General features: G+C 31.0%; 338 protein-coding genes, 4 tRNA genes, 2 pseudogenes and 1 riboswitch. Of the genes and pseudogenes, 204 read left to right on the top strand and 140 right to left on the bottom strand.

The window, feature by feature from the left end; all coding sequences use genetic code 11:
- The first annotated feature begins 437 nt into the window (after nucleotides 1-437).
- The 12 genes from ABD771_RS00560 (at nucleotide 438) to ABD771_RS00615 (ending at nucleotide 11,609) form a co-directional block, all read left to right on the top strand.
- Complete coding sequence (locus tag ABD771_RS00560; RefSeq protein WP_345089108.1) at nucleotides 438-623, top strand: hypothetical protein; 186 nt, start codon at nucleotides 438-440, stop codon at nucleotides 621-623.
- A gap of 66 nt (nucleotides 624-689) precedes the next feature.
- Nucleotides 690-1,280, top strand: coding sequence for a hypothetical protein (locus ABD771_RS00565; protein WP_345089111.1), 591 nt, complete (start codon nucleotides 690-692; stop codon nucleotides 1,278-1,280).
- A complete protein-coding gene (locus ABD771_RS00570; protein WP_345089114.1) occupies nucleotides 1,277-1,540 on the top strand; it encodes a hypothetical protein in 264 nt (87 codons plus the stop codon). The genes ABD771_RS00565 and ABD771_RS00570 overlap by 4 nt, the downstream gene beginning before the upstream one ends.
- 56 nt (nucleotides 1,541-1,596) lie before the next feature.
- Complete coding sequence (locus ABD771_RS00575) at nucleotides 1,597-2,118, top strand: hypothetical protein (protein ID WP_345089117.1); 522 nt, start codon at nucleotides 1,597-1,599, stop codon at nucleotides 2,116-2,118.
- Between the two features lie 562 nt (nucleotides 2,119-2,680).
- A complete protein-coding gene (locus ABD771_RS00580; protein WP_345090044.1) occupies nucleotides 2,681-3,112 on the top strand; it encodes a MarR family winged helix-turn-helix transcriptional regulator in 432 nt (143 codons plus the stop codon).
- Between the two features lie 151 nt (nucleotides 3,113-3,263).
- The gene (locus ABD771_RS00585) at nucleotides 3,264-5,654 is read left to right on the top strand and encodes a 3-hydroxyacyl-CoA dehydrogenase/enoyl-CoA hydratase family protein (RefSeq protein WP_345089120.1); all 2,391 of its coding nucleotides are present in this window, start codon (nucleotides 3,264-3,266) and stop codon (nucleotides 5,652-5,654) included.
- A gap of 92 nt (nucleotides 5,655-5,746) precedes the next feature.
- Nucleotides 5,747-6,928, top strand: a complete 1,182-nt coding sequence (locus ABD771_RS00590; RefSeq protein WP_345089123.1) for an acetyl-CoA C-acyltransferase — start codon at nucleotides 5,747-5,749, stop codon at nucleotides 6,926-6,928.
- A gap of 32 nt (nucleotides 6,929-6,960) precedes the next feature.
- Nucleotides 6,961-7,314 carry a four helix bundle protein gene (locus ABD771_RS00595; RefSeq protein WP_345089126.1) on the top strand — a complete coding sequence of 118 codons (354 nt, stop codon included), beginning with the start codon at nucleotides 6,961-6,963 and terminating at the stop codon, nucleotides 7,312-7,314.
- Nucleotides 7,315-7,359: 45 nt separating this feature from the next.
- Nucleotides 7,360-9,150, top strand: a complete 1,791-nt coding sequence (locus tag ABD771_RS00600) for an acyl-CoA dehydrogenase family protein (RefSeq protein ID WP_345089129.1) — start codon at nucleotides 7,360-7,362, stop codon at nucleotides 9,148-9,150.
- A 100-nt stretch (nucleotides 9,151-9,250) separates the two neighbouring features.
- Nucleotides 9,251-9,739, top strand: coding sequence for a hypothetical protein (locus ABD771_RS00605; protein ID WP_345089132.1), 489 nt, complete (start codon nucleotides 9,251-9,253; stop codon nucleotides 9,737-9,739).
- A 44-nt stretch (nucleotides 9,740-9,783) separates the two neighbouring features.
- Nucleotides 9,784-10,353: a YdeI/OmpD-associated family protein gene (locus ABD771_RS00610; protein ID WP_345089135.1), complete on the top strand. Its 570-nt coding sequence runs from the start codon at nucleotides 9,784-9,786 to the stop codon at nucleotides 10,351-10,353.
- A gap of 65 nt (nucleotides 10,354-10,418) precedes the next feature.
- Nucleotides 10,419-11,609 (top strand): LETM1-related biofilm-associated protein, encoded by a 1,191-nt coding sequence (locus tag ABD771_RS00615; protein ID WP_345089138.1) that lies wholly within the window; start codon nucleotides 10,419-10,421, stop codon nucleotides 11,607-11,609.
- Here ABD771_RS00615 and ABD771_RS00620 read toward each other — a convergent pair.
- Entirely contained in the window at nucleotides 11,606-12,529 is a 924-nt protein-coding gene (locus ABD771_RS00620; RefSeq protein ID WP_345089141.1) for a LysR family transcriptional regulator, read from the bottom strand. The two genes, ABD771_RS00615 and ABD771_RS00620, sit on opposite strands and share 4 nt — an antisense overlap.
- A 91-nt stretch (nucleotides 12,530-12,620) precedes the next feature.
- Here ABD771_RS00620 and ABD771_RS00625 point away from each other — a divergent pair, with 91 nt between their 5' ends.
- The 5 genes from ABD771_RS00625 to ABD771_RS00645 are packed head-to-tail and all read left to right on the top strand — an operon-like array spanning nucleotide 12,621 to nucleotide 15,930.
- The gene (locus ABD771_RS00625; RefSeq protein WP_345089144.1) at nucleotides 12,621-12,872 is read left to right on the top strand and encodes a hypothetical protein; all 252 of its coding nucleotides are present in this window, start codon (nucleotides 12,621-12,623) and stop codon (nucleotides 12,870-12,872) included.
- 2 nt (nucleotides 12,873-12,874) lie between these two features.
- On the top strand, nucleotides 12,875-13,153 hold the full coding sequence (locus ABD771_RS00630; RefSeq protein WP_345089147.1) for a hypothetical protein: 279 nt from the start codon (nucleotides 12,875-12,877) through the stop codon (nucleotides 13,151-13,153).
- A gap of 1 nt (nucleotide 13,154) precedes the next feature.
- On the top strand, nucleotides 13,155-13,991 hold the full coding sequence (locus tag ABD771_RS00635; RefSeq protein WP_345089149.1) for a DUF6671 family protein: 837 nt from the start codon (nucleotides 13,155-13,157) through the stop codon (nucleotides 13,989-13,991).
- 8 nt (nucleotides 13,992-13,999) lie between these two features.
- Entirely contained in the window at nucleotides 14,000-14,959 is a 960-nt protein-coding gene (locus tag ABD771_RS00640) for an L-threonylcarbamoyladenylate synthase (protein ID WP_345089152.1), read from the top strand.
- A 5-nt stretch (nucleotides 14,960-14,964) separates the two neighbouring features.
- A complete protein-coding gene (locus ABD771_RS00645; RefSeq protein WP_345089155.1) occupies nucleotides 14,965-15,930 on the top strand; it encodes a sodium-dependent bicarbonate transport family permease in 966 nt (321 codons plus the stop codon).
- Between the two features lie 73 nt (nucleotides 15,931-16,003).
- Here ABD771_RS00645 and can read toward each other — a convergent pair whose 3' ends face one another.
- The 3 genes from can to ABD771_RS00660 form a co-directional block, all read right to left on the bottom strand.
- Complete coding sequence (gene can / locus ABD771_RS00650; RefSeq protein ID WP_345089158.1) at nucleotides 16,004-16,648, bottom strand: carbonate dehydratase; 645 nt, start codon at nucleotides 16,646-16,648, stop codon at nucleotides 16,004-16,006.
- Nucleotides 16,649-16,656: 8 nt separating this feature from the next.
- Nucleotides 16,657-18,312 (bottom strand): SulP family inorganic anion transporter, encoded by a 1,656-nt coding sequence (locus ABD771_RS00655; RefSeq protein WP_345089161.1) that lies wholly within the window; start codon nucleotides 18,310-18,312, stop codon nucleotides 16,657-16,659.
- A 66-nt stretch (nucleotides 18,313-18,378) separates the two neighbouring features.
- Nucleotides 18,379-18,666 (bottom strand): hypothetical protein, encoded by a 288-nt coding sequence (locus ABD771_RS00660; protein ID WP_345089164.1) that lies wholly within the window; start codon nucleotides 18,664-18,666, stop codon nucleotides 18,379-18,381.
- Between the two features lie 164 nt (nucleotides 18,667-18,830).
- Between ABD771_RS00660 and ABD771_RS00665 the strand changes: the two genes are divergently transcribed.
- Nucleotides 18,831-19,772: a LysR substrate-binding domain-containing protein gene (locus ABD771_RS00665; protein WP_345089167.1), complete on the top strand. Its 942-nt coding sequence runs from the start codon at nucleotides 18,831-18,833 to the stop codon at nucleotides 19,770-19,772.
- Between the two features lie 28 nt (nucleotides 19,773-19,800).
- On the opposite strand, the gene ABD771_RS00670 is transcribed toward ABD771_RS00665, so the two are convergent.
- From ABD771_RS00670 to ABD771_RS00690, 5 genes are all read right to left on the bottom strand, one after another.
- Nucleotides 19,801-19,998 (bottom strand): hypothetical protein, encoded by a 198-nt coding sequence (locus ABD771_RS00670; RefSeq protein ID WP_345089171.1) that lies wholly within the window; start codon nucleotides 19,996-19,998, stop codon nucleotides 19,801-19,803.
- A 263-nt stretch (nucleotides 19,999-20,261) separates the two neighbouring features.
- Nucleotides 20,262-20,459 carry a hypothetical protein gene (locus tag ABD771_RS00675; protein ID WP_345089175.1) on the bottom strand — a complete coding sequence of 66 codons (198 nt, stop codon included), beginning with the start codon at nucleotides 20,457-20,459 and terminating at the stop codon, nucleotides 20,262-20,264.
- A gap of 115 nt (nucleotides 20,460-20,574) precedes the next feature.
- Entirely contained in the window at nucleotides 20,575-21,237 is a 663-nt protein-coding gene (gene mnmC2, locus ABD771_RS00680; RefSeq protein WP_345089178.1) for a tRNA (5-methylaminomethyl-2-thiouridine)(34)-methyltransferase MnmC2, read from the bottom strand.
- Between the two features lie 2 nt (nucleotides 21,238-21,239).
- A complete protein-coding gene (locus ABD771_RS00685) occupies nucleotides 21,240-21,695 on the bottom strand; it encodes a hypothetical protein (protein ID WP_345089181.1) in 456 nt (151 codons plus the stop codon).
- 6 nt (nucleotides 21,696-21,701) lie between these two features.
- Nucleotides 21,702-22,214, bottom strand: coding sequence for a DUF4920 domain-containing protein (locus tag ABD771_RS00690; protein ID WP_345089183.1), 513 nt, complete (start codon nucleotides 22,212-22,214; stop codon nucleotides 21,702-21,704).
- A 263-nt stretch (nucleotides 22,215-22,477) separates the two neighbouring features.
- Between ABD771_RS00690 and ABD771_RS00695 the strand changes: the two genes are divergently transcribed.
- Nucleotides 22,478-23,545 carry a branched-chain amino acid aminotransferase gene (locus ABD771_RS00695; RefSeq protein ID WP_345089186.1) on the top strand — a complete coding sequence of 356 codons (1,068 nt, stop codon included), beginning with the start codon at nucleotides 22,478-22,480 and terminating at the stop codon, nucleotides 23,543-23,545.
- A 76-nt stretch (nucleotides 23,546-23,621) separates the two neighbouring features.
- Here ABD771_RS00695 and ABD771_RS00700 read toward each other — a convergent pair whose 3' ends face one another.
- Nucleotides 23,622-25,109, bottom strand: a complete 1,488-nt coding sequence (locus tag ABD771_RS00700; RefSeq protein ID WP_345089189.1) for an aminotransferase class V-fold PLP-dependent enzyme — start codon at nucleotides 25,107-25,109, stop codon at nucleotides 23,622-23,624.
- A 67-nt stretch (nucleotides 25,110-25,176) separates the two neighbouring features.
- Nucleotides 25,177-26,784, bottom strand: a complete 1,608-nt coding sequence (locus ABD771_RS00705) for a S41 family peptidase (RefSeq protein WP_345089191.1) — start codon at nucleotides 26,782-26,784, stop codon at nucleotides 25,177-25,179.
- A 139-nt stretch (nucleotides 26,785-26,923) separates the two neighbouring features.
- Here ABD771_RS00705 and ABD771_RS00710 point away from each other — a divergent pair.
- Nucleotides 26,924-28,395, top strand: a pseudogene (locus tag ABD771_RS00710) (protein adenylyltransferase SelO).
- Between the two features lies 1 nt (nucleotide 28,396).
- On the opposite strand, the gene ABD771_RS00715 reads toward ABD771_RS00710, so the two are convergent.
- Together ABD771_RS00715 and glmM are read right to left on the bottom strand one after the other, a co-directional pair.
- Nucleotides 28,397-29,029 (bottom strand): hypothetical protein, encoded by a 633-nt coding sequence (locus ABD771_RS00715; RefSeq protein ID WP_345089193.1) that lies wholly within the window; start codon nucleotides 29,027-29,029, stop codon nucleotides 28,397-28,399.
- Between the two features lie 15 nt (nucleotides 29,030-29,044).
- Nucleotides 29,045-30,433, bottom strand: a complete 1,389-nt coding sequence (glmM, locus tag ABD771_RS00720) for a phosphoglucosamine mutase (protein WP_345089196.1) — start codon at nucleotides 30,431-30,433, stop codon at nucleotides 29,045-29,047.
- 92 nt (nucleotides 30,434-30,525) lie between these two features.
- Between glmM and ABD771_RS00725 the strand changes: the two genes are divergently transcribed.
- Both ABD771_RS00725 and ABD771_RS00730 read left to right on the top strand, forming a co-directional pair.
- Nucleotides 30,526-31,113: an acyl carrier protein phosphodiesterase gene (locus ABD771_RS00725; protein ID WP_345089198.1), complete on the top strand. Its 588-nt coding sequence runs from the start codon at nucleotides 30,526-30,528 to the stop codon at nucleotides 31,111-31,113.
- On the top strand, nucleotides 31,110-31,778 hold the full coding sequence (locus ABD771_RS00730; protein WP_345089201.1) for a DNA alkylation repair protein: 669 nt from the start codon (nucleotides 31,110-31,112) through the stop codon (nucleotides 31,776-31,778). Before ABD771_RS00725 ends, ABD771_RS00730 begins: the two co-directional genes overlap by 4 nt.
- On the opposite strand, the gene ABD771_RS00735 is transcribed toward ABD771_RS00730, so the two are convergent.
- Both ABD771_RS00735 and ABD771_RS00740 read right to left on the bottom strand, forming a co-directional pair.
- A complete protein-coding gene (locus ABD771_RS00735) occupies nucleotides 31,779-32,381 on the bottom strand; it encodes a hypothetical protein (protein WP_345089205.1) in 603 nt (200 codons plus the stop codon). It abuts the gene before it with no gap.
- A complete protein-coding gene (locus ABD771_RS00740) occupies nucleotides 32,344-33,267 on the bottom strand; it encodes a hypothetical protein (protein WP_345089208.1) in 924 nt (307 codons plus the stop codon). Before ABD771_RS00740 ends, ABD771_RS00735 begins: the two co-directional genes overlap by 38 nt.
- A 175-nt stretch (nucleotides 33,268-33,442) precedes the next feature.
- Between ABD771_RS00740 and ABD771_RS00745 the strand changes: the two genes are divergently transcribed.
- From ABD771_RS00745 to ABD771_RS00760, 4 genes are all read left to right on the top strand, one after another.
- On the top strand, nucleotides 33,443-34,450 hold the full coding sequence (locus tag ABD771_RS00745; protein WP_345089210.1) for an SIMPL domain-containing protein: 1,008 nt from the start codon (nucleotides 33,443-33,445) through the stop codon (nucleotides 34,448-34,450).
- Between the two features lie 8 nt (nucleotides 34,451-34,458).
- Nucleotides 34,459-34,935 (top strand): hypothetical protein, encoded by a 477-nt coding sequence (locus tag ABD771_RS00750; protein WP_345089214.1) that lies wholly within the window; start codon nucleotides 34,459-34,461, stop codon nucleotides 34,933-34,935.
- Nucleotides 34,936-35,027: 92 nt separating this feature from the next.
- Nucleotides 35,028-36,848, top strand: coding sequence for a chloride channel protein (locus ABD771_RS00755; RefSeq protein WP_345089217.1), 1,821 nt, complete (start codon nucleotides 35,028-35,030; stop codon nucleotides 36,846-36,848).
- A gap of 147 nt (nucleotides 36,849-36,995) precedes the next feature.
- Nucleotides 36,996-37,958 (top strand): Fic family protein, encoded by a 963-nt coding sequence (locus ABD771_RS00760; RefSeq protein ID WP_345089220.1) that lies wholly within the window; start codon nucleotides 36,996-36,998, stop codon nucleotides 37,956-37,958.
- Nucleotides 37,959-38,039: 81 nt separating this feature from the next.
- On the opposite strand, the gene ABD771_RS00765 is transcribed toward ABD771_RS00760, so the two are convergent.
- On the bottom strand, nucleotides 38,040-38,561 hold the full coding sequence (locus ABD771_RS00765) for a hypothetical protein (RefSeq protein ID WP_345089223.1): 522 nt from the start codon (nucleotides 38,559-38,561) through the stop codon (nucleotides 38,040-38,042).
- Nucleotides 38,562-38,697: 136 nt separating this feature from the next.
- Between ABD771_RS00765 and ABD771_RS00770 the strand changes: the two genes are divergently transcribed.
- From ABD771_RS00770 to ABD771_RS00805, 8 genes are all read left to right on the top strand, one after another.
- Nucleotides 38,698-39,906 carry an OmpA family protein gene (locus tag ABD771_RS00770; protein ID WP_345089226.1) on the top strand — a complete coding sequence of 403 codons (1,209 nt, stop codon included), beginning with the start codon at nucleotides 38,698-38,700 and terminating at the stop codon, nucleotides 39,904-39,906.
- Nucleotides 39,907-39,983: 77 nt separating this feature from the next.
- Nucleotides 39,984-42,812 (top strand): excinuclease ABC subunit UvrA, encoded by a 2,829-nt coding sequence (gene uvrA / locus ABD771_RS00775; RefSeq protein ID WP_345089231.1) that lies wholly within the window; start codon nucleotides 39,984-39,986, stop codon nucleotides 42,810-42,812.
- A gap of 11 nt (nucleotides 42,813-42,823) precedes the next feature.
- The gene (locus tag ABD771_RS00780; RefSeq protein WP_345089235.1) at nucleotides 42,824-43,210 is read left to right on the top strand and encodes a nuclear transport factor 2 family protein; all 387 of its coding nucleotides are present in this window, start codon (nucleotides 42,824-42,826) and stop codon (nucleotides 43,208-43,210) included.
- 61 nt (nucleotides 43,211-43,271) lie between these two features.
- Complete coding sequence (locus ABD771_RS00785) at nucleotides 43,272-43,997, top strand: LOG family protein (RefSeq protein WP_345089238.1); 726 nt, start codon at nucleotides 43,272-43,274, stop codon at nucleotides 43,995-43,997.
- 79 nt (nucleotides 43,998-44,076) lie between these two features.
- Nucleotides 44,077-45,510 (top strand): MBOAT family O-acyltransferase, encoded by a 1,434-nt coding sequence (locus ABD771_RS00790; RefSeq protein WP_345089241.1) that lies wholly within the window; start codon nucleotides 44,077-44,079, stop codon nucleotides 45,508-45,510.
- On the top strand, nucleotides 45,510-46,400 hold the full coding sequence (locus tag ABD771_RS00795; protein ID WP_345089243.1) for a hypothetical protein: 891 nt from the start codon (nucleotides 45,510-45,512) through the stop codon (nucleotides 46,398-46,400). The genes ABD771_RS00790 and ABD771_RS00795 overlap by 1 nt, the downstream gene beginning before the upstream one ends.
- Nucleotides 46,397-49,195, top strand: a complete 2,799-nt coding sequence (locus ABD771_RS00800) for a gluzincin family metallopeptidase (RefSeq protein WP_345089246.1) — start codon at nucleotides 46,397-46,399, stop codon at nucleotides 49,193-49,195. Before ABD771_RS00795 ends, ABD771_RS00800 begins: the two co-directional genes overlap by 4 nt.
- Before the next feature lie 186 nt (nucleotides 49,196-49,381).
- Entirely contained in the window at nucleotides 49,382-51,787 is a 2,406-nt protein-coding gene (locus tag ABD771_RS00805; RefSeq protein ID WP_345089250.1) for an alpha-ketoacid dehydrogenase subunit alpha/beta, read from the top strand.
- A 71-nt stretch (nucleotides 51,788-51,858) separates the two neighbouring features.
- Here the strand turns inward: ABD771_RS00805 and glyA are convergent, their stop codons facing one another.
- The gene (glyA, locus tag ABD771_RS00810; protein WP_344814866.1) at nucleotides 51,859-53,133 is read right to left on the bottom strand and encodes a serine hydroxymethyltransferase; all 1,275 of its coding nucleotides are present in this window, start codon (nucleotides 53,131-53,133) and stop codon (nucleotides 51,859-51,861) included.
- Between the two features lie 114 nt (nucleotides 53,134-53,247).
- On the opposite strand from glyA, the gene fahA reads away from it, so the two are divergent.
- Complete coding sequence (gene fahA, locus ABD771_RS00815) at nucleotides 53,248-54,531, top strand: fumarylacetoacetase (RefSeq protein WP_345089253.1); 1,284 nt, start codon at nucleotides 53,248-53,250, stop codon at nucleotides 54,529-54,531.
- A 62-nt stretch (nucleotides 54,532-54,593) separates the two neighbouring features.
- Entirely contained in the window at nucleotides 54,594-55,778 is a 1,185-nt protein-coding gene (locus ABD771_RS00820) for a hypothetical protein (RefSeq protein WP_345089257.1), read from the top strand.
- A 61-nt stretch (nucleotides 55,779-55,839) separates the two neighbouring features.
- Here ABD771_RS00820 and ytxJ read toward each other — a convergent pair whose 3' ends face one another.
- Both ytxJ and ABD771_RS00830 read right to left on the bottom strand, forming a co-directional pair.
- Nucleotides 55,840-56,229, bottom strand: coding sequence for a bacillithiol system redox-active protein YtxJ (ytxJ, locus tag ABD771_RS00825; RefSeq protein WP_345089260.1), 390 nt, complete (start codon nucleotides 56,227-56,229; stop codon nucleotides 55,840-55,842).
- A 6-nt stretch (nucleotides 56,230-56,235) separates the two neighbouring features.
- Nucleotides 56,236-57,123 (bottom strand): archaemetzincin, encoded by an 888-nt coding sequence (locus tag ABD771_RS00830; RefSeq protein WP_345089263.1) that lies wholly within the window; start codon nucleotides 57,121-57,123, stop codon nucleotides 56,236-56,238.
- A gap of 180 nt (nucleotides 57,124-57,303) precedes the next feature.
- Between ABD771_RS00830 and clpB the strand changes: the two genes are divergently transcribed.
- Nucleotides 57,304-59,907 carry an ATP-dependent chaperone ClpB gene (gene clpB, locus ABD771_RS00835; RefSeq protein ID WP_345089265.1) on the top strand — a complete coding sequence of 868 codons (2,604 nt, stop codon included), beginning with the start codon at nucleotides 57,304-57,306 and terminating at the stop codon, nucleotides 59,905-59,907.
- A gap of 278 nt (nucleotides 59,908-60,185) precedes the next feature.
- Entirely contained in the window at nucleotides 60,186-60,635 is a 450-nt protein-coding gene (locus ABD771_RS00840) for a GNAT family N-acetyltransferase (RefSeq protein WP_345089267.1), read from the top strand.
- Between the two features lie 2 nt (nucleotides 60,636-60,637).
- Here ABD771_RS00840 and ABD771_RS00845 read toward each other — a convergent pair whose 3' ends face one another.
- The 3 genes from ABD771_RS00845 to ABD771_RS00855 form a co-directional block, all read right to left on the bottom strand.
- The gene (locus ABD771_RS00845) at nucleotides 60,638-61,423 is read right to left on the bottom strand and encodes a hypothetical protein (RefSeq protein WP_345089269.1); all 786 of its coding nucleotides are present in this window, start codon (nucleotides 61,421-61,423) and stop codon (nucleotides 60,638-60,640) included.
- 97 nt (nucleotides 61,424-61,520) lie between these two features.
- Nucleotides 61,521-62,204, bottom strand: coding sequence for a hypothetical protein (locus ABD771_RS00850; protein ID WP_345089272.1), 684 nt, complete (start codon nucleotides 62,202-62,204; stop codon nucleotides 61,521-61,523).
- 90 nt (nucleotides 62,205-62,294) lie between these two features.
- A complete protein-coding gene (locus tag ABD771_RS00855) occupies nucleotides 62,295-64,763 on the bottom strand; it encodes a hypothetical protein (protein ID WP_345089275.1) in 2,469 nt (822 codons plus the stop codon).
- A 152-nt stretch (nucleotides 64,764-64,915) separates the two neighbouring features.
- Here ABD771_RS00855 and ABD771_RS00860 point away from each other — a divergent pair, with 152 nt between their 5' ends.
- Nucleotides 64,916-65,707: a TonB family protein gene (locus ABD771_RS00860; RefSeq protein WP_345089278.1), complete on the top strand. Its 792-nt coding sequence runs from the start codon at nucleotides 64,916-64,918 to the stop codon at nucleotides 65,705-65,707.
- Nucleotides 65,708-65,848: 141 nt separating this feature from the next.
- Here the strand turns inward: ABD771_RS00860 and ABD771_RS00865 are convergent, their stop codons facing one another.
- Nucleotides 65,849-66,130 (bottom strand): hypothetical protein, encoded by a 282-nt coding sequence (locus tag ABD771_RS00865; protein WP_345089281.1) that lies wholly within the window; start codon nucleotides 66,128-66,130, stop codon nucleotides 65,849-65,851.
- A gap of 171 nt (nucleotides 66,131-66,301) precedes the next feature.
- On the opposite strand from ABD771_RS00865, the gene ABD771_RS00870 reads away from it, so the two are divergent.
- Genes ABD771_RS00870 through ABD771_RS00895 form a run of 6 tightly spaced genes read left to right on the top strand, consistent with a single transcriptional unit; the run spans nucleotide 66,302 to nucleotide 71,996 of the window.
- Nucleotides 66,302-67,522: a hypothetical protein gene (locus ABD771_RS00870; RefSeq protein ID WP_345089284.1), complete on the top strand. Its 1,221-nt coding sequence runs from the start codon at nucleotides 66,302-66,304 to the stop codon at nucleotides 67,520-67,522.
- Complete coding sequence (locus ABD771_RS00875) at nucleotides 67,497-68,948, top strand: WG repeat-containing protein (RefSeq protein WP_345089288.1); 1,452 nt, start codon at nucleotides 67,497-67,499, stop codon at nucleotides 68,946-68,948. The genes ABD771_RS00870 and ABD771_RS00875 overlap by 26 nt, the downstream gene beginning before the upstream one ends.
- Before the next feature lie 3 nt (nucleotides 68,949-68,951).
- Nucleotides 68,952-69,308, top strand: coding sequence for a bleomycin resistance protein (locus tag ABD771_RS00880; protein ID WP_345089293.1), 357 nt, complete (start codon nucleotides 68,952-68,954; stop codon nucleotides 69,306-69,308).
- 9 nt (nucleotides 69,309-69,317) lie between these two features.
- Nucleotides 69,318-69,713 carry a DUF1801 domain-containing protein gene (locus tag ABD771_RS00885; RefSeq protein WP_345089297.1) on the top strand — a complete coding sequence of 132 codons (396 nt, stop codon included), beginning with the start codon at nucleotides 69,318-69,320 and terminating at the stop codon, nucleotides 69,711-69,713.
- 7 nt (nucleotides 69,714-69,720) lie between these two features.
- Nucleotides 69,721-71,421, top strand: a complete 1,701-nt coding sequence (locus ABD771_RS00890) for a WG repeat-containing protein (protein ID WP_345089300.1) — start codon at nucleotides 69,721-69,723, stop codon at nucleotides 71,419-71,421.
- A gap of 38 nt (nucleotides 71,422-71,459) precedes the next feature.
- Complete coding sequence (locus ABD771_RS00895; protein WP_345089303.1) at nucleotides 71,460-71,996, top strand: DUF4199 domain-containing protein; 537 nt, start codon at nucleotides 71,460-71,462, stop codon at nucleotides 71,994-71,996.
- A 160-nt stretch (nucleotides 71,997-72,156) separates the two neighbouring features.
- Here the strand turns inward: ABD771_RS00895 and ABD771_RS00900 are convergent, their stop codons facing one another.
- Nucleotides 72,157-74,409 (bottom strand): M1 family metallopeptidase, encoded by a 2,253-nt coding sequence (locus ABD771_RS00900; protein ID WP_345089306.1) that lies wholly within the window; start codon nucleotides 74,407-74,409, stop codon nucleotides 72,157-72,159.
- A 181-nt stretch (nucleotides 74,410-74,590) separates the two neighbouring features.
- On the opposite strand from ABD771_RS00900, the gene ABD771_RS00905 reads away from it, so the two are divergent.
- The 3 genes from ABD771_RS00905 to ABD771_RS00915 are packed head-to-tail and all read left to right on the top strand — an operon-like array spanning nucleotide 74,591 to nucleotide 77,887.
- The gene (locus ABD771_RS00905; RefSeq protein ID WP_345089309.1) at nucleotides 74,591-75,151 is read left to right on the top strand and encodes a GNAT family N-acetyltransferase; all 561 of its coding nucleotides are present in this window, start codon (nucleotides 74,591-74,593) and stop codon (nucleotides 75,149-75,151) included.
- A 16-nt stretch (nucleotides 75,152-75,167) separates the two neighbouring features.
- Entirely contained in the window at nucleotides 75,168-76,331 is a 1,164-nt protein-coding gene (locus ABD771_RS00910; protein WP_345089312.1) for an ABC transporter ATP-binding protein, read from the top strand.
- 11 nt (nucleotides 76,332-76,342) lie between these two features.
- Nucleotides 76,343-77,887 carry a hypothetical protein gene (locus ABD771_RS00915; RefSeq protein WP_345089315.1) on the top strand — a complete coding sequence of 515 codons (1,545 nt, stop codon included), beginning with the start codon at nucleotides 76,343-76,345 and terminating at the stop codon, nucleotides 77,885-77,887.
- 27 nt (nucleotides 77,888-77,914) lie between these two features.
- On the opposite strand, the gene ABD771_RS00920 is transcribed toward ABD771_RS00915, so the two are convergent.
- Complete coding sequence (locus ABD771_RS00920; protein WP_345089317.1) at nucleotides 77,915-78,148, bottom strand: VF530 family protein; 234 nt, start codon at nucleotides 78,146-78,148, stop codon at nucleotides 77,915-77,917.
- Between the two features lie 101 nt (nucleotides 78,149-78,249).
- Entirely contained in the window at nucleotides 78,250-78,873 is a 624-nt protein-coding gene (locus ABD771_RS00925) for a hypothetical protein (RefSeq protein WP_345089320.1), read from the bottom strand.
- A gap of 145 nt (nucleotides 78,874-79,018) precedes the next feature.
- Between ABD771_RS00925 and smpB the strand changes: the two genes are divergently transcribed.
- Together smpB and ABD771_RS00935 are read left to right on the top strand one after the other, a co-directional pair.
- Nucleotides 79,019-79,474 carry an SsrA-binding protein SmpB gene (gene smpB / locus ABD771_RS00930; RefSeq protein ID WP_345089325.1) on the top strand — a complete coding sequence of 152 codons (456 nt, stop codon included), beginning with the start codon at nucleotides 79,019-79,021 and terminating at the stop codon, nucleotides 79,472-79,474.
- An 84-nt stretch (nucleotides 79,475-79,558) separates the two neighbouring features.
- On the top strand, nucleotides 79,559-80,608 hold the full coding sequence (locus tag ABD771_RS00935) for a Fic family protein (protein ID WP_345089328.1): 1,050 nt from the start codon (nucleotides 79,559-79,561) through the stop codon (nucleotides 80,606-80,608).
- A 21-nt stretch (nucleotides 80,609-80,629) separates the two neighbouring features.
- Here the strand turns inward: ABD771_RS00935 and ABD771_RS00940 are convergent, their stop codons facing one another.
- The 3 genes from ABD771_RS00940 to ABD771_RS00950 are packed head-to-tail and all read right to left on the bottom strand — an operon-like array spanning nucleotide 80,630 to nucleotide 86,355.
- Nucleotides 80,630-81,904, bottom strand: coding sequence for a T9SS type A sorting domain-containing protein (locus tag ABD771_RS00940; RefSeq protein WP_345089331.1), 1,275 nt, complete (start codon nucleotides 81,902-81,904; stop codon nucleotides 80,630-80,632).
- 6 nt (nucleotides 81,905-81,910) lie between these two features.
- A complete protein-coding gene (locus ABD771_RS00945) occupies nucleotides 81,911-85,657 on the bottom strand; it encodes a transglutaminase domain-containing protein (protein WP_345089334.1) in 3,747 nt (1,248 codons plus the stop codon).
- Nucleotides 85,658-85,713: 56 nt separating this feature from the next.
- Nucleotides 85,714-86,355 (bottom strand): protein-L-isoaspartate(D-aspartate) O-methyltransferase, encoded by a 642-nt coding sequence (locus ABD771_RS00950; protein ID WP_345089337.1) that lies wholly within the window; start codon nucleotides 86,353-86,355, stop codon nucleotides 85,714-85,716.
- A gap of 97 nt (nucleotides 86,356-86,452) precedes the next feature.
- Here ABD771_RS00950 and ABD771_RS00955 point away from each other — a divergent pair, with 97 nt between their 5' ends.
- The 8 genes from ABD771_RS00955 (at nucleotide 86,453) to ABD771_RS00990 (ending at nucleotide 94,388) form a co-directional block, all read left to right on the top strand.
- A complete protein-coding gene (locus ABD771_RS00955; RefSeq protein WP_345089340.1) occupies nucleotides 86,453-87,421 on the top strand; it encodes a Gfo/Idh/MocA family protein in 969 nt (322 codons plus the stop codon).
- A 411-nt stretch (nucleotides 87,422-87,832) separates the two neighbouring features.
- Complete coding sequence (locus tag ABD771_RS00960; protein WP_345089342.1) at nucleotides 87,833-88,723, top strand: 3-hydroxyacyl-CoA dehydrogenase family protein; 891 nt, start codon at nucleotides 87,833-87,835, stop codon at nucleotides 88,721-88,723.
- Nucleotides 88,724-88,798: 75 nt separating this feature from the next.
- Nucleotides 88,799-90,016: a DUF1015 domain-containing protein gene (locus ABD771_RS00965; RefSeq protein ID WP_345089345.1), complete on the top strand. Its 1,218-nt coding sequence runs from the start codon at nucleotides 88,799-88,801 to the stop codon at nucleotides 90,014-90,016.
- 59 nt (nucleotides 90,017-90,075) lie between these two features.
- Entirely contained in the window at nucleotides 90,076-90,624 is a 549-nt protein-coding gene (locus ABD771_RS00970; RefSeq protein ID WP_345089348.1) for a hypothetical protein, read from the top strand.
- Nucleotides 90,615-91,280, top strand: coding sequence for a YggS family pyridoxal phosphate-dependent enzyme (locus ABD771_RS00975; RefSeq protein ID WP_345089351.1), 666 nt, complete (start codon nucleotides 90,615-90,617; stop codon nucleotides 91,278-91,280). Before ABD771_RS00970 ends, ABD771_RS00975 begins: the two co-directional genes overlap by 10 nt.
- A 48-nt stretch (nucleotides 91,281-91,328) precedes the next feature.
- Nucleotides 91,329-92,690: an exonuclease domain-containing protein gene (locus tag ABD771_RS00980; RefSeq protein ID WP_345089354.1), complete on the top strand. Its 1,362-nt coding sequence runs from the start codon at nucleotides 91,329-91,331 to the stop codon at nucleotides 92,688-92,690.
- Between the two features lie 38 nt (nucleotides 92,691-92,728).
- Nucleotides 92,729-93,652, top strand: coding sequence for a tRNA (adenosine(37)-N6)-dimethylallyltransferase MiaA (gene miaA / locus ABD771_RS00985; RefSeq protein ID WP_345089357.1), 924 nt, complete (start codon nucleotides 92,729-92,731; stop codon nucleotides 93,650-93,652).
- A 7-nt stretch (nucleotides 93,653-93,659) separates the two neighbouring features.
- Nucleotides 93,660-94,388 (top strand): acyl-[acyl-carrier-protein] thioesterase, encoded by a 729-nt coding sequence (locus ABD771_RS00990; RefSeq protein ID WP_345089360.1) that lies wholly within the window; start codon nucleotides 93,660-93,662, stop codon nucleotides 94,386-94,388.
- A 29-nt stretch (nucleotides 94,389-94,417) separates the two neighbouring features.
- Here the strand turns inward: ABD771_RS00990 and ABD771_RS00995 are convergent, their stop codons facing one another.
- From ABD771_RS00995 to ABD771_RS01055, 13 genes and pseudogenes are all read right to left on the bottom strand, one after another.
- Nucleotides 94,418-95,122 carry a response regulator transcription factor gene (locus ABD771_RS00995; protein ID WP_298306159.1) on the bottom strand — a complete coding sequence of 235 codons (705 nt, stop codon included), beginning with the start codon at nucleotides 95,120-95,122 and terminating at the stop codon, nucleotides 94,418-94,420.
- Nucleotides 95,123-95,128: 6 nt separating this feature from the next.
- Nucleotides 95,129-96,712, bottom strand: coding sequence for a sensor histidine kinase (locus tag ABD771_RS01000; RefSeq protein WP_345089363.1), 1,584 nt, complete (start codon nucleotides 96,710-96,712; stop codon nucleotides 95,129-95,131).
- Nucleotides 96,713-96,783: 71 nt separating this feature from the next.
- Complete coding sequence (gene coaE / locus ABD771_RS01005; RefSeq protein ID WP_345090046.1) at nucleotides 96,784-97,458, bottom strand: dephospho-CoA kinase; 675 nt, start codon at nucleotides 97,456-97,458, stop codon at nucleotides 96,784-96,786.
- 48 nt (nucleotides 97,459-97,506) lie between these two features.
- Nucleotides 97,507-98,502, bottom strand: a pseudogene (locus tag ABD771_RS01010) (glycosyltransferase family 2 protein); the annotation flags it as partial.
- 88 nt (nucleotides 98,503-98,590) lie between these two features.
- Nucleotides 98,591-102,580: a GEVED domain-containing protein gene (locus ABD771_RS01015; RefSeq protein WP_345089366.1), complete on the bottom strand. Its 3,990-nt coding sequence runs from the start codon at nucleotides 102,578-102,580 to the stop codon at nucleotides 98,591-98,593.
- 93 nt (nucleotides 102,581-102,673) lie between these two features.
- Nucleotides 102,674-103,864, bottom strand: a complete 1,191-nt coding sequence (gene fabV / locus ABD771_RS01020) for an enoyl-ACP reductase FabV (RefSeq protein ID WP_345089369.1) — start codon at nucleotides 103,862-103,864, stop codon at nucleotides 102,674-102,676.
- A 62-nt stretch (nucleotides 103,865-103,926) separates the two neighbouring features.
- The gene (gene recN, locus ABD771_RS01025) at nucleotides 103,927-105,579 is read right to left on the bottom strand and encodes a DNA repair protein RecN (protein WP_345089372.1); all 1,653 of its coding nucleotides are present in this window, start codon (nucleotides 105,577-105,579) and stop codon (nucleotides 103,927-103,929) included.
- 21 nt (nucleotides 105,580-105,600) lie between these two features.
- A complete protein-coding gene (porD, locus tag ABD771_RS01030; protein WP_345089375.1) occupies nucleotides 105,601-106,488 on the bottom strand; it encodes a type IX secretion system protein PorD in 888 nt (295 codons plus the stop codon).
- Nucleotides 106,481-107,692: a bifunctional phosphopantothenoylcysteine decarboxylase/phosphopantothenate--cysteine ligase CoaBC gene (coaBC, locus tag ABD771_RS01035; protein WP_345089377.1), complete on the bottom strand. Its 1,212-nt coding sequence runs from the start codon at nucleotides 107,690-107,692 to the stop codon at nucleotides 106,481-106,483. Before coaBC ends, porD begins: the two co-directional genes overlap by 8 nt.
- A 9-nt stretch (nucleotides 107,693-107,701) precedes the next feature.
- A complete protein-coding gene (locus ABD771_RS01040; protein ID WP_298306181.1) occupies nucleotides 107,702-108,019 on the bottom strand; it encodes a DNA-directed RNA polymerase subunit omega in 318 nt (105 codons plus the stop codon).
- An 8-nt stretch (nucleotides 108,020-108,027) separates the two neighbouring features.
- Nucleotides 108,028-108,822 (bottom strand): outer membrane protein assembly factor BamD, encoded by a 795-nt coding sequence (locus tag ABD771_RS01045; protein WP_345089379.1) that lies wholly within the window; start codon nucleotides 108,820-108,822, stop codon nucleotides 108,028-108,030.
- A 120-nt stretch (nucleotides 108,823-108,942) separates the two neighbouring features.
- On the bottom strand, nucleotides 108,943-109,818 hold the full coding sequence (dapA, locus tag ABD771_RS01050; protein ID WP_345089381.1) for a 4-hydroxy-tetrahydrodipicolinate synthase: 876 nt from the start codon (nucleotides 109,816-109,818) through the stop codon (nucleotides 108,943-108,945).
- 1 nt (nucleotide 109,819) lies between these two features.
- Entirely contained in the window at nucleotides 109,820-110,338 is a 519-nt protein-coding gene (locus ABD771_RS01055) for a DUF6913 domain-containing protein (RefSeq protein ID WP_345089383.1), read from the bottom strand.
- Between the two features lie 78 nt (nucleotides 110,339-110,416).
- On the opposite strand from ABD771_RS01055, the gene ABD771_RS01060 reads away from it, so the two are divergent.
- Nucleotides 110,417-111,166, top strand: a complete 750-nt coding sequence (locus ABD771_RS01060) for a 5'-nucleotidase C-terminal domain-containing protein (RefSeq protein ID WP_345089385.1) — start codon at nucleotides 110,417-110,419, stop codon at nucleotides 111,164-111,166.
- A 26-nt stretch (nucleotides 111,167-111,192) separates the two neighbouring features.
- On the top strand, nucleotides 111,193-112,107 hold the full coding sequence (locus ABD771_RS01065) for a bifunctional metallophosphatase/5'-nucleotidase (RefSeq protein WP_345089387.1): 915 nt from the start codon (nucleotides 111,193-111,195) through the stop codon (nucleotides 112,105-112,107).
- Here ABD771_RS01065 and ABD771_RS01070 read toward each other — a convergent pair.
- From ABD771_RS01070 to rpsF, 7 genes are all read right to left on the bottom strand, one after another.
- Complete coding sequence (locus ABD771_RS01070; protein WP_345089390.1) at nucleotides 112,083-112,781, bottom strand: hypothetical protein; 699 nt, start codon at nucleotides 112,779-112,781, stop codon at nucleotides 112,083-112,085. The genes ABD771_RS01065 and ABD771_RS01070 overlap by 25 nt on opposite strands.
- Before the next feature lie 48 nt (nucleotides 112,782-112,829).
- Nucleotides 112,830-113,534 carry a hypothetical protein gene (locus ABD771_RS01075; RefSeq protein ID WP_345089393.1) on the bottom strand — a complete coding sequence of 235 codons (705 nt, stop codon included), beginning with the start codon at nucleotides 113,532-113,534 and terminating at the stop codon, nucleotides 112,830-112,832.
- Nucleotides 113,535-114,200: 666 nt separating this feature from the next.
- Nucleotides 114,201-116,198 (bottom strand): NAD-dependent DNA ligase LigA, encoded by a 1,998-nt coding sequence (gene ligA, locus ABD771_RS01080; protein ID WP_345089396.1) that lies wholly within the window; start codon nucleotides 116,196-116,198, stop codon nucleotides 114,201-114,203.
- Between the two features lie 57 nt (nucleotides 116,199-116,255).
- Nucleotides 116,256-116,729 carry a DUF6495 family protein gene (locus tag ABD771_RS01085; RefSeq protein ID WP_345089399.1) on the bottom strand — a complete coding sequence of 158 codons (474 nt, stop codon included), beginning with the start codon at nucleotides 116,727-116,729 and terminating at the stop codon, nucleotides 116,256-116,258.
- Between the two features lie 161 nt (nucleotides 116,730-116,890).
- Nucleotides 116,891-117,331, bottom strand: coding sequence for a 50S ribosomal protein L9 (gene rplI / locus ABD771_RS01090; protein ID WP_345089403.1), 441 nt, complete (start codon nucleotides 117,329-117,331; stop codon nucleotides 116,891-116,893).
- 68 nt (nucleotides 117,332-117,399) lie between these two features.
- Nucleotides 117,400-117,696, bottom strand: a complete 297-nt coding sequence (gene rpsR, locus ABD771_RS01095) for a 30S ribosomal protein S18 (RefSeq protein ID WP_007138295.1) — start codon at nucleotides 117,694-117,696, stop codon at nucleotides 117,400-117,402.
- Between the two features lie 2 nt (nucleotides 117,697-117,698).
- Nucleotides 117,699-118,040 carry a 30S ribosomal protein S6 gene (gene rpsF, locus ABD771_RS01100; protein ID WP_344814920.1) on the bottom strand — a complete coding sequence of 114 codons (342 nt, stop codon included), beginning with the start codon at nucleotides 118,038-118,040 and terminating at the stop codon, nucleotides 117,699-117,701.
- A 191-nt stretch (nucleotides 118,041-118,231) separates the two neighbouring features.
- On the opposite strand from rpsF, the gene ABD771_RS01105 reads away from it, so the two are divergent.
- Nucleotides 118,232-118,927, top strand: a complete 696-nt coding sequence (locus ABD771_RS01105) for a LytR/AlgR family response regulator transcription factor (protein ID WP_345089406.1) — start codon at nucleotides 118,232-118,234, stop codon at nucleotides 118,925-118,927.
- Here ABD771_RS01105 and priA read toward each other — a convergent pair.
- The 4 genes from priA to nadC form a co-directional block, all read right to left on the bottom strand.
- Entirely contained in the window at nucleotides 118,924-121,371 is a 2,448-nt protein-coding gene (gene priA / locus ABD771_RS01110; RefSeq protein ID WP_345089410.1) for a replication restart helicase PriA, read from the bottom strand. The genes ABD771_RS01105 and priA overlap by 4 nt on opposite strands.
- A 49-nt stretch (nucleotides 121,372-121,420) precedes the next feature.
- Nucleotides 121,421-121,855: a DUF2147 domain-containing protein gene (locus ABD771_RS01115; RefSeq protein WP_345089412.1), complete on the bottom strand. Its 435-nt coding sequence runs from the start codon at nucleotides 121,853-121,855 to the stop codon at nucleotides 121,421-121,423.
- Between the two features lie 72 nt (nucleotides 121,856-121,927).
- A complete protein-coding gene (locus ABD771_RS01120; RefSeq protein WP_345089414.1) occupies nucleotides 121,928-122,872 on the bottom strand; it encodes a YihY/virulence factor BrkB family protein in 945 nt (314 codons plus the stop codon).
- A 4-nt stretch (nucleotides 122,873-122,876) separates the two neighbouring features.
- A complete protein-coding gene (nadC, locus tag ABD771_RS01125) occupies nucleotides 122,877-123,734 on the bottom strand; it encodes a carboxylating nicotinate-nucleotide diphosphorylase (protein ID WP_345089417.1) in 858 nt (285 codons plus the stop codon).
- A 140-nt stretch (nucleotides 123,735-123,874) separates the two neighbouring features.
- Here nadC and ABD771_RS01130 point away from each other — a divergent pair, with 140 nt between their 5' ends.
- On the top strand, nucleotides 123,875-125,524 hold the full coding sequence (locus ABD771_RS01130) for an XAC2610-related protein (protein WP_345089420.1): 1,650 nt from the start codon (nucleotides 123,875-123,877) through the stop codon (nucleotides 125,522-125,524).
- Between the two features lie 382 nt (nucleotides 125,525-125,906).
- On the opposite strand, the gene ABD771_RS01135 is transcribed toward ABD771_RS01130, so the two are convergent.
- The 3 genes from ABD771_RS01135 to ABD771_RS01145 form a co-directional block, all read right to left on the bottom strand.
- A complete protein-coding gene (locus tag ABD771_RS01135) occupies nucleotides 125,907-126,395 on the bottom strand; it encodes a DUF3592 domain-containing protein (RefSeq protein ID WP_345089423.1) in 489 nt (162 codons plus the stop codon).
- Between the two features lie 34 nt (nucleotides 126,396-126,429).
- A complete protein-coding gene (locus ABD771_RS01140) occupies nucleotides 126,430-127,836 on the bottom strand; it encodes an FAD-binding oxidoreductase (protein WP_345089426.1) in 1,407 nt (468 codons plus the stop codon).
- A 127-nt stretch (nucleotides 127,837-127,963) separates the two neighbouring features.
- Nucleotides 127,964-129,241, bottom strand: a complete 1,278-nt coding sequence (locus ABD771_RS01145; RefSeq protein WP_345089429.1) for an MFS transporter — start codon at nucleotides 129,239-129,241, stop codon at nucleotides 127,964-127,966.
- Between the two features lie 12 nt (nucleotides 129,242-129,253).
- Here ABD771_RS01145 and meaB point away from each other — a divergent pair, with 12 nt between their 5' ends.
- Complete coding sequence (meaB, locus tag ABD771_RS01150) at nucleotides 129,254-130,369, top strand: methylmalonyl Co-A mutase-associated GTPase MeaB (protein WP_345089432.1); 1,116 nt, start codon at nucleotides 129,254-129,256, stop codon at nucleotides 130,367-130,369.
- Here the strand turns inward: meaB and ABD771_RS01155 are convergent, their stop codons facing one another.
- The 3 genes from ABD771_RS01155 to ABD771_RS01165 are packed head-to-tail and all read right to left on the bottom strand — an operon-like array spanning nucleotide 130,370 to nucleotide 132,577.
- Complete coding sequence (locus tag ABD771_RS01155) at nucleotides 130,370-130,597, bottom strand: hypothetical protein (protein ID WP_298115261.1); 228 nt, start codon at nucleotides 130,595-130,597, stop codon at nucleotides 130,370-130,372.
- 11 nt (nucleotides 130,598-130,608) lie between these two features.
- Entirely contained in the window at nucleotides 130,609-131,187 is a 579-nt protein-coding gene (locus ABD771_RS01160; protein WP_345089435.1) for a hypothetical protein, read from the bottom strand.
- Nucleotides 131,171-132,577, bottom strand: coding sequence for an MATE family efflux transporter (locus tag ABD771_RS01165; RefSeq protein WP_345089437.1), 1,407 nt, complete (start codon nucleotides 132,575-132,577; stop codon nucleotides 131,171-131,173). Before ABD771_RS01165 ends, ABD771_RS01160 begins: the two co-directional genes overlap by 17 nt.
- 176 nt (nucleotides 132,578-132,753) lie before the next feature.
- On the opposite strand from ABD771_RS01165, the gene ABD771_RS01170 reads away from it, so the two are divergent.
- A complete protein-coding gene (locus ABD771_RS01170; protein WP_345089440.1) occupies nucleotides 132,754-133,128 on the top strand; it encodes a hypothetical protein in 375 nt (124 codons plus the stop codon).
- Between the two features lie 191 nt (nucleotides 133,129-133,319).
- Here the strand turns inward: ABD771_RS01170 and ABD771_RS01175 are convergent, their stop codons facing one another.
- Nucleotides 133,320-134,192, bottom strand: a complete 873-nt coding sequence (locus ABD771_RS01175; protein WP_345089443.1) for a PPK2 family polyphosphate kinase — start codon at nucleotides 134,190-134,192, stop codon at nucleotides 133,320-133,322.
- 59 nt (nucleotides 134,193-134,251) lie between these two features.
- Between ABD771_RS01175 and ABD771_RS01180 the strand changes: the two genes are divergently transcribed.
- From ABD771_RS01180 to ABD771_RS01200, 5 genes are all read left to right on the top strand, one after another.
- The gene (locus ABD771_RS01180) at nucleotides 134,252-135,085 is read left to right on the top strand and encodes a DUF6929 family protein (protein ID WP_345089446.1); all 834 of its coding nucleotides are present in this window, start codon (nucleotides 134,252-134,254) and stop codon (nucleotides 135,083-135,085) included.
- Between the two features lie 136 nt (nucleotides 135,086-135,221).
- Complete coding sequence (locus tag ABD771_RS01185) at nucleotides 135,222-135,722, top strand: RNA polymerase sigma factor (RefSeq protein WP_344814936.1); 501 nt, start codon at nucleotides 135,222-135,224, stop codon at nucleotides 135,720-135,722.
- Between the two features lie 3 nt (nucleotides 135,723-135,725).
- Entirely contained in the window at nucleotides 135,726-136,640 is a 915-nt protein-coding gene (locus ABD771_RS01190) for a hypothetical protein (protein ID WP_345089451.1), read from the top strand.
- A gap of 30 nt (nucleotides 136,641-136,670) precedes the next feature.
- Nucleotides 136,671-137,066 (top strand): carboxypeptidase-like regulatory domain-containing protein, encoded by a 396-nt coding sequence (locus ABD771_RS01195; RefSeq protein ID WP_345089454.1) that lies wholly within the window; start codon nucleotides 136,671-136,673, stop codon nucleotides 137,064-137,066.
- A 45-nt stretch (nucleotides 137,067-137,111) separates the two neighbouring features.
- On the top strand, nucleotides 137,112-139,424 hold the full coding sequence (locus ABD771_RS01200) for a YfbK domain-containing protein (RefSeq protein ID WP_345089457.1): 2,313 nt from the start codon (nucleotides 137,112-137,114) through the stop codon (nucleotides 139,422-139,424).
- Nucleotides 139,425-139,503: 79 nt separating this feature from the next.
- Here ABD771_RS01200 and ABD771_RS01205 read toward each other — a convergent pair whose 3' ends face one another.
- Nucleotides 139,504-141,138 carry an ABC-F family ATP-binding cassette domain-containing protein gene (locus tag ABD771_RS01205; RefSeq protein ID WP_345089460.1) on the bottom strand — a complete coding sequence of 545 codons (1,635 nt, stop codon included), beginning with the start codon at nucleotides 141,136-141,138 and terminating at the stop codon, nucleotides 139,504-139,506.
- Nucleotides 141,139-141,373: 235 nt separating this feature from the next.
- On the opposite strand from ABD771_RS01205, the gene ABD771_RS01210 reads away from it, so the two are divergent.
- Nucleotides 141,374-142,597, top strand: a complete 1,224-nt coding sequence (locus ABD771_RS01210) for an MFS transporter (protein WP_345089463.1) — start codon at nucleotides 141,374-141,376, stop codon at nucleotides 142,595-142,597.
- 2 nt (nucleotides 142,598-142,599) lie between these two features.
- On the opposite strand, the gene ABD771_RS01215 is transcribed toward ABD771_RS01210, so the two are convergent.
- The 15 genes from ABD771_RS01215 to ABD771_RS01285 all read right to left on the bottom strand — a co-directional run bounded on the left by ABD771_RS01215 (nucleotide 142,600) and on the right by ABD771_RS01285 (nucleotide 155,876).
- Nucleotides 142,600-143,121 carry a hypothetical protein gene (locus tag ABD771_RS01215; RefSeq protein ID WP_345089466.1) on the bottom strand — a complete coding sequence of 174 codons (522 nt, stop codon included), beginning with the start codon at nucleotides 143,119-143,121 and terminating at the stop codon, nucleotides 142,600-142,602.
- Nucleotides 143,122-143,123: 2 nt separating this feature from the next.
- Nucleotides 143,124-143,933 carry an alpha/beta hydrolase gene (locus ABD771_RS01220; RefSeq protein ID WP_345089469.1) on the bottom strand — a complete coding sequence of 270 codons (810 nt, stop codon included), beginning with the start codon at nucleotides 143,931-143,933 and terminating at the stop codon, nucleotides 143,124-143,126.
- Between the two features lie 48 nt (nucleotides 143,934-143,981).
- A complete protein-coding gene (locus ABD771_RS01225) occupies nucleotides 143,982-144,197 on the bottom strand; it encodes a DUF2007 domain-containing protein (RefSeq protein WP_345089472.1) in 216 nt (71 codons plus the stop codon).
- A 112-nt stretch (nucleotides 144,198-144,309) separates the two neighbouring features.
- Complete coding sequence (locus ABD771_RS01230; RefSeq protein WP_345089475.1) at nucleotides 144,310-144,930, bottom strand: DEAD/DEAH box helicase; 621 nt, start codon at nucleotides 144,928-144,930, stop codon at nucleotides 144,310-144,312.
- 81 nt (nucleotides 144,931-145,011) lie between these two features.
- A complete protein-coding gene (locus ABD771_RS01235) occupies nucleotides 145,012-146,175 on the bottom strand; it encodes a sigma-54-dependent transcriptional regulator (protein ID WP_345089478.1) in 1,164 nt (387 codons plus the stop codon).
- Nucleotides 146,176-146,361: 186 nt separating this feature from the next.
- Nucleotides 146,362-146,763, bottom strand: a complete 402-nt coding sequence (locus ABD771_RS01240) for a hypothetical protein (RefSeq protein ID WP_345089481.1) — start codon at nucleotides 146,761-146,763, stop codon at nucleotides 146,362-146,364.
- Between the two features lie 5 nt (nucleotides 146,764-146,768).
- On the bottom strand, nucleotides 146,769-148,076 hold the full coding sequence (locus tag ABD771_RS01245) for an ABC transporter permease (RefSeq protein WP_345089484.1): 1,308 nt from the start codon (nucleotides 148,074-148,076) through the stop codon (nucleotides 146,769-146,771).
- A complete protein-coding gene (locus ABD771_RS01250; RefSeq protein ID WP_344814944.1) occupies nucleotides 148,076-148,996 on the bottom strand; it encodes an ABC transporter ATP-binding protein in 921 nt (306 codons plus the stop codon). Before ABD771_RS01250 ends, ABD771_RS01245 begins: the two co-directional genes overlap by 1 nt.
- Before the next feature lie 262 nt (nucleotides 148,997-149,258).
- Nucleotides 149,259-150,383: a molecular chaperone DnaJ gene (gene dnaJ / locus ABD771_RS01255; RefSeq protein ID WP_345089487.1), complete on the bottom strand. Its 1,125-nt coding sequence runs from the start codon at nucleotides 150,381-150,383 to the stop codon at nucleotides 149,259-149,261.
- A 66-nt stretch (nucleotides 150,384-150,449) separates the two neighbouring features.
- Complete coding sequence (locus tag ABD771_RS01260) at nucleotides 150,450-150,968, bottom strand: nucleotide exchange factor GrpE (RefSeq protein WP_425556437.1); 519 nt, start codon at nucleotides 150,966-150,968, stop codon at nucleotides 150,450-150,452.
- Between the two features lie 520 nt (nucleotides 150,969-151,488).
- Nucleotides 151,489-152,394: a TIGR01777 family oxidoreductase gene (locus tag ABD771_RS01265; protein ID WP_345089493.1), complete on the bottom strand. Its 906-nt coding sequence runs from the start codon at nucleotides 152,392-152,394 to the stop codon at nucleotides 151,489-151,491.
- Between the two features lie 140 nt (nucleotides 152,395-152,534).
- Nucleotides 152,535-153,269, bottom strand: coding sequence for a head GIN domain-containing protein (locus ABD771_RS01270; protein WP_345089496.1), 735 nt, complete (start codon nucleotides 153,267-153,269; stop codon nucleotides 152,535-152,537).
- 2 nt (nucleotides 153,270-153,271) lie between these two features.
- Entirely contained in the window at nucleotides 153,272-155,017 is a 1,746-nt protein-coding gene (locus ABD771_RS01275; RefSeq protein WP_345089499.1) for a PspC domain-containing protein, read from the bottom strand.
- A gap of 5 nt (nucleotides 155,018-155,022) precedes the next feature.
- A complete protein-coding gene (locus ABD771_RS01280; RefSeq protein WP_035126226.1) occupies nucleotides 155,023-155,352 on the bottom strand; it encodes a PadR family transcriptional regulator in 330 nt (109 codons plus the stop codon).
- A 68-nt stretch (nucleotides 155,353-155,420) separates the two neighbouring features.
- Complete coding sequence (locus ABD771_RS01285; RefSeq protein ID WP_345089503.1) at nucleotides 155,421-155,876, bottom strand: DUF4870 domain-containing protein; 456 nt, start codon at nucleotides 155,874-155,876, stop codon at nucleotides 155,421-155,423.
- A gap of 199 nt (nucleotides 155,877-156,075) precedes the next feature.
- Here ABD771_RS01285 and ABD771_RS01290 point away from each other — a divergent pair, with 199 nt between their 5' ends.
- From ABD771_RS01290 to trxB, 4 genes are all read left to right on the top strand, one after another.
- On the top strand, nucleotides 156,076-156,528 hold the full coding sequence (locus tag ABD771_RS01290) for a DUF4442 domain-containing protein (RefSeq protein ID WP_345089506.1): 453 nt from the start codon (nucleotides 156,076-156,078) through the stop codon (nucleotides 156,526-156,528).
- 66 nt (nucleotides 156,529-156,594) lie between these two features.
- The gene (locus ABD771_RS01295; protein WP_345089509.1) at nucleotides 156,595-157,428 is read left to right on the top strand and encodes a GIN domain-containing protein; all 834 of its coding nucleotides are present in this window, start codon (nucleotides 156,595-156,597) and stop codon (nucleotides 157,426-157,428) included.
- A gap of 81 nt (nucleotides 157,429-157,509) precedes the next feature.
- Nucleotides 157,510-157,584, top strand: a tRNA-Pro gene (locus tag ABD771_RS01300).
- A gap of 140 nt (nucleotides 157,585-157,724) precedes the next feature.
- Nucleotides 157,725-158,672, top strand: a complete 948-nt coding sequence (trxB, locus tag ABD771_RS01305; protein WP_345089512.1) for a thioredoxin-disulfide reductase — start codon at nucleotides 157,725-157,727, stop codon at nucleotides 158,670-158,672.
- Between the two features lie 282 nt (nucleotides 158,673-158,954).
- Here trxB and rho read toward each other — a convergent pair whose 3' ends face one another.
- A complete protein-coding gene (gene rho, locus ABD771_RS01310; protein WP_345089515.1) occupies nucleotides 158,955-160,703 on the bottom strand; it encodes a transcription termination factor Rho in 1,749 nt (582 codons plus the stop codon).
- A gap of 184 nt (nucleotides 160,704-160,887) precedes the next feature.
- Here rho and ABD771_RS01315 point away from each other — a divergent pair, with 184 nt between their 5' ends.
- Nucleotides 160,888-161,301, top strand: coding sequence for a DUF4293 domain-containing protein (locus tag ABD771_RS01315; protein WP_345089518.1), 414 nt, complete (start codon nucleotides 160,888-160,890; stop codon nucleotides 161,299-161,301).
- Between the two features lie 103 nt (nucleotides 161,302-161,404).
- On the opposite strand, the gene ABD771_RS01320 is transcribed toward ABD771_RS01315, so the two are convergent.
- Nucleotides 161,405-161,899 (bottom strand): metallophosphoesterase family protein, encoded by a 495-nt coding sequence (locus ABD771_RS01320; RefSeq protein WP_345089521.1) that lies wholly within the window; start codon nucleotides 161,897-161,899, stop codon nucleotides 161,405-161,407.
- Between the two features lie 139 nt (nucleotides 161,900-162,038).
- Here ABD771_RS01320 and truA point away from each other — a divergent pair, with 139 nt between their 5' ends.
- The 11 genes from truA to ABD771_RS01375 all read left to right on the top strand — a co-directional run bounded on the left by truA (nucleotide 162,039) and on the right by ABD771_RS01375 (nucleotide 172,026).
- The gene (gene truA / locus ABD771_RS01325; RefSeq protein WP_345089524.1) at nucleotides 162,039-162,785 is read left to right on the top strand and encodes a tRNA pseudouridine(38-40) synthase TruA; all 747 of its coding nucleotides are present in this window, start codon (nucleotides 162,039-162,041) and stop codon (nucleotides 162,783-162,785) included.
- Between the two features lie 51 nt (nucleotides 162,786-162,836).
- Nucleotides 162,837-164,591, top strand: coding sequence for an ABC transporter ATP-binding protein (locus ABD771_RS01330; protein WP_345089527.1), 1,755 nt, complete (start codon nucleotides 162,837-162,839; stop codon nucleotides 164,589-164,591).
- Between the two features lie 46 nt (nucleotides 164,592-164,637).
- On the top strand, nucleotides 164,638-165,276 hold the full coding sequence (locus tag ABD771_RS01335) for a DUF2238 domain-containing protein (protein WP_345089530.1): 639 nt from the start codon (nucleotides 164,638-164,640) through the stop codon (nucleotides 165,274-165,276).
- Nucleotides 165,277-165,280: 4 nt separating this feature from the next.
- Nucleotides 165,281-165,790, top strand: a complete 510-nt coding sequence (locus ABD771_RS01340) for a hypothetical protein (RefSeq protein ID WP_345089533.1) — start codon at nucleotides 165,281-165,283, stop codon at nucleotides 165,788-165,790.
- 163 nt (nucleotides 165,791-165,953) lie between these two features.
- Nucleotides 165,954-167,342 (top strand): dihydrolipoyl dehydrogenase, encoded by a 1,389-nt coding sequence (gene lpdA / locus ABD771_RS01345; RefSeq protein WP_345089536.1) that lies wholly within the window; start codon nucleotides 165,954-165,956, stop codon nucleotides 167,340-167,342.
- Nucleotides 167,343-167,567: 225 nt separating this feature from the next.
- Entirely contained in the window at nucleotides 167,568-168,131 is a 564-nt protein-coding gene (locus ABD771_RS01350; protein WP_345089539.1) for a helix-turn-helix domain-containing protein, read from the top strand.
- A 138-nt stretch (nucleotides 168,132-168,269) separates the two neighbouring features.
- Complete coding sequence (locus ABD771_RS01355; RefSeq protein ID WP_345089542.1) at nucleotides 168,270-169,052, top strand: MlaE family ABC transporter permease; 783 nt, start codon at nucleotides 168,270-168,272, stop codon at nucleotides 169,050-169,052.
- Nucleotides 169,049-169,798 carry an ABC transporter ATP-binding protein gene (locus ABD771_RS01360; RefSeq protein WP_345089545.1) on the top strand — a complete coding sequence of 250 codons (750 nt, stop codon included), beginning with the start codon at nucleotides 169,049-169,051 and terminating at the stop codon, nucleotides 169,796-169,798. The genes ABD771_RS01355 and ABD771_RS01360 overlap by 4 nt, the downstream gene beginning before the upstream one ends.
- Before the next feature lie 8 nt (nucleotides 169,799-169,806).
- Nucleotides 169,807-170,763, top strand: a complete 957-nt coding sequence (locus ABD771_RS01365; protein WP_345089548.1) for an MlaD family protein — start codon at nucleotides 169,807-169,809, stop codon at nucleotides 170,761-170,763.
- Between the two features lie 113 nt (nucleotides 170,764-170,876).
- Nucleotides 170,877-171,590 (top strand): SIMPL domain-containing protein, encoded by a 714-nt coding sequence (locus ABD771_RS01370; RefSeq protein WP_345089550.1) that lies wholly within the window; start codon nucleotides 170,877-170,879, stop codon nucleotides 171,588-171,590.
- A gap of 82 nt (nucleotides 171,591-171,672) precedes the next feature.
- On the top strand, nucleotides 171,673-172,026 hold the full coding sequence (locus ABD771_RS01375) for an iron chaperone (RefSeq protein WP_345089553.1): 354 nt from the start codon (nucleotides 171,673-171,675) through the stop codon (nucleotides 172,024-172,026).
- Between the two features lies 1 nt (nucleotide 172,027).
- Here ABD771_RS01375 and ABD771_RS01380 read toward each other — a convergent pair whose 3' ends face one another.
- The 3 genes from ABD771_RS01380 to ABD771_RS01390 form a co-directional block, all read right to left on the bottom strand.
- A complete protein-coding gene (locus tag ABD771_RS01380) occupies nucleotides 172,028-173,149 on the bottom strand; it encodes a cysteine desulfurase family protein (RefSeq protein ID WP_345089556.1) in 1,122 nt (373 codons plus the stop codon).
- Nucleotides 173,150-173,230: 81 nt separating this feature from the next.
- Nucleotides 173,231-173,794: a Smr/MutS family protein gene (locus ABD771_RS01385; RefSeq protein ID WP_345089559.1), complete on the bottom strand. Its 564-nt coding sequence runs from the start codon at nucleotides 173,792-173,794 to the stop codon at nucleotides 173,231-173,233.
- A complete protein-coding gene (locus ABD771_RS01390) occupies nucleotides 173,784-173,957 on the bottom strand; it encodes a hypothetical protein (RefSeq protein ID WP_345089562.1) in 174 nt (57 codons plus the stop codon). The genes ABD771_RS01385 and ABD771_RS01390 overlap by 11 nt, the downstream gene beginning before the upstream one ends.
- Before the next feature lie 96 nt (nucleotides 173,958-174,053).
- Here ABD771_RS01390 and ABD771_RS01395 point away from each other — a divergent pair, with 96 nt between their 5' ends.
- Both ABD771_RS01395 and ABD771_RS01400 read left to right on the top strand, forming a co-directional pair.
- On the top strand, nucleotides 174,054-174,335 hold the full coding sequence (locus ABD771_RS01395) for a DUF2752 domain-containing protein (protein ID WP_345089565.1): 282 nt from the start codon (nucleotides 174,054-174,056) through the stop codon (nucleotides 174,333-174,335).
- 26 nt (nucleotides 174,336-174,361) lie between these two features.
- A complete protein-coding gene (locus ABD771_RS01400) occupies nucleotides 174,362-174,694 on the top strand; it encodes a CCC motif membrane protein (RefSeq protein ID WP_298306765.1) in 333 nt (110 codons plus the stop codon).
- Nucleotides 174,695-174,755: 61 nt separating this feature from the next.
- Here the strand turns inward: ABD771_RS01400 and rocD are convergent, their stop codons facing one another.
- The 4 genes from rocD to ABD771_RS01420 all read right to left on the bottom strand — a co-directional run bounded on the left by rocD (nucleotide 174,756) and on the right by ABD771_RS01420 (nucleotide 178,138).
- Nucleotides 174,756-176,036 (bottom strand): ornithine--oxo-acid transaminase, encoded by a 1,281-nt coding sequence (rocD, locus tag ABD771_RS01405; protein WP_345089568.1) that lies wholly within the window; start codon nucleotides 176,034-176,036, stop codon nucleotides 174,756-174,758.
- Nucleotides 176,037-176,182: 146 nt separating this feature from the next.
- Nucleotides 176,183-176,884, bottom strand: a complete 702-nt coding sequence (locus tag ABD771_RS01410) for a DUF1003 domain-containing protein (RefSeq protein ID WP_345089571.1) — start codon at nucleotides 176,882-176,884, stop codon at nucleotides 176,183-176,185.
- 148 nt (nucleotides 176,885-177,032) lie between these two features.
- Nucleotides 177,033-177,443, bottom strand: coding sequence for an OsmC family peroxiredoxin (locus ABD771_RS01415; protein WP_345089574.1), 411 nt, complete (start codon nucleotides 177,441-177,443; stop codon nucleotides 177,033-177,035).
- Nucleotides 177,444-177,601: 158 nt separating this feature from the next.
- Nucleotides 177,602-178,138 carry a DUF1697 domain-containing protein gene (locus ABD771_RS01420; RefSeq protein ID WP_345089577.1) on the bottom strand — a complete coding sequence of 179 codons (537 nt, stop codon included), beginning with the start codon at nucleotides 178,136-178,138 and terminating at the stop codon, nucleotides 177,602-177,604.
- 77 nt (nucleotides 178,139-178,215) lie between these two features.
- Between ABD771_RS01420 and rlmD the strand changes: the two genes are divergently transcribed.
- The 3 genes from rlmD to ABD771_RS01435 are packed head-to-tail and all read left to right on the top strand — an operon-like array spanning nucleotide 178,216 to nucleotide 180,870.
- A complete protein-coding gene (rlmD, locus tag ABD771_RS01425; RefSeq protein WP_345089580.1) occupies nucleotides 178,216-179,631 on the top strand; it encodes a 23S rRNA (uracil(1939)-C(5))-methyltransferase RlmD in 1,416 nt (471 codons plus the stop codon).
- Nucleotides 179,632-179,663: 32 nt separating this feature from the next.
- The gene (locus ABD771_RS01430; protein ID WP_345089583.1) at nucleotides 179,664-180,167 is read left to right on the top strand and encodes a DUF6452 family protein; all 504 of its coding nucleotides are present in this window, start codon (nucleotides 179,664-179,666) and stop codon (nucleotides 180,165-180,167) included.
- The gene (locus ABD771_RS01435; protein ID WP_345089586.1) at nucleotides 180,139-180,870 is read left to right on the top strand and encodes a DUF6048 family protein; all 732 of its coding nucleotides are present in this window, start codon (nucleotides 180,139-180,141) and stop codon (nucleotides 180,868-180,870) included. The genes ABD771_RS01430 and ABD771_RS01435 overlap by 29 nt, the downstream gene beginning before the upstream one ends.
- On the opposite strand, the gene ABD771_RS01440 is transcribed toward ABD771_RS01435, so the two are convergent.
- The gene (locus ABD771_RS01440; protein ID WP_345089589.1) at nucleotides 180,871-181,104 is read right to left on the bottom strand and encodes a hypothetical protein; all 234 of its coding nucleotides are present in this window, start codon (nucleotides 181,102-181,104) and stop codon (nucleotides 180,871-180,873) included. It abuts the gene before it with no gap.
- 42 nt (nucleotides 181,105-181,146) lie between these two features.
- Nucleotides 181,147-182,313 carry a THUMP domain-containing class I SAM-dependent RNA methyltransferase gene (locus tag ABD771_RS01445; protein ID WP_345089592.1) on the bottom strand — a complete coding sequence of 389 codons (1,167 nt, stop codon included), beginning with the start codon at nucleotides 182,311-182,313 and terminating at the stop codon, nucleotides 181,147-181,149.
- Nucleotides 182,314-182,457: 144 nt separating this feature from the next.
- Here ABD771_RS01445 and ABD771_RS01450 point away from each other — a divergent pair, with 144 nt between their 5' ends.
- Genes ABD771_RS01450 through ABD771_RS01495 form a run of 10 tightly spaced genes read left to right on the top strand, consistent with a single transcriptional unit; the run spans nucleotide 182,458 to nucleotide 188,348 of the window.
- Nucleotides 182,458-183,201, top strand: coding sequence for a class I SAM-dependent methyltransferase (locus ABD771_RS01450; RefSeq protein ID WP_345089596.1), 744 nt, complete (start codon nucleotides 182,458-182,460; stop codon nucleotides 183,199-183,201).
- Nucleotides 183,201-183,869, top strand: a complete 669-nt coding sequence (locus ABD771_RS01455) for a ZIP family metal transporter (RefSeq protein WP_345089599.1) — start codon at nucleotides 183,201-183,203, stop codon at nucleotides 183,867-183,869. The genes ABD771_RS01450 and ABD771_RS01455 overlap by 1 nt, the downstream gene beginning before the upstream one ends.
- A gap of 50 nt (nucleotides 183,870-183,919) precedes the next feature.
- The gene (locus tag ABD771_RS01460) at nucleotides 183,920-184,300 is read left to right on the top strand and encodes a PH domain-containing protein (RefSeq protein ID WP_345089602.1); all 381 of its coding nucleotides are present in this window, start codon (nucleotides 183,920-183,922) and stop codon (nucleotides 184,298-184,300) included.
- Between the two features lie 4 nt (nucleotides 184,301-184,304).
- Nucleotides 184,305-185,117, top strand: coding sequence for an N-acetylmuramic acid 6-phosphate etherase (gene murQ / locus ABD771_RS01465; RefSeq protein ID WP_345089605.1), 813 nt, complete (start codon nucleotides 184,305-184,307; stop codon nucleotides 185,115-185,117).
- Nucleotide 185,118: 1 nt separating this feature from the next.
- Nucleotides 185,119-185,802 carry a hypothetical protein gene (locus ABD771_RS01470; protein WP_345089608.1) on the top strand — a complete coding sequence of 228 codons (684 nt, stop codon included), beginning with the start codon at nucleotides 185,119-185,121 and terminating at the stop codon, nucleotides 185,800-185,802.
- A 17-nt stretch (nucleotides 185,803-185,819) separates the two neighbouring features.
- Complete coding sequence (locus tag ABD771_RS01475) at nucleotides 185,820-186,281, top strand: hypothetical protein (protein ID WP_345089610.1); 462 nt, start codon at nucleotides 185,820-185,822, stop codon at nucleotides 186,279-186,281.
- Between the two features lies 1 nt (nucleotide 186,282).
- Nucleotides 186,283-186,510, top strand: a complete 228-nt coding sequence (locus tag ABD771_RS01480) for a DUF6095 family protein (protein WP_345089613.1) — start codon at nucleotides 186,283-186,285, stop codon at nucleotides 186,508-186,510.
- Nucleotides 186,497-187,069, top strand: a complete 573-nt coding sequence (locus ABD771_RS01485; protein WP_345089615.1) for a DUF1572 family protein — start codon at nucleotides 186,497-186,499, stop codon at nucleotides 187,067-187,069. Before ABD771_RS01480 ends, ABD771_RS01485 begins: the two co-directional genes overlap by 14 nt.
- A gap of 2 nt (nucleotides 187,070-187,071) precedes the next feature.
- A complete protein-coding gene (locus tag ABD771_RS01490) occupies nucleotides 187,072-187,446 on the top strand; it encodes a DNA topoisomerase IV (RefSeq protein WP_345089618.1) in 375 nt (124 codons plus the stop codon).
- A gap of 44 nt (nucleotides 187,447-187,490) precedes the next feature.
- Nucleotides 187,491-188,348: a TerC family protein gene (locus ABD771_RS01495; protein ID WP_345089621.1), complete on the top strand. Its 858-nt coding sequence runs from the start codon at nucleotides 187,491-187,493 to the stop codon at nucleotides 188,346-188,348.
- 79 nt (nucleotides 188,349-188,427) lie between these two features.
- On the opposite strand, the gene ABD771_RS01500 is transcribed toward ABD771_RS01495, so the two are convergent.
- The 4 genes from ABD771_RS01500 to ABD771_RS01515 form a co-directional block, all read right to left on the bottom strand.
- Nucleotides 188,428-190,101: a formate--tetrahydrofolate ligase gene (locus ABD771_RS01500; protein WP_345089624.1), complete on the bottom strand. Its 1,674-nt coding sequence runs from the start codon at nucleotides 190,099-190,101 to the stop codon at nucleotides 188,428-188,430.
- An 82-nt stretch (nucleotides 190,102-190,183) separates the two neighbouring features.
- Nucleotides 190,184-190,672 carry a YcxB family protein gene (locus ABD771_RS01505; RefSeq protein WP_345089627.1) on the bottom strand — a complete coding sequence of 163 codons (489 nt, stop codon included), beginning with the start codon at nucleotides 190,670-190,672 and terminating at the stop codon, nucleotides 190,184-190,186.
- A gap of 28 nt (nucleotides 190,673-190,700) precedes the next feature.
- Nucleotides 190,701-193,412: a DNA gyrase/topoisomerase IV subunit A gene (locus ABD771_RS01510; protein ID WP_345089630.1), complete on the bottom strand. Its 2,712-nt coding sequence runs from the start codon at nucleotides 193,410-193,412 to the stop codon at nucleotides 190,701-190,703.
- A gap of 29 nt (nucleotides 193,413-193,441) precedes the next feature.
- Nucleotides 193,442-195,301, bottom strand: a complete 1,860-nt coding sequence (locus ABD771_RS01515) for a DNA topoisomerase IV subunit B (protein ID WP_345089633.1) — start codon at nucleotides 195,299-195,301, stop codon at nucleotides 193,442-193,444.
- Nucleotides 195,302-195,542: 241 nt separating this feature from the next.
- Here ABD771_RS01515 and lepB (ABD771_RS01520) point away from each other — a divergent pair, with 241 nt between their 5' ends.
- The gene (lepB, locus tag ABD771_RS01520; RefSeq protein WP_345089636.1) at nucleotides 195,543-196,445 is read left to right on the top strand and encodes a signal peptidase I; all 903 of its coding nucleotides are present in this window, start codon (nucleotides 195,543-195,545) and stop codon (nucleotides 196,443-196,445) included.
- A gap of 142 nt (nucleotides 196,446-196,587) precedes the next feature.
- On the opposite strand, the gene ychF is transcribed toward lepB (ABD771_RS01520), so the two are convergent.
- Nucleotides 196,588-197,682, bottom strand: coding sequence for a redox-regulated ATPase YchF (gene ychF, locus ABD771_RS01525; RefSeq protein WP_345089639.1), 1,095 nt, complete (start codon nucleotides 197,680-197,682; stop codon nucleotides 196,588-196,590).
- 193 nt (nucleotides 197,683-197,875) lie between these two features.
- On the opposite strand from ychF, the gene ABD771_RS01530 reads away from it, so the two are divergent.
- The gene (locus tag ABD771_RS01530; RefSeq protein ID WP_345089642.1) at nucleotides 197,876-198,415 is read left to right on the top strand and encodes a hypothetical protein; all 540 of its coding nucleotides are present in this window, start codon (nucleotides 197,876-197,878) and stop codon (nucleotides 198,413-198,415) included.
- Nucleotides 198,416-198,462: 47 nt separating this feature from the next.
- On the opposite strand, the gene ABD771_RS01535 is transcribed toward ABD771_RS01530, so the two are convergent.
- Both ABD771_RS01535 and ABD771_RS01540 read right to left on the bottom strand, forming a co-directional pair.
- Nucleotides 198,463-199,620, bottom strand: coding sequence for a hypothetical protein (locus ABD771_RS01535; protein ID WP_345089645.1), 1,158 nt, complete (start codon nucleotides 199,618-199,620; stop codon nucleotides 198,463-198,465).
- Between the two features lie 162 nt (nucleotides 199,621-199,782).
- Nucleotides 199,783-200,133, bottom strand: coding sequence for a 4Fe-4S dicluster domain-containing protein (locus tag ABD771_RS01540; protein WP_345089648.1), 351 nt, complete (start codon nucleotides 200,131-200,133; stop codon nucleotides 199,783-199,785).
- A gap of 128 nt (nucleotides 200,134-200,261) precedes the next feature.
- Between ABD771_RS01540 and ABD771_RS01545 the strand changes: the two genes are divergently transcribed.
- The 8 genes from ABD771_RS01545 to ABD771_RS01580 all read left to right on the top strand — a co-directional run bounded on the left by ABD771_RS01545 (nucleotide 200,262) and on the right by ABD771_RS01580 (nucleotide 206,227).
- On the top strand, nucleotides 200,262-201,320 hold the full coding sequence (locus tag ABD771_RS01545; RefSeq protein WP_345089651.1) for an acyl-CoA reductase: 1,059 nt from the start codon (nucleotides 200,262-200,264) through the stop codon (nucleotides 201,318-201,320).
- A 134-nt stretch (nucleotides 201,321-201,454) separates the two neighbouring features.
- Nucleotides 201,455-202,525, top strand: a complete 1,071-nt coding sequence (serC, locus tag ABD771_RS01550) for a 3-phosphoserine/phosphohydroxythreonine transaminase (RefSeq protein WP_345089654.1) — start codon at nucleotides 201,455-201,457, stop codon at nucleotides 202,523-202,525.
- A 75-nt stretch (nucleotides 202,526-202,600) separates the two neighbouring features.
- Entirely contained in the window at nucleotides 202,601-203,554 is a 954-nt protein-coding gene (locus ABD771_RS01555) for a D-2-hydroxyacid dehydrogenase (RefSeq protein ID WP_345089657.1), read from the top strand.
- A gap of 130 nt (nucleotides 203,555-203,684) precedes the next feature.
- On the top strand, nucleotides 203,685-204,245 hold the full coding sequence (locus tag ABD771_RS01560; RefSeq protein WP_345089660.1) for a hypothetical protein: 561 nt from the start codon (nucleotides 203,685-203,687) through the stop codon (nucleotides 204,243-204,245).
- 184 nt (nucleotides 204,246-204,429) lie between these two features.
- Nucleotides 204,430-204,846 carry a hypothetical protein gene (locus ABD771_RS01565; RefSeq protein ID WP_345089663.1) on the top strand — a complete coding sequence of 139 codons (417 nt, stop codon included), beginning with the start codon at nucleotides 204,430-204,432 and terminating at the stop codon, nucleotides 204,844-204,846.
- Nucleotides 204,847-204,852: 6 nt separating this feature from the next.
- Nucleotides 204,853-205,212, top strand: coding sequence for a hypothetical protein (locus ABD771_RS01570; RefSeq protein ID WP_345089666.1), 360 nt, complete (start codon nucleotides 204,853-204,855; stop codon nucleotides 205,210-205,212).
- Nucleotides 205,213-205,450: 238 nt separating this feature from the next.
- Nucleotides 205,451-205,882 (top strand): DUF6146 family protein, encoded by a 432-nt coding sequence (locus ABD771_RS01575; protein WP_345089669.1) that lies wholly within the window; start codon nucleotides 205,451-205,453, stop codon nucleotides 205,880-205,882.
- Between the two features lie 30 nt (nucleotides 205,883-205,912).
- Nucleotides 205,913-206,227: a DUF6787 family protein gene (locus ABD771_RS01580; RefSeq protein WP_345089672.1), complete on the top strand. Its 315-nt coding sequence runs from the start codon at nucleotides 205,913-205,915 to the stop codon at nucleotides 206,225-206,227.
- Between the two features lie 10 nt (nucleotides 206,228-206,237).
- Here the strand turns inward: ABD771_RS01580 and ABD771_RS01585 are convergent, their stop codons facing one another.
- Nucleotides 206,238-206,558, bottom strand: a complete 321-nt coding sequence (locus ABD771_RS01585) for a hypothetical protein (protein ID WP_345089675.1) — start codon at nucleotides 206,556-206,558, stop codon at nucleotides 206,238-206,240.
- Nucleotides 206,559-206,608: 50 nt separating this feature from the next.
- Nucleotides 206,609-207,280 (bottom strand): GTP cyclohydrolase I FolE, encoded by a 672-nt coding sequence (gene folE, locus ABD771_RS01590; RefSeq protein ID WP_345089678.1) that lies wholly within the window; start codon nucleotides 207,278-207,280, stop codon nucleotides 206,609-206,611.
- A 158-nt stretch (nucleotides 207,281-207,438) separates the two neighbouring features.
- Here folE and ABD771_RS01595 point away from each other — a divergent pair, with 158 nt between their 5' ends.
- The 3 genes from ABD771_RS01595 to ABD771_RS01605 are packed head-to-tail and all read left to right on the top strand — an operon-like array spanning nucleotide 207,439 to nucleotide 210,564.
- Complete coding sequence (locus ABD771_RS01595; protein ID WP_345089681.1) at nucleotides 207,439-208,101, top strand: ABC transporter ATP-binding protein; 663 nt, start codon at nucleotides 207,439-207,441, stop codon at nucleotides 208,099-208,101.
- A 5-nt stretch (nucleotides 208,102-208,106) separates the two neighbouring features.
- A complete protein-coding gene (locus tag ABD771_RS01600) occupies nucleotides 208,107-209,807 on the top strand; it encodes an LIC_10190 family membrane protein (protein ID WP_345089684.1) in 1,701 nt (566 codons plus the stop codon).
- Nucleotides 209,800-210,564 carry a TIGR02757 family protein gene (locus ABD771_RS01605; RefSeq protein ID WP_345090049.1) on the top strand — a complete coding sequence of 255 codons (765 nt, stop codon included), beginning with the start codon at nucleotides 209,800-209,802 and terminating at the stop codon, nucleotides 210,562-210,564. Before ABD771_RS01600 ends, ABD771_RS01605 begins: the two co-directional genes overlap by 8 nt.
- A 1-nt stretch (nucleotide 210,565) precedes the next feature.
- Here the strand turns inward: ABD771_RS01605 and ABD771_RS01610 are convergent, their stop codons facing one another.
- Nucleotides 210,566-211,300, bottom strand: a complete 735-nt coding sequence (locus ABD771_RS01610; protein WP_345089687.1) for a hypothetical protein — start codon at nucleotides 211,298-211,300, stop codon at nucleotides 210,566-210,568.
- A 230-nt stretch (nucleotides 211,301-211,530) separates the two neighbouring features.
- Here ABD771_RS01610 and udk point away from each other — a divergent pair, with 230 nt between their 5' ends.
- The 5 genes from udk to ABD771_RS01635 all read left to right on the top strand — a co-directional run bounded on the left by udk (nucleotide 211,531) and on the right by ABD771_RS01635 (nucleotide 217,356).
- A complete protein-coding gene (gene udk / locus ABD771_RS01615; protein WP_345089690.1) occupies nucleotides 211,531-212,139 on the top strand; it encodes a uridine kinase in 609 nt (202 codons plus the stop codon).
- Nucleotides 212,140-212,156: 17 nt separating this feature from the next.
- Nucleotides 212,157-212,510 (top strand): FtsB family cell division protein, encoded by a 354-nt coding sequence (locus ABD771_RS01620; RefSeq protein ID WP_345089693.1) that lies wholly within the window; start codon nucleotides 212,157-212,159, stop codon nucleotides 212,508-212,510.
- A gap of 249 nt (nucleotides 212,511-212,759) precedes the next feature.
- Nucleotides 212,760-214,136, top strand: coding sequence for a methylmalonyl-CoA mutase subunit beta (locus ABD771_RS01625; protein WP_345089696.1), 1,377 nt, complete (start codon nucleotides 212,760-212,762; stop codon nucleotides 214,134-214,136).
- Between the two features lie 2 nt (nucleotides 214,137-214,138).
- Complete coding sequence (gene scpA / locus ABD771_RS01630) at nucleotides 214,139-216,262, top strand: methylmalonyl-CoA mutase (protein ID WP_345089699.1); 2,124 nt, start codon at nucleotides 214,139-214,141, stop codon at nucleotides 216,260-216,262.
- A 38-nt stretch (nucleotides 216,263-216,300) separates the two neighbouring features.
- Nucleotides 216,301-217,356 (top strand): hypothetical protein, encoded by a 1,056-nt coding sequence (locus ABD771_RS01635; RefSeq protein ID WP_345089702.1) that lies wholly within the window; start codon nucleotides 216,301-216,303, stop codon nucleotides 217,354-217,356.
- 55 nt (nucleotides 217,357-217,411) lie between these two features.
- Here the strand turns inward: ABD771_RS01635 and ABD771_RS01640 are convergent, their stop codons facing one another.
- Nucleotides 217,412-220,678: a VIT domain-containing protein gene (locus tag ABD771_RS01640; protein WP_345089705.1), complete on the bottom strand. Its 3,267-nt coding sequence runs from the start codon at nucleotides 220,676-220,678 to the stop codon at nucleotides 217,412-217,414.
- Nucleotides 220,679-220,797: 119 nt separating this feature from the next.
- Here ABD771_RS01640 and ABD771_RS01645 point away from each other — a divergent pair, with 119 nt between their 5' ends.
- The 8 genes from ABD771_RS01645 to ABD771_RS01680 all read left to right on the top strand — a co-directional run bounded on the left by ABD771_RS01645 (nucleotide 220,798) and on the right by ABD771_RS01680 (nucleotide 228,377).
- On the top strand, nucleotides 220,798-221,925 hold the full coding sequence (locus ABD771_RS01645) for a methionine aminotransferase (protein ID WP_345089707.1): 1,128 nt from the start codon (nucleotides 220,798-220,800) through the stop codon (nucleotides 221,923-221,925).
- 58 nt (nucleotides 221,926-221,983) lie between these two features.
- Complete coding sequence (locus tag ABD771_RS01650) at nucleotides 221,984-222,865, top strand: SDR family oxidoreductase (RefSeq protein ID WP_345089709.1); 882 nt, start codon at nucleotides 221,984-221,986, stop codon at nucleotides 222,863-222,865.
- Between the two features lie 200 nt (nucleotides 222,866-223,065).
- Nucleotides 223,066-223,833, top strand: coding sequence for a ParA family protein (locus tag ABD771_RS01655; RefSeq protein WP_345089711.1), 768 nt, complete (start codon nucleotides 223,066-223,068; stop codon nucleotides 223,831-223,833).
- A gap of 3 nt (nucleotides 223,834-223,836) precedes the next feature.
- The gene (locus ABD771_RS01660) at nucleotides 223,837-224,736 is read left to right on the top strand and encodes a ParB/RepB/Spo0J family partition protein (RefSeq protein WP_345089713.1); all 900 of its coding nucleotides are present in this window, start codon (nucleotides 223,837-223,839) and stop codon (nucleotides 224,734-224,736) included.
- Nucleotides 224,737-224,786: 50 nt separating this feature from the next.
- The gene (locus tag ABD771_RS01665; protein WP_345089715.1) at nucleotides 224,787-225,296 is read left to right on the top strand and encodes a DUF5683 domain-containing protein; all 510 of its coding nucleotides are present in this window, start codon (nucleotides 224,787-224,789) and stop codon (nucleotides 225,294-225,296) included.
- A gap of 49 nt (nucleotides 225,297-225,345) precedes the next feature.
- Complete coding sequence (gene dapB, locus ABD771_RS01670; protein WP_345089718.1) at nucleotides 225,346-226,047, top strand: 4-hydroxy-tetrahydrodipicolinate reductase; 702 nt, start codon at nucleotides 225,346-225,348, stop codon at nucleotides 226,045-226,047.
- A 79-nt stretch (nucleotides 226,048-226,126) separates the two neighbouring features.
- Entirely contained in the window at nucleotides 226,127-227,710 is a 1,584-nt protein-coding gene (gene lepB / locus ABD771_RS01675) for a signal peptidase I (RefSeq protein ID WP_345089721.1), read from the top strand.
- 52 nt (nucleotides 227,711-227,762) lie between these two features.
- Complete coding sequence (locus ABD771_RS01680) at nucleotides 227,763-228,377, top strand: WbqC family protein (RefSeq protein WP_345089724.1); 615 nt, start codon at nucleotides 227,763-227,765, stop codon at nucleotides 228,375-228,377.
- On the opposite strand, the gene ABD771_RS01685 is transcribed toward ABD771_RS01680, so the two are convergent.
- The 6 genes from ABD771_RS01685 to ABD771_RS01710 all read right to left on the bottom strand — a co-directional run bounded on the left by ABD771_RS01685 (nucleotide 228,378) and on the right by ABD771_RS01710 (nucleotide 234,572).
- Nucleotides 228,378-229,424 (bottom strand): endonuclease/exonuclease/phosphatase family protein, encoded by a 1,047-nt coding sequence (locus ABD771_RS01685; RefSeq protein WP_298308334.1) that lies wholly within the window; start codon nucleotides 229,422-229,424, stop codon nucleotides 228,378-228,380.
- Nucleotides 229,425-229,488: 64 nt separating this feature from the next.
- Nucleotides 229,489-230,355, bottom strand: a complete 867-nt coding sequence (locus ABD771_RS01690) for a rhomboid family intramembrane serine protease (RefSeq protein WP_345089729.1) — start codon at nucleotides 230,353-230,355, stop codon at nucleotides 229,489-229,491.
- Nucleotides 230,356-231,174 carry a rhomboid family intramembrane serine protease gene (locus tag ABD771_RS01695; RefSeq protein ID WP_345089732.1) on the bottom strand — a complete coding sequence of 273 codons (819 nt, stop codon included), beginning with the start codon at nucleotides 231,172-231,174 and terminating at the stop codon, nucleotides 230,356-230,358.
- Nucleotides 231,171-233,027, bottom strand: coding sequence for a DNA mismatch repair endonuclease MutL (mutL, locus tag ABD771_RS01700; protein ID WP_345089735.1), 1,857 nt, complete (start codon nucleotides 233,025-233,027; stop codon nucleotides 231,171-231,173). Before mutL ends, ABD771_RS01695 begins: the two co-directional genes overlap by 4 nt.
- Before the next feature lie 164 nt (nucleotides 233,028-233,191).
- Complete coding sequence (ribH, locus tag ABD771_RS01705; RefSeq protein ID WP_345089738.1) at nucleotides 233,192-233,689, bottom strand: 6,7-dimethyl-8-ribityllumazine synthase; 498 nt, start codon at nucleotides 233,687-233,689, stop codon at nucleotides 233,192-233,194.
- Nucleotides 233,690-233,777: 88 nt separating this feature from the next.
- Nucleotides 233,778-234,572, bottom strand: coding sequence for a tetratricopeptide repeat protein (locus ABD771_RS01710; RefSeq protein ID WP_345089741.1), 795 nt, complete (start codon nucleotides 234,570-234,572; stop codon nucleotides 233,778-233,780).
- 144 nt (nucleotides 234,573-234,716) lie between these two features.
- Here ABD771_RS01710 and recF point away from each other — a divergent pair, with 144 nt between their 5' ends.
- The 12 genes from recF to ABD771_RS01770 all read left to right on the top strand — a co-directional run bounded on the left by recF (nucleotide 234,717) and on the right by ABD771_RS01770 (nucleotide 247,127).
- The gene (recF, locus tag ABD771_RS01715; RefSeq protein WP_345089743.1) at nucleotides 234,717-235,796 is read left to right on the top strand and encodes a DNA replication/repair protein RecF; all 1,080 of its coding nucleotides are present in this window, start codon (nucleotides 234,717-234,719) and stop codon (nucleotides 235,794-235,796) included.
- A gap of 56 nt (nucleotides 235,797-235,852) precedes the next feature.
- Entirely contained in the window at nucleotides 235,853-236,545 is a 693-nt protein-coding gene (locus tag ABD771_RS01720; protein ID WP_345089745.1) for a rhodanese-like domain-containing protein, read from the top strand.
- A gap of 84 nt (nucleotides 236,546-236,629) precedes the next feature.
- Entirely contained in the window at nucleotides 236,630-237,304 is a 675-nt protein-coding gene (locus ABD771_RS01725; protein ID WP_345089748.1) for a DUF2461 domain-containing protein, read from the top strand.
- An 88-nt stretch (nucleotides 237,305-237,392) separates the two neighbouring features.
- Complete coding sequence (murB, locus tag ABD771_RS01730) at nucleotides 237,393-238,406, top strand: UDP-N-acetylmuramate dehydrogenase (RefSeq protein WP_345089751.1); 1,014 nt, start codon at nucleotides 237,393-237,395, stop codon at nucleotides 238,404-238,406.
- A 2-nt stretch (nucleotides 238,407-238,408) separates the two neighbouring features.
- Nucleotides 238,409-239,140 (top strand): phytanoyl-CoA dioxygenase family protein, encoded by a 732-nt coding sequence (locus tag ABD771_RS01735; protein WP_345089754.1) that lies wholly within the window; start codon nucleotides 238,409-238,411, stop codon nucleotides 239,138-239,140.
- Nucleotides 239,141-239,197: 57 nt separating this feature from the next.
- Nucleotides 239,198-240,304, top strand: a complete 1,107-nt coding sequence (locus ABD771_RS01740) for a glycosyltransferase (RefSeq protein ID WP_345089758.1) — start codon at nucleotides 239,198-239,200, stop codon at nucleotides 240,302-240,304.
- Nucleotides 240,295-240,846 (top strand): RNA polymerase sigma factor, encoded by a 552-nt coding sequence (locus ABD771_RS01745; RefSeq protein ID WP_345089761.1) that lies wholly within the window; start codon nucleotides 240,295-240,297, stop codon nucleotides 240,844-240,846. Before ABD771_RS01740 ends, ABD771_RS01745 begins: the two co-directional genes overlap by 10 nt.
- Before the next feature lie 340 nt (nucleotides 240,847-241,186).
- Nucleotides 241,187-242,002, top strand: a complete 816-nt coding sequence (locus ABD771_RS01750; protein WP_345089764.1) for an energy transducer TonB — start codon at nucleotides 241,187-241,189, stop codon at nucleotides 242,000-242,002.
- Nucleotides 242,003-242,177: 175 nt separating this feature from the next.
- Nucleotides 242,178-243,047: a lipoyl synthase gene (gene lipA, locus ABD771_RS01755; protein WP_298308373.1), complete on the top strand. Its 870-nt coding sequence runs from the start codon at nucleotides 242,178-242,180 to the stop codon at nucleotides 243,045-243,047.
- A 3-nt stretch (nucleotides 243,048-243,050) separates the two neighbouring features.
- A complete protein-coding gene (locus ABD771_RS01760; protein WP_345089769.1) occupies nucleotides 243,051-243,932 on the top strand; it encodes a cation diffusion facilitator family transporter in 882 nt (293 codons plus the stop codon).
- Nucleotides 243,928-244,917: a type I glyceraldehyde-3-phosphate dehydrogenase gene (gene gap, locus ABD771_RS01765; protein ID WP_345090052.1), complete on the top strand. Its 990-nt coding sequence runs from the start codon at nucleotides 243,928-243,930 to the stop codon at nucleotides 244,915-244,917. Before ABD771_RS01760 ends, gap begins: the two co-directional genes overlap by 5 nt.
- A gap of 41 nt (nucleotides 244,918-244,958) precedes the next feature.
- Complete coding sequence (locus tag ABD771_RS01770) at nucleotides 244,959-247,127, top strand: ATP-binding protein (protein ID WP_345089772.1); 2,169 nt, start codon at nucleotides 244,959-244,961, stop codon at nucleotides 247,125-247,127.
- A 31-nt stretch (nucleotides 247,128-247,158) separates the two neighbouring features.
- Here the strand turns inward: ABD771_RS01770 and ABD771_RS01775 are convergent, their stop codons facing one another.
- Both ABD771_RS01775 and lpxK read right to left on the bottom strand, forming a co-directional pair.
- The gene (locus ABD771_RS01775; RefSeq protein ID WP_345089775.1) at nucleotides 247,159-247,971 is read right to left on the bottom strand and encodes a purine-nucleoside phosphorylase; all 813 of its coding nucleotides are present in this window, start codon (nucleotides 247,969-247,971) and stop codon (nucleotides 247,159-247,161) included.
- Entirely contained in the window at nucleotides 247,943-248,959 is a 1,017-nt protein-coding gene (gene lpxK, locus ABD771_RS01780; protein WP_345089778.1) for a tetraacyldisaccharide 4'-kinase, read from the bottom strand. Before lpxK ends, ABD771_RS01775 begins: the two co-directional genes overlap by 29 nt.
- 49 nt (nucleotides 248,960-249,008) lie before the next feature.
- Between lpxK and ABD771_RS01785 the strand changes: the two genes are divergently transcribed.
- The 5 genes from ABD771_RS01785 (at nucleotide 249,009) to rluF (ending at nucleotide 253,245) form a co-directional block, all read left to right on the top strand.
- A complete protein-coding gene (locus ABD771_RS01785) occupies nucleotides 249,009-249,572 on the top strand; it encodes a hypothetical protein (protein ID WP_345089782.1) in 564 nt (187 codons plus the stop codon).
- A gap of 47 nt (nucleotides 249,573-249,619) precedes the next feature.
- Nucleotides 249,620-250,714: a Nif3-like dinuclear metal center hexameric protein gene (locus tag ABD771_RS01790; RefSeq protein ID WP_345089785.1), complete on the top strand. Its 1,095-nt coding sequence runs from the start codon at nucleotides 249,620-249,622 to the stop codon at nucleotides 250,712-250,714.
- 3 nt (nucleotides 250,715-250,717) lie between these two features.
- Complete coding sequence (locus tag ABD771_RS01795; protein WP_345089788.1) at nucleotides 250,718-251,497, top strand: zinc ribbon domain-containing protein; 780 nt, start codon at nucleotides 250,718-250,720, stop codon at nucleotides 251,495-251,497.
- A gap of 34 nt (nucleotides 251,498-251,531) precedes the next feature.
- Nucleotides 251,532-252,371, top strand: a complete 840-nt coding sequence (locus ABD771_RS01800) for an alpha/beta fold hydrolase (RefSeq protein ID WP_345089792.1) — start codon at nucleotides 251,532-251,534, stop codon at nucleotides 252,369-252,371.
- An 82-nt stretch (nucleotides 252,372-252,453) separates the two neighbouring features.
- A complete protein-coding gene (gene rluF / locus ABD771_RS01805) occupies nucleotides 252,454-253,245 on the top strand; it encodes a 23S rRNA pseudouridine(2604) synthase RluF (RefSeq protein ID WP_344815076.1) in 792 nt (263 codons plus the stop codon).
- A gap of 31 nt (nucleotides 253,246-253,276) precedes the next feature.
- On the opposite strand, the gene ABD771_RS01810 is transcribed toward rluF, so the two are convergent.
- The 9 genes from ABD771_RS01810 to ABD771_RS01850 form a co-directional block, all read right to left on the bottom strand.
- Nucleotides 253,277-253,768, bottom strand: a complete 492-nt coding sequence (locus ABD771_RS01810) for a GNAT family N-acetyltransferase (protein WP_345089795.1) — start codon at nucleotides 253,766-253,768, stop codon at nucleotides 253,277-253,279.
- 1 nt (nucleotide 253,769) lies between these two features.
- Complete coding sequence (locus ABD771_RS01815) at nucleotides 253,770-254,654, bottom strand: bifunctional 5,10-methylenetetrahydrofolate dehydrogenase/5,10-methenyltetrahydrofolate cyclohydrolase (RefSeq protein ID WP_345090055.1); 885 nt, start codon at nucleotides 254,652-254,654, stop codon at nucleotides 253,770-253,772.
- Between the two features lie 62 nt (nucleotides 254,655-254,716).
- A complete protein-coding gene (gene ffh / locus ABD771_RS01820) occupies nucleotides 254,717-256,054 on the bottom strand; it encodes a signal recognition particle protein (RefSeq protein ID WP_345089798.1) in 1,338 nt (445 codons plus the stop codon).
- 133 nt (nucleotides 256,055-256,187) lie between these two features.
- Nucleotides 256,188-256,652 (bottom strand): hypothetical protein, encoded by a 465-nt coding sequence (locus ABD771_RS01825; RefSeq protein WP_345089801.1) that lies wholly within the window; start codon nucleotides 256,650-256,652, stop codon nucleotides 256,188-256,190.
- 63 nt (nucleotides 256,653-256,715) lie between these two features.
- A complete protein-coding gene (gene argS, locus ABD771_RS01830) occupies nucleotides 256,716-258,491 on the bottom strand; it encodes an arginine--tRNA ligase (RefSeq protein WP_345089804.1) in 1,776 nt (591 codons plus the stop codon).
- Nucleotides 258,492-258,877: 386 nt separating this feature from the next.
- Complete coding sequence (locus ABD771_RS01835; RefSeq protein WP_345089806.1) at nucleotides 258,878-259,222, bottom strand: hypothetical protein; 345 nt, start codon at nucleotides 259,220-259,222, stop codon at nucleotides 258,878-258,880.
- Between the two features lie 3 nt (nucleotides 259,223-259,225).
- A complete protein-coding gene (locus ABD771_RS01840) occupies nucleotides 259,226-260,233 on the bottom strand; it encodes a 3-oxoacyl-ACP synthase III family protein (RefSeq protein ID WP_345089808.1) in 1,008 nt (335 codons plus the stop codon).
- A gap of 160 nt (nucleotides 260,234-260,393) precedes the next feature.
- Nucleotides 260,394-260,726: a YegP family protein gene (locus tag ABD771_RS01845; RefSeq protein ID WP_345089811.1), complete on the bottom strand. Its 333-nt coding sequence runs from the start codon at nucleotides 260,724-260,726 to the stop codon at nucleotides 260,394-260,396.
- An 85-nt stretch (nucleotides 260,727-260,811) separates the two neighbouring features.
- Nucleotides 260,812-262,071, bottom strand: a complete 1,260-nt coding sequence (locus tag ABD771_RS01850; protein ID WP_345089815.1) for a photosystem II stability/assembly factor-like protein — start codon at nucleotides 262,069-262,071, stop codon at nucleotides 260,812-260,814.
- 151 nt (nucleotides 262,072-262,222) lie between these two features.
- On the opposite strand from ABD771_RS01850, the gene ABD771_RS01855 reads away from it, so the two are divergent.
- On the top strand, nucleotides 262,223-264,631 hold the full coding sequence (locus ABD771_RS01855) for a prolyl oligopeptidase family serine peptidase (RefSeq protein ID WP_345089818.1): 2,409 nt from the start codon (nucleotides 262,223-262,225) through the stop codon (nucleotides 264,629-264,631).
- 55 nt (nucleotides 264,632-264,686) lie between these two features.
- On the opposite strand, the gene ABD771_RS01860 is transcribed toward ABD771_RS01855, so the two are convergent.
- Nucleotides 264,687-265,607, bottom strand: a complete 921-nt coding sequence (locus tag ABD771_RS01860) for an ABC transporter ATP-binding protein (RefSeq protein WP_345089822.1) — start codon at nucleotides 265,605-265,607, stop codon at nucleotides 264,687-264,689.
- 500 nt (nucleotides 265,608-266,107) lie between these two features.
- Between ABD771_RS01860 and ABD771_RS01865 the strand changes: the two genes are divergently transcribed.
- Together ABD771_RS01865 and ABD771_RS01870 are read left to right on the top strand one after the other, a co-directional pair.
- On the top strand, nucleotides 266,108-270,220 hold the full coding sequence (locus tag ABD771_RS01865; RefSeq protein WP_345089825.1) for a MopE-related protein: 4,113 nt from the start codon (nucleotides 266,108-266,110) through the stop codon (nucleotides 270,218-270,220).
- Nucleotides 270,221-270,308: 88 nt separating this feature from the next.
- Nucleotides 270,309-272,570, top strand: coding sequence for a beta strand repeat-containing protein (locus ABD771_RS01870; protein WP_345089828.1), 2,262 nt, complete (start codon nucleotides 270,309-270,311; stop codon nucleotides 272,568-272,570).
- A 69-nt stretch (nucleotides 272,571-272,639) separates the two neighbouring features.
- Here ABD771_RS01870 and ABD771_RS01875 read toward each other — a convergent pair whose 3' ends face one another.
- From ABD771_RS01875 to ABD771_RS01890, 4 genes are all read right to left on the bottom strand, one after another.
- Nucleotides 272,640-273,953 carry an ABC1 kinase family protein gene (locus ABD771_RS01875; protein WP_345089831.1) on the bottom strand — a complete coding sequence of 438 codons (1,314 nt, stop codon included), beginning with the start codon at nucleotides 273,951-273,953 and terminating at the stop codon, nucleotides 272,640-272,642.
- A gap of 3 nt (nucleotides 273,954-273,956) precedes the next feature.
- A complete protein-coding gene (locus tag ABD771_RS01880; RefSeq protein ID WP_345089834.1) occupies nucleotides 273,957-274,628 on the bottom strand; it encodes a TetR family transcriptional regulator C-terminal domain-containing protein in 672 nt (223 codons plus the stop codon).
- Between the two features lie 154 nt (nucleotides 274,629-274,782).
- Nucleotides 274,783-275,478 carry a YiaD family glycine zipper/OmpA-like lipoprotein gene (locus ABD771_RS01885; RefSeq protein WP_345089839.1) on the bottom strand — a complete coding sequence of 232 codons (696 nt, stop codon included), beginning with the start codon at nucleotides 275,476-275,478 and terminating at the stop codon, nucleotides 274,783-274,785.
- A 20-nt stretch (nucleotides 275,479-275,498) separates the two neighbouring features.
- Nucleotides 275,499-275,972 (bottom strand): hypothetical protein, encoded by a 474-nt coding sequence (locus ABD771_RS01890; protein WP_345089842.1) that lies wholly within the window; start codon nucleotides 275,970-275,972, stop codon nucleotides 275,499-275,501.
- 170 nt (nucleotides 275,973-276,142) lie between these two features.
- On the opposite strand from ABD771_RS01890, the gene htpG reads away from it, so the two are divergent.
- The 10 genes from htpG (at nucleotide 276,143) to ABD771_RS01935 (ending at nucleotide 284,211) form a co-directional block, all read left to right on the top strand.
- Nucleotides 276,143-278,029 carry a molecular chaperone HtpG gene (gene htpG / locus ABD771_RS01895; protein ID WP_345089845.1) on the top strand — a complete coding sequence of 629 codons (1,887 nt, stop codon included), beginning with the start codon at nucleotides 276,143-276,145 and terminating at the stop codon, nucleotides 278,027-278,029.
- A gap of 92 nt (nucleotides 278,030-278,121) precedes the next feature.
- The gene (locus ABD771_RS01900; protein WP_345089848.1) at nucleotides 278,122-278,889 is read left to right on the top strand and encodes a hypothetical protein; all 768 of its coding nucleotides are present in this window, start codon (nucleotides 278,122-278,124) and stop codon (nucleotides 278,887-278,889) included.
- A gap of 41 nt (nucleotides 278,890-278,930) precedes the next feature.
- Nucleotides 278,931-279,371 (top strand): hypothetical protein, encoded by a 441-nt coding sequence (locus ABD771_RS01905; RefSeq protein WP_345089851.1) that lies wholly within the window; start codon nucleotides 278,931-278,933, stop codon nucleotides 279,369-279,371.
- A gap of 4 nt (nucleotides 279,372-279,375) precedes the next feature.
- On the top strand, nucleotides 279,376-279,783 hold the full coding sequence (locus tag ABD771_RS01910; RefSeq protein WP_345089855.1) for a DUF2721 domain-containing protein: 408 nt from the start codon (nucleotides 279,376-279,378) through the stop codon (nucleotides 279,781-279,783).
- A 111-nt stretch (nucleotides 279,784-279,894) separates the two neighbouring features.
- On the top strand, nucleotides 279,895-280,431 hold the full coding sequence (locus tag ABD771_RS01915; RefSeq protein ID WP_345089858.1) for a hypothetical protein: 537 nt from the start codon (nucleotides 279,895-279,897) through the stop codon (nucleotides 280,429-280,431).
- Between the two features lie 26 nt (nucleotides 280,432-280,457).
- Complete coding sequence (locus tag ABD771_RS01920) at nucleotides 280,458-282,146, top strand: tetratricopeptide repeat-containing sensor histidine kinase (protein ID WP_345089861.1); 1,689 nt, start codon at nucleotides 280,458-280,460, stop codon at nucleotides 282,144-282,146.
- Nucleotides 282,137-282,262 carry a hypothetical protein gene (locus ABD771_RS14310; RefSeq protein ID WP_425556438.1) on the top strand — a complete coding sequence of 42 codons (126 nt, stop codon included), beginning with the start codon at nucleotides 282,137-282,139 and terminating at the stop codon, nucleotides 282,260-282,262. The genes ABD771_RS01920 and ABD771_RS14310 overlap by 10 nt, the downstream gene beginning before the upstream one ends.
- A complete protein-coding gene (locus ABD771_RS01925) occupies nucleotides 282,259-282,870 on the top strand; it encodes a response regulator transcription factor (protein WP_345089864.1) in 612 nt (203 codons plus the stop codon). Before ABD771_RS14310 ends, ABD771_RS01925 begins: the two co-directional genes overlap by 4 nt.
- A 120-nt stretch (nucleotides 282,871-282,990) precedes the next feature.
- Nucleotides 282,991-283,290: a hypothetical protein gene (locus ABD771_RS01930; RefSeq protein WP_345089867.1), complete on the top strand. Its 300-nt coding sequence runs from the start codon at nucleotides 282,991-282,993 to the stop codon at nucleotides 283,288-283,290.
- 57 nt (nucleotides 283,291-283,347) lie between these two features.
- The gene (locus ABD771_RS01935; RefSeq protein WP_345089870.1) at nucleotides 283,348-284,211 is read left to right on the top strand and encodes a hypothetical protein; all 864 of its coding nucleotides are present in this window, start codon (nucleotides 283,348-283,350) and stop codon (nucleotides 284,209-284,211) included.
- A 60-nt stretch (nucleotides 284,212-284,271) separates the two neighbouring features.
- Here ABD771_RS01935 and ABD771_RS01940 read toward each other — a convergent pair whose 3' ends face one another.
- Entirely contained in the window at nucleotides 284,272-284,865 is a 594-nt protein-coding gene (locus ABD771_RS01940) for a murein L,D-transpeptidase catalytic domain-containing protein (RefSeq protein WP_345089873.1), read from the bottom strand.
- Nucleotides 284,866-284,963: 98 nt separating this feature from the next.
- On the opposite strand from ABD771_RS01940, the gene ABD771_RS01945 reads away from it, so the two are divergent.
- From ABD771_RS01945 to ABD771_RS02005, 13 genes are all read left to right on the top strand, one after another.
- A complete protein-coding gene (locus tag ABD771_RS01945) occupies nucleotides 284,964-286,361 on the top strand; it encodes a DUF1800 domain-containing protein (RefSeq protein ID WP_345089877.1) in 1,398 nt (465 codons plus the stop codon).
- A 10-nt stretch (nucleotides 286,362-286,371) separates the two neighbouring features.
- Nucleotides 286,372-287,538 carry a DUF1501 domain-containing protein gene (locus ABD771_RS01950; protein ID WP_345089880.1) on the top strand — a complete coding sequence of 389 codons (1,167 nt, stop codon included), beginning with the start codon at nucleotides 286,372-286,374 and terminating at the stop codon, nucleotides 287,536-287,538.
- A gap of 70 nt (nucleotides 287,539-287,608) precedes the next feature.
- Nucleotides 287,609-288,511 carry an EamA family transporter gene (locus ABD771_RS01955; protein ID WP_345089884.1) on the top strand — a complete coding sequence of 301 codons (903 nt, stop codon included), beginning with the start codon at nucleotides 287,609-287,611 and terminating at the stop codon, nucleotides 288,509-288,511.
- Nucleotides 288,512-288,591: 80 nt separating this feature from the next.
- Entirely contained in the window at nucleotides 288,592-288,963 is a 372-nt protein-coding gene (locus tag ABD771_RS01960; protein WP_345089887.1) for a DoxX family protein, read from the top strand.
- 28 nt (nucleotides 288,964-288,991) lie between these two features.
- Nucleotides 288,992-289,711 carry an aquaporin Z gene (aqpZ, locus tag ABD771_RS01965; RefSeq protein ID WP_345089890.1) on the top strand — a complete coding sequence of 240 codons (720 nt, stop codon included), beginning with the start codon at nucleotides 288,992-288,994 and terminating at the stop codon, nucleotides 289,709-289,711.
- A gap of 68 nt (nucleotides 289,712-289,779) precedes the next feature.
- Complete coding sequence (locus ABD771_RS01970) at nucleotides 289,780-290,382, top strand: alpha-ketoglutarate-dependent dioxygenase AlkB family protein (RefSeq protein ID WP_345089893.1); 603 nt, start codon at nucleotides 289,780-289,782, stop codon at nucleotides 290,380-290,382.
- Nucleotides 290,383-290,416: 34 nt separating this feature from the next.
- Nucleotides 290,417-291,244 (top strand): sterol desaturase family protein, encoded by an 828-nt coding sequence (locus ABD771_RS01975; RefSeq protein ID WP_345089896.1) that lies wholly within the window; start codon nucleotides 290,417-290,419, stop codon nucleotides 291,242-291,244.
- Nucleotides 291,245-291,347: 103 nt separating this feature from the next.
- On the top strand, nucleotides 291,348-291,623 hold the full coding sequence (locus tag ABD771_RS01980; protein ID WP_298306501.1) for a TIGR03643 family protein: 276 nt from the start codon (nucleotides 291,348-291,350) through the stop codon (nucleotides 291,621-291,623).
- 170 nt (nucleotides 291,624-291,793) lie between these two features.
- The gene (locus tag ABD771_RS01985; protein ID WP_345089901.1) at nucleotides 291,794-292,072 is read left to right on the top strand and encodes a DUF2089 family protein; all 279 of its coding nucleotides are present in this window, start codon (nucleotides 291,794-291,796) and stop codon (nucleotides 292,070-292,072) included.
- 2 nt (nucleotides 292,073-292,074) lie between these two features.
- The gene (locus ABD771_RS01990) at nucleotides 292,075-292,659 is read left to right on the top strand and encodes a YIP1 family protein (RefSeq protein WP_345089904.1); all 585 of its coding nucleotides are present in this window, start codon (nucleotides 292,075-292,077) and stop codon (nucleotides 292,657-292,659) included.
- A gap of 5 nt (nucleotides 292,660-292,664) precedes the next feature.
- The gene (locus tag ABD771_RS01995; protein ID WP_345089905.1) at nucleotides 292,665-294,065 is read left to right on the top strand and encodes an alpha/beta hydrolase family protein; all 1,401 of its coding nucleotides are present in this window, start codon (nucleotides 292,665-292,667) and stop codon (nucleotides 294,063-294,065) included.
- 58 nt (nucleotides 294,066-294,123) lie between these two features.
- Entirely contained in the window at nucleotides 294,124-295,983 is a 1,860-nt protein-coding gene (locus ABD771_RS02000; protein ID WP_345089908.1) for a M61 family metallopeptidase, read from the top strand.
- An 85-nt stretch (nucleotides 295,984-296,068) separates the two neighbouring features.
- Nucleotides 296,069-296,788 carry a DUF4369 domain-containing protein gene (locus ABD771_RS02005; protein WP_345089911.1) on the top strand — a complete coding sequence of 240 codons (720 nt, stop codon included), beginning with the start codon at nucleotides 296,069-296,071 and terminating at the stop codon, nucleotides 296,786-296,788.
- A 40-nt stretch (nucleotides 296,789-296,828) separates the two neighbouring features.
- Here the strand turns inward: ABD771_RS02005 and bamM are convergent, their stop codons facing one another.
- Entirely contained in the window at nucleotides 296,829-297,911 is a 1,083-nt protein-coding gene (gene bamM, locus ABD771_RS02010; protein WP_345089914.1) for a BamM family beta-barrel-assembly machinery protein, read from the bottom strand.
- 79 nt (nucleotides 297,912-297,990) lie between these two features.
- Here bamM and ABD771_RS02015 point away from each other — a divergent pair, with 79 nt between their 5' ends.
- From ABD771_RS02015 to ABD771_RS02025, 3 genes are read left to right on the top strand one after another with little or no spacing between them, the layout of a single operon-like run.
- The gene (locus ABD771_RS02015; protein WP_345089917.1) at nucleotides 297,991-298,377 is read left to right on the top strand and encodes an RNA-binding S4 domain-containing protein; all 387 of its coding nucleotides are present in this window, start codon (nucleotides 297,991-297,993) and stop codon (nucleotides 298,375-298,377) included.
- Nucleotides 298,364-298,945, top strand: a complete 582-nt coding sequence (locus ABD771_RS02020) for a class I SAM-dependent methyltransferase (protein ID WP_345089921.1) — start codon at nucleotides 298,364-298,366, stop codon at nucleotides 298,943-298,945. The genes ABD771_RS02015 and ABD771_RS02020 overlap by 14 nt, the downstream gene beginning before the upstream one ends.
- A gap of 4 nt (nucleotides 298,946-298,949) precedes the next feature.
- Nucleotides 298,950-299,447 carry a phosphoribosyltransferase family protein gene (locus ABD771_RS02025; RefSeq protein ID WP_345089924.1) on the top strand — a complete coding sequence of 166 codons (498 nt, stop codon included), beginning with the start codon at nucleotides 298,950-298,952 and terminating at the stop codon, nucleotides 299,445-299,447.
- On the opposite strand, the gene ABD771_RS02030 is transcribed toward ABD771_RS02025, so the two are convergent.
- Complete coding sequence (locus ABD771_RS02030; protein ID WP_345089927.1) at nucleotides 299,439-299,957, bottom strand: shikimate kinase; 519 nt, start codon at nucleotides 299,955-299,957, stop codon at nucleotides 299,439-299,441. The genes ABD771_RS02025 and ABD771_RS02030 overlap by 9 nt on opposite strands.
- Before the next feature lie 125 nt (nucleotides 299,958-300,082).
- Between ABD771_RS02030 and ABD771_RS02035 the strand changes: the two genes are divergently transcribed.
- The 8 genes from ABD771_RS02035 to ABD771_RS02070 all read left to right on the top strand — a co-directional run bounded on the left by ABD771_RS02035 (nucleotide 300,083) and on the right by ABD771_RS02070 (nucleotide 305,117).
- A tRNA-Lys gene (locus ABD771_RS02035) sits at nucleotides 300,083-300,155 on the top strand.
- A 29-nt stretch (nucleotides 300,156-300,184) separates the two neighbouring features.
- A tRNA-Lys gene (locus ABD771_RS02040) sits at nucleotides 300,185-300,257 on the top strand.
- 41 nt (nucleotides 300,258-300,298) lie between these two features.
- Nucleotides 300,299-300,380 (top strand) — tRNA-Leu (locus tag ABD771_RS02045).
- Nucleotides 300,381-300,635: 255 nt separating this feature from the next.
- Nucleotides 300,636-301,130, top strand: coding sequence for a hypothetical protein (locus ABD771_RS02050; protein WP_345089930.1), 495 nt, complete (start codon nucleotides 300,636-300,638; stop codon nucleotides 301,128-301,130).
- Nucleotides 301,131-301,404: 274 nt separating this feature from the next.
- Nucleotides 301,405-302,301, top strand: a complete 897-nt coding sequence (locus ABD771_RS02055) for a MerR family transcriptional regulator (protein ID WP_345089933.1) — start codon at nucleotides 301,405-301,407, stop codon at nucleotides 302,299-302,301.
- A 54-nt stretch (nucleotides 302,302-302,355) separates the two neighbouring features.
- Nucleotides 302,356-303,816, top strand: coding sequence for a phytoene desaturase family protein (locus tag ABD771_RS02060; RefSeq protein WP_345089936.1), 1,461 nt, complete (start codon nucleotides 302,356-302,358; stop codon nucleotides 303,814-303,816).
- Nucleotides 303,817-303,827: 11 nt separating this feature from the next.
- The gene (locus ABD771_RS02065; protein ID WP_345089939.1) at nucleotides 303,828-304,667 is read left to right on the top strand and encodes a phytoene/squalene synthase family protein; all 840 of its coding nucleotides are present in this window, start codon (nucleotides 303,828-303,830) and stop codon (nucleotides 304,665-304,667) included.
- Nucleotides 304,668-304,670: 3 nt separating this feature from the next.
- Nucleotides 304,671-305,117, top strand: coding sequence for a sterol desaturase family protein (locus ABD771_RS02070; protein WP_345089942.1), 447 nt, complete (start codon nucleotides 304,671-304,673; stop codon nucleotides 305,115-305,117).
- Nucleotides 305,118-305,187: 70 nt separating this feature from the next.
- Here the strand turns inward: ABD771_RS02070 and ABD771_RS02075 are convergent, their stop codons facing one another.
- The 6 genes from ABD771_RS02075 to ABD771_RS02100 form a co-directional block, all read right to left on the bottom strand.
- The gene (locus ABD771_RS02075) at nucleotides 305,188-305,724 is read right to left on the bottom strand and encodes a DUF4252 domain-containing protein (RefSeq protein ID WP_345089946.1); all 537 of its coding nucleotides are present in this window, start codon (nucleotides 305,722-305,724) and stop codon (nucleotides 305,188-305,190) included.
- A 4-nt stretch (nucleotides 305,725-305,728) separates the two neighbouring features.
- Entirely contained in the window at nucleotides 305,729-306,244 is a 516-nt protein-coding gene (locus ABD771_RS02080) for a DUF4252 domain-containing protein (RefSeq protein ID WP_345089949.1), read from the bottom strand.
- A 24-nt stretch (nucleotides 306,245-306,268) separates the two neighbouring features.
- Nucleotides 306,269-306,721: a hypothetical protein gene (locus ABD771_RS02085; RefSeq protein WP_345089952.1), complete on the bottom strand. Its 453-nt coding sequence runs from the start codon at nucleotides 306,719-306,721 to the stop codon at nucleotides 306,269-306,271.
- Nucleotides 306,708-307,217 carry an RNA polymerase sigma factor gene (locus ABD771_RS02090; protein WP_298306558.1) on the bottom strand — a complete coding sequence of 170 codons (510 nt, stop codon included), beginning with the start codon at nucleotides 307,215-307,217 and terminating at the stop codon, nucleotides 306,708-306,710. The genes ABD771_RS02085 and ABD771_RS02090 overlap by 14 nt, the downstream gene beginning before the upstream one ends.
- 135 nt (nucleotides 307,218-307,352) lie before the next feature.
- A complete protein-coding gene (locus tag ABD771_RS02095) occupies nucleotides 307,353-309,305 on the bottom strand; it encodes a TonB-dependent receptor plug domain-containing protein (RefSeq protein WP_345089955.1) in 1,953 nt (650 codons plus the stop codon).
- 81 nt (nucleotides 309,306-309,386) lie between these two features.
- Nucleotides 309,387-309,695, bottom strand: a riboswitch (cobalamin riboswitch).
- A gap of 16 nt (nucleotides 309,696-309,711) precedes the next feature.
- Nucleotides 309,712-309,837 carry a hypothetical protein gene (locus tag ABD771_RS02100; RefSeq protein ID WP_345089957.1) on the bottom strand — a complete coding sequence of 42 codons (126 nt, stop codon included), beginning with the start codon at nucleotides 309,835-309,837 and terminating at the stop codon, nucleotides 309,712-309,714.
- Between the two features lie 111 nt (nucleotides 309,838-309,948).
- Here ABD771_RS02100 and ABD771_RS02105 point away from each other — a divergent pair, with 111 nt between their 5' ends.
- Genes ABD771_RS02105 through ABD771_RS02115 form a run of 3 tightly spaced genes read left to right on the top strand, consistent with a single transcriptional unit; the run spans nucleotide 309,949 to nucleotide 312,916 of the window.
- Entirely contained in the window at nucleotides 309,949-311,085 is a 1,137-nt protein-coding gene (locus tag ABD771_RS02105) for an ABC transporter substrate-binding protein (protein ID WP_345089960.1), read from the top strand.
- A gap of 1 nt (nucleotide 311,086) precedes the next feature.
- A complete protein-coding gene (locus ABD771_RS02110) occupies nucleotides 311,087-312,115 on the top strand; it encodes an iron chelate uptake ABC transporter family permease subunit (RefSeq protein WP_345089963.1) in 1,029 nt (342 codons plus the stop codon).
- 15 nt (nucleotides 312,116-312,130) lie between these two features.
- Nucleotides 312,131-312,916, top strand: coding sequence for an ABC transporter ATP-binding protein (locus tag ABD771_RS02115; RefSeq protein WP_345089965.1), 786 nt, complete (start codon nucleotides 312,131-312,133; stop codon nucleotides 312,914-312,916).
- Here the strand turns inward: ABD771_RS02115 and ABD771_RS02120 are convergent, their stop codons facing one another.
- Both ABD771_RS02120 and ABD771_RS02125 read right to left on the bottom strand, forming a co-directional pair.
- Nucleotides 312,917-313,369: a tRNA (cytidine(34)-2'-O)-methyltransferase gene (locus ABD771_RS02120; RefSeq protein ID WP_298306582.1), complete on the bottom strand. Its 453-nt coding sequence runs from the start codon at nucleotides 313,367-313,369 to the stop codon at nucleotides 312,917-312,919.
- A gap of 36 nt (nucleotides 313,370-313,405) precedes the next feature.
- Nucleotides 313,406-313,978, bottom strand: coding sequence for a pseudouridine synthase (locus ABD771_RS02125; RefSeq protein ID WP_345089969.1), 573 nt, complete (start codon nucleotides 313,976-313,978; stop codon nucleotides 313,406-313,408).
- An 89-nt stretch (nucleotides 313,979-314,067) separates the two neighbouring features.
- Between ABD771_RS02125 and ABD771_RS02130 the strand changes: the two genes are divergently transcribed.
- From ABD771_RS02130 to ABD771_RS02160, 7 genes are all read left to right on the top strand, one after another.
- Nucleotides 314,068-315,450, top strand: coding sequence for a DNA recombination protein RmuC (locus ABD771_RS02130; RefSeq protein ID WP_345089972.1), 1,383 nt, complete (start codon nucleotides 314,068-314,070; stop codon nucleotides 315,448-315,450).
- Between the two features lie 12 nt (nucleotides 315,451-315,462).
- Nucleotides 315,463-315,831 carry a 6-phosphogluconate dehydrogenase gene (locus ABD771_RS02135; RefSeq protein WP_344815137.1) on the top strand — a complete coding sequence of 123 codons (369 nt, stop codon included), beginning with the start codon at nucleotides 315,463-315,465 and terminating at the stop codon, nucleotides 315,829-315,831.
- 1 nt (nucleotide 315,832) lies between these two features.
- Complete coding sequence (locus tag ABD771_RS02140) at nucleotides 315,833-316,381, top strand: acyl-CoA thioesterase (RefSeq protein ID WP_345090058.1); 549 nt, start codon at nucleotides 315,833-315,835, stop codon at nucleotides 316,379-316,381.
- A 109-nt stretch (nucleotides 316,382-316,490) separates the two neighbouring features.
- Nucleotides 316,491-317,591, top strand: a complete 1,101-nt coding sequence (locus ABD771_RS02145; RefSeq protein WP_345089975.1) for a hypothetical protein — start codon at nucleotides 316,491-316,493, stop codon at nucleotides 317,589-317,591.
- Between the two features lie 32 nt (nucleotides 317,592-317,623).
- Nucleotides 317,624-319,672 carry an FG-GAP-like repeat-containing protein gene (locus ABD771_RS02150; protein ID WP_345089978.1) on the top strand — a complete coding sequence of 683 codons (2,049 nt, stop codon included), beginning with the start codon at nucleotides 317,624-317,626 and terminating at the stop codon, nucleotides 319,670-319,672.
- A 92-nt stretch (nucleotides 319,673-319,764) separates the two neighbouring features.
- Nucleotides 319,765-321,684: a transglutaminase-like domain-containing protein gene (locus ABD771_RS02155; protein WP_345089981.1), complete on the top strand. Its 1,920-nt coding sequence runs from the start codon at nucleotides 319,765-319,767 to the stop codon at nucleotides 321,682-321,684.
- Nucleotides 321,685-321,692: 8 nt separating this feature from the next.
- Nucleotides 321,693-323,846: a hypothetical protein gene (locus tag ABD771_RS02160; RefSeq protein ID WP_345089983.1), complete on the top strand. Its 2,154-nt coding sequence runs from the start codon at nucleotides 321,693-321,695 to the stop codon at nucleotides 323,844-323,846.
- Between the two features lie 40 nt (nucleotides 323,847-323,886).
- Here ABD771_RS02160 and ABD771_RS02165 read toward each other — a convergent pair whose 3' ends face one another.
- Nucleotides 323,887-324,843: an ion channel gene (locus tag ABD771_RS02165; protein ID WP_345089986.1), complete on the bottom strand. Its 957-nt coding sequence runs from the start codon at nucleotides 324,841-324,843 to the stop codon at nucleotides 323,887-323,889.
- Nucleotides 324,844-325,066: 223 nt separating this feature from the next.
- Here ABD771_RS02165 and ABD771_RS02170 point away from each other — a divergent pair, with 223 nt between their 5' ends.
- Nucleotides 325,067-325,828: an NYN domain-containing protein gene (locus tag ABD771_RS02170; protein ID WP_345089989.1), complete on the top strand. Its 762-nt coding sequence runs from the start codon at nucleotides 325,067-325,069 to the stop codon at nucleotides 325,826-325,828.
- 30 nt (nucleotides 325,829-325,858) lie between these two features.
- On the opposite strand, the gene ABD771_RS02175 is transcribed toward ABD771_RS02170, so the two are convergent.
- On the bottom strand, nucleotides 325,859-326,251 hold the full coding sequence (locus ABD771_RS02175) for a hypothetical protein (RefSeq protein ID WP_345089992.1): 393 nt from the start codon (nucleotides 326,249-326,251) through the stop codon (nucleotides 325,859-325,861).
- Between the two features lie 275 nt (nucleotides 326,252-326,526).
- Between ABD771_RS02175 and ABD771_RS02180 the strand changes: the two genes are divergently transcribed.
- From ABD771_RS02180 to ABD771_RS02190, 3 genes are all read left to right on the top strand, one after another.
- Nucleotides 326,527-327,009 (top strand): hypothetical protein, encoded by a 483-nt coding sequence (locus ABD771_RS02180; protein WP_345089994.1) that lies wholly within the window; start codon nucleotides 326,527-326,529, stop codon nucleotides 327,007-327,009.
- Nucleotides 327,006-327,479: a hypothetical protein gene (locus ABD771_RS02185; protein WP_345089997.1), complete on the top strand. Its 474-nt coding sequence runs from the start codon at nucleotides 327,006-327,008 to the stop codon at nucleotides 327,477-327,479. Before ABD771_RS02180 ends, ABD771_RS02185 begins: the two co-directional genes overlap by 4 nt.
- 283 nt (nucleotides 327,480-327,762) lie before the next feature.
- Nucleotides 327,763-328,638, top strand: a complete 876-nt coding sequence (locus ABD771_RS02190; protein WP_345090000.1) for a T9SS type A sorting domain-containing protein — start codon at nucleotides 327,763-327,765, stop codon at nucleotides 328,636-328,638.
- Nucleotides 328,639-328,658: 20 nt separating this feature from the next.
- On the opposite strand, the gene carB is transcribed toward ABD771_RS02190, so the two are convergent.
- Together carB and rpmH are read right to left on the bottom strand one after the other, a co-directional pair.
- Nucleotides 328,659-331,511 carry a carbamoyl-phosphate synthase large subunit gene (carB, locus tag ABD771_RS02195; protein ID WP_345090004.1) on the bottom strand — a complete coding sequence of 951 codons (2,853 nt, stop codon included), beginning with the start codon at nucleotides 331,509-331,511 and terminating at the stop codon, nucleotides 328,659-328,661.
- A gap of 165 nt (nucleotides 331,512-331,676) precedes the next feature.
- On the bottom strand, nucleotides 331,677-331,838 hold the full coding sequence (gene rpmH / locus ABD771_RS02200) for a 50S ribosomal protein L34 (RefSeq protein ID WP_007136275.1): 162 nt from the start codon (nucleotides 331,836-331,838) through the stop codon (nucleotides 331,677-331,679).
- Between the two features lie 153 nt (nucleotides 331,839-331,991).
- On the opposite strand from rpmH, the gene ABD771_RS02205 reads away from it, so the two are divergent.
- On the top strand, nucleotides 331,992-332,507 hold the full coding sequence (locus ABD771_RS02205) for a DUF2892 domain-containing protein (RefSeq protein ID WP_345090006.1): 516 nt from the start codon (nucleotides 331,992-331,994) through the stop codon (nucleotides 332,505-332,507).
- Nucleotides 332,508-332,631: 124 nt separating this feature from the next.
- Here the strand turns inward: ABD771_RS02205 and ABD771_RS02210 are convergent, their stop codons facing one another.
- Together ABD771_RS02210 and ABD771_RS02215 are read right to left on the bottom strand one after the other, a co-directional pair.
- Nucleotides 332,632-333,525 carry a lytic transglycosylase domain-containing protein gene (locus tag ABD771_RS02210; protein WP_345090009.1) on the bottom strand — a complete coding sequence of 298 codons (894 nt, stop codon included), beginning with the start codon at nucleotides 333,523-333,525 and terminating at the stop codon, nucleotides 332,632-332,634.
- Between the two features lie 55 nt (nucleotides 333,526-333,580).
- Complete coding sequence (locus tag ABD771_RS02215) at nucleotides 333,581-334,237, bottom strand: alpha/beta hydrolase (protein WP_345090012.1); 657 nt, start codon at nucleotides 334,235-334,237, stop codon at nucleotides 333,581-333,583.
- A 106-nt stretch (nucleotides 334,238-334,343) separates the two neighbouring features.
- Between ABD771_RS02215 and ABD771_RS02220 the strand changes: the two genes are divergently transcribed.
- Together ABD771_RS02220 and ABD771_RS02225 are read left to right on the top strand one after the other, a co-directional pair.
- The gene (locus tag ABD771_RS02220) at nucleotides 334,344-334,628 is read left to right on the top strand and encodes a GNAT family N-acetyltransferase (protein WP_298304181.1); all 285 of its coding nucleotides are present in this window, start codon (nucleotides 334,344-334,346) and stop codon (nucleotides 334,626-334,628) included.
- A gap of 78 nt (nucleotides 334,629-334,706) precedes the next feature.
- Entirely contained in the window at nucleotides 334,707-335,048 is a 342-nt protein-coding gene (locus ABD771_RS02225; RefSeq protein WP_345090014.1) for a hypothetical protein, read from the top strand.
- A gap of 15 nt (nucleotides 335,049-335,063) precedes the next feature.
- On the opposite strand, the gene mtaB is transcribed toward ABD771_RS02225, so the two are convergent.
- Nucleotides 335,064-336,392, bottom strand: a complete 1,329-nt coding sequence (gene mtaB, locus ABD771_RS02230; protein ID WP_345090017.1) for a tRNA (N(6)-L-threonylcarbamoyladenosine(37)-C(2))-methylthiotransferase MtaB — start codon at nucleotides 336,390-336,392, stop codon at nucleotides 335,064-335,066.
- A 315-nt stretch (nucleotides 336,393-336,707) separates the two neighbouring features.
- Between mtaB and ABD771_RS02235 the strand changes: the two genes are divergently transcribed.
- The gene (locus tag ABD771_RS02235; protein ID WP_345090020.1) at nucleotides 336,708-338,666 is read left to right on the top strand and encodes an autotransporter outer membrane beta-barrel domain-containing protein; all 1,959 of its coding nucleotides are present in this window, start codon (nucleotides 336,708-336,710) and stop codon (nucleotides 338,664-338,666) included.
- 4 nt (nucleotides 338,667-338,670) lie between these two features.
- Here the strand turns inward: ABD771_RS02235 and ABD771_RS02240 are convergent, their stop codons facing one another.
- Nucleotides 338,671-339,846 carry a GlmU family protein gene (locus tag ABD771_RS02240; protein WP_345090023.1) on the bottom strand — a complete coding sequence of 392 codons (1,176 nt, stop codon included), beginning with the start codon at nucleotides 339,844-339,846 and terminating at the stop codon, nucleotides 338,671-338,673.
- Between the two features lie 107 nt (nucleotides 339,847-339,953).
- Complete coding sequence (locus ABD771_RS02245) at nucleotides 339,954-340,205, bottom strand: type B 50S ribosomal protein L31 (protein ID WP_345090026.1); 252 nt, start codon at nucleotides 340,203-340,205, stop codon at nucleotides 339,954-339,956.
- A gap of 223 nt (nucleotides 340,206-340,428) precedes the next feature.
- On the opposite strand from ABD771_RS02245, the gene ABD771_RS02250 reads away from it, so the two are divergent.
- The 5 genes from ABD771_RS02250 to ABD771_RS02270 are packed head-to-tail and all read left to right on the top strand — an operon-like array spanning nucleotide 340,429 to nucleotide 346,212.
- Nucleotides 340,429-340,962: a DUF4199 domain-containing protein gene (locus ABD771_RS02250; RefSeq protein WP_345090029.1), complete on the top strand. Its 534-nt coding sequence runs from the start codon at nucleotides 340,429-340,431 to the stop codon at nucleotides 340,960-340,962.
- Entirely contained in the window at nucleotides 340,962-341,921 is a 960-nt protein-coding gene (locus tag ABD771_RS02255) for a glycosyltransferase family 2 protein (protein WP_345090032.1), read from the top strand. The genes ABD771_RS02250 and ABD771_RS02255 overlap by 1 nt, the downstream gene beginning before the upstream one ends.
- 35 nt (nucleotides 341,922-341,956) lie before the next feature.
- The gene (locus ABD771_RS02260) at nucleotides 341,957-343,684 is read left to right on the top strand and encodes a phospho-sugar mutase (RefSeq protein WP_345090035.1); all 1,728 of its coding nucleotides are present in this window, start codon (nucleotides 341,957-341,959) and stop codon (nucleotides 343,682-343,684) included.
- Complete coding sequence (locus ABD771_RS02265; protein WP_345090038.1) at nucleotides 343,685-345,511, top strand: ABC transporter ATP-binding protein; 1,827 nt, start codon at nucleotides 343,685-343,687, stop codon at nucleotides 345,509-345,511.
- Entirely contained in the window at nucleotides 345,511-346,212 is a 702-nt protein-coding gene (locus ABD771_RS02270) for a hypothetical protein (RefSeq protein WP_345090041.1), read from the top strand. The genes ABD771_RS02265 and ABD771_RS02270 overlap by 1 nt, the downstream gene beginning before the upstream one ends.
- Nucleotides 346,213-346,355 lie beyond the last annotated feature (143 nt).

Here is a 346,355-nt window from a genome sequence, read left to right on the forward strand (position 1 = left end):
AAGCTTCTATAAAACGAACTGGATTGTCAGCCGTTATCTTGTCTTCTAAGCTACTCATTTGTAGCTGATGGCGAGAAATTCCTTGAATATGTTGCATCATTAAAATTACAAAAATTCTATTTTTAGTACAAGTTTTTAACTATATTTGTTAATGAGATTGTGAAGTTTTTTCACAGTCTGACGTTAACAGTCATTGTAAGTGATCGACTTGAAAAATACAAAATCCATAAGAAATAAATCATCTCAATTTCTTCATCTTGAAAAAAAAACAAAATCTTTTGTGACTTTTATATCACTTTCACTACTAATAGAATAAACGAAACAAAAACTGTGGATGAGCTATGATTTTTTAGACACTATTAAACAAAACGAAAGAGATAAAGAATTCAAATCTGTTAAACAATTACTTGAAGATAAAAACTAAAATTAAAATCATTATGACAGAAAACAAAAAACGAAATGTCGGAAACGGAATTGGCGTTGGCGCAGCACTTGGACTTTTATTTGGACTAATTTATGGTAATAAATCAGGTAATGTTTCCCAAGGTCTTGCTTTTGGAATTGCTTTTGGTTGTGCTCTTGGAGCAATTTTTGATTTTGCAATTAGAAGTAAAAAGAGCTAAGTGAAACAACAACGAACCGCTAATAGCAGTTTTGAGTAACGCTAAAATAAACAATAAAATACCATTATGAAATTCAAGCTAAAACATATTATTTTCCCTTTATTTGTACTAGTATTATGCTCTTTTATGGAATTTCAAGACGAAAATAAAAGTAATGATGAAACTGGATTCTCAAAAATGTGTTTAAAAATTAGTAACGAATATAAAACACAAATTGAACACGGAAATGTTTTTAATAACAAAACCAAAAAGTTCTTTAGCTTACCTGAATTTAGTAAAATACTAAAAACTGTTTCAAAATATGATTTGAATAAAAATGTAAAGTTTGAAGTTAAGGAAAGTAATATTGGAAAAATTCAAAAAATAATTTGGAGTAATACAAAAAATAATGTTGACCTTAGAAGTATAGAAAAATTAACATTCAAAACTAGTATTGAACAAGAATTTAGTGGCGGAAAAATAAAAAATGAATTTGAAATTATTGACTACCTAATAACAAGAAATCAAAAGCCTAAGAAGATATATTTGAGAATTATAGAAAATGAATTTGAAGAAATCACAATTGACAATGTAAAATATACTGGCGTTTTTGAAAGTAGAATATTGGGAATTGACGAAGCAAAGGAAGAATTTGATAAACTGTTAAATAAAAAATGAAAGCTAGAATTCTTATACTATTGATAATTGTTCTTACTATTTTGACTGCATTGTTTAGTTGGTCATTTTATACTCGCATCAGAATGGATTACAATTCAGAAGGAACGTATTTTGATAAAGATTCTTTAGTTGTCTATAAGGAACAGGCATTAATAGTTTATGGATTAATTACATCTATATTGCTTACATTGACAGTGTTGATAACCTTAAAATTGAAATCAATTATTAATAAAAATAAAATAGCTAATAACAAGATTTAATAACTTAGAAGAGCTTCCGAAGAAGCGTATTGGGAAGTATAAAAAAAAATAAAAGTATGAGAATTGTAATAGTAACACTGATTTTAATGACTCTTATTTCTTGTAAAAAAGAAAACGATAAGCAACAGAACATAGAGGAAACACAAATAGAAAAAAATAATATTGATACTATTGAAATATCAAAAAAACATAAAATCAACAAAATTACATGTGATTTAGATGGAGATAAACGAAATGAAGTTGTTGAAATTGTTAGAAGCACAAAAAGTGGAAAAAGCGGATTACGAATAGTATTTGGAAACGGAAAAAGAACAGATTATTTCGGAATGGGAAATGATATTTTAAAGCAAGGTTTCGACGAAATTGATTGGGCAGGAATATTTGAAAAAGCACCAAAAAATGAAATTTATTGGAATAATGTAAATGACGAAGGAGAAATAGTTTCTGAAGAAGAAATAAAGGAATCTGATAAAATTAAACTTCTAAATGACGGAATATATATACACGCTGAAGAAAGTTGTGGTGGAGGAATAATTTATCTAAAAAACGGAAAATACGAATGGATTCAACAAGAATAAATTGTCAGCCACTAATACGTGTTTTGCCAATTTCCGAGTTTGCGCTTGCCATTTTGTCTTCATAAAAAATAACCCAACTCTACAAAGTCTCCTGACCTAGTTGCAGGAATAAAATTTTAAAAAAATTCATCATCATTTTAAAATCATAACCACTTTACTCCTATCATCCTCCAAAGGAACATAACCACCATCCTCTTGCCTATAAAAAGCAATTACCAAAATGGTAAATAAAACACCACCCAAAAATTCCATCGTTGGCAATAGGTTTTAAATCAACAGGTATTTCTCCTGCATCAATATCGAATGGATCGTCTAATCCAACTATAAGTAAATACAAATAACAAAACAAAAAAGTAATATACTTTTTTGAAATACAGATTTATTAATTTTAATAATTTCTCTATCCTGTTTTAACTTCATATACAACACTTCTTACTTCATATTTCGTACCTCAAACTTAAAAAAATACTATGCGTGCATAAAATTTAACATAAATAGTATGCGCGCATAATAAATTTTTTATATATTTGAATCCGAAACTAAAACGATATAGTAAAATATGATGAAAGAAAAAACTATAGATTATGTGCTACGCGCGACATGGCAAGCAGTTTCACGAATGTATAACGAGGAAGCATCAAAATTTGACGGTTCCATGGCGATAGGATTTGCCTTACTAAGTATAGACAAAGAAGAAGGAACACCTTCAACTTACATAAGCAACCGAATGGGAATGGAAGCTACATCGCTAACCAGAACCCTAAAAACATTAGAAGAAAAAGGATTAATCATAAGAAAAAAAAATCCAGATGATGGAAGAGGCGTTTTAATCTACCTAACCTCTTTAGGAAAACAAATGCGCGAACAATCAAAAACTACAGTGTTAAAATTCAACGAAGTAGTAAAACAAAACATCACAGAAGAAAAACTAAACCATTTCATGGAAGTAGCCGATGTGATAAATGATTTGATAACAGAGAAGAAGATTTTTTAGAAAATAGAGAAAAGAAACAAGAAGAAAGAAAACCATTTGCATAAAATAGTCTTGGCTCTTGCTTCAAAAAACAACAAAATAATAATAACATGAAGAAAGTTAGTCTTGCCTCTTGCAGCGCAGCGGTCTTTCTTCTTACATCTAATAAAACATGAAACGAACAATTAAAAAAGTGGCAGTTGTAGGTTCTGGAATCATGGGTTCTGGAATTGCTTGTCATTTTGCTAACATCGGTTTGGAAGTACTCCTTTTAGACATTGTGCCCAACGCACTAACTGAAATCGAGGAAAAGAAAGGACTAACTTTAGAAAGTAAAGTCGTTCGTAACCGTGTGGTAAATGACCATTTAGCAAATGCTTTAAAAAGCAACCCATCGCCTATTTACAGTCAGAAATTTGCTAGTCGAATTACAACAGGAAACACGACTGATGATATGTCCAAAATTGCAACTTGCGATTGGATTATCGAAGTTGTAGTAGAACGTTTAGACATCAAGAAATTGGTATTCGAACAAATCGACAAATTCCGTAAACCAGGAACTTTGGTAACTTCAAATACATCAGGTATTCCAATTAACTTTATGAGTGAAGGAAGAAGCGATGATTTTCAAGCACATTTCTGTGGAACGCATTTCTTCAATCCAGCGCGTTATTTGAAATTATTCGAAATCATTCCAGGTCCAAAAACATCACAAGAAGTATTAGATTTCCTTTTTGAATACGGATCTAAATTCTTAGGAAAAACTTCAGTAATTGCTAAAGATACTCCTGCTTTTATCGGAAACAGAATCGGAATCTTCGGAATCCAAAGTCTATTCCACCAAGTAAAAGAAATGGGATTAACCATTGAAGAAGTTGATAAATTAACAGGTCCAGTAATTGGTCGTCCAAAATCGGCAACCTTCAGAACCGTTGATGTGGTAGGTTTAGATACTTTAGTTCACGTTGCTAACGGAATTTATGATAATTGTCCGAATGACGAAGCACACGAATTGTTCAAACTACCCGATTTCATCAACAAAATGATGGAAAACAAATGGCTAGGAAGTAAAACAGGACAAGGATTTTACAAAAAAGAAGGCAAAGAAATCTTATCGTTGGATTTAGATACATTAGAATATAGAGCAGCTAAAAAAGCATCGTTCGCAACATTAGAATTAACTAAAACAATCGATAAACCAATTGATAGATTCAAAGTTTTAGTAAAAGGAAAAGACAAAGCTGGTGATTTCTACAGAAAAAATTTCTCAGCAATGTTTGCTTATTGTTCTAACAGAGTTCCAGAAATCACAGACGAATTTTACAAAATCGACGACGCCATGAAAGCCGGTTTCGGTTGGGAAAATGGTCCATTCGAAATTTGGGATGCCATTGGTGTAGAAAAAGCCATCGCAATGATGGAGGCCGAAGGTTACAAACCAGCTGCATGGGTAACTGATATGTTGATTTCAGGAAACAAATCTTTTTACTCTGTTAAAAATGGTAAAACGTGTTACTACAACATTCCATCAAAATCACAAGAAGAAAAACCAGGTCAAGATGCTTTTATCATTTTAGATAATATAAGAGAAAGTCATAAAGTTTGGGGTAATTCAGATGCTTCAGTAATCGATTTAGGTGACGGAATTTTGAACTTAGAATTCCATTCTAAAATGAATACCATTGGTGGTGGTGTTTTAACTGCAATCAATAAAGCAATTGATTTAGCCGAAAAAGATTATAAAGGATTAGTAATTGGAAATCAAGGAACTAATTTCTCAGTTGGTGCTAACATCGGAATGATTTTCATGATGGCAGTAGAACAAGAATACGACGAGTTAAACATGGCAATCAAAATGTTCCAAGACACGATGATGCGCGTACGCTACTCCTCTATTCCGGTTATCGTTGCACCTCACGGAATGACACTTGGTGGCGGATGCGAAATGAGTATGCACGCTGACAAAGTTGTTGCCGCTGCAGAAACGTATATTGGTTTGGTAGAATTTGGAGTTGGTGTAATTCCAGGTGGTGGTGGCTCTAAAGAAATGGCAGTTCGCGCAGCTGATTTGTTCCGCAAAAATGATGTGGAGTTGAATGTTCTTCAAGAAAACTTCCTAACTATCGGAATGGCAAAAGTAGCAACATCTGCCTACGAAGCTTTCGATTTAGGAATTTTACAAAAAGGAAAAGATATTGTGGTAGTAAACAAAGACCGCCAAATTGCTGTAGCAAAACAAGTAGCGTTGCAAATGGCTGACCAAGGTTACACACAACCTGTTAGAAGAACCGACATTAAAGTGTTAGGTAAACAAGCTCTTGGAATGTTCTTAGTAGGAACCAACCAAATGGTAGCTGGAAAATATATCTCAGAACACGACTTAAAAATTGCCAATAAACTAGCTTATGTAATGGCTGGAGGTGATTTATCAGAACCAACACTAGTAAGTGAGCAATACTTATTAGATATTGAACGTGAAGCGTTTTTATCACTTTGTACTGAAAGAAAAACGTTGGAGCGCATTCAGTTTATGTTAACTAAAGGGAAACCATTGAGAAATTAGAAAATAGAAACAAGAAGAAAGAAGAAAGACATAAATAATCTTTCAGCGAAGCGGTCTAATTTCTTGCTTCTTTCCTCTCAAAAATAAAAAAAATGAAAACAGCATATATAGTATCCGGATTTCGTACAGCAGTTGGAAAAGCGCCAAAAGGAGTTTTCCGTTTCAAACGTCCTGACGAATTAGCAGCAGAAACCATCGAACACATGATGTCTCAATTTCCAGATTTCGACAAAACGCGTATTGACGACGTTATGGTTGGAAACGCCATGCCAGAAGCCGAACAAGGTCTGAATGTAGGAAGATTAATTTCCTTAATGGGATTAAAAGTTACAGACGTTCCTGGGGTAACAGTAAATAGATATTGTGCTTCAGGATTAGAAACTATCGGAATGGCGACAGCAAAAATCCAAAGTGGAATGGCGGATTGCATCATTGCCGGTGGAGCTGAAAGTATGAGTTTTATCCCAATGGGTGGATACAAACCAACTCCTGATTACTCTGTAGCAAAAGAAGGTCATGAAGATTACTATTGGGGAATGGGTTTAACGGCTGAAGCTGTTGCAAAACAATTCAATGTGTCTCGTGAAGATCAAGATGAATTTGCATTCAATTCACATAACAAAGCATTGAAAGCGCAAGCCGAAGGTAAATTTGACAAACAAATTGTTCCAATTACTGTGGAGCAAACCTTTATCAATGAAAATGGTAAAAAAGAAACCAAATCGTATGTTGTAAATAAAGATGAAGGTCCAAGAGCCGACACAAATATTGCTGCTTTAGGAAAACTAAAACCTGTATTTGCAGCCGATGGTTCTGTAACTGCAGGAAACTCTTCACAAATGAGTGATGGTGCAGCATTTGTACTTATCATGAGCGAAGAAATGGTAAAAGAATTAGGCGTTACTCCTATCGCAAGATTAGTAAATTTTGCATCAGCAGGAGTTGAACCAAGAATAATGGGAATTGGCCCAGTAAAAGCCATTCCAAAAGCATTGAAACAAGCAGGATTATCTTTAAATGATATTGATTTAATTGAATTAAACGAAGCTTTTGCATCACAATCATTAGCTGTTGTTAGAGAATTAGGTTTAAATCCAGACATCGTAAACGTAAACGGTGGCGCAATTGCACTTGGACATCCACTAGGTTGTACAGGAGCAAAATTATCAGTTCAATTATTTGACGAAATGCGATTAAGAAAATCTAAATACGGAATCGTGAGTATGTGTGTTGGAACTGGACAAGGTTCTGCAGGTATTTTTGAATTATTGTAGAGAATAGAGGCAAGAAACAAGAAGCAAGACTTATGAAACATAACTTTAAGAATTTAAAGATTTGGATTTCAGCAATGAATATTACCAATGATATTTATAAACAAACTTCTGAATTTCCAAAATCTGAAACTTATGGTTTAGTAAGTCAAATGAATAGAGCTGCTGTTTCAATGCCTTCAAATATTGCAGAAGGATCCAATAGAGGAAATATACACTTTAAACATTATTTAAATATAAGTTTAGGGTCATCATTTGAATTACAAACACAATTATTAATAGCAAATCAAAATAAATATATAACCGACGAAAAAACGATAGAAATAGAAAATAAGATTATCGAATTCCAAAAAATGACTACAGGTTTTATCAGTAAATTGGACGTATAATCTTCTCTCTTGCATCTTTCTTCTTTTCTCTAAAAAAAATAAAAAATGAGCGAAATAACCAGAGGAGGACAATTCCTAGTTAAAGAAACAAAATGTGAAGACGTTTTCACACCCGAAGATTTTTCAGAAGAACAAATCATGATGCGTGATTCTGTAAAAGAATTCGTTGATAAAGAAATATGGCCAAACAAAGACCGATTTGAGCATAAAGACTATGCTTTTACTGAAGAAACCATGCGTAAAGCAGGTGAAATGGGCTTTTTGAGCGTTGCCGTTCCAGAAAATTATGGTGGGATGGGAATGGGATTTGTTGATACTTGCCTAGTTTGCGATTATATTTCGGGTGCAACAGGTTCGTTTTCAACAGCTTTTGGTGCGCATACTGGAATTGGAACTATGCCAATCACATTATACGGAACAGAAGAACAAAAACAAAAATACGTACCAAAATTAGCATCTGGTGAATGGTTTGGAGCTTATTGCTTAACAGAACCTGGAGCAGGTTCCGATGCTAATTCAGGAAAAACTAAAGCCGTTTTATCAGAAGATGGAACGCATTATAAAATCACAGGACAAAAAATGTGGATTTCTAATGCAGGTTTCTGTTCTGTATTCATTGTTTTCGCTCGAATTGAAGATGATAAAAACATTACAGGTTTCATCGTAGAAAATGATCCAAGTAACGGAATTTCAATGGGTGAAGAAGAGCATAAATTAGGAATTCGTGCCTCTTCTACTCGTCAGGTTTTCTTTGCTGATACTAAAGTTCCAATTGAAAATATGTTGGCTGCTCGTGGTGAAGGTTTTAAAATCGCTATGAATGCCTTGAATGTTGGACGTATCAAATTGGCAGCCGCTTGTTTGGACGCGCAACGTCGTGTGACTTCTAATGCAATTAACTATGCTAACGAAAGAGTTCAGTTTAATACTCCTATTTCATCTTTTGGTGCTATTCGTTACAAATTAGCAGAAATGGCAACTTCCGCTTATGCTGGAGAAAGTGCTACGTATCGTGCCGCAAAAGACATTGAAAACCGCATCAAACTTCGTGAAGCTGAAGGCGCAAGTCATCAAGAAGCCGAATTAAAAGGAGTTGAAGAATTTGCTATCGAATGTTCTATTCTAAAAGTAGCCGTTTCGGAAGATGTTCAAAACTGTGCTGATGAAGGAATTCAAATTTATGGCGGAATGGGATTCTCTGAAGATACACCAATGGAAAGTGCTTGGCGCGATGCTCGTATTGCACGTATCTATGAAGGAACGAACGAAATCAACAGAATGCTATCCGTTGGAATGCTAATCAAAAAAGCGATGAAAGGTCACGTTGATTTGCTTGGACCAGCCATGAAAGTGCAAGAAGAATTAATGGGAATTCCATCCTTTGACACGCCAGATTATTCAGAATTATTTTCGGAAGAAAAAGAAATGGTGGGCAAATTGAAAAAAGCCTTCCTAATGGTTGCTGGTGCTGCCGTTCAAAAATACGGAATGGATTTAGACGCACACCAACAACTATTGATGGCTGCAGCCGATATGTTAATTGAAATTTACATGGCAGAAAGCACCATTCTTAGAACAGAAAAATTAGCCAAAAAAGAAGGCGAAGCCAAAGTACAAGAGCAAATTGCTATGGCAAAATTATACTTATACAAAGCAGTAGATATCGTTGCTGCCAGAGGAAAAGAAAGCATCATTTCTTTCGCAGAAGGCGATGAACAACGCATGATGTTAATGGGATTACGCCGTTTTACAAAATATACTAACATGCCAAATATTGTTGGTTTAAGAGAAACTATTACAGCTAAGTTAGTGGCTGAAAATAGTTATTGTTTTTAATTATAGTTAAGTTAATTGTTAAAAAGCCACTTGATTTTTCTTGTGGCTTTTTTTTGTGCAACATTCCATACTAAAAACTTAATTTTTAAGTTATAATTCTATGAAAAAAATTAGTTGTTTACTTCTTTTAGTTTTAATTATTTCTTGCAAATCAAAACATCCAAATCTTTCTAAAAATGAGACGAGTGAAATTATTGAAGTTAAATCACGTTTTGAAAAAATCAATCTTAAAGAGGTAAATAGCCAAAAACTTACGAGAGCATATAATCTTGGAAAACGTCTTTTAGAAACATGCAATACATCAAGATTTAAAGTTTTCTCTAAAGAGGAAGCTACTGATAAAGTGATACAAAACGCTACAATAGAAAAAATTTCAAAAACGTGTCAAAAAATATTAATGAGAAATGGGAAATTTATTGATTTAAATCTAATAGAAGTAACTCAAGACAACGAAACAGAGGATTTATTTTTTAGATATAAAATCGAATATGAAAAGAAATATTTCGAACGTGAATTGTATGTAACCATAAACTCTGAAGGCAAAGTTTCTGAAATGAAAACTAAAGAGTTACCTAAAAAGCCAATGTAAAATTGATTTTTTTGTTACTTTTGAAAAATAGCAAGAAATCAATTTTGGATAAAAAAGACTTACATTATTTTAAAAATACTCAAGAATGGCGTGATTGGTTACATGAAAATCATCATTCTTCTAATGGAATTTGCCTATTGTTCTACAAAGTAGGCAGTTTAAATGAAAGCATGCGTTGGGAAGAAGCTGTTCAAGTTGCCATTTGCTATGGTTGGATTGATTCAACGGTAAAAAAAATTGATGACGAAAAACGTAAGCAAATGTTTACTCCTAGAAAAGAAAAAAGCGTTTGGAGCAAACTCAATAAAACTTATATTGAAAAACTCCTTGCTGAGAACTTGATACACGAAAGTGGTTTGAGAAAAATTGAAATAGCCAAACAAAATGGCTCATGGGAATCACTCGATGCTGTTGAAAATTTAGAACTACCAAAAGACTTAGAATTCGCATTTCAAAATAATAAAACTGCATTTGATAATTATCAAAACTTTAGTCCTTCTTACCGAAAAAGTTATTTGTATTGGTTAAATCAAGCCAAACGTGAAGAAACACGAAACATTAGAATTAAAGAAATCATTAGCCTTTGTGAACAAAACATAAAATCAAGGCAATAAAATCTTAACATTTATACTCTTAAACTTTCTTAAAAATACCTAGCTTTGTAACTCTAAATAAAGCTATGATAAACCCATCTGCACACGGTTGGATTGATAAGTATTTTGTGGAACAAAAATCATTGTTCGACACTACTATTGATGGATTATCGTTTTACAAAAACATTAGAGCTACTGGATTTATTTATGGGCACATCATTGCAATAAATTCAAATCCTAAAATAGATATTTCACAATGGAAATCGGACGAAATATCTAAAATCGCTTTACTTACAACACTTCTTAATGTTTATCGCTATACAAATCAAGATAATAATTCTGAAGAATTTATAAAAAAAACTGTTGCTTTTTATAAAGAAATGACACCCAAAGGTTTTGTTTTATTTGATAAAATCATGAGTTCAAATCAAAGTTCGAAACTAGAAAGTTATATCAATGAACGAGTTCAGACGAACAAAGATATCATCAGTAAAAACTTTTCACATATCGTAACTAATGCACTATTGTTTGTTGATGTTTTAGCGTTTCATCAATATTTACAAAAAGATGCAATTCCTGAAAAGTATTTAAAACGGATGGAAGAAACTATCATGAGTATTGTTTCTTTAGCTTTAAAAGTTAAAACCATCAAATCGCAACACGATGATTTATTGATAAAATTATTTGAAGCATCAGTTCGTTACACCAAATTTTCTAAGGTAAATATTCAAAATCTGGAGGAATTACCTTTAGATTATTTCACTAATGATTTAGAAAAATATTACCTTTTAGATTTAGCTGGAATAACTCTTTGGAATGATGGAAAAGTTGAAAACGACGAGGTTTATTTTCTTCATAAATTAGCTGAACAGATGAAAATTTCAAATGAATTTGTAAATGGAAGTATTGATGCAACTAATGAATTTATAGTTTTTCATAAAAAAGAAATTCAGTATTTTAATTATTCTAATCCAGTAAAGCATTTTTACGATCAGACTACTACTGGAGTTCAGGTTTTGATTAAAAGAAATCAAAAACGATTGACTAAAGAAATCTCTGAAAGCAAGGAATTGATGAAACTTTTAGCCAAATCAACTCAAAAAGATTTAAGTTCAGAAGAAAAAAAGAAAGTAAAAAAACAATTACTCGACATTTGCAAAAGCATTCCGTCTTTAACTATTTTTTTACTTCCTGGTGGAGGATTATTATTACCTATTTTGATAAAATTTATTCCGCAATTATTACCTTCGGCTTTTAATGAAAATCTTGAAGATTAGTAATTATTAATCCATGCAAAATGATTGTTTTTAATTTCTTCATTTTTTTTGGTTACAAAATCTAAATAAGCTTTAGCCACTGGACTCAACTTTTTGCCTTTCAACCAAATCAATCTCCAACTTGATACTAAAGGAAGTTTATTTATCGGAATTATTTTAATATCTCCTTTTTCCAATTCATTTTTTAAACCAATAAGCGGCATAATTGAAAGCCCCAAACCAGCAATAACGGACTGTTTCACTGCTTCGTTGGATGTTAATTGTATTTTCATATTGGGAACAATTCCTGTTTTATCTAAAAAGGTTTCCATCGAAAGTCTTGTTGCAGAACCCAACTCTCTATAAATGAGTGGCTGATTTGAAACATAATTTAATAAACTTGAACCTTGATTTATTTCGGTAAACCTATTCCCTACCAAAAACAATTTATTATCCATTAATGGCATTGATTCAACAGTTATATCATTGGGAAGTATTGACACTAGAGCAAAATCTATTTCATTATTTCTGAGTGATTTTACAACTTTACTTTTATTTGTAACATCCATTTCGAGTTCTACCTCAACATTATTTTTCATAAATTCTGACAAATAGTAAGGCATAACGTATTTTCCTGTTGAAACAACAGACAACTTTAACCTTCCTGATAATTGTCCTTTGAAAGCTTGAGTTTTATAATTTATAGCATAAACTTCATTAATTATATTTTCTGCTGCTAAAGCAATCTCTTTACCAAAATCAGTTACATATAATATTCTTCCAACAACTTCTGTCAGAGGAATTTCAAATTGATCTTGAAAATTTCTTAATTGAATTGAAACAGCAGGTTGCGTAAGATGCAACTCCTCTGCAGCTTTGGTTATACTTTTCGTTTGCGTTATTTTTAAAAAAACTTGTAGCTGATGCAAGGTATAATTCATAAAAATATTTTATATATATCATTACAAATATAAATAAAAATATATGATTTATTATTATGAGTTTTGCACTATCAATTTTAATATAACAAGTATGAATAGAAATAATATAGAAATAATAGAAGCAAAATTAGACAATCTAAAATTAGACAAAGACAATAAAACCTTGACAAAAAACATAATTTATTCAAAAACAAGTCACAATCTACTAATGCTATTTTCAATGATTTTTATACTGATAGGGTTTTACCTATCGCTAATTAGTGAAACTTTTACTAATGAAATAATTATTGGCATAGGAATTCTAACAAGTGGATACGGATTTATGAAACTATCAAACAAATAAAAATGGAAAACAATCAAGAATTTAAACTTATCGACGGAACCTTTTCTGTAGAAGATGCGGACAGAGTACTAACTACATTACTAAACTACAAAATCGATTATCATAACAGAGAAGATTTTAGTAATCATATTCGTTTTAATAAAGACATTGAACATTCTAAAAAACGTATTCAAGAACTTACAGAAACCAAAGAACAAATTAAAAATCTTATTCAAAATTCAAAATCGGAAGATATAAAGTTTGTGATAAAAAGTACTATTTCAATTGAGTTAGAAAAATAAAATGTTTGAAGAAAGAAAGCTTCTTATTGCAACAAAACATCAGAAGGAATTAGTAATTGCACCTTTGTTCTGGGAAGAATTTAGAAATTACTACTTCACTTCTGATGCCTTTGACACTGATTCGCTAGGTACTTTTTCTGGTGAAATAGACCGAAAAGAAGATGCGCTATCAACATTAAGAGAAAAATGTATCATAGCAAATAAAGCCACCAACTGTGATTTGGTTGTTGCAAGCGAAGGTTCTTTTGGAGCACATCCAACACTATTTTTTGTACAAGCAAATGAAGAGTTTATGATGCTTAAAGATTTTAAAAACGATATTGAAATTGTCGCAAGAGAAATTAGTTTGGAAACCAATTTCAATGGGAAATTAATAACTAATGAAGCCGATTTATTAGAATTTGCTGAAAAAGTAAATTTTCCAAGTCATGCCATAATTCTAAAACCAGAAGAAAAGAATTTTTCAAAAATATTCAAAGGGATAAATACAAAGGATGTTTTGCTAAAAAGTTATAATGAGTTAAAACAAGAATTCAATAGCGTTTATGCTGAAACAGATATGAGAGCCATGTTCAATCCAACTCGAATGAAAGTAATTGAACAAGTAACTCACAAATTAATTGAAAAAATTAAAAGTTTATGTCCGAGATGCTCCTTCCCTGGTTTTGATATTGTAAATGCTATGCCAGGTTTACCTTGTGAAAATTGTTTATTACCTACTCGATCTACATTAAGTTATTTATACCAATGTAAAAAATGTTGCTATGAAAAAGAATTACATTATCCGAGAGGAATAAAATTTGAAGACCCAACTTATTGTGACAACTGCAATCCTTAAAAATAATTATGATACAAATATCCACAGACATATTAAAAGCCAAAGAAATTCTCGAAAATGAAAATTTAGTTGCCATACCTACTGAAACCGTTTATGGTTTGGCAGGAAATATTTACAGTGAAAAAGCAATAAACTTAATATTTAAAACCAAAAATAGACCTTTCAATAATCCTCTAATCGTTCATATACACTCTAAAGAATTATTAGAAAATATAGCTCAAGAAGTTCCTGAAAAAGCTAAAAAATTAGCAGAAGCTTTTTGGCCAGGTTCGCTAACCTTAGTTTTAAAGAAAAAAGAAAATATTCCACACAATATTACAGCAGGAAAAGAAACCGTAGCAGTGAGAGTTCCAAATCATCCACTAACTTTAGAATTGTTAAAACAACTTGATTTTCCATTAGCTGCACCGAGTGCAAATCCGTTTGGTTCCATAAGTCCAACCACTTCTAAACATGTTGTCGATTATTTTACAGATACTATAGAAATGGTTCTTGATGGAGGTAATTGTAAAAATGGGATAGAATCAACGATTGTTGGTTTTGAAAATGAAAAGGCTATTCTTTATCGTTTAGGATCAATTTCTGTAGAAGATATAGAATCTATAATTGGACCGATTCAAATTGTCAATAAAAATGATAGTTCGCCAAATGCACCGGGAATGCTTTCAAGACATTACGCACCAAATACCAAAACGATATTATCAGAAAATATTGAATATGAAATAAAAAATTATCCAACATCTAAAATTGGAGTTTTATTATTTCAAGATTTAAAAATAAATGATCAAAATATAGAAAAAGAAATACTTTCAAAGAATGGTAGTTTAAAAGAAGCTACTTCCAACCTATATGCCGCAATGCATCGATTAGACAAAAAAGGTTTAGACCTTATTATAACAGAAAAATTTCCTGAAAACGATTTAGGAAAATCAATAAACGATCGCTTAGAACGTGCCACAAAAAAATAAATTAAATGAACTTAAACTTACTCTTCGATAATTTAACCAATCCAGCTTTACTGTTTTTTTTACTTGGAATAATTGCAGTAAAACTAAAAAGTGATTTGGAAATCCCACCAAACTCCTCCAAATTTATTTCTCTTTATTTATTGTTTTCAATAGGGTTTAAAGGTGGACAAGAATTAGCTCATAGTCATTTTAATCTTGAAATTGTATGGTCTGTTTTATTTGGAATTATAATTGCTCTAGCTATTCCAATCTATTCTTACTTTGTTCTAAGGAGAAAGTTTAATGTTTATGATTCTGGAGCTATTGCAGCTGCGTATGGTTCTGTAAGCGCAGTAACTTTTGTAACCGCAGCCTCTTTTTTAGAAATCCAACACATGAGTTTTAGCGGACATATGGTAGCAGTAATGGCTTTAATGGAAGCACCAGCCATTATTGTAGGTGTCATTTTAATTCGATTGTTTGATGACAAAAAAGAGATAAATACCTCAATTTTGTCAATTGTTAAACATTCCTTTACCAATGGAAGTGTTCTACTAATTTTAGGAAGTCTAGTTATTGGTTTACTCGCTAGTGATGAACAAGCAATGGGAATAAAACCATTTACAAATGATTTATTCAAAGGGTTTCTTGCAATTTTTCTATTAGATATGGGAATTGTGAGTGGAAAAAAACTAAGTGATTTTCTTAAAAGCGGTTGGTTTGCAGTAATTTTTGCAATAGCAATACCATTGATTAATGGATGCCTGGTTGCAGTAGTAAGCCATCTTGTAACAAATGATATTGGTAATAGATTTATGCTATCTGTTTTAGCGGCAAGTGCTTCTTATATTGCTGTTCCTGCAGCTATGAAAATAGCAGTGCCTAAAGCAAATCCAGGTCTATTTCTACCAATGGCTTTAGCTGTTACCTTTCCTTTTAATATAACTTTAGGAATGCCACTTTATTTATCAATAATTCAGATAAATAACTAACAGTTAAATTTTGTTTTATACATGTTTTGGTTTGAAAGACTACATTCTAAGAGTGTAGTCTTTCTATTTAAAACTAATTTGAAAATTTTAGTTGATAAACATCATCTAACTCTTCATTAGAACTCATATTTACACCTAGGTCTGTTACATAACCAGAATTTAAACCATAGGTCCAACCATGAAGGGTTAATTCTTGTCCATTTCTCCATGCGTTTTGAACTATTGAAGTTTTCGCCAAATCAAATACTTGTTCTTGTGCATTAACTTCAACAAATTTATTAAAACGTTCCTCTTCATCTTCGATAGTGTTTAGATAGTGTTCGTGCAATCTATAAACATCTTTTATATGTCTAATCCAATTATCAATTAAACCAATAGATTGATTTCCCATAGCTGCTTTAACACCACCACAACCATAATGACCACATACAATAACATGTTTTACTTTCAAAACATTTACAGCATAATCTAAAACACTTAACATATTCATATCACTATGAATTACCATATTGGCAATGTTTCTATGAACAAAAACTTCACCTGGTTTTGCTCCAATTATTTCGTTTGCAGGAACTCTACTATCAGAACATCCTATCCATAATAAAGGAGGTTGTTGTCCTTTTGCTAAATCTTTGAAATATTCTGCATCAATTGCTAATTGATTTTCAACCCATTTCTTATTGTTATCTAGAATTTTTTTATAAAAATCATTACTCATCTGCTCTATTATTTAAATATTATGTTTTTATTTTCAATGGTTTCCAATTTTCTTTTAAGTACGTTATACTTGTGCTCGATAGTTACAGTATTTTGATAACCATCACTATTTTCAAGATTATAACCTTCTTTAAAGCCTACTAATTTAACGATTATATTCAAATCTTTGGCCTTTATTTTTTTGAACTCTCTAATTAAATCTAAAACATCATGAGCAATATACACTGTAGCACTAGCATTAATTACTACTTTTGAATCTTTAGGAATCTTATTTAAGGTATCTTTAATAGCCGATTTATTTAGAAATGAAACCTCTTGAGCTAAATCGATGTGAATGATATCACCTTCATGATAATCTTCAACTTTAAAATTATACGCTCGTTTTGAATTACCTATCAAAATAAAAACAATATTGATAACCATACCGAGTGCTACTCCTTTAAGTAAATCGGTAGCTACAACAGCAATAAAGGTGAATATAAATGGTATAAATTGGTATATTTTATCTTTTTCCCAAAAATGTTTAATTGTTTTAGGATTTGCTAGTTTATAACCTACTAATAACAAAACTGCCGCCAAAGTTGCTAAAGGGATTTTATTCAAAATTGATGGAATTGCTAAAACGCTAACTAATAAAAGTACTCCATGAATTATTGCTGACATTTTTGATTTTGCTCCAGCTGTATTATTAGCAGTAGTTCTTACAACTACAGAGGTCATTGGTAAACCACCCAAAAGTGAACTTAAAATATTACCTATTCCTTGTGCTTTTAATTCTACATTAGTATTGGTGTATCTTTTTTGCGCATCCATTCTATCTGATGCTTCAATACACAATAAAGTTTCGATAGAAGCAACCACTGCAATTGTGATGGCAACAATCCAAACTTTTGAATTTGATATTGCAGTAAAATCTGGTGTTACAATAATATTCTTAAATTCTTCTAAAGTTGTTGGAACAGGTAAACTAACCAAATGCTCTTTTAAAATTACTAAATTACTTCCCGATTGAATGAAAAATTCATTTAGTAAAATACTAACAATCACAGCAACTAATGCAGGTGGAACTAACTTAATTTTCTTTAAAAAATCTACTTTATTCCATAAAATCAATATTGTCAAAGAAATTAATGCTATTATAATCGAACCTATTTGTACATGATTAAAAACCTGAAAAATTTCAGAAAAAGTATTTTGTCCATCCGGTTGAAAAAAAGATTCGTCACCTTCAAAATCTGGATCATAACCAAATGCGTGAGGAATTTGTTTTAGAATAATGATAACACCAATTCCGGCAAGCATTCCCTCAATAACATTATTTGGAAAATAGTTAGAAATTGTTCCTGCTTTTATAAATCCAAGGATTAATTGAATTATTCCAGCTATTAAAACCGCTAATAAAAAAGCATTAAACGAACCTAAATCAGTAATAGCTGTTAGGACTATTGCTGTTAAACCTGCTGCTGGACCAGAAACACTTAAATGAGATTGGCTTAAGTAACCAACAACAATTCCTCCAATAACACCCGAAATAATACCTGAAAATAAAGGTGCTCCACTTGCTAATGCAATTCCAAGACACAATGGCAACGCCACCAAAAAAACCACTAAACCTGAAGCAAAATCAGATTTAAGGTTAGCAAAAAGGTTGATTTTTTTTGTCATACCAATAAATAAATTTAATACATGAAGTAGCTTCCAAACAATTTGAAAACGAAAAGTCGAGATGTATTAAACCAATTCTGGCGGTGGTGAGAATATTTCTTCAGCAACATTGTCATGATGTGACAAGTTTTCAGAAACAATTTTAGAATTCAACTTGATTTTTGAATCTAAAAATGGATAAACAAATTGTTGTTTTAAATCAGCTTTGATTTGTTTTAAATCTTTGTGAATTTCTTCTTCTGCAAAGCTATAAAATAAAGACACGTCAGAATTCTTTTCAATCAACGTTACTACAGTAGGCATTGATAGAAAAGTGATAAAAAGAACCATTAAAATTCTAGCTACTGACTTCATATTGCAAAAGTAGCTTTTCAGACAGATAAATGAAAAGCTATTGTAAAAAATTTAACAAATAAATAAAAAGATTTTATTATATGTTATTTCATTTTAATAAAGAGAAAATTGATAGTATAAATTAATCTTATAGTTTTTATATTTGCATCAAATTTTATTATACAATGACAATTACCCAACTTCAATATGTTTTAGCTGTAGCTGAATATAAGAATTTTACACTTGCTGCAGAAAAATGCTTTGTTACACAACCTACTTTGAGTATGCAAATTCAAAAAGTAGAAGACGAACTTGACATTCAAATATTTGATAGAAGTAAAAAACCAATACAGTTGACCGAAATTGGTCATAAAATTGTAAATCAGGCAAAAAATATTGTTAATGAAGCCGATAGAATTCAAGACATTGTTCATCAACAAAAAGGGTTTATTGGTGGTGAGTTTAGATTAGGTATAATACCAACAATTATGCCTACGCTTTTACCAATGTTTTTGAAAAATTTTATCAAAAAATACCCAAAAGTTAAGCTGATTATTGAAGAATTGAATACTGATGACATTATTTTTAGATTGAATAATGGTCATCTTGATGCCGCAATTGCTGCTACACCTTTGAACGAAGAGAAAATTAAAGAAGTGGTGCTTTATTTTGAGCCATTTGTAGCTTATATTCCTGAAAATCATGAAAATTTTTCTAAGAAGGAAATTGAAATTTCAGATTTGAATTTGGATGAAATCCTTTTACTTCAAGACGGTCATTGCTTTAGAGATAGTGTTTTAAATTTATGTAAAAACAACACTAACTCTGAACACAATCATTTTCAAATTGAAAGTGGAAGCTTTGAAACATTAATAAAACTGGCAGATGAAGGCTTAGGTACTACGCTGCTTCCTTATCTACATACGTTAGATTTAAAGGAAAAAGATCAAATAAAATTGCGTCAGTTTAAAGAACCAAAACCAGCAAGAGAAGTAAGTTTAATTTATCCGAAAAACGAATTAAAAATTCACATAATTGATGCTTTAAGATCTTCAATAAGTGGCGTTGTAAAAGGAGCTATAGCCTTTCAAAATGTTCAAATTGTAAGTCCAAAAGCTACAAAATAAAAAAAAGGAGTTAGCAAACTCCTTTTTTTTATTTTATGGTTTCTGTTATACATTCTTGCAAATGAGGCTTGTTTGTAGTGAAATAAGACAACCAATTTTGCAACAAGTCAATCTCATAAGGTAACAAGCTATTCACTGCTTTTTTTAACTTCCTTCTAAAAAGGCTAGGATCAATACTTACACTCTCTAATTCTGACTTAGTGTAATCGTAAATCATTCTTGGCATAAGAAAAAAATTAGTAGGTTAATATTCTATAATAGATTTGGGAATCATAATGTAAACTTATATAGTATATTTTAATTAAACAAATAAAATTGTAGTTTTTTATCGATTAAATACATTTTATTGCGATTAAAAACATTTTAAAAAGTTTTTAAAAGATAAATCTTACAAAAATTTAGTTCCTCATATTGTCTTAAAAATAACTTGAGAGACATTAACCCTACCTTATAAAACAAAAAAAGGAACCGTTTAAGTTCCTTTTAGTTTTATTTGTTCATAATCAGTAAACATTGCCTTAACTCTGGCTTTTCTTTAGTGAAATTGAGCAACCACTCTGTTAGTTGTTCGATTTCATAAGGTAAAAGCATTCTGACTGCTTTGTCTAATTCTTTGCAGAAAAGTATAGTATCGAAACTTACTCTTTCTAACACGGATTTAGTGTAGTCATAAATCAATCTTGACATAATTAGTGGTTAAATTGTTAGACTTTTAAATCACAGATTTAATAAGAACGTAAATATTGGGTTTTTAGTATTATCAAAATTAAATTATTTTTAAATACAAAATAAAAATAATACGTTAAATTTTTGTAGCTCGTAACATCTCTCTTTTTCCTGGAGCACCTGGAAGTTTTTCAACTTTAAAACCACATTCAAGCATAGCGCGTTTTATTGAACCTCGGCAAGCATAAGTTACTAAAATACCATTGGTTTTTAATGCTTTATACATTTTTTGAAAAATCTCCAACGACCACAATTCTGGTTGAACTCTAAATCCGAAAGCGTCAAAATAAATTAAATCAAAAGTGTTTTCATCTACAATATCTTGAAAGAATTGCTTTCTTTTGGTTAGTGAAAAGTTATCTGAAATTACATCTTTTTTTTCCCAATCACATTCGTGCATTTTACTAAAAATATTCATTTCATTGGAAGCATCTAATTCGGAAACATAATTCATTTGTAAAGCTTCTACAACTTCAACAGGATAAGCTTCTACTCCAACATAATCAATAGTTTGATTACTTTTTTTCGCTTCTAAATAAGTTATAAATGCATTTAAACCAGTACCGAAACCAATCTCTAAAATTGAAATAGAATTTCCTTTAAACAAAGAAAATCCGCTTTGAATGAAGACGTGATAAGCTTCTTGAATTGCACCATGTTTAGAGTGATAACTTTCATCCCAATCGGGTAAATGAATGGTTGTTGAACCATCAAATGTGGTAAGAATTTCTCGTTTCAAAATTACTTAATATATAATTTCTTAATCCTTGGAATTGGTCCACCACATTTCCCTTGATGGCAAGTTACACAGGCATCAACACCTTTATTAAAGTTCTCTTTTACATTTTCTGTATCCGAATAAATTAATTTTTGAGCAACAATGTATTTATCTGCATTTTCTTTAAAGAAAGCATCATTATCACTTGGTGTTGTGAATTCAGCGGAATAAATTTTATTGAAAAATTCCGGAAACTTTCCAACGGTATCTCCTTTAATAATTCTTAATCGCAATTGTTGATTGTGAGCATACATTTGTTCCATAAGCGAAGCCATTTCTGACATTTCATACATCTCAAATTTCTTTTCTTTTGTAGCATCAGTAGCACAGGCTTCTTTATCTTCAACTTTTTCTGTTTGCTTATTCTGACAAGAAATTAATAGCAAAACAGAAAACGATAGTATCAAAAATTTCTTCATTCTATATTATTTCTTTATAAATACTCCAGTTGCAGTAAAGGAATAAGTAATTTCTGGTTTTTTAATTTTATTAATTTCTGCTTGAGATTTCCCAGCATCTTTTGCATAATGTTTCAATTCTTCAACTGATACAACATCAATAAACGCAACACCATTGACAACAACTTCACTACCATCGGCATTAAGTGGTACAAAAAAACCATAATCTTTAAACTTTACAAATGCAGATTCTCCGTTACCTAAATCTAATTTCATCCAACATCCTTTCTTTTTACAAACTGAGTTGATTTTAGTAACAAATTTTACAGCAATAGAATCACCTTTTTTCAATGATTTATATTTCTTGAACATTTGCTCTTTAGTAATCACTTTGTTTAACTCAAATTTATCTCCAAAAGAAGCATAATCATTTGAATTTAATGTCGTTTGCTTTTTTGCTTTTTTAGTTGCTTGTTGCGCATTTACGTTTAAACCAATTGAAACGAAAGCAACTAATAATAGTAGTTTGAAATTTTTCATTTTTTATAAATTTATTTTTAATTATTAATTTAAAATTTAATGTCAACAAAATTAAGCAGTTTTAACGATATTTTCATATTAATTACTATTTAAAATTCATTAGTTGATAACATCAATAAATAGTGAATAAATAAATTTTGAAGGCAACTAATTCAATCTATTTTTTTATTAGTTTAGCAAAACTAAATAACATTTAATTATTTTTTATAACTAACTTAAAAACAATTAATTATAAAAATAATTAAGAAATAAACTCACACTAAATGACTTTAAACAACACTATCGAAATCGATATAGTTAAAGCTTCATCGTCAAAAATTGCATCCGTAGATTTTGAAAACTTAACCTTTGGAAATATTTTCACAGACCACATGCTAATTTGTGATTTCAAAGATGGCGTATGGCAAAAACCAATTATCACACCTTATGAACCTTTTTTAATAGATCCTTCAGCTAAAGTTTTTCATTATGGTCAAGCCATATTTGAAGGAATGAAAGCTTACAAAGATGATAATGATGATGTTTGGTTGTTTCGTCCTGATGAAAATTTTAAACGTTTCAATAAATCTGCAAAAAGAATGGCAATGCCCGAAGTTCCAGAAAATGTTTTCATTGAAGGTTTGAAAACTGTTGTCGATTTAGATAGAGAATGGGTTAAAAAAGGACTTGGAAACACGTTATATTTAAGACCTTTTATGATAGCTACTGGTCATGGGGTAATTGCACAACCGTCTAGTGAATATCGCTTTATGATTATTCTTTCACCAGCAAAATCTTACTATTCTGGTGAAGTAAAAGTGATTATTGCGGAACATTACAGTCGTGCTGCTAATGGTGGAATTGGAGCTGCAAAAGCGGCAGGAAATTATTCAGCACAATTCTATCCAACGAAATTAGCTAACGAAAAAGGATACCAACAAATCATTTGGACAGATGATGCAACACATACCAAACTTGAAGAAGCTGGAACCATGAATGTTTTCATTAGAATAAATGATACCTTATTTACAGCTCCAACAAGTGAACGAATTTTGGATGGTGTAACTAGAAAAAGTTTAATCGAATTGGCGCAACGTGACGGATTGAATGTTGAAGTCCGTTCCGTATTAGTTGAAGAATTAGTAAATGCTGCCAAAGACGGAAGTTTGAAAGAAATTTTTGGTGCAGGAACAGCTGCTGTTGTAAGCCCAATTGTAGCTTTCGCCTACCAAGGCACAGAATATCAATTGCCACAGATTGAAAATTCTTTCGCATTACAATTGAAAGAAGATTTGACTAAAATTCAGTATAAATTGGCAGAAGATACTTTTGGTTGGACAGTTAAAGTATAGTGTTCAGTGTTCAAAATTAAAAAAGCGATTATAAAAAAAGCGATTTTCAAAATTCGAAAATCGCTTTTTTATTTTATTATATTTTAAACCAATTGTGAACCATTTCTTTTTCTAAATGAGAGGCAATTTTATGAACAAACTCATTGCTTTTTCCATTATAAACATAATCCTTTTCCCATTCCTTGTGATTTTTTGCTAACTCTTTGATACTATCACAAACAAACCTAATCTCTTCTGATGTTGTTGTAGGATGAATAGACATTCTAATCCAGCCTGGTTTTCTTATTAAATCACCAGAAGTTATCAAACAAACCAAATCACTAGAAGTTTCCTTATCAACATGCAACAAGAAATGGCCGTAAGTTCCTGCACAACTGCAACCACCACGAGTTTGAATTCCGAATCGATCATTCAATAATTTTACTCCTAAGTTATAATGTAAATTATCGATATAGAATGAAATTACTCCTAACCTATCTTGATGTTCTTTAGCTAAAATCTTAATATTTTCAATAGCTCCAAGTTCTTCAAATACATAATCAACAATTTCATGCTCTCTATCCAAAATATTTTGAATACCCATTTTTTCTTTCAATTGAATGGCCAAAGCTGTTTTGATTACTTGAAGAAAACCTGGCGTTCCACCGTCTTCTCTATCTTCAATATTGTCAATATATTTATGTTCTCCCCAAGGATTCGTCCAACTTACAGTTCCACCACCAGGGCAATCCGGAACACTATTTTTGTACAAATTTTTATTAAAAACCAAAACACCCGAAGTTCCTGGACCACCAAGAAACTTGTGTGGTGAAAAGAAAATAGCATCTAAATAACTTTCTGAATCTTCTGGATGCATATTAATTTCAACATAAGGTCCAGAACAGGCAAAATCAACGAAACAAACACCATTGTTCTGATGCATAACTTTAGCAACTTCATGGTAAGGCGTTTTAATCCCTGTAACATTAGAGCAAGAAGTAATTGAAGCAATTTTGAAATTTCTGTCTTTATATTTATCCAAAAGGAGTTTTAAATTTTCAATTGAAAATAATCCATCTTCGTTTGCAGGAATAATTTCTACATCTGCAATGGTCTCCAACCAAGAAGTTTGGTTAGAATGATGCTCCATATGAGAAATAAAAACTACTGGTTTCAATTCTTTAGGAATGGTCGTAAATTCTCTTATATTTTCTGGAAGTTTTAAACCCAAAATACGTTGAAACTTATTTACAACGCCAGTCATTCCGGTTCCTGTATTAATTAAAATATCATCATCGGTTGCATTTACGTGATGCTTTATGATACTTTTTGCTTCATGATAAGCCATTGTCATCGCTGTACCTGAAATTGTAGTTTCTGTATGCGTGTTGGCCACAAAAGGTCCAAAATCGTTCATTAATTTTTCTTCAATAGGTCGATATAATCTTCCACTTGCAGTCCAATCAGTGTATATAATTTTCTTCTTACCAAAAGCAGATTCAAACTCTTGATCAATTCCGATGATATTATCTCGAAACTGTTGAAAATAAAGTTCTAATGCTGTAGTAGTTTCTGTTGAAGTCATTGCGTTTAATTTGTGTTCAAATATACGGATTTTTGACAATTATTTAGCAAACAAAAAAATGATGAAACTAGTTGTCTTTCAATTTGATATCATTTAAAATCCATTCCATTTCTGGATCTTTATTTTCAATTTTATCTTTCAATGTTGGAATAATTTCTTGGTCTGGAAAAATACCTCTACCAAAAACAGCAGTCTTATTTGTAGTACCAATATCCATAAGACCTATTCTGATATATAGATTTGAATTTGGTAGCTTCAAAACTGGCAATAATCCGGCAACAGTAGAATTAAATGAGCCACCTGTTTCTTCACCAACAAAGGTAATATCCTTGTTTTCTTTCAATGCAGCAGAAACCAAGCAGGCTGCAGAAAAACTATTTCCATTAATCAAAACATATATTTTACCCGAAAAATGGTTAGCTTTATTTTGTTGCTTTTTAGAACCAACCAATGAATAAGTATAAGTTCCATCATTATTTTTCTTAGTTCTCAAAGAAGAAAACGCCATATAAAATGGATATCCAATTGCAGCAAATGGATAAGTGATTTTTGGGATTTTATCAAACATTCCCAATTTCCACAAACTTGCTTTAGAAACTACTTGAGCTGGTTCAAGCATTTGAAAATCTTTATTTGTTAAATAGGAATATAAATCGACAGCATCAGCAACTCTTCCTCCAGGATTATTTCTTAAATCTAAAACTAGAGTTTTTACATTTTTCTGCTTAAGATTTTCAAAAACTATATCGTAAGCTTTTCTAAATTTACCTTTAGAAAAATCTTTAATCTTCAGAACAGCAATACTACTATCTTTAGCAACAAAAGTTAACTTTTTACTGAAACTTTTAGTAGTTTCATCATATCCAAAAATTCTCTTATCCTTCTTACTATCAACAACTTTCTTTTCTGTTTTTGGATTTGTTTCAGTAACTTTCGGTGTTGTTTCAGTTTTCTTAACCTTCTCTTTCTTTTCTGCCTTTAAACGACTTACAATTACTTCTTTCAAGGAATCATTTTGTCTAAAAACATAGTATAAACTATCATTGATTCCTATTTCGTTGGTTAAATAATTTGTAAAACGTTTTGAAAAAGCTCTCTTTAAATAAGTTTTATTTAAACCATCAGAAGCATATGTTTTTCTATATTTATTGTGAAGTTGTTGCGGTGTAATAGCATTTATACTCACAACTTCTGCACCAGAAACAATACCTTTTTGTTTAGATTTATTTTTTAAAACATACAATTTATCATTCATCCATTCGAAGTCAAATTGTGATAATGGACCAGTTCCAGATTTAGCTAATCGCTTTTGTTGCTTTTTACTAATTCTCTTTGATGGTGATGACATACTCATGTGCCCTTGCTTAACCGAAGCAACAACTGGACTAATAAGCAAGAAAAAATCTTGACTTGAAATTGGTTTGTTTAACACATTTCTAATACTATCAAACTTTCTATTCAATTCTTCTTTAAAAATGTAGGTGTATAAATTAGGGTGGTACTTTTCTAATTTTCTTTGAACGAAATTTACATCTTTTATTAAATCCTTTTCAGAGATTGGTTGTGCTAATCTTTTATTATATTCCTCAACAGAAACACAACTGAAAGATACTATTGAAACTAAAATTCCAACAAACAAACTAAAATAAAAACTACTAAATTGACTAAACTTCATAAAATATAATCGCTATTGACATCCAATTTTCAAATATACATTTATTTGTTGTTTCATGTGATTTTCATTAATATATTAACTTAATTCTAATAATAATTAGACAAAAATTGAGTAAATTTGTAATACAAACATACTATTAATGCAATTAAAAATTAATAATAGATTTAGTTCTGAATTATCTGCAGATGTTAATGAAACTAATATCACCAGACAAGTACTAAATGCTTCTTTCTCTTATGTTACTCCAAGAATTCCTTCGAATCCAAAACTAATTCATGCAACGAAAGAAGTTGCTCAAATGATAGGAATAACCGAAGATGAAATCACATCTGTTAATTTTTTAAACCTTTTTTCAGGAAAAACTACTTTACCAAATTCTCGCTCTTATGCTATGAATTATGCAGGACATCAATTTGGAAATTGGGCTGGACAATTAGGTGATGGAAGAGCTATTGTTTTAGGCGAAGTTAAATACAACAATCAAAATTGGATGTTGCAATTAAAAGGCGCCGGAAGTACTCCTTATTCTCGTCGTGCTGATGGATTGGCTGTTTTGCGTTCTTCTATTAGGGAACATTTATGTAGCGAAGCAATGCATTATTTGGGTGTACCAACTACGCGTTCACTTTCTCTAATCTCGACAGGCGATGAAGTTTTGAGAGATATGATGTATGATGGAAATGCTGATTATGAAAAAGGTGCTGTAGTTTGTAGAGTTGCTCCTACTTTTATACGATTTGGAAGTTTTGAATTGTTTTCAGCACAAAACGATTTAGAAAATTTGAAAAAGTTAGCTGATTTTACTATTAAATATTATTATCCTGAAATTACAACTGATGGTGTTGAAAAATACATTCAGCTTTTTCATAAAGTAGCCAATAAAACTCGTGAAATGATTGTTCATTGGCAACGAGTCGGATTTGTACATGGAGTAATGAATACTGATAATATGTCCATTTTAGGACTTACAATAGATTATGGTCCATATGGTTGGCTAGAAGATTATAATCCCGATTGGACTCCAAATACAACCGACAGAGAACACAGAAGATATCGATTTGGTAATCAAGGAGATGTTGCCCTTTGGAATTTATTTCAATTAGCAAATGCACTTTATCCATTAATTCAAGAAGCAGCTCCGTTAGAAAGTGTTTTGAATGATTTTCAAACCAAATACACTACTGATTATCATCAAATGNGACTATTTTTTTTAGAGAATTAGGTAGATTAAAAAAAATAAACACTCCTGGTTGTGGAATAGCTATTATAAACGATGCCTTTTACAAACCTGAAGAAATCAAAAAAAATATACTAGAAGATTGGGAGAAATGGTTTAAAAAATATATTAAAAGATTAAAAAGAGAAGCCACAACAGATGAAGACCGAAAACTTAAAATGGATGCTATAAATCCGAAGTTTGTATTGAGAAATTACATGGCTCAATTGGCTATTGATGCAGCCAACAAAGACGATTTTAGTATTATCAAAGAATTGCATGAATTATTAAAAACCCCATATCAAGAGCAACCAAATTCAGAAAAATGGTATACAAAAAGACCTGATTGGGCAAGAGAAAAAATAGGATGCTCAATGCTTTCTTGTAGTTCGTAAACTATTGTAAATCAAACCCTTTTCCAATAAAAAAATTTTTGAAATAATCTAATCTCTCATCACATTCTAATCCTAGAGTACTTCCAAAATTATTTGGATCAGGCAATAAATAATAATGACCACATTCAAAACAAATTTCTAAAATTGAAATAACAATATCTTTCTCATTTAAAAAAACAACTGCATTTCTAGGTATATAACAAGTTGCTAATGAAGATAAAACTGGCTTTTTTGGGTTTTTTATTTTATAATCATAATTAATAATCCAATTACTAAATTCGTCAATTGCATTTTGATTAAGTTCAACAATTTTTGTTACATCATATACTTTCTCTGGCAAAGTATCATTTGATAGAAATGAAAATTCTTTTACAATCTTATAACCTGCATTCGAAAAAGAAGAACTATCTTTTAATCTAATAACCTCTTTTGTATTTATTTTTACATCTTCTATTATTTCAGAATTGAGATAACTCACCAAAACGATTTTTTTGGACTCATTAAATGGGAAAATTTGGCTACGCTCCTCAACTGATTTATTCCCAAAAAAACCACATTTAACATTACTCTTTTTCTGTGAATAAGAATTAGTTACTAACAAAAAGAAAGTCAATAAATAAATGTGGTTTTTCATATTTGAAAATATAAATTATATTCCAGCTATAGCCTTAATCTCATCAATAATTCTGAAAGCAAGCTTATCAGCTTCAGTTTGCGTTGGAGCTTCTGTATAAATTCTGATAATCGGTTCTGTATTTGATTTTCTTAAATGAACCCATTCGGTAGCAAAATCAATTTTTACTCCATCAATTGTAGTAATATCTTCTGATTTATACTTTTCGGTCATTGCAACTAAAATGGCATCTACATCAATTTGAGGTGTCAATTCAATTTTATTTTTACTCATATAATATTGCGGATAACTTGCTCTTAGTTCTGCAACAGTTTTCTCTTGATTTGCCAAATAAGTCAAGAACAACGCTACTCCTACCAAACTATCTCTTCCGTAATGTAATTCTGGATAAATGATTCCGCCGTTTCCTTCACCACCTATTATAGCATTTGTAGCCTTCATCAATTCTACTACATTTACTTCACCAACAGCACTAGCTTGATAACTTCCATTATGTTTATTAGTAATATCTCTCAATGCACGAGACGAACTCATATTAGAAACCGTATTTCCTGGCGTTTTACTCAAAACATAATCAGCAATCGCTACCAAAGTATATTCTTCGCCAAACATTTCGCCATCATTTGAAATAAAAGCCAATCTGTCAACATCAGGATCGACAACAATTCCGAAATCGGCTTTTTCTTCTACAACCAATTTACAAATGTCACCTAAATGTTCTTTCAAAGGTTCTGGATTGTGTGGAAAATGACCGTTTGGTTCGCAATATAATTTTACTACTTCAACACCCATTTGTTCCAATAAATTCGGAATCACAATTCCACCAGTAGAATTTACAGCATCTACAACTACTTTATATTTCTTGGTTTTTACCAAATCAGCATCCACTAAAGGCAAATCTAGAACTTCATCAATGTGAATATCCATATAGGAATCGTTGGTAGTGATTTCGCCTAACGAATCAACATCAACAAAATCAAAGGCTTCTGCTTCTGCAATTTCAAGAATTTTTGCACCATCAGCACCATTTAAAAACTCACCTTTTTCATTCAATAATTTCAGTGCATTCCATTGTTTTGGATTATGCGAAGCCGTTAAAATGATTCCACCATCCGCTTTTTCTAAAGGAACAGCTACTTCAACTGTTGGTGTTGTAGAAAGTCCTAAATCGATAACATTTATTCCTAATCCGATTAATGTATTTTGAACCAAATTATGAATCATCGAACCCGAAATTCTAGCATCACGACCAATTACAACGGTTAGTTTTTCCTTTGAACTATTATTTTTAAGAAACGTTCCATAAGCTGAAGCAAATTTTACTGCATCAACTGGTGTTAAATTGTCACCAACTTTTCCACCAATAGTTCCTCGAATTCCTGATATTGATTTTATTAATGTCATTTTTAAATATTAGATTTTAGATATTAAATATTAGATTTGGAAGTACAAATATACTAATTTGAAATTCTAATTAAAATAACTAATTTGGTCAAATGAATTTCCTCGCTCACATATACCTTTCTGGAAACAACGATTTGCTTAAAATTGGAAATTTTATGGCTGATAGTGTTCGTGGACATCATTATTTGGATTATCCAGACGAAATTCGAAAAGGAATTCTTTTGCATCGTTATATTGACACTTTTACTGATGCTCATCCCATTTACCGTAAAAGTAAACATAGATTACACGAAAAATATGGACATTATTCTGGTGTGATTATGGATATAGTTTATGATCATTTTTTAGCTAAGAATTGGAACAACTATTCTGATAAAAAATTAGAAGATTATGCAGATGAATTCTACAAATTACTTCAAGATAATTATGACATTCTAACAGAAAAAACGAAAGGAATGTTACCTTATATGATTGCACGAAATTGGTTAGTAAGTTACGCGTCATTAGCTGGCTTAGAAATGATTTTGTTCCAAATGGATTATCGAACAAAACATCGCGCCAATATGCAAGAATCGATCGTAGAAGTTCAAGAGTATTATTCAGAATTTGAAGAAGAATTTACTTTGTTTTTTGAAGAATTACGTAATCATTGTGTGGAGAAATTAAAAGAATTAGAATGAATTTTATACAAAATTTAGGACAAGATTTACATCAAAAATCCAATCGAGAACTAGCCATTCCGATGGAGAATTATATGAAAAATAATTTCTCTTTCTTAGGAATAAAAACCGAGGAAAGAAGAGCAATTTTTAAAGAGAATTACGAAAAATACAAATCTGAAATAAAAGCAAATTTCAGAACAATTGCTTGGGAATTATTCAATAAAAACGAACGAGAATTTCATCAATGCGCTATAGATTTATTAGTCAAAGAATTCAAGAAAAACTTTATTTTAGAAGATATTAAGTTAATTGAAAAATTAATCATTACAAACTCATGGTGGGATTCAGTTGATGTTGTTGCTAAATATTTACTAGGTGGCTATTTGCAACAATTTCCAAATGAAACTTATGAAGTAATTGAACGATTTTCAAATTCAGAAAACATGTGGTTAAATCGAAGTGCTATTATTTTTCAATTGAGTTATAAGGAAAAAACCAATTTTGATTTGCTTAAATCAGAATGTAAAAAACATAAAGACTCAAAGGAATTTTTTATTCAAAAAGCAATTGGATGGGCTTTGAGAGATTACAGTCGCTTTAATCCAAATGGTGTTTCAGAATATGTAAATTCAACCAATTTAAAGCCTTTAAGTCAACGTGAAGCATTGAGAAATATTAAGTAATTACATTTCACCTAGAAGCGTAGAAAAAACCATTTTAGTTTCTTCTCCAAACATTTTTGGAGTTTCGTAAAAAAATACTTTTTGAACAATTTTAGTTTTAGTAACTATGCCTGATTTCGTTCTTGAGAGAGTATATCCGGTTTTCCAACTTTGATATTCAACAGAATCATATCTACTTTCCTCTGAAACTGAGAATAAAATCGGTTCAGAAATTAAAAGCTTCTGAATGAACTGTTGTAAAGTAATTTTATCAAAAGAATCCGAAGTAAAATCAATCACCAATGTATTGGGATTTTGAAATAACAAATTGATGTTTTTAACTACTTCCTTCTTCAAATCATCATTCAATGAAGCATCAGTAAGCATCTGAAAATAGGAAAACAAATCTTCTACTTTAGTTTTAGAATTTTCTTGATAAGCATTCAAAACTTTGGAAGAAAATTTTTTATTTAAAGACATTGTTGAAGCAGCTTTCTTTTCTGAAACACTCTCTTTCACTACATCTTGAGCATTAACAAAAAAGCTGCATAAAAAAATAACGATAAATAAAAATTTCTTATTCATTCTATTCTTGTTTAATTCTAATGAACTGAATTTTATCATTAGCATCGTTTTTAATTTCAACAATCTTCATCTTTTTTAATGATGCCGTTGGTACAATCAACTTTTGTGAAAACTCGCTTTTATTGAAATATTCTGCTCCCAAATCGTCTTTCAACATCACAATTACTTCCAAATTATCGGATAATATTTTATTCAATTGCTCTTTTCTAGTTTGCCAATCTTTAATATCTGATAACATAAATGCTTTAAGCATCATAGCATAATCATCTGGTTTTAAATCAATTCGTTTTGGAGGTTCAGTTACACTTCCATTGGAATTTATAACAATAGTTTTAGGTTCGTAAAACGGACTTTGAATGACCAATTTTGATTTCTCATTACCATTATTTGAAACTTGAACTTTACCTTCTTTTATTTCTAATTCTTGTTTGACTGAATCTTTTAATTCAAAAACTTTAACTTCTTCTGCATTTACTTTTTCATTAGTGTATTCATTATTTAGTTGAATTGTTTTGGGTTTAGATTCTTCTTTTTTGCTAAAAAAAACAACAACTAAAGCCAATGGAATAAATAATAGTAACATCCATTTTTTAGATATTTTCGATTTTTCTGATTGACTTCCTTGAATTGTTTGAACGATTTTTTCTTCAAATGTAAACTCATCCCAACCTGAAAAACCTACAAATTCCGATAGAATATTCAGCATATCTTTTCTTGGAATCTTGTTGTTGGTTTCTGGTTTTAAATGCGTGTAAATCCATTTCTCACTAATCTTTTGCTTACACTTTTCTTCAATTAAACCAATCAAATTTTGAATATCTTGCGAACTAAATGTCTTCCAAGTTCCTTGAAAAAAAGGATGATGCTCTTGATATTTCAAAAGCACTTTTTGTTTCAATTCCTGAAATTTTTCAAGTTCTGTCATTCTAATAATTAGATTCAAAAGTAAAGCTACAATTCGATATTTCTACTGAAAACCAACTGTAAAAGTGGTGTAAATGTAATTAAAAAACTTTACAGTTAGTTGAAAGTAGTTTTACCAAACCCACTTTGAAAAACGAGAGTATCATTGCATCATTAATTTTAAAAACTTATAAAAAATGAAGACAAATTTAATTACAACAATCGCTCTTACAATTGCATTAAACTTTGCTAATGCGCAAGACATGGGAAATGCTCAATACGAAAAAAAAGGAAACGCTGATTATGGAAATGGTGCCTACGGAAATGGTGGTTATACTATTAATAGAGTAAACACTATTCAAACCACATCGAGCAGCCAAGATGAAATGGTTATTACAATAAAAGGAATTTTTAATGAACGAGCCACTTCACAAATTGCAACTTTTGCTGTACTTCAATTAGGGAAAACAGCAGAAGAAGCAACCAACTTAATTGATGAAAGAATTGGAAATGTTATGAAAGAATTAGCACTTTTCAATAAAGAAATTGTGGTTGAAACCGATATGATTTCATTTGTTCCCACTTATGATTATGCTGTTGATAAAAAGATTTTTAATCCAAAAACGTATAACGAAAAACCATCTGGATTTGAATTGAAAAAGAACATCTTAATTAAATTTAGAAACAATAATGACTTTGATAAAATTCTATCTATTTGTGGCAAAAACGAAATTTATGATATAGCAAAAGTCGATTATGTAACTACCAATTTTGATATGGTAAGAACTCAAATGCAAAAGAAAGCGTTGGAAGTTTTTAAAGACCAAATGGCTAATTATTCTTTAATTATGAATACAGATTTAAACAAAAAAGAAAAAATACTTCAAGAAGGTTTTAATGTTACTTATCCGATGGAAAGTTATAGAAGTTATCAAGCTTATTCGCAAGCCAATGCCAATTTTGATCCAAAAAGTGAAGTCAATGTTATTAAGAAAAACACTACACAATATTACAACCAAGCTTTAGTGAAAGATCACAATTTTGTTATGAATCCTGATATCACTGAACCAACTATTCAAGCTTTTTACGACATTACAATTCGCATCAAACTTAAAGAGGACCAATTGCCAAAAAACACTATCATTAGAAACAATCGCTACTATATCATTACTGCTGCTGGAGATATTAAATTGTTGAACTTATAACATCACAAATGAAAAAAATGCTAATTTGTTTAATTATTTTGGCATCCAATGTAATTAACGCTCAACATTGTCCATATGATTTTTCTAATATTATAGTTCTAAAAGTTCATAATAGAGAAAGTCAGAATACTATTCCAAATTTGAAAATAACTTTAGTCAAGAAGAAAAAAGATAAAGTAGTGAATAATAAAGTCTACATTTTAACTCAAAATAATAGATTCCCATTTTTATCAGACGAATATAGCGTAATCATTCCAAGTAGACTTGACATTGAAAATTACTATTTAAAAATTGAAAGTTTTTGCGAATATGGAAACAATGACTGGACTTTTTATGGAACAAAAGAAATAAAACTTAATGAAATTGATAAATTTTCATTGTGTGGAAATTATGATTCGAATGATTATTATGACTCTACCTTTGGTGAAAGAGTTTACAAACCAATAGAAGTTATACTCAGCAAAAAAAGTTGCGAAATAAATTAAATTCAAAATCCGATGAAGAAATATCCTTCATCGGATTTTTTTATGTGAAATTTTAAAACACTACTTTTGTCTTTCGCAGTGAATAAATCAAAATGCCAAACAGAAAGTCAGTAATCATTCAATTATTTTTTAGAAAAATTGCTCGCCGATTAGAATCCTTATTCTTCTTGGCAAAAACAATCTTGTCTGAACGTAATTTTATATACTTATCGTCTGTTGCTGTTGCTATTTCATGTGCTTTGGCTGTTATTATTCTTAAAAGTTTTGCGCATAATGTTTTCATTTTTGCCAATTATGCTAATAAATATTTAAAGCTACCTTATGCCAATAGTATTTTTCCAATTATAGGTATTTTGCTTACTGTTTTTGTTATCAAAAAATTCCTTGATGGTTCAATAGAAAAAGGTAGCTCACGAATTCTATACGCTGTTGCTAAAAAAGGTGGAATTATTCCAAAAAAACAAATGTATGCCCAAATCATAACAAGTTCATTAACCGTTGGACTTGGTGGTTCTGCTGGATTGGAAAGTCCGATTGTTATAACTGGTGCGGCATTTGGTTCTAATTTTGCTCAAAAATATAAACTTTCTCAAAAAGATAGAATTTTACTACTCGCATGTGGAGTTGCTGCTGGAATTGGTGCGGCTTTTAATGCTCCAATCGCTGGAGTTTTGTTTGCTATTGAAGTAGTTTTAACCGATGTTAGTATCTCTGCTTTTATTCCAATTATAATTTCAGCCGCAACCGGCGCTTTGGTTTCTAAAGTGCTTTTGAGTCAAGATGTTTTATTGAGTTTTGATCAAGAGGAAAATTTCAATTTTCACAACACACCTTACTATATAATACTTGGAATTTTAGCTGGATTAGTTTCTGTTTATCATGCTCGAAATTTCAGAAAAGTAGAACATTTTTTTAGCCGATTTAAAAACAATACTTATAAAAAAGCCTTATTTGGAGCTTCAATTTTAGCTGTTTTAATTTTCTTTTTTCCAACACTTTTTGGTGAAGGTTATGAAAGTATGAAAACGCTTTCAACTGCACATCCTGAAAGTTTATTAGAAAATACTTTACTAGAAAATCATAAAAGTAATGAATGGATTCTATTAGGATTTGTTGGTTTGATTGTTTTATTAAAATCCTTCGCAACTGGTTTAACATTAGGTTCTGGCGGAAATGGTGGTAATTTTGCGCCTTCACTATTCGTTGGTTCGTATCTTGGTTTTTTTGTTGCAAAATTTATGGATTTGACCAATATCAATTCGCATCTTCCTGTTACAAATTTCACTATTGTTGGGATGGCAGGAATCTTGAGTGGTTTATTTCATGCGCCTTTAACCGCAATTTTCTTAATTGGTGAAATTACTGGAGGTTATGATTTAATGGTTCCATTGATGATTGTTTCTTCAATAAGTTTTGCTGTTTCCAAACAAATGGAACCTCATTCAATGGATGTTAAAACATTGGCTGATAAAGGTGACGTTTTTACAAGTGATAAAGATAAAAACATCTTGCAAAGTATTGATTTTCTTGAATTAGTTGAAACTGATGTCAAAACCATTACCCTCGACAAATCATTAGAAAATCTAATCGAACATTTATCTAATGTAAACCAACGAATCATTCCTGTTTTAGATGAAAAAAATAAACTCCTTGGAATTGTTGATTTTGAAAACATACGTTCTATCGTTTTTAATCCTTATAGAATTAAATTCACAGAAATAAAAGAAATCCTATCGCAACCTCAAGAAATCATATACCACGATGACGGAATGGAAACGATTATGGAAAAATTTGAAAACTCAAATCAAAACCTACTTCCTGTTACCAAAAACGGAAAATTCTTTGGATTAATTTCTAAAATCACCATTCTTGAAGCCTATCGTGAGCAATTAAAGGAAATGGTGATTGAGTAAATTTCAAACTCAAAATTCAACTAAAAACTCGATAGCACATATAAAATAAATTGAAATTAATTTTTGAAGTTGATTTTTTAAAAATATTAATATCGGATAGATTTAAAATTTGCTTTATCCGATATTAATAAATATATTTGCATTGTTATGTGGAACATTGATACAAAATATAGAGAAGAATTTCAATCAACATTCGAGAGATTGTATTATAAAATGGCTGTTTTGAAAAAAAGCAGACCATTGCCAAATATCGCTTTACAAAAAATTAAAGAATCGCTTTCTGTAGAATGGACTTACAATTCTAATAGTATTGAAGGAAATACATTGACGCTTCAAGAAACGCAAATGGTTCTTCAAGAAGGAATTACTGTAAAAGGAAAATCACTTCGCGAACATTTTGAAGCAAAAAATCACGAAAAAGCGATCAATTATTTATTTTCTATTGTTGATGATAGTTATGAAATTAGAGCAATCGATATACTTTCTATTCATAGTTTAGTTTTAAACATGATTGAAGAAGATTTTGCAGGAAGAATTAGAAATGGTGGCGTTAGAATTTCTGGAGCCAATTTTGTTCCACCAAATGCCAATAAAGTTTCCGATTTTCTCGATGAATTAATTGATTTTGTAAACACAAATCCAATGCAATTAAATGATATTGAATTGGCAACAATCTTTCACCATAAATTTGTTTGGATTCATCCTTTCTTTGATGGAAATGGAAGAACGGTAAGATTAGCAATGAATTTATTATTAATGAGAAAAGGTTTTCCGCCTGCTATTATTTTATCTAATGATAGAAAAAAATATTACGAAGCATTAAACCAAGCCAATAATGGAAATTATCAAAAATTAATGTTGCTAATGTGTCAGGCTCAAGAACGAACTTTAAATATTTATCTAAGTTCATTGCCCGATAATGATTATGATTTTCAAGAAATTTCCAATATCGTTAATGAACCTAATTCGCCATACAGCCAAGAATATGTAAGTCTGTTAGCGCGTCAAGGAAAAATTGATGCTCACAAAGAAGGAAGAAATTGGTACACTACCAAAAAAGCAATTGAAGATTATATTGAAAATCGTCAAAGGAAGAGAAATATCAGTTAGCAGTGTTCAGTTGGCAGTTAGCAAACTGAATACTGATCACTGAATACTGAATACTGATTACTGAATACTGATTACTGAACACTATTTTGTTTTTTCTCCAACAAAATAATCATTGGTACTTTTAAACAACACGTTAAAAGTAGTCAAACTTCCGTAACATCTTGTTATGTATTGTTGCAATTCAACTTTTTCAGCATTATCTAAATTACTTGAATTTATTTTTTGCTCCATAACACGAAGTCGATCTCTAACCATAATTATCTTATTGAAAAAAGTATCAATCGGAACTTCTTTGTTTTGAGTTGGCGTTCCTGGCTCCATTAGCAATTTTCCACCTTTCCATTTATCTGCAATGGGAACAATTTGAGTAACATCACTCCATTTCTGAAGAATATTTTTTAAAGTTTTCTCCACTTCATAAAAACTTACTGAATCTACTTCATCTTCAACAGCTTCAATTACTTCAAATTCATTGTCAACATCTATAGTTTCCAATCCGTTTTCGATAAAAGTTACCCAATAATGTTTAGAAGTTACATTGGTTACAACTCCCAAACCAAATTCTGAATGCTTTATACGTGATCCTATTCCTAATATTTTCATTTTTCTTTTTTTTTGATGCCCAAATATAAAATGTTTAATTGAATTTTTATTTTAGTATATTTATTTTTTTAGTTGTTCCAACCTTTTTGAAAAAAACAACCTCTATACTTAAAGTTAATCACACATATTATTTACTATGAAATACTTCTACATTATTACAGCATTTATAATTACTTTATTTTCAAATGCTCAAAACACCATTACTTTAGAAAAGAAAATACTCTTTGAGCACAATCAATTTTCACTTACAACGAATGCTGCGTCAACTTTAGATAGCTTAATCACAGTGGCTAATAAGTATTCCAATTATTCAATCAAAATTGTTGGATATACCGACCCAAGTGGCTCTTTAAAATACAATCAAAAACTATCAAGCGATAGAGCAAAAACAGTTTTTGACTACTTTATTGATAAAAGACTAAATCAATCACTACTTTCTTATAAAGGATTTGGCATCGATAACAAGTCTGAAAACGAAACAATCCAAAGAAATACAACCGTGACATTTACAGCAAAATCGGAAGATTGCTATTACAAATTAAATTCACTTACAGGAAAAAATGGAACAGAGGTTTCTTTTAAATTAAAAAAGGAATCGAATGCCGAATTTACTTTAGACGAATATTTTTCGACACAAAGCATGATTCAGAATGAAAAGTTTGCTTTAGACATCAATGATGAAGTTTTAGAAACTGCAGGAATGATTGATATCGACTTAAAAGATATTAATCCGAATGATATTGAAGATGGGATAATTCAAGTCGCAATTCCTACAATTTCAAATACTATTTATGACGAAGAAATGACTGTTTGGGTTGAGGAAATTGATAAAGATGGAAGAAAACGTTGGAGAAATTTAAAACTAAAACCTAAATGGAATAATAACACTAAACGCTATGAATTCAATCTTAATGTATCCAATTTTAGAGGAAATAAGATATCCATAAATTTAGATAAAAACATTTACCGCGACCAAGTTACAAATGTCTCGACAGGTAAAAAGAAAAAAGTAATCATTGTTGCAACAGAAAGAGAAGAGTTCTTTTATGATGTTTATCTAAGTTATGCCTCAGAAAAACAAAATGATTTAAAATTTTCTGCTCGAATGGATAAAACAGGTTTTGCCTTTGTAATTCCTAAAAATGTAAATCCAAAAAAACTTTATTTTACTGGAATTAATAGCTCTGGAAAAGTAACTTTTGGACTTTTAACTTGTAAAGTTTCTAAGTACAATAAAAAATATCCACTTTATAAATATATTCCGATATCAAGTGGAAAGGCAAAAGATAATGAAAAAGCTAAAAAGAAAGGTTTTTGGGAATGGCTGAAACGAATTTTTAATTAAAATCTTTAACAAATTCTTCTGTTCTGACTAACTGAATTTTGCTCATAAAATCGTATTTTTGCGTTTTGACTAAAAACATGCTAGAAAACGAAAATACAATTGAAGTAATTGGTGCAAGAGTTCACAACCTCAAAAACATTGATATTTCTATTCCAAGAGAACAACTTGTGGTAATTACTGGACTTTCGGGTTCAGGGAAATCATCTTTGGCTTTTGATACAATTTATGCTGAAGGACAACGCCGTTATATAGAAACTTTTTCTGCGTATGCGCGTCAATTTCTTGGTGGATTAGAACGTCCTGATGTAGATAAAATTGACGGACTTTCGCCTGTAATTGCTATCGAACAAAAAACTACAAGTAAATCACCGCGTTCAACTGTTGGAACTATAACCGAAATCTACGATTTTCTGCGATTATTATTTGCTCGAGCTGGAGAAGCTTTTAGTTACAATACTGGTGAAAAGATGGTTTCCTATTCTGATGAACAAATCAAGGAATTGATTAAGGAAAACTTCAAAGGAAAGAGAATTAATGTTTTAGCTCCAATCATTCGTGCAAGAAAAGGTCATTATGCCGAATTGTTCCAACAAATTGCTAAACAAGGTTTTGTGAAAGTTCGTGTAAATGGTAAAATTACCGACATCACAACTGGAATGAAATTGGATCGTTACAAAACACATGATATAGAAATTGTAATTGATAGATTGCAAGTCGAAAACGATGAAGATACCGATAAAAGATTGTCAGAAAGCATCAAAACCGCTATGTATCATGGTGAAGATGTTATGATGGTTATCGAACATGAAAGTGATGAAGTTCGCTTTTTCAGTAGAACTTTGATGTGTCCGACGACTGGGATTTCGTATCAAAATCCGGAACCCAATTTGTTTTCATTCAACTCTCCAAAAGGTGCTTGTGAACATTGCAATGGATTGGGAATCGTAAACGAAATCAACATAAAAAAGATTATTCCAAATCCGAAATTATCTATCAACAAAGGTGGATTTTCGCCTCTTGGAGAATACAAAAATTCATGGATGTTCAAACAATTAGAAATTATTGGTGAAAAATATAATTTCAAATTGACTGATGCCATCGAAACCATTTCTGAAGAAGCAATGGAAATGATTTTGAACGGCGGAAACGAGAAATTCTCAGTAATTTCAAAAGCGGCTGGTGTTACCAAAGAATATAAAATTGATTTTGAAGGAATTGCTAAATTTATAAAAAACCAACATGATGAAAGTAATTCTACTTCTATAAAACGTTGGGCAAAAGAATTTATGGACGAAATAAATTGTCCTGAATGCAAAGGCTCACGATTGAAAAAAGAATCTCTTTTCTTCAAAATAAACGATAAAAATATAGCTGAATTATCATCAATGGATATTTCAGAATTGACGATTTGGTTTGAAAATTTACCAAAAGAATTGTCTGAAAAACAAAAAACTATTGCAACTGAAATCCTAAAGGAAATTAATGATAGACTAAAGTTTTTAATGGATGTTGGTTTGAATTATCTATCCTTAAGCCGAAGTTCTAAATCACTTTCTGGTGGTGAAGCGCAACGTATTCGTTTGGCAACACAAATTGGTTCGCAATTGGTAGGCGTGCTTTATATTTTGGACGAACCTAGTATTGGTTTGCACCAACGCGATAACGAACGATTGATTAATTCGTTGAAAAATCTTCGTGATATTGGAAACTCTGTTTTAGTTGTAGAACACGACAAAGACATGATTGAATGTGCCGATTATGTAATTGACATTGGCCCGAAAGCCGGAAAATTTGGAGGTAACATCATCAGTAAAGGAACACCTAAAGAATTGCTGAAAGAAGATACCATCACAGCACAATACATGAACGGCAAAATGCAAATTGAAGTTCCGAAAAAGCGTCGTGAAGGCAATGGAAAATCAATAAAATTAACTGGTGCCAACGGAAATAATCTTAAAAATGTTACGGTTGAATTTCCGTTAGGAAAACTAATTTGCGTTACAGGAGTTTCAGGAAGTGGAAAATCTACGTTGATTAATGAAACACTCTACCCTATTTTGAACGCTCATATTTTTAATGGTGTCAAAAAACCAATGCCTTACAAGAAAATTGAAGGTTTAGAACATATCGACAAAGTAATTGATATTGACCAAAGTCCAATTGGTAGAACTCCTAGAAGTAATCCTGCTACTTACACCGATGTTTTTTCAGAAATTAGAAGTTTATACACAATGACTCCAGAAGCTATGATTCGTGGATATAAAGCAGGACGTTTCAGTTTCAATGTAGCTGGTGGAAGATGCGAAACTTGCGAAGGTTCTGGAGTTAGAACTATCGAAATGAGTTTCTTACCTGATGTATATGTAGAATGTGAAACTTGTATGGGAAAACGTTTTAACAGAGAAACTTTAGAAATTCGTTACAAAGGAAAATCAATTTCTGATGTATTGAATATGACAGTTGATGAAGCGGTTGATTTTTTTGAACTAATTCCTAAAATATATAGAAAAGTCAAAACTATTCAAGATGTTGGATTGGGCTATATCACACTTGGACAACAAAGTACAACACTTTCTGGCGGTGAAGCACAACGTATAAAACTGGCAACCGAATTATCTAAAAAAGACACTGGAAATACGTTTTACATTATGGATGAACCTACAACTGGTTTGCATTTTGAAGACATTAGAGTATTAATGGATGTTATTCAAAAATTGGTTGATAAAGGAAATTCTGTACTGATTATAGAACACAATTTAGACGTTATAAAACTAGCCGATTATATCATTGATGTTGGTATGGAAGGCGGAAAAGGTGGCGGAGAAATTTTATGCATAGGAACGCCTGAGGAAATTATAAAAAATAAAAAAAGTTATACTGCTCAGTTTTTGAAAAAAGAATTATAAATCAGTCTATTATGAAAAAAATACTTTTATTAATTATGCTTTTAATCAACTTCTTAGGTTGGTCACAAGAGCAAAAGCCCGAAGAAATTGTTCAAAAACAAGTTGAAGCATACAATAGTGGAAAGATTGAAGATTTTTTAAGCTTTTATTCAGAAGATGTAAAGATTTATACTTATCCAAACAAACTAAAAATAGAAGGAAAAAATGCTATGCGAGAAAGCTATGCTTCCTTTTTTAAAAATTCAAAAAAACTAAATTGCACCATTACAAAAAGAATTGTAACTAAAAATATTGTCATTGATGAAGAACAAATTCAATACAACGAATCTCAATTTGGAGGTGTAGCTATTTATGAAGTTGAAAATAATAAAATTATAAAAGTTACATTCTTTCAATAGAAGAAATTTTTAAAAAAGAACTAATTTAGCACGTTTGCAAAAAAATTAAAATAATTAGATTATGTCAATTAACAATTACGAAAACGAAGACGAAAAAATACATGATAAATTAAAACAAAAAACTTGGAACGAGATACGAACCAACGACTCTTGGGCGATTTTTAAAATCATGTCAGAATTTGTAAATGGCTATGAATCAATGGCTCGTATTGGTCCTTGTGTATCTATTTTTGGTTCAGCTAGAACAAAACCTGAAGAAAAATATTATTTATTAGCCGAACGAATTGCCTACAAAATCAGTAAAGCTGGTTATGGAGTAATCACTGGTGGTGGCCCCGGAATTATGGAAGCAGGAAATAAAGGCGCGCATCGTGGTGAAGGAACTTCGGTGGGTTTAAACATTGAATTACCTTTCGAACAACATTACAATCCGTTTATCGATAAAGACAAAAACTTAAATTTTGATTATTTCTTTGTTCGCAAAGTGATGTTTGTAAAATATTCGCAAGGTTTTGTTGTAATGCCAGGTGGTTTTGGTACTCTTGACGAATTATTTGAAGCGGTTACTTTAATTCAAACTAAGAAAATTGGTAAATTTCCCATCATTTTGGTTGGAACAGAATTCTGGTCAGGGCTTTTAGATTGGATTAAAAATGTGATGATTGACAAGCAGAAAAATGCCAATCCTGAAGATATGAACCTTATAAAAGTAGTTGATACAGAAGACGAAGTAGTTGAAGCTTTGGATAACTTCTACAAAAAATATAATTTAAGTCCAAATTTTTAAGCTATCAGCTTTCAGCGATTAGCTTTTAACATCCAATAAATAGACTAACCGCTAATTGCTAAGCGCTAATTGCTTTTCTATGTTTTTCAACTCGTTACATTTTGCCATTTTCCTTCCAATCGTTTTTATAATGTATTGGTTTGTTGGACATAAATCTAAAATCAATCAGAATTACATCTTGATTTTGGCGAGTTATTATTTCTATTCTTGTTGGGATTGGAGGTTTTTGTTTCTTTTGGTTTTTTCAACATTATTGGACTATGTTTCAGCAATGAAAATTGAAAAAAGCAAAACACAATCTGAACGAAAAATTTGGCTTTGGCTTTGCATTTCAATCAATTTAGGATTTCTAGGAATATTCAAATATTATAACTTTTTTGCTACTTCATTTGCCGAATTATTACAAGGTTTTGGATTAACAGCAAGTCCAATTTTATTAAAATTAATTCTTCCTGTCGGAATATCCTTTTATACTTTTCATGGCTTATCCTACATTATTGATATTTATTGTAAACGAATAAAATCAGAAAAAAACTTTGTTGATTATTCCTTGTTTGTAAGCTATTTTCCGCTTTTAGTTGCAGGTCCAATTGAACGAGCTACTCACCTTTTGCCACAAATAAAAGTGAGAAGAAAATTTAAATTTGAAAAAGCTAAAGAAGGAATTTATCAAATCGTTTGGGGTTTAGTAAAGAAAGTTGTCATAGCAGATTCCTGCGCGATTTATGCCAATGAAATTTTTGATAATTATTCAACAATGAATTCCTTATCATTAATTTTAGGAGCCATTTATTTCTCTTTTCAAATTTATGGCGACTTTTCAGGCTATTCCGATATCGCTTTAGGAACATCCAAATTATTCGGAATTGACTTATTGAAAAACTTCAATTATCCTTATTTTTCTAGAGATATCGCTGAGTTTTGGCGTCGTTGGCACATTTCTCTTTCGTCATGGTTTAGAGATTATTTATACATTCCTTTGGGCGGAAGCAAAGGCAATAAATTATTTCAAGTTAGAAACACGTTCATCATCTTTTTAGTAAGCGGTTTTTGGCATGGAGCGAATTGGACTTTCATCGTTTGGGGATTGATAAACGCATTGTACTTTCTACCACTTTTATTATTAAATAGAAATCGAAAAAATGTTGATGCTTTTACTCTTGGTTTCAATATAGAATCGATAAGAATTTTATTCAATATCACGACTACTTTTGCAATTACAGCATTGGCTTGGATATTTTTTAGATCCAAAACCATTACAGATGCGTATAATTATATAATTAGAATGTTTAGCGATTTACAATTCTCTGAACAATATTTCAGAATCGAACGTTACAGTCACAATTTAATAGCATTAATTTTAGTTTTTATTTTAGTAGAATGGAATAACCGACATAAAATCGAACCTATTTCTGGTAAGTATAGTTGGTTAAAATTAGGTTTATGCCTAGCTGCAATTATAGCATTAGGTGTTTTTTCAGATTACAAAGAATTCATTTATTTTCAGTTCTAATGAAGCAGTTTATACAATTTCTTTTAAAAGGTTTGGCAATTCTCATTCTTACAATGATATTGCTTGATGTGTTGTATACAACCGTTTACATGCAATCTAAATCTAGAAACAAAATCAGCTACATTTTTAGCTCTAAAGACAAAGATTTTGATGTTGTTTTTCTTGGTTCTTCAAGAGTCAACAATCATTTTGTTCCTAAAATTTTTAATGATCAAGGGTACAAAACTTTCAATTTTGGAATTACACGCTCAAGATTAGAAGAATCGGCATTGATGCTGAAGCTGATGGTTGAAAATAATTATAAAATTGAGAATCTTATTCTTCAAGTTGATTTAAACATAAACACAAACGACCATTCAGAGGCCATTCGCTCCTTGTTTATGCCTTATTTTCATACTTCAAAAACCATTAGAAATCACTATAAAAATATTCCAGAATACAATAAATTACTCTGTATACCATTTTACCGATACCTTCATTATGATGCTCGTGTTGGTTTTAGAGAATTTTATCAAACTGCCGTTCAAAAACGCACTAATTCCTTAGATAGAGATGGCTTTTATCCTTTAATGACTGATAAAAGACCAATGGTAGCTGCTGATTTATCTAAATATTATCCAAAGAGAAACAAAGCTTACGAAGAAATTAAAGCCATTTGTAAAGCAAATAATATCAACTTGATTGCCATGACCACCCCAATGTGTATGGAAACTATCAATAGAGATTATTTCAATCATATTAATAAGGTTTATCCAGAAATTCGTAGATTTGAAAATCTCGTAACTGAGGATAAGTATTTTTCTACTTGTGGACACATGAATAAAGGTGGTGCAGAAAAATTTACAAAAGAAGTCTTTAATCAATTATTTAAATCCAAATCTAAACCTTGAAAAAAGTAACCTATATACTCTTTTTATTAAGCTTTTTCGCATCAGCTCAACATCATTCTAAATTTGTTATAACTGTTGATCATGAAAAAAAGATGCTTAGCGTCTATCAAGAGTTGACTTATTTCAACCAATCTGCTGACACCATTAAATCCATCATATTAAACGACTGGAATAATGCTTACTCCGATAGAAATAGTCCTTTAGGAAAAAGATTTTCAGATGAATTTGTAAGAAGCTTTCATTTAGCGTCCGACAAAGAACGTGGTGAAACCAAAAATCTTACCATCATAGATGAATCAAAATCACTTCTAACATGGAACAGACCTGAAAATCATCCAGATTTAGTGGATGTTACCTTAAATAACAACATCTTACCCAATCAAAAAAGAACATTTGTACTCTCCTATTTTTTGAAAATTCCTGATGATAAATTCACACGATACGGATTTAATTCACAAGAAGGAATGGTCCTTAAAAATTGTTTTCTTACACCGGCAGTTTATGAAAACAAATCGTTTAAAAAATACAGCAATCTAAATATTGATGATGTTTCAAATGCAATTTCTGATATAGATTTGCAAATTAACACCAATGAACATCAAGTAATATGTGATTTACCCCTAAAAAAGAAAGAGAATAATTCGTTTTACTTTTCGGGAAAAAAATATTCGTATTTCAATTTATATATCGAGAAAAACACCAGTTTTATGAGTTTTAAAAATGTTGATTTAGATATAGTTACAAATATTGAAGACAAAAAAGTAAGCGATATCAACAAAGCCATTATCGTAGATAAAGTGTTAACCTATGTAGAAGCGAATATAGGAAAATATCAAAAATCTAAAATCACCGTTTCTCAAGTTGATTATGATACCAATCCTTTTTATGGATTAAATCAATTGCCATCATTTATAAGTCCTTTTCCAGACGAATTTATCTATGAATTAAAGTTCTTAAAGACATTTTTGAATAATTATTTAAAATCTACTTTAAGATTAGATGCCAGAAAAGACAATTGGATTTATGATGCCATCCAAATTCATTATATGATGAAATACATAGATGAGCATTATCCTGATGCCAAAATGATGGGTTCGGTGGCAAAATTAAAATTGGTAAAAGGTTATCGATTAGTTTCTTTAGATTTCAACGAACAATACAGCTATTTTTATATGTTAATGGCGCGTAAAAATCTAGATCAACCTCTAGGCGATCCTAAAAACACATTAATAAAATTCAACGAAAAAATTGCATCAAAATATAGAGCTGGATTAAGTTTTAGATACCTATCTGATTATATTGGTGAGGAAAATTTGAAAAAAAGTATTAGTGAATTTGTAGCTTATGCTGAAAAAAACCAAACAGACAGTGGCAAATTTGAAAGCATTATAAAAAACAATAGCCTAAAAAATACCGATTGGTTTTTTAATACTATTATCAATTCCAGAAAAATTGTCGATTATAAATTCGATAATGTTACTAAAACAACTGATAGTGTTTCTTTTACATTAAAAAACAAAACAGATGTAAATGTCCCGATTCCTGTTTATGGTATTAAAAATAAAAAAGTAGTTTTTAAAGAATGGATTGACAATCCAAGTGTTGATTCTACCTATACTTTTAAAAGAAATAACGCCGATAAGATTGTAATCAATTACAAAAATATAGTACCAGAATTCAATCAGAGAAACAATTGGAAATCGTTAAAACCATTTAGACTGAGTAATCGTCCAATCAAGTTTAACTTGATGAAAGACTTGGAAGACCCCAATTATAATCAAGTTTTGTATGTTCCAACTTTGGAATATAATTACTATGATGGTTTCATTCCTGGGCTTAATTTTCATAATAAAACAATTTTAGATAGACCTTTTACTTTCGATGTAAATCCTTCTTTTTCAACAAAAACTAAAGATATCTCTGGAAGCTTTTCTTTCGCAGTAAACCAATTTAATCGTAATAGCAATTTGTTTTTAATCAAATATGGTTTTAGTGGAAGTACTTTTCATTATGCTCCAGATGCCTATTATCAAAAAGTAAATCCTTTTGTAATTTTCCGCTTTAGAGACGATGATTTAAGAAGCAATCAAGGTAGAAGCATTGTTATAAGACAAGTGTATGTTAATAGAGAACCGAGCCAGTTTGTAAAAAACACTTTCGAAGGTAATTACTCCATTTTCAATGCGCGTTTTAGTAGTAGTAAAGTAGAAATCACCAAAGCATTCGCTTATTCTACCGATTTGCAATTGGGTTCTCAATTTGGAAAAACAGCTGCAAGCATTACTTTTAGAAGACTTTTTGACAATAGTAGACAGGTCAATTTACGCCTTTATGGTGGACTTTTCTTATACAATAAATCAGAAAGTAATTACTTCAATTTTGCTCTTGATAGACCTACAGATTATCTTTTCGATTATAACTATTTAGGACGTTCAGAAAGTACCGGTTTGTTCAGTCAACAATTTATTGAGGCAGAAGGTGGATTCAAATCGAAGCTTTCACACCCTTTTTCAAATCAATGGATTACAACTCTTAACGGAAGTTTTAATGTGTGGAATTGGGTAGAAATATATGGTGATTTAGGATTTCTAAAAAACAAACAACAAGACGCACGTTTTGTCTATGATAGCGGAATTCGCTTGAATCTAGTTACCGATTTTTTCGAACTATATTTTCCAGTTTATTCCAACAATGGTTGGGAAGTTTCGCAACCAAAATATTCCGAAAAAATACGTTTTATTGTAGCTTTTAGTCCAAAATCTTTGATTGGTTTATTTACTCGAAAATGGTTTTAATTCACAAGATTTGAACTCATTTTTTAACAATTTACATTAAAATTTGATGTTTTAATAAATATTTCCTATTCAAAGCGTACTATCAAGCATTTTAATTATCAATAATTAAATTATATTTTTTTCATAGAATTACAATTATTACTACTTTTTCATTAAATTTGTTTCATAAGAAATTCCTTTTCAGTTATGACCGAAACACAAAACAAAGTCGAAATTACTTTTGAAGATTTTAAAACCGAAGTTTTAAACGATTATAAAATTGCCACTATTAGTAGAGAATGTAGTCTATTAGGTAGACGTGAAGTCCTAACTGGAAAAGCCAAATTTGGTATTTTCGGTGACGGAAAAGAAGTCCCACAATTAGCCTTAGCAAAAGCCTTCAAAAATGGCGATTTCCGTTCAGGATATTATCGTGACCAAACTTTTATGATGGCAATTGGAGCCATGAATATTGAACAGTTTTTTGCCGGATTATATGGTCATACCGATATCAATTTTGATCCTATGAGTGCTGGTCGCCAAATGGGCGGTCACTTTGCAACGCATTCGCTTGACGAAAATGGAAATTGGAACAACTTAACCCAACAAAAAAACTCAAGTGCCGATATTTCTCCAACCGCTGGACAAATGCCAAGATTGTTGGGATTGGCTCAAGCTTCTAAAATTTTCAGAAATGTAAAAGGATTAGAAGACAAAACCAATTTTTCAATCAATGGAAATGAAGTGGCTTGGGGTACAATTGGTAATGCATCAACTTCTGAAGGTTTATTTTTTGAAACAATTAATGCTGCTGGTGTTCTTCAAGTTCCAATGGTTATGAGTGTTTGGGACGATGAATACGGAATTTCAGTTCATGCAAGACATCAAACAACTAAAGAAAATATATCAGAAATTCTTAAAGGATTTCAACGTGATGAAGATAATAATGGTTATGAAATTCTAACAGTAAAAGGTTGGGATTATCCTGGTTTAGTAGCCACTTACGAAAAAGCTTCTGCTATTGCTCGTGAAGAACATGTACCTGTACTTATTCATGTTCAAGAATTGACACAACCACAAGGACATTCAACTTCTGGCAGTCATGAGCGTTATAAAAATGCTGAAAGATTAGCTTGGGAAGCTCAGTTTGATTGTTTAGCTCAAATGAGAAATTGGTTAGTCGATAATAATCTTGCAACTACAGAAGAATTAGATGAAATCGACAATCAAGCCAAAAAAGACGTTCTTGAAGGTAAAAAAGCTGCTTGGACAGCATTTGTAACTCCAATGAAAGAGGAACAAAAAGAATTGGTTGATATATTAAATAGTATCGCTTTTTCAAGCGAAAATAAAATCTTTATTGAAAAAATTGCTTCTGATTTAGCAGCAATCAAAGAACCAATTCGCAAAGATATTCTTACAACAGCACGAAAAGTTTTAAGAATGATTTTATCTGAAAGTGGTCAACCGCAATTAGCTTCCTGGATTACAAACTATATTGCAAAAATTCAACCTAAATTCAGTTCGCATTTATTTTCTGAATCCGATAAAAATATTTTAACTTCAACTGAGGTTGCTCCTACTTTCGATCCTTCAGCGGAAGAAGTTGATGCGCGTTTGGTTTTAAGAGATAACTTCGATGCTATTTTCTCTAAATATCCTGAAACTTTAATCTTTGGTGAAGATTCTGGAAACATTGGTGACGTTAATCAAGGTTTAGAAGGAATGCAAGAAAAATATGGTGAACTTCGTGTTGCCGATGTCGGAATTCGTGAAGCAACCATTCTTGGTCAAGGAATTGGAATGGCTATGCGTGGTTTGCGTCCTATTGCTGAAATTCAATATTTAGATTATTTGTTGTATGCCATTCAAATTATGAGTGATGATTTAGCAACACTACAATACAGAACTGCTGGAAGACAAAAAGCACCATTAATTATTAGAACTCGTGGACACCGTTTAGAAGGTGTTTGGCATTCTGGTTCACCAATGGGAATGATTATCAATGCAATCCGTGGAATTCATGTTTTAGTTCCTAGAAATATGACTAAAGCTGGAGGATTTTACAATACGTTATTAGAAAAAGACGAACCAGCTTTAGTAGTAGAATGTCTAAATGGTTACCGTTTGAAAGAAAAAATGCCAACCAATTTAGGTGAATTCAAAACTCCTATTGGTGTTGTTGAAACTATTAAAGAAGGTAGCGACATTACTTTAGTGTCTTATGGTTCAACTTTAAGATTAGTAGAACAAGCTGCGAAAGAATTAGAAACTGTTGGAATAAGTGCAGAAATCATTGATATTCAATCGTTATTACCATTTGACATCAATCACGATATCGTAAAAAGTATCGCTAAAACGAATCGTTTGTTAGTAATTGATGAAGACGTTCCTGGTGGAGCTAGTGCTTATATCTTACAAGAAATTGTAGAAGTTCAAAATGCTTTTAAACATTTAGATAGTGCACCTCAAACATTAGCGTCAAAACCACACCGTCCTGCTTATGGAACTGATGGCGATTATTTCTCTAAACCTTCAGTAGAAGATATTTTTGAAAAAGTTTATGCTATTATGCACGAAGCTAATCCATCAAAATTTAAAAGTTTATACTAAGCTTTACAATTATAAACTAAAAAAGACCTTTGCAATCACAAAGGTCTTTTTTATTCTAATAAAGTTGATTTCTAGAAAACGAACATCGCTCTTTCGCTCATCATTTCGTTCACCTCATCAGCAACTTGCTCAATAATTTCTTCGTTAGTGTGATTCATCAAAACTCTATCGATGAATTCAACGACAGTTTCCATATCTTCTTCAACCAAACCTCTTGTTGTAATTGCTGGTGTTCCAATACGAATTCCAGAAGTTACAAAAGGTGATTTATCGTCAAATGGAACCATGTTTTTATTCACCGTAATTTCTGCTTTCACAAGTGCATTTTCAGCTTCTTTACCAGTAATATTTTTATTTCTTAAGTCAATCAACATCATGTGGTTGTCTGTTCCACCAGAAATTAAATTATAACCTCTTTTGTTGAAAGCTTCTGCCATTGCTTTTGCATTTTTCTGAACTTGCATCGCATATCTAAAGAATTCATCTGTAAGACATTCTCCAAAAGCAACAGCTTTAGCAGCGATAACGTGCATCAAAGGACCACCTTGATTTCCAGGAAAAACAGACATATCTAAAATATGAGACATCATTCTAATTTCGCCTTTTGGAGTTGTTAAACCCCAAGGATTTTCAAAATCTTTACCCATCATTATCATTCCACCACGAGGTCCGCGTAATGTTTTGTGTGTTGTAGTAGTAACAATATGACAATGCGGAATTGGATCGTTCATCAATCCTTTAGCAATTAATCCAGCTGGATGTGAAATATCTGCTAATAATAAAGCTCCAACGCTATCTGCAATAACTCTAAAACGTTCAAAATCCATATCACGACAGTAAGCAGATGCTCCTGCAATAATCATTTTTGGTTGCTCTTTAGTTGCTATCGCCTGAATTTTATCATAATCAAATTGTCCAGTTTCTGGCTCAACTCCATAAAATGAAGGTGTATATAATTTACCAGAAAAATTCACAGGAGAACCATGAGTTAAGTGTCCACCATGAGACAAATCAAAACCTAATATTTTATCCCCAGGCTGAAGACAAGCTGCAAAAACTGCAGTGTTTGCCTGAGAACCAGAGTGTGGCTGCACATTTACATATTCTGCTCCAAACAATTGTTTAGCTCTATCAATTGCTATTTGCTCAACAATATCAACAACTTCACAACCTCCATAATATCTTTTTCCTGGATATCCTTCAGCATATTTGTTTGTTAAACAGGAACCTGCAGCTTCCATTACTTGGTCACTAACAAAGTTTTCAGAGGCAATAAGCTCTATTCCATGTATTTGTCTGTCTTGTTCGTCAAGAATTAAATCGAAAATTTGTTCGTCGCGTTGCATTTATTTTGGATTTTTGTTAAAAACTCCTCAAAATTACGAAATATGTTTGTCAAATAAATTCTAAATGATATATTTGATTACTAATTTTTCAACAACAAATCAACAACCCAAGATATGCCAAATACAGCCAACAATCCGTCAAGAAAATCATGGATTAATGTTCCAGAAAATAGTGATTTTCCTATTCAAAATATCCCTTTTGGTGTATTCTTAACTCGCGAAGATGTAATCACAATTGGAACTCGAATTGGTGATTCTGCCATTGATATGGGTGCTTTACAACAATTGGGTTACTTTGAAGGTATCGAACTTACAGACGATATGTTCATGCAAGATACCCTAAATGATTTTATATCTGACGGTAAGAAAACATGGAGATTGGTAAGAAATCGATTGGCTGAATTATTTGATGAAAACAACCCAAAACTTAGAGATAATAAAGAACATCGTGATGTAGTTATCTTCAAAATTAGCGATATTGAGATGCTTTTACCAGTTCAAATTGGTGATTATACCGATTTTTACTCAAGTAAAGAGCATGCAACTAACGTAGGTAAAATGTTCCGTGATCCTGAAAATGCTTTGTTACCTAATTGGCTTCATATTCCGGTAGGATATCATGGTAGAAGTTCTACTATTGTACCATCTGGAATTCCTGTACACAGACCAATGGGACAAACATTACCAAATGGTCAATCAACACCAGTATTTGGTCCATCACAAGCGATTGATTTTGAATTGGAAACAGCTTTCATTACAACTGACGCCAATATTATGGGAGAAAATATTCCAGTAAACGAAACCGAAGATTATATTTTCGGAATGGTTTTATTGAACGATTGGAGCGCAAGAGATATGCAAAAATGGGAATATGTGCCACTTGGACCTTTCTTAGCTAAAAACTTTGCTTCGTCAATTTCACCTTGGATTGTGACTATGGATGCTTTAGAACCATTCAGAACTAAAGGACCAAAACAAGAACCAACACCACTTCCCTATTTGCAACAAAAAGGAAAACACGCTTACGACATTAACTTAGAAGTTTACATAAAACCCGAAAATGTAGAAGAAACATTAGTTTCAAAATCTAATTTCAAGTACATGTATTGGTCTATGAGTCAGCAACTAGCACATCATACTTCTAATGGTTGTAGAGTAAATTCTGGTGATATGATGGGTTCTGGAACTATATCTGGACCAACAGAAGATAGTTATGGTTCCATGTTAGAATTGACTTGGAGTGGAAAAAATCCAATCAAAATGAAAGATGGTAGCGAGCGTAAATTTATCAACGATAATGATACCGTTATAATGAAAGGTTATTGTCAAAATAGTTCAGTTCGCATTGGTTTTGGAGAAGTTTCTAGCAAATTATTACCACCATTCGTTAGAAAATAATAAACTTTTATTTTTGGCTTACTTTTTGGATTGTTCCAATTAGTAACTCTAAATTACATACCATGAAGAAAATTACACTATTACTTACCTTTTTTGTTCTTATCACTTCATGTGGAGTAAGACAAACTAGAGAATCATTAACTTCTGGCGATTATGATAGTGCTATCCAAACTGCTGTAGAAGGATTAAGAAACCGAAAAGAAGCAAAAGGCAAACAAGATTATATTTATCTACTTGAAGAAGCTTTTGCAAAAGCTAAAGAACGTGATTTGCAAAACATCAATCTTTGGTTTAAAGACGCAAGTCCAAGTAATACAGAGAAAATTTATACTACCTATCTTCAATTGAACAACCGTCAAGAGTTGATAAAACCTCTTTTACCATTGCGATTGATGAAAGAAGGACGTAATGCTATTTTTCCATTTGAAGATTATTCTGACCAGATTATAAATAGTAAAAATGCACTTGCCAAACACCTTTACGATAATTCTAAAGCACTTTTAGCTACCAAAGATAAAATGAGTTTCCGTCGTGCTTATGATGATTTGATTTACTTAAATACGCTCTCACCAAATTTTAAAGAAGTAAATGCGCTAATAAACGAAGCTCAAAATAAAGGAACCGATTACGTTAGCGTTTTTACCAAAAACGAAACCAATATGGTTATTCCTGTGCGTTTACAAAATGATTTGTTAGACTTCAGTACTTTTGGTTTAAACGACAAATGGACGGTTTATCATAGCAATAAAGTAAAAGGAATCACTTATGATTATGGTTTGATTGTAAACTTTCGTCAAATAAATATCTCGCCAGAACAAGTTAAAGAAAAAGAATTCCAAAAGGAGCGACAAGTAAAAGATGGTACAAAACCGCTTTTAGATGCCAACGGAAATCCAGTAAAAGACGAAAAAGGCAACCCAATTCGTGTAGATAATTTTAAAACAGTAAGAGCAACTGTTTATGAATTTAGACAATTCAAATCTACTCAAGTTGTTGCTAAAGTTGATTATATAGATTTTAGAAACAATCAATTAATTGAAACGTTTCCATTGGCTAGCGAATTTGTTTTCGAACATGTTTACGCAAGATATAATGGCGACAGAAATGCTTGTGACGAAAGTTACATCAGCTACTTCGACCAAAGAGCCGTTCCTTTTCCAAGCAATGAGCAAATGGTTTATGATTCTGGAGAAGACTTAAAAGCCAAACTAAAAGATATTATCGTTAGAAATAAATTTAGAAGATAGTTTAAGATTTAAGATTTATAAAAAAACGCATTTGGATTTAATTTCAAATGCGTTTTTCTATTTATACTGTGAATCGTTCCAAAAATTTAGCATCGATATCATCATGAGAAGTTGAAAAAATAGCCTTCCCATTTTTAATCAACAAGATTTGTGGCGATTGGTGAAACACATCAAATAGATTGGCAACTTCATTTGAAACATCACGATGATTTAATAAATCTAAGAAATAAGGTGTGATTTTTTCTTCCAAATCAAATTCGTTTTCAAATTGTTTTAAAGCAAAACGACTAATACTACAACGTGTACTGTGTTTGAAAATCAGAACTGCTTTTTCATTCGATAAATCGATAATTTCATTCAACTGACCTAAATCGGTTAGTTGTCTCCACACTATTTTTGAAGATTGGTTTCCTTCTTCTGAAGAGCCAAATATATTTTTAAATAAACTCATATCTAATTAATCTAAAGCTTCTAATTGTTTTTGCAAAAGTAAGGCATCTTTCTCCAAATGATTAGAATTTAAAAAAGAAATCAATTCACTAAAGCGTTTTTTATCATCATATTTCAAATTCCAAGACAACTTTTTCAAACATTCCGAACACAAAGCATTTGGTTTTGTATCAGATTCTGGCAAATGATTAACACCATTCATTAAACAAACGGCATGCTTACAATGATTTATTGTAAGCATGTGCCCAATTTCATGAACAGCAGTTTTTGTAATTCTATTCAAACAAAGTGTATAATCATTATCCGTTAAAAACCTATTGAATGAAGAAACTCCTGTACGCTTTTGATAACTTGCTAAACCAAAAACATAATTCCAATCTTCACTCGGATACAAATCTTTAGCTGTTATTGCCATAACTACAATACCATCTTCAGGCATTTTTTTTGGCAAAAGCTTATGCGTTATATAGCTTGCATCAAATTGCTCAACACCACTATTCATTCTCTTTTTATCACTTGGAATAGCATCCTCAGGAATTAAAGGCAACACTGTAGTTTTCAATTGAAAAAACTTACCCACATATTCAACTGTTTTGTCAACTATAATCTTTTCTTCTGAAGTAAAATTTCCAATCGGCTGAATATAAATTACTTTCCGTTTTTCTGAAATTGTTACAGGATCAATTTGAGTATATTCTTCAAAACTTTGCCCAGATTCATTATGCTCTGCAATCCATTCACCCGGATTTGGAACACTTAATTTAACATCTAAATCAGCTAAATTATCCAATGGACTCTTTGGTGTTTCTTTTTTACAAGAAATAAAAAAAAGTAAAATTAATACTAAAGAAAGTCGTTTCATGGCTACGTTTTCCTTTATAACTAAATAATTCAAAAATTAGTATTAAAAAATAAGAATACTTGTCATTTACTAAGACAAATTGTCGTAACTTTAATAGTGTTTACACCTCAAAATCAGTCATTTTGTCCTAAAATTAGGATTGGAACACATATTGACGAAATCCTAATAAATAAGTAATTCAACAACAAACAATAAACAACGAACAACAAAAATATGAACATCAATAAATTCACAATCAAATCGCAAGAAGCTTTGCAACAAGCACAGCAAATTGCACAAAGTTTTGGGCAACAACAGCTCGAAAACGAACACATTTTCAAAGGCATCTTGGAAGTCGACGAAAATGTAACTCCTTTTATTTTGAAAAAACTCAACGTTAATGTGGAACTTTTCAAAAAAGTATTAGACAGCACGATTCAAAGTTTTCCGAAAGTTTCTGGTGGCGACATCATGTTTTCTCGTGATGCTTCCACAACGGTAAACGAAGCCGAAATCATTGCCAAAAAAATGAACGACGAATTCGTTTCTATCGAACATTTAATCTTAGCTATTTTCAAATCGAAAAGTAAAGTCGCACAGATTTTGAAAGATCAGGGTGTTACTGAAAAAGGTTTGCAAGCTGCTATCGACGAAATGCGTAAAGGAGAACGAGTAACTTCTGCATCAGCCGAAGAAACTTACAATTCTTTGAATAAATACGCTAAAAACCTCAACGAATTAGCTAAAAGCGGTAAACTCGATCCAGTAATTGGTCGTGATGAAGAAATCCGAAGAGTTTTACAAATTCTAACGCGTCGTACTAAAAACAATCCGATGTTGGTTGGTGAACCTGGTGTTGGAAAAACAGCCATTGCCGAAGGTTTAGCGCACCGAATTGTAGATGGCGATGTTCCTGAAAACCTGAAAGACAAAATCGTTTATTCCTTAGATATGGGCGCATTGATTGCCGGCGCAAAATACAAAGGTGAGTTTGAAGAACGACTAAAAGCCGTTGTAAAAGAAGTAACTTCTGCCGAAGGTGATATTGTGCTTTTCATTGACGAAATCCATACTTTGGTTGGTGCTGGTGGTGGCGAAGGCGCTATGGATGCTGCCAACATTCTAAAACCTGCTTTAGCTCGTGGTGAATTGCGTGCGATTGGTGCAACGACTCTTGACGAATACCAAAAATATTTCGAAAAAGACAAAGCACTCGAAAGACGTTTCCAAAAAATAATGGTTGATGAACCAGATACTGAAAGTGCGATTTCGATTTTGCGTGGTATCAAGGAAAAATATGAAACCCATCACAAAGTACGAATCAAAGATGATGCTATTATTGCGGCGGTTGAATTATCGCAACGTTATATTACCAATCGTTTTCTTCCAGATAAAGCGATTGACTTGATGGACGAAGCGGCTTCTAAATTGCGTATGGAAATCAATTCAAAACCTGAAGAATTGGATGTTTTGGATAGAAAAATCATGCAATTGGAAATCGAAATGGAAGCGATTAAGAGAGAGAATGACGAAACCAAATTGAAAGGTTTGGGAATGGATTTGGCAAACTTAAAAGAAGACCGAAACGAAATTTTCACCAAATGGAAATCTGAAAAAGATGTGGTGGACAATATTCAAAACATCAAACAAGAAATTGAAGATTTTAAAACCGAAGCCGAACAAGCTGAACGTAATGGTGATTACGGAAAAGTTGCTGAAATCCGATATGGAAAAATTAAAGAAGCGCAAGAACGCTTGGATGCTTTGCAAATTCAATTAGCCGAAAACCAAGCCGGAACTTCGTTAATCAAAGAAGAAGTAACTCGTGAAGATATTGCAGAAGTTGTTGCAAAATGGACTGGAATTCCAGTAATGAAAATGTTGCAAGGCGAAAGAGAAAAACTCTTGAAACTAGAGGACGAATTACACCACAGAGTTGTAGGTCAAGAAGAAGCTATCGAAGCGGTAAGCGATGCTGTTCGTAGAAGTCGTGCTGGATTGCAAGACATGAAAAAACCAATTGGTTCGTTCTTATTTTTAGGAACAACAGGTGTTGGAAAAACCGAATTAGCCAAAGCGTTAGCCGAATATCTATTTGACGATGAAAATGCGATGACTCGTATTGACATGAGTGAATACCAAGAACGTCATTCTGTAAGCAGATTAGTTGGTGCGCCTCCAGGATATGTAGGTTATGACGAAGGCGGACAATTGACCGAAGCAGTTCGAAGAAAACCGTATTCAGTAATTCTTTTGGACGAAATTGAAAAGGCACATCCTGATACTTTTAATATCTTATTACAAGTTTTGGATGAAGGACGATTGACCGACAACAAAGGTCGTGTTGCTGATTTCAAAAACACAATTATCATCATGACTTCCAATATGGGAAGTGCCATTATACAAGAGAAATTTGATAATTTAAAAGGAAATATCGAAGCCGTAACCGAAGCTGCCAAAGTAGAAGTTTTAGGATTATTAAAACAAACGGTAAGACCAGAATTTATCAATAGAATTGACGAAATTGTAATGTTTACACCATTAACAAGTGCGAACATCAAACAAATTGTTGGATTGCAATTGAAAAGTGTAACCAAAATGTTAGCACACCAAAACATCACGATGGATGCAACTCCAGAAGCGATTGATTATTTAGCACAAAAAGGTTACGATCCGCAATATGGAGCACGTCCTGTGAAAAGAGTTATTCAGAGAGAAGTATTAAATCAATTGTCTAAAGAGATTTTGGCAGGAAAAGTTACTACAGATAGTATCATCTTGCTAGATGCTTTCGACGGACAATTGGTATTTAGAAATCAAAGCGAGTTGGTGAGTTAAACCGCAAATTTGAAAATTAAAATAAAGTTTTCTTTATAAGTATTTGGTTGGTTTTAGTTGGATTAGACCTAATGGGATTTAAAACCTGTTAGGTCTTTTCTGTTATGCCTCATTTAAACACAAAAGTCACAAAAGAAAAAACATTGAGTAACTCTGTGCCAAACTTCGTGTAACTCTGTGCTACAAAACAAAAAATCCGTTTCATCCGCGTTTGCGTATTATCCGTTTCATCTGCGTTCTATTTTTTTTATTATCTTTGAGAAACCAACCTTCTCAACATGACTATACAACCAGCCAACGCAACCGACCACGAACACTTAACCCAAATCACTAAAAAGTCGAAAGCCTTTTGGGGTTACTCCGAAGATTTGCTTTTGGTTTGGGATGATGCGCTTACTATTACACAAGAGTACATCAATACACATCCTGTTTATACTTTTGCTGTAGAAGATAAAATTGTGGGCTATTACTCTTATATTTTGGAAGACGAACACAACATCAAACTCGATAATTTGTTTCTTTTACCACAATACATTGGCAAAGGAATGGGCAGTTACCTCATCACCGATTTTTTAAACCGCATCCAAAACCAAAATTATAAAAGAGTTTACCTAGACTCTGAACCCTACGCAGAAGGTTTTTACAAAAAACACGGATTTCAAACCATTGGCAAACTAGAAACCACCGTAAAAGATAGGTTTATGCCAGTGATGGAGTTGGGATTGTGAAACTATAAATCTGAAAAATCATCTACAAAACCTAAATCATAATTTTTGCAAGTTTGAAAGCTTCTTTTATAGTATTTATCGGTCATCATTTTGGGTATAGAAATAATAAAATCGCTTAGTCTTTCTTTCAAAATAATTTCCAATTCATTCCATGAATAAAGCAATTCATCACTTTGACCAATACCTTTTAAAAGTCGATTTTGATCATCGATGTAGTATATTTTATCACCACCAAAAAGTTGACAAAATCGCATCATATTGCGACGAAACTTATTAAAATCATGAATATGGTCTTCATAATTTTCGTAAATCACGATGTTATAAAAAAAGGACCATCTTGAGAAATATTCAAAATCTAAATTGATGACTTCTCTACCAATTTCAGCTAATGAATTTCCGTTTGAAGTATATTGCAAATCATAACTTAATTCACTTAAAATCCATTTTTTTTCTTCAATTTCTTCTTGTGAATGAAAAACTTCTTCATCGGAATAGTTGTAAATTGCCATTGAAAACAAAGCATCGCCATATTTCTCATAACACAATTTTTCTTGATAGGAAAAATCAATTAGTATGTAAATGGTATCGCGCTCTTTATTAAAATAAGCTATTCCTAAAGAAATAAATTCTTCTACAAAAGGAATACCAAGAAGTTCACAATTTTTTTCCGAATCATAATAACCATATTCAATATTGAATTGCATTCGATTAGAAATGTCTTTTGCCAAGGCTTCAAAACTTGAAACATCTAAATTGTGACGTGCTATTGGAACTAAATCTCTTCCCATCTCTGCATATTTTGACTGTTAAGAACCTTTGTAACCTTTGTCAAAGTTTTGAACTTTGACAAAGGTGTGGTTTTAAAATTATCTAAAAAAAATTTTATTAAAATGAGAAATCAAATTTAGGAGGATGTCTATGAGAATAAATAAAGTTCTCTACATCATCAAAGATGTTTATAATTTCTTCTCTTTTTAATTTTGTTTTAGAATTTGATACTATTGATTTGTAAGATGAAAATTTATAAACCTCAAAATTTTGCTTCAAATCTGTTGGATTTAAATGAATGTAAAGAATTAAATTCCTTAAATATTCATCAGAATCGATTCGTTTTCTCTTAAATGGTGATTCAAGTAATGCTCCGTGTCTATTACTAACTTTATTATACGCTTGACTATAACTACTAATAAACTTACCTATTTGTTTGCTAACAATTGAATCAAAAGAATGCAATCCTTTTTCGTGATTATTAAGCTTGTCAAAGTTTTGAATTTTATCTGTTATTCCTTTGTCAAAGTTTTGAACTTTGACAAAGGTTTTGGTTTTAGGGTTTTGAGCCTTCAAAAAGTTTCTAATTTCATCTTCACTTTTAATCCTGATTAAAAAATGAAAATGATTTGGCATCAAACAATATGCAAACACATCACAAATAGGATTTAGATAAGTAGCAAATTTTGATAAAAAGAATAAATAATTTTCTTCACTACTAAAAATTTTACCACTATTTATTCCTCTATTATAAATATGATAATATGCTTCTGGTACTAAAATTTCATTTCTAATATTCATTTTATTTTTTAAATATCCTTTGATAACCTTTGTCAAAGTTTTGAACTTTGACAAAGGTGAAAGTTCAAAACTTTGACAAAAGTGAAAAAATTACTCCTTCAAGAAACCATATTCATACACTTTTGGTTTTATTTTATCTGCTAAAACTGCAAGTTTACTTCTAAGGTCAGCAATTAGTTGTGTGTAAGTTGCATCATCGCTTTTAGAATTCATTCTGCCTTTATCATTTCTTCCTTGAAAATATTCGCGAATATCATATAAAGATGCGTTTACATTCACGTCTTTTTGTGCATGATAGTATTTCCATAATTCTCGACCTGCATCAAAAACAGCTGTGGCTTCTTCTGAGAATTCTAATGGTTTGTTTTCTTTTTCAACCTTTGTCAAAGTTTCGAACTTTGACAAAGGGTTTGCGGTTGAAAATAAATCTATAGTTGGAACTTCTTGTTGTATTTTACCTTTTATAAAATTGGTCATGAAATTACTTTCAAACTTGGCTTGTGCATTGACTTCATATTCTGTAAAAGGTATCCAATGGTTGGCGCCAAATTGACTTTGAATATTGTTATTAAATAATGTGTAAGCTAAACAATCGTTTTGAAACTCTAAATCAGTTTGCCAATTTTCGTTTGGAAATAAATATTGATCTCTGTCGTTAAGCCATGTCGCTTTTGTTGAGATTCGTACAGAATGATAAATAGACATTTGCAACACATTCATTAAAGTAATGTTATATATGAAATGTTTTTTTATATCATTTTCCGTAGGATTGGTAGTTATGAAAACACCTAAATTATTTTGAACATCTGGACCATTTACTCTAAGAAAACCAAGATTATTCCCTGATTTATCATAATAACTTCGAAGCCAGTCTATTAAAAACGTTCCTTTAACATGTGTATGAATTAATTTTTCTCCAACATAACCAGTAAGATTATAAACATCTATGTTAAAAGATTCAATGTTTTTTTTCTCATTTAAATTCCACACATAGAATCCTATGGGAAATTGGCCTTTAACATTATCGAATGTGTTAGCTGGAACAAGAAATCCAGATTTATAAGACGCTTTAAAGTAGTATCTGAATTTTGCAAAATTTTGAGATTGCACAAATTTTAATGTTGAAAAATGTGCTACAATAGAATTTGTAATTTCACTATTTATCCGGATTAAGAATTGTGTAAAAAGTTCTCTTGTTGCAGTTCCATAATTATCACTATGAATTTTATAAATCATAGTTTCAGAGGCAACATTAGCTTTATTTTTTCCGGTTCCCATTCTTTGTTTACTATCACCACTTTCAGCATAAGGTGGATTAATATAAACCACTAACTTCTTACGTTTTTCTTCATCATTAATAATGTCTTGCAAACTTTGTGGCAGTTTAGAAAAATCATCATTTAAAAAATCAAATTGAAACACATTTTTTTTAAGCAAATTGGCTCCATGATCAATACGTTCGTGCATTACGTTTACATCGGCTTGGTCTAGCGTGCTGGCGTAAATGTTATATTTATTGGTCAATCCTGCTAAAAGGTTTCCTGTTCCTGCGGCACAATCCCAAATATAATAATCATCTTGCCAGTTTTCGCCTAAATAGTCGGTTAAGTATTTTTGTGATAATTCTACCCAAATACGTGGAGTAAAAAAAGCACCTTTGCGCTCACGAATGTCTTGTGGCACCAATAAATCACGTCGTTCAATAATATAATCTTGAAATTCTCTGAGTGGTGGTCGTTTGTAGCGTTTCCAAAAATGCAAATAGGTGTCTTTATTTTTTAGCATAATGGTAGCATCAAACATTTGCTTGAGGTTTTCCTTAGCTATTTTATACCCTTCATTTTGAAACATCACAAATAAATTTTCGCGAATAGATAAATCGTCTCCAATAGTTTGGGTGTCTTTATCATCAACAAACAAATCAGCCAAATAGAAATCGCTGTCTAAAATATTGGCTTTTTTTAAGTCCTCCCAATTTACATCAATAATGGGTTTTACAATCTCTAACCAACGTAAATATATTGGGATGAAATTGTTTTTATCAATCTTTAATTTACTAGTTGTTGTGGCTTTAGCTACGTTATTTTTTATAAACGATTGAAGTTCTTTTTCATCTTTTTCATAATCATAAACGTAAGTGTTTTGTTTTAATGTAGCTTCAATACGTTGTTTAATTAGCTGAAATTCTTTGCTTTCGTGATTACTTGGTGCAACATTCCAATTGAAATCGTTTATGTAAAAAATATCTTGTATGTTGATGTATGGTACAAATGCTATTTTTTTAAAGTCGAAAGCTCCCAAAAAAGCTGGCGGCATGGTTTTATCAAAAGTTCGCGCTTTACCAATAGTTAAAATAAGTTGCACAAACATTGTAACTACATCAAAATTACCTGTTTTGGCTTCTGCCCAAAGTAAAGGAGTACGACCAAATAAATTATCTTGTTGCGGAAAAACTGTGAAATCGATGTTACCTAAAATTTCGGTAGTATCAAATTGTTTGAACCAATCGGCTCCTACTTTGTTTTTTAATTCTTCTTCGCGAATGTTTTGGTATCTCATTTTGGCTTTTTTGTAATCACACAAATATAAATGATTTTTTAGTTATTTAATAACCTTAGAACAACCTTTGTCAAAGTTTCGAACTTTGACAAAGATGATAAAACCAAAAAAACCTTGTAGTTTTTTTTATACTTTTACTTCAAATATTCACAATGAAAAAACATAATTTACTCTTGTTGCTGCTGTTTTTCGCAATAGAAATTTCAGCTCAATCAGATATTGTAACCAAAAACAAAGATTCCCTTTTTTACAGAAATGAAAATGGTTATATAATTAAATGCCACAGATCTAAAGCTGAAGCATTTGCTATTGCCGAAGCAATGAATCCAAATCTTTATGTTCATAAGATTTATTATTTGCATGCAGAAAATTTGATGGCTGCCTATGAAGTATATGATAAAATAAGTGCCAATAACAAGAAAAATGTAAGCGCAACGTTACCAATTAAAAACGGAAAGTATGAAGAATGGTACCTTAGTGGTGAGAAAAAAGTTACGTGCTTTTATACTGAAAATAAGCTTAATGGTGAATTCAAAGTTTTCTACAGAAACGGCAATTTGAAAAGAGTTGAGCAATGGCAAAATGGAGAATGGCAAAATGGAGAATGTTTTGATGAACAAGGAAATAAAACAGAATATTGCTCTTATCAAGAAATGGCAGAATATATAGGTGGTGTAACCGAATTATACAAATTTATAGGTCAAACCTTAGTGTATCCAAAAGATGCCATGAACAATTTCATTGAAGGTGTAGTTTATGTGAGTTTCATAATTGACACCGATGGTTCTGTAATAAATCCAAAAATCATTAAAAGTGTCGAGAAGCAATTGGATAATGAAGCAATAAGAATTGTAAAAAAAATGCCTAAATGGAAACCTGGCACGTTTGAAGGAAAACTAGTTCAAACAGAATTTGCTTTACCAGTAAATTTTAAATTAGAATAATATAAAAATTGGTAAACTATACTCTGCTTGTCATTGTAAGGCAATAAGAGTGAAAAGTCACAAAAGCTTAAAAGCAATTTGAGAACTATTTAATAAAAAAAAGCCCTGATTTCTCAGGGCTTTTACAATTATATCATTGGATTATTCTATTTTAATACATCCGTTTTTAATGCTGATTTTAGCACCATCTTTAACTTTTACCCAACCACATTCTGTTTTAATTTCTACTTCAGAAGCACTGGTCTGAATAGACGTTGAACCTGAAGTTGAACTACTAAATTCTACCTTTTGTGTAGAACCATTAGAACGAACTTCCATGGTATGATTTTTAGAATCATTGTTGTAATATTTGATTGTAAAAGCACTAGCAAAATTAGCAATCATTAAAAAAGCTACAGATAAAATTAATTTTTTAAGTTTCATAAGTTTAATTTTGGATTAATAAGATATCAAAACTATCAAATTAAAATTGATTTTTAAGATTAATCTAAACATTTTTTTTAAAATTGCTGATAAAATTGCTTCTACACTACCCTACTTTTTAACTTCATTTGTTGCATATTTTTTATACTTTTACTTTTTTTCAAAAATTTCATGAAATTAAACTTCTTATTCTACTTATTACTGTTTTCAACGTTTAGTTTTGGGCAATTTCAATCGCCTGAAGCTAAAATCATTTTACCCGAAATTAAACTTCCAGAACACAACTTGGATTATCTAAAACCGCTGAATAAAAAACTCAAAAAATCCATCATCGATAGAAAGACCAAAGAATATGATGAAAATGGAAATATCATTAAAGAAACGGTACTTGAAGATAATACGACCAAAATCACCACTTATGAGTATAAAAACAATGTGCTTATAAAAAAAGAAACGATCACAACTTCTGATGAAGAAAAGATAAAACGTGCCAACGAAAGAGCTATTCAAGAAAGTAAGAGAGACAACGATATTACTGCAATTGCGATTCAAAATGCAGATAATTCTAAAAACCTTTATTTGGCTAATCTTGACAAGAAAAATCGAGTAATTGCATTCAGTAATTCCTACGAAATAAAAAGAGAAAATGGCACTTCCTACAAAAATGTAACAGAAGCAGAAGTTCTTTACGAAAAAGGTAAAATTATTGAAGTAAAATCGAAAGATAGAATAGAAAAATATTATTACGATAAAGAGCTGTTGCTAAAAAAAGAAACAACAATCATTCAAGGTGAATCAAAAGAAACAAAAACTGATGAATGTGTGTATGATGCAAATAAAAATTTGATTGTTATTTATCAAAAAACTAGCAATAGTTTTAAAGACAAAATCACTTACAATAGCACCATTGTTAAAGATTCGGCAGTTTATAACAACGATAATTTATTGATTTGGCAAGGCGACAAAAAACGATACACAACATATAAATATGATGTAAACAATAATGTAACCGAACGTTTTCAGTATCAATTTGGTAAAGAATATGTGCAAGAAGAATTTGAATATGAAAATAAGCAGCTTGTAAAAATGATTCGAACTATTTATAGCCATAAAAAAGATAAAGAAGTTGAAAAAAACACTTCTTTAATTACTTATAAATACGATGGAACGAAATTAAAAGAGCATTATCAAACCGATTCTAAAACTTCTTATGAAATGCTAATTACCTATGAATATGACGATCAAAATCGACTGAAAAAAATTGCTGATTCTAGAAAATATTCCAAATCAAATACAAATATTAATTTTTCTGAAACCATTTTCAATTATACACCAAACGCTTTGCAAGTAACCAATAATTATGGCAATGTCAAGAAATATGAATTCTACTAATATAAAAAAATCATTTCTTTTTACAGTTTTTCTTTTGATTACGTTTTTCAGTTTTTCACAACAAAAAAACGAATATCGACCTATTTCTGAAATGAATAGTGACGAAAAAGAAATGTATGACATTTTGCAAAAATCAGTTATGGCTTTGCTCAACAACAAACCAACAGCCAAACTTTTTCCTGTTTTCAAAATAAAAGATGAAAAAAAAGTATTTGTTTTTAGTTCTTTAATTTATGACGAACCCAACTTTGAAACTCATGATGAAGGTTCGAGTTCTGCAACCTACACTGTGTCTTTGCATTTTACAAAAAGGATAGAACCAAACGAAAATGAAGTTACTGAGGCAAGTGGAAATAGTTATGGAACAGGAAATTCTAATGGAAATAGAACGAAAAAAATTCCCATTGAATATTATTTATCTGTAGAATATTCTAAATCAAATAATTCATTTCAAGATAGAACGCTTTTAAGTGTAAAAAAAGACAAACCCTATTTCGATAACAAATTTACGAGAGTCAAATTTTGGAAATCAAATGGTGGTAATTTTATCAATCCATTGATTTACAAGATTGATAAATCGGATTATGTTAGTTACGTTGATAGCGAAATTGCTATTTACAAAAAAGATAGTTTGTTTGGCATCATTAATAACAAAAACAAAGTTGTAGTTCCTTTTAAATTCAAAAGTTTGAGAATGTATAAAATGGGAATTTTAGTTCAAGAAGATAAAACCTATTACTTTATAGATAAAAAAGGAAAAAAGATAAGTACGAATTATGACAAAGTAGAGATCAATTTCAATCAATATTTTGACTCCATTTTAGATTGCTTCAAAGTGAAGATTGGAGATAAATATACCTTAGTCAACAATAATTTCGAAGAAAAACTTCCATTGATTTATGATAAAATCACATTTTTTCATTACAAAAATATTCTCGATAGATTGTTGTTAGAAAGAGACGGAAAAAAAGTGCTTTTTGACATTGCAAAATGGCAAGAAACCAATCTTGTTTTCGATAAAATTCAAGTGCTTGATGATAAAGAAATGATTGTGGAAGAAAAAGGTAAATCAGGAATTGTAGATTATATTGGAACTGTAATTTTACCATTAGAATATGATTCCATCAACTATTTAACGAATTATAGTAGCGACGGTATTCTTTTAGTTCTGACGAAAAACAATAAAAACGCACTCTATACAAATAGGAAATTTTTTACCGAATTTGATTATGATTCGATGACTAGTTTTCAAAGTTCTATAAAAGTTGAAAAAAATAAAAAATATGGTTTAATGGATGCTAAAGGAAAAATAATACTTCCGATAGATTATGACACTATTGAATACAATAAAAAAGTAAAAAAAATTGAAGCTACAAAGAATTCGGAAATAAGCTATTTTGATTTTAATGAACTCTATAAAAAGTAAACTATGCTCACAGATATCAACCCAAAACTTCCTATGCGTAACAAGAAAATTACGATGGATTTTTACCTCAACAAATTAGGTTTTCAATTGTTTGGAAGTGCTGATTATGATGGCTATTTGATGGTACAAAAAGACGAAATTCAAATACATTTCTTTGAGTTTAAAGATTTAAATCTAGATGAGAATTATGGTCAAGTTTATATAAGAACTAATGCTATTGACAACTTGTATCAAACATTTTTAGATACAAAAGTTTGGATTCATCCCAACGGACAACTGGAAAATAAACCTTGGCAACAAAGAGAATTTTCGATACTTGATCCTGATAAGAATTTACTAACTTTTGGCGAAAGCTTGTAAAAAGAAATTATGATTCATGAAGATATTTTAAGCTATAACAATTCAAAATCAACTGAAGACAAAGCTACTTGTGACAAATTGTTGGAAATCATTCAAAAACATCTTTCCGATTTTGAAAATAAAGTATGGCATGCACATCCTGTTTGGTTTGATAATGGAAACCCAATTGTAGGTTATGACAAACTAAAAAATGGAGTACGATTGATGTTTTGGAGTGGCGCTAGTTTTGAAGAATCTGAACTTAAATTAGGTTCAGGAAAGTTTAAAGATGCTTCAAAAACCTATACCTCTGTTGATGAAATAAACGCTTCTGATATAGAACGTTGGCTTCAAAAATCGAAAGTAATTCAATGGGATTATAAAAATATTGTAAAACGAAAAGGTGTATTAGAACGTTTAAAATAAAATGAAAATGAAAAAATTATTTATGTTGCTTGTTTTGTTAATTACAAGTAATCAATTTGCACAAACTAAATTAACCTACGACAAAAGTGGTGTTTTAAACAGAGTGGATTACGACAAGTTAATTGGAACAAAAAAATACCAACTCATCTCTGCTTTTGATACCGTTTCAATGAAACCGCTTTTAGTGTATGCCATCTATTTAAAAAACAATAAATTTGGTATTTTAGATAACAATGCTAAAGAAATCACACCAGCCATTTATGATGGAATTGAAGGATTAAACATAAGTTACACGACTGTAATGTTTGGCTTTCATGAAAACTATCCTGTAAAAATTGGGAAAAAGTATGGCTTGATTTCCAATACAGGAAAACAAATTTTGCCTGTTCAATATGATTACATTCATAACGAAGAGAAAAGAAGTGTAAAAAGAAATCATAAAAAAGAGGTTGTGATTGATTCGGTTGTTGTTGCAAATTTGGGAGATGAAGAATTGATTTTTACACCAAAAGGAAAACTCCTAAAGAAAAATGTAGAAATGCAAAATAACGATGCACCTGTAATAGAAGAAAGCAGAGATTATAGTTTTGCAAGAAATAGTAATGATGAAAAACCTCCTGTAAAAATTACAACACCTTATGGTAATGTTTATGAAAAACTTGATAACAATTTAGCACTAGTTCAAAATAAAGTTGATAAATTTTATCTTCAAGGTTTGGTTGATTTATCGACGAATAAACTGTTAATTCCTGTGGAATTCAATTACATTACTAAACCAGAAAAAGGAAGATTCATTGCCATTAAAGATAAAAAATACCTTCTTTATAATGAAAAAGGTGAATTATTACTTCCTGAAACTTATGAAAATATAGATAAATTTAATACAATTTATCGTTTGAAGAAAAATGGAAAATTGGCTATTTTCGATCTGGATTTAAAACCATTAACCGATTTTATTTACGATTCTTTTGGGTCAGCAAGTGCTGATTTTATGGTTGCAAAAAAAGATAAAAAGTATGGTGTTATTCATCCTAATGGAACCGAAATAATACCATTTGAATATGAAAATATTGAAGTTTATTTCAACAGATATGAAACCGGTATTGCTTTTTATAAAGTAAAATTAAACGCTAAGGAAGGTTTTATTTCAAAGGAAGGAAAACCATTAACCGAAATTATATATGAATCTATTGTTCCAGAATGCACTATTGAAGAACCAAGTCCATATGGTGAAATGGCCATGCCAATAGATCATGATTATCATAATAAAAACGCCTATTTCATTTATAAGAAAGACAACAAATATGGCTTATTAGATAATGATTTCAAGAATTTAATTCCAAATGAATATGATTATTTACAAAAAAGTTATCATAACGATTTTGTTTTTGTATCGAAAAAAGATTCAAGTAAGAAAACCAACGATGTTTCATCAATTTTAAACATAAGATCTAATAAAACAATAGTATCATTTGATTATAATTATTTTAAGTATTTCGGAGGTAATTATTTTATGATTTCACAAGGTAATAAATTGGGCGTTTGCAATTTTGAAGGAAAAATTATTATTCCTCTATCTACTACGACAAACTATGACGAACGTTTTTATTACAACAAAATCTACCAAGGATTAGAAATAATTGATAAACGAAAAGATAGTTATTATATTGATTCACAAAAAAATATGGTTTTTATTTCAGATAAATAAAATTAGTATCTTTGATTAACTAAGCTAAAAACAATATTATGAAAAATATCATTTTAAAAAATGGACTAATTGGCGGACTAATTGTGGCTTTATTTTCTGGAATAAGTGTCTATGTTCATTCTAAAAATCTTGAAGATGCCACTTTAAGTTATATTATAGGATTTACTGGAATGTTTATAGGTTTTGCCTTCACATTCGTAGGAATGAAGCAATATCGTGATACTGTAAATAACGGAATAATAACATTTGGTAAAGCATTCACTATTGGATTATTGATTGCACTATTAATTTCTACTATTTATGTTTTAGTATGGCTTGTAGAATTATATAATTTCTATCCTGATTTTATGGAAAAATATTCGGCAATGGAAATTAAAAATTTGCAATCAAGTGGTATAAATGCAGTAGATTTACAAGCAAAATTTGATGAAATAAACCAAATGAAGGAATCCTATAAAAATCCTTTATTTGTAATTGGCATGACCTATATCGAGATTCTACCCATTGGAATCGTTTTTTCATTGATAAGTGCTTTAATCATCAAGTTAATTGACATTTTAAAAAACAATAAGTAATGAAATCGGAAAGGTATTTAATTTAAAGTTTTAGTTTTATTTGTAAAGACTTGGTATTGGTTCATCGTTACTTCTTGAAGTCGCGAAACGATTCGAAAATAATTATAATAAAAAAGGTACGTAATTTAAAACGTACCTTTTTTTATATTTTAATATTTAATTATTTTTTATCCTTAGTAAATTCAAAAGTTTGTCCGCTTATTGAAAGTGTAAAACCATCTTTGGTATTGTTGAATTGAACAGTCAAACCTGCTTGTTCTAAAGTAAACTTACCATTTCCTTTATCATCTAGAGGTGTTGAAGGTTGTCCAGGTGAGTTGATTACTAAACTATCATCTTCTTCAGTGAAGCTAATTTTTAAAGGAATTTTAGTACTTGAGTATTCACCAACGTAAGCATCAAGACCTTTGCTCTTCTCTACTCCATTCTTAGCATCTGTCCAAACGTTGTTTTCTTCATTTACATCAGGAAATGATTTATCTGGATCTAAAGTTATTGATTCTAATTCTTCGTTAGTATCTACATTAAAAGTCCATGAATTGTTGCGTTGCCAAATTTCTACAGGCAATGTTTTTCTTGATGTTTTTCCAGTTTTAGTTTTCATTTCTACAACAACAGGCATAGGCATTTTTTCAAGATTTTGAATGGTTATTGTAGCACCATTTTTAGCATTACCTTTAACATACTTAACTTTAGTAATAGCTTGGTCTAATGGCCAATTGTTCATAATCCAACCTCTCCAAAACCATCCTAAATCTTCTCCAGTTACATTTTCAAAAGTTCTAAAGAAATCATCTGGTTGAGGATGTTTGTATGCCCAACGCTCAACATATACTCTAAAAGCTTTGTCAAAACGCTCTGGTCCTACTATAGAATTTCTTAACATTTCTAACCCAGAACCTGGTTTGTAATAAGCTAAAATTCCAAGATTAGCTTCTTTCAAATTATCTGGAGCAGCAATTACAGGTTCCATTTCTGGATTACTCAATACAAAAGCCGCTTGGTGCATATCTGTCACAGGTTGCTTGTATTCACCGTTATTAAAATCTTGAGAACTTAAACCATTGATAAACGTATTAAATCCTTCGTCCATCCATGCAAATAAACGCTCATTAGAACCCACAATCATTGGAAACCAAATATGTCCAAACTCATGATCTGTAACTCCCCATAAATCAGCACCTCTAGATTCCCAACTACAGAAAACAATTCCAGGATACTCCATTCCACCTTCGTTTCCAGCTACATTGGTTGCTGCTGGATAAGGATATTCAAACCATCTTTTAGAATAATTTTCAATGGAAGCTTTTGTGTATTCTGTAGAACGTTCCCAACCGTTATTTCCATTGCTTTCTACTGGATAAGCAGAAATAGCCAATGATTTTTTTCCACTTGGAAGATTGATTTTAGCAGCATCAACTACAAAAGCTGGTGAAGAAGCCCAAGAAAAATCACGTGAATTTTTAATTTTAAATTTCCAAGTCAGAGTTGTTTTTCCTGCTGGTCTTGATGACGCATTAGTTACCTCATCTGCAGTTCTAATCATAACTGTTTTATCACTTGCTTTTGCTACAGTCCAACGTTTCTGTTGCTCTGCTGTATAAACTTCATTTTGGTTTAATAATTCACCAGAACCAACAACAATGTGTGATGCAGGAGCTGTAATCGTTACATCAAAATCACCATATTCTAAATAAAATTCACCTGCACCTAAATAAGGTCTTGTATTCCAACCGCGAACATCATCATACACACACATTCTTGGATACCATTGTGCCATGGTGAATATCTTTCCATTTTTAGTTTCTAAAACTCCCATTCTGTCCGAACCATATTCTGGCGATACAAATGCAAAGTCAATTTTTAGTTTTACAGAAGCGCCATTTGCATTTAAGCTTTGAGGTAAATCTACCTGCATTCTTGTGTCTGTAATAGTAAATTTTGCCTGTTTTTCAGATGATTTTCCAGCTACTGTTGTAACTACTTTTATTGAATTAATTCTGAATCCACCATCAAAATCTTGCCCTTTCGCTCCATTTCTACTTCCTTTTAAAGGAATAATAGCGTTTCCTCTAGAATCTTTTTTGAATAAATTTTGGTCTAAATTAAGCCATAAAAAACTCAATTTATCTGGGCTATTATTGGTATAAGTCAAAACTTCTGAACCTTTAATTTCATTTGTTTTCTCGTCTAAAGAAGCAGTAATTGAATAGTCGGCTCTGTTTTGCCAATACTTTGGACCTGGTTGGCCACTTGCAGAACGCGTTTCAGTAGCGTTTTTGGTATAAAAATTGTTACCAAATGCTTCATTGTAGTTGTAGTTTGAACTCGCAGGCGTCTGCTGTGCTGTTGCAGTTGAGAAGCTTAAAACTAAAGTTCCAAGAGCAAATGCTTTGATAAGAAAATGTTTCATATGTAAATATTATTTGTTTTTTTGGTGCATATGTATCGCTATTTTCATTGGTTTTTGCATTCGCAAACTCGTGTTTATGGCGATTTCATAAATTGAGTATTTAATTATTAGAGCAAATAAATAAAAAAATGTTACACTAATTTTAGTTTTATGTTTAATTTCACAAAATAATAATTTGTTTATGATTGAAATCAACTTTCATCCCTTTAAAAATCTTGAAACAGAACGTTTGTTTTTAAGACGAGTTTCAATAGATGACCTAAATGAAATACTAGAACTTAGAGGTAATCCTGAAACGATGAAGTTCATTCCGCGTCCGTTGATTATAACCGAAGAAGATGCTTTAAATCATTTTAATATGATTGAGGAAAAGATTGAAAAAAATGAAGGAATTAATTGGGCTATAACTGTAAAAGGAAATCCAAAACTTATAGGAATTATTGGTCACTATAGAATTCAACCCGAAAATCATCGTTGTGAAATAGGTTATATGATTTTACCACAATATAACGGACAAGGTATCGTTACAGAAGCTATAAAAGCTGTTTTAGAATATGGCTTCGAAGACATGAAGATGCATTCTATAGAAGCTGTTATTGATCCTGACAATATTGCTTCGGAGCGTGTTCTCCAAAAAAATGGCTTTGTAAAAGAAGCTCATATATTAGAAAATGAATATTATGATGGTAAATTTTGGCATACCGTTATCTATTCAATATTGAAAAGAAACTTTAAAAAATAATCAACCAATACATTACATGAACGAATTTGAAAAACAATATCAAGAGTTATTAAACTTTCTCAAGTTTGATGATTTCACAATTCTTACCAAAAGAATTATTGATTTAACCTTAGACACTGAGGATTTAAATCATTACAAAAAAACTAATGATTTTTTAATTTGGCTCGACCAAAACGAAACTAATGTTGAAGGCAAAAAAGAAAAGTATCAAGCTGTTCTTTCAGATTTACATGCAACACTTATAAATAAACAAATTGCAGAAAAGCAAGTTTTAGTTTCTACAAGTGGTTTAGAGAAAAGTTATGGAAGTTCTAGTTTTGGCCTAGGTCCCATTGAAATGGAATTACGTCAGGGAGAAATTCTTGGTTTAGTTGGTGAAAATGGAAATGGTAAGACAACACTTTTACGTTGCTTATGTGGTGAACTTTATGCAACTGGTGGCACCATAAACTATCATTTTAAGTATGATGATCACTACGATTTGAGAACAAGATTAGTTTACATACCTCAAAGGACCGATACTTGGTATGGCTCTATGTTTGAGAACTTACAATTCACGGCTTCTAGTTATGGTTACAAACCTGAAGAAAATGAATTGATTATAGAATTAATAATCGCTAGATTAGGGTTACGAAAATTTAGAAATCACAGTTGGAAGAGTTTATCTTCTGGATACAAAATGCGTTTTGAATTAGCACGAATGCTTTTAAGAAAACCAAAAATATTGTTGATAGATGAGCCATTAGCAAATTTAGATATCTTAGCACAACAAACTGTACTTGAAGATTTCAAAGCCATTGCAAAATCTCCTTTCCGACCTATTGGAATTGTATTGAGTTCACAGCAATTGTATGAGGTTGAAAAAACTTCAGATCAAGTGATTTTCTTAAAGCATGGAAAACAGAAAAATCTTCACGAAAAATCTGTTTCAGAAAATGAAATTCCAATTGAAAATTATTTGGTTATTGAGTTTGAAAGTGAATGGTCTCAAAGTCAATTGGGAGAAACTTTTGAAAAATTAGATTTGGTTTCACTGCAATTTAATGGTGGTACTTACATCGTTAGTTTCAAAGAAAACATCACTGTTTACAACTTTATGAATCTACTTGTTTCAGAAAAAATTCCTGTACAGTATTTTAGAAATATTTCCAACTCAACTCGTCGCTTTTTTGTATCCTAAATCTAGAAATTATGTTTAAAAATATTCAAAAATACCTCCTAATAAATCATCCCTTACTTTGGAATTTAAAAATTGTTCCTGTAAGTGTGTTTCTTATTTTATTCAATATTATCTTCATCCTTTTGGGTTATTTGAATGGTGCTATTGATTTTACCGAAACCGACAATGATTATTCTAGAAATGATAATGACGGTATTATTATTTTCTTTAGTGTGATGATTTCTATATTAACAGCTATAGTTTGGCTGGTTTATTATTTAAAAAACAATGCTTTAAAATCATATTATCCCAAAAACAACTTTTCATTGTTTAAAGAATGGTTGCTAATTCTTCTAGTTTGTTTTCTTAATAGTTCACTAATAATGTCTTATTTATATGGTAAAGATTTAAAAGTGAGAAGCTATTACACTGAAAGTGAAGCTAAAAAAAGATGTGAAATTTTGAGTCAGGGTTCCTTTTTTGTATCGGGTTCTTATAGTTATCATTATAATAATGATAATTATGAAGGTGATGCTATGATTGAAGCGGCTCCTTATGCTGATTCAGCGCCAGCTGTTGTTGATTCAGCCACAATTAAAGACCATTTTTTCTACAGAGGAAGAAAATATTCAAATTTTTCATTGTTAGATAAAAACGTTAACTCCTACAGTTTCTTTGGATATAATGAAGACTCTTTGCGAAAAATAAAGATAAAAGATTGGTTGTTTTACAACAAAAAAGATTCGGTAAAATCTTTATTCAAAAATTACTTGGCTATTGTTAAAGAACATAAATTAAAAGCAAATATCGATGAAGAAAAATGGACCGAATTAGTTTATGATTATCCAAAATTTGAGAAATATAAAAACATTGGAGCAGAAGAATTTGAAGTATCCTATGATTATGAAAATGAAATAAGAAGGAATCAAATAGATACCTCAGAGCAATATGTAAAGAAAGTTAAAGACACCTACTACGTATATAATAAATATTATGTGCCTGAAAATTCTTTAAAACATTCTTATGAGACAATCTCTAATAGTTGGACAAAACCGAGTGTAAGTATTGAATCAATTTTATTGTTGTTTTATATCGCTATTGGATTTTCAATAGTATTATTTTCATTTAGAGTAACCTCTGGAAGAAATTTCTTAATTGCTATTGTGGCTCTTGGAGTTATAAATATTTTAATAGGAATCTTGACTGCGATTATATCCTCTGAATATTTTTATTTGTCAGCATTATTATTACTTACCATTATTCTTTTTGTATATTTTTCACTAGTAATTCATAGAAAAAAAGGAAAAGGAATTTCTGGAATCACTTTAAATGCATCACTCTGGTTGTTGCCTTCTTTTGGTCCGATATTATATGCTATTGTTTTAGAATTAGCTAAAACCACTACAAATTATTATGAAATTATTGATATTGGTTTGCGAAATGAGAAGTTTCCATTCATTTCATTTTTAAAAGATTATATCTATGAATTATTATGGTTTAATGTATTATTCATTTTCTTAATGATGGTATTCTTTTCAAGAAAAATAAAACAATGGCGCGGAATTGCCGAAAACTAATAACTTAAAAACCCTTTAAATTAATTTTTAAAGGGTTTTTAATTTGGGTAAAGTTCTAATATAAAGTTCTTCTACTTTTTTTCTTGCCCAATCCGTTTTTCTTAGAAAGGTAAGACTAGATTTTACACTTGGATTATCTGAAAAACATTTAATTTTAATCAATTCTGCCAACGTATCAAATCCATAAAAATCTACTAATTGTTCTACTATTTTTTGCAAAGTTATACCGTGTAGTGGGTCTTTTGATTTACTGTTTTCCATTTGCCAAATATACACATAAAAAAGTCATCATTAAAAAATGATGACCTTTCCGACCGAACTAAATCGGGACTAACCAATAACTCTAAATATAATCTAATCTCTTAGAATAAAAATTTAACACCCACTCTTAATCCACCAACACTTCTGTTTCCTGGATTTAAATCGAATGGATTTGCATTAAAACTAAAGTCGCTTGTACTATCACCAACATTTGGATTAGTTGAAGTAGAAGTTAAATTTACTAATGAAAAAGTAGTTTCAACAATCATCCATTTATTAACGATAAAATCAAAACCTGGAGCAATATCTACTCCAAAAGAAGTAACTTTATCATCAGAAAGTTTATCTTTTCCCATTGTAATAGGAAGTGAAGCTTGACCGAAGAAATAAAATTTTCCTCCAAGACCCCAATACTTTCTTACAAGAGGTTGAATCACTAATGCTGTTACATCATTAGTTGTAGTAGTTGTAGTACCAACAGTTGTCTCTTCTTTTGATCCAATAACACCTATTCCTAATCCTAAAGTTACATCAGGTGATACGAAATATCCAGCAACAGGTAAGATTGTGTTAGAAGTAGTTTTTGTTCCAACTTCTTCATCAGATGAAAAAGATACTTGACCAGCTACCCACCATGTTCCTTCTAATCCTTTGTTTTCTTTCTCTTGTGCATTTGCAGTTAAACCAAATAATGCTATTGATGCAACTAATAAAAATTTTTTCATTTTGTTTGTAGTTTTAAAATTATAGGACAAATTTATTGTCAAGTTTTCTTAAAAAAACTGATATAAATCATAGTTTGAAATTTTTTTTGATACTAAATAATTTTACTTTTATTTTTCATTATTTAGTTAGTACATTTGCCTCAGAATGATAAAAACAGCCAACATACTTAATAAAAGAGCCAAATTTGATTATGAGATAATCGAAACTTATTCGGCTGGAATTGTATTGACAGGAACTGAAATAAAATCTATTAGACTAGGAAAAGCCAACATCACTGAAAGTTTTTGTGAGTTTAATGAACATAACGAACTTTTTGCCATTAATACTTCTATAGAGGAATACTCTTTTGGTAATCAGTTTAATCATAAAGCTAGAAGCGAAAGAAAACTGCTACTTAATAGAAGAGAGCTTAAATCATTAGAAAAAAGTATTGATACTAAAGGTTTAACCATAATTCCGTTACGTTTGTTTACTAACGAAAAAGGGTTAGCCAAACTCGAAATTGGACTTTGTAGAGGTAAGAAAACCTACGATAAACGCGAATCTTTAAAAGAACAAGATACCAAGCGTGATATCGAACGAATTAAAAAATCATTTTAAAATTTTAAAAAATGTTGTTATTGTTTTTTTTATCTTAAAAAAATGACTAAATTTGTCAAGACAAAATAAAACATTTATGTTGAAATGAGAACTTTATTAAAAAATGCTAGAGAAGAAAAAGGAATAAAAACTAGAGAGTTAGCACAACTTTTAGGTATTGATCAAGCATTGATTAGTAAGTTTGAAAGCGGCTCTAGAAAGCCTACTAAAGAGCAAGTTGCCAAGTTAGCACAAGTTTTAGATTTAGATTATGAAACCTTAATGGTTGCATGGTTAAAAGAGCGTATTCTTTATGAAATAGGTACAGATGAATTAGCTTTGAAAGCAATGATACTTGCCGAAGAACAAATAAAATATAATGTAAGTTTCGTTAGAAAATCAATTTCTAAAAATTTACAAAATATTTTAAATGAAATTGATGCACTAAAAACAAAATTAAACCAATTTCGTCAATTTGATAGTTTTAGAATTGCACAAGCATTAGAGTTAGAATACACTTTTGAAAGTAACAGAATAGAAGGAAACACTCTTACATTACGTGAAACCGATTTAGTTATCAATGAAGGATTGACTATTTCTGGAAAAAGTATGCGTGAACATTTAGAGGCAATTAATCACGTTGAAGCTATAACCTACATTAAACAATTAATGGAACGCAATTTTCCTTTAAATGAAAGAGAATTACTGTCTGTTCACAATTTAATTTTAAGAGGAATTATTCCTGAAGATGCTGGTCGTTATCGTCGTGTTCAAGTTATGATAAAAGGAAGTAGCCACATGCCGCCACAACCTTATATTGTTGCAAAAGAAATGGAAGACTATTTCATTTGGTATGAAGAAAACAAAAGCAAGATGCATCCAGTTATTCTAGCTGCAGAAATGCATGAAAGACTAGTAACTATTCATCCGTTCATAGATGGAAATGGTAGAACTTCTCGTTTAATTATGAATCTTATTCTTTTACAAAACGGATACGTGATTGCCAATATAAAAGGAGATTACGAAACTAGAATGAATTATTATAAAACGCTTGAAACAGCACAAACTTCAAATAACAAAGAAGATTTTTTACTTTTCATAGCACAAGTAGAAAAAGAATGCTTAGAGCGCTATATAAACATAATTGAACAATAAACCTGCTGAATTCAGTGGGTTTTAGTTTTTAATAACTTTTTGAATTATTTCTTTATCATCAACGTAAATCTTAGCAATATATATTCCTTTAGATAGATTAGAAACATCAATTACATTTGAATTCCAATTAACCAAAAAAGATCTACCTTTCAAATCAAAGAATTCAATTTTTTCAATACCTGAAATGCCAATTCTTAAAAAATCATTTACTGGATTTGGATAAAGTAATTCTTTATTACTCACTATATCGGTTGTATTTAATAAACATGATATAGCTTGATTTCCGTTAACTTCACTAAAAACGCCATTATTTACTGTCCAATTTTTCCAATCACCACCTTGACCTATTCCTTCTACAAATAAATTATATAAATTAAAAATAGTAGAACCATTTGGTAAACCAGCAACTTTATAAGTAAAAATTGCACTACCATTAAAATTCCAACTTAAAGGAACATTAGCTTGCATTGTTTCTGGATTATTATTTGAAACGCAATAAGGAACTACAAAATAAGCAAACTCTTGATAATTTGGATAATCACCAAATACTTGAGTGTTTCCTTGATCATCAATACAAACTGCGGTATATTCATTGCAAGCAATACCATAATTATTATAGAATGAATTAGCGTTTAAACGCGCTAAAAAAGTAGTTAATCTACCTTTTCTGTCTGGATTATCAAAATGTGTGTCAGTAATTACATTGTTTAGTATAGGAATATTTATAAAGTCATTGGTTCCCAATGTAATATTAGAGTGATAGGGATTATTTAATGCTTGGGTTGATGTAACAGAACCATTTTGGGCAGAAAAATAATTTCTACCCAAAATAGCCATACCAGCACTTGTTCCACCAATTGGAGCATGCTTCACATTAATATGGTTGTTTAATAAATCTTCTAAAGCATTATCTTTAAAGAAGGAAACATAATTCCATTGATCGCCACCAGCAAACCAAATCATTTCGGCATTGGCCACTTTATTAAGTACATAAGGATTAATTGCTCCTGCAACTGAAGTTATTACTAATGTTTCTACAGAATTTACAGTCACACCTAATTGCGAATATAAATAATTATTATAACCATTACTTCCTGATGACCTTAAAACCACAACATCACCACCATTAGCTTTTTGTAACAACCAACGCATAGCATTATCATTTTCTGTCGCTCCTCCCATCAAACATACACCAAACTGAGTTGTAGTATTAATATTAGTAGGACTTCCAGTAAAATAGCTAGTATAACCTTGAGAAAAAGTTAAAAACGGAAAAAGTAATAATAATAATTTCATATTTTTTTATTTAAATCCAACTATCTGTTCTTCTGCGGCAATTACATCTTCAACATACTTTTTATACTCTAAATAATCTGTTGTAGAAATTTTATCCCAATTTAAAGTTACCGTTCTAACAACCTTTAATGTATTTGGTTTAAACAATTCAAAGGCTATTTGATATTTATGACCTTTAAAAGTGAACGTTTTTCCTTCTGGAACTTCAGTAAACTTTTTGTCTTGTGGAATATTTAAAATTACTTCGGAATTATATTCATTACTTGTTTCATAAGAAAAATAATCAATATCATATTTTCTACTTTCCAAAGATATAATATCTCTAGTGTAAACTTTATCTAAAAACGGAATATCAGTAATTTTAAGATTACCTACAGTTTGAATTCTTTCAGAGATTGTAAATTGTGTTTCAAACGTAATATCTTTATCGTAAGTTTCGTTTTTAATTACTTTAGAAGATTGCAATGAAACCACTTTTTTTAATTTAGAATTATAATCTTCTTCTATTCTTTTCTTACGAACATCTTCTGTAGTTGCATCAGAAAACATTTCATTGTAATAAGATTTATTGGCACCACTTATTGTAAATGTATTTGTAAAACTTTTTGATTTATCATCAATTGTCATGGCTGTTACAGCATTTGTGACATTTCTCAAAGCGTTATCGAATGGAATTGCAATAATTTTAGATTTCTCATTTTCAGCTTTATCAAATGATATCACAAGTGCATTGGCATTATACAAACTACTAGGTAATGCTTTAAATGGAAGGTATTTATCTGTTAGCTCTAAAAAATAATCTTTACCATCAATTGCAACTTTTACAATACAATGATTGAAATCATTTGATGGCAATAACATAGAAGTAAATCCATTATCATTTGTAGTTACCAATACCAAATTGGCTTTCATTCCAGCCAATTGAGATAAGGCTACAAATAACGTTGAAACATCTTTACAATCTCCAAGTTTAGTTGTAATAGTTTTTGATGGTTTTTGAGGAACATAACCACTTTGTCTAAAATCTAAAGAGCTGTATTTAATATTATTTCCAATATAAGAGTATATTTTTTTAGCTATTTCCTCTTGAGAAATTCCTGTTACACCATTTGGAAAAATTTCAGTAAAGGCCTTCTTTGTAATTTTATCTAATTTCAAATTTTTCTTAACCAAATCAGAATACCAATTTGAAATTTCTTTCCAAGACTTTATTGTACTAATTCTAATAGTATTTGTCAAGTCACTAAAATTTGGTGCATAAGATTCAGAAAGAGCCATTGCAGGAACATTAGTTCTTTTCCAAATCATATAAGTTTTATTATTCACTTTTTTTGTTGTAGACGGAACTGTTCCATTAATAAAATCTGAAATATAATCTGTTCCTGGAGGATAGATAAATCCGAAAACTGCTTCTACCGCAGGATAGTAACTATTAAAATAACATGACAAATCAAAATCTTTATAAAATCTTCCATAAGAATTCTCATATCTTTCATATTGAATATAAATTACATCACCTACTTTCAAATCGGTAAATACTAGAGTGCCATCACCTTCCTCTGCAGGAACTATAGAACCATCTTGCTTAACAATTTCAGATTTTAAAACAGTATTACTATAAGATTCTATGCTGTACTCTTTCAGTTCCTCAATTCCTTTTTCTGAAGTAATTTCATAAAGAAAAGTAACCTTAGATTTTCTTCCACCTTCTGGCAAAATATTTACAATGTATTCATCTAAAAGGGTTGTAACACCAAAATCTCCTTTCAAAGTTGAATTTCTTCTTTGTTTAATCACTTTATAGATATCTTTGGTCGCCACCTCTTCTATCTCATCTGGTGTTTTTGTAATATCATAAAGTTTCTTACGCAGTGAGCTATTACTTGAATTGTGAGATAATGATTGTCTAATAAATTTTTCAGCTTCTTTAACATTATTCATATTATTGTAAATAGTTCCTTTTTTCTCCATTAAAGAGAATGAATAAGGAAAATTAGCCAAGGCTTTGTCAACTTCAACCAATGCCTCACTATATCTGTTTTCATCGATTAAAAATTCTATATGATCTACTCTTAAATCATTTGAAAAGGGATATCTTATACTAACATCATGAATCATTTTTTCGACTTCATCTTTTCTATTAGCATCATCATAATATTCTCTTAATTGGTTTACAGCTATAAGATTTTCTTTAGAAGCAACTAAATCTTCAAGCATTTTAATGGTTTTAGATTTATCATTTTTTAATTTTTCATAAATACCTGCAAATGACGTTACATAAAACTCATTATTATCAGATTTGGCAAATAAATCTTCTAACTTTTGAATCATTAAATTGATATCTGATTTTCTAGAAGCTAATATAAAATCAAACAATGTTGTAACCATATCTGATTTTACAGTGTTTGTTTTATCACGATACTTTTCAAGTTCTACAATATTTGCCGAACGCATCCACTCTTGATCTTGAATTTTTTTGAGAATATTATAGTAATAAAACTCGTCATTAATCTCCATGTTCTTAGCAATCTCTTCTACTTTTTGAGTTTCCTTTTTATTTGAATAATTAGTCATTTGAAGTACTTGAATAAAGGAAGATTTTGGATATTCCTTTATTAATTCTTCTACAACATCATTAGCTAAATCATTTTTGCTATTGTTAGAATAAGCTTCAAATAATAAAATTTTGTATAAAACATTACCTGGGTTTTTAGCAATCAAATCCTTAAAATAATCTTCAAATGTTGGATTCAATTCAACCACATTCAATTGCTCTAAGGTAGATTTATTGTAAGCTTTAAACTTATTTGAAATAGTTAATTCTGAAATCTTATTGTTAGATTCATCTGTTATTGATACAAAGAAATTATCATTACCTGCATTAGTTGAGAATTTTACCAATAATCTATTAGTTCCTTTTAACAACTTGAATTTTAATCTAAAGGCATTCAAATCCGTATGCTCCGCCATATTATTAGCATAAATTTCAGCATCATTCACAAAGATCTTAATAGAGGAACTAGTACCAAAATTTAAATAAACTTCTTTATCAGAAGGTGAATCAATGAATACTTGAGAATACATAATTCCGTCTCCATATTCAGATTCATTACTATAAAAGTGATAGCCTTCCTCCTGCTTATCAACTGGGATATACCAACCAATTTTTCCGTTACTATTAGCATCAAACAACTTGTCATTGTTTGCATAAACTTCTGGTTCGTATTCTGTTTCTAATCCACTATCATTTAGATTTTCAAAAGCACCACAATATTGCCAATCTTCAATAGCGTTCAATTTTTTAATATTGTCACTAAATCCTTGTGGGTTTTTTCTTTTTCTATCGCAAACTGCCTTGAAATAAATAACTAAAGGATCTTTTCCAAAAACTTCTGAAGCAGCTAAAAGATCTATTTTCTTATAGGTATAATCATTGTAACCATTGGTATTTGGATTGTCCATCATGTAAGGTTTGTACCAAATTGGATACAGATAATTTTTCTCTTTACATGTTGTTAAAAATTGCTTTAAAATTTGATCATCAAATGCTAGTGTTCCCATTTCATATTGCAACATAGCGTCCAATATCAAATAATCTACATTAGTGTTCATTTTGGCTTTTAACTCTTTATCGAAAAGTTTTCTGGCATCTTCACGCTTGTTTGACAATAACAAATCCCATACTTTTTTTTCAGCTGTTTGTGCAAATGTTATATTTACAAACAGGATACAAATGGCAACAATTTTCTTCATTAAGTTGATTGGTTTAATTTTGGTACAATATAATAATTATCATGTAATAATGTAAATTAATTCTTATTTTCTAAAAGAGGCACAAATTTAAAATCACCAAATTCATGTTTTTCAAATTGGGTTTCGTTTTTACGAATCAACATTGTCATAATTTGTTCTCTATCTCCAACAGGAATAACTAACTTACCTCCTATTTTCAATTGCGCCATCAATGGTTTCGGAATGATTGGCGCGCCAGCAGTAACAATTATACTATCGAATGGTGCATGATTTGGTAAACCTTTATAACCATCACCAAATGATAAGTGTTTGGGACGAATCCCAAGTTTGGGTAATAACAATGATGTGGTTTTAAATAATTCATTTTGTCTTTCAACTGAATATACTTTTGCGCCTAAGAGACATAAAACTGCTGTTTGATAACCACTACCGGTTCCTATTTCAAGAATTTTATCATCTTTTTTAACGTCTAATAGTTGACTTTGAAAAGCTACAGTATAAGGTTGTGAAATAGTTTGTCCAGCACCTATTGGAAAAGCTTTGTCTTGGTAGGCAAAATCTTCAAAACTTGAATTCAAAAACAAGTGCCTTGGAATTTTTTTTATAGTTTCCAAAACGTTTTTATCGGTAATTCCTTTTTCTTCAAGCTGTTTAGCTAGTTGATTTCTAAGTCCTTGATGTTTATTTGTATCTTTCAATTTGGGCAAGTATTTATTTTGTAAAAATAGAAAACAAATTATCAATTATCAATTACGAATTATCAATTAATTACTATTTTTGATAAAATTTTATTTTATGCTTAAAGTTGGCGTTTTAGGTGCCGGTCACCTCGGAAAAATACACTTACGATTGTTAAATCAATCTGAAAAATATGAATTAGTTGGTTTTTATGATGAAAATGCTGAATATGCTGATAAAATAGCTGCTGAGTTTGGTTATAAACGTTTCGATACCATCGCCAAATTAATTCACGCTGTAGATGTCATAGATATTGTAACTCCTACTCTTTCTCATTACAAATGCGCTAAAGTTTCTATTAAAAGTGGTAAACATGTTTTTATAGAAAAACCAATTGCAACAACTGTTGTAGAAGCAGAAGAAATCATTGCTTTAGCCAAAGAATACAATATAAAAGGTCAAGTTGGACATGTGGAGAGATTCAATCCTGCGTTTATAGCTGTGAAAGATATGATTGAAAGCCCAATGTTTATTGAAACACATCGTTTAGCAGAATTCAATCCTCGTGGTACTGATGTTCCTGTTGTTTTAGATTTGATGATTCACGATATCGACGCTATTTTGAGTGTTGTAAAATCAAAAGTTAAAGCGGTTCACGCAAGTGGTGTTTCTGTTTTGAGTCAATCTCCAGATATTGCCAATGCTCGAATTGAGTTTGAAAATGGTTGCGTTGCCAACATAACTTCTAGTAGAATTTCGATGAAGAACATGCGTAAATCTCGTTTCTTTCAAAAAGACGCCTACATTTCTGTGGACTATTTAGATAAAATTTGTGAAGTTGTAAAAATGAAAGATGCACCAGAAGTTCCTGGTGATTTTGATATGATTTTACAAAATGCAGAAGGCGAAAAGAAACAAATTTATTTTGCCAATCCAGAAGTTTCTCCAAACAATGCCATTTTAGATGAATTAGAAACTTTTGCAGATGCCATTGAAAATAATACAACTCCAATAGTAACTTTAGAAGATGGAACCGAAGCTTTGAGAGTTGCCTATATGATTATTGATTCAATGGAAAGTAGATAAAATGACAAGAAAAGAATTCATAATAACTTCAATCTATAAAATTGGAAAAATAACTAAGATTATTTTATTCCTTTTAGTGATTAGTTATTTAATTTATTTTTTGAAAAATAGTCTATTTGACGAGAACAGTAATGAAAGACAAATTTCTGTATTGAGTCTTATTATCTTCGGAATGTTGACTTTAATATGGTTTATAAAATATTTTTTACTTACCATTTGGAATACTTTTCCTGAAAAATTTAAATCATTTATTAATGAATTATTTAAAATTTTAGAATACATCAGTATCCCTTTTTTACTTTACATATTCTATACAAATTGGGAAAAAAATAAATTTATTATTCTATTATTTGGGATATTTTTTCTGTTTTCTTATTCAAACAAATTTTTAAAACAAACTAAACAAACATAATGAAAACAATAGCTGTAATAGGCGCAGGAACTATGGGCAACGGAATTGCTCACACTTTTGCACAAAGCGGTTTTACCGTAAAATTAATCGATATTTCTGAAAAATCTTTAGAAAAAGGAATGGCAACCATAGCTTCCAATTTGGATAGAATGGTAGCAAAAGGAACGATTACTGAAGATGATAAACACAAAACTATCGGAAACATTATCACTTACACCGACATAAAAGATGGTGTTGTTGGAACTGATTTAGTAGTAGAAGCTGCAACAGAAAATGTAACTTTAAAGCTAAATATTTTCAAACAATTGAGTGAAGTTTGCGATCATAACGTGATTTTGGCAACAAATACTTCTTCTATTTCTATTACTCAAATAGCTGCGCAAGTAGTTCATCCAGAACGTGTAATCGGAATGCATTTTATGAATCCAGTGCCAATTATGAAATTGGTGGAAATCATTCGTGGTTACAACACTTCTGATGATGTGACTAAAATCATTATGGATTTATCAGTAAAACTAGGAAAAACACCAACAGAAGTAAACGATTATCCAGGATTTGTGGCAAATAGAATCCTTATGCCTATGATTAACGAATCAATCGAAACTTTATATAACGGAGTTGCTGGCGTTGAAGAAATTGATACGGTAATGAAACTAGGAATGGCACACCCAATGGGACCATTACAATTAGCAGATTTTATTGGACTTGACGTTTGTTTGTCAATTCTAAACGTTATGTATGACGGTTTCAAAAATCCAAAATATGCTCCTTGTCCACTATTAGTGAATATGGTAATGGCTGGAAAACTTGGAGTAAAATCAGGTGAAGGTTTCTACGATTATTCTGAAAGTAAAAAAGCAGAAAAAGTTTCTAAACAATTTAGCAAATAAAGTCGTTAGTATTTAGTCCTTAGATTATAGCTATTAGCAACTAAGGACTAATTACTAAGTACTAAAAAACTATAAATGAGTAAAATAATCCCTTTCAAAGCCGTTCGTCCAACTCCAGATAAAGTCGCGTTGGTAACTTGTCGTAATTATGATGATTATTCGCCTGCTGAATTAGCTTCGTGGTTGGATTTCAATCCGTATTCGTTTTTACATGTTATAAATCCTGCCTATGTTCATTCACAAAAGATTACTTTGGACAAGCGTTTTAAAGGTGTTGCTCATAAATATCAAGATTTCAAAAACGATGGCATTTTTCTTGAAGATGAAAAACCAGCTTTCTTTTTATATGAAATACAAACTAAAATTCAATCTTTTACGGGAATTGTATGCGGAACTTCAATTGATGATTATAAAAATAATGTCATCAAAAAACACGAAGATACTTTGCAATATCGTGTAGAATTATTTAAAGATTATTTGCATCAAACAGGTTTCAATACAGAACCTGTTTTGATAACTTATCCAGATAAATCGGAAATCAACAATTGGATTTCAGAAAAGAAAGAAGAACAACCCATTTATCATTTTGCCACCACTAACAAAGAAAAACATACACTTTGGAAAGTTGATTCTGACTCAGAAATAGCTTGGTTAGAAAAACAATTTGAAAACATTCCAGAATTATATATTGCTGATGGTCACCACCGTTCGGCTTCTGCCGAATTATTATTTGATGAAGACAATCATTTAGGAAATCAGAATCTGAATTACTTTATGAGTTTTCTAATTGCGGAAAGTAATGTAAAGATTTATGAATTTAATCGAATTATTCGTGATTTGAATGGTCATTCTAAAGAAGATTTTTTAGAGAAATTAGCTGAATATTTTATCATAAAATCAAAAGAGCAAGAACTTTGGAAACCGCAAGACAAATTTGAATTTGGAATGTATTTGGATGGTGCTTTTTATGCTTTATTCTATAAACAAGAAAACAAAAATCCATCCATTTTAGAAAACCTTGATGCCCAAATCTTATACGATAAGGTATTGCAACCTATTTTAGGAATTGATGATTTAAGAAACGACGAAAGAATCGAATATATTCCCGGAAAGCAATCAATTTTAACCATAAAAGAATTGGTTGACGAAGGTGAATTTGAAGTAGGCTTTATGTTATTTCCAAGTGATATCTCAGAAATTAAAGCACTGGCAGACAACAATTTGATCATGCCTCCAAAAAGTACTTATATTGAACCAAAGTTTAGAAGTGGATTGATGGTTTATGAACTATAAGTACAAAGTACAATTATGAATTACGAAATATTTAAAAATAGTTATAACAAAATTTAAAAATGAGAAAAATATTTCTATTACTTTTAATTTCAACTTCTTCTTTTTCACAAAATAAATCACTTACTAATAAGCAGATTGATAGTATTTGTTTAAAATCAAAAAAAAACATTGAACAGAAATTTGAAATTGAAAGGAGTGTGAGTGTTAGTCGTAAAAAGACTTTAAAAATTAAAACTGATGCCTCATTAAAAATATATAAAAATTCATATTTAGATACAATAAAAGTTGATTCAATGGCAATAGTCGGTCCAGATTATCCTATTCCACAACCTGAAATAATTAAAGCCACTTATGAATATGAAACAATATATAACAAAAAAAGTCTTGAATATGTATTTGTAGAATTATATTATGAAAATAATAAAATCAAAAACATAAAAGTTTTAAACACATATTACAATGGTACTTATAGTATTTTTACAAACTTTTCAAGTTTAGAAAAAGATAATGATATCACATATTTCAGTTTCTGTGAAAGCTTTAATAATTGGATTTATGGTATATCTAAAAAAATAGACAATATTTTTTACGAAAGAAAATGGAAATAATAAAACAAAACCTCCTCAATATACAATCACAACTTCCTGAAAACGTTACATTAGTTGCCGTTTCTAAAACCAAACCTGTAGCTGATTTGATGGAAGCTTATAATGCAGGTCAACGTGTTTTTGGAGAAAATTATGTCCAAGAATTAGTTGAAAAACATGAAGCACTTCCTAAAGATATTCAATGGCATTTTATTGGTCATTTACAATCACGAAAAGTAAAACTTATTGCTCCATTTGTAAATTTGATTCACGGAGTTGATAGTTTGAAATTATTACACGAAATCAACAAAGAAGCTATAAAAAACAACCGTGTCATCGATTGTTTGCTTCAAATTTTTATTGCCGAAGAAGAAAGTAAATTTGGATTGGATGAAAAGGAATTAACAGAGATTCTATCTTCAGAAGAATTCAAAAAGTTGAAAAACATAAGAATTATTGGATTGATGGGAATGGCAACCTTCACAGAAAATCACAACCAAATAAAAAAAGAATTTCAAAATTTGAAAAACATATTTGACAATGCACGTGAACTGAAAACTACCAACTGCCAACTGAACACTATCTCAATGGGAATGTCTGGCGATTATCAATTAGCAATTGAGTGCGGAAGTACAATGGTTCGAATAGGAAGTAGTATCTTTGGAACAAGAAAATAGAAAAAAGAACAAAGAAAAAAGACTAATCACTTATTACTAATCACTTATTTGTACTGCATACTCGACATAGAAACCACTGGAGGTCAATTCAACGAAGAAGGAATTACCGAAATCGCCATCTACAAATATGATGGTCACGAAGTCGTGGATCAATTTATCAGTTTGGTCAATCCTGAAAAGGAAATTCAGCCGTTTGTCGTTAAGTTGACTGGAATTAATAATGCTATGTTGCGTTCGGCTCCAAAGTTTTATGAAGTTGCCAAAAGAATTATTGAAATCACACAAGATTGTATTGTTGTAGCGCATAATTCCTCATTTGATTATCGTATTTTAAGGACCGAATTTACTCGATTGGGTTACGATTTCATTCGTCCAACACTTTGTACAGTTGAATTATCTAAAAAACTTATTCCTGGAATGGAATCGTATAGTTTAGGAAAATTGGTTCGTGCTTTGGGAATTCCTGTAACCGATAGACATAGAGCTAGTGGTGATGCTTTAGCAACCGTGAAGTTATTCAAATTATTATTATCAAAAGATACTGAAAAAGAGATTTTGATAAGTTCTATAAAAGCAGAAATTAAAAGTGGCTTAACTCCAAAATTGCTTGATATTGTTGAAAGTTTACCCTACAAAACTGGTATTTATTATATTCATAACGAAAAAGGTGATTTAGTTTATATTGGCAAAAGCAAGAATATAAAAAAACGTGTCAATCAGCATTTTACAGGAAAAACCAATAAATGTAAAAAGATTCAATTAGAAGTTTTTGCAGTAACTTATGAAGAAACTGGAAGTGAATTGATTGCGCTTTTGAAAGAAAGTGAAGAAATCAAAATCAACAAACCAATTTACAATCGTGCGCAGCGCAAAAGTATTTTTCAATATGCTTTGTATGAAGTTTTAGACGACAATGGTTATTTGAATTTACGACTTCAAAAAGCAGATGGTAGAAAGAAAGAAATTACAGCATTTACAACACTTCAAGAAGGAAAAAATGCGTTGTTTAGAATCACCGAGAAATATAATTTATGTCAGAAATTGAACGGATTATATGAAACGCAAAATGGATGTTTTCAACACAAAATAAAAGAATGCAACGGTGCTTGTTTAGGAAAAGAATCACCTGACGAATATAACCAACGTGTTGAGGATTTTATCAATGAAATGACGTTTGAAAATAACAATATGATTATCATTGATAGAGGTAGAAAAGTTGATGAACGAAGTGCTGTTTTAATTGAAAACGGCATTTACAAAGGCTATTGTTTCTATGATTTGAATTATCAAATTACTAATGTTGAAGTCTTGAAAAACATCATTATTCCGATGCAAAATAATCGAGATACACGAACTATTATTCAGAGTTATTTGAGAAAGAATAAGGTGTTAAAGGTTGTGAAGTTTTGAAAAAGAAAAGAGAGAAAAGAAAATAGAAAATAGACCTTTTGAATTATTTAATTACCATCATGGGACCAACTGCTATAGGAAAAACTTCCTTGAGTATTGCTTTGGCTCAACATTTTGGTTGTGATATTATTTCGTGTGATAGTCGTCAGTTTTTTAAAGAAATGAGAATTGGTACTGCTGTTCCAAATGAGAAAGAATTAGCAAGTGCAACACATCATTTTATTCAAAATAAATCTATTTTTGAAAATTACACCGTTGGAGATTTCGAAAAGGAAGCTATTGCCAAATTAGACGAATTATTTCAGAAAAATAATATACAAATCATGGTTGGCGGTTCTGGTTTGTATGTTGATGCAATTTTGAAAGGATTTGATAGTTTTCCTGAAATCGATTCGCAAGTTCGTGAGGAGGTGAAATTGAATTATGAAGAAAAAGGAATCGATTATCTTCAAAATCAGTTGAAACATTTAGATAGTTACTATTTCAATTTTATAACAGAAACCAATCCACAAACACTGCAAAATCCGCAACGAATGATGCGCTTTGTTGAAGTCTGTCTTGGTACAAATAAACCCTATTCTTCGTTTTTAAATAAAGAGAAGAACAAAAGAAACTTCACTCCAATCATAATCGGATTGGAAGCCGAAAGAGCAATAATGTATGAAAGAATCAACCAAAGAGTTGATATTATGATAAATGAAGGATTACTTGCAGAAGCTGAAAAGTTGTTTCCAAATAAAAATTTGAATGCTTTACAAACGGTTGGCTACAGAGAATTATTCGATTATTTTGAAGAAAAAACAACATTAGAATTAGCCATCGAAGAAATCAAAAAAAACACAAGACGCTTTTCAAAACGTCAACTAACATGGTTTAAACGAACAGAAAATGCGGTTTGGTTTGATTATTTGACTGATAGAAAAGAAATAATTGAGCATATTAACCAACTCATAAAATCTTAATACTTCCATGCCTATTTCACCTAACTTCACCTCTATTCTAACCAAAGACTGGGAAATCAATTTTCTACAATGCTATCCAAATGGTTATTTGAAATATACTGAATTGTGTAATTTATTTCAGTTGACAGCAGCAACACATTCGGAAGTTGGTGGTATTAGTTTTAGCGATATGCAAGAATTTCATCAAGCTTGGGTTTTAAGTAAAATGCGAGTTGAGATTAAGCGTTTACCAAAATGGAAAGATAAAGTGACGGTAAAAACTTGGATAAAATCTTTAGAAAATTCCCGTTCTACACGTTGTTTGGAATTATATCTTGGCGATGACAAGATTGTGGGTTGCGAAACTTTTTGGGCAGTTTTTAATACCAAAACACGTCGTCCGGAAGCTTTAGCATTGCCTCACGAACATTTTGAAAAATATCCAAATGTCAGCGCAACTGAAAAAAGTTATGCAAAAATAGATCTTCAGCAGGAATTTGAAGAAGTTGCAGAACGAACTGTTTTACTATCTGATTTAGATATTGTAAATCATGCTAATAGTGTGAAATATTTAGAATGGTGTTTGGATTATGTGGATTCAAAAAAGCTTTTGAAACAAGAATTGACAGCTTTTGAAATGAATTACTTGAAAGAAGTTTCGTTGAACGAAGTCATTTCAATTGCAAAAAATAAGAACGTTTTTACAGTAAGTAAAGATGGAAAAGTGTGTTTTGGTTTGGAACTTGAATTGAAATAAAAAAGCCCCAATTTCTTGGAGCTTTCTATTTATTTTTTTACGACTAATCTAAATCCTTCACCGTGAATGTTTAAAATTTCTACATTTGGATCTTCTTTTAGATATTTTCTTAGTTTAGCAATGTAAACGTCCATACTTCTTGATGTGAAGTAGTTATCGTCTCTCCAAATTTTTGTTAATGCTAATTCTCTTGGCATTAAATCTTCAACATAAAGTGCTAACATTTTTAGCAATTCGTTTTCTTTTGGTGACAATTTTATTGGTTCATTACCTGGAAAATTCAAGAAACGTAGTTTAGAATTCAAGTGAAATTTACCAATTTGGAATTCAAACTGAACATTTTCAGCTTTGGTTTCAGATGATTTTCTTTGCATGATGGCTTTGATTTTCATCAACAACACTTCAGAATCGAATGGTTTGTTTAGGTAATCGTCTGCTCCTACTTTGTATCCTTTCAATACGTCTTCTTTCATGGTTTTAGCCGTTAAGAAAACGATAGGCACTTCTTTATTTTTCTCACGGATTTCTTTGGCTAAAGTATATCCGTCTTTGTAAGGCATCATTACGTCAAGAATGCACAAATCGTAAGTGTCTTTTTTAAACTTTTCAAAACCTTCCATCCCATTTTTTGCCAATACAACATCAAAATCATTTAACATTAAATAATCTTTCAGAATGGCTCCAAAGTTTTGATCGTCTTCAACTAATAATATTTTTTTATTTTCTTTTTCCATAATTTTTTAATTTATCAATGGGACTTTTATAATAAATGTACTTCCTTTTCCTTTTTCGCTTTCAACAAAAACTTGACCATTATGGTCTTCTACAATTCGTTTCACGTAAGCCAGACCCAATCCGTGTCCTTTTACGTTGTGAATATCGCCTGTATGTTCGCGATAAAATTTTTCAAAAATTCTTTTTTGAGCCACTTTGCTCATACCTGCGCCTTGATCTTTTACTTTAATTAGTATAAAATCTTTGATGTTCTCTGTATATATATCTATAACGGGCACATCTGGCGAATATTTTATAGCATTGTCTAAAATATTAACAATTACATTGGTAAAATGTACATCATTTAGTAATGCTGTGGTTCTATTTGCTTCAAAATGAGTTATAATAGCTCCTTGTCTATCTTCAATAATTAAATTCACATGATCTATTGCTTCTTCAATTATATCTTGAACGTTTAATGGTTCTTTGGTAATCTCTAATTCTTTTTTCTCAAGTTTTGATATTCTAAGAACATTTTCTACTTGAGCATGCATTCTTTTGTTTTCGTCTCTAATCATTTGAAGATATCGATATACTTTTTCTTTATCATCAATTACTTTAGGATTTTTAATAGCATCTAAAGCTAAATTGATAGTTGCAATTGGCGTTTTAAACTCATGCGTCATGTTATTAATAAAATCTGTTTTAATTTCAGATATTTGACGTTGTTTGATTAATTGGTGTAACGCATTGGCATAAGCTATAATTATTATTAAAGTAAAAACTACCGATAACAGCGTTATAGCAAGAATTTCTGAAAACAAGAACTTCTTTTTCTGTGGAAATGTAACTAACAACATGTACTTGTTATTTCCGTCATTGTCTATAAAAACAGGAATCGAATAAGTAGCATATTTATCAAAATTGAAATGTTCTGACTTTATTTTTGTTGCTAATCCATTACTGTAAATATTGAACTCATATGGAGTTTTGATTCCATATTCTTTAAGCTCTTTGTCTAATAATTCATTTAATTGCTCTTTAGAAACACGTTCGTTAATTGGATAATTAGCTACCACATCTTTGTAGGCAATTTCAAATTGAGCATCTTCAAGAATCTTTAAATCTCCTGCTTTTTCAATGGTTAAATCAGGAATAATTGTGTTTTGAATTCCTGAATTATCAAATGAATTATTATTAAATACTTTAGTATTTCTTTTGGCTGTGTAATTTTTTACTTTAAGACTATCAAGTCTTTTATCAAAGAACGTGGAAAACATATCATAATCCTCAGAAATAATGCTGTTGGAATAAATTATTGTTTTATTCGTTTTAGCATTTCTTTCGTAGTAACCGTATTCTAATAAATCTTCACTTTTGGGAGATTTTTTGGCATTGTCTTTAAATCTTCCGTTTTTTTTATAAAAAGCATAACGCTCTTTATTTTGAAGTTTGTTGCCAACGCTGCCTAAAACCTGTTTTACATGAAACTTAAATTGCTCTTCGTTGTTTTCTAATGAAGTATTAAACCAATAAACTTGGACTAAAATTATCCCTAGCAAGGATAAACTCATTAATAATACTAACAGCCGAAAAACAAACTTATTCATCACAACAAATTTAGCATTTTAACATTTATTCTGTTAATGTATTAACCAAACATTAACATAGAGGCAAATAATTATCTATTTTTCAATAAATTGACAATTTCATCGACTTGTTTTTTAGTATCCTCAAAATTTTCGTTTTTAATTACAAAATTACTTCTTGTAATTCTTTCTTCATCAGACAATTGATTGTTTATTCTTTGTAATACTTTCTCTCTAGTAGTCGAATCACGCTTCAAAACACGCGCTATTCTTAACTCTAATGGTGCTGATACTGTAATAATTTTATCACAATCTTTATAACTACCACTTTCAAACAATATAGCTGCTTCTTTTACTAAAATTGGATGATTTTGATTTGTTGCAATCCAATTATCAAAGTGTTTTTTTACAGCTGGATGAACAATAGTATTAAGTTGTTTCAACTTTTCTGGAGCATTAAAAACAATCGCTGCAAGTTTCTCTCTATCTAAAGTTTGACTATCTGTAATTAATTCATTTCCAAAAGTTTGCACAATTTGGGAAATAATCTCAGGAAACTCCATTACTTTTTTGGCTTCTAAGTCAGAAATATAAACTGGAATGCCTTTAGAGATAAGATATTTTGCAACTGTAGTTTTACCACTACCTATCCCTCCTGTTAGACCAATTATTTTTGATTTTGTTACAATTGGTTCAACAATTTTATTAATAGGAGTAACAATCTTATCAATAACTTTCTCTACCGATTTTTGAATTGGAGTTTCCATTTGCTTTTCAAAAATCAATTCTTTTTCAGCTTCAATTGGATTAGAATTTATTTTAAAAAACAATTCAGGAAAAGCATCTTGAGGCTTTTTTCTGAGAATATTAATTTTGAAAAAAGATTTTAAAAACCCAAAACCGTATCCCAAAAATTGCTTCCAAACAGCTACTATAGATAATAAACCTATTAATGGATTTCTGTTTTGAATACTAGATACAATAAAGATTATTATGAAATATAAAAAATATAGTTTTAATCCCCAATCAAATAGAATTACTAAAAGCCCAACTGAGATTATAAATCCAATAACAAATAAAGAAGGTAACCAATAAGTTAGTTTACTATATTCTGGATACCAATGATTTAAAATTGGTCTTGCTTTACCAAATTTTGATACTTGAATAGTAAACTTTTCCCAGTCTATTCTTCTTTTATGATAAACAAAAGCCAAAGAAAAAAGTTTTGTTTGATAACCTAATTTCCATAACCTAATGGATAAATCTGGATCTTCACCTGGATGAATGTTTCCGAATCCTTTAGATTCTTCAAATGCTTTTTTAGAAATTCCCATATTGAAACTTCTTGGTTGAAATTTGTCTATTTTCTCAGAACCACCTCTTATTCCACCTGTTGTAAGAAAAGAAGTCATTGAAAAATTAATAGCTTTTTGAATATTAGAAAAAGATTTTAGTGCTTTATCTGGACCCCCAAAACAATCTACATAGTTAGATTTTAGTTCTTTATCAACTTCAGAAAGATAGTTCTTTGGTATAATACAATCTGAATCAAAGATGATAAAGTAATCACCTTTGGCTTTTTTCATTCCAAAATTTCTAGAATCTCCTGGACCTGAATTTGCTTTATAATAATATGAAATAGATAATTTATCTGTGAATTTCTTTATTACCTCTTCACAGGATATTGAAGAACCGTCTTCTACAATTACAATTTCATAATTGCTTTTGTAAGTAGATAATAGTAAACTTTCTAGCAGTTCGTTTATTTCGTCAGGTCTATTATAGACTGGAATAATAATTGAAAAATACATTCGAAAAAATTTTAACAAAGATACTCTTTCTATAAAACAAAAGTCCCGCCGAAGCAGGACTTTTTATTTATTCAAGAATAAGTTATAATTATTCTTTTACAACTTTAATCGTTGTTACTTGATTTTCAGACGTTAATCTTACTAAATAAGTTCCAGATGGAAGATTCGACATATCAATTGCTGCTTGAGTAGCGTTGATTGATTTAGCAGAAACTTCTTGACCTAAAATATTCATAATTTGAACAGTATCAATATTTTTTGAATAAGATAAATTCAATACATCTTTAACCGGATTAGGATAGAATGTAAAGTTTGAGCTATCAAAACTATTCGTTCCTAATGAAGCATCATAGGCTGATACTTGAAAAGTTCCAAATTCAACATTATCATAATCAAAAACTCTTAAATAGATAGTTGAACCAGGTGTTAAAGCTGTTAAAGATAAAAGTGAGAAAAAATCTGTTCCATCATCATCATTACATCCAATTGATGTCAATAATCCGCAAGAACCTGAGAAAGCCTCAATACCAGTATCAGTTACATCACTAGTTCCATCACTATTTGTTTCAAAAGTGATGCTTCCAGAAGCTGGAACCACTACACTATACCAAACATCTCCGCCTTCATAACTTGAACAAGTTGGATCGGCAACACCAGCAGAAGCAGTTGCTCCTAAATTTGTGCCAACCAAAGGATTATCAGTAAATACTCCGCCAGGAGTTAGTGCTGTTGCACCATTACAATCATCATTGACTGGAGCTGGTGGTGGAGTTCCACATTGAACTGATCTTGTTCTAATAGATTGTTCTGCAGTACAATTTGTATCAACATGAGTGTAGAATCTAATTGGACCCGTTACAGTAGAAGTCCAAGTAACAGTACCTGTCCCAAAAGTATAAGCAATTGTACCTAATTCATTTCCAATTGTTATAACATCAGTAACTTCAGAACTAGAAAAGATGTAAGAAACACCAGAAGTTACATTTACTAAAGAATATTCACCTGCATAACAGAAATCATCAATAGAAAGAGGAATTCCAATACATGATGGCGTGTAAGTATCAAATGGATATTGACCATATGTATCTGTCAAACATCCAGCAAATGGACAATCTTCAGTTACATTTATAGCCAAACGTGTTAAACTTTCACAACTATTTTCTATTTGAGAAGCATAATAAGTTGTACCTGATACTAATGCAGTTGATGAAGGCAAAATAGTACCTAAAGTTGCAGCATTATACCAAACTAAACTAGTTCCAGTAATAACTACTGTTAAATCATCTAAAGTACTAGCCCCACAATATGTTTGAGCAGCATCTCCAGTTGGTGCTAAAGTTAATGTTATATTTAATGTTAATTCAGCAATACTATAACAACCATTTGCATTTTCAACTCTTACGAAAATAATTTGACCATTCGTACCTACAAATGATGTAGGATTTGCTATAGCATTAGAAGCGCTTTCAGCATCAAATAAGTCTACATAATTCGTATAAACCACTCCGGATTCTGAACTAATAGCTGTGTTAGCTGAAGTTAAATCAAAAACTGCTGTACTTGTCCCACTATCACAAACTGAAAGTGTTACTGGATTTACAACTGGAAAAGAAGATACAATAACGTTAACCGCTAATCTACTATAACTTTCACAGTTTATAGTTTGCGTAGCATAATACATTCCAGAAACTAAATTAGCTGTTACTACTAATGGAGTTCCGCCTGTTGCAGAAGAATACCATTGTATAGTTGTTCCGTCTGCATATAAATCACCTACAGTTCCTGCACTACAAAAGATTTGAGTTGCATCACCATTTGGAGCTGGAGTTGTAGAAGGACAATCGTAAGCAGAAACTAAAAATTGTCCAAAGTTATCATTTGAATAATCCCAAACATTTACATATAAAACTTCACCTGGAGTTCTTCCTGTTAATGCAATTAATGAGAAATTTCCATTAGTACTATCATCATCATCACACTCTACAAATGTAAGTGCACCACAAGTTCCTGAATAAACTGCCATACCTGTATCAGTAATAACACTAGCAGCAGCTGGATTAGTTTCAATAGTTACAGAACCAGAAGCTGGAACAGTCACAGAATACCAAACATCACCTCCTAAGAAATTTGCACAACCAGGTGCAGGAGGATTTGAATTAGTTGCAGCAACATTAGTTCCAGTAACATCGTTATCTGCAAAAACATTTCCTATTGTTAAGGCAACTGCCCCAGCACAATTATCGTTTACTGGAGAAGTAACAAAGTAAAATGGTCCAGTCCAAAGACTAACTCCATTAGTTGTACAATCTGCACTTACATAAAAATCGTAAGCTATTCCTGGTGTTAAACCATTTACAACAAACGGATTAACTACGCTTGAGTAAGTTGGAGTTGTTGGAGCTACTCCACCTGCAGTAGTTACATAAATATTCCATGCTGTTTCAACGCAACCAGCTGTCCATCCTAAAACTGCAGAAGTACCAGTTACATTAGTAACTAATAAATTTGATGGCTGAGGACAAGCAACAGCTGCTGAAACTGTTACATCATAATCTTCTGTTTCACCCCATCCATAATTAAGACAAGGATCAATATTGATACCTGAAGTATTCCAAACATCTCTTACTCTCATTCTGTGAGTTCCAAGTGGTGGATTACAAGCTAAACTGATTGAAAAAGTTGCAGATCCGTTACCATCAATTGAAGCTGTAGTATATCCAACTCTTTCAGATGTTGCAAATGTACCATCATCGTTATAATCAATCCAAACGGCTACATTTTGACCTCCAAAAGTTCCAACAGAAACATTTACTACATAAGTAGAACCTGCTTGTAATGTTCCTGTATAATTTGGTTGACCTGTAAAGTAAGTGTACGCAGGATTCGTTGGCGAAGTACCTGAATTATTTGCTAAAGTAGTTCCTGTAATTGATATATTTGAGATTAAATCTCCGGCTGTTTTACCTGTAGTATAGGTAGGAATACAATAACAATTTGTTGGTGTATTCAATCCAACCATAAAAGCGTTACTAGTAGTACTTATTCCTGATGCTGTACATGTTACTACACATTGATAATAAGTTGCTGAAGTTTGATTTGCAGTATATGTAGGATCTGTTGATGCTCCACTTGCATTTGTGTAAGCTATACCATCAGAAGATGTTTGCCATTGGTATGTTACTCCAGAACCTGAAGTGCTATTTTGTAATGAAAGATTAAAACTGACACCACTACAAGCTAAAGCTGTTGATGAAACTGTATTACCTGGCGCTGGAGTTCCAGAGCAAGATGGTGGTGGAGTATAAGCAAAAACTAAACCAGCAGGTGGAAAAATAACATTTGATAAAAACATAGTATCAGTTGCTGCAACGCTTGCAGTTGTTCCAAACCAATCTACGGCAGTAGTTCTTCCAACAAAATTTGTTGCTACATTATTTGGATTGGCTCTTAAGCCGATTTGTGCAATTGTAGTAGTTCCATTATCAGTCATTGTTCCGTAAACAATTTCAACTTTATTAGTTGTTTCGTACAATTTAATTTGAAAATTATAAGAATCTCCAACAGCTAAATATTTAGCATAATTTGTCCATTGAATAACTAAAACCTGATTAGGAGCTGTTCCTGTTAATTCAAATCTGATTTCACCTCCATTTTGAGACATTAAATCTCTTGTAAATGCCGAAATTCTTGCTACTAATGGGTTTGATACTGTGGTACTTGTTGAAGAAATAGGTTCGTAAGAAGATGTTGAATTCATATCAACTGACGGAGTTAATAATGATGAACCTAAAGAAATCCATCCGTTTGCATTTACACCAAAACGATTATAACTATAGCCATTAAATGTGAAATTGAAACCAATAGGTAAACCCACTCCTGTAAAATTTGCTGCTCCAAATGGAACTGCAGGATCTAAAAATCTTTGGTCGTCAGAAGTTGTTGACCCAAGTATTGTTCCTCCAGTTATTGCCGTGTATGTCGAGTTACTTTGTGAAAAAGTATACTGTGATAAACTCTGACTAAAACCTAGTTGGAACAAACAAAAAAATAATGCTACTAAAAAGTATTTTTTTTTCATGTTGTTTATAAGTTAAATTTAAAACTATAAAATTAAACAAAAAAAGCTCACAAATAATTGTGAGCCTTTAAATCTATGCAATTTTAACACATTCTATTTTATACTTGAAACATTAACCATTTCATTAGTATCTGCCAGATAATCAACACCATTAAAACCAAATCCAAATAAATTTAGAAAATCTTGTTTATATCCTGCTAAATCACCTATTTCTACTAGCGATTCCGTTGTTGCTTTATCCCATAAATTTGAAACTTGCTCTTGAACATCTTTTCTCATTTCCCAATCATCGATTCTTATTCTTCCGTTTTCATCAGTTGAAACTTCTTTACCAGTATATAATCTTTCGCTATATAGTCTTTGAATTTGCTCAATACATCCTTCATGAATTCCTTGAGCCTTCATAATTTTATACAATAATGAAATATAAAGTGGAATTACTGGAATTGCAGAACTAGCCTGAGTTACTAGTGCTTTATTCACAGAAACATAAGCCTTTCCTCCTAATTCTTTTAAATCATCAGTAATTGTAAAAGCTGTTGCTTCTAAGTGGTCTTTCGCTCTTCCGATGGTCCCTTTTCTATAAACTGCTTCAGTAACTGATGGTCCTATATAAGAATATGCTATGGTAGTTGCTCCTGGGGCCAATAAACTTGCATCTTTCAAGTCATTCATCCACATTGACCAATCTTCACCGCCCATAACAACAACCGTATTATCAATATCTTCTTGATTAGCTGGTTCAATGGATACCTGAGTTACATTACCTGTGTGAAAATCGACAGTTTTATTTGTAAAAGTTGTTCCTATTGGTTTTAATGTTGAACGATGTAAAACTCCTGTATCTGGATGCATTCTTACAGGTGAAGCTAAACTGTAAATGACTAAATCAACTTGACCTAAATCATTTTTAATCAAATCAATTGCTTGTTGTTTTACTTCCTTTGAAAAAGCATCACCATTAATACTCTTTGCATATAAACCTGCTTTGTTCGCTTCATTTTCAAAAGCAGCAGAATTATACCAACCTGGAGAAGCTGTTTTTCCTTCTGAAGCTGGTTTTTCAAAGAAAACTCCAATTGTTGCTGCATCACATCCGAAAGCACTAGAAATTCTAGAAGCTAATCCGAATCCAGTTGATGCTCCAATAACTAAAACGCGTTTAGCTCCATTAATCTTGCCTTTTGACTTAACGTAATCTATTTGATTTTTAACATTTTGCTCACAACCCTTTGGATGAGCTGTCAAACAAATAAATCCTCGCATTCTTGGTTCTATAATCATATCTTTAACTTTATTCGTTTATTTTAGTTTGTCTTTGAAAAAACAAATATAATTCTATATTTTTAGTTAAGCAATTCCTTTGCATGAATTAAGGCCGAATCTGAAATAACAGAACCCGACAACATTTGAGCAATTTCAATAATTCGCTCATCATCAGACAACAACTTCAATTCAGAATGTGTTTGGTTATCTTTAATCACTTTAAAAACTTTAAAATGATCTTTTCCTTTACTGGCTATTTGTGGTAAGTGAGTTATGGCAAAAACTTGCATATTACTACTCATATTTTTCATTATTTCTGCCATTTTATGAGCGATTTCTCCAGAAACTCCAGTGTCAATTTCATCAAATATTATAGTTGGAAGATTTGAAAATTGAGATAAAATTGCTTTAACCGCCAACATAATTCTAGACATTTCTCCACCTGAAGCAACTTTTTTTAACAAACCGAAATCGGATCCTTTATTGGCTGAAAATAAAAATATAATTTCGTCTTTTCCATTATTATAAAACTCCTCTTTTAAATCTAATTGTATATTAAATCTTGCACTAGGCATTCCTAAATTTGATAAAAATGAAGCTAATTTATCTGTTAATACTGGTATAGCTTTTTTACGATTATCATGAACTTGATTAGCCAAAATATTTAATTGATTTTCAAATTGAATAATTTGATTTTCAATTTCAACAATTTCAGATTCTAATGTTGTAACAGAAACCACTTTATTATCTAATTCATTTTGAATAATTAATAGCTCATCAACCGTATTTACTTGATGTTTTTTAAATAAAGTGTAAATCAACTGTAACTTCTGATTTGTTAAATCTAAAGCCTCAGGATCAGAAAAAATAGTTTCTGAAAGTTGATTTAGTTCTTTTTCGATATCATCAAATTCTATTAAAGTACTATTCAATCTTTCAAAAAGTAAATTATATTCAGTTGAAAGTCCTGCTATTTTTTGCAAAGTGGCTTTTACTTCCTTTAGATTTTGCAAAACACCAAATTGTTCATCATTAGCTAATGCTAAAGATTTTACTAAAGTTTCTTTGATAAATTCAACATTATTGAGCTTTTCAAAATTAGATTCAAGCTCTTCTAACTCACCAGATTTTAATTGAGCAGAAAGTAATTCTTCTAAAAGAAAAGTATTGTAATCTTGTTCTTTTAAAACAGATGTAAGCAACTCTTTTTTAGATTTTAAATCTGATTTCAGTCTTTTATATTCCTTAAGTTGGATTGAATATTGAGAAATAAAATCAAAATTAGATGCAACAGAATCGATTATTTGAAATTGAACTGCATCATCAGACAATTCCTGAGTTTGATGTTGCGAATGAATATCTATTAAATAATTACTTAACTCTTGTAATTCATTTAAATTTACAGGTGTATCATTAATAAAAGCTCTTGATTTTCCTGAAGGTAATATTTCTCTTCTAATGATTGTCTCGTCTTCATAGTCAAGGTCATTTGAAACAAAAAAAGATTTCAAATTGTAATTTTTAATTTGAAAATGTGCTTCAATAATACATTTCTCTTCTTTATTCTTGAGAGAAGTCAAATCAGCTCGTTTTCCTAATACTAAGCCTAACGCCCCTAGAAGAATTGATTTTCCGGCACCAGTTTCACCTGTAATAACAGAAAAACCATCCGTAAATTTAACAGATAGTTTTTCAATTAAAGCAAAATTTTCAATAGATAATGATGTAATCATTGGTAAAGATTTAACTCCTAATTAAAACTTTATTTTCAACCATTTAGAAGAATTCGTAGGTGAAATTTTAGATAATTTATCAACCAAACCATCAATAGTAACACTTGGACCCCCTGAAAAAATTGATACAATTTCATCTGACTTTGCGTCAAAAAATATTCTTGTTAAATAAGCATTAGGTCTGACACTATGAACCGTTGATAAAGTGTTTATTGCAACAACTATTTCTTCTTTAGAAGTTTTTAAATCTTTGTACATGTTGTCTAACCCATTAAAATGATATTGGAACAATGATTCTCTCAATGGCCTGAAAGTAGTTGACATAACATCATTTACTAGATAATATCGATTTTGTGTTTTCTCGGTTTGTGACCATCCTTTACCACCAGAAGGCGCAGCAATACTTACAATTTCTTGTGCAGATTGAAAATAAGGTGTTCCGCTATCTAAAGCAAAACTTTCTGCATCAAAGCCTAAAATCATATAGCTATAAAAAGCGATTACAGATACTAAGTTGGAATCATAACTATTAGGATTGTAAAACAAATTTTGAAATTCTACATATTGAAAACTAAAATCTTTGTCATTAATGTTTAACAAAGGACTAGAAAAACTAGAATTGTAAATTGGACGTGAAGATTGCACTTGAATGCTTGCTTCAAAATTATTGTTTTCAAAAGAATTAACAGTAATAAAATAGGTACAACTTACTTTTTCATTTTCTTTAAAAGCCTTTTCTGACCAAACTGTTTTATTCACAAAATCATTTAGAGATGTTTCTAGACTCTTGAAAATTTGAGTATTTACATTAGTAATTTTATCGTAATTTACAATTACTTTACAATTAAGTTCTTGAGATTGAACGTTTGCAAATAGAAAGAAAAAAACTAAAATTAAAATACTACGCATGATAATGATTTATTATTTTATTTATAATATCAACAGCCACATCCTCTTTAGATTTTAAATCCATTGGTTCAATGGCAAAATCTTTGTCAATGAAAGTAACTTTGTTAGTTGGTTTTCCAAAACCAGCTCCTTCATCTTGAAGTGAATTTAAAACAATCAAATCTAAGTTTTTTTTCTGAATTTTCAACTTAGCATTTTCAATTTCATTTTCAGTTTCTAAAGCGAAACCTATTAAAAATTGATTTTTCTTTATTTCTCCTAAAGAAGCTAAAATATCTTTAGTTTTTTCTAATTCGATTGTAAAACAAGTTTCACTCTTTTTAATCTTTTGCTTAGCAACATTCTTTGGTCTATAATCAGCAACCGCAGCTGCTGCAATAGCAACATCAACATCATTGTAAAACTCATGACAAGCTTCATACATTTGTTGAGCTGAAACTACTTTAACCAAATTGATATGGCTATTCTTCACTTTAAAATGTGTAGGCCCTGAAATCAAAACTACTTCTGCACCAAGATTTGCTGCTTCATTTGCAATATCAAAACCCATTTTTCCAGAAGAATGATTTCCTATAAAACGTACAGGATCTATTGCTTCGTATGTTGGACCAGCAGTAATTAATATTTTTTTTCCTTTTAAAGGTAATTTACTAGATAAATCGGCTTCTAAAAATGCAATTATATTTTCAGGTTCTGCCATTCTACCCTCACCTGAAAGTCCGCTTGCTAGTTCGCCTGATTCGGCTGGTATTATAGTATTTCCAAATTGTTGTAATGTTCTAAAAGAACTTATTGTTGAGGGATGCTTATACATATCCAAATCCATTGCTGGCGCAAAATAAACTGGACATTTTGCTGATAAATAGGTTGCAATTAATAAGTTATCACAATTTCCATTTACCATTTTGGATAGTGTATTGGCTGTTGCAGGTGCAATAACCATTAAATCTGCCCATAAACCTAATTCGACGTGATTGTTCCATTGAGCATTCTCATCTTCTTCATTGTAAAATGTAGAATGAACTGGGTTTTTAGACAACGTGGATAATGTTAATGGCGTTACAAAATCCTTAGAAGCAGGTGTCATTATCACTTGGACATGTGCACCTGCTTTTATAAATAGACGAACTAATGTTGCTGTTTTGTATGCGGCAATTCCACCAGAAACACCTAGTATTATTTTTTTACCGCTTAAAACTGACATTGTCTTATATTATTTGTTTGTATCTTTATGATATATCTTTCCATCCAACCATTCTTGTACAGCAAGAGCGTGTGGTTTTGGAAGTTTTTCATAAAATTTAGAAACTTCAATTTGTTCTTTGTTTTCAAAGACTTCTTCTAAGCTATCATTGTAAGTTGCAAACTCATCTAACTTTTCAATCAATTCTTTTTTGATTTCTGTGTTAATTTGGTTTGCTCTTTTAGCCATAATAGTTATTGCTTCATAAACATTCCCTGTAGGTTCTTCAATAACATTTTTGTTGTAAGTTATTGTGTTTACTGGTGCATTGGTCTTTTTTAAATCCATGACTTTTTTTATTTAGAAAATTGTTTTAAATCGTTATCAATCTTAGCCAACATTTCATCGGCTTGTGCTTTATATTTTGTGCTTGCGTTAAATTTAACCAAGCTATTATATGCAGATTTTGCTGCATTTAATCGTTCTTCCATTTTTTGTTGAACACTATTTATTGCCAACTTATAAGCAGAATCTAATTTATAAAATAAAGCATCTTCTTTAAACGGCGTTCCTGGGTAATCACTTATAAAATTATCTAAAGCAATTTGAGCTGCTTTAAAATCTGATATTGTGTTATATTGTTTAGCATTTTCAAATGCTTTTTTCTCAAGTTTATTTCTCAACTCAATAGCAACTTTATTAGCCTCAGGCAAGTAAGTTGAATTAGGATACTCGTCAATAAAACTTTGCAATTTATCTATCGCTTTATCAGTATCTAACTGATCTAAACTATAAACAGGAGATAATTTTGAATAACATAATGCTCCTAAATATTTAGCTTCTTCTTGTTTTTCACTTTTTGGATAACTTGAAGCAAAACTTTCAAATTGATATCCAGCTAAATAATATTGTTTAGTTTTATAATAAGATTGTGAAAACATATAAAACATTTTCTCTGCTTGTGGTTTCCCTTTATAAGCTGGAGCAATTTGTTCAAACAAACGTATTGCTTTGGAGTATTTTCCTTTTTCGTACATCTTTACACCAACATCATACTTAGCAGCAACATCTTCATTCTTCAATGCTTTTTGATATTCGCTACAAGACGAAAAAAGAACAACCAATGCGATAAGAGAAACTATTTTCTTCATTTTTATTTTTATGGATACAGCTTTTTAGAGGATTTTACTTCTCAAAAAACGAACTGCAAAATTAGTTAATAATTAGATACTATGAAAGATTTTTTTTAATTGTATTTTTTTATAAAAAAACTAAAGACTTTTTACAAATTTATTCAATCGATCTGCTAAATCTTGATTGACATTTACTAATGGTAAACGCACTGTGTTCTCTGACAAACCTAGTGTTTTAAAGACTTCTTTAATTCCAGCTGGATTTCCTTGTTCGAAAATCATATCTATTGCTTCTGCTAAAAGATAATGCAATTTATAGGCTTCATCAACTTTTCTTTCTAATCCTAAACTCACCATATCTGAAAATTGTCTTGGAAATCCTTCACCAATAACTGAAATAACTCCACTTCCACCTGCTAAAACCATTGGTAAAGTAACCATATCATCTCCAGAAATAACTAAAAATCCTTCAGGCTTTCCTTGAATTAATTTCATTGCTTGAACAATATCACCAGCCGCTTCTTTTATTGCAACAACATTTTTAAAATCATTAGCCAATCTTAAGACCGTTGAAGGCAACATATTACTTGCAGTTCTTCCTGGAACATTGTATAAAATGACAGGTATTGGAGAAGCTTCTGCAACAGCTTTAAAATGTTGATAAATACCTTCTTGAGTAGGTTTATTATAGTATGGAGATACAGAAAGAACAGCAACAAAATTTGAAAAATCTCTAGTTTTAAGCTCTTCAACCACTTTATAAGTATTGTTACCTCCTACTCCTAACACCAAGGGTAACCTACCTTTATTCGCATCAATCACAGTACTAATAACCAATTCCTTTTCTTCTTGACTTAACGTTGCATTTTCAGCAGTAGTTCCTAGTACAACAAGGTAATCAATTCCGTTATCAATTTGAAAATTTACTATTCTTGATAGTGCCTCAGTATCTACAGAAAAGTCTTTTTTGAATGGTGTTACAAGTGCAACTCCGGTACCAATAAGTGATTGCATATTATAGTTTGTTTAGTATTTTTAAATATTTAAATAATTCGTCTATGAAAACGGTATAATTCTCAGCATTTGTATCAATCATAAAATGATTTAATCTTTTATCAATTGAGGTAAATCCCACTTTAAAATTTGCTTTTGAAAGATTGGTTACCAATAATAATGGTGCTTTTTCTGTATCGTAATAGCTAATAAGTAAATCAAAATCATCGTTAATGAAATCATTTACCTCTTTACTATCAAATGTTGCATTCCAATTAATGTTTTTATAAGTAAAAACATTGTAGTCGAAAATCTCATTCTTTTTTACCTTGTTTTTAAACACTAAAAACTGAATGTTTTCATAATAAATTCCATTTTTCACAAGCTGTTCAATTAATTTTTCCTTTTCGTAAAAATAACTCTCATCGAAAATTATCCCAACCTTTTTGATAGAACTATCTGAATTTATATGCTTTACATTTGATAACCTTTTCTTAACTATTTTTTTTGTCCAAAAATCCTTTATTTTACTTAAAAACATAGTACTTTTACTTGGTTACAAATTTAATTAAATTTAGTCGTATTTGAGATGGTAAATCTAAAAAACTATAACGTTGTTTTGAAACATTTTGTTTTATTATTAACATTTATTTCCTTGATAGCTTGTTCGAGTCAAAAGTATCAGGTTACAAAAATTGATGGTAAAAAAATTGGTCTTACAGAAACACAAGAAAGCAAGGCTGAAATTGAGAACTATATTAAACCCTATAGAGAACATATTGATAAAGAATTAAGCGAAGTTTTAGCTTTTAATCCTGAAACATTAGATAAGTCAAAAGGGGAATGGCAAACTAATATTGGTTGTTTTTTGGCAGATATTACCATAGAGAAAAGCAATCCTATTTTTCAAAAACGTGAAAATAAAACAATAGATATTTGTTTGCTAAATCATGGAGGGATTAGAACTTTAATTCCAAAAGGAAATGTAACCGCAAGAAATGCATATGAAGTAATGCCATTCGAAAACAGCGCAATCATTGTTGCTCTTAAAGGAGAACAAATTATCGAATTGGCTAATCACATTATTGCAGAAAAAAAACCACATCCATTGTCTGGACTAAATTTTACAATTTCTAAAGATTTAAAAGCAACAAATTTATTAGTTCAAGGAAAACCATTAGAAAATGACAAAATATATTATGTAGTAACGTCTGATTATTTATCAAATGGTGGAGATAACATGACTTTCTTTAAAAAAGGAATTGAAAAATTTGATATTGATTACAAACTCAGAAACATCATGATTGATTATTTTAAAGATGTTGATACTTTAAGAATCAATAACGATGTTAGAATTATAAAAGAATAACACTGAACTAAATTCGGACTAAACAAATGAAAAGAAGAGATTTTATTCAAAAAACAGTAGCAAGTTCAGCTTTATTAAGTTTGACAGGACTTTCATTAAGCAGTTTTAAAAATAATGATTTAAAACATATTACAATTTTACACACAAATGATGTTCATAGTTATATAGATCCATTTCCTGCAGATCATCCTAGAAACCCAAATATGGGTGGCGTTGCAAGAAGAGCTTCTCTAATAGAATCCATTCGTAAGGAAAACCCAAATGTATTACTGCTTGATGCTGGAGATATTTTTCAAGGAACTCCTTACTTTAACTATTATGGTGGTGAATTAGAATTCAAATTAATGAGCATGATGGGTTATGATGTTGCAACATTAGGAAATCACGACTTTGATAATGGAATTGACGGATTTTATGCTCAATTGCATAATGCTAAATTTGATTTTGTTTCTGCTAATTATGATTTTAAAAACACTATCCTCGATGGTCATGTAAAACCTTATAAAATCAAAACTATTGATGGTATAAAAATTGGAATTTTCGGACTTGGTGTAGAACTTGAAGGATTGGTAGACAAGAAAAACTACAAAGAAACTGTTTATAATAATCCGATAGAAGTGGCTACAGATATGGCTAGAATTCTAAAACAAGAGGAAAAATGCGATTTAGTAATTTGCCTTTCACACATTGGATTTAAATATAAAGAAGATCCTAATAAAGTTTGTGATATTTTATTAGCTAAACAAACTAAAGATATTGACCTAATCATTGGTGGACACACTCACACTTTTTTAGATAAACCAATTATTGAAAAAAACAGCGAAGGAAAACAAGTATTGATTAATCAAGTTGGTTGTTATGGTTTGAATTTAGGTAGAATTGATTTTTATTTATCAAATGATAAGGAACTTCAATCTCAAGGTAAATCAATTGTAGTCTGATTTTTTTCAGAAACAACTACAAATTGATAAAACATATAAAAAGCAAGAATATTTAAGGACATTGCTAATGGTCGAAGTATATAGGAATGTGATTCAACTAAATAATATTTTTCAATATAAATTACTAATTGTAAACCTAAAAACAACAATACACTTATTAATAAATAAGAGTTTTGTTTGCTATCATTCATGACATAAGAAGAAATTGCAACACCACCTAAAACTGCTGCAATAAGATTGTGGAAAAAGATTAAATAATAAGAATTTTCAGGAACATCAGAGGCAGCAAAAAGATAGAAAAATATAAATCCTAGTGGTAAAGTAGCCAAGAAAAAAGGAATATAATCTTTAATTTTTACAATTTTAAAAATTAAAATTAGTAAAAAGATTCTATGAATTGTATAAGCTATAACTCCATAGAATAATGACTCGGCATTGTTTGGAACAAAGAAAATATTTGTCAACAAGGAGAAAGACATTATTACATAAAACAATTTACAATTACTCTTAGAAGAATAAAAATACAAAACCATTAATAGTATAGGTATTAATGGTTTTGTAATGAATATTATTGTTTCATGAGAAAATGTTTCTGCTACAACTTCAACAATAGCATTGAAGAAATAAAAGAATGAAATAATTTTAATTGTATTATTTTCAAAACTTAAACTCATTAAGTAAAATTAAGAAAATAATTAATAAAAAAATAAAAAAAAGTATGTTTATTTTTGATTAATTACAACAAGGCTTTCTTTTTCTGATAATATCATAAAATTTAATAAAGAAAAATGCCCTAAAATAAAAAATACCATTGACATTGGTTTCAAAAATGGCAAATCTAAATAATAGAATTTAACTCCTAAAAGCAAAATATTAAAAGTATAAAAAATAGCACTCACCAAAAGTAGTTTGCTTGTCTTGTCATTTTTCATAATATAATTACCTAGTGCAATTCCTCCCATAAATGACATACCTATACTATGAAAAATTGTAATAATTAAAACTTGAAAAATTATTTCATCAAAAATTAAAAAAATCAAATAAATAAACATAAAAATAAAAGGAATTGTTCCAATGACAAACGGAAACAATGTGGGCAATTTTACTTCTTTATAAACTTTTAAAAGAATAAAAAACCTACTAATTATGAATAATAATGAAGCTGTAGTTACATAATTAATAGCTTCTGATAAGAATAACACGTTTGATATCCAATTTAAAAAAAGTGCAAAGATATATACATTGGATACTTTCCTAGATTTAATCAGATATAATCCTAAAATCAACGGCAATAAAATTGGCTTAGAAATAGCAATCCAGAATTTGTTTTGCAAAAATTCAGACACAATTTCAATTATTGCTAAAAGAAAAAATAACAATAATAAATTTTTATATATGTAAGACTTATTAAATCCGAGAGCTATCATTGATTGTTATAACTTAATTTTTCACGATTTATAATTGAATTAACAAAAAACAAATAAGAGAAAATTTGACATGAAAAATGAATAGAATCAAAAATTAACAACTTAGCCTGAAAATTGAAAAGAATATAAAAAACATCCGATATTAAAACACAAAAAACACACAAAAGTAAATACAAATTGGAAGTAGTTACTTTATTAATGATTTTATATGAAGCCAAAAATGAAATTAAAAATAACACAATTCCATAGATTGCTACTTTCACCTGTAAACCTTCAGTAAATTTAAAAATATCAACAATTACATACCATAAATATCCTAAAAAAAGACTAACAATTAACATTGATAATAAGTTGAAAATTGTTGCTCTAAATTTTTCAATCCTTTTCAACATTATAAAAATCAACAAAACATTACATATGAAAAAAGGTATAATTAAATATTGAATCTCATCTTTAAAATCAAAAATCCCTATTGAGTCTCCTACAAAGTTGAAAAACAAATAAATAATAGAAAGAAAATCTAGTTTTTCAACATTTCCAATATAGTAAAAAAACAAAACCGGAATTAGCATCGATTTTGAAAACAATTTCAAACCATAAAACTCAAAAAAGTTAGCAAAAATTGCAACAATGCATAAAACTAAGTATCCAATTAAAGCAATCTTATCAATCTTCATTTATGATTTGTATAAAATCGTCTTCCGATATAATGGAAATTCCTAGTTGATTTGCTTTTTCTAATTTGGCAGGTCCCATATTATCTCCTGCAATAACAAAATCAGTTTTTGCAGAAATAGAACTTCCAACTTTTCCTCCATTATCCTCAATGGCTTTCTTTAAGTCATCACGTGAAAATTTTTCAAAGACTCCTGAGACTACAAAGGTTTTTCCAAAAAGTTTTACAGTAGCATTAGGATTAAATTTTTCAATTATTTCAAATTGAACTCCAAAAGATTTAAGTCGTTCAATAATAGTTCTGTTTTCTTGATTTTCAAAAAACTCTATAACACTTTGAGCAATTCTTTCTCCTATTTCATCAACTAAAATTAAATCCATTAAAGAAGCTTGACTTAAAGAATCTATAGTTTTATAATGTTTTGCTAACTTCTTAGCAACAGTCTCTCCAACATATCTTATTCCTAGAGCAAATAAAACTCTTTCAAAAGGAATCTCTTTTGATTTTTCAATTCCATTCACAAGATTTTCAGCACTTTTTTGCGCCATTCTTTCTAATGGAATAACATCGTCAACTTTCAATTCATACAAATCGGAATAATCTTTTACCAATTTATTATTGAATAATAAAGCGACTGTTTCACCACCCAAACCTTCAATATCCATCGCTTTTCTAGAAATGTAGTGCTGAATTCTTCCGATAATTTGTGGCGGACAACCATAGAAATTCGGACAATAATGTTGTGCCTCACCTTCTTTTCTAATTAATTCTGTTTGACATTCTGGACAATGAGTAATGTATTTAGTCGGTTCAACCTCTGCTCCTCTTTTGGCAACTCCAATAATTTTCGGAATGATTTCTCCTCCTTTTTCAACAAAAACCTCATCGCCTACTCTAATGTCTAATTTTTCAATTTGATCAGCATTGTGCAAAGAAGCACGTTTTACAATAGTTCCTGCCAATTGCACAGCTTCTAAATTAGCAACTGGAGTGATGGCTCCTGTTCGACCAACTTGATATGAAATTGAATTTAAAGTTGTAGTAACTTGTTCTGATTTGAATTTGTAAGCAATTGCCCAACGAGGAGATTTTGCGGTATATCCTAATTCATTTTGAAGATTAAAATCGTTGACTTTAATTACAACTCCATCGGTTTCATAAGGTAAATCGTGACGATGAACATCCCAATAGTTTATAAATTCGAAAACTTCATCAAGATTATTAGCCAATTTTGATTGCGTTGGAACTTTGAAACCCCAATTTCTTGCAATTTCTAGTCCTTCAAATTGAGTAGTAAAAGGCAAATTATTTCCTGTTATAAAATACAATAAACAATCTAATGGACGTTTAGCAACTTCGCTACTATCTTGTAACTTTAGACTTCCTGAAGCTGTATTTCTTGGATTTGAATAAGGTGTTTCTCCTATTTCAATCAATTCCTGGTTCATTTTTTCAAAACCTTCAAACGGAAGAATAATTTCACCACGAATATCAAATTTAGGTGGAAAATTTCCTTTTAATTGTAATGGAATAGATTTTATAGTTTTGATATTATTAGTTACATTATCACCTTGAAAACCATCACCACGAGTAACTGCTTTAGATAGTTTTCCATTTTCATAAGTTATAGAAATCGAGGCACCATCATATTTTAACTCACAAGTATACTGCAAACTTACATTTCCTAAAACCTTTTGAATTTTGGTTTCCCAATCCTGTAAATCTTCTTTAGAATAAGAATTATCCAACGAATACATTCTATTTTCGTGAACAATTGTTTGAAAATTCTTAGTAATAGTTCCTCCAACTCTCTGTGAAGGTGAATTTTCATCAAAAAATTCAGGATGTTTAGCTTCTAAATCTTGTAACTCCTTTAATTTTTGATCAAATTCAAAATCAGAAATTGTTGCATTATCAAGTACATAGTAATTGTGATTGTGCAAGTTAAGTTCTTCGCGTAAGTCTTGAATTTTTTTAAGAATGTCCATAAAATCAAAAAATATATTTCTTCACTAAAGTAAGTAAATATTTCTAAATTCAGGAAATTAAGATTGAATTATAGTATTAATTTGAACATATAATTGACCGTCACTCAAAATTGCACCCTGAGTAATTAAGTCAAATATTGATTCTTTCCTTTCGGCATCATAATTCTTTTTTCCTACATGAATTTCTACAACATCGGTGAATAGATTTTCACTTAGCCATTGCAAACCATCTTTAGTAAGAAAGTCTACATTTGGTACTAATGATTTTATGACCATTGAGTCGATATAGTCTTCTTGACAATGAAAAAGGAAAATATGGTTTTTAGAAAAATGTTCCAAAAACTGAGAATTAGACAAAACACCTTCCCAAATTAAATCAGAGAAAACGTCTAATTCCTGTTCGGCAACTTCGGGTTTATTGGTTTTAATTTCGTCCCATTCATTTTTATCAATAGATTGAGAAGCAAGAAAATTTACAAATTCTTGATGCAAAGCTTCAAATTGTTCTTTGGTTAGTCTTTTGTATTTCATATGCTGTATTTTAAAATTGAACATTCCAAGTTGAATATTCAACATTTTAATTTAAAATTTTTGAACTTAGAATATTCAATTTGTAATGTTGAATATTGAAGTTTTTAAAACATAAAAAAATCCCGACTTACATCGGGATTTAGATTGTTTGTAGCTAATTATTATACTTCAGCTACAATTTCGTATGGTAATTCAACAACTACATCTCTGTGTAATCTTACAGAAGCAGTGTATTTTCCAGTTCTTTTTACAGTTCCACTAGTGATAAATTTTCTATCAACAGGTTGACCAGCAGATTCTAATGCAGCAGCGATATCAATATTGGTTACAGAACCAAATAATTTTTCACCACCTGCTTTTGAAGTAATTTTAATCTCTAAAGCTTTTAATGCATCTGCAATTTTAGTAGCATCTGCAACAACTTTAGCTTCTTTGTGAGCTTTTTGCTTTAAGTTTTCAGCTAAAACTTTCTTTGCAGAAGGTGTAGCTAATTGAGCAAATCCTTGTGGAATTAAGAAATTACGACCGTATCCAGCTTTTACTGTAACGATATCATCTTTAAATCCTACGTTTTGAACGTCTTGTTTTAATATAAGTTCCATGTTGTTGTCCTTATTATAGAAGTTAGTCTCGTAGAATGTAACGAGACAACAACTTTTTAATTAATTAATTATTTTAATAAATCTGCTACATATGGCATTAAAGCTAAGTGACGAGCTCTTTTTACAGCTACTGACACTTTTCTTTGATACTTCAATGAAGTTCCTGTTAAACGTCTTGGTAAAATTTTACCTTGCTCGTTAACGAATTTTAATAAGAAATCGGCATCTTTATAATCGATGTATTTGATTCCAGATTTTTTGAAACGACAATACTTTTTAGTTTTGTTTGTTTCTATGTTCAAAGGCGTTAAATATCTGATATCTCCGTCTTTTTTTCCTGAAGCTGATTGTTGTAATGTTGCCATGATTAAGCTTTTGCTACTTTAAGTTTTTCTCTTCTTCTTTCTGCCCATGAAATTGCATGTTTGTCTAAACTTACAGTTAAGAAACGCATAACACGTTCGTCACGTCTAAATTCAGTTTCAAAAGCAATTAATACTTCTGGAGCTACTTGGAATTCAAATAAATGGTAAAAACCACTTTTTTTGTTTTGGATTTCGTAAGCTAATTTTTTTAAGCCCCAATCCTCTTTAGATACCATCTTTGCTCCTCTACTTGTAAGAAAATCTTCAAATTTGCTTACTGTTTCCTTTATCTGAACATCAGATAAAACGGGATTTAAGATGAAAACAGTTTCGTAATGATTCATAATAAATATGTTTTAATTATATAAAATTGGGTGCAAAGGTAGAAATAAATATTAGTTACACAACTCAAAAACACAAAATATCGCCTAAATGCAAAAAAATACTGCTTAAAAGCAAAAAAAGTCGACAAACGTTATTTTTTTCAAAAAAAAGTAGTATGTTTGTAACCCCTAATCTTAACAAAGAAAAAATTATGAAACTAAATTGTGTGGTAGTTGATGATAGTTCTCTTCAAAGAATGGTCATTGCAAAGTTAGTCAATAATCATCCTAATCTACAACTAGTGGGTGATTTTTCTAATGCGATTGAAGCAAAAAATTGTATGACGGTGCATACGGTTGACCTAATCTTTTTAGATGTAGAGATGCCTGTAATTAGCGGTTTTGATTTTATTGATGGTTTAAAAGTTAAACCTCAAGTAATTTTCATTACTTCTAAAGCTGAGTATGCCTTGAAAGCATTTGATTATGATGCTACAGATTATTTGCAAAAACCAATTGTACTAGAGCGTTTTAATGCTTCTGTAAAAAGAGCATTAGACCATTATATGTTACGTCAAGACAATCATGACGATGAAGGAGAACATATCTTTATTAAGAGTAACCTTAAAAAATTAAAGGTTTTTACAAACAAAATCAAATGGATTGAAGCTTATGGTGATTATGTAAAAGTAGTTACTGAAGAAGATACTAATCTTGTTCTATCAACTATGAAATCTTTTGAAAAAGACTTATCTAAAGATAAATTTATTAGAGTTCACAAATCGTATATCATTAATATCGACAAAGTGGAACGTTTCAATAGTAAGTTTGCCGAAATTGGAGTTACTAAAATTCCATTAAGTCGTAATAAGAAAGAAGATTTAATTAGAGCTTTAGCAATTGCTTAATAAAAATCAACGTTTGCAGTAACTTTTATAGTTCTGTATTGCGGAATAACATCAAAACTATTCAGAATTTTCTGGATAGTTTTTTTTGTGTTTGGAATAGACACATTTTGTGGAATTTTAACCATTATGGTTCGAATATATTCATTACGAATACGATTAATTCCTGGTTCTTCTGGACCTAAAACTGGTAGTTGCAAATGTTGCTGCATCACTTGATACAACCACATCGAGCCTTCTTTTAATTTATCAAAATCTTTGTGCTTTAAAGTCAATTTAATCAAACGGAAATAGGGTGGATATTTATAAATCTGGCGTTCATACAATTGCTCATTATACATTCCAACATAATCATTGTGCGTTACTTGCTGAATAACATTATGATTTACATTATAGGTTTGAATAATTACTTTTCCGCGTTTGTCTGAACGTCCTGCACGACCAGAAACTTGTGTCATCATTTGAAAACTTCTTTCAAAAGCTCTAAAATCTGGATGATACAACATTGTGTCAGCATTCATAATTCCGACTAATGATACGTTGTCAAAATCTAATCCTTTTGCAAGCATTTGAGTTCCAACTAAAATATCAATTTCACGATTTTTAAAGCTATCAATTAATTTTTCAAAACTGTATTTTCCGCGAGTGGTGTCTTGATCCATTCGCTTGATGTTTTTTGTTGGAAACAATTCGGCTAATTCTAATTCAATTTGCTCAGTACCAAAACCTTTAGCAGAAATATCTACACTTGAACAAGCATGGCAATTAGTTGGTTTTGCAATAGAATACCCACAATAATGACAACGCAACTGATTTTTAAATTTATGATAAGTCAAACTAACATTGCAACTAGTACATTGCGGAATGTGACCACAAGTCATACATTCTAAAACTGGAGAAAAACCACGTCGATTTTGAAATAAAATGATTTGCTCTCCTAAACTTAATGCTTCAGTAATTGCCTCAATAAGCGTCAAACTGAAATGACCTTTCATTCGTTTTTTGAAGTAATTTTCTTTTAAATCAACCAATTCAACTTCGGGTAAAGGTGCTTTTCCGAAACGTTCTGAAATTGAAATCATCCCGAATTTTCCTGATTGAGCGTTAAAATAAGTTTCAATACTTGGTGTTGCCGATCCTAATAAAACTTTCGCTTTTTGTAAATTTGCTAAAACAATTGCTGCATCACGTGCATGATATCTTGGTGCAGGATCTTGTTGCTTAAAAGTTTGTTCGTGCTCTTCATCAATAATTATCAATCCTAAATTAGAAAAAGGTAAAAACAAAGAAGACCTTGCTCCTATCACTATTTTAGCTTTTTCTGAATTTTCTAGAACTTGATTCCAAACTTCAACACGTTCATTATTAGAATATTTCGAATGAAAAACAGCGACTTGATTTCCAAAATGCGCAGTTAAACGAGAAACCAATTGTGTAGTCAAAGCAATTTCGGGCAATAAATACAAGACTTGTTCGCCTTGGGCAATATATTCCTCTATTAATTTAGTGTAAATTTCTGTTTTTCCTGATGATGTAACACCATGAAGTAACGAAACATCTCTAGAAAGAAAACTCTCTTTAATTTCTACAAAAGTCTTTTGTTGAGCTTCACTTAAAACTAAATTATTATCGGTTTTATTTTTATCAAAATTTACTCTGTCTTCTTGAATGTAATACTCTTCAAAAATATTTTTATCAATCAACGCTTTAATTGTTACTGATGTTGACTGCGCAATTTCGGTTAATTGCTTAACTGATATTGGCTTTCTCTCTTGTGCATTCAATTGAAAATAATGCAATAAAAGTTCCTTTTGCTTTGCTCCATTTAAAGAATCTAATAACGAAATCAGACTTTCGTCGGAAGTATAATCTTCATGTAAACGAATGTATCTAATTAGCTTTGGCTTGTATTCATCTTGCATTTCTTCTTGAAGCGAAAGCACATTTTTATTAAGTAATTTCTGGACTATAGGAAAAATATTCTTCTTGTTCAAAATTGCACTGATATCCTGAACTTTTAATGAACTTTGATGTTGAAGTGCTTCAAAAATCAGAAATTCATCATCAGATAAATCGGATTCATTTACATTGAAATCTTTTTTTTGAGAAATTATAGTTTCACTTTCTAAAATAAAAGCGGATGGCATTGCGCCACGAAAAACGTCACCAAGATTACACATATAATACGATGCAATCCATTGCCAATGCTGTATTTGAAACTCATTTATAATTGGTTTTTCATCTAATATTTGATGAATTTCCTTGGCTTCGTATAATGTTGGTGGAATTTGATGCAAATCTAAAACCAATCCCGTATATATCTTACTTTTCCCAAATGGAACCGCAACACGCATTCCGATTTTGATGTAATTGTACTCGGCTTCCGAAACGCTGTAAGTGAACGTTTTGGGTAAAGAAAGCGGTAAAATTACTTCAATGAAATGCATTTTTTTATAATAAAGAGAATAGAAAATAGATGAAAGAGACTAAAACAAACTAATTTTTCACTCTTTTCCAATATTGGGTTCTCCCAAAAAGAGAAATTCCAATATAACCACGAACTTTTAATTTGTCATCGCCTTCCAATGTGATATAACATTTGTATAACTTACCATTTTTTGGATCTAAAATCTTGCCACCACTATATTCATCGACATCTTTAGTCAATCCTTTAATGAAAATCAAGCCCATAATTGGTTTGTCTTTATCTGTTCCTTGACATAATGTACATTTTTTGAATCGATGTTCAACTTCTAAAATTTCAACGATTCTTCCGTAAATTTTTCCATCTACTTCATAGATTTCTACAACTGCTTTTTCTTTTCCAGTTTCATCATCAATAGTTTTCCATTTTCCTAAAACAGATTGACTTTGCACTATTTGAAAAAACAAAACAAAAAGTAAAACTAAACTATTTTTAAGTTTGAACATTTTTAACATCTTCTTGACTGGATTTATTTCTTAATTTGTGAATATTTATTATTGATTTATGACTTAAAAATATTAATTTAAACTAATTTCTGTTTCTAATTCGAGTGCTTTTTCTCTTTTTAGTTTTTGAATTAGAGCATTCAATTCGAATCCTAATAAAAGAATCATACAATTAATCCAAATGTAAAACATTACAACTAGAAGTGTCCCAATGGAACCATAAAGTTCATTGTATTTAGAGAATTTTACTACCCAAATTCCGAAAAAATAGGAAGATAAAATAATTAAAATAGTAGTAAAAACTGAACCAATTGAAATAAATGCACGTTTGCCATTACGTTTAATTCCAAATTTAAAAAGTATAGAAGTTGCAATTAAAATCATTAAAATCAAGAATATATAACGGCTCATTTCTATTATTGGAATATTTTCTGATAGTACATCTTGAATTTTAGTTTTTTGAATTAAAACTTCAAAAATTACAATAGTTGCAACCGTAATTATCAATATCAATGAAAGCAAAATAGACATTCCAAGTGAAACAAGATATTGACGAACAAAAGCGCGTTTTATTGTTATGTGTTGCGAGTTTTCAAAACCTCCAAGAATTGCATTTACTCCATTAGTCATCAACAAAACCGCCATAATAACTCCAGTAGAAATCAATCCCGAATGACTGTTGTGAAGAATATCATTTATGATTTTGAAAATAGCATCATAAGTTGTAGGAGGAACGCCATCTTTAACAAATCCGAGGAAATCTTCTTGAAAACCTTCAATTGGAATATACGGAATCAAGTTAAGAATAAACAAAGCAAAAGGAAACAACGCCATAAAGAAACTAAAGGCAATTGCAGCTGCACGATAGGATAAAGCACCTTCTATAACTCCTGTAATGTATAACTCTAAAAGTTCGTATAATGACAAACCATGCAACCAAGGCAATTTGATTGAATTACCAAAAGCTATAAGTTGCTTAATTACTGGAAAACCTTTTATTTTTTCTTCTAATGTCATTTTTTTAGATTGCTTTCAAACTCAAATCCATGTTATAAACAGAATGCGTTAAAGCACCAGATGAAATATAATTCACTCCACACTCAGCATAATTACGAATGGTATTTTCATTAATGTTTCCTGATGATTCTGTCAAACATTTTGTTCCAATTAAGGCAACTGCTTTTTTAGTATCTTCAAAATTGAAATTATCGATTAAAATTCTGAAAACACCTTCACTTTCTAAAATTTCTTTTATTTCATCAAGATTTCTTGCTTCAACTATAATTTTTAAATCTTTATTGTTGGCTTTTAAATATTCTTTTGTTTTGTTAATTGCTTTTGTAATTCCTCCAGCAAAATCGTTGTGATTATCTTTCAACATTACCATATCGTACAATGCAAATCGGTGATTTTCACCACCACCAATTTTTACAGCCCATTTTTCGCAAGCTCTAAAACCAGGTGTTGTTTTTCTTGTATCAAGAACTTTTGTATTGGTTCCTGCCAACAAATCAACATATTTTTTAGTTTTGGTTGCAATTGCGCTCATTCGCTGCATGGAATTCAACACCAACCGTTCTGCTTTAAGAATCGATTGCGAACTTCCTGAAACATGAAAAACTACGTCGCCATATTGTACACTTAAACCATCATTGATGAATGTTTCTACTTTCAGATTAGCATCAACATAATTGAAAACCATTTTGGCAAACTCTACTCCGGCAATAATTCCATTGTCTTTTACTAATAGTTTAGCTTTTCCTTGTGCATCAGCCGGAATACATGCTAGTGAAGAATGATCACCATCACCAACATCTTCTCGAATGGCATTTTGTATAATTAATTGGAGTTCGTTTTGAAATTGTGTTTCTGAAATCATAATCTAAATTTGAATGGCTAAAATAATTAAAAATGTTGATTTGCGTTATGATATAAATCTGAAATTATAAATAGATTAACTAAAACTATTCAATTACATTTTTTTATACATTTGATAGCGTTTAATAACTTCAAAAACTCATGAAGAATAGTAATTATTTTATACTTTCTCTTTACATTCTTCTACTGATAAACGGCTGCAAATCTGTTGTCAACAAGCAAATTAAAAAAAACAGCATTGTCGAAGAAGTTGAAACAAAAACTCCACCATTTGAATATAGAAGATCTGAACCAGATTCTATTTTATTAAAACGCTTTTTAGGCCATTACAAAGATATTTATAATAAAGACTCAACACAGTTAAATTATTATAGTGCCGAAATATTCTACGAAAAAGATTCCATTTTTAAAGTTATAAATCTTTATGGAGAGTATGTTGGAGCAATCTATAATCCATTTGCTGAAAGTCATATAGCTTATAGAGATAACTTGTATAAGGAATATATTAGTGGCGAAACCTTTAGAATTGATAAAGTATCACCTTCTAAATACCTTTTATATACCGATGATTATAATAGATTATCAAGTAATTTTCATTTTTATAACGTAACATTTAACAACGATTCTATAGTAATTGAAGAAACTACAGAACACAAAAATTTCATTTATAACTTTATTGACAAGAAAAAAGAATCCATGGATAACTATCTTGAAGACATTAAAAATTCAAGAAAATTGGCCGGAAATGAACTTTATCAACTTGGAATAGATTCTACAAAAGTTGAAGTCAATGAAAAATATTATAGATCACCTGATGCCTTTTTATCTAGAGAAAACCCATATTATTATGGCTCGATTTATTATCGTCAAAAATATGGTGATGAAACTATGAAAGTGCTTCAGTTCAATCATAATGACACTATAAAAGAAATTACTTTAGGAATAGTTGGAGGTGATTCTGATAGTTATAAAATGACTTCAGAGTTTGTAAATGATTCTATTTTTATTCAATCACTTGTTAATCAAGAAACCATTGTGGATACGAATGATACAATGGGTTATGCTTTTGACTCTATTGTGACAAAATTCAAATACAATGAAAGATTTGAATTAGATACGATTAGCAAAGACACTTTTAAATATAAAAAATACCAATTCAAAAAATATGGCGTACCAGCTGAAAATCATATTTATTATAGTAAACCATTTAAAATCAATAATCTTGAATGTTATTGGAAAACCACTCTCGAAATTATTTTTGATGACAATAAAAAACCTTTAAAAGCAAGAGATATTATAAGGAAATTAGTAAATAGTAAGACTCGAAAAATTATTTTGATTTCAAAACCAGATATGATTATTGGTGATAAAAAAAGTTTATTCTATTCGTTATCTGATGATTTTAAAGATTTTAATTTTGATGGTTTTTTAGATTTTTCAATTTATAACTCTACAAGTTCTGGAGCTAGTCATGCGTTTTATGACAACTATATATTTAATCCCAAAACTAGAAAATTTGATTATAGTAAAAAACTATCTGGTTCAGAAATAACTGTCGATAACAAGTTAATAACCATAACTTTATACTACAATATGGGAAGGTCTTATCATTTAGAACATATCATCCGTTATGATTTAAAAGGCAAAATTCTATTTGAAGAAAAATTCGTTGAAGAATTGTTTAAAGAAAAAAATAGTGAGGAATATTACTATTTGAAAACGTATCAGAAAATAAAAAACAATAAAATTATTTTAAGAAAAACTGAAAAAGACAAAAATCTGAGCAGATAAAATTGAAATTATTACAAATATTTATTACATTTACCTATTAGCAATATTAAAAACCATAAATCATGGCAAAAAGTCAAGACGCAAAAAAAACCGTAAAAAAAGAACCTCTTAAAACCGCGAAAGAGAAAAAAGAGGAAAAAAGAAACAAAAAAAATACTCCTAAAAGAGATTAATTAATAAAAAAACAAAAGGCACAAAATTCAAAATTTGTGCCTTTTTTCGTTAATTAGCTTGAATTTATTGGCTCATTTTAATATTGTTGGTAAAAAATAAACCGAAAACTTTGAAAGAAAAAACGCTTAAAAAAATGACTAATTAATTTTCTAATAAGTCTTAAGCCAATCATTGATGCGAACTAATTTTAGTAATAGTGGTTTTTTTTTTAATTCAAACCATCAATTTTTATGAAATTGAAAAGTTGTGCAAAGCCTATTAATAAAAAAATTAAACCAACAATCGTAAATAATATTAAGGTGAAATAATTAAAATTCTTTTCACTTTTAATAATGAATTTTTCAGGATCGTTTGGAATATATATAATTGGTATTGACATATCAATATTATTTCGATATGTTTTGAACTTACTCAAATCAGTTGATGAGTAATAGTATGGTTTTTTTATTATTTTCTTTCCATTTATTTCAAATTCAACAAGAGGAGATTTATAACCATCATCTTCTATTTCGTATGATAAAATTTTGCCATTAATTTCTTTCCCATTTTTGTTTACATTATTTAGAAAAAGAGAATATTGAATTACATATAAAATAATCAATGTGCCTAATAGCAAGAAACAAAAAATAGGCTTATAAAACATGAAAAACACAAATGCTATAACAAATAACCATTCATATTTTCTATTTAAATTCATCTATTCGATTTTGTTTTAAAAACACTTCTAACAATTAATTATTTTCATCAGGAAATATCTTTCCTGGATTTAGAATATTATTTGGGTCAAAGACATATTTGATGCGTTCCATTAGTTCTAAATGAACTTTTGAAAAAGCAATATCCATAAAGTTTTTTTGCACAAAACCGATTCCGTGTTCGCCAGAAAGAGTTCCTTTTAGAGCAACTGTTAATTCAAAGATTTCACGAATTCCTTTAGGCACTTCTTTCTCCCAATTTTCATCATTCATTTCTCCTTTGATGATATTTACGTGAAGATTTCCATCTCCAGCATGACCATAACAAACCGATTTGAATCCATATTTATATCCGATTTTCTTAATTCCGTTTAATAATTCAGGTAACACATATCTTGGAACTACTGTATCTTCTTCTTTATAGATTGAATTGGATTTTACAGCTTCTCCAACAGAACGGCGCATTTTCCAAAGTGCATTTTTTTGGTCTTCACTATCAGCAAACAAAACCTCATCGATTTCAAATTGCTCCACTACATTCATAATCTTTTCAGCTTCAGAAAAAAGAATTTCAGGATAATTTCCATCAACTTCAATCAATAAATGTGCTTGAACATTGTCATTGACATTAATATTGATATTGTCATTGTATTTCAAGGTCCAATCAATAGCATCACGTTCCATAAACTCTAAAGCACTTGGAATAATTCCGGCTCTAAAAATAGCCGAAACGGCTTCACAAGCTTGACTTGCTTTGAAAAATGGAACTAACATCAATACATTATGCGTGTTCTGAGGAAGAAGTTTTAGAACAATTTTAGTTATGACACCCAAAGTTCCTTCACTACCAACCATCAATTGAGTAAGATTATATCCTGTAGAATTTTTTAGTGTATTAGCTCCTGTCCAAATGATTTCTCCATTAGGCAAAACCACTTCCATATTTAGCACATAATCTTTTGTAACACCATATTTCACGGCACGTGCACCACCAGAATTTTCGGCTACATTTCCACCAATCCAGCAACTTCCTTGACTACTTGGATCGACTGGATAAAACAAACCTTTTTCTGCAACTGCTTCACGTAAAACTTGAGTAATTACAGCAGGTTCGGTAGTAACTTGAAGATTTTGTTCATCAATTTCAATTATTTTATTCAATCGTTCCATAGACAATCCGATGCCTTGGTAAATTGATAAAGCACCACCACTCAAGCCTGTTCGCGCTCCGATTGGTGTTGTTGGAATTTTATATTCGTTGGCAACTTTTAAGATTTCTGAAATTTCCTTGTTATTTGCTGGTTTTAAAACAACATTTGGAGGAAAAACATAATCTTCGGTTTCATCATGACCGTAATGATTTCGAGTTTCAATATCGGTAAAAACATAAGACACTCCCACAATAGAAGTTAACTTATTTAGTATTTCGGTATTTAATTGCATTTTGTATAAATTGTGAAGTAAAAATAGAAAAAGAAAATAGAATAAAGAAAATAGAAAATAGATTTTTACAACTTAACTGCTTTTGGAATTTTTCATTTACAAAATACGACCTCAAACTAGCCCTAATCTACCTTTTTTTCAAATTTGGTAAAAAATAACAAATGATCCCTATTAATGGTAGGTAAGAACAAACGTGATAAACGTATTGTATGGAAGTTGCGTCGGCAAGTTTTCCAAGTAAAGCTGAGCCTAATGCTCCCATTCCGAAAGCAAAACCATAGAATAATCCTGAGACCATTCCGAGTTTTTTAGGAACTAACTCTTGTGCATAGACCAAAATTGCAGGAAAGGCAGAAGAGATTATGATTCCGATTACAACCATTAAAACATCAGTCCAAAATAAATTTACATAAGGTAATGCTAAAGCAAAAGGAAAAGCTCCAAAAACTGATAACCAAATAACATATTTTCTTCCAATTTTATCGCCTAAAGGTCCGCCAAGAATGGTTCCAACCGCATACGAAAACAAGTAAATAAACATGTGAAACTGTGCTTGTTTTATGGTTAATCCAAATTTATCGATGATATAAAACTGATAATAACTTGAAAGACTCGCTGAGTAGAAAAACTTAGAAAAAATTACTATTAATAAAATTGCGATAGAAATTTGAACTTTCCTTTTAGGCAAATTATGTAAATCAATAAATGGCTGGACTTTATTTTTTCTGAACACGAGATGTTCTTTGTACCAAAACGCAATTTTACTTAGGATAATCAAACCTAAAGCAGCAACAATAACGAACCAAAGGATGTATTTTTGAGAATTAGGAACTACAATTAAAGCAACTAAAAGTGGTCCGAGAGCAGTTCCGAAGTTACCTCCAACTTGAAAAATAGATTGTGCCAAACCACGTTTTCCGCCAGAAGCTAAGTTAGAAATTCGAGCAGATTCAGGATGAAAAATAGATGAACCAGTGCCAATTAAAACCACCGAAGCAATTATCCAATAAAAATTACTGGCAAAAGAAATTGAAATAATTCCAGCCATTGAAAAAAGCATTCCATAAATTTGAGAAAATGGTTTTGGATTTTTATCGGTGTAATAGCCAACTAAAGGTTGAAAAATTGAAGCAGAAAATTGAAAAGCGAAAGTGATTAATCCGATTTGAGAAAATGTTAGATGATAACTTTCCTTTATTATTGGATAAATTGAAGGAATAATAGCTTGTATTAAATCGTTAAGCAAATGAGCAAAACTGATAGAAAACAGAATGGAGTAAACTGTTTTATTAAGTAAATCCTCTTTATTTAATGCTGCAGATTGTGTTTGCAAAGTTGTAAGTTTTAATACTGCAAAAATACTTTTTTTAACGGCAAAGAAGCAAAATTTTATTGCAAAGTTCATAACGAAAATATTTTGCCTAAATTTGTAATAGAAATACCATTACTATTGGAACAATCATCAAAAAAATCGGCTTTATCGGAAAAAGATGGCGTTAATCAACCTCAAAGTTTGAGCAATTCTTCTGTAGAAGTAATTAAACAAATGCGAAGAAAACAACCTTCTGCGCAAGAGTTGATTGATGGTATTTTGGCAAAAGATAAAGTAGCTTTAAGTCGAGCCATTACGCTAGTAGAAAGTACCAATCCTGAACATTTAGAAAAAGCTAATACCATAATTCAAGCGTGTTTACCCCATGCAAATAAATCAATTCGTATTGGAATTACTGGTGTTCCTGGCGTTGGAAAAAGTACTTTTATTGAAGCTTTTGGAAAACATATCACTTCTTTAGAACGAAAAGTTGCCGTTTTGGCTGTCGATCCAAGTAGTACTATTTCGCACGGAAGTATTCTTGGTGACAAAACCCGAATGGAAGAATTAGTAAAAGATGAAAACGCTTTTATTCGTCCGAGTGCTTCCGGAGAAACTCTTGGCGGAGTTGCTAGAAAAACACGTGAAACCATAATTTTATGTGAAGCTTGCGGATTTGATACCATAATCATTGAAACTGTTGGCGTTGGTCAAAGCGAAACTGCTGTTCATAGCATGGTAGATTTCTTTTTATTATTAAAAATTTCTGGTGCAGGCGATGAATTGCAAGGCATAAAGCGTGGTATTATGGAAATGGCTGATGCCATTGTAATCAATAAAGCCGATGGTGATAACATTGCAAAAGCAAAATTAGCCAAAACAGAATTCAATAGAGCATTACATTTATTTCCTGCCAAGCAAAGTGGCTGGATTCCAACTGCTGCAACTTGTAGTTCTTATACCAAAGAAGGAATTGATGCTGTTTGGAAAACGATTTCAGACTATTTTGAACTGGTAAAATCCAATCATTATTTTGAAGAAAAACGTCAAAATCAGAATCAATTTTGGATGATGGAAACTATTAATGAGCAATTAAAGTCAAATTTCTACAATCATCCTGAGATTATCAAACAATTGGAAGAAAACAAAAAAGCAGTGCAAAATGATGAAATTTCACCCTTTGCAGCTGCTATGAATTTGTTGGAAAAGTATTTTAGATAATTACTCTTCGTAAGCTTCCATCTCTTTATCGTAGAATTCTCCAGCTAACGTAATTAAATGTTCCATTTCAGATTCTAATTCGGTTTCATCCTCTCCTTCTAAATCCTCTAAAAACTCCACTTCATCATCTTTTAAATTGATAATAAAACGTGGAAAATCTAAATGTATAACGAATATATCATCTGGAAAATCGGAGTTGTCGGCTAGTACAAACTTTGGTAATTGCATAGTATTTATTTTTAAACTTTAATGTGTCCCCAATTTTCGCCAGTTCTTATGCGATATAATTGTTGGGTTGAAATATTGAATTGTTTTGCAATCATGACCAAACGAGTTTTATTGTCTGGTCGTTGCAACATTTTTTTTATTCTTATTACTTGTGTAGAAGTTAACTTAGCACCATCAGCTTTTTTATTAAATTCAATAATTCGAGCTTTATTTGCTATTACGTTTGGGTTTTTCGATTGAAAATCAATTTGTTCTCTTCTAGTAGCCCATATCAAATTTTCAACTCTATCATTGTCTTTACTAAAGTCTAAATGAATAACCATTGTTCGTTCTGGATTATCATTTGGAATAAAATATTGAGCTACTAATTTATAAACTAGAAAACCTTTGTCTTTTCGTTTGCCATTTTCTCTAGTTTGATATCTAAAAACTCTAAAACCTTCGGCTTTTGCGCACTTTATCTCTCTTCCACTTAAAAAATCATTTGTATAACTAATAATTCTACCATAATTGGAAACAGCATAATTTTTTTGCAATGGATCTTCAATAATTATTTGCCTGAATTCTTCTCCTCTATTTAGTTGTATCATTTGGGGAAATTTTTAAACTATCTTTCAAAATTAATGATTTTGTTAGATAATGAAAACGAATGTACAAAAATAATGCTGCTGCTGTTAATCCTGCCAAAAGGCCTAACCAAACACCTACGGCTTTAAAATCAGTATATTCTCCTAAATAATAAGATATTGGAAAACCAATAATCCAATACGCTACAAAAGTAATATACATAGGAATTTTCACATCTTGCAAGCCACGTAAAGCTCCAAGAACAACAACTTGAATTCCATCTGAAATTTGAAAAATGGCAGCAACTAATAGTAATTTAGCGGCAATAGTTACAACTTCAGTATTATCAACAAGTTGAACTTGGTCTTTCATATCCATAAATAATGGTGGTAATATTTGATGAAAAACAACAAATAGAACAGCAAAAACAACTTCAATTATTATCGCTAATAAAAAAATAGAACGAGCCACCACAACTAAATTTTTATAATCTTGTAATCCTTTTTGATTACTAATTCTAATCATTGAAACTACGCTCAATCCCATAGCAAACATAAACGTCATTGAAGCCAAACTCAAAGCAATTTGATTGGCAGCTTGACTCGTTTTTCCGATGTTTCCGCAAAGCCAAATTGCTGCTGTAAATAGCACAACTTCAAACAACATTTGCATGGCTGAAGGCATTCCTAGATTTACAATTTTGACAATAGTTGCTTTTTTAATTTCATCAAAACTAAATCCTTTAAAATACTGCTTCAAACGTTCTTGTTTTGCCAAAATAAAGTGCATAAAAACTACCATTGCAATTCTGGAAATTACAGTTCCAAGAGCGGCGCCAATAATTCCCATTTTTGGGAAAATCCAAATTCCGTAGATTAATAAATAGTTTATGATAACGTGAATGATATTGGCTCCAACAATAGCATACATCGAATATTTTGTCATCGATAAACCATCGGCAAACTGCTTGTATCCTTGATAAATTATTAGTGGAACTAATGAAAAAGCAACCCAATCTAAGTAAGGTTTTGCCAACTCAATCACTTCTTTTGGTTGGTGTAGCATTTCCATAATTGGTTTCGCCAAAACAACCATTCCGAATAATGCGAAACCTAAAATCGTACACAAAAGCATTCCGTGGTGAAAAGCTGAACGGATTTTATTGTTATCTTTTTCTGCATCAGCTTCACCAATAATTGGTGTCAAAGCAGTAGAAAACCCAATTCCGATTGACATAGCAACAAAAATCAAACTATTACCTAGCGAAACAGCTGCCAATTCGGTTGAACCTAATTTTCCAACCATAATGTTATCTACAATTCCAATTAAAGTATGACCAAGCATACCCAAAATTACTGGATAAGCTAATTTTAGATTATAACGAAACTCTTTGGTATATTGGGATATATTCACAGTACAGTTTTTGAGTTGGCAAATATAAATAGAACTAATAGAATGCCTTTGATTTATTTAAAAAATCTGATTCATTTATTTAAAAAAATATATAAAAGAAAGGAAAAAATATATAACATCTGTTGTGAATGGCAGCTGTAAGTTTGCAAAAAATTAAAACACAAAAATTCATTATTATGTTATTTACAAAAAAAATTAAACTAAGTATTTCAATCGCAATTTTCTTAATGTTCTCAAGCTTAACTATTGCACAAGAAACTAAAGAAAAAAACTATGACAAAGGCTTCAAATTTGGATTTGGAATAAATGGCGGTTTACCAACAGACAATGCTTACAACTTTTCATTAGGTGCGGATGCTAGACTTCAATATGATTTATCACAAAGAACATCATTAACTTTAACTACTGGTTTCACTAATTTATTCATTGATGACAATGTTAAAGATTTAGGTTTTATTCCTGTAAAATTTGGTTTTAAAGCCTTTGTTTGGGAAAATAGATTTTATGTTTTGGGTGAAGTTGGTGCAGGATTTGCAGTAACAAATGGATAGGATGACACGACTTTTTTATGGGCGCCAGGAATTGGTTATGCAAATAAAAGTTTTGATGTTAGTTTGAGATATGAAGATTACAATGAATTTAAAACTAATCAAATTGCATTGCGTCTTGCCTACGGTTTCAAACTATAAAGGTCATATTGCATAGAAAAAAAGCACAATAAAAAATCTTATTGTGCTTTTTTTTATTTCAATTGTTGTCTGTAAACCTCAATATTTGCTGCAACTTTTGGATCTAATTCTGGTTCGGTAATATCGGTTAATTTTTCTATTTCTTCCCAAATGGTTTTGGCTACTATGTATCGAGCAACTCCTTTATCATCAGCAGGAACAACATACCAAGGCGCATTTTCAGTTGCTGTTTTATTTATTGCCTCTTCGTAATAATTCATGTAATCATCCCAACGTTCGCGTTCTTTTAAATCACCAGTCGAAAATTTCCAATTGTCTTCTGGAGTTTCTAATCGTTTTAACAATCTTAAACGTTGCTCTTCTTTACTCATATGAAAATAAAACTTCAAAATTTTAGTACCATTCTGCGAGATATGTTTTTCAAAATTATTGATTTGCTCAAAGCGATTTTCCCAAAATTGTGGCTTGATATCTTCTACTTTTTCAATTCCAGGAAGGTTTTCAAATAAAATATATTCTGGATGTACTCTTGTTACCAATACATTTTCATAATGTGTTCTGTTGAAAACAGCAAATTTTCCTTTCTCTGGTAAAGCCAAATAATGACGCCACAAATAATCGTGTTCCAACTCAGTAGAATTTGGGGTTTTAAAACTATGAACCACTACTCCACGCGGATTAAATTCTTTAAAAACCTCACGAATTAAGCTGTCTTTTCCGCTTGTGTCCATTCCTTGTAAGCAAATTAAAAACGCATGACGATTGTGTGCATACATAGCATCTTGCTTTTTACTCAGCTTCATTTGAACTTTATCCAAAGCTTCTTCCTCTTGCTCTTTATCTGTGCCAATATCTAATTTTGTTGGGATCTTCGACAAATTTATGTTTCTAACAACTTTAAAATCTTCTACGTTAATTGATTTCATTTTTAATTCATTTAATTATTGTAAAAATAGTATTTTTGACTTCTCATACACTAAACAAAATGGAAAAATTTCAGCTTACGTTACTATTTAAAATCATTGGTCTTGGCTCTGCTTCTGGTTTGATTTATCAAGATAATACTATTTTTGCAATTGGTGACAATAGCTCCTACTTATATGAATATCATATCGATAGCAATAAACTTGAACGTCATGCATTAGCTGAAAATTCAGAAGAAAATATTCCTAAAAGCATTAAACCCGATTTTGAAGCCATTACAAAATATCAAGATAGTTTATACCTTTTTGGATCAGGTTCAACAGTAAATCGTACCATTATGGTTCAGGTTGATGCAAAATCTAAAAATGTTATTAAATCGCAAGATTTATCCGATTTATATTTGGCTATGCAATCTTTTGGAAAAATAGCTGAAGAAGATTTTAATCTAGAAGGTGCTATTTTTAATGGTGAGACTTGGTTTTTATTCAACAGAGGTAATGGAAAAACCAATAAAAATATAGTCTTCTCTATCGATGGAAAAAACTTAGCAAACGAATTCCGAATTGTAGCAAATGAATACAAACTACCAAAAATAAAAGGCATTAGAACCAGTTTTACCGATGCCATTTTGGTTGACGACAAAATCTATTTTCTGGCAACTGCAGAGAATACTGACTCAACTTATAACGACGGTGAAGTGCTTGGCAGTATTGTTGGAAGAATTGATGTAAAGAAAATGAAAATTGATTTTACAAAGAAAATTACCGATACACAAAAATTTGAAGGAATAACGCTTTTCAAAAAATCGGAAAAAGAAATTGAATTTTTACTTTGTGAAGATAATGATACCGAAGTTTTAGAATCTAATATTTATAAGTTAGTGATTAGTAAATAGTGAAAAGTGAAAAGCAAATAGAATAAACTAAAAAAAAACTTTTTCATCTCTTCCCAACCTTTTTATAAAAAATGTCCTCTTTATAATAAATACCTTAATTGTGATAAACGAAACGATACTTATTAACTGCCGAAAAATGCAACGCGATGCACAGCGACAAGTTTACGAACTGATGTCACCTAAGCTGTATCGCACTTGCAAAAGGTATTTAAAAAAGGAAGAAGAAATTGAAGAAGTATTGGCCGATGCTTTCTACACTATTTTTACCAAAATGGATCAATTGAAAGAATTGGGCGCTTTTGAAGCTTGGGCAAGAAAAATAACAGTAAATCAATGCTTGCATCAATTGAAAAGAAATGTAAACTTTAATATTTACATTGAAGACGCAAGTATCCAACTGCAACCGGAAACGTTGCCAGAAACTCATTTGGAAGAAGAAGATTTGTTGAATTTACTCAATTTTATTCCAGAAGGATGCAAAACTATTTTTAACCTCTTTGTGATTGAAGGTTACGGTCATAAAGAAATAGCGAGCATGCTAAAAATATCGGAAGGAACATCAAAATCACAATTGAATGTGGCTAAAACCAAATTGAAAGAATTAGTCAACAATCATTATTATCAACAAGTAAAATAAGTCATGGACAATCAAGATAATTTATTCAACAAAATAAAATCGGCTGCTGAAAATGCTGAAACCAAAGATTTTCCCTCGATGGAAAAAGTTTGGTCGAGAATTGATGCAAAACTAGATACCAAAGTTGAAAAGAAACATAACAACAATTGGAAGAAACTTTTAGTTGCAGCCTCAATTGTATTAGTAGTTACCATTGGTTATCAGTTTTTAAAAACCGAAAAAGAAATTGTTTCACCCAACAATGAAATCGTAACAAAAGAAACTGAAAAACCAATAATTCAAGATTCATTAGAAAATCAAAATGCCATAGTTTCTACAGAAATTGAAAATCCGAATATTAAAGAAAATGCGGATGAAATTTTAAAAGAACAGATTTCAAAACCAAATACGGTTGTTATTAAAGATAAAATTGAAGAAAAAGATAATGCTAAAAGATTTAATGAAGATGCTTTGGTAGCCCCAACAATAGGAAGTTATAATCAAGCTCCAAAAAATTCTAGCACTACTTGGTATGGTAATAACAATTTTGAATCACGAGGTGTAACTTATGAAGAAGTTAAGATTGAAAAAAATGAGGATAATTTAAAAAAGAATAAGGATATTAAAAAACAAGAGCCAATTGTGGTAATAGATGGTGAAGTTTCGAGAGAAAAATTATCTAATATTAATGATGAAGATATTGAATATATTTTAGAATTACCGGATCCTCTCTATATCATCAATAAAATATATTACACCGAACAAGAATTATTTGGTCCGAATCCGACAAGTCCATATGCGCCTTTAAATAAACAAAAGATTGAAAGTATTTCTATTTTACCTCCAGAAAAAGCCGTTTCAATTTATGGAGAAAAAGGAAAAAAAGGCATCGTAATTGTCACAACAAAAGACGGAAAACCTTTGCCCAAAAAGGAATAAACCATTTTATATATTAAAAAAACTAAAACCATGAAAAGTCTTAAACTTATTTCATTAGCCATAACTATGCTTTGTTGTTTCCTTAGTTTTAGCCAAGAAAAAACAATTACAGGAACCGTTTCTGATAAAAACGAAGTGCTTCCATTTGTGGTTGTTCAAATAAAAGGAACTAAAACGGTTACTCATACCGATTTCGATGGAAAATTTTCTATCAAAGTAAAGGTTGGAGAAACATTACTATTTAGCTTTATTGGATATGACACTTTAAAAGTAAAAATAAAGAAACGAACTAATACATTAAATATAGTTTTAATAAGTAATACCATTTTATTGCAAGAAACTTATCCTGTTGAGAGTTCCATTAGAAAACAAAAAAATCAAACAGAAATAATCAAAATTTCAAAAGAAGCTATTGAAAAAATGTAGCTAGAATAACACTTCACACATAGTCTAACCTTAAAATTTAATATTATGAAAAGTTCAAAACTTATTTCATCGGTCCTTGCTATGCTTATATGTTTCCTAACATTTGGGCAAGAAAAAAACATCACTGGTACTGTAACCGACAAGAATGGTCCACTACCAGGAGCATCAATTATTATTAAAGGAACTACCAATGGTGTTGCTACAGATACTTATGGTAAGTATGCCATAAAAGCTAAAAGTGGTGACATTTTGGTCTTTAGTTATATTGGATATCAAACAAAAGGCGTTACAGTTGGTACTTCAAATACAATCAATGTTGTTTTAAATGAATTATCCAATCAATTACAGGACGTTGTCGTTGTAGGATCAGGAAGAAATGCAATTTATTCTGATGATAATAAAATAAAATCTGCACCTCAACAATCTGAAATTTCAGAGGTTATGTATGACAAAAGTGAAAAATCAACAGTATTAAATAATGTAGTTGTTGTTGGTGCATTAGGAATAAAAAGAACTAAAGATGCAACAGTTTCGTCTCAAAAAACGATTAGTGCCAGAGAAATAAATCAAGCCTCAAGTCCAAGTGTTTTACAATCATTGAATGGAAAAGTTTCCGGTTTACAAGTTAATGCTATTAGTAATGGTGTAAATGGCGATACAAGAGTAGTATTGAGAGGAAATCGCTCAATATCTGGAAATAATCAAGCTCTAATTGTGATTGATAATGTGATTTCATCAGCTGAAGTTTTAAATCAACTACCTCCAAGTTTAGTAGATAATGTAAATGTTATTAAAGGAGCACAAGGAGCTGCATTATATGGCGAACAAGGTGTAAATGGAGTAATAGTTGTTACTACAAAAAAAGGGTATAATAATAAAACTACCATTGAATATGATGAAACAGATGAGGAAGAAAAAACGCCTGTAAAACCAAAATCGACCAAAATTGAAGTTGATCAAGAGGAATATGAAAACTTCATAGAAAATCAATTTGAAAGTCCAAAAAGTGCACCTATTTCTACGTTTTCAATTGATGTTGATAATGCTTCTTATACTAATGTTAGACGATTCATAAATATTGGACAAACAGTTCCAAAAGATGCGGTAAGAGTTGAGGAAATGATTAATTTTTTCAAATACAACTATCCACAACCTCAAAATGAACATCCATTTTCAATAAATACCGATTATAATGATTGCCCTTGGAACAGCAACAATAAAATTGTTCGCATTGGCTTGCAAGGAAAAGATATTCAAACAAAAGATTTACCTAATTCAAATTTAGTTTTTCTTATTGATGTATCGGGTTCAATGAGTGATACTAACAAATTGCCACTACTAAAACAATCTTTAAAAATATTGGTGAATCAACTTCGCAAAGAAGATAGAATATCAATTGTAGTCTATGCTGGAGCAGCAGGTTTAGTTCTGCCTTCTATGTCTGGAAGTGAGAAAGAAACCATAATAAACTCTTTAGATAAACTAAATGCTGGTGGAAGCACTGCTGGTGGCGCCGGCATTGAATTGGCTTACAAAGTAGCGCAAGAAAACTTCATTAAAAATGGTAATAACAGAGTAATTCTGGCAACAGATGGCGATTTTAATGTTGGAGCTTCATCGAATACTGATATGCAAACTTTAATTGAAGAAAAAAGAAAATCAGGTGTTTTCTTAACATGTTTAGGATATGGAATGGGAAATTATAAAGACAGCAAAATGGAAGTTCTTGCCGACAAAGGAAACGGAAATTATGCCTATATCGATAACATTCAAGAAGCTAATCGTTTTCTTGGTAAAGAGTTTAAATGCTCCATGTTTGCTATTGCAAAAGATGTAAAAATTCAAATTGAATTCAATCCTAGTTTAGTACAAGCCTATCGATTAATTGGTTATGAAAATAGAAAATTGCGTCCTGAAGACTTTAAAAATGATGCCATCGATGCTGGTGAATTAGGAAGTGGTCATACCGTTACGGCTTTATATGAAATTATTCCAACTGGAGTGAAAAATGAATTGTATCAAGAGCCATCTGATTTAAAATATACTAAAACAGATGTATCCACCACCAATTTCAACAACGAATTAGCTACAATAAAATTCCGTTACAAAAAACCTGATGGTGATAAAAGTACAGAAATGACTGCACTTATTTCTAACAAGCATGATGCCTTTTACACTGCATCGCCAGATTTTAAATTTAGTGTAGCTGTAGCATGGTTTGGATTAAAACTAAGAGACTCAAAACTTGTTCTTAATAAATCATCAATAGACATTGCTGCTTTAGCTAAAGAAGGATTGGTAAATGATTCAGAAGGTTACAGAGCAGAATTTATTAGACTAGTTGAAGCAATAAAATAAATAGTTAGATTAAATTGGTTAATTAAAAAAACCCGATAAGTTCATAGAATTTATCGGGTTTGATTTTTATAAAAAAGTTTTACTTCTCAATTTCTTTCAAAGAATCCATTTTTTTATGAGCAAGGAAACCTTTTATGTCTTCAAAATGTTCTTTTACTCGTTTGTTTCCAAATTCAAATACTTTTGTAGCCAATCCGTCAAGGAAATCTCTATCGTGTGAAACTAGGATTAAAGTTCCATCAAAATCACGCAAAGCATCTTTGATAATGTCTTTGGTTTTCATATCTAAGTGATTTGATGGCTCATCCAAAATTAGAAGATTTACAGGTTCTAACAATAATTTAATCATTGCCAAACGGGTTTTTTCACCACCAGAAAGCACTTTTACTTTTTTGGTTGTATCATCGCCATGAAACATAAAAGCTCCAAGAATATTTTTAATTTGCGTACGAACATCGCCAACTGCAATATTGTCAATTGTTTCAAAAATAGTAGCGTTTTCGTCTAACAATGCAGCTTGATTTTGAGCAAAGTAACCAATTTGAGCATTATGTCCAACCTCAACCGAACCACTATTGATTTCGATTTCTTTCATGATGGCTTTAATCATTGTTGATTTTCCTTCACCATTTTTTCCAACAAATGCTACTTTATCTCCTCGTTCAATTACGATATTGGCATCTTTAAAAATCAATTTATCACCATACGATTTCTCTAAATCTTTGACAATTACTGGATATTGACCTGAACGAATTGATGGTGGAAATTTCAATTTTAAAGCCGAATTATCAATTTCATCAACCTCAATAGGAACAATTTTTTCTAACATTCTAACACGCGATTGAACAGCATCTGTTTTTGAAAAAGTACCACGAAATCTATCAATAAATGCTTGATTATCTGCGATGTATTTCTGTTGCTCGTCATATGCTTTTTGCTGATGAACACGTCTGTCTTTTCTTAATTCTAAATAATGAGAATACTTGGCTTTGTAGTCATAAATTCTTCCCATTGTAACTTCGATAGTTCGGTTTGTAATGTTATCTACAAAAGCTCTATCGTGCGAAATTACCATTACGGCTTTGGCTTGATTGATAAGAAAATCTTCCAACCATTCGATACTATCCATATCTAAGTGATTGGTTGGCTCATCTAGAAGAATCAAATCTGGTTTTGTCAATAAGATTTTTGCTAATTCAATTCGCATTCTCCAACCACCTGAAAATTCTTTTGTTGGACGATTGAAATCTTCTCTTTCAAATCCTAATCCTTTCAATATTTTTTCAACTTCGGCTTCATAATTTACTTCTTCAATTGAATAGTATTTTTCAGATAACTCCGAAACTCTTTCAATCAATTTCATGTAGTCATCACTTTCATAATCGGTACGAATGGTCAATTGTTCGTTGATTTCGTCGATCTCTTTTTTCATATTTAACACCGCAGCAAACGCTTTTGATGTTTCTTCCATTACCGTACAATTATCTTCTGTTAATAAATGCTGAGGCAAATAGGCAACAACCGCATCACTTGGAGCTGAAATATTTCCGCGTGTTGGTTTATTTGCACCGGCAACAATTTTTAACAAAGTAGATTTTCCTGCACCATTTTTACCCATTAAGGCAATTTTATCAGTTTCATTGATAGCAAATGTTACTTCGCTAAAAAGAGTTGTTCCACCAAATTCAACGGCAATATCGTTAACTGTAATCATTTTAGATTGTTAGATTTTTAGATAATTAGATTATCAGATTTTTTTTTGAAGGTGCAAAGATAGATTAATTAAGGAATTTATCAATTTCAATATCAGAAAAAAAAGGTTTGTTTTTCAATGATTTATTAATTGAAATGCTAATTTTTTAAAGTTTAAATAATTCGGAAGATTTAGTTACACAATTTGAAAGGCAAAAAATAAATTTAGAGTAATTTTGAAAATCTAATGAACCCTTATGCCATTAATTGACTATAGTTTTTTAAGCAAAATTTTACCTAAAGCCAAGATTAAAAAATCCTTCCAAAAAGCGAAAAAATCTTATCTTATACGAATAAGAATTGCTACTTCGTTATTTTTCTTCGGAATGGGTTTTTGCTTTGCAACTTGGGCAAGTAGAATTCCTGATTTGAAATTAAGCTTGAATTTAAGCGAATCCGATTTAGGTACCATTTTATTTGCTTTACCAGCAGGTCAATTGTTAGCAATGCCTTTATCTGGTTTAGTAGTTGCAAAGTATGGTAGTAGAAAAATAGCCGTTTTAGGGCTTTTTGTGTATGCTTTCTTTCTTACTTTATTGGGTTTGCCATCAGAAAGTTGGCAATTAGCTTTAGGTTTATTTCTCTTCGGATTTTTTGGTAATTTTTGCAATATTGCTGTCAACAGTCAAGGCGTTTTTACACAACAATTGTTTGACAAACCAATAACAGGATCATTTCATGGTTCATGGAGTTTAGCAGGATTTTCTGGCGCATTATTAGCATTGTTGATGTTGTTTTTAAAACTATCTCCTTTTCAACATTTTCTAATAGTTTTATTGATTATCACAATATTAATTGCAACTAATTATAATTATTTAGTAAAAGTCAAACCTCAAAAACCAGGAGAAAAAGAGAAAACCTCATTCTTCAAAATTCAAGATAAAACTTTGATTTGGTATGGTTTGATTTGTTTTTTATGCATGGCGAGTGAAGGAATAATGTTTGATTGGAGTGGTGTTTATTTTAAAGAAATTGTTAAAGCTCCAGGTGCATTAGCTATTTTAGGTTACACTTCCTTTATGATAACTATGGCAATTGGACGCTTTTTAAGTGATGTTTTAGTACGGAAATTTGGTTCAAAAAATGTGATTCTTACAAGTGGATTTGTGATATCAATCGGATTATATTGTGCAGTTTTATTTCCTTATTTGATTCCTTGCACAATTGCTTTTATGTTAGTTGGATTTGGAGTTTCTAATGTAATTCCGATTGTATTTAATGCAGCTGGAAACAGCAAAAAAGTTTCAACAAGTGTTGCGTTAACAATAGTCTCAAGCATCAGCTTTGTCGGATTTTTAATTGGACCACCAATAATAGGTTACATTGCCGAACTTACAAGCTTGAAATATTCGTTTGCCTTTATTGGAGTTTTTGGCGTTTTAATTTCAGCATTAACTTACAAATTGAATTTGTTTAAATAAAATTACTTAATATCTGAAGCTTCAATAATTTTAATTAATTCGTCTTGTTTAGTAGATAATTTTTTATAACCACAATAAACAGGCAATTTCTTGTAATGTATATTATAGTTTTCAAATTGATTTTTACAAAGTTCAGATTTTAAATAATAATATAACGTTTCATTATCAAGAACTTTAAGTTTTTCTACAATAAAACTATTCAATTTATATTCTGAATTAAGTTTGTTTATGTCTTTGATAAATTTTTCTTGAAATATTATTTTCTCTTGTTTGTCTTTTGTTTTTATATCATTTAAAAAAACATCAAGTCTTTTTGTGATGCTATTTAATGTATCAAATTTTGTTGATTTAACAGAATATTCTTCATATCTAATCTTTATTGAAGTTGAAATAACCTTTATTTCGTCTTCATAAAAATTTGAGCTTTCTTTTAAATTTTCAAGAAACAAACTTTCAGTAGTAAACTTTTCCTTTTTACAAGAAAAACATAGTAGAACCAAAAATAGAATTACAATTTTATTCATAATTAGTTTTTTAAAATTTCTTTTAACTTCTCTTGAAAATTTGAATTATCATTGATCCCTAAATGACCTTGATTTTCTAAAGTAAATAAACTATCAGTTGCTTTGATAATTTTCCTTAGTCTAAAGGAATTATCATAGGAAATAAGTTGGTCTTGATTACCATGAAAAAGATAAATCGGAGCTTTTACTTTTACAATATATTTATTGGTTTCAAATTGAAATTTCTTTAAAAAATTAGGAAAATATGGCACACTTCCACTCGAAAGTTCAAGAAAATTATAAAATGGAGCTTGAAGAATTAATTTATCTGGATTTTTTATTGAGGCTAAATAAGTTGCCAATCCTGTGCCGATTGAATATCCAATAATTATTTTTTGATTGTTTTTGTATTTGGAAGCAATTTTATCATAAACGACATTTAAATCTCGAAAAACTTGCTCTTGGTTTTCAATTTTACCCTCACTTTTGCCAAATCCACGATAATCCAAAAAGAAAATATCGTATCCTAAATCAGTAAATATTTTGGCATTATTTCCCCAAGAATCAAGCGAACCTGCATTTCCGTGAAGATAAAAAATTAATCCTTTTGGATTTGAAGTTTTGAATAATAATCCATTTTGTTTCTTTCCATCATAGGAAGGAATATTGAATTCTTCAAAGTTTTGATTAAATTCAAATTTGTAATTATTTGGAAGTTTATTAGCTATGAAAACCATTTCAGCTTGATTGAAATAAACGTAACCCACATAAAGCAAGTAAATCATTCCAAAGAAAAGAGTTAATCTTAAAATAATAAATCGAAATAATTTCATTGAATTATGATTTATTTGATAACTCAAAAAAAGTTGAATTAGTATTTATTACAAACTCAATCTAAACTCCTCAATTACAGGACTTGCCTTTCCGTAATCGATTTCTTGGATAAATAATTCTGCTGCTTTTGAAGTTTGAATACTTGGTAGAACATTCGCTTGATTGTTATGTCTTAAAACTGTATTTATCCCAACTGCTTCTATTTTTTCTTGCAATGAAATAGCTAGAACTTCTTCTCCTGAAAATATTTTGATTAAACCCATTTTTGTGTTGTAAATTGTATTGTTGTAAATTGTATATTTTATAATAGCGAAAGCACTTCGACAAGCTCAGTGTGACAAACTGAAAACTGAAAACTGCGACTGAAAACTAAAACTACTCCTCATCTTCCATTTCGAAGAAAAGCGGTTCAATCATGATTTTGTCAGCTAATACCTCAACCCTTTCTGTGATTTCTGAGCAAAAGAAAATGCGTTGTGTTTTTTCTACACTTGCTGAAAGACGCAAAATGATGGCATCCATTCGTTGCTTGAATAATAAATCAGCATCATCAACGATAAACATTTTTATAGTATTCATGTTAAATCCTGCTGACGAAAATAAGGCGTTGATTTTATTTGGTGTTCCAATAAGTATATCTAAACCCATAGAAATTACATTTTTGTCATAATCGGTATCGCCTTTATCATGAACTCCAAAAATACTTAAGTCAGTATAATTTCCGAATTTCAAGAAAAGTTCTTCCATTTCTAAAACTCGCTCTTTGTTTTCAACAATGATTAAAGCACGAGTACTTTCGTCGTGTGTTTTTTCTAATCGCTGAATGACGTTTAAAACAATAGTTGTAGTTTTTCCTGTTCCGCTTGGCGATTGAATTACAGCGTCTTTTCCACTTTTAATGGTTGAAAATGTTTCTTGTTGCATTTCATTGGCTTCGATTAACTCGTTTTCAATTAGTGCTTGTTGTAAGTTTGGGTTTATTTTTTTTAATTGCATTTTTTTTTGCTTTCAGCTTTTAGACATTAGCTTTTAGCAAAAGCATATTGCTAATGGCTAACTGCTAAATGCTAATTGCTATTATTTACTCGCGAATAACTTCACGTCTGTTTCAGAAATTTCGTTTCCACCTAAAATTATCAAGCGTTCTACTACGTTTCTTAATTCACGAATGTTTCCTGTCCAATCGTATTCTTGTAATAATTTGATAGCTTCAGTTGAGAATGTTTTCTGTGCATTTCCTTGTTCTTCGGCTATTTTTGAGGCAAAATGTTCGATTAGCAAAGGTATGTCATCTCGGCGGTCATTCAATGCCGGAACTTTAATTAAAATTACTGCCAATCTGTGGTATAAATCTTCACGGAAACGTCCTTCTTCGATTTCTTTTTTCAAATCTTTGTTTGTTGCAGCAACTACACGAACATTGACTTTTATATCTTTGTCAGCACCAACTCTTTGAATCAAACTTTCTTGTAAAGCTCTTAAAACTTTAGCTTGTGCTGCCAAACTCATATCTCCAATTTCATCAAGAAAAATAGTTCCACCATCGGCTGCTTCAAATTTTCCTGCTCTGTCTTTTACAGCTGATGTAAACGCACCTTTTACGTGACCAAACAATTCGCTTTCAATTAATTCTGATGGAATTGCAGCACAATTTACTTCGATTAATGGATAAGCAGCTCTTTCGCTTTTTTCATGTAATTGATGAGCTACTAACTCTTTTCCAGTTCCGTTTGGTCCAGTAATTAAAACTCTTGCGTCAGTTTGAGCTACTTTTTCAATCATTTGTTTGATGTGATTGATTGGTTCAGAATTTCCAATCATTTCGTAGTTTTTGCTGACTTTTTTCTTTAGAATTTTGTTTTCAACAACCAATTGTTTTTTGTCTAAAGCATTACGAACTGTATTCAAAAGACGATTTAAATCTGGTGGTTTTGAGATATAATCGAAAGCACCTAGACGCATAGTATTGATAGCGGTTTCCATATCGCCGTGACCAGAAATCATTACGATTGGAATTTCGGGTTTGATTTTTTTTACGGCTTCTAATAATTCTTCACCGTCCATTTTTGGCATTTTGATATCGCAAAGTACCAAATCGTAATCTGAATTTTTTATTTTTTCAAGCCCTTGAACGCCATCTTCGGCATCTTCTACTTGGTAAGTATCATTTTCTTCAGAAAGAATTTTGGTTAAAACTCTTCTGATGGATGCTTCGTCTTCTATGATTAATATTTTTGACATAGTTTTTTATTTAACCGCAAAGTTCGCAAAGTTTTTCGCAAAGTTCGCAAAAATTCAAAATTGTTATTCAATTAGCCCTGATTGCAGCAAATATCCTTTTTCTTTTTTCTTTAAAAAGGAAAAGATATTGCGGAAAGCAGGAACAAGGATTGCTGATAAAGCCCAGGCCATTCGATTAAAATAATTTTACTTTTTCTTTATAACAGCAATACCTGAAAAGGATACCGCTTGAAAATTTTGATTAGGTTCTGTTGTAAAAACCAATCCCATTTCTCTTGTTACATAACCTTTTTTAATTCCGATTACCGCATCACAACATTTTGATTTTGCCAAATTAGTTAATGTTTTTAGTTGGTCTTCTTCTTTTCCTGTGTATTCTGCTTGTACTTCTATTAGACCTATTCTTTCATATTCAAAATTAACTGGTTCGCCTTCAAAAAGCAATTGCACATTTTCTGGAGGGGTTGGACAATTATCTTTGAACTCAGTTTTTAAAGGTGTGAAAATTTCGTGAGGATTATATCCAACGCATGATTGAAGCAATATAGATACAATTGCTACAGAAAATAATCGAAAAAAGGTTTTCATATTAATTAATATTTAAGCCATTTATAAAGTTCTTTCCAAGACGGTTTTTTACCGTACATTAGAATTCCGACACGGTAAATTTTACTTGCGAACCAAACTACACCAAGAAATGTACCAAAAAGTAACGTCATAGAAATTGCAATTTGCCACCAAGGCACACCAAATGGAATTCGCATCATCATTACGATTGGTGATGTGAGTGGAATCATTGAAAATACGGTTGCAATAGTTCCGTGAGGATCATTTATTACTGTGAAAAAACCAATATAAACTCCAAGAATTAATGGCATTATTATAGGAAGTAAAAATTGTTGCGAATCGGTTTCGTTGTCAACAGCTGCACCAATGGATGCGTAAAATGAACTATAGAGAAAGTAGCCACCGATGAAATAAATAATGAAAGATATTAGAATTGTCGCTATTGGTAAATTCCATAACTCTTTAATATACATTTGAATATCGCTGCCCATTCCTTTTTGAGCCATTTGCATTGCTTCTTGAGTTTGTGCTGATGATGTTGCTCCCATTTGAACACCAAAAATAGACGACATGATGAACATCGCTGTCATACCAAGTAATGCCCAAATGATGAATTGCAAGATTCCTGCTAATGAGGTTCCAATAATTTTTCCCATCATTAATTGGAATGGTTTTACCGACGAAATTATGACTTCAATAATACGAGACGTTTTTTCTTCAATGACACTTCGCATGACCATGTTTCCGTAGATGACGATGAACATCATGATTAAATAACCAAAGGCACCTCCAATTCCAATTTTAATTTCGTTTAATCCTTTCAAGGCAGTTTCTCCAGAAGCCTTGTTTAATTTTATAGAAACATCTGCTTTTGATTGATTGATTTTTAATGTATCTAAACCTTGTTTTTGATAGTTTTCAGCCGTAATTCTTTTAGCAATCACGTCTTCGATATCTTCAACGAACATAACACCCGGACTATCATTAGAAACATATTGAATGTTCTTTTGAAGTGAAGAATTATCAGTAGATTTTGGAATGATTAGAAGACCTTCATAGCTTTCGCTGATGATGCTGTCTTTTAAAATTTTTAAATCTAAATTGGATAAATTAAGATATTTGTATTCGTCATCGCTTTTGAAATCGTTAACGAATCTTCCGGTTTCGTCGTGTATGGCAATGGTTTTTAAATCGGCTTTCATTTGGCTCAAATAACCAACAAAAACTCCAATTCCGACAAATAACAACGGACTCAAAAACGTCATTACAATGAAGGATTTATTGCGGACTTTGGCAATGAATTCTCTTTTTATGATTAGTAGTAGCTTACTCATTATTCAGTAACTGTTTTAATAAAAATATCGTTTACACTTGGAATTTTTTCCATAAAATGGGTTACTTGTCCGCGTTGAATTAAGGTATTTAATAATTCATTTGGAGTTGCAGTTCCAAGGTTGATTTCTAATTTTAATTCGTCGTTTAGTGATTTGAAATCGGTTTGTGAAAGTGTGAATTTTTGTGACAAATCATACATCAAACCTTCGATATTGTTGCTTAGAATTCCGACTTCGTAACTATTGGTTCTGAATTGTTTTTTGACATCAGTTAGTTTTCCTTCAATCAGTTTATTGGATTTGTGAATTAATGCAATGTAATCGCACATTTCTTCAACGCTCTCCATTCGGTGTGTTGAAAAAATTACAGAAGTTCCTTGCTTATTCAATTCGATAATTTCATCTTTAATCAAATTGGCATTTACTGGATCAAATCCTGAGAAAGGTTCGTCTAGAATTAATAATTTGGGTTTGTGTAAAACCGTTACTACAAATTGTACTTTTTGAGCCATTCCTTTAGAAAGTTCTTGCATTTTTTTGTTCCACCAACCTTGAATTTCCAGTCTATCAAACCAATAATCGAGTTGGGTTTTGGCTTCTTGCTTAGATAAACCTTTAAGTTGTGCTAAATACAAGCATTGTTCACCAACTTTCATTGTTTTGTACAATCCTCGTTCTTCTGGCATATAACCAATGAAAGCTACGTGTTCTGGTTTTAAAGGTTCACCATCTAGGATTACTTCTCCACTATCGGGCATTGTAATTTGGTTGATGATCCTAATTAAAGATGTTTTACCGGCACCATTTGGACCAAGAAGTCCGTAGATGCTGCCTTTTGGAACTGAAAGAGAAACTTCGTTTAGCGCTGTGTAATCACCATATTGCTTTACGACATTTTTTACTTCGAGTATATTGCTCATAAATTTTAATAAATTTAAACTTCAAAAATCAATTTCAATTTAAAAAATCAAGTTTAATTCAAAATAAATTAAAAAATTGATTTTTGAAGTTGACTTTTGAAATTTATTTTTGAATTGGTAAAAGTACTGAATTAGTAGCTATTTGAAAGTTTTTGTTACAAAAAAACCCACCCTTATTTTGACACAAGGATGGGAAAAATTGCTATGAAAAAGAAATTACCTGTTTCCAAGTAATTAGTCAAATGTAGAAATAATTTTATAATTATGAAAACATATCTTTAACTTTTTCAAAAAAAGATTTATCGCTCTTTTCTGGATGTGGAATAAAGTTATCATCCGTTAGCGATTTTTCAAAGAATTGTCTTTGTTCTTTATTTAATGTCCTTGGTGTCCAAACGTTTACGTGAACTAATAAATCACCACTTCCGTAGCTATTTAAACTCGGAATTCCCTTACCTTTTAGTCGTAAAATCTTACCCGATTGGATTCCTTCTTCTAGTTTGATACGAACTTTTCCGTTTACGGCTTCAATTTCTTTAGAAACTCCTAAAGCGGCTTCTGGGTAACTTATATATAAATCATAATGAAGATTTTCACCTTCACGCTTTAAAAATTCGTGTTCTAATTCTTCAATGGCAACAATTAAATCACCTGCAATTCCGTTTCCTGGTGCGTCGTTTCCTTTTCCTGTAACTTTAAGCTGCATACCATCAACAACTCCTGCTGGAATTTTGATTGAAACAGTTTCGTCTTCTAGAATCAAACCGTGTGCATCGGCATTGTTGGGTTTGCTTTCAATAGTTTGTCCTGCGCCACCACATGTTGGACAAGTAGTTGCCGTTTGCATTCTACCCAAAATAGTATTGGTTACTCTCAAAACCTGACCTTGTCCATTACATGCCGAACATGTTTTATAACGAACTCCTGGAGCTTGTATTTTTCTTTTAACTTTTACTTTTTTCTCAACACCATTGGCAACTTCTTCTAAAGTCAATTTAACTTTGATACGAAGATTGCTTCCTTTTACGCGACGTTGTCCGCCTGAGTTTCCACCGAAACCACCACTGAATCCGCCACCGCCAAAAGCGCTTCCAAAAATATCACCGAATTGGCTGAAAATATCATCCATATTCATGTGACCACCACCACCAAAACCACCAGCACCATCGAATGCTTGATGTCCGTATTGGTCGTATTTAGCTTTCTTGTTTGGATCACTTAATACTTCGTAGGCTTCTGCACAAGATTTGAAATTTTCTTCTGCTTCGGCATTTCCTGGATTTTTATCAGGATGAAATTCTATAGCTTTCTTTCGATAGGCTTTTTTAATTTCTTCTGGTGTGGCACTTTTTGTGATGCCTAATATTTCGTAAAAATCTTTTTTCATATTGTTGTATTAAGATTTAAGTATTAGGTATTAAGACCAAGTCAAAACCCAATACATAAAAATATATTATTGACCTAAAATAACCTTTGGGAAACGGATAATTTTGTCTCCTAATTTGTATCCTTTTTCTATTACATCGACAATTTTTCCTTTTAAATCGTCTGATGGTGCTGGAATTTGGGTAATAGCTTCTGCAAAATCGGCATCAAAGGCATCACCTGATTTTATTTCAACTTCTTCTAATCCTTTAGAAACTAAGATTGATTTTAATTTTTCGTGAATTAATTCAACTCCTTTTAACAATACCTCATCTTCTGACTTAGAAATTTGTGCCATTGCTCTGTCAAAATCGTCAAGAACTGGCAGTAAAGCTTGCAATACCTCTTGGTTGGCAGTTCTAAACAACTCGATACGTTCTTTGGAAGTACGTTTTTTATAATTTTCAAATTCAGCAAAAAGGCGTAAATGTTTGTCTTTTTCTTTTGCTAAATCTTCTTCTAGTTTTTGCTCAACGGTTAATTCTTCTGCGGCTTGAACTTCTGGAGTTGCTTCATCTGTAGGGTTTCCTTCAGATTGAGTTGCCATTTCATTTTCATTCTCAAGAATTTCTTTATCAGTATTTTCAGTACTCATTGTGCTTTTATTTTTAAATATATTTTTGATGTTCATTGTTGGTTTTTTGTTCCGAAGGGTTTGGTTGCAAAAGTACTGCCATTTCTTTAAAAATGTCAAATTGTCACAAATTTTTACCAAAAAGTCACAAAGAAATAGCGAAGAACACAAAGATTTTATTTAATATTTAAGAAAAATATCTTGTGAAAAACTGAATTTAGAAGCCTAAAGATTGAGTTTAGCCGTGATGGGAGAAGTTACCATGTAACTCGGACAGCGCGAAAATGGATTAAAAAATGCGTAAAGTGATGCTTCTAATAGAAAAACACAAAAAACTCTGAAATAAATTCAGATTAAACTTTAATAAAACTTTAAGAGTTTTGCTTTACTAAATCGTTACATTTGGATTTATAAAAGGTTTATGATTCGCTGAAAAGCAAAAGATATTATTAATTCAAGTTAAAAAAAGTTCTAGTAAAAACTAGAACTTTTTTTATTTTATGATGGTTTCAAGCGCTTCTTTGACGGTAGGAAATTGAAATTTGAATCCTAATTCTTGTGCTCTTTTTGGAAGAATATTCTTGTTGTTGAAAAGCAGAATATGCATTTCTCCAAGGATTAATTTCATTACGAACTGTGGAACATTTGGCAAAAACAAAGGTCTTTTTAGCTGTTTTGCAATGGCCTTAGTTAACTCTTGATTGCTAATTGGACTGGGTGAAACGGCATTGATAATACCATCTGTTTGATTTTGAATCACAAAATAATAAAGGTTGGCAACATCTGTTAAATGAATCCATGATTGTATTTGTTTTCCGGAACCAAAACTGGAACCAACATACATTTTGATTGGTTTTATCATTTCTAAAAGTGCGCCTCCTTTTTCGGAAAAAACGATTCCGGTGCGAAGTTTTGTAACTTTTAAATTTAGCAATTTAAATTGGTCAGCACTTTCCTCCCATTTTATAACCACATTTCCTAAAAAAGTAGTGTCGATTTCGGTGGATGTTTCATCGTAAATTTTAGTGTAACTATCTGGATAAATTGCTGTTCCAGATGCTGAGATGAAATGTTTTACTTGATTAGGAGCTTTTTTAATTAAATTGAAAAGTAAATTGGCAGACAAAACACGACTTTCTATCAACTCTTGTTTGTAAGCATTTGTCCAACGTTGCGAAATAGATGCACCTGCAAGATGAACAATAGTATCAACACCATCGAGGCAATTGTCATCGATTTTTCCTTCTTGTGGATTCCAATAAAAGCCGTAATAATTGGTTTTATTTTGGATTTTTTGTGGCGATGTTGTAAGATAGTGAACGGTATGATTGTTTTCTAGAAGCAACGCTACCAATTCTTTTCCTATCAAACCTGTTGCGCCTGTAATTAAAACTTTCATTTCTTTTTTTTTCAAAACTACGATTTATGATTCTAAAATGTACGTTAATTGTTATTGGTTTAACTTTTGTTGAATTATTGAAAATAAAAAATCCCAACTTTCGCTGGGATTTTCGTTACAACTAAAACTATAAATAAATTCTAAATACTTGAAGATACACTTCCTCCTGAATCTTCTTTTTTAATGATGGTTTTGGGTTTAGAATTGTATTCAATTGAACCTCCACTATCGGCATCAGCATTTAAACTAACAATTGGATGTACAATTATTGATGCAGCGCTATCTGCATGAGAAGTTACTTCGTTTGCTAATAAATTTGAAGCATCAATTTCAGCTCCACTATCCGCATGAGTGTTAAGTTTTAATGCTTTTCCTTCTGCTTTAATTTCTGCTCCGCTATCAGCATGAAGTTCGATAGCATCATATTCTAAAACAACATCAATATTTGAACCACTATCTGCTTCTAATTTGATGGTTGTATTTCCTAACAAAGTATTTTTGCTTGTTACTTCTGCTCCACTATCTGCAGAGATACCTTCTATTTTAGGCATACGAACTCTTACTGTTTCGGCACTTGTATTATTGATATTTCCTTCAAATTTAACAACTAACGTTCCGTTTTCAACTTTGGTAATCAATTGTTTTTGAAGATTTTGATCGGTTTCAACTTCCACCATTACTGACTCTCCTTGCTCTACAATAAGTTCAATTCCGTGACTGACTTCAACTTTGGTAAACTTATCGGATATGATTCTTTTTTCCTTGGTAACATTTCCGTTTCCTTCAATTCCCATTTGGTATTTGCACGATGAGAACAATAAAGCTACAACCGCTACTACCAATATTTTTGTACAAAAAACTATAAACTTTATCATGATTATTTGGTTTTAATGATTATTCCGTCTTTGTTGATTGTTAAGCTTCCTGGTTCATTTTTTCCTGTAGTGGTTTGAATTACCTCTTTACCATTGACTTTTACAGAAACTGTTTTAATGGAATCATTTTCTTCGATTACATTGATGTCTTCTGTTTCAACTTCATCATTTTGAGAGTCTTCGTTTGGACAATTTAAACAATCTAATTCGGTACCTTTTACTTTGTATTTATAACCTTCTGGTCCATAATAGTAATCGAAATCGGCGTTGTTTCCGCTTAAATATTGCTCTACATTTTCACTTGGATAATATACAATTCCTTCTGGTAAATAAAGATAAACCTCAACCATTTGACCTCTAAATTTATTTTTTGTTTCTGTAATAAAATAGTTGTCTAGAATTAATTCGTTACCAACTATTTTGTAGCTGTATTTAATTTTTTGAGCTCTTTGATTGGCTTCTGCAAATGATTTCCCTTGCGCTAATTTTTCAATTTGAACGTATGGAAAAGCTTTATCCGTTTTTTTCAAATGAATGGTAACATTTGTTGAATGAATTACTTCATTTCCAAGTGAATCTTGCACAATTCTGTAATCACTTCTATCGTCAATTCTTTTTGAATAAAAATCATTGTAAGCAAAGCTTACTTTAAGCGTATCTGTTGCAGCAACAGTAATATTTTGCTTTTCTAATGCTTTACCAGAATAAGCCAATTGATTAGCTTCACTAATTCCTAATGAAATTAAAATTCCGATGGCTATAATCCATACAGCTAATAAACTATATTTACCAATACTACCAATTGATTTTAAATTAGTTACCAATAATTTTAAACCTAATATGATAAGAAAAAATAATGGAATTCCTACTGCAAGAAAGAATAAAATTCCCTGTGCCCAAATTGGAGTTTCTAACCCAATTGGAGTTTTAATAAATTCAACTACTTTATTATCAGGCATTGATGATGAGAATAACATCACCACTGAAACAACAGCAACAACTAGAAAAATAATGGATGAAAAAACAACTATTAAAGCACCTAAAACTTTCGCAAAAGCACCAAAAACAGATGTAAAAGCATTACCTAATTTAGAACTAGCAGTTTCAGCGCCTGACTTAATTTGGTTACCCATTTTGTCGTAATCTGCATTTTTTATTTTTTCAGATACGTTTTCAAACTCTTCTCTAACTTTTTTCTCAATATTAGAAATGGTTACTGGTTCACCTGTCATTTCTAATTTTTCAGATGTAGTAATTGCTTTTGGAGTTGCAATCCAAAGGATTAAGTAAACAATTAAAAACCAACCAAAACTTACTAATGCAAAAATTAAGAAAATTATTTTTATCCAAACAGCATCAATTCCTGTGTAATGACCTAAACCTGAACAAACACCTGCTATTATGCCTCTATCTTTATCACGGTACAATTTTTTAGTTTTATTTGGAACATAAAATGGTTCGTTTTTAGGAGTTTCAGCATCATCGTCAATTCGATAATCTTCTGGTTGTCCCATTACGGCAACTACTTGATCAACATCAATATTATTAATTACATGCTTGTCGCTTTTTTGTCTTTCTGTAAAAAGTTCGGCAACACGCATTTCAATGTCTTTCATAATTTCATCTTTACCTGATGAATTTGAAAGTGAACGTTTTATAGCATCAAAATATCTTGATAACTTTTGGTATGCATCTTCATCTATGTGAAAAAATAAACCACCTATATTAATATTTACTGTTTTGTTCATGATTGTTATTTTTGATTGGTTATGATGTTTACGGCGTCAGAAAGCTCTGTCCAAGTTCCGTTTAATTCGTTTAAAAATGTTTTTCCTAATTCGGTCAACTCATAATATTTTCTTGGCGGACCTGATGTTGATTCTTCCCAACGATAGTTGAGTAAACCGTCATTTTTTAATCTTGTCAATAGCGGATAAACTGTTCCCTCTACTACAAGCAATTTTGCGTTTTTTAAAGTGTCTAGTATTTCAGATGTGTAGGCTTCTTTTTCTTTTAAAACAGATAAGATGCAGAACTCTAAAACACCTTTTCGCATTTGGGCTTTTGTGTTTTCAATGTTCATAATTCGATTTTGATTTTTTAATTAAACTGTTCATTTTTTTGATTGATTTTATTGATGATTGAAACTTATTATTTAAAGAATGGTATTGTTAAAGGATATTTATAATGTTCACCATTGGACGCTTTCACAGCAGCGTATATGATTAGTATGAATTCAAATACTTTTAGAAACATAAAAAGTACGAAAGCTACAATTGCTGTTCCTATTAAAGTTGTAATTTTCTGGTTATGAAAACCATTAAAATCAATTTCAAAATTACTAAAGGTGCAATTTGTCCCTATCAAATCTACAAATCCATAGATTAAAAGTGGTAAAGAAATTAAAACTAAAATTGCACTGTATGCAAAAATACTTAACTGAAAATTCAATATTTGTTTTCCGTTGTAGTCAACAAATTCAGAATCGTTTTTTTTAGCACTCCATATAATTATAGGAGCAATAAAATTTCCTAAAGGAAAAACATATTGAGTAAAGGAACTCAAATGTGTTACTGATGCAATGGTACGTTCGTTAGCTGGTGTCATTTTTTTTTGATTTTTTGATTGATGATTAAAACTAGATTTCAACAATACTATAGATAGCTTATTAATTTCTTATACAAAGATACAACCAAAAAAAGGTATTATGTATTACAAAGTACTTAAATTTAACATTTTATTAACATTAAGGTTTTAGTATGAGTGCATAGTATTTTTTGTATATTTACAACAAAATCAATACTTCATGGAATTTTCACCTTCAAAATTGAATACTTTTTTATTTTTCAAATTACCTTCTGCATTTTGGTGTGGAGTAAGAACAAAATACATTTCACCTGAAAAATGTGTTGCTACAGTAAAACACCGTTGGTTTAATCAGAATCCGTTTAATTCAATGTATTTTGCCGTTCAAGCTATGGCAGCTGAGCTCACTACTGGTGCTTTAGTTATGTATCAAATAAAGAAAAGCGGTAAAAATATTTCAATGTTAGTAGCCAATAACAAAGGTAACTTTACAAAAAAAGCTAAAGGAAGAATTACTTTTACTTGTAATGATGGCACTATAATTGAAGATGCTATCAAGAAAACCATAGCAACTGGAGGAGGACAAACACTTTGGCTAAAATCAATTGGTGTTGATGAAAAAGGTGACCAAGTTTCTGAAATGGATTTCGAATGGAGTGTTCGTGTGAAATAATTATCATTGATTTTATAATTCTATTAACATTGCTTTTTATAAATTTGACCAAAATTTAAACACACAATGAAAAAAACAATCTTCCTTACTTTATTACTAATAACAACACTTTCCTACTCTCAAAAGAAAGAAAAAGTAAAAGGTTCAAAAATTGTAACTACAGAAATTAAAAAAATAGAGCCTTTTGAAGCCATAGAAGTTTTAGACAATATAGAAGTTTTTATGATAAAAGGAACTGAATGCGGATTAGAAATTGAAGCCGATGACAATTTACATGATGCCATTGATATCGTTTTAAATGGTTCAACATTAAAATTATCTACTTTAAAAAATGCTTTTGGTTACAAAAAATTAAGCGTTAGAATTACATATACGGATACTTTTAAATCAATTATAACCAGAAACGAATCAAGTGTGACTGCTCTTGCAGACATAGAGCTAGAAAATATTACTCTTAAAAGTTATGATGAATCTAAGTTGTTTATCAATTCTAAAGCTAAGAATTTCACTTTAATTATGGATGATAAGTCTAAAATTGAATTGAATTCAAAAGCGGATAAATCTGCTGTAACATTAAGTAAAAATGCTAAGTTAAAGGCTTTAATTACTTCAAAAGATTTAAACTTTGACATGTATCAAAAAACGGATGCAGTTGTAGAAGGAGATGTTGACGATTTAAAACTTCGTTTAGACAATAATGCAACATTTGATGGAAAAAAATTAACTTCAAAAAATGTTTCCGTCATATCAGAATCATACACTAATATTAGTGTTTTATGTACTTCAAATATAATTATAGAAGCTTCAGGAAAATCGGAAATTGAATTGTATGGTGATCAAAAAGTGGAATTAAAACGATTTGTTGACAGTGCTATTTTGAAGAAAAAACCAACGAAATAAATTTTTATAAAAAATAGTTTTCAAAATCTTTGTAAACTTGAATATTGTTATATATTTGCACTCGGAATTTATAACAAATTTCGGGGTGTAGCGTAGCCCGGTTATCGCGCCTGCTTTGGGAGCAGGAGGCCGCAGGTTCGAATCCTGCCACCCCGACAAAAGCTGAACTTTTATTAGTTCGGCTTTTTTTATTTTCAATAATTTAAATTTATAATAAAATAGTTTTTTGTCAACTACTTTGCATTAAAATATTTTAAGAAAAACTTACCTTTGCATTTCATAAAAACAAACTAGTCATGTCTGAAACAATAGAAAAAGTAAAATGCCTTATAATAGGCTCTGGTCCTGCTGGTTATACAGCGGCAATTTATGCAGCTAGAGCTAATATGAATCCGGTTCTTTATCAAGGAACGCAACCTGGTGGTCAATTAACCACTACCAATGAAGTAGAAAACTGGCCTGGAAATCCTGAAGGAATTACCGGACCACAAATGATGGTTGGTATTGAAGAACAAGCCAAACGTTTTGGTACTGATGTGCGTGATGGTTGGGCAACAAAAGTTGATTTCTCTGGTGATATTCATAAAGTGTGGATTAATGACACTAAAGAAATTCACTGCGAAACCGTAATTATTTCAACTGGTGCAACGGCAAAATATTTAGGTCTTGCATCTGAACAACATTATTTAAATATGGGTGGAGGAGTTTCTGCTTGTGCGGTTTGCGACGGATTTTTCTACAGAAATCAAGAAGTTGTTATTGTTGGTGCAGGAGATTCTGCGTGTGAAGAAGCACATTATTTATCTAAACTGTGTAAAAAAGTTACAATGTTGGTAAGAAGTGAGAAATTTAGAGCTTCTAAAATCATGGAACAACGTGTTAGAAATACTGAAAATATCACAATTTTAATGAACCACGATACGGTTGAAGTCCTTGGTGATGGTCAAGTTGTTACTAGCGTAAAAGCTTTAAACAAAACTACCAATGAAGAAATTGAAATACCAGCAACTGGATTTTTTGTAGCTATTGGACACAAACCAAACACGGATATTTTCAAAGATTATTTAACACTTGACGAAACAGGTTATATTATTAATATTCCTGGAACTTCTAAAACGAATGTTGCTGGAGTTTTTGTTGGTGGTGATGCTGCTGACCATGTTTACAGACAAGCAATTACGGCTGCTGGAACTGGTTGTATGGCGGCTTTGGATGCTGAGAGGTATTTGGCTGCTAAGGAGTAATTTGCCACAAAGTCGCTAAGGCGCGAAGTTTTTTTTTAAAAAAATAAATTATAAAAGCTGTTCCTTTATTGGAATGGCTTTTTTTTAGAAAAATTTCTTTTGAAAACTGATTTAGAATTTAAAGATTACTGTTTAGCCCTGATAGAAATGAAAATCTCGTCTTTTGGGACGAGATTGTAATGGATAGCAGGAACACGGAAACCAAAAACTCCCAAGCCTTTCGCTCCTAAAAACAAAAAACCGAACATTGCTGCTCGGTTATTATATATTGAATAATTGAAATTAATCATTCATAGAAATCAAAAACTCTTCGTTATTTCTAGTCTTTTTGATTTTATCGTTTATGGTATCCATTGCTTCTACTGGGTTCATATCGGCTAGGAATTTACGTAGAATCCACATGCGTTTTAATGTGTTTTCGTCTAATAATAAATCGTCGCGACGTGTACTTGATGAAGTTAAATCGATGGCTGGGAAAATTCTACGATTAGCAATTTTTCTATCTAATTGTAGTTCCATGTTACCTGTTCCTTTGAATTCTTCGAAGATTACTTCGTCCATTTTTGAGCCAGTTTCTGTTAAAGCCGTTGCAATAATACTCAACGAACCACCATTTTCTACATTACGAGCTGCTCCGAAGAAACGTTTTGGTTTTTGCAATGCATTGGCATCAACTCCTCCAGAAAGTACTTTTCCTGATGCAGGTTGAACCGTATTGTAAGCTCTTGCCAAACGTGTAATCGAATCTAAAAGTATAACTACATCGTGACCACATTCAACCAAACGTTTTGATTTTTCAAGAACAATATTAGCGATTTTAACATGTTCCATTGGTTCACGGTCGAAAGTTGACGCAATAACTTCTCCACGAACGCTTCGTTGCATATCAGTTACCTCTTCTGGTCGTTCATCTATCAATAAAACAATTAAATATACCTCTGGATGATTGGCCGCAATGGCATTGGCAATGTCTTTTAACAACATTGTTTTACCTGTTTTTGGTTGAGCGACAATCATTCCACGTTGGCCTTTTCCTATTGGTGAAAATAAATCGATAATTCGTGTAGAAGTACTGGCTTGTCTATCGGCAATTCTAAATTTTTCTTGTGGAAATATTGGTGTTAAATGGTCAAACGAAACTCTATCGCGAACCACTTGCGGATCGTGACCATTAATTTTTAATACTCTTACTAATGGAAAAAATTTCTCACCTTCTTTTGGAGGACGCACTACTCCTTTTACAGTATCACCAGTTTTTAATCCGAACAAACGAATTTGTGATGTTGAAAGATAAATATCATCTGGCGAAGCCAAGTAATTATAATCTGATGAACGTAAAAATCCATATCCATCGGGCATCATTTCTAAAACACCTTCACTTTCAATGATTCCGTCAAATTCGTAATCAGCATCACGGAAGTTTGGTTTGTTTTTATTCTTGAAATTAGGGTTTTGATTTGGATTCTGATTTGGATTTCCGTTACCATTACCGTTTTGATTCGGATTTTGGTTTGGGTTTTGATTTGGATTCGGATTTTTATGCTTCTGATTCGGATTTTGATATTTTACAGGAGCATTTTCTGAAGCTTCTTGAGTCCCTTCGGTTGAAGTTTCTTCTTCTTTTGGAGTACTTTCTGCTATATTCTCTTCTGATGTAACCTTTGCAGGTTTAACAAACTTAGCTTTTTTTTGAAATTTTTCTGGTATAGAAGTAACTTCATTTACTGGAGCGACTTCTTCCTGAACTGAAGGTTCTACTTGTTCAATAGGGGTTTCAGAAAATAAGTCTTTCGATTTTTTTTCAATTTTTGGAGAAGCATCAGGAGCAATTCTAGCTCTTTTTACTTTCTCTTCTTTTGGCGCAGCACCTTTTTGCTGAGAATCATCAGATGAGGTCGCGGCTTGATGTTGTAAGATTTGCTCAATTAGCACTTCTTTTTTTACACCGTTAAATTTTATAGTTTTAGCCAATTTGGCAATTTCTTGAAGTTCAGATAACTTCATTCCTTTTAATGCAGAACTATCAAACATAAATGTTTATATATATATTTTAATGGATTGAATGACAATACAAAATGTGTAGTGATTTTTTTATTGGAACATCCGTGTTTTTGAAGTACTTACGGATTTGTTATGCAATAATACGAATAATTTTTTATCAAGCAATAGTTTTTTAAAAAAAGAAAATATATTTTTGCGTAATAAATAAGTAATAATGTTACAAAGAATTCAAACCGTTTATTTAGCTATTGTTTTCATTCTTGTAGGAGTGCTTCCATTTGTGTTTCCTCTTTGGAAACTTGAAGGTGGAAAAGAATTCTATTTTATGAGTAAAATGGTTTACCAAATATTGTTTGGATTGAGTACGGCTCTAACTGTTTTGAGTATTATATCGTTTAAGAAAAGACAACAACAATTTGTTTTTAACAGATTGAATATGATATTAAATTTAATTTTATTAGGATTATTTGTTTATCGTTCACTAAATTTATCTGGAGAAACTCCTGTAGTTTCTGAGAAAGGTATTGGGATGTTTCTACCTATCATTTCTATCGTAATGCTGGTTTTGGCCAACAAAGCCATCAAGAAGGATGAAGATCTCGTAAAATCTGTTGACCGATTGAGATAAACCTATAAACTTAGTTTATTAGTGCGAAGAAAATCCTGGATGAAAATCTGGGATTTTTTTTATTAATATTCGTAATTCATAATCTTAAATTCATAATTAAATCCTACTTCTTCCCTATTTCGACAATCTCCAAACTCTGAATTTTATCGCCATCGATTTCAAATCGCAACATTGTGCGCACTTGGTGAAATCCTGAAATGCCACACGCACCGGGATTCATGTGAAGTAAATTCAAACTTTTATCAAATTGTACCTTTAATATATGGGAATGTCCACAGATGAATAATTTTGGTGGATTTAACTTCAATTCCTCACGAACAGCTTGATTGTATTTTCCTGGATAACCACCAATATGCGTAATCCAAACATCAACACCTTCGCACAGGAAGCGATTATTTAAAGGAAATTCCATTCGTGCTTTGTCGTCGTCAATGTTTCCGTAAACCGCCCGAAGTGGTTTTAGTTTTTTAATTGTATCGGTTACAACTAAATTACCAATATCGCCTGCATGCCAAACTTCATCTGCTTGATTTACATATTTTAAAATAGTATCATCAATATGACTGTGCGTATCGGAAAGTAGAAGAATTTTTTTCATATTATTTGCCGCAAAGGCACTAAGTCGCAAAGTTAATTATTTAGGAAAACTTTAAACGTTCAATCTATCAAAATCTTTGTAAATTTGCAATCAATTAGATTTGATTCAGATTTTCATATCTAATATTTAAAATTACAATTTGAGATATTTTATAGAATTTGCTTACAAAGGAACTAACTATCACGGATGGCAATATCAGCCAAACGCAACTTCTGTTCAAGAAACTTTAACCAAAGCGCTTTCTACCATTTTGAAAACAGAAATCGAACTCGTTGGCGCTGGTCGAACGGATTCAGGTGTTCATGCCAAGCAAATGTTTGCCCATTTCGATTATGATTTAGAAATTGATGTTCCCTATTTAAGTCACAAACTCAATTCATTTTTACCAAAAGATATCGCTATTTTGAATATTCATAAAGTTCATGATGATGGTCATGCCCGATTTGACGCAACAAAACGAACTTACGAATACCATATCCATACCAAAAAAGATGCTTTTGAAAGTGACGATTCTTGGTATTATCAAAATGATTTGAACATTGACAAAATGAATGAAGCTTGCAAAATTTTATTCAATTACATTGATTTTGAATGTTTTTCAAAAGTACATACGGATGTAAACACTTTTAACTGTAAGATTTTTGAAGCTAATTGGACCAAGAATGACAATCGATTAGTATTTACAATTTCAGCTGATAGATTTTTACGAAATATGGTTCGAGCAATTGTTGGAACTATAGTAAATGTAGGGTTAGAAAAAGTATCTTTGCAAGACTTTATTCAAATAATCGAAAGCAAAGACCGAAATAAAGCAGGTTTTTCAGTACCTGCACACGGATTATATTTGACGAAAGTAGAATATCCTTATTTAGAGAATAGAAAATAGACATCAATTTTAAATTTAAAATCTGATAGCTAAAAATCTAATATTAAATTAATGAAAGCAAAAGCATTCGACATACGTTTATTTAAACGAATATTAAAATACACAAAACCCTATAAAACAGTTTTTTATGGTGTAATTTCTGCTGCAATTTTGTTAGCTGTTTTTGCTTCATTACGCCCATTTTTATTGAAACAAACTGTAGACCATTACATAAAACCTCAAGACCAAAATGGGTTGTTACTTTATGTTTCATTAATGGGAGTTGTCTTATTGTTAGAAGGAGTTTTTCAGTTTTTCTTTGTTTTTTGGGCTAATCTTTTAGGACAAAACATTATCAAAGACATTCGAACAAAACTTTTCAAACATATGTTGAGTTTTAGAATGAAATATTTTGACAATGCACCTGTTGGACAATTAGTTACGCGTTCTGTTTCGGATATTGAGCAAATTGCACGTATTTTCAGTCAAGGTTTGTTTATGATTATCAGTGATTTACTAAAAATGCTTGCTTGTTTAATTATTATGTTTTACATGAACTGGAAATTGACTTGGATTGTAATTGCAGCCATGCCTATTTTGGTTTACATCACAAGAATCTTCCAACGAAAAATGCAAGTGGCTTTTGAAGAAGTAAGAAACCAAGTTGCAAATTTGAATACTTTCGTACAAGAACGTGTTACAGGAATGAAAATCGTACAACTGTTTAATCGTGAAGATATTGAATATCAAAAGTTTAAAGATATCAATCAAAAACACAATGTTGCATGGATTAAAACGATTTTATACAACTCTATTTTCTTTCCAATCGCTGATATTATTTCCTCGTTAACATTAGGATTTGTAGTGCTTTATGGAGGTTTCCATATTTTAGATGGTGCCAAATTTACTACGTTTGGAGATTTATTCTCTTATACAATGTTCATCGGAATGTTGTTCAATCCGTTGCGTCAAATTGCTGATAAATTCAACGAGATGCAAATGGGAATGATTGCTGCCAACAGAGTTTTTGACATTTTGGACACTGAAGAAGATGTACAACAAACTGGAACTATTGAAGCCAAACATTTTGCTGGAAACATCAGTTTTGAAAACGTTCGATTCAGTTACATCAAAGATGAGGAAGTTTTAAAAGGCATTTCATTGGAAGTAAAATCAGGTGAAACTATAGCTATTGTTGGTTCAACTGGTGCTGGAAAATCTACAATTATTAATTTGTTAAATAGATTTTACGAAATCAACTCAGGAACAATTTCTATTGACAACCAAGATATTAACACTTTTACTTTAGAAAGTTTACGTGCTCAAATTGCAGTAGTTTTACAAGATGTATTCCTGTTTGCAGATACTATTTACAACAATATTACCTTAAACAATAACAATATTTCTCGTGAGGAAGTTATTACAGCTTCTATGAAAATTGGTGTTCACGAATTCATTATGAGTTTGCCTGATGGTTATGATTATAATGTAAAAGAGCGTGGCGTAATGTTATCGTCTGGGCAACGCCAATTGATTGCTTTTTTACGTGCTTATGTTAGCAATCCGAGTATTCTTATTTTGGATGAAGCCACGTCTTCTATCGACACATATTCGGAAGAATTGATTCAAAGAGCAACAGAAACTATTACTAAAGACAGAACTTCAATTGTAATAGCTCATCGATTAGCAACTATTGTAAATGCTGACAAAATTATCGTTATGGATAAAGGTCAAATAGTAGAATCGGGAACGCATCATGAATTGGTTACCAAAGAAAATGGTTATTACAAAAACTTGTATGATTCGCAATTTTCAGAAGCAATTTAAAAACCACTTCGTTTTTATTATATTTGGTGAAAATTAAATAAAAACTATGGCATTTACTATTGCAATTTCAGATGAAAGAACTCCTTTAAAAAATAATACTTGGTTAAAAATTTTCATCGGATTTTTTCTGATTAATTGGATTAATTCTTATGTAGGAAATACAGATACAGCCAATTGGATTTTAGAAAACACCTTAGTATTTCTATTTTTAGGTTTTATGATTTTTACCTATAAAAAATTCATTTTCAGTGATTTAAGCTATTTATTGGTTTGCATCTATTTATGTCTGCATGTTTATGGTTCCAAATACACTTATGCCGAAAACCCTTTTGGATATTGGCTGAAAGATGCTTTAGATTTATCTCGAAATCATTACGATAGAATTGTACATTTCAGTTTCGGATTTTTATTGGCTTACCCAATGCGAGAAATGTTTTTGAAATGGTTAAAATTTCCATCGTGGGTTGCTTGGACGTTACCAATTGAGATTACACTTTCTGTCAGCGGTTTCTACGAATTGATTGAATGGGCTGTTGCTGACGTTTTCTTCAAAGCACAAGGTGATGCTTATCTTGGAACACAAGGTGATATTTGGGATGCACAAAAAGATATTTTCTTAGCATTTTCAGGAGCCATTATTGCAACAACTATTGTTTCTATAATCAAAAGAATGATTTCAAAATAGTTTTATGAATTATAAAAAAGTAAAATCTAAAATTAAAGCCTATCATAATGATGGAAAAACAATTGAAGCAGCTGAATGGTTGCTAAAAATGTTTGATATTCAAGATCATAATTTAAAAGGATTTGCACTTAGAGAAAAAGCGGAACCAAATTATATTCTCTTAACGGCTGAAGGCGATTTTGGAGAACAACAAATCATCAGAATACCAGAAAATATTTTTCAATTTTCGTTGCCTTTAGTTCTTACACTCATAACGCACGAAATGGTACATGTACGTCAAAAATCAAGAAAACCTTATATTGAAGACCGATTAGAGCGTGAATGGCAAGCCTATTACGAAATGCTTTTTCATAAAATATTTCCTAATTATCTGGAAGTTTCTAATTTTCACAAACGTTTTTTTGCCAAGAAAGCATTTGACTACTATAGAAGAATGGGTGAAGGTTCCGAATTACAATTAAAATATGCAGATCAAAAAAAAGAAATGGAAGATTTAATTGCTTCTTTAGGCTAGAAGTTGAGACCATTTAAACACTTAAACTTTTAAACTATTAAACTCATAAACTTTTAAACTTTTTTACTAATTTTGCAATCTAAATTAATTAAGAAATCACACGTATAATGACACGAGCGCAAGCGACTGCATTTTGTACAAATAAAAAATAAACACGAACAAAATGAAATACGATATTATTGTTTTAGGAAGTGGTCCAGGCGGTTATGTTACGGCAATCCGTGCTTCACAATTGGGCTTTAAAGTAGCCGTTATTGAAAAAGAAAGTCTTGGTGGAATTTGCCTTAATTGGGGTTGTATTCCAACAAAAGCACTTTTAAAATCAGCTCAAGTATTTGATTACCTAAAACATGCTTCCGATTATGGATTAACCATTAAAGAATTTGATAAAGACTTTTCTGCTGTTGTAAAACGTTCACGTGATGTTGCTGATGGCATGAGTAAAGGAGTTCAATTCTTAATGAAGAAGAATAAAATCGACGTTATTGATGGATTTGGTAAAATAAAACCAGGTAAAAAAGTTGATGTAACTGCTGCAGATGGAAAAGTTACAGAATTTTCAGCTGACCATATTATTATTGCCACTGGAGCACGTTCAAGAGAATTACCAAATCTTCCTCAAGATGGTGTAAAAGTTATTGGATACAGACAAGCAATGACCTTACCTATGCAACCAAAGAAAATGATTGTTGTTGGTTCTGGTGCTATTGGTGTTGAATTTGCGCATTTTTATAATTCAATGGGAACAGAAGTTACTATTGTGGAGTTTATGCCAAATATTGTTCCGGTTGAAGACGAAGATATTTCGAAACAAATGGAACGTTCAATGAAAAAAGCTGGTGTGAATATCTTGACTAATTCTTCTGTAGAGCGTATTGACACATCAGGAAATGGTGTAAAAGCTTATGTAAAAACAGCTAAAGGTGAAGAAATTCTTGAAGCTGATATTTTGCTTTCTGCAGTTGGAATTAAAACAAATATCGAAAATATTGGTCTTGAAGAAGTTGGAATTGCAACAGATAGGGACAAAATTTTAGTAAACGCATACAACCAAACAAATGTACCAGGATATTACGCTATTGGTGATGTAACTCCAGGTCAGGCATTAGCTCATGTTGCTTCTGCTGAAGGAATTAATTGTGTTGAAAAAATAGCAGGTTTACACGTAGAACCAATCGATTATGGAAACGTTCCGGGATGTACTTATGCAACACCAGAAATTGCATCTGTTGGTTTAACAGAAAAACAAGCTAAAGAAAAAGGATACGAATTAAAAATTGGTAAATTCCCATTCTCAGCTTCTGGAAAAGCGACTGCTGCAGGAACAAAAGATGGTTTTGTAAAAGTAATTTTCGATGCAAAATATGGCGAATGGTTAGGTTGCCACATGATTGGTGCTGGTGTAACTGATATGATTGCAGAAGCAGTTGTAGCAAGAAAACTAGAAACTACAGGACACGAAATCTTAAAGTCAATTCATCCGCATCCAACTATGAGTGAAGCAGTTATGGAAGCTGTAGCTGATGCTTATGGTGAAGTAATACATTTGTAATTACGAAATACGAAGTTTAAATCAATCCGTTTAGTTTAATTGCTAAACGGATTTTTTATTTTAAGGAAATATATAAATTGACCCTAAAATTATGTAACAAAGTTAGTTTAGTTAAAGTTAGCTTTGCACCGCTAAAAAATCATATCTTTACAAGAATAGACATTATAAAAGTATATGATATAAATCAACTATTAGCTAATATGCTGCTATTAAAAAAATTATATTATGAAAATACATATAAAATATATGGTTTCACTTCGTTGCAAAATTGCAGTTAAAGAAGAATTAGACAAATTAAAGCTTAAACAAAGCTCTATAGAACTTGGTGAAGTAAATCTTAAAAAAGATATTTCTGGTGATGAAAGGGAACTCTTAAGAAAAGGACTTTTGAAAAAAGGACTTGAACTCATCGATGACAAAAAGTCATTGCTAATAGAGAAAACTAAAACTACTATTATTGAACTTATTCATTATTCAGAAAAATATCCCAAAGTAAACTATTCCGATTATATAAGTGAGAAATTAGACTATAATTATAATCATTTAGCATCCCTTTTTTCAGAAATTAATGGAACCACTATCGCTAATTACATAATCTTAAATAAAATAGAAAGAGTAAAGGAATTGCTCCTTTATGACGAATTAAGTCTAACCGAGATAAGTTTATTAATGGAATATAGTAGTGTAGCCCATTTGTCACATCAGTTTAAAAAAATTACAGGTTTAACTCCTACTTATTTCAAAAAAATAAAAAAACACAAAAAAAGAATCATGTTGGAGGAATTATAGAATTTCCTTATTACCTCAAAATAATTAAATCTGTTTGTTTACTCAAATAGATTTTTTTGTTCATTTTTTTTACAATATATTCAATAAAATGTTGTAACTTTATTATAATCGTTTCATAATGAAACTAATTCTTTAAAAATGGACATGATTTCGAAGTTTATAGAATCTTTAAAATCGTTCTTTATTGAAATCGGTGAACTCTCCTATTTCACTGGTAAATTTTTTGTTGAGGTTTTCAAACGTCCATTTGAATTCAAAGAATTTATTCGACAATGCTACTTCATGGGAAATCGTTCCTTATTACTAGTTGGAGTAACAGGTTTTATTATCGGATTAGTTTTTACCTTACAATCACGACCAACTTTAGAAGAATTTGGTGCTGCTTCCTGGATTCCATCGATGGTGAGTGTTTCATTAATTCGTGAAATAGGTCCAATTATAACGGCTTTGATTTGCGCAGGAAGAATTGGATCAGGAATTGGAGCCGAATTGGGTTCTATGCGAGTTACAGAACAGATTGACGCAATGGAAGTTTCTGGAACAAATCCTTATAAATATTTAGTAGTTACTCGAGTTTTAGCCACAACATTGATGCTACCTCTTTTAGTTTTTTTTGGTGATGTTATAGGAATATATGGTTCTTATTTAGTTGAGAATCTCAAAGCGGATGTCTCTTTAACGCTATATATTAATCAAGTAATAAATATTTTAGAATTTAGTGATGTAATTCCATCAACTATCAAAAGTTTTTTCTTTGGATTTGCCATCGGAATTGTAGGATGTTTCAAAGGATATAATTGTAAAAAAGGAACCGCAGGAGTTGGAAAAGCAGCTAATGAAGCCGTTGTTTTCATTTCTATGTTACTATTTATTATTGACTTTATAGCTGTTTTTGTAACTAATATATTTTATGATTTATGATGCAAAAAACGAACATAAAACCAATTATAGAAGTAAAAGATTTACACAAAAGTTATGGAACGAATCATGTTTTAGATGGATTTCATTTAGACTTATATGAAGGTGAAAATCTTGTAGTTATGGGTAAATCGGGTTCAGGTAAATCGGTGATGATTAAATGTTTAATCGGATTAGAACAATCTGATAGCGGTTCGATTATTATCATGGACAAAAACATGAACGATATTCATAGAGAAGATTTAGATGAAATCAGAACAGAAGTTGGATTTCTTTTTCAAGGAAGTGCTTTGTATGATTCCATGTCAGTCAGAGAAAATTTAGAATTTCCATTACGAAGACATACCAAAAAATTTGGAGTAATTGAAGATACAACTCCACTTGTTATAGAAGCTTTAGAAAATGTTGGTTTGGCAAATACAATCAATTTAATGCCAAACGAACTATCTGGCGGAATGAAACGTAGAATCGCTTTAGCAAGAACGCTAATTCTGAAACCCAAAATAATTTTATATGACGAACCCACAACTGGTTTAGATCCAATTACATCAAAAGAAATTATTATGTTAATGAAATCAATTCAAGAAAAATATAAAACTTCATCAATTATAATCACGCATGATATTGACTGCGCAAGAGTTATTGCAAATCGTATGATTTTATTAATCGATGGAATTAATTATGCCGAAGGAACTTTTGCAGAATTATCTGCCTCTAAAGATCCAAAAATTGAAGCTTTTTTTAAATAAAATAGAACATGGAAAAATCAACAAATCAAAAAATTAAACTTGGAATATTTGTCATAATTGGCTCATTATTTTTCATAATTGCTATCTATTTTATTGGTAATAAAAAAGATATGTTCAATGAAACTATTCAAATAAGTGCCGTTTTCAAAAATGTAAATGGTTTACAACATGGAAATAACGTTCGTTTTTCAGGAATAAACGTTGGAACTGTGAAAAAAATAATTATTGTAAATGATTCACTTATAAAAGTTGATATGCTAATCGAGGAAGATATTGCATCCCATATTAAAAAAGATGCGATGGCTTCAATAGGTTCAGATGGTTTGGTCGGAAACATGATTGTAAATATAATTCCAGGTAAAAAATCTAATGAAATGGTTAAAGATGGTGATGTCATTTTATCAGAAAACAAAGCATCAACCGATGAAATTCTAAAAACAATAAATTCTACAAGTGAAAATGCTAAGTTAATTACAGATAATTTAGTAAAAATCACCAATCAAATTAATAGTAAAAAAGGTACTATCGGAATGTTGATAAACGATACCGTGATGAGTGACGATTTGAAACAAACAATTTATAATTTAAAAGTAACAACCCAAAGTACTTCAAAATCAATGGCTAATTTGAATAAAATTATCAATGATTTAAACAATAAAGACAACGTTGTTGGAGCATTAAAAGATACAGTCACAGGAAGAAAAATAAAAATGATTATTGTGAATTTAGAAAAATCAAGTGAGCAAATCAATAAAACCATAACTAATTTAAAAGACGGAAAAGGAGCTTTAAATTACCTTTCAAATGATCCTAAATTGGTAAAACAAATTGATTCTACTATGATTAATTTAAACCAAGCAAGTAGTAAACTGAACGAAAACTTAGAAGCTTTGAAACACAATTTCTTTTTCAGAGGATATTTCAAAAAACAAGAAAAAGCTAAAGCTAAAGCCGCAAAAAAATAAAACACAACATCAACTTACAAAGATATAATCCTCAATTACAAAAGTAGTTGAGGATTATTTTATACTATTTAATAAAATAAATCGTTTTCAGAGGAAATCAAAACTATAACCAAATGAAAAACTTTTTCTTCTTAATTTGTTGCTTATTTAGCGGCATTGTATTCTCTCAAAACGCTATTAATGATGACAATACCATAAGTGTTGTTGGTGTTGGAACCAAATCTACTTTTCCAAATGCTGCACATATTACTATTGCCGTTAGATTTGTAAAACCAGCACTTCGTGACGCTATGAACGAAACACAAAAAACTTCAAAAGACGTACTTACAATAATCAAAAAATACGTTTCAGACACTACCGATATTAAGGTAAGTCTAATTTATACTGACAAAGAATTCAAATACGACAATGCTCAAAAGAAAGAAGTTTTTGTAGGTTTTGAATCCAATCAAAAAATTATTTTTACTCTAAAAGACATCAAAAGAATGCAAGATTTTACCGAAGAAATTTTAAAAACTAAGATCTATGAAATTGAAAAAGTGGCTTATTTTCATACAGAAGCTGCCACTTTTATGAAGCAAGCACAAGAACTTGCCGTAGCTGATGCCATTGAAACAACCGAAAGATTAGCTAGAGCCGCAAAACTAAAAGTTGGAAAAATTACTTATTTAAAATCTAGCAATAGTCCAGTGAATGCTATTAACATGTCGGTGAATTCTGGAAATCTCCAAACCTATAACAAAAGTATGGGAGGCGAAGGTGTTTCAGCAAGCGGTCAATTACTTAATTATACAGCAAATGTAAATATGAATACCAAGATTGATTAATCTTTTTAGATGCCAAATACGAATCCTCAATTGCAAAAGTAGTTGAGGATTTTTATATATTTGATAGATTAAAAGACAACAAATGGACAAACCAAAATCTACCGACGAGTACATTTCTAGCTTTCCAGCAGCAACACAAATTATCTTACAAGAAGTTAGAAAAACTATAAAAAGTGCAGCTCCAGAAGTCAATGAAAGCATCAGTTACGGAATGCCTGCTTATAAATTAAATGGAAAAGCTTTGGTCAATTTTGCTGGTTACAAAAACCATATTGGATTTTACGCAACACCAACTGGACATGCCGAATTTACAGAAGAATTAGCTAAATACAAACAAGGAAAAGGTTCGGTTCAATTTCCTATAAACGAACCAATGCCTTTAGATTTGATAACAAAAATTGTGAAATTTAGAGTTTCCGAAGTACTTAAAAAATAATTTAAATCCCTTTTAATCCATCAATCAGAGCATCAATATCTTCTTTGGTATTGTAATGACTGAAAGATATTCGAAGGCTTGGCTTTTTCAAATCTTCCTCTGCTAAGATTTCTGATAATACGTGTGATGGCTTTACACTTCCGCTTTGACAGGCGCTTCCGCGAGAAACAGCAATTCCTTTCATATCTAAATTAAATAAAATCATAGCCGTTTTTTCTTCTGAAAAAGGAAGTAAAACATTCAAAATATTATAAAAAGTATCGCTTCCGTTAACTTTAATCTCTTGAAAATTGAGTTTTAATTGCTCTTCACAATAGCTTTTCAAATCTGAAATAGTTTGTCGTTCTTCCACTAAATGTTCGTAAGATAGTTCTAATGCTTTAGCCATTCCAGCTACTTGATGCACTGCTTCAGTTCCGGCACGAAGTCCTTTTTCTTGCTCGCCACCATATAAAAAAGGCTGCAAAACGATGCCTTTCTTTACGTAAGCAAATCCTGCTCCTTTTGGTCCATGAAATTTATGCGCACTTGCTACTGCAAAATCAATAGGAAGTTCGTGTAAATTAAACTCCTTTTTTCCAACAGATTGCACCGTGTCACAATGAAATAAAGCATCATGCTGATGACAAATTCTACCTACTTTTTCAATGTCTAAAACAGCACCAATTTCATTATTAACATGCATTAACGTTACTAAAGTCTTTCCGCTTTTAGCCAATAACGTTACCAAATGAGTAATATCTATAGTTCCAGAAGGCAAAATATTTACGTAGTCAACTTCAATTCCGAATTGCTTTTGCAAATTTTTAACGGTGTACAAAGTAGCGTGATGTTCTACTTTACTTGTTATGATTCTTTCTACTTTCAAGTCATTTACAGCGCTTTTAAGAATCCAATTGGTAGCTTCGGTAGCATTAGCGGTAAAAATAATTTCTTGCGCATTACAACCCATAAGTTTGGCTACAGACTTTCTCGATGTTTCTAAAATCGTTTTTGCACTTCTACCAAAACTGTGTGTAGACGATGGATTTCCAAAATCATTTTGAAGTACACCAATCATTTCATTGATTACTTCTTGACGAACTTGAGTTGTTGCAGCGTTATCGAGGTATATTTTTTTCATGAATTCTATACTAATTTCAACATCTTTTTGTGTTGAATTTACATTTCTATTTGGATATTATAAATGCAAAAATACTGATTATTATTTTACATTTTGCTTAAAATAAACTTCAGTTGCACCCAATCCATATTTTTGATAATTGGCATCTTGAAACGAAATATTCTCATATCGTTTTAACATAAAATCCAATTCAGCTTTCAAAACTCCTTCACCAACACCATGTATAAAAACGATTTTCGGAATGCGATTTCTAATAGCAAATTCAATGTGTCTTTTTGCCGTTTCTGTTTGAATATTGAGGATGTCAAAATTGTTCATTCCACGAAAATTTTTAACTAATTTTTCGATGTGCAAATCAAATTCTGGGATGCCTTTTTCAATCTTATCCGACTTAAAAACTGGAACATTATTCTTTTTTTTAGGTGTTGAATCAATATTTTTTTTATGTAAAGTATCAGTTGTATTGATTGAACCTAAATAATTGGTATTGTTTTCTTTAATCAATTCGTTGACAAAATATGTCATCATAAATCCATCTGTTGTTTCGATGGTGATTTCATTATTTTCAACAGTAACAACAACACCATTTATTGCTTCATCCAAAACTGAAACCCTATCTCCTACTTCAAATATTTTAGCTGTCATTTTCATCATCTTTTGGTGGAACTTTTGCCGATAATTTCATCATGCCAAACATAAAAATTAGAACAGCAATTATCGTGATAAACAGGTTTGGCTTCTCACTATTTTGGTTCCAAAAAGCAACAAAAAAAGCAATCAGCAAAATGGGAATTAATAATTTTTTCATCATCATTATTTTAAAAAATCAAAAATAGAAAACTTAATATTAGAATGATGTATTTTAATTTTTTATTTGTAAAATTGTAATATATAAATCTGAACGATGGAAGAATATATGCTGCCTTGTTTTTTTAAATCCTACACCGGACTAGATTGTATTGGTTGCGGAATTCAACGCTCCATTAATTTTCTGTTTCATGGAGAGTTTATAAAAGCATTCGAAATTTTTCCAGCTATTTATACCACAATCTTTTTCTTTGTATTTATTGGATTGCATCTTTTTGACAAAAGAAGAGAATACCATAAAATGGTCATATTTTTAGCTATTGCAAATGCTAGTATTATGATTATTTCTTATGTTTACAAAATGAAATTTCTTTATTAAACTTTAAAACCAAAAACTATATAAAAATGGAAAATCGAAAATTACCCAACGCAACTGCTGTTTTAGTCTTAGGAATATTGTCAATTCTTTTATGTTGGTGCTATGGTATCATCGGATTGATTCTGAGTATCATAGGACTAGCTATTTCAAGAAAAGATTTCGCAATGTACAATGCTGCGCCTCAAGATTTTGACAATTATCAAAACTTGAACATCGGTAGAATTCTTTCAATAATTGGAATCGTTCTGAACATTCTTGTACTTGCTTATTTCATTTGGATTATTTCAATGATTGGAATGGATGCATTAAGTGATCCTGCAGTATTACAAGAAAGAATTAAAGAATTACAAGGAAACTAATTCACATAAAAAAACCGTCTCGTTATGCACAAGACGGTTTTTTTTTATTTATCTCAATTATTTACTTTTCAAACTGTTTTAAAGTTGTTACAATAATCGAAATACAATCTAACAATTGTTCTTCGTTCATTACTAATGGCGGAGCGAAACGAATAATATTTCCATGAGTTGGCTTAGCCAATAATCCGTTATCGCGCAATGCCATACAAATATTCCAAGCCGTATCACTTTCTTCCGTATCGTTGATTACAATTGCATTTAGCAAACCTTTTCCACGAACCAAAGTAGCAATATTCGATACTTTTACAAATTCACCGATTTTCTCTCTGAAAATTTTCCCTAAACGACGTGCATTTTGAGATAAGTTTTCATCATTAACAACTTCCAAAGCAGCAATGGCAACAGCACCTGCAACAGGATTTCCACCAAAAGTAGAACCGTGTTGACCTGGTTTTATAACATTCATAATGTGATCATTAGCCAAAACAGCCGAAACTGGATAAGCACCACCTGACAAAGCTTTACCAAGAATTAAAATATCTGGAGCTACATAAGTCGCTTGTTTTTCGCAAGCATTTTCACAAGTACAATTTCCGCAAACTGCCAATATCGAACCTGTTCTTGCAATTCCGGTTTGAACCTCATCAGCGATAAACAAAACGTTGTTAGCTGCACAAAGTGCTTTAGCTTTCGCCAAATAATCTTCTGCTGGTGTATAAACTCCTGCTTCACCTTGAATAGGTTCTACAAGGAAACCTGCGATATTTTTAGACGATTTAAGCGCATTTTCTAACGCTTCGATGTCATCGTAAGGAATTTTGATAAATCCTGCTGTATAAGGTCCGAAATTCTTTCTAGCGTTTTCATCATTTGAAAACGAAATGATAGTCGTAGTTCTTCCGTGGAAATTTCCGTCACAAACGATTATTTCTGCTTCGTTTTCATGAATTCCTTTTTTCTCATACGCCCATTTTCTACAAAGTTTCAAAGCTGTTTCTACTGCTTCAGCACCAGTATTCATTGGAAGCACTTTATCAAATCCAAAGTATTTTGTTACAAATTCTTCATAAACTCCCAACTTATCGTTGTAAAAAGCTCTTGAAGTTAAAGTTAAAGTCTGCGCTTGATTAACCATTGCTCCAACAATTTTTGGATGACAATGTCCTTGATTTACTGCTGAATAAGCCGAAAGAAAATCGTAATATTTTTTTCCTTCAACATCCCAAACATAAACACCTTCTCCTCTACTCAAAACTACTGGTAGTGGATGATAATTGTGAGCTCCGTATTTATCTTCTAATGCAATAGCATCGGCAGAACTCATTTTTTCTAAAACTGACATAATTTTTCTTTTTTTACCCAAACTCGTTATGGGCTATTCTAAAATATCAATTCCTTCTTGTGGAGAGAAATCATCCATAAACTTTAGCAAAAGTAGTAAAAAAGATTGTTAGATTATTAGATTGTTAGACTCTTAGATTCTTTTTACTATTTCTTTATCTTTTCCAAAATATCATTCATCATTTCGATTTGCACTTTTTGAATTTCTATTAATTCTTGTTGTTGGTGCATGATTAAATGATCTAATTTTTCGTCGAGCATTCTAATTTCGAGTTCTGACTTTAAATTAATCATGTAATCTTTTTTGGCTCTTTCGCGGTCTTTTTCTTCTTGACGGTTTTGGCTCATCATGATAACCGGAGCTTGAAGCGCCGCCAAACAAGACAAAATCAAATTCAGTAATATAAACGGATACGGATCAAATCCTTTGTTCATCAACAAGTATACATTTGACGCTATCCAAATCATGATAAAGATGAAAAACGAAATTATAAACGTCCAACTTCCTCCAAAATCGGCTACTTTATCAGCTACTACTTGACCGAAAGTTCTATTATCAACTTCATCTTCTACTTTAGATACAAAAGACTTATTACCTTTAATAGATTTGACTACTTTCTTTTGCAATTCATTTAATTCACCAACTTCTGTTTGCAAAAATTTAGAAATGTATTTTTCACGATACACATTCAGTTCGCTGTCGGCAATAAATTGATTTTCATCAAAAGTTGGATATTCTTCTTTAATCAAATTTAAAATTGGAACACGAATCGATTTGCCCGAAACTTTTTCCTTCTCAGGAAATTCGATTCCTGAAATGGCGCTTTTAAATATTGCTTTATCTTTCATAAGTAATTTATTGAATTTGCTTTTGCAAACGTGAAGTTGGTTATAATTTCTATACTAACTTTAAAATTCTTGCTAATTTACGATATTTTAAAAACAAAAAACCTCACTTCAATTAAGAAATGAGGTTTCTATAAACTATATAAATCGATTAAACTAAAGTAGCTGTTGAAGTGATTTCTGTATTTAATAACTTAGAAATTGGACAATTTTTCTCTGCTTTAGTAACTAATGCTTGAAAATCTTCATCAGAAATTTCAGGGATTTTTGCTTCTATTGTTAAATGTGAACTTACAATAGAACCAGTTACTAAATTGATGTCACATTTGGTTTGAATATTTTCTACTGTAAAGCCATCTTCTGTTAAAAAAGCAGATAATTGCATGGTAAAACAACCTGCATGAGCTGCAGCAACCAATTCCTCTGGATTAGTTCCAACACCATCTTCAAAACGTGAATGGAATGAATACTGTGTATTATTTAATGTTGTGCTTTGTGAAGTAAGCGAACCTTTTCCTTCTTTTACCGAACCTTGCCATTGGGCTGTTGCATTTCTTTTCATAACTTTCTTATTTTAAATTTGTCAAAATTAGAAAATGTTTGTTACAAGAATGTTACATAATTATTGTTATTTCTAATAAAAGAATAGCTTTTTCCTTCTAAAAGTTACATTTGTAGTTTCTTATAACTTTGTACTTCGTATTTCGTACTTCGTACTTTCTACTCAAACATTTCCAACAACTTTGTAACGGTATTCCAATTTCTAATGGTTGCTGTTACGTTTAGTTTTTTCTCGATGTGTTTTTGGTCCAGTCTGGTTTTTCCTGCGCCTATATCGTATTTTATGAAGATTCTGTTACCATCAATTACGGCTTCGTCGGGTTTGAATTGGCTGATTTTTAATTCGTTTATGGCAGAACTTGATAACTCTTTTGAAATAAAAGCCACGTACAACTTTTTAGTATCAACGTCTTTTTGTTTCAAAAAAGGATTGTTTTTAAAACACAACTCCAAATCATTTTTACCAATTACAATCACTGGAACTTCGTGACCAAAGGTTTTGAAGATTTCTTGTTTAATTTTGAAACCCACACCAAAACCGCTTTCTTCCACAGTTTCTACAAAAACATTCCCACTTTGGATATACGTAACCACATTAGTAAACCCAGTGGCTTCCAACGTAGTTTTGAGCGCTTCCATTTTTATCATGTTGTGTCCTGAGACGTTGATGCCGCGTAGTAATGCTAGGTGTTTCATAAAATTAAATATTCTGCTAAATTATATTTTTTTCTTAAAGATTCTTATAAAACAAACCAATACATTATTTTTGCCTCATGGGAAAAAAGAAGACAGACAGAATTATATTTGAAAACGTTACCGTGCTTGATGCTGGTGCCAAAGGTGTTTCGGTAGCCAAAGCTCCTGAAGGACAAGTAATATTTATACCAAACGTTGTGCCTGGCGATGTGGTGGATGTGCAAACATTCAAGAAACGTAAATCGTATTTTGAAGGAAAAGCGATAAAATTTCACTCTTTTTCAGAAAATCGTATCGAACCAGTTTGCGAGCATTTTGGTGCTTGTGGCGGTTGTAAATGGCAAAACATGAAGTATGAACAACAATTGTTTTACAAAAATAACGAAGTCTTCAATAACCTAAAACGCATTGGTAAAATCGATTTACCTGACTTTGAACCGATTTTAGGTTCAGAAAAACAGTTGTTCTACAGAAACAAAATGGAATTCGGATTTTCGGATACGCGTTGGTTGACCGAAAGTCAGATTCAATCGAGTGAGGAAAATTTGAGCAAGAAAAATGCTTTAGGATTTCACGTTCCGAAAATGTGGGACAAGATTTTAGACATTGACAAATGTTGGTTGCAAGAAGATCCATCAAACGATATTAGAAATTCGATAAAAGAATTTGCCGATAAAAACGGAATGACGTTCTTCAATGCAAGAAATCACGAAGGTTTGTTGCGAACTTTAATGATTAGAACCGCTTCGACTGGCGAGATTATGGTTTTGATTCAATTTTTTGAAGATGACAAAGCCAATCGTGAGTTGATGATGGATTTTATTCATGAAAAATTCCCACAAATTACTTCGTTGCAATATGTAATCAATAGCAAAGCTAACGACACACTTTACGACCAAGACATCAAACTATATAAAGGAAGAGATTACATTTTGGAAGAAATGGAAGGTTTGAAATTTAGCATCAACGCTAAATCGTTTTACCAAACCAATTCCGACCAAGCGTATGAATTATACAAAATTACAAGAGAATTTGCTGGTTTAACTGGCAACGAAGTCGTTTATGATTTATATACAGGAACTGGAACTATTGCACAATTTGTTTCTAAAAAAGCAAAAAAAGTAATTGGTGTAGAAGCCGTTCCGGAAGCGATTGCTGATGCTAAAGAAAATGCAAAACGCAATGAAATTACCAATTGTGAGTTTTATGTTGGAGATATGAAAAATGTTTTCAACGACGATTTTATTGCGAAACATGGAAAACCAGATGTAATAATAACCGATCCACCAAGAGACGGAATGCATAAAGATGTTGTGGAAATGTTATTGAAAACTGGTGCTCCGAAAATTGTTTACGTAAGTTGTAATTCTGCAACTCAAGCAAGAGATTTGGCTTTAATGGACGAAATGTATAAAGTTACTCGTGTGCGACCTGTAGATATGTTTCCTCAAACGCATCATGTGGAAAATGTTGTACTTTTGGAGTTGAGATAGTATTAAGATTTGAGTATTAAGTACAAAGACCTATGAAAAAGATATTTTTGTTATTGTTTGTGTTTTCGCTTTTAGGATGCGAGAAGGATGATATTTGCGATGAAAATACATCTACTACTCCTAGATTAGTAATTGAATTTTATGATTTTAATGCTTCAACTGAAACTTTGAAAAGTGTAACTAATTTGGGAGTTATTGCACCAAGTTTTACAGAAGGAATTGGTTTTACTGGAGTTAATAAGATTCAAGTTCCATTAAAAACTACAGAAGATACTACTACATTGCGTTTCATTCAGAACGGAAGTGATTCTGATGCAACTAATGATAACGAAGATATTTTACAGTTTAATTACTCAAGAAATGAAGTTTATATTTCACGCGCTTGTGGTTTTAAAACTTTATTTACTTTAAATCCTACAAGTCCAATAGTTCCAACAGAACCATTTAGTAGCGCTAGCTCTTGGATAAAAAATATAGTAATTATAAAAGCTAACCTTGAAAACGAAAATGAAGTACACGTTAAAATATTCTTTTAGTCTACTATTACTAGTAGTTTCGTTTTTGGGAAATGCTCAAGAAGTGAAAGTCAAAGACAGTATCAAACCAAAAACAGATCATTATGGTTTGAGAGTTGGTGTTGATTTGTTCAAATTAACGCGTTCGTTTTATGAAAAAGACTATCGTGGAATTGAATTAGTTGGTGATTTCAAATTAACCAGAAAGCACTACATAGCTGCAGAAATTGGAACAGAAAATAAAACTGTAGATGACGACCGATTGAACTTTACTACCAAAGGAACTTACTTGAAAGCAGGTTTTGATTTTAATGGATATGAAAATTGGTTGGGCATGAATAACATGCTATACGTTGGTATGCGCTACGGATTTAGTTCGTTTAGCCAAACTTTGAATTCTTACACTATTTATAATCCGAATCCTTATTTTGGACAAGCTCCAGAAATACCATCAGGTCAAAAATACAGTGGATTAACAGCGCAATGGATTGAAGTTGTAGCTGGTGCAAAAGCAGAAATGTTTAAAAATTTCTATGTTGGAATGAGTTTGCGATTAAACTATTTAGTTTCCAATAAAAAACCAGATGGATTTGATAATCTTTACATTCCAGGTTTCAACAGAACCTATGACGGAAAATTTGGCGTAGGAATAAACTACACCATTTCCTATTTTGTTCCTATTTTTAAATCTGAGGTTAAACCTAAAGAAGAGAAAAAGAAATAATTAATTTATCTCCTTCACTCCTTTTACAAAAATAACTTTCATAAACAATTTTTCACCGTCTTTAGTTTTAACGGCTTGAAATTTTGGCGCAAAAATCGTTGCTATAACAAAAGCTACTACCAATATCCAAATTCCTTTCAAATCTGTAAACGCTGAAACAGCAACCTGTAACGGCAAAAAGAAAGCCGCAAAACTTAACATGTTGTAAATAAATGATTTTGTTGATTTACTCATTTTTTCTGTTGTGAAATTATATATTGTACTTTTATAAAACTGCTATTCGCCTTCTGTAACCTGAAACTTTGTTCGTTTACTTCCTTCGTACATTTCATATTTTACCAATCGCGCTTCTAAACTTCCGTTAAAGAGTTTGATTTTTCTAGAAGGTTTTAGTCCAACATGTTTCAATGCTTCTAAGTTTGCCGTAATAAACCAAGCATGCGTTCCTGGGTAATTTTGTTTCATGGTATCGCCCATTTCCCTGTAAAAACGTTCTAAATCAATATCCAAACGTTCGCCATAAGGTGGATTGAAAACCATTTGCAACGGACCAGAAGTTTCTTTATTAGTATCAAAGAAATTTTGTTGTTCTACTTTAATGTAATCATCAAGGTTGGCATTTTTTATATTATCAATAGCTTTATTGACAGCACTTGGCGCTTTATCGTATCCTTTTATAGTGTAATGAAATTCACGAGTGCGTTTCATTAATGCATCAATAATTTGATCAAATAAATCATTGTCCCAATCATTCCATTTTTCGAAAGCAAATTCTTTTCTGTTGATATTGGCTGGAATATTACAAGCAATCATTCCAGCTTCAATAAGAATTGTTCCCGAACCACACATTGGGTCTAGAAAATCAGTTTTTCCTTCCCAACCTGCTAGCAATAACATTCCTGCTGCAAGAACTTCATTTATTGGAGCAATATTCGTTGCTGTTCTATAACCTCTTTGATGCAAAGAATTTCCTGAAGTGTCCAAAGCTACCGAAACTTGGTCTTTATCAATGTGGATATTGATTCTTAAATCGGGATACTCTTTATCAATACTTGGTCGAACACCAGTTTTCTCACGAAATTGATCTACAATAGCATCTTTAGCTTTTTGCGATACAAATTGTGAATGTTTAAAAAAATCAGAGTGAATGGTTGTGTCTATTACAAAAGTTTGATTGGCATTTAAATACTTACTCCAATCAATTCCTTGTATTCCTTTGTAAAGTAACGCATCGGTTTTTGCTCTGAAGTAATAAATTGGCTTTAAGATTTTTAAAGCAGTTCGCAAAGACAAATTGGCTTTATACATAAAACCTTTATCACCTTTAAAACTTACCATTCTTGTACCTATTTCAACATCTTGAGCACCTAAAACGCGTAATTCTTGAGCTAATATTTCTTCAAAACCAAAGAAGGTTTTGGCAATCATTTTAAAATTTTCCATTTTCAATATCAAAATTCAATTGCAACTTAAATCCCGAATTGTCGGGACAATTGCAATTTCAATAATTAACTAAATTCCAAACTTGGAATAACTTCTGCAAAAATACACTAAATTTGCACGCTAGGAATTCATTTGAAAAGATAAATGTCAGAAAATACAAATTTGAAAACCAATAACTGGTTCGCCTCTTGGTTTGATACACCTTATTACCACATTCTTTATAAAGATAGAAATTACCGTGAAGCACAGATTTTCATGGACAATTTGACGCATTATTTAAACTTACCTGAAAAGGCAAAAGTATTAGACTTAGCTTGCGGAAAAGGACGTCATTCTATTTACTTGAATCAATTAGGATTTGATGTAATTGGCGCCGATTTATCTGAAAACAGTATCGCTGAAGCTACTAAAAATGCGAATGCAACTTTACATTTTGAAGTGCATGACATGCGAGAAAAATTTGAAGATAAATTTGATGCTATATTTAATCTTTTTACAAGTTTTGGTTATTTTGAAAATGATAATGATGATTTAAAAACATTAGTTGCAATAAAAGAAAGTCTGACCGATTACGGATTTGCTGTAATTGATTTCATGAATGTGCATCAAGTTATTCCGAATTTAGTTCCTGATGAAGTCAAAACTGTTGATGGAATTGATTTTCATATTAAAAGATATGTTGCCGATAATCATATCATCAAAGAAATTGATTTTGAAGACAACAATGAAAAATATCATTTTACAGAAAAAGTAAAAGCATTGACGTTAGAGGATTTTCAAAACATGATGAACGATGCTGGAATTTATTTATTGGACACTTTTGGTGACTACAAGTTGAAGAAATTCCATAAAAATACTAGCGAACGATTAATTATGATATTTAAATAATGAATTACTTATTACCACTATTATCGGTTTTAATTGGTTTTTTTTTAGCGATAGCATTAAAACCTAGAGCCAAAAAAAATTTAAAATTACTATTAGCTTTTAGTGGTTCTTTTTTGCTTTCCTTAACAGTAATACATTTACTACCAGAAGTATACGAATCCCATAATCACAATGTTGGAATTTTTATTATGATAGGAATTTTGTTCCAAATTATATTAGAATTTTTTTCCAAAGGAGCAGAACACGGACACGTCCATGGACATGATAAAATGGCTCAAATGCCATGGCTATTATTTATTAGTTTATGTATTCATGCGCTTTTAGAAGGTTTTCCTGTTGGTCATCATCACGAATTGGCGCTGGGAATTGCCATTCATCACCTTCCAATTGCCATCATTTTAACCACTTTTTTCTTGAATGCTGAGTTAAATAAAACTGCTTTGTTCCTTTTTATGTTAACCTTTGCCATAATGACACCGCTTGGAACTTTTATTTCAGATATTTTTCCAGCTTTAAATCAATACTATAATGAGATTACGGCAATAGTAATTGGAATTTTATTCCATATCTCTTCAACAATTATTTTTGAAAGTAGCGAAGGACATAAATTCAATATTGCAAAAATCTCTATGATTATTTTAGGAGTTGTATTGGCATATTTTATGTAATTCCGAAGTTTTATTTTATATTTGAAGAACAAAAAATAAATAAAATTATTATGGGATTATTTTCTGCCCTTTTAGGTAATGCAGGTACTGTAAATCAAGAGACTTTGAAAAATGATTACGGAAAACTTTTAATTGAAGGTGAAGTAATTGAATTGGGATTTAAACTAATAAGAGATACTTTTATTTTCACCAATAAGCGCTTGATTTTAATTGAAAAACAAGGAATTACAGGAAGTAAAATCGAATACAAATCAATCATTTATAAAAGTATTTCTAGATTTAGTATAGAAACAGCAGGTACTTTTGACCTTGAGGCCGAACTTAAAATTTGGGTTTCTAGTGAAGTTAATCCGAGCATAATAAAGCAGTTTAACAAATCTGTAAATGTTTATGATGTTCAAAGTGTTTTAGCACATCACGTTTTAAAATAATATCATGAACTTCACTAAAACCACTGAGCAATCTTCCAAATACGAGCATTTAGAAAAAATGTCTGTTTCTGAATTGTTGACAAACATCAATAATGAGGATAAAACCGTTCCATTGGCTGTTGAAAAAGCTTTGCCTAAAATTGAGTCGTTAGTTTCAAAAGTGGTTGAAAAAATGAAACTTGGTGGACGACTTTTTTATATTGGTGCAGGAACTTCTGGAAGATTAGGAATTGTTGATGCTTCAGAATGTCCTCCTACATTCGGAGTTCCATTTGATTTAGTAAACGGAATTATTGCAGGTGGAGATAAAGCCATTAGAAAAGCTGTTGAAAATGCAGAAGATAATACAACTCAAGCTTGGATTGACTTGCAAGACCAAAGCATTTCGGAAAACGATTTTGTAATAGGAATTGCTGCGTCAGGAACAACTCCTTATGTAATTGAAGGTTTGAAAAAATGCAATGAAAATAATATAATCACAGGTTGTGTCACTTGCAATGAAGGAAGTCCGTTGGCTCTAACAGCAAATTTCCCAATAGTTGTTGTCGTTGGACCTGAATTTGTAACTGGAAGTTCGAGAATGAAAGCAGGAACAGCTCAGAAATTAGTATTAAACATGATTTCAACTGCAAGCATGATTCAACTTGGAAAAGTGAAAGGCAACAAAATGGTAGATATGCAATTGAGTAATGATAAATTGGTGGATAGAGGCGTAAAAATGATTATGAGCGAAATTCCAGTTGATTATGAAAAAGCTAGTCAATTATTAAAGGAATTTGGAAGCGTTAGAAAAGCCGTTGAAGAATTTAAACAATAATATGAAAGAATCCCTAAAAGTAGTTTTACTTTTATCTATATTTTTTGTACTTTTCTTTTTAGTAAGAAAATCTACAAACAATACTATTATTGAAGAGCAAACTAAAGTTGATTTAAAAGATTATCCACAAACATTAGATAGTATAAAATCTATTAAAAAAGAACTTAAAGATAAAAGCATTAATAAAATTGGAGAAAAATTCACTTCACTTTTGACCGATAAAATTTTTCCTTATTGGTATGGAACTGATTGGGATTTTAATGGAACAACACAAAAACCAAACGAAGGAAAAATTGCTTGTGGCTATTTTGTGACAACCACATTAAGGGACATTGGATTAGATATTAACAGAGTTAAACTTGCTCAATGTGCCTCTGAACAAATGATAAAAAAATTAGTAAGTGAAGATAATATTTATCGATTTTCAAACAAATCAATTGAAGAATTTGAAACCAATTTAAAACAGAAAGGCAATGGGATTTATGTCGTTGGCTTAGATAATCATACTGGTTTTGTTCTATTTTCTGACGAAGGAAGTTTTTTTATTCATTCAAGTGGTATATCACCTTATAAAGTTGTAAAAGAAAAACTTACGGAATCGATTTTAATTGTAAAATCAAAATATCGAATTGTAGGCAAATTATCTTCTGATAAAGAGTTACTTTTGAATTGGATTAAAAAATAAACTAAAAAATTACTTATATGAAAAAAATACTTTTAACATTCGCATTATTACTTTCAGTACTTTCTTTTTCTCAAGAAATCAATCTTGAAAGAGGTAAATATTATGTAAACGGAAGTCAGATTTCTACAAGAGAAACAAAACAACTATTAGCTTCTAATGCTGAAGCTTTGAGTAAATTCAAATCTGGACTTGGTAAAGAATCTGCTGGTGGTTTCCTTATTGGATTTGGTGGTGCTTTGGTCATAACTGATTTGGTAGTAGGTTTGGTTTCAGATGTAAAATATCCAACAGCGGCAACCTATATTGGAGCTGGAGCCTTAATTATTGCAATTCCTGTTTTATCAGGAAAGAATAAAAAAATTAAAGAAGGAATTGATTTGTATAATATCGGTTTGAAAAATCTCGGAGAAACTAATTCAAATTTTGAAGTGAACTTAATAGGAAATCAAAGAGGCTACGGCATCCAAATTCGTTTTTAATATGGCAACCAATAAAGAACTTTTAGCAAAAGGCGTTAAATATTTATTTGGTGCTTTGCCATTGATGTTTGTTGGACCTATAATTTTAAATAGTAGTTTCAAGAATAAAGATAATCCCTATTACTATTTAGTGTTATCAATTGGAATAGTAGTATGTTTATCAGCTATGTTTTTGGCTTTCAAAGGAATAAAAACAATGACAGACGCATTATTCAATGATAAACAATAGCTATTTAGAAAGCATCAAAAAACAATTTCTCTATTACAAAACATTGGGAGAAAAAGCTATGGATCAATTAGAACCAGAGCAATTATTTGTTTCTGTAAATGAAGATACCAATCCTATTGCTACTATTGTAAAACACATTTCTGGGAATATGCTTTCTAGATGGACCGATTTTCTATCTACAGATGGAGAAAAAGAATGGCGCAATCGCGATAGTGAATTTGAACCAAGTATAAAAACAAAAGAAGAATTATTGGATGTTTGGAACAAAGGCTGGAATTGCTTTTTCAAAGCGATAAATGAATTAAAACCTGAGGAACTTAACACAATAATATACATTAGAAACGAAGGACATACTGTTATCGAAGCTATCAATCGCCAATTAGCACATTATCCTTACCATATTGGACAGATTGTTTTTTATGCCAAAATGCTTAAAGAAACCGAATGGAATTCACTTTCGATTCCTAAGAACAAATCCAATTTTTATAATGATAATAAATTTGCCAAAGAGAAAAGCATCAAGAATTTTACTGATGATGAACTAAATAAGTTAAAATAATAATGAAAAAAATAATAATATTCCTTCTAACGTTAGTCTTATTTGCTTGTCAAAACAAATTGGAATGCAATCCGAAAGAATTTAAAACTGGTAAATTTGAGTTCGTTCAAGAAGTTAATGGCAAAAAAGAAATTACAACATTTGAACGAACAGATAAATTACAAATTGAAACCTATAACGGTAGAACTGATACAGCTTCAGTTCGCTGGGTAAATGACTACGAATTTATTCTTCAAAAATTACATCCTAGAAATATGGCTGAAAAAAAAGCAATTTCCATGCGCTTCATTTCTACAAAAGGAAAAACCTATACCTTTGAATATTCTTTTGTTGGAGAATCAAAAAAACAAATGGGAACTGTAACAAAAATCAATTAATTCCGTAAAACCACTTTAACAATAACTTTTTTTTAAACTAACCAATGGAAGTATTATTTACCACAGATGCACTAATTGCACTTTTGACATTAACTTTTTTAGAAATCATTCTTGGTATCGATAACATTGTTTTCTTATCCATCGTATCGGGAAAACTTCGTGAAGAAGACCAACCAAAAGCTAGAAGAATTGGATTATTGTTAGCTATGGTTTTTCGTATCATCTTACTTTTCGGAATCACTTGGGTTATGGGATTAAAAAAATCTTTTTATGATTTCGATTTCGGATTTTTCTCTGGTGGAATTTCAGGACAAAGTTTAATCATTTTTGGTGGAGGATTGTTTTTGTTATACAAATCGGTATCTGAAATTCATCACAAATTAGAAGGTGAAGAAGAATCAAGCAACGGAAAAGCAAGCAATAGTTTATCCGCAGCTATTTTACAAATCGCTTTATTAAATATCGTTTTCTCTTTTGATAGTATCTTAACAGCTATTGGTTTAGTAAGTTCTGCCGAACCACCAAAAGGTTTTGGACCTGCTGGAGCAATAGAAATTATGATTCTTGCTATTATAATTTCGATTGTAGTAATGCTTGCTTTTGCAGGACCAGTTTCTAAATTCGTAAACGAACATCCAACGATACAAATTCTTGGACTTTCTTTCTTAATCCTAATTGGAGTAATGCTTCTTGCAGAAGGTTCGCACTTGGCACACTTTAGATTTGGTAATGATGTAGAAGTTCATAGTATACCAAAAGGATACTTATATTTTGCCATTTTCTTCTCTTTATTTGTAGAATTCTTAAACTTAAAAATGAAGAAAAGTAGCAGAAAACCTGTTGTTTTACATAACAGTAAAATAATTGATAAAAAATTAGAAGATAGCGATATTACTAATTAATCGTATATCTTTAAAAGCAAAAATGGTGATTGAGGCTCTCGAAATCACCATTTTTTTTTATGCTTTAAAAATAAAAATACTAAGACAATCCTGATATTTTTCCGTTGTTGTCAATATCAATTCGTTCAGCATTTGGAATTGAAGGCAAACCTGGCATTCGCATCACATCTCCAAGTAACGGAACAATAAATCCAGCTCCACTGGCAATTTCGAACTCACGAACCGTAATAATAAAATTAGTCGGACGGCCAATTAACTTTTCATTATCAGAAAAACTTGCAGGAGTTTTTGCCATACAAATTGAAAAATCATTAAAACCTAAATCGTTAATCATCTTCAATTGCGATTTCGACTTTGGTGAAAACTCAACCGAATTGGCTCCGTAAATTCCTTTCGCAACCGTATTTATCTTATGTTCAATCGAATCTTCTTTTTGATACAAAGGTTTATAATTTGCTTCACCTTTATTGATTTCTTCAATCACTTTTTCAGCTAATTTAGCCGAACCTTTTCCACCATCAACAAAAGCTGTGCTTACAATTGCAGTAACACCTTTTGCTAAACATAATGATTTCAATTTATCATATTCTGCTTGAGTATCATCAGGAAAAGCATTTATTGAAACCACCGGATTTATTCCAAATTTCTGAATGTTTTCAATGTGTTTTTCTAAGTTGCAAAATCCTTTTTCAATCGCAGCTACATTTTCAGTTTTAAAATCTTCTGAACTCAATCCAGCATGATGTTTAATTGCTCGAATCGTTGCAACTAAAACCACTGCATCTGGTTTCAATCCACTTTGTCCACATTTTATATGAAAGAATTTTTCAGCTCCTAAATCGGCACCAAATCCTGCTTCAGTAACCACATAATCTCCAAGAGAAAGTCCCATTTTAGTAGCAATTACTGTATTCGTTCCTTGTGCAATACTTGCAAATGGTCCGCCATGAAGAATCACTGGATTTTCTTCTAAGGTTTGCACTAAATTGGGTTTCAAAGCATCTTTTAGCAAAACGGCCATAGCCCCTACTACTTTCAAATCTCTTGCAAAAATTGCTTTTCCATCAAGAGTTTTTCCAACAAAAATATTTCCTAAACGGAATTTTAAATCCTCTAAATCTTTCGATAAACACAAAATCGCCATCACTTCAGAAGCTGGAGTAATATTGAAACCATCTTCGCGCATCGTTCCATTTGATTTAGCTCCAACCCCAATAATTATTTGGCGTAGTGAACGATCATTCATATCCATCACACGTTTCCAAGCAATAGATTTTGGATCTAAATTCAAAGAAAACTTCGGATTTTGAAGATTGTTATCAATCACTGCCGAAAGCAAATTATTAGCTTTTTCAATAGCCGAAAAATCGCCAGTAAAATGCAAATTAATATCTTCCATTGGAACAACTTGAGCATAACCGCCACCTGCAGCGCCACCTTTCAAACCAAAAACTGGTCCGAGTGAAGGCTCACGTAAAACACCAATAGCTTTTCTTCCAATATAATTCAAACCATCTGTTAGTCCAATAGACATTGTGGTTTTACCTTCACCATATTTAGTCGGTGACATTGCGGACACCAAAATCAGTTTTCCTTTTGGATTTTCAGATTGCAATTCTAAAGGCAATTTGGCTTTGTACTTTCCGTAGTATTCTAAATCATCTTCTTGAATATTAATTTTTTCGGCTATTTTTCGAATGTGTTGTAAGGTTGCATTTTGAGCAATCTCAATATCGGATGGAAATGTTGACATTATTATTTTAGTATAATTTGAAGTAAAATTAATTGAGTCGTTTTGAATTAAAAATGATATAAATCAAATAAAAAGAGATAAGTTATAAACTATTATACTTTTTTGATAATATAAAATCAATCTCATTAGGCATCTTAAAATTGGCTTTTGAGACATAAATACTTGTTCCTGATTCTAATTTAAGAATTATTCCTTTACTAGTTTCTTGAATATTGTTTAATCCATTCCATTTTATTTGGCCATTTGAAAATGGTCCAGAATGAATTAAGTAATCGTCATAAAATTCAATTTTAATATTTTCTCCTTGAATTTTACTTTTTAAACGAGAATTAATCCATTTCTTTTTTTCATTGTAAAACTTTATAAGTTCATAAAATCCAAGTAAGATGAATATAAATGGTAAAAATTTTAGTTTTTTATTATTAATGATAAAATAAATTACAATTCCAAAAACCACCAACAATAACGCGAAAATAGGTTCCCATTTTTTTAATTTATAAGATGATATCATTTCATCATAAGCTTCTTCGTAATATTCTTTGCTTGCCTTGAAATCAATTTTAAAATTCATCTATCATCCTTATTAATATTTAAAGAAATTACTCCAAACTCAACGTAATTTGTCCATCATCATCTAATTCTGTTTGAATATCCTCAGAAACATTGTCTTCACCTGAAACTTCCATTTCTTCAGCAATTGGTTCTTCTGGCTCTTCGTATGGCAACGATTCAAGTAAATTTACTTGTTTCAGTTTATCAGCCGTCAATTGGTTACCCAATGCTTTTATCCCTTTTACCGCAATAAATTGTTCTAAATCTATCGTTTGATTTTCTTTTTGAACGCCTTTTACTTTTGTGAAAATAATTTCGGCAACTGGTCGCCAATCGGTAGAAACAATTTCTAATTGCGACTTTTCGTGTTCCGTAATGAAAATCTCTTCTTTGTTTTCGTTTTCAACCAAGAATCGTTTTACAAAATAGCGTTCTTTTTCACCATCATAATAAATAGTAGAAATTGGTTTTTTAGGATGCCATTTTTCAAGAACAATCATGTCTTCGTCAAAATGCGTCGTCAACTCTGGAATAATAGTTTTTAATTTTCCACTTTGATTAATAATCAACAAACGGTCGTTTGGTCTAAATTCGCCAAGCAACTCGCCTCTTCCATCAACATTCAATCTTTGAACTGTATCATCAAACCAAACTTTTCTCGGACGCAAAGTTGAAATTCCTTTCTCCTTCAATTCGATTTTCTTGATTGGATATTTAGTAACTGTATTTCCACGAGAAGCACGACCTTTTATAGCAATATCGGTAAAATCGACATCCCATTTTAATTTTTTTACACTTCCAACTTGGCGTAATAATATCGTTACAACTTCTGCTTCACCATTAGGATTTGCAGAAAAATACAATACTTGCGAACCTGGTTTTTCCTGTGTTAAATCATAAAATTTATCACGAGTCACACCTGAAACATTGAAACGTTTAATAAATGTAGAACCATTTTTACCATCACGGTAAATCATATTATAAATAGTTCGCTTATCATTTTTATCAAATACATCAATGTGAATAATATCTTTTCCAACGAATTTCTTGTCATCCACTTTAGCAATCATCATTTTCCCATCGCGCAAGAAAACGATAACATCATCAATATCAGAACAGTCAGCAACGTATTCGTCTTTTTTCAATCCAGTTCCAAAGAAACCTTCTTCTTTGTTTACGTATAATTTTGTATTTCTTAAAACTACTTTTGTAGCTTCAATATTTTCAAAACTTCTTAATTCCGTTTGACGCTCGCGACCTTTTCCGTATTTCTCTTTTAATTTGGCAAAATAATCTATGGCAAAATCAATTAGATTATCTAAATGATGTTGCACTTCTTTCATTTCGTCTTCCAATTTGGCAATAAAATCATCCGCTTTATCCGAGTCGAAACGCGTAATTCGAATCATCGGAATTTGGGTTAATTTCTGCAAATCTTCGTCTTCAATTTCACGTACAAATGATTTTTTGAATGGTTCAAATCGTTTGTACATATATTCGTAAAGCGATTCTCTATCAGAATACAATTTGAAATCGATGTACATTTCTTCACGAATGAAAATCTTTTCTAAAGTCGAAAAATGCCATTTGTTTTTAAGTTCTTCTAATTGAATTTCGAGTTCTTTCTTCAATAAATCAACTGTTCTTTCCGTCGAAATTTTCAACATATCAGAAACTCCGATGAACAATGGTTTGTTATCTTCAATTACACAACCCAAAGGAGCAACAGAGGTTTCACAAGCCGTGAAAGCATATAAAGCATCTATCGTTTTATCTGGAGAAACTCCTGGAAATAAATGAATTAGAATCTCAACTTCGGCAGCAGTATTGTCTTCAATTTTCTTGATTTTGATTTTACCTTTTTCATTGGCTTTCAAAATACTATCAATCAAAGTCGATGTATTGGTAGAAAACGGAATTTGAGTAATCACCAAAGTCTGTTTGTCCAATTGCGAGATTTTGGCACGAACCCGAACACGTCCGCCACGCAAACCATCGTTATAATTGGAAACATCGGCAATTCCAGCCGTTTGAAAATCTGGGTATAATGTGAAAGGTTTTCCTTTTAAAATTTTAATCGAAGCATCAATCAATTCGTTGAAATTGTGAGGTAGCACTTTAGTTGAAAGTCCAACCGCAATTCCTTCAGCGCCTTGAGCTAAAAGCAATGGGAATTTTACTGGAAGATTATTTGGCTCAGCACGACGACCATCATAAGAAACACCCCAATCGGTAATTTTTGGCGAATACAAAACTTCTAAAGCAAATTTTGACAAACGTGCTTCAATATACCTTGAAGCCGCAGCGCTATCTCCGGTTAGAATATTTCCCCAGTTTCCTTGACAATCAATCAGCAATTCTTTCTGACCAATTTGCACCATAGCATCACCAATACTCGCATCACCGTGAGGATGATACTGCATTGTGTGTCCAACTACATTGGCCACTTTATTATAACGACCATCATCCAACTCTTTTAGTGAATGCATAATACGACGTTGCACTGGTTTAAAACCATCTTCAATCGCAGGTACGGCACGCTCAAGAATTACATAGGAAGCGTAATCCAAAAACCAATCTTTGTACATTCCTGTAACTTTGGTGATGGTATCTTCTGGATTCTCGTCGTTTTCGTAAAAGTGATTTCCGCCTGTAGAAACTATGTCTTCAAAGCCTTCGTCTAAACTTTCGTCGTTGGTTGATTCGTCTAACTCGTCGTTAGTTTCTTCGTTAATGTTATCTTCTTCTTCGTCTTTCATTTATACTGAATATTTCAATACTCTTTTTTTTATTTTTCCACCAATTCCTTATCCAATTCCACTTTCAAGTTATTGATAATGAACGTTTGTCTATCAGGTGTATTTTTACCCATATAAAATTCTAACAACGTCTCTATTGATGTGGCTTTATCTAGCATTACTGGATCTAATCGAATGCTTTCTCCAATGAAATGTTTAAACTCATCAGGTGAAATTTCTCCTAATCCTTTGAATCGGGTTATTTCTGGTTTTGGTTTTAATTTCTCTATGGCGTCGCGACGTTCTTCGTCTGAATAGCAATAGATGGTTTCTTTTTTATTTCGAACACGGAATAATGGTGTTTGCAAAATATACAAATGACCTTCTTTAATCATTTCTGGAAAAAATTGAAGGAAAAACGTGATCAATAACAAACGAATGTGCATTCCATCGACATCGGCATCGGTTGCGATTACGATGTTGTTGTAACGCAAATCTTCGATGCTTTCTTCAATATCTAAAGCTGCTTGAAGCAAATTGAACTCTTCGTTTTCGTACACAATTTTCTTCGACATTCCATAAGAATTCAAAGGCTTACCACGCAAACTAAAAACTGCTTGTGTATTCACATCACGACTTTTGGTAATCGAACCCGAAGCCGAATCACCTTCGGTAATAAAAAGCGTACTCTCTAAACTTCGTGGATTTTTAGCATCGGTTAAATGCACACGACAATCGCGCAATTTCTTATTATGTAAACTTGCTTTTTTAGCTCTGTCTTTAGCTAATTTTCTAATTCCTGAAAGTTCTTTACGTTCGCGTTCGGCTTGCAAAATCTTACGCAAAAGTGAATCGGCAACTTCCGGATTTTTATGTAAAAAATTATCTAATTTGGTTGTAATAAAATCATGAATGAATGTTCGAACCGTCGGACCATTTGGACCTACATCGTTAGAACCCAATTTGGTTTTGGTTTGCGATTCGAAAACTGGCTCTTCCACTTTTATGGAAACCGCAGAAACGATTGATTTACGAATATCTGAAGCTTCAAAACCTTTGTTGTAATATTCACGGATAGTCTTTACAATAGCTTCTCGAAATGCGTTTAAGTGCGTTCCACCTTGTGTAGTATTTTGTCCGTTTACAAACGAATGATATTCTTCCGAATATTGTGATTTACTGTGTGTCAGCGCAATTTCAATATCATCACCTTCTAAGTGAATGATTGGATATTGCATATCGTCTTCAGCAATTGTTTCTTCTAATAAATCTTTTAAACCGAATTCTGAAAGGTATTTTTCACCATTGTAATATATTGTTAATCCGCGGTTTAGATAACAATAATTTTTGAGCATTTTGATAATATACTCGTTTCGGTATTTATAATTTTTGAAAATAACTTCGTCAGCAATGAAAGCAACTTTTGTTCCTTTTCGCTTAGTTGATTCAACAATTTCTTCTTCTAAAGTTAAATTTCCTTCTGAGAATTCGGCGGCTTTTTGTTGGTTATCACGAACCGATTCTACACGGAAATAATTGGACAAAGCATTTACCGCTTTGGTACCAACTCCATTTAAACCAACGGATTTTTTAAACGCTTTAGAATCGTATTTTCCACCTGTATTCATTTTGGAAACTACGTCAACGACTTTACCTAATGGAATTCCACGACCATAATCGCGAACGGTTACCAATTTATCTTTGATGGTTACTTCGATAACTTTTCCTGCACCCATAACGAATTCGTCGATGCAGTTGTCGATTACTTCTTTTAGTAAAATATAAATTCCGTCATCTGGAGAAGAACCGTCACCGAGTTTCCCGATGTACATTCCGGGACGCATTCGGATGTGTTCTTTCCAATCGAGTGAGCGTATATTGTCTTCGTTATATTGTGTTTCTTGAGCCATTTTAAAATGTATCGATTTTGTGCTAATATAGTGTATTTCGAGTCATTTTTGAAATGATATTTGTCAAAGTTATTAAGAATGTTTTTGACAATTTTTTTAAGAAAATAGAAAAAAGAGAATAGAAAAAAGAGGATAGATTTTGGAGATTTTTTTTACATTTGGGAAATTATGTGTGTGAGTTGCGGATAATTAAAAGTTAACTACCATTTTCGCTTACGAAACTGCTACAAACAAAATTTATATGAATTCTGAAAAAATTACATTAAAACCGAGAAATGCAATATTAGCATTTTTTTTAGCATTTCTTTTTCCAGGTTTTGGACAGGTTTATAATGGACAAATCAAAAAAGGTTTAATATTTCTTTTGATTACATTCACTATTCCTTTCATTTTAGGTTTTACAAGAATTGGCTTGTTTTTTCTTGGTTTTCTTTTTGTCATTATTATTGATTTTTCTTTTAGAATATTCGTAATATTTGACGCAGTAAAAAATGCAAAAAAACTAAAAAGCTATGAACTTAAATCATATAATAATTGGTATTATTATTTAATAATCATTATTGGAATAATTACAATAACTTGGTTTTATGATTATAATTTAGCAGTTGGAGTTAAAAGTTACAAAATACCAACAACATCAAACGAACCAACTCTAAATGTTGGAGATAAAGTTGTCGGAGATTTAAGAGCATTTAACAACATTAAACCAAATTATGGTGACATTGTAGTATTTCAAAAAAAAGACAGTCTAAATCCTTGGGTTTATAGAATTGTTGCTTTACCAAATGACAAACTAGAAATTAAAAACAACTTTCTAATAATTAATGGAAAAAAGTGTAAAATATCATTTATTAAAGAGACAAAAAGTGATGAGTTTAACGTAAATGAATATGAAGAAGAACTCCCAAATGGTCATAAACATAAAATATATACTTTTAAAAAACCATTTGAAGACAATAAAAATGCTGTAAACGAAATAATTATCCCTGCTAATTGTTATTATTTAATTGGTGATAACCGAGATAATGCAATGGATTCGAGATATATTGGTGTAATAAAAAGAGAAGAAATTATTGCAAAAGTTACGTTTGGATATTGGGGAAAAACAAATGACAGAATAAACATTAATTTTAGAGATAAATAAAAAAAACTTATGAAGGTTTCAATAAATGGCTAAAGGTTCCACAAAAAAACCGCAAAATCTATTTTTGCGGCTAGTCTATTTTCCATTTCCCTCCTGTCCCAAAGTTTCGGGAATCGAAGGACTTTTCTCTATTTTCTGAAAACTATACGTTAAATCTAAAATGCATCACATCCCCATCTTTAACGATATATTCTTTTCCTTCCACTCTAAGTTTTCCTGCTTCTTTACATTTAGCTTCTGAACCTAAAGAAGAATAATCTTCGAATGCAATAACCTCAGCACGGATGAATCCTTTTTCAAAATCGGTGTGGATTACTCCAGCTGCTTTTGGTGCTGTATCGCCAACGTTAATTGTCCAAGCGCGAACTTCTTTAACTCCTGCTGTGAAATACGTTTGTTGTTTTAATAATTTGTAAGCTGCACGAATTAAAACTGCCGAACCTGGTTCTGTCAATCCCATATCTTCTAAGAAAACTTGACGTTCTTCGTAGCTTTCTAATTCAGTAATATCTGCTTCTGCTCCTACTGAAAGTATGATAACTTCTGCATCTTCGTCTTTTACTAATTCACGAACTTGGTCAACATACTTGTTTCCGTTTACGGCTGAATTTTCGTCAACATTACAAACATAAAGTACTGGTTTATTTGTGATTAATTGAAAATCTTCTAATAATTCAATTTCGTCTTGATTTTGTGGCTCAACAGTTCTTGCAGATTTTGCTTGCAACAAGGTTTCACGAATTCTATCTAAAAGAGCTTTTTCTGTTTGCGCTTCTTTATTTCCTGTTTTTGCAGCACGATTTACTTTTTCTAAACGTTTTTCAACTGTTTCTAAGTCTTTCAATTGCAATTCAATATCAATAGTTTCTTTATCACGAATTGGATTTACATTTCCGTCAACATGAACGATATTATCGTTATCAAAACAACGCAAAACGTGAATAATAGCGTTACATTCTCTAATGTTTGCAAGGAATTGATTTCCTAAACCTTCACCTTTACTTGCTCCTTTTACTAATCCTGCAATATCAACGATATCAACAGTTGCCATTTGTACGCGTTCTGGTTTTACCAATTCTTCCAAACGATTGATTCTTGGATCTGGAACGTTTACCACCCCAATATTAGGTTCGATAGTACAAAACGGAAAGTTGGCACTTTGCGCTTTAGCATTTGATAAACAATTAAATAAAGTTGATTTTCCTACGTTTGGTAATCCTACAATTCCTGCTTTCATTAGTACGTTTTATTTTTAAAAGTGTGCAAATATAATCTTATTAATTGAAAGAATAAAAGATTTAAACATGCTTACTATTAGTTTATTTATAATTAAAATGTGGTAAATATATAAAAGTATCCAATTTTTATGTAACTGCTTCTAGATTAGCTGAATTAATTTTGTATAACATTAATTATTAAAATTTTACATTATGAAAACTATATTTATTGGACTACTATCATTGTCTACTACTGCAACTTTTCAGGCTCAAAACAAAAATATAAAAGACGAAACAAAAACAACTACAACCACTATTACTGATTCTAAAGGTGAGAAAACTTATATAAAGAAAGAAAATACGCTAGAAGTTCAAGAAATTGAATTGAAAGAGGAAAAACCAAATACATTGAATATTGAAACCAAAGATTCTCCAGTTGTAGTTACAACTACTACAAAAATCACTAATCCTGATGGAAGTACTCGTACAGTTGATGTAGATCGTTCATCTTACTATATGTATGACAACAAAAAATACAATGTTAAACTTGATGCTAATGGTTATAGAATAATAGGTGATGATACTAAAAAAAGTGCTTTATTAAGAAAAACATCTACTAATAGTTTTATTTATTATAATGGTAAAGAAACCTCTATTGGTTATTTTGACACTGATGGAAATTTAGTTTTAGAAACCTATAATTCAAAAACAGATTCAGTTTCATATCAAACTTATGTTATTGTTAAACAGTAGAAAAATGAGCGAGTCAAAAGTATTTTAAAATACTTTTGATTCACTATTTAATCATCAATACTCAAAATTATCTTTTCCTCTTCTTCTGTAGCAACCATTCCAGAGATTTCCCAATAATTACTTAGGATTGTATTTTTCTTATTGAATAAGGTTTTATCTTTAAATACCTCACTTTCCTTGAAGCTATAATTTTGATTACTGAAATTAGTAGTTATAAAGTAATTCCTAACTTCTATATCTGTCGTTTTATTCTTAAAAATCTTTTCATATCCGATTTCCTCTTTTGAACCAATTAAATAATAATTATTGGAGTCAAATCGATACATAGTTTTAAAGAAAGATTTATAAATATGCTTACCATTTTTTCCTGTTTTATCTTTTGCTTTTGCAAATGAAGTTGGAGAAATCTCGGAACTAACTTCAATAATTATCTTTCTCTTTCTATCATAAGTTATAGTGTAGTCGTCTAACATGGCTGAACTAATATCTGCTGGTATAGCAGTCATAACATAGTAATCTTCATTGACAGGATGTGCTTTTACTAAAAAATCGTATTCTTTCTTAGCTTTAGGTTCCAATAGCGGATTCAAATATTTGAAGTTGTAATAGTTTTGCATAATATTATTCAAATTGTATCCTACAAGTTCATCCATTATATAATCTTCAACCAATCCGAAAGACCTATTTTGCTCTACCAAAATTGTTGTACTAAAATCATTTGGCTTTCCTGAAAGTTGAAAATTCATGAGTCCATCATTGTAATTTGAATAAACTCCGTTACGTTTAAAAAACTCTCTAGAATATACTTTCAATCGTGCAGGAACCGTAAGTTTTTTGGAAGAATTTTCTATTAAAGAAGCGAGTATTTTTTGTGGATGTTGCTTTGTTAAAATTATTTCATCTAATTTATTAAAACTACTTTTAAGAAAGATTACTGTTTCTTTTTCTTTTAATATTGTAGACCTAATTGTTTGAGAAACATAGGAAGTATGCGTTATTTGTATATTGGAAATTCCTTTTAGGAGAAAACTGACTTTTCCTTCAGCATTACTTAAATTAAGTTGCTTTGTTTTTAAGACTAAAACAGTAGCATCTTCAATAGCTAAATTAGTATCTGCATCTTTAAGAATTATAGATTTTTCTACCTCTTGTGAATAAAGATGACTTGAAAAAAATAAAAAAACAAATGCAATAAAATACTTCATACATGAATTAGTTTATTAACAAATATATAAATTCTTTTAAAACATTGATAAATAATAGATTAAATATGTTTTCAAAAATAATAACCTTTTAAAATAAAAACAAAAAAACCACCAACTATATCAACAATTGGTGGTTTACTTTGTATTTCATAAAAAAATAAGTTACTCGTTATGTAAAAACGATTGTCTGTTTAAAAGTGTCTCTTCACTTTCAACATGATTGTCGTCAGGAATACAACAATCTACAGGACAAACTGCTGCACACTGAGGTTCTTCATGAAAACCTTTACATTCAGTACATTTTCCAGGCACAATGTAGTAAACATCATCAGATACTGGTGTTTGAGCAGCATCAGCATCTACTTCCGTTCCGTCTGGAAGAATCACTTTTCCTCGTAACTTTGTTCCGTCTTTGTATCTCCAATCATCTGCACCTTCATAGATTGCAGTATTTGGACATTCTGGCTCACATGCACCACAATTGATACATTCGTCTGTTATTATGATTGCCATCTTTAATTTTAGATATTAAATTTTAGATATTAAATTTAAGATATTAGATTTAAAAAATCCTTAATCCTAAATGATTTGTTTAATTTTGTGCAAAATTACAATCAAAACCATTCATAAACAAGTTACAAATGTTACAAAAAGAAAAAATTAACGCTTTTGTAGAATTAGGAAAGTTTTTAAGCCAATTTTCGTTGGATAATAACACCAAAAATGAAGCTGTCCTAAATAATGATTTGTTTTATAATGATTTTATAAGTTTGATTGAATTATCACAATCCCATAATGGTTGGTTTACACCTGAACAAGTTTATTTTGCTATAAATTCTTGGGCAGAAGCTTTGACAGAAGAAAATTTAGACAAATGGTTATCTAGCTATGATTTTTCAAATGTGCAACCAAAAACAGTTGGACTAATCCTTGCCGGAAACATTCCATTAGTTGGTTTTCATGATTTTTTATCGGTCGTAGTTTCTGGTCATAAAGTTTTGGTAAAGACATCTTCCAACGATCAAAAATTATTACCATTTCTTTCCAATTATCTAATTTCAGTTAATTCTGAATTAGAAAATTACATCAAATTTACAGAAGGAAAATTAGAAAATTTTGATGCTGTAATTGCCACTGGAAGTAATAATACAGCAAGATATTTCGAATTTTACTTCAAAGACAAGCCAAGTATTATTCGTAAAAATAGAAATTCAGTTGCCATTTTAACTGGAAATGAGTCGCATGAGGATTTAGTGAATTTAGGTGAAGATATTTTTAGATATTTTGGGTTAGGTTGTCGCAATGTTTCAAAACTTTTTGTTCCAAAAGACTACAATTTTGAAAATTTCTTTAAAGCCATTTACGAATATAAGGATGTGATTTTTTACGAAAAATATTCTAATAATTACGATTATAACAAAGCCGTTTTCTTGATGAGTAATTTCAAATTGTTGGATAATGAATTTCTAACAATCAAAGAAGATACGAGTTATTCGTCACCTATTTCATCTGTTTTTTATGAATATTATGACGATTTGAATGATATAAAATCACGTTTAGAAAACGATGCCGACCAAATTCAATGCATTGTTTCAAAAGATGCAATAGAAAATTCAATACTATTTGGACAAACCCAAAAACCAAATCTTTGGGATTATGCTGATAACGTTGACACTTTAGCATTTCTAAAGGAAATTTGATTGCGTTTTTCTCAAAAATTGTTATAAACTATAACGATTTCGTTAATAACAAGGGCTGATTATTGTCAAATTCTAACCGCTTTTTTGTAGGCTATTTACGAAATTTGCGCCTTAAAATTTGCATTAACTTAACAATGAAAAAACACAACTACAGCGCCGGACCATGTATTCTTCCTCAAGAAGTATTTGAAAAATCAGCACAAGCCATTTTAAATTTTAACAATTCTGATTTATCTATTTTAGAAATTTCGCACAGAAGTAAAGATTTTGTTGCCGTAATGGACGAAGCAAGAGCTTTAGTTTTAGAACTTTTAGGATTGGAAGGTAAAGGATATCAAGCATTATTTTTAGCTGGTGGAGCTAGTTTAGAATTCTTGATGGTTCCATATAACTTAATGAAAACGGATGGAAAAGCTGCCTATTTAGACACTGGAACTTGGGCAAGTAATGCTATTAAAGAAGCAAAACATTTTGGTGAAACAATAATTGTAGGTTCATCTAAAGAGCAAAATTACAATCACATTCCAAAAGGATTTGCAATTCCTGAGGATGCTTCTTATTTTCATTGTACAAGCAACAATACCATTTTTGGGACGCAAATGAAATCGTTTCCAACAACAAATGTTCCTGTAGTTTGTGATATGAGTTCTGATATTTTTTCTAGAACATTAGATTTTTCAAAATTTGATTTGATTTATGCAGGAGCTCAAAAAAATATGGGACCTGCTGGAGCAACATTAGTAGTTGTAAAAGAAGAAATTTTAGGTAAATCTGGAAGATATATACCAAGTATGTTAGATTATGAAAAGCATATTAAAGCAGAAAGTATGTACAATACGCCACCTGTTTTTCCTATTTATGCATCACTTTTAACTTTACAATGGTTGAAAAATCTTGGAGGAATTGCTGCAATTGAAAAAATCAATGAAGCTAAAGCCAATTTATTATACGCTGAAATCGATAGAAATCCATTATTTAAAGGAACTGCAGCCGTTGAAGATAGAAGTATCATGAACGCAACGTTTTTATTAAATGATGAAATCCACGCTCCTATTTTCGATAAAATGTGGAAAGAAGCAGGAATTTCTGGATTGTCCGGACATCGCTCTGTTGGAGGTTATCGTGCTTCAATGTACAATGCTTTACCATTAGAAAGTGTTCAATTATTGGTTGATGTGATGAAAGAGCTTGAAGCTAAAATTTAAAAAAACAAAACATAAATTATAAAAATGAGTTTTAAATTTTAAACTCATAAACCCTTAAAATCATAAACTCAAATTATGAAAGTATTAGCTAACGACGGAATTTCAAAAAGCGGTATCAAAGCTTTAGAAAAAGGTGGATTTGAAGTAATTACTACCAAAGTAGCTCAAGAACAAGTTGCCAATTTCATCAATTCGAATAATGTTGATGTAATTTTAGTTAGAAGTGCAACCAAAGTTCGTAAAGATATTATAGATGACTGTCCAAATCTGAAAATCATTGGTCGCGGTGGCGTTGGGATGGATAATATTGACGTTGAATATGCGCGTTCCAAAGGAATTCATATAATCAACACACCAGCATCTTCATCAGAAAGTGTTGCGGAATTAGTTTTTGCGCACTTATTTACTGGAGTTCGTTTCTTACATGATTCTAATAGAAATATGCCTCTTGAAGGTGATACTAATTTTGAAGGTTTGAAAAGAGCATATGCAAATGGTATCGAACTTCGTGGCAAAACATTAGGAATAATTGGTTTTGGAAGAATTGGTCAAGCGGTTGCTAAAATGGCACTTGGACTTGGAATGAAAGTAATTGCCGCGGATAAATTTTTAAATAATGCCGAAATCAGAGTTGATTTTTACACAGGACAATTTATCAATGTAGATATCGTTACAGAACCATTGGAAGATTTATTCAAACATTCGGATTTTATTACACTTCACGTTCCTGCACAAGAAGGTTATGTAATTGATGCCGATGAAATTGCACAAATGAAAAACAATGTAGGAATAGTAAATTGTGCTCGTGGTGGCGTAATAAACGAAGTTGCTTTAATTGAAGCTTTAGATAATGATAAAATTCTATTTGCAGGTTTAGATGTTTTTGAAAACGAACCAACTCCAGAAATCCAAATTTTGATGCATCCTAGAATTTCGTTAACACCACATATTGGTGCTGCAACTCTTGAAGCGCAAGATAGAATTGGAACCGAACTAGCAGAACAAATCATTGGTTTAGTAAAGAAGTAATCAACTTTAAAAAAATATAATCCAAATCTGAAGTAAAATTTAGATTTGGATTTTTTTGTAGAATAAATTTGACTTTTAAAAATTTGCTTTTAAACTTTTATACCTTTGTTAAAACTAAAAACAAAAAACTATGTTTGAACAACTTACAGAATTAGTAAAGCAATATGGTGGTGATGCAGTAGTCAACAATCCTGCAGTGCCAAATGAACAAAATGAAGCCGTAATGGAAGAAGCTGGAGGTTCAATCCTTTCAGGTTTAAAAGATATGGTTGCTAGTGGAAATATTAGTGATTTAGCAGGATTACTTTCAGGTAAAACTCCAATTGACATGAATAATCCGGTAGTTCAAGAATTAACTGGAAAAGTGACTGGAAATCTTGGTGAAAAATTTGGATTATCATCAGAAGCTTCTGGTAGTGTTGCTGGTGGATTAATTCCTCAAATATTAGGTGGATTAATTAATAAAGCTCAAGATCCAAATCAACCGGGATTTAATATCTCAGATTTAATTAGCTCCATTTCAGGCGGAAATGGTGGTGGATTGATGGATGCTGTTTCTAAATATGGTGGCCAATTTGGTTTAGACCAAGATGGTGACGGACAAGTTGGAATGAGCGAGGCAATTTCTGCAGTTACTAAAAAATCTGGTGGACTTGGAGGTTTACTAGGAAAACTTTTTGGAGGAAAATAAATAAAAAATTAAAAATTAATATTTACCATCACTTTTAGTGATGGTTTTTTTATTTAAAACCAACTGATAATCTGCGAATTATACAATATTTGAGTTTCTTTATATAACATTTTAAGCTTTGTATTCTTGTAGCTTTGTTTAGATATCAATTGATAGAATGTCATTAATAATCTAAAGCTAAACAATGAAAACACCAAAAAGATTATCCATATGGATGGATCATTCCGTAGCACATTTAATGGAAATTTCAAATCAACCATTTGAAATTAAAACTATAGATTCCAATTTTACTAATGAAGTTAAACTTGAGAGCATTAAACATGGCGAAAATTCTATGCACAATAAAGAACAACAACTCATGCTAACCTTTTATAAAAAATTGGTCAAAATCATTAAAAATTATGACGAAATATTATTATTTGGTCCAACAAATGCAAAAAACGAATTGCATAATCTCATCGAAAAAGACCATCAAATTGCATCTACTACCAAAATAAAAATTAAAGAAACCGATAAGATGACTCAAAAGGAACAAGAAGCTTTTATAAAAAATCATTTTGAAAATTTGAACGCTAATTATAATGTATTATTTGATAAATAAAAAATTATGGAAAATTCAAAGGATAAAAAACAGGATTCTGGTCCAAATGAAGCTAAAGAGCAATTGAATAGTTTTCCTGATTATCCTCAATATCCTGAAAAAGAGGATATTTATAATAAATTTGATAAAGAATCCGATATTGATCCTGAAGATATTACTTTAAATAAATCGGTTATAGAAATTGACAACACTAATGAATTCAACTCGAAAGATTTTGATGAAGATCAAACTGGCGAAGATTTAGATATTCCAGGTTCTGAACTCGATGATCATTTAGAGAATATAGGAAGCGAAGACGAAGAAAACAACTATTACAGCATTGGTGGTGACAATCATAACGATTTAGAAGAAAATAAAGAAGAGTAATTATGAAAAAATATGGCTTAATTTTAAAAATCATAAAAATAAAATAAGCATATCAATGTTATTTTGTCAAGAGAAGAATATTTCACCAAATAAAATGATGTTTGGTACTAACAAATTACATTTATATTTAATTTCTATAAAAAAAGTATTTCAATTATTGAGGTACTTTTTTTGTTAAAAAATTATAAATCAAATCACAATAGACTGATTTTTAGTAACTTTATAAAAAAATAATCTAGTGAAAAATCTAATTTACGTTTTTGTAATACTTCTTTTTATAATTGGATGCTCTTCATCAAACAAATCTATTTCAAAAACTAATGAGAATTATACAAAAGCATCAGACACTATTAGAATTGCAAATGACTCCTTAGAATATGAAGTAATAATCATTGATGGTGGATTTACTTCTTGGCTCAATAGTATGGCTAAACCACGCGGATTTTACACAGAAAATTATCTGGAATCTAGAAATAAGGTTTATGTTTCTGAATGGAATCGAAGAGTACTTTTACCTCAGCATTACAATCCAAATTTGTATGAAATGCAAATCAACTATGATTATACTACCAAATATGGTTATGAAGTAAACTACTTGATTTATAATTATTTCATTTATTTTCAATTAACCTACAAACAACAACTCTCCGGATTTGTACCACGTCCATAAATTGAGTAAATTTGCACTTTATTTCAAAAAATGGGAAGCTTTAAAGAACGTTGGAACATAACATCAGATTGGCAAGTAGTTGTTATACTTGTTGTATTTGCAGTTACAGGCTCAACATCAGCACTTATTGCAAAACCCATTTTAGCACTTTTCGGAATTACAAAAGAAGGTGTTTCCTTGTGGCTTTATTATCCTTTATACATTGTGATGATTTTTCCTGTTTACCAAGTTCTTCTGGTAAGTTTCGGATTCTTGTTCGGTCAATTCAAATTCTTTTGGGCTTTTGAAAAGAAAATGCTTCGCAGCATGAAATTGGGATTCATCGCAGATTTTTTTGAAAAATAAAAAAAAGGAACTATTGAAGTTCCTTTAAATTATTATCCTCTTGATTTTTAATCACATAAGTGTAAATCCATGTCAACGTAAATGTTGGAATAAAATCACTAAAAGGTAAAATTTCCTCCAAAAACTCAATTATTCCACCCACTTTACCAATGGAACCTTTATACATATAAGATAACATAAAAGCAGCTAATGGTGCCCAAATGGTATCTGCAAGTTCTCCTAAAAACGGAACTAAATAGGTTAACATCCCAACCAAATCAAGAAAAATACCTAAAAATAAATTTCTTTGCTTGTTACTTAAGTTGGTCAATGCATCCGATTGTAATATCATTTCTAATTAAATTTATAATTTGGAAATGATATTACAAATCTAATGCCAAACTATTTTGGTTGATTAATCATGTTGAAAAAGTCATTTCTATTTTCTTTTTCATTAAAAATTCCACCGTATTGAATGGTTGAAGTGTAACTCGATTCGTCTTTAATTCCACGACTTGACACACACAAATGTGTTGCTTCCATCACAACAATTACATTATCAGTTTCTAAAACTGTTTTCAATTCGTTGTAAATTTGCATAATCAAACGCTCTTGCACTTGCGGACGACGAGAATAATAATCAACAATTCTGTTCAATTTTGATAATCCAATAACTTTTCCGCTTGATACATAACCAATGTGAGCTTTTCCAACTATTGGTAAAAAGTGATGTTCACATGTAGAATTAAAAGTAATATTAGCTTCCACCAACATCTTGTCATAATTATAACTGTTGTCAAAAACCGATATTTTTGGTTTATTAGCAGGATTTAATCCCGAAAATATTTCTTGAATAAACATTTTAGCAACTCTGTGAGGCGTTCCTTGAAGACTATCATCCGTCATGTCTAATCCCATTTCTTCCATAATGATATGGAAATGCTTTTCGATGGTATGCATTTTGTCAGCATCCGATTTGTCAAATGCATCAGGACGCAAAGGAGTATCTGCTGATGTCATCTGATGATTATCGCCAATCAATTCGTAAATTTCTTTTTCAATTAATGTGTTCATGGCTATTTTATTTTTGGGTTTATTTTGTTTAACAAATTTACAATAATTTTAAACAAAAGATTATCTTTAACTTTTATTTATTATTTATTCAACGATAAAAAAAATCTATATCAGTCATTTTTTATAAAATACTTTGTTACTTTGTGAAAAATTGAAGCATGATAACAGCCAAAAATATTCACAAGTTTTATAATAGTTTACAAGTCTTAAAAGGTGTTGATTTGCATATAAAAAAAGGTGAAATTGTATCCATTGTAGGTGCATCAGGTGCAGGAAAAACAACGCTATTGCAAATCCTAGGAACGTTAGACAAACCTTCTTTAGAAAATGGAACTTCATTAACTATAAATGATGAAGATATTTTGAAGATGAACGATAAATTGTTATCTAAATTTAGAAACCAACATTTGGGATTTATTTTTCAATTTCATCAGTTATTACCTGAATTTACAGCTTTAGAAAATGTATGTATTCCAGCTTACATTGGAGGAAAAGAAAAAAAAGAAACCGAAACAGAAGCCAAAAGATTACTTGATTATTTGGGATTATCACACAGAATTGATCACAAACCAAACGAACTTTCAGGTGGCGAACAACAAAGAGTTGCTGTTGCAAGAGCATTAATTAACAAACCCGCAGTGATTTTTGCCGATGAACCTTCTGGGAATTTAGATACAGCTTCGGCTGAAAATTTACATCAATTGTTTTTCAAACTTCGTGATGAATTTGGGCAAACCTTCGTAATTGTAACTCATAATGAAGAATTAGCCAACATGGCAGACCGAAAATTAGTCATGGTTGATGGATTGATTTCAAAATAAAATTTATGCTTCTAATACTTCTATCATGGATTTATATTCTTTTCACCACAATCAATCTTGGTTTTGGTTTTGATAGATGTATTGGATTGAAAAATAAAAATGTCGCGATTACATCTATTTTGGGATTATTTTCTGTTACTATTCTTGCCAGTATTTGGGCAATTTTTGGTAGAATCAATATCGAATTTCATGGATTTCTTTTAATTCTAAATCTTTTACTTTTTTTCAAATTCCAAAAAGAGATTATTGAAAACTATAAAAGCTTTTGGATTGAACTACAATCACTATCAAAAACACTGCAACTCTTTTTATTCACAATCACTTTAATGATTGTTGCGCAATGCAGCTCCATTCCGTATGTAATTGATAATGAATCTTATTACATTCAGACCATCAAATGGATTAACGAATACGGATTTGTAAAAGGAATTGTGAATTTGCATTTTTTTCTTGGTCAAACAAGCGGTTGGCACATTACACAAAGTGTTTTTAATTTTTCATTTTTATATTCAAATTTTAATGATTTAAGTGGTTTTGTAATGCTTTTAGGAGCAGTATTTTCAATCCAAAAACTTGATGAGTTTTCCCAAAATAAAAACTCCAACTATCTTTTGATAGGATTATTTCCGATAACGAGTATTTTTCTTTTTCAATTTATTAGCGCGCCATCGCCTGATATTCCGGTTTATGTTTTATCGTTTATCATCTTTTTTTACTTTTTAGAAAATTTCAAAAAGTGCACTGTTGAAGTATTTAATTTGATTGTAATTCTGATACTTTTTACGCTTTACATTAAAAATACAACTTTAACTTTCGTACTAATTCCAATAGTTTTATTGATTCAAAATTTCAAAATTCTTTCTAAAAACTTATCAAAGTCGTTTCTATTGGCAAGTATCATTTTAGTGCTTTTTGTAACTAAAAACATGATTATTTGTGGTTCGCCAGTTTTTCCATCCAAATTATTTTCATCATTAACTATGGATTACGCGATTCCAGATAGTATCGAAAGTTTTTATTACGATCAATTAAAATATTATGGTTACTTCGTCGATTTGCAACAATACAACTCAATGTCGGCTTTCGATTTATTTTTAAGATGGCTATCACTTCCAAAACTCAATGGTTTATTCAATAAAATCAGTATTGTACTTCTACTAATTACACCCTTTTTTATCTATAAATTCCAAAATAAAAAAGCAGTTTGGACACTTTATATTTTAATGGTTTTACAATTAATTATCCTTTTTTCAACATCACCACAATATAGATTTTTTATGAATTTCATTTTATTCTTTTCCTTATTTTGCTTCATTTGTTTATTTCAAAATAAAAGAATAATCAATACTTTTTTATTACTTTCATTAGTCCCAACATTACTAATTCTCTTTCTTCCTGTAAATTTAAATCGATTTTCAAATTACAAATTCATGATGAAAGTCAGTAATTTTTCAACTAAAAACATAGTCTTTCCGTATGAAAACACTAAAAACAACACTTCATTTGAAGTCATTCAATTAGGAAATTTAAAATACAACTCTCCTATCCAAAACGATTTCTTTTGGGCTAGCGGAAACGGAGCATTACCTTGCGTAAATAAAGACCAAATTGCTTATTTCAAAAAATACTTTTATATCATTCCACAACAAAGAAGCAAAGATTTAAAAGATGGATTTTATGCCAAAAAAATCAACAAAAATGACTAATTCTGAACTAAAATCATTCCTCGACGAGAAAGTAGAACTATACAACAATCCGAAGTTTATTGAAAGTGATCCGATACAAATTCCGCATGCTTTCTCATTGAAAGAAGACATTGAAATTGCAGGATTTTTATCGGCAACAATTGCTTGGGGAAACCGTAAAATGATTATCAATAACGCTAAAAAAATGATGGATTTTATGGGAAATTCACCATACGATTTTATACTAAACCATCAAGATTATCAACTTGAAAAATTAGAAAATTTTGTTCATCGAACCTTCAATGGTGGCGATATGATTACGTTTGTCAAAGGATTACAAAATATTTACACCAATCATAATGGCTTGGAAGCCGTATTTTCTAAAAACATTGAGAAAGATTCCATGCAAAAAAGTATTTCCGAATTTAAGAAAGTATTCTTCGAAATCAATCATCAAAGTCGTACCCAAAAACATATTTCTGATCCTTTAAATAATTCGGCAGCCAAAAGAATCAACATGTTTCTTCGTTGGATGGTTCGAAACGATAAAAAAGGAGTTGATTTTGGTATTTGGAAAACCATTCCAACATCAGCATTGTCTTGTCCATTAGATGTCCACTCTGGAAATGTAGCTCGAAAATTAGAATTACTTTCAAGAAAACAAAACGACGCAAAAGCTCTTTCAGAATTAGACACCAACCTCAGAAAATTAGACCCAAATGATCCTGTAAAATATGATTTTGCATTATTTGGTTTGGGCGTTTTTGAAAAGTTTTAAATTAATAGTTACGCATTTTTTTAAAAGCATCACTTTTGGCGATAAGAAATTCATAAATTCTAAGGTATTCCATTTCTTTCATTAAAACAGAAGATTGCGCATCTACATCACAGTATTCTTTGAATATAGTTATATCTTCTTCTTTTAATTTTAAAGTTTTAACATAAAAATCTTTGTCAAAATTAGACTCCAAATAATCGATAAAACGAACTTTTTCATTCTTTTTATCATCATCATCACCAAAAAGACTTTTCACAAACTTTGATACTCCTTTACCCATTCTAACAAAATCAACCCCATTAGGAGTCCTTCCGTCATAAACACCTACAACTTTTGGTGTTGAAATCTCTTTTGCAACTGTAATCTTATCAATATCCTCCTGACTTACGATATTTTTATACTTAAATTTGTTAGCTACTTTAACTTCATCAAGTTCAATTGGCATTTTAGATAAATTAATCTGTAGCCAATTAGCATCAATGTCTTTTTGAGCGATAATTAATTTATAGTTATTAAATTCATTTACAAAAATTAGAATTTTATCACCAACTGCTACTTTAATTTTGAACTCACCATTGCTATTAGTTACAACAAGCGTGTTTTGTGTAAAATTAATAACGTCAACTTTAGCCATTGAAAAATTGTCATTCACTACTTTTCCTGAAATCACTTTCTCAGTTTGAGAAGAAACATTTTGAATAAAAAAAAGTAAAATAAAAAAGTAGTATATCTTCATAAGGTTCTGTTATACTTGATAAAAGTATTGGAAACATTCAAAATAAAAACACAAGTAACCTATAATCTTATGTTAAATAAAAACTTACAACTGCAATACAAATAAGAAAAAGGAACCTCAAGCTCATTAAAATTTTAAGTTTTAATCAAATATAATTTGAACTAAAAATTGCAATTGATATTGATTTTTTTATGCTATTTTTGTCCAAATAATAACACAACAACACAACTATGCTTATCATCGGAATTGCAGGCGGAACAGGTTCAGGAAAAACAACTGTTGTTCACCAAATTATGAACGAACTCCCAGAAACTGAAGTCGGAATTATTTCTCAAGATTCTTACTACAAACAAAATGTAGGCATGAGTTATGAAGAAAGGAGCAACATCAATTTTGACCATCCACGTGCTATTGACTTTGAACTTTTAGTACAACATTTAAAAGAATTAAAAGCCGGAAAAACTATCGATCAACCTGTTTATTCCTTCGTAACGCACAACAGAACCGACGATACCATTTCAACGCATCCGAGAAAAGTAATGATTGTTGAAGGAATTCTTATCCTAACCAATCCAGAACTTCGCGAGATGTTTGATGTAAAAGTTTTCGTTCACGCCGATTCAGACGAGCGTTTAATTCGTCGTTTAAAACGTGATATTGCAGAGCGTGGTCGCGATATGGAAGAAGTTTTAAACCGCTACCAAACGACACTAAAACCAATGCACCAACAGTTCATCGAACCAACAAAAGCTTTTGCAGACATCATCATTCCAAACGACAAATACAACACCGTTGCTATCGATGTAGTTCGTGCCGTAATCAACCAACGCTTAGTCTAATTTTATATCTGAAATAAATGAAAAATTGGTTTCAAAACCTTATTAGTGATTTTCCGTTTCTTAAATTTTTAGGAAGCAAATACACTTTGGTTTCCTTATTTTTCATCGTTTGGATGCTCTTTCTTGATAATTATTCTTACATGGACAGTCGTGTTTTAGATAAAGAAATCAACGAATTAGAAGATAATAAAAAATACTACCAAGAAGAAATCGCCAAAGACCAACAAAGCATAAAAAACCTAAACAATCCAGGTCAAACCGAAAAATATGCTCGCGAGAAATACTACATGAAAAAAGATAGCGAAGACATATACATCATTGACATCGAAGAAGATAGAATTAAAGACAGTATAGAAGGAGCGAAGCAGTAGTCCTTTCGAAAATGGCAATTCCTGCTTTCCGCGTTACATGGTAACTGCTCCAATCAGGGCTAGATTGTGAACTTTAAACTAGATATCACGGTTTTAAAGAAACTCATTCGAAAAAACAAATTTATCATTTATCATTATTAGAATTTAACCATCGAAAAAGTATATACTCATTTTGCAAAAAATCAAATTTAAATCTTCAAAAAAAGATAATTTTTAACTAAATTTGAAGTATCAAAAAGCAAAATACTTGTGAGCACAAATAAACCACTTTTTACAGATTTTGAAAGCGTAAGTTCCAAACAATGGAAACAGCAAATTCAATACGAACTCAAAGGCGCCGATTACAACGAAACACTCGTTTGGGAAAGCCCAGAAGGCATCAAAGTAAAACCATTTTATCACAATGATGAAGTGGAAGAAACAGATTCTAAAATTTCAATAAATTCTCCAGAAAAAGCTTTTGAAATTCTTCAAAACATATTCGTTCACGACGTAAAAAAATCTAACGAACGTGCATTAGACTCACTTAATCGTGGAGCAGAAAGCATTCGTTTCACCATAGAAAACGATACCATTTCTATAGCAGATTTGATGCAAAATCTTCCATTAGAAAAAACAACTTACTATTTTTATCTGCCATTTCTATCTGTAGATTTCGCAACTAAAGTGAGTGATTATGCTTCAAAAAATCATGCGAAATTCGTAATCCAAGTTGATCCAATTGGGCAACTTACTAAAGACGGAAATTGGTTTGAAAACCTTGAAAGCGATTTTGAAAAACTAAATACTATTGCAAGTTCATCAGCAATTAATTACCTAAATATAAGTTCAGGAATTTACCAAAATGCTGGAGCCAATATGGTGCAGCAATTAGCTTACACTTTGGCTCAAGCTAATGAATATTTCAATAGAATTCCGGCATTAAAACATCCCATAACAATTGAAGTCGCAGTTGGAACTAACTACTTTTTCGAAATTGCAAAACTTAGAGCTTTACGACTATTGTTCAATACTTTAGCTAAAGAATACCATCATAATTTTGATTGTAACATCATAGTAACACCAACTCGCAGAAACAAAACCATCTACGATTACAACGTAAACATGCTTAGAACTACAACCGAATGTATGTCGGCAATTCTTGGTGGAGCAAATGTTGTAGCCAATTTGCCTTACGATGCATTGTATCATAAAGACAACGAATTTGGCGATAGAATTGCTAGAAACCAACTTTTAGTTTTAAAACACGAAAGTTATTTTGATAAAGTAAATAATCCTGCCGATGGCGCTTATTATATTGAAAATCTAACGCAACAATTAGCAGAAAAAGCATTAGAATTATTCAAAGACATTGAAAAAAATGGTGGTTTGATAACGCAATTAATCGAAGGAATTATTCAACGAAAAATCAGCGAAAGTGCCAATAAAGAGCAAGAATTATTCGACAATGGTAAAGAAATATTATTAGGAACCAACAAATATCCAAACAAAAACGATAGCATGAAAAACGATTTGGAATTGTATCCTTTTGTAAAACAAAATCCGCGCAAAACCCTAATCACTCCTATCATTGAAAAAAGATTGGCAGAGAAATTAGAGCAAGAGCGATTATCTCAAGAATCATAACCATGAGAAAAAATATACAACACATAACTTTGGAAAATTCCAAAAAGGAAACTCCAAATAACAATACAACAACTTTTCACACTGCTGAAAATATTGAAGTAAAAGCAACTTACTCTAAAGAAGACATTGAAAATTTGGAGCACATTGGTTTTGGAGCTGGATTTGCACCAAATCTTCGTGGACCTTATGCTACCATGTACGTTCGCAGACCTTGGACCATTCGTCAATATGCCGGATTTTCTACAGCTGAGGAAAGTAATGCTTTCTACAGAAGAAATCTTGCTGCTGGACAAAAAGGACTTTCTGTTGCGTTTGATTTAGCCACACATAGAGGTTACGATTCCGACCATGAACGTGTTTTTGGAGACGTTGGAAAAGCTGGTGTTGCTATCGATTCTGTGGAAGATATGAAAATTCTTTTCGACCAAATTCCTCTTGGTGAAATGTCGGTTTCTATGACTATGAATGGTGCTGTTTTACCAATTATGGCATTTTATATTGTTGCTGCCGAAGAACAAGGTATTGCTCCTGAATTACTTTCAGGAACGATTCAAAACGATATTTTGAAGGAATTTATGGTTAGAAATACCTACATCTATCCACCAACGCCTTCGATGAAAATCATTGCTGATATTTTTGAATATACCAGCAAGAAAATGCCAAAATTCAACTCGATTTCTATTTCGGGTTACCACATGCAAGAAGCTGGAGCAACTGCCGATATTGAATTGGCATACACTTTAGCCGACGGTTTAGAATACATTAGAACAGGTTTAGCAACCGGAATGAAAATCGATGAATTCGCTCCTCGCCTATCTTTCTTTTGGGCGATTGGAATGAACCATTTTATGGAAATAGCCAAGATGCGTGCTGGAAGAATGTTGTGGGCAAAATTGCTAAAACAATTCAGTCCAAAAGACGAAAAATCATTGGCTTTGAGAACGCATTGTCAAACATCAGGTTGGAGTTTAACCGAGCAAGATCCTTTTAATAATGTGGCTCGAACAGCCATTGAAGCAGCAGCTGCAGCATTTGGAGGAACTCAATCATTACACACTAATGCATTAGACGAAGCGATTGCTTTACCAACTGATTTCTCTGCTAGAATTGCAAGAAATACACAAATCTTTTTACAAGAAGAAACCAAAATTTGCAAAACAGTCGATCCTTGGGCTGGAAGTTATTATGTAGAAAGTTTGACCAACGAAATTGCGCAAAACGCGTGGAAACTAATTGAAGAAGTAGAAGAATTAGGTGGAATGACGAAAGCCATCGAAGCTGGAATTCCGAAATTGCGTATTGAAGAAGCTGCGGCAAGAAAGCAAGCTAGAATTGACAGCAGTCAAGATATTATTGTTGGTGTCAACAAATTTAGATTAGAAAAAGAAGATCCATTACAGATTTTGGATGTCGATAACGATATGGTGCGCAAGCAACAAATTGAACGTTTGACACAAATAAAAAGCACTCGCGACAACACCAAAGTTGCCGAATGTTTAGCAAAATTAACTGATTGTGCTAAAAACTCTAATGGAAATTTATTAGATTTGGCAGTAGAAGCAGCAAGAAACAGAGCGACATTAGGAGAAATCAGTGATGCTTTAGAAGCTATTTTTGGAAGATATAAAGCACAAATTAGAAGTTTTAGCGGCGTGTACAGTAAAGAAATAAAAAACGACGAGAGTTTTGAAAAAGCAAAACAACTAGCCGATGCCTTCGCCAAAAAAGAAGGTCGTCGTCCTAGAATTATGATTGCCAAAATGGGACAAGACGGACACGATCGTGGTGCGAAAGTAGTTGCCACAGGTTATGCAGACGTAGGTTTTGACGTAGATATTGGTCCTTTATTTCAAACGCCACAAGAAGCTGCGAAACAAGCCGTAGAAAACGATGTTCACATTCTTGGTGTTTCTTCATTGGCTGCTGGACACAAAACTTTAGTACCACAAGTTATTGAAGAACTAAAAAAATACGGACGCGAAGATATTATGGTCATTGTTGGTGGCGTAATTCCTGCGCAAGATTACCAATTCCTTTTTGATGCAGGTGCGGTTGCTGTTTTTGGTCCTGGAACTAAAATTAGTGAGGCTGCTATTAGTATTTTGGAGGTGCTTTTGGAAGAGTAGAATAATAAAAATTTATTTATAAAACATTATCGTATTTAATGAAAAGAAAGTTCCTACTTATATTTATTTTTTTGATTTCATTATCAGTTAATGCTCAAGATTATTCTAAATTTTTACCTTATTTTTCAAATAATTTATATGGTTTAGTTAACGACAAACAAGAGCAAATTGTTGAACCAAAATACAAAGAAGCAGAAATTATCAATGAGTTTTCCTTTGTTATATTTGATAAAATTCATTGCTATGATTTGTTCAATGGAAAATATGTAAACATTCCTTATTCTGAAGAAAATTCTTTTGTAGTGATTAGTAATGAACTTTTTGTTTTTAATTCAAAAGGCAACACTTTAATAAATCCTTACACTAAGGAAAAAATTCCATTAAAATTGAAATACAAATTCATGTACAACAGAACTTTTTATGATTTTAAATCTAAAAAGAGCTATGATTTGATTTTTGCTTACACCAATGATGAAAAACAATTATTTCTTAAAAATAATAAAACTTTAAGTCTTGCTATCAATGGGAAATTTCCATATAAAAATTTTAAAATTACCCAATGTCCGGTTGACAATTTTGAACAAAATGTAGGAATTCTGATTTTGAACAATGATAAATCTTTAAGCTGCTACAACTTTGACGGAACCAAATCATTTAAAATTGAAACTAATGAAATAGAAAAAACAACGGAATATGCTATTGAGTTTAAAAAAAGTGTGCATCAAAAGTTTGTAGATTTCTACGGATTTGAATCAATATTTTTTCCTGAATCTTTCTCTTTAAGTGATTTGGTTGGTGCTAGTTCTGGAAGGTTTTTCAATCGATTAATAGACAATATTCAACTTGGAAATGGATACACTTTAAAAATCAATAATTACAACTACGACTTGAATTCACCAAACAAAACATATTTTAAAGACACCAAATACGACAATATTTACCACTTCAATTATACCGAAAATCAATACTATATAAAATTTACTAAAAAATCTAACACAGATGAATTACAACTATTTGTAAACCATCCAAAAATAAATCCCAACATTTTAATGTGTCCAAAAGAGGAATTAATAAAATTTGAATTAATGAAATAAAAAAACAGCCTTGAAATTAATTCAAAGCTGCTTTCCTAATTAACCACTTACTAAACTATTCTATTGTTATTTCTGCCAAATTTTGGTTTTCTTTTACTTTTCCTAATTGGATTGTTTGCAGTTTTCTTTCTATGCTACCATTCCCTTTTCTAGTGTAAACCTCAACCATTACAGTAGCTGGTCCATTTTCTGTTAAAGCACTTTCACCAAAATAATTAGTTTTAATAATGTATTTTCCTTTTACAGCATTGCGTAATAAGTATTGCTCTGGTCCATAACCTTGGGTAAAATCTTTAGAAAATCTTGCACCAGCTTGTGTATCTCTGTGACCATAATAACATTCTTCGCCTGTTGGTTCAATAATATGCAAATCGATATCAGTATCCATTTGATTCCAGTTTAAAATTATTCTAATTTCTACTGGCATTTTATCTAGATATTTTTTATCTAATTTATCTGTTTTAATGCTTTTGTGTTCTTGCATCATGCGGTTTAAATCCATTAAAACAATATCCTCAACTCCTTCATACTGCCCTCGCATTTCACCATAATAATTCACTTCTAATCCTTTTATTAATTCATCAAAAGCCGCTTGAAACTGTCCATTATCTTCTAAAGTCAAAGCCAAATCACGATGTGCTTGTGGTTCTTGTTCTCGCCATATTGCAACTTGTTTAGCTGTATGCAAAGCATCTTCATAAGCTTCCCATTGACGCAATACATAAGTTAAGGATTTATACAATTGATGATTTTCTAATCCTAAATCTGCAATGGAGCTGACAATCAATAATGCCGTTGCTTTATCTCCAGAATCATAAAAATGATTAGCTACATCAAAATAAAAACTCGGATTGGTTTCTTGACCTTCACGCAATTCCAAATACAAACCATATTTTTTATCTGCTGGAGCATTGGCCAAAGCTTTAAGATAAATTCTATCAGGATTCCATTTACTTATTTTAGTCCTATCATTGTTTACAAAACCATTTTGATACGTTCCATTAAATTCAGAATTCGTTGCCCAAGTAGCATTTCCTCTAAAAGCAGCATTGGTTTCGACTTGTAAACCAGATACTACTTTACCAGCTAAATTGTTTATTACTGCATTTGGATTGGCAGCTTGTGTTAATTCCTTATTAGAAACAATACGTTGAGAAGAAACGACAGCATCTTTTTCTTTTTTCAATTCATAATCACTCTCTTCTTCTCTAGTATCTCTCCTTACACCCACTGCTTGCACAACAACTTCATTTAGTTGAACATTAGATTCTCTCAATGTTACATCAATCCGTTTAGTATTCCCAACAGTTATAGTCATACTTTGCATGCCAACAAATTGAAAAACAAGTACATCTCCAACTTTAGCATCTAGAGAATATTTTCCGTCAATATCTGTACTTACGCCTCTTGTTGTACCTCTAACCATAACAACTGCACCAGGCAATGGACCTTGGTTATCGTAAACCAAACCTCTAATAAAACTTGGATTAACTCCACTAAAACTAACATTTCTTGGAGGAGTTACCACAACTGGTTTTGGCTTAGGAATTTTTACTGGTTTAGGTTTAGAATACTTGGTATTATTATCCCACCATAATTTTAATGCTTCGTAATATTGAGCAACATTTTGCCAATTGTTGTATTTTTTGGCCTCTGCATTGGTGATTTGCTGTTTCATCATTCTATCAAATTCAGGACGCAATTCAGCAGGTGGAACAATATCATATTGAATATAATCGGATAAATTTTCTAAAACAATTAGGGATGTGTTATTCGTTACAATTCCATATTTCTTACCTAAAGTTTCAATTTCTTCAGCATTCTGTTTGTATTGAATTTCTAAGTTGGCAATTTTCTTCTGAGCCCATAATTTTTCTATACTAACATCTGTTGAAGCTTGTGTTGAAGCATTGATAGCTATAGTTTTTTCTATAGTTGGAGTGTCTCCATAACCAAACAATAAAACAACTTGATTTTGTTCTTTCAATGAAATTCCGGCTACGCTAAAACTTCCTGAAACTGGTGTTCCAACCATAGGATATAAATCGGTTACCATATAATTCTCTTTTACACCCAAAAACTTAAGACTTTGATTAACCAATTTATCTAAAGCATCTTCAACTTTTAATTGATTCAAATTGATAAAATTACCACCAGTTTTTATAGCATCATAATTCAAAAAAGCATAATCAGAAGAAGGCAATGAAGTAATTGTATAAACAGGTTTTTTAGTTGATGGCAAAACATTAGAACTCAATGAAGATAATCCATCTGTAAAGTACAAATACTCATCATGAACCGGTAATTTGATTTTAGAAAAACGTGTTCCTCCATCGTATTTTACTTGCTTTAAAGCTGCATTCAATTCACTCCAATCTCCATTTTTAATTTGGTAAGTCGCTTTTTTATCAAAAGTATATCCTGAAAAATAAAGTGTAACTTCTACAGTATTCAATCCTTTAAAATAAGCATCCAGTAAAGCTAATTCTTTTATCAAATCGCGTTTTCTACAACTTAAAGACACGTCCCAAATTAATCCGATTGAGTTTGGATTTTTCTTTTTTACATTCGCACCGTCTAAAACAGTGTTTGCATAAAAATAATGTTGTCCATCAACAGATTGCACGACAACACTTGGAATGTCTTGACGAATTGGAATAGAAATCAAGAGTTTGTCTTTAGGTTTGTAATTATTTTTGGTCAACGAAGTTTGATAACTTTGATTCAAATTTTCTAAAGCTAAAACACCTTCATCATTAGTCACAGTTGGAGTTGCAGAAGCTCCAAGAACGGCAACTGACAATTCGAAAACATCTAATGCATAAGGGTAACTACTCAACATTTGATATCCTAAATGGGTTGCATCTATACTACTTAATTCTTGTTCGTAGCCAATAATCACAATACGTTTTCCATTTGGTGGTAAAGGATAAATGCGTGTACGAAAATTATTTCCTTCTACTTTTTCCAACAATCCTGGATCTACGCGACGGTGTTCTATGGCTTCAAAAACCTGCTTTCCTTTATTCTTATTCACTGGAACTGCCTCACGCATTTTACCATTAATATCAATAGCATATCGAGAAACAGAAACACCTTCTGGTAAAGGAAACAACAACTCAGCTTCCATTTGACGATTAGTTCCATTAAAAAAGTGCATCTCTGTAGTAGTATAGGCAATATTTCCAACAACTTTTACATTTACTTTTAACTGACTCAATCGCACCAACGACGAATCTTTACCTTTAACATTCAACTGAGGATTTTGAGCTTGAACCCAACTTCCAAAAAACAAAAGCGAGATTAGAATAAGATTTTTCATGTAGATATTTATTTGTTTTCTTTCAAAACGTGTTACAATGTTATAGAGTAGTTATTTTATAAAAAGGTTGGGATAGAAAATATATTTATTTACTTTTATGCATAAAATAATTGTTCAGCATGTCCAAACTACCTCATATTACCACTAGTATTTTCAGCATAATGTCACAACTGGCAACAGATTATAAAGCCATAAATTTATCGCAAGGTTTTCCGAATTTTCCTGTAGATGAACGTTTAAAAAACTTAGTCGCTCAATTGTCAAATAAAGAAATTCATCAATATTTACCAATGGCTGGATTTCCTCCACTACTTGAGAAAATCGCGACACTTACCCAAAATTCTTATGGTAGAAAAGTGAATCCGAGAACTGATATTTTGATTACTGCTGGAGCAACAGAAGGTATATTTGCTGGCATACAAGCATTAGTTGAACCAAATGAAGAAGTTATCATTTTGGATCCTAGTTATGATTGTTATGAAACACCTATTTTACTTTGTAATGCTATTCCAAAACGCATCAATCTCAATACCGATTTCTCTCCAAATTGGGAACTTATTGGAGCTACTATGAATAGTAAAACCAAAATGATTATCATTAATAATCCTCATAATCCTACTGGAAAAACTTGGAGCGAAAATGACTTTGTACAACTCGAAAAATTATTAGAATTGTATCCAAAAGTTTTAGTTCTTTCTGATGAAGTTTATGAATACATCACTTTTGAGAACAAACATATTTCGATACATCATAGAGAAAAACTGAAAAATAGAAGTGTTAGCGTTTCCTCATTTGGTAAATCATTTCACATCACAGGTTGGAAAATTGGCTATTTAATTGCTCCTGAACATTTAATGATAGAAATTAAAAAAGTGCATCAGTTTTTAGTATTCAGTGTCAACAGTATCGCTCAATATGCCATCAATGATTATATGGATTTGATACAAGTTTCTGAACTTGGAAATTTTTACCAACAAAAGCGAGATTTATTTAGAAACTTAATGCAAAATTCTAAATTTGAACTACTTCCATGTGAGGGTTCATATTTCCAGATAGCTTCTTATGCTGCTATTTCTGATGAAACTGATTTAGATTTTACTAAGCGCTTGGTTACAGAATTTGGAGTGGCTACCATTCCTCTTTCTCCTTTTTATGCTGATGGGAAGCAAACACAATGCATTCGTTTTTGTTTTGCCAAAGAAGATAACACTTTGATAGAAGCAACGAATCGATTGTTAAAATTATAATATTATGCGTGCATAATAAATTATTTTCTATATTTACACTTCTAAAACAAACTAAACTATGGATTTTTCAGCAAAAATGCTTCGTGACGATGCTCTAAAAGGTAAAACAATTGTAGTAACAGGTGGCGGAAGTGGCTTGGGAAAAGCAATGACAAAATATTTTCTAGAATTAGGCGCTAATGTTGCAATTTCTTCAAGAGATTTGGAAAAATTAAAAACTACAGCATCAGAGTTAGAAAAAGAAACTGGTGGTAAATGCTTACCTATTCAATGTGATGTAAGACATTATGACCAAGTAGAAGCAATGCTTGCAGAAGTTTTAAAAACTTTTGGAAAGGTAGATGTTCTTCTAAACAATGCAGCTGGAAACTTCATCTCTCCTACCGAAAGATTGTCTGCAAATGCTTTTGACACAATTATTGATATTGTTTTGAAAGGTTCGAAAAACTGCACTTTAGCTTTTGGAAAACATTGGATTGAAACCAAGCAAACCAATTGCAATGTTTTAAATATTGTAACAACTTATGCCTGGACAGGTTCTGGTTATGTGGTTCCGAGTGCTACAGCAAAAGCTGGAGTTTTAGCTATGACCAGAAGTTTAGCAGTAGAATGGGCAAAATATGGTATTCGCATGAATGCTATTGCTCCTGGACCATTTCCAACTAAAGGTGCTTGGGACAGACTATTGCCAGGTGACTTAGCTGAAAAATTTGACATGGCTAAAAAAGTGCCATTACGAAGAGTTGGTGATCATCAAGAATTGGCAAATCTTGCTGCCTATTTAGTTTCCGATTTTTCTGCCTATATCAATGGTGAAGTTGTTACTATTGATGGTGGCGAATGGTTGCAAGGCGCAGGACAATTTAATATTCTAGAAAAAATTCCACAAGAAATGTGGGATATGCTTGAAGCAATGATTAAAAACAAAGGAAGTAAATAATAGTATTCAGTGGTCAGTAAAATGCTTTTCAAAAAAGTCAGTTAGAATTTTCTATCTGACTTTTTTATTTGAAAGAGAATTATTGTCTAACAATTTAGTACTGAACACTGAAAACTAAATTTTACAAGATTGTTAACAAATAACACTTTTATAAACCATAAAAAATTGTATTTTTACCACTCAAAATTTGAATCAAATAAATGGGTAAAATCATTGCAATCGCCAACCAAAAAGGTGGTGTAGGAAAAACGACTACTTCGGTAAATTTAGCCGCATCACTAGGAGTTTTAGAAAAGAAAGTTTTATTAATCGACGCCGATCCGCAAGCCAATGCGAGTTCGGGTTTAGGTATTGATGTAGAAAGTGTAGAAATTGGAACGTATCAAATTATTGAACAAAGTAACATTCCTGAAGAAGCAATTGTAAAATCTACTTCACCAAATGTTGATATAATTCCTGCGCACATTGACCTTGTTGCCATTGAAATTGAATTGGTAGACAAAGAAAATCGTGAGTATATGCTTAAACAAGCTTTAGAAAGCATTAAAGATAAATACGATTATATTTTAATTGATTGTGCACCATCACTAGGATTACTAACATTAAATGCTTTAACAGCAGCCGATTCTGTAGTAATTCCTATTCAATGTGAATATTTTGCTTTAGAAGGTTTAGGAAAATTATTGAATACAATAAAAAGTGTTCAAAAAATTCATAACCCAAACTTAGATATTGAAGGATTACTTTTAACAATGTACGATTCGCGTTTACGCCTTTCAAATCAGGTTGTAGAAGAAGTTCAAAAACATTTTAACGATATGGTTTTTAAAACAATCATTCAAAGAAATGTTAAGTTAAGTGAAGCACCAAGTTTTGGAGAAAGTATTATTGCTTTTGATGCAACAAGCAAAGGAGCTATAAATTACTTGAGTTTAGCAGAAGAAATTATTAAAAAAAATAGTAACTAATTTATGGCGAAGGCAATAAAAAAACAAGCTTTAGGAAGAGGATTGTCTGCTTTGTTAAAAGACCCTGATAACGATATTAAATCAATTGATGATAAAAATGCTGACAAAGTTGTTGGTAATATTCTTGAAATTGAAATTGATTCTATTGAAATAAATCCGTTTCAACCTCGATCTAATTTTAATGAAGAAGCATTAAAAGAATTAGCTTCATCAATCAAGGAACTTGGTGTTATTCAACCTATTACTGTAAGAAAATTAGATTTCAATAAATACCAATTGATTTCTGGTGAACGCCGTTTACGCGCTTCTAAGTTGGTTGGAATGACTACAATTCCTGCCTACATTCGTATCGCTAATGATAACGAATCATTGGTTATGGCGTTGGTAGAAAACATTCAACGTCACGATTTAGATCCAATCGAGATTGCTTTATCGTACCAACGTTTGATTGAAGAAATTCAACTGACTCAAGAACAAATGAGTGAACGAGTTGGAAAAAAACGTTCTACAATAACAAATTATTTACGTCTTTTAAAGTTAGACCCAATTATTCAAACAGGAATTCGTGATGGATTTATCAGTATGGGACATGGTCGTGCTATGATTAATATAGATGACCAAGATGTTCAAACTGATATTTATCAAAAAATTGTAAGCCAAAACCTTTCTGTTCGAGATACGGAAGCTTTAGTAAAAAAACATCAAGACGGATTAAAACCTGCTACTGCGAAAGCAAAAAAAGCAAGTTCATTTTCTATTGCAGACGACCAAAAGAAAGCCTTTACAAATTTCTTTGGCGCAAAAGTTGATGTAAAAGTTGACGGAAAAGGAAAAGGTAAAATTGCAATTCCATTTCATTCTGAAGAGGATTTTAATAGAATTGTAAAATTAATCAACGGTTAGTGATTAAGTCGATTTACATATCATTATTCTTACTTCTTTTGGGAAATAATTTGTCATTTAGCCAAACTGAATTGGGTAAAGATTTAGTAGCTTTAGATACTATTAGCAAATCTCAAATCAATCCGCTTGCACCTGCAAAAGCAGCTTTTTATTCTGCTGTTCTTCCTGGATTAGGACAAGCTTACAATAAGAAATATTGGAAAATTCCTATTGTTTATGGAGCTATGGGAACTAGTATTTATTTCTATATTAGTAATAATAAAAAATACCATCAATATAGAGATGCTTACAAAAGTCGATTAGAAGGTTATACAGGAGATGAATTTTCTTATTTAGATGATTCACGACTTATAGCTGCTCAAAAATTCTATCAAAGAAATCGAGATTTATCGATGCTTATCACAGGATTATTTTACATTTTAAATATTGTCGATGCTAACGTTGATGCTCACTTAATGCAATTCAACGTAAATGAAAAACTTACTGTAAAACCAGATATTTATAGAAATGATTTCACTTCAAGACAAAATCTTGGCATTTCTGTAACTTTAAAATTATAAAGTTTTCTTAAAACTGTAACAAACAACATCACAAGCTAACTAACTCATCATGAAAATAGCACTTCTTGGATACGGAAAAATGGGTAAAGTAATTGAACGAATTGCTCTAGAAAGAGGTCATGAAATCGTACTAAGAAAATCAAGTGCTTCTTCTTTTGATGGATTAGATAATGCTGATGTTGCCATAGATTTTAGTGTACCAAGTTCTGCTGTCACAAATATTTCTGAGTGTTTGAATAACGGAATTCCCGTAATTTCAGGAACTACAGGTTGGTTGGAAGATTACAATAAAATGGTAGCACTTTGTGAAGAAAAAAATGGCGCCTTTATTTATGGTTCCAATTTTAGTTTAGGAGTAAATTTATTTTTTGAATTGAATAATTATTTGGCAAAAATGATGTCAAAGTTCAATCAATATAAAGTTACGATGGAGGAAATTCATCATACTCAAAAGTTAGATGCACCAAGTGGAACCGCAATTTCATTAGCAAAAGGAATTATAGAAAATTCAGATTATAACATTTGGACTTTAGATAATCCAAATGAAAACGAAATTCAAATTGATGCCAAAAGAATAGAAAATGTTCCAGGAACACATAGTATTTTTTACACATCAGAAGTAGACACTATAGAAATCAAACATACAGCACATAATCGCGATGGGTTTGCTTTAGGTTCAATAATTGCTGCCGAATGGTTAGTAGGAAAAAAAGGTGTTTTTTCAATGAAAGACGTTTTAGAATTAGAATAAAGAAAATAGATATAGAAGATTAAATGAATTAAGATATTTCTTAAACTTTTAAACTCATAAACTTTTAAACAAATATAAAATGACAGCATATCAATGGTTTGTGTTTTTCCTAATTGTTCAACTAATCCACGGATTGGGAACATGGAAATTATATGAGAAAGCAGGAAGAAAATCTTGGGAAGCATTTATTCCGGTTTACAATTCGATAATTTTGATGAAAATTATAAATCGACCTACTTGGTGGACATTTTTATTGTTTATTCCGGTAATCAATCTAATGATGTTTCCTATTGTTTGGGTTGAAACCCTGAGAAGTTTTGGTAAAAATTCTTCAACTGATACTTTTCTTGGTGTGATTACTTGTGGGTTTTACATCTACTACATCAATTACACTCAGAATGTTGAATATATAAAAGATAGAAGTTTAACTCCAGCAACTAAAACTGGTGATACTGTAGGGTCTTTGCTTTTTGCAATCATTGTTGCAACTTTTGTTCATACTTATTTCATTCAGCCTTTTGTAATCCCATCATCCTCTTTAGAAAAATCTTTACTAATTGGTGATTTCCTATTTGTAAGTAAGCAAAATTATGGTGCAAGAACTCCTATGACAACTATTGCAGCGCCAATGGTTCATGATACCTTACCATTTATAAAGACAAAATCATATTCTACTTTTCCACAATTACCTTATTTTAGATTTCCTGGTTTTGAAAAAATAAAAAATAATGATATTGTAGTTTTCAATTGGCCAAGAGATACCTTATTCCATATGTATCTTCCAGCCGATAAAAGATACGACAAGCCCATCGATAAAAAGACAAATTATGTAAAACGCTGCGTTGGAATTCCTGGCGATAGTCTACAAATCAAAGATGGAATTGTTTTTATCAATGGGAAAGAATTGATTTTACCAGACAGAGCTAAACCTCAATATTCTTATAAAGTAACTTTAGATCCTAAATCTACAACAGATTTTGACGCTGTTTTCAAAGATTTAAATATTACTGATGGATATGGATTTGAAACTGCAGACAGAGATTCATTAACTATTCGTGCGCTTACATTTGAAAATGCAGAAAAACTAAAAACAGTTTCTGGAATTACTTCTATAAAAAGAAATATCAGAAAAGGTCGTGAAAACGGAATTTTCCCATGCAAACATCACGATGGTGCAGATGAAAGTAAAATTGCTTGGAGTGGTGATAATTATGGTCCTATTTACATTCCTCAAGCTGGTAAAACGGTTGCATTAAATTTAGAATCTCTTCCATTCTACAAGATTATTATCAATGAATATGAAGGAAATAAATTGAAAGTTGTTGGCAATGATATTTATATTAATAACAAAATAGCAACTACTTATACTTTCAAACAAAACTATTATTGGATGATGGGAGACAACCGTCATAACTCTTTAGATGCGCGTTATTTTGGCTATACTCCAGAAGATCATATAGTAGGAAAACCAATCTTTATTTGGATGAGTTGGGATTCAAATGGTCAAGGAATTATGAATAAAATTCGTTGGGAAAGATTGTTTACAACTGTGAGTGGTGAAGGTCAACCTCAATCTTATTTTAAATATTTCTTATTTTTATTAGCTGCCTATTTCGTTGGTGAATATTTCTGGACTAAGAGAAAAGCAAAAAAAACAGAATAGTTTATAGTTTATGGTTCATAGTTTTTGAACCATAAACAACAAAACATAAACAATGAATCATATAATTTTATATCCTACTTATTTCCCATCAATAAGTCAGTTTATTGTAATGGCCCAAGCAGACACGATTACGTTTGAAATGGAAGACAATTTCCAAAAACAAACTAATCGAAATAGAATGTATATTTATAGTCCGAATGGAATTCAATTGTTGAACGTTCCTATCAAACATAGTAAAGAACGTCATCAAAAAAGTAAAGATGTAAGAATTGAAAACGACTTTGATTGGCAAAAACAACATTTTAAATCGCTAGAAGCTGGCTACAGAAGTTCGCCTTTTTTTGAATATTTTGAAGATGAAATTGTTCCAATTTTTGAAAAAAAATATGAATTCTTAAAAGATTTAAATTTTGATACAATAACTTTAGTTTCAAAGTGTCTACGAAAGCCATTAACATATAGTGAAACTACCGAATATTTTCAAGAAGTTCGCAACTTTAATGACTTTAGAAATTTGGCTAATGGAAAAAAAGATACCACCATCATTACTCCATACACTCAAGTATTTGATGACAAGCATGGCTTTATAAACAATTTGAGTATTCTCGATTTACTTTTTAATGAAGGTCGTTATGCTTTAGATTATTTAAAAAATCAATCCTTATAATCACTCAATCATCAACCTAGCAATAATTGGATAATGATCAGAATTTTTGAAGTTTGGAAAGCTTTGAAAACTCTTAACTTGAATTGATTTGTCAGCAAAAATATAATCAATTCGTGCAGGATAATATTTGAAGTTATAGGTTTGACCAAAACCATTTCCTACTTCTTCAAAACAATCGTTCAGGTTTCCTTTAATACTTCTATAAACATACGAAAAGGCACTGTTATTCATATCTCCGCAAATAATCATTGGATACGAACACTCTTTTTTGTGTTTGACTAAAATCTCTGCTTGTAATTGCTGTTTTGTAAATGCTTTACTAATTCTTTTTACAACTAATTCCGATTTATGTTGGTTTATAGAATCAACATTGTCTTGCATTTCGTTAACATCTGGCGATATTTTAATGGATTGCAAATGCATATTATAAACACGAATGGTATCTTTTCCCTTTCTAATATCGGCATAAACGATTAGGTTATTAGATTCCGGAAACTCAATATTGCCTTTATCAATAATAGGATATTTTGAAAAAATAGCTTGACCTGTTCTAATTTTATTGCCTTGCATAAAAATAAACTTATGCTTGTAAACACGTAAATCTACATTAGCAGTTTCTGAATACTCTTGAATACAGAGAATATCTGGATTTTGATCATTAATAAATTGCTTAATCTCATCACCTACATTTTCCTTAGGCAACCATTGAAAAAGATTGAATAGTCGAACATTATAACTCATAACTACAAAATCCTTTTCTTCAAAAGTTTTTTCATTAGAAGAAAACTTGTAAAACTTATTAACGAAAGTAATACCTAGAATTAATACAATGCCAGAAAGCATCATTTGTCTTTTGATTTGAAACAACCAATAAATAAAAAACAGTCCGTTTAGTATTAAAAATAAAGGCAATATAAGTGTCAAAACTGATAAAAACGGAAAGAACTTTGGCGCAAGAAACGGCAAAACATAAGCAAGAAAAGTCAATACAGTCAAAACTATATTGAAAAAATACATTACTTTATTAAACCATGAGAGTTTCTTCATATTACATTGCCGCAAAGGCACTAAGACACAAAATTAATTTATCATAATCTGCAAAACTGAACACTTACTTACCAGCTTTAAACAAAAACTCCTTTTCTTCTGTGGTTAAACTATCATAACCCGATTGACTTATTTTATCTAAAATCTCATCAATTTGTTGTTGCGTTTTATCTTTTACTACTATCTTACTTTTAGTTGTAGCATTAGCTTTTTTTGTATTAACATGAACTTTTTTGAATGGTGTTGATTTGTTCGGTTGAAACAAATTAACAAAAAAATCAATTACTATGGTTACAATTCTACTTAAATCCGTTCCACTTTGAAGTAACTTGATATAAATAACTCCAAAAAAAGCACCAGCAATGTGCGCGATGTGTCCACCAGTATTTTCTATTAGAATCTGCATAACATCTAAAATAAGAATTACTGCAGTTATGTGCCATAGCTTTACATTTCCTATCAACAACAATCTAACATTCATCAATGGTTGATAGGTAGTTGCAGCAACTAATATAGATAAAACAGCTGCAGAAGCTCCAACAATTGGCGCATTAATTCCCAGCAAATAATAAGAAACAGCAAAAACCAAACCTGCAAAAATAGAACTCAAAATGTACAATCCTAAAAACTGCTTTTGTGTAAAAAAAGTCAAAAACAATCTTCCTGAGAAATTGAGCATTAGCATATTAAAAAACAAATGCCAAAATCCAGAATGAAGGAATGCATAAGTCAAAAATGTCCAAGGAAATATCAAAAAATTATTTGGATTCGAAGATAAAGCTAGCCATGATGGATAATCAAAATGGTTTTCCTTAAACTTAAAAAAAAGTACTAACGACAATAGAAAAACACCAACATTCCAATAAATAATTTTATTAGTGATGTCACCAATTTTGTATTGTAATTTTATATCATCAAATATCTTACTCATCTAGTTCCAACGATTATGTTTAAATTTTCTATTTCGCCAAATAATCATTAAAATGAAGCCTGTCAAAGCACCACCAACATGAGCAAAATGAGCTATTCCTCCACCTAGAATTGAAAAGCCTGTTACACCAGAGAAAAAATCCATAGCTACTAGTGCTGGAACAAAATATTTCGCTTTAATTGGAAATGGGATAAAAAGCAGCATTAGTTCAGCATTTGGAAGCATAAAGGCAAAAGCAGTCAATACTCCATATATAGCACCTGATGCGCCAACCATTGTCGAATTTACTTCAACAGCAGATTGATATAAAACTTCAAAATTTTCATTATTTAATAATGCTTCCTTATTTGAATTACGCAAAACTGAACGTAAACCACTTTCGAATAATTCTGGACTAAAGTAATTGTTTGCATTCATGTCTATATTCAATATCTGATGTAAATCTGATGCAGATAAATTCAAATTAGAAACTAAACTTAATGCCTCATGAATCTGATAATAATTTATTGCTAATTGTAATGCTGCTGCTCCTATTCCAGAAACAAAATAGAATAATAAAAATCGTTTTGGTCCCCAAAAATGTTCTAATGGGCTTCCAAAAAGATATAATCCATACATATTAAATAAAATATGAGTGAAATTAGGCATCGGAGCGTGCATAAACATATGTGTTATGGGTTGCCAAATTCTAAATTTATCTGATTCAGGATAATGAAGTGAGAATAATTCATATGCATTTGTATTTGGCAATTGACTTCCTATAAAAAAGATAATATTTATTATCAAAAGTTGTTTTACAACAGGTGTGATATTCATCATAGGGCAAATCGTTTATCAATATCTTCCACACGCATCGTGATGAAAGTAGGTTTTTGAAAAGGTGAAACATTTGGTTCTTTGCACGCAAAAAGATTATTAACTAAACTCTCTTGTTCTTTTTCAGTCAAATAAGTTCCAGTTTTTACAGCTAAACTTTTAGCCATAGACTTAGCAATCGTATCATTTTGACTAAAACTACTATCCGGAATTCCGTCTTGCAAATCGGAAAGTAATTGCTCTAAAACCATTGAAATTTCACTTTCTGTAGTATTTACAGGAATTCCCGAAATATGAATAGAGTCTGTATCAAAAGCTTCAAAAACGAATCCAGTGTTTTCTAAAGAAGGTTGCAATTCGGCTATCAATTTCAGTTCATTATTTGAAAAATACATCTGCAAAGGAAACAACAACTGCTGACTTGATGCTTGATGAACCGTCATATTCGTGAGAAATTGTTCATACAAAATACGTTGATGCGCACGACCTTGATCCATGATAACCATTCCAGACTTTATTGGACTTACAATGTATTTTTTATGAATTTGATAGGTTCTATTTATGGTTTGTTCTTCTTCTTTTTCGTCAAATAATGATGGTGTCACTTCTTCACTTTCAAATGAAAAAGTTTCTACTTCTGAAGTATCATTTTTCAATCCTACATACAAACTTTCCCAATTAGAACTAGAAACTTCCTGCTTTTTATAAGAATTAGAACCTCCAGAAGATTGTTTGGTTGGTTTTTCGTCGGCAAATGGATTAAAGGAACTATCTACTTGAACTGTTGGATATTCTGCAGTTTTATTTTGATATTGATATGGTGTATCTAAATTTGGATCTCTGTCAAAATCTAAAACTGGCGCTACATTAAATTGTCCTAAACTGTGCTTGATTGTGGAACGCAAAATCGCATACAAAGCATGTTCATCATCAAATTTAATTTCAGTTTTGGTTGGATGAATATTAATATCAATCGTATTTGGAGGAACATTTAAGTAAATAAAATACGTTGGTTGCGAACCATTAGGCAACAAACCTTCATAAGCAGCCATTACTGCATGATGCAAATAACCACTTTTTATGAATCTATCGTTTACAAAAAAGAATTGCTCGCCACGATTTTTCTTAGCAAATTCAGGTTTTCCCACAAATCCTTCAATAGTTACAATTTCAGTTTCTTCTTGAATTGGAACCAATTTTTCATTGGTTTTACCAGAAAAAACATTCACAATTCGCTGACGATAATTAGAATTTGGAAGATTAAACATTTCACTTCCATTGTGATACATTGTGAAATAAATGTTTGGATGTGCTAACGCTACACGTTGAAATTCATCAACAATATGACGAAATTCAACCGTTTCCGATTTAAGAAAATTACGTCGTGCCGGAATATTAAAAAACAAATTCTTCACAGCAAATGAAGTTCCTTTTGGTAAAACTGATGGATCTTGCGAAATAAATTTACTTCCTTCAATAATTATGTGAGTTCCAAGTTCGTCTAGCTCTTGTTTGGTTTTCATTTCTACATGAGCAATAGCAGCAATAGATGCTAAAGCTTCACCTCGAAAACCTTTGGTATGTAACGAAAATAAATCTTCCGCTTGACGAATTTTAGAAGTTGCATGGCGTTCAAAACACAATCTTGAATCGGTAACACTCATTCCTTTTCCGTTATCAATAACTTGAACTAACGATTTTCCGGCATCTTTTATAATTAATTTTATATCCGTTGCTCCTGCATCAACGGCATTTTCCAGTAATTCTTTTACTACAGAAGCTGGACGCTGAACCACTTCGCCAGCGGCAATTTGGTTGGCAACATGATCGGGAAGTAATTGAATTATACTAGACATTTATTTGTATATGGTTTGGTGTTTATTGTTCATGGTTAAAAACCAAAGTTAGCAAATTTAATGAAAATCTATTGTTTATTATAGTTAACAACTTACTAAAAAAGAAAAAACCTACTCTTTGAAAAAGTAGGTTTAAACTTTATGTTTTATAACTTGAGTTAGAATTACTTATTTTCAGAATTTCTTCTTAAATCAGCCATTTTTATGGCAGCAATTGCCGCTTCTGTTCCTTTATTTCCATGAATTCCTCCACTTCTATCGATAGATTGTTGCTCGTTATTATCAGTAAGCAAACAAAATATCACCGGAACGTCAGTTTGAACATTCAAATCTTTAATTCCTTGAGTTACGCCTTCACAAACAAATTCAAAATGCATTGTTTCACCTTTAATAACACAACCAATCGTAATTACGACATCAACTTCTTGTGTTACAATCATGCGTTGTGCGCCATAAACCAGTTCAAAACTTCCTGGAACATTCCAACGAATTATATTTTCTTGCGAAGCACCACAATCTAAAAGAGCATCTAAAGTTCCTTTATAAAGTCCTTCTGTGATGTGGTCATTCCATTCTGAAACAACAATTCCAAATCGAAAGTCTTTCGCATTTGGCAATTTAGTTTTATCGTATTGAGAAAGATTTTTGTTTGCAGTAGCCATCTTAATTAAAATTTGAGTTAAATGTAAAAAAAAACGAATTAAAAATTGAAACCAATTCTTAATTCGTAATTTTCAATTTGTAATTAAATTACTGAGCCATCCCAATTAAAGCATCAATTTGTTGTGCTTCTGGTGCAGTCTCATATTTTTCTTTGATTTGAGTAAAATATTTCAAAGCATCCGATTTTTTACCTAACGCTAAAGCCGTTTGTCCTGCTTTATATAAATATCTTGGAGTTGTAAACTCATTTACATTTTGTTCAGAAGCTTTAACGTAAAAATCTAAAGCTTTTTGTGTGTCATTCTTTTGAGCGTAAGCATCACCAATAGCTCCAGTTGCAATCGCACCTAAGAAAGCATCTTTAGATGAAAATTTCTCAAGATATTTGATCGCATCATCATATTTTTTAAGGTTTAGAGAAGCAATACCTGCATAATAGTTTGCTATATTTCCAGAATCAGTACCAGAATATTGGTCAGCGATACCAGGAGCTCCTTGTTTTCCTTCAGAACCTTTAAGAACTAGAGTATATAATGAATCTTGTTTTTTAACATCAGTAGCATCAGTAGCTAATTGAAAATTCTGTTGCGCAACAAATAAATCTTCAGTAGCATCAACTTGTTTTGGTTCAGCAATAAATCTTTGGTAAGATAAATAACCAATAGTTACAAGAGCAACAGCTCCTAAAAATCCTAAAATATATTTTTGGTTTTTTGCAACAAAATCTTCTGTTTTCGATGCTGTTTCATCTAATGCGTCAAATGCTTTTGCAGTTGCACTATCCTTAGCATCAACGTTTGGTGTATCTTCAATAAAATTAGCGTCTACTTTTTCTTCTTTTTCTTTTGGTGCTTTGTAACCTCTCTTATTATAAGTTGCCATTTAAATTTAATTTAGTGTGCGCAAAAATAAAATTTTTATTGATAATTAAAAGCGATTTTTGTCGATATTTTTCAATAATTTGCACCCACCAAAAAAAAGAGAACTAATTTTTTCTCTTTTTCTAGCAATAGTAAGCCATCACAAATGTTTTTAAAAAAAATTTCTTTATTCAATTATAAAAATTTTTCGGAAGCTTCCTTCGAATTTGATTCTAAAATCAATTGTTTTGTTGGAAAAAATGGTATTGGAAAGACCAATGTGCTTGATGCAATCTATCATTTAGCCTACGGAAAAAGCTATTTTAATCCGTTAGCGGTTCAAAATATTAAGCATAATGAGGAGTTTTTTGTGGTTGATGGCGAATTTGAAAAGTTGGAAAGAAATGAGCAAATTGTAAGTAGTTTCAAAAAAGGTCAGAAGAAAATCCTAAAAAGAAACGGAAAACCTTACGAGAAATTTTCAGATCATATTGGATTTATTCCACTAGTAATTATTTCACCGGCTGACAATGACTTAATTATTGAAGGAAGTGAAACTCGTCGAAAATTTATTGACAGTGTTATTTCGCAATTGGATTCCTCCTATTTGCAAGAATTAATTCAATATCAAAAAATTATTAGTCAACGAAATGCTTTGCTAAAATATTTCGCTCTAAATCATGTATTTGAAACGGATACTTTATCTATTTATAATGAACAATTAAATGATTTAGGTCAGAAAATTTTCGAAAAGAGAAAACAATTTATTGATGATTTTTTACCTATTTTTAATAAACATCATCAAGCTATTTCTGGTTCAGAAGAAAAAGTTCAATTGGTTTATGAAAGTCATTTATTTGAAGGGACAACTCTGCATTTATTGGAGCAAAACTTAGCGAAAGACAGGGCATTGCAATATACTTCTGTTGGAATTCACAAAGATGATTTAGCCTTTCAAATTGATGATTTTCCTATTAAAAAATTTGGTTCACAAGGACAGCAAAAATCATTTTTAATCGCGCTCAAATTAGCTCAATTTGAATTCGTAAAAAAACAAAGCGGCGAAAAACCTATTTTGCTTTTTGATGATATTTTCGACAAACTGGATGAAACTCGTGTGAGTAAAATTGTAGCAATGGTAAACCAAGAGGAATTCGGACAACTATTTATCTCAGATACACATCCTGAACGTACAGAAAACATAGTAAAAACAACCCATCAGAGTTATAAAATATTTAGTTTGTAACATTTGTTATATTGTTCTATTTTTACTTCTTTAATTTTGTTGCTTAAAAAAACATTATGAAAAAATTTATTTCCCTTTTAGTCGTAGTAACATTATTTGCAAGCTGTCAAGGTCAAAACGCTAAAGCAATTCAAACTATTGATTCTAAAGCGTATTCAGAAAAACTTGCATCTTCTGAAAACCCTCAATTATTAGACGTTAGAACTCCACAGGAATATGCTGTTGAACATCTTGAAAATGCTACAAATGTTAATTGGAACGGAAGTGATTTTACTTCAAAAGTTGAAAAATTAGACAAATCAAAACCTGTTTTTGTTTATTGTAAAGTTGGAGGAAGAAGCAGTCAAGCAGCCAATAAGTTATCCGAACTTGGATTTAAAGAAATCTACAATTTAGATGGCGGAATCATGAAATGGCAGGGAAAGAAAACTTCAAATACAGCGGTAACTCCCAAGGGATTATCGGTTTCAGAATTTGAAAAATTAATCAATTCCGACAAAAAAGTAATCATTAATTTTTCGGCTAAATGGTGTGCGCCATGTAAAAAAATGGCACCTTATTTAACCCAAATGCAAGAAGAATTAAAAGGTAAAATATCATTAATTAGATTAGATGCCGATGAAAACAAAACTTTGTTGGAAACTATGAAACTTGATGAATTACCGGTAATTTTAATTTATGAAAATGGTAAAGAAACTTGGAGACATTTAGGCTATTTATCGGAAGAAGATTTGAGAAAACAGTTGTAATATAGTTGGGAGTTTGAAGATGGAAGTTTGAAGTGATTTCTTAACTACTAACCTTTTAAACTCATAAACTCATAAACTTAAAAAATGATAACACAAGAAGCCCTTCAGTTTTTAGAGGATTTAATTGCAAACAACAACACCGAGTGGATGCATGCCAATAAAAAACGCTATGAAAGTTATAAAAAAGACTATCATAGTTATATCGCATCAATTTTGGCAGAAATGAAACTTTTGGATCCAACATTAGAACCTTTGGAAGTTAAGAATTGTACTTTTCGAATCAATCGAGATATTCGTTTTTCTAAGGATAAATCGCCTTACAAAACCAACATGGGTGTTTGGTTTACACAAAATAAAAACAGAAAAAATAGTCCTGGATATTACATTCATTTTGAAAAAGGAAGTTGCTTCATCGCTGGCGGTGTTTGGTGTCCAGAACCAAATGAGTTAAAATTAATTCGTAAAGAAATAGAATTTTTTCACGATGATTTAGAAGCTATTGTTGCAGATAAAACGTTTAAAAATGAGTTTAAAGAACTGACTAGAGACGAAAGCAATACTTTGAAAAAAGCACCAAAAGATTTTGATCCAAATCATCCAGCGATTGAATTTTTAAAATTGAAAAGCTATACAGCTTCTCAAAAAATTGACGAAAAACTTTTTACAAAACCTGATTTTAGCAAAGTAATATCTCAAAAACTAATCGCACTAAAACCGATGAACGACTTTTTGAGAAGAGCTTTAGAAACAACGGATTAAAATCCCAAAAAAGAAATACCAAATTCCAATTTTCTCTTTGCGAACTTTGCGAAAAACTTTGCGAACTTTGCGGTAAAATTTCAAACAAATGCAAATCCACAATAATTTCTCCTTAAAAAAATACAACACTTTTGGTATTGAAGCCAAAGCCAAACAATTCGTAGCGGTTCATAATCTTGATGAATTGAAATCTGTTTTAGAAAATCACGCTTCAGATAAGAAATTCATTCTTGGTGGCGGAAGCAATATGCTTTTAACTCAAGATATTGATGCTTTGGTAATTCATGTTGATTTGAAAGGAAAAAAAATCATCAAAGAAGACGACGATTTTGTTTGGGTTGAAAGTCAAGCAGGCGAAAATTGGCACGAATTCGTACTTTGGACCATCAATCAAAACTTAGGTGGATTAGAAAACATGTCCTTGATTCCTGGTAATGTTGGTACAACTCCAGTTCAAAATATTGGTGCTTACGGAACCGAAATTAAAGACACTTTTGTTTCGTGTGAAGCCATGAATATTCTATCACAAGAAATGAAATCCTTCACAAAAGAAGATTGCAATTTTGGCTATAGAGAAAGTGTTTTCAAACAAGAAGCAAAAGATAAATATGTCATTACTTCTGTGGTTTTCAAACTCACAAAACGCAATCACAAAATCAACACTTCGTATGGTGATATTACAAAAGGATTAGAAAACCAAAACGTTACAACTCCAACATTAAAAGACGTTTCTAATGCTGTGATTGCCATTCGCCAAAGTAAATTACCCGATCCAAAAGAACTTGGAAATAGTGGAAGTTTCTTTAAAAATCCGATTATTTCAAAAGAATTATTCGAAAAAGTACAACAAAAATTTCCAGAAGTAAAATTCTTTGAAGTTTCACCAACGGAAGTAAAAGTTCCTGCAGGTTGGCTCATAGAACATTCTGGATTAAAAGGTTACCGAAAAGACGACGCAGGAGTTCATAAAAACCAAGCACTAGTTTTAGTAAATTACGGAAATGCAACCGGACAAGATATTCTAAATCTATCGAAATACGTTCAAAAAACGGTTTTCGATAAGTACGGAATTGAAATTGAGGCTGAAGTGAATGTGATATAATTATGAATTTATCAAAAGAATTTCATGAACAAGGCTTTCATGTTGTAAATAATGTGTACGATAAAGATGAAATTAATACAATTTCAAATTTCATCAGTAATTTAGATTCAACAAATCCGATTTTTAGAAAAACTGATGATTTATTTGCAATTAGACAATTCGTTAAAGAGTTTCCGGAAATTAAGAAATTACTTTTCAATGAAAATCTTAAAGGGATAATAAAGAACATTAGTGGTGAAGACTATTTTATTGTAAAATCGATTTATTTTGACAAACCTGAAAAATCTAATTGGTTTGTTTCCTATCATCAAGATTTAACTATTTCTGTTGACAAAAAAATTGAAGATAAAAAATTTTCTAATTGGACAAAAAAGCACAATCAATTTGCAGTTCAACCTCCTGAAGAAATATTAGAGAATATATTCACAATAAGAATTCATTTGGACGAGACCAATAAAGATAATGGTGCATTAAAAGTTTTAAAAAAATCTCACTTAAAATCAATTTGTAGAATCGATTCAATAGATTTCGAAAAAGAAATAGAAGTTTTTTGCAATGTTAAATCAGGTGGCATAATGCTGATGAAACCTTTACTTTTTCATGCTTCAAATAAAACTACAAATGATAAAAATAGACGTGTCATTCATATAGAATTTTCAAATAAAGAGTTGCCTCAAAATCTACAATGGTCTGAATTTTCCCAGATTGAAAATTTCACTTCCCATAATTCGTAATTCAAAATTGAATTTCATACTTTTGCAATCGTTTTTAAATAAGACCATAAAGCCATTATGTTACTAATTTTACTTTGTTTATTCATTGCGGTTGTAGTTGTTCAATTCCTATATTATGTAGTGTTTTTTGGTAAATTTTCTTTTGCTAAACCACAAACCTCTACACCAAAAAGAGTTCCGATTTCAGTTATTGTCTGTGCCAAAAACGAAGAAGAAAATGTAAAAAATTTCGTTCCCTTATTAGCTGAACAAAATTATCCAGATTACGAAATTGTGCTTATTGACGATGCGTCAAGTGATGAAACTTTAGAAATTTTTGAAGCTTTTGAAAAACAATATTTTAATATTAAATTAGTAAAGGTAGAAAATAACGAAGCCTTTTGGGGAAATAAAAAATTTGCGCTAACACTTGGAATTAAGGCTGCTAAAAACGAATACCTACTTTTTACTGACGCCGATTGTTACCCAAAATCTAACGATTGGATTAAAGAAATGTCAGCCCAATTCACCCAACAAAAAACCATTGTATTAGGTTATGGCGCTTACGAAAAAATTAAAAATTCGTTTCTAAATAAAATCATCCGTTTTGAAACCTTATTGACGGCAACGCAATATTTTTCATGGGCAAAATTAGGAAAACCTTACATGGGAGTTGGTCGAAATATGGCCTACAAACGTGAAGAATTTTTCAAAGTTCGCGGTTTTATGGATCACATGAAAATCCGTTCTGGAGATGATGATTTGTTCATTAATCAAGCGGCAAATGCCAAAAATACAACCGTTTGTTACACACCAGAAAGTTTTACTTTTTCTAAGCCAAAAACTACTTTTAAAGATTGGTTTACTCAAAAAAGAAGGCATGTTGCCACTGCACAACATTATAAAGCATCCGACAGAACGCAATTAGCAATTTTTTATGCTACCCAATTATTATTTCTAATTTTACCAATAATCCTTTTAGCATTTCAATTTCAATGGATTATTGTACTAAGTTTGATAGGTTTCCGTTATCTTTTTGCATGGTTATCACTTGGATTTGCAGCTGGAAAACTAAAAGAAAAAGATGTAATTTACTGGTTTCCAATTATCGAAATCGTTTTAATAGTCACGCAACTTAACGTTTTCATCACCAATACCTTTTCAAAACCAGTTCAGTGGAAATAAATCCGTACATAGAAAAAGCCAAAAAAGGCGATCAAGTTGCCTTCACTTACCTACTCGACCATTATTGGAATGAGGTCTATGGATTCATGCTAAAACGTACTGAAAATGAAACAGATGCAGAAGATATTACTATAGAAACATTCTCAAAAGCATTCGATAAATTAACCACTTACAATCCTGAATTTCAATTCAATACTTGGTTAATAGCCATTGCAAAAAATGTTCATATTGATTTACTTCGCAAAAAAAAATCAACCCTTTTCGTAGAAATCACTGACGAAGAAGACCAACAAGCTTATAATATAGCTGACACATCTCCAACGGCTGAAGATGAATTGATTACAGAGCAAAATTTATCACAACTTTTACAATTCATAAAAGAATTAAAACCTCATTATCAAGAAGTTATACAGCTTAGATACTTTCAAGAAATGAGTTATCAAGAAATTTCCGAACAACTTAACGAGCCTTTAAGCAACGTCAAAATCAAACTCCTTCGCGCCAAAAAACTATTGGCAGAAATCATTCAAACAAAGCGTTAGTTTTTTTTGAAACGATTGGCTTGGTTCCTTTTGGGTTCCATTTTCCTGCTTTCCATTGCAATCTTTGTTTATCAACAAAGGATTTCCATTGCAATCAGGGTTAATTTGTAAGCGTATTGAAGCGAGCTACAGATTAACAAAAACACACCGTAAACTTCATTTCTTAAATAATAGTTTATACTTATTACAATTTTCTTACAAAAATCACACAATATTGGAATAATCTTTGCGTTATTAAAACAAGAAACAGATTTGAATAATTTTACAAAGTTTTTGAAATCTAAAATCTAATATCTAAAGCTTATGTAACATCGATACTTAACAATTAAAACTATAAATTATGTCAAACTTAAGTATCTTTGAAAAAAAGTGGTTAGACCTTGTATTTGAAGGTAAAAACCAAGAGTATGGTGCATACAAATTACGTCAAGACAGCACCAAAACAACCATTATTGCATTCTTCTCTGGAATTCTTTTTATTGGTTTTGTTTCAGGAATTGGTATGTTATTTAGTTCCTTCGGACCTAAACCTATAATTAGACCAGAAAAACCTCTTGATACAATTATCAAAGTTGATATTTACGTAGAACCTAAAACAGATGAGCCAAAACCTGCTGAACCAATTATTAATAATAGTGCTCCAGTAGAAAAAGTTCCAAATAATCAAAATTATGTTGTAGCTCGGAAAGAAGAAGCTAAAGAACCTATTCCAATAACTTCTGAATTGCCAAATATCAATACTCCAATTGGTACTCCAGGAACAGGAACTCCGGGAACACCAGGTGTAATTGATGGTGGTGGAACAGAACCAAAACCAGTAGTAATTACTCCAAAAGGACCCGTTCCTTCAGCTGAATTAGACAAACAACCTTTTTTTCCTGGTGGAATTAAAAAATTCTATGAGTATGTCGGAACAAACTTTGAAAAACAAAATATTGATGAAGAAGAAGGTCAAGCAATAAGAGTTTTAGTTTCTTTTGTAATTGAAAAAAATGGATCAATGACAGATATCGAAGTAACAAGAAAAACAACTCCTGAAATTGATAAAGAAGCTATTAGAGTTTTAAAATCTTTAAAAACTAAATGGGCTCCTGGAATTAAAAATGGAGAACCTGTAAGAACACAGTTTACGCTACCAATTACTGTAATGCTGTAAATTATTGATTCCTGACTTGTAACTCAAGTCAATAAATGTGAGAACTGCTTTGATAAAACAAAGCAGTTTTTTTTTGAAACAAAGTATAAATATTTCTTAATGAAGAAAAATCTGAAATAGAATAATCAAAATCTAAAATCTACATTCGTATCTTTGCATTTCAAAAAAATTGAATATGGAAACGGCTACTGAAAATAACCTTCCAATTGGAAAACCAAAATGGCTAAAAGTAAAGTTGCCTATTGGTCAAAAATATACCGAACTTCGTGGATTAGTTGACAAGTACAAACTAAATACTATCTGTACCTCAGGAAGTTGCCCAAATATGGGTGAATGTTGGGGTGAAGGAACAGCAACATTCATGATTTTAGGAAATATTTGTACGCGTTCTTGCGGATTTTGTGGTGTAAAAACTGGACGTCCAGAAAACGTTGATTGGGACGAGCCAGAAAAGGTAGCGCGTTCTATAAAAATAATGAACATTAAACATGCAGTTATAACCAGTGTCGATAGAGATGACTTGAAAGATATGGGTTCAATTATATGGTTAGAAACTGTTCAAGCCATTCGCAGAATGAATCCAAATACAACTTTAGAAACTTTAATTCCAGATTTTCAAGGAAATACAAGAAATATTGATCGTATTATTGAAGCCAATCCTGAAGTTGTTTCACACAATATGGAAACGGTTAGAAGGTTAACTCGCGAAGTTAGAATTCAGGCAAAATATGATAAAAGTTTAGAAGTATTAAGATATCTGAAAGAAAAAGGTATCCGAAGAACTAAATCAGGAATCATGTTGGGCTTAGGCGAAACAGAAGCAGAAGTTATCGAAACTATGCAGGACATTCGTAACCAAAATGTTGATATTATAACTATTGGTCAATATTTACAACCTAGTAAAAAGCATTTACCTGTAAAAGAATTCATTACTCCTGAACAATTTGAAAAATACGAAAAATTAGGTAAAGAAATGGGATTCCGTCATGTAGAAAGTGGTGCATTAGTTCGTTCTTCTTATCATGCTGAAAAACATATTTTATAATAAATGTCAAAAGATTTAGCCAACCAACAAGCAGCCATTAATGCAACCTATTTTAGTTTAATAGGCAATGCTTCTTTAGCTGTAATTAAAGGATTGGCAGGTTTTTTTGGAAATTCATACGCTTTAATTGCTGATGCAATTGAATCAACAACCGATATTTTTTCTTCTTTTTTAGTGCTATTTGGAATCAAATATTCCAGCAGACCAGCAGACGAAAATCATCCTTATGGTCACGGCCGTGCAGAACCTTTGATAACATTTATTGTAGTTGGTTTTTTAATAACATCTGCCACAATTATTGCGTACGAAAGTATTTTAAACATTGGCACACCTCACGAATTACCTAAATCTTGGACCTTAATCGTGTTAGGATTAATAATTGTTTGGAAAGAAATATCTTTTCAATTAGTTATGAAAAAAAGTATTGAAACTAATAGCTCTTCATTAAAAGCAGATGCTTGGCATCATAGAAGTGACGCAATAACATCAATAGCAGCGTTTATAGGTATTTCTATTGCACTTTTTCTTGGAAAAGGATACGAATCTGCAGACGATTGTGCTGCGCTTTTTGCCTCTGGTTTTATTTTATATAACAGCTATTTAATTTTCAGACCTGCTTTGGGCGAAATAATGGATGAGCATTTATATGATGATTTAGTTGAAGAAATAAGAACAGTTTCCCATCAAGTGAAAGGTGTAATTGACACTGAAAAATGTTTTATAAGAAAAGCCGGAATGAAATACCACGTAGACTTACATGCTATTGTTGACTCAAATATTTCTGTAAAAGAAGGTCATGATATTTCACATCGTTTAAAAGATACTTTGCGTGAAGAAATTCCACAATTAGGTCACGTTTTAATACACATAGAACCAAATGATTAAAACAAAAATTGCCATAAATGGTTTTGGAAGAATTGGAAGAAATCTTTTCAGATTACTTATCAATCACCCAAATATTGAAGTTGTTGCCATAAATGATATTGCTGACAATAGAACTATGGCACATTTAATAAAATATGACAGCATTCATGGTGTTTTACCTTATCAAGTTTCATTTGATGAAAGATCAATAATCGTTGATGGAAAATCGTATACTTTTTATCACGAAAAAGAAATTTCAAATCTAAATTGGAATGGAATCGATATTGTTATTGAATCCACAGGAAAATATAAAACTTTTGAAGAAATTAATAATCACATCGTTTATGGTGCCAAAAAAGTAATTCTTTCAGCACCTTCTGAAGTTCCCGAAATTAAAACTGTGGTTCTTGGTGTAAATGAGAATATACTTGACGGAAGTGAAATTATTATTTCAAATGCAAGTTGCACAACAAATAATGCAGCTCCAATGATGAAAGTCATTAATGATTTATGTGGTATTGAACAAGCATACATCACAACTGTTCACTCATATACAACTGATCAAAGTCTTCACGACCAACCTCATAAAGATTTACGTCGTGCTCGTGGCGCAAGTCAATCCATTGTACCTACAACTACTGGTGCAGCAAAAGCATTGACTAAAATTTTTCCGGAAATGGAAGGAAAAATTGGAGGTTGTGGCATTAGAGTTCCTGTTCCAGATGGTTCTCTAACTGATATTACTTTTAATGTAAAACGAGCTGTTTCTATTGAAGAAATAAATGAAGCATTTTTAAAAGCATCTCAAACTAATTTAAATGGAATTTTAGATTACACAGAAGATTCTATTGTTTCTGTTGACATTATTGGCAATAGAAATTCTTGTCTTTTTGATTCACAATTAACTTCTGTAATTGATAAAATGGTAAAAGTTGTTGGTTGGTATGACAATGAAATTGGTTATTCATCGAGAATAATTGATTTAATACTACTTATTCAAAAATAATTTCTTTATTTTAGACCTCGCAAAAAAGGAATTTTCCTATTATGAGGCATATTTTTGTTTTATTTTTTTTACTTCCTATAATTTCATTTTCTCAAAAAAAAACAACTGAGAAAATAGATAGTACTAGTTATTATATTGATTTAGTGAAGTTTAATCAAAAAAATAGCAACTATAGAAACTGCCTTAACTATTCTCAAAAAGCACTAGATTTTGCAAACAAATCCAACAATCAAAAATCAATTGCCGATAGTTATTCCAATTTAGGAGTTATATACTTAGAATTAAAAAAAATTGATGATGCCATAAATGTTTTTGTAAAAAGTATTGCAATTTATGCCACATTACCTTTCTCTTCTCAACAAGCATTAACTCATTATAGTATTGGTGTATGTTATCTTGAGAAGAATAATTTGGCAATGGCAGAGAAGAATTTCAATACAGCTGGAGTAATTTATGAGAAGATAAAAATTCCAGATGCAATTGAAATGCTAAATCTCCAAAAAGGAATAGTTTACAAAGAAAAAGGAAAGATTGATTTAGCAATGCCTTTATTTGAAAAAATCATCATAAAAAAAGACACAACAGATACTTACAAAACTAAAGCTGAAGCATTATATCAAGTTGGAACAATTGAATTTGGAAAAAAGAGGTATAACTTAGCTATTAATTATTTCAATAGAGCACTTGAAATAAACAAGAACAATTTAGAACAAAAAGCCAATATTCTTTTAGCACTAAGTGAGTGTTTTGAGAAATCTATGAATGTTGAAAAATCTCACTATTTATTGAAACAATATCTAAAGCTTAAAGATAGTTTGAAGTATTTAAATGATAAAAAAATAGGAAATGAAGATTTTGTTTCTTTCAAAGATTCTGAAAAGTTAAAACTAATTGAACAAATTGATAAAGACAACAAAAATCAACAAAAAGCGAATACTTTTGCTAAGTTAATAAGTATACTAGCTATTGCATTAATATCAATTTTGTCACTTTTAAGTTTGTCACTATACAAAAACAACGTCTTAAGAACGCAATCTAATTCTTTACTAAAAGAAAAAAACAAAGAACTTGAAATAGCTAAAGAAAATGCTGAAAAGGCAACTAAAGCACGTTCTGAATTTCTTTCTACCGTAAGTCATGAATTGCGAACTCCTTTAAATGCTATTAATGGCATAACTCATTTATTATTAGAAGAGAACCCAAAAGATAGCCAATTGAATTATCTTAATTCATTGAAATTCTCAGGAAATTATTTAATAGCTTTTATAAATGACATTTTAGAGATTAATAGAATTGAATCAGAAAGAATACCAATTGAACAAATTAATTGCGATTTAAAACTTCAATTATCCAATATTCAAAAATCTTTTAAGGAAATTGCTCAAGAAAACAATAATACATTTATCTTAGAAATTGAAGATACTATTCCCGATAATTTAATTTGTGATCCTACAAAGCTGTCTCAAATTTTCATTAATCTAATTAGTAATTCATTAAAATTTACTAAAAATGGTTATGTAAAACTAATTGCTAAACTTGAAAAAGTTGAAGATAAAAAAATACAAATCCAATTTAGAGTTTCTGATAATGGAATTGGAATACCTGAAGATAAGCAAAATGAAATTTTTGAAAGCTTTTCTCAAGGTTCAATTGAAATTAATAGAAAATATGGTGGCACTGGACTTGGACTGGCCATTGTAAAACGACTAATCGAATTATTGGGAGGCACAATTCAAATTAATAGTAAAGTTGGATTGGGGACCACTTTTTCATTTTCGCTTCCATTCGAAGTTGGTCAAAATGAAATCGTAGAAATAAAAGAGCAAGCCATAGATAATGCCGCAATTGAAAACAAGAAAATTCTATTGGTAGAAGATAATAAAATCAATCAAATGATTACCAAAAAAATGATTGAAAACAAAGGTATGTTCTGCAAAATATTAGATAATGGTGAGGATAGCGTAACCTATTTGAAACAAAAAAATGATTATGATTTAGTTTTAATGGACGTTCACTTACCTGGAATAAATGGCACAATAGCAACACAACAAATTAGAGAATTCAATACTGAAATTCCAATTATTGCGCTTACAGCAATTTCACTAAATGAAAATAGAGAAATGCTCCTTTCTTATGGAATGAATGATGTAATCACCAAACCATTTGATCCAGAGCAATTTTACAAAATAATAGCCAATAATTTATTATAAAAAAAAGACGCTCATCAAAAGCGTCTTTTTTTTAATATTGTTTTATTAATTCTCTTATGAGTAATCTAACACTTGGTTCGGCTTTTTGAGCAGCTTTTAGAACCTCCTCGTGGTTTACTTCTTCAATATTTTCTTCGTCTCCCATATCTGTAATTACCGAAAGTCCAAAAGTTTCTAATTCCATATGGCGTGCAACAATAACTTCTGGTACGGTAGACATTCCAACGCAATCAGCTCCAATATTTTTTACCATCTTGTATTCTGCTAATGTTTCAAAAGTTGGTCCTTGTAAACCCATATAAATTCCATCATGAACTTCTATATTGGCTTCACTTGCAATCGCTTTTGCCTTTGAAATCATCTTCAAACTATAAGGTTCGCTCATGTTTACAAATCTTGGTCCAAAACGTTCGTCATTTTTTCCACGCAATGGATGCTCTGGCATCATATTGATATGATCTTTTATTAAAACAATTGAGCCAACTTCATATTTAGGATTAACACCACCTGAAGCGTTGGATACTATCAATTTCGTAACACCCAAATATTTCATAACTCTCACAGGAAAAGTCACTTGCTTCATATCGTAGCCTTCATAAAAATGAAATCTTCCTTGCATAGCAACAACTTTTTTATCACCAATTGTTCCAAAAACTAAAGCGCCTTTGTGACCTTGAACGGTTGATACAGGAAAATTAGGAATTTCAGAATAAGGCAACATAAAATCAATTGCAATATCGTCAGTAAAACTTCCTAATCCTGAACCTAAGATTACCCCATATTCTGGTGTGAAACCTGTTTTTTCTTTGATATAATTAACGGTTTCTTGTACTTGTACCCACATAATTTAAAATTGTTTGGTTAAAATCATCACCTTTAGAAATGAAACTACTTTTAATAGGTAAATAAAAAAGTGATTTCAAATTTTGATTTTTCAATCTAACGTAATCCTTTTCTGTTGTGATAATCAACTTATTACTTGCTTTATTTTTAATTTCTTCAATATCTTTTTCTGAAAAATGATGATGATCTGGATAAACCATTTTTACATTTTTTTCAGCCTGCAAATATGCAAAAAAGGGCTCGGGTTTAGCTATTCCTGCTAAAAGTAATTTATCAACATCAATTATCTCTTCAACTTTTTTAGATTCAAATTCGTTATAAACTTCAGAATCATAATCTATAAAACTAAAAAAGATTGGAACATTTAATCCTATCTTTTTAATGATATTTTGTTGTGCAAGTTCCGATAAATCTTTTGGACATTTTGTGACAATTATCACGTTAGCTCTTTTTGCACCACTTTTGCTCTCTCTCAAATTGCCAGTTGGCAAGATAAAATCTTTAAAATACAAATCATTATATGAAGAAAGTAAAATATATAATCCAGCTTTTACTTTTCTATGCTGAAAAGCATCATCTAATAAAATAACTTCTGGTTTATTATCTAATTTTAATAATTGTTCTATTCCATTTTTTCTTTGAGTATCGACTGCTACATGAATATTTGGAAATTTTTGATGAATTTGAAATGGTTCATCACCCAAGATTTCAGCATTTGAATTTGAATCAGCCAAAACAAAACCTTCCGATTTTCTTTTGTAACCACGACTTAAGGTAGCAATTTTATAATTTGACGAAAGCAAACGAATTAAATACTCAATTTGAGGTGTTTTACCAGTTCCACCAACACTAAGGTTTCCGACGGCAATTATAGGAATATCAAACGAATAGGATTTCAAAATTCCTTTATCAAAAAGAAAGTTTCTGATGGAAGTTATCCAACCATAAAGAATTGAAAAAGGAAAAAGTAAATACCTTAAAATAATCATAGTACGAAAGTATAATTTTTTATCTTTGAATTGAAATTATTTTTGTAAAATGAACCTAGATATTAAACTATTTTTTGCTTTTATCTTTTGTTTTCAAATTGGATTTAGCCAAGAAAACAATGATGTTGCAATTTTAAAAGTGCTTTTATCAAAATATTACGCCAACGAAAAAGTAATTGTAAAAAATAGATTGCAATTATTGAGTTTCTATTGTAATAAAGCTCCTAATAATGAAGAAACTTTAGAAGTAATTGCTAAAAGCGATTTACTAAAGAAAAACGCACAAGAAATTAAAAATCAAATTAATATCAAACTAAACGAAAATTGGACAAAAGAATTTGATTTACTTTTTACAGATCAAAATCAATATTTGAAAAGTAAAGTCAATAATTGCTTGAGTTTTGAAGAGTTTCAGAAAGTTTCTGATAGATTTCATGACAACAATCAAAGGTTAATGATTGTAAGCAAACCAATGTATTTTGCACAAAAATATTGTTTGGTAAAAGTTGCTTTTTATAGAAGTATTGAGCATAATTCAGGTAGTTTTTTATTATTTGAAAATACCAATGGAGTTTGGAATATTAAAGAAGTTTTAAATGAATGGGCAACTTGATTTAGATTGCATTTACAGATATCAGATTGCAGAACACAAAATAAATTATGAAAACAAAAGAAATACTCACAATTCTTGAAGAAATGGCTCCTTTGGCTTATGCTGAAGATTTTGACAATGTAGGATTATTGATTGGAAATCAAAACGATGAAGCTACTGGAGTTTTAGTTTGTCATGATGCTCTTGAAAGCGTTATTGATGAAGCTATTGCCAAAAAATGCAATTTGGTAGTTTGCTTCCATCCAATCCTTTTCAGTGGCTTGAAGAAAATTACTGGGAAAAATTATGTAGAACGTGCTGTTTTAAAAGCCATTAAAAATGATATAGCCATTTATGCCGTTCACACTGCTTTGGATAATCATAAGAATGGTGTCAACAAAATTTTCTGTAATGCTTTGGGTTTGAAGAATACTAAAGTGTTAGTTCCTAAACAAAATTTCATTCAAAAGTTGGTAACTTATACCATTCCTGAGAATGTTGAAAAAGTACGTAATGCTTTATTTGATGCTGGTGCTGGAAAAATTGGCAACTATGAAGATTGCAGTTTCAACTCTCAAGGAATTGGAACTTACATGGGAAATGAAAATAGCAATCCCGAAATTGGAGAGCGATTTGAATTTGTCGAAGCACAAGAAATTAAAATAGAAGTTACTTTTGAAAAACATTTGCAAAGTAAAATTCTGAAAGCTCTTTTTTCTAATCATGTTTATGAAGAAGTAGCTTATGAAATTTACGATTTACAAAATTCTCATCAAAATATTGGTTTAGGAATGATTGGTGAACTCGAAAATCCAATGTCTGAAATTGACTTTTTGGAATTTGTAAAAGACAAAATGCAGTGTGGAGGAATTCGTCATTCGCAATTACTTGGAAAACGAGTTAAAAAGATTGCAGTTCTTGGTGGTTCGGGAAGTTTTGCAATAAAAAACGCAATTCAAGCCAATGTTGACGTTTTTTTAACATCTGATTTGAAATACCACAACTTTTATGAAGCTGAAAATCAGATAGTTTTAGCCGATATTGGTCACTTTGAAAGCGAAAGATATACAAAAAATTATATTGTTGATTTTCTTAAAGAAAAAATTACTAATTTTGCAATCGTTTTATCAGAAGAAAATACAAATCCAGTTAAGTACTTATAAAATATGGCTACTACAAAAGAATTGAGCGTTGAAGAAAAATTAAGAGCGCTTTACGATTTACAAATAATCGATACTAGAATTGACGAAATCAGAAATGTAAGAGGTGAATTGCCTTTAGAAGTGGAAGATCTTGAAGATGAAGTAGCAGGTTTGACTACTCGTTTAGAAAAACTACAAAGCGATTTAGTAACTATTGAAGATAGTATTAAAGCTAAAAAGAATGCTATTGAAAATCATCAAGCAGCAATCAAAAAATATACTGAACAACAAAAAGATGTTCGTAACAATAGAGAATTCAACTCTTTAACTAAAGAAGTAGAATTTCAAGATCTTGAGATTCAATTAGCTGAAAAGCAAATTAAAGAATTGAAAGCTTCAATTGAGCACAAAAAAGAAGTGGTTTCAAATTCTAAAGAAAAATTAGAACAGAAAACAACTCACTTAAAGCACAAAAAAGCTGAATTGAACGACATTATGGCTGAAACTCAAAAAGAAGAATCTTTCTTGACAGAAAAATCAGCTGAATATGAGCAACAAATTGAAGATCGTTTATTAGCTGCTTACAAAAGAATCCGTTCTAGTGTTAGAAATGGTTTGGCTGTAGTTTCTATTGAACGTGGAGCATCTGCTGGTTCATTCTTTACTATTCCTCCACAAACACAAGTTGAAATTGCTTCAAGAAAAAAAATCATCACTGATGAGCATTCTGGAAGAATTTTAGTTGATGCATCGTTGGCAGATGAAGAAAGAGAAAAAATGGAAAAAATATTCGCAAAAATGTAATATCTTGAATCCCGATTAACGTCGGGATTTTTTTATGGAAAAAAGTATTCAATTTGTTGTTGTAAAAAGTGTTGGATTTTATATTAATACACTTAGTTATATTGCTCCAAAAAAAGCATTTGCATTAGCGTATAAACTCTTTAGTCAACCGAGAAAAGGCAGAATTACTGAACACAAAATTCCGAAAACATTACTTAAAGCAGAACATGTTAGCCATAAGCACAATGATCATGAATTTCAAACTTATATTTGGAAAGGTAATGAAGAAATCATTCTATTGATTCACGGTTGGGAAAGCAACGCATCTCGTTGGAAAAAATTACTTACACATTTAAAGAAAACTAGCAAAACAATTATTGCAATTGATGGTCCAGCTCATGGAAAAAGTAGTGGGAAAGAATTTAATGTTCCGACTTATGCTGAATTCATTGATGTTGTTGTTCAAAAATATAATCCAAAAATTGCTATTGGTCATTCTATTGGTGGCAATGCAATTGCTTATTTTCAGGCACACTACAATCATAATTTTGAAAAGATAGTTTTACTAGGTGCGCCTTCAGATTTTAAAGTGATTTTAAATAATTACATTAAAATGTTAAGTCTAAACAAACGTATTCATCAATCTTTAATTGATTACACTAAGAAAAGATTCAATCTAACTATAGATGATTTTTCGGCTTCTAAATTCTTAAAAAATAGTACAATTGAAGGAATTGTAGCTCATGATGTTCAAGACACTGTGGTTTTATTTGAAGAAGGAAAAAAGATTTCAAAAGCTTGGGAAAAAGCACAATTTATTGAAACAAAAGGACTTGGACACAGTATGCATGATGCTTATTTGTATCAAACTATAGTAGATTTTATTCAAAAGTAATTTTTCTACAAATTATTTTATCAAGCATTCTAATCCCGAATACTCGGGACTGAAATCTGAAAAATAAATCTATCTTTGCATAATGGAAGAAAATCTAACTCGCATCAACAAATTTCTATCAGAAACTGGATTTTGCTCACGTCGTGAAGCAGATAAGTTAATTGAGCAAGGAAGAGTTACGATTAATGGAACTGTGCCAGAAATGGGTACTAAAATTGCACCAACAGATGAAGTGCGTGTTGATGGGAAATTAGTTAGAGAAAATAATAAAAAACGAGTTTATCTTGCTTTCAATAAGCCGCCCGGAATTGAATGTACAACTAATCTTGAAGTGCGAGACAACATTGTTGATTACATCAATTATCACGAACGTATTTTTCCAATTGGTAGATTAGATAAAGCCAGTGAAGGTTTAATTTTTATGACCAATGATGGCGACATTGTAAACAAGATTCTTCGCGCTAGAAACAATCACGAAAAAGAATATATAGTAACTGTAAATAGACCTATAACTGATAGGTTTATAGATAGAATGGCTAATGGAATTCCAATTCTAGAAACGGTTACTAGAAAATGTAAAGTTGAACAAGTTAGCAAATACGTATTTAGAATTGTACTTACACAAGGACTAAATAGACAAATTCGTAGAATGTGTGAGTATCTTGATTATGAAGTAACTGCTCTAAAAAGAACTCGAATTATTAATATTTCATTGGATGTTCCATTAGGTAGATATCGTGAACTTACAGAAGCAGAAATTACACAATTAAATCAATTGATAGAGCCTTCAAGTAAAACTGAAGAAGCAAGTTTGCCGAAAGTTACTCCAAAAATTTCATCTCAAACTCGTAGAGATTTTAGAAAAAGACAATAAAAAAACTCCAACTTTTCTGTTGGAGTTTTTTTTAGCACTTTATTTCCATTACATAATCATCCATAATGTAGTTGTTTCCTATGTCGATTACTTCTTCTTTTATAATTTGGAAACCATATTTTTGGTAAAAGTCTTTGGCTTTATTGAATTTATTCACATTCAAAAACAAAGCTAAATTATTCGATAGAACAACTTTTTCTTTAATATAATCAATTACTTGCTTTCCAATTCCTTTCCCTTGAATTTCTGGTAAAACATATAATTTTTGAAGCTTAGTTTTATTTGAATTGTTACAATTTAATTCGTAGGATGCAAAACCTATAAAATTTTGATTATCCTCTATCAATAGAAAAATATGTCCATTATCAAATTGTTTCTTTAAAGAATCTATAGAGTAAATCATCTCTAACATATACTCTAATTGGGCTTTTGAAAGAATAGTTTCGTAAGCATTGGGCCAAATTTTATATGCCAAACTTTTAACTATTGCTAATTGTTCTTTAGTGGCAACAACAATATTCATATTATTTTTTTAGACGTTTTTGTTCCCTTGCTAAAAGTGTATTTTTCAATAACATGGCAATAGTCATTGGACCTACTCCACCTGGAACTGGAGTAATAAATGATGCTTTTTTAGAAACATTTTCAAAATCAACATCACCTACAATTTTGTATCCTTTTTCAGAAGTTTCGTCAACAACACGAGTGATACCAACATCAATTACAACGACATCATCTTTAACCATTTCGGCTTTTAAATAATTTGGAACTCCCAATGCTGTGATAATAATATCAGCTTGTGTTGTAATTTGATTTATATTTTTAGTGTGACTGTGTGTCAATGTAACAGTAGAATTTCCTGGAAAGTGATTTCTTCCCATCAAAATACTCATTGGACGCCCAACGATATGACTTCTTCCAATAATTACGGTATGCTTTCCATCTGTTGGAACATTATATCGTTCTAACAATTCTAAAATTCCAAAAGGAGTTGCCGGAATAAATGTACTCATATCTAAAGCCATTTTTCCGAAATTTTCTGGATGAAAACCATCAACGTCTTTACTTGGATCAATACAATTAATGATTTGTTGTGTATCAATTTGTTTCGGCAGTGGTAGTTGCACTATAAAACCATCAATATCATCATTTTGATTTAACTCATTAATCTTCTTAAGCAGTTCTGTTTCAGATGTTGTGCTTGGTAATTTTATCAAGGTAGATTCAAAACCAACTCTTTCACATGCTTTTACTTTGCTTCCAACATAAGTCAAACTTGCTCCATCATTTCCAACAATTATTGCTGCTAAATGAGGAACTTTTTCGCCGTTGTCTTTCATCTTTTGAACTTCAGCTGCGATTTCATTTTTAATATCTTCAGATACTTTTTTTCCGTCTAAAATGGTCATTGTAGTTGTGTGTTGTGTTGTTTTATAGTTACAAAAAAGACGCGATAAATCGCGTCTTTCCATTATTTCATACCTTTCATTCCGCCCATCATGCGCATCATGTTTTTTCCTCCTGGTCCTTGCATCATTTTCATCATTTTGCTCATTTGGTCAAACTGCTTCATCAATTGATTTACTTCTTCTATCTTTCTACCAGAACCTTTTGCGATTCTAGTTTTTCTTTTCATATCGATTATTGAAGGTTTTGTTCTTTCTATTGGTGTCATCGAATGGATAATTGCTTCAATATGCTTGAATGCATCATCTTCAATTTCAACATCTTTTAGCGCTTTTCCAGCACCTGGTATCATTCCAACCAAGTCTTTCATGCTACCCATTTTTTTAATTTGTTGAATTTGAGCTAAGAAGTCATCAAAACCAAATTCATTTTTAGCAATCTTCTTCTGAATTTTTCTTGCTTCTTCTTCATCATATTGTTCTTGAGCTCTTTCTACAAGAGAAACAACGTCTCCCATTCCAAGAATTCTATCAGCCATACGTGAAGGATAGAACACATCGATAGCATCCATTTTTTCACCAGTACCAATAAATTTGATTGGTTTATTTACAACTGATTTAATTGTAATCGCTGCTCCACCGCGAGTATCACCATCTAATTTTGTAAGGATAACTCCATCAAAATTTAATCTGTCGTTGAAAGCTTTAGCAGTATTTACAGCATCTTGTCCTGTCATTGCATCAACAACAAATAAAGTTTCTTGCGGTTGAATAGCTTTGTGAACATTTGCAATTTCAGTCATCATTTCTTCGTCAACAGCTAAACGACCAGCAGTATCCACAATTACTACATTAAAACCATTGGCTTTAGCATAAGCAATTGCTTTTAAAGAAATATCAACTGGATTTTTATTTTCTGGCTCAGAATATACCTCAACTCCTATTTGATCACCAACAACATGCAACTGATTGATAGCAGCAGGTCGATAAATATCACAAGCAACCAAAAGTGGTTTTTTGTTCTTTTTGGTTTTAAGATAATTGGCTAATTTACCAGAGAATGTTGTTTTACCAGAACCTTGCAAACCAGACATTAAAATAACAGTAGGATTTCCTGAAAGATTGATTCCAGCAGCATCTCCACCCATTAATTCGGTTAATTCATCTTTAACCAATTTCACCATTAATTGTCCAGGCTCTAATGTAGTTAATACATTTTGCCCCATTGCTTTTTCTTTTACTGATGTAGTAAAATCTTTAGCAATTTTAAAGTTAACATCGGCATCAAGTAATGCACGACGAACTTCTTTAAGTGTTTCTGCAACGTTTACTTCCGTTATTTTTCCGTGTCCTTTTAGGATATGGAATGCCTTATCTAATTTATCGCTTAAATTATTGAACATAATTTGTGGTGTTTTCTAAAAAATGAAGTGCAAATTTAAGCATTTGAAATTGAAGTATGAAAGTATTAGAAAGAAAAAAACCACTCGAATGACGAATGGTTTTTAAACTAATCTTTATTTATGTGGAATTGATTTAATTTTTTTCAAAAGTTAATAAATCAGTTCCTCCATTTCCACCGCTAACATCTCTTAATTCGATTTTTGAAGCAGTGTAGGTTACAATATCCCAATCATCAGTAAGGTCTGCAAAATTGGCTGGAGTAGTGAATCCAATATTGAAATCTAAATCATTACTAGGATTATCATCATTACTATTGCCTGAAGTTACTGACCAAGTTCCGTTGTATGTATTAGAACCATTGGTTGCTGTTAATGCATTACCTGAACCAAAAGTAAAATTATAACCTGTAAAATTTGAAGTCTTAATTGTTCCAGAATCATTGTAAAGAGTTACTCTCCATGTTCCTTGATTAACTGTATTTATTACAGGAGTTGGATCAGCAGGTGGATTTGAATTACCATCATCATTACTACACATTGAAGCAACATTTAGCATAAAAATGCATAGCAGAATTGGTATTAATTTTAATGTTTTCATGATATGTTTGTATTTTGGTTACTAAACTATAAACGTTAAAATTACGAAAAAAGTATTAAAAAATTACATTCTTTCAGGAACTTCAATTCCTAATAATTGAAAGGCTGATTTTATAGTATCGGCAACTTTCTTAGATAGTTGAACTCTGAATACTTTTTTATCTTGATTTTCTTCTCCAAGTATAGATACATTTTGATAAAACGAATTGAATTCTTTTACCAATTCGTATGTATAATTAGCTAGCAAAGCTGGACTATGATTGCGAGCTGCGTCTTGAATAGTCTCAGGAAAAAGTGCAATTTGCTTAAGAAGTTCTTTTTCTTTTGGATGTAACTCTACTGATACCGATTGTGTTGTGTCAAACTCAGCTTTGCGCAAAATAGATTGAATACGTGCATAAGTATATTGAATAAACGGACCAGTATTTCCAGCAAAATCAACTGATTCTTCTGGATTGAACATCATTTGTTTTTTCGGATCTACTTTTAGCATGTAATATTTTAAGGCTCCAAGACCAATTGTTCTATACAATTTTGCTTTCTCTTCCTCAGAATAACCAGCTAATTTTCCTAATTCTTCCGAAATTGACTTTGCTGTTGTAGTCATTTCTTCCATTAAATCATCAGCATCAACTACAGTTCCTTCTCTAGATTTCATTTTTCCAGAAGGCAATTCTACCATTCCATAAGATAAATGATACAAACTATCAGCCCAGTCAAAACCTAGTTTTTTAAGGATTAAAAACAATACTTTAAAGTGATAATCTTGCTCATTACCAACGGTGTAAACCATACCTCCAACATCTGTAAAATCTTTTACACGCTGAATTGCAGTTCCAATATCTTGTGTCATATACACTGCGGTTCCGTCTGAACGAAGTACAATTTTTCTATCCAATCCATCTGGAGTTAAATCAATCCAAACTGAACCATCAGGATCTTTTTCGAAAATTCCTTTTTCTAAACCAAATTGAACTACTTCTTTTCCTAACAAATAGGTATTTGATTCATAATAATAACTATCAAAATCAACGCCTAAACTTTTATAAGTTTGAGCAAATCCATCATAAACCCATTGGTTCATAGTTTTCCAAAGCTCAATAACTTCTGGCTTTCCTGCTTCCCAATCTAAAAGCATTTGTTGTGCTTCTAAGATAATTGGAGCTTGCTTTTTAGCTTCTTCTTCTGTTTTACCTTGAACCATAAGTTCATTGATTTGAACTTTATACTCTTTATCAAAAGCAACATAAAAATTTCCAACCAACTTATCTCCTTTTAAACCTGAAGTTTCTGGAGTTTGTCCGTTACCATATTTCTGCCAAGCCAACATCGATTTACAGATATGAATTCCTCTATCGTTGATGATTTGAGTTTTATAAACTTTTTTTCCTGATGCTTTTATGATTTCAGCAACAGAATATCCTAATAAATTGTTTCTTACATGACCAAGATGCAAAGGCTTATTGGTGTTTGGAGAAGAATATTCTACCATAACCGCTTTTGAATTTGCGGAAGCAGCAACAAATCCGAAAGAATTATCATCTTTTATTTCATTAAAAAAAGTAAGATAATAAGCATCTGAAATTACAATATTTAAAAATCCAGCAACTACATTGAACTTTTCAACTTCGGCTAAATTTTCAACTAAATGAGTTCCAATTTTGGTTCCAATATCTACAGGATTTCCTTTAATAACTTTCAGAAGTGGAAAAATTACCATAGTAATATCACCTTCAAAATCTTTCCTCGTAGCCTGAAATTCAATTTTGTCGATAGTGATATCAAACTGTTTTTGAACGGCTTCAATAATGGCTGGAGTTAAGATTTGTTGTAAAGTCATTTTTATTATTTTTTGAGGTTGCAAAGATAGAATATAATTGGAAAAAGTTTTTATAAAATTTGAGTAGGGTAACTATTTTTTGAATTACTTTATTGTAGAATTAAGTTTACATAAAATATAAGAAAAAAAATACAAATAAATAAAATATATGCATTTAAACGATTTTATTTGCTTTTTATCGTTTTTTGTATAATATTTATCGGGCTAAATAAAATTCATCTAATGATGTTACTTTTATTAAAACAAAAACCTAACTAAATACATTAAAAAATTAAGCGCCTTTTTTGCCCCAACAAAAAACAGCTTTTATGATTCAAATTATAATGCATTTGAACTAAAAAACCCCGAAGTGCAATTCGGGGTTTTTATTTTTAATTAAATATCATTTAGAATAATCCTTCTGATGTACACAATCCAAAACCAATAATTAATAAGACTATTAATGCTATGGCAATTTTTAATTTAGTTTCTGTAGAACTATTTTTTAATCTGAAAATTTTAAGAATTCCAACAAGAAAGATTATGAAACTTAATAATCCAACGATACCTCTGGCAATAGCTCCTTCTACAGAGTTACCTAAGTCATAAATTGCATAGCAAATTGCAGAAAAATTTATTACTAATAAAATCCAATATGAACTATTTGATTCTTCGCTTTTTCCTGAAAAAAATAACTTATCAATGTAATAACCTAGAAGTATTGGACAGACTAATATCAGTAAAAAAATCATTTTCTACCATTTAATTATGGCGCTTGCCCAAGTAAAACCGCTTCCAAAAGCTGCTAAAACGACAGTATCACCATCTTTTATTTTACCTAATTCCCATGCTTCTGTAAGTGCTATTGGAATAGACGCTGCGGTTGTATTTCCGTATTTTTGAATGTTATTAAATACTTGATCATCTGTCAATTTAAACTTTTGTTGAATGAATTGTGATATTCTCAAATTAGCTTGATGCGGAATCAATATATCAATATCCGAAACTTGAAGATTATTGGCTTGTAAACCTTCATTGATGACTTCACTGAAACGAACTACAGCATTCTTAAACACAAATTGACCGTTCATATGAGGAAAATAACTTTCGTCATCTGGATTATTATCGGCAATAATATCTGTAATCCATCTTCCGCCCATTCCTGGTGCTAAAACTGCCAATTCCTTTGCATGTTGACCTTCTGAATGTAAATGCGTAGAAAGAATTCCTTTGGTAATATCAACTTCTCTTGATACCATTGCTGCTCCTGCTCCATCACCGAATATAACTGATACACCACGACCTCTATCTGTCATATCTAAACCAAGTGATTGTACTTCTGAAGCTACCACAAGGATATTTTTATACATTCCAGTTTTAATGAATTGATCGGCAACAGAAAGTGCATAGATAAATCCAGAACATTGATTTCTAATATCTAAAGCTCCAACGGTTTTTAATCCCAGTTCTTGTTGTAAAGCAACTCCTGGTCCAGGAAAATAATAATCTGGTGAAATTGTTGCAAAAACTATGAAATCAATATCGTCATTGGCAACTCCAGAACGTTCAATAGCAATCTTTGCGGCTTTAACTCCCATAGAAGTTGTCGTATCTTCACCTCTTACTATGTGACGACGTTCTTTTATTCCGGTTCGTTCTTGAATCCACTCGTCTGTGGTGTTCATTATTTTAGACAAATCATCATTAGTAACCACATTGTCAGGAACATAATGTCCTAAACCTATTATTTTGGAATTATACATGTATTATTGTTTTATCAATTTTATCAAAACAAATTTAGTCATCTTTTAAAAATATTGAATAAATATTGGGATAAATTTTGGAATTGTTAATTTAACGAATAAGTATAAAACAAAAAAAACCAGTCGTAAAACTGGTTTTTTATCTATTTTTCAAAATTGATTATTCCGATTGATCATCAACAGTTGCGTCTGGTGCATTTTTCTTTACCGATTCAATTCCGTTATCTCTTGAAGCCACACTTTCGTACATTTCACTGTTTCCAATAATTTGTCCGTTACCAGCTTTCAAGTTGAAATAAGGTTGTCCGCTTTTAGCTTCTAATCGATCAAAACGCCCATCGTCTTGCGAATTTTTTCTAACCGATTCTATACCATTTAAACAAGCTGCTTTAGTTGTATATCCTTCACTTGCAAGAATAGCTTGCCCATTTCCTGCTTTTAAATTGAATTGAAACTCACCATTTTTTCTTGTTGTGATTACAAATTTTCCCATGATTTATGTTTTAGTTTTTTGTTTAAAATTTTAATAAAATTAAAAGATTTCTTTAAAAAAACAAATAAAATTTGTCGAATTTTTTCTACTTCACTACTTTAACCGACTGTCTTCCAGTATTAGTATGTAAATTGATGGAATAGATTCCAGCAGGATACGGAAAATCAAAAGTGTACTTTTTGGTCATAGCGCCTTCAATTTCGTCTAGTTTTAGTTGTTTTATAAGTTGTCCTGTACTGGAGTATAATCCTAACATTAAGTGATCTACTCCTTTAAAATCAATTTCTAAATTCAATTTGTCTTTTATTGGGTTTGGAGCAACTCTAACAACTAATGGTATTCTAGCTTGCTCTTGAAATTGATTCACGGCTAAATTATTAGTCATTTTGTAAATTGTAGTTCCACAAGCATAAGCCAAATCATTATCCAAAATAAAAATTCGGTTTAAATTACTTCCTACAGTTGTGTTTGTCCATGTATCGCCTCCATTGGTAGTTTCATAAAAACCGGTTGCATGACCACCCATCCAACCATGATTTTCATCAACAAAACCAACAGCTTGAATATCAACATCTGGAGCAACTTTGGTAGTCCAAGTAGCACCATTATCAATAGATTTTATAAGTTTTCCGTCATTAGGAAAAACCGATTCAATGGCTCCAAAAATTACATTGATATTGTTTTGTAAGGTTTGTAATTTCCAAACATATTCACCTGGAATAGAGCCATTGTATAGAATTGACCATGTTGTTCCACCATCGGTAGTTTTTAAAATTAAAGCACCATTAGCATTATTTCCGGATGCATAACCTGTATTTTCATCTAAAAATAATACTTCTACCAACGCATTTGCGTGAGCACTCATATCGATATATTGCCAAGTAACACCGCTATCGGTAGATTTAATAATGTAAGCCGGAGAAAAATAAGCACCACAACCATAAATTGTTGAAGTACCAACACAATCCAATCCGCAAATAGCTGCTGGATTTGGGGTTATGGTGACCAAACTCCATGTTGCACCACCATCAACAGTCTTATAAAATTTACCATTCAAACTTCCTAAAAAACCAATATTTGCATCTAGAAATTCAATATTTCTAAAATAATGATTGCTACCAAGTAAGGCATTATTGGTTTGTAGATTCCAATTTAAACCACCATCGGTTGTTTTGTAAACTGCAGCATAAAATCCGTTAGCAGCCCAACCTAAATTTTCATTCAAAAAGAAAACATCATCAAATCGTTGTCCGTTGGTGTTTACAGCAGCATTTGGAAGTGGTGACCAAGTTAGTTGTGCAGAAGCAAAAGAAGAAATTAACAATAAAAAGTATAGTTTTTTCATTAATCAATATTTTGTATAAAATTATAAAATTAATTGGCAGTAGATTAAAATTAGTAGCTTTTTTTATGGATATTTTTAACATAAACCAAAACAATTATGTAACAAGTTTGTTTTACTTTAGTCCAATAAATTTTAACTAAAACTAAACTTTATGAAATTACGATTTATCATACTGCTATTTTTGGGATTTACTTGTTTTACTTTTGCACAAGAAAATCTGAGCTACCAAAAGCCATCAGCAGAAATTTTAGCACTTGCCGACTATGAAAGAGCGCCATCAGTAAGTATGGATTCTAAAAAAGAGTACATGCTTTTAAGTTACAGAAATACTTACAAAACGCTTGACGATTTAAATCAAGAAGAAATGCGATTGGGTGGTTTACGTATTAATCCTGTGACTAATATTTCGAGTACTGTTACGTATATCAGCAATTTAAAAATCAGAAAAATTGCAGCTAAAGATGAGACTCAAGTATCTGGTCTTCCTCAAAATGCCAGACTAACCAACATTTCTTGGTCGCCAGACGAAAAGAAAATTGCATTTACGAATACTACGAATTTTGGAGTTGAACTTTGGATAATTGATGTGGCAACAGCTTCGGCAAAAAAAATAACCTCAGACAATTTGAATGCCAATTTAGGAAGTCCTTATAGTTGGATGAATGACAATCAGACGTTATTGGTAAAAGTTTTGCCAAAAAATCGTCCAGCTTTAATCAATGAGAAAAAAGATTTACCAAAAGGACCAACAGTTTCTGTAAGTGATGGTTCAAAGTCGCAAAATAGAACTTATCAAGATTTATTGAAAAACAAAAATGATGAAGCTAATTTTGATGCTTTAGTAACTTCAGAATTGTACAAAGTTTCAGTTTCTGGGGTCGCAACCTTATTCAAATCAGCAGATATTTATGCAGGAGAAAGTTTTTCGCCTGACGGAAATTATTTGATGTTAACAACCATTCAAAAACCTTATTCTTATATTGTTCCATTGAGTCGTTTTCCTCAAAAATCTTTAGTTTATGATTTGAATGGAAAAGAAATCAAACAAGTAAACGAAGTTCCTTTAACCGAAATTATGCCAAAAGGTTTCTCTTCAGTTAGAAAAGGAAAAAGAAATATGAGTTGGAGAGCAGACAAACCTGCAACTTTAGTATATGTAGAAGCACTTGACGAAGGAGACCAAGCAAAAAAAGTAGATTTTAGAGATGAAGTTTTTCAATGGAATGCGCCTTTCAATTCGGCACCAACTTCTATGATGAAAACACAACAACGTTTTGGTGGAATCAGTTGGGGAAATGACACTTTTGCTATTGCTTATGATAGTTGGTACGACACAAGAAATACAAAAACTTATTTATTGAATCCATCCAATTCAAATGAAACTCCAAAAGTAATTTCGGATAGAAACTCGCAAGATATTTATTCTGATCTAGGAAATTTTGAGACTAAAAAGAATGAATTTGGAAGATATGTTATTGCAACAGAAAATGGCAATGCTTATTTAATTGGTGATGGACATACAAAAGAAGGACAATTTCCTTTTATAGATGAATTGAATTTAAAAACATTAAAAACAAAACGTTTATACACTTCAAAAATCAAAGACAAAAAAGAAGATTTGATGTCAATTGAAGATTATAAAAAAGGTGACGTTTTAGTGATGATTCAATCTAAAAATGATTATCCAAATTACTATTTTAGAAACATCAAATCTGGTAAATTAACACCTATTACCGCCTTTAAAAATCCATTTGAAAGTATTAAAAATGTGTATAAAGAAGTAATTAAATATAAAAGAAAAGATGGCGTTGATTTATCTGGAACTTTATATTTACCAGCAGGTTACGATAGAAACAAAAAAGAAAAATTACCTTTATTAATTTGGGCATATCCAGCAGAATTTAAAGACAAAAACTCGGCAGGACAAAATGATAAAAATCCAAACGAATTTACATTTCCAAACTATGGTTCGTTTGTTTATTGGGTAACTAAAGGTTATGCTGTTTTAGATGATGCTTCATTTCCTATCATTGGAGAAGGAACTACAGAGCCAAACGACACTTTCATTACACAACTAGTTGATGATGCCGAAGCTGCGATAAATGCAGTAGACAATTTAGGATTTATCAACCGCAAAAAAGTGGCTGTTGGCGGACATTCTTACGGTGCATTTATGACAGCCAATTTATTAACACATTCTAATTTATTTGCTTGCGGAATTGCAAGAAGTGGCGCTTACAATAGAACTTTAACGCCTTTTGGATTTCAAAGTGAACAACGTAATTACTGGGATGTTCCTACAATTTACAACGGAATGTCTCCTTTTATGAATGCAGATAAAATGAAAACGCCTTTACTTTTAGTTCATGGTGATGCAGATAATAATCCAGGAACTTTTACTTTACAATCTGAACGTTATTTTCAAGCTCTTAAAGGTCTTGGTGCGCCTGCAAGATTGGTTTTATTACCAAAAGAATCACACGGATATGCAGCTAAAGAAAATATCTTTCACTTACTTTGGGAACAAGATCAGTTTTTAGAGAAGTATTTGAAGAATTAAAAAGAGAATAGAAAATAGAGTAAAGATAATAGACCTTTGAAATAAATTTAAAGGTCTATTTTATTTTTAAATATATAAGTGTTGTTTTGGGAATTTCTGAATCATGTTCGAAAAATAGAATTTCGTTGCCCAATTTTGCTTCAATCAAAAAATGACTTCCTCTGAAATAGGAGTTTAAAACTTCAACTTTTATATTTGAAAATTCTACTATTTCTATTTGATGTGGATAAATAAACCTTGTTATTCCATCAATATCCATTTCATTTACATCACCAAAAAGCGAGGCAATATATTTAGATTTAGGATTTATATAAATAGCTTTTGGAGTTCCATTTTCTATTATTTTTCCATTTTTTATTATTAAAACTTCGTCGGCAAATGAAAGAACATCAGTGCTGTCGTGTGTTGCAACAATACAAGTGATTTGCTTTTCTTTTAAGTAAGCAAACAACTTTCTGCGCAAACTATTCTTTCTAAAATTATCAATATGGCTGAAAGGCTCGTCAAGCAATAAAACTTCTGGTTCTAAGGCTAAAACTCTTGCAATTGCTACTCTTTGCATTTGACCACCACTAAGATTTTTGGCTTTTATATCGAAAAAGTCTTCCATTTCGACTATTTCTAAAAGTTCTTTTACTCGATTCCATTTTTTTTCAGAATCGATATTTGACAAATATTTTCCAACATTTTCTGCTACTGTAATGTAAGGCATCAAATCAAAATCTTGTGCAAGATATTTCATAAAATCCATTCCAGGAATCAAATTATATTTTGGTCCTAAAACTTCTGTATCATTCCAAAAAATTTGTCCACCGTTCAAGTCATTCAAACCATAAATTAATTTTAGAAGCGTACTTTTTCCACAACCACTTTCACCAATGATGGCAAGCGATCTTCCTTTTTCAAGTGAAAAATTAATTTTTGAAAGCGTTATTTCTTTCAAGTAAGAAAAAGCAAGATTCTGAACTAAAAGCATAATGCTGATTTTTTTACAAATTTACTTAAGTAATATTATGATTGTTAATCATATTTAATATTTATTTAAAAAATCATTTACTTCAAAATTCAAAAATTACCATTTAGTAAATTGACAATAAATTTCCTAAAATAAATATAAATAAATAAATTTTAAATAGTTTTTTTATAGATATTGATATTGTATAATCTTTAAAGCTAATTGATTAATTTTATAATATTAATATTTATATTGTTATTATTTTATAGAATACACAACTCAAACGTTGTATTTAAACAAACAAAATGGTTTTTTACCTATACATTAGTACAACATTACAATATTTATCCTTTAATTATCAAATGTAAGTACTCAAACAATGATTATTAAAACTGAATAAAAATCTAATTTCTTAGATTATTTCTTAACATTTTAAATTTCGTATAGTTTTTATACACTAACAGTTTATTGATTGAAAAGATTAAACGACTAAGTTTGAAATTCAACAAAATCAAACAATTATGAAAAAAATTTTATTATTAATTTTCCTTTTGTCATTTACATTAGGACAATCGCAAGGTGCTGCGCCTGGAGACCCAGGAAGAAATTCTTGGGATGTTATTTCTCTTTTCTCAGCAGCTTACTCGGACGTTCCGGGTACTAATTTTAACCCTTTTTGGGGACAGACATCAAATCATCCTAATAACTTGACTACACCTTCTTATGGTGGTGATGCAGTAAAACAGTATCAAAATACTGGTAGTTATCAAGGAACTGAAACTCAAAGTGATATTAATGTGTCTGCAATGACTACTTTTCACATTGAAATTTATTCTTCAACACTTACTTCAATAAGACTATCTCTTATTAAAGTCACTGCTGGAACAGTTGAAATTCCAACTACTTTACCTTTAGTTCCAGGGCAATGGAACGTTTTTAACATCGACATTTCAGGTGCTTCTTTTGCTTCTGTTCGTCCAAATTTTCGTCAAATTAAATATGATCAACCTGCAGGCGCTGGAAATATTCAAAACTTAATTATTGACAATATGTTCTTTTGGAGACCAGCTACTTTACTACCTCCAACTGTTGGAACTTTTACAGTAGCAGCTCAACCAGTTGGCGCACCAAATTACACTTTAGTTCCGCCAACTTCAAACAATACAAGCCCTTTTACTTATACTAGTAGTAATGGTGCTGTTGCAACTGTTGTAAATGGAAATGAATTACAAATTAATGGAGCTGGATCTTCTATAATTACAGCGTCACAAGTTTCAGATGGAACATATGGTCCAAGTAGTTCTATAGCAACTTTAAATGTGACTTATCCTGCTCCAGGACCTTCTCCAACTCCTCCAGTTAGAGATCCTGGTACAACAATTTCAATGTACACTGGTACTCCAGTTGTTCCTGGATATCCTAATCCTGTGGGGTATAATATGGTTCGTGCTCCATGGACTGGAGGCACAGGGTCTGATTTAAATTTTCCAAATGGATCAAATACTTGTATCAAATTAGAAAATTTTGGTTTTTTTGGTTTTGTAACTAGTGCAGAACCTGTTCGTTTTAGTGTAGTTGGAATGGCAAAACTCCATGTTGATATTTATTTGAATACACCAATTGCAAATATGTTCGTTTTCCTTTTGTCTAATGGAGACCAAAACTATAATACTGGACCTCTTGTTGCAGGTTGGAATTCACTCGATATTCCTCTAACAAGTTATCCTGGTGCAAATTTAGCAAGTATCTACGGATTCAAATTTGAACACAATCAATCTGGTTTAAGACAAATTTATTTAGATAACATCTACTTTTATAACGGCGGAACTGATCCAATTATAAGTGATTTTAATGTTCCTTCTGCTGTTCTTGGAGATTCAAATATTGTGTTAACAGCACCAATTTCTGATAGCCCAGGTGCTTTTTCTTACACAAGTAGTAATACAAGTGTTGCTACTATTGTTAATGGTAATCAAATACAAATAAACGGAATTGGTTCATCTACCATTACAGCAAACCAAGCTGCAAGTGGAAGTTTTGATGCTGGTTCAATAACTGCTCAATTAGTAGTTGCTGCTCCACCATTAGCAACTCCTTCGCCAAATCCTCCTGCAAGAAATCCTTGGGATGTTGTATCACTTTACAGTGATGCCTACACCAATTTACCATCAGCAGTTTGGGTAGGTGCATCTTCATTAACAGATGAATTACTTGGTGGAAATCCAACCAAAAAAATGAGTAATTTCTTAGTTGAGTTCATTAATTTTGCACCTACTAATGTATCAGAAATGACCATGTTACACATGGATATTTATACACCAGATGTAACTGGCTTTAATATTTGGTTACTTAATAATGGTGATAGAAATGCACAATTTTTCCCAACTTTAAACGGTTGGTACAGTGTTGATATTCCTTTATCTACCTATGTAAATAATGGTTTAAATATGACTGGATTAATCCAACTTAAATTTGAAGGTTTAAATGGACCAGGAAAAACTGCTTATGTAGACAATGTATATTTCTACAGACCTGCAACTTTACAACCGCCAACAGTTGGAACTTTTACTGTAGCAGCTAAAAATGTTGGAGATGCTACTTTTACAATTACTCCTCCAACTTCAAATAATACAAGTCCTTTTACTTACTCAAGTAATAATAATGCAATAGCAACAATTGTAAATGGAGACCAAATACAAGTTGGTACAGGTGGAACTTGTACCATTACAGCAACTCAAGTTTCTGATGGTACTTATGGACCATCATTAAGAACAGCAACTTTTGTGGTTAGCTTTCCTGCTCCTGGCCCATCACCTATTCCTCCTGCTAGACTTCCTTCAAAAGTAAAATCATTGTATAGCGCTGCTTATACAACTGATCCTGGTTTTGACATGGTAAGAGCATATTGGACTGCAGGAACTACATTGACAACAGTTCCAAATGGTGCTGATAGTGCTTTAAGAGTAGATAATTTGGGATATATTGGTTTAATTGACTCAACTGAAAGACGATTAAATGTTTCAACAATGACAACTTTACATATGGATGTTTATGTTGATACTCCATTTGCAAATTTATTTTTCTGGCTACTTACTGATGGTGATCAAAGAAGAGACATCACAAATCTTCAAACTGGTTGGAATTCAATTACCATTAATTTATCTGAATTTGCAGGAGCTAATTTATCTAATGTTTATGGTTTGAAATTTGAACAAAACCAACCTTCACCATTGCGTTTTTATATAGATAACGTATACTTTAGTGACGATACAGTTTATGCAGATAATGATGGTGATGGATATGGTGATTTTGCATCCACTGCTATTGGTGCTCAGCCTGGATATGTTAATAATTCAACAGATTGTAATGATTCAAATGCTGCTATCAATCCAGGAGCAGTTGATGTATGTTACGATGGAATCGATAACGATTGTAATGGTATTATTGATAATGCTTGTACACCAATTGTAGGTTCATTACCAGCAGGAACATGTGGTACAACTCTTTCAGGTTGGTTCTCAACGGTTACTGCAAACTGGACTAATTTTGCTCAAGGATATAGATTCAAAATCACTAAAGTGGATATGAATAATGCTCCAATTGCTGCACCAGTTATTATTGACAGACCAGTAAATAATATTTCTTTGGCTAACGTTCCAGGAACGACTTACAACTCAAGATATATGTTTGAGATTACAGTTAAGTACAATAATGTATGGCAACCATTTTTTGGAGCACCATGTTACTTAAACACACCAAACCCAGTTTCAACAATTGGTGCTCAATGTGGAAGTACATTAACGGCTATGAATCAATGGATTACTGCAGGAGCAGTTTCTAATGTTACTGCTTATAAATTCAGAGTTACAAGAGTAATTGCAGGAAATCCAACAGGAGCTTCTCAAGAAACTACGCAACCAGCTAACAAGTTTAACATGACTCAATTGTCAGGTATTTTGTATGCTAGTACTTATAGAGTAGAAGTTTCATTAAGGAATACTGATGGTACGTTCTTACCTTATGGTACAGCTTGTGATATCAATACACCAGTTCATCCTACTACACAAGTAAGATCAGTTCAATGTAATAACTATCAAGTTACAAGTAACTCAGAATTAATTATTGCTGATGCAGTAACTGGTGCAACTACCTACAGATTTAGAGTTTACAACGGAGTTGATTATGATACATTCTATGACAACCAATTCAACAGATTTACATTAAACAACTTCCCTGGATTAATTCCAAATGGAGCTATTTATTCTGTACAAGTTGCGGTTAAGTTACCAAATGAGCCAAGTTTTGGTCCATATAGTAAAGCATGTACTATCAAGACTCCAATGCAAGCAAGAGCTATTGCATCAGATGTTCAATTAGAAGTAGTAAATGTATTTGAAGCATTGGCTTATCCAAATCCATTTGCAGAGAACTTTAAGTTGGATGTGAAAACTACTAGCGAAGCTAACATTCAAGTTAGAGTTTACGACATGATAGGAAAATTAGTTGAAGACAAAATGATAAACGCTTCTGATATTCAAAACTTTGAATTAGGAAACCAATATCCATCTGGAGTTTACAATGTAGTTGTATCTCAAGAGTTAAATACTAAAACATTACGTTTAATAAGAAGATAATTTAAATTAAACTAAATATTAGAAATACCTCTCTTCCTTTGAGAGGTATTTTTTAATATTTTTTTTCAAGCATATTTAAGAAGTAATTATGAAAAATTTCACATCAATTCAAATCATAATAGTATTTCTATTTACCATAGTAAGTCAAGCTCAAGTAGGAATTGATACACCAACACCTCAAGGAGCATTGGACATAACATCATCTAATGATGGCTTATTAATACCAAGAGTAGCTTTAACAATTACCACAAGTGCATTGCCACTAACATCACCAACAATATCTGAATTAGTATACAATTCTGCTACTGTTGCTGATGTTACACCTGGTTTTTATTATTGGAATGGAACAATTTGGGTTAGATTAGCAGCCGGATTAACAAATGATTGGAGCATAATAGGAAATACAGGAATAATTGATGGAACGAATTTTATTGGCACAGCAGCTGCAACAAATGTTGATGTAGCCTTTAGAAGAAATAACATAGCTGCTGGAAAAATAGGAACAACAAGTACCTCATTTGGTGTTGGAGCTTTGAATGCTGGAGCAACTACAAATAGTTCGGCTTTTGGAACAAATGCATTAACACTAAATACTGGTACTAATAATGTAGCAGTTGGTAATGGTTCATTAGCAGCAAATACTACAGGTAATACAAATGTAGCTGTTGGAAACAGCACATTAGCAGCCAATGTAAGTGGAATTCAAAATACAGGAGTTGGAAATAACGCATTATTACTTAATACTGGAAGTGCGTCAACAGCTATTGGATTTGAAGCATTGAGAGCAAATACAACTGGAAATAATTTAACAGCCTTTGGATTTCGGGCTTTATCAGGTAATACAACCGCAAGCAACAATACTGCAATTGGATTTGAAACCATGTTAGGTAATACCATTGGTAACGAAAATACTGCTGTAGGTTTTCAAACCTCTAGATTCAACACTACTGGAAGCAAAAATACCGCAGTTGGCCATATTGCTTTAAACAATAATACAGGATCTGAAAATACCGCTTTTGGACATAGTGCCTTAGTAGGAATTTCTCAAGCAGGCTCAAGATTTAACACTGCAATTGGTTATCAAGCTATGTTTGCTATTGGTTTAGCTCCATTTGTAACCACCACAAATGTTGTAGCTGTTGGAGCAAATGCACTATTTCAAAACAGAGCTTCTAACGCAACAGCTGTAGGATATAATGCTTTACAAGGTCAAATTGCTGGAGGTACTGGAAATACTGGTGTTGGATATAGTGTCTTAAACAATAATACTAATGGTGACAATAATACTGCCGTTGGTAATGAAGCAGGATTTGCAGCAACAGGATCAGACAATACACTTATTGGAAATTTTGCAGGACAATTTACTACTGGTTCAAATAATATAGCTATTGGTTCTAATTCATTGAGAGCAAATGGTGCTTCTGCTAATAGTGTCGCAATTGGGTTTAATGCACTTAACTCAAATACTGCAACAAGCAATACTGCCGTTGGATATAATGCATTAAGAACAAATGGTACTGGTACTGGAAATGTAGCAATAGGTAACCAAGCAGGTGAATTTGAAACATCTTCTAATAAATTATATATAACGAATTCAAATACAAATGCTATAACATCTCTGATTTATGGTGAATTCAGCCCTACGAGAATTCTAAGAACTAATAGTACTTTTCAAATAGGTGATCCTGCAACAACTGGATTTGTTTTTCCAACAGGTAGAGGAACAAATGGTCAAGTTTTGCAAACTAATGCTGCTGGAATTCTATCTTGGGTTGCTCCATCAACCCTAAGTATTACCGAAACAGATCCACAAGTCTCTTCAGCTATCAACAATAGAATTCCAAAATGGAATGGTACAACTCTTGTTGATGGTATTATAGTTGATGACGCTACAAATGTAGGAGTTGGAATGTCACCATTGGCAGGAAATAAATTAGATGTAAATGGAAATACTAGAACAACTAATTTCCAAATGACAACTGGCGCAACTGCAAACTATTTTTTACAAAGTGATGCAACTGGTAATGCAAGTTGGGCATCAATACCTGTTAATACAGTAAAACCTTATATTACAACTGGAGCAACAACAGGTATCTATACTATTTTATTAACAGAATATACCGTAAGAGTTTTTAATGCTGTGTCTGAAGTAAGATTACCTAATGCTATTGGCAACACAGGTAAAATTTACATAATTATAGGAAGTAATACAATAAGTTCAAAAATACTCTCAACAAGTGGTGGTAACATTTATGATGATGTTACAAATACTTTTATAAACACAATAAATGCAAATGAGAGATATACAGTTCAAAGCGATGGAAGCGATTGGATTGTAATAGGTAGATAAAACAATAAGAGCGATGCTAAAACGTGTAGTCATCGCTCTTATCAACCTAACCAATAAACAAACAATCTTCTATTTTTTAATATATTTTTCAAATTCTTTAGTTTGAACTCTTGCTTTTAAATCATGCAACAAGTTGTACAAACCAAAAAACGTTCTGTTTATATACAAAAAGTGTTTTGAACCTCTATTACCATTCATTTTTCTTAGTTGAGTATCTTTAGCAAACTCTTCTCCCATTGTAGCAATTTGACCAAAGAAATCATCATCAGAAAAATCAAAGAAATCTCCGTGAAATGGTTTGGTAAACAAACTCAACAAATCGTGAAATAACTTTGTAAAATATTTTATTTCTTCTTTAGAATCATCTAATCTTAAAATCTCTAGTTCATATAGTTTTTCATTGAACAATTTCGGATTATCAATAACATCAGGTTTAGCCAATTCAAAATACGGAACATAAAATTCTAAAGGAACATGTTTGATACAACCAAAATCAATAGCAACTAATTTATCTTCTTTATCAATCAAGAAGTTTCCAGGATGCGGATCGGCATGCACTTGTTTTAAATGATGCATTTGATACATATAAAAATCCCAAAGGGCCTGACCTATTTTATCACCTTTAACTTTATCCGCATTATGAGAAGCAAATTCTGACAAATGTTCACCGTCAATCCATTCCATTGTCAGTATTTTCTCTGATGACAATTCTGAATAATATTTTGGGAAACGTAAATTCTCAATATGCTTACACCAATCGGATACTTCTAAACTTTGCTTTAATTCTAAATTATAATCGGTTTCTTCTAATAACTTATCTTCAACTTCTTTAAAATATTTATCAGAATCTTTACCCTTTATGTTAAACATTCTAATCGCAAATGGTTTAACTAAAGCCAAATCCGAACTTATACTATCCGCCACACCAGGATATTGGATTTTCACAGCAAGATTTTTCCCATCTTTGGTTGCTTTGTGTACCTGACCGATACTCGCAGCATTCATAGCATCTGGCGTAAACGTGTCGTATAAGTTCTCTGGATATTGACCTAAATATTTTTTAAATGTTTTTCTAACTAATGGTGCAGATAAAGGCGGAACTGAGAATTGTGACAACGAAAATTTATCTACATATTGTTGTGGCATAATGCTTTTGTCCATGCTCAACATTTGAGCCACTTTCAAAGCACTTCCTTTTAAATTCTTTAAACCATCATAAATGTCTTCGGCATTGTTTTCGTTTAACTTATCACGATTTAAAGAAGGATTTACTATTTTTTCACCATAATAAGCAACATAGTTTCCTCCTACTTTAAATCCGGTTTTAACTAATTGACTGGCGCGTTCTATCTTTCCTGTTGGAATTTTATCTAATGTTTTCATGGATTAATTCATTTTTTCTTTCCAAAGGAATTTTCCTAAATCGAATAAACTTTCTAATGGTTTTGTATCTAACAAATCAACCACAGTGTTGACCGATTTTTCGATTAAAACATCTGTTTTTTCAAAACCAACTGAAGTATCATCCATCCAAAATTTCAACAAAAACAAGAACTGAATCCAAGCACCTTCTACAAAAACTGGTTTCGTAATTTTAGAAATTCTATCACTAACAATATTTTCATTTTCATCAATAATAGTTACGATAAAATCTTTAAAGTGGTTTCTGAATTGTTTTAAACTTTTCAAATTCTTCAATCCTTCTTTATTTTCTTTCAATGAAAACAGAACATAACTTCTGTTTAAAGTTAAAATTTCGAACAATGTAAAATACAACGTCAAAAGCTTATTTTTATCTGAATAACTTTCAAAAGATTCGTCTTTTTTAATAGAATCTTCTGCATTTTCAAAAAATTTAACCCAAATTTCCTGCCTCAATCCATCCAAAGAACCAAAGAATTTGTAGAAATCTGCTTCCTCTATTTTGTGCTCTTTACAAAATGAGAATACATTTTTAGGTTCAGCATTATTGCTTAGAACATAATCCATGTACATAGAAATAATGGCATCATCAGTTACCAATTTCTTTTTGCTTGTTGTTTTCTTAGAAGTTTCCATTTGAAATAAATTTGATTGTAAAATTACTTATTGTTTAACAATTAATGAAATTATCTAAACAAAAATTTTTGTTAAATGTTGTTCAAAATATTTGAAAATAAAAAAGCAACCAATGAAAATTGATTGCCTTTAATGAAGTTATAAAATCTTAAATTTAGTTTCCAGCTTGTTTTTTAGCATCTTCAACCATTTTTTCATTTGCAGTAATTGCAAACTCAACTCTACGGTTTTGAGAACGACCTTCCGGAGTATCATTAGTTGCAACAGGATCGGCAATTCCCATCCCTGTTGTACTGAAACGTACAGTATTTAGACCTTTTGAAGCCAAATACTCCTTTACCGATGCCGATCTTTGTTCTGACAAAGTTTGATTATATTCAACTTTTCCTGTACTATCAGTGTAACCATAAATCACAATATTTGTATCTGCATAACTTTGAAAAACTGGAACCAATTTATCTAAATTTGCTTTAGCAGTCGAAGTTAATGTAGATTTATTGGTATCGAAACGAACAGAATTTTCACCTAATGTTAATTTTATTCCCTCACCTACTCTTTCAACTTGAGCTCCTGGTAATGCCGTTTGGATTTCTCTAGCTTGCTTATCCATTTTATTTCCAATAACGCCACCTGCAACGCCTCCAATTACTCCACCAAGTACAGCGCCAATTGCACCATTACCACCTTTCCCGATGTTATTACCTAAAACTGCTCCAAGTACACCACCTGCAACAGCACCAATGGCAGCACCACGTTGTGTTTTATTAGTATTTTTAACCGACTCACAGCTTGTAAAAAGTGAACCAATACTTAACATTCCCATCAATATATGAATTGTGATTTTTTTCATTTTTTATAATTTTAAATTATTTAATTTTTTTGAAATTGATAAACAACATCAATTGACTTTCCTCCAACATTAATTTTATCAATCAATTGAAAGTTAGTTTCCGTTTGATTAGCAACAGCTAGGATATAACCATCTACTACTTTTTTCGATTTAGTTTCGTTAATTATTTTCATGACAAAATATCCATCGTCATTGATAAACCATGTGATTGGTGATGAAAAACTAGTACAACTAGAGTTATTCAAAGCCATTTCACCTTTGTTATTATTTGATATAAACTTCCATGTACTTCCAACAAAACATTTAGAATCTGCAATATCAAATGAAGTAACTTTAATATAATCTGAACCTGGATAAGTTACTGAACTTATAGTCCAATTTCCTTTAACTAAAACTTGTGAACTTTTATCAAGTCTAGTATTTGTAACATTTTGTTTTGGCTTACAACCAATTACAAAAGAAACTAATAGTAATAGAAGAATACCCTTTTTCATGTTTATTTAAATTTAGTTTAATGAACAAAGGTAATTATTAATCGATTACTAAAATTACATGATTACTACAAAAACTTATAGAATTACTTCTACGTCATTTTGTCATATTTAAGTTTTTGGTATTGAATTTGACTTAGATTTAAAAATCGTTTAACTTAAAAGTTCAAAATATGTCAACAGGAAAAATTAATGTTTCAGTAGAAAACATTTTCCCTTTAATTAAGAAATTTCTTTACAATGACCACGAGATTTTTCTTCGTGAGTTGGTTTCAAATGCAACAGATGCAACTTTAAAATTAAAACATTTAACTAGTATTGGTGAAGCTAAAGTAGAATATGGCAATCCAATAATCGAAGTAAAAATCGATAAAGAAGCTAAAAAACTTCACATCATCGATCAAGGTTTAGGAATGACAGCTGAGGAAGTTGAAAAATACATCAATCAAGTAGCTTTTTCAGGTGCTGAAGAATTTCTTGAAAAATATAAAGATTCAGCAAAAGATTCTGGTATTATTGGTCACTTTGGTTTAGGATTTTATTCTGCTTTCATGGTTGCTGAAAAAGTTGAAATCATCACAAAATCATTTAAAGACGAACAAGCGGCACATTGGACCTGCGATGGAAGTCCAGAATTTACATTAGAAACATCAGACAAAACATCTCGTGGAACTGAAATTATCCTACATATTGCTGAAGACTCTTTAGAATTTTTAGAAGAATATAAAATTAGAGAGTTACTTACTAAATATAATAAATTCATGCCAATTCCAATTAAATTTGGAACTCGCAAAGAAACACTACCAAAACCAGAAGACGCTCCAGAAGACTTTGTTGCAGAAACTAATGAAGTTGACAACATCATCAATAATCCAACACCGGCTTGGACAAAATTGCCAACAGATTTAACAGATGAAGATTACAAAAGCTTCTATCACGAATTGTATCCAATGCAATTTGAAGAGCCACTTTTCAATATTCATTTGAATGTAGATTATCCTTTCAATCTAACTGGAATTTTGTATTTCCCAAAATTGTCTAACGATATGCAAATGCAGAAAGACAAAATTCAGATGTACCAAAATCAGGTTTTTGTAACCGATAATGTAGAAGGAATTGTTCCAGAATTTTTAGGAATGTTGAAAGGTGTAATTGATTCACCAGATATTCCATTGAACGTTTCTCGTTCGGGATTGCAAGCGGATAGCAATGTAAAGAAAATATCCAATTATATTACCAGAAAAGTAGCAGATAAACTTAAAGGTTTATTCAACGAAAACCGTGAAGATTTCGAGAAGAAATGGAATGACATCAAAATCGTTTTAGAATACGGAATGCTTTCCGAACCAAAATTCTATGAAAAAGCAGGCGATTTTGTTTTATATCCATCAGTAGATGACAAATACTACACTTTGGCAGAATTGAAAGAAGCCATCACTCAAAATCAAACCGATAAAAATGGAAAATTAGTAGTTTTATATGCTTCTAATAAAGATACACAACACGGTTATGTTGAAATTGCAAAAGAAAAAGGATATGAAGTTTTATTTTTAGATTCTCCAATTGTTTCGCATTTGATTCAGAAATTAGAGTCTGATAATGAAAACCTAACTTTTGTTCGTGTGGATTCTGACCATATTGACAAATTGATTCAAAAAGAAGAAACCCAAATTTCTAAATTATCGGAAGATGAGGCTACTAATTTGAAAACCGTTTTAGAAGAAATTGTTCCAAAAACCAACTATTCTGTTCAATTGGAACCAATGGATAGTAATGCAGCACCATTCATGATTACGCAACCAGAATTCATGAGAAGAATGAAAGAAATGAGTCAAACTGGCGGTGGCGGAATGTTTGGAATGGGTAATTTCCCAGAAATGTACAATTTGGTCGTAAATACTAATTCTGAATTAGCAACAACTATCTTAAACACCTCTGACAAATCAGCTCAAGAAAGTTTGGTAAAACAAGCATTAGATTTAGCCAAAATATCACAAGGATTATTAAAAGGAGAAGAATTGACAGCTTTTGTGAAAAGAAGTTTTGAGTTGATTAAATAAGTATTGAGACGAAAGTATTAAGAATTAAGATTAACCTGTGAGTGAAAACTTGCAGGTTTTTTTGTAGATTTGGTTATCAAAATCTTTTCAAGGTGAAAGCTCTACTCAAATTTTTATTTTTCTTTTATACAACCATCATCATTGCTCAAAACAATGTTGAACAAGAGCTTTTGAAAAAATATAGTAGCTATGAATTAATTAAAAATCAAAAATCAAAATATGGTAGTTGGACTTATAAATTTGAATTAGACAATGGAAAAATAATAACTCAAGAAAACTACGAAAGAAATACTTTGGTTTATAAGTCAAAAATTAGTTATGACTCCATTAATAACATAAAATATGAAATTAAGCTTTATGATAGAAATGATGGTTATAAAATTGACACTGTTACTATTGAACAAAAAATATACAACAATAAAAAAGAATTAATTCAACTTTTGCATAAAGACGAATCTTTTACAAGATACAGTAATCATGATTTAAATGGTTTTCCGCAGTTAGAAGAATATAAAAATCATTTAATTTATGACAAAAGAGAGTTCAAATATGATTCAAAAAACAATATCATAGAAGAGAAAATTTATTCAAAATATTTTGACGAAATCAATAATAAAGAAACAGATTCTACTCAAATTGAAACTATTACTTACGAATACAACTTAAATAATGATATAATAAGTTTAAATAGACAATTCAAATTTCCAGTTAAATTTCCAATTATTTATGGTGGTGGACGGTCTCATTATGAAAACGAAAAATTTCGCTATGTGTACAATAATGATGATTTATGGACAAAAAAGTATTGGATAATAAATGAAAGAGAACTATTAATTGAAAAAAGAAAGTTTTATCGCTAACTTGTATTTTCTTTTCATTAAATATTAAATTAAACAAAAATATGATTTCTATCCTTAAAAAAATCGTAACAAAACTTGGAGGAATTGATACTTCAGAAAAAAATCATGTTGATACTTTTACAGAAAACCGAATTTTAAATGTTCCTGGTGAGCAAATCGCTTCAATAGAAAATGGTGGAATATGGGTGGATTTTCAAGAACTTTCTGATTATCATTTTATGAATATTATTGTTGTTGGAAAAAAGAAATTTAAAACCTTTGAAGGTTGTGAATTAATTTTCACTTCAAACAATTCAGAACTAAAATTAATTTCCGATTCTAAAGAAATTGAATCTGATTTTTCTAATGTTTCTAATCGATGGATTACTCAAATTGCCTTTGATATTACTAATATAAATATTGAACTGATTGTCAACAAAGAAGCAAGTCAGGTGGGTTTAAACTTTAAAAAAGATTCAGAAAAATTTGAAATAATAAAATAAAAAAATGAACCTATCCATAGAAACTCCAGCATTACTTTTCTCTGCAACTTCGTTAATTCTGTTAGCTTATACTAATCGATTTTTAACCATTGCACAAATCGTTCGAGGCTTGAAGAAAACCTACGATGAAAAAGAGAACAAAAGCATTTTGATAGAAATCAAAAACCTCAACTTGCGTTTAACATTAATTAGATACATGCAACTTTTTGGTGTACTGAGTTTGTTTCTTTCCGTATTTGGAATGTTAGTTTTGTTTATGGAATGGAAGCTTGTTGGCATTTATATTTTTGGTGCGAGTTTGCTTAGTTTACTTATTTCCTTGGGCATATCCTTTTGGGAAATTAGTATTTCTGTAAAAGCTTTACGTGTTCATTTGAGTGATTTAATTGACAATGAAAACACAAAAGATTAATTATCAAAACGTTAATTTTTATTATATCTTCTCAAAATCCCTATTTGTAGGGATTTTTTTTATAATTTAATGCCAGAATTTTGAACTATTAAACCCTTAAAACTAAAAAATATGAGAAGAGTCTACGAATCATGTGGAAAATTAGAAATTGACGAATTTACAAATGCAAAAAAAGTCACAGTAAAAACTCATCTACCTGAACTTAAAAAAGGGGGTAAGTACGAGTATATAAATTACTATAACATTTCAACAAAAGACCATTACGGAATTTTAGGTGTAATAGTTGTTAATGGAGAAAAAAACGAGGATTTGACAAATTATCCTGATGCAATTACCACTAGCAAACTTAGAGTTGTTGATGGAAATCCAATTCATCTACCTTTTGATTTAAAACCTTTTGGGGATAATGATTTTTCTAATTTAACAAAAGAAGATGAAGTGAGTTTTATCTGTTTTCATGATGATAACTTTGAAACAAACAATGCAGAAAAAAATATTTTGGGATATTGTCAATCACTTCTACCCAACTTAAACAAACCCATTCAATTTTTTAAAAATAATAAAGGTGTTAATCCTGAAAATCTTGATTTTGAAGCCGAACCAATGAAAGGTAATGGTGGAATACTAACAATTAATAATTGTATTTAAAATAGTAGCCATTGAAATTAATGAGTTTGAAAAAAATTAAAATATGGTTACTCCAAGCAACGCTTTTATTAAGTGTTGCTTTGGTTTATTCACAATCATCAGCTCTAAAAACCCTTGAAAAACACAATAAAAATCAAGACTTTAAAAAAGCCAAGAGTATTGTAGATAAAATAAACACTATAAAATTTAACACCACAGAACTTGCTCAGTACAACTATGCTTTAGCTACAATAATGCTGCAAGACAATCGTGATGATCTCGCTTACAACCATTTTATAGAATCTAAAAAACTATATAGATCTATTGATAGTACAGATAAAGTTGCTAAAATAAATATTGAAATTGCTTCACTATTATTGGCAATAAACAGAAACAATGTAGATTATAAAAATTTTCTAAAAGAATATAATGACTACGCAAAACAAAAAAAAGATCCTGAAATTTTAACGGAGTTTTATATTCAAATTGGAAAGTCATTTTACGATACTATTCCGAAAATATCACTAGACTATTTTAGAAAAGCTGAAAAAGAAAACCTAAAAACGAATGATAAATTAACGCATGTAAGGATTCTTCAAAATATGGGAGCAACTTTTTCTCATGATAAAATAAAAAAAACAGATTCAGCTTTATATGTTTTAAAAAAAGCAATTATAATTTTAAAAAAAATTGAGTCAACCTCTAGCAATCAAAAAAAAATAACCGAATACTTCTTTAATTTATATACTAATATTGGAAGAGCATACAGTAAGAAAAAAGAACATGAAAACGCAATTTATTACTATCAAAAAGCTGATTCAATTCCTTTAAAAGGCTTTTTAAACAAAAATAAAGAAACTTTATACAGCTATATATCTGAATCTTACAAAGAAAAAGGTGATTATAAAAAAGCATTAATATACCTTGACAAACAAAAGGTTTATGAACAAATCATAAATGAAAAAGAACAAAAAATTGCTATTAAAGACATCGATACAAAGTACAATACCGAAGAAACGAAACTTCAAAATTTAACATTAAAAACAAAGCTTCAAACCAATAAAACTATACTTTTTATTGGTTTGGCTTTACTCTTAATAATTGCAACAATTGGAATTCTGGCTTACAAAAACGTTTCAAAAAAGAAAACTATAGCTGAACAAGAAAAGCTTATCCAAACCCAGAGACTTGAAACTTCATTAAAAGAGCAAGAACTTCATGAAATTGACATAATGCTTGAAAGCCAGGAAAAAGAACGACAAAGAATAGCAAATGAATTACATGATAATCTAGGTAGTTTATTAGCAACTTTAAAGTTTAATTTTCAAAATCTTAAACGCCAAAAAGAAGTTTTAGAAGATAAAGAAAATCAATTGTTTGAAAAAACCGATGCACTTATTGATGAAGCTTATCAAGAAGTAAGGAATATTTCACATCTAAAAAATCTTGGAGTTATTGGAAGTCATGGTTTGGAAATTGCCGTAAAAAAAATGGCAGAAAAAATGAGTATTCTTAAAAAATTAACCATAAATGTAATTCCATTTGGATTAAACGAAAGATTAGATAATCAAAAGGAACTAACGATTTTTAGAATGATTCAAGAATTGTGTACCAACATCATTAAACATTCTCAAGCTACCGAAGTTAATATCTTCTCACACAACATAATAAAACCGATATTAATATTATTATTGAAGATAATGGGAAAGGATTTGATATTAAAAAAATTGTTATAAAAGACGGAATAGGACTCAAGAGTATAGAAAAAAAAGTGGAACAAATGGAAGGAACTTTCACCATAGATTCAGTAATAAACAAAGGAACAACCATAATTATAGACCTACCTATATGATAACATTAGTAATTGCAGAAGATCATCAAGCTCTAATTGACGGCATTCGTTCTTTTTTGGAATATGAAGAAGATATTACCGTTTTAGGTGAAGCTAATGATGGTGAAATGTTAATCGATTTGGTTAGAAAAAAACAACCACAAATTGTATTGACCGATATAAGAATGCCAAAATGTGATGGAATATCAGCAACAAAAACAATTAAAAAGGAATTTCCAAACATAAAAATAATTGCTTTTAGCATGTTTGACCAAGCAGAAGCCATTCACCAAATGAAAGATGCAGGAGTTTCTGGTTATATAATGAAAAATTCTTCTCTTAAAAAAGTTTTAGAAGCTATAAGAATTGTAGCTAAAAACGGTAGCTTTTTTGATGATGCAATAACAACTACAGATATAACAAGTAAAGAGGAAATTGTATTAAGCACTCGAGAAAAAGAAATACTACGCCTAATAGGTGAAGGAAAAACATCTCAAGAAATTGCTGATATTTTATTCATTGGTAAAAGTACTGTTGATACTCACAGAAAAAATATTCTGAAGAAAATGAATATTCAAGGAAAAACAGATTTAATAAGATTTGCCGTTGAAAGAAAATATGATTTTTAGTAAATAATCTTACATTCAAAAATTAAAAATAGCATTTCATAAACTAAAATGGCTGTTTCATAAAAAAAAATAAATATCTCTCATTTTTTGACTTACCTTACAAAGAAATAAAACTAAAAAATGATGACTTTCACCAAAACCGATTTATTTTATTCAGATTATGAATGGTCGTCCTATATACCTTCTGATCCTAAAATTTCTGGAAAAATAAATGAAACCCGATTTAATAAAAATCAAGGCTTGGAGGTGTTGTATCTTATTAACAAGTTAATCGATTTGTGGGATTTTAGTAAAATTGAAAGTTGTATTAAAATTGAACGTTGCATAAGAGAAAAACTACCTCCTAAAATAACCAAACAAGAAGAAGTAGCTACATGGATACAATTAAATTGGAAAACTATTGAATTCAAAAAAAAATAAAAAAAGAATTTAAACCTTTTATCAATTTCATAGTCATATACTTAAACTTATTTGATTATGAAAAAAACAACCACACTTTTACTTATACTTCTTGCATCAACTGTAGGATTTAGTCAGGAAGGCGAAAAACCAGATAATACTGGGGACAACTTCAGCTTAGAAGGTGCTTTGGCATTATTCAAAAAATCAAACTCTTTAGAAGAATTTGAAAAATTGCTCAACGAAGAAAATAACAATGTAAATAACCTTGATCTAAATGATGATAATGATATTGATTACATTATAGTGGACGACATTCGTGAAGGTGATATACATGCAATCGTTTTAAGTACTTACATAGACGATAAAGAAAAACAAGACATCGCCATAATTGGAATTGAAAAAACTGGAAATGAAAGTGCAACGCTTCAAATTGAAGGTGATGCCGATTTATATGTTGAAAATACGTTTATCGAACCAAATGAAGTTGTAGAATCTTCAACTGGTGGAAAAGGTGGGCCAAGTATTTCCGAAATTACAACAAAACAAGTAATTGTAAATGTTTGGTTTTGGCCAAGTGTAAGATTTCTTTACGCTCCAACCTATGTAGTATGGCACTCTCCATGGCGATGGGGTTTTTATCCAAAATGGTGGAGACCGTGGAGACCCTACAAATATCATGTTTTTTACAACAGATGTTCTCCTCATAGAGTTCACTACCATAGCGTTCCTGCAAGAAGAGTTGTAGTTGCGCACAAAATATATGCCCCAAGAAGAAATCATTCTAATCTCGTAATTCACAACAACAGAAGAACAACTGTGGTGAAAAGTAATAATCGTAAAACAACCGTTGTAACAAAAAACAAAAGAGGAGAAGTAAAAGCTGTAAGAGTTAAAAAATCAAATCCAAACAGAGTTAGAACTTCTGGAGGAAGAAGATAAAGGTTAGTTAGTTTAATAAATGTTTGAATCAATCTCATGATATTTTTTCATGGGATTTTTTTATTCAATAATCCAAAGTAAAACTGGCTTTTTTGTTTGCTTCAATTTGGCATCTAATTTCCTCATAAACTCATCAGAAACTGCTGGACAACCCCAACTTAAAGGAGAAACTTTAGGATAAATTTCTTCATTAGAAACCGCATTCCACGAATGTAAAACCACTACTCTTTTCACTGCATTTTCATTCGATTTTTCTAAACCATGCAACCAATATTTCACATTAATTCCCCAAGAACTATAATCTCTCTTTCCAATTTTATACTTGCCTTTCATGGAACAATGACTATCGGTTTTATTACTAAATTTAGCCTTTTCCCATTTTTCTGGATTTTCTTCAAATTGATCGCAACTTCCATGAGTTACCAAATTTTTGTCAGCTATCTTATTTTCTTTAAAATCATAGATAAAAAATCGATTCTTTCCAGGATGAATACTTAAATCCAACAAGAAATAATAATCCTCATTAAATTCGTTTTTCTTACAATACTCAAGAGCTTCTTTATTGGTAGCTTTATAATCTTTAATTGGAGTTTCAACTTTTGCATTGTTGCAACAAATAAAACTCAAACACAAAACAAATAAAATATTTTTCATAGAAACAAAATTTAATCCATATTCAACGTTATAATTTCAATTATATTTAAACCTTTTGTGTTAAATAAAGTCTAAATTTATAATTCAATTCATCGGTTATGAACAAAAGCAATCTTTGGTCACTGCGATTAGGTTTTTCAGGAAAGCAAGCGCAACTTATAGAACAATTAGGATTTGAAAAATTCCTAAATCAATCGTACGCAACTACATTTGAAAAAACGCTTCCAAATTTTCTTGACGATGAACCTAAAACCATTGCTGAGCTGAAAGAACTTCGTCAATCGATTAAAAACGGAACTGCAGATGACCAAAAGAAAGTAATAAAAAAACAAATTAGAAATGCTACCGAATTAAAAAAATGGTGGATTGATAAATTTCTAACAGAAAAATTTCCCTTGAGAGAAAAGATGACCTGCTTTTGGCACAACCATTTTGTGGCAACTTCTCAAAAAGTAAAATCTACGTATTGGATTTACCAACACAATATGATTTTACGTGAAAATGCTTTCGGAAACTTCAAAGAACTTACCAAACTGATTGTAAAATCGAATGCAATGGTTCGTTATTTGGATAATGTTGACAATCGAAAAGACAAAATCAATGAGAATTTAAGTAGAGAATTACTAGAACTTTTCACCATTGGAATTGGAAATTATACGGAAAACGATATTAAAGAAGGTGCAAAAGCTTTAGCTGGATTAAATCTTGGCGAAGAAAGTGCAGTTTACAGAAGATTTTTAGAAGACAATTCAACCAAAACCTATTTTGGGAAAAAAGGAAATTTTAAAGCTGATGATTTAGTCGACATTATATTTGAACAAAAAAACACACCTTATTTAATTACAAGAAAAATACTAAAATGGTTTATTTATGATAATCCATCAGAAGATTTAGTAGTTTATTATGGTGATTATTTCAGAAAAATGAATTTTGAAATCAAGCCACTTTTAACCAAAATTTTTAACGAAGAATATGCGAAAGAGAATTCTGGAAGCAAAATAAAAGATCCATTAACTTATCTATTTCAACTCACAGACGAGTTAAATATTACAAATTCAAATAGTAATTTGATTTCTTTTTTCTTAAAACAACAAGGTATGGATTTATTCAATCAACCCAATGTTAAAGGTTGGGATGGCGGAAATTCATGGCTAACTTCTCAAATTTATTTACAAAGAAATAATGCGAGTGATTTACTATGTAATGGACGAAATATTAGCAGAAAAGTATTTGACAAAATTCCTGAAGAAGGTGACGAACCTGAAATTAAGTTAGAAAAAATCAACGTCAGCATAGATTTTGATAAAAATGGAAATAACAAACAGATAATTTCAGAATTATCAAATAGACTGCTTTTTAGAGTAGATGAAAATTTGCAAAAAGACATGGAAAATTTACTCAAATACGATTTTGATGCCAAAGATACCAATGCCAATTATGCCGTACTAAGACTATTCAATTACATTACAAAAACTCCTGAATACCAACTGATTTAAAGCTAAAATTATGAACAGAAGAAACTTTTTATCGCTCACAGGAACGTTCACCGGAGGAATGCTTTTGCTTCCTGATTTTTTACATGCTTTTGGTTCTCAAAACAATTTGGTAATTGGAGAACAATGCTTGGTTTTTATTCAATTAAATGGTGGAAATGATGGTTTGAATACTTTCATTCCATACGAGAACCCTTTATATTATGACCTTCGAACTAAAATTGCCATCAATAAAAATGATGTAATTGGAAAAAATAAAGGAATGGCTTTTCATCCGGCTTTGAAAGATTTTGCTCAAATGCAACAAAACGGAGATTTGTCAGTAATTCAAAATGTAGGTTATCCTGAACCTGTTCGTTCGCATTTTAGAAGTCAGGAAATTTGGCAGACTGCAACCGATTCTAATATGTATTTGAATGAAGGTTGGCTAGGTCGTTACTTAGATTTGCAATGTAAAGAACACCAACCAACAGCCGGAATTAATCTAGATTCCATTGACAATTTAGCTTTAAAAGGTGTCGAGCCCAATTCAATCACAGTAAAAGATCCAAACCGATTTAAAATTAGAACTGATAAAGAAGAAAATATAAAATTATCTGACAATCCGCAATTAGATTTTGTTAGAAAAATTGCAAACTCCGTTACAGAAGGTTCCGATGATATTCAAAAAGCTTTGGCAAAATCGACTGCCGAAATTAGTTATCCAAAAACTGGCTTATCCAAAAATTTAGAATGGATTGCTCGATTGGTGAAAGGAAATTTGAACTCAAAAGTGTATTACACATCGCTTGGCGGATTTGACACACACGACAATCAATTGGACATTCATAAAAGAAAATTAACCGAATTGAACGATGCTATTTTTAGTTTTTACACCGATTTAAAGAAAGCGCAATTGCTACAAAATGTTACTATTGTTGTCTTTTCTGAATTTGGAAGAAGAGTAAAAGACAATGGCAATGGTACCGATCACGGAACTGCTGCACCTATGTTTGTTATTGGAGGAAACAACAAATCAAAAATTATAGGAACTAATCCAAACTTATCTGATTTAGACAATGGTGATTTAAAACATCAAATTGATTTCAGAAGCGTTTACGCGACTTTGTTACAACAAAAAATGAATTTTGATTATACTAAAATTGGCATAAACAATAAACCACTCGAAGGATTATTCTAAACTTTAAGAAGATAAACTTTTGAACTCATTAACAAAGAACTATCTTTGTCGGCTTTTTAAAAAATAAAAAATGTTAAAGAATAGTGTCCTTAAAGGTGTGATTTTAGTGGGTCTTGGTGCGTCAAGTTATGGAATGCTAGCCACTTTTGTAAAACTTGCTTATCAAGAAAATTATACAACAGCTGAAGTTACCATATCGCAATTCATTTATGGAATTCTCGGAATGCTATTGATTAATGCCTTTCAAAAATCGACTTCTAAAACTGCTGTTGAAAAAGCAACTCCAAAGAATATTTTTCAATTAATGTTGGCTGGAACTTCCTTAGGAATGACTAGTGTTTTCTACTATTTATGTGTACGATATATTGATGTTTCAATCGCAATTGTTTTATTGATGCAAACCGTTTGGATGGGCGTTTTATTAGAATGGTTTCTCGAAAAAAGAAAACCTTCTACACAAAAAACTGTTGCAGTATTAATAGTTCTATTGGGAACCATATTAGCTACAAATATTTTAAATAGCAAAGTAGCCATAGACTGGAGAGGGATCTTTTGGGGAATATTAGCTGCTGCTTCATTTACAACAACGATGTTTACCGCTAATAGAATTGCTATCGGAATTTCATCGGCGCAAAGAAGTTTATATATGTTATTGGGAGGAGCAGTTATCGTTTTTGGATTTGCATTGTTTACCCAAAATACACCTTTCAATTTTGATATTTTCTTAAAATGGGGAATCTTCTTAGCATTATTCGGAACCATTATCCCTCCTATTTTAATGAATGCTGGATTTCCTATAACAGGAATTGGTCTTGGTAGTATTGTTTCTGCTCTTGAACTGCCTGTTTCTGTGCTAATGGCTTATATCATATTAAGTGAAAAAGTAGTTTTCATTCAATGGGTTGGTATAATTTTAATCATTATCGCCATAGTTATTATGAATGTTAAATCTAATTTTTTATCAAAAATATAATAATTTTGTCAAACTAATTCTACAAGTTTATTTTTTTTGTTAATTTTTATTTATTTTCGTAAAACAAAACAACAAACTAAATGGACAAACCTTGGCACCTTTATGTCATGGCAGTGTTTTACATACTCGCCGGAATCAATCATTTTCGAAAACCTGAAGTATATTATAAAATAATTCCTCCTTTCCTAACAAATAAAAAATTCATAAACGAATTAAGTGGTTTATTAGCAATAATGTTTGGAGTATACTTATGCATACCTATTTTTTCAAATTTAGCAGCAATCTCAATTATAATATTATTAGCACTAATTTTTCCGGCCAACATCTACATGTTGATTAATGAAAAAGCAAGTTTAGGCTTTCCAAAATGGGTTTTATATCTTAGAATACCAATACAATTCATCCTTATGTTTTGGGCTAGTCAATATGCCGATTTTACAAGAATTATTTAAAAACTATTATGAACTAAATTGTACTATTATGAAAAAACTATTAGCAGAATTTTTTGGAACCTATTGGCTTGTTTTTGGCGGATGTGGTAGCGCATTATTTGCAGCAGGATACGTAACTCCTACTGGTGTCCATTTAGGAATTGGATTCTTAGGTGTAGCTTTAGCATTTGGACTAACTGAACTAACAATGGCTTATGCTGTTGGTCATATTTCTGGCGGACATTTCAATCCTGCAGTTTCTTTTGGTCTATGGGCAAGCGGAAGATTTTCTGCAAAAGACTTACTTCCCTACATAATTGCACAATGTTTTGGAGCTATAGCGGCAGCTGGTTCACTGTTTTATATTTGGACAGGTAAAACTGGAAATGTGATTGATAATTCAAGCGCTGGAGCATTTGCATCTAATGGTTTTGGTAAGTTTTCTCCAGATGGATACTCAATGATTTCATGCTTTACCGCCGAATTTTTATTAACTATGTTTTTCTTATTAGTAATTCTAGGTACAACAGATAAATTTGCTAACGGAAAATTTGCTGGAATTGCAATTGGACTAGCTTTAACCTTAATTCACTTAATTAGTATTCCAATTACAAATACTTCTGTTAATCCTGCTCGTTCATTATCTCAAGCATTGTTTACTCAAGGCGAACCTTTACGACAAGTATGGTTGTTTTGGGCTGCACCAATATTAGGAGCCGTTGTTGGTGGACTTATCTACAAAAACCTTCTACAAAAAACAGATGACTAATAATTAATTGATCTAAATAAAATTGAAACGGCGGAAAATATTCCGTCGTTTTTTTTTATTTTTGAAAGATGAATTCATTATTCCCTTCAGAAAAAATAATTTTTGATCTACCCAACGCAGAAATTGAATATTACCCTAATTTCTTTGATGCAGAAAAATCTAAAATGTTTTTTGAAAAATTGTTAAATGAGATTCCATGGCAACAAGATGACATAACTGTTTTCGGAAAAACACATCCACAACCAAGATTAACATCACTTTTTGGAAACGACGGAAAACCTTACTCCTATTCCAATATTGTGATGCAACCTCATCACTGGAATCCATTGTTGATGTTTATTAAAAATGAAATTGAAGAAGTTTGTTTTGAAAATTTTACAACTGTATTACTCAATTTGTATAGAGATGGTAAAGATAGTAACGGATGGCATGCTGATAATGAAAAGGAATTAGGTCGAAATCCAGTTATAGCTTCCGTAAGTTTTGGAGCCAAACGAAGTTTTCACTTACAACACAACACTATTGAGGATGCCAAACTAAAAATTACTTTAGAAAATGGAAGTCTATTACTAATGAAAGGTGAAACACAACATTTTTGGAAACATCAAATTCCAAAAACAGCCAAATCTATTGCACCAAGAATTAATTTAACCTTTCGCATTATCAAATAATATTTTGATTATTTTTGATAAAAATCAAATTACAATGAATGACATAATACATTATTTTGAAAGCATACCCTCTTTACATAGAGCTTTAATTCTTGCTGGTGGAATTGCTATATTTTGGTTGATTGAAAGCGCAATACCTTTTTTTAAATTTCAATATAATAAATGGCAACATGCCGGAATTAATATCTTTTTTACAATAACTACAATTATAGTAAATTTTGCATTAGCTTTTATTTTACTAAAAACAGCAGATTATGTAACAAAAAAAGAATTTGGAATTTTAAACTGGTTGCCAAAAATGAATCCAATAGCTTTTACTGTAGTTGGAATACTTTTATTGGATTTTATTGGAGCTTATTTGGCACATTTTACTGAACACAAAGTAAAATTATTGTGGCGTTTTCATTTAATTCATCATTCAGACACCTATATTGATACCACATCAGGAAACCGTCATCATCCTGGTGAAAGTGTAATTCGATTTGTTTTTACAACTTTAGGAGTTCTTATTGTAGGTAGTCCAATGTGGATGGTATTCATGTACCAAACACTATCAGTTGTTGCAACTCAATTCACACATGCTAATATTTGTTTGCCAAAAAAAATAGATAAAGTTATGAGTTACATATTGGTTTCTCCTGATATGCATAAAACTCATCATCATTACAAACTGCCTCATACTGATAGTAATTATGGAAATATCTTCTCTATTTGGGATAGAATTTTTGGAACATTTAGCTATATGGAAAGGGAAACTATCATTTATGGAGTTGATACACATATGGATCCAAATGAAAATAATAAACTAGTTAGTTTATTAAAAATTCCATTCCAAAAAACACGTTCACCTCAAAAAGAATAAAATTTTTACAAACATTTAAAAAAGTAATTATTTTTTTTCTTAATATTGGTATATAAATTGATTGATAAAAAAGAACTAACATTAAAATTGTGCTTTTCGACTAATGAAAAAAAGTAAAAGAGTAGAACTTGACGACGAACAATTAGAGCGAGTTGTAAGTATGGCTCAAGAGGAGAGAAAACCTTTTGAAGTATTAAAAGCTGAATTTGGAATAACTGAAAATGAAGTTACAGAATTGATGCGTAAACGATTATCTAAAGACAACTTTGAGCTTTGGAAAAAGAAAGTTGCGGCAAGCAAACCAAAACCAAAACCAATGGTTGATGATGACTTTGACGATTTAGATGGAAAATATTACATGAAAAATAAATTTGATTAAATATAATCAGATACTTCCAAGCGATAAGAAATTATCGCTTTTTTTATTTTTTGTACAATGCCTCATCAAATAGCTTTTAAATATTTTAATCAATTTATTTAAAATAAATATCAATTTTATTAATTTATATTTAAATATTATTTAATTTTGTTTATTATAATTTTAATACTATGCAAACAAAACTTCCAATACAATGCCCAAGTTGTGAAAGCTCACTTATAGTAACACAATTAAGTTGTGGTAATTGCTCAACATCTGTTTCTGGCAATTATTCTCTTCCATTATTGCTTCAAATCACTGAAGAAGAGCAGAATTTTATCTTACAATTTTTTCTAACAAGCGGTAGTTTAAAAGAAATGGCTACTCAAATGGGAAATAGTTATCCAACTGTAAGAAACAAATTGGATGATATTATCAACAAAATAAATCACTTAAAATCCAAAAAATAAGTATGAAAAAAATAATATTTAATCCTTTTCAAAACTATTCCGAAAAGCAATTAATAACATTTGGAATTTTAGCAGGTATCATCGGATGCCTTCTAGCATTTGCCTTTAATGGACGATTTGATGGTGTTCTCGATTTACATTTTATTGAAAAAACATCTATTTCAACGACTGCAATTGATTTAATAATAAATATTTTTATTTTATCAACACTTTTATTTCTTGTTGGCAAATTAGTAAATAAAAAAACACGCTTTATTGACATCATAGCAACAAGCCTAATTGCAAAAATTCCTTTTTACTTACTATTATTTTTCAATGTAAACAACAAAATGTATTTGGTTACTGAAAAACTAATAGATATGGTTTCAAAAAACAAAGAAATCAATATTGAAAATTCAGAAATGGTTTTACTTGTGTTATCAGGGATTGCAACATTCATCTGCTTAATTTGGTCAATAATCCTTCTTTTTAATGGATTCAAAACTGCAACCAACTCAAAGGAAGCAAAACATATTTTACTTTTTGGATTAGCAATAATTCTAGCTGAAGTGATATCAAAAATTATAATACTAAAACTAAACTATTAGATAAAATGAAAAAAGCATCAATAACAATTGTTATATTCTTCTTGTCGTTAACAACTTTCGGACAAGACATTACAGGTAAATGGTATGGATTATTAAAAGTTCCAGGAGCTCAATTACCCATTGAAATTAATGTTACCAAAACTGAAAATGGTTATAAATCAACTATGGACAGTCCTGATCAAAAAGCATTTGACATACCAATTCCATCAACTAGTTTTGAAAACGCTACTTTCAAATTTGCAATTCCAGCAGGTAGAATTGAATATGAAGGAACTTTTGAAAACAATAAAATAAAAGGAATTTTCAAACAAGTTGGACAAAGTTTCCCAATGGAATTGTCTAGAGAAAAAGTGGAAAAAATGGCTTTGGCTAGACCTCAAGAACCAAAAAAACCTTATCCTTATTATACTGAAGAAGTTACTTTTGAAAACAAAAAAGACGGAGTAACACTTGCTGGAACTTTAACACTACCAAACAAAGAAGGAAACTTTCCAGTAGTAATACTAATTACAGGAAGTAGTCCACAAAATCGTGATGAAGAACTTCTTGGGCATAAACCTTTCTTAGTAATTTCAGATTATTTAACAAGAAACGGTATTGGCGTTTTACGATACGACGACAGAGGAACTGCTTCATCTAAAGGAAATTATGCCACTTCAACAACTTTAGATTTTTCTTATGATACTGAAGCAGCAGTAAACTATTTACTTAGCAGAAAAGAAATAAACAAAAAAAGTATTGGTCTTGTTGGTCATAGTGAAGGAGGCGTTGTAGCTCCAATGGTAGCAAGTAGAAACAAGAATGTAAGTTTTATAGTATTACTTGCAGGAACTGGATTGAGAGGCGATAAACTTCTTTTATTACAACAAGAATTAATCTCAAGAGCTGGTGGTGCATCTGAAGAAAACATAAATGAAGCCAGAATTTTCAATGAAAAAATATTTGATTTAATAATTAAATCTACTGATGATTCTATACTTAATACTGATTTGACCAATCTTTTTGAAGAGGCAATTAGTAAAACTCCTGATGTAAAATATCCTGAAGGAATGACTAAAGAACAATACATTAAATTTCAAATAAATCAATATACAGATACATGGATAAAATATTTTATAAAACTAGATCCAAGTGTTGCTTTAGAAAAAGTAAAATGTCCAGTTATTGCACTAAACGGATTGAAAGATTTACAAGTACCAGCAAAAGAAAATCTAGAAGCCATAAAAAATGCCTTAGCTAAAGGAAAAAACAAAAAAGTTACAACCAAAGAACTTCCTAATCTAAATCATTTGTTTCAAGAATGTACAACAGGTGCTCCAAGTGAATATGATAAAATTGAACAAACCTTTTCACCAATAGCTTTGACTGAAATATTAAATTGGATAAAAATTCAGGTAAAAAATTAAAATAGTTTGTAACAAATCTATTAGATTAGCTACCTATTATTAGAAATTTTGATATTTTATGAAAAAAATAATCCTATCCTTAGCAGTTGTTACTTTGTTTTTTGGTTGTAAACCAACTTCTACAGCAGTTTCTTCTGAAAAATCTGAAGTTGTAGTAAACATCAACTTAAACGACGTAAAAGAAGATAAACTTTTAGTTTCTATTAGTGCACCAACTATCACAACTGATGAAGTTGTATATCACGTTCCAAAAATAATTCCAGGAACATATTCCGAAGATGATTATGGTAAATTCATTGATGATATGAAAGCTTTTGATAGTGAAGGAAATGCTTTACAAGTTGAAAAACTAAGCACTAACTCTTGGACTATCAAAGAAGCTAAAAAACTAGATAAAATTACCTATTTAGTTAATGATACTTATGATATTGAAGGCGGAGGTGGATTTGGAAGTGGTGTATTCTCTCCAGCTGGAACAAATATTTTAGAAGGGAAAAATTTTATGCTAAACAACCACGGTTTCGTTGGCTATTTTGAAGATAAAAAAGACTTAACTTACAAATTAAACATCACCCATTCTGAAAATCTTTTTGGAGCTACTTCATTAGTCGATTCTGACAGCAGTAATTTATCAGATACTTTTGTTGTTTCTAGATATAATGATTTGGTTGACAATCCGATAATGTATTCTAAACCAGATTATGTTACTTTCAATGTAGACGGAATGGAAATCCTTTTTAGCGTTTATTCACCAAATGATAAACATACAGCTAAAGCTCTTTCTGCAGATTTAGAAAAATGTATGCGAGCTCAAAAGAAATTTTTAGGAGCTGTAAACAGTAATAAAAAATACACTGTCCTTCTTTATCTTTCTGAAATGAAAAAGACTGATGCAAAAGGTTTTGGGGCATTAGAACACAACAGTTCTACAACAGTAGTTTTTCCAGAAATGATGCCAACTGGTGTATTAGGAAAACAAATCATCGATGTAGTTTCACACGAGTTCTTTCATATTGTAACACCACTTGGAGTTCATTCTAATGAAATTCATTATTTCGATTTTAATTCACCTAAAATGTCACAACATTTATGGATGTATGAAGGTGTAACCGAATATTTTGCAAATCTATTTCAAGTAAACCAAGGTTTAATTACTGAAGATGCATTTTACAGAAGAATGGATGATAAAATAAAAGGTGCTAAACGTATGAATGATACTATGCCTTTTACAACCATGAGTCAAAATGTTCTTGTTGAACCATATAAAGGTCAATATCTAAACGTTTATGAAAAAGGAGCCTTAATTGGAATGTGCATTGACATCATTATCCGTGAAAAAAGTAATGGACAAAGAGGAATCTTAGATATGATGCAAAAACTTACTAATGAATTTGGTCCAACAAAACCATTTAATGACAATGAACTTTTTGCCAGAATAACCGAAATGACTTATCCAGAAGTAGGTGAATTTTTAAATACCTATGTTGCTGGTCCTACTCCAATTCCATATGAAGTTTATTTTGCTAAAGTTGGAATTGCAAAAGGGAAAATTAAAAAAGCAGTAAATCCATTTTTAAACAGTTCTAAATCGGCTGGAATTTCTGGAAACCCAACAACCAAAGAAATCATAGTTAGAAACAATACAGAATTAAGTACTTTTATGACCAATATCGGATTAAAAGCGGACGATGTAATTACTTCTTTAAACGGAAAAAGCTATAATCTTGACACTTTGTCTGAAATGATGACTGAAGCTCAAAATTGGAAAGACGGTGACAACGTAACGATAAAAGTAAAACGAGATGGTAAAGAACAAACATTGACTGGTAAAGTAATCTTGTCTTACCAAGAGTCTGAAGGCTATCAAGTAGTGGAACCAACAAAACAAACTTTAAAAGAAGCTTGGTTAAAAGGATAAACTTGAATATATCCATTTTTTAAATCCTCAATTTATGCAATAGATTGAGGATTTTTTTATTATTTTGCCGAAAATAAAATAAACCATGCAAAAAATAATTATTGCTTTACTAGCACTTGTAGTAATCAGCTCATGTTCTGAAAAAAAATCGGACAAAAATCTTCAAATAACTGGTAATATAAAAGGTTTAAAAAAAGGAACACTTTATATTCAAAGAATTAAAGACACAACTCTTGTAGCCATTGACACTATCATTATTGATGGAGATTCGCACTTTAAAAGTGAAATGAATATTGATTCACCAGAAATGCTTTATCTTTTCTTGGATAGAGGAGTTTCCAATTCTGTAGATAATAATCTTCCGTTCTTTGTTGAGCCAGGAAAAATTAATATTGAATCTTCTTTAGAATTTTTTACTGCTGACGCAAAAATTACAGGTTCAAAAAATCAAGAATTATATGATGAATACAAAAAAGTAGTATCGCGTTATGTAGATGAAAATTTAGAATTAGTTAAAAAAAGGTTTACTGCGTTTAAAAATAAAAACACTGCAGAATTAGCCAAAATTCAAGTTGAACAAGATAATATCTTAAAGAGAAAATATCTTTACACAACAAATTTTGCTGTTAACAATGCAAGTCATGCGGTTGCTCCTTACGTAGCCGTTGCAGAAATCTACGATATCAATTTAAAATATCTTGATACCATTCAAAAATCTCTTACGCCAGAAATCTCAAAATCGATTTACGGAAAACAATTAAAACAATTAATTGAAGAAAGAAAGAAGTTAGAAGAAACTAAATAAAAAAAATGCCGTTCAAAATTTTGAACGGCATTTTTTTTATTTAATCTTCTCCATAAGGAGGTTTACATGTTGGATCTAAATGTCTTCTTAATCTTTCTGGATCAGTAAAATCTGCTTGTACTCCTTGAATGGTGTTAGTAGAAGTATTAAATCCAGTAAACTTTCTCGGAATACCTCTTCTTTCATCTATAGGAGTTGCAGTATTATCAACTGCAGCGCCATTAAATGGATAATAATAAGTATTAGTTCCCACTAGATATTTTCTTTCAAGCTTAGTAGGGATACCATCAGCATCATCATCTATATCTAACATATTTGGTGTTCCATCTCCATCAGTATCATAAATTTCTACATCTCCATCTCCATCATAATCATATCCTAAAAAAGGGTTTTCTCTCCATCTTATCAAAGCAGGAATTGCTGGATCTAATTTTCTTTCATCTTTAGATAAAATTCCATCTCTGTCATGATCTCGATATCTTAATTCATATAATTTAAAGCTAAAAATTATTGGAGAGTAAGAAGGAATCGAACCAGCTGCATTATTAAAGTAAGCTAAACCTGATGGTAAAAACATAACACCTGCACCAAAATCATTAAAAGTAATCGGATTTGGACCTGGAGCAGTTGTATAAGTTCCAGTTTTAAAGTTTGGCATAATGTGTGTCCAACCAGAAATTACATCTTGCAAACCAAACCAAACAGGGTTTGTAGCATCATCAAATTGATCGTCGGTCAATCTAGTTCCTCTATAAGAAACGTGAACAGAATCAACTTGTGTTGGTCTTTTACCATTTACGGCATCACCTTCTCTAAATTTAATAAAATAGATTTTATATTCGATACCATCTTCTTTTACAAGAGTATCTTTTAATGGATATAGTGTTTGTGTTCTAATAGATTGTTGCGTTCCACCAGTAGGAATTTCAGTAAATGTTACATCAAAATTTGTTGGATCAACTGTCATGTAATGCGTATCGATATAATCATCAATTGAGTCAATATCAGCTGCATATTGTTCTGCATAATCTCTTAATGGCGTTACTGGGTCATCACTCTTGCTACAAGATGCTAAAAGACCACAAAATACTACTGCTGAAAGTATTTTAAAAATATTATTCATTATTAATCAATTTTAAGTGCGCAAGATACAATATTGATTTATTTTTGTAAACTATTTAACGTTGATTTTAGATATTTTTATGAGAGTAGATAAATACCTATGGTGTGTTCGATATTATAAAACCAGAAATATGGTTACAGAAGCTTGTAAAAAGAACCATATTACTGTTAATGGTCAAGTTGCAAAAGCATCTAAAGAGGTTTTCCCATCAGATAAAATCACCTTTAGAAAAGATCAAATAACTCATATAATTTCAGTTTTGGATGTTCCTGCCAATCGTGTTGGAGCAAAACTTGTTGATGTTTATCGTAAAGATGAAACTCCTGCGGAATCTTTTGCGCATTTAGAATTATTGAAACTATCAAAAGAACATTACCGAAAAACTGGAACTGGCCGACCAACCAAAAAAGACCGACGCGACTTAGACGATATAGAATTTAAAACTGATATTGATGAAACTGAATAGCAATTATTGGGAAGAACGTTATCAGAATAACGAAATTGGCTGGGATGTTGGTACTATTTCAACTCCTTTAAAAGAATACATTAACCAAATTGAAGACAAATCTATCAAGATTTTAATTCCTGGAGCCGGAAACAGTCATGAATTTGATTACTTAATTGCTAATGGTTTTCAAAATGTTTTTGTATTAGATTTTGCCCAATCACCTTTGGATAACATTCTAAAAAGAGTGCCAAATTGTAATCCAAATCAATTGATAAAATCAGATTTTTTTGAACATGAAAATAAGTATGATTTAATTATTGAGCAAACTTTCTTTTGTGCCTTAGATCCATCTTTAAGAAAAGGTTACGTTCAAAAAATGAAAGAATTATTAAATCCAAATGGGAAATTAGCAGGATTGTTTTTTCAATTTCCATTAACCGAAGTTGGTCCGCCTTTTGGTGGTTCTAAAGAAGAATATAATTCTTTATTTGAAAATGATTTCTATTTAAAAATATTAGAAACTGCACATAATTCTATAAAACCTAGAGAAGGAAACGAACTCTTTTTTATATTTACAAAAAAATAAAACCATGAGCCAAAATATCATTCTTACACATCAAGAAATTGAACATAAAATTAAGAGAATTGCTTATCAAATTTATGAAACTTTCGTAGAAGAAGAAAGCATTGTTTTGGCAGGAATTGCCTCGAATGGCTATATATTAGCAGAAAAATTGTCAGTTTCTTTACAATCTATATCGCCAATCAAAGTAATTTTATGTGAAGTAAAAATCGATAAAACAAATCTAAATTCTGAAATAACTACCTCAATCTCAAAAGAAGAATATCAAAATAAAGGCATTGTTTTAGTTGATGATGTATTGAATTCTGGTTCAACGTTGATGTACGGAGTAAAACATTTTTTAGACGTTCCTTTAAAGAAATTCAAAACTGCGGTTTTAGTAGATAGAAACCATAAAAAATATCCAATCAAAGTTGATTTTAAGGGAATCTCGCTTTCAACATCTTCACATGAACATGTTTCTGTAGTTTTTGAAGACAATAATAGTTTTGCCGAATTAAGCTAATAAACTTGTAATTTCAGCAACGACTTCATTAATACTTTTATCATCTACATTTACTTTAAAAGTCGCTTGATTGTAGTAAAAACTTCTGTCAAAAAGATGCTTTGCTATGAATTCTTTAATTTCACTATCATCTAAATTGGCTATCAAAGGACGCTTTTGTTTTCCTTTTAAAAGACGATTATACAATGTATCAATCGAGGCTTTTAAGTAGATAGAAACCACGTTATCTCCATTCAATAACTCATGATTATTGAAATAACAAGGTGTTCCTCCACCGGTGCTAATCACCATATTTTTCTCCTCTGAAAGTAATTCTAAAAAAAGTTGGTGTTCTTGTTTTCTAAAAAACAATTCGCCTTTGGTAGAAAAAAGTGTTTCGATAGACATTTCGCATTTTTCTTCAATCATTTCATCCAATTCCACGACCGAAAATTCAATCTGTTGTGCTATTTTTTTAGACACAACCGACTTACCGCTTCCCATATAACCTATTAAAACAACTTTTTTCATAAAATAAAACCTTATAAATTAAGGCGTTAAGAGATATTATTAAAAAAAGGTAAATTTAAAACAAAATTGCTTTGAAAAATAAATAATATCGCCTTATATTTGCACCCGCATTGAGGAAATGTAATGACTTGGTAGCTCAGTTGGTAGAGCACATCACTTTTAATGATGGGGTCCTGGGTTCGAGCCCCAGCCAGGTCACTTTTTTTTATAAAATTTCTTCAAGCAATGACTTGGTAGCTCAGTTGGTAGAGCACATCACTTTTAATGATGGGGTCCTGGGTTCGAGCCCCAGCCAGGTCACAAAATAAAGTCGAGCATTTTGCTTGGCTTTTTTTATTTACGGCTTCGTGGAGAAATTGGTAGACTTGCTACTTTGAGGTGGTAGTGCTGAAAGGCGTGTGGGTTCGAATCCCATCGAAGTCACGAATGAATGAAATTCCAAGTTAAAAGCTGAAAGCTCGCTTTCAAGTTTTAAATTTGGAATTTTAATTTTAAAACTTCTTTTTAAAGGATGGACGAAGTCAATCCCATCAAATTAAAGAAGAATAGAATTCTAAATTAAAATTTAAAGCTATTTAAATTTTGGTTTGGAATTTTTTGTTTTTATTATATTTGATTTTTATTAATGAATAGTAGCGGCTACATACAAGTTAGCAGCTCTATTTTAAAAAAAACTTAATGAAGAACATTTTTATATTAATTTTATTTTCGTGTTTATCAATTTCTTATTCTCAAAATTTAAAAAAAGAGATTTTTGAAGAAACTAATTGGTTTTCTGGTGCTGATAGCATTGATTTAGCTAAAAAGGACACAATTACTATATTCAAAATCAAAAATATTGAAACAAAAAATGAAAATCTTACGGAATATTATGTAGCTTATTTTTATAGCAAATTAAATTTACGGGTTACAAAATTTAAGAAAGAAAATGATTTACAAGTACAAAAACTTCATTTACTTCAATGTGGATTTGTTTTTGATGATTTATATGGAAAATGGAATTTTGATGACAAAAACCAAATTCTAACTTTCACTTCAGAAGGAATGTTAAATTCATCATACAGAATAATTGCAAGAAAAGAAGAGCGAGCGAATATTGAAACAGAATTTAAAACTGATAAGATTATTTTCACAACAGACTTAGAGACTTTGGTTTTGACTAGATTGAAATAAAAACAACTGCCAACCTAATTTTTCTGTAATTGCTCTGCTTGAGCTTGCTATTTTGTTCTTCGTGGACAATAATCTGGTGACTACAATTTTATCTTTCAAAGAAATTCATTAGATTTGTTTTGGTAAGTGCTTTCAACAGCGACTGTCGGCAAGCTTGATAACATTAAAACCTTCAAAAAAATCTCAATTTCCCAACCCAATTTCCTAAATAATTCCAAATTTTAGCATTTGTTTATTTTTTTTAGTACTTTTGTTTAACAAAAATATCAAAACAATGAACAGTGTTAAAAATACTTTCAGCATAAAGGACTTAGAAAACCTATCTGGAATCAAGGCGCACACCATTAGAATATGGGAAAAACGATATAATGTTTTGGAACCTATGCGTACTGATACCAACATTCGTTTCTATGATTTGAATGCGTTGCAAAAACTTTTGAATATTACATTGTTGCACGATTATGGATATAAAATTTCGAAAATTTCGAAAATGCCTCAAGAAAAAATTCCTGAATTAGTTCGCGATATTGTTTCTGCTAAAAGTGCTAAAAGTCATGCCATAAGTTCATTTAAATTGGCTATGATGAATTTTGATCAAACGCTATTTTTCAATACTTACGACACTTTACTTTCTGAAAAATCATTTAGAGAAGTTTTCTTTGAAGTCTTCATTCCATTGATGGAAGAAATTGGGTTTCTTTGGCAATCTGATACGATTACGCCAGCGCACGAACATTTTATTAGTTATCTGATAAAATTGAAATTGCTTACTAATACTGAGAAAATTCAGACACAAAAACCAACCAAAGAAGACAGATTATTCGTACTATATCTACCTATGAATGAAATTCATGAACTGGGATTGATGTACTTGAATTATGACATTCTTTTGAACGGTTACAAAACCATTTACCTTGGCGAAAGTGTACCCATGGAAAGTTTAAAAGATTTAAAAAAATACTTCGATAACATCACTTACATTTGTTACATGACGGTTGAGCCCGAAAAAGCTAATGTAAATAATTACATTAAAGAATTAAAAGAGCAAATTCTAGACGATACTTCTGAACTATGGTTGATGGGAAGAATGACAGAACACGTTGACCAAAAGAACTTAAATAACAAGATTAGACAGTTTAAAACAATAAATGAACTAGTTGAAAACTTATAAAATTTTCATAAAAATTTTTTATTGTTTAACTTTTTACTATTTTTGTTAAACAATATGAGAAAAAATATAAAAATAATAGGTTCAGGATTTTCAGCTTTGGCTGCAGCTTGCTATTTGGCAAAAGAAGGCAACAAAGTAACTATCTATGAAAAAAACAGCACCATTGGTGGTAGAGCTAGGCAACTAAAAAAAGATGGTTTCACTTTTGATATTGGACCAACTTGGTATTGGATGCCCGACGTTTTTGAAAGATTCTTCAATGATTTTGGCAAAAAACCTTCTGATTATTACGAATTAATAAAACTTTCTCCAGCATACCAAGTGTATTTTGGAGTGAATGAATTTGTAACCATTGCAGACAATCTTCCAGAAATTATTACAACTTTCGAGTCTGTCGAAAAAGGAAGTGGTGAAAAATTGGCCTCTTTTATGAAAGAAGCACAAAGCAACTACGACATTGCCATAAAAGATTTAGTTTATCGTCCAGGAGTTTCGCCGTTGGAATTGATTACGGTTGAAACAGCTTTAAAAGTAAACCAATTTTTTGGAAATATTTCTAAAGACATTAGACGCCGATTTAAAAACAAAAAGTTAGTTCAAATATTAGAATTTCCTGTTTTGTTTTTGGGTGCAAAACCATCTGATACGCCATCTTTCTATAACTTTATGAACTTTGCCGATTTCGGATTGGGAACATGGCATCCAAAAAACGGAATGTATTCAGTTGTTCTAGCGATGGAACAATTAGCTAAAGAACTTGGTGTTACTATCAATGTGAATTCTAATATTGAAAAAATTGAAGTTACTGATGGAAAAGCGACCGCATTGGTTGTAAATGGCGAAAGAGTTTCAGCAGACATCATTTTATCAGGAGCAGATTATCATCATTCAGAAACTTTATTGGATGAAAAACACCGTGCTTATTCAGAAAAATATTGGGAAAAGAAAACTTTTGCACCATCTTCTCTCCTATTTTACGTAGGTTTTGATAAAAAAATTGAAAATGTAGAACATCATTCATTGTTTTTTGACGTTGATTTTGATGTACATGCACAAGATATTTATGATAATCCAAAATGGCCGAAAGATCCATTGTTTTATGCAAGTTTTCCTTCTAAAACGGATTCAAATTCGGCTCCAGAAGGCAAAGAAGCTGCTATATTTTTGATTCCTTTGGCTCCAGGATTGAATGATACAAATGAGTTACGTGAAACGTATTTTGAAAAAATAATGACACGTTTGGAAAATTTAACACAGCAAAGTCTAAAAAATAATATTATCTTTAAGGAGTCGTTCTGTGTAAATGATTTTATAAAAGACTATAATTCATACAAAGGAAATGCCTACGGAATGGCGAACACATTATTACAAACAGCATTTTTGAGACCAAAATTGAAAAGTAAAAAAGTAAAAAGTTTATACTTTACTGGACAATTAACCGTTCCTGGACCAGGAGTTCCGCCAGCATTAATTTCGGGAAAACTTGTTGCAGATTTAATAAAAAAACACCGCTAAAATTTAAATAGATGAAATCACTTTTTGACACCGTATCTTTTGAATGTAGCAAGAATGTAACCAAGTCGTACAGCACTTCGTTCTCCTCTGCTGTAAAAATGTTGGCTCCAAGTATCCGACAAGATATTTATAATATTTATGGATTTGTGCGCTTTGCTGACGAAATTGTTGATTCCTTTCACGATTACAACAAAGAAGAGCTGTTCAATTTATTTGAAAAAGATTTGGAAGCCGCTTTACAAAATAAAATCAGTTTGAATCCGATATTAAATTCGTTTCAGCACACAGTTCACAAATATGAAATTCCAAACAATTTGATTGATGCTTTTATGAAAAGTATGAAACTTGATTTGGTAAAATCGGAATACAAAACAAAAGAAGAATACAACGAATACATTTACGGTTCGGCAGATGTTGTAGGTTTGATGTGTTTGAAGGTTTTTGTAAACGGAAACGAAGCAAAATATGAAGAACTAAAACATTCGGCAATGCGATTGGGTTCGGCGTTTCAAAAAGTAAACTTCCTAAGAGATTTGAAAGCCGATTTTGAAGATTTAAGTCGTACTTACTTTCCAAATACTGATTTGACAAAATTAGACGAAGCTTCAAAAAATGAAATCATTAGAGAAATAGAAGCCGATTTTGAAGCAGGTTACCAAGGAATTGTTGGATTGCCATTAGAAGCAAAATTTGGTGTTTATACAGCTTATATTTATTATAAAAAATTACTTTCCAAATTAAAGAAAACACCATCAACTGAAATTAAAAACACAAGGATTAGAGTTCCTGATTATCAAAAATATGGTCTTTTTGCAAAATGTTATTTCTCTTATAAATTAAATATTATATAAATTATGTGGTTACATATCTTAGTTTTTTTTGTTACTTTTTCCGTCATGGAGTTCATGGCTTGGTTTAGTCACAAATACATTATGCACGGATTTCTTTGGAATCTTCATGCAGACCATCACAACAAAGATCACGATTCGTGGTTTGAACGTAATGATGCATTTTTTATCTTTTATGCAGTAGTTAGTATTGGTTTTTTCTTGCTTTGGCAAAATGACATCTTAGAAATAGGTTTAGCTATTGGTTTAGGAATTTTCGCTTATGGATTGGCTTACTTCACAGTGCACGATATTTTCATTCATCAGCGCTTTAAAATGTTTAGAAATGCCAATAATCGTTATGCGAAAGCCGTGAGAAGAGCTCACAAAATGCATCACAAACATATTGGAAAAGAACATGGAGAATGTTTTGGAATGTTAGTAGTTCCTTTTAAATATTTCAAACAAAAATAAAAAAATCCGATTCGTAATGAATCGGATTTTGTTTTTACAACTAACCTCAATTTTATAATTATTAAAATAACTATTTCATTAATCCTTTTAATGCTTCTAACTGTTTCATATCGATATTAGATTCTTTCAAAACCGATAGAAAAGTCATAGCATCTGCTGGATTCATATCTTTTCCTAAAATTCTTACTACTGCAAATCCGTTATCGCTTTTAGCTCCGTAAAGGATGAATTCATCTATATGATCTTCATCACCAATAAAGCTAATTGAAGCACCATCTTTACCCGAACCAAATTTCATTAATTGCTGATAATTGGTAGTATCTTTCAAAATCTCATTGATTTTCTTTCTTTCTACATCAAACTCCGATTTGTTTTTATCGTTAATTTGATAAGCTAAAATATTCATTTTCTCAAAAGATGACAATGCTTTACTTTGATCTGCTGTCAATTTAGTTTTATCTAAATTCAATATACTTGGAGAAACATCTACAACCACAAAACCAGGTTTTTCTTGATTGTCAACAAAATATTTCTGTAAACTTGGCTCCGAATTACAACTGAATAAAAGTAAACTCAAAGCGATAGCTAAAAAGGTGATTACTCTCATGATATTATTTTTTACCAGCTTTTTTCAACTCGGCACCACCAGGTAAATTCATTTTATCTGTAAGAGCAGAAAGCTCATCTAAATCAAAGTTTCCTGTTAAAGACATTAATACAGACTCTTCTTTTCCAGAACCTTCAATGAACATTAAAAGTTCTTTTACTTGAGATTCGGTTGCACCAGATTTAACATAAATTCTTACTGTTTTACCTTTTTCATTTATTCTCATTAACTCTTCTAATCCAACAGACTTGACATATTTATCAGCTACAGCTTTCATATCGTCACTCTTTTTGTCATTAGCAGTTACAAACACTTTTAAGTTGTCTAACTTCTTGATTAAGTTGATGTATTGTTGTGATTGCTTGTCTTTAGCATCTACTTTACTCAACATTGTAAACATTTTTTTGTTTACAATAATAGTAGTGATATCGTCTTGATTATCAAATTTATCAAAGACTGATTGTGCAAATAAGGTATTAGAAACTAATACTAAAGCGATAATTAAAATTAATTTTCTCATGATTTCTATTCGTTTTTTGACTGATTATTTTTTAAAAATTCTGTTTTTTGATTGTTCATATTCATTAATATAACTTACACTTTCTATGCCAGTATTTAAATGTTCTGAAACTAATGCTAAAGCTTTCTCTGTTTGTTGAAGTGCCAACTCCGGATTGTCTTCTGGCGAACAAGCTACAAATTGCTCTTCTTTATCATTATTAAAGTACATCATCGTACCAACACCAAGCATTACAACAACTGATGCTGCAATAGATAACCACAATACGACATTTCGTTTTTTAGTTTGTAGTGGAATTTCTTGCGTAAACTGTTGTTCTTTTGCTTGAGAGAAATAACCAAAAATGGTTTGGTATTGTTTCAAATGCTGCGCAACATCTGTTGAAGAAAAATAAACTTTTAATTCATTTTCTTCGGCAATACTTGTTTCTCCTTCAAAGTATTTGTCTATTAAATTTTCTATTCTATCCAATGCCATAATTATGTGTTTTGGTCATTATTTCTCTAATCGTTTTTCTAGCTCGTGAAAGCGCCACTCTAATAGTTGCCTCACTCATGTCTAGTATTTTTGCAATATCTTCAAATTCGTATTGCTCAATGTCTCTCATTTGAATAATCAACTTTTGCTGTTCTGGCAAATCGTTAATTATTTTTTCAACCCAACTCAAACTATCTTCATCCTCTAACTTTTGCTGTAAACTCGCTTGATTGTCAGTGTAATTATTGTGAACAATCGTCATATTACTTGCTCGTTTCGACTTTAATTGATCTAGACAATAATTCTTTGTCATGGTCATTGCCATAGCTTCAACACTTTTCAATTCTGATAGTGTTTCATTTTTAGTCCACAATTTCACAAGAACTTCCTGAGTTGCATCTTCTGCTTCTTCTGTGCTTACGAGTAGTCGTTTTGCCAATCTAAAGAGTTTATCTTTAAATGGTGAAACTATCTTTATGAACTCGTTTTGTTGCATTTGTTTGGTTGGTTATATAGTGAAGACGAGTCACTATTTATTTTGTTACAAGATACTTTAATTTTTTTACAAAAAAATAACGCTTTCAAAGAAAATCCTTTGAAAGCGTTATAAACAAAACAATTTAAAAAAATCTTATAAACTGATATTCAATCCCAATCGGAAGTTTCTACCACGAGTTGAATAACCAATATTTTCTGTAAAGTCTTCATTTAAAATATTAGTAGCTGCTCCAAAAATTGACAATCTGTTTTTTATCAATTCATATTTTACTAAAGCATTAACCAATTGATAAGAACCTAGTTTTACTGAAGCGGTTCCAAAAGTGTTTCCATCAAAGTAAACATCTTTTCTACCATCTAAGTATTGATAATTTACATTGAAAAATAATCTTTCAGAAGCAAAATAATCAACTGAAGCATTAGCTTTATGCTTTGGTATCAATCGATCTAAATTTTTATCTACTTGGGTAAAAGTATAATTTGCGTTCAATTTAAACTTACTATTTAAAGTATAACTCAACTCAGTCTCTACGCCTTTTGCTTTATTAATTCCTTCAATATTAATATAGTACGAATCAAAAGTTACATTATCAAAATAAAATCCGAAACTATTATTTTGTTCTCTATGAAAAGCTACTGCGTTAAAAATCAATTTTTTATTCAATAATCCAACTTCAAATCCAGCTTCGATAGTTGCATTTTTTTCTGGTGTTAATTTAGTATTTCCAAATTCTGAATACAATTGATATAAACTTGGAGTTACATAAGCTGTACTATATGAAGCTAACAATTTTACCGGAACATCTTTTCCAAAACTAAACGAAGGATTGATGTTATAAACTACTTGATTTCCATATTCACTATGAACATTTAGTCTTGCACCAGCATTAATATTTAATCCAAATTTAGAAGTATAAACTCCAGTCAAATAAGGATCAATCATATTGAATTTTGTTGATTTTCTAGTTATTTTAGCATAAGGAGTTTCACTTAACATATCGTAAAATTGATAATTTACACCTGTTACTAAAAAGAAATCATTTGTAACTTTATATTTATTGAAAGCATCCAAATTAATACCTCTTGATTCATAAAGAGAATTTTCTATAACACTTGTCCAAGAATTAAACTCTGAATAATCACGTTGCAACTTTGTAAAACTCGAATTAATTACAAACTCACCGCGATTGTATTTATATTTTGGAGAAAATCCGAAGCGAAATTGTTCAGTATTACTTTTATTCAAATCGGTGTCATTAAAACCTGTATTATCAAATGAAAAATCATAATCGTTTTTTAGCACATCATAATTTCCGAAGAAATCTAAAGTCAATTTCTCTGATGCCTTAAAACCAATTTTAGACATATAATTGACTCTTGAAAATCGGTCGTTTTCATTGGTTTGATTTTCTAGAGCAGCAATTTGAGACATTCCATCTGATTCTGTACTATTGATAGAAGCTAAATAATTCACTTTTTTTACTGTTCCATTTACAGAAAAACCTTGATTAAAATCTTGACCATTGTATTTACTATTAGTCGAAGTATTATTGGAACCAATATTTACATAAGCGTTAGCTTGAAGTGGCTTTTTGCTTGATTTTTTAAGAATAATATTGATAACAGCAGTAGCTGCACCAGTTCCATATAGTGTACTAGCTGCGCCTTTCATGACTTCAATACTTTCTACTTGATCAACCGGAAGTAAACGCAAGTCATATTCAAAACTAATTCCGGATGCATCTGTTACAGGATTACCGTCTATCAAAACTAAAACTTGTTGATTTTTTCCACCACGAATGTAATAACCTAAGTTCTTTCCGTTGGCAGATTGATTTCCGTTAATTTCTACTCCTGCAACCGAACTTAAAACAGTAGCTAAAGATTGTCCCGATTTTTTCTGAAGTTCTTCGGCAGAAATTTTGGTGATTACTTTTCCTGATTTTTCTTTGCTTTGCGCAAATTTGGTATCCGAAATTACCAATTCTTGAAGTTGATTCACTTTAGTGGAATCTTTTTCTTGGGCATAGCCACAAGTTGTAACCAATGCTATAATTGCACTGATACGAATGAAATTTTTGTTCATTTTTTTTGTTAAACAATAATTTAATAATAATGGGAGAAAAGCACAGAATTACCCATACCCAAACCTTTTTTCCCGAAAGTTTGATACTCAGTGTATATGGCAGGTCTCCTGGCTTGCGTCTTGATGTTTACCTTCTCATTTTAGATTTAGGATTGAGGATTTTTAGATTTAGGATTTTAAATTCTTAATCAAAATTTTCTTTCCAAAATATTCAAACAATGGTTTTGTAGATAACAACAAGCTTTGTAGCATACAGTTGCGGGTACAGCTTTGGATTTAAGATATTAGACTTAGCTATTAGATTTTTAATCTGCCAACTGAAATCTGAAATCTGTTACCAAATTCCCTTTTAATGTTTCTCTGAAAAAAATCAAAGTCACAACCGAAATACGAGTGCAAATGTAGATTAATTGTTTTGTTTATCGTCTTTCTTTTTAGAAAATTTAAAAATCAACCAAACAAATCCAACGACAAAGTGAAGTAGAATTATTCCACCAACGACGTACATAAAAGTATTTGAATTGTCTCTCATGATTTTAATTTTCGTCAAAGTTACATTACTTTAAAATCTGATTTTGCATCAAATGTTACACAAAAGTCAATTTGTAAAAACATTGTTTTACTTTTGCAAAAAAAATATTCAATGTCGCGTTTTTTAAAATCCTTCTTTTCATTACTAATTGTTTTCAGCTTTGTTCAATGCAAAAAAGAAGCTAAAAGCATCGAAGTAATAATTCCTGTAAACGAAGTAAAATATGCCAAAGGATTTTCGATTATAAACTATGAAGGGTTTTCTATTGTTAAGGTTTCTAATCCTTGGCCAGAGGCAAACAAAATCTACACTTACATTCTTAAAGAAAAAAATGGAATTGTTCCAGATTCTTTAAAAAACAACCTTACAATAAATGTTCCTATAAAAAATATTGTGGTTACTTCTACCACTCACATTCCTTCATTAGAAATGCTTGGAGAAGAAAATTCTTTAATTGGTTTTCCAAATTTGAAGTATATTTCATCGCAAAAAGTTCGTGCATTAATCGATGCAAAAAAAATAAAAGAATTAGGAACCAATCAATCCTTAAATACCGAAGTTCTAATTGATTTACAACCTGAAGTCATTATTGGATATGGATTAGATAATAGCAATCCAACATTAGATAATTTAGAAAAAAATGGTTTAAAAGTCTTACTAAATGGCGATTGGAATGAGCAAACTCCGTTAGGAAAAGCAGAATGGATTAAGTTTTTTGGAGCATTATATGGCAAACAAGAATTGGCTAATAAAATATTTACCAAAATTGAAAAGGACTATTTAAAAACATTAGAAATTGCTAAAAAAGCAACCTCTAATCCAACAATATTAGCTGGTGATATGTTTGAAGATAAATGGTATTTACCACAAGGTACAAGTTGGGGTTGTCAATTATTAAAAGAAGCTAAAGGCAACTATTTGTGGGCAGAGACAACTGGTACAGGAAGTTTATCGTTATCATTTGAAACTGTTTTAGAAAAAGCAAAAGAAGCCGAATTATGGATTACATCAGGACAATTTTCTACTTTGAAGGAAATGACAGACGCTAATCCACATTACGCACAATTTAGTGCATTTAAAAATAAAAATGTATATTCGTTTAGTGGAAGAAAAGGCAAAACTGGTGGCATTTTATACTATGAATTAGCTCCAAATCGACCAGATATTGTTCTAAAAGATATTGTCAAAATACTACATCCCGAATTATTGACTGGTTACAAACCATTCTTTTTTGAAAAATTAAAATAATTTGAAAACACAAAAACGAAATTCTTTACTCTTTATATCACTTTCATTGCTATTGCTTTTAGCACTGTTATTGAACATAAGTTTAGGACAAGTTGCTATTCCTTTTAAAGAAGTTATCAAGAGTCTTTTTGGTTCTCATGCAAGCAAAGAAACTTGGGAATATATCATTGTAAACTTTAGGCTTCCAAAAGCAATAACTGCTATTTTAGTGGGAATTGGATTATCCATTTCAGGTTTATTGATGCAAACATTATTCAGAAATCCACTAGCTGGTCCTTATGTTTTGGGATTGAGTTCTGGTTCGAGTTTGGGAGTAGCTTTTGTAATTCTTGGAGCCGGAATTTTACCATTATCATTAGCAGATTTTTTATTGTCTTCCTATGGAATCATTTTAGCTTCTTGCTTAGGAAGTTTTATGGTATTATTATTGGTTTTAACCATCTCCAAATTCTTGCGCGACACCATGACTATTTTGATTGCAGGATTGATGTTCAGTAGTTTTGCAAGTGCTATTGTTTCTATTTTAACCTATTTTAGTTCAGCAGAAAAACTACAAAAATTTACTTTTTGGAGCATGGGAAGTATTGGAAATATTTCATGGCCAAACATACTTATTTTATTTATTGCAATTTGTATTGGATTGTTAATCAGTTTGTTTTCTATTAAATCATTAGATGGTTTGCTATTAGGTGAAAATTATGCCAAGAGTTTAGGCTTAAAAATCAAAAAATCAAGAAGAATGATTATTCTTGCTACAAGTATTTTAGCAGGAAGTATCACGGCTTTTGCAGGACCAATTGCCTTTATTGGATTAGCAGTGCCACATTTGTCAAAACTTATTTTTCAAACCAGTAATCATTTAGTTTTGTTTTGGGTAACAATAATAATCGGTGCAATTATTATGCTTTTTTGTGATATGGTTTCACAAATGCCAGGATTTGACTTTACATTACCGATAAATGCTATAACTTCAATCATTGGTGCGCCAATTGTGATTTGGTTATTGGTTAGGAAAAATCGACTGATTTAAAATGATATCATAAAAATGAGTAATAACAATAACATACTTACAACCACAAATCTTTCGATTGGATACAAGTCTAAATCGACAGAAAATGTTATTGCTAAAAACCTCAACTTGAAACTACAAGAAGGAAAACTAATTTCTTTAATTGGCGAAAATGGAATTGGAAAATCAACTCTTTTAAGAACGCTTTCAGGACTTAAAAAACCATTAGATGGTTCAATTCATTTAAATGATATAAACCTCAATAACTTCAATCAAGTTGATTTAGCCAAAAGTTTGAGTTTAGTTTTAACAGAAAAATTACCTCCAAGCAACTTGACTGTTTTTGAACTAATCGCTCTAGGCAGACAACCTTACACCAATTGGATAGGAAAATTAACTTCTGAAGACTTTGAAAAAGTAAATGAGGCAATTCATTTAACCCAAATTGAACATTTAGCCACTAAAAAGTATTATGAAATAAGTGATGGACAATTTCAAAATGTACTTGTAGCAAGAGCCTTAGCTCAAGACACTCCTTTGATTATCCTTGACGAACCTTCAACCCATTTAGATTTATTTCATAAAGTATCGTTGTTCAAATTATTAAAAAAGCTTGCTACTGAGTCGAATAAATGTATTTTATTTTCAACTCATGATATTGATTTAGCGATTCAATTATCTGATGAAATGATAGTTATGACAGAGAATTTAGTTATTCAAGATCAACCTTGTAATTTAATTTCAAAAGGCGTTTTTGATACACTTTTTAAAGATGAGAATATTATTTTTGATAGTGAAAAAGGACGTTTTATAATTCGTTAATTATTTCAAATTAATTTGCCTTTTGGCCTCACCTACCACAAAAGCTACCGAATTAGCAATGTTATAACTTCTAATTAAATTAGACATAGGAATCGTTAAATGATTTTCAAATTTAGCTAAAACTTCTTGAGATAAACCAACACTTTCCTTTCCAAATACTAACCAATCTTCATCCTGAAATTCGACTTCATAAATAGATTTTGAAGCATGCGAACTCATTAAGAAAACTCTTGATTTATCTTTTATTTGAGTCATCCATTCCTCCACGTTTTGGTATTCTGTAACGTCCAAATGTACCCAATAATCTAATCCGGAACGCTTCAAATTTTTGTCGTTAATAACAAATCCAAATGGATGGATTAAATGCAATCGACTTTCAGTTCCAACGCTCAAACGTCCGATATTACCTGTGTTATTTGGGATTTCTGGTTCTACTAAAACTATGTTTAACATTAAATTAGATTGTTAGATTTTTAGACAATTAGATTTTTAGACATTAAAATTTTCAACTTCTAGAACTTCTCCTGGATTTAAATCATTTAAATAGATGTTTCCAACTCGAACTCTGACCAACCTTAAAGTTGGAAATCCGACAGCCGAGGTCATTTTTCTAACTTGTCGAAATTTACCTTCATTAATGGTTATTGAAAGCCATGATGTTGGTCCGTGGCGTTCATCACGAATTTTCTTTGCTCGCTCAGGAAAGTTTGGAATTTCATTCAAAATATGAGCAGTACATTTTTTGGTTAAATACTTCTTTCCGTTAAAACCAATTAAAACACCATTCTTTAATTCTTCAATCGCTTCTTGAGTTACAATTCCGTCGACTTGAACATAATATTCTTTTTCTACTTTTTTACTTCGTACAATTTCACTCATCATTCCATCAGTAGTCAACAAAAGCAACCCTTCTGAATCTTCATCTAATCTGCCAATAGCCATTGTATTCTCTGGAAAATCATATAATTCTCCAAGTAATTTTTTGGGACGCTTGAGTTCATAAATAAACTGACTCAAATAGCCATAGGGTTTGTAAATTAAGAAATGTTGGTGATTAGACATGAATTTATTTTGTGGCAAAAATACTATTTAATCTGATAAACAACTATTACATTTTTTAGTACATTTACATTCTTATAATATTCAATACCATGAACGCAGTTTTACCTTTTTTATTAATATTTATCGTTGCCCTAGCCATTGGACTTTTCCTTGGTAAACAATTATTTTCAGCCAATTCTAAATCAGAAAAAGCTTCGTTAGAAGAAAAAATTAATGGCTTAATTTCACAAATCAACCAACAAAAAGAGCAATCAGTTTTAGAAAGAAATCAATTTGAAAAACAATTAAATACTTCTAATCAAGAAAAAGAAACCATCCGTTCAGAAAAAGAAGCATTAGCCATTCAATTATCTAAAAAAGAAACCGATTTTGAAAATCTTTGGGAACGCAACAAAGAGCAAAAACAAGAAGTAGAACAACTTCAAGAAAAATTCACCAAAGAATTTGAAAATTTAGCCAATAAAATATTAGAAGAAAAAACAACCAAATTCACCGAACAAAATAAAGAAAACCTAAAAAATATTCTTTCTCCATTGCAAGACAAAATTCAACTCTTTGAAAAGAAAGTTGAAGATACTCATAAAGAAAGTATCGATTACCATGCTGCTTTACGTCAGCAAATATTAGGCTTGCGCGAAATAAATGAGCAAATGAGTAAGGAAACGCTAAACTTGACCAAAGCATTAAAAGGTGACAGTAAAATGCAAGGTAATTGGGGCGAATTGGTATTAGAACGTGTTTTAGAAAAATCTGGTTTAGAAAAAGATAGAGAATATTTTGTACAACAAAGTTTTGTAACTGAAGAAGGTAATCGAGTTTTCCCTGATGTCATTATCAATCTTCCTGACGGAAAGAAAATGATTGTCGATTCTAAAGTAACATTAACGGCTTATGAGCGATATATTAATGAAGAAGACGATAATTTGAAAACTCAATTTCTAAAAGAACATGTTATTTCTATAAATCGACATGTAGAACAATTGGGAAATAAAAATTACCACGATTTGTATCAAATGGAAAGTCCAGATTTTGTATTGTTATTTATACCTATCGAATCGGCCTTTGCTCTAGCATTAAATGAAGATACTAGTTTGTACAACAAAGCATTTGAAAAAAATATTGTAATTGTTACTCCTTCTACTCTATTGGCAACTTTGCGAACTATTGATAGTATGTGGACCAACCAAAAGCAACAAGAAAATGCTTTAGAAATAGCTCGTCAAGCAGGAGCTTTGTATGATAAATTTAATGGATTTGTTGAAGATTTAATTCTTGTAGGAAAGAGAATGGATGAAGGAAAAAAAGCCTATGAAGAATCAATGAAAAAACTTTACACAGGAAATGGTAACTTGATAACAAGTGTAGAAAAATTGAAAAAGATGGGAGCAAAAGCTAAAAAATCACTTCCAGAAAATATTATAAATAGAGCAAGTAGTTCTGACAATTCATTAACAGAATCTGAAATAAATTAAAACAAAAAAATTATGTTACGTAAAATTATTATTTACCTGGTTGCATCTATCGCAATTTTTGCAATCGCTTATTTTTCATTTGTTTATTATGCCACTTACAGTGAAGGAGTTCGTTCAGGCGAGTTAATCAAAATAAGTAGTAAAGGAGTGTTATTCAAAACTTGGGAAGGCGAAATTAGTCAAGGAATTTCTGGAGCTCAAATTTTCAAATTTTCGGTATTAGACAAAGATGAGAAAGTTATAGAACAACTTAAAGAATTTCAAGGAAAATATGTAAAAGTTACTTATGTAGAACGCTATAGAACTTTTCCGTGGTGGGGTGATACAAATTATTTTATTACTGAAGTTCAGCAAGATCAGTCTCCTTTTAAAATGAAGTAACATTATGAGTGAATTCAAATCCGTTAAATCTTCTCGAGTAACAATTTCACAATTGATGTTGCCTTCACATACCAATTTCAGTGGTAAAATTCATGGTGGTTATTTGTTGTCATTATTAGACCAAATTGCCTTTGCTTGCGCTTCAAAATACTCAGGAAACTATTGTGTTACAGCTTCTGTAGATACTGTAGATTTTTTAAACCCAATAGAAGTTGGTGAATTAGTTACACTCAAAGCAAGTGTGAATTATGTTGGAAATAGCTCCATGATTGTTGGAATTCGTGTAGAAGCAGAAAACATTCAAACTGGCAAAGTAAAACATTGTAATTCTTCCTATTTCACAATGGTTGCCAAAGATGAAGAAGGTAAAAATACAAAAGTTCCAGGATTGTTACTTTCCAATTATGAAGAAGTGAGACGTTTTTATAATTGTATCAAACAAATTGCACTGAAAAAGGAAAGAAACTTGCACGAAGAGATTTTTGATTATAAATCAGAAGAAGCATTGTTGACATTGAAAAACTACAATGTAAAACTTGAATTAAATTAAGACTATTATTTAATAATTCATTTTTTTATCCACAATTTTATAAGTTAACTAAATAAAAATTAGGAATTTGTAATATTTTTTATATTTTTGGTTGCAACAAACTATACCTATGAAAAAATATTACGCATTAACATTATTATTTACCGCATTAACTACAATAATCATCTCATGTTCAAAATCTGACGATGAAGAATACATAGAAGTTTCACCAGTTAGAGTAGACTTGACTCAAGTTCCTTATGCAAAATTATCGGATTATCATTTTTTTGATGGTCCAATGAAAGATCAAAAACCTGCTTTAGACGTTTTGATATACGAACCAGCTTCTTCATTATTTACGGATTACGCTCACAAAAAAAGATTTGTTTGGATGCCAAAAGGCACAAAAGCTATATATGAAGGTGATGGTAAAGTTTTAAATCTACCTGTTGGTTCTGCACTTATCAAAAATTTTTATTATGATAATGTTCAAAACGTAACTCCAGTTGGTTCAACAAGAATCATTGAGACAAGAATCATGATCCGTAAGGCCTCTGGTTGGATATTTGCAGAATATGTTTGGAATGCAGCTCAAACAGAAGCCTATTTAGACATGGCAGGAAGTAACACAGCAGTTGAATGGAAAGACGAAAATAATGTTACTCGTTTAGTAGATAGTTACCGTATACCTTCTGATCAACAATGCATGACTTGTCATAAATATAATGAACAGCCAATTCCAATTGGAATCAAGCCTCAAAATTTAAATCATAACTACACGTATACTTCAGGACAAAAAAATCAACTAACCAAGTGGATTGAAGTTGGCTATTTAGATAACAACTTACCAACTACAATTACATCAACTGTAGATTACAACGACACTTCTAAATCTTTAGACTTGCGAGTTAGATCGTATCTTGATATAAATTGTGCTCACTGTCATCAAACCAATAGTCATTGCGACTACAGACCAATGCGTTTTGCTTTTAGTGAAACATCTAACTTAGCTAATATGGGAGTATGTGTTGACACACAAGACATGGCAGATTTTCCACCTGCTTTAAGCAAGATTGTAAACCCAACTAACATTAACAGATCCATGTTGCATTACAGATTAAACACTGATAATGAGAGTTATAGAATGCCTTTAATTGGCAGAACAGAAATTCATACTGAAGGTGTAGCTCTAATCGAACAATGGATTAACTCTCTTTCACCTTGTCCATAATTAATTTTAAACAAAACTAAAACTCTAAATAAATGAAAAAAATTACTTTAATCTTAACTATTTGTCTTTTCACATGTTGGTCATATGCTCAAGACACTTGTGCTTCGGCTTTACCAATAACTGCAGGCTTACATGTAGTAGCTGCCGTTAATGGTACAGATATTCCTTCTCCTATTTGCGCAGACAATGGTGTTATAGCAGGAACAAATGGTAAAGGAGAATGGTATACTTACACTCCAACGCAAAATTACACAGTTACAATTTCAACAAATATTTCACAAAACAATCCGTTGGTAGATACAAGATTTCATGTATATACCGGAACTTGTGGAAATCTAACTTGTTATGCAGGTGATGATGATTCAGGTGCAAACTACTCCTCTGTTGATGTATTTAACGTTATTGCAGGAACAACTTACATAATTGCATTTGATAATAGATGGTCATCTAATGGATTTACATTCCAACTTAGCGAAGGACCATTTGTACCGACAACACCTCAAAGAATTACTTATACTACCCAAAATATAGCAACCATTAATAGTACTTACAATTTGTGTGTAGTTGACATGAATGGTGATAGAAAAGATGATATTGCTGGAGTAAGTGCTAACAACCTTAGAATTCATTATCAAGGAACAGGTGGAACATTTACAAACACAGATTTCCCAATTACGGGAACAAGCAACATGCCTTCTTGGAGTTTGGCTGCAGGTGACTATAACAAAGACGGGTATAACGATTTAATTTTAGGTGGAGGAAGCGCCGTTACTTTTTGGAAATCAAATAGTACTGGTACAGCGTATGCAAACGAAACATTTTCACAATATGTTTTTTGTCAAAGAACCAACTTTGTTGATTTAAATAATGACGGAAATCTAGACGCTTTTTCTTGTCACGATGTTGATCCAAACGTATATTTTATGAATAATGGTTCAGGTTTATTAACATTTTATCAATCTGGTATTACTCCTGGCGCAACTACTATGGGAATTCATCCAGAAGGTGGAAACTATGGTTCTATTTTTGTTGATTATGACAATGATGGAGACCAAGATTTATTTATTGCTAAATGTCGTGGTGGTGCTGGAACTGCAAAGTTTAATGAATTACATAAAAATAATGGTAACGGAACGTTTGCTGATGTATCTGTAGTTGCTAATCTTTATGATCCTGTTCAAACATGGTCTTCTGCTTGGGCTGATTATGATAATGATGGTGATTTTGACATTGTTGTGGGCGCAAGTTCAACAGCAGATGGAAATCATAAGTATATGAGAAACAATGGTGATTCAACATTTACTGATATTACATCTGGATCTGGTTGGGATACTAATACAAGTACAAGTATTGAACACGTAGCTCATGATTTTGATAATGACGGTTTTGTTGACGTTTTAGGAGGTGGAAACAAAATCATGTTCAATTTAGGTAACGGAACATTTGCTCCTGCAAACTATAGCGGAATAGCAGTTGGTGGAATTGGAGACTTAAACGATGATGGATTTCTAGATTTCTTGAACGGAAGCACTGTTAGATATGCTGTTCCAAACACTAACAATTGGGTAAAAGTATCTCTTCAAGGTATTGCAAGTAATAGCTATGGTATTGGTGCTAGAGTTGAAATATATGGTGCATTTGGAAAACAAATTAGAGAAATTCATAGTGGTGACGGATTCAAATACATGAGTTCATTAAATGCTCATTTTGGTATTGGTGCAGCTACAGCAATTACTCAAATCATTATTAGATGGCCATCTGGAACAATTGATACAATTAACAACCCAACCATCAACACAAGAGTTAATGTGGTTGAAGGTTCAACTTTAGCTGTAGGAACATTTGCTAACTCTGAATTTAGCATTTACCCTAATCCAGCTAAAAATGTATTAAACATTAAATCAAATGATTCTATCACAATGAAGAATGCTTTTGTATATGACTTAAATGGTAAACTAATATTATCAAGCTCAATAGTAAATGACAGCATCAACGTTGATTCTCTTTCTACTGGTTCTTACATCTTAATTTTAAAAGACAACAACGAAAAAGAGTACACTCAAAAATTCTTAAAAGAATAGATATTATTACATACTAAATCACTAAAACTTCTGTTATAAATAAAAATATAACAGAAGTTTTTTTTTGTATATTTCGAAAAAATTGAAAATCAATGAAAATCACTACTCGATTTGCAATTCTATCTTTGATTATTCCAACAATGGTAGTTGCTCAAAAAAATATCGATCCTACTCCTGAAGATGTTGTTTTAGCTAAAAAAATTAGAACTACCTATGATAAAGACGATGTTGCTATCTTAGAAAGTACAGAAAACGTAACCTTCGATTTAAACAAAACTGAATCAAAAGTTATTGTTAATCATTCTATCAACGAGAAGTTAATGAATATTAATCATAGAGCCGCTATTCAGAAATATGAATTTTATGATAGCGAATCTAAAATTGAAACTTTCAATCTTAAATATCGAAATGACAAAAGCGTAGGAAGTTATGTTGTAGATGAATTTTACAAAGACAATGACCTTTTCTACAATGATGCACGAGTAAAACATATGGTGGTAAATTTTCCTGTTCAAGGATACATTTACAACTATGAACTTGAAAAGAAATATGAAGATGTTAAGTATTTTACTTCTTTGTATTTCAATGACGAATTCCCAGTTTTAAAAAAACAAATTGTAGTTACAGTTCCTGAATGGTTAAATGCAGAATTAAAGGAATTTAATTTTGATGGTGCAAAAATAACTAAATCTCAAACTAAAGATTCTAAAAACAATACAATTTTCACTTATACCATTAACGATGTTCCTGCATTATATAAAGAAGAAGATGCACCAGGAAGAAGCTACTTGTATCCACATATTTTAGTTATTGCAAAGTCATACAAACTAAAAGGTAAAGATGTTGCACTATTTGGTTCAACAGCCGATTTATACAAATGGTACAAGTCGTTGGTAGATTTAATGAAAGATGATACTTCCGTTTTAAAAAGCAAAGTAACAGAACTTACTGCATCAGCAAAAACTGATGAAGAGAAAATAAAAAACATTTATTATTGGGTTCAAGATAACATCAGATACATAGCTTTCGAAGATGGAATTGCAGGTTTCAAGCCAGATGAATCTAATCATGTATTCGAAAAACGCTATGGCGATTGTAAAGGAATGGCTAATCTTATCAAACAAATGCTAAAATTAGCAGGATTTGATGCCAGACTTACCTGGATTGGAACCAAACACATTGCTTATGATTACAAAACACCTTCATTAGCAGTAGACAATCACATGATTTGTACTTTATTTCACAAAGGTAAAAAGTACTTTTTAGATGGTACAGAAAAATTCAATTCCTTTGGAGAATATGCAGAACGTATCCAAAATAAAGAAGTAATGATTGAAGATGGCGACAAGTATATTATTGATAAAGTTCCAACAGCTTCTCATGAAAGTAATAAAGAAATTTTTAAAGCCAATCTTTCTATAGAAAACGAAAAACTTCAAGGAACTTGTTCTAAAAGTTACTTAGGAGAAAGCCGTGCGCAATTCTTATACATTTACAGCACTTTCAAAAATGATAAAAAGAACGAAACACTCGACAACTACTTATCAAAAAGCGAAAAAAACACTTTAGTAACTAACATCAAAACATCCGATTTAAAAAATCGTGACGCCAAACTTACTATCGATTATAATGTAAATGTTGCTAATAAAGTTTCAAGTTTTGATAACGAAATGTATGTCGATTTAGAATACATGAATGAGTTTAAAGGATTTGAATTGAAAGATAGAAAAACCGATTATCAATTTGATTTCAAGAAAAATTACGAATCAACGATTTCATTAGCTATTCCAGCAGGTTATTCTGTAACCAAAATCCCAACAGATTTAGTTGTTAAAGAAGGTAATTTTGATATTGCTCTTACTTTTCAAAAAACAGACAAAGAAATCATTTACAAAAAATCATTCATCTTTAAAAATGGAGAAATAAAAGCTTCTGAAATGACAAAATGGAATGATTTTATCAAAAATCTAATCGCCAATTATAACCAACAAATTACTTTCACAAAACAATAAAATTACTAATGAAAAAACTATTTCTTTACTTATTCCTAATAATTAGTAGTGCATCTTTTGCCCAAGACAAAGCCGAAATCAAAGAATTTTTCTGGGGAAAATCAGACAAGTACAAAACAGCAACAACAATTCCTGAAAAGTGGAAAAATGAATCAGCTGTAATTATTTATAAATATGAATATTACAATTACCATAAATTTGGAGCAAGCGTAACCTACACTTCTGCCATTAGAAAAAGAATTAAATTACAAGACCAGGCTGCAGTAACTGAGTTTTCTGAGTTTTCTTATAAAGACAAATTTTATTCTAACAAAGGAATGCGTTCTTTAGGAAGAGGAACCAATGTTGTAGGAATCAAAATTGTAAAATCAACAGGAAAAGAGATTGATGTTGACATTGAAAAAAACGCCAAAGAAGTTGATAAAGAAAAGAAAATAGCTATCGCAAATCTTGAAATTGGTGATATAATAGACTTTTATTACTATAGCGTTGAGCCCTTCAAATCTATCTATGAATTTGGTTTCGAACCAGAAGAATCTCCACTTGGTGATGTTTATCCTACTATGGCCATGAAACTGGCATTCGATACAGAAAATGACTTTTTTGTAAATTTCAACACTTATAATGGTGCGCCAGAATTAAAAGAAATTCCAACTAAAAATAGTGATGAAAGAAAATACGAATTAAACGCCAAAGACATAGAAAAAAATGAATTTCCGCGTTGGTTTTTACCATTAGCAGAATTACCTTGTTATAAATTTCAGGTGTTTTTTGCACGTTCAGGAAAATTTGAAAAACGTGCTGATGCCTTTTTATCAAATTCTGAAAAAGTTATAAAGAAAACTGTTTCTAAAGAAGACATTTTTAATTACTACGACGAGAAATTTCGCCCAGACGGAAGTTTAGGTGTAATAAACGATTTCCTAAAAGGAAAAACTTTTGCTAGTGATGAGGAAAAAATTAGAGAAGTATATTACTACACTAGACATATGTTCTTCACGCAATTTATTGAAGCATTTATTATTAGTGATGCAACTAAATTCTATGCTTTAAGTGTTTATTCAAATCCAATCTTTTTTAGAACCGAAGAATCGTTTGTAAACTACTTCATGGAATTTCTAAAAAAGAACAACTATGATTATGATATTATAGTAGCTACACCAAAATACAATGGCTCAATAGATGATTTATTAATTCAGAAAAACGTCAATGTATTATTGAGAGTAAATACTAAAACACCTATGTACTTAGAATATTTCTCTCCATATACTAGTGCTGACCAATTCAATTACAATTTAGAAAACAGCAAAGCATATGCGCTTCAAGTTGCTAAAGGAAAGAAAGTGGTAGATGCTGTAAACGTAAATTTACCAGCAAGTACAATGCAAGACAATGTTTCAAAAATTAACTCACTAGTAACTATCTCTGACGATTTTTCTGGACTTAAAATCAAAAAAGAATCTTCTTATTTCGGACATTTGAAAGAAAACGAACAAAGTGACAAATTCTACTACTTTGATTATGCTTTTGAAGACTATGCTAAATACGGAACGAAGTCGGTAATTGAATATGTAAAAAACAAAAAAGATAAAGAACGCTATGGCAAAGAAATTGATGCTGTAGTAAATAAATTGAAAGAACAACAAAAAGAAGCGTTCAAAAAAGCTACAGCCGAAGAATATGATTTTGAAATAGACGACCACAAGTTTACCATCAAAAGTACAGGTCGTTTCGGAAAAAAATCTCCTTTAATCTATGAAGAGGATTTTGCAATTAAAAACAACCTTATCAAAAAAGCTGGTGAAAACTACCTTATTGAAATTGGAAAACTAATCACTTCGCAAGTAGAAATTGACAAAAAAGAAAAAGAACGTAAAAACAACGTTTACATGGTTTACCCACGTTCTTTCGAAAACGAAATCACATTAGATATTCCTGCTGGTTACACCGTTGCCGGATTAGACAAACTAAACAAAAAAGTAGAAAACGAAACTGGCGGATTTGTAAGTTCAGCAACAGTTAGCGGCAACAAACTTACTATCAAAGCCGTTAAATATTACAAAAACTACTACGAACCAAACAGCAATTGGAACAAAATGATTCAGTTCTTAGATGCTGCTTATCAGTTCACACAAGAAAAAGTTTTATTAAAGAAAAACTAAACCAAAAAAAAACGCTCGAAATATAATCGAGCGTTTTTTTTTATAAAGAAACTTTTTCAAAAAGATTGAGTTTATAAATATGCAAAATAGTCTTGTTTTCATCTTCACTTCTAGTAAACATCGGCAAATATTTAGCACCATAAACCACTTCGTCAAACGTGTAAGAAGTTCGTTTTACAACCGCTGTACTATACATATCGTCAAACAATTTGATGAAAACAATAACTTCACCAATCGTGTTCTTAATATCATCAGCTGTCAATTGATATAACGGACTATCCTCAGTTATAGGATGCACCAAAGTCCAACTTAACGTCAACGCATTTACCTTTTCCAATTCTAATTTCAATTGGTAAAACTTATTCACCATTTTGCCATTTTCCTCAACATGAAGACCGAGCGTTACTTTGGCTTCAGCTTCAGTCAAGTTAGCATTTTTATATGGTGCCAATCTTAACATTAAAGCCGTTATATCTTGATATGGAGCAACGATAGCATTTTCAGAAAAAACAATATGCGCTCTAGGTTGACTAAATCTACCATAAAACAAACCAGTTGCAATAGCAAAACTCAACAATCCAAAAAGCGCTTCAACCGAAGCCACAAAACTCGCCAAAAACCCACTCGGACTAATATGTCCGTAACCAACTGTCGTATACGTTTGAATACTAAAGAAAAACGCCTGACCAAATTTATCTAAAGCCGAAACCGCACTAATACCTCTCAAATGCTCCACTCCTATCAATACATAAATAGAAGCAAAAGCACAATTCACCAAAAAGTAAAAAGACAAAATAATAAAGAAAAACTTCCATCGCGGAATCGTCAACATCGTGTGATACCAACTGATTCCTTCAAAAAACCCAATTCCTGTTTTTCTTACATTCGCATTACCAGATTTCGTAACAAAACGACCACCATAACTCGATGCATTCGCTCCAAAACCAGAGTTTTTATCATCTTGAGCCTTACTATTTATTTTCTTTTTAAAAGCCATTATCTTAAGTATTAGAAGCCAATCCAGCTATACTTTACAAGCATTATCTAAAAAAGCACATTTTTGTAAGTTGTAAAAAGAGCTTCTCAGGTCGCTTTTTTACAACAACAAAAATAGCACTTTTTCACACAATGGCTTTCCACTGCTATCTGGGCTAAAAACGTCCTGATTTTCATAGCACTTTTAGTTTAATTCACTACATTTGATACTCTAAAACAATACCATGACTACTAAAAACGACCTTAAATTTGCTGTTCTCATCGATGCAGACAACGTTCCTTATGCCAACGTAAAAGAAATGTTTGAAGAAATCGCCAAATACGGAACACCAACATTCAAGCGAATTTATGCCGATTGGACCAAACCAACCGTTTCGGGTTGGAAAAACGTTTTGTTAGAAAACGCCATAACTCCTATTCAACAATACAGCTATTCTACAGGAAAAAACGCAAGCGATAGCGCATTAATAATAGATGCCATGGACATTCTTTACACCGGAAAAGTAGACGGATTTTGCATTGTTTCAAGCGATTCCGATTTTACTCGATTGGCAACAAGACTTCGTGAAGCTGGCATGAAAGTTATTGGAATTGGAGAAAAGAAAACCCTAACGCCATTCATCACAGCTTGCGACAAATTCATCTATATAGAAATTCTTAAAAAACCAGATTTAGAACCAATAGTAGAAAACAGCAACAAAAAAACAACTAAAACTGCAAAAGCTACCAACAGTCCAATAAGTAAAATAGACCCAAAAATCATTAAACTTCTAGCCGATAGTATTTCCGATTTGGAAGACGAAAACGGTTGGGCATTTTTAGGAGAATTAGGAAATTTAATGCTAAAAAAGAAACCCGATTTCGACCCAAGAAACTATGGTTTTCCTAAAATGTTGGCGCTTATCAAAAACATCAATCGTTTCGAAATCGACGAACGCGAAAGCGGCAAAAACAACATCAAACACATTTATGTAAGAAGAAAGTAAGAGTCGAGAAGTAATTTACTTTTAGAAGATTTACATATAATAAGTCTCTTTCACTTGAATACCATTTTTTTCTAAAATGGCAAAAAGATACATACTTTGGTTAGGATCATACTTTTCTGTGCCACTTTGGTACCATTTTGCCAAAACATTCAACTGAAAATTAGTATAACCATCAGTATCTGGTGGCAAACCTAGCAAACCAGCTAACAGAAAATCTTCCAAAACCTTTTTAGTAACAATACGCTTCGGAATTCCGTCAATGATGTAGCCGTTTCTATTTTCATAATCCAGACGACCCGAAACAAATCCAGAGTGAAAAGCATCATTGTACTTCACTTCATCATAATCGATATAAGGATTCAAACCATTTGAATAACCATTCAAATAATCTTGTCTATAAGTTGTATCAAAAATATTTTCCATAGAGCTAATTGCTATGTTATTGTAAATTTCAAATCAAACTTAATAACAATAAAACAACAATTAATTAAAAATCGTTTAACGGAAAAAAAACTCTTTAAACCACAGCCACCTTGACGTTCATCGATAAAATTGGAAGTTTTTTAAGTGCACAATTGAATTCCCAACCAAGAATAAAATTACATTTCAAAAGATTCTTGTCTTTTTTGATTATTTTTACTTTATTAAAATTATTTTAATAGCGGCTGTATATAAGTATGAGCAATGCATTCACAAAAATGAGAAAAAGTTTAATATTAGAAATTCTGTACTTTTTAACTACAATTGTAATTGGGCTAATTACATTTCATTTTGCCTTTGATTTAACCAACATCAGAACGGAAAGTGTACTTGACATAAATATTCACGATACATATTTCGTAATTGAAAAAACAGAGTTTTTGCCAATTTATTGTTTAATTATTTTGTACTTCTTTTATTTAGCAAAAGTTTGTTTTGAGAAATTTGAAAACCGCCAAGCATTATGGATTTTTTCAATTGTAAGTTTATTAATAATTTTGATCTGGCCAACTATTTTAGGTATAGTAAAATCACTTGCAATACAATCAGGCTGGACAGTTTATCCACCACTTTCAGCTGGAAAAGTTGAAATCAAAGAGAATATGTTCAGCAGAATATATCCAAATCTTTACTTTGCATATATCGTTATGACCATATTTGGAGTTTTCGTTTTTTATAAACTTGGGAAAAATAAAAAATGAAGTCAAAAATAGATATAACTGAATTTAGAAATCGATTAAAAGAGAATACTAAAATTGGCGCGCCAAAACATAAAATTCCATTAGTTTTCTTTTCGCTTTTTACTGAAAATTCGAAATACTTTTATGGAAATTTTGACAATTCAACCTTTGAGATTATAAAAAATTCTAATTTTTTTCCAAGTTTTTATTTTCTAAAAGGAACATATAAAAACATTGAAAAAAGTTTAATTGTAAATTACACTATTGAACCTTTGGGCAAATTAAGAGTTGCTTATATAAAATACTTTCCAGTTATTGCAATGATTATCTTTAACTGTATTTTTTACCTTCATGCAAAACCACCAATAGAAATATACATCATATCTAATTTATTCATAGTTTTCATCTCTATCATTTCGAGACTGAACATAATATGGCAAAATAGAAACTTGAAAAGAAAATTCAATAAAATGTTTGAAATAACTGAATAAAAAACATGCAAATTTTTTACCTATAAAAAAATCCCGACTCACATCGGGATTTTGCATTTTATTTACTCAATTACATTTTTCTTCTGCTGTATAATTCGTAGAATTGATCGTCTTTTAAATCGTCTATGAACAAAATACTTTCGCCTGTCGATTTCATTTCTGCTCCGAGTGCTTTGTTTACATTTTGGAATTAAAAAGTGTTTAATGGATGGCATGACATCTCAACTTCAGTTTGAATGTAAAATCAGTTATTAAACTAAAAATATTCAGATAAAAAAAATATATGCCAAAAAAATCTTTATTTTTACTAAAAAAAATGAAAAAAATCACTTTATTTTTTTGTATAGCCTCAATAGTAACAGGATATGCGCAGATTTTTCAAGAACATACATATGTAACAAACGATAGACCATCTCTTAATAACTCTTTTCCAGGAGACGATGGCTATATGGATTTTTACTTAGTTAATGGACCTTATAACGGACCTTATACACTTGATCTCTTCGATGGTGAAACCCATGTTCTTTACAAATCAATGCCAATGCCTCCCAGCTATACTGGATTTGCCAACAATAGCTTAATTTATAAAGACAATCAACTTCCACAATACTTTATCTCAAAACACCTTTTTAACGATGACGACCTGATTGAATTTATTACTCCCGTTCAATATTACAATCCCTTTGGAAATGGAATTAGTGCTCCTAAGCTTATTATATCTAACGAACAAGGAACCATTCTTTACGAAATATTTGATCGTTATGCTCCAAGACTAGTTAAAACAGGGAATGATCAGTACAAGCTTCTTGTATCTATGGGACATAATGGACAGTATTCAGACATAATAGGGAGTGGTTCAATCCAGATTGATGTATATTCTCTTCCTGGCACATTGAATCTTGGACAACAGGAAATTTATCTCGCACGCGAAGCATTTCAGGGACATCCAAATCCTACATCTAACAGAATTACGATATCGAATAGCCAACCATTGCCAGAAAATGCAGAACTGGAAGTATTTGACATGTCTGGAAACCGAATACAAAGCCAAACTGTTGCCTCTGGAACAATTGATATAATAGTCGACACCAGCCAACTTTCGACTGGTGTCTATGTTTACAAAATCAATGGAATGACTGGAAAATTTATTAAAAAATAGCCTATCTTTTCGATTCTTTTTTATTTACTCAAGTACATTTTTCTTCTGCTGTATAATTCGTAGAATTGATCGTCTTTTAAATCGTCTATGAACAAAATACTTTCACCTGTAGATTTCATTTCTGGTCCAAGTGCTTTGTTTACATCTTTAAACTTACTGAAAGAGAAAACTGGTTGCTTAATCGCATAACCTTTCAACTGCGGATTGAAAGTAAAATCGGTTACTTTGTTTACACCAAGCATTACTTTAGTAGCATAATTCACGTAAGGTTCACCATAAGCTTTTGCAATAAACGGAACCGTTCTCGATGCTCTTGGATTGGCTTCGATGATGTAAACCGTATCGTCTTTTATCGCAAATTGGATGTTAATTAAACCAACTGTTCTTAAAGCCAAAGCGATTTTCTTAGTATGATCTTTTATTTGTTGCATTACAAACTCACCTAAATTAAAAGGTGGCAAAGTCGCATTCGAATCACCTGAGTGAATTCCGCAAGGCTCAATGTGTTCCATAATTCCGATGATGTACACATTTTCTCCATCGCAAATGGCATCAGCTTCTGCTTCTATGGCTCCATCTAAATAATGGTCAAGTAATAATTTATTTCCAGGAATCGATTTCAATAAATCAATTACATGTTCTTCTAATTCTTGTTTGTTGATGACAATTTTCATTCCTTGTCCTCCCAAAACATAAGAAGGACGAACTAATAATGGAAAGTCTAAAGTATCTGCCAATTTCGAAGCTTCATCAGCACTTTCCGCAATTCCGAATTTTGGAAACGGAATATTTAATTCAGTTAATAATTCTGAAAAACGTCCTCTATCTTCCGCTAAATCTAAAGCATCAAATGAAGTTCCAAGGATTTTAATTCCGTATTTAGATAATTTTTCTGCTAGTTTTAAAGCGGTTTGTCCACCTAATTGCACGATAACTCCTTCTGGTTTTTCGTGACGAATGATGTCGTAAATGTGTTCCCAAAAAACTGGTTCGAAATACAATTTATCAGCTGTATCAAAATCGGTAGAAACCGTTTCTGGATTACAATTGATCATGATTGTCTCATAACCACATTCTTTCGCAGCCAAAACTCCATGAACACAAGAATAGTCAAATTCGATTCCTTGTCCAATTCTATTTGGTCCTGAACCTAAAACTACGACTTTCTTTCTATCAGTTACAATACTTTCGTTATGAACGTATCTTTCGCCATTTGCAGTTTGAATTTCTGCTTCAAAAGTCGAGTAATAATATGGCGTTTGCGCTTTAAATTCGGCAGCACAAGTATCCACCAATTTATAAACACGCTTGATATTCATTTCATCTCGCAATTTATAAACCTGACTTTCCAAACAACCCAACATGTGAGCAATTTGTCTGTCTCCGTAACCTTTTTGCTTTGCTTCAAGTAATAATTCTTTTGGCAAAGTATCTATTTTATAGTTTGTGATTTCTCTTTCTAACGAATACAATTCTTCGTATTGTTTCAAGAACCACATATCAATTTTAGTAATTTCGTGAATTCTACTCAACGGAATTCCCATCGCAATGGCATCATAAATCACAAAAACTCTATCCCAACTTGCGAAGGTTAGTTTCTCGATAATTTGCTCGTAGTTTTTATAACCTTTTCCGTCTGCTCCAAGTCCATTTCGTTTAATTTCAAGAGATTGCGTTGCTTTATGAAGCGCTTCTTGAAACGAACGACCAATTCCCATAACTTCACCAACCGATTTCATTTGAAGTCCCAAAGTTCTGTCGGCACCTTCAAATTTGTCGAAATTCCATCTTGGTATTTTTACGATTACGTAATCTAAAGTTGGTTCGAATAATGCCGAAGTTGATTTTGTAATTTGATTTTGAAGTTCATCTAAAGTATAACCTAATGCTAGTTTTGAGGCAATTTTTGCAATTGGATAACCTGTAGCTTTTGATGCTAAGGCAGATGAACGAGAAACTCTCGGATTGATTTCGATGGCTACAATATCTTCTTTTTCGTCTGGTGAAACGGCGAATTGCACGTTACATCCGCCAGCAAAATTTCCGATAGAACGCATCATCAAAATTGCCATATCACGCATCTTTTGAAACGTTGTATCTGATAAAGTCATCGCTGGCGCAACTGTGATTGAATCTCCTGTATGAATTCCCATAGGATCCATATTTTCAATTGAACAGATGATTACTACGTTATCGTTTTTATCACGTAAAAGTTCTAATTCATATTCTTTCCAACCTAATAAAGCTTTGTCAATCAAGACCTCATGAATTGGTGACATTTCTAAACCGTAGGTTAGTTTTTCGTCAAATTCTTCTTTACTGTGTACGAATGCTGCTCCAGTTCCGCCAAGTGTAAACGATGGACGAATTACTAATGGAAATCCAAATTCTTGCGCAATTTCTTTACCTTTTAAGAAAGAAGTTGCTGTTTTTGCTGGCGCTGCAGGAATACCAATTTTTTTTAATAATTGTTTGAATTGTTCACGATCTTCGGTGATATTGATAGCATTAACATCAACACCTATCATTCTTATATTAAAATCTTCCCAAATTCCTTTTTCATCAGCTTCCAAACAAAGATTTAACGCTGTTTGACCACCCATTGTAGGAAGAACAGCATCGATTTGTGGATGTTCTTTTAGAATTTGGATAATTGATTTTGTTGTCAATGGCAATAAATAAACATGATCCGCCATACTTGGATCGGTCATGATGGTTGCTGGATTGGAATTGATAAGGATTACTTCAATTCCTTCTTCACGAATAGAACGTGCCGATTGTGAACCTGCGTAGTCAAATTCGCAAGCTTGTCCAATAACGATTGGACCTGAACCAATAATTAAAACCGATTTGATTGAATTGTCTTTTGGCATTGTAGTTAGTTTGTTGTGTGTTGTACTGTTGTTTTCTCAAAGATAATCTGTTTGATTTGAAAAGTAAAAAAATGATGGTTTAAACTTATCAAATTTTATAAACAGGTTTAAAAAAAAGCCGCTACTAATAAAAGTAACGGCTTGATATTGATTAGAATCTAATCATTATTTTTTGTGTCTTGGTTCGCAAGATACTGTCAATTTATGTCTTCCTTTAGCTCTACGACGCGCAAGGACTTTTCTTCCATTTGCAGAAGCCATTCTGTCCATAAATCCGTGTTTATTTCTTCTTTTTCTTTTCGATGGTTGAAACGTTCTTTTGCTCATTGCTTTTTATCTTTAAAATCGTATAATAATCTTTTCTTGAGGTCTTTTTTAAACCGAGTGCAAATATACAACGATTTTTATTACTTGCAAGTAGTTTTTTAAAAATATTTTAATTTCTATTTATTATCTTTGCGAACTTAAAAATACACTATTATGTTTCACAGAAATATCAAACTTATTTTAACAGGTTTAATCTTTATCGCCGCTATTTGGCAATTCACAGAAGGTAATATCGGAAATGGAATTTTCCTTATCTTATTGTCAATAATTCCATTGTTTTTATATTTTAAAAATGAATATATATTAATGGCCTTCTTGCAATTACGTAAACAAAACTTTGAAGGCGCAAAAAAATGGTTAGCCAAAATAAAAAATCCAGAGACAGCTTTGGTACAAAAACAACAAGGATATTATAACTACCTTCAAGGATTAATGCTATCTCAAACTAATTTAATTCAAGCCGAGAAATACTTCAAAAAAGCAATTGAATTAGGCTTAAATATGGACATGGATTTAGCTGTAGCAAAATTAAATCTAGCTGGTGTAGCAATGTCTAGAAGAAGAAAATTAGAAGCAACCAACCTTATCAACGAAGCTAAAAAACTAGACAAACAAGGGATGCTGAACGATCAGATTAAAATGATGAAAGAACAGATGAAGAAAATTTAGTATTCAGTTGGCAGTGTTCAGTATTCAGTTATAATGATACTTAAATAAAAAAGTTCGCAATTTTTGCGAACTTTTTTATGTTCAAAACATTTCTGCCAACTGAACACTGAACACTGCCAACTGACTAATAACCTTCAGTTGGGATTTCAATCAAATACTTTTTCTTAGTTGCGTTAACTAATTTCTTGTCTCTCAACCAAGGATTGTGGATTTTTAAAATTTTGTAATTAATTCCTTGTGATTTTGCAAATGTTGCTAAATCAGTTATAGAACTATCAACTTCAATAGTTTTAGTTGGGATATTTTCATACAATTCATGTTTTGAAACATCAAATCCATAAAAATTTGGATTTTTCATAATTTCTTTCAAAGCCAAAATTCTGAAAACATATCTTGAAGTTTCGTCTGTTAACAATAAATCATAATAATCTGTAACTTTTTGCTCAGTAATTTTATTGTTTACACCTGTCATTCCTCCATTATAAGATGCAGCTGCAAGTGTCCAGTTTCCGAATTTTTCTTTGGCTTTCAATAAATATTTACAAGCTGCTTCGGTAGATTTTTGAAGATGATAACGTTCGTCAACACCATCATTAACTTCCATTCCTTTTTCTTTGGCAGTATCTGGCATAAATTGCCAAACACCTCTTGCTCCTGCTGAAGAAACCGCATTAGTTAATGAACTTTCAATAACTGCTAAATATTTAAAATCATCTGGAACTCCATATTGTTTTAAAATAGGTTCAATAACAGGAAAAGCTCTATTAGCACGCTTTATAATTAGTATTGTAGAAGAATGTAAATTAGCATTGATTAATAATTCTCTATCAAATCGCTCTTTTACGTCGGATATTTGCAAAGGCGCATTTTCACCAGCAAAGTCAACAGAATTAGGGAAATATTGAGACGTCCCTTCGTGTAACTCCTTTTCCTTGTTAGTTCCAGAAATAACGAACATAAATAATCCGCTGGCAAATATCATAAAAACTGCAATTCCAATAATTTGTATCTTCTTCATCTTCTTGTTGATTTATTTAATTACAAAACTACAAAAATTGAGCCGAAATTTAAACCTACTCCAAAATGATTTTTGGTAAATTAGTATTAAACCATCTGTATTTACTTAGGATCATAGCATGAGTTCCTCCTTTTACATTAATAAAATTTTTAATATGTTTGGTAGGAAAAACCTCATCAGTATCTCCATGAATATGAACAACTTCCATATCTATTTTAGTTCTATTCCAACAAATCATTTGTTCGATTGCCCAATCTAAGTATTCTTTATTGCGCATGTGAAGGTATTTTTCGTAAAGTTTCAATTTCTTTTTCAAGGTATCACCAAAAGCATATTTGGTCAACAATTCAACATCTTGCAATAAACCTGTTGGAAGTAATTTGTATGCTTTAGTAGTTTTAGCAATTTTCATTCTTTTTGGTAATTCTGAATTACTTCGAACGCTTGAAACAATAATTATTTTTTTAGTAGTAAGAAACTGTTTCATTTCCTGAACTAAAACGCCTCCAAAGGAAACTCCAATCAAAACTGCATTTTCGTGTTTTACATTTTCAGCCATTCTTTTTGCATAATTTTCTAATGTTTCACTCTTTTCAGGTAATAACCAGTGCAATAAGTGTATAGCAAAAATATCTTTTGGCAAATCAATCATTTCAAAGATTGTTGAACTTGCCGCTAGACCTGGCATAAAATAAACATGTATCTTACTCATATTTTAACGCATTTCGGTGGCTTTATCCATATTTTATTCCGAAATTTGCATAAAATTAATTTATTTATCCCACTTATACATGAACTCAGAGTTAATTTTAGAAAAAATGGAAATTAAAGACAATACATTCGCTAGACAATTTGAAACTTTAGTCGATGGAAAATTGGTTTCTGTTGAATATTCGTTTCAAGAAAAAAAGATTTTCCTTACTAGAATCAATACTTTTGATGGATTTGACAATGAAGAATTCATCAATGATTTATTGAAGAATATTATGGAAATTGCTTACGAACGTAAATTAAAAGTGGTTCCGATTCTTCCTAAAATTGCATTGTTTTTTAGAAAAAACACAACTTATAGAGATTTGTTGCCACCAGGAATTAAAATATAATTGTAATTCCAAAAAAGATAAAATCCCAAATTCTAATTACACTACTAGAATTTGGGATTTTTTATTTATTTTTAGCAAATGAATTCAGAAGAACTAAATCTTAACATCATAGCATTTTTTGAAAACATCCAAAAATATTATGGTTGCAAAACCGAAATTACAGAAGGATTATTTTCAGAATTAGAAGATTTAGATGCCAATCTTACCACATGGAATTTATCTGAATTTGATTTAATTCGTTCTGCATATCGTAACAACGGCAAAAGATTTATGTTTGAGGGAAACTCAATGTACTATGAGATTTCTGGCGAAAGAATTATTGATTTCAAACAATCAGGAAGAAATAAATATGAATTTATTGAACAATACAGCGAATCTGTTTTTAGGATTACTAAAATTAGGTTTAACTATAAATATTAAATCTTAGGTTGAAAATTATACTAAGCTATTCAAAAATTCCATTCTCACACTTCCATCTTCGTCAATTCTTGTTAAATTGATTTCGCGCAAAGTATTCACTAATTCTGGATTCCAAGGTGTTTTAACTTTTACGTAATTTTCTGTAAATCCGTGAATATAACCTTCTTTATTTTCGGCTTCAAACAAAACAGTTCTGTTGGTTCCAATTTGGCTTTCGTAAAAAGCACGACGCTTTTTAACTGACAATCCTCGAAGCATCTTACTTCTTTTAGATCTCACATTCATTGGAACTACATTTTCCATAGTTGCTGCTTCTGTATTATCTCTCTCGGAATAAGTAAAAACGTGCAGATAAGAAATATCCAACTCATTTAAGAAATTATAAGTTTCTAAGAAATGTTCATCAGTTTCACCTGGAAAACCAACAATAACATCAACACCAATGCAAGCATGTGGCATCACTTTTCTGATGTTCTCAACTCTATCAACATAAACGTCACGTTGGTAACGACGTTTCATTTTTCCCAAAATTTCATTACTTCCAGATTGCAATGGAATGTGAAAATGAGGAACAAAAGTTCTACTTTTTGAAACAAAATCGATTGTTTCGTTTTTCAACAAATTAGGTTCAATAGATGAAATTCGTAAACGCTCAATTCCTTCTACTTCGTCTAATGCTTTTACTAAATCCAGAAAAGTATGTTCATGTTTTTTGTTTCCGAATTCTCCTTTTCCGTAATCCCCAATATTTACACCTGTTAGAACAATTTCTTTAATGCCTTGTTGTGAAATTTCATAAGCATTTTTCAAAACGTTTTCTAAAGCATCACTTCTTGAAATTCCGCGTGCTAATGGAATGGTGCAATAGGTACATTTGTAATCGCAACCATCTTGCACTTTTAGAAAAGCACGTGTTCTATCGCCAATGGAATAACTACCAACATAAAAATCGGCTTCTTCAATTTCGCACGAATGAACTTCGCCCATATCGTTTTTGGACAAATCGTTAATATAATCGGTAATTTTAAATTTTTCTGTAGCACCAAGAACTAAGTCAACACCATCAACAGAAGCAAGTTCTTCTGGTTTTAATTGTGCATAACATCCAACGGCAGCAACGAATGCTTTATCGTTGAGTTTCATGGCTTTTTTTACTATTTGCTTGAATTGCTTATCTGCATTTTCTGTCACCGAGCAAGTATTGATAACATACATATCTGCAACTTCTTCAAAATCTACTCTATCAAAACCTTCCTCTTGAAAATTACGTGCAATTGTTGACGTTTCTGAGAAGTTCAACTTGCATCCTAAAGTGTAGAATGCTACTTTTTTTCTGTTTTCCATAAGTTAACTCAATTAATGAAATCGTTGTCAAAAAATTGAGTTTGCAAATTTACGGACAATATTCATTTTTTTACCAAAACTCTTAAAAATAATATTTATTTTCCTGTTAAATACTTTTATAAATAAATAACATATTAACTAAAAAAAAATATTTTTTCTAAAAAAAAGACTACAAAATTATTTTATGTATTCTTTTTTAACATTAAAAATGATTAAAAAAGAGTAATTAAACGATTAATTACGCAAGTAATCGATATTTTAAACCGTTATCAAAATAAATAAATTTATTTCTATCTTAATGAAAATGAATTAATTATGAAGAATATTACTACTTTTTTACTGATTTTTATCTCCTTTAACGCACCTGCTCAAATAGGAGTAAATACAACCGTACCTAACGGAATGTTAGACGTAAGTTCAACCACAAATGGTTTATTGATACCAAGAGTCGCCTTGACGGCCAATAATATTGCCTTACCAGTAGTTAATCCTCAAGGTGGAGCTTTATCAATTTCAACCATGGTATACAATACCAATCCAGTTACGGGAGTAAATGGTGTGAGTACAGGCTATCATTATTGGGATGGAGCACGTTGGGTTTCCTTTACCGGAAATAACTCTAGAGATTGGAGTTTAAATGGAAATACTTCAACGAACGACCCAGCTGTTCCTGGCACCTACGGAACATCAACAATTACTGCTACAGAAAATTTCCTTGGCACAACCGATGCCAATGACATCGTTTTTGGAACCAATAACATTGAGCGTTTTCGTGTGAAACAAACTAGTGGTTTTGTTGGTTTTGGCACTGCCAACCCTTTATATAGAGTTCATGCATCAACTCCAACTCCTAGTGCTATCGGCAGTTATTCTGAAAACACGTATATTGGAAACGCAGATGGAATAGGATTGTACGGAAGAGCATTGAACAATCCTGGTTATGGATATGGTGGTTTTTTTGAAGGATCCTACATGGGAGTCAGATCAAACAATATAGGTGGAACATACACAGGTGGAGCATTTGGTGGTTATTTCACTTCTTCAGGCAATGCTGGTATACGGTACGGAGTTTACGGATACGGAAGTGGATCTCCAACCAATTATGGTGGATATTTTGAAGCCTTAGGAGGCACAAACAACTATGGCTTAGTAGTAGCCAATGGCAATACAGGAATAGGAACAACAGCTCCAGACAGAGCCAAGTTACAAACACAAGGAGCTGTTGGAAACACAGTAGCCACCTTTAACTTAGGCGTAAATTCACTGGGAATGGCAATGGTTTCCGATTGGCCGGGAATATATTTTAATAGTTATTACAATGGTGGAGTTCGACAAATGTCGGGAGCAAATTATCCTGCAATGTTCAATTACAATCCAGGTGGACAATTTGAATTTTCATTGAACAATACAGCAAATACTGTTGCTGGAAATTTAGCTGGAGGCACTTTTTCTAATCGTTTTACTATTCATAGAGATTTGGGAGCAACTCTGTTTTACACCAATACAACAGCTACAGCTTTAAATGTTGTAAGCGGTGGACATGGGACAAACCTATCGTTCTTTTCACTTGGAGCGACATTAGCAGTACCTGAAGCTGGAAAAGGAATCACAAGTGCAGGAGAATATGTTGGTGTTGAAGGCAGATCCAATTATGGGTTTTCTACAACTATTGACAGAATGGGTGGATTATTCTATGTAAGTGGAACAGGTGTAAATGCAGTAGCAACAGTGGGCTCAGTGATTGATAATGTGGTTTACAAAATTTTAGGCTTTGGAACGGTGAATACTTTAGTTCAAGACAATGAAGGAAAAGAGCGCATCATGGCAGCGCCTGAAGCTCCAGAGGCATTGTTTCAAGATTATGGTATTGGAAATCTAACTAATGGTTATGCGAAAATTGATATCGACCCAATACTTAGCAAAAACATTCGAGTTGACGAAACACATCCCATGAAAATATTTATTCAATTGGAAGGCGACTGCAAAGGAGTGTACGTTTTCAACAAAACAGCAACCAGTTTTGAAGTAAAAGAATTACAAAACGGCAATTCTAACGTTTCATTTTCGTATCAAATAGTTGCTTTTAGAGCTGATGAGGAAAGAGGTGGACAACTCTCTAAATATTCTGACATGCGTTTCAAACCGTTGAACAGAGAATTAAAAGTAATCGAAAAACAAATGAATTTTGAAAGCCAAGCAGGCAAAAATATGACTACTTCAGAACCAGCAATTAATCCTTCTCCTGCAGTAAGAGATATGAAGAGTAGTCAGTAATTGACTACTCTTTTCTATATTTTTTAGTTTCCTCAAAAATGTGTTCCAATATTTTAGCATCTTCTTCTGTAAAATCAACGTGACGACGTGACATTACAATTTTGGCAGTTTGAAATGCTTTTGAAGTTAAATAAGTTGTAAAACCTGAAGCGCCACCCCAAGAAAAACTTGGAACAAAATTTCTAGGAAAACCGCTTCCAAAAATATTAGAAGAAACTCCTACAACTGTTCCTGTATTGAACATAGTGTTAATTCCGCATTTGCTATGATCACCCATCATTAATCCGCAGAATTGTAATCCTGTTTTGGCAAAACCTTCTGTTTCATAACTCCACAGACGAACTTCTTCGTAGTTATTTTTAAGATTTGAATTATTACTATCGGCTCCAATATTGCACCATTCGCCTAGAACAGCATTTCCTAAAAAACCATCATGTCCTTTATTAGAATATCCGAAAAGAACTGAATTATTAACTTCTCCGCCAATTCTTGAATGTGGTCCAACAGTCGTTGCTCCATATACTTTGGTTGCTAATTTAACTTGAGCTTCTTCACACAAGGCAAATGGTCCTCGAATGACAGAACCTTCCATGATTTCGGAGTTTTTTCCAATATAAATTGGTCCAGTTGATGCATTTAAAGTTACAAATTCTAGCTTAGCTCCTTCTTCAATAAATATATTTTCTGGTGACAAAACATTGACACTTTTTGGTAATGGTAGGGATGTTCTGCCTTCAGTGATTAAATCAAAATCTTCACGGATTGCAGCATCATTTTTAGCAAAAATATCCCAAGTATTTTCTACTGTCAAACAATCTTCGTTAAATTCAATAATTTCGTAAGTATCAAAATCAATTTCTTCTTGAGTATCATTAGTGTAAAAAGCAATTACTGCATCACCTTTAAAAATTGCTTGATTTTTTTCTAAATTCTTAACCATTTCTGATAAAACATCATTGGGCAAAAAAGAAGCATTAATCATTACGTTATCTTCAAGCTCAACCATTGGATACTTTTCAGAAAGATATTCTTCTGTTAAAGTAGTTGTTGTGTAACCTAAATATTTTTCCCACTTTTCACGAATAGTTAAAATTCCAATGCGAATTTCAGCAACTGGTCGTGTAAAAGTAAATGGCAAAAGTGCGTTTCGAACGGTTCCGTCAAAAAGTATGTAGTTCATTTTGGTTGCGAGTTTAAAGTTGCGAGTTCAAAGTTACAAAAGTTTAGTTCATAAAAAAACCTTCCAAAAAATTGAAAGGTCTTAATAAAATTTGAACAGCTAAAAAATTATTTTCCGTGTTTAGCGTATTTAGTTTTGAATTTATCAATACGTCCTGCAGTATCGATAAGTTTAGATTTACCGGTGTAAAATGGGTGAGATGTTCTAGAAATCTCCATTTTGTAAACTGGATATTCAACTCCTTCGTGAGTGATAGTTTCTTTAGTTTCAACTGTTGATTTAGTAATAAAAACATCTTCGTTTGACATGTCTTTAAAAGCAACTAATCTGTAATTTTCTGGGTGAATTCCTTGTTTCATTGTGTAAATCTTTTATTTGTTATGAAGTAGTTTGTTGTGAAGCTTTCATTATAAAAGGTATCAACTGGCTACAACTTTTAATTATTGTTTTGTATTTGAGAGTGCAAAAATACAACTATTTTTTAATTATCAAACCTTTAAAGCACTTTTTTTAATTGAATTATATATTCTACAATAATAATGGAATTACTATATTTGTGGATTAATTTTAAACAAAAAAATTATGAATGAAATTGTAAAGAAAAATGGAATTACATTTGGAATTATATCTGGATTAATTTCTATACTAGTTACTGCAACAATTTATGCAATTAACCTTGAGTATTTTACGAAATGGTGGATTGGAGTTTTAACGATATGTATTAGTTTGACTCTTTCAATAATATTAATGACTAAAACAAAAAAAGAAGTAAAAGAAGACTTCACTTTTAAAAACGCATTTACAACTTATTTTGTCTACACCGTCATTGGTATTTTTATTTCTGTTCTTTTTAATATAGTACTTTTCAATTTTGTTGATACTGAAGCTAAAGAAACAATAAAAGAGCTTACTATGAGATTTTCTATAGAAATGATGGAAAAATTCGACACTCCTAAACAAGTAATGAAAGATGCAATAAAAGAAATGGAAAATCAAGACCAGTTTGGAATATCGCAACAAATTAAAGGAATGTTTTTTTCTATAGCATTCAGCTGTCTTTTCGGATTAATACTTGCAGCTATTTTTAAATCTAAAAACACCAATAAAGGTTTTTAATGAATCTATCCATAATTATCCCATTATTAAACGAGCAAGAATCGTTACCTGAGTTGCATTCATGGATTGTAAAAGTCATGAAAGAAAATAATTATTCCTACGAAATTCTATTTATAGATGATGGTAGTACGGATGATTCTTGGAATACCATTGAAAATTTATCTAAAGAAAATTCTTGTGTAAAAGGTATACGATTTCTGAGAAATTTTGGAAAATCACAAGCACTTCATGCTGGATTTGCAAAAGCACAAGGGGATGTTATTATCACTATGGATGCAGATTTGCAAGATAGTCCAGATGAAATTCCAGGATTATTTAAAATGGTAACAGAAGAAAACTTCGACTTAGTTTCGGGTTGGAAAAAGAAACGCTACGACCATGTAGTAACTAAAAACTTGCCTTCTAAATTATTCAATTGGGCAGCAAGAAAAACTTCTGGTGTTTATTTGAACGATTTTAATTGTGGCTTGAAGGCATACAAAAATGTGGTTATCAAAAACATTGAAGTTTCTGGCGAAATGCACCGCTATATTCCTGTTTTAGCTAAAAATGCTGGTTTTGGAAAGATTGGTGAAAAAGTAGTAATTCATCAAGCTAGAAAATATGGTGAATCTAAATTTGGAATGAGTCGTTTTGTAAATGGTTTTCTTGATTTAATTACCATATGGTTTTTATCTAGATACGGAAAACGTCCTATGCACCTATTTGGAGCTGCTGGAGTTTTGATGTTCATTATTGGTTTTCTAGCTACAGGATTCATCATTACCATAAAACTTATCAAACTTTACTCTGGATTTGATACCATTCTAGTAACAAGTAATCCTTTATTTTACATCGCATTAACCTCGATGATTATTGGAACACAATTATTTTTAGCCGGATTTTTAGGTGAAATCATTCTTCGAACAAAAAACAATGAAGAACGTTATAAAATTGCTTCCGAAATAAATTTACAATAATACAAAACGATTTTTTCGTATTACAAAATAGAATCATGCACATCGAACAAAATATTTTAGACAAAGTAAATGAATGGTTAACGCCAACATTTGACAGTCAAACACAAGAGGAAATCAAAGAAATGATAACAACTTCTCCAAAAAATTTAGAGGAAAGTTTTTTCAAAAATCTTGAATTTGGTACAGGCGGAATGCGAGGTGTAATGGGCGTTGGAACTAATAGAATCAATAAATATACCCTAGGAAAAAATACTCAAGGTTTATCAAATTATATGATAAAATCATTTTCTGGTGAACAACTAAAAGTGGCTATTGCTTATGATTGTCGTCATAACAGTAATACTTTAGCTAAAGTTGTTGCCGATGTTTTTTCTGCAAATGGAATACATGTTTATCTATTTTCTGATATGCGTCCAACTCCAGAATTATCATTTGCTTTAAAATATTTGAATTGCCATGCAGGAATTGTTCTAACAGCTTCTCACAATCCACCAGAATACAATGGATACAAAGTATATTGGCAAGATGGTGGACAGTTAGTTCCACCACAAGATGGAGAGATTATTGAAGTTATCGAAGGATTGAATTACAGTGAAATCAAATTTGAAGCCAACGAAAATCTTATTGAGTATATTGATGTTGCTGTAGATGAAGCTTTCGCAAAATCTACTATTGAAAATGCAAGTTTCAATACACCTTTAGCAGCAAAAGAAAATTTAAAAATTGTTTATACTTCACTTCACGGAACTTCAATAAAAGCAATTCCTGGAGTTTTAGCAAAAGCTGGATATACTGATGTGAATATTGTTGCAGAACAAGAGGTTCCCAATGGTGATTTTCCAACAGTAAAATCTCCAAATCCAGAAGAACCAGAAGCACTTTCTATGGCAATAGCTTTATCTGATAAAATTGGTGGCGATATAGTAATTGGTACCGATCCTGATTCTGATAGATTGGGTGTTGCTGTTCGTGATACTGATGGAAAAATGGTTCTATTAAATGGAAATCAAACCATGGTTATAATGACCGCATTTTTGTTAGAACAATGGAAACGAGCTGGTAAACTTGACGGAAAACAATTTATTGGTTCAACGATTGTTTCAACGCCTATGATGTTAGAATTAGCATCTGGATATAATGTTGAATGTAAAGTTGGATTGACAGGTTTTAAATGGATTGCAAAATTTATTAAAGATTTTCCAGAATTAAAATTTATTGGAGGTGGCGAAGAAAGCTTCGGATACATGGTTGGTGACGCCGTTCGTGATAAAGATGCAGTTGCTGCTTGTTTATTAGTTTGCGAAATTGCTGCACAAGCTAAAGCTGCTGGAAGCACATTATACAAGGAACTATTAAATTTATATGTTGATTTTGGTTTTTACAAAGAACATTTGATTTCATTAACCAAAAAAGGAATTTCCGGAATGCAAGAAATTAATCAAATGATGATTGATTTACGTGAAAATCCGATGATTGAAATTAATGGTCAACGTGTGGTTTGTATTGAAGATTACGAAAATTCTACTTCTCGAAATATGTTTACTGAAGAAATTGAATCGATTTCTATTCCAAAATCGAATGTATTGATTTATTATTTGGAAGATGGTTCAAAAATTTGTGCTCGTCCAAGTGGAACAGAACCAAAAATTAAATTTTACTTCAGTGTAAATACTCCTTTAGATGCTGTAGAAAAAGCTAAAGAAGTAGAGAAACAATTGGACGAAAAAATCAAAAATATTATTGCTGAGATGCAGTTGAGCTAAATGAATACAACCTTTTTTAAAATACTACGTTTTGCATTACCTTATAAAAGGTTTGCTTTCTTGAATGTATTCTTCAATCTTTTTTACGCACTCTTCAATGCATTATCAATGGTGATGTTAATTCCACTTTTGAATGTGATGTTTGGAGAAACAGAAGAAGTATTCGAAAAACCTATTTATAAAGGATTAGCAGATATTCCTTCCTATGGAAAAGAATACTTAAATTATGTTGTTACAACAACTTCTGCTGAAAAAGGACCACAAGCTGCCTTATTAATTATGGTGAGTTTAGTAATTCTGATGTTTTTTCTTAAAAACATTTTCAACTATTTAGCCATGTACTATGTTACTTTTTTAAGAAATGGTACATTAAAAGATTTACGTTTAGCTATTTACGAGAAAGTAATTCATCTTCCATTATCTTTTTATTCAGAAAAACGTCGAGGCGATGTTATGATTCGAATGACTAACGATGTTGGTGAAGTTCAATTTTCGTTTTTATCTATTTTAGAAATTATCATTAAAGAACCTCTGACTATCATTTCTGTTATAGTTACTATGTTTTACATAAGTACAAAACTTACAATATTTGTATTTATTTTCATTCCGGTTTCTGGATTTATTATTTCATTAATTGGGAAAAGTTTAAAGAGAAAATCTAATCGTGTTCAACAAGAAACTGGTATCTTTTTATCAATAATAGATGAAACATTATCTGGTTTAAAAATCATTAAAAGTTATAATTCTGAAGATAACTTTCAAGAAAAATATAAAGAATCTGCTCAAAAACTTTACAAATTTTCTAATAGTTTAATTAATAGAAATAACCTCTCTACTCCTATCAGTGAATTTTTAGGAATTATAGTAATTGCAGTTCTATTATGGTTTGGTGGTAATATGGTTTTTGAGGGAAGTTTAAAAGGAACTGCATTTATTGCTTACATGGGATTGGCTTATCAAATCCTTACACCAGCAAAAGCATTATCAAAAGCATCTTATACATTAAAAGGTGCAATGGCAGCAGCCGACAGAGTTCTAGAAATTTTAGAACAACCTAATGCTATTGAGAACAAACCTGATGCAATTGTAAAAGAATCATTTGAAGATAAAATCTCGATTGAAAACATCAATTTTAGATATGAAGATGAGAACGTACTAAAAAACTTTACGATAGAAGTTCCAAAAGGAAAGACTATTGCTCTTGTTGGTCAATCTGGTAGCGGAAAAAGTACCATTGCCAATTTACTAACTCGTTTTTACGATGTTCAAGAAGGTTCTATAAAAGTTGATGGCATTGACATTAAAGATATTGAAATGAAATCTCTTCGTCATTTACTTGGATTGGTTACTCAAGATTCTATACTATTCAATGATTCAATCAGAGGAAACGTAGCACTTGGAAAATTAGACGCAACGGATGAAGAGATAATTGAAGCTTTAAAAATTGCAAACGCTTACGAATTCATAAAAGATTTACCTGAAGGAATTTACACTAACGTTGGAGATGCTGGAAACAAATTTTCTGGCGGACAAAAACAACGTATTTCTATTGCAAGAGCTGTTTTGAAAAATCCACCGATTATGATTTTGGATGAAGCAACCTCAGCATTAGATACCGAAAGTGAAAAATTAGTACAAGTTGCACTTGAAAATATGATGCAAAATAGAACTTCTATTGTAATTGCTCATAGACTTTCAACCATACAAAAAGCAGATAATATTATTGTAATGCAAAAAGGTGAAATTGTGGAACAAGGAACTCATAATGAACTTCTAGCCAAAGAAGGTACCTACTCTAAGTTAGTAATGATGCAAAGCTTTGAATAATGTATTTGAATAATCCAAATATTACGCTACCAGAAAATCTAGATACGATTGTATGGAAATACTTGGATTTATCTAAATTTTTGGATTTATTGATTTCCAAAAAACTCTTCATGTCACGTTCCGATAAGTTTGAAGATCAATATGAAGGAACATTTAGCGAACCAACCTTTGAAGAAATTAAAAAATTATCTGCCAATAATCCTGAATTTCTTGATTACTATAAATCGCACAGAGAAAAAGTTGTAGTAAGTAGTTGGCACATTAACGAATATGAATCGTTTGCGATGTGGCAAATTTTCACTCAAAATAGTGAAGGTTTGGCTATTCAATCTACAGTTGGAAGACTCCAAAAAGCTTTAGAAGCTGAAAAAGATTTCAAGCAATACATTGGTGAAGTAAATTATATCGATTACAAAAAAGAATACATTCCTTTTGACGATATGTTTTTCCCTTTTCTATTTAAACGTAAAAGTTTTCAATACGAACGTGAAGTTAGAATTATCGCCGATTTATCTGAGGAAGAAATTAAAATCAATGATGGTTTAAAAATTGATGTTGATATTTCACAACTTATAGAAAAAATCTACATTCATCCAAAATCTGAAAATTGGTATAAAAAATTGGTTATAGAATTAGTTGACAAACTTGGCTTTGACTTTGAAATTGAAAAATCAGATTTAGAAAGTGATATTTTAATTTAAAAAACAATTACAATTCGGTCAGTTTTTTTGAAAAGCAATCTAAATAACGTGAGTTCGATATAAAAGTGTAAAAATATTTGGGTAAAAAAGCAAAAGTTAGTATATTTAAAGTGTTGAATTTTAATATTTTAACTAAACTTTTG

The sequence above is a fragment of the Flavobacterium chungnamense genome, assembly GCF_039539165.1.
In the GTDB taxonomy this organism is placed as follows: Bacteria; Bacteroidota; Bacteroidia; order Flavobacteriales; family Flavobacteriaceae; genus Flavobacterium; species Flavobacterium chungnamense.

What these genes read in the sequence shown, in the direction of transcription:
- ABD771_RS00560 (WP_345089108.1), top strand. Translation starts at nt 438, where the DNA reads ATGACAGAAAACAAAAAACGAAATGTCGGAAACGGAATTGGCGTTGGC.
- ABD771_RS00565 (WP_345089111.1), top strand. Translation starts at nt 690, where the DNA reads ATGAAATTCAAGCTAAAACATATTATTTTCCCTTTATTTGTACTAGTA.
- ABD771_RS00570 (WP_345089114.1), top strand. Translation starts at nt 1,277, where the DNA reads ATGAAAGCTAGAATTCTTATACTATTGATAATTGTTCTTACTATTTTG.
- ABD771_RS00575 (WP_345089117.1), top strand. Translation starts at nt 1,597, where the DNA reads ATGAGAATTGTAATAGTAACACTGATTTTAATGACTCTTATTTCTTGT.
- ABD771_RS00580 (WP_345090044.1), top strand. Translation starts at nt 2,681, where the DNA reads ATGAAAGAAAAAACTATAGATTATGTGCTACGCGCGACATGGCAAGCA.
- ABD771_RS00585 (WP_345089120.1), top strand. Translation starts at nt 3,264, where the DNA reads ATGAAACGAACAATTAAAAAAGTGGCAGTTGTAGGTTCTGGAATCATG.
- ABD771_RS00590 (WP_345089123.1), top strand. Translation starts at nt 5,747, where the DNA reads ATGAAAACAGCATATATAGTATCCGGATTTCGTACAGCAGTTGGAAAA.
- ABD771_RS00595 (WP_345089126.1), top strand. Translation starts at nt 6,961, where the DNA reads ATGAAACATAACTTTAAGAATTTAAAGATTTGGATTTCAGCAATGAAT.
- ABD771_RS00600 (WP_345089129.1), top strand. Translation starts at nt 7,360, where the DNA reads ATGAGCGAAATAACCAGAGGAGGACAATTCCTAGTTAAAGAAACAAAA.
- ABD771_RS00605 (WP_345089132.1), top strand. Translation starts at nt 9,251, where the DNA reads ATGAAAAAAATTAGTTGTTTACTTCTTTTAGTTTTAATTATTTCTTGC.
- ABD771_RS00615 (WP_345089138.1), top strand. Translation starts at nt 10,419, where the DNA reads ATGATAAACCCATCTGCACACGGTTGGATTGATAAGTATTTTGTGGAA.
- ABD771_RS00620 (WP_345089141.1), bottom strand. Translation starts at nt 12,529, where the DNA reads ATGAATTATACCTTGCATCAGCTACAAGTTTTTTTAAAAATAACGCAA.
- ABD771_RS00625 (WP_345089144.1), top strand. Translation starts at nt 12,621, where the DNA reads ATGAATAGAAATAATATAGAAATAATAGAAGCAAAATTAGACAATCTA.
- ABD771_RS00630 (WP_345089147.1), top strand. Translation starts at nt 12,875, where the DNA reads ATGGAAAACAATCAAGAATTTAAACTTATCGACGGAACCTTTTCTGTA.
- ABD771_RS00635 (WP_345089149.1), top strand. Translation starts at nt 13,155, where the DNA reads ATGTTTGAAGAAAGAAAGCTTCTTATTGCAACAAAACATCAGAAGGAA.
- ABD771_RS00640 (WP_345089152.1), top strand. Translation starts at nt 14,000, where the DNA reads ATGATACAAATATCCACAGACATATTAAAAGCCAAAGAAATTCTCGAA.
- ABD771_RS00645 (WP_345089155.1), top strand. Translation starts at nt 14,965, where the DNA reads ATGAACTTAAACTTACTCTTCGATAATTTAACCAATCCAGCTTTACTG.
- can (WP_345089158.1), bottom strand. Translation starts at nt 16,648, where the DNA reads ATGAGTAATGATTTTTATAAAAAAATTCTAGATAACAATAAGAAATGG.
- ABD771_RS00655 (WP_345089161.1), bottom strand. Translation starts at nt 18,312, where the DNA reads ATGACAAAAAAAATCAACCTTTTTGCTAACCTTAAATCTGATTTTGCT.
- ABD771_RS00660 (WP_345089164.1), bottom strand. Translation starts at nt 18,666, where the DNA reads ATGAAGTCAGTAGCTAGAATTTTAATGGTTCTTTTTATCACTTTTCTA.
- ABD771_RS00665 (WP_345089167.1), top strand. Translation starts at nt 18,831, where the DNA reads ATGACAATTACCCAACTTCAATATGTTTTAGCTGTAGCTGAATATAAG.
- ABD771_RS00670 (WP_345089171.1), bottom strand. Translation starts at nt 19,998, where the DNA reads ATGCCAAGAATGATTTACGATTACACTAAGTCAGAATTAGAGAGTGTA.
- ABD771_RS00675 (WP_345089175.1), bottom strand. Translation starts at nt 20,459, where the DNA reads ATGTCAAGATTGATTTATGACTACACTAAATCCGTGTTAGAAAGAGTA.
- ABD771_RS00685 (WP_345089181.1), bottom strand. Translation starts at nt 21,695, where the DNA reads ATGAAGAAATTTTTGATACTATCGTTTTCTGTTTTGCTATTAATTTCT.
- ABD771_RS00690 (WP_345089183.1), bottom strand. Translation starts at nt 22,214, where the DNA reads ATGAAAAATTTCAAACTACTATTATTAGTTGCTTTCGTTTCAATTGGT.
- ABD771_RS00695 (WP_345089186.1), top strand. Translation starts at nt 22,478, where the DNA reads ATGACTTTAAACAACACTATCGAAATCGATATAGTTAAAGCTTCATCG.
- ABD771_RS00700 (WP_345089189.1), bottom strand. Translation starts at nt 25,109, where the DNA reads ATGACTTCAACAGAAACTACTACAGCATTAGAACTTTATTTTCAACAG.
- ABD771_RS00705 (WP_345089191.1), bottom strand. Translation starts at nt 26,784, where the DNA reads ATGAAGTTTAGTCAATTTAGTAGTTTTTATTTTAGTTTGTTTGTTGGA.
- ABD771_RS00715 (WP_345089193.1), bottom strand. Translation starts at nt 29,029, where the DNA reads ATGAAAAACCACATTTATTTATTGACTTTCTTTTTGTTAGTAACTAAT.
- glmM (WP_345089196.1), bottom strand. Translation starts at nt 30,433, where the DNA reads ATGACATTAATAAAATCAATATCAGGAATTCGAGGAACTATTGGTGGA.
- ABD771_RS00725 (WP_345089198.1), top strand. Translation starts at nt 30,526, where the DNA reads ATGAATTTCCTCGCTCACATATACCTTTCTGGAAACAACGATTTGCTT.
- ABD771_RS00730 (WP_345089201.1), top strand. Translation starts at nt 31,110, where the DNA reads ATGAATTTTATACAAAATTTAGGACAAGATTTACATCAAAAATCCAAT.
- ABD771_RS00735 (WP_345089205.1), bottom strand. Translation starts at nt 32,381, where the DNA reads ATGATAAAATTCAGTTCATTAGAATTAAACAAGAATAGAATGAATAAG.
- ABD771_RS00740 (WP_345089208.1), bottom strand. Translation starts at nt 33,267, where the DNA reads ATGACAGAACTTGAAAAATTTCAGGAATTGAAACAAAAAGTGCTTTTG.
- ABD771_RS00745 (WP_345089210.1), top strand. Translation starts at nt 33,443, where the DNA reads ATGAAGACAAATTTAATTACAACAATCGCTCTTACAATTGCATTAAAC.
- ABD771_RS00750 (WP_345089214.1), top strand. Translation starts at nt 34,459, where the DNA reads ATGAAAAAAATGCTAATTTGTTTAATTATTTTGGCATCCAATGTAATT.
- ABD771_RS00755 (WP_345089217.1), top strand. Translation starts at nt 35,028, where the DNA reads ATGCCAAACAGAAAGTCAGTAATCATTCAATTATTTTTTAGAAAAATT.
- ABD771_RS00760 (WP_345089220.1), top strand. Translation starts at nt 36,996, where the DNA reads ATGTGGAACATTGATACAAAATATAGAGAAGAATTTCAATCAACATTC.
- ABD771_RS00765 (WP_345089223.1), bottom strand. Translation starts at nt 38,561, where the DNA reads ATGAAAATATTAGGAATAGGATCACGTATAAAGCATTCAGAATTTGGT.
- ABD771_RS00770 (WP_345089226.1), top strand. Translation starts at nt 38,698, where the DNA reads ATGAAATACTTCTACATTATTACAGCATTTATAATTACTTTATTTTCA.
- uvrA (WP_345089231.1), top strand. Translation starts at nt 39,984, where the DNA reads ATGCTAGAAAACGAAAATACAATTGAAGTAATTGGTGCAAGAGTTCAC.
- ABD771_RS00780 (WP_345089235.1), top strand. Translation starts at nt 42,824, where the DNA reads ATGAAAAAAATACTTTTATTAATTATGCTTTTAATCAACTTCTTAGGT.
- ABD771_RS00785 (WP_345089238.1), top strand. Translation starts at nt 43,272, where the DNA reads ATGTCAATTAACAATTACGAAAACGAAGACGAAAAAATACATGATAAA.
- ABD771_RS00790 (WP_345089241.1), top strand. Translation starts at nt 44,077, where the DNA reads ATGTTTTTCAACTCGTTACATTTTGCCATTTTCCTTCCAATCGTTTTT.
- ABD771_RS00795 (WP_345089243.1), top strand. Translation starts at nt 45,510, where the DNA reads ATGAAGCAGTTTATACAATTTCTTTTAAAAGGTTTGGCAATTCTCATT.
- ABD771_RS00805 (WP_345089250.1), top strand. Translation starts at nt 49,382, where the DNA reads ATGACCGAAACACAAAACAAAGTCGAAATTACTTTTGAAGATTTTAAA.
- glyA (WP_344814866.1), bottom strand. Translation starts at nt 53,133, where the DNA reads ATGCAACGCGACGAACAAATTTTCGATTTAATTCTTGACGAACAAGAC.
- fahA (WP_345089253.1), top strand. Translation starts at nt 53,248, where the DNA reads ATGCCAAATACAGCCAACAATCCGTCAAGAAAATCATGGATTAATGTT.
- ABD771_RS00820 (WP_345089257.1), top strand. Translation starts at nt 54,594, where the DNA reads ATGAAGAAAATTACACTATTACTTACCTTTTTTGTTCTTATCACTTCA.
- ytxJ (WP_345089260.1), bottom strand. Translation starts at nt 56,229, where the DNA reads ATGAGTTTATTTAAAAATATATTTGGCTCTTCAGAAGAAGGAAACCAA.
- clpB (WP_345089265.1), top strand. Translation starts at nt 57,304, where the DNA reads ATGAACATCAATAAATTCACAATCAAATCGCAAGAAGCTTTGCAACAA.
- ABD771_RS00840 (WP_345089267.1), top strand. Translation starts at nt 60,186, where the DNA reads ATGACTATACAACCAGCCAACGCAACCGACCACGAACACTTAACCCAA.
- ABD771_RS00845 (WP_345089269.1), bottom strand. Translation starts at nt 61,423, where the DNA reads ATGGGAAGAGATTTAGTTCCAATAGCACGTCACAATTTAGATGTTTCA.
- ABD771_RS00850 (WP_345089272.1), bottom strand. Translation starts at nt 62,204, where the DNA reads ATGAATATTAGAAATGAAATTTTAGTACCAGAAGCATATTATCATATT.
- ABD771_RS00855 (WP_345089275.1), bottom strand. Translation starts at nt 64,763, where the DNA reads ATGAGATACCAAAACATTCGCGAAGAAGAATTAAAAAACAAAGTAGGA.
- ABD771_RS00860 (WP_345089278.1), top strand. Translation starts at nt 64,916, where the DNA reads ATGAAAAAACATAATTTACTCTTGTTGCTGCTGTTTTTCGCAATAGAA.
- ABD771_RS00865 (WP_345089281.1), bottom strand. Translation starts at nt 66,130, where the DNA reads ATGAAACTTAAAAAATTAATTTTATCTGTAGCTTTTTTAATGATTGCT.
- ABD771_RS00870 (WP_345089284.1), top strand. Translation starts at nt 66,302, where the DNA reads ATGAAATTAAACTTCTTATTCTACTTATTACTGTTTTCAACGTTTAGT.
- ABD771_RS00875 (WP_345089288.1), top strand. Translation starts at nt 67,497, where the DNA reads ATGTCAAGAAATATGAATTCTACTAATATAAAAAAATCATTTCTTTTT.
- ABD771_RS00880 (WP_345089293.1), top strand. Translation starts at nt 68,952, where the DNA reads ATGCTCACAGATATCAACCCAAAACTTCCTATGCGTAACAAGAAAATT.
- ABD771_RS00885 (WP_345089297.1), top strand. Translation starts at nt 69,318, where the DNA reads ATGATTCATGAAGATATTTTAAGCTATAACAATTCAAAATCAACTGAA.
- ABD771_RS00890 (WP_345089300.1), top strand. Translation starts at nt 69,721, where the DNA reads ATGAAAAAATTATTTATGTTGCTTGTTTTGTTAATTACAAGTAATCAA.
- ABD771_RS00895 (WP_345089303.1), top strand. Translation starts at nt 71,460, where the DNA reads ATGAAAAATATCATTTTAAAAAATGGACTAATTGGCGGACTAATTGTG.
- ABD771_RS00900 (WP_345089306.1), bottom strand. Translation starts at nt 74,409, where the DNA reads ATGAAACATTTTCTTATCAAAGCATTTGCTCTTGGAACTTTAGTTTTA.
- ABD771_RS00905 (WP_345089309.1), top strand. Translation starts at nt 74,591, where the DNA reads ATGATTGAAATCAACTTTCATCCCTTTAAAAATCTTGAAACAGAACGT.
- ABD771_RS00910 (WP_345089312.1), top strand. Translation starts at nt 75,168, where the DNA reads ATGAACGAATTTGAAAAACAATATCAAGAGTTATTAAACTTTCTCAAG.
- ABD771_RS00915 (WP_345089315.1), top strand. Translation starts at nt 76,343, where the DNA reads ATGTTTAAAAATATTCAAAAATACCTCCTAATAAATCATCCCTTACTT.
- ABD771_RS00920 (WP_345089317.1), bottom strand. Translation starts at nt 78,148, where the DNA reads ATGGAAAACAGTAAATCAAAAGACCCACTACACGGTATAACTTTGCAA.
- ABD771_RS00925 (WP_345089320.1), bottom strand. Translation starts at nt 78,873, where the DNA reads ATGAAAAAATTTTTATTAGTTGCATCAATAGCATTATTTGGTTTAACT.
- smpB (WP_345089325.1), top strand. Translation starts at nt 79,019, where the DNA reads ATGATAAAAACAGCCAACATACTTAATAAAAGAGCCAAATTTGATTAT.
- ABD771_RS00935 (WP_345089328.1), top strand. Translation starts at nt 79,559, where the DNA reads ATGAGAACTTTATTAAAAAATGCTAGAGAAGAAAAAGGAATAAAAACT.
- ABD771_RS00940 (WP_345089331.1), bottom strand. Translation starts at nt 81,904, where the DNA reads ATGAAATTATTATTATTACTTTTTCCGTTTTTAACTTTTTCTCAAGGT.
- ABD771_RS00945 (WP_345089334.1), bottom strand. Translation starts at nt 85,657, where the DNA reads ATGAAGAAAATTGTTGCCATTTGTATCCTGTTTGTAAATATAACATTT.
- ABD771_RS00955 (WP_345089340.1), top strand. Translation starts at nt 86,453, where the DNA reads ATGCTTAAAGTTGGCGTTTTAGGTGCCGGTCACCTCGGAAAAATACAC.
- ABD771_RS00960 (WP_345089342.1), top strand. Translation starts at nt 87,833, where the DNA reads ATGAAAACAATAGCTGTAATAGGCGCAGGAACTATGGGCAACGGAATT.
- ABD771_RS00965 (WP_345089345.1), top strand. Translation starts at nt 88,799, where the DNA reads ATGAGTAAAATAATCCCTTTCAAAGCCGTTCGTCCAACTCCAGATAAA.
- ABD771_RS00970 (WP_345089348.1), top strand. Translation starts at nt 90,076, where the DNA reads ATGAGAAAAATATTTCTATTACTTTTAATTTCAACTTCTTCTTTTTCA.
- ABD771_RS00975 (WP_345089351.1), top strand. Translation starts at nt 90,615, where the DNA reads ATGGAAATAATAAAACAAAACCTCCTCAATATACAATCACAACTTCCT.
- ABD771_RS00990 (WP_345089360.1), top strand. Translation starts at nt 93,660, where the DNA reads ATGCCTATTTCACCTAACTTCACCTCTATTCTAACCAAAGACTGGGAA.
- ABD771_RS00995 (WP_298306159.1), bottom strand. Translation starts at nt 95,122, where the DNA reads ATGGAAAAAGAAAATAAAAAAATATTATTAGTTGAAGACGATCAAAAC.
- ABD771_RS01000 (WP_345089363.1), bottom strand. Translation starts at nt 96,712, where the DNA reads ATGAATAAGTTTGTTTTTCGGCTGTTAGTATTATTAATGAGTTTATCC.
- coaE (WP_345090046.1), bottom strand. Translation starts at nt 97,458, where the DNA reads ATGGAAACTCCAATTCAAAAATCGGTAGAGAAAGTTATTGATAAGATT.
- ABD771_RS01015 (WP_345089366.1), bottom strand. Translation starts at nt 102,580, where the DNA reads ATGAAAAAAAAATACTTTTTAGTAGCATTATTTTTTTGTTTGTTCCAA.
- fabV (WP_345089369.1), bottom strand. Translation starts at nt 103,864, where the DNA reads ATGATTATAGAACCAAGAATGCGAGGATTTATTTGTTTGACAGCTCAT.
- recN (WP_345089372.1), bottom strand. Translation starts at nt 105,579, where the DNA reads ATGATTACATCATTATCTATTGAAAATTTTGCTTTAATTGAAAAACTA.
- porD (WP_345089375.1), bottom strand. Translation starts at nt 106,488, where the DNA reads ATGCGTAGTATTTTAATTTTAGTTTTTTTCTTTCTATTTGCAAACGTT.
- coaBC (WP_345089377.1), bottom strand. Translation starts at nt 107,692, where the DNA reads ATGTCAGTTTTAAGCGGTAAAAAAATAATACTAGGTGTTTCTGGTGGA.
- ABD771_RS01040 (WP_298306181.1), bottom strand. Translation starts at nt 108,019, where the DNA reads ATGGATTTAAAAAAGACCAATGCACCAGTAAACACAATAACTTACAAC.
- ABD771_RS01045 (WP_345089379.1), bottom strand. Translation starts at nt 108,822, where the DNA reads ATGAAGAAAATAGTTTCTCTTATCGCATTGGTTGTTCTTTTTTCGTCT.
- dapA (WP_345089381.1), bottom strand. Translation starts at nt 109,818, where the DNA reads ATGCAATCACTTATTGGTACCGGAGTTGCACTTGTAACACCATTCAAA.
- ABD771_RS01055 (WP_345089383.1), bottom strand. Translation starts at nt 110,338, where the DNA reads ATGTTTTTAAGTAAAATAAAGGATTTTTGGACAAAAAAAATAGTTAAG.
- ABD771_RS01065 (WP_345089387.1), top strand. Translation starts at nt 111,193, where the DNA reads ATGAAAAGAAGAGATTTTATTCAAAAAACAGTAGCAAGTTCAGCTTTA.
- ABD771_RS01070 (WP_345089390.1), bottom strand. Translation starts at nt 112,781, where the DNA reads ATGAGTTTAAGTTTTGAAAATAATACAATTAAAATTATTTCATTCTTT.
- ABD771_RS01075 (WP_345089393.1), bottom strand. Translation starts at nt 113,534, where the DNA reads ATGATAGCTCTCGGATTTAATAAGTCTTACATATATAAAAATTTATTA.
- ligA (WP_345089396.1), bottom strand. Translation starts at nt 116,198, where the DNA reads ATGGACATTCTTAAAAAAATTCAAGACTTACGCGAAGAACTTAACTTG.
- ABD771_RS01085 (WP_345089399.1), bottom strand. Translation starts at nt 116,729, where the DNA reads ATGAAATACAAAAGACTAACCAAAGAACAATTTGAAGCTTTGCATCAA.
- rplI (WP_345089403.1), bottom strand. Translation starts at nt 117,331, where the DNA reads ATGGAACTTATATTAAAACAAGACGTTCAAAACGTAGGATTTAAAGAT.
- rpsR (WP_007138295.1), bottom strand. Translation starts at nt 117,696, where the DNA reads ATGGCAACATTACAACAATCAGCTTCAGGAAAAAAAGACGGAGATATC.
- rpsF (WP_344814920.1), bottom strand. Translation starts at nt 118,040, where the DNA reads ATGAATCATTACGAAACTGTTTTCATCTTAAATCCCGTTTTATCTGAT.
- ABD771_RS01105 (WP_345089406.1), top strand. Translation starts at nt 118,232, where the DNA reads ATGAAACTAAATTGTGTGGTAGTTGATGATAGTTCTCTTCAAAGAATG.
- priA (WP_345089410.1), bottom strand. Translation starts at nt 121,371, where the DNA reads ATGCATTTCATTGAAGTAATTTTACCGCTTTCTTTACCCAAAACGTTC.
- ABD771_RS01115 (WP_345089412.1), bottom strand. Translation starts at nt 121,855, where the DNA reads ATGTTCAAACTTAAAAATAGTTTAGTTTTACTTTTTGTTTTGTTTTTT.
- ABD771_RS01120 (WP_345089414.1), bottom strand. Translation starts at nt 122,872, where the DNA reads ATGACATTAGAAGAAAAAATAAAAGGTTTTCCAGTAATTAAGCAACTT.
- nadC (WP_345089417.1), bottom strand. Translation starts at nt 123,734, where the DNA reads ATGATTTCAGAAACACAATTTCAAAACGAACTCCAATTAATTATACAA.
- ABD771_RS01130 (WP_345089420.1), top strand. Translation starts at nt 123,875, where the DNA reads ATGAAGAATAGTAATTATTTTATACTTTCTCTTTACATTCTTCTACTG.
- ABD771_RS01135 (WP_345089423.1), bottom strand. Translation starts at nt 126,395, where the DNA reads ATGAATTTAAATAGAAAATATGAATGGTTATTTGTTATAGCATTTGTG.
- ABD771_RS01140 (WP_345089426.1), bottom strand. Translation starts at nt 127,836, where the DNA reads ATGCAATTAAATACCGAAATACTAAATAAGTTAACTTCTATTGTGGGA.
- ABD771_RS01145 (WP_345089429.1), bottom strand. Translation starts at nt 129,241, where the DNA reads ATGAACTTTGCAATAAAATTTTGCTTCTTTGCCGTTAAAAAAAGTATT.
- ABD771_RS01155 (WP_298115261.1), bottom strand. Translation starts at nt 130,597, where the DNA reads ATGCAATTACCAAAGTTTGTACTAGCCGACAACTCCGATTTTCCAGAT.
- ABD771_RS01160 (WP_345089435.1), bottom strand. Translation starts at nt 131,187, where the DNA reads ATGATACAACTAAATAGAGGAGAAGAATTCAGGCAAATAATTATTGAA.
- ABD771_RS01170 (WP_345089440.1), top strand. Translation starts at nt 132,754, where the DNA reads ATGTTATTTACAAAAAAAATTAAACTAAGTATTTCAATCGCAATTTTC.
- ABD771_RS01175 (WP_345089443.1), bottom strand. Translation starts at nt 134,192, where the DNA reads ATGAAATCAATTAACGTAGAAGATTTTAAAGTTGTTAGAAACATAAAT.
- ABD771_RS01180 (WP_345089446.1), top strand. Translation starts at nt 134,252, where the DNA reads ATGGAAAAATTTCAGCTTACGTTACTATTTAAAATCATTGGTCTTGGC.
- ABD771_RS01185 (WP_344814936.1), top strand. Translation starts at nt 135,222, where the DNA reads ATGCAACGCGATGCACAGCGACAAGTTTACGAACTGATGTCACCTAAG.
- ABD771_RS01190 (WP_345089451.1), top strand. Translation starts at nt 135,726, where the DNA reads ATGGACAATCAAGATAATTTATTCAACAAAATAAAATCGGCTGCTGAA.
- ABD771_RS01195 (WP_345089454.1), top strand. Translation starts at nt 136,671, where the DNA reads ATGAAAAGTCTTAAACTTATTTCATTAGCCATAACTATGCTTTGTTGT.
- ABD771_RS01200 (WP_345089457.1), top strand. Translation starts at nt 137,112, where the DNA reads ATGAAAAGTTCAAAACTTATTTCATCGGTCCTTGCTATGCTTATATGT.
- ABD771_RS01205 (WP_345089460.1), bottom strand. Translation starts at nt 141,138, where the DNA reads ATGATTACAGTTAACGATATTGCCGTTGAATTTGGTGGAACAACTCTT.
- ABD771_RS01210 (WP_345089463.1), top strand. Translation starts at nt 141,374, where the DNA reads ATGCCATTAATTGACTATAGTTTTTTAAGCAAAATTTTACCTAAAGCC.
- ABD771_RS01215 (WP_345089466.1), bottom strand. Translation starts at nt 143,121, where the DNA reads ATGAATAAAATTGTAATTCTATTTTTGGTTCTACTATGTTTTTCTTGT.
- ABD771_RS01220 (WP_345089469.1), bottom strand. Translation starts at nt 143,933, where the DNA reads ATGAAATTATTTCGATTTATTATTTTAAGATTAACTCTTTTCTTTGGA.
- ABD771_RS01225 (WP_345089472.1), bottom strand. Translation starts at nt 144,197, where the DNA reads ATGGGTTTAATCAAAATATTTTCAGGAGAAGAAGTTCTAGCTATTTCA.
- ABD771_RS01230 (WP_345089475.1), bottom strand. Translation starts at nt 144,930, where the DNA reads ATGCAATTAAAAAAAATAAACCCAAACTTACAACAAGCACTAATTGAA.
- ABD771_RS01235 (WP_345089478.1), bottom strand. Translation starts at nt 146,175, where the DNA reads ATGTCAAAAATATTAATCATAGAAGACGAAGCATCCATCAGAAGAGTT.
- ABD771_RS01240 (WP_345089481.1), bottom strand. Translation starts at nt 146,763, where the DNA reads ATGAAAACCTTTTTTCGATTATTTTCTGTAGCAATTGTATCTATATTG.
- ABD771_RS01245 (WP_345089484.1), bottom strand. Translation starts at nt 148,076, where the DNA reads ATGAGTAAGCTACTACTAATCATAAAAAGAGAATTCATTGCCAAAGTC.
- ABD771_RS01250 (WP_344814944.1), bottom strand. Translation starts at nt 148,996, where the DNA reads ATGAGCAATATACTCGAAGTAAAAAATGTCGTAAAGCAATATGGTGAT.
- dnaJ (WP_345089487.1), bottom strand. Translation starts at nt 150,383, where the DNA reads ATGAAAAAAGATTTTTACGAAATATTAGGCATCACAAAAAGTGCCACA.
- ABD771_RS01260 (WP_425556437.1), bottom strand. Translation starts at nt 150,968, where the DNA reads ATGGCAACTCAATCTGAAGGAAACCCTACAGATGAAGCAACTCCAGAA.
- ABD771_RS01265 (WP_345089493.1), bottom strand. Translation starts at nt 152,394, where the DNA reads ATGAAAGTTTTAATTACAGGCGCAACAGGTTTGATAGGAAAAGAATTG.
- ABD771_RS01270 (WP_345089496.1), bottom strand. Translation starts at nt 153,269, where the DNA reads ATGATAAAGTTTATAGTTTTTTGTACAAAAATATTGGTAGTAGCGGTT.
- ABD771_RS01275 (WP_345089499.1), bottom strand. Translation starts at nt 155,017, where the DNA reads ATGAACAAAACAGTAAATATTAATATAGGTGGTTTATTTTTTCACATA.
- ABD771_RS01280 (WP_035126226.1), bottom strand. Translation starts at nt 155,352, where the DNA reads ATGAACATTGAAAACACAAAAGCCCAAATGCGAAAAGGTGTTTTAGAG.
- ABD771_RS01285 (WP_345089503.1), bottom strand. Translation starts at nt 155,876, where the DNA reads ATGACACCAGCTAACGAACGTACCATTGCATCAGTAACACATTTGAGT.
- ABD771_RS01290 (WP_345089506.1), top strand. Translation starts at nt 156,076, where the DNA reads ATGGAATTTTCACCTTCAAAATTGAATACTTTTTTATTTTTCAAATTA.
- ABD771_RS01295 (WP_345089509.1), top strand. Translation starts at nt 156,595, where the DNA reads ATGAAAAAAACAATCTTCCTTACTTTATTACTAATAACAACACTTTCC.
- trxB (WP_345089512.1), top strand. Translation starts at nt 157,725, where the DNA reads ATGTCTGAAACAATAGAAAAAGTAAAATGCCTTATAATAGGCTCTGGT.
- rho (WP_345089515.1), bottom strand. Translation starts at nt 160,703, where the DNA reads ATGTTTGATAGTTCTGCATTAAAAGGAATGAAGTTATCTGAACTTCAA.
- ABD771_RS01315 (WP_345089518.1), top strand. Translation starts at nt 160,888, where the DNA reads ATGTTACAAAGAATTCAAACCGTTTATTTAGCTATTGTTTTCATTCTT.
- ABD771_RS01320 (WP_345089521.1), bottom strand. Translation starts at nt 161,899, where the DNA reads ATGAAAAAAATTCTTCTACTTTCCGATACGCACAGTCATATTGATGAT.
- ABD771_RS01330 (WP_345089527.1), top strand. Translation starts at nt 162,837, where the DNA reads ATGAAAGCAAAAGCATTCGACATACGTTTATTTAAACGAATATTAAAA.
- ABD771_RS01335 (WP_345089530.1), top strand. Translation starts at nt 164,638, where the DNA reads ATGGCATTTACTATTGCAATTTCAGATGAAAGAACTCCTTTAAAAAAT.
- ABD771_RS01340 (WP_345089533.1), top strand. Translation starts at nt 165,281, where the DNA reads ATGAATTATAAAAAAGTAAAATCTAAAATTAAAGCCTATCATAATGAT.
- lpdA (WP_345089536.1), top strand. Translation starts at nt 165,954, where the DNA reads ATGAAATACGATATTATTGTTTTAGGAAGTGGTCCAGGCGGTTATGTT.
- ABD771_RS01350 (WP_345089539.1), top strand. Translation starts at nt 167,568, where the DNA reads ATGAAAATACATATAAAATATATGGTTTCACTTCGTTGCAAAATTGCA.
- ABD771_RS01355 (WP_345089542.1), top strand. Translation starts at nt 168,270, where the DNA reads ATGGACATGATTTCGAAGTTTATAGAATCTTTAAAATCGTTCTTTATT.
- ABD771_RS01360 (WP_345089545.1), top strand. Translation starts at nt 169,049, where the DNA reads ATGATGCAAAAAACGAACATAAAACCAATTATAGAAGTAAAAGATTTA.
- ABD771_RS01365 (WP_345089548.1), top strand. Translation starts at nt 169,807, where the DNA reads ATGGAAAAATCAACAAATCAAAAAATTAAACTTGGAATATTTGTCATA.
- ABD771_RS01370 (WP_345089550.1), top strand. Translation starts at nt 170,877, where the DNA reads ATGAAAAACTTTTTCTTCTTAATTTGTTGCTTATTTAGCGGCATTGTA.
- ABD771_RS01375 (WP_345089553.1), top strand. Translation starts at nt 171,673, where the DNA reads ATGGACAAACCAAAATCTACCGACGAGTACATTTCTAGCTTTCCAGCA.
- ABD771_RS01380 (WP_345089556.1), bottom strand. Translation starts at nt 173,149, where the DNA reads ATGAAAAAAATATACCTCGATAACGCTGCAACAACTCAAGTTCGTCAA.
- ABD771_RS01385 (WP_345089559.1), bottom strand. Translation starts at nt 173,794, where the DNA reads ATGACAGCTAAAATATTTGAAGTAGGAGATAGGGTTTCAGTTTTGGAT.
- ABD771_RS01390 (WP_345089562.1), bottom strand. Translation starts at nt 173,957, where the DNA reads ATGAAAAAATTATTAATTCCCATTTTGCTGATTGCTTTTTTTGTTGCT.
- ABD771_RS01395 (WP_345089565.1), top strand. Translation starts at nt 174,054, where the DNA reads ATGGAAGAATATATGCTGCCTTGTTTTTTTAAATCCTACACCGGACTA.
- ABD771_RS01400 (WP_298306765.1), top strand. Translation starts at nt 174,362, where the DNA reads ATGGAAAATCGAAAATTACCCAACGCAACTGCTGTTTTAGTCTTAGGA.
- rocD (WP_345089568.1), bottom strand. Translation starts at nt 176,036, where the DNA reads ATGTCAGTTTTAGAAAAAATGAGTTCTGCCGATGCTATTGCATTAGAA.
- ABD771_RS01410 (WP_345089571.1), bottom strand. Translation starts at nt 176,884, where the DNA reads ATGAAAGATAAAGCAATATTTAAAAGCGCCATTTCAGGAATCGAATTT.
- ABD771_RS01415 (WP_345089574.1), bottom strand. Translation starts at nt 177,443, where the DNA reads ATGAAAAGAAATGCAACAGCCCAATGGCAAGGTTCGGTAAAAGAAGGA.
- ABD771_RS01420 (WP_345089577.1), bottom strand. Translation starts at nt 178,138, where the DNA reads ATGAAACACCTAGCATTACTACGCGGCATCAACGTCTCAGGACACAAC.
- rlmD (WP_345089580.1), top strand. Translation starts at nt 178,216, where the DNA reads ATGGGAAAAAAGAAGACAGACAGAATTATATTTGAAAACGTTACCGTG.
- ABD771_RS01430 (WP_345089583.1), top strand. Translation starts at nt 179,664, where the DNA reads ATGAAAAAGATATTTTTGTTATTGTTTGTGTTTTCGCTTTTAGGATGC.
- ABD771_RS01435 (WP_345089586.1), top strand. Translation starts at nt 180,139, where the DNA reads ATGAAGTACACGTTAAAATATTCTTTTAGTCTACTATTACTAGTAGTT.
- ABD771_RS01440 (WP_345089589.1), bottom strand. Translation starts at nt 181,104, where the DNA reads ATGAGTAAATCAACAAAATCATTTATTTACAACATGTTAAGTTTTGCG.
- ABD771_RS01445 (WP_345089592.1), bottom strand. Translation starts at nt 182,313, where the DNA reads ATGGAAAATTTTAAAATGATTGCCAAAACCTTCTTTGGTTTTGAAGAA.
- ABD771_RS01450 (WP_345089596.1), top strand. Translation starts at nt 182,458, where the DNA reads ATGTCAGAAAATACAAATTTGAAAACCAATAACTGGTTCGCCTCTTGG.
- ABD771_RS01455 (WP_345089599.1), top strand. Translation starts at nt 183,201, where the DNA reads ATGAATTACTTATTACCACTATTATCGGTTTTAATTGGTTTTTTTTTA.
- ABD771_RS01460 (WP_345089602.1), top strand. Translation starts at nt 183,920, where the DNA reads ATGGGATTATTTTCTGCCCTTTTAGGTAATGCAGGTACTGTAAATCAA.
- murQ (WP_345089605.1), top strand. Translation starts at nt 184,305, where the DNA reads ATGAACTTCACTAAAACCACTGAGCAATCTTCCAAATACGAGCATTTA.
- ABD771_RS01470 (WP_345089608.1), top strand. Translation starts at nt 185,119, where the DNA reads ATGAAAGAATCCCTAAAAGTAGTTTTACTTTTATCTATATTTTTTGTA.
- ABD771_RS01475 (WP_345089610.1), top strand. Translation starts at nt 185,820, where the DNA reads ATGAAAAAAATACTTTTAACATTCGCATTATTACTTTCAGTACTTTCT.
- ABD771_RS01480 (WP_345089613.1), top strand. Translation starts at nt 186,283, where the DNA reads ATGGCAACCAATAAAGAACTTTTAGCAAAAGGCGTTAAATATTTATTT.
- ABD771_RS01485 (WP_345089615.1), top strand. Translation starts at nt 186,497, where the DNA reads ATGATAAACAATAGCTATTTAGAAAGCATCAAAAAACAATTTCTCTAT.
- ABD771_RS01490 (WP_345089618.1), top strand. Translation starts at nt 187,072, where the DNA reads ATGAAAAAAATAATAATATTCCTTCTAACGTTAGTCTTATTTGCTTGT.
- ABD771_RS01495 (WP_345089621.1), top strand. Translation starts at nt 187,491, where the DNA reads ATGGAAGTATTATTTACCACAGATGCACTAATTGCACTTTTGACATTA.
- ABD771_RS01500 (WP_345089624.1), bottom strand. Translation starts at nt 190,101, where the DNA reads ATGTCAACATTTCCATCCGATATTGAGATTGCTCAAAATGCAACCTTA.
- ABD771_RS01505 (WP_345089627.1), bottom strand. Translation starts at nt 190,672, where the DNA reads ATGAATTTTAAAATTGATTTCAAGGCAAGCAAAGAATATTACGAAGAA.
- ABD771_RS01510 (WP_345089630.1), bottom strand. Translation starts at nt 193,412, where the DNA reads ATGAAAGACGAAGAAGAAGATAACATTAACGAAGAAACTAACGACGAG.
- ABD771_RS01515 (WP_345089633.1), bottom strand. Translation starts at nt 195,301, where the DNA reads ATGGCTCAAGAAACACAATATAACGAAGACAATATACGCTCACTCGAT.
- lepB (WP_345089636.1), top strand. Translation starts at nt 195,543, where the DNA reads ATGAATTCTGAAAAAATTACATTAAAACCGAGAAATGCAATATTAGCA.
- ychF (WP_345089639.1), bottom strand. Translation starts at nt 197,682, where the DNA reads ATGAAAGCAGGAATTGTAGGATTACCAAACGTAGGAAAATCAACTTTA.
- ABD771_RS01530 (WP_345089642.1), top strand. Translation starts at nt 197,876, where the DNA reads ATGAAAACTATATTTATTGGACTACTATCATTGTCTACTACTGCAACT.
- ABD771_RS01535 (WP_345089645.1), bottom strand. Translation starts at nt 199,620, where the DNA reads ATGAAGTATTTTATTGCATTTGTTTTTTTATTTTTTTCAAGTCATCTT.
- ABD771_RS01540 (WP_345089648.1), bottom strand. Translation starts at nt 200,133, where the DNA reads ATGGCAATCATAATAACAGACGAATGTATCAATTGTGGTGCATGTGAG.
- ABD771_RS01545 (WP_345089651.1), top strand. Translation starts at nt 200,262, where the DNA reads ATGTTACAAAAAGAAAAAATTAACGCTTTTGTAGAATTAGGAAAGTTT.
- serC (WP_345089654.1), top strand. Translation starts at nt 201,455, where the DNA reads ATGAAAAAACACAACTACAGCGCCGGACCATGTATTCTTCCTCAAGAA.
- ABD771_RS01555 (WP_345089657.1), top strand. Translation starts at nt 202,601, where the DNA reads ATGAAAGTATTAGCTAACGACGGAATTTCAAAAAGCGGTATCAAAGCT.
- ABD771_RS01560 (WP_345089660.1), top strand. Translation starts at nt 203,685, where the DNA reads ATGTTTGAACAACTTACAGAATTAGTAAAGCAATATGGTGGTGATGCA.
- ABD771_RS01565 (WP_345089663.1), top strand. Translation starts at nt 204,430, where the DNA reads ATGAAAACACCAAAAAGATTATCCATATGGATGGATCATTCCGTAGCA.
- ABD771_RS01570 (WP_345089666.1), top strand. Translation starts at nt 204,853, where the DNA reads ATGGAAAATTCAAAGGATAAAAAACAGGATTCTGGTCCAAATGAAGCT.
- ABD771_RS01580 (WP_345089672.1), top strand. Translation starts at nt 205,913, where the DNA reads ATGGGAAGCTTTAAAGAACGTTGGAACATAACATCAGATTGGCAAGTA.
- ABD771_RS01585 (WP_345089675.1), bottom strand. Translation starts at nt 206,558, where the DNA reads ATGATATTACAATCGGATGCATTGACCAACTTAAGTAACAAGCAAAGA.
- folE (WP_345089678.1), bottom strand. Translation starts at nt 207,280, where the DNA reads ATGAACACATTAATTGAAAAAGAAATTTACGAATTGATTGGCGATAAT.
- ABD771_RS01595 (WP_345089681.1), top strand. Translation starts at nt 207,439, where the DNA reads ATGATAACAGCCAAAAATATTCACAAGTTTTATAATAGTTTACAAGTC.
- ABD771_RS01600 (WP_345089684.1), top strand. Translation starts at nt 208,107, where the DNA reads ATGCTTCTAATACTTCTATCATGGATTTATATTCTTTTCACCACAATC.
- ABD771_RS01605 (WP_345090049.1), top strand. Translation starts at nt 209,800, where the DNA reads ATGACTAATTCTGAACTAAAATCATTCCTCGACGAGAAAGTAGAACTA.
- ABD771_RS01610 (WP_345089687.1), bottom strand. Translation starts at nt 211,300, where the DNA reads ATGAAGATATACTACTTTTTTATTTTACTTTTTTTTATTCAAAATGTT.
- udk (WP_345089690.1), top strand. Translation starts at nt 211,531, where the DNA reads ATGCTTATCATCGGAATTGCAGGCGGAACAGGTTCAGGAAAAACAACT.
- ABD771_RS01620 (WP_345089693.1), top strand. Translation starts at nt 212,157, where the DNA reads ATGAAAAATTGGTTTCAAAACCTTATTAGTGATTTTCCGTTTCTTAAA.
- scpA (WP_345089699.1), top strand. Translation starts at nt 214,139, where the DNA reads ATGAGAAAAAATATACAACACATAACTTTGGAAAATTCCAAAAAGGAA.
- ABD771_RS01635 (WP_345089702.1), top strand. Translation starts at nt 216,301, where the DNA reads ATGAAAAGAAAGTTCCTACTTATATTTATTTTTTTGATTTCATTATCA.
- ABD771_RS01640 (WP_345089705.1), bottom strand. Translation starts at nt 220,678, where the DNA reads ATGAAAAATCTTATTCTAATCTCGCTTTTGTTTTTTGGAAGTTGGGTT.
- ABD771_RS01645 (WP_345089707.1), top strand. Translation starts at nt 220,798, where the DNA reads ATGTCCAAACTACCTCATATTACCACTAGTATTTTCAGCATAATGTCA.
- ABD771_RS01650 (WP_345089709.1), top strand. Translation starts at nt 221,984, where the DNA reads ATGGATTTTTCAGCAAAAATGCTTCGTGACGATGCTCTAAAAGGTAAA.
- ABD771_RS01655 (WP_345089711.1), top strand. Translation starts at nt 223,066, where the DNA reads ATGGGTAAAATCATTGCAATCGCCAACCAAAAAGGTGGTGTAGGAAAA.
- ABD771_RS01660 (WP_345089713.1), top strand. Translation starts at nt 223,837, where the DNA reads ATGGCGAAGGCAATAAAAAAACAAGCTTTAGGAAGAGGATTGTCTGCT.
- dapB (WP_345089718.1), top strand. Translation starts at nt 225,346, where the DNA reads ATGAAAATAGCACTTCTTGGATACGGAAAAATGGGTAAAGTAATTGAA.
- lepB (WP_345089721.1), top strand. Translation starts at nt 226,127, where the DNA reads ATGACAGCATATCAATGGTTTGTGTTTTTCCTAATTGTTCAACTAATC.
- ABD771_RS01680 (WP_345089724.1), top strand. Translation starts at nt 227,763, where the DNA reads ATGAATCATATAATTTTATATCCTACTTATTTCCCATCAATAAGTCAG.
- ABD771_RS01685 (WP_298308334.1), bottom strand. Translation starts at nt 229,424, where the DNA reads ATGAAGAAACTCTCATGGTTTAATAAAGTAATGTATTTTTTCAATATA.
- ABD771_RS01690 (WP_345089729.1), bottom strand. Translation starts at nt 230,355, where the DNA reads ATGAGTAAGATATTTGATGATATAAAATTACAATACAAAATTGGTGAC.
- ABD771_RS01695 (WP_345089732.1), bottom strand. Translation starts at nt 231,174, where the DNA reads ATGATGAATATCACACCTGTTGTAAAACAACTTTTGATAATAAATATT.
- mutL (WP_345089735.1), bottom strand. Translation starts at nt 233,027, where the DNA reads ATGTCTAGTATAATTCAATTACTTCCCGATCATGTTGCCAACCAAATT.
- ribH (WP_345089738.1), bottom strand. Translation starts at nt 233,689, where the DNA reads ATGGCTACTGCAAACAAAAATCTTTCTCAATACGATAAAACTAAATTG.
- ABD771_RS01710 (WP_345089741.1), bottom strand. Translation starts at nt 234,572, where the DNA reads ATGGCAACTTATAATAAGAGAGGTTACAAAGCACCAAAAGAAAAAGAA.
- recF (WP_345089743.1), top strand. Translation starts at nt 234,717, where the DNA reads ATGTTTTTAAAAAAAATTTCTTTATTCAATTATAAAAATTTTTCGGAA.
- ABD771_RS01720 (WP_345089745.1), top strand. Translation starts at nt 235,853, where the DNA reads ATGAAAAAATTTATTTCCCTTTTAGTCGTAGTAACATTATTTGCAAGC.
- ABD771_RS01725 (WP_345089748.1), top strand. Translation starts at nt 236,630, where the DNA reads ATGATAACACAAGAAGCCCTTCAGTTTTTAGAGGATTTAATTGCAAAC.
- murB (WP_345089751.1), top strand. Translation starts at nt 237,393, where the DNA reads ATGCAAATCCACAATAATTTCTCCTTAAAAAAATACAACACTTTTGGT.
- ABD771_RS01735 (WP_345089754.1), top strand. Translation starts at nt 238,409, where the DNA reads ATGAATTTATCAAAAGAATTTCATGAACAAGGCTTTCATGTTGTAAAT.
- ABD771_RS01740 (WP_345089758.1), top strand. Translation starts at nt 239,198, where the DNA reads ATGTTACTAATTTTACTTTGTTTATTCATTGCGGTTGTAGTTGTTCAA.
- ABD771_RS01750 (WP_345089764.1), top strand. Translation starts at nt 241,187, where the DNA reads ATGTCAAACTTAAGTATCTTTGAAAAAAAGTGGTTAGACCTTGTATTT.
- lipA (WP_298308373.1), top strand. Translation starts at nt 242,178, where the DNA reads ATGGAAACGGCTACTGAAAATAACCTTCCAATTGGAAAACCAAAATGG.
- ABD771_RS01760 (WP_345089769.1), top strand. Translation starts at nt 243,051, where the DNA reads ATGTCAAAAGATTTAGCCAACCAACAAGCAGCCATTAATGCAACCTAT.
- ABD771_RS01770 (WP_345089772.1), top strand. Translation starts at nt 244,959, where the DNA reads ATGAGGCATATTTTTGTTTTATTTTTTTTACTTCCTATAATTTCATTT.
- ABD771_RS01775 (WP_345089775.1), bottom strand. Translation starts at nt 247,971, where the DNA reads ATGTGGGTACAAGTACAAGAAACCGTTAATTATATCAAAGAAAAAACA.
- lpxK (WP_345089778.1), bottom strand. Translation starts at nt 248,959, where the DNA reads ATGATTATTTTAAGGTATTTACTTTTTCCTTTTTCAATTCTTTATGGT.
- ABD771_RS01785 (WP_345089782.1), top strand. Translation starts at nt 249,009, where the DNA reads ATGAACCTAGATATTAAACTATTTTTTGCTTTTATCTTTTGTTTTCAA.
- ABD771_RS01790 (WP_345089785.1), top strand. Translation starts at nt 249,620, where the DNA reads ATGAAAACAAAAGAAATACTCACAATTCTTGAAGAAATGGCTCCTTTG.
- ABD771_RS01795 (WP_345089788.1), top strand. Translation starts at nt 250,718, where the DNA reads ATGGCTACTACAAAAGAATTGAGCGTTGAAGAAAAATTAAGAGCGCTT.
- ABD771_RS01800 (WP_345089792.1), top strand. Translation starts at nt 251,532, where the DNA reads ATGGAAAAAAGTATTCAATTTGTTGTTGTAAAAAGTGTTGGATTTTAT.
- rluF (WP_344815076.1), top strand. Translation starts at nt 252,454, where the DNA reads ATGGAAGAAAATCTAACTCGCATCAACAAATTTCTATCAGAAACTGGA.
- ABD771_RS01810 (WP_345089795.1), bottom strand. Translation starts at nt 253,768, where the DNA reads ATGAATATTGTTGTTGCCACTAAAGAACAATTAGCAATAGTTAAAAGT.
- ABD771_RS01815 (WP_345090055.1), bottom strand. Translation starts at nt 254,654, where the DNA reads ATGACCATTTTAGACGGAAAAAAAGTATCTGAAGATATTAAAAATGAA.
- ffh (WP_345089798.1), bottom strand. Translation starts at nt 256,054, where the DNA reads ATGTTCAATAATTTAAGCGATAAATTAGATAAGGCATTCCATATCCTA.
- ABD771_RS01825 (WP_345089801.1), bottom strand. Translation starts at nt 256,652, where the DNA reads ATGAAAACATTAAAATTAATACCAATTCTGCTATGCATTTTTATGCTA.
- argS (WP_345089804.1), bottom strand. Translation starts at nt 258,491, where the DNA reads ATGACTTTACAACAAATCTTAACTCCAGCCATTATTGAAGCCGTTCAA.
- ABD771_RS01835 (WP_345089806.1), bottom strand. Translation starts at nt 259,222, where the DNA reads ATGATTTTTTTACTGATATTAGTCTGTCCAATACTTCTAGGTTATTAC.
- ABD771_RS01840 (WP_345089808.1), bottom strand. Translation starts at nt 260,233, where the DNA reads ATGTATAATTCCAAAATAATAGGTTTAGGACATTATGTTCCTGACAAT.
- ABD771_RS01845 (WP_345089811.1), bottom strand. Translation starts at nt 260,726, where the DNA reads ATGGGAAAATTTGTAATCACAACAAGAAAAAATGGTGAGTTTCAATTC.
- ABD771_RS01850 (WP_345089815.1), bottom strand. Translation starts at nt 262,071, where the DNA reads ATGAAAAAACTATACTTTTTATTGTTAATTTCTTCTTTTGCTTCTGCA.
- ABD771_RS01855 (WP_345089818.1), top strand. Translation starts at nt 262,223, where the DNA reads ATGAAATTACGATTTATCATACTGCTATTTTTGGGATTTACTTGTTTT.
- ABD771_RS01860 (WP_345089822.1), bottom strand. Translation starts at nt 265,607, where the DNA reads ATGCTTTTAGTTCAGAATCTTGCTTTTTCTTACTTGAAAGAAATAACG.
- ABD771_RS01865 (WP_345089825.1), top strand. Translation starts at nt 266,108, where the DNA reads ATGAAAAAAATTTTATTATTAATTTTCCTTTTGTCATTTACATTAGGA.
- ABD771_RS01870 (WP_345089828.1), top strand. Translation starts at nt 270,309, where the DNA reads ATGAAAAATTTCACATCAATTCAAATCATAATAGTATTTCTATTTACC.
- ABD771_RS01875 (WP_345089831.1), bottom strand. Translation starts at nt 273,953, where the DNA reads ATGAAAACATTAGATAAAATTCCAACAGGAAAGATAGAACGCGCCAGT.
- ABD771_RS01880 (WP_345089834.1), bottom strand. Translation starts at nt 274,628, where the DNA reads ATGGAAACTTCTAAGAAAACAACAAGCAAAAAGAAATTGGTAACTGAT.
- ABD771_RS01885 (WP_345089839.1), bottom strand. Translation starts at nt 275,478, where the DNA reads ATGAAAAAAATCACAATTCATATATTGATGGGAATGTTAAGTATTGGT.
- ABD771_RS01890 (WP_345089842.1), bottom strand. Translation starts at nt 275,972, where the DNA reads ATGAAAAAGGGTATTCTTCTATTACTATTAGTTTCTTTTGTAATTGGT.
- htpG (WP_345089845.1), top strand. Translation starts at nt 276,143, where the DNA reads ATGTCAACAGGAAAAATTAATGTTTCAGTAGAAAACATTTTCCCTTTA.
- ABD771_RS01905 (WP_345089851.1), top strand. Translation starts at nt 278,931, where the DNA reads ATGATTTCTATCCTTAAAAAAATCGTAACAAAACTTGGAGGAATTGAT.
- ABD771_RS01910 (WP_345089855.1), top strand. Translation starts at nt 279,376, where the DNA reads ATGAACCTATCCATAGAAACTCCAGCATTACTTTTCTCTGCAACTTCG.
- ABD771_RS01915 (WP_345089858.1), top strand. Translation starts at nt 279,895, where the DNA reads ATGAGAAGAGTCTACGAATCATGTGGAAAATTAGAAATTGACGAATTT.
- ABD771_RS01925 (WP_345089864.1), top strand. Translation starts at nt 282,259, where the DNA reads ATGATAACATTAGTAATTGCAGAAGATCATCAAGCTCTAATTGACGGC.
- ABD771_RS01930 (WP_345089867.1), top strand. Translation starts at nt 282,991, where the DNA reads ATGATGACTTTCACCAAAACCGATTTATTTTATTCAGATTATGAATGG.
- ABD771_RS01935 (WP_345089870.1), top strand. Translation starts at nt 283,348, where the DNA reads ATGAAAAAAACAACCACACTTTTACTTATACTTCTTGCATCAACTGTA.
- ABD771_RS01940 (WP_345089873.1), bottom strand. Translation starts at nt 284,865, where the DNA reads ATGAAAAATATTTTATTTGTTTTGTGTTTGAGTTTTATTTGTTGCAAC.
- ABD771_RS01945 (WP_345089877.1), top strand. Translation starts at nt 284,964, where the DNA reads ATGAACAAAAGCAATCTTTGGTCACTGCGATTAGGTTTTTCAGGAAAG.
- ABD771_RS01950 (WP_345089880.1), top strand. Translation starts at nt 286,372, where the DNA reads ATGAACAGAAGAAACTTTTTATCGCTCACAGGAACGTTCACCGGAGGA.
- ABD771_RS01955 (WP_345089884.1), top strand. Translation starts at nt 287,609, where the DNA reads ATGTTAAAGAATAGTGTCCTTAAAGGTGTGATTTTAGTGGGTCTTGGT.
- ABD771_RS01960 (WP_345089887.1), top strand. Translation starts at nt 288,592, where the DNA reads ATGGACAAACCTTGGCACCTTTATGTCATGGCAGTGTTTTACATACTC.
- aqpZ (WP_345089890.1), top strand. Translation starts at nt 288,992, where the DNA reads ATGAAAAAACTATTAGCAGAATTTTTTGGAACCTATTGGCTTGTTTTT.
- ABD771_RS01970 (WP_345089893.1), top strand. Translation starts at nt 289,780, where the DNA reads ATGAATTCATTATTCCCTTCAGAAAAAATAATTTTTGATCTACCCAAC.
- ABD771_RS01975 (WP_345089896.1), top strand. Translation starts at nt 290,417, where the DNA reads ATGAATGACATAATACATTATTTTGAAAGCATACCCTCTTTACATAGA.
- ABD771_RS01980 (WP_298306501.1), top strand. Translation starts at nt 291,348, where the DNA reads ATGAAAAAAAGTAAAAGAGTAGAACTTGACGACGAACAATTAGAGCGA.
- ABD771_RS01985 (WP_345089901.1), top strand. Translation starts at nt 291,794, where the DNA reads ATGCAAACAAAACTTCCAATACAATGCCCAAGTTGTGAAAGCTCACTT.
- ABD771_RS01990 (WP_345089904.1), top strand. Translation starts at nt 292,075, where the DNA reads ATGAAAAAAATAATATTTAATCCTTTTCAAAACTATTCCGAAAAGCAA.
- ABD771_RS01995 (WP_345089905.1), top strand. Translation starts at nt 292,665, where the DNA reads ATGAAAAAAGCATCAATAACAATTGTTATATTCTTCTTGTCGTTAACA.
- ABD771_RS02000 (WP_345089908.1), top strand. Translation starts at nt 294,124, where the DNA reads ATGAAAAAAATAATCCTATCCTTAGCAGTTGTTACTTTGTTTTTTGGT.
- ABD771_RS02005 (WP_345089911.1), top strand. Translation starts at nt 296,069, where the DNA reads ATGCAAAAAATAATTATTGCTTTACTAGCACTTGTAGTAATCAGCTCA.
- bamM (WP_345089914.1), bottom strand. Translation starts at nt 297,911, where the DNA reads ATGAATAATATTTTTAAAATACTTTCAGCAGTAGTATTTTGTGGTCTT.
- ABD771_RS02015 (WP_345089917.1), top strand. Translation starts at nt 297,991, where the DNA reads ATGAGAGTAGATAAATACCTATGGTGTGTTCGATATTATAAAACCAGA.
- ABD771_RS02020 (WP_345089921.1), top strand. Translation starts at nt 298,364, where the DNA reads ATGAAACTGAATAGCAATTATTGGGAAGAACGTTATCAGAATAACGAA.
- ABD771_RS02025 (WP_345089924.1), top strand. Translation starts at nt 298,950, where the DNA reads ATGAGCCAAAATATCATTCTTACACATCAAGAAATTGAACATAAAATT.
- ABD771_RS02030 (WP_345089927.1), bottom strand. Translation starts at nt 299,957, where the DNA reads ATGAAAAAAGTTGTTTTAATAGGTTATATGGGAAGCGGTAAGTCGGTT.
- ABD771_RS02050 (WP_345089930.1), top strand. Translation starts at nt 300,636, where the DNA reads ATGAAGAACATTTTTATATTAATTTTATTTTCGTGTTTATCAATTTCT.
- ABD771_RS02055 (WP_345089933.1), top strand. Translation starts at nt 301,405, where the DNA reads ATGAACAGTGTTAAAAATACTTTCAGCATAAAGGACTTAGAAAACCTA.
- ABD771_RS02060 (WP_345089936.1), top strand. Translation starts at nt 302,356, where the DNA reads ATGAGAAAAAATATAAAAATAATAGGTTCAGGATTTTCAGCTTTGGCT.
- ABD771_RS02065 (WP_345089939.1), top strand. Translation starts at nt 303,828, where the DNA reads ATGAAATCACTTTTTGACACCGTATCTTTTGAATGTAGCAAGAATGTA.
- ABD771_RS02070 (WP_345089942.1), top strand. Translation starts at nt 304,671, where the DNA reads ATGTGGTTACATATCTTAGTTTTTTTTGTTACTTTTTCCGTCATGGAG.
- ABD771_RS02075 (WP_345089946.1), bottom strand. Translation starts at nt 305,724, where the DNA reads ATGAGAGTAATCACCTTTTTAGCTATCGCTTTGAGTTTACTTTTATTC.
- ABD771_RS02080 (WP_345089949.1), bottom strand. Translation starts at nt 306,244, where the DNA reads ATGAGAAAATTAATTTTAATTATCGCTTTAGTATTAGTTTCTAATACC.
- ABD771_RS02085 (WP_345089952.1), bottom strand. Translation starts at nt 306,721, where the DNA reads ATGGCATTGGATAGAATAGAAAATTTAATAGACAAATACTTTGAAGGA.
- ABD771_RS02090 (WP_298306558.1), bottom strand. Translation starts at nt 307,217, where the DNA reads ATGCAACAAAACGAGTTCATAAAGATAGTTTCACCATTTAAAGATAAA.
- ABD771_RS02095 (WP_345089955.1), bottom strand. Translation starts at nt 309,305, where the DNA reads ATGAACAAAAATTTCATTCGTATCAGTGCAATTATAGCATTGGTTACA.
- ABD771_RS02100 (WP_345089957.1), bottom strand. Translation starts at nt 309,837, where the DNA reads ATGAGAGACAATTCAAATACTTTTATGTACGTCGTTGGTGGAATAATT.
- ABD771_RS02105 (WP_345089960.1), top strand. Translation starts at nt 309,949, where the DNA reads ATGTCGCGTTTTTTAAAATCCTTCTTTTCATTACTAATTGTTTTCAGC.
- ABD771_RS02115 (WP_345089965.1), top strand. Translation starts at nt 312,131, where the DNA reads ATGAGTAATAACAATAACATACTTACAACCACAAATCTTTCGATTGGA.
- ABD771_RS02120 (WP_298306582.1), bottom strand. Translation starts at nt 313,369, where the DNA reads ATGTTAAACATAGTTTTAGTAGAACCAGAAATCCCAAATAACACAGGT.
- ABD771_RS02125 (WP_345089969.1), bottom strand. Translation starts at nt 313,978, where the DNA reads ATGTCTAATCACCAACATTTCTTAATTTACAAACCCTATGGCTATTTG.
- ABD771_RS02130 (WP_345089972.1), top strand. Translation starts at nt 314,068, where the DNA reads ATGAACGCAGTTTTACCTTTTTTATTAATATTTATCGTTGCCCTAGCC.
- ABD771_RS02135 (WP_344815137.1), top strand. Translation starts at nt 315,463, where the DNA reads ATGTTACGTAAAATTATTATTTACCTGGTTGCATCTATCGCAATTTTT.
- ABD771_RS02145 (WP_345089975.1), top strand. Translation starts at nt 316,491, where the DNA reads ATGAAAAAATATTACGCATTAACATTATTATTTACCGCATTAACTACA.
- ABD771_RS02150 (WP_345089978.1), top strand. Translation starts at nt 317,624, where the DNA reads ATGAAAAAAATTACTTTAATCTTAACTATTTGTCTTTTCACATGTTGG.
- ABD771_RS02155 (WP_345089981.1), top strand. Translation starts at nt 319,765, where the DNA reads ATGAAAATCACTACTCGATTTGCAATTCTATCTTTGATTATTCCAACA.
- ABD771_RS02160 (WP_345089983.1), top strand. Translation starts at nt 321,693, where the DNA reads ATGAAAAAACTATTTCTTTACTTATTCCTAATAATTAGTAGTGCATCT.
- ABD771_RS02165 (WP_345089986.1), bottom strand. Translation starts at nt 324,843, where the DNA reads ATGGCTTTTAAAAAGAAAATAAATAGTAAGGCTCAAGATGATAAAAAC.
- ABD771_RS02170 (WP_345089989.1), top strand. Translation starts at nt 325,067, where the DNA reads ATGACTACTAAAAACGACCTTAAATTTGCTGTTCTCATCGATGCAGAC.
- ABD771_RS02175 (WP_345089992.1), bottom strand. Translation starts at nt 326,251, where the DNA reads ATGGAAAATATTTTTGATACAACTTATAGACAAGATTATTTGAATGGT.
- ABD771_RS02180 (WP_345089994.1), top strand. Translation starts at nt 326,527, where the DNA reads ATGAGAAAAAGTTTAATATTAGAAATTCTGTACTTTTTAACTACAATT.
- ABD771_RS02185 (WP_345089997.1), top strand. Translation starts at nt 327,006, where the DNA reads ATGAAGTCAAAAATAGATATAACTGAATTTAGAAATCGATTAAAAGAG.
- ABD771_RS02190 (WP_345090000.1), top strand. Translation starts at nt 327,763, where the DNA reads ATGCCAAAAAAATCTTTATTTTTACTAAAAAAAATGAAAAAAATCACT.
- carB (WP_345090004.1), bottom strand. Translation starts at nt 331,511, where the DNA reads ATGCCAAAAGACAATTCAATCAAATCGGTTTTAATTATTGGTTCAGGT.
- rpmH (WP_007136275.1), bottom strand. Translation starts at nt 331,838, where the DNA reads ATGAGCAAAAGAACGTTTCAACCATCGAAAAGAAAAAGAAGAAATAAA.
- ABD771_RS02205 (WP_345090006.1), top strand. Translation starts at nt 331,992, where the DNA reads ATGTTTCACAGAAATATCAAACTTATTTTAACAGGTTTAATCTTTATC.
- ABD771_RS02210 (WP_345090009.1), bottom strand. Translation starts at nt 333,525, where the DNA reads ATGAAGAAGATACAAATTATTGGAATTGCAGTTTTTATGATATTTGCC.
- ABD771_RS02215 (WP_345090012.1), bottom strand. Translation starts at nt 334,237, where the DNA reads ATGAGTAAGATACATGTTTATTTTATGCCAGGTCTAGCGGCAAGTTCA.
- ABD771_RS02220 (WP_298304181.1), top strand. Translation starts at nt 334,344, where the DNA reads ATGGAAATTAAAGACAATACATTCGCTAGACAATTTGAAACTTTAGTC.
- ABD771_RS02225 (WP_345090014.1), top strand. Translation starts at nt 334,707, where the DNA reads ATGAATTCAGAAGAACTAAATCTTAACATCATAGCATTTTTTGAAAAC.
- mtaB (WP_345090017.1), bottom strand. Translation starts at nt 336,392, where the DNA reads ATGGAAAACAGAAAAAAAGTAGCATTCTACACTTTAGGATGCAAGTTG.
- ABD771_RS02235 (WP_345090020.1), top strand. Translation starts at nt 336,708, where the DNA reads ATGAAGAATATTACTACTTTTTTACTGATTTTTATCTCCTTTAACGCA.
- ABD771_RS02240 (WP_345090023.1), bottom strand. Translation starts at nt 339,846, where the DNA reads ATGAACTACATACTTTTTGACGGAACCGTTCGAAACGCACTTTTGCCA.
- ABD771_RS02245 (WP_345090026.1), bottom strand. Translation starts at nt 340,205, where the DNA reads ATGAAACAAGGAATTCACCCAGAAAATTACAGATTAGTTGCTTTTAAA.
- ABD771_RS02250 (WP_345090029.1), top strand. Translation starts at nt 340,429, where the DNA reads ATGAATGAAATTGTAAAGAAAAATGGAATTACATTTGGAATTATATCT.
- ABD771_RS02255 (WP_345090032.1), top strand. Translation starts at nt 340,962, where the DNA reads ATGAATCTATCCATAATTATCCCATTATTAAACGAGCAAGAATCGTTA.
- ABD771_RS02260 (WP_345090035.1), top strand. Translation starts at nt 341,957, where the DNA reads ATGCACATCGAACAAAATATTTTAGACAAAGTAAATGAATGGTTAACG.
- ABD771_RS02265 (WP_345090038.1), top strand. Translation starts at nt 343,685, where the DNA reads ATGAATACAACCTTTTTTAAAATACTACGTTTTGCATTACCTTATAAA.
- ABD771_RS02270 (WP_345090041.1), top strand. Translation starts at nt 345,511, where the DNA reads ATGTATTTGAATAATCCAAATATTACGCTACCAGAAAATCTAGATACG.